Annotated in this window: 398 protein-coding genes, 6 tRNA genes, 3 rRNA genes, 1 other RNA gene, 6 pseudogenes and 3 other annotated features (2 of these 417 cut by a window edge); of the genes and pseudogenes, 158 read left to right on the top strand and 256 right to left on the bottom strand. The window is 54.6% G+C overall.

The genetic code is table 11. From position 1 onward, the window contains the following. A protein-coding gene (locus BB497_00740; GenBank protein ID AVI61331.1) for a conjugal transfer protein TraB crosses the window boundary here: on the top strand, nucleotides 1-474 show its final stretch. 780 nt of this gene lie to the left of the window's left edge; only the last 474 of its 1,254 coding nucleotides appear in the window; the start codon falls outside the window, past its left edge; the stop codon is at nucleotides 472-474. A 19-nt stretch (nucleotides 475-493) separates the two neighbouring features. Here the strand turns inward: BB497_00740 and BB497_00745 are convergent, their stop codons facing one another. Continuing rightward, nucleotides 494-1,264 (bottom strand): DTW domain-containing protein, encoded by a 771-nt coding sequence (locus BB497_00745; protein AVI61332.1) that lies wholly within the window; start codon nucleotides 1,262-1,264, stop codon nucleotides 494-496. A 181-nt stretch (nucleotides 1,265-1,445) separates the two neighbouring features. Between BB497_00745 and BB497_00750 the strand changes: the two genes are divergently transcribed. From BB497_00750 to BB497_00775, 6 genes are read left to right on the top strand one after another with little or no spacing between them, the layout of a single operon-like run. Next, nucleotides 1,446-2,528 (top strand): biotin synthase BioB, encoded by a 1,083-nt coding sequence (locus BB497_00750; protein AVI61333.1) that lies wholly within the window; start codon nucleotides 1,446-1,448, stop codon nucleotides 2,526-2,528. Continuing rightward, a complete protein-coding gene (locus tag BB497_00755; GenBank protein AVI61334.1) occupies nucleotides 2,515-3,669 on the top strand; it encodes an 8-amino-7-oxononanoate synthase in 1,155 nt (384 codons plus the stop codon). The genes BB497_00750 and BB497_00755 overlap by 14 nt, the downstream gene beginning before the upstream one ends. After that, nucleotides 3,657-4,397, top strand: a complete 741-nt coding sequence (locus BB497_00760; GenBank protein ID AVI61335.1) for an alpha/beta hydrolase — start codon at nucleotides 3,657-3,659, stop codon at nucleotides 4,395-4,397. Before BB497_00755 ends, BB497_00760 begins: the two co-directional genes overlap by 13 nt. After that, on the top strand, nucleotides 4,394-5,185 hold the full coding sequence (locus tag BB497_00765) for a malonyl-[acyl-carrier protein] O-methyltransferase BioC (GenBank protein AVI61336.1): 792 nt from the start codon (nucleotides 4,394-4,396) through the stop codon (nucleotides 5,183-5,185). Before BB497_00760 ends, BB497_00765 begins: the two co-directional genes overlap by 4 nt. Further along, nucleotides 5,182-5,907, top strand: coding sequence for a dethiobiotin synthase (locus BB497_00770; protein AVI61337.1), 726 nt, complete (start codon nucleotides 5,182-5,184; stop codon nucleotides 5,905-5,907). Before BB497_00765 ends, BB497_00770 begins: the two co-directional genes overlap by 4 nt. After that, complete coding sequence (locus BB497_00775) at nucleotides 5,904-7,184, top strand: adenosylmethionine--8-amino-7-oxononanoate transaminase (GenBank protein AVI61338.1); 1,281 nt, start codon at nucleotides 5,904-5,906, stop codon at nucleotides 7,182-7,184. The genes BB497_00770 and BB497_00775 overlap by 4 nt, the downstream gene beginning before the upstream one ends. Here BB497_00775 and BB497_00780 read toward each other — a convergent pair. The 8 genes from BB497_00780 to BB497_00815 form a co-directional block, all read right to left on the bottom strand. Continuing rightward, nucleotides 7,181-7,894 carry an NAD-dependent deacylase gene (locus tag BB497_00780; protein AVI61339.1) on the bottom strand — a complete coding sequence of 238 codons (714 nt, stop codon included), beginning with the start codon at nucleotides 7,892-7,894 and terminating at the stop codon, nucleotides 7,181-7,183. The two genes, BB497_00775 and BB497_00780, sit on opposite strands and share 4 nt — an antisense overlap. A 34-nt stretch (nucleotides 7,895-7,928) precedes the next feature. Beyond that, complete coding sequence (locus BB497_00785) at nucleotides 7,929-9,695, bottom strand: bifunctional isocitrate dehydrogenase kinase/phosphatase (GenBank protein AVI61340.1); 1,767 nt, start codon at nucleotides 9,693-9,695, stop codon at nucleotides 7,929-7,931. Nucleotides 9,696-9,783: 88 nt separating this feature from the next. Next, nucleotides 9,784-11,364, bottom strand: a complete 1,581-nt coding sequence (locus tag BB497_00790; GenBank protein AVI61341.1) for a histidine ammonia-lyase — start codon at nucleotides 11,362-11,364, stop codon at nucleotides 9,784-9,786. 22 nt (nucleotides 11,365-11,386) lie between these two features. Further along, complete coding sequence (locus tag BB497_00795) at nucleotides 11,387-12,517, bottom strand: acyl-CoA synthetase (GenBank protein AVI61342.1); 1,131 nt, start codon at nucleotides 12,515-12,517, stop codon at nucleotides 11,387-11,389. Nucleotides 12,518-12,615: 98 nt separating this feature from the next. After that, nucleotides 12,616-12,999, bottom strand: a complete 384-nt coding sequence (locus BB497_00800; protein ID AVI61343.1) for a photoactive yellow protein — start codon at nucleotides 12,997-12,999, stop codon at nucleotides 12,616-12,618. A 163-nt stretch (nucleotides 13,000-13,162) separates the two neighbouring features. Continuing rightward, nucleotides 13,163-13,657 (bottom strand): NADH:ubiquinone oxidoreductase, encoded by a 495-nt coding sequence (locus BB497_00805; protein ID AVI61344.1) that lies wholly within the window; start codon nucleotides 13,655-13,657, stop codon nucleotides 13,163-13,165. Nucleotides 13,658-13,720: 63 nt separating this feature from the next. Further along, nucleotides 13,721-14,560 (bottom strand): ethanolamine ammonia-lyase, encoded by an 840-nt coding sequence (locus tag BB497_00810; GenBank protein AVI61345.1) that lies wholly within the window; start codon nucleotides 14,558-14,560, stop codon nucleotides 13,721-13,723. Next, on the bottom strand, nucleotides 14,550-15,965 hold the full coding sequence (locus tag BB497_00815) for an ethanolamine ammonia-lyase (protein AVI61346.1): 1,416 nt from the start codon (nucleotides 15,963-15,965) through the stop codon (nucleotides 14,550-14,552). The genes BB497_00810 and BB497_00815 overlap by 11 nt, the downstream gene beginning before the upstream one ends. A 106-nt stretch (nucleotides 15,966-16,071) precedes the next feature. Between BB497_00815 and BB497_00820 the strand changes: the two genes are divergently transcribed. The 3 genes from BB497_00820 (at nucleotide 16,072) to BB497_00830 (ending at nucleotide 18,456) form a co-directional block, all read left to right on the top strand. Then, the gene (locus BB497_00820) at nucleotides 16,072-16,686 is read left to right on the top strand and encodes a phosphoethanolamine methyltransferase (protein ID AVI61347.1); all 615 of its coding nucleotides are present in this window, start codon (nucleotides 16,072-16,074) and stop codon (nucleotides 16,684-16,686) included. A 154-nt stretch (nucleotides 16,687-16,840) separates the two neighbouring features. After that, nucleotides 16,841-17,116: a TIGR03643 family protein gene (locus tag BB497_00825; protein AVI61348.1), complete on the top strand. Its 276-nt coding sequence runs from the start codon at nucleotides 16,841-16,843 to the stop codon at nucleotides 17,114-17,116. 113 nt (nucleotides 17,117-17,229) lie between these two features. Beyond that, on the top strand, nucleotides 17,230-18,456 hold the full coding sequence (locus BB497_00830) for a 4-hydroxytetrahydrobiopterin dehydratase (protein ID AVI61349.1): 1,227 nt from the start codon (nucleotides 17,230-17,232) through the stop codon (nucleotides 18,454-18,456). Nucleotides 18,457-18,483: 27 nt separating this feature from the next. Here BB497_00830 and BB497_00835 read toward each other — a convergent pair whose 3' ends face one another. From BB497_00835 to BB497_00850, 4 genes are read right to left on the bottom strand one after another with little or no spacing between them, the layout of a single operon-like run. Beyond that, a complete protein-coding gene (locus tag BB497_00835) occupies nucleotides 18,484-20,502 on the bottom strand; it encodes a recombinase RecQ (GenBank protein AVI61350.1) in 2,019 nt (672 codons plus the stop codon). A 28-nt stretch (nucleotides 20,503-20,530) separates the two neighbouring features. Continuing rightward, nucleotides 20,531-20,749, bottom strand: coding sequence for a hypothetical protein (locus BB497_00840; protein AVI61351.1), 219 nt, complete (start codon nucleotides 20,747-20,749; stop codon nucleotides 20,531-20,533). After that, nucleotides 20,746-21,606 carry a tRNA cyclic N6-threonylcarbamoyladenosine(37) synthase TcdA gene (locus BB497_00845; GenBank protein ID AVI61352.1) on the bottom strand — a complete coding sequence of 287 codons (861 nt, stop codon included), beginning with the start codon at nucleotides 21,604-21,606 and terminating at the stop codon, nucleotides 20,746-20,748. The genes BB497_00840 and BB497_00845 overlap by 4 nt, the downstream gene beginning before the upstream one ends. A 14-nt stretch (nucleotides 21,607-21,620) precedes the next feature. Further along, complete coding sequence (locus tag BB497_00850) at nucleotides 21,621-22,394, bottom strand: pseudouridylate synthase (GenBank protein AVI61353.1); 774 nt, start codon at nucleotides 22,392-22,394, stop codon at nucleotides 21,621-21,623. 205 nt (nucleotides 22,395-22,599) lie between these two features. Between BB497_00850 and BB497_00855 the strand changes: the two genes are divergently transcribed. Continuing rightward, nucleotides 22,600-23,151: a superoxide dismutase gene (locus BB497_00855; GenBank protein ID AVI61354.1), complete on the top strand. Its 552-nt coding sequence runs from the start codon at nucleotides 22,600-22,602 to the stop codon at nucleotides 23,149-23,151. 80 nt (nucleotides 23,152-23,231) lie between these two features. Here BB497_00855 and BB497_00860 read toward each other — a convergent pair whose 3' ends face one another. The 5 genes from BB497_00860 to BB497_00880 all read right to left on the bottom strand — a co-directional run bounded on the left by BB497_00860 (nucleotide 23,232) and on the right by BB497_00880 (nucleotide 26,883). Then, nucleotides 23,232-23,717 (bottom strand): bacterioferritin, encoded by a 486-nt coding sequence (locus BB497_00860; GenBank protein ID AVI61355.1) that lies wholly within the window; start codon nucleotides 23,715-23,717, stop codon nucleotides 23,232-23,234. A gap of 201 nt (nucleotides 23,718-23,918) precedes the next feature. Continuing rightward, the gene (locus tag BB497_00865) at nucleotides 23,919-24,125 is read right to left on the bottom strand and encodes a (2Fe-2S)-binding protein (GenBank protein ID AVI61356.1); all 207 of its coding nucleotides are present in this window, start codon (nucleotides 24,123-24,125) and stop codon (nucleotides 23,919-23,921) included. Nucleotides 24,126-24,283: 158 nt separating this feature from the next. After that, the gene (locus BB497_00870; protein ID AVI61357.1) at nucleotides 24,284-24,757 is read right to left on the bottom strand and encodes an RDD protein; all 474 of its coding nucleotides are present in this window, start codon (nucleotides 24,755-24,757) and stop codon (nucleotides 24,284-24,286) included. Nucleotides 24,758-24,780: 23 nt separating this feature from the next. Then, nucleotides 24,781-25,845 carry an LPS export ABC transporter permease LptG gene (locus tag BB497_00875; GenBank protein AVI61358.1) on the bottom strand — a complete coding sequence of 355 codons (1,065 nt, stop codon included), beginning with the start codon at nucleotides 25,843-25,845 and terminating at the stop codon, nucleotides 24,781-24,783. Beyond that, nucleotides 25,846-26,883, bottom strand: a complete 1,038-nt coding sequence (locus BB497_00880) for an LPS export ABC transporter permease LptF (GenBank protein ID AVI64218.1) — start codon at nucleotides 26,881-26,883, stop codon at nucleotides 25,846-25,848. It abuts the gene before it with no gap. Nucleotides 26,884-27,058: 175 nt separating this feature from the next. Here BB497_00880 and BB497_00885 point away from each other — a divergent pair, with 175 nt between their 5' ends. From BB497_00885 to BB497_00895, 3 genes are all read left to right on the top strand, one after another. After that, nucleotides 27,059-28,579: a leucyl aminopeptidase gene (locus tag BB497_00885; protein ID AVI61359.1), complete on the top strand. Its 1,521-nt coding sequence runs from the start codon at nucleotides 27,059-27,061 to the stop codon at nucleotides 28,577-28,579. A 152-nt stretch (nucleotides 28,580-28,731) separates the two neighbouring features. After that, nucleotides 28,732-29,853: a branched-chain amino acid aminotransferase gene (locus tag BB497_00890; protein ID AVI61360.1), complete on the top strand. Its 1,122-nt coding sequence runs from the start codon at nucleotides 28,732-28,734 to the stop codon at nucleotides 29,851-29,853. 99 nt (nucleotides 29,854-29,952) lie between these two features. Further along, nucleotides 29,953-30,384, top strand: coding sequence for a DNA polymerase III subunit chi (locus BB497_00895; GenBank protein AVI61361.1), 432 nt, complete (start codon nucleotides 29,953-29,955; stop codon nucleotides 30,382-30,384). Nucleotides 30,385-30,487: 103 nt separating this feature from the next. Here BB497_00895 and BB497_00900 read toward each other — a convergent pair whose 3' ends face one another. Next, on the bottom strand, nucleotides 30,488-30,952 hold the full coding sequence (locus BB497_00900) for a hypothetical protein (protein AVI61362.1): 465 nt from the start codon (nucleotides 30,950-30,952) through the stop codon (nucleotides 30,488-30,490). A 300-nt stretch (nucleotides 30,953-31,252) separates the two neighbouring features. Between BB497_00900 and BB497_00905 the strand changes: the two genes are divergently transcribed. The 8 genes from BB497_00905 to BB497_00940 all read left to right on the top strand — a co-directional run bounded on the left by BB497_00905 (nucleotide 31,253) and on the right by BB497_00940 (nucleotide 43,354). After that, nucleotides 31,253-32,419, top strand: coding sequence for an MFS transporter (locus tag BB497_00905; GenBank protein ID AVI61363.1), 1,167 nt, complete (start codon nucleotides 31,253-31,255; stop codon nucleotides 32,417-32,419). 59 nt (nucleotides 32,420-32,478) lie between these two features. Beyond that, on the top strand, nucleotides 32,479-33,261 hold the full coding sequence (locus tag BB497_00910) for a multidrug transporter (protein AVI61364.1): 783 nt from the start codon (nucleotides 32,479-32,481) through the stop codon (nucleotides 33,259-33,261). Nucleotides 33,262-33,297: 36 nt separating this feature from the next. Continuing rightward, complete coding sequence (locus BB497_00915; protein AVI61365.1) at nucleotides 33,298-34,752, top strand: type I secretion protein TolC; 1,455 nt, start codon at nucleotides 33,298-33,300, stop codon at nucleotides 34,750-34,752. Beyond that, nucleotides 34,739-36,877 (top strand): ATPase, encoded by a 2,139-nt coding sequence (locus BB497_00920; GenBank protein AVI61366.1) that lies wholly within the window; start codon nucleotides 34,739-34,741, stop codon nucleotides 36,875-36,877. Before BB497_00915 ends, BB497_00920 begins: the two co-directional genes overlap by 14 nt. Further along, nucleotides 36,874-38,190 (top strand): secretion protein HlyD, encoded by a 1,317-nt coding sequence (locus tag BB497_00925; GenBank protein AVI61367.1) that lies wholly within the window; start codon nucleotides 36,874-36,876, stop codon nucleotides 38,188-38,190. The genes BB497_00920 and BB497_00925 overlap by 4 nt, the downstream gene beginning before the upstream one ends. A gap of 130 nt (nucleotides 38,191-38,320) precedes the next feature. Then, nucleotides 38,321-41,167 carry a valine--tRNA ligase gene (locus tag BB497_00930; GenBank protein AVI61368.1) on the top strand — a complete coding sequence of 949 codons (2,847 nt, stop codon included), beginning with the start codon at nucleotides 38,321-38,323 and terminating at the stop codon, nucleotides 41,165-41,167. A 209-nt stretch (nucleotides 41,168-41,376) separates the two neighbouring features. Beyond that, nucleotides 41,377-42,453, top strand: coding sequence for a taurine dioxygenase (locus BB497_00935; GenBank protein ID AVI61369.1), 1,077 nt, complete (start codon nucleotides 41,377-41,379; stop codon nucleotides 42,451-42,453). Between the two features lie 43 nt (nucleotides 42,454-42,496). After that, nucleotides 42,497-43,354, top strand: coding sequence for a lysophospholipase (locus tag BB497_00940; GenBank protein AVI61370.1), 858 nt, complete (start codon nucleotides 42,497-42,499; stop codon nucleotides 43,352-43,354). Here BB497_00940 and BB497_00945 read toward each other — a convergent pair. Continuing rightward, nucleotides 43,345-44,049 (bottom strand): nucleoside-diphosphate sugar epimerase, encoded by a 705-nt coding sequence (locus BB497_00945; GenBank protein ID AVI61371.1) that lies wholly within the window; start codon nucleotides 44,047-44,049, stop codon nucleotides 43,345-43,347. The two genes, BB497_00940 and BB497_00945, sit on opposite strands and share 10 nt — an antisense overlap. 169 nt (nucleotides 44,050-44,218) lie before the next feature. Between BB497_00945 and BB497_00950 the strand changes: the two genes are divergently transcribed. From BB497_00950 to BB497_00985, 8 genes are all read left to right on the top strand, one after another. Continuing rightward, the gene (locus BB497_00950) at nucleotides 44,219-45,253 is read left to right on the top strand and encodes an aminoglycoside phosphotransferase (protein AVI61372.1); all 1,035 of its coding nucleotides are present in this window, start codon (nucleotides 44,219-44,221) and stop codon (nucleotides 45,251-45,253) included. Between the two features lie 25 nt (nucleotides 45,254-45,278). Beyond that, a complete protein-coding gene (locus tag BB497_00955; GenBank protein ID AVI61373.1) occupies nucleotides 45,279-46,493 on the top strand; it encodes a hypothetical protein in 1,215 nt (404 codons plus the stop codon). A gap of 7 nt (nucleotides 46,494-46,500) precedes the next feature. Then, a complete protein-coding gene (locus BB497_00960) occupies nucleotides 46,501-48,180 on the top strand; it encodes an ABC transporter permease (GenBank protein AVI64219.1) in 1,680 nt (559 codons plus the stop codon). After that, a complete protein-coding gene (locus BB497_00965; GenBank protein AVI61374.1) occupies nucleotides 48,177-48,812 on the top strand; it encodes an ABC transporter ATP-binding protein in 636 nt (211 codons plus the stop codon). The genes BB497_00960 and BB497_00965 overlap by 4 nt, the downstream gene beginning before the upstream one ends. A 40-nt stretch (nucleotides 48,813-48,852) precedes the next feature. Beyond that, nucleotides 48,853-49,506 carry a glycosyl transferase gene (locus tag BB497_00970; protein ID AVI61375.1) on the top strand — a complete coding sequence of 218 codons (654 nt, stop codon included), beginning with the start codon at nucleotides 48,853-48,855 and terminating at the stop codon, nucleotides 49,504-49,506. Continuing rightward, nucleotides 49,496-50,128: a hypothetical protein gene (locus BB497_00975; GenBank protein AVI61376.1), complete on the top strand. Its 633-nt coding sequence runs from the start codon at nucleotides 49,496-49,498 to the stop codon at nucleotides 50,126-50,128. The genes BB497_00970 and BB497_00975 overlap by 11 nt, the downstream gene beginning before the upstream one ends. A gap of 76 nt (nucleotides 50,129-50,204) precedes the next feature. Beyond that, the gene (locus BB497_00980; GenBank protein AVI61377.1) at nucleotides 50,205-52,349 is read left to right on the top strand and encodes a pyridine nucleotide-disulfide oxidoreductase; all 2,145 of its coding nucleotides are present in this window, start codon (nucleotides 50,205-50,207) and stop codon (nucleotides 52,347-52,349) included. Further along, complete coding sequence (locus BB497_00985) at nucleotides 52,349-53,551, top strand: pyridine nucleotide-disulfide oxidoreductase (protein ID AVI61378.1); 1,203 nt, start codon at nucleotides 52,349-52,351, stop codon at nucleotides 53,549-53,551. The genes BB497_00980 and BB497_00985 overlap by 1 nt, the downstream gene beginning before the upstream one ends. Before the next feature lie 32 nt (nucleotides 53,552-53,583). On the opposite strand, the gene BB497_00990 is transcribed toward BB497_00985, so the two are convergent. From BB497_00990 to BB497_01000, 3 genes are read right to left on the bottom strand one after another with little or no spacing between them, the layout of a single operon-like run. Next, nucleotides 53,584-54,054 (bottom strand): META domain-containing protein, encoded by a 471-nt coding sequence (locus tag BB497_00990; GenBank protein AVI61379.1) that lies wholly within the window; start codon nucleotides 54,052-54,054, stop codon nucleotides 53,584-53,586. A gap of 8 nt (nucleotides 54,055-54,062) precedes the next feature. Beyond that, entirely contained in the window at nucleotides 54,063-54,503 is a 441-nt protein-coding gene (locus BB497_00995) for a lactoylglutathione lyase (protein ID AVI61380.1), read from the bottom strand. 18 nt (nucleotides 54,504-54,521) lie between these two features. Next, nucleotides 54,522-54,971 carry a metal-binding protein gene (locus tag BB497_01000; protein ID AVI61381.1) on the bottom strand — a complete coding sequence of 150 codons (450 nt, stop codon included), beginning with the start codon at nucleotides 54,969-54,971 and terminating at the stop codon, nucleotides 54,522-54,524. Between the two features lie 75 nt (nucleotides 54,972-55,046). Here BB497_01000 and BB497_01005 point away from each other — a divergent pair, with 75 nt between their 5' ends. After that, nucleotides 55,047-56,126, top strand: coding sequence for a hydrolase (locus BB497_01005; protein AVI61382.1), 1,080 nt, complete (start codon nucleotides 55,047-55,049; stop codon nucleotides 56,124-56,126). Nucleotides 56,127-56,156: 30 nt separating this feature from the next. Here the strand turns inward: BB497_01005 and BB497_01010 are convergent, their stop codons facing one another. The 6 genes from BB497_01010 to BB497_01035 form a co-directional block, all read right to left on the bottom strand. Continuing rightward, complete coding sequence (locus BB497_01010; GenBank protein AVI61383.1) at nucleotides 56,157-56,885, bottom strand: C-type lysozyme, inhibitor; 729 nt, start codon at nucleotides 56,883-56,885, stop codon at nucleotides 56,157-56,159. Between the two features lie 47 nt (nucleotides 56,886-56,932). After that, complete coding sequence (locus tag BB497_01015) at nucleotides 56,933-57,445, bottom strand: hypothetical protein (protein AVI61384.1); 513 nt, start codon at nucleotides 57,443-57,445, stop codon at nucleotides 56,933-56,935. A gap of 91 nt (nucleotides 57,446-57,536) precedes the next feature. Next, nucleotides 57,537-58,607, bottom strand: coding sequence for a 3-deoxy-7-phosphoheptulonate synthase (locus BB497_01020; protein ID AVI61385.1), 1,071 nt, complete (start codon nucleotides 58,605-58,607; stop codon nucleotides 57,537-57,539). A 763-nt stretch (nucleotides 58,608-59,370) separates the two neighbouring features. Beyond that, nucleotides 59,371-60,150: an NAD(P)H-flavin reductase gene (locus BB497_01025; protein ID AVI61386.1), complete on the bottom strand. Its 780-nt coding sequence runs from the start codon at nucleotides 60,148-60,150 to the stop codon at nucleotides 59,371-59,373. A 42-nt stretch (nucleotides 60,151-60,192) separates the two neighbouring features. Then, a complete protein-coding gene (locus BB497_01030; protein AVI61387.1) occupies nucleotides 60,193-61,686 on the bottom strand; it encodes a 3-octaprenyl-4-hydroxybenzoate decarboxylase in 1,494 nt (497 codons plus the stop codon). 73 nt (nucleotides 61,687-61,759) lie between these two features. Continuing rightward, nucleotides 61,760-63,019, bottom strand: a complete 1,260-nt coding sequence (locus BB497_01035; GenBank protein ID AVI61388.1) for a transcription termination factor Rho — start codon at nucleotides 63,017-63,019, stop codon at nucleotides 61,760-61,762. A gap of 456 nt (nucleotides 63,020-63,475) precedes the next feature. Between BB497_01035 and BB497_01040 the strand changes: the two genes are divergently transcribed. Further along, nucleotides 63,476-65,014 carry an exopolyphosphatase gene (locus tag BB497_01040; protein ID AVI61389.1) on the top strand — a complete coding sequence of 513 codons (1,539 nt, stop codon included), beginning with the start codon at nucleotides 63,476-63,478 and terminating at the stop codon, nucleotides 65,012-65,014. Here the strand turns inward: BB497_01040 and BB497_01045 are convergent. The 18 genes from BB497_01045 to BB497_01130 form a co-directional block, all read right to left on the bottom strand. After that, the gene (locus BB497_01045) at nucleotides 64,992-66,281 is read right to left on the bottom strand and encodes a tRNA lysidine(34) synthetase TilS (GenBank protein AVI61390.1); all 1,290 of its coding nucleotides are present in this window, start codon (nucleotides 66,279-66,281) and stop codon (nucleotides 64,992-64,994) included. The two genes, BB497_01040 and BB497_01045, sit on opposite strands and share 23 nt — an antisense overlap. Further along, complete coding sequence (locus BB497_01050; GenBank protein ID AVI64220.1) at nucleotides 66,262-67,218, bottom strand: acetyl-CoA carboxylase carboxyltransferase subunit alpha; 957 nt, start codon at nucleotides 67,216-67,218, stop codon at nucleotides 66,262-66,264. Before BB497_01050 ends, BB497_01045 begins: the two co-directional genes overlap by 20 nt. A gap of 132 nt (nucleotides 67,219-67,350) precedes the next feature. Continuing rightward, nucleotides 67,351-70,854, bottom strand: coding sequence for a DNA polymerase III subunit alpha (locus tag BB497_01055; GenBank protein ID AVI61391.1), 3,504 nt, complete (start codon nucleotides 70,852-70,854; stop codon nucleotides 67,351-67,353). Between the two features lie 38 nt (nucleotides 70,855-70,892). Beyond that, nucleotides 70,893-71,510 (bottom strand): ribonuclease HII, encoded by a 618-nt coding sequence (locus BB497_01060; GenBank protein ID AVI61392.1) that lies wholly within the window; start codon nucleotides 71,508-71,510, stop codon nucleotides 70,893-70,895. Continuing rightward, nucleotides 71,500-72,699, bottom strand: a complete 1,200-nt coding sequence (locus BB497_01065) for a lipid-A-disaccharide synthase (GenBank protein AVI61393.1) — start codon at nucleotides 72,697-72,699, stop codon at nucleotides 71,500-71,502. Before BB497_01065 ends, BB497_01060 begins: the two co-directional genes overlap by 11 nt. Before the next feature lie 30 nt (nucleotides 72,700-72,729). Beyond that, the gene (locus BB497_01070; protein ID AVI61394.1) at nucleotides 72,730-73,497 is read right to left on the bottom strand and encodes an acyl-[acyl-carrier-protein]--UDP-N-acetylglucosamine O-acyltransferase; all 768 of its coding nucleotides are present in this window, start codon (nucleotides 73,495-73,497) and stop codon (nucleotides 72,730-72,732) included. Next, nucleotides 73,494-73,937, bottom strand: coding sequence for a 3-hydroxyacyl-[acyl-carrier-protein] dehydratase FabZ (locus tag BB497_01075; GenBank protein AVI61395.1), 444 nt, complete (start codon nucleotides 73,935-73,937; stop codon nucleotides 73,494-73,496). The genes BB497_01070 and BB497_01075 overlap by 4 nt, the downstream gene beginning before the upstream one ends. Nucleotides 73,938-74,072: 135 nt before the next feature. Continuing rightward, entirely contained in the window at nucleotides 74,073-75,110 is a 1,038-nt protein-coding gene (locus BB497_01080) for a UDP-3-O-(3-hydroxymyristoyl)glucosamine N-acyltransferase (GenBank protein AVI61396.1), read from the bottom strand. A 52-nt stretch (nucleotides 75,111-75,162) separates the two neighbouring features. Continuing rightward, nucleotides 75,163-75,663, bottom strand: a complete 501-nt coding sequence (locus BB497_01085; GenBank protein AVI61397.1) for a molecular chaperone Skp — start codon at nucleotides 75,661-75,663, stop codon at nucleotides 75,163-75,165. 16 nt (nucleotides 75,664-75,679) lie between these two features. Beyond that, nucleotides 75,680-78,010 carry an outer membrane protein assembly factor BamA gene (locus tag BB497_01090; protein ID AVI64221.1) on the bottom strand — a complete coding sequence of 777 codons (2,331 nt, stop codon included), beginning with the start codon at nucleotides 78,008-78,010 and terminating at the stop codon, nucleotides 75,680-75,682. 121 nt (nucleotides 78,011-78,131) lie between these two features. Further along, nucleotides 78,132-79,490 carry an RIP metalloprotease RseP gene (locus BB497_01095; protein AVI61398.1) on the bottom strand — a complete coding sequence of 453 codons (1,359 nt, stop codon included), beginning with the start codon at nucleotides 79,488-79,490 and terminating at the stop codon, nucleotides 78,132-78,134. Between the two features lie 58 nt (nucleotides 79,491-79,548). Beyond that, complete coding sequence (locus BB497_01100) at nucleotides 79,549-80,736, bottom strand: 1-deoxy-D-xylulose-5-phosphate reductoisomerase (protein AVI61399.1); 1,188 nt, start codon at nucleotides 80,734-80,736, stop codon at nucleotides 79,549-79,551. Then, entirely contained in the window at nucleotides 80,733-81,554 is an 822-nt protein-coding gene (locus BB497_01105) for a phosphatidate cytidylyltransferase (GenBank protein ID AVI61400.1), read from the bottom strand. Before BB497_01105 ends, BB497_01100 begins: the two co-directional genes overlap by 4 nt. Continuing rightward, complete coding sequence (locus BB497_01110; protein AVI61401.1) at nucleotides 81,547-82,332, bottom strand: di-trans,poly-cis-decaprenylcistransferase; 786 nt, start codon at nucleotides 82,330-82,332, stop codon at nucleotides 81,547-81,549. Before BB497_01110 ends, BB497_01105 begins: the two co-directional genes overlap by 8 nt. 91 nt (nucleotides 82,333-82,423) lie before the next feature. Next, nucleotides 82,424-82,981, bottom strand: a complete 558-nt coding sequence (locus BB497_01115) for a ribosome recycling factor (GenBank protein AVI61402.1) — start codon at nucleotides 82,979-82,981, stop codon at nucleotides 82,424-82,426. Between the two features lie 4 nt (nucleotides 82,982-82,985). Further along, nucleotides 82,986-83,756 (bottom strand): UMP kinase, encoded by a 771-nt coding sequence (locus BB497_01120; GenBank protein AVI61403.1) that lies wholly within the window; start codon nucleotides 83,754-83,756, stop codon nucleotides 82,986-82,988. A gap of 119 nt (nucleotides 83,757-83,875) precedes the next feature. Next, complete coding sequence (locus BB497_01125) at nucleotides 83,876-84,745, bottom strand: translation elongation factor Ts (protein ID AVI61404.1); 870 nt, start codon at nucleotides 84,743-84,745, stop codon at nucleotides 83,876-83,878. Between the two features lie 218 nt (nucleotides 84,746-84,963). Next, nucleotides 84,964-85,716, bottom strand: a complete 753-nt coding sequence (locus tag BB497_01130) for a 30S ribosomal protein S2 (protein ID AVI61405.1) — start codon at nucleotides 85,714-85,716, stop codon at nucleotides 84,964-84,966. 350 nt (nucleotides 85,717-86,066) lie between these two features. On the opposite strand from BB497_01130, the gene BB497_01135 reads away from it, so the two are divergent. From BB497_01135 to BB497_01165, 7 genes are all read left to right on the top strand, one after another. Further along, nucleotides 86,067-86,858 carry a type I methionyl aminopeptidase gene (locus tag BB497_01135; protein AVI61406.1) on the top strand — a complete coding sequence of 264 codons (792 nt, stop codon included), beginning with the start codon at nucleotides 86,067-86,069 and terminating at the stop codon, nucleotides 86,856-86,858. Next, a complete protein-coding gene (gene glnD, locus BB497_01140) occupies nucleotides 86,858-89,533 on the top strand; it encodes a [protein-PII] uridylyltransferase (protein AVI61407.1) in 2,676 nt (891 codons plus the stop codon). Before BB497_01135 ends, glnD begins: the two co-directional genes overlap by 1 nt. A gap of 90 nt (nucleotides 89,534-89,623) precedes the next feature. Further along, nucleotides 89,624-90,820, top strand: a complete 1,197-nt coding sequence (locus BB497_01145) for a succinyldiaminopimelate transaminase (GenBank protein AVI61408.1) — start codon at nucleotides 89,624-89,626, stop codon at nucleotides 90,818-90,820. An 8-nt stretch (nucleotides 90,821-90,828) separates the two neighbouring features. Continuing rightward, the gene (locus tag BB497_01150; protein ID AVI61409.1) at nucleotides 90,829-91,170 is read left to right on the top strand and encodes an ArsC family reductase; all 342 of its coding nucleotides are present in this window, start codon (nucleotides 90,829-90,831) and stop codon (nucleotides 91,168-91,170) included. A gap of 70 nt (nucleotides 91,171-91,240) precedes the next feature. Beyond that, complete coding sequence (locus BB497_01155) at nucleotides 91,241-92,266, top strand: 2,3,4,5-tetrahydropyridine-2,6-dicarboxylate N-succinyltransferase (GenBank protein ID AVI61410.1); 1,026 nt, start codon at nucleotides 91,241-91,243, stop codon at nucleotides 92,264-92,266. Continuing rightward, nucleotides 92,253-93,425, top strand: coding sequence for a succinyl-diaminopimelate desuccinylase (locus tag BB497_01160; GenBank protein AVI61411.1), 1,173 nt, complete (start codon nucleotides 92,253-92,255; stop codon nucleotides 93,423-93,425). Before BB497_01155 ends, BB497_01160 begins: the two co-directional genes overlap by 14 nt. Then, a complete protein-coding gene (locus BB497_01165) occupies nucleotides 93,422-93,811 on the top strand; it encodes a hypothetical protein (protein ID AVI61412.1) in 390 nt (129 codons plus the stop codon). Before BB497_01160 ends, BB497_01165 begins: the two co-directional genes overlap by 4 nt. Before the next feature lie 54 nt (nucleotides 93,812-93,865). Here BB497_01165 and BB497_01170 read toward each other — a convergent pair whose 3' ends face one another. Then, a complete protein-coding gene (locus BB497_01170; GenBank protein AVI61413.1) occupies nucleotides 93,866-94,399 on the bottom strand; it encodes a DNA-binding protein in 534 nt (177 codons plus the stop codon). Nucleotides 94,400-94,509: 110 nt separating this feature from the next. Between BB497_01170 and BB497_01175 the strand changes: the two genes are divergently transcribed. Continuing rightward, nucleotides 94,510-94,758, top strand: a complete 249-nt coding sequence (locus BB497_01175) for a slyX (GenBank protein ID AVI61414.1) — start codon at nucleotides 94,510-94,512, stop codon at nucleotides 94,756-94,758. Between the two features lie 64 nt (nucleotides 94,759-94,822). Here the strand turns inward: BB497_01175 and BB497_01180 are convergent, their stop codons facing one another. The 7 genes from BB497_01180 to BB497_01210 form a co-directional block, all read right to left on the bottom strand. After that, nucleotides 94,823-95,944, bottom strand: a complete 1,122-nt coding sequence (locus BB497_01180; protein AVI61415.1) for an alanine dehydrogenase — start codon at nucleotides 95,942-95,944, stop codon at nucleotides 94,823-94,825. A gap of 195 nt (nucleotides 95,945-96,139) precedes the next feature. Then, entirely contained in the window at nucleotides 96,140-96,586 is a 447-nt protein-coding gene (locus BB497_01185) for a thioesterase (protein AVI61416.1), read from the bottom strand. A 48-nt stretch (nucleotides 96,587-96,634) separates the two neighbouring features. Then, complete coding sequence (locus BB497_01190; protein ID AVI61417.1) at nucleotides 96,635-97,825, bottom strand: SAM-dependent methyltransferase; 1,191 nt, start codon at nucleotides 97,823-97,825, stop codon at nucleotides 96,635-96,637. Between the two features lie 75 nt (nucleotides 97,826-97,900). After that, complete coding sequence (locus tag BB497_01195; protein ID AVI61418.1) at nucleotides 97,901-98,728, bottom strand: DNA-formamidopyrimidine glycosylase; 828 nt, start codon at nucleotides 98,726-98,728, stop codon at nucleotides 97,901-97,903. Between the two features lie 184 nt (nucleotides 98,729-98,912). Continuing rightward, nucleotides 98,913-99,068 carry a 50S ribosomal protein L33 gene (locus BB497_01200; GenBank protein ID AVI61419.1) on the bottom strand — a complete coding sequence of 52 codons (156 nt, stop codon included), beginning with the start codon at nucleotides 99,066-99,068 and terminating at the stop codon, nucleotides 98,913-98,915. Between the two features lie 38 nt (nucleotides 99,069-99,106). Next, entirely contained in the window at nucleotides 99,107-99,343 is a 237-nt protein-coding gene (locus tag BB497_01205; GenBank protein ID AVI61420.1) for a 50S ribosomal protein L28, read from the bottom strand. Nucleotides 99,344-99,594: 251 nt separating this feature from the next. After that, nucleotides 99,595-100,269 (bottom strand): hypothetical protein, encoded by a 675-nt coding sequence (locus BB497_01210; GenBank protein AVI61421.1) that lies wholly within the window; start codon nucleotides 100,267-100,269, stop codon nucleotides 99,595-99,597. A 148-nt stretch (nucleotides 100,270-100,417) separates the two neighbouring features. Between BB497_01210 and BB497_01215 the strand changes: the two genes are divergently transcribed. The 5 genes from BB497_01215 to BB497_01235 all read left to right on the top strand — a co-directional run bounded on the left by BB497_01215 (nucleotide 100,418) and on the right by BB497_01235 (nucleotide 105,207). After that, on the top strand, nucleotides 100,418-101,704 hold the full coding sequence (locus BB497_01215; GenBank protein AVI61422.1) for a phosphopantothenoylcysteine decarboxylase: 1,287 nt from the start codon (nucleotides 100,418-100,420) through the stop codon (nucleotides 101,702-101,704). Next, nucleotides 101,698-102,162, top strand: a complete 465-nt coding sequence (locus tag BB497_01220; GenBank protein AVI61423.1) for a deoxyuridine 5'-triphosphate nucleotidohydrolase — start codon at nucleotides 101,698-101,700, stop codon at nucleotides 102,160-102,162. Before BB497_01215 ends, BB497_01220 begins: the two co-directional genes overlap by 7 nt. Nucleotides 102,163-102,212: 50 nt before the next feature. Next, on the top strand, nucleotides 102,213-103,601 hold the full coding sequence (locus BB497_01225; GenBank protein ID AVI61424.1) for a phosphoglucomutase: 1,389 nt from the start codon (nucleotides 102,213-102,215) through the stop codon (nucleotides 103,599-103,601). Between the two features lie 75 nt (nucleotides 103,602-103,676). Further along, on the top strand, nucleotides 103,677-104,576 hold the full coding sequence (locus BB497_01230; protein ID AVI61425.1) for an acetylglutamate kinase: 900 nt from the start codon (nucleotides 103,677-103,679) through the stop codon (nucleotides 104,574-104,576). Between the two features lie 22 nt (nucleotides 104,577-104,598). After that, complete coding sequence (locus BB497_01235; GenBank protein ID AVI61426.1) at nucleotides 104,599-105,207, top strand: nucleoid occlusion factor SlmA; 609 nt, start codon at nucleotides 104,599-104,601, stop codon at nucleotides 105,205-105,207. An 85-nt stretch (nucleotides 105,208-105,292) separates the two neighbouring features. Here the strand turns inward: BB497_01235 and BB497_01240 are convergent, their stop codons facing one another. From BB497_01240 to BB497_01255, 4 genes are all read right to left on the bottom strand, one after another. After that, a complete protein-coding gene (locus BB497_01240; GenBank protein ID AVI61427.1) occupies nucleotides 105,293-106,159 on the bottom strand; it encodes an RNA polymerase factor sigma-32 in 867 nt (288 codons plus the stop codon). Nucleotides 106,160-106,395: 236 nt separating this feature from the next. Then, a complete protein-coding gene (locus tag BB497_01245) occupies nucleotides 106,396-107,436 on the bottom strand; it encodes a cell division protein FtsX (protein AVI61428.1) in 1,041 nt (346 codons plus the stop codon). Then, nucleotides 107,433-108,101: a cell division ATP-binding protein FtsE gene (locus BB497_01250; GenBank protein AVI61429.1), complete on the bottom strand. Its 669-nt coding sequence runs from the start codon at nucleotides 108,099-108,101 to the stop codon at nucleotides 107,433-107,435. Before BB497_01250 ends, BB497_01245 begins: the two co-directional genes overlap by 4 nt. After that, nucleotides 108,098-109,363 (bottom strand): signal recognition particle-docking protein FtsY, encoded by a 1,266-nt coding sequence (locus BB497_01255; GenBank protein ID AVI61430.1) that lies wholly within the window; start codon nucleotides 109,361-109,363, stop codon nucleotides 108,098-108,100. Before BB497_01255 ends, BB497_01250 begins: the two co-directional genes overlap by 4 nt. A gap of 89 nt (nucleotides 109,364-109,452) precedes the next feature. Here BB497_01255 and BB497_01260 point away from each other — a divergent pair, with 89 nt between their 5' ends. Together BB497_01260 and BB497_01265 are read left to right on the top strand one after the other, a co-directional pair. Beyond that, a complete protein-coding gene (locus BB497_01260) occupies nucleotides 109,453-110,061 on the top strand; it encodes a 16S rRNA (guanine(966)-N(2))-methyltransferase RsmD (GenBank protein AVI64222.1) in 609 nt (202 codons plus the stop codon). A 104-nt stretch (nucleotides 110,062-110,165) separates the two neighbouring features. Then, nucleotides 110,166-110,354 (top strand): cell division protein ZapB, encoded by a 189-nt coding sequence (locus BB497_01265; protein AVI61431.1) that lies wholly within the window; start codon nucleotides 110,166-110,168, stop codon nucleotides 110,352-110,354. Nucleotides 110,355-110,366: 12 nt separating this feature from the next. Here the strand turns inward: BB497_01265 and BB497_01270 are convergent, their stop codons facing one another. From BB497_01270 to BB497_01305, 8 genes are all read right to left on the bottom strand, one after another. Then, on the bottom strand, nucleotides 110,367-110,810 hold the full coding sequence (locus BB497_01270; GenBank protein AVI61432.1) for a ribosomal-protein-alanine N-acetyltransferase: 444 nt from the start codon (nucleotides 110,808-110,810) through the stop codon (nucleotides 110,367-110,369). Continuing rightward, nucleotides 110,807-111,634 carry a hypothetical protein gene (locus BB497_01275; GenBank protein ID AVI61433.1) on the bottom strand — a complete coding sequence of 276 codons (828 nt, stop codon included), beginning with the start codon at nucleotides 111,632-111,634 and terminating at the stop codon, nucleotides 110,807-110,809. The genes BB497_01270 and BB497_01275 overlap by 4 nt, the downstream gene beginning before the upstream one ends. Continuing rightward, nucleotides 111,631-111,939, bottom strand: coding sequence for a BolA family transcriptional regulator (locus BB497_01280; GenBank protein AVI61434.1), 309 nt, complete (start codon nucleotides 111,937-111,939; stop codon nucleotides 111,631-111,633). The genes BB497_01275 and BB497_01280 overlap by 4 nt, the downstream gene beginning before the upstream one ends. A 41-nt stretch (nucleotides 111,940-111,980) precedes the next feature. After that, complete coding sequence (locus BB497_01285) at nucleotides 111,981-113,384, bottom strand: transporter (GenBank protein ID AVI61435.1); 1,404 nt, start codon at nucleotides 113,382-113,384, stop codon at nucleotides 111,981-111,983. An 88-nt stretch (nucleotides 113,385-113,472) separates the two neighbouring features. Continuing rightward, nucleotides 113,473-113,859 carry a hypothetical protein gene (locus tag BB497_01290; GenBank protein AVI61436.1) on the bottom strand — a complete coding sequence of 129 codons (387 nt, stop codon included), beginning with the start codon at nucleotides 113,857-113,859 and terminating at the stop codon, nucleotides 113,473-113,475. Nucleotides 113,860-113,951: 92 nt separating this feature from the next. Next, a complete protein-coding gene (locus BB497_01295) occupies nucleotides 113,952-115,463 on the bottom strand; it encodes a lysine--tRNA ligase (protein AVI61437.1) in 1,512 nt (503 codons plus the stop codon). Nucleotides 115,464-115,496: 33 nt separating this feature from the next. Continuing rightward, nucleotides 115,497-116,396, bottom strand: a complete 900-nt coding sequence (locus tag BB497_01300) for a peptide chain release factor 2 (protein AVI61438.1) — start codon at nucleotides 116,394-116,396, stop codon at nucleotides 115,497-115,499. 461 nt (nucleotides 116,397-116,857) lie between these two features. Next, the gene (locus BB497_01305) at nucleotides 116,858-118,210 is read right to left on the bottom strand and encodes a Long-chain fatty acid transport protein (protein AVI61439.1); all 1,353 of its coding nucleotides are present in this window, start codon (nucleotides 118,208-118,210) and stop codon (nucleotides 116,858-116,860) included. Between the two features lie 274 nt (nucleotides 118,211-118,484). Between BB497_01305 and BB497_01310 the strand changes: the two genes are divergently transcribed. Further along, the gene (locus BB497_01310) at nucleotides 118,485-118,928 is read left to right on the top strand and encodes a MerR family transcriptional regulator (protein ID AVI64223.1); all 444 of its coding nucleotides are present in this window, start codon (nucleotides 118,485-118,487) and stop codon (nucleotides 118,926-118,928) included. Next, nucleotides 118,895-121,417, top strand: coding sequence for a copper-translocating P-type ATPase (locus BB497_01315; protein ID AVI61440.1), 2,523 nt, complete (start codon nucleotides 118,895-118,897; stop codon nucleotides 121,415-121,417). Before BB497_01310 ends, BB497_01315 begins: the two co-directional genes overlap by 34 nt. A gap of 60 nt (nucleotides 121,418-121,477) precedes the next feature. Here BB497_01315 and BB497_01320 read toward each other — a convergent pair whose 3' ends face one another. The 11 genes from BB497_01320 to BB497_01370 all read right to left on the bottom strand — a co-directional run bounded on the left by BB497_01320 (nucleotide 121,478) and on the right by BB497_01370 (nucleotide 132,487). After that, nucleotides 121,478-122,095, bottom strand: coding sequence for a hypothetical protein (locus BB497_01320; GenBank protein ID AVI61441.1), 618 nt, complete (start codon nucleotides 122,093-122,095; stop codon nucleotides 121,478-121,480). Nucleotides 122,096-122,165: 70 nt separating this feature from the next. Beyond that, nucleotides 122,166-123,962 carry a single-stranded DNA exonuclease gene (locus BB497_01325; protein ID AVI61442.1) on the bottom strand — a complete coding sequence of 599 codons (1,797 nt, stop codon included), beginning with the start codon at nucleotides 123,960-123,962 and terminating at the stop codon, nucleotides 122,166-122,168. 6 nt (nucleotides 123,963-123,968) lie between these two features. Next, nucleotides 123,969-125,357, bottom strand: a complete 1,389-nt coding sequence (locus tag BB497_01330) for a threonine synthase (GenBank protein AVI61443.1) — start codon at nucleotides 125,355-125,357, stop codon at nucleotides 123,969-123,971. Nucleotides 125,358-125,361: 4 nt separating this feature from the next. Next, nucleotides 125,362-126,678, bottom strand: coding sequence for a homoserine dehydrogenase (locus BB497_01335; protein ID AVI61444.1), 1,317 nt, complete (start codon nucleotides 126,676-126,678; stop codon nucleotides 125,362-125,364). Nucleotides 126,679-126,764: 86 nt separating this feature from the next. Further along, entirely contained in the window at nucleotides 126,765-127,574 is an 810-nt protein-coding gene (locus BB497_01340; GenBank protein ID AVI61445.1) for a protein-disulfide isomerase, read from the bottom strand. After that, a complete protein-coding gene (locus BB497_01345; GenBank protein ID AVI61446.1) occupies nucleotides 127,549-128,430 on the bottom strand; it encodes a site-specific tyrosine recombinase XerD in 882 nt (293 codons plus the stop codon). Before BB497_01345 ends, BB497_01340 begins: the two co-directional genes overlap by 26 nt. 105 nt (nucleotides 128,431-128,535) lie before the next feature. Further along, nucleotides 128,536-128,892, bottom strand: a complete 357-nt coding sequence (locus BB497_01350; protein AVI61447.1) for a 50S ribosomal protein L19 — start codon at nucleotides 128,890-128,892, stop codon at nucleotides 128,536-128,538. A gap of 150 nt (nucleotides 128,893-129,042) precedes the next feature. Continuing rightward, nucleotides 129,043-129,819 (bottom strand): tRNA (guanosine(37)-N1)-methyltransferase TrmD, encoded by a 777-nt coding sequence (locus BB497_01355; GenBank protein AVI61448.1) that lies wholly within the window; start codon nucleotides 129,817-129,819, stop codon nucleotides 129,043-129,045. Nucleotides 129,820-129,929: 110 nt separating this feature from the next. Next, nucleotides 129,930-130,475, bottom strand: a complete 546-nt coding sequence (locus BB497_01360) for a ribosome maturation factor RimM (GenBank protein AVI61449.1) — start codon at nucleotides 130,473-130,475, stop codon at nucleotides 129,930-129,932. A 46-nt stretch (nucleotides 130,476-130,521) separates the two neighbouring features. Then, entirely contained in the window at nucleotides 130,522-130,770 is a 249-nt protein-coding gene (locus BB497_01365; GenBank protein AVI61450.1) for a 30S ribosomal protein S16, read from the bottom strand. A gap of 298 nt (nucleotides 130,771-131,068) precedes the next feature. After that, on the bottom strand, nucleotides 131,069-132,487 hold the full coding sequence (locus BB497_01370; protein AVI61451.1) for a signal recognition particle protein: 1,419 nt from the start codon (nucleotides 132,485-132,487) through the stop codon (nucleotides 131,069-131,071). 206 nt (nucleotides 132,488-132,693) lie between these two features. On the opposite strand from BB497_01370, the gene BB497_01375 reads away from it, so the two are divergent. Together BB497_01375 and BB497_01380 are read left to right on the top strand one after the other, a co-directional pair. After that, complete coding sequence (locus BB497_01375) at nucleotides 132,694-133,491, top strand: cytochrome C biogenesis protein (protein ID AVI61452.1); 798 nt, start codon at nucleotides 132,694-132,696, stop codon at nucleotides 133,489-133,491. Nucleotides 133,492-133,593: 102 nt separating this feature from the next. Next, nucleotides 133,594-134,868: a magnesium/cobalt efflux protein gene (locus BB497_01380; GenBank protein ID AVI61453.1), complete on the top strand. Its 1,275-nt coding sequence runs from the start codon at nucleotides 133,594-133,596 to the stop codon at nucleotides 134,866-134,868. Nucleotides 134,869-134,895: 27 nt separating this feature from the next. Here BB497_01380 and BB497_01385 read toward each other — a convergent pair whose 3' ends face one another. Both BB497_01385 and BB497_01390 read right to left on the bottom strand, forming a co-directional pair. Beyond that, the gene (locus BB497_01385; GenBank protein ID AVI61454.1) at nucleotides 134,896-135,558 is read right to left on the bottom strand and encodes a glycerol acyltransferase; all 663 of its coding nucleotides are present in this window, start codon (nucleotides 135,556-135,558) and stop codon (nucleotides 134,896-134,898) included. Then, nucleotides 135,555-136,169 carry a TetR family transcriptional regulator gene (locus tag BB497_01390; GenBank protein AVI61455.1) on the bottom strand — a complete coding sequence of 205 codons (615 nt, stop codon included), beginning with the start codon at nucleotides 136,167-136,169 and terminating at the stop codon, nucleotides 135,555-135,557. Before BB497_01390 ends, BB497_01385 begins: the two co-directional genes overlap by 4 nt. 183 nt (nucleotides 136,170-136,352) lie before the next feature. Here BB497_01390 and BB497_01395 point away from each other — a divergent pair, with 183 nt between their 5' ends. Next, nucleotides 136,353-137,039: a hypothetical protein gene (locus tag BB497_01395; GenBank protein AVI61456.1), complete on the top strand. Its 687-nt coding sequence runs from the start codon at nucleotides 136,353-136,355 to the stop codon at nucleotides 137,037-137,039. Beyond that, nucleotides 137,039-139,903, top strand: coding sequence for a peptidase M16 (locus BB497_01400; protein ID AVI61457.1), 2,865 nt, complete (start codon nucleotides 137,039-137,041; stop codon nucleotides 139,901-139,903). Before BB497_01395 ends, BB497_01400 begins: the two co-directional genes overlap by 1 nt. A 17-nt stretch (nucleotides 139,904-139,920) precedes the next feature. Here BB497_01400 and BB497_01405 read toward each other — a convergent pair whose 3' ends face one another. The 4 genes from BB497_01405 to BB497_01420 all read right to left on the bottom strand — a co-directional run bounded on the left by BB497_01405 (nucleotide 139,921) and on the right by BB497_01420 (nucleotide 143,547). Further along, the gene (locus BB497_01405) at nucleotides 139,921-141,414 is read right to left on the bottom strand and encodes an exodeoxyribonuclease I (GenBank protein ID AVI61458.1); all 1,494 of its coding nucleotides are present in this window, start codon (nucleotides 141,412-141,414) and stop codon (nucleotides 139,921-139,923) included. Nucleotides 141,415-141,567: 153 nt separating this feature from the next. Beyond that, a complete protein-coding gene (locus BB497_01410; GenBank protein ID AVI61459.1) occupies nucleotides 141,568-141,819 on the bottom strand; it encodes a cell division topological specificity factor MinE in 252 nt (83 codons plus the stop codon). Then, the gene (locus BB497_01415; GenBank protein ID AVI61460.1) at nucleotides 141,816-142,634 is read right to left on the bottom strand and encodes a septum site-determining protein MinD; all 819 of its coding nucleotides are present in this window, start codon (nucleotides 142,632-142,634) and stop codon (nucleotides 141,816-141,818) included. Before BB497_01415 ends, BB497_01410 begins: the two co-directional genes overlap by 4 nt. Before the next feature lie 157 nt (nucleotides 142,635-142,791). Further along, entirely contained in the window at nucleotides 142,792-143,547 is a 756-nt protein-coding gene (locus BB497_01420; protein ID AVI61461.1) for a septum site-determining protein MinC, read from the bottom strand. Between the two features lie 183 nt (nucleotides 143,548-143,730). Here BB497_01420 and BB497_01425 point away from each other — a divergent pair, with 183 nt between their 5' ends. Then, nucleotides 143,731-146,538, top strand: a complete 2,808-nt coding sequence (locus tag BB497_01425; GenBank protein AVI61462.1) for a hypothetical protein — start codon at nucleotides 143,731-143,733, stop codon at nucleotides 146,536-146,538. A gap of 129 nt (nucleotides 146,539-146,667) precedes the next feature. Here BB497_01425 and BB497_01430 read toward each other — a convergent pair whose 3' ends face one another. Next, nucleotides 146,668-147,414, bottom strand: coding sequence for a beta-ketoacyl-ACP reductase (locus tag BB497_01430; GenBank protein AVI61463.1), 747 nt, complete (start codon nucleotides 147,412-147,414; stop codon nucleotides 146,668-146,670). 277 nt (nucleotides 147,415-147,691) lie between these two features. Here BB497_01430 and BB497_01435 point away from each other — a divergent pair. Beyond that, a tRNA-Met gene (locus BB497_01435) sits at nucleotides 147,692-147,768 on the top strand. 175 nt (nucleotides 147,769-147,943) lie between these two features. Here the strand turns inward: BB497_01435 and BB497_01440 are convergent. Further along, nucleotides 147,944-148,156, bottom strand: a complete 213-nt coding sequence (locus BB497_01440) for a transcriptional regulator (protein AVI61464.1) — start codon at nucleotides 148,154-148,156, stop codon at nucleotides 147,944-147,946. A 152-nt stretch (nucleotides 148,157-148,308) separates the two neighbouring features. Here BB497_01440 and BB497_01445 point away from each other — a divergent pair, with 152 nt between their 5' ends. The 3 genes and pseudogenes from BB497_01445 to BB497_01455 all read left to right on the top strand — a co-directional run bounded on the left by BB497_01445 (nucleotide 148,309) and on the right by BB497_01455 (nucleotide 150,113). Continuing rightward, nucleotides 148,309-148,548 carry a hypothetical protein gene (locus tag BB497_01445; GenBank protein AVI61465.1) on the top strand — a complete coding sequence of 80 codons (240 nt, stop codon included), beginning with the start codon at nucleotides 148,309-148,311 and terminating at the stop codon, nucleotides 148,546-148,548. Next, nucleotides 148,541-149,779 (top strand): annotated as a pseudogene (locus BB497_01450) (integrase). Before BB497_01445 ends, BB497_01450 begins: the two are co-directional and overlap by 8 nt. Next, nucleotides 149,766-150,113 (top strand): annotated as a pseudogene (locus BB497_01455) (phosphohydrolase). The pseudogenes BB497_01450 and BB497_01455 overlap by 14 nt, the downstream one beginning before the upstream one ends. A gap of 221 nt (nucleotides 150,114-150,334) precedes the next feature. On the opposite strand, the gene BB497_01460 reads toward BB497_01455, so the two are convergent. The 6 genes and pseudogenes from BB497_01460 to BB497_01485 all read right to left on the bottom strand — a co-directional run bounded on the left by BB497_01460 (nucleotide 150,335) and on the right by BB497_01485 (nucleotide 157,748). Beyond that, nucleotides 150,335-150,697, bottom strand: a complete 363-nt coding sequence (locus tag BB497_01460) for a hypothetical protein (protein ID AVI61466.1) — start codon at nucleotides 150,695-150,697, stop codon at nucleotides 150,335-150,337. A gap of 500 nt (nucleotides 150,698-151,197) precedes the next feature. Beyond that, on the bottom strand, nucleotides 151,198-151,542 hold the full coding sequence (locus BB497_01465; protein AVI61467.1) for a hypothetical protein: 345 nt from the start codon (nucleotides 151,540-151,542) through the stop codon (nucleotides 151,198-151,200). 102 nt (nucleotides 151,543-151,644) lie between these two features. Next, nucleotides 151,645-153,522: pseudogene (locus BB497_01470) on the bottom strand (C4-dicarboxylate ABC transporter). A 57-nt stretch (nucleotides 153,523-153,579) separates the two neighbouring features. Next, nucleotides 153,580-154,710, bottom strand: a complete 1,131-nt coding sequence (locus tag BB497_01475; protein AVI61468.1) for a C4-dicarboxylate ABC transporter substrate-binding protein — start codon at nucleotides 154,708-154,710, stop codon at nucleotides 153,580-153,582. A 72-nt stretch (nucleotides 154,711-154,782) separates the two neighbouring features. After that, the gene (locus BB497_01480) at nucleotides 154,783-155,979 is read right to left on the bottom strand and encodes a carnitine dehydratase (GenBank protein ID AVI61469.1); all 1,197 of its coding nucleotides are present in this window, start codon (nucleotides 155,977-155,979) and stop codon (nucleotides 154,783-154,785) included. Then, nucleotides 155,976-157,748, bottom strand: a complete 1,773-nt coding sequence (locus BB497_01485; protein ID AVI61470.1) for a DNA alkylation response protein — start codon at nucleotides 157,746-157,748, stop codon at nucleotides 155,976-155,978. Before BB497_01485 ends, BB497_01480 begins: the two co-directional genes overlap by 4 nt. A 154-nt stretch (nucleotides 157,749-157,902) precedes the next feature. Here BB497_01485 and BB497_01490 point away from each other — a divergent pair, with 154 nt between their 5' ends. From BB497_01490 to BB497_01525, 8 genes and pseudogenes are all read left to right on the top strand, one after another. Next, on the top strand, nucleotides 157,903-158,790 hold the full coding sequence (locus tag BB497_01490) for a LysR family transcriptional regulator (GenBank protein ID AVI61471.1): 888 nt from the start codon (nucleotides 157,903-157,905) through the stop codon (nucleotides 158,788-158,790). A gap of 241 nt (nucleotides 158,791-159,031) precedes the next feature. Further along, complete coding sequence (locus BB497_01495; GenBank protein AVI61472.1) at nucleotides 159,032-159,310, top strand: transposase; 279 nt, start codon at nucleotides 159,032-159,034, stop codon at nucleotides 159,308-159,310. 56 nt (nucleotides 159,311-159,366) lie between these two features. After that, nucleotides 159,367-160,185: a transposase gene (locus tag BB497_01500; protein AVI61473.1), complete on the top strand. Its 819-nt coding sequence runs from the start codon at nucleotides 159,367-159,369 to the stop codon at nucleotides 160,183-160,185. A gap of 570 nt (nucleotides 160,186-160,755) precedes the next feature. Beyond that, nucleotides 160,756-161,031 carry a hypothetical protein gene (locus BB497_01505; protein AVI61474.1) on the top strand — a complete coding sequence of 92 codons (276 nt, stop codon included), beginning with the start codon at nucleotides 160,756-160,758 and terminating at the stop codon, nucleotides 161,029-161,031. Between the two features lie 605 nt (nucleotides 161,032-161,636). Beyond that, nucleotides 161,637-162,053, top strand: a pseudogene (locus BB497_01510) (transposase). A 512-nt stretch (nucleotides 162,054-162,565) separates the two neighbouring features. Beyond that, nucleotides 162,566-163,081, top strand: coding sequence for a hypothetical protein (locus BB497_01515; protein ID AVI61475.1), 516 nt, complete (start codon nucleotides 162,566-162,568; stop codon nucleotides 163,079-163,081). Between the two features lie 21 nt (nucleotides 163,082-163,102). Further along, nucleotides 163,103-163,561 carry an Opioid growth factor receptor (OGFr) conserved domain containing protein gene (locus BB497_01520; protein AVI61476.1) on the top strand — a complete coding sequence of 153 codons (459 nt, stop codon included), beginning with the start codon at nucleotides 163,103-163,105 and terminating at the stop codon, nucleotides 163,559-163,561. Nucleotides 163,562-163,946: 385 nt separating this feature from the next. Beyond that, complete coding sequence (locus tag BB497_01525; GenBank protein ID AVI61477.1) at nucleotides 163,947-164,252, top strand: monooxygenase; 306 nt, start codon at nucleotides 163,947-163,949, stop codon at nucleotides 164,250-164,252. Nucleotides 164,253-164,395: 143 nt separating this feature from the next. On the opposite strand, the gene BB497_01530 is transcribed toward BB497_01525, so the two are convergent. Then, entirely contained in the window at nucleotides 164,396-164,626 is a 231-nt protein-coding gene (locus BB497_01530; protein AVI61478.1) for a hypothetical protein, read from the bottom strand. 538 nt (nucleotides 164,627-165,164) lie between these two features. Here BB497_01530 and BB497_01535 point away from each other — a divergent pair. The 7 genes from BB497_01535 (at nucleotide 165,165) to BB497_01565 (ending at nucleotide 177,571) form a co-directional block, all read left to right on the top strand. After that, a complete protein-coding gene (locus BB497_01535) occupies nucleotides 165,165-166,562 on the top strand; it encodes a hypothetical protein (GenBank protein AVI61479.1) in 1,398 nt (465 codons plus the stop codon). 39 nt (nucleotides 166,563-166,601) lie between these two features. Further along, nucleotides 166,602-166,838, top strand: a complete 237-nt coding sequence (locus BB497_01540; protein AVI61480.1) for a hypothetical protein — start codon at nucleotides 166,602-166,604, stop codon at nucleotides 166,836-166,838. Continuing rightward, nucleotides 166,838-169,930, top strand: coding sequence for a diguanylate cyclase (locus BB497_01545; protein AVI61481.1), 3,093 nt, complete (start codon nucleotides 166,838-166,840; stop codon nucleotides 169,928-169,930). The genes BB497_01540 and BB497_01545 overlap by 1 nt, the downstream gene beginning before the upstream one ends. Before the next feature lie 321 nt (nucleotides 169,931-170,251). Then, nucleotides 170,252-171,316: a diguanylate cyclase gene (locus tag BB497_01550; protein AVI61482.1), complete on the top strand. Its 1,065-nt coding sequence runs from the start codon at nucleotides 170,252-170,254 to the stop codon at nucleotides 171,314-171,316. A 146-nt stretch (nucleotides 171,317-171,462) separates the two neighbouring features. Beyond that, on the top strand, nucleotides 171,463-173,160 hold the full coding sequence (locus tag BB497_01555) for a chemotaxis protein (GenBank protein AVI61483.1): 1,698 nt from the start codon (nucleotides 171,463-171,465) through the stop codon (nucleotides 173,158-173,160). 233 nt (nucleotides 173,161-173,393) lie between these two features. Beyond that, nucleotides 173,394-175,058, top strand: a complete 1,665-nt coding sequence (locus BB497_01560) for a hypothetical protein (GenBank protein AVI61484.1) — start codon at nucleotides 173,394-173,396, stop codon at nucleotides 175,056-175,058. A gap of 299 nt (nucleotides 175,059-175,357) precedes the next feature. Further along, complete coding sequence (locus BB497_01565; protein AVI61485.1) at nucleotides 175,358-177,571, top strand: hypothetical protein; 2,214 nt, start codon at nucleotides 175,358-175,360, stop codon at nucleotides 177,569-177,571. A gap of 299 nt (nucleotides 177,572-177,870) precedes the next feature. Here the strand turns inward: BB497_01565 and BB497_01570 are convergent, their stop codons facing one another. Continuing rightward, nucleotides 177,871-178,239 (bottom strand): transposase, encoded by a 369-nt coding sequence (locus tag BB497_01570; protein ID AVI61486.1) that lies wholly within the window; start codon nucleotides 178,237-178,239, stop codon nucleotides 177,871-177,873. An 86-nt stretch (nucleotides 178,240-178,325) separates the two neighbouring features. Here BB497_01570 and BB497_01575 point away from each other — a divergent pair, with 86 nt between their 5' ends. Together BB497_01575 and BB497_01580 are read left to right on the top strand one after the other, a co-directional pair. After that, nucleotides 178,326-178,544 carry a hypothetical protein gene (locus tag BB497_01575; protein ID AVI61487.1) on the top strand — a complete coding sequence of 73 codons (219 nt, stop codon included), beginning with the start codon at nucleotides 178,326-178,328 and terminating at the stop codon, nucleotides 178,542-178,544. Nucleotides 178,545-178,622: 78 nt separating this feature from the next. Beyond that, nucleotides 178,623-179,375, top strand: a complete 753-nt coding sequence (locus BB497_01580) for a hypothetical protein (GenBank protein ID AVI61488.1) — start codon at nucleotides 178,623-178,625, stop codon at nucleotides 179,373-179,375. A gap of 139 nt (nucleotides 179,376-179,514) precedes the next feature. Here BB497_01580 and BB497_01585 read toward each other — a convergent pair whose 3' ends face one another. From BB497_01585 to BB497_01600, 4 genes are all read right to left on the bottom strand, one after another. Beyond that, complete coding sequence (locus BB497_01585; protein AVI61489.1) at nucleotides 179,515-181,512, bottom strand: chemotaxis protein; 1,998 nt, start codon at nucleotides 181,510-181,512, stop codon at nucleotides 179,515-179,517. A gap of 136 nt (nucleotides 181,513-181,648) precedes the next feature. Beyond that, nucleotides 181,649-182,950: a hypothetical protein gene (locus tag BB497_01590; GenBank protein ID AVI61490.1), complete on the bottom strand. Its 1,302-nt coding sequence runs from the start codon at nucleotides 182,948-182,950 to the stop codon at nucleotides 181,649-181,651. A 47-nt stretch (nucleotides 182,951-182,997) separates the two neighbouring features. Next, nucleotides 182,998-183,585 (bottom strand): hypothetical protein, encoded by a 588-nt coding sequence (locus BB497_01595; protein AVI61491.1) that lies wholly within the window; start codon nucleotides 183,583-183,585, stop codon nucleotides 182,998-183,000. Nucleotides 183,586-183,843: 258 nt separating this feature from the next. Beyond that, on the bottom strand, nucleotides 183,844-184,554 hold the full coding sequence (locus tag BB497_01600; protein ID AVI61492.1) for a hypothetical protein: 711 nt from the start codon (nucleotides 184,552-184,554) through the stop codon (nucleotides 183,844-183,846). Between the two features lie 391 nt (nucleotides 184,555-184,945). Here BB497_01600 and BB497_01605 point away from each other — a divergent pair, with 391 nt between their 5' ends. Further along, nucleotides 184,946-186,673: a histidine kinase gene (locus BB497_01605; protein ID AVI61493.1), complete on the top strand. Its 1,728-nt coding sequence runs from the start codon at nucleotides 184,946-184,948 to the stop codon at nucleotides 186,671-186,673. Here the strand turns inward: BB497_01605 and BB497_01610 are convergent. The 8 genes from BB497_01610 to BB497_01645 all read right to left on the bottom strand — a co-directional run bounded on the left by BB497_01610 (nucleotide 186,670) and on the right by BB497_01645 (nucleotide 200,507). Next, nucleotides 186,670-188,580: a hypothetical protein gene (locus BB497_01610; GenBank protein AVI61494.1), complete on the bottom strand. Its 1,911-nt coding sequence runs from the start codon at nucleotides 188,578-188,580 to the stop codon at nucleotides 186,670-186,672. The two genes, BB497_01605 and BB497_01610, sit on opposite strands and share 4 nt — an antisense overlap. Continuing rightward, nucleotides 188,564-189,835, bottom strand: a complete 1,272-nt coding sequence (locus tag BB497_01615; protein ID AVI61495.1) for a hypothetical protein — start codon at nucleotides 189,833-189,835, stop codon at nucleotides 188,564-188,566. Before BB497_01615 ends, BB497_01610 begins: the two co-directional genes overlap by 17 nt. A gap of 26 nt (nucleotides 189,836-189,861) precedes the next feature. After that, on the bottom strand, nucleotides 189,862-191,928 hold the full coding sequence (locus BB497_01620; protein ID AVI61496.1) for a hypothetical protein: 2,067 nt from the start codon (nucleotides 191,926-191,928) through the stop codon (nucleotides 189,862-189,864). 1 nt (nucleotide 191,929) lies between these two features. Beyond that, nucleotides 191,930-193,777 (bottom strand): hypothetical protein, encoded by a 1,848-nt coding sequence (locus tag BB497_01625; protein AVI61497.1) that lies wholly within the window; start codon nucleotides 193,775-193,777, stop codon nucleotides 191,930-191,932. Next, nucleotides 193,767-194,297: an oxidoreductase gene (locus tag BB497_01630; protein AVI61498.1), complete on the bottom strand. Its 531-nt coding sequence runs from the start codon at nucleotides 194,295-194,297 to the stop codon at nucleotides 193,767-193,769. The genes BB497_01625 and BB497_01630 overlap by 11 nt, the downstream gene beginning before the upstream one ends. 347 nt (nucleotides 194,298-194,644) lie before the next feature. Continuing rightward, nucleotides 194,645-197,212, bottom strand: a complete 2,568-nt coding sequence (locus tag BB497_01635) for a hypothetical protein (GenBank protein AVI61499.1) — start codon at nucleotides 197,210-197,212, stop codon at nucleotides 194,645-194,647. 46 nt (nucleotides 197,213-197,258) lie between these two features. Next, nucleotides 197,259-198,380 (bottom strand): histidine kinase, encoded by a 1,122-nt coding sequence (locus BB497_01640; protein AVI61500.1) that lies wholly within the window; start codon nucleotides 198,378-198,380, stop codon nucleotides 197,259-197,261. Between the two features lie 63 nt (nucleotides 198,381-198,443). Continuing rightward, nucleotides 198,444-200,507: a diguanylate cyclase gene (locus BB497_01645; protein AVI61501.1), complete on the bottom strand. Its 2,064-nt coding sequence runs from the start codon at nucleotides 200,505-200,507 to the stop codon at nucleotides 198,444-198,446. Nucleotides 200,508-200,648: 141 nt separating this feature from the next. Here BB497_01645 and BB497_01650 point away from each other — a divergent pair, with 141 nt between their 5' ends. From BB497_01650 to BB497_01660, 3 genes are all read left to right on the top strand, one after another. Beyond that, nucleotides 200,649-201,002 (top strand): hypothetical protein, encoded by a 354-nt coding sequence (locus tag BB497_01650; GenBank protein ID AVI61502.1) that lies wholly within the window; start codon nucleotides 200,649-200,651, stop codon nucleotides 201,000-201,002. Between the two features lie 56 nt (nucleotides 201,003-201,058). Further along, complete coding sequence (locus BB497_01655; protein ID AVI61503.1) at nucleotides 201,059-201,766, top strand: DNA-binding response regulator; 708 nt, start codon at nucleotides 201,059-201,061, stop codon at nucleotides 201,764-201,766. Between the two features lie 154 nt (nucleotides 201,767-201,920). Then, nucleotides 201,921-202,289 carry a transposase gene (locus tag BB497_01660; GenBank protein AVI61504.1) on the top strand — a complete coding sequence of 123 codons (369 nt, stop codon included), beginning with the start codon at nucleotides 201,921-201,923 and terminating at the stop codon, nucleotides 202,287-202,289. Between the two features lie 631 nt (nucleotides 202,290-202,920). On the opposite strand, the gene BB497_01665 is transcribed toward BB497_01660, so the two are convergent. The 12 genes and pseudogenes from BB497_01665 to BB497_01720 form a co-directional block, all read right to left on the bottom strand. Next, on the bottom strand, nucleotides 202,921-203,244 hold the full coding sequence (locus BB497_01665; GenBank protein AVI61505.1) for a hypothetical protein: 324 nt from the start codon (nucleotides 203,242-203,244) through the stop codon (nucleotides 202,921-202,923). A gap of 342 nt (nucleotides 203,245-203,586) precedes the next feature. Continuing rightward, nucleotides 203,587-203,898 carry a hypothetical protein gene (locus BB497_01670; protein ID AVI61506.1) on the bottom strand — a complete coding sequence of 104 codons (312 nt, stop codon included), beginning with the start codon at nucleotides 203,896-203,898 and terminating at the stop codon, nucleotides 203,587-203,589. A 101-nt stretch (nucleotides 203,899-203,999) separates the two neighbouring features. Next, complete coding sequence (locus BB497_01675; GenBank protein ID AVI61507.1) at nucleotides 204,000-207,197, bottom strand: DNA breaking-rejoining enzyme, catalytic core; 3,198 nt, start codon at nucleotides 207,195-207,197, stop codon at nucleotides 204,000-204,002. Beyond that, a complete protein-coding gene (locus BB497_01680; GenBank protein ID AVI61508.1) occupies nucleotides 207,190-208,569 on the bottom strand; it encodes a hypothetical protein in 1,380 nt (459 codons plus the stop codon). The genes BB497_01675 and BB497_01680 overlap by 8 nt, the downstream gene beginning before the upstream one ends. Nucleotides 208,570-208,611: 42 nt before the next feature. Next, nucleotides 208,612-209,679: a hypothetical protein gene (locus tag BB497_01685; GenBank protein AVI61509.1), complete on the bottom strand. Its 1,068-nt coding sequence runs from the start codon at nucleotides 209,677-209,679 to the stop codon at nucleotides 208,612-208,614. Between the two features lie 595 nt (nucleotides 209,680-210,274). Further along, entirely contained in the window at nucleotides 210,275-210,643 is a 369-nt protein-coding gene (locus tag BB497_01690; GenBank protein ID AVI61510.1) for a transposase, read from the bottom strand. A gap of 34 nt (nucleotides 210,644-210,677) precedes the next feature. Further along, complete coding sequence (locus tag BB497_01695) at nucleotides 210,678-211,031, bottom strand: hypothetical protein (protein AVI61511.1); 354 nt, start codon at nucleotides 211,029-211,031, stop codon at nucleotides 210,678-210,680. A 312-nt stretch (nucleotides 211,032-211,343) separates the two neighbouring features. Next, nucleotides 211,344-211,913, bottom strand: a complete 570-nt coding sequence (locus BB497_01700; GenBank protein ID AVI61512.1) for a hypothetical protein — start codon at nucleotides 211,911-211,913, stop codon at nucleotides 211,344-211,346. Next, nucleotides 211,906-212,724 (bottom strand): transposase, encoded by an 819-nt coding sequence (locus BB497_01705; protein AVI61513.1) that lies wholly within the window; start codon nucleotides 212,722-212,724, stop codon nucleotides 211,906-211,908. The genes BB497_01700 and BB497_01705 overlap by 8 nt, the downstream gene beginning before the upstream one ends. 56 nt (nucleotides 212,725-212,780) lie before the next feature. Then, nucleotides 212,781-213,059: a transposase gene (locus BB497_01710; protein ID AVI61514.1), complete on the bottom strand. Its 279-nt coding sequence runs from the start codon at nucleotides 213,057-213,059 to the stop codon at nucleotides 212,781-212,783. A 64-nt stretch (nucleotides 213,060-213,123) separates the two neighbouring features. After that, nucleotides 213,124-213,561: pseudogene (locus BB497_01715) on the bottom strand (hypothetical protein). A 544-nt stretch (nucleotides 213,562-214,105) separates the two neighbouring features. Beyond that, nucleotides 214,106-214,621 (bottom strand): hypothetical protein, encoded by a 516-nt coding sequence (locus tag BB497_01720; GenBank protein ID AVI61515.1) that lies wholly within the window; start codon nucleotides 214,619-214,621, stop codon nucleotides 214,106-214,108. A gap of 573 nt (nucleotides 214,622-215,194) precedes the next feature. Here BB497_01720 and BB497_01725 point away from each other — a divergent pair. The 5 genes from BB497_01725 to BB497_01745 all read left to right on the top strand — a co-directional run bounded on the left by BB497_01725 (nucleotide 215,195) and on the right by BB497_01745 (nucleotide 224,010). Beyond that, nucleotides 215,195-215,419 carry a hypothetical protein gene (locus tag BB497_01725; protein ID AVI61516.1) on the top strand — a complete coding sequence of 75 codons (225 nt, stop codon included), beginning with the start codon at nucleotides 215,195-215,197 and terminating at the stop codon, nucleotides 215,417-215,419. 103 nt (nucleotides 215,420-215,522) lie between these two features. Next, nucleotides 215,523-216,791, top strand: coding sequence for a chemotaxis protein (locus tag BB497_01730; protein ID AVI61517.1), 1,269 nt, complete (start codon nucleotides 215,523-215,525; stop codon nucleotides 216,789-216,791). Between the two features lie 170 nt (nucleotides 216,792-216,961). After that, nucleotides 216,962-220,258: a hypothetical protein gene (locus BB497_01735; protein AVI61518.1), complete on the top strand. Its 3,297-nt coding sequence runs from the start codon at nucleotides 216,962-216,964 to the stop codon at nucleotides 220,256-220,258. A gap of 36 nt (nucleotides 220,259-220,294) precedes the next feature. Further along, nucleotides 220,295-221,305 (top strand): two-component system response regulator, encoded by a 1,011-nt coding sequence (locus BB497_01740; protein ID AVI61519.1) that lies wholly within the window; start codon nucleotides 220,295-220,297, stop codon nucleotides 221,303-221,305. 260 nt (nucleotides 221,306-221,565) lie between these two features. After that, a complete protein-coding gene (locus BB497_01745; protein AVI61520.1) occupies nucleotides 221,566-224,010 on the top strand; it encodes a histidine kinase in 2,445 nt (814 codons plus the stop codon). Between the two features lie 109 nt (nucleotides 224,011-224,119). Here the strand turns inward: BB497_01745 and BB497_01750 are convergent, their stop codons facing one another. The 6 genes from BB497_01750 to BB497_01775 form a co-directional block, all read right to left on the bottom strand. Continuing rightward, nucleotides 224,120-227,110 carry a histidine kinase gene (locus tag BB497_01750; GenBank protein AVI61521.1) on the bottom strand — a complete coding sequence of 997 codons (2,991 nt, stop codon included), beginning with the start codon at nucleotides 227,108-227,110 and terminating at the stop codon, nucleotides 224,120-224,122. Beyond that, nucleotides 227,104-229,968 carry a histidine kinase gene (locus tag BB497_01755; protein ID AVI61522.1) on the bottom strand — a complete coding sequence of 955 codons (2,865 nt, stop codon included), beginning with the start codon at nucleotides 229,966-229,968 and terminating at the stop codon, nucleotides 227,104-227,106. Before BB497_01755 ends, BB497_01750 begins: the two co-directional genes overlap by 7 nt. Before the next feature lie 2 nt (nucleotides 229,969-229,970). Continuing rightward, complete coding sequence (locus tag BB497_01760) at nucleotides 229,971-231,647, bottom strand: diguanylate cyclase (protein AVI61523.1); 1,677 nt, start codon at nucleotides 231,645-231,647, stop codon at nucleotides 229,971-229,973. Next, nucleotides 231,640-232,029: a hypothetical protein gene (locus BB497_01765; GenBank protein ID AVI61524.1), complete on the bottom strand. Its 390-nt coding sequence runs from the start codon at nucleotides 232,027-232,029 to the stop codon at nucleotides 231,640-231,642. The genes BB497_01760 and BB497_01765 overlap by 8 nt, the downstream gene beginning before the upstream one ends. A 192-nt stretch (nucleotides 232,030-232,221) precedes the next feature. Next, nucleotides 232,222-233,214 (bottom strand): hypothetical protein, encoded by a 993-nt coding sequence (locus BB497_01770; protein ID AVI61525.1) that lies wholly within the window; start codon nucleotides 233,212-233,214, stop codon nucleotides 232,222-232,224. After that, the gene (locus tag BB497_01775) at nucleotides 233,205-234,029 is read right to left on the bottom strand and encodes a hypothetical protein (GenBank protein AVI61526.1); all 825 of its coding nucleotides are present in this window, start codon (nucleotides 234,027-234,029) and stop codon (nucleotides 233,205-233,207) included. The genes BB497_01770 and BB497_01775 overlap by 10 nt, the downstream gene beginning before the upstream one ends. A gap of 445 nt (nucleotides 234,030-234,474) precedes the next feature. Here BB497_01775 and BB497_01780 point away from each other — a divergent pair, with 445 nt between their 5' ends. After that, a complete protein-coding gene (locus tag BB497_01780; protein ID AVI61527.1) occupies nucleotides 234,475-234,705 on the top strand; it encodes a hypothetical protein in 231 nt (76 codons plus the stop codon). 212 nt (nucleotides 234,706-234,917) lie between these two features. Here the strand turns inward: BB497_01780 and BB497_01785 are convergent, their stop codons facing one another. Both BB497_01785 and BB497_01790 read right to left on the bottom strand, forming a co-directional pair. After that, nucleotides 234,918-235,928: an aldo/keto reductase gene (locus BB497_01785; GenBank protein AVI61528.1), complete on the bottom strand. Its 1,011-nt coding sequence runs from the start codon at nucleotides 235,926-235,928 to the stop codon at nucleotides 234,918-234,920. A gap of 25 nt (nucleotides 235,929-235,953) precedes the next feature. Next, complete coding sequence (locus BB497_01790) at nucleotides 235,954-236,988, bottom strand: alpha/beta hydrolase (GenBank protein AVI61529.1); 1,035 nt, start codon at nucleotides 236,986-236,988, stop codon at nucleotides 235,954-235,956. Between the two features lie 329 nt (nucleotides 236,989-237,317). Here BB497_01790 and BB497_01795 point away from each other — a divergent pair, with 329 nt between their 5' ends. The 7 genes from BB497_01795 to BB497_01825 all read left to right on the top strand — a co-directional run bounded on the left by BB497_01795 (nucleotide 237,318) and on the right by BB497_01825 (nucleotide 247,511). Further along, nucleotides 237,318-238,259: a cobyrinic acid a,c-diamide synthase gene (locus BB497_01795; protein ID AVI61530.1), complete on the top strand. Its 942-nt coding sequence runs from the start codon at nucleotides 237,318-237,320 to the stop codon at nucleotides 238,257-238,259. A gap of 89 nt (nucleotides 238,260-238,348) precedes the next feature. Further along, on the top strand, nucleotides 238,349-239,560 hold the full coding sequence (locus tag BB497_01800; GenBank protein ID AVI61531.1) for a toxic anion resistance protein: 1,212 nt from the start codon (nucleotides 238,349-238,351) through the stop codon (nucleotides 239,558-239,560). A 279-nt stretch (nucleotides 239,561-239,839) separates the two neighbouring features. Next, the gene (locus BB497_01805; GenBank protein AVI61532.1) at nucleotides 239,840-241,321 is read left to right on the top strand and encodes a xanthine dehydrogenase small subunit; all 1,482 of its coding nucleotides are present in this window, start codon (nucleotides 239,840-239,842) and stop codon (nucleotides 241,319-241,321) included. Beyond that, a complete protein-coding gene (locus BB497_01810) occupies nucleotides 241,305-243,842 on the top strand; it encodes a xanthine dehydrogenase molybdopterin binding subunit (GenBank protein ID AVI61533.1) in 2,538 nt (845 codons plus the stop codon). The genes BB497_01805 and BB497_01810 overlap by 17 nt, the downstream gene beginning before the upstream one ends. Further along, nucleotides 243,842-244,693: a xanthine dehydrogenase accessory protein XdhC gene (locus tag BB497_01815; GenBank protein AVI61534.1), complete on the top strand. Its 852-nt coding sequence runs from the start codon at nucleotides 243,842-243,844 to the stop codon at nucleotides 244,691-244,693. The genes BB497_01810 and BB497_01815 overlap by 1 nt, the downstream gene beginning before the upstream one ends. Before the next feature lie 60 nt (nucleotides 244,694-244,753). Then, nucleotides 244,754-246,070, top strand: coding sequence for a guanine deaminase (locus BB497_01820; GenBank protein ID AVI61535.1), 1,317 nt, complete (start codon nucleotides 244,754-244,756; stop codon nucleotides 246,068-246,070). A gap of 82 nt (nucleotides 246,071-246,152) precedes the next feature. After that, nucleotides 246,153-247,511: a permease gene (locus BB497_01825; protein ID AVI61536.1), complete on the top strand. Its 1,359-nt coding sequence runs from the start codon at nucleotides 246,153-246,155 to the stop codon at nucleotides 247,509-247,511. A gap of 46 nt (nucleotides 247,512-247,557) precedes the next feature. Here the strand turns inward: BB497_01825 and BB497_01830 are convergent, their stop codons facing one another. From BB497_01830 to BB497_01840, 3 genes are all read right to left on the bottom strand, one after another. Continuing rightward, a complete protein-coding gene (locus tag BB497_01830; GenBank protein ID AVI61537.1) occupies nucleotides 247,558-249,291 on the bottom strand; it encodes a sodium-independent anion transporter in 1,734 nt (577 codons plus the stop codon). A 50-nt stretch (nucleotides 249,292-249,341) separates the two neighbouring features. Then, complete coding sequence (locus BB497_01835) at nucleotides 249,342-249,773, bottom strand: TIGR01244 family protein (protein ID AVI61538.1); 432 nt, start codon at nucleotides 249,771-249,773, stop codon at nucleotides 249,342-249,344. A 777-nt stretch (nucleotides 249,774-250,550) separates the two neighbouring features. Beyond that, nucleotides 250,551-251,936, bottom strand: a complete 1,386-nt coding sequence (locus tag BB497_01840) for an oxygen-independent coproporphyrinogen III oxidase (protein AVI61539.1) — start codon at nucleotides 251,934-251,936, stop codon at nucleotides 250,551-250,553. A 344-nt stretch (nucleotides 251,937-252,280) separates the two neighbouring features. On the opposite strand from BB497_01840, the gene BB497_01845 reads away from it, so the two are divergent. Then, entirely contained in the window at nucleotides 252,281-252,727 is a 447-nt protein-coding gene (locus tag BB497_01845) for an Rrf2 family transcriptional regulator (protein AVI61540.1), read from the top strand. On the opposite strand, the gene BB497_01850 is transcribed toward BB497_01845, so the two are convergent. After that, nucleotides 252,724-253,944, bottom strand: coding sequence for an NnrS (locus BB497_01850; protein ID AVI61541.1), 1,221 nt, complete (start codon nucleotides 253,942-253,944; stop codon nucleotides 252,724-252,726). The two genes, BB497_01845 and BB497_01850, sit on opposite strands and share 4 nt — an antisense overlap. A gap of 607 nt (nucleotides 253,945-254,551) precedes the next feature. Here BB497_01850 and BB497_01855 point away from each other — a divergent pair. From BB497_01855 to BB497_01865, 3 genes and pseudogenes are all read left to right on the top strand, one after another. Beyond that, nucleotides 254,552-257,138 (top strand): annotated as a pseudogene (locus tag BB497_01855) (diguanylate cyclase). 189 nt (nucleotides 257,139-257,327) lie between these two features. Beyond that, nucleotides 257,328-257,702, top strand: coding sequence for a hypothetical protein (locus BB497_01860; GenBank protein AVI61542.1), 375 nt, complete (start codon nucleotides 257,328-257,330; stop codon nucleotides 257,700-257,702). 54 nt (nucleotides 257,703-257,756) lie between these two features. Then, complete coding sequence (locus tag BB497_01865) at nucleotides 257,757-258,656, top strand: Na(+)-dependent transporter (GenBank protein ID AVI61543.1); 900 nt, start codon at nucleotides 257,757-257,759, stop codon at nucleotides 258,654-258,656. Nucleotides 258,657-258,748: 92 nt separating this feature from the next. On the opposite strand, the gene BB497_01870 is transcribed toward BB497_01865, so the two are convergent. The 14 genes from BB497_01870 to BB497_01935 form a co-directional block, all read right to left on the bottom strand. Further along, nucleotides 258,749-259,771, bottom strand: a complete 1,023-nt coding sequence (locus tag BB497_01870; GenBank protein ID AVI61544.1) for a tryptophan--tRNA ligase — start codon at nucleotides 259,769-259,771, stop codon at nucleotides 258,749-258,751. 49 nt (nucleotides 259,772-259,820) lie between these two features. Then, nucleotides 259,821-260,315, bottom strand: a complete 495-nt coding sequence (locus BB497_01875; GenBank protein AVI61545.1) for a hypothetical protein — start codon at nucleotides 260,313-260,315, stop codon at nucleotides 259,821-259,823. A gap of 23 nt (nucleotides 260,316-260,338) precedes the next feature. Next, on the bottom strand, nucleotides 260,339-260,797 hold the full coding sequence (locus BB497_01880) for a prepilin-type N-terminal cleavage/methylation domain-containing protein (GenBank protein AVI61546.1): 459 nt from the start codon (nucleotides 260,795-260,797) through the stop codon (nucleotides 260,339-260,341). Nucleotides 260,798-260,809: 12 nt separating this feature from the next. Beyond that, a complete protein-coding gene (locus tag BB497_01885; GenBank protein ID AVI61547.1) occupies nucleotides 260,810-261,220 on the bottom strand; it encodes a pilus assembly protein PilV in 411 nt (136 codons plus the stop codon). Continuing rightward, entirely contained in the window at nucleotides 261,221-261,553 is a 333-nt protein-coding gene (locus BB497_01890) for a type IV pilin (protein ID AVI64224.1), read from the bottom strand. 143 nt (nucleotides 261,554-261,696) lie between these two features. Continuing rightward, complete coding sequence (locus BB497_01895; protein AVI61548.1) at nucleotides 261,697-262,677, bottom strand: 4-hydroxy-3-methylbut-2-enyl diphosphate reductase; 981 nt, start codon at nucleotides 262,675-262,677, stop codon at nucleotides 261,697-261,699. A gap of 55 nt (nucleotides 262,678-262,732) precedes the next feature. After that, nucleotides 262,733-263,176, bottom strand: a complete 444-nt coding sequence (locus BB497_01900) for a peptidylprolyl isomerase (protein ID AVI61549.1) — start codon at nucleotides 263,174-263,176, stop codon at nucleotides 262,733-262,735. A 54-nt stretch (nucleotides 263,177-263,230) separates the two neighbouring features. Then, the gene (locus tag BB497_01905; GenBank protein ID AVI61550.1) at nucleotides 263,231-263,764 is read right to left on the bottom strand and encodes a signal peptidase II; all 534 of its coding nucleotides are present in this window, start codon (nucleotides 263,762-263,764) and stop codon (nucleotides 263,231-263,233) included. Beyond that, on the bottom strand, nucleotides 263,757-266,612 hold the full coding sequence (locus tag BB497_01910; GenBank protein AVI61551.1) for an isoleucine--tRNA ligase: 2,856 nt from the start codon (nucleotides 266,610-266,612) through the stop codon (nucleotides 263,757-263,759). Before BB497_01910 ends, BB497_01905 begins: the two co-directional genes overlap by 8 nt. Continuing rightward, complete coding sequence (locus BB497_01915; protein AVI61552.1) at nucleotides 266,596-267,648, bottom strand: riboflavin biosynthesis protein RibF; 1,053 nt, start codon at nucleotides 267,646-267,648, stop codon at nucleotides 266,596-266,598. Before BB497_01915 ends, BB497_01910 begins: the two co-directional genes overlap by 17 nt. Before the next feature lie 119 nt (nucleotides 267,649-267,767). Continuing rightward, complete coding sequence (locus tag BB497_01920; GenBank protein AVI61553.1) at nucleotides 267,768-269,345, bottom strand: murein biosynthesis integral membrane protein MurJ; 1,578 nt, start codon at nucleotides 269,343-269,345, stop codon at nucleotides 267,768-267,770. 93 nt (nucleotides 269,346-269,438) lie between these two features. After that, nucleotides 269,439-269,705: a 30S ribosomal protein S20 gene (locus BB497_01925; GenBank protein AVI61554.1), complete on the bottom strand. Its 267-nt coding sequence runs from the start codon at nucleotides 269,703-269,705 to the stop codon at nucleotides 269,439-269,441. A gap of 243 nt (nucleotides 269,706-269,948) precedes the next feature. Next, nucleotides 269,949-270,407, bottom strand: a complete 459-nt coding sequence (locus BB497_01930) for a hypothetical protein (GenBank protein ID AVI61555.1) — start codon at nucleotides 270,405-270,407, stop codon at nucleotides 269,949-269,951. Nucleotides 270,408-270,457: 50 nt separating this feature from the next. Next, on the bottom strand, nucleotides 270,458-271,105 hold the full coding sequence (locus BB497_01935) for a sulfurtransferase (protein ID AVI61556.1): 648 nt from the start codon (nucleotides 271,103-271,105) through the stop codon (nucleotides 270,458-270,460). Nucleotides 271,106-271,337: 232 nt separating this feature from the next. Between BB497_01935 and BB497_01940 the strand changes: the two genes are divergently transcribed. Beyond that, nucleotides 271,338-272,294 (top strand): co-chaperone YbbN, encoded by a 957-nt coding sequence (locus tag BB497_01940; protein AVI61557.1) that lies wholly within the window; start codon nucleotides 271,338-271,340, stop codon nucleotides 272,292-272,294. On the opposite strand, the gene BB497_01945 is transcribed toward BB497_01940, so the two are convergent. Next, nucleotides 272,295-273,458, bottom strand: coding sequence for an aspartate aminotransferase (locus BB497_01945; protein AVI61558.1), 1,164 nt, complete (start codon nucleotides 273,456-273,458; stop codon nucleotides 272,295-272,297). A gap of 37 nt (nucleotides 273,459-273,495) precedes the next feature. Here BB497_01945 and BB497_01950 point away from each other — a divergent pair, with 37 nt between their 5' ends. After that, complete coding sequence (locus BB497_01950) at nucleotides 273,496-273,927, top strand: hypothetical protein (protein ID AVI61559.1); 432 nt, start codon at nucleotides 273,496-273,498, stop codon at nucleotides 273,925-273,927. Nucleotides 273,928-273,929: 2 nt separating this feature from the next. On the opposite strand, the gene BB497_01955 is transcribed toward BB497_01950, so the two are convergent. After that, on the bottom strand, nucleotides 273,930-274,286 hold the full coding sequence (locus BB497_01955) for a hypothetical protein (GenBank protein ID AVI61560.1): 357 nt from the start codon (nucleotides 274,284-274,286) through the stop codon (nucleotides 273,930-273,932). A gap of 116 nt (nucleotides 274,287-274,402) precedes the next feature. On the opposite strand from BB497_01955, the gene BB497_01960 reads away from it, so the two are divergent. The 5 genes from BB497_01960 to BB497_01980 all read left to right on the top strand — a co-directional run bounded on the left by BB497_01960 (nucleotide 274,403) and on the right by BB497_01980 (nucleotide 277,167). Beyond that, entirely contained in the window at nucleotides 274,403-275,209 is an 807-nt protein-coding gene (locus BB497_01960; GenBank protein ID AVI61561.1) for a hypothetical protein, read from the top strand. 59 nt (nucleotides 275,210-275,268) lie between these two features. Then, the gene (locus tag BB497_01965) at nucleotides 275,269-275,676 is read left to right on the top strand and encodes a thioesterase (protein AVI61562.1); all 408 of its coding nucleotides are present in this window, start codon (nucleotides 275,269-275,271) and stop codon (nucleotides 275,674-275,676) included. Between the two features lie 44 nt (nucleotides 275,677-275,720). After that, nucleotides 275,721-276,023 (top strand): hypothetical protein, encoded by a 303-nt coding sequence (locus tag BB497_01970; protein ID AVI61563.1) that lies wholly within the window; start codon nucleotides 275,721-275,723, stop codon nucleotides 276,021-276,023. Between the two features lie 12 nt (nucleotides 276,024-276,035). Then, nucleotides 276,036-276,557, top strand: coding sequence for a hypothetical protein (locus BB497_01975; GenBank protein AVI61564.1), 522 nt, complete (start codon nucleotides 276,036-276,038; stop codon nucleotides 276,555-276,557). A 64-nt stretch (nucleotides 276,558-276,621) separates the two neighbouring features. After that, the gene (locus BB497_01980) at nucleotides 276,622-277,167 is read left to right on the top strand and encodes a Rossman fold protein, TIGR00730 family (protein AVI61565.1); all 546 of its coding nucleotides are present in this window, start codon (nucleotides 276,622-276,624) and stop codon (nucleotides 277,165-277,167) included. Nucleotides 277,168-277,235: 68 nt separating this feature from the next. Here BB497_01980 and BB497_01985 read toward each other — a convergent pair whose 3' ends face one another. Both BB497_01985 and BB497_01990 read right to left on the bottom strand, forming a co-directional pair. Then, the gene (locus BB497_01985) at nucleotides 277,236-277,748 is read right to left on the bottom strand and encodes a hypothetical protein (GenBank protein AVI61566.1); all 513 of its coding nucleotides are present in this window, start codon (nucleotides 277,746-277,748) and stop codon (nucleotides 277,236-277,238) included. 28 nt (nucleotides 277,749-277,776) lie between these two features. Next, complete coding sequence (locus BB497_01990; protein ID AVI61567.1) at nucleotides 277,777-278,271, bottom strand: hypothetical protein; 495 nt, start codon at nucleotides 278,269-278,271, stop codon at nucleotides 277,777-277,779. A gap of 249 nt (nucleotides 278,272-278,520) precedes the next feature. On the opposite strand from BB497_01990, the gene BB497_01995 reads away from it, so the two are divergent. Continuing rightward, on the top strand, nucleotides 278,521-279,552 hold the full coding sequence (locus BB497_01995; GenBank protein ID AVI61568.1) for an aldo/keto reductase: 1,032 nt from the start codon (nucleotides 278,521-278,523) through the stop codon (nucleotides 279,550-279,552). 133 nt (nucleotides 279,553-279,685) lie between these two features. Continuing rightward, nucleotides 279,686-280,465 carry a hypothetical protein gene (locus BB497_02000; protein AVI61569.1) on the top strand — a complete coding sequence of 260 codons (780 nt, stop codon included), beginning with the start codon at nucleotides 279,686-279,688 and terminating at the stop codon, nucleotides 280,463-280,465. 11 nt (nucleotides 280,466-280,476) lie between these two features. On the opposite strand, the gene BB497_02005 is transcribed toward BB497_02000, so the two are convergent. Further along, entirely contained in the window at nucleotides 280,477-281,052 is a 576-nt protein-coding gene (locus tag BB497_02005) for an isochorismatase (protein AVI61570.1), read from the bottom strand. Nucleotides 281,053-281,193: 141 nt separating this feature from the next. On the opposite strand from BB497_02005, the gene BB497_02010 reads away from it, so the two are divergent. Beyond that, nucleotides 281,194-282,048 carry a preprotein translocase subunit Tim44 gene (locus BB497_02010; protein AVI61571.1) on the top strand — a complete coding sequence of 285 codons (855 nt, stop codon included), beginning with the start codon at nucleotides 281,194-281,196 and terminating at the stop codon, nucleotides 282,046-282,048. Nucleotides 282,049-282,157: 109 nt separating this feature from the next. Here BB497_02010 and BB497_02015 read toward each other — a convergent pair whose 3' ends face one another. From BB497_02015 to BB497_02050, 8 genes are all read right to left on the bottom strand, one after another. Continuing rightward, entirely contained in the window at nucleotides 282,158-282,343 is a 186-nt protein-coding gene (locus BB497_02015) for a hypothetical protein (GenBank protein AVI61572.1), read from the bottom strand. A 277-nt stretch (nucleotides 282,344-282,620) separates the two neighbouring features. Beyond that, nucleotides 282,621-282,736 (bottom strand): 5S ribosomal RNA (rrf, locus tag BB497_02020). Nucleotides 282,737-282,854: 118 nt separating this feature from the next. Then, nucleotides 282,855-285,769, bottom strand: a 23S ribosomal RNA gene (locus BB497_02025). Nucleotides 285,770-286,028: 259 nt separating this feature from the next. Further along, nucleotides 286,029-286,104, bottom strand: a tRNA-Ala gene (locus BB497_02030). A gap of 112 nt (nucleotides 286,105-286,216) precedes the next feature. After that, nucleotides 286,217-286,293: transfer RNA gene (locus tag BB497_02035), tRNA-Ile, on the bottom strand. Between the two features lie 81 nt (nucleotides 286,294-286,374). Further along, nucleotides 286,375-287,912, bottom strand: a 16S ribosomal RNA gene (locus BB497_02040). Together the 16S, 23S and 5S rRNA genes with 2 tRNA genes alongside form the textbook arrangement of a ribosomal RNA operon. A gap of 462 nt (nucleotides 287,913-288,374) precedes the next feature. Next, nucleotides 288,375-289,310, bottom strand: a complete 936-nt coding sequence (locus BB497_02045; GenBank protein AVI64225.1) for a CDP-diacylglycerol--serine O-phosphatidyltransferase — start codon at nucleotides 289,308-289,310, stop codon at nucleotides 288,375-288,377. 162 nt (nucleotides 289,311-289,472) lie between these two features. Then, a complete protein-coding gene (locus tag BB497_02050; GenBank protein AVI61573.1) occupies nucleotides 289,473-290,489 on the bottom strand; it encodes a ketol-acid reductoisomerase in 1,017 nt (338 codons plus the stop codon). 216 nt (nucleotides 290,490-290,705) lie between these two features. On the opposite strand from BB497_02050, the gene BB497_02055 reads away from it, so the two are divergent. Then, nucleotides 290,706-291,593 carry a transcriptional regulator IlvY gene (locus BB497_02055; GenBank protein ID AVI61574.1) on the top strand — a complete coding sequence of 296 codons (888 nt, stop codon included), beginning with the start codon at nucleotides 290,706-290,708 and terminating at the stop codon, nucleotides 291,591-291,593. 95 nt (nucleotides 291,594-291,688) lie between these two features. Here the strand turns inward: BB497_02055 and BB497_02060 are convergent, their stop codons facing one another. From BB497_02060 to BB497_02080, 5 genes are all read right to left on the bottom strand, one after another. Further along, nucleotides 291,689-292,180, bottom strand: coding sequence for an acetolactate synthase small subunit (locus BB497_02060; GenBank protein AVI61575.1), 492 nt, complete (start codon nucleotides 292,178-292,180; stop codon nucleotides 291,689-291,691). Further along, a complete protein-coding gene (locus tag BB497_02065) occupies nucleotides 292,180-293,904 on the bottom strand; it encodes an acetolactate synthase, large subunit, biosynthetic type (protein ID AVI61576.1) in 1,725 nt (574 codons plus the stop codon). Before BB497_02065 ends, BB497_02060 begins: the two co-directional genes overlap by 1 nt. 494 nt (nucleotides 293,905-294,398) lie before the next feature. Further along, complete coding sequence (locus BB497_02070) at nucleotides 294,399-296,978, bottom strand: ATP-dependent chaperone ClpB (GenBank protein ID AVI61577.1); 2,580 nt, start codon at nucleotides 296,976-296,978, stop codon at nucleotides 294,399-294,401. A gap of 155 nt (nucleotides 296,979-297,133) precedes the next feature. Beyond that, on the bottom strand, nucleotides 297,134-297,889 hold the full coding sequence (locus BB497_02075; GenBank protein AVI61578.1) for a multi-copper polyphenol oxidoreductase: 756 nt from the start codon (nucleotides 297,887-297,889) through the stop codon (nucleotides 297,134-297,136). After that, complete coding sequence (locus BB497_02080; GenBank protein ID AVI61579.1) at nucleotides 297,886-298,845, bottom strand: RNA pseudouridine synthase; 960 nt, start codon at nucleotides 298,843-298,845, stop codon at nucleotides 297,886-297,888. The genes BB497_02075 and BB497_02080 overlap by 4 nt, the downstream gene beginning before the upstream one ends. Before the next feature lie 210 nt (nucleotides 298,846-299,055). Between BB497_02080 and BB497_02085 the strand changes: the two genes are divergently transcribed. The 3 genes from BB497_02085 to BB497_02095 all read left to right on the top strand — a co-directional run bounded on the left by BB497_02085 (nucleotide 299,056) and on the right by BB497_02095 (nucleotide 304,071). After that, nucleotides 299,056-299,868, top strand: coding sequence for a competence protein ComL (locus BB497_02085; protein AVI61580.1), 813 nt, complete (start codon nucleotides 299,056-299,058; stop codon nucleotides 299,866-299,868). Nucleotides 299,869-300,116: 248 nt separating this feature from the next. Then, nucleotides 300,117-301,811 (top strand): chemotaxis protein, encoded by a 1,695-nt coding sequence (locus BB497_02090; protein ID AVI61581.1) that lies wholly within the window; start codon nucleotides 300,117-300,119, stop codon nucleotides 301,809-301,811. A 103-nt stretch (nucleotides 301,812-301,914) separates the two neighbouring features. After that, a complete protein-coding gene (locus BB497_02095; GenBank protein ID AVI64226.1) occupies nucleotides 301,915-304,071 on the top strand; it encodes a diguanylate cyclase in 2,157 nt (718 codons plus the stop codon). A 23-nt stretch (nucleotides 304,072-304,094) separates the two neighbouring features. Here BB497_02095 and BB497_02100 read toward each other — a convergent pair whose 3' ends face one another. Next, on the bottom strand, nucleotides 304,095-305,729 hold the full coding sequence (locus BB497_02100) for an NAD+ synthase (protein AVI64227.1): 1,635 nt from the start codon (nucleotides 305,727-305,729) through the stop codon (nucleotides 304,095-304,097). Between the two features lie 146 nt (nucleotides 305,730-305,875). On the opposite strand from BB497_02100, the gene BB497_02105 reads away from it, so the two are divergent. Continuing rightward, nucleotides 305,876-306,142 carry a hypothetical protein gene (locus BB497_02105; GenBank protein ID AVI61582.1) on the top strand — a complete coding sequence of 89 codons (267 nt, stop codon included), beginning with the start codon at nucleotides 305,876-305,878 and terminating at the stop codon, nucleotides 306,140-306,142. Between the two features lie 26 nt (nucleotides 306,143-306,168). On the opposite strand, the gene BB497_02110 is transcribed toward BB497_02105, so the two are convergent. After that, nucleotides 306,169-307,269, bottom strand: coding sequence for a glycine oxidase ThiO (locus BB497_02110; GenBank protein AVI61583.1), 1,101 nt, complete (start codon nucleotides 307,267-307,269; stop codon nucleotides 306,169-306,171). Nucleotides 307,270-307,396: 127 nt separating this feature from the next. Between BB497_02110 and BB497_02115 the strand changes: the two genes are divergently transcribed. Beyond that, nucleotides 307,397-307,918: a pilus assembly protein gene (locus BB497_02115; protein AVI61584.1), complete on the top strand. Its 522-nt coding sequence runs from the start codon at nucleotides 307,397-307,399 to the stop codon at nucleotides 307,916-307,918. 66 nt (nucleotides 307,919-307,984) lie between these two features. Here BB497_02115 and BB497_02120 read toward each other — a convergent pair whose 3' ends face one another. Beyond that, the gene (locus BB497_02120; protein ID AVI61585.1) at nucleotides 307,985-308,935 is read right to left on the bottom strand and encodes a thioredoxin-disulfide reductase; all 951 of its coding nucleotides are present in this window, start codon (nucleotides 308,933-308,935) and stop codon (nucleotides 307,985-307,987) included. 275 nt (nucleotides 308,936-309,210) lie between these two features. Between BB497_02120 and BB497_02125 the strand changes: the two genes are divergently transcribed. After that, nucleotides 309,211-311,943, top strand: a complete 2,733-nt coding sequence (locus tag BB497_02125; GenBank protein ID AVI61586.1) for an aconitate hydratase 1 — start codon at nucleotides 309,211-309,213, stop codon at nucleotides 311,941-311,943. A gap of 76 nt (nucleotides 311,944-312,019) precedes the next feature. Here the strand turns inward: BB497_02125 and BB497_02130 are convergent, their stop codons facing one another. From BB497_02130 to BB497_02175, 10 genes are all read right to left on the bottom strand, one after another. After that, nucleotides 312,020-313,699, bottom strand: coding sequence for an NAD-dependent malic enzyme (locus tag BB497_02130; GenBank protein AVI61587.1), 1,680 nt, complete (start codon nucleotides 313,697-313,699; stop codon nucleotides 312,020-312,022). Between the two features lie 405 nt (nucleotides 313,700-314,104). Then, the gene (locus BB497_02135; protein AVI61588.1) at nucleotides 314,105-315,316 is read right to left on the bottom strand and encodes a hypothetical protein; all 1,212 of its coding nucleotides are present in this window, start codon (nucleotides 315,314-315,316) and stop codon (nucleotides 314,105-314,107) included. 148 nt (nucleotides 315,317-315,464) lie between these two features. Continuing rightward, nucleotides 315,465-317,180, bottom strand: a complete 1,716-nt coding sequence (locus BB497_02140; GenBank protein ID AVI64228.1) for a hypothetical protein — start codon at nucleotides 317,178-317,180, stop codon at nucleotides 315,465-315,467. Between the two features lie 98 nt (nucleotides 317,181-317,278). After that, nucleotides 317,279-319,783, bottom strand: coding sequence for a PAS domain S-box protein (locus BB497_02145; GenBank protein AVI61589.1), 2,505 nt, complete (start codon nucleotides 319,781-319,783; stop codon nucleotides 317,279-317,281). Nucleotides 319,784-320,129: 346 nt separating this feature from the next. Continuing rightward, nucleotides 320,130-320,483: a hypothetical protein gene (locus BB497_02150; protein ID AVI61590.1), complete on the bottom strand. Its 354-nt coding sequence runs from the start codon at nucleotides 320,481-320,483 to the stop codon at nucleotides 320,130-320,132. A gap of 120 nt (nucleotides 320,484-320,603) precedes the next feature. Next, the gene (locus tag BB497_02155) at nucleotides 320,604-320,807 is read right to left on the bottom strand and encodes a hypothetical protein (protein AVI64229.1); all 204 of its coding nucleotides are present in this window, start codon (nucleotides 320,805-320,807) and stop codon (nucleotides 320,604-320,606) included. Between the two features lie 465 nt (nucleotides 320,808-321,272). Next, a complete protein-coding gene (locus tag BB497_02160) occupies nucleotides 321,273-323,747 on the bottom strand; it encodes a hypothetical protein (protein AVI61591.1) in 2,475 nt (824 codons plus the stop codon). Between the two features lie 294 nt (nucleotides 323,748-324,041). Beyond that, the gene (locus BB497_02165) at nucleotides 324,042-325,271 is read right to left on the bottom strand and encodes a flagellin (GenBank protein ID AVI61592.1); all 1,230 of its coding nucleotides are present in this window, start codon (nucleotides 325,269-325,271) and stop codon (nucleotides 324,042-324,044) included. Nucleotides 325,272-325,473: 202 nt separating this feature from the next. Continuing rightward, a complete protein-coding gene (locus BB497_02170; GenBank protein AVI61593.1) occupies nucleotides 325,474-326,868 on the bottom strand; it encodes a flagellar hook protein in 1,395 nt (464 codons plus the stop codon). Between the two features lie 232 nt (nucleotides 326,869-327,100). Then, entirely contained in the window at nucleotides 327,101-328,447 is a 1,347-nt protein-coding gene (locus tag BB497_02175; GenBank protein AVI61594.1) for a flagellar hook protein, read from the bottom strand. Between the two features lie 255 nt (nucleotides 328,448-328,702). Between BB497_02175 and BB497_02180 the strand changes: the two genes are divergently transcribed. Together BB497_02180 and BB497_02185 are read left to right on the top strand one after the other, a co-directional pair. Next, on the top strand, nucleotides 328,703-329,032 hold the full coding sequence (locus tag BB497_02180) for a hypothetical protein (GenBank protein AVI61595.1): 330 nt from the start codon (nucleotides 328,703-328,705) through the stop codon (nucleotides 329,030-329,032). Nucleotides 329,033-329,474: 442 nt separating this feature from the next. Continuing rightward, nucleotides 329,475-330,482 (top strand): 6-aminohexanoate hydrolase, encoded by a 1,008-nt coding sequence (locus BB497_02185; protein AVI61596.1) that lies wholly within the window; start codon nucleotides 329,475-329,477, stop codon nucleotides 330,480-330,482. 108 nt (nucleotides 330,483-330,590) lie between these two features. On the opposite strand, the gene BB497_02190 is transcribed toward BB497_02185, so the two are convergent. The 26 genes from BB497_02190 to BB497_02315 all read right to left on the bottom strand — a co-directional run bounded on the left by BB497_02190 (nucleotide 330,591) and on the right by BB497_02315 (nucleotide 360,136). Next, nucleotides 330,591-331,055 (bottom strand): hypothetical protein, encoded by a 465-nt coding sequence (locus BB497_02190; protein AVI61597.1) that lies wholly within the window; start codon nucleotides 331,053-331,055, stop codon nucleotides 330,591-330,593. Between the two features lie 110 nt (nucleotides 331,056-331,165). Further along, the gene (locus BB497_02195) at nucleotides 331,166-332,179 is read right to left on the bottom strand and encodes a nucleoid-associated protein YejK (protein ID AVI61598.1); all 1,014 of its coding nucleotides are present in this window, start codon (nucleotides 332,177-332,179) and stop codon (nucleotides 331,166-331,168) included. Nucleotides 332,180-332,238: 59 nt separating this feature from the next. Beyond that, nucleotides 332,239-333,000 carry a sugar ABC transporter permease gene (locus BB497_02200; GenBank protein ID AVI61599.1) on the bottom strand — a complete coding sequence of 254 codons (762 nt, stop codon included), beginning with the start codon at nucleotides 332,998-333,000 and terminating at the stop codon, nucleotides 332,239-332,241. Further along, a complete protein-coding gene (locus tag BB497_02205) occupies nucleotides 332,997-333,950 on the bottom strand; it encodes a multidrug ABC transporter ATP-binding protein (protein ID AVI61600.1) in 954 nt (317 codons plus the stop codon). The genes BB497_02200 and BB497_02205 overlap by 4 nt, the downstream gene beginning before the upstream one ends. A 58-nt stretch (nucleotides 333,951-334,008) precedes the next feature. After that, a complete protein-coding gene (locus BB497_02210) occupies nucleotides 334,009-334,287 on the bottom strand; it encodes a peptidylprolyl isomerase (protein ID AVI61601.1) in 279 nt (92 codons plus the stop codon). A gap of 88 nt (nucleotides 334,288-334,375) precedes the next feature. After that, nucleotides 334,376-335,467, bottom strand: a complete 1,092-nt coding sequence (locus BB497_02215) for a serine hydrolase (protein AVI64230.1) — start codon at nucleotides 335,465-335,467, stop codon at nucleotides 334,376-334,378. Between the two features lie 88 nt (nucleotides 335,468-335,555). Further along, a complete protein-coding gene (locus BB497_02220) occupies nucleotides 335,556-336,689 on the bottom strand; it encodes a hypothetical protein (protein AVI64231.1) in 1,134 nt (377 codons plus the stop codon). 180 nt (nucleotides 336,690-336,869) lie between these two features. Next, on the bottom strand, nucleotides 336,870-339,032 hold the full coding sequence (locus BB497_02225) for a polyribonucleotide nucleotidyltransferase (protein ID AVI61602.1): 2,163 nt from the start codon (nucleotides 339,030-339,032) through the stop codon (nucleotides 336,870-336,872). A gap of 136 nt (nucleotides 339,033-339,168) precedes the next feature. After that, nucleotides 339,169-339,438, bottom strand: a complete 270-nt coding sequence (locus tag BB497_02230; GenBank protein AVI61603.1) for a 30S ribosomal protein S15 — start codon at nucleotides 339,436-339,438, stop codon at nucleotides 339,169-339,171. Between the two features lie 180 nt (nucleotides 339,439-339,618). Continuing rightward, nucleotides 339,619-340,542 (bottom strand): tRNA pseudouridine(55) synthase TruB, encoded by a 924-nt coding sequence (locus BB497_02235; protein AVI61604.1) that lies wholly within the window; start codon nucleotides 340,540-340,542, stop codon nucleotides 339,619-339,621. Beyond that, nucleotides 340,542-340,988 (bottom strand): ribosome-binding factor A, encoded by a 447-nt coding sequence (locus BB497_02240; GenBank protein ID AVI61605.1) that lies wholly within the window; start codon nucleotides 340,986-340,988, stop codon nucleotides 340,542-340,544. Before BB497_02240 ends, BB497_02235 begins: the two co-directional genes overlap by 1 nt. Before the next feature lie 17 nt (nucleotides 340,989-341,005). Next, nucleotides 341,006-343,594 carry a translation initiation factor IF-2 gene (locus BB497_02245; protein AVI61606.1) on the bottom strand — a complete coding sequence of 863 codons (2,589 nt, stop codon included), beginning with the start codon at nucleotides 343,592-343,594 and terminating at the stop codon, nucleotides 341,006-341,008. Nucleotides 343,595-343,621: 27 nt separating this feature from the next. After that, complete coding sequence (gene nusA / locus BB497_02250) at nucleotides 343,622-345,136, bottom strand: transcription termination/antitermination protein NusA (GenBank protein AVI61607.1); 1,515 nt, start codon at nucleotides 345,134-345,136, stop codon at nucleotides 343,622-343,624. Between the two features lie 70 nt (nucleotides 345,137-345,206). After that, nucleotides 345,207-345,668: a ribosome maturation factor RimP gene (locus BB497_02255; protein ID AVI61608.1), complete on the bottom strand. Its 462-nt coding sequence runs from the start codon at nucleotides 345,666-345,668 to the stop codon at nucleotides 345,207-345,209. Nucleotides 345,669-346,021: 353 nt separating this feature from the next. After that, a tRNA-Met gene (locus BB497_02260) sits at nucleotides 346,022-346,098 on the bottom strand. Nucleotides 346,099-346,263: 165 nt separating this feature from the next. Beyond that, a tRNA-Leu gene (locus BB497_02265) sits at nucleotides 346,264-346,350 on the bottom strand. 34 nt (nucleotides 346,351-346,384) lie between these two features. Continuing rightward, nucleotides 346,385-346,744, bottom strand: coding sequence for a preprotein translocase subunit SecG (locus BB497_02270; protein AVI61609.1), 360 nt, complete (start codon nucleotides 346,742-346,744; stop codon nucleotides 346,385-346,387). Between the two features lie 4 nt (nucleotides 346,745-346,748). Then, nucleotides 346,749-347,498, bottom strand: a complete 750-nt coding sequence (locus tag BB497_02275) for a triose-phosphate isomerase (protein AVI61610.1) — start codon at nucleotides 347,496-347,498, stop codon at nucleotides 346,749-346,751. Nucleotides 347,499-347,591: 93 nt separating this feature from the next. Beyond that, on the bottom strand, nucleotides 347,592-348,941 hold the full coding sequence (locus tag BB497_02280; protein AVI61611.1) for a phosphoglucosamine mutase: 1,350 nt from the start codon (nucleotides 348,939-348,941) through the stop codon (nucleotides 347,592-347,594). Beyond that, nucleotides 348,938-349,855 carry a dihydropteroate synthase gene (locus BB497_02285; protein AVI61612.1) on the bottom strand — a complete coding sequence of 306 codons (918 nt, stop codon included), beginning with the start codon at nucleotides 349,853-349,855 and terminating at the stop codon, nucleotides 348,938-348,940. The genes BB497_02280 and BB497_02285 overlap by 4 nt, the downstream gene beginning before the upstream one ends. 130 nt (nucleotides 349,856-349,985) lie before the next feature. Further along, nucleotides 349,986-352,319 (bottom strand): glutathione ABC transporter ATP-binding protein, encoded by a 2,334-nt coding sequence (locus BB497_02290; protein ID AVI61613.1) that lies wholly within the window; start codon nucleotides 352,317-352,319, stop codon nucleotides 349,986-349,988. After that, nucleotides 352,316-354,052, bottom strand: a complete 1,737-nt coding sequence (locus tag BB497_02295; GenBank protein ID AVI61614.1) for an ABC transporter permease — start codon at nucleotides 354,050-354,052, stop codon at nucleotides 352,316-352,318. Before BB497_02295 ends, BB497_02290 begins: the two co-directional genes overlap by 4 nt. Beyond that, nucleotides 354,049-355,029 carry a peptide ABC transporter permease gene (locus BB497_02300; protein ID AVI61615.1) on the bottom strand — a complete coding sequence of 327 codons (981 nt, stop codon included), beginning with the start codon at nucleotides 355,027-355,029 and terminating at the stop codon, nucleotides 354,049-354,051. Before BB497_02300 ends, BB497_02295 begins: the two co-directional genes overlap by 4 nt. A 94-nt stretch (nucleotides 355,030-355,123) precedes the next feature. Next, nucleotides 355,124-356,767, bottom strand: a complete 1,644-nt coding sequence (locus BB497_02305) for an ABC transporter substrate-binding protein (GenBank protein ID AVI61616.1) — start codon at nucleotides 356,765-356,767, stop codon at nucleotides 355,124-355,126. Between the two features lie 410 nt (nucleotides 356,768-357,177). Beyond that, nucleotides 357,178-359,175, bottom strand: coding sequence for an ATP-dependent metalloprotease (gene hflB / locus BB497_02310; GenBank protein AVI61617.1), 1,998 nt, complete (start codon nucleotides 359,173-359,175; stop codon nucleotides 357,178-357,180). Between the two features lie 313 nt (nucleotides 359,176-359,488). Next, nucleotides 359,489-360,136, bottom strand: a complete 648-nt coding sequence (locus tag BB497_02315) for a 23S rRNA methyltransferase (GenBank protein AVI61618.1) — start codon at nucleotides 360,134-360,136, stop codon at nucleotides 359,489-359,491. Between the two features lie 114 nt (nucleotides 360,137-360,250). On the opposite strand from BB497_02315, the gene BB497_02320 reads away from it, so the two are divergent. Further along, nucleotides 360,251-360,577: a ribosome assembly protein YhbY gene (locus BB497_02320; GenBank protein ID AVI61619.1), complete on the top strand. Its 327-nt coding sequence runs from the start codon at nucleotides 360,251-360,253 to the stop codon at nucleotides 360,575-360,577. A gap of 147 nt (nucleotides 360,578-360,724) precedes the next feature. On the opposite strand, the gene BB497_02325 is transcribed toward BB497_02320, so the two are convergent. From BB497_02325 to BB497_02360, 8 genes are all read right to left on the bottom strand, one after another. Continuing rightward, complete coding sequence (locus BB497_02325) at nucleotides 360,725-361,201, bottom strand: transcription elongation factor GreA (GenBank protein ID AVI61620.1); 477 nt, start codon at nucleotides 361,199-361,201, stop codon at nucleotides 360,725-360,727. Continuing rightward, on the bottom strand, nucleotides 361,198-364,428 hold the full coding sequence (locus tag BB497_02330) for a carbamoyl phosphate synthase large subunit (GenBank protein ID AVI61621.1): 3,231 nt from the start codon (nucleotides 364,426-364,428) through the stop codon (nucleotides 361,198-361,200). The genes BB497_02325 and BB497_02330 overlap by 4 nt, the downstream gene beginning before the upstream one ends. A gap of 65 nt (nucleotides 364,429-364,493) precedes the next feature. Then, entirely contained in the window at nucleotides 364,494-365,654 is a 1,161-nt protein-coding gene (locus BB497_02335) for a carbamoyl phosphate synthase small subunit (GenBank protein AVI64232.1), read from the bottom strand. A 392-nt stretch (nucleotides 365,655-366,046) separates the two neighbouring features. Beyond that, nucleotides 366,047-366,853, bottom strand: coding sequence for a 4-hydroxy-tetrahydrodipicolinate reductase (locus BB497_02340; protein AVI61622.1), 807 nt, complete (start codon nucleotides 366,851-366,853; stop codon nucleotides 366,047-366,049). An 88-nt stretch (nucleotides 366,854-366,941) separates the two neighbouring features. Beyond that, nucleotides 366,942-367,223 carry a hypothetical protein gene (locus BB497_02345; GenBank protein AVI61623.1) on the bottom strand — a complete coding sequence of 94 codons (282 nt, stop codon included), beginning with the start codon at nucleotides 367,221-367,223 and terminating at the stop codon, nucleotides 366,942-366,944. A 189-nt stretch (nucleotides 367,224-367,412) separates the two neighbouring features. Continuing rightward, on the bottom strand, nucleotides 367,413-368,564 hold the full coding sequence (locus tag BB497_02350; protein ID AVI61624.1) for a molecular chaperone DnaJ: 1,152 nt from the start codon (nucleotides 368,562-368,564) through the stop codon (nucleotides 367,413-367,415). Between the two features lie 111 nt (nucleotides 368,565-368,675). After that, nucleotides 368,676-370,610 (bottom strand): molecular chaperone DnaK, encoded by a 1,935-nt coding sequence (locus BB497_02355; protein ID AVI61625.1) that lies wholly within the window; start codon nucleotides 370,608-370,610, stop codon nucleotides 368,676-368,678. A gap of 145 nt (nucleotides 370,611-370,755) precedes the next feature. Then, on the bottom strand, nucleotides 370,756-371,385 hold the full coding sequence (locus BB497_02360; protein AVI61626.1) for a nucleotide exchange factor GrpE: 630 nt from the start codon (nucleotides 371,383-371,385) through the stop codon (nucleotides 370,756-370,758). Between the two features lie 206 nt (nucleotides 371,386-371,591). Between BB497_02360 and BB497_02365 the strand changes: the two genes are divergently transcribed. Beyond that, entirely contained in the window at nucleotides 371,592-373,265 is a 1,674-nt protein-coding gene (locus BB497_02365) for a DNA repair protein RecN (GenBank protein AVI61627.1), read from the top strand. 42 nt (nucleotides 373,266-373,307) lie between these two features. On the opposite strand, the gene BB497_02370 is transcribed toward BB497_02365, so the two are convergent. Continuing rightward, entirely contained in the window at nucleotides 373,308-374,171 is an 864-nt protein-coding gene (locus BB497_02370) for a transcriptional regulator ArgP (GenBank protein AVI61628.1), read from the bottom strand. 382 nt (nucleotides 374,172-374,553) lie between these two features. Between BB497_02370 and BB497_02375 the strand changes: the two genes are divergently transcribed. Then, nucleotides 374,554-375,165 (top strand): hypothetical protein, encoded by a 612-nt coding sequence (locus BB497_02375; protein AVI61629.1) that lies wholly within the window; start codon nucleotides 374,554-374,556, stop codon nucleotides 375,163-375,165. A 94-nt stretch (nucleotides 375,166-375,259) separates the two neighbouring features. Here BB497_02375 and BB497_02380 read toward each other — a convergent pair whose 3' ends face one another. After that, nucleotides 375,260-375,712, bottom strand: coding sequence for a transcriptional repressor (locus BB497_02380; GenBank protein ID AVI61630.1), 453 nt, complete (start codon nucleotides 375,710-375,712; stop codon nucleotides 375,260-375,262). Nucleotides 375,713-375,784: 72 nt separating this feature from the next. On the opposite strand from BB497_02380, the gene BB497_02385 reads away from it, so the two are divergent. Continuing rightward, nucleotides 375,785-376,255, top strand: a complete 471-nt coding sequence (locus BB497_02385; GenBank protein ID AVI64233.1) for a cell envelope protein SmpA — start codon at nucleotides 375,785-375,787, stop codon at nucleotides 376,253-376,255. Nucleotides 376,256-376,257: 2 nt separating this feature from the next. Here the strand turns inward: BB497_02385 and BB497_02390 are convergent, their stop codons facing one another. Then, nucleotides 376,258-376,569, bottom strand: a complete 312-nt coding sequence (locus BB497_02390; GenBank protein ID AVI61631.1) for an RnfH family protein — start codon at nucleotides 376,567-376,569, stop codon at nucleotides 376,258-376,260. Next, nucleotides 376,559-376,993, bottom strand: a complete 435-nt coding sequence (locus tag BB497_02395) for a ubiquinone-binding protein (GenBank protein ID AVI61632.1) — start codon at nucleotides 376,991-376,993, stop codon at nucleotides 376,559-376,561. The genes BB497_02390 and BB497_02395 overlap by 11 nt, the downstream gene beginning before the upstream one ends. Nucleotides 376,994-377,119: 126 nt before the next feature. Between BB497_02395 and BB497_02400 the strand changes: the two genes are divergently transcribed. From BB497_02400 to BB497_02415, 4 genes are all read left to right on the top strand, one after another. Beyond that, the gene (locus BB497_02400) at nucleotides 377,120-377,611 is read left to right on the top strand and encodes an SsrA-binding protein (GenBank protein ID AVI61633.1); all 492 of its coding nucleotides are present in this window, start codon (nucleotides 377,120-377,122) and stop codon (nucleotides 377,609-377,611) included. Between the two features lie 45 nt (nucleotides 377,612-377,656). Next, nucleotides 377,657-378,037: a transfer-messenger RNA gene (ssrA, locus tag BB497_02405) on the top strand. Between the two features lie 177 nt (nucleotides 378,038-378,214). Continuing rightward, nucleotides 378,215-378,315: a binding site (TPP riboswitch), on the top strand. Between the two features lie 47 nt (nucleotides 378,316-378,362). Continuing rightward, nucleotides 378,363-379,145 (top strand): 3-oxoacyl-ACP reductase, encoded by a 783-nt coding sequence (locus BB497_02410; GenBank protein AVI61634.1) that lies wholly within the window; start codon nucleotides 378,363-378,365, stop codon nucleotides 379,143-379,145. Between the two features lie 11 nt (nucleotides 379,146-379,156). Next, complete coding sequence (locus tag BB497_02415) at nucleotides 379,157-380,437, top strand: monooxygenase (GenBank protein ID AVI61635.1); 1,281 nt, start codon at nucleotides 379,157-379,159, stop codon at nucleotides 380,435-380,437. 45 nt (nucleotides 380,438-380,482) lie between these two features. Here BB497_02415 and BB497_02420 read toward each other — a convergent pair whose 3' ends face one another. Together BB497_02420 and BB497_02425 are read right to left on the bottom strand one after the other, a co-directional pair. Beyond that, nucleotides 380,483-381,925, bottom strand: a complete 1,443-nt coding sequence (locus BB497_02420) for a sodium:solute symporter (GenBank protein AVI64234.1) — start codon at nucleotides 381,923-381,925, stop codon at nucleotides 380,483-380,485. A gap of 84 nt (nucleotides 381,926-382,009) precedes the next feature. Then, nucleotides 382,010-382,121, bottom strand: a binding site (TPP riboswitch). A gap of 91 nt (nucleotides 382,122-382,212) precedes the next feature. After that, entirely contained in the window at nucleotides 382,213-383,154 is a 942-nt protein-coding gene (locus tag BB497_02425) for a sodium-dependent bicarbonate transport family permease (GenBank protein AVI61636.1), read from the bottom strand. Between the two features lie 142 nt (nucleotides 383,155-383,296). Between BB497_02425 and BB497_02430 the strand changes: the two genes are divergently transcribed. After that, nucleotides 383,297-384,265: a LysR family transcriptional regulator gene (locus BB497_02430; GenBank protein ID AVI61637.1), complete on the top strand. Its 969-nt coding sequence runs from the start codon at nucleotides 383,297-383,299 to the stop codon at nucleotides 384,263-384,265. 215 nt (nucleotides 384,266-384,480) lie between these two features. Next, nucleotides 384,481-385,959: a sodium:proton antiporter gene (locus BB497_02435; protein AVI61638.1), complete on the top strand. Its 1,479-nt coding sequence runs from the start codon at nucleotides 384,481-384,483 to the stop codon at nucleotides 385,957-385,959. Between the two features lie 61 nt (nucleotides 385,960-386,020). Here the strand turns inward: BB497_02435 and BB497_02440 are convergent, their stop codons facing one another. The 4 genes from BB497_02440 to BB497_02455 form a co-directional block, all read right to left on the bottom strand. Further along, the gene (locus tag BB497_02440) at nucleotides 386,021-388,534 is read right to left on the bottom strand and encodes a diguanylate cyclase (protein ID AVI64235.1); all 2,514 of its coding nucleotides are present in this window, start codon (nucleotides 388,532-388,534) and stop codon (nucleotides 386,021-386,023) included. A gap of 110 nt (nucleotides 388,535-388,644) precedes the next feature. Continuing rightward, nucleotides 388,645-389,316: a glutathione S-transferase gene (locus BB497_02445; protein AVI61639.1), complete on the bottom strand. Its 672-nt coding sequence runs from the start codon at nucleotides 389,314-389,316 to the stop codon at nucleotides 388,645-388,647. A 204-nt stretch (nucleotides 389,317-389,520) separates the two neighbouring features. Beyond that, on the bottom strand, nucleotides 389,521-390,099 hold the full coding sequence (locus tag BB497_02450; protein AVI61640.1) for an antibiotic biosynthesis monooxygenase: 579 nt from the start codon (nucleotides 390,097-390,099) through the stop codon (nucleotides 389,521-389,523). Nucleotides 390,100-390,227: 128 nt separating this feature from the next. Further along, the gene (locus tag BB497_02455) at nucleotides 390,228-390,455 is read right to left on the bottom strand and encodes a hypothetical protein (GenBank protein AVI61641.1); all 228 of its coding nucleotides are present in this window, start codon (nucleotides 390,453-390,455) and stop codon (nucleotides 390,228-390,230) included. A 196-nt stretch (nucleotides 390,456-390,651) separates the two neighbouring features. Here BB497_02455 and BB497_02460 point away from each other — a divergent pair, with 196 nt between their 5' ends. Then, on the top strand, nucleotides 390,652-391,233 hold the full coding sequence (locus BB497_02460; protein ID AVI61642.1) for a hypothetical protein: 582 nt from the start codon (nucleotides 390,652-390,654) through the stop codon (nucleotides 391,231-391,233). A 60-nt stretch (nucleotides 391,234-391,293) separates the two neighbouring features. Here BB497_02460 and BB497_02465 read toward each other — a convergent pair whose 3' ends face one another. The 9 genes from BB497_02465 to BB497_02505 form a co-directional block, all read right to left on the bottom strand. Then, nucleotides 391,294-393,024: a diguanylate cyclase gene (locus BB497_02465; GenBank protein ID AVI61643.1), complete on the bottom strand. Its 1,731-nt coding sequence runs from the start codon at nucleotides 393,022-393,024 to the stop codon at nucleotides 391,294-391,296. 305 nt (nucleotides 393,025-393,329) lie between these two features. Then, the gene (locus tag BB497_02470) at nucleotides 393,330-393,800 is read right to left on the bottom strand and encodes a glycoside hydrolase (GenBank protein ID AVI64236.1); all 471 of its coding nucleotides are present in this window, start codon (nucleotides 393,798-393,800) and stop codon (nucleotides 393,330-393,332) included. A gap of 145 nt (nucleotides 393,801-393,945) precedes the next feature. Continuing rightward, nucleotides 393,946-394,575 (bottom strand): alpha-ribazole phosphatase, encoded by a 630-nt coding sequence (locus tag BB497_02475; GenBank protein ID AVI61644.1) that lies wholly within the window; start codon nucleotides 394,573-394,575, stop codon nucleotides 393,946-393,948. A 26-nt stretch (nucleotides 394,576-394,601) separates the two neighbouring features. Beyond that, nucleotides 394,602-395,417 carry a phosphonate ABC transporter, permease protein PhnE gene (locus BB497_02480; GenBank protein AVI61645.1) on the bottom strand — a complete coding sequence of 272 codons (816 nt, stop codon included), beginning with the start codon at nucleotides 395,415-395,417 and terminating at the stop codon, nucleotides 394,602-394,604. A 32-nt stretch (nucleotides 395,418-395,449) separates the two neighbouring features. After that, a complete protein-coding gene (locus BB497_02485; GenBank protein ID AVI61646.1) occupies nucleotides 395,450-396,277 on the bottom strand; it encodes a phosphonate ABC transporter, permease protein PhnE in 828 nt (275 codons plus the stop codon). After that, nucleotides 396,274-397,140: a phosphonate ABC transporter ATP-binding protein gene (locus BB497_02490; protein AVI61647.1), complete on the bottom strand. Its 867-nt coding sequence runs from the start codon at nucleotides 397,138-397,140 to the stop codon at nucleotides 396,274-396,276. Before BB497_02490 ends, BB497_02485 begins: the two co-directional genes overlap by 4 nt. Nucleotides 397,141-397,218: 78 nt before the next feature. After that, a complete protein-coding gene (locus tag BB497_02495; protein ID AVI61648.1) occupies nucleotides 397,219-398,196 on the bottom strand; it encodes a phosphonate ABC transporter substrate-binding protein in 978 nt (325 codons plus the stop codon). A 133-nt stretch (nucleotides 398,197-398,329) separates the two neighbouring features. Next, nucleotides 398,330-398,551 carry a hypothetical protein gene (locus BB497_02500; protein ID AVI61649.1) on the bottom strand — a complete coding sequence of 74 codons (222 nt, stop codon included), beginning with the start codon at nucleotides 398,549-398,551 and terminating at the stop codon, nucleotides 398,330-398,332. Nucleotides 398,552-398,675: 124 nt separating this feature from the next. Then, a complete protein-coding gene (locus BB497_02505) occupies nucleotides 398,676-399,893 on the bottom strand; it encodes a glutamate dehydrogenase (GenBank protein ID AVI64237.1) in 1,218 nt (405 codons plus the stop codon). 296 nt (nucleotides 399,894-400,189) lie between these two features. Here BB497_02505 and BB497_02510 point away from each other — a divergent pair, with 296 nt between their 5' ends. After that, nucleotides 400,190-401,509, top strand: coding sequence for a hypothetical protein (locus BB497_02510; GenBank protein ID AVI64238.1), 1,320 nt, complete (start codon nucleotides 400,190-400,192; stop codon nucleotides 401,507-401,509). Between the two features lie 115 nt (nucleotides 401,510-401,624). Further along, nucleotides 401,625-402,641, top strand: coding sequence for a hypothetical protein (locus tag BB497_02515; protein ID AVI64239.1), 1,017 nt, complete (start codon nucleotides 401,625-401,627; stop codon nucleotides 402,639-402,641). 50 nt (nucleotides 402,642-402,691) lie between these two features. Here the strand turns inward: BB497_02515 and BB497_02520 are convergent, their stop codons facing one another. The 4 genes from BB497_02520 to BB497_02535 all read right to left on the bottom strand — a co-directional run bounded on the left by BB497_02520 (nucleotide 402,692) and on the right by BB497_02535 (nucleotide 405,843). After that, complete coding sequence (locus BB497_02520; GenBank protein ID AVI61650.1) at nucleotides 402,692-403,831, bottom strand: glutamate 5-kinase; 1,140 nt, start codon at nucleotides 403,829-403,831, stop codon at nucleotides 402,692-402,694. Nucleotides 403,832-403,912: 81 nt separating this feature from the next. Beyond that, nucleotides 403,913-405,103 (bottom strand): GTPase ObgE, encoded by a 1,191-nt coding sequence (gene obgE / locus BB497_02525; GenBank protein AVI61651.1) that lies wholly within the window; start codon nucleotides 405,101-405,103, stop codon nucleotides 403,913-403,915. Between the two features lie 141 nt (nucleotides 405,104-405,244). Further along, on the bottom strand, nucleotides 405,245-405,502 hold the full coding sequence (locus BB497_02530) for a 50S ribosomal protein L27 (protein ID AVI61652.1): 258 nt from the start codon (nucleotides 405,500-405,502) through the stop codon (nucleotides 405,245-405,247). A 29-nt stretch (nucleotides 405,503-405,531) separates the two neighbouring features. Then, the gene (locus BB497_02535) at nucleotides 405,532-405,843 is read right to left on the bottom strand and encodes a 50S ribosomal protein L21 (GenBank protein AVI61653.1); all 312 of its coding nucleotides are present in this window, start codon (nucleotides 405,841-405,843) and stop codon (nucleotides 405,532-405,534) included. A gap of 285 nt (nucleotides 405,844-406,128) precedes the next feature. On the opposite strand from BB497_02535, the gene BB497_02540 reads away from it, so the two are divergent. The 4 genes from BB497_02540 to BB497_02555 all read left to right on the top strand — a co-directional run bounded on the left by BB497_02540 (nucleotide 406,129) and on the right by BB497_02555 (nucleotide 410,180). Beyond that, complete coding sequence (locus tag BB497_02540; GenBank protein ID AVI61654.1) at nucleotides 406,129-407,133, top strand: octaprenyl diphosphate synthase; 1,005 nt, start codon at nucleotides 406,129-406,131, stop codon at nucleotides 407,131-407,133. Nucleotides 407,134-407,245: 112 nt separating this feature from the next. Next, nucleotides 407,246-407,322: transfer RNA gene (locus BB497_02545), tRNA-Pro, on the top strand. Between the two features lie 178 nt (nucleotides 407,323-407,500). Continuing rightward, on the top strand, nucleotides 407,501-409,219 hold the full coding sequence (locus BB497_02550) for an endonuclease (GenBank protein ID AVI61655.1): 1,719 nt from the start codon (nucleotides 407,501-407,503) through the stop codon (nucleotides 409,217-409,219). A 52-nt stretch (nucleotides 409,220-409,271) separates the two neighbouring features. Next, on the top strand, nucleotides 409,272-410,180 hold the full coding sequence (locus tag BB497_02555) for a homocysteine methyltransferase (GenBank protein AVI61656.1): 909 nt from the start codon (nucleotides 409,272-409,274) through the stop codon (nucleotides 410,178-410,180). Here BB497_02555 and BB497_02560 read toward each other — a convergent pair. The 9 genes from BB497_02560 to BB497_02600 all read right to left on the bottom strand — a co-directional run bounded on the left by BB497_02560 (nucleotide 410,177) and on the right by BB497_02600 (nucleotide 421,160). Next, entirely contained in the window at nucleotides 410,177-412,468 is a 2,292-nt protein-coding gene (locus tag BB497_02560; GenBank protein AVI61657.1) for an ATP-dependent DNA helicase, read from the bottom strand. The genes BB497_02555 and BB497_02560 overlap by 4 nt on opposite strands. Further along, nucleotides 412,465-414,207, bottom strand: coding sequence for a nuclease (locus tag BB497_02565; GenBank protein ID AVI61658.1), 1,743 nt, complete (start codon nucleotides 414,205-414,207; stop codon nucleotides 412,465-412,467). The genes BB497_02560 and BB497_02565 overlap by 4 nt, the downstream gene beginning before the upstream one ends. A gap of 32 nt (nucleotides 414,208-414,239) precedes the next feature. Next, a complete protein-coding gene (locus BB497_02570; GenBank protein ID AVI61659.1) occupies nucleotides 414,240-414,611 on the bottom strand; it encodes a hypothetical protein in 372 nt (123 codons plus the stop codon). A gap of 101 nt (nucleotides 414,612-414,712) precedes the next feature. After that, complete coding sequence (locus BB497_02575; protein AVI61660.1) at nucleotides 414,713-415,747, bottom strand: acetylpolyamine aminohydrolase; 1,035 nt, start codon at nucleotides 415,745-415,747, stop codon at nucleotides 414,713-414,715. Then, a complete protein-coding gene (locus BB497_02580; protein AVI61661.1) occupies nucleotides 415,741-416,046 on the bottom strand; it encodes a nuclease in 306 nt (101 codons plus the stop codon). The genes BB497_02575 and BB497_02580 overlap by 7 nt, the downstream gene beginning before the upstream one ends. Before the next feature lie 9 nt (nucleotides 416,047-416,055). After that, the gene (locus tag BB497_02585; GenBank protein AVI61662.1) at nucleotides 416,056-418,680 is read right to left on the bottom strand and encodes a response regulator receiver protein; all 2,625 of its coding nucleotides are present in this window, start codon (nucleotides 418,678-418,680) and stop codon (nucleotides 416,056-416,058) included. 12 nt (nucleotides 418,681-418,692) lie between these two features. Continuing rightward, nucleotides 418,693-419,544, bottom strand: a complete 852-nt coding sequence (locus tag BB497_02590) for a hypothetical protein (protein AVI61663.1) — start codon at nucleotides 419,542-419,544, stop codon at nucleotides 418,693-418,695. A 36-nt stretch (nucleotides 419,545-419,580) separates the two neighbouring features. After that, nucleotides 419,581-420,666, bottom strand: coding sequence for a Bordetella uptake protein (locus tag BB497_02595; GenBank protein AVI61664.1), 1,086 nt, complete (start codon nucleotides 420,664-420,666; stop codon nucleotides 419,581-419,583). Between the two features lie 32 nt (nucleotides 420,667-420,698). After that, complete coding sequence (locus tag BB497_02600) at nucleotides 420,699-421,160, bottom strand: zinc chelation protein SecC (protein ID AVI61665.1); 462 nt, start codon at nucleotides 421,158-421,160, stop codon at nucleotides 420,699-420,701. Nucleotides 421,161-421,340: 180 nt separating this feature from the next. Between BB497_02600 and BB497_02605 the strand changes: the two genes are divergently transcribed. Then, the gene (locus BB497_02605) at nucleotides 421,341-421,652 is read left to right on the top strand and encodes a hypothetical protein (GenBank protein AVI61666.1); all 312 of its coding nucleotides are present in this window, start codon (nucleotides 421,341-421,343) and stop codon (nucleotides 421,650-421,652) included. Nucleotides 421,653-421,750: 98 nt separating this feature from the next. Here BB497_02605 and BB497_02610 read toward each other — a convergent pair whose 3' ends face one another. Then, a complete protein-coding gene (locus BB497_02610; GenBank protein AVI61667.1) occupies nucleotides 421,751-422,920 on the bottom strand; it encodes an acetylornithine deacetylase (ArgE) in 1,170 nt (389 codons plus the stop codon). A gap of 240 nt (nucleotides 422,921-423,160) precedes the next feature. On the opposite strand from BB497_02610, the gene BB497_02615 reads away from it, so the two are divergent. The 4 genes from BB497_02615 (at nucleotide 423,161) to BB497_02630 (ending at nucleotide 427,420) form a co-directional block, all read left to right on the top strand. Then, nucleotides 423,161-424,486 carry a sn-glycerol-3-phosphate ABC transporter substrate-binding protein gene (locus BB497_02615; protein ID AVI61668.1) on the top strand — a complete coding sequence of 442 codons (1,326 nt, stop codon included), beginning with the start codon at nucleotides 423,161-423,163 and terminating at the stop codon, nucleotides 424,484-424,486. 67 nt (nucleotides 424,487-424,553) lie between these two features. Then, complete coding sequence (locus BB497_02620) at nucleotides 424,554-425,438, top strand: glycerol-3-phosphate transporter permease (GenBank protein ID AVI61669.1); 885 nt, start codon at nucleotides 424,554-424,556, stop codon at nucleotides 425,436-425,438. A 40-nt stretch (nucleotides 425,439-425,478) separates the two neighbouring features. Beyond that, on the top strand, nucleotides 425,479-426,327 hold the full coding sequence (locus tag BB497_02625; GenBank protein AVI61670.1) for a glycerol-3-phosphate transporter: 849 nt from the start codon (nucleotides 425,479-425,481) through the stop codon (nucleotides 426,325-426,327). 1 nt (nucleotide 426,328) lies between these two features. Then, nucleotides 426,329-427,420 carry a sn-glycerol-3-phosphate ABC transporter ATP-binding protein UgpC gene (locus BB497_02630; GenBank protein AVI61671.1) on the top strand — a complete coding sequence of 364 codons (1,092 nt, stop codon included), beginning with the start codon at nucleotides 426,329-426,331 and terminating at the stop codon, nucleotides 427,418-427,420. A 310-nt stretch (nucleotides 427,421-427,730) separates the two neighbouring features. On the opposite strand, the gene BB497_02635 is transcribed toward BB497_02630, so the two are convergent. Continuing rightward, nucleotides 427,731-428,396 (bottom strand): short-chain dehydrogenase, encoded by a 666-nt coding sequence (locus tag BB497_02635; protein ID AVI61672.1) that lies wholly within the window; start codon nucleotides 428,394-428,396, stop codon nucleotides 427,731-427,733. Between the two features lie 223 nt (nucleotides 428,397-428,619). Between BB497_02635 and BB497_02640 the strand changes: the two genes are divergently transcribed. From BB497_02640 to BB497_02680, 9 genes are all read left to right on the top strand, one after another. Further along, on the top strand, nucleotides 428,620-429,783 hold the full coding sequence (locus tag BB497_02640; protein AVI61673.1) for a glycosyl transferase family 1: 1,164 nt from the start codon (nucleotides 428,620-428,622) through the stop codon (nucleotides 429,781-429,783). Further along, complete coding sequence (locus BB497_02645) at nucleotides 429,746-430,285, top strand: PA-phosphatase (GenBank protein ID AVI61674.1); 540 nt, start codon at nucleotides 429,746-429,748, stop codon at nucleotides 430,283-430,285. The genes BB497_02640 and BB497_02645 overlap by 38 nt, the downstream gene beginning before the upstream one ends. 127 nt (nucleotides 430,286-430,412) lie before the next feature. Further along, entirely contained in the window at nucleotides 430,413-431,861 is a 1,449-nt protein-coding gene (locus tag BB497_02650) for a sodium:glutamate symporter (GenBank protein ID AVI61675.1), read from the top strand. Nucleotides 431,862-432,783: 922 nt separating this feature from the next. After that, nucleotides 432,784-432,918: an entericidin gene (locus BB497_02655; GenBank protein AVI61676.1), complete on the top strand. Its 135-nt coding sequence runs from the start codon at nucleotides 432,784-432,786 to the stop codon at nucleotides 432,916-432,918. A 5-nt stretch (nucleotides 432,919-432,923) separates the two neighbouring features. Continuing rightward, nucleotides 432,924-433,451 carry an alpha/beta hydrolase gene (locus BB497_02660; GenBank protein ID AVI61677.1) on the top strand — a complete coding sequence of 176 codons (528 nt, stop codon included), beginning with the start codon at nucleotides 432,924-432,926 and terminating at the stop codon, nucleotides 433,449-433,451. Between the two features lie 272 nt (nucleotides 433,452-433,723). Continuing rightward, nucleotides 433,724-434,608, top strand: a complete 885-nt coding sequence (locus BB497_02665; GenBank protein ID AVI61678.1) for a hypothetical protein — start codon at nucleotides 433,724-433,726, stop codon at nucleotides 434,606-434,608. Nucleotides 434,609-434,766: 158 nt separating this feature from the next. Next, the gene (locus BB497_02670; protein AVI61679.1) at nucleotides 434,767-435,234 is read left to right on the top strand and encodes a hypothetical protein; all 468 of its coding nucleotides are present in this window, start codon (nucleotides 434,767-434,769) and stop codon (nucleotides 435,232-435,234) included. Between the two features lies 1 nt (nucleotide 435,235). After that, complete coding sequence (locus BB497_02675; protein ID AVI61680.1) at nucleotides 435,236-436,750, top strand: Tricarboxylate transporter family protein; 1,515 nt, start codon at nucleotides 435,236-435,238, stop codon at nucleotides 436,748-436,750. 102 nt (nucleotides 436,751-436,852) lie between these two features. Beyond that, nucleotides 436,853-437,821 (top strand): recombinase RecA, encoded by a 969-nt coding sequence (locus BB497_02680; GenBank protein ID AVI61681.1) that lies wholly within the window; start codon nucleotides 436,853-436,855, stop codon nucleotides 437,819-437,821. A gap of 337 nt (nucleotides 437,822-438,158) precedes the next feature. Here the strand turns inward: BB497_02680 and BB497_02685 are convergent, their stop codons facing one another. The 4 genes from BB497_02685 to BB497_02700 all read right to left on the bottom strand — a co-directional run bounded on the left by BB497_02685 (nucleotide 438,159) and on the right by BB497_02700 (nucleotide 443,035). Then, nucleotides 438,159-439,589, bottom strand: coding sequence for a nitrogen regulation protein NR(I) (locus tag BB497_02685; protein AVI61682.1), 1,431 nt, complete (start codon nucleotides 439,587-439,589; stop codon nucleotides 438,159-438,161). Further along, nucleotides 439,586-440,644: a PAS domain-containing sensor histidine kinase gene (locus tag BB497_02690; GenBank protein AVI61683.1), complete on the bottom strand. Its 1,059-nt coding sequence runs from the start codon at nucleotides 440,642-440,644 to the stop codon at nucleotides 439,586-439,588. Before BB497_02690 ends, BB497_02685 begins: the two co-directional genes overlap by 4 nt. A 250-nt stretch (nucleotides 440,645-440,894) precedes the next feature. After that, on the bottom strand, nucleotides 440,895-441,431 hold the full coding sequence (locus tag BB497_02695) for a hypothetical protein (GenBank protein ID AVI61684.1): 537 nt from the start codon (nucleotides 441,429-441,431) through the stop codon (nucleotides 440,895-440,897). A gap of 197 nt (nucleotides 441,432-441,628) precedes the next feature. Then, entirely contained in the window at nucleotides 441,629-443,035 is a 1,407-nt protein-coding gene (locus tag BB497_02700) for a type I glutamate--ammonia ligase (protein AVI61685.1), read from the bottom strand. A gap of 554 nt (nucleotides 443,036-443,589) precedes the next feature. Between BB497_02700 and BB497_02705 the strand changes: the two genes are divergently transcribed. Continuing rightward, nucleotides 443,590-444,210 (top strand): hypothetical protein, encoded by a 621-nt coding sequence (locus tag BB497_02705; protein ID AVI61686.1) that lies wholly within the window; start codon nucleotides 443,590-443,592, stop codon nucleotides 444,208-444,210. Between the two features lie 9 nt (nucleotides 444,211-444,219). Here BB497_02705 and BB497_02710 read toward each other — a convergent pair whose 3' ends face one another. Next, complete coding sequence (locus BB497_02710) at nucleotides 444,220-445,257, bottom strand: biofilm formation protein (GenBank protein ID AVI61687.1); 1,038 nt, start codon at nucleotides 445,255-445,257, stop codon at nucleotides 444,220-444,222. 104 nt (nucleotides 445,258-445,361) lie between these two features. On the opposite strand from BB497_02710, the gene BB497_02715 reads away from it, so the two are divergent. From BB497_02715 to BB497_02745, 7 genes are all read left to right on the top strand, one after another. After that, a complete protein-coding gene (locus BB497_02715) occupies nucleotides 445,362-446,288 on the top strand; it encodes an esterase (protein AVI61688.1) in 927 nt (308 codons plus the stop codon). A 180-nt stretch (nucleotides 446,289-446,468) separates the two neighbouring features. After that, complete coding sequence (locus tag BB497_02720) at nucleotides 446,469-446,795, top strand: hypothetical protein (GenBank protein AVI61689.1); 327 nt, start codon at nucleotides 446,469-446,471, stop codon at nucleotides 446,793-446,795. 312 nt (nucleotides 446,796-447,107) lie between these two features. Then, the gene (locus BB497_02725; protein ID AVI61690.1) at nucleotides 447,108-447,767 is read left to right on the top strand and encodes a hypothetical protein; all 660 of its coding nucleotides are present in this window, start codon (nucleotides 447,108-447,110) and stop codon (nucleotides 447,765-447,767) included. 294 nt (nucleotides 447,768-448,061) lie between these two features. Beyond that, nucleotides 448,062-448,796 carry an ABC transporter gene (locus BB497_02730; GenBank protein AVI61691.1) on the top strand — a complete coding sequence of 245 codons (735 nt, stop codon included), beginning with the start codon at nucleotides 448,062-448,064 and terminating at the stop codon, nucleotides 448,794-448,796. Continuing rightward, entirely contained in the window at nucleotides 448,780-449,661 is an 882-nt protein-coding gene (locus tag BB497_02735) for a zinc ABC transporter permease (protein ID AVI61692.1), read from the top strand. Before BB497_02730 ends, BB497_02735 begins: the two co-directional genes overlap by 17 nt. Before the next feature lie 41 nt (nucleotides 449,662-449,702). Next, nucleotides 449,703-450,818 carry an ABC transporter substrate-binding protein gene (locus BB497_02740; protein AVI61693.1) on the top strand — a complete coding sequence of 372 codons (1,116 nt, stop codon included), beginning with the start codon at nucleotides 449,703-449,705 and terminating at the stop codon, nucleotides 450,816-450,818. 120 nt (nucleotides 450,819-450,938) lie between these two features. Further along, nucleotides 450,939-451,634 carry a cupin gene (locus tag BB497_02745; protein AVI61694.1) on the top strand — a complete coding sequence of 232 codons (696 nt, stop codon included), beginning with the start codon at nucleotides 450,939-450,941 and terminating at the stop codon, nucleotides 451,632-451,634. On the opposite strand, the gene BB497_02750 is transcribed toward BB497_02745, so the two are convergent. Continuing rightward, on the bottom strand, nucleotides 451,615-451,980 hold the full coding sequence (locus BB497_02750) for a hypothetical protein (GenBank protein AVI61695.1): 366 nt from the start codon (nucleotides 451,978-451,980) through the stop codon (nucleotides 451,615-451,617). The two genes, BB497_02745 and BB497_02750, sit on opposite strands and share 20 nt — an antisense overlap. Before the next feature lies 1 nt (nucleotide 451,981). After that, the gene (locus BB497_02755; GenBank protein AVI61696.1) at nucleotides 451,982-452,515 is read right to left on the bottom strand and encodes a lactoylglutathione lyase; all 534 of its coding nucleotides are present in this window, start codon (nucleotides 452,513-452,515) and stop codon (nucleotides 451,982-451,984) included. A gap of 190 nt (nucleotides 452,516-452,705) precedes the next feature. On the opposite strand from BB497_02755, the gene BB497_02760 reads away from it, so the two are divergent. The 4 genes from BB497_02760 (at nucleotide 452,706) to BB497_02775 (ending at nucleotide 455,265) form a co-directional block, all read left to right on the top strand. Continuing rightward, nucleotides 452,706-453,080, top strand: coding sequence for a hypothetical protein (locus tag BB497_02760; protein ID AVI61697.1), 375 nt, complete (start codon nucleotides 452,706-452,708; stop codon nucleotides 453,078-453,080). Nucleotides 453,081-453,251: 171 nt separating this feature from the next. Then, the gene (locus BB497_02765; GenBank protein ID AVI61698.1) at nucleotides 453,252-453,596 is read left to right on the top strand and encodes a hypothetical protein; all 345 of its coding nucleotides are present in this window, start codon (nucleotides 453,252-453,254) and stop codon (nucleotides 453,594-453,596) included. Between the two features lie 93 nt (nucleotides 453,597-453,689). Continuing rightward, nucleotides 453,690-453,782 (top strand) — a binding site (TPP riboswitch). A 39-nt stretch (nucleotides 453,783-453,821) separates the two neighbouring features. Further along, entirely contained in the window at nucleotides 453,822-454,631 is an 810-nt protein-coding gene (locus BB497_02770) for a hydroxyethylthiazole kinase (GenBank protein ID AVI64240.1), read from the top strand. Continuing rightward, nucleotides 454,621-455,265 (top strand): thiamine-phosphate diphosphorylase, encoded by a 645-nt coding sequence (locus tag BB497_02775; GenBank protein AVI61699.1) that lies wholly within the window; start codon nucleotides 454,621-454,623, stop codon nucleotides 455,263-455,265. The genes BB497_02770 and BB497_02775 overlap by 11 nt, the downstream gene beginning before the upstream one ends. Here BB497_02775 and BB497_02780 read toward each other — a convergent pair. The 6 genes from BB497_02780 to BB497_02805 form a co-directional block, all read right to left on the bottom strand. After that, nucleotides 455,241-456,611 (bottom strand): U32 family peptidase, encoded by a 1,371-nt coding sequence (locus BB497_02780; GenBank protein AVI61700.1) that lies wholly within the window; start codon nucleotides 456,609-456,611, stop codon nucleotides 455,241-455,243. The two genes, BB497_02775 and BB497_02780, sit on opposite strands and share 25 nt — an antisense overlap. Nucleotides 456,612-456,769: 158 nt before the next feature. Next, nucleotides 456,770-457,645 (bottom strand): S-adenosylmethionine uptake transporter, encoded by an 876-nt coding sequence (locus BB497_02785; GenBank protein AVI61701.1) that lies wholly within the window; start codon nucleotides 457,643-457,645, stop codon nucleotides 456,770-456,772. A 93-nt stretch (nucleotides 457,646-457,738) separates the two neighbouring features. Further along, the gene (locus BB497_02790; protein AVI61702.1) at nucleotides 457,739-459,109 is read right to left on the bottom strand and encodes a D-alanyl-D-alanine carboxypeptidase; all 1,371 of its coding nucleotides are present in this window, start codon (nucleotides 459,107-459,109) and stop codon (nucleotides 457,739-457,741) included. Between the two features lie 193 nt (nucleotides 459,110-459,302). After that, nucleotides 459,303-459,689, bottom strand: coding sequence for a 50S ribosomal protein L17 (locus tag BB497_02795; GenBank protein ID AVI61703.1), 387 nt, complete (start codon nucleotides 459,687-459,689; stop codon nucleotides 459,303-459,305). A gap of 39 nt (nucleotides 459,690-459,728) precedes the next feature. Next, the gene (locus BB497_02800) at nucleotides 459,729-460,724 is read right to left on the bottom strand and encodes a DNA-directed RNA polymerase subunit alpha (GenBank protein AVI61704.1); all 996 of its coding nucleotides are present in this window, start codon (nucleotides 460,722-460,724) and stop codon (nucleotides 459,729-459,731) included. Nucleotides 460,725-460,852: 128 nt separating this feature from the next. After that, nucleotides 460,853-461,373, bottom strand: partial view of a 30S ribosomal protein S4 gene (locus BB497_02805; protein ID AVI61705.1) — the 3' portion only. Its footprint extends 100 nt past the window's final position; the window shows 521 of its 621 coding nt (coding positions 101-621); its start codon lies beyond the right edge, outside the window; it ends in the stop codon at nucleotides 460,853-460,855.

Raw genomic sequence — 461,373 nt, forward strand, 5'->3', positions numbered from 1 at the left:
GCGCTTGAAGCGACACCGCCGCCCTCCAAACTCTGGAAAGCCGCCCCCTGGCTGATTACTGCGCTGGTGCTTACCGGGTTTGTGATTGGTTTTTCGCGCAATACCGAGCTTGGCTGGCAGCTGGTGATTGAGTGGTTTTTAATCAACGGCATTCTGTCGGGTGGCGCGACGATTATCGCCTTAGCACACCCGGTGACGGTGATTACGACGTTCTTTGCCGCGCCACTCACCTCGCTTAACCCCACTATTGGCGCGGGGTTTGTGGCCGCAGGGGTAGAGCTATTTATGCGCAAACCCAAGGTGCGCGACTTCTCTACCCTGCGCCACGATGTGACCGAGCTTAAGGGCTGGTGGAAAAACCGCGTCTCGCGCACCTTACTGGTCTTTCTACTGGCGACTATTGGCTCGGCGATAGGCACCTGGGTAGCCGGGTTTAGAATTGCCGGCGCCCTGTTTGGTAGCGGTGCAGCCTAAACATTGCACGCTTAATGCCCTAAACGCTGCCATCTACTTTGCGGGCTAACAGCCGCTGCATGGCAGCGGTTGGTTCTGCAATTTTGCGGTAGTAGCGGCTCTCGGCGTAGCTGTCGTTGAACACATCAAAGTAATCATCCAAGACACTAGCCGCGTCTTCATCGCCGCTCTGGCGCAATAGCTCAATGGCCACTTCCGCCGTGCAGAGGTGCGCTTTCGAGGCTGGCTTACGCAGCCGATAGCGTGTTTCACGCTCGGTGCGCAGCGGCAAAACGGGCAGCGTATCCAAGTAGGGGCTCTTGCGGAACATGCGCCGCGCTTGGCGCCAGGTGCCATCTAAAATCACAAACACCGGAATGCGTGCCTGCTGCTTCGCCGCGTGCACAGCGTTAATACCCACCACGCGCTCGGCGTAATCCGGCTGATCATCAGGAAAAATCACAAAGGGCGCGTAGCGCGGGTCTTCAAGCAGGGCCGCCAGCGTTTCATCTGGCGCAGTGCGATACCAGGTAAACACGCGGGTATTGGTCAGCACATCGCCAATTAACCGGCCGGTATTGGTCGGTTTAAAGTGCTCAATAGAGTGAGTTAGCAACCACACCTGGGCATCGCTCTCTGCCTTTACTTGATAAGGGCACAGGCAGTTAAGCTCAGGCAGATTACAGCCTTTACAGCGCGTCACAAAACTACCCCGCGCTTTAAATTCACGCCGAGGCGGCCGCGGGTGTCCCGTTACCGGATCACATTCAATGTGCTCAGGCGGAATAGTAATAGAGGTAGCGTCAGACATCTGCGCTCCAACGATTTAAAGAAGGCAATAAAAGGGCGCAGAGTATATAGCAGCCCGCCCACCATGACGAACACCGCGCTCTTTCGGCCACTTCAGTAAACCTACATAGTTTTTAAAGTTGACACTAAAAGCAACTCACCGATAAAGTCTTGTCAACTTTCAAAAGAAAAAAGGTTTACCCGTGACCGCTACCGCTTTCAATGCCGACACCGCCGCTCCCCGTCACGACTGGACACTGGAAGAGATTAATGCGCTGTTTGCGTTACCTTTCAATGACCTACTGTTTAAGGCCCAGCAGGTGCATCGGGCACATTTTGATGCCAACGCGGTTCAGGTCTCTACCCTTTTATCCATCAAAACTGGTGCCTGTCCAGAGGATTGCAAATACTGCCCTCAGTCCGGCCACTACAACACTCAGCTAGAAAAAGAGAAGTTGCTGGAGATCGAAAAGGTCGTGGCCCAAGCCCAAGCCGCTAAAGAGGCTGGGGCCAGCCGCTTCTGCATGGGGGCAGCGTGGCGCAGCCCGCGCGACAAGGACCTTGTATTAGTGGAAGAGATGGTTCGCCAGGTAAAAGCTCTGGGGCTTGAAACCTGCATGACGCTGGGCATGGTCGATGGTGATCAAGCCAACCGTCTTGCCGCCGCTGGGCTTGATTACTACAACCACAACCTGGATACCTCGCCGGATTTCTACGGCGAAATTATCACCACCCGTACTTACAGCGACCGCCTGGACACGCTCGCGACCGTGCGTGAAGCGGGTATGAAGGTGTGCTCCGGCGGCATTCTCGGTATGGGAGAAGATGCCCAAGACCGTAGTGCGCTGCTTCAGCAGCTCGCCAAGCTCACCCCGCACCCTGAATCCGTGCCCATTAACATGCTGGTAAAAGTCCCCGGCACGCCGCTTGAAAACGTCGAAGACCTCGACCCGATTGAGTTTATCCGCGCCATCGCCGTTGCCCGTATTATGATGCCGCAAAGCCACGTGCGGCTCTCTGCTGGCCGAGAGCAGATGAGTGAATCGACCCAGGCATTGGCCTTTTTGGCCGGGGCTAACTCCATTTTCTACGGCGACAAGCTACTTACCACCGGCAACCCTCAGGCGGATCGCGACCGTGCGCTGTTTACCAAGCTCGGCCTGCATCCTGAAAAGCGTGAGACCTGCGAAAGCGAAGACGCCCAAGCCGCTCGGCTCGCCCAACAGGCTCAGCAGCAGGAACACGCCGAACGCGTTGCCGAGTTAGCGGTAGATGCCAGTGTCTGAAGCATGGCAAGAACGGTTAGCGAGCGCTCGCGAACAGCGTTTCAATGAGCAGCGCTGGCGGCACCGGTTAGTGAACACCCACAGCGGGCTCGATTTTGCGGGAAACGACTACCTGGGGCTGGCCCAGGACCCTCGGGTACAGGCCGCCCAAGCGGAAGGTGCTCGCTGCTTTGGCGCAGGCGCAGGCGCATCCCACCTGGTTAGCGGCCACCTGGCGATACACGATGCCCTGGAAGACGCCCTGGCGCGCTGGACAGGCCGCGAGCGAGCGCTGCTGTTCTCGACCGGCTATATGGCGAATCTTGGCGTGCTGCAGGCGCTGGCTGAACCACACACCGCTATTTTCCAAGACCGCCTTAACCATGCCTCCTTGTTAGACGGTGCAGCGCTTAGCGGTGCTCGCTCGCGTCGCTTTCACCACCGCGATAGCGCTGATCTTGAGCGTCTTCTTTCGCGCAGCGCGGCCACTCATAAACTGGTGGTCAGCGACGGCGTATTTAGCATGGATGGCGACGTTGCCGATATTGCCGCCCTTGCCCATATCAGCCAGCAACACAACGCATGGCTAATGATTGATGACGCTCACGGCCTGGGCGTATTGGGCGATAACGGTAGCGGCTGCGTGGCAGGTTTCGACAGCCAGCGTGTGCCCATTTTGGTGGGCACGCTGGGCAAAGCACTCGGCACTGCCGGCGCTTTTGTGGCCGGCGACGCCGCACTCATCGAGCATATTACCCAGTTTGCGCGCAGCTATATTTATACCACCGCGCAGCCCCCCAGCATTGCAGCATCAACCCTGGAAGCGCTAACGATTGTGCAGCGCGAACCAGAACACCGCCAGCGCCTCCACCATAATATCCACTACTTCCGCCAACAGGCCCAAGCGCTTGGCTTACCGCTCACCGAATCACTTACCCCGATTCAACCGCTGTTGTTGAGCAACGAACCGCGCACCCTAGCGTGGGCCAGCCAACTCGCCGAGCACGGTATTCAAGTGGGCGCGATTCGGCCTCCCACGGTGCCCAAGGGCGCAGCGCGGCTACGCATTACGTTAAGCGCCCGCCACACATGCCACGATATTGATCGCCTACTGGAAGGGCTTTGCGCCTGCCTGCGGGAGGAAGCGGCATGCCCCGCTTAGCACCTCAACGTCTGGTGCTGCTTTCTGGCTGGGGAGTCGATAAGCGTATTTGGCAGCCCCTTACCGACTATTGGCCCGATGGGAGCGAGGTTAGCTGCGTCGACTGGCCGGGGTACGGTGACGTGGCCGCGCTGCCAGAACCTGCCACCCTTACCTCACTTGCCCATGCCATGGCCGACCAGCTGCCCAGTGATGCCGTGTGGGTGGGCTGGTCGCTAGGTGGGCTACTGGCGACCGCCTTGCTTGACCACCTGCCCGCCCCGCGGGGCCTTATCCTGATTGGCGCAGGGGAGCGGTTTTGTAGCGATGACGGCGTAAGTACCGCTGAGCTTGCCACTTTTCAGCGCGCGTTTGCCCGCGACCCTAACGCCACCTGGCAACACTTTTTACGCTGGCAAAGCCAGGGTGAGCCTAACGCTCGCCACGCCTATCAGCAGCTACGCACCCTGCTGGGGGACACCCCAAGTGCCACGCCAAGCACGCTGTCCCAAGGGCTTCACTGGCTGGCCACCCTGGACAACACCCAGCGTTTGCAAGATGCGCCCTGTCCGGTCGGTCGGTTAGTCGGTGAGCACGACCCGTTAGTGGCTTCTGGCCAGCGTGCGCAGGCTGCCCGCCTCGCCCACGCGGGGCACTGCCCAATGCTTTCACAGCCCGCCGAGTTGGCCGGCGTCATCACTGAACACGCCGCTACGCTTACCCAGCAGGCCGTTAAGGAGTCGCCATGAGCAGCACGCTAGCTACGCCGCCGCCCCACCTGCCGAACTGGCAGGCAAGTGTCGCTCGGGCTTTCTCTCGGGCAGCCCCGCAATACGACGCGCTCGCCAGCGCCCAGCGTGAAATAGGCAAAGCACTGTGGCTGGCGCTGCCCACCCACGCCAAACGCGTGCTCGACCTCGGCTGCGGCACCGGCTATTGGACCCAGCGTCTGGCCGCGCGCTACCCCCACGCCCACCTTACGGGGCTGGATATTGCCCCGGGTATGCTCGCCCATGCCCAGGCACTTTACGGTGATGTGATTACCTGGCAACAGGGCGACGCCGCCGCGCTGCCGTTTGAGAACAACCGTTTTGATCTAATCGTTTCCAACCTGGCAATTCAGTGGTGCAGCGATGTCAGCGCCGTGATGCAGGAGCTGGCTCGAGTACTCACCCCCGGTGGTGAGGCACACATCACCACGCTGCTACCCGGCACGTTGAAAGAAGTCGCCACCGCCTGGCAGCGGCCAGAAGCACTGCTGCAGATGCCCGATGCCCCTGCGATTGAAGACGCTGTTGCCCTTAGCGGCTTAACGTTGGCTCGCAGCACCACCGAGCAGCGGCAGTTTTATTACCCCGACCTAAGCGCCGTCATGGCGTCGATTAAAGGGGTAGGCGCCCAGGTAACACGGCCCAATGCGCAGCTTACCCGTCGTGAACTGGCCGCTGCCCAAGCACGTTTTGAAACCTTACGTGAACCTCAAGGGCTGCCGGTTAGCTACCACTGTTTCACCCTGCACCTGGAAAAAACACCATGACCACCTATTTCGTCACCGGTACGGATACCGATGCAGGTAAAACCCTGGCGACCAGCGCCCTGCTATGCGCCGCTAAAGAGCAGCGGCTTAGTACGCTAGGGCTTAAGCCGATAGCCTCGGGCAGCCGTACTACGCCAGAGGGGCTGCGCAATAGCGATGCCCTAGCGCTTCAGGCGCAAAGCACGCCACCCGTTCGCTACGAAACCGTTAACCCCTGGGCGTTCGCCCCCGCCATTGCTCCACACTTGGCCGCCCAGGAAGCAGGCGCTGTGCTGAGCGTTGCAACGGTAACGGAGGTACTGCATCAAACACTTCACCACACACAGCGCGATCTAACGTTGATAGAGGGTGCGGGCGGTTGGCGGGTACCGCTTAACGCGCATGAAGACTTCTCTGATATTCCCAACGCGCTGCAACTGCCGGTGATACTCGTGGTGGGTCTTAAACTAGGCTGCCTTAACCATGCACAGCTCACCGCGGAGGTAATCGCTGCCGATGGCCTAACGCTTGCGGGCTGGGTCGGCAGCGTGGTGGACCCTGAATTTACCGCTAACCAGTCGCGTTTTGACGCTAACCTAGCGCTCCTCAATGCCAAACTGCCAGCGCCGTGCCTGGGCATTATTCCCCATTTAGCTAGCCCTGAAGCGACGCAGGCCTATCCTTATTTGTCGTTAACACCGCTGTTGAACACCCCCACGCTGCACCAGGAAGCCACCCAATGAACTCCCCTGTTTGGCACCCTTACGCTCATCTAAAAACCCAAACGCCTGCCCCCAAGGTTATCGGTGGTAGCGGCAGCCATTTTACGCTGGAAAGCGGCGAGCACCTGCTGGATGCCACCTGCTCCTGGTGGTGCATGATTCATGGCTACGCCCACCCGCGTTTAGTGGCCGCGATTCGCGAGCAGGCGGGCGAGCTTTGCCATGTCATGCTGGGTGGTCTCACCCACGACCCCGCCGACCTGCTCGCGCAAGCACTGGTGCGTATTACCCCGCCGGGGCTGAATCACGTGTTCTACTCCGACAGCGGCTCGGTGGGCATGGAAGTGGCGATGAAGATGGCTTTGCAGTACCAAGTGCTTATCGGCCATCCCGAAAAACGCAAGATGCTTTCATTAATGAAGGCCTACCATGGCGACACCACCGGCTGCATGGCGGTGTGCGACCCAGAAGAAGGCATGCACAGCCTGTTCGCAAGCCTGCTGCCCCAACACCACTTTGCCCCGGCACCTACCGCCCCCTTCCATGCCAGCATGGAACAGGTCGAACACGACCTTAGCGCCTTGCGCTGCGTGCTTGAACGGCATCACCATGAGATTGCCGCGCTGTTAATGGAGCCTTTGCTGCAGGCGGCGGGCGGGCTAAACATGACCTCGCCCCACTACCTACGCGGCGCACGGGCGCTATGCGATGAGTTTGGCGTGCTGCTGATTTTTGATGAAGTTGCTACCGGTTTTGGCCGCACCGGCAAACTGTTTGCGGCCAATCACGCCGATGTAACGCCGGATATTATGGTGCTTTCCAAAGGGCTGACCGGCGGCTACTTGGGCCATGCGGCTACGCTTGCCACGGATCGCGTCCACGACGCGTTTATCGGCGACAGCCCCCATCACGCCTTTATGCACGGCCCTACCTTTATGGGCAACCCGCTGGCTTGCCGAGTCGCGCTGGAAAGCCTGCGGGTGTTTGAAGAAGAGAACTACCTAGCGAAAATTGCCGCCCTTAGCCAAACGCTACATCGTGAGCTGCGGCAAGACACAGCGCTTAATGCCCACCCAGCGGTAGCCGATGTGCGCGTATTAGGGGCCACGGCGGTGATTGAAGCGCACAGCGCGGACGCACTGAAAGGGGTAGCCAACTTCGCCCGAGCGCGCGGCGTATGGCTGCGCCCCATTGGCCGCTGGCTTTACACCATGCCCGCCTATATCGCTTCCAACGCCGAGATCACCCAGATTACCGGGGTGATGAAGGCATGGTTTTTAGAGCATCAGTCACCCTAAGGCAGTATCAAACTCCCCTGCTTACGCCATTGATTCACCAGGGCGGGCACGCCTTCGCCTGCGGTGGTATTGATCGCCAGTACACCCGGAGGCGTGAGTGAATCCGCGTTGGGGTCCACTAGGGCGCAGGGGGTATCGTAGTCGATATAGCTCAGCAGCGAAGCGGCAGGCATCACCGCCAAGGAGGTACCGACCACCAGAAAAAAGTCGGCTTCGCTGACCAGCTCGCAGGCGTCTTCAAACAGCGGCACCGGCTCGCCAAACCACACCACATCGGGGCGCAGCTGGCTGCCCATATCGCATACATCACCCAGCGCAATACCGCCCTTGGGTAGCCGATAGCGAAGCCGCATATCGACAGAAGAGCGCGCTTGCAGAATCTCACCGTGCAGATGCAGCACATCCCGCGACCCCGCTCGCTCGTGCAGGTCGTCAATATTTTGGGTAACAACGCTTACTTTAAAGCCCTCTTTTTCAAGCGCCGCCAGTGCTTTGTGGGCCGCATTCGGCTTTGCCTTTCGAATCTGCTCTCGGCGCTGGTTGTAAAACTCCAAGACGCGTTCAGGGTCGCGGCGCCACCCTTGCGGTGTGGCCACTTCCTCTAAGGGATACTCTTCCCATAGCCCATCGCTTGCGCGAAACGACCTAATGCCACTCTCGACACTAATACCTGAGCCGGTGAAAACTACTAAGTGGGGAGGTGCTGTCATAGTGTCTCTCGGTTACATTGCGCCTTACGGCTTCTTAATATACCAGCTGCCCTATCGTTCCCGCGAAACGCTGTTTATTGCGATAGGGGTAAACGTCGATCACTCGCCCATCGATAATCGCCTGCTGCAGTTCCAACCAATAATCCGGGTCGAACAGCTCAGGATGCTGCTGCATAAAGACAGCGCGTAGCTCGGCATTGGCAAACATGAAGGGGCCAAACTCCTCAGGGAAGATGTCGTTGGGCCCAATGGAGAAGCTCTCGGCCCCGCCCCCTTGAAAGTCATTGCCGTAGGATTTAGGAATGTGCCGAAAACGACACTCGGTGAGGTAACTGACCTCATCGTAATCGTAAAAAATCACCCGTCCGTGGCGCGTCACCCCAAAGTTTTTCAGCAACATATCGCCAGGAAAAATATTCGCCGCCGCCATCTGTTTGATGGCGTTGCCGTAATCCTTAAGCACCATCACCTGCTCATCGGCGCTGCACTGCTCCAGGTAGATATTGAGCGGCGTCATCATCCGCTCGGTGTAGCAGTGCTTGATGATCACCTTGTCATCTTTAAGCGATACCGTAGAGGGCGCGACCTCTAATAGATGCTCGAGGCAATCCGGCGCGAAGTGGTCTTTGCGGACAATAAAGTTTGAGAATTCCTGGGTATCCGCCATTCGCCCCACCCGGTCGTGGCGCTTTACCAGCCGGTACTTCTCCCGCACCACCGCGTGGGTGACCTCCTTCGCGGGATCGAATTTATCTTTAATGATCTTAAAAACGGTGCGAAAGCTGGGCAGTACAAACACCGCCATCACCATGCCACGCACACCGGGCGCGATAATAAACTGATCTTCGCGCTTAGCAACCTGCAGATTAAGCGCCCGGAAAAACGCCGTTTTGCCGTACTTAAAAAAGCCAATCGCCGCATACAGCTCACTTTCAGGCTTATGGGGCATCAGCTGCTTTAGATAGCTGACAAATTCGCTCGGCACCGGTACTTCCACCTGAAAATAGGCGCGGGTAAACGAGAAGATAATCGAGACTTCATCCGTTTCTGTGAGCACCGTGTCCAAATGCAGGCACGGATCGCCGCCCTGCTGCTCACCAAAGCCTTCGCCGTGAAGCACTGGCAGTACCAGCGGCACCTGCTCGCCGCCGCCTAAAATACGGCCCACCAAGTACGCCCCTTTGTTGCGATAAAAGACGTTTTTAAGCAGCTCAATCTGGGCATCTTCTGCCTGCAAAATAGCCGCTGGGAGCTGGCTTTTCAGCAGATCGGCCCCGAGGGCAATATCGCCCTCCAAGTCAGCAAATGGGTTGTCAAACGGCGCCTCATCCAGCGCCCAGGCCAGTGCCGCCTGCCAATCCCCATTTACCGTTTGCCTTCGGCACAGCTCAATGCCGGAGTGGTGGGCAGCGTCTTCACGAGAGCTGTAAACAAACATCCACTCGTTACGGATGTGGCGATAGTGAAACACTGAGCAAAACAGTGAGTTGAAAAACGTCTCCGCCAGCTCGTAATCCAGCCGCTGAGCGATCATTTCGGCATAGTGACCGCGGGCTTCCCCCCAAGTTTCACAGTGCGCCAGCACATCATGTTCAAAAGTGCGCTGCAAACGCTCTAGGGTATCGCCTACGCGCTCTTCATAGAGGTTGATACGGGCAGCGGACGCTTGCTGCGCTTCGCGCCACGCGGCATCGCGGAAACGACGACTGGCATCCGCCGTGATCTGTTTAAAGCGCCCACGATAGGCATCAAACCCATGCAGAATCGTGGCGGCTAAGCGGTAGGCCGGAGAGAGCTTCATGTCAGGGTTGCTCGTTTAAAAAGAGAGTGCACAAAGACTCTCTTAATGCCTGACTACATACGAGACGACCTTAGTGGAGGAGCGCGCGTTAAGCGCTCTCCTGCGGGGCGGTATCCAGCAGCGCCATCAGCGGTGCAACGTGGTCGGGGTCGGCAAGCAGCTGTGAGAGTTGGGTAATGTCTTCTGACAATGGGCGGTCTTGTTCAAGCGGGCGAACCGTTTCTCGCACCCAGTGGCAGAGCGTTTGGGAGGCATGGCTAAGCGCGTGGGGGTTCTTCAACTCAGCGCCCTGTACCAGCACCAACGCTTCAATCGCTAAGATTTGGTAAAGCTGCTCTAAACTCGTGCTTGCGCGGCGTGCGGCAATAGTTCCCAGCGGCACGATATCCTGATTGTCCGCATTCGTCGGAATAGACTGAATAGAGGCGGGCATGGCGTGGCTACGTAATTCAGCCACTAGCGCCGTTGCGCTCACCTGAGCCCCCATAAAACCACTGTGCAAGCCTGTCTCAAGCGGCTGCATAAACGCTGGCAAGCCTTTATTTTTGAGCGGGTCGGTAATACGGGCAATGCGGCGCTCGCTGTAGAGCGCCATCTGAATGAGCGCATTGTTGAGGTGATCGCTGGCAAAGGCTAAGTGCTGCCCAAAAAAATTCCCACCGTGCAAAACCAAGCCGTCATCGGCAAACAGTAGCGGGTTATCAGTGACCGCTTCCAGTTCAACACGCACCGTTTGCGCATGTTGCTCAACAACGTCCCACACGGCACCTAGCGCCTGGGGAGCACAGCGCAGCGTATACGCATCTTGGGGTAGCGGCCGGTGCTGGGTAATATCGCTGGGCATCTCTGGAAGCTGCTCCGATACGGGCCTCCAAGGTATTAGTGCATCGCTAGTTGCGGATAGCGACCAAAGCCACTGGTGAAGCTGCCGCTGGCCTAGGTGTGGACGAAGCTTGCCTATCAGCGGATGAAACGCCTCGCGGTGCCCACCCAGTAGTTCCGAGTAAAGCAGTACCAGTAAGGCACTGAGTTTTACCGCCCGTTGCGCAGCAGTGGCATTCAACGCCGCGATACCGGCCGTGGTCGAAGTGCCATTGACGAGCGCAATCGCATCTTTGCCTTGCAGGACAAGCGGCTCCCACCCCAGCTGCCGGTGAGCCTCGGCGCTGTCGATCCAACGGCCGCCACGCAGGCTCACTCTGCCTTCACCGCTCAATGCGCGGGCCAGGTGCGCCAGCGGCGTTAAATCACCACTCGCCCCTACCGTGCCTCGCGAGGGCACTTCAGGCACCACGTCCGCCTCAAGCCATGCAAGCAGCCGCTCGATTAATAAAGGGTTCGCGCCGGAGTGTCCTCTAACTAGACTCGCGACGCGGGCCACCATCATGGCGCGAACATGGATGTGTGCCAGCGGCTCCCCTACACCGCTGCATAGGTGATAGACCAAATTCTGCTGCAGGAGCGCTGACTGCTTAGGGTCTACGTCCGTGGTGGCCAGCGGCCCGTACCCTGTTGTCACTCCGTAGATACGGCGTCGCTGGTTAATAGCGTCGCACAGAAAAGCATGTGCTTGTACGGTCGCTCGTTTTTCTTCTTGCGACAGCACAAGCATCTGACGCCCAAGGGCGATGTTTTCAATCTCTTCCAACGTCCGAGAGCCATCGTTCATATCAGTACTTCCTGTACAAAAATTACCAATCAGTGAGTTTGCCCATCGCATTGGTTGGTAGCGATGCTCCGTAAGTGATACTTACCGGGCGCTCTGCGGCTGGCCAGTGGGCCGTGGCTTGGGCAATCGTACTGGCGGTTGAATGTTCGTCTTGCGCAGGAACCACGAACGCCTTTAAGCGTGGCGATGCGGCAGACCCGGTGACGCGCACACTACAGTCGGCAACCCCGGTTAACGCGCATAAATTCCGCGCAACATGCTGGGGGCTGACGTTAACACCACCAATGATGACCACATCGTCAAGGCGCCCTTTCACCGTAAAATGGGTGTCGTCGACCCACTGCGTAGCGTCCAGAAGCGGAACCGGGTGGTCACTATTAACGCGCTGAAGGTGCTGTGTATTGTGGCGTTGCCAGTGGGTTAGCAGCTGGTAGGGCTCAGAGGCACGCCAACGGGTTGCCACACCGCCGGTTTCTGTACTGCCATAAATATCGAGCAAACCGGCTAAGCCTTGCTCAACCAGCGTGTTAGACGTAGCCGCCGAAAGGGGAGCCGATGAAGAGACGCCCGTCACGTTTTCAGGCCACTCCTTGCGAGTGCTTGCCAGGTAGTCCCAGCAAGGCGGCACAGTCACCAGCATGTCGCCAGGCGCCAAAGCGGGCATAGCGGCTCCTGCTACACTAACGCGCGGTATATTCAACTGTGCTGGCAGGGCAACGCCCCACATAAAGCCGTAAAGGTGGTGTACCGGTAACCATCCTATGACACGGTTAATTGGCATCACAGGCGCTAAGCGGCGTACTAACGCCTTCACTTCCGCTGCTATATCTTCCCAACGGTGTAAATGTGCGCTGGGAGCGCCTGTACTCCCTGACGTGCGAAACGTAAGGCCTGACGTATCATCGAGCGCCTGCGCCACAATGGCTGCCCAGTCATCAATGTGCTGAGTCATGAGAAGACGGTCTTCTACCCCTGTTTCATATAAACGAAAGTATTCATTTACACAGGCGGCGAGATGCAGTCTTTCGAGGGAGTCGATGGAGGGCGAACTTTGCCAGTCTGGCGCGGGAGTTCCGCGGTAGGCAGCGAGTTCAGCGCTTAGCAGAGATTGCAGAACCGCCTTGCAATCGGCTTCGCTTAGCCACTGAGGCATCTGATGATCCTTAATAACGCCAGAAATAACGTACGGTTTAAACACAAAACCGCCCACTCACAGTATCTATTGAGCGGGCGGCCCTTGGGTAATCTGGGTTATAAGCGTTTAACGAAAATCCAGAAAGTATCTCCAGAAAGCGCCTTTTTCATATGCACTTTTACTTTTGTGGGCGTCATCTGATAATCGAACACGTACTCAAACATGGTGTTTAAATCACCATTTTTAACGCCTTCCTTGAAACGGCCCTGAAATTCTTTGCTTTGTGTGCAGGGAGCAACATCAGTAAAGAAATTTTTGCCAATGACGCTTTTAGGGTCACGACCGGTAATACCGCCTTCCGCTGCGTTGTATTGAATGATTTTGCCATTGGCATCTAGTTGGATGGCGCCAAAAGCTAGCGTATCAAGCTTTTTGTCGTCCATGTTGGCTAGGGCATTTTCAATATCATCGCCGCCAAAACGTACCGTTTCCATCGCCATTACCACATCTCCTGTTTGAATACCTTGCAAACATATTTAATAAATCAATATCTATACAAAAGATATACATTAATTGTAATTACCACTTGAATCTAGCAGTGCCAGCGACCTAGCGCAATCAACTCGTACTATTTTATTAAAAATACTGGCGTTCCTGCTTATTTCAGCTTAGTTCCGTTAGCCTAAATACGTAGAGCGCAAACGAACCAGCGGTGCGGTCAGCAATCAAAAAGCCCAGCTGATGGATCGTGTGAGGGTCGAGTGGCGGCGCACTGGTCAGTAGCGTGCCGCGGCGCACGGCTTCAAAGCTATGCCAAGGAAAATCCCACGTTTCCCACTCATCTTTGGTAGGCGTGAACGTTACCCGATAGGCACTGGCGTCTTCTAATGCAGTACTTTTTAAACGCAGCTGATAGGTGCGACCATCGCCGCGCACCCTAAGCCTTATGCCCTCGCCCTGGGTAAGCAATGGTTCAATGTGATCAGGCTCGCGGCGTACCGAAGCAAAGCCACCGCCGTTTTCCAATGAGACCTCGCCATAAAAGCAGCCTGAGCCTGCTTCAATACGAAACCCACTGTGGGACTCACCGCCCATTACGCCATCGTCCACGGCATACCAGCGCTGCTGCTCGCTTGGGTCGGTAAAAGTTAACGTCATGGTGGCTCCTCAAAAGTGGGATATCTAGCGTTTCACTACGGCTTAATGAATGCAACATTGACTTCAATCAGCGACGAGGAAGTTATCCTTAAAACCTGTGGTAACGGCGTCGCCTTCCAGCACGTTATCTTCGCTGCGATCTTTCAACTTTACGCCGGAAAGCCTTAGCTGCCGGGCCTCCTTTAATAGCAATAGCATCCGCCGTGCAGCCTCCTCAGGGTTCAACCCTGCCGGACGGACATTTGAAATACAGTTTCGCCGGTCATCTTTCAGACCCACTTCAGGCGCCCAGGTCATATACAACCCGAGGCTATCGGGGGAGCTTAATCCTGGGCGTTCGCCAATCATCACCAGCACCGCATCGGCGTTAAGCAGCGCACCCACTTCATCGCCAATGGCGACACGGCCCTGCTCGACAAAGGTTAAGGGTGCGAGCTGCCACGCTTGCTGATCACTTTCAAAGGCGCGATACAGCGCAGTAAGCAACGGCGCGCTGTTCTGCTGCACCGCCAGTGCGGAAAGCCCATCGACAATCACCACCGCCAAATCGAAGCGCTGACCTGACTCGGCGGCTTGCTGCAGCTGCTCCCGCGACGGCTCGCTTAAGCGTCGGCCATAGTCGGGCCGCTGTAGATAAGTAGCGCGATCCTTTGCAAGCGTGTGTAAGCGAATAGGCGACGCAGTGAGGTTAAGCGTGTCGGTTAGCGCTGCCTCTAAGGCTTCACCATCAAGTGCACAGTGAACGGCATCCTGGGCTTGAGCGTGGGCCAGCTGAAACGCTAATAGCTTGCTGGTGGGTAGACTAACCCCAGCGCGTCCAAGGCCAATCCGCGCATCGGTAAAGGCGCTCAATCGCTCCCAAGGATTTTCCACCACGATGGGGGATAAGGGTTTATGCACCATGGCTCGGCTCCTTAGGCAGGTGACGCAGGCTGTTCGCAAAGGCGGTGGGGAGTTGGTCATTCAGCCGATACGTACTGACATCCTGGAAAATCTGCATGTCCACCAACCAGCGCTCAAATTCGGGCGCTGCTTTCAGCCCCAGTACGCGCCGCGCATAAAGCGCGTCATGAAAAGAAGTGGTTTGGTAGTTGAGCATAATGTCGTCAGAGCCGGGGATGCCCATAATGAAGTTACAGCCCGCTACGCCGAGTAGCGTCAGAAGGTTATCCATATCGTTTTGATCGGCCTCAGCGTGGTTGGTGTAGCAAACGTCGCAACCCATAGGCACCCCTAACAGCTTGCCGCAGAAGTGATCCTCAAGCCCCGCCCGAGTGATCTCTTTACCGTCGAATAAATACTCAGGGCCAATAAAGCCCACCACGGTATTCACCAGCAGCGGATTGAACTTGCGCGCCACGGCGTAGGCACGGGCTTCACAGGTTTGCTGATCAAGGCCGTGGTGGGCATCGGCAGACAGCGAGCTGCCCTGGCCGGTTTCGAAATACATCACATTGCGCCCAACCGTGCCGCGATTGAGCGACTGCGCCGCTGCCTCAGCTTCAGCTAGGGTGTTTAAATCGAACCCGAAACTGCGGTTGGTGGCTTCGGTACCGCCAATGGATTGGAAGACCAGATCGACTGGTGCGCCCTGCTCAATCGCTTCTAACGTGTTCGTCACATGGGTAAGCACACAGGATTGGGTGGGGATTTGATACTTCTGAATGACGTCACCCATCAGACGCATTAGCTTGATGCTCTGGGCAACGTTATCAGTAGCAGGATTGATACCAATGACCGCGTCGCCACTGCCATACAGCAAGCCATCCAGAATACTGGCGGCAATCCCGGTGACATCATCGGTAGGATGATTGGGCTGAAGCCGTGTAGAGAGCCGCCCCGGCAGCCCAATCGTATTGCGGAACGCAGTCGTTACTTGGCACTTTTTGGCCACCAAAATCAGATCCTGATTGCGCATCAGCTTGCTCACCGCGGCAGCCATTTCGGGTGTAATGCCGGGACGAACAGCAGTGAGCACCTCGCACGTGGCGTGGTCAGACAGCAACCAGTTGCGGAAATCTCCCACGGTTAGATGCTTTAGCGGCGCAAAAGCGTCGATATCGTGGTCATCGATAATCAACCGGGTAATTTCATCCTGCTCATAAGGTATCAGAACATCATTTAAGAACGTCGTGAGCGGCAGCTCGGCAAGCACCATTTGCGCCACCACCCGCTCCTCCGAGGATTCAGCCATCACCCCCGCCAAACGGTCACCGGAACGGGGCGGCGTGGCCTTAGCCATTAATTCCGCTAAATTGGAAAAACGGTAGCTACGCTCTCCCAACGTGGTGTGATAACACTGTGACATCGCATCACCCTCATATTAGCTATGCTGATAGGCATGGGTGACTTTCAAGTTAGCCGCTGATGTGCTGCACGTCAGCCGTTAAAATAAGTGGGAGCTAAGAAGTAAGATGATAAATACAACAGCTTGGAATCGACTTCGCTATACCGTCTACGCCCCACTGTATGACCTTGTGGCCACCAAAGCGTTTTGTAAGCCGCGACGCATGGCCCTTGGCCAAGTCGACTGGGAGCCAGGCATGCGCGTTTTATTAGTAGGCGCAGGCACAGGCTTAGACTTGCCGTATTTGCCCCATGAGCTAGAAACACATTTGACCGACTTAACGCCCGCCATGGTAAAGCGTGCACGAGAACGGGCAGAAAAAGCGAGGCGGGATGTAGAGTGCCGAGTCATGGACGCCGCTGCGCTAGAGTACCCGGACGAACATTTCGACGTGGTAGTGATGCATCTTATCCTCGCGGTAATGCCCCACCCAGAACAGGGGCTGGCAGAAGCTAACCGAGTGCTGAAGCCGGACGGTCAACTATGCGTGATGGACAAATTTCAGCCAGATGCTCAACCTGCTGGGCCAAGCAGGCGGGCGCTAAACGCCTTCACCTCGTTTATCGCTACCGATATCACACGCCAGGCCGCGCCTCTTATACAACAGGCTGGCTTTACCATTCAGCGCGACGAACCGGTGCTTATGAAGGGTTTATTCCGCGCCCTGCTGGCGACAAAATAAGCCTTACTAAGCTATTTGTTAGCTAGCGTGTTCAGAAAACCTGCATTTTAATCCGCACTTTTAGTACAATCACCCTGAGCGCGTAAAACATTGGTACAACCAGCTGTTTCGCTATTTATACGCGTCGCCTATCAGCCAATACTCAAGGTGCTCTATGCCTAAAGCTGCTGTGAAACGCTTTCGTCGCTTACCTGAAGAAGAGCAATCCCGCGTCATTGAGATGGCCTGGGAAGACCGCACACCGTTTGAAGCCATCGAAGGGCTGTTTGGGCTGGGCGAACCGGATGTAATTGAAGTGATGCGCCACCAGCTGAAACCTGCTTCATTTCGGCTATGGCGTAAACGCGTCACCGGCCGTGCCACCAAACATACCGCGTTGCGCTCACCCGATGTATTGCGGGGCTACTGCCCCACACAATATAAGCGCTAATGACGCCAGCCAGCACAGCCTTATACAGCGGTCATCAAAACAGAACTTTCTTAAGACGCCTCTTTATTGTTATATTATCTCATAACATAAGACCGTTTTGAGGTGTACTCGCAATGACTGCTTTCTCTCCCCTGCCCGTCACCGTACTTTCGGGCTTTTTAGGTGCCGGTAAAACCACCGTGCTCAATCATATTCTGGCCAACCGCGAAGGTCGCCGGGTGGCGGTAATCGTTAACGATATGAGTGAGGTGAATATCGACGGCGCACTGGTGCGCGGCGGCCCTGGCGAGTCGACATTGGATGGGGACGTGGCACTAAACCGCTCGGAGGAGCGCTTGGTAGAGATGAGCAACGGCTGCATCTGCTGCACCCTGCGTGAGGACTTGCTGGAAGAAGTCAGCCAACTGGCACGAGAAGGTAAGTTCGATTACTTGGTGATTGAGTCCACCGGTATTTCCGAGCCGCTGCCCGTGGCGGAAACCTTCACTTTTGAGGACGAAAGCGGCCAGAGCCTTTCCCAGGTTGCGCGGCTAGATACACTGGTCACCGTGGTGGACGGTGCCAACTTCCTTGAGCAGTACCGTGAAGCGCAAACTCTGGAAGAAGCAGGCGAAAGCTTAGGCGAAGACGACGAGCGCAACGTTGCCGACCTGCTGGTCGACCAAATTGAGTTTTGTGATGTTCTGCTGATCAGTAAAACCGACCTAATCAGTGAAAAAGAGCTGGAGGCACTGAAAGCGATTTTGCGCTCGCTTAACCCCGATGCGGAGCTGGTGCCAATCACCCGAGGTGGCGTGCCGCTAAACAAAGTGCTGGATACTGGCAAGTTCAACTTTGAGCGCGCTCAGCAGGCACCCGGCTGGCTAAAAGAGATGCGCGGCGAGCATGTGCCCGAAACCGAAGAGTATGGCATTGGCAGCTTTGCCTATCACGCCCGCCGCCCCTTTCATCCGCAAAAATTCCACGACCTGTTAAATCAAGAGTGGTTTGGTAAAGGCTTGCTACGCTCGAAAGGCTTCTTCTGGCTTGCCACACGGCCACGCTATGCAGGCCAATGGAGCCAAGCGGGCGGCATTGCTCATCACGGCCCTGCCGGTGTGTTCTGGAAAGCTATCCCTGAAGACAGCTGGCCCGACGACCCCGAATACCGCCAGTTTATTATGGAAAAGTGGCAGGAACCGTTTGGCGATATGCGCCAGGAACTGGTGTTTATCGGCCAGAATCTGGATCAAGCCAAAATGCGCGAAGCGCTGGATAACTGCCTGCTAAGCGAAAGCGAGTTATTAGAGGGCAAGGAAGCATGGGAGACGCTACCCGACCCGTTCCCTGCTTGGGAATGACGTACCGCGCCTACCCAAGCCTGCATCCTAATCGTTGCCGTGACCTACATTCGCCATATAACCCTGCGCCCACTCGCGCACCTCGGGGTAGGCGCGCCGTTCAAAGACCGCGAAGCCGTTAAGAGTACGGGCTTTGAGCGGGGTGAAAATCGGCATGGTTAAGCCGCACAGAAAATGCGCCAGCCGCTGGGCATTGGGCGGCTGGCCGAACTGTTCGATATGACGCTCAATCAGCGGCATGGCGTAGCGCTGAAAATCCAAGTCGCTTAATACGGGCTGCGGCGGTGCATCGGGCAGCCGCACGGGGCGACCATAACACACTGAACAGTGCCCGCAGCGCCCCTGTTCGGTGTGGGCTGGCGCATTAAAGGTGGCATCACCAAAGTGCTCGGCCAGTCGACGCGTCAGACAGCTCTCAGACTCAAACAGCGCCAGCATCGACTGCAGCCGGTCAATTTCAATACGTTCACGACTGAGGCAGTCGTCATACAGCTGGTTCGCCAGCGTCTCAATGGCAAAACCGGGCTGACACACCTCATAAACATCAGTCATCCGCTTGCCTTCCAGTGTTAGCCAGCCTTTATCCTGAAAATACTCTAACGCGGTGATCACACGAGCCCGCGAAGCATCAATCTGCTGCGCCTGCCCCGCCTGGTGTAGGCGCTCAAAATCCACCGTGCCCCAAGTGCGGGCAATCGGAATGTTATCGACAACAAGGCGTACAAAAGCAGCACGCTCGCCTTCAAAACGGCCCACCAACTCATTAGGCTCAAGATGATAGCGCAGCCGATATTCGGCGAGAAACGCAAAGCGCGGGGCAATAATGCCGTGCATCTCCAGCCTCACCAGCAGTGTTTTTAGCGGCAGCAGGCGAATATTGGTATCCCGGGAAAGCGTAGTCAGCAGCACTTCCCACTGCTGATCTGAAGCGCTGCCTGCAGCAGCAATCTCTTCCAGCAGACGGTAGATACCCGCGTATTCAGGGGTGTCGCCATAAACGAAGTTCTCCAGCACCCGCAGGCCATCACGACCAGCCATGGTCAGACAGGTGGAAGGCTGGCCGTCGCGCCCCGCTCGGCCAATCTCCTGGCTGTAGTTCTCGATGGATTTGGGCAGGTCATAGTGCACCACGTTGCGAATATCGCCCTTATCGATGCCCATCCCGAAGGCGATAGTCGCCACGATGCAGGGCGACTCGCCGCCCATAAATTGGCGCTGGATCTCATCGCGGCGGCCTGAATCTAGCCCTGCGTGGTAGGCCTGGGCGGCAATTCCCTGAGCCGCCAATGCCTTCGCCACCTGCTCGGCGGTTTGCTGCAGGGTGACATAGATAATCGTCGGCGCCTCAAAGCCTGGCTGCATCTGCGGTTTCAGCCAGTTGATCAGCTTCTGCTGACGATCCTCCATGGCCGGTGCCACCAGCAGTTCAAGATTGGGACGGTAAAAACCGGTGGTGATGACGTTATCCGGCGCGATAGCAAACTTCTCGCCCATATCGGCAATCACCGTGGGCGTTGCGGTGGCGGTGAGCAGTAGCACCTGGGGAATGGCAAAATCACGCTGGTAGTCCGGCAGCTTCAAATAGTCGGGACGAAAGTTATGCCCCCACTCGGAGAGGCAGTGGGCTTCATCGACTACCAGTAGCGATATCTGTACTTGGCGCAAAAAATGGCGAAAGCGCTCGTTTTTAAGCCGCTCCACCGAGATCATCAGGATTTTCAGCTCGCCGCTTTTAGCGCGCTCCATCACATCGCGGGTGGTGTCTCGGTCTTGGGTGGAGTCGATGCTGGCCGCCGCCACACCGTGGCGGGTTAGAAACACGAGCTGATCCTGCATTAGCGCCAATAGCGGCGACACTACCAGGGTTAAATGCGGCAGGTGCAGCGCTGGAAGCTGGTAGCACAATGATTTACCCGCGCCGGTGGCGAAAATCGCCGCCGTAGAGTGCCCTTCCAGCACCCTGGACACCACCGCCTGCTGGCCGCCGCGAAAGCCGTCGAAACCGAATACGCCTTTCAGCGTTTGCTGGGGTGATGTAGAGCACATAACAGATCCTTATGAAGAAAGCAGAGGCTTAAAACGCCTTCTCCAACGCAAAGCGCGGCTGTGTGCGGCCCTCTTTGGTGACGCTTTCGGTAAACATTGTCAGCGGGCGCACCCAGAGGCCGTAGTTGCCGTAGAGCGCACGATAGACCACCAGCGGCTCTTCGCTTTCGCTGTGCTGGGCGGTGCCCATCACTTCGTACAAATTGCCTTTGTAGTGGCGGTATATACCGGGAACGGGCGTGGTCATTCGCTTTCCTTGTCAGTGGTATTTGCAGCGGCTGGCTGATTGGCTTTTTTGGCGAGGCGCTCTAGCACCTTTGACGCGGCGACAAAGCCAAAGGTGCCGGTTAAAAAGGTGGCGGCGCCAAAACCTGAGGCGCAGTCCAAGCGTGTGGCATCGCCGCTGCCAGGCTTCTGCAGACACACTTCACCGTCTGCGCCGGGATAGATCAACTGCTCGTCGGAGTAGACACACTCCACCGAGAAGCGCCGCTTGGGATTGCGGGAGAAGCCGTAGTCCCGGCGCAGCCGCGAGCGCACTTTGGATAGCAGCGGGTCGTGCTCGGTGCGGGTCAAGTCCGCCACCTGAATACGCGTGGGGTCGGTTTGCCCGCCCGCCGCGCCGGTCACGGTAATCGGAATTTTGCGCCGTTTGCACCAAGCGATCAGCGCAGCCTTGGCAATCACGCTGTCGATGGCATCCACCACATGATCGACATCGTCGGGAATCCGTTCAGCCAGGTTGGTGGGGGTCACGAAGGCAGTATCCGCCACGATCTCGATTTCCGGCGCAATCAAACGACAGCGCTCAGCTAGCACATCAACCTTAGGCTGACCAATGGTGCCATCCAGCGCATGGAGCTGCCGGTTAACGTTGGAAACACACACATCGTCCAGGTCGATCAGCGTCAGCTTGCCAATGCCCGAACGCGCCAGGGCCTCCACCGTCCAGCTACCCACCCCACCCACCCCAACCACCGCCACATGGGCATGACGAAATGCGCTGGCAGCACGCTGGCCGTAAAGGCGGCGAATCCCGCCAAAGCGAAAGTCGTAATCCCCCGAGACTGGCATTGGCTCGTTGGAAGGTTCAACTGCGGGCATAGGAATAGACTCACTCATAGTGCTTGGAGGGCTGAAGGCGTTTTCTGTGGCGGCGTGCGAATACTATCCAGCGGCAAATGCCCCGCCCAGCCAAGGTGATTAAACAGCGCGGTCATGGTGTCATCCAGGGCGCAGCTTAATTGTACGCGCTTATCGAGCAGCGGATGGTCAAAGGCCAAGTAGGTAGCCGCCAGCAGTAAACGTGGCGCCCCCAGCTGTTCGGCGAAAAAGCGGTTGTGAACACTTTTACCGTGCTTGGCATCGCCAATAATCGGGTAGCCTCGCCGCGAAAGGTGGCGACGAATTTGATGGCGGCGGCCAGTCAGTGGCCGTGCCTCTACCAGCGAGTAGCGCGCAACTTGGTAGCGGTCAACCTGCACAGGTAGTTCGACACTATCCAGGCGGCGTATATCGGTCATCGCCGGCATGGCAGGCATTTCGGCTTTAGGTCGCGTGCCGTCCTCTTCCCGCAGGGGGTAATCCAAACGCTCGCTCTCCGGCGCTTTGCCGCGCACTACTGCCAAATAGCGCTTTTCCACTTGGCGCTCACTAAACGCCTCACTGAGCAGGCTAGCCACCGTTGAAGAGAGCGCAAATACAATAACGCCCGATGTTGGCCGATCTAACCGATGAACGGGATAGACCCGTTTGCCAAGCTGATCTCGCAAACGCTGGAGTAGAAATTCTGTTTCGCCACGCGCCAGTGCCGAGCGATGCACTAACAGCCCTGACGGCTTATGCACTGCAACGAGATACTCATCCTGATAGAGGATGTTGAGTGGCGTCATAACGCTCCCCGGCAATTGCTAATAAATAATGGCTAATGAAAAAGCAGCTAATAAGCAGTCGCTAACCATCTAAACAGGACGCTATTGTCGCGGCTAGGCCGTGAGATGTCATCAATCGGTTGGCTGGCAGAGTTGTTCGCTGGCAGCTACCTTAAATAAGCAACGCTAACGTCGCGTTTCCATGGATTAGGAAGGAGAAGTTTTTATGCGCTATTCGACTATACGCTCTTCAACATCGCTTACCGCCTTTGCTGCCTCATTACTGCTCGCCGCGTCAGCGGCAAATGCTGGTGAGAAGCTTGAGGTGGAGATGAACAAAGTCAGCACCGACGGTATTGAAGACTCCATTGGCACCGTTACCATTGAGCATACCGAGCACGGTTTACTGCTGACCCCGTCACTAAACGACCTTGAACCTGGGGTGTATGGTTTCCACTTACACCAAAACGCCAGCTGCGAACCGGCTGAAAATGACGCGGGCGAAACCACGGCTGCCCTATCGGCGGGTGGACACTATGACCCCGAAGAGTCGGACACTCACCAGGGCCCCTATGGTGACGGGCATCTTGGCGATCTACCAGTACTCACCGTTAACGACGATGGCGAAGCTAACCTACCCGTCTTGGCACCACGCTTAAGCATGGACGACGTGTCGGGCCGTAGCCTGATCATTCATGAAGGCGGCGATACCTACGATGATGAGCCACATCTTGGCGGTGGCGGTGCACGCATGGCCTGCGGCGTTATTGAGTCTTAAAAGGCAGAACCCCATTAAACGCCGTAGAAATGCAAAACGGGCAGCCATTAGGCTGCCCGTTTTACTGAAAAGCGCGTAACTTACTCTTCGTCTGTAGCCAACTGCATGTGCTTTTGCAGGTAGTTTTGAAGACCCACTTTATCGATTAAACCAAGCTGCGTTTCAATATGGTCGATATGACCTTCTTCATCAGCAAGCAGGTCGCGCAACAGGTCACGTGTCACGTAATCTTTGACGCTTTCACAATAGGTAATCGCTTCAATATAGTCCTTGCGACCGTCGTGCTCAATTTTCAGATCGCTTTCGAGCATTTCTTTAACGTTTTCACCAATATGCAGCTTGCCTAGATCCTGAAGATTAGGAATACCTTCAAGGAACAAAATACGCTCGATAAGTTTATCTGCGTGCTGCATCTCTTCAATAGACTCGTCATACTCCCACTTGGCAAGCTCTTTAAAGCCCCAGTCTTTGTACATTTTGGCATGCAAAAAATACTGATTAATGGCTACCAGCTCGTTGCCGAGAGCGATATTGAGATGCTGAATGACCTTAGGATCACCTTTCATGACGTCACCTTTCTTAGCGTATAGTTCTTAAAATCCAATACTTAAAAAAACAGCGCTTTAAGTACTGTCTTAAACGTTAATCTAGGAGTATAGGTCATGCAATGATTTACTCCCAATATGAATGGGAGTATAGCGAAGATGGTTAAAAACTAAAATAAATCATACACTTGCTAACGATAACCCCAACAATAGTGATTCGCGTCACACAGCATAGGCAAGGCCCATATCAGCTTCATAACGAGCTGTTTGTACCGCTTCACGGGTCAGGGATTTTGCGTAGCAAGCGCATTTGCCGCACTGGGTAGCGCAACCTGTGGCTTCGCGCACTTCTCTCCAGCTGCGCGCTCCGTCGCTAACTTGCTGGCGAATTTGATGGTCGGTAACTCCCTTGCACACACATACGTACATGGCAACACCTCATAAAAGTCATGAGATGAATGTAAATGATTCGCATACATCTTTTCAAGTAGAAATGGATGCTTTTTGGTATCTATTCGTCTTAATAAAAATGAACGATAAGGTAACGCCTTGGCACAGCAACATTTTTAGCCAAACAGGAGCTGCCATTATTTTTTCGGCAACACAACCGTTTGCGTATTAGAGGCGATATCTGGCCAACTTCTACGCTGCCGATCAAACAAGACCCACCAATAACCTAGCCCAAAAGCAGCCAACGATAGCCAGCCGGTTAAGCAGCGAATCACGCTTTGCATCGGCGTAATCGTATAGCCATCTACCGTTTGTACGCGTAAGCGCCACGTTTGCATGCCTAGCGTCATACCGCCACGCGTCCATGAAAAGGTAAAAAATGCCATCGCAGACAGCACGAGTAGCGCTCTTAAGCTCCACACTTCTAAAGCACCCACGCCGATTTGGTCGGCATTTTGGCCAAGTACAAAGCGGAAAAATGCCACATGAGCCACTGTAATACTGATCCAGATAGCCGCGACTAAAAAACCATCGTAAATCATCGCTCCCAAGCGCCGCGGTAGAGCGGCAGGCCATGTACTATCAAGCTGCGTTAAACGTCGTTGAACCATGTCAATCTCTTCTTAACTAAGGATTAGCCGTTTCGGCGCAGAAAATAGACGCCCACGATTGCGCAGGCAAGCGTGGGCACCAATACCGCCCAAACCGGTGAGAAACCAAAAATCGTCGATGCGGGCGCTAACAGGTCTTGCACATATTTAAAGATCAACCCAGTCACTACCCCATAGAATACTCGGGTACCTGCAGCCACCGTTCGCAGCGGGCCAAAAACAAAGGAAGCAGCAATCAACACCAAAGAGCCCATGGTGAGCGGCATCAGTATTTTTTGCCAGAAGTAGAGTAGCGGCTGGTCAGCCTGTAGGCCCTGGCTTTCCAAGAAATTTGCATAAGCCCACAGTTCACTGGGTGCCTGGCTTTGAATGTTACGTAAAAGTCGCTCTAGCTGGGTCGGTGTGAATGCCGTCTCCCAAATAGCCTGCGCCTGGAACGCCGATTCTGTACGGTCGTCAAAAATACGTGTGGTGGTGATGTTTTCTAACTGCCACTCCCCACCTTCCCAATGGGCACGCTGGGCATGCGTGGCTTCGATAAGGCGGCGCTCGTCAAAGCGGTAGCGGGTTAAGTCCAGCACCACATTATCCGCGCGGATTGCACCAAAGCGATACACACTATCGCCTTCAAATTGCCACCCGCTACGGCTGGTGAGCATTGCCCCTTCACCCTGACGCTGCTCTAAACGCCACGCCTCGGCAAACTGCTCGGTGCGGGGCGTGACAAATTCGGCAACCAACAGAACCACCACGACCACCAGCAAAACCGGTTTCATTACTCCCCACACAATACGCGCGAGAGAGCGCCCTGCTGCCCGCATCACCGTCAGCTCATTGCTTGACGCCATGCTACCCAGGCCTATCAGTGCGCCAATCAGCACCGCCACAGGGGCGTATTGGTAAAACCGCCAGGGCAAACGCATACCTAAATAAAGCAGCACGTCGAAAGCGGTGTAGTCACCCTGGGTATCGCTTAAGTCCCCGATGTAAGCAATGGTGATATCTAGCCCCAGCAGCACAGTCTGCACCACAATAATGGCGGCCAGGACATTGCGAGCGATATAACGATCCAAGCGATCGAACACCATTTAACGCATCCCCTTACGTTGTGAACGCCATAGCAGTAGACAACCAAGGCCCAAGAATAGCGCGTGCACTGGCCACACGCCGATGGTCGCTGACAATGAGCCGCTGCCAATAGCATCCACGGCGGCCAGTAGTAGGCTCAAATAGGCGACATAAAGAAACACCGCAGGCAGTAGCTTTGCAAAGCGCCCTTGCCGAGGATTAACGCGAGAGAGCGGCTGCGCCAGCAGCGCCAAGATAAACACCATGAACGGCAGGCCTAATCGCCACTGAAACTGTGCCTGAGCGCGCGGGTCGGGGTCACTCCATAGCTCAAAGGTAGTCGCATACTCGAGTGAATCCAGCTCCTGGCGACTGCGGCTTAACCCCAAGCGCAGCGTATAGCGCTCAAAGGTTAAACGCTCGGCCTCTTGCCGCCCTGGCGTCACCCCATAGCGCTCCCCTTCTTCCAGTACTAAAAAGCGGCTGCCGGTGGCGAGGTTAGTTTCCTGATAGCCTGCCCCAGCCCGTGTCACGTAGCTATGGGTACTTTCTGCATTGGGCTGCGCTTGTTCATGAACCAGCACATCCTGCATTTGCCTACCATCACTACTGAAATCTCTAATATAGGCTGTACGCCCCCCACCAAAGTCCTGAAAGCGGCCCGGTGCTAATATCGAAACATCCAATCGGCTACGCTGCTCTTCCAGGGTAGCCTCGGTCAGTAATGCGCCGGCGGGCGTCAACCACAGGCTGCACACCCCGACCAACACAGCCACCACGGAGGCTGGCAGCAGCGTTACCCGTAAAAGCCGTGCGGGGCTCATGCCGCAGGCCACCATCACAGTAATTTCGCTGTTCATGTAGAGCTGTCCATAGGCCAACAGGATGCCCAGAAAAAATGACAGCGGCAGAATCAGTTCCATGAACCCCGGCAGGTGAAAAAACATCAAACTGCCCAGAATGGTGACGGGAATATCGCCCTCGGCAGCATCCGCAAAATAACGGATGAAGCGACTGCCCATAATGACTAATAGAAGAATACCGGCCACAGCAGACATGGTCAGTAATACTTCACGAGTTAAGTACCGAAATAAAATCAACGCACTCTCCGGCTAAAGGTGCAGGTTGCCATGCAATGCGCCCATGGCTTGGGTACACTAATCCAACTGTTATAAAACCCTAGTAACGGGGCATTATCCCGAATCACTCGATGCTTGTCTTGTTGGAGACGTCATGGAATTTTCCGTTCAGACCGCGAACCCAGCCAAAGCCGAAACGGCTTGCCTCGTTCTCCCAGTCTTTAAAGGTAGCGATTTATTGCCCGCTGTCGCCAAATTGGACGATGCCAGTGAGCGTCTGATTGGCCAGCTGTTAGAGCGCGGCGACTTCGATGCAGCCCTTGGCAATGTGCAACTCATTCCCTTCGCACCGGGCTTGGGCGCCGAACGTTTGCTGTTGGTAGGACTGGGTAAGCGCGAGAAATGCCAAGAAACGGCATTTATCAAAGCCCTCGACGCGGCACTGGCGGCGCTAGTCAAGCTACCTATAGATGAAGCCTGCATCGCATTTACCGATGTTCCGCTGGAAGATCGTGACACAACCTGGAAAGCACGCAAAACCTTTGAAGCGGCGGAGCGAGCAATTTATCGTTTTGATCAGTTCAAGTCGTCACCCCAGAAAGCCCCAAGCCTGGCAAAATTAAACCTCATTATCAGCGACGCCGATGCCGCGCCCATGGCTAAGCAAGGTGCTGCGCTGGGTATCGCGATCGGTCAGGGCATTAACTTCACTCGCACCCTGGGCAACCTACCGGGCAATGTCTGCACACCACGCTATTTGGCTGAGCAGGCCGAGCAGCTGGGCCGCGTCTCCCAAGGTGCGCTTGAGGTGGATATATTAGATGAGGAGGCGCTGGAAGCCCTTGGCGCGCACTCACTACTTTCCGTCGGTCGCGGCAGCCAGGAACCTTCGCGGCTGATCGTCATGAAGTACCAGGGCGCAGAAAACCCGGAAGAAGCCCCCCATGTACTGGTAGGTAAAGGTATCACCTTCGATACCGGCGGTATTTCGCTGAAGCCCGGCGAAGGCATGGACGAAATGAAATTCGACATGGGTGGCGCGGCCAGCGTGTTTGGTACGGTAAAAGCGGTGCTGGCCATTCAGCCCAAGCTGAACGTGGTCTTCATTGTTGCTGCGGCCGAAAACATGCCCGACGGTGCCGCCACTAAACCCGGTGACATTATCAAAACGCTGAAAGGGTTAACGGTGGAAGTGCTTAACACCGACGCCGAAGGTCGCTTGGTGCTTTGCGATGCCCTCACCTACGCGGAGCGTTTTACCCCCGCCAGTGTGATTGATATTGCCACCCTAACCGGCGCTGTGATTATTGGCCTGGGTCATCATGCCACCGGCCTGCTCTCCAACGACGATGACCTGGCGCTTGACCTATTAGACGCAGGCGAAGCTGCTTGGGATCGTGCCTGGCACCTGCCGCTATGGGACGAGTACCAGGAGCAGCTGGATTCCAACTTCGCCGATCTGGCCAACATCGGTGGACGCCCGGCAGGCACCATTACCGCCGCCTGCTTCCTATCGCGCTTTGCCGATCACTTCCCCTGGGCGCACCTGGATATCGCGGGTACTGCTTGGCACTCTGGCAAGCAAAAAGGCGCCACCGGTCGCCCGGTCGGGTTACTAACCCAGTACCTGCTTGATCGTGAAGCCGACGCCCAAGTAGAGAATAGCGACGACTAACATCACAATCAGGCGATCAACGGTTGCCATTCGTTGACGTAAACGTTACATCTATGGGCATTAGCATGCGTGCTGCTTTCAGGGCGCATGCTACACCTAACAAACACTAACACTTGCCCTTCGGGGCCAGGCTATAGCGGAGAGAATACGCCGTGCCCACAGCTTCAGATACCCAGCTTGAATCACATTTTGAAATGCTGCCGTCCAATCAGCCGATAGCTGATGAAATTCGTGACAACATTCTGCAAAACCCTGGTTTTGGCAAGCACTTCACTGATCACATGGCCCACGTCCGCTGGACAGTCGACGCTGACTGGCACGGCCATCAGGTGCGCCCCTATGGTCCGCTAATCCTTGACCCTGCAGCATCGGTGCTGCACTACGGTCAGGAAATTTTTGAAGGTATCAAAGCCTATCGCCATGCCGATGGTTCTATCTGGACCTTCCGCCCGGAGAAAAATGCCGAGCGTTTCCGTCGGAGCGCTCGCCGTTTAGCGCTACCGGTGCTTTCCGACGACGACTTTATCGGCTCGCTTAAAGCACTGCTGGCCAAAGACCACAACTGGGTGCCTACGCCCTCAAGCGATGCCGACGAGTGCAGCCTCTATTTGCGTCCGTTCATGATCGCTTCTGAAGCTTTCCTAGGTGTGCGCCCAGCCCATGAGGTGGACTACTACGTCATTGCCTCACCCGCGGCGGCGTACTTCAAAGGCGGCATTGAACCGGTTTCCATTTGGCTCTCGTCACACTACAAGCGCGCGGCCCCAGGCGGCACCGGCTTTGCCAAATGTGGTGGTAACTACGCAGCATCGCTAGCAGCGCAAAAAGAAGCTGCCGCCAACGACTGCAGCCAAGTAGCGTTCCTCGACGCTGCCGAAAACAAATGGGTCGAAGAGCTAGGCGGCATGAACCTCTTCTTTGTCTATAAAGATGGTCGTATTGTCACTCCCCGGCTTACCGATACTATCTTAGAAGGCGTTACCCGTAACTCAGTCCTCACCTTGGCTAAAGACGCCGGTTTAACCCCAGAAGAGCGCCCCATCAGCATTGACGAATGGCGTGAAGGCGCAGCATCAGGTGAGATTACCGAAGTGTTCGCCTGCGGCACCGCAGCGGTCATTACCCCGGTAGGCGAGCTAGTCACCGAAAACGAGCGTATTCGTTTGCAAGGCGACGGCAATAACGAGATCGCCAAGCGTATCCGTAAAACGCTGCTCGACCTGCAGTATGGCCGCAGCGAAGATAAGTACGGCTGGCTCACCCGGTTGGTATAAATCAGTTAGTATCAACCAACAGGTATCACCCAGCGCCCTACCGCCGCTTGCAACGGCGGTAGGCTTTTTTTGAAAGAGCTGGAACCGCTGGAGCCACCGATGGCACGTATCGACTTCTATATCCTTCCCGACACTACCCTGGAAGCGCGACTGCAGTTTGCTTGCAAGCTTGCCGAAACGATCCACCGCAAAGGGTATCGGTTGCACCTCCACTGCGAAGACAAAGCCCTGGCCGAACAGGCCGATGAAGCGCTGTGGAATTTCCGCGAAGACGCCTACCTACCCCATGCATTGGAAGATAGCGCGATGGCCGCTAGCGTGCCCATCACGCTCGGCTGGCAACAGCTACCAGTACCCACTGAAGAGACTGCGCTGCTGAACTTGCATCCTGAGATCCCCGACGGCGTAGAAAACTACGCGAGAATTGCAGAGATCATCAATCAACACCAGCAAGTGTTAGTTGCTAAACGCGCCTGCTGGCAACGCTATAAAGAAATGGGGCATGAGGTGGTGCCGCATAAACTGGGATAAATAGCCGGTAAGACCGTCCACCAGAGACATCTGACCCCGCACTTGGCGGGGCCATCAACAGACATTAGGCAATCACTATGGGTGCGGCTAGGCAGTCTTCGCCCTAGCCACCCTGTTGCTGTTGCTGCATCTGCTCCTGCATTTGTTGTTGCATTTGCTCCTGCTGTTGAGCCATCGCCTCATCCAGTTGATCGCGCTGCTCCTGAGTGAATACACCTTCGATCTGAGACTGAATGATAACGCTATCAGCGGTCATCTCGGCCGTTAGGTCACCAAGACGCTCCGCATCCGCGCGTATGGCAGCTTCATCGTAATCGGGCCCAACCTGCTCGCCAAGTTGCTGTTGCAACTGCTGGGCTTCCTGCTCCTTGCTAATGATTTCGTTTTGCACCTGGGTCAAGAGGTTATTCAACTCCTGTTTCTGTCCTTCATTCAGATCCACCATTTCATCAAGTTGATTAACTTGGTCATCGACACTGGGGGTGGCACCACCCATTTGCTGGGCCATGGCGGGAACACTGAATGCCAGCGCTGCGACTGCTGGAACGAAAAGCTTAGCTAGGTGCATAAAAACTCCAATTGCGTACAAAATGTATTCCTACCCGGCACAGTACTGACGGGTCTTGCGATAACCCTATATGACCCTATGACAAACCACCTACACAGCAGGAACAACAAAGCTCTGTGGTAGCGAATCGTCTTGGCTACGGGCTCCCGCGGTGGCTAGTCAACAAGGCCACAAACAGGCTAACTGTCGATACCTGCCCGGTCCGACAGTACTGTTTTCAAAAAATTCGTTATGACGGCAAATTGTTGATTACCATTAGCGGCGCCTTGCCGCGCCATTTGTACTCAAGGAGAAGTAAACGTGTTCACGCGCTACCCGCTTGTTACGATCGTCATCGCCCAGCTATTGGGTACCTCGCTATGGTTTAGCGTGAATGGCGTTGGCTTGGCACTTCAAGATGCCGTGGGCATGAGTGAGCGCGACTTAGGGATGCTAACCATTGCCGTGCAGGCGGGCTTTATTACCGGCACTCTGTTAATCGCCACTACCGGGCTTGCCGATCGTGTCCGTGCCAGCCACTTGTTTGCCGCCTCGGCGGTGCTAGGCGCATTGATTAACGCCGCCTTTATCGGCGTGGCGGAAAGCGTCAGCTTAGCAGCGGTGGCACGGTTTTTGGTGGGGCTATGCCTAGCGGGTATTTATCCTCTCGGCATGAAGTTGGTGGTGAGTTGGACGCCCACCCACGCAGGCGCCGCCCTTGGCTGGTTAGTGGGCATGCTTACCCTGGGCATCGCCTCGCCGCATCTATTGCGTGGGCTTACGCTGCATCTGCCGTGGCAGTGGCCGCTGCTGCTGGCCTCTGCCCTTGCACTATGCGCCGCCTTCATGATTTTCAAGCTAGGCGTAGGGCCGCATCTACCTGCCAAAGCCAGTGGCGGGCGCCCCTGGGCAGGGCTTACTGCCTTCAGACAAAAGAACTTCCGCGCTGCGTCGCTGGGCTACTTTGGTCACTGCTGGGAGCTGTATGCCCTCTGGGCGCTCGTGCCGTTTTTAGTCGCGCGCGAGCTTGAACGACTCACTGCAGCGCCCGGCTTGCAGCCATGGGTAAGCTTTGCGGTCATTGCCCTTGGCCTGCCCGGCTGCGTTTGGGCTGGTCGCTGGAGCCGCCGCGTGGGCAGCGCGCGAGTAGTCTTTGTGACGCTAGCCATTTCCGGCACGCTTTGCTTGGCCTATCCCCTCTTAGGTGGCACATCACCCTGGCTACTGCTGGCACTTTTGGGGGTTTGGGGCCTTAGCGTCATTGCCGACTCGGCGCAGTTTTCCGCGCTGGCGTCAGCCGCTGCCCCACCCGAACGGCTGGGCGCAGCCCTTGCCATGATGAACGCTATCGGCTTTGGCTTAACAATCCCCTCTATCGCCTTGGTCACCGCCCTGTGGGCAAGCCAAGGGCCATGGGTGGTCTGGTGGCTGCTGCCAGGACCAGTGCTTGGATTAATCGCTATGCGTGGGCTCTCTTCAGGTAAATGATTCCAGCGATTACTTGCTAAGGTAGCCATTTTTTAGCAACGTCACGAAAGGTCTTCACTATGGCCCACGCTGCCCAATGGGTGCCGCTCAGCCAAGAGCACCACGGCGGTTTGATGTGGCAGCGCTACACTGCCTACCATTTTGCTCGGCACACCGCTTATGTCTCTCTCGCTGAACCAGAACTGCGCTTCGCCGCCGCCTGCTTTCCTATTGGGCTTATCAAAGGGAGTGATGGCTGGCAGGCGGTAGCGCTGCTCGGATTAGACGGTGCCAATAACCTGATCATTGACAGCGAGGGTCGCTGGCGGGCGACCTATGTACCTGCTGCGCTGCGCAGCCATCCGTTCGGGCTGCATCGCGATTTCCCAGATACACTGTGCATCGACCAGCGCTCACCCTGTGTGGTGGAGCGCCTGGATGCTGAGCCCTTTTTTAACCAACAGGGAGGATTAGCAAGCTTCCCTAAACAGGTACTGAATTTTCTTCAACAGCGGGAAAAAGGCTGCCAGCGAGTAGCGCAGCAGCTACAAACATTAGCCAACGCCCACCTACTCACGCCTTGGCAGCCCAAGGTTTACCAAGGCAGTACGCCGCTGTATCAAATCGATGAGCGTGCCTGGCAGGCGCTAACAACTGAACAAATAGGGCTTTTCTGGCAATTAGGCGCCGTGCCTTTAGTGTACGCTCAGTTGCAGTCTCAGCTACAGCTGGGCATTCTCAGCGCTTACCAGCGGCGCAGGGCTACTGCCGCACCTCCGCCCGAACCTACACCAAGCCCGCTTGCTGAATGGCAGGAAGCGCTAAGCAGCGAAGAGCACTACCAATGGCCGGATCCCTCTTAATTGGGTGCTAAGCACCGACGTTATCCAGGAAAGTGAATGTTTTTCAATGTTGATACGCTGCCACATAAACGGCGACTACTTATCAGCGTGGGGGCTGCCTGTTTGCTCGCAAGCCCCCTACTCGTCGCTGAAACTGACTTGGATGAACCTCTCCCTATCTCCGCGCCGCTGCCTACCTCCTCTCTGGAAGGCCCGGTTTTTTCGCCGTCACTTAAGCAGTTACTGGATAGCTTTCGCTGGCAGGCTGGCCAACCAATGGGGCAAACTCAAGCACTAAACGCCCTGCGCGATAAAATCCAGCTGGCGTTAGAGCAGCAGCCGCGCATTCTGGCCCAGCGCTCCCGGGAGCGTGAGTCAGTGCTGCAAATTGACGAAGTGCGCGCCGTGCGCCGCCCCCAAGTGAATGCTGGACTTGAGTACCGCAACGATTTACAACGCACTGAATCATTGCCCGACCGCGGCTCCCGCGTAGACGCGGTAGTCACTCTCAGTCAGCTGCTAATGGACTTTGGCGCCAGTGGCGAACGGCTACGCGCAGCAGACCTAAGCGCTGAAGCTGCTTTTTGGCAGTCCCATGCGAGTGTCGAGGAAGAAATCCTCTACGCAGTAACCGCCTACCTGGATGTAGCCCGCCTGACCGCTCAGCAACAGCTAGCCGAGCACAATCTGCAGCAGCATCAACGTATTTTTGAAGACGTTCAACTCCGCCGCGAGGCGGGCGCTGGGTCACAAGCCGACATGCTGCGCGCACAAAGCCGACTAAGCGACGCTAAGTCTCGATTGGTTTCCCTGGACGGTGACTTGGCCCGCGCCGTCAACGTCTATCAAGAAGCGTTTTTCACTACGCCAGACGTAGTTGCCTTACCCCAAGGGGCCGCACTGTTAAGCGAGTCCAGTGCTGATCAACTGCTTAACGACGCCCTTACCCGCAACGCTTCACTGCGCAGCCAAACGCTAGCCAGTGAAGCCAGCAATGCTGAAGCCAAGTCTACCCGGAATGCCCGCCTACCAAGCCTAAGTGTGGCTGTGGAAGGCCGACAGTTTGACGTTAACGACTTCAGCGACTCGGACAACGACGTAGCGCTGCTCTTCAACCTGGACTACACCCCCTATAGCGGCGGTGCGACCTCGGCGCGCATTGCCCAAGCGGTTGAACGTCAGCAGCAGAGTCAATTCGAACAGCAGGCGCTGCGGCGCGAGCTGGAGCGGGAAGTACGCTCCGCCTATACCGACACCCGCACCCGCCGAGCAGAGCTGGAAGCGCAAACTGCCACCCTTGCTGCTGAAGAAGAGGCGCTACTGGCCTACCGCGATCAGTTTGCAGTCGGCAGGAGCAGTATTAATGACCTGCTGGATGCCCAGCGCGACCTATTCCAAACTGCCCTGGAGCTGGTCAACCGCCGCGTACGTTGGGAGCAGGCGAGCTTCCAACAGCTTGCGGTTACCGGGCAGCTACTCGACGTGATGGAGATTTATCTTGAACGCCGCTAACCCGAGCACGGATCCTCTTGAGCAGTGCTTAACTTTTGTAGCCGCCCAGTTGGAACTGCCTGTTTCTGAAGCCGCTGTACGCGCCCACCGCGTGGGGGCTGACGCACCGCTTACACCCGATGGATTTATTGATGCCGCGGAACGTCACGGCATGGTCGCCGCGCTAGGCGAACATGCCCTTGAAACACTGGGCAATTCACTCCTACCGGCGGTCGCACTGCTCAAAAACGGCCGCGCCGTGGTGATTATCGAACGTATCAATGAGCAGCGTTTTGCGCTGTTCGACCCAGCGCTTGGTAACCAGCCGGTAGAAACCGCCTTAAGCGCGCTGGAGGCAGAGTACATTGGTTATCTCATTGCCGTTCGCGCCCGCTACCGCCCGGTGACACTTAACAGCGAACCCGCCATTCAAGGCGGCCACTGGTTCTGGAGCGCGCTTTCATCTAACCGCTGGGTATATACCCAAGTCGTTATTGCCGCTGCACTCACCAACTTTTTAGGCCTAGCTACCTCGCTATTTATTATGGTGGTCTACGACCGTGTGCTGCCAAATGAAGCGATTGAGTCTCTGATCGCGCTTACGATCGGCGTCAGCATTGCCTTGGTGTTTGATTTTGCGGTGAAGACCCTACGCCAGCTATTTATTGAGCGGGCAGGCCAAGAAGCCGACCTCCGCATGGGCAGGCGCATTTTCGACCATGTCCTCAATCTACAAATGAGCGCAAAGCGGGGGTCTACCGGCGGCTTCGCTAATACGCTGCGGGAATTTGAGTCGCTGCGTGATTTCTTCGCCTCGGCGTCGCTGGTAGCGGTGGTTGATTTACCCTTTATTCTGCTGTTTATCGGCGTGATATACCTGATTGGTGGGCCGCTGTTTTTAGTGCCACTGATCGCAGTACCGCTAGTGTTGCTAGTGGGCATTGCCGTACAACCATTCCTTAAGCGTCTTTCCGGTCAGGCATTCGAGGAGAACCGCTCTAAGCAAGGCGTGCTAATTGAAGCCGTGGCCGGGCTTGAGACCATTAAAGCCAGCGGTGCCGCGCCAATGATTCGCAAGCGCTGGGAAGAAAGCGTGCATCAGCAGTCGAATGTCGGCCGCAAAGGCCGCGCAATACAGCAGTTTGCGTTAAATGCTACCGCGCTAGCCCAGCAGGCTGCCCAGGTGAGCATTGTGGTATACGGGGTGTTTTTAGTAGGCGATGGGGTGATATCCATGGGGGCAATGATCGCCTGTGTGATTCTCACCGGACGCGCGCTGGCCCCCCTGGCGCAGCTGGCTCAAACCATGACCCGCATCAACCAAGCGCGCACCTCTTACCGGGCGCTTGACCAGTTGATGAATATGCCTTCCGAGCGCCCCGCGGGCCGTCAATATCTAAGCCGCCCAGCCCTAGAGGGTAAAATTCGCCTGCACGACGTTAGCTTCCGTTACCCCGAGCAAACCACGGCGGCGCTGACCGCTATCAACCTGACCATTGAACCGGGGGAAAAGGTTGCACTCCTGGGCCGAGTGGGGTCCGGCAAGAGCACGCTAGCGCGGCTGTTGTTAGGCATTTACCCGCCAGAACAGGGCTCGGTGCTGGTAGACGATACCGACATTCGCCAAATCGACCCGGCAGATTTACGCCACAACATCGGTAGCGTGCTGCAAGAGGCTTGGCTGTTTTCCGGCACCGTGCGCCAGAACATCGCGATTGGCGCCCACCATCCCAGCGATGAGCAAATTCTAAATGCTGCCAAATTAGCCGGTGCCCACGACTTTATCGCCCGCCACCCCAAAGGCTACGACATGCCCATTGGCGAGCGTGGCGAAGGGCTTTCCGGCGGACAACGACAGCTCATTTGCCTTGCCCGCGCACTGCTTGGCGCGCCGCCTATTCTGCTCATGGATGAGCCCACCAGCGCCATGGATATTCAAACCGAAAAAGAGGTCATCGCCCGGCTGAAAACGGCTAGCCAATCGCAAACCCTAGTCGTAGTGACCCACCGCACCAGCCTTCTGGAGCTGGTCGACCGAGTGATTATTCTCGATCAGGGTCAGGTTATTGCCGATGGCCCTAAAGCCAAAGTGATGCGTCCTGTGGAAGCTCCCCCCCTCCGCCCGCGTGAAGGAACAACACCGTGAGCCGCCCTAATTCCCAGCTGGATTTTGAACACTTCGTTCGCCATGGTCGCGCCAAGCGCCCAATCGCCAGCAGCTTACTCCTGTTCACTATTATTGGTTTTTTGCTGATTGGCTTTTTATGGGCCTACCTCACGGAAGTCGATGAAGTCACCCGGGGTCAAGGCAAAGTCGTGCCGTCACGCAGCCTACAGATCGTGGAAAGCCTGGAGGGTGGCGTCGTCACCGAAATCAACGTGCGCCGAGGCGATGTAGTCGAACAAGGCGATACGCTGATGGTGCTTAGCGGAGGCACCCTGGAAGGTGATTACGAAGAGAGCCTTCAACGCCTGCGTTCGTTGCAGCTGCGCTTACAACGGCTGGAAGCCGAAATTAACCAAGTACCTTTGGAGCTGGACTACGCTCTCAGCCAAGGCGCGCCCAGCGTCGCTGCTAGTGAAACCCGCTTATTCCATGGGCGACAGCTGGAACTAAACGCCGAGCTACAGGTGCTTGAACAGCAAGGCTACCAACGCCGCCAGGAAAAAGCCGAGCTAGAAGCTGCGCTAAGCACTGCCCGTTCCGGTGTGCAGCTGGCTGAACAGGAACTGGCTATTATTCAACCGCTGGCCCAGCGCGGCATCGAGCCAGAAACTTCGCTGTTACGGGTGCGCCAATCGCTCAATGAATTACGCGGCGAGGTGGCCCGCCAACAAAGCGCCGTTGCCCGCGCTGAATCTTCTATTGCTGAAATAGAAGACCGCAAAATAGCTGCCCGCAACGCCTTTGAAGCCGACGCTCTCGCCCAGCTGGCCGAGGCGACCTCCCACGTTGCTGAGCTTGAAAAAACGCTGCCCGGCCGTGCAGACCAAGTCGCACGCACCACGATCCGATCGCCGGTGGCTGGGGTCGTCAACCAGGTGCACATCAGTACCGTCGGTGGCGTAGCACGCTCTAGTGAGCCACTGGTCGAAATAGTCCCTGCCGACGACGCACTGGTAGTTGAGGCGCACATTCGCCCTGCGGATATCGCCTTTCTTTACCCCGGCCAGCCGGTGAAGGTGAAACTAACCGCCTATGACTTTGCCCGCTACGGCGGCCTGGATGGCGAGCTGGTCACAATTGCCGCCGATGCTGTTCAAATGCCCGAAACAGGCGAGTTGATGTACCCGGTTGAAGTACGCACCGAAGGCTACCTATATGACGCCGACAACCAACCGCTAACCATTATTCCCGGCATGGTGGCGGAAATTGATATTCTCAGCGGCAAGCGCAGCGTACTGGACTACCTAATGGAGCCCGTTGTAAAAGTACGCGACCGCGCCATGCGCGATTAACGGTGGGGCCGATTCATAACCCGCCCCTGACGGCCCCGCCCGAGTCGCGCTATACTTGTCGCCATTTTGCATCCTCGACTAATGAATTCGATACCTCGCCACGCGGGGCGTCTCTGCTGTGAGTGATTCCATGGAAAAGACCTACCAACCCGAACAGATCGAAACCCACTGGTACGAGCGCTGGGAAGCCGATAACCGTTTTGCCCCTTCTGGCCAGGGCGCGCCTTTTTCGATCATGATTCCGCCGCCCAATGTGACCGGCAGCCTGCACATGGGCCATGCGTTCCAAGACACCATTATGGATACCTTGACGCGTTGGAAGCGGATGCAGGGTAACAACACCCTGTGGCAGGTAGGTACTGACCACGCGGGCATCGCCACTCAAATGCTGGTAGAGCGCAAGCTGGCCTCTGAAGAGGGCAAAACGCGCCACGATCTCGGCCGTGATGCGTTTATCGATAAAGTATGGGAGTGGAAACACGAGTCTGGCGGACATATCACCCGCCAGCTGCGCCGCATGGGCGCCAGCGTTGATTGGAGCCGCGAGCGCTTCACCATGGATGACGGCTTCTACAAAGCCGTGCAAGAAGTGTTTGTGCGTCTACACGAAGAGAAGCTGATCTATCGCGGCAAACGTTTGGTCAACTGGGACCCGACGCTACACACCGCTATTTCCGACCTGGAAGTGGAAAACAAAGAGCAGCAAGGCAGCTTCTGGCACTTCCGCTATCCACTAGCCGATGGCGTCAAAACTGCCGACGGTAAAGATTATGTTGTCGTGGCCACCACCCGCCCGGAAACCCTGTTGGGCGATACCGGCGTGGCGGTTAACCCCGACGATGCACGTTACGCGTCCTTGGTCGGCAAGTTTATTGAGCTACCGCTGGTTGGTCGTCGGATTCCTATTGTTGCCGACGAACACGCCGATATGGAGAAAGGCTCCGGCTGCGTGAAGATCACCCCTGCCCATGATTTCAACGATTACGAAGTCGGCAAACGCCAGAACCACCTGCTGATCAATGTCTTCTCCAAAGACGCGGCGATTCTTGAACAAGCTGAAATTTTCGACCTGAAAGGCCAACCCCAGCCAGACGAAGACGCGACCCTGCCTGCCAAATATGCTGGGCTTGACCGCTTTGAAGCACGCAAGCAGATCGTTGCCGATATGGACGCCCTGGGCCTACTGGAGCAGGTAGAAGCCGTTAACAACACCCTGCCCTACGGTGACCGTTCCGGCGATGTCATCGAACCGCTGCTCACCGACCAGTGGTTTGTGGCCGTAGAGTCTCTTGCCAAGCCCGCTATCGAAGCGGTGGAAAACGGCGACATCCAGTTCGTGCCCAAGAACTACGAAAACATGTACTTCGCTTGGATGCGCGATCTGCAGGATTGGTGTATCTCACGCCAGCTGTGGTGGGGCCACCGCATTCCGGCTTGGTACGATGCCGAAGGCAATGTCTACGTTGCCCGCACAGAAGAGGAAGCCCGCGAGAAGCACGGTTTGACTGCCGAGGTGGCGCTGACCCAAGACGAAGATGTCCTCGACACCTGGTTCAGCTCAGGCCTGTGGACGTTTGGCACCCTGGGCTGGCCGGAAAAAACCCCGGAGCTGGAAACCTTCCACCCCTCCAGCGTACTGGTCACCGGTTTCGACATCATCTTCTTCTGGGTCGCTCGGATGATCATGATGACGCTGAAATTCACCGGCGAAGTACCCTTCAAAACCGTTTATGTGCACGGTTTGGTACGCGACGGTCAGGGTCAGAAAATGTCCAAATCCAAGGGCAACGTGCTAGACCCTATCGATCTGATCGACGGCATCACGCTCGATGAACTGCTGGAAAAGCGCACCGGCAATATGATGCAGCCAAAACAGGCCAAGGCGATTGCTAAAGCCACCAAAGACGAGTTTAAAGACGGCATTGAAGCCCACGGCACCGATGCGCTGCGCTTTACGTTCCTCTCCCAAGCCACCACCGGGCGCGATATCAAGTTTGATATGAACCGCTTGGATGGCTACCGCAACTTCTGCAACAAGCTGTGGAACGCCTCGCGCTATGTGCTGATGAATGCCGAAGGTGAAGATTGCGGCACCAGCGGCGAAGAGGTTGAGCTTTCCCTGGCTGACCGTTGGATTATTTCACAGCTACAGAAAACCGAAGCTCAGGTCACCAAGGCCATGGATGACTACCGCTTCGACCACGCTTCCCAAGCGCTGTATGAGTTTGTCTGGAACGAATACTGCGACTGGTACCTGGAGCTTTCCAAGCCTGTTTTATGGGACGAAAATGCCAGCGCCGAAGCTAAGCGTGGAACGCGCCGCACCCTGGTCCGGGTACTGGAAACTATCCTGCGCCTGGCCCACCCGATGATGCCCTATATCTCTGAAGAGATTTGGCAGCGCGTGGCACCGCTAGCGGGCACTTACGTGGGCGAAGGCGCCTCGATCATGCTCCAAGCCTGGCCGGAAGCTGACGAGAGCAAAATCGACGATCAGGCCACTCAAGATATCGAGTGGCTGAAAGGCGTGATCATCGCGGTGCGTAACATCCGCGCCGAGATGAATATTGCCCCGGGTAAACCGTTGGATGTACTGCTCACCAAGGGCAAGGCCGAAGACGCCGAGCGTCTGGAAAGCAACCGTCACTTCCTGGCCAAGCTGGCCAAGCTGGAAAGCGCCACTTGGCTGGCCAACCCAGACGACGCCCCGCTCTCGGCAACTCAGCTGGTCGGCGATATGGAAGTCCTGGTGCCGATGGCGGATTTAATCGATAAAGACGCCGAGCTTGCTCGTCTCGCTAAAGAGATCGAGAAGCAAGACAAACTGATCGGCGGCATTGAGAAGAAACTCGGCAACGATGGTTTTATCGCCAAAGCGCCGGTTTCCGTGGTGGAAAAAGAGCGTGGCAAGCTTGCTGAATTCCAAGCCGCCAAAAAGCTGCTGGAAGAGCAAAAGGCGAAAATCGCGAAGCTTTAAAAAAGCCCTGATTATGGCGCAACCCAAGACGGCACCTAATAAGGTGCCGTCTTGGGTTAGGTGCCCCGCTTGGCGGAACGCGTCAGGAACAAAACCGCTGACGGCCTGCCCATAGGTATTGGGCCATTAGAGCCTGATGGCCTAAGGGCGAGTCACTACCCTCTATCGAGTGACACTGCCCCGCATTCACCCATGGAGCTCACTCCCATATGACAACATTATCCAATAACGTCAGCAGCACGCTACCTACCATAGCGCCGCTGAACCCTGACCACCTATCGCTGTTTGAGCGAGAAGGGTTGACGGTCAAGCCCCTTGAACCGCTTGGCATTGAAATATACGGCGCCGATGTTCGCACCCGGCTCTCCAAGCCCGTTATTGAAGCTCTGGAAGTTGAAATGGCGCACCGCGGATTTATCGTCTTCAAGCACCAAACAGACCTTTCGGCGGATGAGCTGGTCAATGCCAGCAAATCGTGGGGTGCCGGAGAAATTCACTCGACCCATGGCGTCCACCCCGCCACGCCGGGTATGAACCGGGATATTTTCCGCTGCTCCAACGACAACCGCTACGGAATCCTAGGCGTTGGGCCCCAGTGGCATAACGACGGCAGCTTCGAGGCAGCGACGTTCTCTCACTCAGCCTACTATATGGCACGCGCCCCTGAGCAAGGCGGCGGCACTCACTTTGCCCATCAAGGCGCCGCCTTTGATGCGCTGCCAGAGGAAAAGCAAGCTTTCTGGGAGAGATTGGTGTCTGTTAACTCGGCTTCAGGCGTCAGTCATCCCGTTGTTCACACGCATCCCATTTCAGGACGCAAGAGCGTATGGCTCCACCTAGGCATGACCGGTGCGGTCATCGAACGGTTTCCCGAAAAAGACCTACCCATTGATGAACTGCAACAAGCACCGGCCTCTACCGATCAGCTTCGACTGCTCAACGAAGATGAGATGAAACAGCTTTTCAACGACTACAACGACCTATTAAATGCATCATTTGAGAAGCATTACGGCATACGGTATCACTACGACACCGGTGACCTACTGTACGTTGATAACTGGGCGCTAGCGCACCGGGCGGCGCCAGAGGCGCATATGTCCGCAGAAGAACAAGGACTGCGGATCATGGACCGTGTAACGGTGAAATCTAGACAGAACCTGGCGCCTCATTTTGGGTTGCCGCAGTACATCAATCTGGATGGGCCACACCCTTTTAATCGCGACGGCATTTGGAAAGCCGGTGGCGTAGGGTTTCGCTGGAAAGATGATATTCCCATGCAAAACTAATGCATGTGTTTTACCGTCGATATTTATCCGACGAGCCGAATCTATGGCGAGAATGATGGCGAAAACAGTGCTATCCCTGGCGATAATCTATGCCCTGTTGGTGGCATTGATGTGGGCCTTCCAGGAGCGTTTATTGTACCTGCCTAACGCTGGCCGCGAGCATATTGCCACTCCGTCCGACCGTGGCTTGGTATGGGAAGCGGTGACCCTGACCACTGAGGACAACGTGGCCCTGGATGCCTGGTGGGTACCCGCCCCGAATCCTCGCGCTAGCCTGCTGTTCTTTCACGGTAATGCGGGCAATATTTCCCATCGGCTTGAGAGCATCGCCCAGTTCCAGAGGCTGGGCTTGTCGGTATTGATCATCGATTACCGTGGTTATGGCCGCAGCGAAGGCAGCCCATCAGAGGCAGGCACGGCACTGGATGCTCGCGCCGCTTGGCAATGGCTGCGCGATGAAGGAAACGAGACCGACGAAATAGTGGTATTCGGCCGTTCATTGGGAGCGGCAGTGGCCGCAGAGCTTGCGGCAAGCTTAGAAGAGCACCACGCGGCCCCTGCAGCAGTGATCCTTGAGTCACCGTTTCGCTCGGTGCCCGAACTCGCCCAACAGCTCTATCCATTCCTACCCGCGCGCTGGCTGGCACGTATTGACTACCCAGTGGAAAGCTATGTTACGCAGATATCCGCACTACTACTGGTCATTCACAGCCGCGACGACGAGATTATTCCCTTTGCCCAAGGAGAAGCGGTGTACCAAGCAGCCCAGGAGCCAAAGCAGTTACTGGAGATTCAAGGAGGTCATAACACCGGCTTTCTTGACAGCGAACCGACCTACTCAGAGAGCATCGACGCCTTTCTGCGCGAGGCAGTCGGACTCGCCAGCCTCAATCAAGAGTGAGGCCGCCGTGCCGGTGACGTTAGTGAATGCATGTCAGCATTTGATAGCACAAACATCGGCCGCTTCTGCTCAGTGCTAAACGCCACCTCAATCATGGCAGCTGCAACGCGCTGTGTCGCAATCGGACGTACTGCTTTTGGTAGCAACGGCGCCATCGGCGTCAACAGCTTTTCAGCGATATTTTCTGCAACCCGTCCATCATCCGGCCGCCCCAGCAGCAGCGAGGGCCGTGCAAAAAATACGCTCGGCAACCCCAGCGCTTGGATATCCTGCTCCACGTCGCCTTTAACGCGATTATAAAAACTGGCAGAACGCGCATTGGCACCAACCGCAGTGACTACGCCTAGCTGGCTCACTCCAGCGGACATACATGCACAAGCAAATGCCAGAACCAGACCATGATCAATAGCGCGAAAAGCCGCTTTACTACCCGCCTGTTTTTGCGTTGTACCTAATGCCACAAAAGCTACTGAACCGGCAGGTATTAAGGCCGCAGCCTGCTCTTCCAGTTTGTTAACATCAATCACCCGCAGGCTGATTTTAGCGGCAACGGCATCCGGAAAAGCCTGCGATACATCTAACTCACGACGCGACAGCACGATGACAGTGGCAACCTCATCACGCTGGGTTAACTGGGTGACTAACTGCGTGCCTACAGCCCCTGTTGCACCCAGCACGATAGCCGTCTCAAACATGTTTGCGCCTCCTGGTACGGCGTAATTGGGGATGGGTAAAGATAGCGACGTTTTGGCCACCGCGCCCTTCTGCCACGCCTTAATCACTTTTTTATCATAACCGTGTAAGGTTGGTACAAGAACAGCCACTTAATGGCATTGCTAAACTTATACTGACACGGATGACGCTATGCCCACACCTTTAGAGGTACGTTTGCAGACACTGGAAAATTCACTGCAACAGGCGGGGATCACTTACCAATCACTTTCACCAATGGCGGACACCGGGCTTGCTCACGATCATGTATGGATGCACCGCCATGGCGATGATTGGGTAGCCCGGCTGCCCAAACAGAGCCAGATGGATCTAGCGCCCGCAGATAACCTTGCCTATGAAGCAGCGTGCTACGAGCGCGCCAGCCAAGGTGGCCACGTACCCCGTTTACACGGCACCTTGCCAGTCAGCGACGCACTACCCCGTGGTGGTCTGCTGGTGGATGCCATTGATGGCCGGCTGGCGCAGTTGCCAGAAGATTTACCGTGCATTGCCGACACTCTGGCCAGCCTGCACCAGCTGCCGTTGCCAGCACATCCCGCGCCACTGCTGGCCCCGGCAGACCCCTGGCAGGCTATGTGTGAGGAAGTCAGCCGCCAAGCCGAGTGGCTGGAAAAAGCTGACCTGAGTGGCGCTGTTATTTCACGTGTTCGCGACGAACTGAACGCGCTGCCCGTCACGCTACCTGATGCCGAGCGCTGCCTAATCAGCTTTGACACCCACCCCGGCAACTTCCTGATGACAGCAGAAGGCCGTGCGATCCTTGTGGACTTAGAGAAGTGCCGCTATGGTCTGCCGGGGATTGATCTCGCCCACACCTCGCTTTACACCTCAACCACCTGGGACATTAACAGCCAAGCAGTGCTCACCCTGGACGAAGTCGTCGCCTTTTATCAGCGCTGGCAGGCACGTATGGCCAAATCACCCAGTGCGGAAACTCTAGTGGCATGCCGCCGCGCCACCTGGCTGTGGTCGTTGACCTGGTGCGCCAAGTGGCGCGCCCAGCATTTGCACACTCAGGATACGGCGCATCGCGGCCAGGACTGGTCAGCAGAGCTCACCGATGCCGCCGTCATTGAGCACGTGCGGGACCGGGTCGAGCACTATTTGTCACTGCCCATTATTGAGCGGGTGCATAGTGAACTTAAGCACCTACAAACAGCTCTATAACCCATTGATTTCAAGAGATGTCACTATGAAGCCACGCGCTATCCTAACCACCGCCGTTGCCACTGCCATGCTGTCACTCACCGTGCCCGCCGCCGCCGCACCAGACCCAAGCGACTGGGAGGCGGTCTTAGAAGAAGCCAGCGGCCAGACCGTTTATTGGAATGCCTGGGCAGGCGAAGAGCGTATTAACACGTATATCAGCTGGGTAGCGCGGCAGGTAGAAATGCAGTACGGCATAGAACTTGTCCACGTCAAATTGGGTGACACCTCGGAAGCTGTTTCGCGGGTGCTGGCTGAGAAGCAGGCCGGCAACGATGACCGGGGTAGCGTCGATATGATCTGGATTAATGGCGAGAACTTTGCCGCCATGAAAGCCAATGGCCTACTGTTTGGGCCCTGGGCAGACGCCATGCCCTACTACGCGCTGACCGACCCTGACAACACCCCCGCCGTACGCTACGACTGGACCATTCCGGTCGACGGTTTAGAGTCCCCCTGGAGCAGCTCTCAGGTAGTTTTTTACTACGACACCGCGCTAGTAGAAAACCACCCCAACAACATGTCAGAGCTGCTGGAGTGGACTAAACAGAACCCCGGTGAGTTTACCTATGCCCAAGTGCCTAACTTTCTGGGCAATGCCTTTATTACTCAGGCGCTGCTAGAGCTAAGTGATACCACGGATATCTTTTATGACCCCATGCAAGAAGAGGACTTCGACGCCGCAACAGCACCACTATGGGAATTTCTCGATGAGCTTCACCCTCACCTGTGGCGCTCCGGTCGTGCGTTCCCTTCCAACAGTGCTGATCTGCGCAGCCTGATGGGCGACAGCGAAATCAGCATTGCGCTGTCGTTTAGCACCACCGAAGCCTCGGGCGCTATCGCTAACTACGAACTACCCGACACGGTAAGAAGCTATGTGCATGATAGCGGCATGATTGGCAATATGAGCTTTATGGCCATTCCCTATAACGCCCAGCACAAAGCAGGCGCGATGGTGGTGGCCAACTACCTAATGTCGCCAGAAGCACAGGCGGAGAAACAGGATCCAGAAGTGTGGGGTAGCAACACTGTGCTGGCTATGCACACGCTCTCGCCTGAGGAGCGCGCGCTGTTTGATGATATTGACCTGGGGATCGCTACCCTGCCGCCTAGCGAGCTAGGTGACGTGCTAGGCCAACCGCATCCAAGCTGGGTAGACGCAATAGCTGACGCGTGGCAAGAACGCTACGTGAACTAAGCCGATGCTGCTGCGTCTAGCCCCTTGGGTAATGATAAGCGTGTTAACCCTGCCGCTAGCGACAGGGTTGCTTATGGTGATTCTTCCGGCCTTTGGCTATTTGCCGGTGCTTGGGGGGGATACGTTCCACCTGGAGGCATGGCAAGCCCTATGGGCGCGCGCGGGCCTGCACCGTTCTGTTCTGCTGAGCTACTTTAGTGGACTTATCACTACGCTGGTGTCGCTGCTGATCGTAGTGCTGTTTTTGGCGGCTAGCCAAGGCACTTGGCTTGATCGTGCTATTCGGCGGATGGTCTCACCGCTGCTGGCCATTCCCCATGCCGCCGTGGCGTTTGGGCTCGCCTTTTTGATTGCACCTTCAGGGTTGCTAGTGCGCTGGGTCTCTCCTGGGCTCACTGGGTGGGAACGCCCCCCTGACCTGCTGATCGTCAACGACCCATTAGGCTTGGCGCTGATGGCAGGCCTAATCCTCAAAGAAGTGCCCTTTTTGCTGTTGATGAGCCTGGCGGCGTTGCCACAGCTACGCCCCGAGCTGCGTGTCACTCTGGCGCGTTCGCTGGGCTACGCGCCTAGTATTGCCTGGCTAAAGTGCGTTCTCCCTGCACTTTACCCACTGATTCGCTTGCCGGTATATGCAGTCATTGCCTACGCCACCTCGGTGGTAGATATGGCGTTGATTCTTGGCCCCACCCTACCACCAACGCTGAGCGTTTCGATTCTCACCTGGTTTAACGACCCCGATTTAAGCCGCCGCTTTATGGCCTCTGCCGGTGCCTTGCTGCAGCTCGGCGTTACCCTGGCGGCACTGCTGACCTGGTGGTTAGGCGAACAAGGGGTTAAACGACTTAGCCGGCGCTGGCTGGTTAATGGAGCGCGTAGTTCATGCTCAAGGGTGATTGCATTTGGCGGCCGTGCACTGCTGTTAACCGTCACGCTGTTGGCGATAAGCGCGCTAGGCGGGCTTGCACTTTTTTCAGTGGCGGGTTTTTGGCGCTTTCCAGACGCGCTGCCGGGTTCCTTCACGCTGGATCACTGGCAGCGCATCTTGCCCAGTGTGACGACACCGCTGATGAATACGCTGAGTGTTGGGCTGGCCGCAACGCTCATCGCTGCGGGACTGGTGGTAGCCACATTGGAGCACGCGGCGCGCCACCACCTGCCTGCCAGGCGAGCACTCTGGCTGCTGTACCTACCGCTTATTGTGCCCCAGGTGGCGTTTCTATTTGGCTTAGTGGTGGCTGCTGAAAGTGCTGGTCTTCGTCCTCAGCACGCCTTGGTTGTCGCCGTTCATCTGTTATTTGTGGTGCCGTATCTCTATTTATCGCTGTCAGAAGCCTACCGGCGGCTGGATCCCCGGTGGGTGCAGGTGGCGCTGTCGCTAGGTGTTACCCCCTGGCGAGCTTTCTGGCAAGTGCGCCTGCCTCTGCTGCTGGCGCCGTTACTCACCGCCTGTGCGGTAAGCTTAGCCGTCAGCATCGGGCAGTATTTACCAACGCTGCTGTTGGGCGGTGGGCGTGTTCCTACCATCACCACCGAAGCTGTGGCCATGGCGTCTGGTGGCAACCGCCGGCTGGTGGCGGTATTGGCACTACTTCAAGCGCTGCTGCCCTTTATTGGCTTTAGTCTGGCACTCTTGATTCCCCGCCTTGTATGGGCAAAACGCCGCCAAATGCGAGGAGCTGCATGACCCATAATCTCCAAACGCTGCATATTAAGCAGATGAAAATTACGCTCGCAGACGAAACGCTGCTAGCGATGCACCGCGACATAGCACCAGGGGAAGTGTTAACTGTCATGGGATCTTCCGGCTCGGGTAAATCCACGCTATTGGCCTATCTAGCGGGCTTTTTGTCGCCTGCCTTTCAGGCCCAGGGTGAACTCTATCTTGGCGATAAACGCCTGGACACACTGCCCGCTGAACGGCGCGGCATTGGCCTGCTGTTTCAGGATCCCATGCTATTTCCGCATTTAAGCGTAGCGGGAAATTTGCGCTTTGGCCTGCCACACCGTACCAACGACAAGCGCCAGCAGGTCGCCCAAGCGCTAGAGCAGGTAGGGTTAGCAGGCTTTGAAGCCCGTGACCCTGCTACCCTTTCCGGCGGCCAGCAAGCCAGGGTAGCGCTGATGCGCCTGCTGCTTTCACAGCCCCGCGCCGTGCTGCTGGATGAGCCATTTTCCAAGCTCGACACGGCATTGCGCCAGGAAATGCGCACGCTGGTGTTCGGCCAGTTGCGGGCCGCAGGCCTACCCACGCTGCTGGTCACCCACGATGAAGCCGATGCCAATGCCGCCGGAGGGCCGATCATTGTCCTTGGTTAACCCAGGCGCAGAACCCCCTACGCTTAGCATTGTGATACCGATGCTGAATGAGGCCATGGGAATTGAAACGGCGCTGGCTCTGCTGCAACCGCTACGGGAGACCAGAGTGGAAATCATTGTGGTCGATGGCGGCAGTACCGATCACAGCGTGGCGCTAGCTACCCCGCTAGCGGATACAGTAGTGGTTAGTGACACTGGCCGGGCACGGCAGATGAACCTAGGCGCAGAACGCGCGCACTCACCGGCGCTGCTGTTTTTACATGCCGATACTCAACTTCCCGAAGGGGCTGTTGAACAGATTAGTCAGGCGCTAAGCACGCACTGCTGGGGGCGGTTTGATATTCAGCTTGAAGGCCATAGCCGCTGGCTGCCCGTCGTCAGTACTCTGATGAACCTACGCTCACGGCTGAGCGGTATCGCCACTGGCGACCAGGGCATGTTCCTACGCCGGGAGGCGTTTGACGCAGTGGGCGGCTTTCCCGATCAGCCGCTAATGGAAGATATCGCGTTAAGCAAGCGACTGAAGGCACTTTCTCCCCCCGCCTGCCTTGGCATCAAAGTGGTAAGCTCAGGCAGACGCTGGGATAAGTTCGGCGCCTGGAAAACCATTCGCCTGATGTGGCGGCTGCGTTACCGCTACTGGCGCGGCGTAAGCGCCACTCAATTGGCCAAGGAGTATCGCAATGCCCGTTAAGCCAACCATGCAGCCCCACTTACACCTGCTGGCCAAGGCGCCACTGCCAGGGCAGGCGAAAACGCGCTTAATTCCTTACCTGGGGCCAGAAGGCGCAGCGCAAGCCCATGCCACTATGGTTCGCCACTGCGTTGCTACCGCCTGCCAGGCGTTGGGAGCAGTAAACGTCACGCTATGGACCTCTCTGGAGCATCAACATCCGCTGTTTTTGGAGCTTCAGGCGCACCACGGCATAGCCCTTGCCGCTCAACAACAGGGTGACGTGGGAATGCGCGTTCGTCATGCACTAAATAGCGCACAAGGCCCGGCGATGGTGATGGGCACCGACTGCCCAAGCATTACCGTTGGCATGCTGAAGCAGTGCAGTGAAGCGCTTGAAAGCGCACCCGTGGTGATTTTACCTGCCGAAGATGGCGGCTACGGGTTGATTGGCACTCACAACGACCACCCTAGCCTGTTTGAGGGAATACCCTGGGGAACTGAGCACGTGCTCAAGGTCACCCGCCAACGGCTTGCCGCGCTGCGTTTAAACGCCACCTTTCCCGACACCATGTGGGACATTGACCGACCAGAAGACTGGCAGCGCTGGCAACAAACCCTGAAAAACGCTTCCAAGGTGTAATGAATCCGCGCTGTGCGCCACTAATACTTAACAAATGTTCTGCTTCTAACATCGCAACGCCAAACCGGAGCCTGCCATGAACCGTCAGCGCCTGCTGATTATCACCCTGCTGCTACTGGCCGTGCTCGGCTTTTACCTGAGCGGCGCCCACACGTTTTTCACCTTGGAAACCCTACAAGCCTATCGCAGCGATTTTCAGGCAGCGTTTCAACAGTCGCCTTGGCAGGTTGCGGGGATTTTCTTTGCCGTGTACGTCGTCATGACAGCACTGTCGCTACCGGGTGCGACACTGCTCACTCTGCTGGGTGGGGCGCTCTTTGGCCTCGGTTGGGGACTATTGATTATCTCCTTTGCCAGCACCATCGGCGCCACACTGGCCTTTTTAGTTTCGCGGTTTCTATTTCGCCAACCGATTGAGAAGCGCTTTCCCCGCCAGTTTGAAACGGTCAATCGTGGCGTAGATAAAGACGGTGCTTTCTATCTTTTCACCCTTCGCCTGGTACCGGTGTTTCCGTTTTTTATGATCAACCTGGTGATGGGGCTAACGCGGCTCAAAACCACCACATTCTATTGGGTGAGCCAGCTTGGCATGCTGCCCGGTACGGCGGTTTACGTGAATGCAGGCGGCCAACTGGGCGAGCTGGAAAACCTTAGCGGCATTATTTCCCCTGGATTGCTGGCATCGTTTGCGCTGCTGGCCGTGTTTCCCTGGATAGCGCGTCGTATTGCGCTACTGGTGCAAAAACGCAATGCCTACCGTGGTTATACTCGTCCATCCCGCTTTGATTACGACATCGTAGTGATTGGCGGTGGCTCGGCAGGTCTTGTTACTAGCTACATTGGCAGCGCCGTAAAGGCCAAAGTGGCGTTGGTAGAAAAGCACAAAATGGGCGGCGATTGTTTAAATACCGGCTGTGTGCCCTCTAAGGCGCTGATTCGCGCCGCTCGCGCCGCCCATGAAATCCGCACGGCGCAACGCTTTGGCATTAGCGCCAGCGAGCCAGAGATAAATTTCGCCGACGTGATGGGCCACGTTCATCAATCAATTACCGACATCGAACCCCACGATAGCGTCGAGCGCTACTCAGGACTTGGGGTGACGGTGTATCAAGATCACGCCACCCTAACGTCTCCCTGGGAAATTAAAGTGGGTGAGAAAACCCTGACCGCCCGCCATATCGTGCTGGCCACCGGTGCACGCCCCCGAGTGCCTTCGCTTCCTGGCATTGAGCACGCACCGATTCTCACCTCGGAAAACTTATGGTCGCTCACCGAGCTGCCTAAACGCTTGATCGTACTGGGTGGCGGTGCGATTGGCTGCGAGCTAAGCCAAAGCTTTGCCCGCTTAGGCAGCCACGTAACACTCGTGGAAGGCGCGCAGCAGCTGCTTAGCCGTGAAGACACGGAAGTGGGCGAGCACGTTGCGCGCACGCTTACCCAGGAAGGCGTGACCGTGATGACCAGCGCTAAAGCGCTGGAGGTCTGCCAAGTCGGCCAGGAACACCAGCTTGTAGTGGAGCATAATGGCGAACGGCTCACTGTCGAATTCGACTACCTGCTGGTGAGTGTTGGCCGCCAAGCAAATGTTGAAGGCTTAGGGTTGGAAGCGCTGGGCATTACCACCACAGAAGGCGGCACGCTAGCGCTGAACGAGCGCCTGCAAACCCGCTTGCCCAATATTTGGGCCTGCGGCGACCTAGCCGGCCCTTACCAGCTCACCCACGCCGCCGCGCATCAGGCGTGGCACGCGGCAGTCAACGCGCTGTTTGGCGAGTTGAAAAGCTTTGCAGTGGATTACCGCTTTATGCCTGCCGTCACCTATGTGCAGCCGGAAGTAGCGCGGGTCGGGCTAAACGAAAAAGAGGCCACCGCCAAAGGAGTAGCGTTTGAAGTTACCCGCTACGCCATGAGCGAAAGCGACCGCGCCATTGCCGAAGGGGCCACAGAAGGTTTTATCAAGGTGCTCACCGTGCCCGGTAGAGACAAAATACTCGGTGCTACCATCGTGGCGGAAAACGCCGGGGAGTGGCTGGGTGAATTTACCATTGCGATGAAGCATGGGCTGGGGCTGAACAAACTGCTGGGCACCATTCACCCCTACCCAACGCTGGGTGAAGCCGCCAAGGCCACCGCGGGCGTATGGAAAAACGCCCACAAACCCGAGCGTATTCTCACCCTGCTTGCGCGCTACTTCCGCTGGCGCCGTGGCGAGGAAAAGTGATGCCGCCCATGAAACACCTGGTGCTGATTGGCGCGGGCCATGCCCACGCCTTTGTGCTGGAAGCCTTTGCCCAGCGCCCAGACCCTGCGATAGCAATTACCGTGGTCAGCGATAGCAATCTGGCCGCCTATTCCGGCAGCGTGCCCACCTGGCTGGCTGGGGAATGCACGCTACGCGAAACACAAATTGATGTGGCGGCACTATCGCAACGGGCAGGTGCCCATTTAATCACCTCGCCTGCAGTGGCTATCGATCCCACTAAGCGCCGAGTAACGCTAGCGAATGGCGAGGTGATCCAGTTTGATGTGGCCTCCTTTAACGTGGGCTCCACGTTACGGTTGCCCGAACAGTCATTGCCAGAGCAGAAGTTTTCCAAAACCCATGACGAACTGCGCCCCTACTTATTGGCGATGCGTCCACTAAGCTCACTGCACCACCGCTGGCAAGCGCTAAGAGAGAAGATCGACCAACTCCCTACGGGCACTCACCAGCGGGTGGTGAGCGTAGGCGGCGGCGCGGCAGGCTGTGAAACCTTGATGAGCGTGCTAGCGCAGCTTCGTCAACAGCGCGCCGACATTACCTGGCAAGGCACGCTAGTCAGTGCATCACCAACGCTGCTACCCGGCGCCGGTCGGCTGCCCCGCTGGTTAACAAAGCGGGCGCTGCACCGGGCAGGTATTACACTGCGTCACGGCGTGCGTGGTCAGGCGCTAATAGCAGGTGGCGTGCGCACCTCTGAAGGGGAACTCATTGACGCGGATATCGTGCTATGGGCGACCGGTGCCGTTGGCCAAGCCTGGCTTAAAGACACCGCGCTGCCGCTAGATCAGCATGGGTTTATCCAGGTGAATAAGACCCTTGAAGTAGCGAGCCAGCCGGGGCTGTTCGCCGCTGGCGACTGTGCGGCTTTCAACCCACCACTGCACACTTCTCCACTGCACGTTTCTTCTCTACCTAAGGCCGGCGTGTACGCGGTGCGCATGGGGCCACTGCTCGCCGACAATCTGCGCGCCGCCTGCCACCATGAACCGCTGGCCGCGTGGCAGCCACCTAAACGCGTGCTGGCACTGATTGGCACTGGCGATGGCCACGCGATTGCCAGCCGTGGTGAGATCGGTTTTTCAGGCCGCTGGGTATGGGAATGGAAAAAGCGGATTGATGCGCGCTTTATAGCGCGCTTCAATCCGCCTTTTAAGTCATAAATAATGGCGGCGCTCAGGTTGTGACTAAAGGCTTAATTGGCTTCGCGCCAGCCGCCTAACACGCGACTATCTGGGCCAAAGAACACCAGCCGGTCGTGGTCAATCAGATAGCGATAAGCCGTATCGAGCATATCGGTTACCCGTTTGGCATCTTCCATATTAGGGCAGGCCATGCGGGTGGACGCCAGCTCGCTAAACTCAATCCGCTGACTTTCGCCTAAGCTCACGCTACCGGTAAAGCGGTTACAGCCATCCGAGCCACTTACTTTACCGTCGCGCTCAATGCGGAAAAACGGGGTTTCCTGCATGGAGAGCCGCTCATCGGTGCCTACCAGCAACAAGTTCCAGCGCTGCTCGACAATCGGGCCGGACAATTCAGTGCTTTTCGGGGCATCCACACGCTCTTGCTGAGGGGCGCTGCTGCACGCACTGACCAAAAGCGCCAAGCCCATTCCGAGCACGGCATTACGGGGTAGTCCTTTCACCTTACGGTTACTCCTCATTTTTAACGTTACCAGCTTCCGCTATTTTCCATTGACGCCCATGGCTCCTGGGGCGAGAGCGCATCGCCTTTTTGCAGTAGCTCGACAGAAATACCGTCGGGCGACTTTACAAACGCCATATGTCCATCCCGAGGTGGGCGGTTAATGGTGACACCATTATCTTGAAGCTTTTGGCATAGCGCGTAAATATCGTCAACGCGATAGGCTAAATGACCGAAGTTGCGCCCACCGGCTACCTCTTCTGGATCCCAGTTATAGGTCAGTTCTAGCTCCGGAGCCGTTAAACGTTCTGAGCGTGCCTCATCCTGCGGTGCGGCGAGAAAAACCAGCGTAAAACGGCCTTTTTCGTTCTCTTTACGACGTACTTCTTTCAGCCCCAACAGGTCGCAGTAAAACGTCAGCGACGCGTCCAGGTCAGTTACCCGTACCATAGTGTGCAAAAACTGCATGTCACTCTCCCTTTGTGATTACTGGGTATATTCGCTAAAGATAGCAGGGGGACTGTCGTTACGAGTCCAGCTGAGCACGGCATAATCATCTACACGACCTGTTTCCATCCCCGGCGAACCGTGGGGCATACCCGGTACCGTTAACCCAACAACGTCCGGACGCTCTTCCAGCAGGCGTTTAATATCCGACGCGGGGACATGGCCTTCAATCACGTAGCCATCCACCAGGGCGGTATGGCAGGAGGCCAGTTCAGGAGAAACGCCGTTGGCCATTTTAATGGCACGGACATCGCCATCACGGTGGTGATTAACGTCAAACCCTGCCTCTTCAAGATGAGCCACCCAGTCACTACAGCAGCCGCAGTTAGGGTCACTGTGGACGTCAATAGTAGGCGCTGCCAAAGCACTTAACGAATAGGCAGCCAGAAGACCACCTGACAAGCATTTAATTAGACGATTTCGTGACATTCAACCACCCTCCTCACAGATCTGTATAATAGTACATCGACTACTTTGCGTAGGGGCCACCCCAAGGAGCCATCAGTGGATTCGATTACCCAAGCAGCATTAGGGGCTGCCGTTGGCGGCGCCATTTTAGGCCGCCGGCTGGGCCGTAAAGCCGTGTTGATTGGTGCGCTGCTCGGCACGCTGCCCGACCTAGACGTCGTGCTCGACTACGGCGATGCCGTGGCCAATGTAACGGAGCACAGAGGCTTCACCCACTCACTGTTTGTGCTGACCGGCCTAGGTACTCTATTTGCCCTGCTGGCTACACGCTTTTTTCCAGCAACAGCAGCACGGCCTATTCACTTTCACCATTGGTGGTGGTTTTTCGTGCTTTGTCTGACCACTCACCCGCTGCTTGATTCCTTTACTACTTACGGAACTCAGCTATTTTGGCCGCTAGACGTGCCGCCCGTGGCATGGCCTATCGTGTTTATTATCGACCCTTTTTACACGCTACCGCTGCTTATTGCCTTGCTTATCGGGATTACCACTAAAAAAGTGCGTAATGCCTGCGCCATAGGCCTCGCGCTCTCCAGCGTTTACCTACTGTTAGCGGCGGGTGCGAAGTGGAGCGTTGAACAGCGCCTCGCGCCGGTCCTGGCTGAGCAAGGGCTTCAGCAAGCGCCCATCTTGATCCAGCCCACGCCGTTTAATATTGTGCTGTGGCGCGCCACCATTATCGATGACGACCGCTATTACGAGAGCCTAGTGGGTTTATTCGATCGCCAGCGCTCCTTAACGCTTGAGCCGCTTAGGCGCAATGTAGCCCTTGAGGAGTATGCACTGGCGGGGCCGCGTGGCCAGCGATTGGCGTGGTTTACCGGTCCTTTTTTGCGCTATGAAACACGCCTTATAGATGGCCAGGAAACGTTGATTGCCACGGATATCCGCCTCGGCTTTCCAGGTTTCCACCCGTTCAGCTTTACGCTGGCAACGCGGGATGGGGACACATGGAGACCGGTAGAAACGAGCGAGCAGCTCGAAACCTCACGGGACCTCCGCCTGGAAACGCTCTCTAGACTCGCCTCCAGAGCGGCAGGTGATGTTACCGCGCTTTGCGCTAGCGACTTTATTGAGCCCCAGTGGCGTGCAGAACCGTTCCTTTACCACTGTTAAAACGCTAGCGCTATTATGATAAGCCGCTGATTACGGGGCGATGCCTTGACCACAGCCGTTGTACTGCTCGCCGTCTATCGTCAAGGTGACGCGGGCAGGATAAGGCTGACCTTTCATGTCATCAAAACATGCGCCGGCTTCGATACGGACACGGAAAAAGTGCTCGGCGTTGGCGTTTTCAATAACGACACGGCCCGCTTCGTTATCCATCACGCTCACCATATAAGGCAGGGTTTGCGTTTCAGTGCCGTAGGCGGTCGTCCACGTCATCACAGGGGCGTCGTGCGCTAGCTCAATCGACCAGCCCGGCTCGTTGCCACGCCCTAGGAACATCACGCCGGGATGATTGGCGCGGGTTGATGCTTCTCGCACGAGTCCTTGCTGACACTGAAGCTGGCCACGCGGCGTTTCTACCTGGGCTTGGTCACCCCGGTTCCAGAAGCTGATTTCGCCGTCCTGATAGCGTGCACCGCTGGCAACCACGGCTTCAGGTAACCGCCAAGCACCGTGCAGCGACCAGAGGCGCAGATTATCGTCGTTTACCGCAGTGACTAGATTCTGGTTCGCTGGTTGACACTCCCAAGCATCAAATCTCTCGGCGCTACCAGGGAACAGAGCAGCAGGAAGCAAAGGCGCACTGCTGTTTACCGTCATATTGGCAGACTCACTCGGCGCCGTTGTAGACGTGGCACAGCCAGCGATAGCCAGTGTTGTGGTCACCATTGCCATGGCGACGAACGATTTTTTTGCGTGGATCATGACTCAATGCTCCCTGTTGGATAACTCTAACGGCATTAAATACAGCTCTAGCGGCGTTTAAAAGCACTCAAATCCTGTGGGTCAAAGCGATTAACCTGCTCTGGCAGCCCTAGTTCTTCGCGCTTTAATTTTATCTGCATTTTTTCAGCAAGGCGCTCAGCATCATCGTCAGTGGTACGGCCATTGAGCTCAGCCAACTGGGTCATTCCCTGGTGGTAGAACGTCACGATATCCAGCGCTACGCGATTGTTCTCTTCCACACCTCGGCGTAGAGGCTGTAAGTAGCCGCTAATATGCGAAAGGTGATGTTTGAGCTGCCAGACGTAACGCATTTCAGTCATCCAGGGCCGATCACGCAGCACAGCGAACATCGCGCTAGTGGCCAGCAACCCAAGCAGCACGCCCAGGGCGTTCATCCAGAAGCTGCCGCCAAAGGTGGCGGCTAATAGCATTGAAAACAGCAGCCCAAAAACCACTAGCTGCCCTGCCATCACGATACTGATCATGCGCGCTTTGCGACGGTAAGCATCTGGACTATGTTGTTCAAGCGTAAAAGCCATGGCCAACCTCATTATCAATAGAAGGCTCTTATGATACGGGGCTGACCCAGCCAGACAAGAGGTTATCTAGCAATGCATAGAGATTGCTGGTTTAGCCCATTCGCTCGGCGGCCGTTTTAAGCAGCCGCTCCGTTGCTTCCCAGCTAACGCAGGCGTCAGTCACCGACACCCCGTAGCGCATACTGCTGGGTTTAAGCGCTTGCTTACCTTCAAACAGGTAGCTTTCAAGCATCAACGCTACTAGGTTAGCATCGCCTGCTTTACGCTGAGCAAGCACGTCCAGCATAACCTCGCTTTGGCGGCGATGATCTTTACGCGCATTGGCGTGACTGCAGTCCACCATCAAACGTGGGTTTTGACCTGCTTTGTGTAAGGCATTTACCGATGAGCGCACATGGTGGGCCTGGTAATTGGGCTCGCCGTGACCGCCCCGCAGTACCAGGTGGGTATGAGGGTTACCAGCACTTTCCTGCATGACTGGCCGACCTTCACTGTCGATGGCAAAACGCTGATGAGAATGCGCTGCTGCTTGCATAGCATCAATGGCTACCTGCACATCGCCACTGGTGGCATTTTTGAACCCCACGGCAGCGCTTAAATCGCTGGCCAGCTCCCGGTGCAGCTGGGACTCTGTGGTGCGCGCGCCAATCGCTACCCAGCTCAGCAGGTCATCCAGGTAGGGCGCCAGCATTGGCTGCAAAAGCTCGGTGGCCACCGGCAGGCCTCGCGCTGCTACTGCGTGCATGAGCTCACGGGAGAGTGCAATCCCGCGGGGCATATCGCCGCTACCGTCTAGATCTGGGTCGTAGGCGAGGCCTTTCCACCCGACGGTGGTGCGGGGCTTTTCGACATATACACGCATGACCGGCAGAATTTGCTCGCTGATTTCATCGCTCAGCGCCGCTAGCCTATCGGCGTACTCAAGGGCCGCGTCCGGGTCATGAATCGAGCATGGACCTACAACGAACAGTAGCCGATTGTCTTGGCCATTGAGAACGCGCTGGACTGCGTGGCGCTGCTGGGTAATTTGCTCGCTCAACGGCGCACTAATGCCGATACGTCGGCGAAGCTCTACAGGCAGCGGCAACGGCTGAGTCGTACCCGTAGGGCCATTAGTTAATGACGATAGCGGTGACTTTGCAGGACTGGCATGGGCATTCATTATTTATCTCTCCGAAAGCGTGTGACATCGCGTATAACTTCGCGTATGACTTCGCGTATGACTTCGCGTGACTAACTGGCCACCCAAGCAGGCACGGTCGGAGGTGGCAGCTTGCACCGACCGCGCGCCGCTAAATCGCCAGCCATAGCCATAACCGATATAGCGGGGGGCAATGGAAGAGGCGATAGCGTGTACGCGGTAAGACATGGTGCAGCTCCTTGATGAATGTTCTATGGACGGTGTTGATAGGCTTAAAACAAAAGAAGCCTCGGTTGGGCTACCAACCGAGGCTTCTTTGCATGCGGCAGGCAACCGAGGTGGTGTGCCTGTTAGCGCGACCTTATCGGTCGGCCAGGGGCACACCGTGGCTAAACCAATACGCAGCATAAACAAACGCAAACGCACTTAAACACTCAGATATCCACGCGCTAACCGCCGTTTCCGGCTTGGCGTTGGGGCGCTGTGTAGTGAGTGCAATGTGCATAACATTATCCAATGTTTAATAAATTCGCCGAAGACGTTGGGTCTATTGGCTTAATCCTGCCTGCATACGGGCAAAATGGCAACTATCAGCCACTAAATGCTTGTATCCAACCAATCGTTGCAGGCAGCGCGCTCATGCTTACCAGCACCACAAGGCCCAGGACAATGGCAAGCAAACCAGATTCATCTTTAAAGTTGTCGTCATGATCGGCCATAAAGCCTCCTTGTTATCGGGATAGGGAGTTAGCGAGACAGAGATAGCATGCGTTGGTCGGCCATTTTATTGAGGACGCGGTGCGTAGGCAAATACATCCGAAAACATACGCTCAATACCAACACCTTGGCGTTCAAGGATAGCAACACAGGCATACACCATTCCCGGCGAGCCAGAGAGGTAAATGTCGCAATCGCTGGGCCGAACAGGAGCTTTTTCAGTGGCTTTCATCAACGCCTTTTCCAACACCAGATCAACCCGCCCCTGGTAATGGGAGATACGCTCACCCGGCGCTAATGGTTCAGTCAGCGGAAACTCAGTCACTGCTTGAAAAGAGACATTGGCGTGCTGCTGTGCCCACTGGGTAGCTAGGTTTTCAGCATAAAGATCGCGGTGTTCACGCGCAGCCCACCAGAGCGAGATAGGCCGTTCTGGTTGGCTTTGCAGGGAAGCTTCCATGATCGCTTTCATTTGAGCGAAACCGGTTCCTGCAGCAATCAGCAACAATGGGCGCTCACTTTCAGTATCCAGTACACACTCGCCGCTGGGCAGACGCACCGTTAACTGATTGGCCACTTGCAGCAGATCACGCAGGCGCGCTGAATTATCGCGCTCTGGCCAGTGCTGAATATGCAGCTCGATGGTGCCGTCTCGACGGTCGGCGCTGGCAATGGAAAATGGCACCCAGGTTTCGTCGTCTAGTTTGAGCTCTAGATATTGTCCTGGTGCATGCTGCATGGCTTCAGCGCGCCCTTCGACGGTCACCCCAAATACGTCAGGATTTAAATCCTCAACAGCGGTGACTTGGCAGGTTAGCGTTTTACACGTTAACGTCGTTGCGCTCATTAAAGCCTCTTTGTGAAAAGTCGTTTGAACCGCACCGTCAGGTTAACTGTGGCGAGGCGCGGGTAACGGAATATCGATGCCCAACTCATCCCAACGCTCATCGACTCGCGTCTTCACCGCGTCATCCATCACAATCGGCGTGCCCCACTCGCGGTCGGTTTCGCCGGGCCATTTATTGGTCGCATCCAGCCCCATTTTGGACCCTAGCCCAGAAACAGGCGACGCAAAATCGAGATAGTCGATGGGGGTATTTTCCACCATGACCGTATCCCGCGCCGGGTCCATCCGGGTGGTGATCGCCCACATGACATCTTCCCAATTGCGCGCATCCACGTCGTCGTCCAGCACAATGACAAACTTAGTGTACATAAACTGGCGTAAGAAGCTCCATACACCCATCATCACGCGCTTGGCGTGACCGGGATACTGCTTTTTCATCGTCACTACGGCCATGCGGTAGGAGCAGCCTTCTGGCGGCAGGTAGAAATCGACAATTTCAGGAAACTGCTTAGCCAAAATCGGCACAAACACTTCGTTAAGCGCGACGCCTAAAATGGCGGGCTCGTCGGGTGGGCGGCCTGTATAGGTGGAGTGATAAATGGCGTCGCGGCGCATGGTCATCCGCGTCACGGTGAACACCGGGAAGTGGTCAACCTCGTTGTAATAACCGGTATGGTCACCAAACGGCCCTTCTGGTGCCATATCATCCGGGTAAATAAAGCCTTCAAGAATAATCTCAGCGGAGGCGGGCACTTCAAGATCAGCGTGGCCACACTTAACAAGCTCAGTGCGAGAACCGCGCAGTAGCCCGGCAAAGGCATATTCAGAGAGCGAATCGGGCACGGGGGTCACTGCACCCAAAATCGTGGCCGGGTCAGCGCCTAGCGCGACAGCGACCGGAAACGGCTCACCCGGATGGGCTTTTTGAAACTCAAGGAAATCCAGCGCGCCGCCGCGATGGGAAAGCCAGCGCATAATCAGACGGTTTTTGGCGATTTTCTGCTGGCGGTAAATACCCAGATTTTGACGCTTTTTGTGGGGGCCTTTGGTAATCACCAGGGGCCACGTCACTAAGGGAGCTGCATCGCCAGGCCAGCAGTGTTGGATGGGCAATCGGCCTAGATCAACCTCATCGCCTTCATAAACGACATCCTGCACCGGCGCGCGCTTGACACTTTTTGGCCCCATGCTAAGCACTTGCTTGAAGATCGGCAGCTTGTCCCAGGCGTCTTTTAGACCTTTGGGCGGATCTGGCTCTTTTAAGAACGCCAGTAGCTTACCTACTTCACGCAGCGCCTCTACTGAATCCTGCCCCATGCCCAGAGCTACCCGCTTGGGTGTACCAAACAGATTGCCCAACAGCGGCATGTCGTGTCCCTTCACATTCTCAAACAATAATGCAGGGCCACCGGCACGCAGCGTGCGGTCGCAGATTTCAGTGATTTCCAGGTAAGGATCAACTTCAGCTTTAATTCGCTTGAGTTCACCCTGTGCTTCTAGGGCCGCAATAAAATCGCGCAAGTCGTGGTACTTCAAGGCTCTCTCCTCAAGGCACTTCACCCCGGCTGTCAGGCGTTGCTATCGCTAGTGCTTAGCCGTAATGCAGCGCCTAGCGGCGCTTCATTGCTTCAAAGAATTCCAAGTTCGTCTTGGTATCTTTCAGACGATCAATCAGGAATTCGGTGGCAGCCGTATCTTCCATCGGGTTGAGCAGCTTGCGCAGAATCCACATACGCTGCATTTCATCTTCAGAGGCCAGCAGGTCTTCACGGCGGGTACCGCTGCGACGAATATTGATCGCCGGGAAGACACGCTTCTCAGCTAGCTTGCGGTCAAGGTGCGCTTCCATGTTGCCGGTACCCTTGAACTCCTCGAAGATGACCTCGTCCATTTTCGAACCGGTATCTACTAGCGCAGTGGCAATAATCGTCAGGCTGCCGCCCTCTTCGATATTACGCGCAGCACCGAAGAAACGCTTTGGCTTCTCAAGCGCGTGGGCATCTACACCACCGGTCAGTACTTTGCCGGAGCTCGGTACCACGGTGTTGTATGCACGGGCCAAACGGGTGATGGAATCAAGCAGAATCACCACGTCCTTTTTGTGCTCAACCAGACGCTTAGCCTTTTCGATGACCATTTCGGCAACCTGCACGTGGCGGGCCGGTGGCTCATCAAACGTAGAGGCAACGACTTCACCGCGCACGGTGCGCGACATCTCGGTTACTTCCTCAGGGCGCTCATCGATCAGCAGAACGATCAGATGACACTCAGGGTTGTTACGCGTAATCGATGTCGCGATGTTCTGCAGCATCAGTGTCTTACCCGCTTTCGGCGGCGACACCAGCAGGCCACGTTGGCCTTTGCCGATCGGCGCGGTCAGATCAATGATCCGAGCGGTCAGGTCTTCAGTAGACCCGTTGCCGATCTCCATGCGCATCCGGTCATCCGGAAACAGCGGCGTTAAGTTCTCAAAGAGAATCTTATGCTTGGCGTTTTCGGGACGGTCAAAGTTGATCTGACTAACTTTGAGCAGCGCAAAGTAGCGCTCACCCTCTTTCGGCGGGCGGATTTTGCCGGAAATGGAGTCGCCTTTACGCAGATTGAAACGACGAATCTGTGACGGCGATACGTAGATATCGTCCGGTCCGGCGAGGTAGGAGCTGTCGGCGCTGCGCAGGAAGCCAAAGCCATCCTGGAGAATTTCCAGCACACCATCGCCATAAATATCCTCACCGCTTTTGGCGTGCTTCTTGAGGATAGCGAAAATGATGTCCTGCTTGCGCGAACGGGCTAAGTTGTCGATACCCATCTCGCGGGCGATATCGAGCAGCTCGGGAACGGATTTTTGCTTGAGTTCAGTGAGATTCATCGGTGTGTTAGAAAGTTGCTCATGAAAGCTGGACGCTAGGCGCCGGGAATAAGACAGGAGGCGTGGTCATTCCGCCGAGTGATGCGTTCAGAACCCATCTAGGCACACTCTCGAATACTGAAGGCTGGGCAGTCTTGAATCAGATACCAAATTAAGAAGTGACGGCATCAATGACTGCTTAGCGAGAGGGTGCTAATAAACTAGTTAATCTGATCGGCACAGAAAAATGCTGTTTCAGCGGGTTATCTGACGACTTGGACATCTGGCTGATGCCATCTGGATACGTACTGCTCGGGATAACCGAGTCACTACGCTTGTTAAATAGACGAACAAGCCAACTCGGATCAAGCCAGTAGCTCGATGGTAGTCAAGGGCTGCGATAAACGCAAGCCTTTGACAATTGACAATAGTCAGAGGGCGCCGCAACCTTGGCATAGCCAACAGGAAGGATAGCTCATGCCCAAGGACATTTCACTCCCTACCACCGCAGTAAAGGAAGACGTTGACTATGGTGATCCGCAGCGCTTAGCTGCCATCGACCTAGGTTCAAATAGCTTCCATTTACTGGTGGCTAACTACCAAAACGAGCGCCTACAGGTGGTCGCTCGTCTGGGAGAAAAAGTGCAGTTAGCCGCCGGGCTAGATGACCAGGGCTACCTAAGCGAAGCCGCTATGCAGCGAGCATTAGACTGCCTAGGCCGATTTGCGCCCTTTCTAAAAGATATTGAAGACGCCCACCTGCGCATTGTGGGCACTAATGCATTGCGCGATGCCAATAACAGCCAAGCCTTTATTGAGCGCGCCGAAGCCCAGCTCGGTCATGCCATTGAAATTATTGCCGGCCGAGAAGAAGCCCGTTTGATTTACTTGGGGGCTGCCCACGCTTTAGCAGAAAATGGCCGACGTTTGATTGTTGATATTGGCGGCGGGTCTACCGAATTTATCATTGGCGAGTCCTTTGAGCCCAAAGCGCTGGAAAGCCTGCGGATGGGCTGCGTTACCTTTAGCCGCCGTTTCTTCCCCGATGATGAGCTAAGTGAAAAGCGCATGCGCCGCGCTGAGCTGGCGGCGTTTTCTGAATTAGCCAACATTCAACGTCCTTACCAGCGCCTTGGCTGGGACGACCCCGTAGGTTCAAGCGGAACGATTAAAGCCGCTGCAAGCGTGCTATACGCCTACGGCGACACGCCTCAAGAGGGCGTTATCACCCGTAGTGGCTTGAAAAAGCTCCGTGAACGTCTGCTGAAGTGCAAACATTTGGATAAAGTTGAACTAGACGGCCTAAAACCCGACCGGGCAAAAGTTTTTCCGGCAGGTATCGCCATTTTGAGCGCTATCTTTGAAGCCTTTAACCTTTCCCAAATGCGCTTTGCCGATGGCGCCCTGCGGGAAGGCGTGCTGTACGACATGGCTGGACGCAACAGCGCAGAGGATACCCGCTCCAAGAGCGTGGATGCGCTAAAACGGATTTACGATGCTGATTCCCGACAAGCGGAAAACGTCGCCGATACCGCCGCTCGCTTGTTTCATAAAGTAAAAAAGGCATGGGGACTAACCAAAACACAGGGCCACTACCTCATATGGGCCAGCCATGTGCATGAAATTGGCTTAGCCATCTCGCATAGCCAGTTCCATCGTCACGGTGCTTACTTGCTAGAGCACTCCGACTTGGCAGGTTTTTCACGCCCGGAGCAGCGTTTATTGGCGTTTTTAGTACGCGCCCACCGACGCAAATTCCCGCTCAAAGAGTGGCAGGCACTGCCCATTTCACATCAGGAAGGGTGTGCAAAACTGGCCCGCTTGCTGCGCCTTGCCGTACTGATCAACCACTCGCGGCCCGAGAGCGCCCCCCCTTTACCGGAAATTAGCGTGGAAGACTCAATACTGACAGTGACACTGCCTAGTAGCGATGAGCCCACCCTACTCAGCACCGACATGGAGCAAGAGCAGGCGTTTATGGTCGCGGCTGGATTTACGTTTGCCGTTCGTCAGTAACAGTAAAAATAGTCTCTTTCGCCTGCCATAGCACCTGGGCAGGCGGTTGAATGACGCCAACGCACCTCTCCCCCTCTAGCACCACTATTAAGCGCTTGCGTTCCCAAGGCGGCAGCCCGCTCTCTTGCAGCAGCCGCTTTAAATCCCGGCGACCGCGGCCTGGAAGATCAATAACCTCGCCCCCCTGACGCCAGCGCAGCGTCATCGAACGCGAGGATGGCATTGAAACCATCAGTTTGCCCAGCGGAGTGGAAAGTCCTGCCTGACCATCCCAAGCCGTTTCCCAGTCAGGCAGCGGTGGCAAAGCGGCCATAAGATAGAGCCGCTGACGCCATACCCGCGCCTCAACGCCCAGCCATACCACCTTCACCTGTGCATCGGTGGAGACGGCCAGCTGCGCCAACAGGCTGTCTAAGCGTTTCTGGGGCGGAGTAGGTAAGCCTAACTGTTGGCAGAAGGTACGCACCAGCAAGCGCTGGCGGGGGAGACTACGCTGGCCTAGCGCGGTGGTGTCAAGGCAACCCTCTCCCACCGCAAGGCTTGCCAATTCGCTCGCCGCATACTCGACCAGTAGCTGGTCAGCTTCCCCAGCGTGCTGGGCACTTTTTGCAAGCGAGCTTGCGGCGCCTGGCCAGCGCGTTTGAAGCTGCGGCATCACTTGGTGACGCAGGCGATTACGGTCAAACGCCACATCCGCGTTGGTGGGGTCTTCATGCCACTCCAGCGCCAGCTTCTTGGCGGTTTCCGCTAGCGTGCGCCGGCTAATACTCAACCAGGGGCGCAGTAGGGTTAATCCTTCCCACACACGCCGGTAGGGCATGCCCGCCAAGCCCCGGATACCGCTGCCCCGCAGCGCTGCCAGTAGCAAGGTTTCCGCCTGGTCATCCTGATGCTGGGCCAACCAGAGCGTATCGCCGTGGGGGATCGACTGCTTGAAGGCGCTATAACGCGCATGCCGTGCAGCGCCCTCAATGCCCTCTCCGTGGCTGTCCACCACCACATGAACCACGGTCAGCGGCACACCTAGGCCATCACACAGTAACCGACAGTGCGCCTCGAAGGCGCTGGCCGCTGATTGCAGCCCATGGTTGATGTGGATAGCGCGCAGCGGGCGACTCGCATCTCGGCAAACGTGAGCAGCAAGCGTCAGCAGCAGCGACGAGTCCAGCCCGCCGGAAAGGGCTACCCAAATAGTACGCCCTGGCGGGGTCTCCGCCAGGGCGTCATTTAGCAAGCGGAGCAGCGGCTTAGGCAGCTGGGGCGCCATAGCTCATCAGGCGCTTGTAGCGGCGATCAAGCAGCGCATCGGTATCTAGGCGTTGTAGGCGATCAAGACTACCTGCCAAGGCTTCTTTAACACGCTCGGCGGTGGTCAGCGGGTGGCGATGAGCGCCGCCCAGCGGCTCTTTGATCAGCTCGTCGACAAACCCTAACTCTTTCAGACGTTCGGCGGTAATCCCCATGGCCTGAGCGGCATCGGAGGCTTTTTCCGCGCTCTTCCACAGGATAGAAGCACAGCCTTCTGGTGAAATTACCGAGTAGGTAGAGTACTGCAACATATGCAGCTCATCACACACACCTATCGCCAGTGCGCCACCAGACCCCCCCTCACCAACAACAGTGGAAATAATGGGGGTTTTCAGACGCGACATCACGGCCAGGTTATACGCAATGGCTTCTGACTGACCACGCTCCTCAGCATCGATACCCGGGTAAGCGCCAGGCGTATCGATAAACGTCAGAATCGGCATTTTAAAGCGCTCGGCCATTTCCATTAAACGGCAGGCTTTACGATAACCTTCTGGGCGCGGCATGCCGAAGTTGCGGCGCACCTTCTCTTTTACATCACGGCCTTTTTGATGGCCGATGACCATTACCGGCGCATCATTCAAGCGCGCAATACCACCGACCAGTGCCGCGTCGTCAGCAAAATTTCGGTCGCCGTGAAGCTCATCAAAATCGGTAAAAATATGCTCAAGATAATCCAGCGTGTAAGGGCGCTGAGGGTGGCGAGATATCTGGGAAACCTGCCAGGACGTTAAATCCTTGAAGATCGATTCGGTTAACTTGCGACTTTTCTCTTCCAGCCGAGCAATCTCATCGGAGAGATTCACCTGGCTATCAGAGCTGACCAAACGCAGCTCTTCAATTTTTGCCTGGAGTTCGGCAATGGGCTGTTCAAAATCGAGGTAATTAGGATTCATCGGCTCTGCCTGATCAAAGTAAGCATGCATATGTCATTAGAAAATAAAGGGCATTATCGCACCCTGACCCTGCCACGCAAGTTGGGTACACGCCCTACTGCTATTTAACCGTGCATTATCTATCGGTGAGCGTTATCGATAGCGCAGTTGCACACCTGCCTGTCCTTGAACATCGCGCAGCGCAAGCAGCAAGTCATCGCTGGGGGCTACCTTCCACTCATCGGCTAGCTCCAGCCATGCCACCGCATCCGGGTGGCGATACTGCAAACGCACGGGCAAGCCCGCTTCATCCCGGTAGGGGGTGAGGCTGTCGCGTAGGCTTTCCACCAACCGGCCGTTGATCTGCTCGGCATCCAGTGCCAGCTCCACTGCCTGCCCGTAGCGTATCCGAGCCGTCACCATGGGCGTTACGTCTTTGCCACGCAGGCGCATGCCGCCAGAAAAGTCATCATTTGAGACCTCACCTTCGACAATAATCACCTGATCAGACTCAATCTGGCCGCGTAGCTGCTCAAACAATTCACCAAACAGCGAGGCTTCAATGCGCCCGGTACGGTCATCCAAGGTGATAAATGCCATGGTATCGCCACGCTTAGACTTCATCGTACGCATCGCCACTACCAGCCCCGCCACCCGCTGCGGCTCGCGGGAAGGTTTTAGATCGCTGATGCGTGTCGAGACAAAGCGTTTTAGCTCCCGCTCGTACTCATCAATTGGGTGACCTGTCAGGTAGAGGCCCAGGGTATCTTTTTCCCCTGAGAGCCGCTCGCGGTCAGTCCATTCACGGGCGTTATGATATTCAGCGTAAGGGTCGCTTGCTTCCTCTTCTGCGCTGAACGACTCACCGAACATATCCAGCATACCCAGGTTCTGGTTCGCGTGGTTTTGAGCAGCGGCTTTTAGGGCGTCTTCCATGGCGGCGGCAAGCACTGCCCTGTTGGGCCCAAGCGTATCCAGCGCCCCTGATCGAATCAGCGCTTCCAAGGTCCGCTTATTCATCCGTTTGGGGTCGAGGCGGCGACAGAAATCAAACAGATCTTTGAACGGGCCATCGGTATTGCGGGCCTCAACAATGGCGCCAATCGGCCCTTCGCCGACACCGCGTATCGCCCCCAGCCCGTACACCACACGGCCTTCGGTATCGACAGTAAATCTGTAACCACCGACGTTAACATCCGGCGGGGTAACGGTAAGCTTGAGGTTGCGGCACTCCTCAATTAACGGCACCACTTTATCCAGGTTATCCATTTCCGTGGACATAACCGCGGCCATAAACGGCCCTGGGTAGTGAGCCTTCAGCCAGGCGGTTTGATACGACACCAAGGCGTAAGCTGCGGAGTGGGACTTGTTAAAACCGTAGCCCGCAAATTTCTCCACTAGATCGAAGATGTTGCCCGCCAGATCTTTGTCGATGCCGTTGTCGGCGCACCCTTCCATAAAGCCTGCGCGCTGTTTGGCCATCTCTTCGGGTTTTTTCTTACCCATGGCGCGGCGCAGCATATCCGCCTGCCCCAGCGAATATCCCGCCATCACCTGAGCGATCTGCATGACCTGCTCTTGGTACAAGATAATGCCGTAGGTGGGGCTTAGCACCGGTTTCAACAGTTCGTGCTGATAATCAGGGTGTGGATAAGAGACTTCAGCGCGGCCATGCTTACGGTTGATAAAATCATCTACCATGCCCGACTGCAGCGGCCCTGGGCGGAACAGGGCCACCAGAGCGATCATATCGTCTAACGAATCCGGCAGCAGGCGCTTGATCAGCTCTTTCATACCGCGAGATTCCAACTGGAAGACGGCGGTAGTTTCAGCCCGCTTGAGCATCTCAAAGGTTTTGCCATCGTCTAACGGAATGGCGTCGATATTCAGCGGTTCTTGGCCGTTAACACCCCGCACTTTATCGACCATTTTAAGGGCCCAGTCGATAATCGTCAGCGTACGCAGCCCGAGGAAGTCAAACTTGACCAGCCCAGCTTCTTCAATGTCATTTTTATCAAACTGAACCACTAAGCCTGAGCCATCTTCATCACAAAGCAGCGGCGAAAAGTCGGTCAGCTTGGTGGGCGCAATCACCACACCCCCGGCGTGCTTGCCGGTGCCTCGGGTGGTGCCCTCTAGCTTGAGCGCCATCTCCCAGATCTCTTCGGCCTCTTCGTCCTTCTCGATGAACTCTTTTAGCGCGGGCTCTTGTTCAATCGCTTTGGCAAGGGTCATGCCCACTTCAAAGGGAATCAGCTTCGAGAGCTTGTCGCCCAGCGAATAGGGCCTGCCCTGGGCGCGAGCCACATCGCGCACCACCGCCTTGGCGGCCATGGTACCGAAGGTAACAATCTGGGAAACCGCATTACGACCGTAGCGGTCGGCGACGTAGTCAATTACTTTGTCGCGCTTTTCCATGCAGAAATCGACGTCAAAGTCGGGCATGGAGACACGCTCGGGGTTTAGAAAGCGCTCAAACAGCAGGTCGTAACCAATGGGGTCAAGGTCGGTGATTTTTTGCGCATAGGCCACCAGCGACCCCGCGCCCGAACCACGCCCCGGCCCTACCGGTACGCCGTTATCCTTGGCCCACTGAATAAAGTCCATAACGATCAGGAAGTAACCTGGGAACTTCATCTGGATAATAACGTTCAGTTCAAACTCAAGCCGGTCCCGGTAGCGCTGGTCGATCTCACGAAATGTCTCGCTATCACGGGGATATTGCTCGGCAGGAAAAAGAAAATCCAGCCGCTCGGTTAAACCGTCGTGGGAGACCTTGCGGAAAAACTCATCCTGGGTCATGCCTTCGGGAATTTCGAACTCGGGTAGGAAAATCTCACCCAGGCGCACATCCACGCTGCAGCGCTCGGCGATCATTACGCTGTTTTCTAGCGCCTCAGGTATGTCAGCAAACAGTGCGGCCATTTCCTCGGGGCTTTTCAGGTACTGTTCTTCGGTATAACGGCGCTCGCGACGCGGGTCGTCTAGCGCTTTGCCTTCGCCAATCGCCACGCGGGTTTCGTGGGCCCAAAAGTCCTCACGCTCTAAAAACCGTACGTCGTTAGTGGCGACTACCGGCGTATTTGACTCAATGGCCAGTTGAACACTGGCGTGAACACACTCTTCCTCAAGCGGCCGCCCCGTACGAATCAGCTCTAGGTAGAAGCGATCAGGAAAGGCGCGCTGCCACTCCTCCAGCAACAGCCGTGCTTCACGTTCATGCTCAGATAATAAGTGGCGGCCAATCTCCCCTTCACGACCGCCGGAGAGGGCTATCAAGCCGTCGCTTTGATCTAGCACCCACTGTTTATCCAGAATAGCGCGCCCCTGCCGCTGGCCCTCACTCCACCCTTTGGAAATTAACTCGGTGAGGTTGCGGTACCCAACCCCGTCCATGGCCAGCAGCGTAATACGGTACGGATGCGCATCATCATTGGGGTTATGCAGCCATAAATCACTGCCAATGATGGGCTTAAGCGCGGCTCCTTGGGCGGCTTTGTAAAACTTCACCAAGCCAAACAGGTTGGCCTCGTCGGTCAATGCCAACGCCGGCATCCCGCGCTCAGCGGTGGTACTGATCAATGACTTGAGTTTGACCAAGCCATCAACCAGAGAGTATTCACTGTGCAAACGTAGATGAACGAACGGAACCGTCATGGGACTCTCAGCAACAGAACTAGATAAATAGAGAAGGCTTACAGCAGCGCTAACTGACGCTGTACCGGCGCGAAACTGCGGCGATGCTCGGCAAGTGGCCCATGAGCGGCCAGTGCTGCCAAGTGCTCTTTCGTGGGATAGCCTTTATGTCGGGCGAAACCATACTCAGGATAGCGCATATCCAGCGCCACCATCTGCGCATCTCGAACGACTTTGGCTAAAATAGACGCGGCGGCAATCGCCGGATGACGAGCATCGCCCTTTACCACCGCCTGGCCCGGCAGTGCGTGCCCCGGCAAGCGGTTGCCATCTACCAGCAGATACTCTGCTTCAGGGGTCAAGGCATCTACTGCCCGGCACATCGCCAGATGGGTCGCATGGTAAATATTGAGCTGATCCACCTCTGCTGCGCTCGCTTCGGCTACAGCAAACGCCAGCGCCCGTTCGCGGATCTGCACGTCCAGCGCTTCTCGCTTACGGGCGGTAAGCTTTTTTGAATCTGTCAGACCTTCAATAGGCTGGGAGGGGTCAAGAATCACCGCCGCGGCCACCACGCTACCGATCAGCGGGCCTCGGCCGACTTCATCCACACCCGCCAGACGATCACCCTGGTAATGAATGACCAGCGCTGGATAGTCAGCGAGTTTAACGGCCATGATGTCGCTCTTCTTGGCCCGCTATTTCATCGTTATCTAAAGGTTCGCCTGCCACCAGCGAGGTGATTGCCTGGGCGGCGCGCTGACTGGCGTTGCGCTGGAGCGTTTGATGCATGCGTGCAAAACGTGCTTCCAGAGCGTGCCGCGCCGCCTCATCCGCCAATAGCTGGTCAAGCCGATCGGCAATCGCTTCCGATGTGGCAGCCTCCTGAATCAATTCAGGCACCAGGCTCTCTTGAGCAATCAGATTGGGCAGTGAAATCCACTGGGTTTTCACCAATCGTTTTGCCAGCCAGTGAGTAGCCGGGGCCATTTTATAGGCCACTAACATCGCACGATGACATAGCATCGCTTCAAGGGCAGCGGTGCCCGAAGCCAGCAACACGGCGTCGCTTGCAACCATGGCCTCGCGGGCTTGGCCATCCAGTAGCGAGACGCGCTCGCGTAAGGAGGGATAGCCTACCAGTAGCTGGCTGATTTCCTGATAACGCTGCGGGGTCGCCGCGGGAATAACCACGTGAAGCGTCTCATGGCGCTGGCAGAGCAACTCGGCGGCGCGTAAAAAAGTCGCGCCTAAAAAACGAATTTCATTGCCCCGGGAGCCGGGTAGCAACGCGACAATTGAAGCCTCAGAGGGAAGTCCAAGCGCTTGACGAGTAGCGTGACGGTCATTCTCAAGGGGCAGCTCATCGGCCAACGGGTGACCCACAAAGGCGACGGGCACATGATGGCGATGGTAAAAATCGGCTTCAAAAGGCAGCAGAGTTAACATCCCATCAACGGCCTTAGCGATCTTTTTGACTCGCCCCTGCCGCCACGCCCATACCGAGGGGCTAACGTAGTGGGCAGTTTTAAGCCCGGCATCGCGTAGCTGTTTTTCTAGGCCAATATTAAAGTCGGGGGCGTCAATACCAATCATGATATCGGGCTGCCAGACAAGCGCTTCTTCGCGCAGCGTGCGGCGCACGCGTAACAGCTCAGGAAGATGCTTAACCACCTCAACCAAGCCCATGACGGATAGCGTTTCAAGGGGAAAGCGGCTGACAAGCCCTTGCGCTTCCATGCGTGGCCCACCCATACCGCGAAACTCGACGCCGGGATGACGAGCGCTTAACTCGCGCATCAATCCAGCACCTAAGATATCGCCGGAAAGCTCGCCAGCCACAAGGTATACGCGCTCAAGGGTCATAAGGACGGAAAAACCGATTAGAGGTGAGTGTTAGCGCACAATGCCACGGGTGGAGCGATCAATGGAGTCAGCAAAGAGAACAACTTCCGGTAACTCGAAGCGGCTACGCATCTCACTCACCGCCTGCTCTACAGTCAGCCCTTGGCGATACACCATTTTATAAGCGGTGCTGAGCGCGTTAATAGCGTCACGACTGAATCCACGACGCTTCAACCCCACCAGATTAAGGCCTCGGGCTTCGGCGGGGTTACCGTTAATCATCACATAGGCAGGGGTATCTTTAGTGATAATCGAGCCGCCACCCGCCATAGCGTGCTCGCCAAAGTGGCAAAACTGATGAACCGCTGACAAACCGCCAAGTATAGCGAAGTTGCCAAGGGTGACGTGACCGGCCAACGTTACCTGATTAGCCAAAATACAGTCGCTACCAATCACGCAGTCGTGCCCGACATGGACATAGGCCATAAATAAGTTGCGCGAACCAATAGTGGTCTCACCACGATCCTGCACCGTTCCGCGATGGAGGGTAACGCCTTCACGGATCACGTTATCATCGCCCATCACCAAACGCGTTGGTTCACCAGCGTACTTTTTATCCTGGCAATCCTCGCCCACCGAGGCGAACTGAAAAATGCGTGTACGCTCACCCAGCACCGTTGGCCCTTTGATCACCACATGGGGGCCAATGATTGAGCCGGCGCCAATCGTAACGTTTGCTCCAATAACGCTAAACGGGCCCACCTCAACGTCATCAGCAAGCTGCGCCGTCGGGTCAACCAGTGCAGTAGGATGTATCAAGCAACCTTCCTCTCGGCACAAATAATTTCAGCTTCGCACGCCAGTTCACCATCAACCGTCGCGCGGCAAGCAAATTTCCAAATTCCCCGCTTCCCACGAATCACATTTGCTTCCAATACCAGCTGGTCGCCAGGCATCACGGGGCGCTTAAAGCGTACTTTATCACTTCCTACCAAATAATAGACGTAGCCATCAGCGGGCAGTTTATTAACTGTTTTGAAACCTAAAATACCGCACACTTGGGCCAAGGCTTCAACCACCAGCACACCGGGCATAATTGGGTGATGGGGAAAGTGGCCATTGAAAAACGGCTCATTAATACTAACATTTTTGAACGCAACGATGGATTCGCCAATGGTTAATTGCGTCACACGGTCCACCAGTAAGAACGGGTAGCGGTGCGGCAAGTATTCGCGAATTTCGTTAATATCCATAACCATCGTAACGACCTCTAAAATGACAAAAGGCCTGAAAAAAATCAGGCGCTCACCAGCTCAGCGGCTGGTCAAAAGGCAGTGGATTATAACCTGCTGCAAGCAAGCCTCAAGCCACTGCCTAAGAAATTCAAGCGACCACTATTCTGAACGCTGACTTTTTTCCATCCGCAACAATCGCTTGGCAATATCATCGAGCTGTTTAAAACGCACGGCATTTTTTCGCCACTGCGCATTACTCATCGCCCCCGTGCCTGAGGAGTAAACACCCGGCTCGTGAATTGAATTAGTAACAAGGCTCATTCCAGTGACTTGCACGCCATCGCAAATAGTTAAATGCCCTGAAAGCCCTACTCCACCGCCTAACATGCAGTGTTTACCCACTTTGGTTGAACCTGCAATACCCACGCAGCCGGCCAGTGCGCTGTGATCGCCAATGGTGACGTTATGCGCGATCTGTACTTGGCTGTCGATTTTTACGTCGTTGCCAATCACCGTATCGCCAAGCGCACCACGATCAATGCTTGAGCAACTACCTACTTCAACATCGTCACCCAGCACAACACCACCCAACTGAGCAATCTTATGCCAGCCTGCACCGTCATGAGCAAAACCAAATCCATCACCGCCAATGACGCAGCCACTTTGCAGAATGCCACGCTTACCAATAACCACACCGTGGCACACGGTGACATTGGGATGCAATCGTGTGCCTTCACCAATGATACTATCTGCACCAACCACACTGCCCGCCCCAACCACCACACGGTCGCCTAGCACTACGCCAGCTTCAATCACCGCATGGGCCTGAATCGACACATCTTTCCCTAGCGTAATGCCTTCTGCGACAACTGCAGAAGGATGGATTCCGGGTACATCCCGTGCAGGAAGCGGGTCGAACAGCTGAGACAGCTTGGCATAACCCAAGTACGGGTTTTCCATCTCTAAGCGAGGAACCGGGCAGTGCCTGCCGTGCTCAGGATGCAGCAAAACCGCGGCGGCACGAGTCGTGGCAAGGTCTTTAAGATACGCACGATTGGCAAGAAACGCGACCTGATCGGATGTCGCTTCCTTGAGCGTTGCTAAACCACGAATAGGCTGGTCTGCGTCGCCCTGAAAATCAACCTCCAGGTGACGTGCGATATCGGCTAGGGTGAGGTGGTGAGAAGCGTGCGTCATGGGAACCCAGAAAAGCTATGGTGCGAACAAGCCCGCACCAGCATTCATAAAATTAGTTTAACGAATCGAAAATCTGTGTGACCTCATTGGTCACGTTGGGTAAGTCTGTCGCAGAGTGCAATACGCCTTGAGGCTCTACTAACACATCAATATTGTGGCGTTGCAGTACCTGCTCAACGGCGCGCTCAAGCTTAGACTCTGCACCTTCCAAAAACTGCTGTTCAGAGCGCTGCTGGGCTTGAAGCACTTCACGACGCAGTTGTTCAAAACGGCTGCCCTTCTCTTGCAGCTCGGCAATTAACGAATCACGCTGGGATTGCGACATGGTTTCGCCTTCGCGCTGCAGCCGCTCTTGCAGTTGCTGAAGTTCATTGCCTAGCGACTGCGCTTCGCGCTGCTGGCCGCCAATTTGTTGCTCTAGCTGGCTTAGCGAGGACTGGGCTGATTGGGTGTTCATCAACGCGGCGCGCCAATCGAGCACTGCAACCTCGGCGGCGTGAGCGGGTAGCACCATCGCTCCAAATAGACACACAGCTGCTGCCAATTTACGCATCATATAGCTCCTTCGATTAGAACGTTTGACCCAGCGAGAACTGGAAGAACTGAGTGTCATCACCGCTTTCGTCATTCAGCGGCTCGGCAATACTGAACGTTAGCGGGCCTACCGGTGTTAGCCAGGATAGACCAATACCCACACTGTAGCGCAGATCGTTAAGGTCAACGCCTGAACTGCACTGTTGACGTGCGGCATCCTCTTCTAGCACGTCATAGCAGGAAGTCAGGAATGTGTTACCTGCATCCACAAACAGCGATGTTTGCAGTGAACGCTGATTTTCAATAAATGGCAGAGGGAAGAGCACTTCAGCGCTACCCTGAACCAAAACATTACCGCCCATTGTACGATCACGACCGCCTTCACGCGCAGGCGTTGTACGCTGGCCTAACGTGTTTGAGGTAAAGCCACGCACGGAGCCTAGGCCGCCTGCGTAGAAGTTCTCATAAAAGGGGTACGGGTCGTTGCTGCCAAGGGTGTCGGCATAGCCTAGGTGACCGCTAAATTTAAGCGCCCAGGTTTGATCATCGTTAATCGGGAATAGCTGCTGACCACGCGCTTGCAGCTTGTAGTACTCTGCATCGCTGCCCGGCACGCCGGTTTCCGCGGAGACCCGCTGGTAATTACCGGCCGTAGGCATGATGCCTCGGTTCAGATTATTGCGCGTCCAGCTTGCCGTTAATTTAAGGCTTTGCGCATCTGCGCCTTGGTCTTCCACGTAGCGACGAATTTCTGATGCCGTGTCGTTAAACGTTCTCACCGTCAGATCTTCGATGCTGGCGCCGAAATTGAGCCGCGAAAGCTCGCTTATTGGGTAGCCAAAATTAATCCCCGCACCATAGGCGTCTGTTGAGAACGTTGATATGTCCGAATCAGCGTAGTCAGTCTCACGGTAGAAAAGGTTATAGCCGCGAGAGATACCGTCTAGTGTCCAGTAGGGATCCGTAAACGCGAAGTTGACGCTGGTAAACGTATCGCTACGCTGGGCGCCGATATTGACGCGGTTCCCCGTACCTAGGAAGTTATTTTGAGCAAGCCCAACGCCGTAAATCACCCCGGCGCTTTGCGAGAAGCCAACGCTGGCAGAAACCGAGCCAGAGGGCTGCTCTTCTACGTTGTAGGTAACGTCAAGCAGGTCAGGCTGGCCTGGCACAGGCTGAGTATCGACTTCAACCTGGCTAAAGAAGCCAAGGCGCTCAAGCCGCTGACGAGACCGGGTGATCGACTCAGTTGACGCAGGCGCCCCTTCCAGCTGAATCATTTCACGACGCAGCACCTCGTCTTGAGTCGTGGTATTACCGAAAAACTCAATACGACGCACGTACGCACGCTGCCCTGAGTTAACAGCAATCACTAGATCAACGGTTTCACCATCGTCCGCCATTTCTGGCACGCCCTGAACCTCTGCAAACGCAAACCCTTCGGCACCCAGGCGCTGACGCAATGCTTCGGTGGAGGCATTCACCTGCCCACGAGAGAAGGTATCCCCACTACTAATTTCCAGCAGTTGGCGGGCCTCATCTTCACTAATCTGTAGGTCGCCAGCAAAACGGATATCACCCACGCGATACTGACTACCCTCATCAATATTGAGCGTAATAAATATTTCAGACTTCTCTGGACCGATAGAAACCTGGGTAGAAGTGACATCAAAGTTCACGTAACCACGATCCAAGTAGAAAGAGCGCAGACGCTCAATATCGCCGGAGAGCGCCTCTCGGGAGTACTCATCCCGAGAGAACCAGCCAAACACTCGCCCTGGACGGTCATTGAGTTCAAACACAGAGCGTAGCGTGTCATCGTCAAAGTCTTCGTTACCAACAATATTGATTTGACGAATTTTCGCTACTTCACCTTCATTGATATTAATGTTGACCTGAACTCGGCCCTCATCAATTTCATCAACGTCGACATTGATGCCTGCACTGTAGCGCCCCTGAGATTGATAGACGCCTTCCAGCTCACGCTGAATCTCTTCCAACGTAGAAAGCTGCAGCACCTGGCCTTCTGATAAACCCGATTCGCGAAGCCCGTTGCGTAAATCCTCTTCAGAAATTTGCCGGTTGCCACTGATGTTCAACCGCGCAATCGTGGGGCGTTCGACCACCTGAACAATGAGGACATCGCCCTCTCGTGCGAGGGAAACATCCTCGAACAGGCCCGTTGCAAACAGATCGCGTGCGGCAGCAGATAGCTGCTGCTCACTTACGCGGTCATTTGCACTCACAGGAAACGCATTAAAGACCGAGGCGGCGGAGACCCGCTGTAGTCCTTCCACACGAATGTCCGAAACATCAAAGGATTCTGCTTGGGCGCTGCTGGCGCCTGCCAGCAAAAGTGCCGCCATTCCAAGGGTCTTGATTTTCATGCAGTCAGTTCGCTCGCGTTGGTCTGCCTGTCGTTCCAGACAGGCACCATATACATTTGTGCAGGCAGATGACAAGGCATCCAGCGCGCTACACGCGTCATTACCACAGGCGCATCAGATCAAAATAGAGAGCCATCAACATGAGGGTACCTACCATGGCAAGCCCGATGCGAAGCCCTACCGCTTGAGTTTGTTCAGAGACCGGCCGGCCACGCACGACCTCTATAAAATAATAAAGCAGGTGCCCACCATCGAGCACAGGGATAGGCAGTAAATTGAGCACCGCCAGACTAATGGAAAGATACGCTAGAAAGCCAACAAAGGCTTCCATCCCTGCACGGGCAGAGTCGCCAGAAATTTGCGCAATCGTGATAGGCCCAGATAAATTAGAGGGTGAAATCAGTCCCACCAACATTTTGCGAATCGCATCGACCGTGAGTAGCGTCATTTCACCGGTGCGAGATAACGCTTGTCCAACAGCCTCTACTGGCCCATATCGAATTTCTCGCTGCAGCTCGTCAGGCCAGGAGACCTGCTGTACACCGGCACCAATGTAGCCAATTTCTCGCCCCCCCTCGACGGTATTACTGCCAGGCGTGAGCGACAGCGTACCCTGCTCTTCGCCACGCTGATAGCTAACGTCTAAGGTTTGGCCTGCGCTATCACGGATCATGGCGACAAACTGCATCCAGTCGCTCACCGCCTCACCGTTTAATGAAAGAATGCGATCACCCGGCTGAAGCCCTGCCTGAGCGGCAGCTTGGCCATCTACCACTTGACCCAGTACAGCTGGCAAATCAGGGCGCCACGGGGTAATGCCTAAGCTTTGCAGCGGCTGTGGTGGGTCCTGGCGAACCAGATAATTATTGACCGGCAGCTGGTATACCCGAGGAGTGTTCGACCCCTCGGGCAATGCTTCAACGGTCACCTCCCCGCTAAAGCCAATAATGGAAACCAGCTTAAGGTTTATCTCTTCCCAGGAGCGCATCGCGTCGCCCTGGATAGCGGTAATTTCGCTGCCATGGGCAAGGCCTGCTTCGGCAGCAGGCGAATCTGGCTCAACTTCACCTACGATAGGCATTACCGTTGTAGTGCCTGCTACAAACAACGCCCAGTAGGCGACGATAGCCAGTAAAAAATTAGCCAGGGGGCCAGCGGCAACAATGGCGATTCGCTGCCAAACATTTTTGCGGTTAAACGCCTGATCAAGCTGCTCATCCGGCACGGGCGCTTCACGCTCGTCAAGCATTTTTACGTAGCCGCCTAGCGGTATTGCCGCCACAGCGAACTCGGTGCCATGCCGGTCTACGGTCGACCACAGCGGCTTGCCAAAGCCGACTGAAAAACGCAGCACCTTGACTCCACAGCGTCGCGCGACCCAGAAATGGCCGAATTCGTGGAAGGTCACCAGCAACCCAAGCACCACGATTACCGCTAAAATATTTTGTATCAGGCCCACACTTCGCTCCTTTACACGCTGCTCAGCGAATGGCTGAAACCTACGCGCCCTGCATGTTTTATCGCGGTATTTTCAATGCCGCCTGTTCACGAGCCCACTTATCCGCGGCTAAAACTTGTTCAAGCGAATCAGCGTTACCTTCAAAAGGCTGGCTCATGACCTTAGCAACCACCTCTGCAATAGCGCTAAAACCAAGCCGCCCTTCCAAAAAGGCGTCTACTGCGACCTCATTAGCAGCGTTGAGAATTGCCGGTGCTGCCCCGCCTTTTACCATCGCCTCCCGGGCTAGACGCAGGCACGGAAAGCGCGTTTCATCCGGCGCTTCAAAGTCGAGCCTGGCAACCTGAAAAAGATCTAATGTCTCAACGCCTGCATCAATTCTCTCAGGCCATGCCAACCCATAAGCAATCGGCGTACGCATATCAGGGTTGCCCAATTGCGCAATAACCGAGCCGTCATCGTAAGCCGCCATGGAGTGGATCACGCTCTGGGGATGCACGACCACTTGAATTTGTTCAGGGGTAGCATCGAACAGCCAACATGCCTCTATCAGCTCTAGTCCCTTATTCATCAGGGTGGCACTATCCACCGAAATTTTACGCCCCATCGACCAGTTAGGGTGAGCGCAGGCTTGCTCGGGCGTCACTTTGGCAATGTCTTCCGGGCGCCAAGTACGAAATGGGCCACCAGAGGCAGTCAAAAGCAGTTGCCGGACACCGTGACGCGCAAGGCCACCTCGGTGCTGAGCTGGTAGACACTGATAGATAGCATTATGTTCTGAATCAATCGGCAAGAGCGTTGCACCGGAACGCGCCACGGCATCCATAAACAGCGCTCCGCTCATTACCAGCGCTTCTTTATTGGCGAGCAGTACACGTTTACCCGATTCAGCCGCTGCCAGCGCGGGCAGTAACCCTGCAGCACCGACGATAGCCGCCATCACCGTATCGACTTGAGCCTCACGGGCTACGTCGCACAGCGCCTCTGGCCCCGCCTGCACCTGAGTAGAGATACCTGCCTCAACTAACGCATCACGCAGCCACTGCGCGTCAATCGGGTCGTTAAGTACCGCCACGCTAGGCTGGTGCGTTTTGCACTGATCTAGCAAGGCCTCTTTCGAAGTATGGGCCGTTAACGCATATACCCGGTAGCGGTCAGGGTGGCGGGCAATCACATTAAGCGTACTATTGCCAATTGAGCCGGTAGAGCCAAGCACCGTTACGTGCTGAAGGGGCGGCGGACTCATAATGCACTCACCTGTAGGTGAAGTACCTGCAGGTAGAACAGCGCAAAGATTGGGATAGCCGCCGTTAAGCTATCAATGCGATCCAGCACGCCACCATGGCCGGGCAATAACTGGCTAGAGTCTTTAATATTGCGATAGCGCTTCAGCATGCTTTCCAGCAAATCACCCAGCACCGAGACCAGTGTCACCAGTGCGGTAATGATTATCAGCGTTAACCCAACGGAAACGCCCAGTGCCTGCCAAATTGCAAACCCTATGGCTAACAGCGAAGTGGCAACCAGTCCGCCCACAACCCCCTCCCAGGATTTGCCTGGGCTCACCCTCGGTGCCAGCTTGCGCTTGCCCCAGCGGCGACCGGAAAAGTAGGCGCCAATATCCGCGCACCACACTAACAGCAGTACAAACAGTAGCCACACTGCCCCGCTATCACGGAGAACATTGAAGCCAACCCAGCACGGCAGCAGCACCCAGAGCCCCATCAACAAGCGACGTGAAGTGGCCTGCCACTGGTGCCCTACTTCTGGATAGCGGGTAACCCAATAAAGATTGAGCAGCCACCCAATTGCGGCAATCCATAATGGCCAAACGGCTAATACTGCGCCGCTCAGCCACATGATAACCATGAGCAGCGCCAGCCCCGCGACACACTGCAAACGCGAGCGTTGGCGGGTAATGCCAGCTAGGTTTGTCCACTCCCACGCACCCAGCAATACAATGCATGCTGTAAATAGCGCAAAGGCGCCGCCTTGAAGTCCGAATAGGCCGATCAGCGTTAGGGGAGCCAACCAGGCTGCAGTGATAATCCGCTGTTTAAGCACCTTGCGCCTCTATTTGTTCATCAGTCATACCAAAGCGGCGGCGGCGCTGGCAAAAATCATCCAGCGCCGTATCAAACGCCGCTGCGTCAAAGTCAGGCCACAACAGAGGGGAAAAATACAGCTCAGCATAAGCCAGCTGCCACAGCATAAAGTTGGAAAGCCGCTGCTCGCCACTGGTACGAATACACAAATCCACCGGGGGTACCTGGTGGGTGTTCATCGCAACATCGAGGCGCGCTTCATCGATATCAGCTGCCGCCAGTTCCCCAGCGGCAACCTCCTCAGCCAACTGCCTGGCAGCGCGTGCAATATCCCACTGGCCACCATAGTTGGCCGCAATCACCAGATGCATTCCCGTATTTGCAGCGGTAAGCGCTTCAGCGCGCTGGATATGCTTTTGAATAGCATGGGAGAAGCCACGTTGTTCGCCAATAATGGAAAGGCGAACATTACGCTCGTTGAGCTTTTTAACCTCGCGCTTAAGCGCCATTAAAAAAAGCTCCATAAGTGCATTGACCTCATTCGCAGGACGCTTCCAATTTTCGCTGGAAAATGCGAACAAGCTTAAGGTTTTCACACCACGCTCGGCTGCGCGCTGGATCACCGCTCTAACGGTTTCAACCCCCGCGCGATGGCCGCGCACACCAGAAAGCCCACGAGCTCGCGCCCAGCGGTTGTTGCCATCCATAATGATAGCAACGTGCAGCGGCAATGCCTCCTCGGAGTGAGAAGGCGTTGCGCCGCCCGGCTGCTTTTCAGGAAGCTGCGGTGACGTCATGGATTCTCTCACCAAAGATCAGTCATAAGTAAGCCAAGCGCTGGCCCAGCGGGCAGCACTTGGCTGCCCGCGGCTAAATGAACACAGGTAATTATACCTGCATGAGATCTTGTTCTTTTGCGGCAAGTGCCTTGTCGATCTCGGCGATGTACTTGTCGGTCAACTTCTGTATTTCATCTTCGCCCTGGCGCTGATCGTCTTCGGTGATTTCTTTATCCTTGAGCAAAGATTTGAAATCGCCGTTGGCATCGCGGCGCACGTTGCGCACCGCCACGCGGGCGTGTTCCGCTTCGCTGCGGGCTTGCTTGATATAGCCTTTGCGCGTCTCTTCAGTCAGCATCGGCATCGGCACGCGAATAACGGTACCGGCACTTGAAGGATTAAGCCCCAGGTCAGAGGTCATAATAGCCTTCTCAATTTTAGGCACCATGCCCTGCTCCCAGGGAACTACTGCCAGCGTCCGCGCGTCTTCCACGTTAACGGAAGCCACTTGGCTTAACGGCACTTGGCTACCGTAATATTCGACGCTAACGGCGTCTAGAATGCTGGGATGAGCACGCCCCGTACGAATTTTGTTGAAGTTGCCATTAAGCGCTTCAACACTTTTTTTCATGCGGGAATCTGCATCTTTCTTAATGTCGTTGATCACGTTGTTACCCTCTGTCTATCAGCGTGCCTTCCTTGCCCCCTACTACCAAATTCAGCAGAGCGCCAGGCTTGTTCATATCAAATACCCGCACCGGCATATTATGGTCACGTACCAGGCAGATCGCGGTCAAATCCATTACACCCAGCTTCTGCTCTAGCGCATCATCATAGGAAAGCTGGTCATATTTTATAGCGTCGGGATACTTCACCGGGTCCTTATTGTACACGCCGTCTACCTTCGTGGCCTTGATAACCACATCGACGTCTACTTCGATACCGCGTAAGCAAGCAGCCGAGTCGGTGGTGAAGAAAGGGTTGCCAGTGCCTGCCGAGAACAGCACCACGTCGCCAGACGTTAAATAACGGATGGCGGTACGGCGGTCGTAATGCTCCACCACACCGCTCATGGGAATCGCTGACATTACCCGCGAACGAATATTAGAACGCTCCAGGGCATCGCGCATGGCGAGGGCATTCATTACCGTTGCCAGCATTCCCATATGGTCACCCGTCACCCGATCCATGCCCGCTTCATTCAGCGCTGCGCCACGGAACAGGTTACCACCCCCAATTACGATCCCCACCTGAACACCAATACCTACCAACTGGCCAATCTCAAGCGCCATGCGATCCAACACTTTCGGATCGATACCAAACTCGTGCTCACCCATCAGTGCTTCGCCTGAAAGCTTCAGCAAAATACGCTTGTACTTTGACTTCGACTTATCAATTTTAGAGGCAGCAGCGGGGGTAGACTCTTGAATATCATGTGACATGGCATCTCTCCTGAGGCAGAACTAGGCACCGGTGGGCGGGGCAGCCCAATTTAGTAGGGGCCGGATACACGAAGGCGTGCGCTCCCGCGCACGCCATCTTTTTACTAGAACCTCTGACCTTAGCGACGGCCAGCCTGTTCCATGACTTCTTTAGCAAAGTCGACTTCTTCTTTCTCGATGCCTTCACCCACTTCAAAGCGGGTAAAGCCAACGACTTCACCACCGGCCGCTTTCACAAACTCAGCCACGGACTGGTTCGGATCTTTAACGAACGGCTGCTCGGTCAGGCTGTTTTCAGCCAGGTACTTCTTCAGACGACCACCCACCATCTTCTCAGCGATCTGCTCTGGCTTACCGGCCATATCTGGCTGGGCCATGATGATCGCTTTCTCTTTGTCCAACTCTTCCTGGGGCATATCTTCAGGATGAGCGACTGACGGGTTAATCGCGGCCACGTGCATAGCGACGTCTTTAGCGGCTTCGCTGGTGCCGCCTTTCAGCACGGTCAGAACACCAATGCGGCCGCCGTGAACGTATTCGCCCACCAGACCACCTTCAACGGCATCCACGACAACGGCACGACGTACGCCGATGTTCTCGCCAATCTTCTGAACGAGCTGCTCGCGAGCAGACTCAAGGTCGCCTGCCATGACCGCTGCAACATCTTCGTTTTTCGCCGCAAAGAATGCATCAGCGATCTTGTTGGTGAACGCGATGAAGTTGTCGTCACGAGCAACGAAGTCGGTCTCGGAGTTGATTTCAACCATCACGCCGTAGCTGCCGTCTTCGGCGACACGGGTAACCACCGCGCCTTCTGCTGCGGTGCGGCCCGCTTTCTTAGCGGCTTTAAGACCAGAGCTTTTACGTAGATTCTCGATTGCGACTTCGATATCACCGTTGGTTTCAGTGAGTGCTTTTTTACACTCCATCATGCCAAGACCGGTACGTTCGCGCAGTTCCTTAACCTGGGAGGCGCTGATAGCTGCCATGAGAATTCACCTCGGAAATGGTTCTAGCTGAGAGTTAAACGCGCCACAAAGTATAAGCTCGGTTGATGACCACCGCGACTTACTGTGCAGTGCGCTTGCCGGCGTTGCGTAACCGGCGTGTTCGGCCCGCTTGAGCGTACCCAAAGCGGGAAAAAGGGGGCATAAGGCCCCCTCTTAACGCGATGCGGCCTCACTGCCCGCCGCACCTACTACCTTTCTTACTCGGCAGCAGCGTTAGTATCGGCGGAAGCGGCTTCTTCTTCAGCTACTTCGACGAACTCGTCCGGACGACCTTCTTTCGCGCGGTTACAGGCGTCAGCAATTGCTTTCACGTAGATCTGAATAGCGCGGATGGAGTCATCGTTACCCGGGATCACGTAATCAACGCCATCTGGGTTGGAGTTGGTATCTACCACACCAATAACCGGGATGCCCAGCTTGTTGGCTTCGTTGATCGCGATGCGCTCGTGGTCGACGTCGATAACGAACAGTGCGTCCGGCAGGCCGCCCATGTTCTTGATACCACCGATAGAACGCTCAAGTTTATCTTGCTCGCGCGTTGCCATCAGAACTTCTTTCTTGGTCAGCTTATCGAACGTACCGTCTTCGCGCATAACTTCTAGCTCACGCAGACGCTTGATGGACTGACGAATAGTCTTAAAGTTGGTCAGCATGCCGCCCAACCAGCGATGGTTGACGAACGGCTGGCCAACGCGATTCGCTTCTTCTTTGATGATCTTGCTAGCGCTGCGCTTGGTGCCAACAAACAAAATTTTGTTGTTGGATGCCGCCATCTTCTCAATCACATCGACCGCTTCGTTCAGTGCAGGCAGAGTGTGCTCAAGGTTGATGATGTGAATCTTGTTGCGCGCGCCGAAGATGAATTTACCCATCTTCGGATTCCAGTACTTGGTCTGGTGACCGAAGTGAGCGCCTGCTTTCAGCAGGTCACGCATATTAACGTGAGACATGGTAAAACTCCTGAAACTCGGGTTAGGCCTCCACGCACCCCATGGATCCGACCAAAGGCGTCGTTAAACGTCGCCAGCGGCACCCGGGACCATGTGCCGGTGCATGTGTGTTTTCAAGGCTTGCTGTTAAGCAGCGCAGGGGTATCCTTGCTGCTATCAAATTGCCTTCCATCGATCACCCTGCCAGCCAAGAAGCATGGGATGGCGATTGCAGGAAAGCGCGCGGCTTTATACCATAGATCATTGCCAAGATGAAGTCACAGTCCATGTAACGGCTTTACTTCGCCGCTCGCTTTTGCCGTTTATCACTTGCTGTCTACCACTTACTTACGAGCCCACATCGAGAATTCATGAACGTTCCTATTAAGTCGCCTTCTGAAATCGAGAAAATGCGCGAGGCCGGGCGCCAAGCCGCCAGCGCCATTGAAATGATCACTCCGCATATAAAAGCGGGTATCAGCACGGGTGAAATTGACCGTCTGTGTCACGCATATATTGTCAACGAGCTGGGCTCTACCCCAGCGCCGCTTAATTACCACGGTTTTCCTAAAGCCACCTGCACCTCGATTAACCACGTGGTATGCCATGGCATTCCCGATGATGCCAAAAAGCTTAAGAACGGCGACATCATGAACCTGGACATTACGGTCAAAACCGCCGACGGCTATCATGGCGACTCCAGCGTGATGTTCGTGATCGGCGAAACAATCCAGGGCGAGCGCCTGTGCCGGATCACTCAGGAGTGTTTATATAAAAGCATCGAACTCATTAAACCCGGCGTTCGCTTATCAGAACTTGCTCGTGTAATTCAAAAGCATGCCGAAGACCACGGCTACTCCGTGGTGCGCGATTTCTGTGGCCACGGCATCGGCGCTGACTTCCATGAAGACCCGCAGTTCTTACACTACGATGGTTATGCACCGGACGCGGATATCGCGCTGGAAGCAGGCATGTGCTTTACCATTGAACCGATGATTAACGTCGGCGGCTACAAAACCAAGGTTCTGCGCGATGGCTGGACCGCTGTCACCAAAGACCGCAGCCTGTCAGCCCAGTGGGAACACACCCTGCTGGTCACCGAGTCCGGCGTTGACGTGCTAACCGCACGCAGCGACGAAGACTTTAGCTTTCTGAATCGCTGATGCTACTCCACCACTACCGGTTCGAGCCGGACACCGCACTGTATGACCTTGACGCTTTTCGCACCGAGCTTGCAGGAGCACGCTCCCCCGTCGCGCCATTCAAGGCGGCGCTGCGGGAGCTGCAGGCCAGGCTAGATGAACAGTTCCGTGCCGGCGCCGACATTCGCAATCTTGTACGCGGCCGGGCGTGGTATCTTGATCAGCTGCTGGCCATTGCCTGGGCACAGCACACCTGGCCTGATGATAGCGTCGCCCTGGTAGCAGTGGGCGGCTATGGCCGCGGCGAGCTGCACCCCCACTCTGATATTGATTTACTGTTTCTACTAGAGCGCGACGACGACATCCCCTACCGGGAGTCGCTGACCGCTTTTATCACTTTTTTATGGGACATCGGCCTGGAGATTGGCCACAGCGTGCGCTCTCTCAATGACTGCGTGCGTGAAGCCGAAGCGGATGTCACGGTGATCACCAATCTTCTAGAGTCACGGCTGATTGCTGGCCCCGAGTGGCTACGAGAGCAGATGCGCGAGCGGCTTAACGCTGACAACCTTTGGCCTGCCAATCGTTTTTTCGAGGCCAAGTGGCAAGAGCAAATTACCCGCCACTACCGCTATAACAACTCTGAGTATCACTTAGAACCCAACCTTAAAAGCTCACCCGGCGGGCTGCGTGATATTCAAATGATCGGCTGGGTGGCCAAGCGCCACTTTGGCACCGAACAGTACACGGACATCGTCGCCAATGGCTTTATGAACGATGCCGAACTTCGCATTCTAAGCCAGGGCCAAGCCTTTTTGTGGCAGGTGCGTTATGCCCTCCACATGCTGACAGGCCGCGCCGAAGACCGGCTACTGTTTGACCATCAGCGCACCATTGCTGAAATGTTCGGTTTCAAAGACACGCCTGAGCGCCTAGCGGTCGAACAATTTATGAAGCGCTACTACCGGCATGTGACGGCCCTAGCAGGGCTTAATGACATGCTGCTGCAGCACTTTGATGAAGTTATTCTACGCGGCAAAGAATCACTGGAAACGGTGAAGCTCAACGAGCGCTTTGAAATGAAAGGCGGCTACATTCAGGTGCGTTCGCGCAGCCTCTTCCGCGAGCGCCCGGCAGCGATGCTAGAGCTGTTTTTACTGATGGCGAAACACCCTGAGATAGAGGGCGTGCGTGCGGACACCATTCGCTTAATTCGCGACCACCGTCACCAAATTGACGATCACTACCGGGAAGACCCGCGCCACCAGCGGCTGTTTATGGCCATTATTCGCGCACCGGGTAACGTTCCCCGCCAACTGCGGCGTATGAACCGCTACGGCATTCTCGGTAAATACCTGCCAGAGTTTGGCCGCGCCGTAGGGCTAATGCAGCACGACCTATTTCATATCTACACGGTGGATGCCCACACCCTGCGCTTGTTGAAATTTCTACACGGCTTCCGTAAGCCCGATGCCAAAGGCGACTTTCCTGTGGCCGCCACGCTGATCCACCAACTGCCCAAGCTGGACTTACTCTGGATTGCCGGGCTGTTTCACGATATTGGCAAAGGCCGCGGCGGCGACCACTCTGAGATTGGTGCGCGTGATGTTGAGCACTTTTGCAAACGTCACCACGTTTCCCAGCGCGACACCAATTTGGTGAGCTGGCTGGTAGAGCACCACTTATTAATGTCCATGACCGCCCAAAAGCGCGATATCAGCGACCCTGATGTGATCCGCGACTTTGCCCTGGTGGTTCGCGATGAAACCCGCCTAGACTATCTCTATGTGCTCACCGTAGCCGACATCAACGCCACCAACCCCACGCTATGGAACGGCTGGCGTGCCTCACTGCTCCGCCAGCTCCACGCCGAAACCAAGCGGGCATTACGGCGCGGGTTAAATAACCCGCCTGACAGGGATGACTGGGTACGGGAAACCCGCACCGAAGCCCGCTCTTTATTGCAAACCATTGGGGTGGATAGCCACCAGATCGACCAGCTCTGGGAATCCCTGGGCGAAGACTATTTCCTACAGTACGCACCTAGCGAAATCGTTTGGCAAACCCAGGGCATTCTTGCTCATCAGCCCTCACCGCTGCCCCTGGTGCTGATCAGCGCACCCACCGCTGATATGGCGGAAGGCGGCACCAAAGTATTTATCCATACACGCTCGGTAGACGACCTTTTTGCCGCCACCGCGGCGGCCATGGAGCAGCTGGGGCTGTCGATTCACGATGCCCGCATTGCCACGTCCCACAATAACTGGACGCTAAATACGTTTATCGTGCTTGATAACGTTGGCCAGCCTATTCGTGATCTTGAGCGTATTGAAGAGATGCGCCAGCACTTGGTGGAAGAGCTGGACGATCCAGACGACTACCCAGACATTGTCTCCCGTCACACGCCTCGCCAGCTGAAACACTTCAAGGTGCCTACCGAAGTGTTAATTGAGCAGGACCCAGCCAACGAGCGCACGCTTTTAGAGCTAACCGCGCCCGACCGCCCCGGCCTGCTTGCCCGGGTTGGGCGAATTTTCATGGAGCAGGATATCGCCCTCTCCGCTGCCAAAATTGCCACCCTTGGCGAGCGGGTAGAGGACGTATTCTTTATTACCAATAAAGCGGGTGAGCCACTCACCGATCCAGAGCGCCAGCAGCAGCTGCGCGAGCGCTTGATTGAGGTATTAGGGGTTTAATATTTTTTGCAACCCCGGTTAGGTTTGAGCCTACACCGGGGCTTGCCTATAATCGACAGCCTACGCCCGCCAGCCATCAACGGACACGCTATGAACCCTGACTTAAACGCTCTACATCCCTATCCGTTTGAGAAGCTGGCCGCCCTTAAAGCGGCGCTGACGCCACCGGCGGGACTGGAGCACATCCCCCTCACCATCGGTGAGCCTCAGCACGCCCCTTACCCAGCAGCGCTTGAAGCCCTGGTGGCCCACCAGTTGGAAATGGCCCGTTACCCAGCCACCAACGGCCTGCCGGCGCTACGCGAGACCATTGCCGCTTGGGCCACCCAGCGCTTTGGCTTAACCGAGCTTGATGCCGAACGCCAGGTGCTGCCGGTGAACGGCACGAGAGAGGCGATTTTTGCTTTCGTGCAGGCAGCTCTCGATCGCAGCCGCCCTGCCAACGTAGCCGTGCCTAATCCGTTTTATCAAATTTACGAAGGCGCCACCCTGCTAGCGGGCGGGCAGCCACTCTACTTAGACTGCACCGCCGAAAACGACTTTCGCCCGGATTTTTCAGCGGTTGATGCCGCGACCTGGCGTGATGTGCAAATCGTGTTTATCTGTTCGCCGGGCAACCCCACCGGCGCGGTAACGCCGCTTGACGAGTTTAAGCAGCTAATTGCCCTGGCAGACGAACACGACTTTATCATCGCCTCTGACGAGTGCTACTCCGAGCTCTACCTGGACGAAAACACGCCGCCTCCGGGGCTTCTGCAGGCTTGCGCCGAGCTAGGCCGCGATGACTACCGCCGCTGTGTAGTCTTCCATTCGCTCTCTAAGCGCTCCAACCTGCCGGGACTGCGCTCTGGTTTTGTGGCGGGGGATGCGGACCTACTAGCCCCGTTTAAGCGTTACCGCACTTATCACGGCTGCGCCATGTCGCTGCCGCTGCAGCATGCCTCCATTGCCGCTTGGCAGGACGAAACCCACGTGCGTGCCAACCGCGATGCCTACCGTGAAAAATTCAGTGCGGTAACGGAGGTACTTGCTCCAGTGATGGATTTCCCCATTCCGGAAGCGAGCTTCTACCTCTGGCCTGCAGTGCCCGGCGGTGACGATATCGCCTTTACCCAGCGGCTGTTCAGCGAACAGCATGTGAGCGTACTGCCCGGCAGCTTGATGGGCCGCCCGGGGCAGAACAGTCATAACCCCGGTGCCGGTCGGCTACGCTTAGCGCTAGTGGCAGAACTTGAGCCAACGTTAGAAGCGGCCAAGCGCCTACGTCAATTGATCGAACTCAGCTAGGAGGCTGCATGCTGACGCTCTACATGATTAGCAACTGCGATACTTGCCGCAAGGCACGCAAAGCACTGGATGACAAAGCACTGCTTTATAAAACCCACGATCTGCGCAAAGACGGTCTTTCTGCTGCACTACTAGAACATATTTTACATCGCGTCCCCCTAGTCGAGGTGATCAACAAACGCAGCAAAACGTGGCGCGAACTTTCGGATGAAGAGAAAGATTACGACGCGAATTCGGCTCGTCAGCTGCTGCTCCAGCACCCCACCCTGCTCAAACGACCGCTGCTGGAGCTGGACGATGGCACTATTTTGATAGGCTACCGTGAAGGCGACTACGATAAATTAGGCTAGCGCCCTGACGCACACCCTCCCACTCTCTTCACACTTTTCACGCTCTTAAACACTTAAAGGATGACGCGTTATGCTGAGCTTTGCGCTTGGAATTGGCACTCAAAATACCCAGGGCGACTGGCTGGAAATTTACTACCCGGCTCCGCTGCTTAACCCCGCAGAAAGCTTAGTAGCCGCCGCTAAAGAAACGCTGGATGCGCCTACGGGAAATGCACCGGTCAGCTTCTTACCGGAAGATTGCACGCGCTTGGCCAAGGCGCTGGAAGCCGCTGGCCACCCGGAGCAAGCAGAGCTTGCCGAATCACTGGCAGCGAGCCACCGCCCGCTGGTGGCCATGTTCCTGGAGACCGACCAAGCGCCGCAAACCGCCCCTGAGGTATACCTCAAACTCCACCTGCTTTCCCACCGTTTAGTGAAGCCTCACGGGCTGGATCTGACCGGCATGTTCGGCCTGTTACGTAACATTGCCTGGACAAACGAAGGCGCAATCGACATCGAAGAGCTGCCCGCCCGCCGCCTAAAAGCACGTTTGGCTGGCCGTGTGCTGTCAGTAGACTGCGTTGATAAATTCCCCAAAATGACCGACTACGTCGTGCCCACCGGCATTCGCATTGGCGACACCTCACGCGTACGTTTGGGCGCCTACCTGGGTGAAGGCACCACCGTCATGCACGAAGGCTTCGTCAACTTCAACGCAGGCACCGAAGGCCCCGGCATGATTGAAGGGCGCATCTCGGCGGGTGTCATGGTCGGCAAAGGCTCTGATCTCGGCGGGGGCTGCTCGACCATGGGCACGCTTTCTGGCGGTGGCAATATCATCATTAAAGTCGGCGAAGGCTGCCTCATTGGCGCCAATGCCGGTATTGGCATTCCGCTGGGCGACCGCTGCACCATCGAAGCAGGCCTTTACATCACGGCTGGGTCAAAAGTCACCCTGTTGGACGACCAGGGCCAGGAAGTAAAGACCGTGGCCGCCCGCGAGCTGGCGAACCAGGATGATCTGCTGCTACGTCGTAACTCGCAAAACGGTCGCATCGAGTGCCTGACCAATAAAAGCGCCATCGCGCTGAACGAGGCACTGCATGCCCATAACTGAGCCTGACGCGCTGTCGCCTACGCTGAAGCTGGCGTTTGATTTACTCGGCCGTGCATCAGTCACGCCAGACGACGAAGGCTGCCAGGACATAATGATCGAGCGCTTAACGGCGCTCGGCTTTCATGTTGAGCAGCTTCCCTTTGGCGATGTGAAGAATTTCTGGGCGGTACGCGGCCACCACGGCCCAGTGCTTGCGTTTGCTGGCCACACCGATGTAGTGCCTAGCGGGCCGCATACCAGCTGGGAGTTTCCGCCCTTCTCACCCTGCATTGATGACCACGGCATGCTGTGTGGGCGCGGAGCGGCCGATATGAAAGGCAGTTTAGCGGCTATGCTGACCGCCGTTGAGCGTTTCGTCACCGCCCACCCCGACCACGATGGCCGCATTGCGTTTTTAATTACCTCCGACGAAGAAGGCCCCGCTGTCGATGGCACCCGTGCGGTGGTGGAACATCTGCGCGAACGCAATGAGCGCCTGGATTACTGCATCGTCGGCGAGCCCTCTTCCACGGCCCGCTTAGGGGATGTCATTAAGAACGGTCGCCGTGGGTCGCTGGGTGGCGTCCTACATGTTAAAGGTGTGCAGGGCCACGTGGCTTATCCACACTTGGCGCGCAACCCGATTCATCAAGCGATGCCAGCTCTGGATGCTCTAACAAATGAGCACTGGGATGCGGGCAACGACTTCTTCCCCGCTACCAGCTTTCAAATTTCTAACTTCCGGGCAGGTACCGGGGCGACTAATGTGATCCCGGGCGACGTCGAAGTAGTCTTCAACTTCCGCTACTCCACCGAAGTCACCCACGAAATGCTACGCGCTCGCACTGAAGCGATTTTGGATCAGCATGGCCTTGAGTATCACATCGACTGGACACTCAACGGCGAGCCGTTTTTAACCGCCGAAGGCAAGCTGGTGGATGCCGCGATTCGCGGAGTAGAAGCTGTCACCGGCGAACGCCCTAAGCTCTCTACCAGCGGTGGCACCTCCGATGGCCGCTTTATCGCCACCCTTGGCGCCCAGGTCGTCGAGCTCGGCCCGCTCAACGACACGATTCATAAAGCCAATGAGCGCGTGCTCGCCAGCGACCTAGATACGCTAAGCCGCATCTACGAGGCCACTCTTCAAGCGCTGCTAACGACCAACGAGGTAAGCGTATGATGGAGCGGTTTCCAGATATTGAGGTGTACCTTGCACAGGTCGCCCTGGATGATATTAATGCATGGCTGCAGGATGCGCTGAACGCCCCGCCACTTAGCCCCGCAGGTAAAGGCAAGTGGAACACCCGTGGTCAGCATGAAGGGGAGGCAGTGCCGGTGCTGTTAGTAGACCGCGCCGCCGACGGTTTTGCCAGCCTGTGGTTTGATAGCCACCACACGCCGTGGCATACCGATCAAGAGTGCGCCCAGCACGCCGCCGAAGCGCTACAAATTGAGGTACGCTGCTCGCTAGGTGGTTGGCACCCAGGCGATGACCCTGACCGCTTCTGGCAAGTGTTGCCAGGGGGGCAAGAAAAAGCCATTGAGTGGCCAGATTCGGGTCGTTAAACGCAAAACCCCCGCATGCGCGGGGGTTTGCTATTTCAGCAACTGCCTGAAAAATTACTCAATAATACTTACATCGTCGGCTTGTAAGCCGCGTTCATTCTTAATCACGTGATAGCGAACAATCTGACCCTCGGCCAGCATGCGTGGGCCACGGCCACGAATCGCGCGAAAGTGAACAAACACATCTTCACCGTTATCGCGAGTAATAAAGCCGTATCCTTTATTGGTATTAAACCACTTCACCTCTCCCTCTTCGCGGCCATCATTGGGGTCGATGATATCTTCCTCTTCCTCATCATCTTCCACCATAGGCGCCGCCTGGGGCTGGCGGGGTGCGGGCTGTGCACGGGCTATATCTGCTTTTACCACCATAGGCGGCGCCAGGGCAGCAGCGGCTAAAGTACCGATAAACAGCACGGCAAAACAACCCAACGCGACGGCAATATAAGCACCATTAATACCCGCCGCTAACAACTGCTCAGCCAGCAACGCATCCGTTAAATGAACAATCCCCGCCAGCAGCAGCGGCGTGGGGGCGGCAAGTAAGACACTGATGAAGAAACAGCGAAAAACAACTTTTGGATTCATAGATAATAAAAGCTCTCTTGTTGTATGGGTAACAGACGAAGGACAATACTCGGACTACAAGGCCCATTCCTAACAGTACCGAGCATACTACACAAGGTAACGATGTTATCATGACAAACGACTTATCGCCCGCTGAGCTAACTCAACGTTTTGAATCTTTAGAGAGTCGCTTAGCGTATCAAGAGCATTGGCTGGACACTCTTGACCAAGCGGTTGCCCAGCAAGAGCGCCGTTTAGAAAAACTGGAACAGCTAAGCGCCCTAATGCGCGAACGCCTTCGCGAGCAGCATCAGGCGCTACAAGCAAGCGACTCCCAAGGCTCCTCTCGCCCAGAAGACGAAATACCGCCCCACTACTAATACTCACTGGCTAATACTCACTGACGAGCATCCAAGCTCGCAGGTCGTTGCCGTTGGTTTAGTTTTAAACGTTGTTTAACACATCGGCAGGGCTGACGCTTTCCAGACCGAAGGCCTCTGCCACCGCTTCATAGGTGATATTGCCATTGTGCACGTTAAGCCCCGGCAAGAAATGGGCGTCATCCTTAAGCGCTTGCTGCCACCCTTTATTTGCTAGCGCCAGCACAAAGGGAAGTGTGGCATTCGTTAGCCCCAAGGTGGATGTACGCGCCACTGCGCCCGGCATATTGGCCACACAGTAGTGAACAATGCCATCCACCATGTAGGTTGGCTCAGCGTGAGTGGTGGGCCTGCTGGTTTCAAAACAGCCTCCCTGATCGATCGCAACATCGACTAGCACGCTGCCCGGCTTCATATCCGCCAGCATTGCGCGGGTAATCAGCTTGGGAGCCGCCGCACCCGGTATTAGAACGGCCCCTACAATCATATCGGCTGTTTTTACCGCATGATCCAGCGCATCCGCCGTAGAGTAGACGGTCTTAATTCTCCCCTGGTAGCGGTCGTCTAACACTTCCAGCCGAGCAATCGATTTATCGAGAATCGTGACATCGGCTCCTAAGCCAAGCGCCATGCGCGCTGTGTTCTCGCCCACCACGCCGCCGCCAATTACTGTGACGCTGCCTGGCGCCACACCTGGCACTCCTGGCAGCAGCACACCAGAGCCGCCCTGCGCCTTCTCCAGGCTATGCGCCCCCGCCTGCACCGCCATACGGCCCGCTACGGTGCTCATCGGCGCCAGCAGCGGCAGGCCACCTTTAGCATCGGTAATTGTTTCATAGGCAATACAGGTAGCGCCGCTCTCCACCAGGCCATGGGTCAGCGACTTTTCAGCGGCTAAGTGCAGGTAGGTAAACAGGGTGTGATTAGGTGTTAGCCGCGCCACCTCTTCGGCCTGCGGTTCTTTAACCTTTAAAATCAGCTCGGCACTTTGCCATAGCACTTCTACATCCGCTTCTATCTGGGCACCAGCGGCTTCATAGTCGCTGTCGCTAAATCCTGCGCCCTCTCCTGCAGCGGCTTGAACCAACACCGTATGCCCATGCTCGGCTAGCTCGCGCGCCCCAGTAGGCGTTAGTGCTACGCGATATTCATGGTTTTTAATCTCTTTTGGTACGGCGATTTTCATGGGCGTTTTCCTTTTCAGCAGAAGATCAAAATAAGGAGCGTCCGCAATAAACGATAAATAGACGCTGATAGGAAAGTTACCGCACTGATTGCGTTAACCACCACCCCAGCACAGAAAAACAAAAAAAACGCCGGTTAAGGCGCTTTATAGAAGGAAAATATAGTGACTAACGGCTCTAAGCAAAAAAATCATCGCCTAATCGCGACACGACTCTGCTACCACTGCGCCGCCATAGCAGTGCAGGTACTCTTCTGGCAGCCGCTTAGGGCGGCCGCTCGAAAGTGCAACACAGGCAAACCGGGTGCGCGCGTTTAGTAGCGTTTTTTCATCATCCACACGCTTTAACTGAAAGCGGCGCGTTAGGCTAAATCGCCCATCGCACGCCACAATCCATGTCGCAAGCTTGAGCGCATCGCCCATGAAGGCAGGCGCCAGGTAGTCCAGCTCATGGCGATGCACGACCATCGCTCGGTCAAGCGCACGATAACGCTCAAGAGAAAGCCCCAACGCCTCGGAGTGGGCCCAGCTGACTTGTTCAACCCAGCGTAAATACTCGCCGTTATTGACATGCTGGTAGGCGTCGATCGCCTCTTGGGTCACGTGGATATCGATCACAAAAGGATCCGGCAGCGCCCACTCCATTGTCTCCTCCTTGCCTTATCGCCCTACATTGGCCGCCTGCTGACAGGTTTAATCACGAAACACTCGCACGCCTAACGCTTTTAGATACGAGGTTTCAGGAATAGCCGGGTGCACCGGATGGTCAGGCCCCTGGTGGCCCTGGAAAATCACCTGGCCGTGACGATCTTGGTGACGCACCGCACCGCGCACTACGTCAACCAAGCGCTCAGGCGCGAGGTGCATGGAGCACGAGGCTGAAAGTAACAAGCCATCGCGACCCAATAAGCGCATCGCTTCACGGTTTAAGCGGGCATACGCGCGCTCACCATTGGGAATGTCTTTGCGTTTTTTGATAAACGCAGGCGGATCAAGAATCACCACGTCGAACTGTTCGCCGTCGGCTTTCAGCGCCGCTAGGGCCTCAAACGCATCGCCCGCACCCACCGCGACCTGCTCCTGAACACCGTTTAGCTCGGCGTTACGCGCCACTTGATCAAGCGCTGAGGCAGAGGAGTCGACGCACAGCACCTCCGATGCACCGCTAACTGCCGCCTGTACTCCCCAACCGCCCACGTAACTAAATACATCCAGCACGCGCTTGCCTGCCACATGGCCATTCAGCCACGCACGATTAACCCGGTGGTCGAAGAACCAGCCGGTTTTTTGGCCGTTAAGCACCGGCACGGCAAACTGCACACCGTTCTCTTCTAGCAGCACTTCATCGGGCAGTGTGCCTTTCACAACGTCAACGTGAGCTTCCAGGCCTTCCTGACGACGGCCGCCCGTATCATTACGGAAGACAATGGCACTGGGCTTAATAACTTTTTCCAGGGCGTCGACAATATCTTCCGCCAGTGCCTGCATACCCGCTGTATTAAGTTGCACCACGACCACATCGCCAAAACGGTCAATCACCAAGCCCGGTAGCAGATCACCTTCACCGTGAATCAAACGGTAAAACGGCTTATCAAACAGGCGTTGGCGTAGGGCCAACGCTTGGTTAAAGCGGTGTATAAACAACGAACGGTCTAAACGCATTTCCGGGTCGCGAGACATCACCCGCGCACAGATGAGCGAGTGCGGATTAACGTAGGCCACCCCAAGGGTTTTACCGTTCGATGCTTCAATGAGTGCAGGCTCACCTGCGGCAAAATTTTTCAGCGGCGTCTCTTTAATATCTACTTCGTTAGAGTAGATCCATAGATGGCCCGCTTTTAGGCGGCGGTCGGCATCTTTGTTCAGGCGCAGGCGTTGAGTCACAACAATCTCCAAAAGAGCAATCTCACAAAGCACATAGACTCTGAAAGCACAGACAAACAGTAAAAAAAGCGGTCGTTAACGCTGACAGCCGGGACAAAACACACTAGCGCGCTGACCAAGGGTAATGCGTCTAAGCTCCGTGCCACAGCGTAGGCAGGGCTGCCCATGACGCCCGTACACATTGAGTTGCTGGGCAAAGTAGCCCGGCTCACCCTGGCCGCTAACAAAATCACGCAGTGTGGTGCCGCCCTGGGTAATCGCCGCCGCTAATACGTCTTTAACCGCAGTAGCAAGCGCCTGATAACGCGCTAGGGAGATACGCCCTGCCGCGCGACGCGGGTCAATGCCCGCCATAAACAGTGCCTCGGCTGCATAGATATTACCCGCGCCAACCACCACGCGGTTATCCATCAAAAAGGGCTTCACCGCAACGCGCTTATTACGTGACGCGTTATACAACCAGCGGCCGTTAAACGCGTCGCCTAACGGCTCTGGCCCAAGGTGCGCCAAGCGTTTATCTAGGCTGCCATCACCCTGCTGCCAATCAACAAAACCAAAGCGGCGTGGGTCGTGATAACGCAGCACGTAACCCGAGGTAGTCACCACGTCCACATGATCATGTTTTTTCGGCAAATCCCCCACGCGAGCGATGCGCAAGCTGCCCGACATGCCTAGGTGCCACAATAGCGTGGCACCCCCTTCAGGCACTACCAAGGGGATTTGTAAGTACTTGGCCCGGCGTTTTAACACACCAACCCGCGCCCCTACCAGTCGCTCAACAAGATCATCAGGCACGGGTACACGAAGACGCGGCTGGCGAACCAGCACTTCACTGATCTCCTGCCCTTCCAAATAGGGGGCAATGCCGCGTCGTGTCGTTTCAACTTCAGGCAATTCGGGCATGATGAAAGCCTATGATGACAGCACAATGACAACGGCCCTGGCAGTGACATTGCCACTCCTTACTGACGCAAAAGTGGCACGCCCTAACAGAGACACTAACAAGCAGACATGCAAAAACCCGGCTTGGGGCCGGGTTTTTCAACAGGCGCTCGCCTGCAGTGAAAGCCGATCATCGTAACCGTGATTACTTGATCTTGGCTTCCTTGTAGATAACGTGCTTACGGACGACCGGGTCGTATTTCTTGAATTCGAACTTATCCGGTGTGTTCCGCTTGTTCTTATCAGTGGTGTAGAAGTGGCCTGTACCGGCACTAGACACCAACTTGATCTTATCGCGCATGGTTTAACTCTCCCAAAAGTGCTTAGCCAAAAGCTGGCTTAGATCGCGTCGCCGCGCTTGCGGATATCAACCAGAACCGACTCGATACCTTTCTTGTCAATAATACGCATACCTTTAGAGGAAACGCGCAGTTTGACGAAGCGGTTTTCAGCTTCAACCCAAAAACGATGGGTGTGCAGGTTCGGCAAGAAACGACGACGTGTCTTACGCTGGGAGTGAGAAACGTTATTTCCAGTTACCGGACGCTTGCCGGTAACCTGACATACTTTGGACATGAGAGCCTCCAACCACTTGGCGAGTTGTTCAAAACTGTCGGGCAAACCGGAGCAGGGAAGGAGTCGACGCCGTTAACCGCCAAGCTTTACCCAAATCCGTTATTCAACCCAAGTTTAAAGGTGGCACTTTATACCAGAGCGCCTAGCCACCGGCAAGGAAAACCGCCCAAAAAGGCCAAAAAAGGCGTTTTTTGGTCAGTTTACTTAGACAAACAACCAAAACCTTAAGGCCATTGTGTCGTTTATCTTTTTTATAGCCAGCCGCGCTCGGCAAATGAAACCACATCACCGTCACCCACCACAAAATGATCAAGCACCCGCACATCGAAGAGTGCAAGAGCATCTTTTAAGCGTTCGGTGATACGTCGATCAGCATCGCTTGGCTCAGCAACACCCGATGGGTGGTTGTGTGCCAGGATGACAGCACCTGCGTGCAATTCTAACGCACGCTTGGCAACTTCGCGGGGGTAAACGGACGCGCTGTCTAGGGTACCGCGAAACAGGGATTCATAGCGAATAATTCGGTGCTGGGTATCCAAAAAAAGGACCGCAAACTCTTCATGTCCTAAATGGCGCAGCTGGGAACTGAGATAGTGGCGTACCAGCGCAGGTGAAGTTAGCGCGTTACCACGCGCCAGCTGACTCGCCAAATGGCGCCTGGAAAGCTCAAGCGTTGCCTGCAATTGAGCAAACTTCGCGCTACCCAGCCCCCTAGCCGCACAGAACTGCGTTTGATCGGCCTCAAGCAGCTGCCTTAACCCACCAAAACTGCTCAGCAGATCCCGCGCCAAATCCACTGCCGAGCGTCCTTTAACGCCTACACGCAGAAAAATCGCCAACAGTTCGGCATCTGAAAGTGCCTGGGCGCCCATGTTTAACAGTTTCTCTCTTGGTCGCTCACCTTCTGGCCAATGATTAATCCCCATCCACGCCTCCCTGCTTGTTAGTTTAAAACCCCTCGACCACCAACATCTCACTATAACTAGCTTTTATACTCTCTGCCGGAGCATGCCAAAATAATCAGTCAAATGGTATGGTAAGCCTCTTTACGAACGTCACACTGGACTGCCCGCCATGGCTTCACTTCCGCTATCTTCTTTATCGTCGCTTACCGGCAAACGCCTGCTGCTAGGCGTTAGCGCGGGTATCGCGGCCTATAAAAGCGCGCTACTTGTTCGCTTACTCAAGCAAGCGGGCTGCGAGGTACGCGTGGTAATGACCGAGGGCGCCCAAGCCTTTATCACGCCGCTAACCCTGCAGGCGCTCTCCGGGGAGCCTGTGCGCACTTCACTGCTAGACCCCGAAGCCGAAGCCGGCATGGGCCATATTGAATTGGCCCGCTGGGCAGACGCCGTGGTTATTGCCCCAGCTACCGCCGACTTAATCGCCCGTTTAGTGCATGGCATGGCGGATGACCTGCTAACCACGCTGTGCCTGGCCTCTGAAGCACCCAAGCTGATCGCCCCTGCGATGAACCAGGCCATGTGGCGCCACCCTGCCACCCAGCGCAATATGGCGCAGTTAGCCAGCGATAGCTGGCAACTGATTGGCCCAGCGGCTGGGGATCAAGCCTGCGGAGATGTAGGCCCAGGCCGAATGAGCGAGCCAGAAGAGATTTTTAACGCGCTAGCTCAGCACTTTTCGCCTCCCGTCAAAGCGTCTGGCGAAATATCCAGCCGTGCACCACATATTGTGATTACCGCAGGCCCTACTCGAGAGGCGCTGGACCCAGTGCGCTACTTGTCGAACCACAGTTCAGGCAAGATGGGCTATGCACTAGCCGCTGAAGCAGCAGCGCAAGGCGCACGGGTCACGTTAATCAGCGGCCCGGTGAATCTACCCACCCCCCAAGGCGTCGCACGCATTGACGTGGAAACAGCGCTTCAGATGCACCAAGAAGCGCTGCGCTTAGCGCCACAGGCAGCGCTGTTTATTGGCTGTGCAGCGGTTGCCGACTACCGCGCCGAAAGCGCTGCCGTGCATAAAATCAAAAAAACCGACGATAACGACACGCTTACCCTTACGCTGATTAAAAACCCTGACATTATTGCCGAGGTCGCTGCACTGCCCAACAGCCAACGCCCCTTTGTGGTGGGCTTTGCCGCTGAAACTCAGGATGTAGCGCGCTACGCAAACGACAAGTTGCAGCGCAAGGGGCTAGATATGATCGTTGCCAATGATGTTTCCCAGCAGGGCCTCGGCTTTGGCAGCGACGACAACGCGGCCCTGCTCCTTTGGCGGGCAACCTCTGGCACTGAGCAGTTGGCAGCGCCGCCGCAAACTAAAAAAGCGCTGGCGACCCTCATCATTCGCCAAGCGCTGACGCTACTCCCCCCTCAACCCTCCGGAGCATTATCATGAGCAGCCCCCGCCCACGCCTGCAGTGCAACGTATTAGATGATCGCCTGCTCGACTACCTGCCCTCCTACGCCACGGCAGGCTCTGCGGGGATGGATCTACGGGCACTGTTAGATGAACCGCTAACCCTTGCCCCCGGCGACTGCGAACTCGTGCGCACTGGCCTTGCCATCTATATTGAAGACCCAAGCCTTGCAGGCATGATTCTGCCCCGCTCGGGCTTGGGCCATAAGCACGGCATTGTGCTGGGCAACCTAGTGGGGCTGATTGACTCCGACTACCAAGGAGAGCTGATGATCTCGGTGTGGAACCGTGGTCAAACAAGCTTTACGCTGGCGCCTTTCGAGCGTCTCGCGCAGTACGTGCTGGTGCCCGTGATCCAGGCAGAACTTGCCATTGTGGAAACCTTTGAAGACTCCACTCGCGGCACTGGCGGCTTTGGAAGTACAGGCCGTCAATAGACAGCCCGTCCACTCAGCACTTATTAAGGCCCGCTTCTCAAGGACTGACCATGACCGTACCTGCCTCCATCTTTCGCGCTTATGACATCCGCGGCATTGTCGATAGCACGCTCAATGAAGCCACCACTGAGCTGGTTGGTCGCGCCATCGGCTCGGAGGCCGCTGCCCGCGGCGAACATAGGGTGATTGTTGCCCGGGATGGGCGGCTTTCTGGGCCACGTCTGCAAGCGGCGCTGATGCGTGGCCTGCAAGCCGCTGGGCGGGATGTCATTGATATCGGCATGGTACCCACGCCGGTGCTCTACTTTGCGACCCACACGCTGCCTGAGAGCAGCTCTGGCGTGATGTTAACTGGCAGCCATAATCCGCCTGATTACAACGGTTTTAAAATTGTCCTGGCGGGGGAAACACTCTCAGGCGACGCCATCACCGCGCTCTACGAGCGGATACAAGCCGGCGACTTTACCCACGGCGAAGGCAGCGTGCGAACGCATGATCTACGCGCCGCCTATTTGGCGCGTATCCTCAGTGACGTGCACGTAGAGAGGCCGCTGAGCGCCGTGGTGGACTGCGGGAACGGCGTCGCGGGGGAGCTAGGCCCAGCGCTTATTGAGCGGCTGGGTGTTACCACTACACCGCTATTCGCTGAGATTGACGGCCACTTTCCCAATCACCACCCCGACCCTGGCAAGCCTGAAAACCTTCGGGATTTAATCCACCATGTGCAACAAACCGGTGCCGATATTGGCCTCGCGTTTGACGGCGACGGCGACCGTTTAGGGGTTGTCACACCCAGCGGCCGCATGATCTATCCCGATCATCTGCTAATGTTATTTGCAACTGACATGCTATCGCGCACCCCCGGTGCCAAGGTGATCTTCGATATCAAATGCACCGGCAACCTAGCCAAAGTCATCAGTAAAGCAGGCGGCGAACCCGAAATGTGGCGCACCGGCCACTCACTCATTAAAGCGCGCATGCGGGAAACAGGCGCTGAGCTGGGTGGTGAAATGAGTGGGCATATCTTTTTCAAAGAGCGCTGGTATGGCTTTGACGACGGCCTCTATGCCGCCGCCCGCCTGCTGGAAATTTTAGCGCGGTATCCTGGCAGTGCCGACGCGCTGTTTGATCAATTTCCACAAGATGTGGGCACACCCGAGATCAACATCACAGTACCGGACGAAGAAAAATTTGCCATTGTCGAGAAGCTTGCTCGTGAAGGCAGCTTCGGCGAAGGTGTCAGAACCACGCTGGATGGCATTCGCGTCGACTACCCCGACGGCTGGGGGTTATGCCGCGCGTCCAACACAACGCCAGCTCTAGTGCTGCGCTTTGAAGGCAAAGATGCCACGGCACTTACCCGTATACGCGAACGCTTTGCCCAAGCGCTGGCAGCGGTTTCACCAGCGCTTAACATTCCTGAAACCCCAGCACAATGAGCGCACCTTTAGAACGCAATAAAATAAAACAGCAAATTACCTAGCAGCGATTAAAAAAAGCAAAGGGATAACGTCATGAGTTCAGCAAGCCGCGACCCACAGGTCGTTGTGGAGGTGCTGTCAGAAGCCCTCCCCTATATCCAACAGTTTTCCGGTAAAACCGTAGTGGTTAAATACGGCGGCAACGCCATGACCGAAGATACGCTGATGGACTCTTTCGCCCGCAACATCGTCCTGATGAAAGAGGTCGGCATTAACCCTGTCGTTGTCCACGGTGGCGGCCCACAAATTGGCAGCCTGCTGGAAAAGCTCAATATCGAATCGCGCTTTGTTAATGGAATGCGTGTCACCGACTCCCAAACCATGGACGTTGTGGAAATGGTACTGGGCGGCCTGGTAAACAAAAGCATCGTTAACCTGATTAACCAAAGCGGCGGCAAAGCGATTGGATTAACCGGGAAAGACGGCGCGCAAATTCGCGCACGCAAGCTCAAGGTTGAACATCAAAGCCCCGAGATGACGGCACCGGAAATTATCGATATCGGTCATGTGGGCGAGGTAGAAGCAATCTCTACCGACCTGATCGAGATGCTCGCGGCTCGCGACTTTATTCCGGTTATTGCGCCCATTGGCGTTGATGCCGAAGGGCATAGCTATAACATTAACGCCGACCTGGTGGCTGGCAAGCTAGCTGAAGCGCTAAGCGCTGAAAAGCTGATGCTCTTAACAAACGTCGCAGGCCTGATGAATAGTGAAGGCGAGGTGCTTACCGGCCTGACCACTGCCCAAGTTGATGGCTTAATTGCTGACGGCACCATTTATGGCGGCATGCTACCCAAGATACGCTGCGCGTTAGACGCCGTGAAAGGGGGAGTAAACAGTGCCCATATCATTGATGGCCGCGTTCCCCACGCGGTTTTGCTGGAAATCTTTACCAACGCTGGGGTAGGCACCCTCATCACAGACGCAGAATAACCGCGACGGAGGGCTTAACGTCATGAGCGACGACCAGAAACCGCACCGCCGCGAGCAAATTCTGCACGCATTGGCCATTATGCTGGAGGAGGACAGCGGCAAGCGAATTACCACCGCCGCCCTGGCCCGCCAAGTAGGGGTCTCGGAAGCGGCGCTTTACCGCCACTTTCCCAGTAAGGCGCGCATGTTTGAGGGGTTGATCGACTTCATCGAAGAGAGCATTTTTGCACGTATTACCCGCATCCTGGAGGACATACCCGAGGCCGTGGGCCGCAGCGGCACTATGCTAGCACTGCTGCTTGGGTTTGCTGAGAAGAACCCGGGGCTTGCCAGGGTGCTTGGTGGCGACGTACTGACCGGCGAAACCGCACGCTTGCGCCAGCGGGTTCACCAGCTGTTTGAACGCCTGGAAACCCAGCTTAAGCAGGTGCTAAGGGAGGCTGAGATTCGGGAAGGCACGCGCACGACCATTCCCGCTTCAGCTGCCGCCAACCTGCTGATTGCTCACGTAGAAGGGCGTATCTCCCAATATGTGCGCAGTGACTTTAAACGCTTGCCCACTGAATATTGGGAAGACCAGTGGGCGCTGCTTTCTAGCCAACTGCTACGGGAAACGGTGCAGCCTGCCTAGCAGATAAGCGTTCACGCATCAAAAAACCCCGAAGGTCGTACCTTCGGGGTTTTTTATGACTACGTCGACTACGACCACATCGACTTTACGCGGCTAACGCCTCGCCCATTTTCTGACGCAGCTTTTTCATTGCGTTCTTTTCGAGCTGTCGAATGCGCTCAGCGCTCACGCCGTATATGTCGGCAAGATCGTGAAGCGTTGCTTTATCGTCGGTCAACCAACGACGCTGCAAAATATCCCGTGAGCGCTCATCCAGATCTTTCAGCGCCAACTGAAGACGACGCGTGGAGTCCTCTTCAAAGTCGCTATCTTCAATCTGTGATGCTGGATCTGCCGAGGCATCGTCTAGAAAGAAGGCAGGCGCTTGATACGTGCTCTCGTCATCTTCACCGGGAGAGGCATCATAGCCTGCATCAAACGCCGAAAGGCGGCCCTCCATGTCACGAACAATCTCCGGCTTAACATCGAGGTCTTTAGCAATTGCGCTGACTTCGTCGTTATTCAACCAGGATAAACGCTTTTTAGCGCTGCGCAGGTTGAAGAACAGCTTACGCTGCGCTTTGGTGGTGGCGATTTTTACAATTCGCCAGTTGCGCAGTACAAACTCGTGAATTTCTGCTTTGATCCAGTGCACGGCAAAAGACACCAAACGCACACCCTGATTAGGATCAAAGCGCTTGACGGCCTTCATCAAGCCGACGTTACCCTCTTGGATCAGATCCGCCTGGGGTAAGCCGTAGCCTGAGTAACTGCGGGCAATGTGCACAACAAAACGCAAGTGCGAAAGCACCAGACGGCGTGCAGCTTCGAGATCCCCTTCATCGTGGAGGCGGAATGCGAGCTCACGCTCCTCCTCAACACTGAGAACAGGAATACCGTTTACCGCTTGAATATAGCCGCCCAGGTCATGGCCTGGAGAAAGCTGTCCCACCGGTATAAGACTAGTGCTCATGTGCAGGTGGTCTCCCTTGTAACCAATCGTGGAAACGTACTGGCGTGGTGGGCCGATACGTTGTGTATTATCTACTAAGACTTTAGCCTAAGCATAAGGTTCAGGCGAGCGATGCCGTACGTGTTTACGCTGTGCACCGCACCCTTATAAAACAGGGGTGGTAATTCCCGTTTATGCCCACATAACAATAACTATCATAGCTATCAGTAAAAGCGCTGTTAGCCATTAAAAAGTAATTAGCGCGGACGAATACTGGAAAGGTGTCGCGTAACGGCCAGCCATGCGCCTAACCAGCCCAATAGTGTACTGCAAGATAGCAGAATTGTAGACCCCGCCACGTCTAATTGCGGCAAGACAAAACTAGCGCCATAGCTTGCCGCCAATGCTGCTACAGGCATCGCTAGCCAGTGGTTACCAAGCCCTAGCAATCCTAACGCTAACAAACCGCCGCCAAAGCCATACCAGGCGCCACTGTACAAAAAAGGCCGCCGGACAAACGCATGGGTGGCGCCAATCAGCATAACCACTTCGATTTCCCGCCGACGGCTCTCAACAGCGAGCCGTATTGTATTGCCGACCACCAACAACACCCCTAGCCCGAACAATGCCCCGAGCGCAAGCGCAACACGGCGGCCAAGGTTAGCCAAGTGGCGCAGGCGCTCCACCCAGGCTAAATCAAGGCGCACTTCGTCCACCCCAGTAAACGTTTCAAGCCGCTGGGCCAATTGATCCATGGCAATGGGGTCAACGCTTTGCGGGTAAATCACAATGCTGGCGGGCAGCGGGTTATCTTCAAGCCCGGCCAAGGCGTCATCTAACCCTAGCGACTGTTGAAACTCCGCCATACCCTCTTCTGCACTGATCAAGCGGGTTTGCATAACATCGTCTTCTGCGCCAACCGCCTCCTCAATACGCGCCGCCTGCGCAGCATCTACAGCAGTTTCCAGGTACACGGTTAACGTGGCGCTCTCTTCTAGCTCCGCATCCAACAGCTTAGCGCTATCAAGCGTGAGCCACAGGGCGGCGGGCAGCACCAGGGCAATGGCAATGGCCAGCATCGTTAGCAGATTACCCACCGGGTGGCGCACCAGCCGGTAGAGGCTATCGAAGGCCATGGCCCGGTGGTGGCGCCCCCATGCACGAAGCCGACTGGTAAAGCGCGTTTGCTGTGAACGCGCGCCGCGCCGCTCAGCAGGCGGCTCACTGGGCCGCTTCGCCGCTTGACGTTGACCTTTGGGCGCCGCGCCTTTCGTGCGGGGTGTCACGGCACGCTTCATACGGCCCCCTCGTCAGCAATTAATCGCCCATCGCGCAGGCGCAAAATGCGGTGACGCAGCCGGGCGATCAGCGCCAAGTCGTGGCTGGCGATCATCACCGTCGTGCCGATTCGATTGAAATCCTCAAACAGCGCCATAATGTCAGCAGAGAGCTGTGGATCCAGGTTACCGGTGGGTTCGTCAGCAAGCAGTAAAGCAGGCTTATTGACCACTGCACGGGCAATACCCACCCGCTGCTGCTCGCCACCGGAAAGCTCTACCGGCAGCGCTTTTTCACGGTGTAAAAGTCCTACTTTATCGAGCGCGGCGCGTACCCGCCGCGCCGCTTCACGGGGTTCTACCCCCTGAATTTCCAGGGGCAGCGAAACATTGTGGTAAACGCTACGATCGAATAGTAGCTGGTGATCCTGAAAGACCACGCCAATTTGTCGACGATAAAACGGCACCTGGCTAGGGTGTAACTGGGCGATATCGTGCCCAGCCACTACCACACGACCACGGCTGGGCTTTTCAAGGCGCATAATCAGCCGTAGCAGCGAGCTTTTACCTGCACCGGAGTGGCCGGTAAGAAACACCATTTCTCCTCTCGCAACGCGAAAGTTGAGGTGCGCCAGCGCGTCAAAGCGCCCTCCATAGCGCTTTCCCACATGTTCAAAAGCGATCATCCGCGACTATCGTCCCCTTGCTGGTCAAACAGCGCTGTGACGAAGTCATTGGCATCAAAGGGGCGCAGATCATCTATCCCTTCACCAACACCGATAAAGCGAATCGGCGTTTCCAGCTGTTTAGCCAAAGCAAAGATAATCCCCCCCTTGGCAGTACCATCCAGCTTGGTAAGCGTAATACCGCTGATGGGCACGGCTTCGTTGAAGGTGCTGGCCTGGGAAATGGCGTTTTGCCCGGTACCCGCATCCAGCACTAGCATCACCTCGTGAGGGGCTGTTGTATCTAGCTTCTGCATGACACGGTGGACTTTTTTCAGTTCTTCCATCAGGTGGCTTTTGTTGTGCAGCCGCCCAGCGGTGTCGGCAATCAGTACGTCCACACCGCGCGCTTTTGCCGCCGCCACTGCATCGTAAATCACCGAAGCGCTATCGGCCCCGGTGTGCTGGGCAATCACCGGCACGCTGTTACGTTCGCCCCATACCTTAAGCTGCTCTACTGCTGCTGCGCGGAAGGTATCGCCCGCGGCCAGCATGACGCTTTTACCTTCACGCTGGAAACGCTGGGTCAGCTTGCCGATGGTCGTGGTTTTACCCACCCCATTGACCCCTACCACTAAGATGACAAAGGGACCATCACTCTCTTTTTCAAAGCTAAGGGGTGTGGCCACCGGCGACAGCATAGCCGCCAGCTCCTCCTGCAAACCGCGATACAGCGCTTCAGGGTTGTTTAACTCTTTGCGTGATACCCGAGCCTCAAGCCGCTCGATAATATCGCTGGTGGCCTCAATCCCCACATCGGCCATGAGCAGTTGTGTCTCTAGGTCTTCAAGCAGCTCGTCGTCTATCTGCTTTTTACCTAAAAACAGATCAGCGATGCCGTCGGTAAGATTGGCACGTGTTTTACCCAGGCCTGACTTAATGCGGGCAAACCAACCCTTTTTGTCACCTTGTTCGGCCACCGGCTTTTCTTGCAAGGCCGGCTTAGGCGCGGGTGTAGATTCTGGCTCTGGCTCTGGCTCTGGCTCTGGCTCTGGCTCTGGCTCTGGCTCTGGCTCAGCGTCCGGGATAGGCGCTACCGGCTCAACCCTCGCTTCTGTAGGGGCTGGTTTTTCTGCAGTAGTTGGCTGCTCATCACTTAGAGCATCTGGCTCAGCGGGGGCATCCATCGGCGCTTGCTGATCATGCTGCTCTAAGGGCTGTTGATTTTCTTGCTGCTCCTGCTGGGAGTCGTGCTTTTTCTTACGCTTGAAAAAACCAAACATGGGTGTCATCCGACTTAAAAGTGAACATTGTGACCATCCTACCACCGCCAACCAAGACTTTGGATAAGCAGCCCGCTACAATCCGCATTATGAAACGACAACGCCCCCCACACTCATCTACTTCCCGACGCGCTGACGCAAAGCCCATGGGCAAGCTGCGTATTATCGGCGGTGATTTTCGCCGCCGCCAGCTTCCCGTGCTCGACCATCCTGGCTTAAGGCCCACGCCAGACCGCGTGCGCGAAACGCTGTTTAATTGGCTCGGCCAACAGCTCTATGGCACACAGGTGCTGGACTTATTTGCGGGCACGGGCGCGCTGGGAATTGAGGCGCTCTCCCGGGGAGCTTCCCAGGTTATCTTTGTCGAGCGCGATGCGCAGGTGGCCACGTTAATCCGCGACAACCTAGCATCCCTTGGGGCGCCTCAAGGCGAGGTCGTCACCGCCGATGCGCTGACGTTTCTTGGCTCACTGGGCCAGCCTGCGGACGTTGTCTTTTTAGACCCGCCGTTTCATCAGGGGCTTGCTGCCCCCTGCTGCGCAGCACTGGAAGCGGGGGGTTGGCTAGCACAGGAAGCCACCATCTATCTGGAAACCGAGCAGACACTGACGCCAGAGGTGCCTGCTAACTGGCAGCTACACCGTGAAACCCGCGCTGGCGAGAGTACTGCAAGGCTCTATTATCGCCAGCCAGCGTAAAGCGCTTGCCGCCGCCCTGCCACGGCGTTACGCTCGCCCGATTGATTGGCTATTTTATTCCCTTAACGGCGGACACCCCCCGCCGCTATTTACTGGAGGTAGGCATGAGCCTTGAATTGTTTAACCAGCTAGAGCAGAAAGTCACCGACACCGTCGAAGCGCTGGAAATGATGAAACTGGAAAACGAAGAGCTGCGTAGCGAAAACGCTCAGTTAAAACAGGAGCGTGAAGAGTGGGAGCGCCGCTTACAGGGCGTGCTTAGCAAATTTGATGGCATGGACGACAATGCCTGATAGCAACGCGCTTTAGCAGGGCCGCGACATTAAGAGTGCATCTTCTCGCCCGGTAGCCCCTTGCACTGCCGGGTAGTAATGTCGGCGGCGGCCATCTTCGCTAAAACCATGCTGCTGATACAGTCGGATGGCAGGCTGGTTACTTGCCCGCACCTCAAGCAATAGCCGTTCGCTTTGCCACTGCTCAGCACACGCGATCACCTCCCCAAGCAGTTGCCTTCCAATCCCCTGCCCTTGGCATGCAGGCAATACAGCAATGGCCTGCAGTTCAGCATCAAAGGGTAGGCGTGCCACCATGGCGTAGCCCATGAGTCCATTTTGCTGCCAAAACCCTACTACTTGTGATGTCGTATCGCTGAGCGCATCGCTAAGCTGCTGCGGGCTTGCACCGCTATAGGCCTCGGCTTCAAGGGCGTGGAGCAAAGCAGCATGTGAGGGGGTCAGCGGACTAATCACGGCGCTGAGCTTCGCCACTGATCAGCTAGCGCGACTAGCTTAGGCCATAGCGCACGCTTAGCATTGCCACTCTGGGTAAGCGTCGCTAAAGCGGGCCCCTGCCATACCGGCAGCCCCAAGGTATGACTCTTATCCTGATTAACCGCCATGACCTGCACCAAGGGTGCGTCATCGGCTACTGAATCAGCTCCCCACCACAGCACGTGCTCTAGCTGCCAGCCTTGCCGACTGGCGGCACCGGCTATAAAAGCAGCCACACCATCCCGGGCTTCTTCTAGCGGCTCTTCCGGCGTAAACACGGTGGCCATTGGCGGCCATTTAAAATAGATGACCGCTGGCAGCGCGCCGTTTAGCACGCCTGCTGCCCGCAGCATGTTGGCCAACAACTGCTGCTCGCTGGGCCCAAGCTCACCCTCACAAATCGCCAGCCAGCGTCCACCGAGACACACACAGGAGAGGCTGAATTCAAGCGGCTGTGCCTGCTGAATCGGCGTAATGCTTGCCGCAGGCTCGGCGGGTGCTTCCACTTCTGGGGCAACGGCAGGCGCCTCCTGGCCTAGCAGTGCGCGCACGGCCGACGGCGATGCAGCCCCTGAGGGCACCGAGGAAGGGGTTGCAGCAGACGGTGTTTGGCTGCGCGGGCGCGGGGTTGCGGGGGCGTCATCCAGCAAGGCATGCAAGCGCTCGCGAGGGGGCTGAGACGCAGGGGCGTCTTCCCACTCGCAGGCTTGGGTAGGCAGCGCGTTAGGCAGTTCATAACGTGACGCCCAGGCAGTGATGCCCATGGCGTCAAGATACTGCCTGCGAATAACCTCAGGGGTCACTGGCCGCCGCCGCGGCAGTTGGGAGAATCCGGGCGCTCGCCGCCCCGTGCCTGCCACTCTTTGGGCGTGTACAGATGCAGCGCCAACGCGTGCACCGGGCCAGTTAGCTCATCAGCCAACAGGGCGTAAATTTGCTGATGGCGCTTCACCGGCATCATGCCATCGAAGCTATCGCTCACCAGGGTCACTTTAAAGTGAGTTTCGGCGTTCGCTGGCACGTTATGCATATGGCTTTCATTCTCTACGTGCAGCACGTCTGGGGTTAACGCCGCTAACTTCTGCTCTATTTGTGTCTGCATCGCCATGGGGGCTCTCCTTCAATCAGCAACCGCCCTATTGTACGCCCTTACTTACCAACAGACGATGCCCGACGCTCAACAAGGGCACGCTGAGCGAGGCTTACCCGTGAAAGGCTTGCCACCAGTGCTAGCAGCGTGGTGCCCGCTCCCAACCAAAGCGTAACCTGCACAGGCAGGCCAAGGGCCAGTGCAGCCCCCACTAGCGCCACCCCAAACGACTGCCCAACGGTACGGGTAGTACTCATCACGCCGGAGACGTTGGCACTGCGCGCAGGCGGCAGGCTACCCATCATCTCTCGATTGTTCGGCGGCTGGAATAGCCCAAAGCCAATGCCACAGAGCGCCGTGCGCCACAGGCTATCAGCCACGCCGCTAGTCTCATCCACCAGCGCCAGCGCCACCAACCCAATAATCAGCAGTACGAGCCCAGTGCTAGAGAGCAGACTGGGATTAATCCGGTCGGCCAAGCGCCCTGCCAGCGGTCCTACCACCATAATGGCCAGCGGCCAGGGGGTGAATAGCCATGCAGTTTCCAGCGGCGAGAAGCCCATCTGCTCCTGATACAGGAACGACAGCGCCACAAAAGTTAATCCCTGGCCAATAAACGCCAAACCCGACGCCGAGACCGCGAGTGTAAAGCGCTTCTCCGCGAATACGCTCAGTGGCAACAAAGGGAAAGGGGCACGGCGCTGGCGACGGATAAACAGCGCACAGGCCGTGACGGCCAGCAGTGCCCAGCCGCCGCTTTGCCACAGCGGCGCGGCATGACCAACGGCGTCCATGGCAATAAAAAAGCTGGCCAGCATCAGTATGGAGAAACACGCGCCCTGGATGTCAAAACTGCCCTGGCGCGGCTTGTCCCGTGGCAACGCCCGGCTGGCAAGCCACAGCGAGCAGACCCCCAGCGGCACATTTAGGGCAAACAGCCACGGCCAGTCGGCAAAGGAGAGAATCACACCACTGAGGGTAGGGCCCGCCGCGTAGCCACCGGCAACGACTAAAGCACTCAGGCCAAGCGCACTGCCCAGCAGACGCGATGGAAAGATCGCTCGATACAGCGAAGGCCCAATCGAGAGCGTGGCCGCGGCCCCTAACCCTTGCAGGGCGCGAAACACCAGCAACGTTTCTAAGTTACGCGATAGCGCCGCCCCCAGAGCGGCCACCACAAAGGTCGCTAAGCCAAACAGGTAGAGCCGCCTGCGGGTAATCAGCTCACTGATACCGGCAAACACTAGCAGGAATGCCGCACACACGACCTGGAATAAATTGGTGATCCATACAGCTCTGGAAGCAGGCACGTTAAGGTCAGCGGCAATGGTCGGCAGCGCTAAGTTGATCATGGTGGTATCCACCACCGCCATCAGCGTGCCGGTGACCAGCGCTAATACCGCCAACGCGCGCTCTGGCCCTGGCAGGCCGTCGTCACCTGGGCGGGATTCAAACAGTCGCATGGTTGTCAGTTCCTAAACAGCCCCCTTAAAACAGTAAAACCGGCCGAAGCCGGTTTTACGATGCGCTTACGCTAAAAATAATAGCACGCTAATCTTGTTCGTTGTCGAGTAGCAGCGCATCTTCAACCTCGGAGATCTCCAGGGCGGTTTCGTCGTCCAGGTCAATCGCCAAATAACTGTGCTCAACGCGCAAGAAGTCCTGAAACAGCGACCAATCGAGTTTCTCTGGCCACTGACGCTCATCCTCTTCCCAAGCGCGCAGCTCGGTCTCCAGGATTTCTACGTGGCGTTCGCGAACAAAGGTCTCCAGCGCTTCAGGGGTATCCATTTCAGGAATAAGATACACCGTGCTTTCACGTTCGACGTCGTCCAGGGTCAGGTCGTCGTCTCCCATGGTGGGTTCGAGCGCATTGATCCAGTCCACGAAGGTCTGGGTCGGCCTGACGCTCAGGGCAGAGCGATTTAGCAGTTTCATGGGATTCTCCTCGCCGTCGAAACGTTGACCATTATGGGCGCTAAAACGCGTCCTTACCAACTTTTCGTCCGTCACCGGACAGTTAGCTGGATTTAATCTACTTCGGGGCGCATTGCCGGGAACAGCAGTACATCACGAATGGATGGGCTGTCGGTAAACAGCATCACCAAACGGTCAATACCAATGCCTTCACCTGCTGTCGGAGGCATGCCGTACTCAAGCGCGCGCACGTAGTCCGCATCGTAGTACATCGCCTCCAGGTCGCCAGCGTCTTTTTCCGCTGCTTGCTCGCGGAAACGCTCCGCCTGGTCTTCGGCGTCGTTAAGCTCCGAGAAGCCGTTAGCGATCTCTCGACCACCCACGAAAAACTCAAAACGGTCGGTAACGAACGGATTGGCATCGTTGCGCCGCGCCAGCGGGCTGACTTCTGCTGGATATTCAGTGATAAACGTCGGCTGGTCCAACTTGTGCTCGGCCACCTCTTCGAAGATTTCGGTCTGGATTTTGCCTAGGCCCCAGCTCTCTTTCACCTTGATACCCAGCTTTTCAGCCACTGTCCGCGCGGCTTCCAACGTATCGAGATCCGCATTGGTGATACCGTCGCCATGATCAAGAATCGCTTGGCGCAACGTCAGGCGATGGAAAGGCTGGCCAAAGTCGTAGCTGGCGCCTTGATAGCTCAGCGTCGTGGTACCCAGCACTTCTTCGGCGGCGGTGCGCAGCATGGCTTCGGTCATGTCGAGCAAGTCACGGTAGTCCGCGTAGGCCCAATAAAACTCGACCATGGTGAACTCAGGATTATGCCGTGTGGAGAGCCCTTCGTTACGGAAATTACGGTTGATCTCGAACACTTTCTCGAAGCCGCCCACGACTAGCCGCTTAAGATAAAGCTCCGGGGCAATACGCAGATACATATCAATATCTAGCGCGTTGTGGTGAGTGATAAACGGCCGCGCCGCCGCGCCGCCAGGAATCGGCTGGAGCATTGGCGTTTCCACTTCCATAAAGCCACGGGCTTCAAAGAAGCGTCGCATGGAGCTGATGACCGCCGCCCGCGTCTCAAACACTTTACGCGACTGCGGATTCATAATCAGATCCACATAGCGCTGGCGGTAGCGCGCCTCTTGGTCGGTCAGGCCGTGGAACTTATCGGGCAGCGGGCGCAGGCTCTTTGTAAGCAGCTGCGTCTCTTTCATCATCACGTAGAGATCGCCCTTACCCGATTTATGCACCGGGCCACGGGCAGCGACGATATCGCCGATATCCCAGCCTTTGATATCCTCAAGCACGTCTTCCGGCAGGCCCTTTTTATCCACGTAGAGCTGAATCTGACCAGCCACATCCTGAATCACGATAAAGGGGCCGCGTTTACGCATAACACGACCCGCCACCGAGGCGTGGTGGTCAAGCGTTTCCAGCTCTGCCTTATCCTTGTCGCCCAGCAGGTTTTGCAGCTCAACGGTTAAGCTGTCGCGGCGGAAATCATTCGGGAAAGCGCTCTTACCCTGCTCGGCCGTGCGCTCACGGTGGGCCGCGAGTTTGGCTCGGCGCTCGGCGATCAGGTGGTTTTCGTTATCGAGAGAAGACGCGTCTTGGTTAGCCATCGGGCACCCTATTCATGTTCAAACGCTAAAAAATTACAAACCCTGCTTCAGGCTAGCGACGATAAACTGGTCTAAATCACCATCGAGCACTTTGTCGCAGTTGCTGGACTGAACGCCGGTGCGCAGGTCTTTGATACGCTGATCGTCCAATACATAAGAGCGAATTTGGCTACCCCAGCCGATATCAGCTTTGGAGTCTTCTGCTTCCTGCTTGGCCACATTGCGCTTCTGCATTTCGTGCTCCCACAGCTTCGCTTTTAACTGCTTCATGGCGAAGTCGCGGTTGGCGTGCTGGCTGCGCTGATTCTGGCACGCCACCACAATACCCGTGGGCTCGTGGGTGATCCGCACTGCAGAGTCGGTGGTGTTAACGTGCTGGCCACCGGCACCACTAGAGCGATAGGTGTCCACGCGCAGGTCGGAAGGATTAATTTCAACTTCAAAGCTGTCGTCGATTTCTGGTGACAAAAACACCGACGCAAAGGAGGTATGGCGACGGCCACCGGAGTCAAACGGGCTTTTACGCACTAAACGGTGAACGCCGGTTTCAGTACGCAGCCAGCCAAAGGCGTAATCACCCTGAATGTGGATCGACGCAGATTTAATACCTGCCACTTCACCTGCGGAAATTTCAATAATCTCTGCTTTAAAGCCGTGGCTCTCTGCCCAACGCAGGTACATGCGCAGCAAGATGTTCGCCCAGTCTTGCGCTTCGGTACCGCCAGAGCCTGACTGAACATCCAGATAGGCGTTGTTCTCGTCCATTTCACCGGAAAACATGCGGCGAAACTCAAGCTTTTCTAGCGCGCCTTGCAGGCCATCAAGTTCGCTACGAACTTCCTCAACGGTGCCTTCGTCCTCTTCCATTTCGGCCAGTTCTAGCAGGTCGCGGCTATCAGCCAAGCCCTGATCGAGTTCGTCAATAGTCGCCACAATGGCTTCAAGGGAAGCACGCTCTTTGCCCAGCTTCTGGGCGTAGTCCGGGTCGTTCCAAACGTTGGGGTCTTCAAGCTCGCGGGAAACTTCTTCTAGCCGATCTTTACGCTCGGCATAGTCAAAGATACCCCCTAAGAACGTCTGTCCGCTCAGACAGGTCCTTGATCTGGTTATGAATCGGGTTAGTTTCCAACATGGACGCCCTTGCCTTGGTCAGTAGTGCACGGTTCAAAAGAGACAGGCGCCGCTGGGCCGACTGCGCGCTATTACGTTAAACGTTAGCACCCGCCAGCCCAGCGGCGAAATTCTAAGGCGCATTGTAACGAAACCTAGCGCTTACCGCACCCACCCCGCGTGGATGGTCACTCTGTACAAATTCCCGGCTGAAAGCAAAAACCCGGCCGAGGCCGGGTCAGTGACTAACGATAGTCGATCAATAAGTGTTAACGCGCTATCCGTTAGAAGCGGTAGGTAAGCTGAGCACCGAAACCATGGGCTTCGTTTTTGTAGTCACCGGAATAGTTAGAGGTAATAGGCGGTGTTTGTTGACCAGCTACCGTAAAACTATCGGTTTTAGTTTGCTCAACTTGGGTGCCGCGCTCTGTCAAGTAAGAGTAGGCAAAGTCTAACGTAAGATCAGGTGTTGGGCTCCAGCCTGCGCCAATGGAAAAGATACGACGGTCATCTGAAGGAATGCGCACACTACGGGTGGCATCCTGGGTTGGCGTGAAATCCAGCGTAACACCCGCACGAAGAGCTAGTGCAGGCGTTAGCTGATACTCACCACCGGTTGAAAAAGCCCAAGCATTTGAGTAGTTCTGCTGCTCGTTAGTAATTACATCACGCTCTACGCCACTCACGAGAATCTTGTCAAAGCGACTCCAGCGTGCCCAGGAAGCACCAAACATGAGTTTGAGGTCATCACTCATCTGCTGGGTAAGAGAGAAGTTAACCGTTTCAGGTGTAGTTAAGTCTAAAGAGGCATCATCCGTAATAGTGCCTAGGCCTAACTGATCCAGCACAGGAGAACTTGCCGTGAAGTCACCCTCAAGTGTGTAATCAACCTTTGAGCGATAAGTTAAACCAAAGGTCGTTTCTGGCACCGGCTGATAAATCACCCCGAGATTATAACCCCAGGCTTCATCGTCACCCTCAACCCGCGAATCTACTTCAGTGATAATTGGAGAGCCATCAGGCGCTTGTCCAACAGCCACGGGTACTTGGCGGTGCAACTCTCCATCCACACGGTTATAGGTTAAACCAACGCCTACGCCCCACTGCTCATTGAAGCGATAAGACACCGTTGGCTGGGCCGAGATAACTCTAACTTCAGTGTAGTTACCTTGGTTACGTCCCATAAAACCATCTTCATAGTCGGTTTTCGAGCCAAAAGGAGCATAAACCCCAAAACCAAACGCCAGCTGTTCGTTAACGGGTTGTGCATAAAATGCAAAGGGAATTAACGTTCCCGGCACCATATCGCCGTCATTACTCCCTCCCGCCGAACCTAATGGCAGCGAGCCCCCTGGCGTTTCCAGAAAGCGGCTAGAGGTAGGGTTGTCTATATCAGAGTTGACATTTAGATAGGTTCCACCCGCAGTGATTTGGGCACGATCGAGAAATGACATGCCCGCTGGATTGCCAAATACGATGGTGGCATCGTTAACGTTGGAGCTACGGCCTGCGTGCCCATACCCCTGACCACTGACGCTCTGTTCGTTGATTTGGTACCCGCCTGCGTTCGCTTGGCTGGCAAATGCTACCGCTGCGATTGCAGCCGTCAGAGTGAGCTTTTTAAAGTTATTATACATAGTGGGCCTCTCTTCCCAATGATCCAGTGGATAGTGCCATCCACCCTCGTTGTTCTTACGTGTTAGTTTTCGCCCAATGCAGGGTTTGGTTCAAGGGCAAACGAGCGTTTTATTTTGTTTTTTACTTATACATTAGTCGCACGACTGTTTTAAATCAGTGTTTTAGTCCTATTGGCTGAGTGTTCGAACGTCGCTTGACCTATGGGTTACCCATAGGTTTTAAACTGAATCAGCTTAATTTATGGAAGCGGGGGAAGTTATGCAAACAGCCACAATAAAAGTTGGCGAGCTAGCCAAGCGCGGTGGCGTTACCGCTGAAACAGTGCGTCACTACACTCGTGAAGGCCTCTTGGCGCCAACGCGCCACCCTGACAATGGCTACCAGCTCTATTCCGGCACCGATGCTGAGCGCCTGCAATTTATTCAGCGGGCGCGCAAGCTCGGTTTTAGCGTAGCGGAAATCCGCGACATTTTGGCCCACGCTGACCAAGGCGACTCCCCCTGCCCGCTGGTACGCGATCTGCTCGCGAACCGTTTGCCGCAAATTCGCGCGCGCATTACCGAACTAGAGGCACTTGCCCAGCGTATGGAACAGGCGCTGGAAAGCTGGCAGGAGATGCCCGATGGCACGCCAGACGGCCACAGCCTATGCCGATTAATTGAAAGCTTTCCTGAGGAGGCACCATGCAGCGCAAAACCGTGCAGCCACAAACGCTAACCCGCACCGTGCCGGGCATGAACTGCCAGGGCTGTGTTAAGCGTATGCGTGAGGCTATTCAAGCCCAGGACGCAAGTGCCGACGTGACAGGGTTTCCCGAAGAAAAACGTTTAGAGGTTACCAGCCTGCTGGATGGCGACACCCTGGATAGCGTGCTGAGTGAAGCAGGTTACCCGCACGGCGAACTCCCCGTTGAAACTGCGGCACCTAGTGGGCAGGCACCGAGCCCTGGCAAGGCGGTTGAAGGCCCTGCCGCCAATACCCCACAACAGCGCCTGCTGATTAGCGGCATGACCTGTGCTGGCTGCGTAAAAAGCGTTGAGAAGGCGCTTATTAACACCCCTGGCGTCACTGCAGCCTCGGTGAGTTTTGGCACCCACACCGCCCAGGTCTCGGGAAGTGCTGAACGCGATACACTGATTGAGGCCGTAGCGGCAGCAGGCTATAGCGCCGAACCCATTGTGGATATGCGCGAGGCCGAGCGCACCCGCGAAGCTCAAGAAGCCATTACCTACCGTCAACGCCTACGGGGCAGCGCGCTGTCGCTTGCCCTTGCCATACCGCTGATGCTAAGCATGTTTGTCTACCACCCCCACCCCATGGGTGTTGGGCGTATTTATTGGTTAGTGGTGGGTTTACTCACCCTAGCCATTCTGGCCTTTCCAGGGCGGCACTTTTTTACCAACGCCTGGAAACAGTTTAAGCACCACCAAGCCAATATGGACACGCTCGTAGCCATGGGCACTGGCACCGCTTGGCTCTATTCTATGGCGGTGGTGCTGTTTGCACCTTGGCTGCCGGAGGTAGCCCACGGCATCTATTTTGAAGCGTCAGCCATGATTATCGGGCTTATTCTGTTAGGTAATGCCCTCGAGCTTCGCGCCCGCGGACGCACCAGCAGTGCCTTAAAACGCTTGCTCGACCTGCAGGAAAAAACCGCCCGAGTGATTCGCAATGGCAAAGAGCAGGAAGTGCCTATTGAAGAGGTGGTTCTGGATGATCATGTTCGCGTACGCCCCGGTGAGCGGCTGCCAGTGGATGGCATCGTGCTTGAGGGCCAAAGCTATATCGACGAGTCCATGCTCACCGGTGAGCCGCTGCCCGTGCATAAATCTAATGGTGACGAGATTAGCGCAGGGACGGTTAACGGCAACGGCAGCTTGGTCTTTCGTGCCACCCGGGTGGGCAGCGATACCCGTTTGGGGCGAATCACCGAACAAGTGGCCAGCGCGCAAAACTCCCGCCCCCCTATTGGCGAGCTAGCCGATAAGATATCGGGCATTTTTGTTCCAAGCGTCATGATCATTGCGGTGCTAACGGCGCTAGCCTGGTACAACCTTGGCCCCGCACCGGTCGTCATTCATATGTTGGTCACTGCCACCACCGTACTCATTATTGCCTGCCCCTGCGCCCTGGGGCTGGCAACCCCCATCTCTACCATGATTGGCGTGGGCAAAGCGGCTGAAAACGGCGTATTGGTGCGCACCGGCGAAGCGCTGCAGACCGCCAGTCGCCTAACCACTCTCGTGGTCGATAAAACCGGTACGCTCACTGAGGGCAAACCCCGCGTTACTGATGCCACGATGCTTCACAACGACGCTGCTCAAGTGCTGGCCTGGGTAATGGCATTGGAAAGCCGCTCGGAACATCCCCTAGCCAATGCCCTAACGGCCTACGCCGAAGAGCAGCACGCCCATGCCGATGTACTCACAGCCTTTGAGAGCGTCACCGGGGGCGGTGTAAAGGGAGCCAGCCAAGCAGGCGATACCCTGCTTCTGGGGAATGCCCGCTTGTTAGAAGCGGCGGGTGTGAGTCTCTCACCCGCTGAACAGAGCGTTCGCCAGTTGGAAGCCAAAGCCCGCTCGCTGGTGTACCTTGCGGTGAACGGCGAGCTTGCCGCGCTGTTTGGGGTAAGCGACCCACTACGTGAAGACGCGGCAGCGGCGGTAAAACGCTTGCAGGATGATGGTTTAACCGTCGTGATGCTCACCGGCGATAATGAACACACCGCCGCCGCCGTGGCCCGGGAAGTGGGCATCAGCGAGTTCAAAGCAGGCATGACGCCGGATGACAAGCACGCAGAAATTGAGCGTCGCCAGCAGGCTGGGGAAGTTGTGGGCATGGTAGGCGACGGCATTAACGACGCCCCAGCGCTAGCCCGTGCGAACGTGGGCTTTGCCATCGGCCAGGGTACCGATATCGCCATGGAGAGTGCGGGAATTACCCTGATGCGCGGCTCGCTTCACGGTGTGGCCACCGCCATTGAGTTAAGCCGGTCGACGCTTACCAATATCAAGCAAAACTTAGTCGGCGCCTTTGGCTATAACGTGCTGTGCATCCCAATAGCCGCAGGCGTGCTTTACCCCTTCACCGGCATGCTGTTGTCGCCCATCATTGCTGGCATTGCGATGTCACTGTCGTCCATCACAGTGGTCAGTAACGCCAACCGCTTAAGGCTTTGGACACCCGCCCAACAGGAGGGCTTATGAGCCTATTGATCAACTTGATAGGGATCGGCCTGATTGGCCTCATTATTTGGTGGTTCTGGCTTAACTAACCCCAATATAGCGCCCGGGCTTATGATTCAGGGCAATAATTAAATTCAACGTAAGCGCACCCAGCACCGAGTAGCCCACTCGGTCTAGCGGTAGCTGGGTCAGCGCCACCAGCAGAATCATCCCATCAATACCCAGCTGCACGTAGCCTGCCCGCAGGCCGTGCTTTTCCTGCAGGTAGAGCGCCAGAATATTAATCCCGCCCAGGCTGGTGCGGTGGCGAAACAGCATTAGCATGCCAATCCCCATCAGCGCCCCACCCATCAAAGCTGCGTAGAGTGAAGGCACGCTGGCAAACTGTACCCAGCCCTGGGTTAGCTCGGAAAATAGCGACACCAAGCCAATCGCTAGAAAGGTGCGCAGCGTAAAGCTCCACCCCATACGTTTCACCGCCAGATAGTAAAACGGCAGATTAATCGCGAAAAACCAGACCCCAAACCCCCATCCGGTTACATAGTTCAACAGAAGCGCCAAGCCTGCTGTACTGCCGGTGATGAGTACCGCCTGAGTGTAAAACGCCACCCCAAGGGCAACAAAAAACGTGCCGAGCAGCATCGCCATAATATCCTCATAGGGCTTATGAGGATCTTTAGGAAAGTCTTCCATACGCATTCACGCGTCCTTTTTGGGAATATTCGAGCGGCCGTTTAAATGGCCAAGGGCGCGAGGATAGCGGAGAGCACTAAATCGGGCTAGCGTGCTCCACCATCAACTGCAATGTTTCACGTCCCCGCCAACGATTGCGGTTGAGCTTATAGGCACAGTGCAGCGTATCCCCCACGCTAAACGAAGGCAGTTCACCTGGCGTTAGCGCTCGAAACCAGATCGCTTTGCTGGTTACCGCACCCATGGAAAGCTCAAGCATTAGGTGCGACCCTTCGGCCCCCACCGGGCGTAGCGCTTCAACAATAAAGCGCCCTTCAAACAGGGGCGGATCGAACTCTCGCCCGTAAGGCCCAAGGGCTTCGACCTCGTTAAGCGTTACCAGTGACAGTTGGTCTGTAGAAAGCTCACCGTCGGTCCACAGCCGTGGATAGAGCGGCGTATCGCCTAACTGCTCGCTCACCGCCTGTAAAAACGCAGCCTTAAAAGCAGCTAGCTGCTCCCTCGGCACACCCACGCCTGCCGCGCCACTGTGGCCACCAAAACGCGGCAGCGCCTCAGGAGCCAACTCAAAGGTGCGTTGCAGAGCATCCCGCAAGTGCAGGCCATCAATCGAACGACCAGAGCCGGTCAACATATTGGGCGCCGCCGCGCGGGTAAGCACCAGCGCGGGGCGGCCATAGGCCTGCACTAGCCGTGAAGCGACGATGCCCTGCACACCAGGATGTCCATCCTCCAGCAGCACCACCACCGCAGGCTCGTTAGCATCCAGAGCTGGCACAGCCAAGGTGCGCGCCTCTTCCGCCATATCCGCCTCAATCGCCTTGCGGGACTGGTTATCCTCGTCGAGCACGTCTAGCTGACGATTCGCCACGCTGTCCGTCTCCGCCAACATAAAGTGCAGCGCCGCGTAGGGGTCATCCAGCCGCGAGCGAGCGTTAATCCTCGGTCCCATTTGGAAGGCTAGGGTTTCAGCGTTAAAGGGGACGCTGTCGGCACCTAACCGGGTAGCCATGGCCCGCCAACAGGCGGCATCCATGCGATTGATCAGCGTTAAACCGTGGCTCACCACGGCGCGGTTAGCAGGACTGCCGCCCAGCGAAACACAGTCCGCTACGGTGCCCAGCGCGACGTAAGAGAGCCACGGCGACAGCTTCGGCGTCGCATCCGGCAGTGCTCCCCACTCAATTAATACGCCGCGAGCAAGCGACATTAGAAGCCACGCCACCATGCACCCGGCGATGGTTTTATCCGGGTAGTCGCAGTCAAGGCGGGTGGGGTTAACGCAGGCGTAGGCGGAAGGCGGTGGCCCCTCCAACGGCAACGCGTGGTGGTCGCTGACCACCACATCAATACCCGCCGCTTTTAAGCGGGCAATACGGGGCTCGTCCGAGCTGCCGCAGTCGGCGGTAATCACTACCGTGGGCCTAGGCGTTAAGCTAAGTGTCCGCTCAACCAGTGGCAGGCTGATGCCATAGCCATCGTGAATACGGTGGCCTATTAGGCTATGTAATTTGTATTCGGGTACGCCAAACAGCTCCACCAAGGTGCGCCGAATCACCACATGGGAGGTAATGCCGTCCACATCGTAGTCAGTGAGAATGCCGATAGTCTCCCCTTCGGCCACCGCCTGAGCGATACGCTCAGCGGCACGGCGGCCGTCGGTCAGCTTTTCCGGATGAGCCAAATAGCGCAGGCTGGGTGATACCAGCGGGGCAAGTTCGCCCGCGTAGCCTGGCAGCCGAGAGGCAAGAAGACGCGCTTGTAGCTCGCTTAAGCCTTCCGCTTGGGCACGCGCATAGACAGCCTCGTCCACTGGACGAGGCTCTAAGCGTGGTTGGCTCGCATTCTGGGTTTGGGTTGACTCGTCGGCCATGAGGCCTCAGCGCCGGTTGTCAGCGACAAACTGCTGAACCGCACCCAGCTCAGCTTGCAGCACGGTGTAGCGCTCTTCACGCTCCAGCAAGTCATTCATATGCGTGGGCAGTGGCACGCCCTGGAAGCCCGCTTTAACCACGGCTTCAGCAAATTTTGCCGGATGCGCGGTGGCTAACGTAATCACAGGCGTCGTGGTATCAGCCCGTGCGCGCTCGGCGGCGCGGTAGCCAGTGGCCGTATGAGGGTCAAGAATCTCCCCGGTACGGTGGTGGGCTTCGCGAATCACTTCCAGAATCGTGTCGTCATCGACGCTGTAGCTAGCGAATTTCTCGCGCAGCTTCGCCAGCGGCGCATCGGCAAGGGCGGTAGGCTCTTGCTGGAAGCGCTCTAGCAGCGCTGCTACCGCTAAGCCATCGCGGTCGTAGGCGTCAAACAGCAGCCGCTCAAAGTTCGACGAAACCACGATATCCATCGAAGGCGCCAACGTTGCGGCCAGCTCCTTCTTGGAGAAATCGTTCGCCGCCAGGGTGCGGTGTAAGATGTCGTTGGCGTTGGTAGCAATAATAAACTGCTTCACCGGCAGACCCATCTTGAACGCCATGTAGCCAGCAAAGACGTTGCCGAAATTGGCCGATGGCACGCAGAAGCTCACTTCACGCTGGGGAGCACCCAACGCAACGCCAGCGGCCACGTAGTAGACGATCTGCGCCATAATGCGCGCCCAGTTGATCGAATTTACCGCGACAAGACGCGTGCCATTCAGGAAGTCTTGGTTAGCAAAACTTGCTTTCACCATTGCCTGAGCGTCATCGAAGTTACCTTCAATGGCGATGTTAAACACGTTGTTCGCCAGCACCGAGGTCATCTGGCGGCGCTGCACTTCCGAGACGCGGTTGTGCGGGTGAAGAATAAAAATATCCAGGTTATCGCAGTGGCGACACCCTTCAATGGCCGCTGATCCGGTGTCCCCGGACGTCGCACCCATAATCACCGCACGCTCGTTGCGCTTTTTCAGGAAGTGATCCAGCAGACGCCCAAGTAGCTGCAGCGCAACATCTTTGAACGCCAGCGTCGGGCCGTGGAACTGCTCTAGCAAAAAGTGGTTAGCATCCAACTGCTTTAACGGCACCACGGCGTCGTGGTTGAACGTCGCGTAAGCTTCGGTCACCAAGCGGCGGAAAGTATCGTCGTCAATTTCGCCATTTACAAACGGCTTCATGACCCGAAACGCAATCTCTGCATAAGAGAGACCGGCCATACTGGCCAGCTCTTCTTTAGAGAACTGGGGCAGCGTTTCCGGCACATAAAGGCCGCCGTCGCTGGCCATGCCGGTTAATACCACCTCTTCAAAGGAGAGCGCGGGCGCTTGGCCCCGCGTGCTGATATAACGCATGGGGTTACTCTCCTTCGTCCAGGCTTTCAACGCGAATGCGGGTGACCGGGCCAGCAATGTCCGCCATGGATTCAATCTCGCGGATTGCTTCGTTCATCTGCTTCTCTTTGGTGCGGTGGGTCAGCAGGATAATCGGCACCAGCTCACCTTCGGTGGCCTCTTTCTGGATCAGCGCTTCAATAGAGATGCCCTGCTCAGCAAGAATTGTTGCCACACGCGCCAGCACACCGGGGCGATCTACCGCCAGCAGACGTAGATAGTACGCCGTGATGATATCTTCCATCGGCATAATGGGCAGCTGACTAACATCTTCATCAATGCCGCTAAACGCCAGGTAAGGCACCCGATAGTGATGGTCCGTGGTGATATCACGAGCAACGTCGAGCAGGTCAGCGACCACGGCAGACGCGGTCGGCTCTGCGCCAGCGCCGGCGCCATAGTAAAGCGTTGGGCCAACCGCATCGCCCATGACCGCAATGGCATTTTTAACACCGTGCACATTGGCCAGCAGACGCTCTTTAGGAATCAGCGTCGGGTGAACCCGCAGCTCAAGCCCTTGATCGGTGCGCTTGGAAATACCCAAATGCTTAATCACGTAGCCCAGGTTATCGGCCTGCTCAACGTCCTCGGCGGTAATCCGCGAAATGCCTTCGGTGAAGGCTTTTTCAAACTGCAGCGGTACGCCGTAGGCAATCGAGGCCAGAATCGTTAGCTTGTGCGCCGCATCGATACCCTCCACATCAAAGGTGGGGTCGGATTCGGCGTAACCCAGCGCCTGCGCTTCGGCCAGCACGTCTTCAAAGGCACGGCCTTCATCGCGCATGTGGGTAAGAATGTAGTTACCGGTGCCGTTGATAATGCCCGCCACCCACTCAATGCGGTTAGCGCCGAGGCCTTCACGCAGGGATTTGATGACCGGAATACCGCCCGCCACAGCGGCTTCAAACGCGACAATCACGCCTTTTTCATGGGCGGCGCGGAAAATTTCGTTGCCATGAACGGCGATCAGCGCTTTGTTAGCAGTGACTACGTGCTTACCGTTGGCAATAGCCGTTAGCACCAGCTCACGCGCGATGTCGTAGCCGCCAATCAACTCTACCAATACGTCCACGTTAGGGTTGTTGGCCACCTCGAATACGTCCGAGGTGGCATTAATGCCGGTAATATCGCAGTCGGGATGAACGCTGCGGTGGGCAACCTGCTCAATGACAATCGGGCGGCCCGCACGGCGGCTAATATCGTCCGCATTACGCGTTAATACGTTAAACGTACCGCCGCCGACTGTACCTAACCCACAAATGCCTACTCTTACCGGTTTCAAAATACTTCCCCTTTCGTGATGGGCACCCGCAAGTGCCGCTATGTCGATCAGTGTCTCAGCGTTATCGTTCGTCACTCTATGTGACGTTATTCATCTTCCAAGCCTAACATGGCAACCAGCCGTTCGGGGGGCACAAACCCAGGAACCAGCTGCCCATCGGGCAAGACAATCGCTGGCGTGCCCTGCACCCCTAGCGCTACCCCTAGATCATACTGGCCGCTCACCGGATTATCGCAACGTGCCGAGCTTGAAGGCGTCTGGCCCTGCTTTACCTGATTCATCGCTTCACTTGGATTTTCCGAGCACCACACTTGCTCTAGCGATGTTGCTGCCGCGCTACCCATGCCTGCACGGGGGAACGCCATATAGTGGACGGCAATGCCTTCTTCATTAAGCTCTGGAATGGTCTCATGTAGCCGCACACAATAGGGGCAAGAGGGGTCGGTAAACACCACGACCGTTGCTTTTGGCGACCCCATGCCCTGAAAGATCACTCGCTCGCTGTCCGGCACGGCAGCAAGTGCGGCGGCGCGCTCCTGATTACGCGACTGCTCGGTTAAATTGACCAAACCATTATCCCCATTTTGGTAGAGGTCCCCTACCAAAAAGTGGCTACCATCCGCATTGGAGTAGAACGACTCACCACTCTCAAGACGCACATGGTAAATCCCGTCCATTGGCGTCGCATTGACCTGCTTCACCGGCATCGACTGACCGTTAACGCTTAGGTTTTCGGCTAACCGCTCGGCCGTTACATCAGCGCTGGCAAGCGCCGGCAACAAACTACCCGCTACCGCGACCCAAGGAGCAAGCAGTGTTAAAGCAGCGGCTTTACCTAACAAGAGCGTCTTACGTTGGCGCATTATCTCTTCAACCTCGTGGGTGGTGTTCGGCATGCAGGTGCTCCAGGCGCGCCTGGGCAACGTGCGTGTAAATTTGCGTTGTGGATAAGTCACTATGACCTAGCAGCAGCTGTACGACCCGCAAATTGGCCCCATGATTCAACAAATGTGTCGCAAACGCATGACGCAGCGTATGAGGTGACAGCGACCTTGAAATCCCCGCGGTGATGGCGTGGGCTTTAATACGGTGCCAAAACGTTTGCCGGGTCATGGCCTTGTCCGCCCGACCAGGAAATAGCGCTGGGCGCGTGGGGTCATGCATGAGCATAGGCCTTGTCGTTTCCATATAGCGGGCCAACCACTCAGCAGCCTCTTCGCCCATAGGCACTAGGCGATCCTTATCGCCTTTACCCCGCACGCGTACAACTCCTTGGCGTAAATTGACCGCATCGCCGGTCAATCCTACAAGCTCTGACACGCGCAGCCCACAGGCGTACAGCAGTTCAAGCATGGTGCGGTCGCGGACACCCAGCGGCGTGGTGATATCCGGCGCCAGCAGCAGTCGCTCAACCTCGTCCTCTTCCAAAGTGTTGGGCAGGCTTGGCCGTACCGGCGGCAACGTGACATCAGCCAGTGGGTCGCTAGCGATATGCCCATACAACCGCGCCCAGCGATAAAAACTACGCAGTGAGGAGAGCAGCCGTGCGTTGCTGCGCAGCTGGTAACCCTGCTCGCGACGACGCTCAAGCCATTCTGCAAAGCGTTGTGGCGAAGGGGTTAACAGCGTCTCCTGTTCATTTTCAAGTTGTTGCTGCCAAGCAGTCAAATCGTGCCGATAGGCCGCTAGCGTATGATCGCTTGCCCCTTGCTCAAGCCAAAGGGCATCTAGAAAAGCATCAATCACGCTCATAGGCTAACAGTCTCTAGGGAGTGGCTCAGCAAACAAAAACCCCGCCCCGCAGAGCGGAGACGGGGTCTTGTATCCGGGCGCCAAGCGCCCGTGAAAAAGTGGCGATTAAGCCAGCTTTTCCTTGATACGCGCCGACTTGCCGCTGCGCTCGCGCAGGTAGTACAGCTTAGCTTGACGAACGTCACCACGACGCTTGACTTCAATAGAGTCAACCAGCGGGCTGTAGGTCTGGAAAGTACGCTCAACGCCAACACCGTGAGAAATTTTACGTACGGTGAACGCGGAGTTCAGGCCACGGTTACGCTTACCAATGACCACACCTTCAAACGCCTGCAGACGCTCGCGGGTGCCTTCCTTAACTTTTACCTGAACGACGATGGTGTCGCCCGGAGCAAATACCGGAATCTCTTTGGTCATTTGCTCGGATTCGATCGCCTGGATCACCTTGTTCTTGCTGCTCATCTTGATACTCCTAAATAACGTAATGGCTTGCCACGCAGTTGTGGAAGGGGCAAACCGTGATCCCGGCGCTCGAAGCGAGCTTCGCGGGAGTCGTTATGGGTGACGCAGGTACGCACGCTGGCTGCTGTCGTCCTGCACCGCCGCTTTGGTCTACGTGCGGCTTTCCGACGTAGAGGGCAAAGCGTGTTCCTCGATAAACTCGTCTAGCAGCGCCTGCTGCTCGGCGTTAAGAGTGCGCCCTGCCAGTAAATCAGGACGACGCTGCCAGGTACGTCCCAACGACTGCTTTGCACGCCACCGCTTGATAGCTGCATGGTTACCACTCAGCAGCACCTCAGGCACTTGGCGCCCGTCGATGACATCAGGACGGGTATAGTGCGGGCAGTCTAACAAGCCGTCATTAAACGAGTCTTCGATAGCGGAATCCTGGTGGCCCAACACACCGGGCACCAGCCTTGCCGCTGCATCAATTAGCACCATGGCAGGCAGTTCACCACCGCTCAGCACATAATCGCCAATTGACCACTCTTCATCGATGTCACTCTCCACCACGCGCTCGTCAATGCCTTCGTAGCGGCCCGCAACGACCACTAAAGGGCCTGCTGAAGCGAGCAACTGCACGCCCTGCTGATCCAACTTGCGCCCTTGGGGCGAAAGGTAAATCACGGTTGGCGTTTGACCGGTCGCCTGTTCTGCTCGCTGGCGAGCATCGAAGATAGCAGCACGCAGAGTGTCTACCTTCATCAGCATTCCGGGGCCGCCGCCATAAGGGCGGTCGTCCACGCTGCGGTGGCGGTCAGTGGCATAATCGCGTGGATTCCAAAACTCCAGGGCAATACGCTGCTTCTCTACTGCTCGACCTACCACGCCTTGTTGGGTAATAGCATCGAACATTTCGGGAAACAACGACACCACGCCGATCCACATTGCAGGCACTCGCTCTGCCTCTTTTTCACTGTTTGATGCAAGGGCTGATGAATCAGTTGCCGTAAGCTCATTCGAAGTCGGTTTATTCAACGCAGTTTTCAAACCTATTTTCAGAACTCGGGATCCCAGTTAACAACCATACGGCCATTTTCCGGGCTGATTTCAACAATCACATCATCGGGCAAAAAAGGTAACAGACGCTCGCGCTTGTCGATCGCGTCGTTATCACCACGCACCACCATGACATCGTTGGCGCCGGTTTCAAACAGGTAGCTGACCTGCCCTAACCGTTCGCCTGACTGAGTAAAAACCGTTAGGCCTTCAAGCTCATGCCAGTAATATTCGTCGTCGGGAAGCGTAGGTAGCGCTTCTTTCGGCATTAGAACATCCGTTTGCGCCAGCGCTTCCGCCGCCGTTCGGTCATCAATGCCCTTAAGCTGAACCACTAAGCCTTTGCCCTGCCGACGCCCCTGAACAATGGTCATCTTCGTCAAGGTTTCACCCTGGCGCACCCACCATTCGGGGTATTGCAAAATGCTGTCCATGGGGCTGGTATAGGAGTACACCTTTAGCCAACCTTTAATCCCGTGAGGGCTGGTCAGCTTACCAAGCACCACATGTGCGTCGTCAGTATGGCTTGTTTCTAAACGCGTCATCGACGACAGCTCCAACGGCAACAGCACCGAACACGTAACAACAGGCTTAGGCCTGCTTACGCGCTTCTTTAACCAGCTCAGCAACACGACCAGATAGCTGGGCGCCTTGGCTCTGCCAGTGAGTAACGCGGTCTAAATCGACGCGCAGACGCTCTTCCTGACCACGGGCAACCGGGTTGAAGAAACCGATACGCTCGATGAAACGGCCGTCACGGGCGTTGCGAGAGTCGGTAACAGTCAGGTGATAAAAGGGACGCTTTTTGGCGCCACCACGTGCCAAACGAATGGTAACCATACGATAACTATCCTTCGGTTGAGGTTACGAGAGTGTGAAATAGCGCACATCGCTATCAGAACACTCATCATGCTGATTTCAGGGTACTGTCATCACTTACAGCAATAAGTTAGTGATTACTGAGTACTTTAAGCACTTCGATGCAAGGTGCCGCGGCTACAATTACGCATAGCTATGCCAACACCCACGCATGAAGAGGCCGCATTCTACGCAAATGCGCCCGGCTTGGAAAGCCTGACAGCCAGAAAACTCTCAGGCCGTCAACCTTACCAAGCCTTCATTGACAACGCTCAGCGGCTTAGCGCCAAGGTAACCCGCCTGGGCCACCCATGCCGCCCATACCACCAGGGCCACCGGGACCGCCGGGGCCACCACCGCCCATCATGCCGGACATACCCCGCATCATTTTCTGCATGCCGCCCTTCTTGCCCGCCTTCTTCATCATTTTCTGCATTTGCTTGTGCTGCTTCAGCAGACGGTTTAAATCAGGCACTTGAAGACCGGCACCCGCTGCAATACGCCGTTTGCGAGAGCCGTTGATGATATCGGGCGCACGACGCTCTTTCGGCGTCATGGAATTAATCAATGCCTCAAGCTTACCCAGCTCTTTTTCCGGGCCTGGCCCCTGGGCCATCTCGGCCATTTGCCCCATTCCGGGCAACTTGCCTAGCAGGCCACCCATACCGCCCATCTTCTTGAGCTGCTGGAGCTGGTCGCGGAAGTCCTCAAGGTCAAAGCCGTCGCCTTTTTTAACCTTCTTGGCAAGCTTTGCGGCTTTATCCTTATCTACTGTACGTTCAGCTTCTTCAATAAGCGACAGCATGTCGCCCATGCCCAGAATCCGCGAGGCCACGCGATCCGGGTGGAAAGGCTCAAGGGCGTCGACCTTCTCGCCAACACCCATAAATTTAATCGGCTTGCCAGTAACATGACGCACCGAGAGCGCGGCACCGCCACGGGCGTCACCGTCGGCCTTAGTGAGGATTACCCCGGTCAGCGGCAGCGCTTCGTTAAACGCTTTGGCGGTATTCACCGCATCCTGGCCGGTCATCGCATCGACGACGAACAGCGTTTCCTGAGGTGAGATCTCTTTATGCAGTGCCTGGATCTCGGCCATCATGGCTTCATCAATGGCTAGCCGCCCGGCCGTATCCACCAGCACCACATCGTGGAACTGAATTTTGGCGTGCTTAATGGCCGCCGTGGCAATATCAACGGGCTTTTGATCAGAGCGCGAGGGGAAGAAATCAACCTCGACCTCTTTGGCTAGCGTTTCTAGCTGATCGATCGCCGCCGGACGATACACGTCAGCAGAGACCACCAGCACTTTTTTCTTCTCGCGCTCGCGCAGGTAGCGGGCCAACTTGGCAACAGAGGTGGTTTTACCTGCGCCCTGCAAACCAGCCATCAGCACAACCGCTGGCGAGCCTTTTAGCGTGAGGCCTTCGTTGGCCTCGCCCATAATCGCTTCCAGCTCTTGCTGGACGATTTTGACAAACTGCTGCCCAGGCGAAAGGCTCTTAGAAACTTCTTGTCCCACCGCACGCTCGCGCACGCGCTCGATAAACGCCTTCACCACCGGCAGTGCAACGTCCGCCTCTAGAAGCGCTTTACGCACTTCGCGCAAGGTATCTTTAATATTATCGTCGGTCAGCCGTGCCTGGCCTTTAATCGACTTCAGCGTCTGGGAAAGACGCTCGCTCAGATTCTGAAACATGGGGCCTCTGCCTCCGTCGCTGTCGCCGGGCGGATTCACCGGACGAATGTGGGTAACGATTATACGCGCTCAGGCCGCGAGTCTCCATGGTGATAGCGTTGGCTATCCATGGCTGTGCGGCGCCGCTGTGATTAGTTATAGTAGGCAGTAGTTATTGAGTTGATCGATTTTCACAGCAACGCGCTGCAAGGCGCACGGATAGCATCATGCAGGCGCTCCCTTTCGCCACGATAGCTTTTGTTGTTTATGTTGCCGCTGCTATTTGGCAGGGCATGACTCTTTTTCGCCGGGTGCCCCCTCGGCAGGGCATGGTGCGCTTACTGGGCGCACTGGGGCTCTTACTGCACATCCCGGTCGTGGTGAAGCTGGTGGGTGCGGCGCCAGGGCTTCTGCCTGGCTTTACCACGAGCGCCACGCTGCTAATGGCCGTGGCGGTTAACGTGGTACTGGTCGCCAGCCTATTTAAGCCGGTGCTAAACGCCGGCATTGTACTCTTCCCCCTGGCGGGTATTGCGCTAATTGTGGCCACTTGGCTCCCCAGCCAAGGCAGCCAGAGCGGCCTAACGCCCGGCATCTTGCTACATGCGGTGAGCTCTGCACTGGCCTTTGCAATACTCGCAATTGCCGCGGTTCAGGCGGTGCTTGTCGGCTTGCAAAATCAAGCACTGCGCCATCACCATATTCGCGGCATCGTACAGTCATTACCACCGCTTACCACCATGGAGCGGGTGCTGTTTGAGCTGGTCTGGGCAGGCATTTTGCTACTCACGCTCTCGATCGCCAGCGGGCTAATTTTCCTCGATAACTTTTTTGCCCAGCACTTAGCGCATAAAACGGTTCTTTCGCTGGGTGCTTGGATTATTTTCACTACGCTGCTGGTGGGGCGCTATCGTTTTGGCTGGCGTGGCATGCGTGCCGTACGTTGGACATTAGGCGGTTGCGGCCTACTGATACTGGCTTATTTTGGCAGTAAATTTGTATTGGAAATTTTACTTAACCGTTAAGCCTGATAGCTTAACGATGCGTTCTTCTAGTGACATGCGCATGGCACGCTACCGCCTTACTTCTACACAACGAGCCTGATACGCCACAAAGGAACTTTCGACTTGAGCGACGACTTCCCTCTGGGGTTACTGTTCGGCCTGCTAGCTATCTTGATACTGCTGTCTGCCTTCTTCTCCAGTTCTGAAACAGGCATGATGTCGATAAACCGCTACCGCCTGAGCCATCAGGCCAACAGTGGCGACCGTCGCGCAAAGCGGGTTTTACGACTGCTCTCGCGTCCAGACCGATTAATTGGCGTTATCCTGATTGGCAATAACTTTGTTAATAATTTAGCCGCCTCTATCGCGACTATTATTGCCATCCACTTTTTTGGCGATGTATCAGGCCCCGCCATCTCTACCGCACTACTCACAATCACGATTCTTATCTTTGCTGAAGTGACGCCAAAAACCTACGCCGCCATAAAACCCGAGCGCATTGCCTATCCGGCATCGGTCGCACTAAAGCCGTTGCTCAAACTGCTTTATCCGCTTGTCTGGCTGGTGAACGTAATTTCCAATGGCCTACTACGCCTGGTGGGGGTTAAAAGCGTTGAGAACGGCGGCGACAGCCTAACCCGCGACGAGCTGCGCACGGTGGTTCACGAGGCTGGCACGCTAATCCCATACCGCCACCGGGCTATGCTGCTATCGATACTCGATCTTGAGAACGTCACCGTTAACGATATTTTGGTACCACGCCACGAAGTGCTGGGTATCGACCTAGACGACTCGCTTGAAGATATTCTGACCCAGATCCGTACCAGCCAGCATACCCGCTTGCCAGTCTACAAAGGTGATATCAACAACATCATTGGCATGCTGCATTTGCGTAATGCCGCACGTTTTTTATCGCGTAGCGAAGTTACTAAAGCAGCCATCGTGCAAGAGGCCCGCGAACCGTACTTCATTCCCGAGTCGACGCCACTACACACTCAGCTGCTTAACTTCCAAAAACAGAAGCGCCGTATTGGCATCGTGGTCGATGAGTACGGCGATGTGGAAGGATTGGTGACACTAGAGGATATTCTTGAAGAGATCGTTGGCGAGTTCACCACCGACGTATCAGAAGATGAAGAGATTCATCAGCAGGATGATGGCAGCCATGTTATCGAAGGCACCGCTAACATCCGCGACATCAACAAGATGCTTGGCTGGCAGCTACCTACCGACGGCCCTAAAACGCTAAATGGTTTAATTTTAGAGCATTTAGAGGCGTTTCCAGAGGGGCCTGCTAGCCTACAAATTGGCAATACGCGTATGGAAATTCTTGAAATTCGCGACAACCTGATTACGTCGGCACGCTGCTGGCAAAAACAGCGCCTACCACGCCGCTAGCACTCAGCTTTCACATGCCCACCTACACTAACGGTGGGCAATTTCATTATCGCCAGCCGCTTTAAGTGCCCGTACCCGAGCCTCCAAAAAGCGCCGTAGGGCAATTTCTTCTGCCTCTTGGGCCATGACCGGGGGGCCAAAGTGGAGGCTGACCGGCGCACGGAAGCGGGCAGGCCACTTTTTAAGCGCTTTGCCGCCATAATGCGATGTCCAAGATCCCCATAGCCCTGCAATACCAGCAGGAATAACAGGCACATTATCCCGGGCCAAAATGGTTTCAAGCCCACGACGAAACGTGTGAATATCACCATCAGGGGTAAGGCGCCCCTCTGGGAAGACCATCACAATTTCACCTTGGCGTAGCGCGCTACTGACATCATCCAGCGCACGACGCAGCGCCCCAGGACTATGCCGCTCAGACTCGATAGGAATCGCGCCTACCAGCTGGAACCACCACTTAAGCCAGCGGGAGTCGAAAATAGGCTGATCCATCACAAACCGCAGCGGCCTAGGGCTAGCACCGCCTAATACCAGCGCATCCATAAAGCTAACGTGATTACAAACCACCAGCGCGGCGCCCTTTTTGGGCAAGTGGTGACGACCGTGAATGCTAAGCCGATAGCAAAGGCGCATGGCTATATAGATAGCGCTACGCAGGATATAGCGGACACATTTAACCAGCCATGTCACGTCGCCGCCTCCCGATGGCGTAAGCCTGCTAGCACAGTACTCATTAACTGATCCAGCAACTCATCTACTTTGAGCTGCTGCCCCTGCCAGTAGCCTAACCGCTCGTTTAAGCCCAGCTGCACCAACCCATGAACACTGCCCCAAAGGGTACGCCCCAGGCGACGTGCTTCCAGATCATCCAGCGCGGGTTGATACTGCTTTAACGACGTTTCAACCTGGGTAAAAAGCGCTTCGATTAAGTCGCTTTGACGCTGATCCAACTCGCCTTCTTGAGCCAGGGGATAGTCAAACAGCAGTTGCCAGCGGTAGCAGTCTTGCTCCGCAAAGTGCCAATAGGCAAGCGCCAGTGAGCGCAGCCAAGGCTCAGGGTCATCTGCTGGCAGGCTAGTAATGGTATGCTGCAACCGTGCAAGCGTTTCGACATTGACGTGCTGCAGTAAGTTGTTAAAGCTGCCATACAGTTTTAGCAGCGTACTGGGCGCGCAGCCCACGTCTCGGGCCAAGGCACGCAGTGACAAACCATGGACTGGCTGGTTAGCCAACCACTCATCACAAGCGTACATGACCTGCGCATGGAGGGCATCGGGCGCATGCTGTCTAGGACGGGCCATGGCGATCTCTTAAGGTCAACGGCAAACAGGAAGAATGCCTCATCGCGCTTTAGCGTGAGCAAGGGGTGATATAGGATACCTTATATCGAACACTGTTTTCGACACTAAAACGCTACAATTACCGTATTCTTCTCGCACCCGCCTCCCCACACTTTTCTGGCCATTTCACATAAGGAGACAGGCATGACGGGACGCCTACACGTGCAACGCCTATCTCTTTCAAACCTAGTGCCATCCCTTGGCAACGCAGAAGCGCTGATTGAGTCGCCTAACTTGTCGCCACGCCAACCTGTGTCGGCACTTCGTCTTGAGCAGGGCAGGTATCAATTACAACCGCTGTTTTGGGGACTGACCCCCCCTTGGCTGAAGGTACTTGATCACGCCCCCCACTGCGCACGCGCCGAAACACTGACGTCACGCGCCATGTTTAACGACGCCTTTAGCGCTCGGCGCTGTGTGATACCCGTCAGCGGTTTTTACGTTTGGAAAACGCAGCCGCGAAGCAAGCAGCCCTACTTGGTCACTCACGTGGCTCGCACCCCCCTGTTACTTGGCGCGCTTTGGTGCCGCTATCACACCACGCTAACCACGTTTACCGACTCTACGGCGTTGATCAGCGTGCCAGCTAACGCCTGCTTGTCCTCACTTACTGATCGATTACCGGTGGTCATTGCTCCGGAAGCGTTAACAAGCTGGCTAGACCCAGCAACACCACTAGCCGACCTTAAAGCACAATTAGTGCCCGCGCCCTTGGAACTGTTAGGCGCTTTTCCGGTATCAAAACATGTCAATAACCCTGCCTATCAGTCATCGTCCTGCGCCCATCCTACTGGGCCGATGCTGCGCTGGGCTGTGTCACAGGAGCTTTAATGTTGCGACCTTATAAAATGTTCGCCCCACCTTTTGCCCAGCAGGCCGCCATTGGCATCGCCGCCAGTATCGCGTGGTGGACACCGAGCGCTTTTGCCGAAGAGACGCCAATCGCTGACGTCACTACACCGACCGTTAGCCCATTTGATAGCCGTGACTACCGGGTACTCACCCTGGAAAACGGTCTTCAAGCCTTGCTGGTTAGCGATCCTGACACCGATAAAGCGGCTGCCTCTATGAACGTACGCGTAGGCAGTGCTCAGGACCCCGACGATTTACAAGGCCTGGCTCATTTTCTAGAGCACATGCTATTTCTGGGCACCGAGACCTACCCCGAATCAGACGCCTACCAGCGCTATATTTCGGATAACGCCGGCGCCCACAATGCGTTTACTGCCCAACAGGACACTAACTACTTTTTCGACATAGAGCCCTCTGCACTGCCGGGCGCGCTAGATCGTTTTAGCGAGTTCTTTCTATCGCCGCTATTCAATGCCGACAAGTTAGAGAGCGAACGAAATATTGTTCACTCGGAGTACATGGCGCGCATCCGTGATGAGTCGCGCCGTGAAAACGATGTCCTGAACCAGCTACTAAACCCTGACAACCCCACCACTGGCTTTGCCGTTGGTAGCCGCGACACCCTAGCGAACCCGCCCGAAGGCGAGGCAACGTTGCGGGAGCGGGTCATCGACTTTTACCATCGCCATTATGACGCCAATGTAATGAACTTGGCCGTCGTGGCACCTCAGTCGCTGGACACCCTTGAAGAGTGGGTTGTTGAGCGGTTTGCAGACATCCCAGATAACGGGCTTAGCGTGCCGACCATTGATGTCCCGCTGGTGGATGCCGACACCCTACCCCGCTATATTGAGCGTCAGTCGCTGCAGGATCGCCGTCAATTGCGCTTTTACTTCCCGGTCCCCGACCCCACCGAGGAGTACCGCACTAAACCGACCCAACTAATCTCCCACCTACTGGGCGATGAAGGTGAAGGCAGCCTCCTTGCGGTGCTGCGAGAAGCTGGCTTGGCTGATGCACTTTCAGCAGGGGTTGGCCGAGGCGATGGCAACGAAGCATTATTTACCATTTCCATCAGCCTGACGCCCTCCGGCGCTGAGCGGCTGGATGATATTGAAGCCACCCTTTTTGCTGCTATTGAACAGATCCGCGAAGAGGGAATAGATAGCTGGCGTTACGACGAACAAAAAAGCCTTAGCGAACAAGCCTTTCGTTTCCAGCAACACGGTGCGCCACAGCAGGAAGCCATGCGTTTAGCAATGAGCCTCTCTCGCTACCCAGTGGAAGACGTACAGTACGCACCCTACCGTATGGACGGCATGGATAGTGAGCGTCAACAGGTCTATCTAGACGCGCTTACCCCTGACAACATGCTGCGCTTCTACTCAGCGCCAGACGTTGAGAGCGAGACGGTTTCTCCCTGGTTTAACACCCAGTGGCGGGAAGCGCTTCCCAACCGGCAAGGCCAAGCATTGAGCGGTTTAGCGCTACCAGAACCCAACCCCTTTATTGCCAACGACTTAACGCTGCTGTCGGGGCAAGATGAGCGGCCCAGCGTATTGGTAGATACCTCAACATTTACCGCGTGGCATATGCAGGACGCCCGCTTTAACACCCCAAGCGTTGAGTGGCGGGTCAGCCTGCAGCATCCTAGCGCCAGCTACTCTGCAGAAGAGGCCGTGCTTAACCGCCTACTGGCAAGCTGGCTGAATGACAGCTTAAACGAATCGCTTTACCCTGCTTGGCTTGCCGGGCAAGCGTTTAGCGCCTACCCCCATGCTCGGGGCATTACGCTGTCGTTTTCTGGCTGGCGTGATGGCCAAACGCCACTCATTGAGCAAGCGATTGAGCAGCTGAAAACCGCCCATATCTCGCCCAGCGAGTTTGAGCGCGTGCGCTACCAGCTTCAGCGCGAATGGCGCAATGCGCCTCAAGCATCGCTATACGGGCAAGCCAGCCGCACCCTAGGGGAAGCGCTCCTTACCCCGCAGTGGTCAAGCGTTGAGCTACTTAACGCTAGCCAACGCATGGAGCGCCAGCACTTAGAAGACTTTCGTCAACGTTTCTTGAAAGACCTGTACGTAGATGCAATGGCGATTGGCAATCTTGACGCAACCCTGGCAAGCGAACAGGCAAGCGTGATACGCGATGCACTTACGCCTCGCTTAACCCGCGACGACATTCGCGAACTAACGCCGTTAGCCGTGAGTGATGAGGCAAGCGTCCTGCATCCCCACAGCAACCGGGAAGAGTCGCTGGTAATGCGTTACTTCCAAGGACGCAACCAAACCGTTGAAGAACAAGCCATGATTAGCGTTTTGGCGCAGTGGCTGGACACACCGTTCTATCAGCAGCTGCGTACCGAGGAGCAGCTGGGCTATATCGTCAATGCGGGCTATTTGCCGCTACTTGAAGCACCCGGCCTAGCCCTTGTCGTGCAGTCGCCTGATGTCGACAGCGCGACCATAGCCGAACGCATGGATGCCTTTATGGACATGGCGGGTGAGCGGCTGGCACTGCTCACCGATGAAGCGCTGGCCCCCCACCGCCAGGCGGTTCATGACCGGCTGCGCCAGCGGGACACCAGCTTACAAGGGATGGCCAATCGTTTCTGGCAGGCAACCGCACTGGAAGAGGTGCGCTTCGACCGCCGCGAGCAGCTAGCAGCCCTCGCTTTAGAGGTGAGCGCCGAGGAGCTTCAAGCGCTATGGCCCTCTTTGCTATCGCAGCAGTTGGATGTTCGCTTTAACCCAGGCGATGAACCAAGTGACATTAACGCCTATCGCGAAGCGCTTAGCCCTTTAGCTAAAACAGCCGACGTCCCCACCACCACGACTGATTAAGCAATGACCCTGCCAGCTCAGGCATCAAATGCCTGGGCTGGCATCATTGCTTCAACGTACATCACCAGCTCTTCTAATACCTGGCGCTCGCGATCTGTCAGCGACTGCTGGTTGTAACGCTCAATTTCCCGGGCAAAGGCTTTCAGCGTAAAGCCCGCAATAACCGGGTCGTTGATGCGCGTCCAACGAAAAGCCTCCCACTGCTCCCGCTCTTCGCCCTCTAAGGTTTCCGGGTAGCTGCGCGCACGGTAGCGAAACAGCATCTCTTCCAAGCGCGGATCTTGGAAGGCAAAGCGCTGCCCCACTAAGTCCCAAGGCTCCATAGCCCTAACACGCTCCATCTGCTGGCGGTCGGCAGCAGAGAAGAAGCTGCCTGAATAGAGCATTAGGTCGGGGTCGTGCGGCGTGTCCTCATAAGCCGAATTAAACACCTCAGCCACTTTATGCGCCACGCCGCTGGCGTCGCGAAGGGTTTTCCAGTGACGGCGACAAGCATCTACATCCAGCCCTAACCGCTCGACAATGACGCCATACTCACCTTTATGCGGGCCTTCCACATCTTTTAATGCCGTTGCGGGAAATACCACCGGGCAGCGGTTGATATGAATGACCTTCAGCGGAATGCGCGTTTCACCCTCAGAGAGATCCTGCTTACTAACAAACACCCGCTCACGAATCTGCTCAGCACTCATTGAAAGCAACTCACTCGGGTCAACGCTCAAGTCGTAAACAATCACGCCATTAGGGTTGGTGGGGTGCTCGGCCAGCGGCATTACCAACGCACTGCAGCCACGGCTGGCGGGGTAGCGACGAGAAATATGTAACAGAGGTTTGGCGCTGGGCAAGTCAAGCTGGTTAGCCACAGCACGCTTGCCCCTAAGCCCAAGTAAATAATCAAACAGCTTGGGGTTACGCGCTTTTAACAATCGCGCCAAGGCAATGGTCGCACGCACATCGGCCACCGCATCATGGGCACCTTCATGGGCAATGCCATTAGCAGCGGTTAAGTGCTCTAGTTTAAAGCTGGGCGCGCCATCATCCCTTAGTGGCCACTCGATGCCTGCAGGACGCAACGCATAAAAGGCGCGTACCACATCGATCAAATCCCAACGGGAGTTGCCGTTTTGCCATTCGCGTGCGTAAGGGTCAAGCAGGTTACGATAAAACAGGTGGCGGGAGACTTCATCATCAAAGCGCAGGCTGTTATAGCCCACCACGCAGGTGCCCGGCTCACTCATGTGGCCTTGAACCTGTGTGGCAAACTCAGCCTCAGGAAGGCCTTTACGCTGAGCTTTTTGAGGCGTAATACCGGTAATCAGGCAGGCAGCCGGATGTGGCAGATAGTCATCGGCAGGCTTACAGTAGAGCTCAATCGGCTCGCTGATTTCATTCAGCTCAGCATCGGTGCGCAGCGCGGCAAACTGGGCAGGCCGATCACGACGAGGGTCGGCCCCAAATGTCTCATAATCATGCCAAAGAAAGCTGACAGGGGCAGCATTGGGTGGCGCCATGACGAAGCACTCCGCTGAGCAATGAAAAACCCAAGCCTAGCACAACCGCAGCCCATCGCGCCGCTCCGCCGCACTGCGCACTTATGCGCCAAAACCTTTCCTCTGCCAACCTCTTATACAATTAACGCGACACCTTCTTGCCACTATCCAAACCTAGCTTTTTGGCAGCGTCACGTTCAGCTCAAGCACTGAGCAGTTGTCTTCGCTATCCAGCGAAATTTGAATGGCATTATCGTCCACGTGGACATAACGACGGATCACTTCTAGCAGCTCGCGCTCAAGCATCGGCATGTAGTCAGGTTGACCACGCTGGCTACGCTGATGCGCCACGATGATTTGTAAACGTTCTTTGGCCACCGAGGCGGACTTCTTGCGCTCACGCTTCAAGAACTCCAACAGTTTCATCGACGACTACCCCCAAACATGCGGCTAAGTAGACCTTTGCGTTGCAACTCATGGAAACGCAGCGGTATCTCTTCACCAAGCAAACGCGAGACGGTGTCTGTATACGCTTGACCGGCGTCGCTTAATGCATCGTGGGTCACCGGCACACCTTGGTTGGAAGCGCGCAGCACTGCCTCCGACTCAGGAATCAAGCCAAGCAAATCAATAGCAAGAATTTCGCGAATATCTTCCAGGGTAAGCATGTCCCCAGAGGTCACCCGCGATGGGTTGTAGCGCGTAATAAGCAGATGCTCTTTAACCGGGTCCAGGCTCTGTTCAGCACGCTGAGTTTTAGAGCCTAACAGACCTAAAATACGGTCTGAGTCACGCACCGACGATACTTCAGGGTTGGTCACTACAATCGCTTCATCCGCGAAGTACATCGCTAGCTGGGCACCGCGCTCAATACCGGCGGGCGAATCGCACAGAATGAAATCAAAGTCCTGTTTCAACTGCTCTAGTATCCGCTCAACACCCTCTTGAGTGAGGGCATCTTTATCACGGGTTTGTGAAGCAGGCAGAATAAATAGGTTTTCTACCCGCTTATCGCGAATCAGCGCCTGATTAAGGCCTGCCTCGCCCTGAATAACGTTTACCAGGTCGTAAACCACCCGGCGCTCGCAACCCATTATTAAATCGAGATTACGCAGCCCAACGTCAAAATCAATCACCACCGTTTTTTTGCCACGCAACGCAAGCCCGGTCGAGATAGCGGCTGCACTGGTAGTTTTACCGACCCCCCCTTTACCTGAGGTCACTACAATAATTTTGGCCAAGAGTCACTTCCTTCTTGAAGTCGTATATCGCGGACGCATTTCAAATATTGTCCTGCACATAACGAGCACGTCAATGTCATCAACAGGACACACTGTAACGGATAGCGCGTGTGCCGTCGCTAGGCATGAAGCACCAACGTACGCTCATGCAGATGACTTAACCCAGCGGTTTAATCTCAAGCTGCTCTTTTATAAAATGTACTTCTACCCCATGGCCAAGCAATTGGGAGTCAATATCTTCTAGCCGCTTATAATTACCGGCAACGGACAGCAGCTCGGCTTCAAGTTCGCGGCAGTAAATGCCTGCATGGGTATTACCATGAATACCTGCTAATGCACGGCCACGCAGCGCTCCGTACACATGAATACTGCCCGCCGCGAGCACTTCAGCGCCCGCATTGACCGCCCCAATCACCACCAGGTCACCCTCAGCCGCGCTCACCTGCTGGCCCGAGCGCACCGTGCCACGGTAAAGGCGTGTCGCCACCGTAGCACCGTCCGGTATTTCCTGTTCTGCAGCAGCCGTTTCGGCCGCCACGTCAGGCTCTATCATCCGGCTAACGCTTTCTAATATTCTCGCACGGCCTTCTTCTACCGGCGCAAACCAACCAAGGCCAAGCGCCCAGGCGGACTGGCGCACAGGCTCGGCACCACCACGCACCGCAACAGGCAAGAGCTTGTGGTCACGACATACCGCGCATATACGCTCTAGCGCCAAATGCGGTTCATCGAGTTTTTCCACGCTCAGCACAACCGGTGTATGCTGAAAGAACGCGGGGGATTGCGACAATTTGCCAGCAAGCTGACGCCGTATACGTTCCGGGTCAGCACTGCTTAGCTCCATGACGGTCATCGGCAGCATACCGCCCTTGAAGGTGAAGGCTATGTCTGCGCTATCGGCGTTGAGGCTCATGGCCGAACTCCAAGTCATGTTCAGGTAAGATTAAGGTAGCCCAATCTCGCGCTTTGCGTTGTAAAGATCCATCATGAACCACAGCGCATATAGCAAAGCTAAGCGACAGCGCCGGTGACTGCAACCGCATAGGCACCGACGACTGATTTTTTTCACGCTACGCACCTCTCATCAGGATGATCCATGCACGGACTGTTAAGACGCCTGTTCGCTCCTCGGTGGAAGCACCCCAATTCCGAGGTGCGTCTTAAGGCACTCGACCAGCTAGACCCACAACAACCAACGCAGCGCGATGCATTACATGCCTTAGCGCAAGATAGTGATAGCGAGATACAGCTCGCCGCCCTGTTAGCCCTTGATGATATTCAAGGCTTGGTGAGCGGCTACGCCAAGCATCCCCAGGATGAGGCATGGTTTAACGCTGCCTGCCAACGCTTAACCGGCGCTGAAGGGCACGCTGACTTACATCAACGTCAAGCCCTGGTAACAGAGCTGTCAGAGCCTCGGCTGCTCAACGCAATTGCCCTGAAAGGTGACAATCTCGATCTACGCCTCACGGCCCTTGCACAGCTGAGTGACGAGCAAGATTTAACGCACCAAGCGTGCCATAACGGCGTAGCGGCTGTACGTCATCAGGCAGCCCAGCGCATTGAAAACGAAGACAACCTCAAGCGACTACTCAAAGAAGCGCGGCGGGACCGCCAGGTAATGCGCTTGGCGCGGGAAAAACTCACCCAGTCCCGTAATAATGCTGAGTGGCTTGCCGAGCAGCAAAACCAACGAGAGCAGCTGCTTCAGCAGCTAGAAAAGCATGCCCAAGCGCCTTGGGAGCCGCTGTATGGCGGGCGTTTCAGGCACTTGGAGCGAGAGTGGCAACACTTGGAGCACCCACCTAGCATCGAGCAGGAGCAGCGCTTTCATCAAGCCCTGCTCGGCTGTCGTAAAACGCTGCATGACCATGAGACGCAAGAGCAGGCACGCCAGCAAAGCCTTGCGCGCCGGGCCGAGGCCGAAAATACGCGCGACCAACTGCTAGAAGGTCTAGAAGAGACCCTCGAAGGCTTACACCAATCCAGCGAAGTCACCGCGCAGGATATAGACAGCCTGCGTGCCCAACGCCAACTGCTTAGCCAGCGCTGGCAGTCGCTCTCAGACCTACACCCGCCTAGCGACCCTATTCAAAAGCGCTATACCCAGGCGCTTGCCCGCTATGAACAGCTCATGGACGCATGGCAGCGCTGGCAAGAGAACGCCAGCGCGCTTGAAAGCGCTGTCTCACTCCACGACCACCCCAGCATTACGGCGATTGTTAACCAATGCGCCTGGCCAAAGGAGCTTGCACCACCAGCCCTGCTAAAGCGCGCGCAAGCATCGCTAGTGGCGGAAGCCTCCGCGGAACAGCACCGCGCGCCCTCGCTTAGCGCCCTTAACGCTGAGCTTGATAACCTTGAACACCTACTTGAGCGAGGCGCGTTTAAAAGCGCCAGCCGTTTGCATCAACGCCTAAAACCATCCTTAGAAGCGCTGACCACAGACGACGCCAAACCGCACAGAGCGCGCCTAAAGCAGCTTGGCGCTCGGTTAGCCGAGCTTCGCGACTGGCGAGGCTTTGTAGCAGGCCCCAAGCGTGAACAGCTCTGCGCCAGCATTGAAGCCCTTGCAGACGACCAGCACATGGCCGAAGAGGCCCTGGACCGTCACCACCGCCAGCTTGTGAAAGAGTGGAAGTCACTCGGCGACGCCGCTGCAAACCGTGAACAGTCTGCACGCTTTCGCGCTGCCTCTGACCGCATTCACGAACGCCTGACGCCATGGCGCGAGCAGCTTACCCACCTACGAGAAACCAACCTGCGTAGCCGTGAAGCACTCTGCGAACAGCTGGAAACCCTGCTAGACCAACCCGCCCAAGACGCTGACCCCGATGTACTACGGGAAATTAGGGACAAGGCCCGCCATCAATGGCGCGATTACAGCCCTGTCCCCCGGGAACAGTCCGAAGCCGTAGGCCAACGCTTTGCTAAAATCCGGCATCGCTTACAGCGTCTTATTGACCAGCGCGCCGAGCACATTGGCCTGCAGAAGCACGCCCTAATTGAGCAAGTGCAGGCACTGCAAAACGATAGCGAACAACCGCTGGCGAAACGCATTATTCAAACCAAGCAGCTTCAGCAGCAGTGGCGTCAACTGGGCCGCGCCCCTAAAGGCGAAGAACAGGCACTCTGGAAAACGTTCCGCCACGCCTGCGACCAGCTATTTGCCCAGCGCGATGCTCATAAGAACGAACAAGCGGCACGCCAGCAACAGCAGCTGGATGATATGCAAACGCTGATTGATCAAATGGACAGCTGGCAACCCGCCCATGCCGACGAAGCCGACACCCTGGAGGATTATCTCAAACGCGCCAGCCAGCTTGAGCCACTGCCCCGCAATCGCCGTACTGATGGTATGCAGCGGCGTTTAAGCGGTATTGTGCGCGCCAGGCGTGAGCGTTTAGGTCGCCTTGCCGTAGCGGCTACTGTGCAGCAGTGGCAAGCCCTGCTCCCGCTGGTGAAAGCACACCTAACCGCCGACCAGCAGGCGCTAGCAGGTGAAACCGCAGAGGATGTAGATGCCCCTTCGCTGCTCAGCACTGAGCTGCCCGCCATCTTTGCTGGCGCCCATCAACAGCGCAATCAATCACGGCGAGCCACCTCTGCACCGCCCTCTCAAGCGCAATTAGCCGCGCTGGAAGATGACCTTGCCCGCTTGCGCGTACATCTTTCGCTTTTAGCGCTAGGTAGCGTTAAACAGCGCGATGAACCGCTCCGGCTAGCCATCCAGGTAGAGCGCTTAAACGAAGGGCTACATACTGAGCGTAGCCGCGCAGAGGAAATTATCGAGGTGTTGGCAACACTGCTTGCGCTAGGCCCAATACCGCTAACGCTTTGGGAAAAAGAAGTGGAAGAGTTTGATAGCCTGTTAAGCCGTTTAGCGCACGTACCCCACCCTTAATGCGCTGGCAGCCTGCAACGCAGCGACGATAACGACAACGGGAGGCAAGCGCCTCCCGTTGTCAGTCCCCTTAGCTTTTCTGAACGTTACCCTTCAAGTAACCGCTACTTCTAACGATAGCGTTACTCCTTAGCCCATGAATTGACCACCGTTGATATCAATGTTGGCGCCGGTAATAAAACCAGACTCTTTATCCGCCAGGAAAGTCACCAAACGGCCAATTTCTTCTGGCGTGCCATAGCGCTTCACTGGGATTGTTTCGCGAATGGCTTCGCGGACTTTTTCTGGAATACTCATAATCATGTCGGTAGCAATGTAGCCAGGCGAAACGGTATTTACCGTAATGCCTTTTGTCGCCGTTTCTTGAGCAAGCGACATGGTAAGCCCATGCATACCCGCCTTGGCTGCCGCATAATTCACCTGACCAAATTGGCCCTTGCGACCATTAATCGACGAAATATTGATGATGCGTCCGTAACCATGCTCCAGCATCATTTCAATAACGCTGCGGCAGGTGTTAAACACACTGTTAAGATTCGTATCGATGACCTGATGCCACTGATCAAACGACATCTTTTTCATCGTGCCATCACGGGTAATGCCTGCACAGTTAACCAGCACGCTAATAGGCCCATGTTTATCATGGATCTCGCGAGCCGCTTCTAGGCAAGCATCGTGGTCGGAAAGATCAACACCGGATAACACGATGTTGTTATAACCATCGGCTTGCTGGGTTTCCAGCCAGGTTTTAGCCTTATCAGGGTTGCGATACCCCGACACGACCAAATAACCAGCATCCGCTAATGATCGGCAAATTGCCGTTCCGATTCCACCAGTTCCACCAGTTACCCAGGCGACGGGGGCTTGATTGGCCATTGACTACCTCCCTGATATGACAAATGGCTTGGACTGTAAGCTATGTTGCAGCGCCGCAAGCCATTCTAAATAAGCGCAGAAGCACTTCTATCACTCATAGTACGTCGCTGTTTTTCTTGTGCGACCTACCAACAGTAAGCTTTTTATTATGCTTAATGAAAGCATAGCTCTACTCGCTTAATGTTGCAGCACGATGAAAGTCTCAACCTGCCTTTCTAGCGTTTTATGCAGAGGGTTGACTTACGATGAAAAATGCGTAGAATACGCAACACGTTGATGCGGGGTGGAGCAGTCTGGTAGCTCGTCGGGCTCATAACCCGAAGGTCATCGGTTCAAATCCGGTCCCCGCTACCAATATTTTGAAAGGCAGATCAGTTACTTACTGATCTGCCTTTTTTGTGTTTGTTTGTTGGCTAACTTCCTGTGACACATCTGTGAAGTATATGTGACACATTGGCTTTTTTCTCTTCCTCAGAAATTTTTTCCTACGACCTTCAGGCAACAAGCTGCCTCATCTCTTTGCGCTCTTTTATCTCTCCCTGTCGTCATCAAATTCGAGCAAATCCCCTACCCCACAGTTGAACAACTTGCATAGCTTATCCAGCGCGTCTAACTCAATGCGCTGAGCTGTTTCTTTATAAAGCAGCGTGATGGTATTGCGGTTCAAACCCGTTTCACGCGCCACATCCACGATCTTCATTTTGCGCTCACCCATCAGGCGCGCAAGATGACAACGAACCATCAAAAACCTCCTTAAAACATTTTTTGTCATCCAGAATGGCAAAAAACACTTGCAAATGGCTTTTTGCCGTCTAAAATGTCACTCAGGATGACATTCTGATATTTGGAATGCCTTTTAGTCACTCAGAATACCACCCCTCATGGAGGTTTTCGATGGAAGCATCATATACCTACCTAACGACCGAAGAGCTTGCTCAGCGCATTAAGTACGACTGCCGCACCATCCGCCAGCAATTAAAAGATAGCGTTCTTATTGAGGGTACCCACTACATCAAGCCATTTGGCCGCCGCAAAATTTTGTTCCTTTGGGAAGCCGTTGAAAAAGAAATGCTGAAGGCGACCCATAAAAACCTATCCATTCCGATGGCCAACGGAGGCTTTAGTCATGGGTAAAGTCCGCCAACGTAAAGAGACAGGTAAGCTCTACCTAGACTTTTTTTATCAAGGCTTGCGGCTGCGTGAACAAACCGCGCTGAAAGACACACCTGCCAACCGAAAAAAAGTAGAGTAACTGCTTGCAAAGGTAGAAGCCAAAATCCTGCTAGATGACTTCGATTACGCCGAGTTTTTTCCTGGCAGCAAAAACTTAAAAAAACTGGCGCCTATGCAGGCTGATCTCAACTCCACAGTGGCTATGCAAACTACTGAGAGCATATCGCAGAAGGTAGAAACACCACTCTTCAACGACTTTGCTGAGCAGTGGTTTGAGGAAAGCAAAATCCAGTGGCGTGCTTCCCACGTGCGCAATGTGCGCTCGATCTTGGATAGCTCGCTGAAGCCCGAATTCGGTAAAAAGCCCATTGGTGATATCACCAAGGCCGACATCATGGGGTTTCGCGCCAAGCTGGCCAAGCGCAAAGGGCGTGGCACCACGGGGCTCGTATCGCCAAAGACCATCAACAGCCATATGACCATTCTTCGCATGGTGCTGGATGAAGCTGCCGAGCGATTCGATTTCGAGACGCCCTACAAAAACATTAAGCCGTTAAAACTGCAGAAGACGCACATCGAGCCGTTCTCGCTCCACGAAGTCCACCGCATCATTGATAACGTGCGCCCCGACTATCGTAACTATTACACGGTGCGCTTTTTTACTGGCATGCGTACTGGGGAGGTCGATGGGTTGAAGTGGAAGAACGTGGATTTCGCCAAACGAGAAATCTTGGTGCGTGAGACGTTGATAAATGGCGAAACGGAATACACCAAGACCGATGGCTCCCAGCGTGAAATCCCCATGTTTGGGCAGGTATATGACGCCTTAAAAACGCAGTACGCCGCTACCGGGCATAAAAGCGCGTATGTGTTCTGCAATCAACTGGGGCAGCCGCTTGATCACAATAACGTGACGAAGCGCGTGTGGTATCCACTGCTACGGTCACTTGGGCTGGCCAAACGTCGCCCGTACCAAACGCGCCATACCGCTGCGACGCTGTTTCTGGCCTCGGGTGAGAACCCAGAGTGGGTAGCGCGCATGTTAGGTCACAGCTCAACCGAGATGCTGTTTAAGGTCTATTCGCGCTATGTGCCTAATGCCACACGTATGGACGGCTCTGCTTTTGAGCGTTTATTAGGTAATGCCACGTCCACCAAGCCCGAGAAGGAGCACCGCCATGAAACGGCCTAATCAACAAGCTCCAGCACACCTGTCTCGCACTTTTACGGGCACTTATCGCCTTACGGGACGCGTGGTGGAGTTCGACAATGCAAAAACGCCTTTTCTAAAGCTTCGGCTAAGCGACTGCGAAGGTGATCGTATCGCAATGCTGAATTTGGCTAAGACACACGTACCTGAGCGCATTGGCCATTTGGATTTTGTTACTGCTTCAGGAGTAAAGTGCTTATCAGGCCAATTCCTAATTGATGAGTTCCGCAAGGCGACCCGTGAGGAAGTCCACTCACTGGACACGCTACAATCGCTACCACGTGTGTACGCCCCCGCACCAGCGGTGTTCGCTACGTGACGCCCGCTGACCGGCATCAAGGTGTCGATCGAGAACGCCTTGAACATCGCAAAGCGGTTTATGAAAGAGCTAAACGTCGGCATCCACAGCGTTGGTCGGGGAGCACCCGAAACTGGGAGGTACCCGGTTCGGTAGCGCTCAACCCTGGCAAGCTTCAGGAAGTCGAGCGTAATAAACAGGCTGCTTAGAGGCAGCCATTTGGACAACTAGGTTGAAAATCACCGATATGTTTGTTTCGTTTTTGTAGCGTCTCCTGCATGAGGAAATGCAGGATACTGACGGTTGATCAAGGGATCTTGACGAATGGCTTTCGCCAGATCATCTAGCGAGGCAAGGGTGGGATTTTGCCGCCATCGAGCCAGAATGTCTTTTGATTCAGGATGGTGAAATTCATTAACCAGGTTGCCAATCGCGACGATCTGGTGATCCAATCCAAGCGTCCAAAAAGCCAGTTCCAGAGCATCACTGAGATCATGATGGGCAGCCCATTGGCATATATCGCGATAGGGGTGACCAAAGCGCGCTATTTGATTATCTGTGCTTTTATCATCGTTTTTGACTGCTGACGTGTACGCTACCATCGCTACCTATTCTTTCTTATGTAGAAAGTTACTATATATCTAACAAATATATAGATAATAGTGATAGCTACCAATATCTATTGATACCAAGCACAAGAAGTCAGAAGTCAGAAGTCAGAAGTCAGGAATAGTCTGTTAAAGCTTTCTAATAAGATGCTGTATCCAAAGATCGAGTTTTGCCGCTTGGGTGCTGCACGAACTCAGTGAGAAAACCATGGCTGCCATTTTAAAGCCTACCAAGGATGCGTGCTTCTCAGCAAGAGACAGATGTACCAACGCATTGAGCTGTGGCGCTGGCAAGTTTCGCGTTACCCGGTTGCCTGCTCGTTTCTGATAACCCATAGTGCGGCCTGCAAGTCTGCTTCAAGCATGTCAGTGGTGTCACTTAATCTATCGAAGATGCCGCTGGCAAGGTTTTTTGCGTATCAAGAAAGCACCCTTGAGTCATCATATCCAGTGCAGCCTCAACCTCTGCCAGCCGTGGTAGCCGCTGTGTACCATCAGCACCGGGTAAGGCCCAGCTTGACTTCAGCCAGCCCTACGCGCAACACGCAGAGGCACCCTAAGGCAACTTCCAACCCACCGCCTAACGCTGTGCCATGCATCACCGCAATAACCGATTTTATACAGCTCTCGATGCGTAAAATCACATCGGGTAATAACGGAGCTCGGGTGGGTTTTCCAAACTCGTTAATATCTGCACCAGCAATAAAGGTACGTACCTTAGCCAACAGCACCAGTACCTTCGCCTGCAGATCAGCCTCTGCCTGCTCAAAAGCCGCCATTAAACCGCTGCGCACCGCATAGCTGAGAACATTAACAGACGGGATAGAGATGCAAAACAACCTCCACTCTGTCATAACGCTTATAGGTAACGCAGGCGGTCATAGTAGTCTCTCCGGTGATGAGGGTGCCGTATGATCAACATGCCTCGTGCGCTGCATAGCCCAACACGCGCTATAAATCCCTACCAGAGCGGTGAAGCCGACGATGTCTGTCGTCAGGCCAGGGTAGATCAGTAGCATTGCCGTTAACAGCAGGAATAGGCGCGCAACATAGCCAATGATCCCCACACGATAGAGATAACCTTCCATCGCGGCGGCCACCAGCCAGATGGCGACAAAGGCGGTGATGGACGACAAAACAATGCGCAGCGGGTCACCCTGCAAAATCAGCGCGGGGTTGAGAACAAACAGGAAAGGCAACACAAACAGAATACCCCCCAGGCGCACGGCATGCAGACTGGTTTTCGTATTGTTGGCACCGGCCACGCCCGCCGCGGTAATCGCTGCCAATGCCACCGGTGGCGTAATGTACGAAAGCATGCCCCAGTAGAGAATAAACAAATGGCTACCCAGCGGGTTAAGCCCTGCCGAAACCAGTGCTGGTGCCAGCAGAATGGAGAGGAAAATGTAGCACGCGCTAACCGTCATCCCCATACCAAGCACAAAACTAGTGATCGCACCGGCCGCCAACATTAGCGGAATACTACCGTCGGCATAAAGCAGCAGCTCACGCGAAAATGAGCCCGCCACGCCGGTATAGGAAAGACCGCCCACCACCAACCCGATGCCCGCCAACACTGCCACCAGATTGCCCACGCTTTTCGCGAGCTGAAAAAAGAAATCCAGCCCTTTTTGCACATTCATTCGTTGGTGGCGGCGCACCATTGAAATACCCAGTAAAACCAGCGTTGCGTAGTAGGGTGCGTAGCTTTCCAGGCGCATCACTAGCAGCATGTAAATTAGCAGCGCTAGGCTTAACAGGTAGGGCCAGCCAGCCTTCAGGGTTTGCCAAATTTTAGGAATCTCTTCGGCTGGCATGCCTTTTAGGCCGTTACGAGCGGCGTAGTTATCCACCTGCAGGATAAGCGCCATATAGAAAAGAATGGCTGGCAATAAGGCGGCGATCATCACCTCGGAATAACTGACGCCCAGAAAGGACGCCATAATGAACGCCACCGCCCCCATCACCGGTGGCATCAAGGTGCCCCCCGTGGAAGAGCAGGCTTCGACGGCAGCTGCATACTCTTTTGAATAGCCACTGCGTTTCATTGCCGGGATGGTAATCGCACCAGTGGTCAGAATATTGGATACCGCACTGCCCGACAAACTGCCCATAAACGCACTGGAAATCACGGCGACCTTGGCCGGCCCGCCGCGGCTTTTCCCCATCAGCGCGGTGGCGAAGTCCATAAAAAACTTACCACCACCGGTAATCGTCAGGGCGATGCCAAATACTACAAAGCCGATGATCAGGTTGGCAACCACCTGCATGGGCACACCGACAATGCTTTCCACGCCCATCACATGGGAGCGAATAGTTTCTCCCAGGGTAAAAGGGTTGCTCCATAGAAAACCCGGCATGCTCCCTGCATAAATAGGGTACAGGCCAAACACCAGAGCCACTGCAAAAATCGCCCAACCACCGCAGCGTCTCACCCCTTCCAGCACCAGCAATACCATGACACTGGCAATAGCCGTCGCCTCGGTGGGGGCAAAAAACTCCCAACCTTCCTGCATCATGCGCAGGCCGTTCAACCCCAAGTAAATGGAACATCCTAATGCAGTGACTGCCAGCCCCCAGTCGTACCAGGGTAGGCGTTGGCTATCAGCGGCCCGCGCCGGATAACACAGCAATGCTGACGCAAGGAAAATACCGATCAGGTAGTAAAGAAAGGCATTCCCCAGTGGAGTAAAGCCAAACAGGGCTAACGAGAACGTCTGGTTGATGGCCATAAGCAGCCCTGCCAACCCCAAAAGCATAACGATTCCGCGCGAAACCTTGTTGAGCCGTGATGTCGTGTTGTCGCTATTATTCGTCATGGCCGTTACCTATAGACACCATTGCAGCCGGGGCCAATGGCCCCGTGCCTCAAGCCATTAAAGTTCGTCAAGCGTGGCCTGACGGCGCTCTTCCCAGCGTGCTTTAAAGGCCTCGTCATCAAGGTCGCTAGCCTCTTCCAGGGTTTGCTCCCATGCGGCTTGCAAGGCTTCTAAACGAGCGATGCGCGCTTCGTTCCAGGCATTCATTTCATCGCTCCACAGGTTCTGCTCCTGCATATAGCGCACGGCACCCGCATGGAAGGGGATATCAATCGGCGGGACACCAGAGTCCTTGATCGACCAGCGATGAATGGCTGACGTCGCATCCTTATAGAGGTCGTAAGACTCATCCAACGACTTGATGTAGGCATAAACCTCGTCTTCATCTTTATCGGCCATAGCGACAATGATCGGGTAGCGGTAGGCCAGCATGTTAGCCGGGGCATCTTCAGATAAGCCTGCACCAATGGTCTCGGTGAACGGCTGGAAGACCGGCGCCACCTGATTCATGCGTGCCCAGGCTTCCTCGTCGTCGGCAGGAATATCCACCCAGCGCAGCCCGCGTGGTGACTCTTCCAGCTCATAGAGCTGGCTTGCCGTGGTCGTGGTGCACACGGCATCAGCTTGGCCCTGTACCAGCGAGCTCATGGCGGCACCGTGTGCCGGGAACATCACCTCTTCAACGTCATCACGTGTGAGCCCCGCAAAGGCCAGGATGGCATCGCACTTCACGCTCACTGAAGGGTTGCCCGCGGCATACGCAACACGCTTACCGCGCAAATCTTCCAGACTATGAATTTCTGCATCGGCAGCGGTGGGAATACCAAACGAGGAGGGTCGGCCAGCCACCGCACGCAGATCCTGAGGCCCCCAACGGCGCTCAGCAAAGTCGAAGGTTCCTTCAGATGCAAAAAATGACTCGGTCGCCAGGAAGGCATAATCCGCTCGCCCTGACACAAGCGGCTGCAACCGCCCTATGGCAGATCCAGCTGGCTGAATACGGATGCGCGTGTCGTAAGCACGACCAAAGGCATCGGCAATAGCAGATGCTTCAGAATGCCCCTGCGAGCCGACATCGTAGGCTGTCCAAGTCATGGTATTGGGCAGTTCCTGGGCAGTCGCCACACCTCCCAGAGAGAATGAAAAAGAAGCGGCAATAATGCTGGCGTTTAATAGATTACGTTTCATGATGGCGTCTCACTTGTTGTTGAAGTTGTTAGTGATGTTTTATTAGCCGACGAGGGTTGTCCTCGGCCTTGGTCAGGCGTTTTTATCAATCGGCGTAGTACCCTTTTCTTTCAGTTGAGTAATGCGTTCAGGCGTGACGCCCATCTCCTTGAGAATATCCTCCGTGTGTTGCGAAAAGGTGGGGGGTGGGCGCTCATAATGACAAGGCGTACGGCTTAACTTAATCGGCGAGCCGGTGCCTTTGTAAGCGCCAATTTCAACAATCATTTTTCGATGAGTTGTATGGGGGTGAGCGAGCACCTGGGAGGTTTCCAGCACTGGGCCACAGGGCACGCCGTTTTGAATAAGGCGTTCCGCTAGCATCAACCCATCCTGATGTTTCATGGCGCCTTCCAGCGCCTCACGTAACGCTTCACGATTGACCAGACGCGTACCATTATCGATAAAACGCGAATCCTGGATCAGCTCGGTGCAGCCCAGTTCGGCGCACAACTTGGCAAACTGACCGTTGTTACCCACGGTTAAGAAAAGTGGCTGCGTAGCGGTCTTATACACCTCGTAGGGAGCAATATTTGGATGCGCATTACCAGTGCGCTGTGGGGCTGGGCCGCCATAGAACACATTCGGAAAATGCGGGTGCATTAACGACAGTCCCGAGTCAAACAGTGCCGCTTCAACAAACTGACCTTGTCCACTACGCGTTCGCTCATGCAGTGCCAGGGTAATTCCAATCACCGCATTCAACCCCGTCACGATATCAACGATCGGTAAGCCCACTCGCAAGGGATCACCGCCTTGCTCACCATTAACGCTCATCAGCCCTGCCATGGCCTGAATCACTGCATCGTAACCGGGCAGGCCGCCCATCGGGCCATCCGCCCCAAAGCCACTGATCCGGCAATGAATCAACGCAGGAAAGCGTGCACTCAGGACGTCATACCCCAGCCCCCACTTTTCCAATGTGCCGGGCTTGAAGTTTTCAACCAGCACATCCGCGCCTTCAAGCAACTCCAGTAATAAGGCGCGACCTGCATCCTGGCGCAGATCAAGCGCCATACCACGCTTGCCACGATTCAGGCCATGAAAGTAGGAAGAGGCATCCCCTTGAAATGGCGGCCCCCAGCCGCGGGTTTCATCGCCTTGCGGAGGTTCTACCTTGATCACATCCGCCCCATGATCTGCCAGCACCTGGGTACAATACGGGCCGCCCAGTACTCGGCTTAGATCAAGAATACGGATACCACTCAAACAAGCAGCAGGAGTCCTCATGACGCCACCTCTGGCACTCGCTCAGCGTTAGGCTCGGGAAGGTTCAGCTTGGCTATCAGCTGCACTACACGGCCTGCCCCCATCGGCCGCTCTTCCAATAGCTCAGCACAGTGCTCTGCAGGCAGGTCATCAACGACAGTCGGATCCTGTGGTAGCAGCTTGTAGCGCAGCACCAGTGCTGCTAGAGCGGCGCGGCGATGGTTATCCGGTTGCTGCTGCGCTTCCCAGGCAAGAAAAACTGTCGAGGTGGCGTGATAAAGCGTACTAGCGATACGTCGCACTTCATGTTCGTTATCGGCGCTTCCCGCTACTTTCTCAGCTGCCAGAACAGCCTTATCCAACACTTGTTTGAGTAAACAGCACTCTCGTTCGGCCAGGGCGGAAACCTCGATCAGGCGATGCAGATAGCCACTCAAAATAGGTAAGGTGCCTTCACGACGAATCGCACGAAACACGTCTAACGCGACAATATTGCTGGTACCTTCCCAAATCGATCCTAAGTGGGCGTCGCGCACTACCCGGGCATCCGACCACTCTTCGATATAGCCACACCCGCCGCGCACTTCCATACCATCAGCGGTGACCTTTCGGGCATCCCGGGTCGTACGAAACTTGATCAATGGCGTCAAAATACGCAGCAGTTTTGCAGCTTCCTGATCGCCTTTATCTGCTCGCCTTAGGCACTCGGCCGTGTGGAATACCATGCTGCGCCCCTGCTCGGCGGTTAGCATCATCTTGAGCAATTGGCGCTGCATCAGCGGCAGCTCAATCAAATGACGACCAAATGCATGTCGATGACGAGCAATATACAGGCTTTCGTTCATTGCGCGGCGCATCAAGCCAGCAGAACGCACACCGTTGGAAAGGCGCGACATATTGATCATATCGGTCATGTGTTTAAAGCCTTTGCCCTCTTCGCCCACCACATAGGCTTCTGCGCCTTCCAGAACAATCTCGCCACTAGCCATAGAGCGGGTACCCATCTTGTCCTTAAGCCTCAGGATGCGGTAGCTGTTCAAACGGCCATCAGGCAACTGACGTGGCAGTAAAAATAGCGTCAACCCACGCGTACCATCCTGCCCACCTTCAGGTCGTGCCAGCACCATGGCTAAGTCGGCATCTGGGTTAGAGCAGAACCATTTGTCCCCATAGAGTCGCCAAACGCCGTTCTCGTAACGAGCCTCAGTGGTAATCGCACCAACGTCTGACCCAGCATCCTGCTCGGTCATAAACATGGCCCCTTGAAAATGCTGCGCTTTATCCTGGGCGGTCAGGTTATCGATAAACTGAGCAATTAACTCTTCAGAGCCAAACTTGCGTAACGTACGCGTCAGCGAGTCGCTCATACTCAGTGGGCAGCACAATCCAAACTCCGCCTGCACAAACAAGAACGTCAGGCCATATTTAACAGCCGGCGGCATCGGTTCCGGCCAGCCCAAAACGCCGCCGCGGTGCGACATCGCCGCCAGACCAAAATGCGAATAAGCGTAGTGTTCCAGCTGCTGGTAGGCAGGGTGTTTTTCGATATGCTGGGCATCAGCCCCGTTGCGGGTACGCAGATGAAGGGTCGGTGGGTTTTTATCTGCAGCCAGCGCCAGTGTTTCAAGCTCATCTCCCACCAGCTTGCCCATCTCATCGAAAAAAGGGGCGGTATGCTGGCGCAACTCAGGGGCTAGATAAACAGCTAACAGGCTGGATAACTCTGGGTCACTGGTAAAGGCATTGTGTCCGCGGTTATCGGGAATGTTGCGGTGAATAGCGTTCGACATACCGCTTCTCCTTGTTATAGTTTCGATAGCATCTTTCGCATACTAGTAACCATTAACACTGGTCATCCAATACCGTTTAAGGATCTATCGATACTATTTACTGTATCGTTGAAGTCATTTGACATAATTCTATGCATAACGATGGGAGCATCAGATGGCACTCACCTTTCGGCAATTGCGGTATTTTTTGTTGCTGGCCGAAGAGCTGCATTTCGGTAGGGCCACTGAAAAGCTGCATATCTCACAGCCACCGCTAAGCGCGAGCCTGCGCCAGCTCGAAGACGAGCTGGGCGTAACGTTGCTTCAGCGAAGTAGTAAGAGCGTTAAGTTAACGACTGCGGGCGAGGTATTTCAGCGGCAAGCAAGACGCCTGCTTGAGGAACTGGAAGAGTCGCGCATCATGATGCAGCGCATCGCAGAGGGGGCTTCGGGAATTTTGAGAATCGGCTTCACGCCTGCCATGCTATTCCGCGGTTTGCCGCTTGCGTTACAGAAGCTCAAATCGGCACACCCTGGCATTGAGGTAAAGTTGCTGGAACGTAGTTCATCCGATCAGGTTGAGGGAATAGAGTCTGGACAGCTCGATATCGGTTTTATTCATGCTATGCCACTTCCCGATACGCTAGAAAAGCTGACACTGGCCAGCGAGCCATTGCTTGGCTGCGTACCCAGCCATCATCCGCTAGCTCAACGACAGTCAATCTGCCTGAAAGACTTGTGCAGTGATTCATTTATCACGTTTCGCCGAGATCTTTCCCCTTACTACTACGACCGCATCATAGGCCTCTTCCACGTTGCCGATCTAACTCCAAATGTAACCCACGAAGTGTCACATTGGCTGACTGTGATCGCTTTGGTCGCCAATAGCATGGGAGTAGCACTGGTACCAAAGTCACTGATAGACACACAGTTTTCTAACGTCAGCTTTCTACCTTTAGCCGATGTTTCTATCACGCACGAGTCACACTGTATTTGGCTAAAAGACAATGAAGCAGAAAACCTTGAACTGCTGATTAGCATTGTTCAAGGTCTCCAACCATAAAGAAAGCAAGCGCCCAGCTGCCTTATTGAAATGTACTAACAAGGACAGCAACCACCTCATCACAGACTGATGTTGAGGTATGGTTACCTTGGTTGGCATTCGGTAATCGCCCGTGTGGCTCGCCTTATCAGCATCGCCCAGTCAGCTATATGTAACAAGTCATACCAAAAATCAGTGCTTGAATCGCCCCAGGTTTCGTAGACACCTCCAGGCCTTATACTAAAGGTATCTAGGAGGAACCATGAGCTATCCCCGCTACACTGAAGAATTCAAAATCGAAGCCGTCAAGCAGGTGGTAGAGCGCGGCCATCGCGTGGCCGAGGTCGCTGAGCGGCTAGGCGTGTCAGGTCACAGCCTGTACATCTGGATCAAGCGCTACGATAAGCCGGTAGAACAACGGCAAGAAGATGATGATCTCCAAGCTGAAAACCGTCGTTTGAAGGCCGAGCTCAAACGCGTATCAGAAGAGCGAGACATATTAAAAAAGGCCACCGCGTACTTCGCCAGGGAGTCCGACTGAGGTACGCGTTTATTCAAAATTATGCGAGCCAATATTCGGTACGTCGCTTGTGTCAGATGATGGCAGTGCACCCCAGCGGTTACTACGCATGGTGTAAAAAAGCGCTCTCTAATCGAGCGCGAGAAGATGAGCGCTTGCTGGGATTGATCAAGCACTCCTGGCTTGAAAGCGGCGGTGTATATGGCTATCGCAAGGTCTACCAGGACTTGCGTGAAGCTGGCGAAGCTTGCGGGAAGCACCGTGTGGCGCGTCTTATGAGTAGGGAAGGTTTACGTTCTCAGACAGGCTATCGACGACGCCCTGGCGGCTATGGCGGTGGAAAACCGGCTGTTGTATCCCCTAACCATTTAGACCGTCAGTTTGAAGTAACAGCGCCAAATGTTACTTGGGTGACGGACATCACGTACATCCGCACTTATGAAGGCTGGCTTTACTTAGCGGTAGTTATCGACCTGTTTTCTCGTCAAGTGGTTGGCTGGTCGATGAAGTCTCGCATGACTACGGAGTTGGTACTGGATGCTTTGTTATCAGCAGTCTGGCGACGCAAGCCACAAGGAACGGTGATGGTGCATTCGGATCAAGGAAGCCAGTTTAGCAGTGGAGACTGGCAAAGCTTTCTGAAAGCGAATCACTTGGTAGGCAGCATGAGCCGACGTGGTAACTGTCATGACAACGCCGTTGCTGAAAGCTTCTTTCAACTTCTAAAGCGAGAGCGAATCAAGCGACAGATTTATTCAACACGCGAAGCAGCTAGATGTGACGTGTTCAATTATATTGAAATGTTTTACAACCCAAAGCGCCGACACGGCACAAGTGATAACTTGTCACCGGTTGAGTATGAAAGGCGTTACTTTAAGAGCCTAACGGGTGTCTAGAATATCCGGGGCGATTCAGCTGACCAGCTCCGATACGACTGTTTTGCATGTCGGTTGCCATTTTTTTCGACTCAAAATTCCCACTAAAACCAAAAGACTCTGCTCGGCAGTCATCCACCATTAAGACAACTGTCGAGCCACCCAAATCTGCCAAAGATGTCAATGATCAAGCGCATGACCTTTCCCCGAAATGGACATCACGCCGCGAGATGAGTTTGTGACCGCAGATCAGCCAAACCACTCAATTTGTCATGTCTGTTGTGACACTCTCGTATCACCCCTTCATTCCCTAGAAGGCTAGGAGGCCCCCGCCAAGGAGGTCACCGCATGAGCGAGACCCACCTTCACTCAAGAGACACATTCTGGGCGGCCAGTCGTCGATCGTCGCCTGAGCCAGGAAGCCTTTCGTAAGTTGACCGCTGGCCAGGTCATCAACCAGACCCAGTATATGAATGGACAGTTAGTGCCCAACTCGCTGTTCGATGAACTCTACAAGGAGCGTGTCCGCTACTACGTCGAGGCTTAAGCTAACATGGGAGTGGTACTGGTAAGCGCCAGGGCTTTTTATATGTGCGTTCTCTCACAGAGTCCCAGGGCGATGACGACAGCGGGAACCAGGAAAGCAGCGCATCGATGCGCCAGATTCAGAGAGTGTTGCTGGTTTTAGGGCGAGGCGTGCTGGAGAAAGGTAATCCCCCATTTTTAGGGGGGGGATTACCCCACAAGCTCAAACAGAGAAAATGGCGCGAGGCAACTCCTGTCGTCACTGTCTTGTCGAAGCCCGACAATTTGCCTGAAGGTCACTTTCTGGACAGGCAATTTCCCCAAATTCTGTGCCAAGTATAAGCTCCCTCATGTGCTCTTAAGTAACACTACCTCCACGAACGCAACCCAGAAAAAACCCTACTAATGATGATTTTAGATAATTAAATGTAATTTTAGGACATATAATATGTCCCTATTTCATCAGTCTCATAACCGTCATCGGTTCAAATCCGGTCCCCGCTACCAATATTTTGAAAGGCAGATCAGTTACTTACTGATCTGCCTTTTTTATTGCCTGTCATTCCAAAAAGCTCTGTGCCCACACCGTGCCCATTTTTAAAAATGCCTATCGGCAGGTGAAAAAGGCGGCGACCTTCAGGCAACGAACAATTTGTTCAGCATCTCCTTCTTTTCTTTCCTACCGAGTTAAGGTGCAGGTTCTGAACTGGGCTCCTTGATGTGAGTCACTAGCTTTTCGATCTCACAATCAAAGTAGTAGCAAAGCCTATCTAGATTATCTGTCACCGTGCAGTGGCCTGGGTGATTGATAATCTTCGATAACGTCATCCGGTTGATACACCTTCCGTGCGAGCCACACGCGCTGCCGCTGGAGGCGGTAAAAAGGGGGTTCAACAGAACCGCTAGACCACGCGCTCGGCCGTAGCCGCAGCGGTTTAACAACCAAAATTAATTTAGTTTTTGATCGTTATGGCTGGCCACTGGCGTTCACACTGTCTCCTGGTCAAGAGGCCGATTCTCGGCACTTCGTTGCGACATTAGAGAGCATCCATCTACCAGGTGACGTCGGGCGCCCTCGCAAACGTAGCCGCTATGTGGTGGCTGACAAAAGATACGACAGCGATGAGCTGCGTCATTATTGCGACAAGCACGGCATGAAATCCGTGATTGCTCAGCGCAACATGCACCGAAGAACCCGGCCTGGGCTACCTAGAGGGTTCGATAAACCGAAATATCGGTTTAGCTGGCTTAAAGAATGTCGCCGGATCGCCACACGCTATGAAAAGCTGGCAAGTAGCTTTAAGGCGATGGTATGCGTGGCGTGCATCGACCGTTGCTTGCGAGCCAACTTTTCGTACAAAACCCACCTAGCTCATGTAGATGGGTTTGACGACCTTCGCCAGTTTGCCTTGCATCGCATCCAGCAAGCCTCTCTCAGTCAGCAGCCTTGGCAAGAACAGCACGACTTTGACATTGATAGTTACATCAAAGGCGGTGCGTTTGGGTATCGGCAAGGGCCCAGCGATGTGGTGCTGGAAGCGGACATCGCCAGGCCTGTGGCGTGGCTGCTGCAAGAAACGCCGCTCTCAGACACACAAACCATCGACGCATTACCGGATACTGACGGATGGTAACGGCTACCGGATGACCAGCAAACGCTGTGGTGGCTGATGGGCATGGGGCCAAATATTAAGGTTAACGCGCCCCACGCGTGGCGAGAAACGATCAAGGCAAACGCAGAGCAAATGCTTGCGCATTACGCCACTGACTCTCCTATAACGTCATAAACACCCATTAGCCTCAAGGTCTGAAACAAGCGTTTTTCGGCATGCCGAAAAAACCATTACTTATTATTGCTACACCACGGAGGGTTCCCATGCTCTATTTTGCTTACGGCTCCAATATGGCTACCCAGCGCTTAGCAGCCCGCGTTCCTGCGCGCTTTGTGACCACCGCATTGCTGCCTGCCTACCGCTTGGCATTGCATCAACGCGGCGGTGACGGTTCAGGCAAGTGCGATATTGTTCCTGCCTCAGCGCAATCCGCTGTCTATGGTGTGATTTGGGACGTGGCGTCTCATCACAAACCGACGCTTGATCGCTATGAGGGGTTGGGAGAGGCGTATAACGAGACGTGGCTCACCGTCACGGATCTCGCTAGTGACCGACAGTTTGAGGTGCAGGCGTATATCGGCAATATCACCGCGCTCGGTCTGCGCCCGTATACCTGGTACAAGCACCATATGCTTTCCGGGGCGCGCGAGCATGGCTTACCCGCCTATTACATTCGTGCACTGGAAAGCATTGACGCGCATCAGGATGAAAACGCCGAACGACATTCACGAGAAATGGCGTTATACACCCCGATAGAGCCCCTGATGAGTGCTACTTAATGGATAATGATCAGCGTTTGATTGCGTTTTACTGCGGCGAAGGCCGCGATCATAAAGGCCGGTGCCTTGAAGATATCTGGACGCCTATCGCCCTTTTGGTTGGAACACACCCACGACTATATTCAGTGGCTATTCCCTATCCCTGAGGCAGGCCGCTTTAACGCCTTTGCCCCGTTGCTAACCCCAGCAGTCCAAGCCGCTTTTGAGGATAATGACATTATGCGTCAGCATCAGAAGTGCTCGCTTGACGTGATGCTCGACTTTTTTGGCCTCGCTCGGGAAGGGAGCGATATCGTCGCTCAACCAACGCTGGCAATACAAACCCATATTTGGCTAAAAGCGGGAGGCCATAACCATTTACGCATCACGCGGATGATTCGGTCGTTAGCCTTGTGCCACCAGCCCAACCTGGCTCGCATCTTTCAGCAAGCAGTGATAGCGATTGGTACCCAGCAGGGTGCGCTCTCCGATATGTCTTAAACGTATTGGCAGGAAGCGTTTTCGACCAGCTTAAACGGTAATCCCCCCGAAAAATCAGAGCGCTCAAAAGTAGAATATTCCGTATATCTAAACGCTGGGAGGAGTCGGGTGCAGCTACCTGACTCAAACAAACAAGTCTCCGGAATAACCGGGGAAGTTCAAGGCGATTCAAAAAGCCATCATGCCAGCTTTTATTAGGAGTCAACTCAGAGGCATATGAAGCTCGAATGACTGCTTAAACGAGTGTCTACTATTGCTGAGCAAGACCACCGTAGCTCGTCAATTCTCTTCTGCCGCTCACCGCCCAATTGTTTACAATCTGTTCCTTATGTACTATCGACGTCTTCTCCACACTAAACCATCTTTATTGAAATATGGAGTTAACATGCAAACAGTATTGCAAGTCCATTTCCCTTTTAATGGGCCGTTCGGAGATGAAATGGAAAAAATGATGGCAACCCTTGCGCTCTCTATCAACGAAGAGCCGGGGCTAATTTGGAAAATTTGGACTGAAAATGAAGAAAACAACCAAGCAGGGGGCATTTATCTTTTCCAAACACGCGAAAATGCCATCGCATATTGTGAAAAGCATACTGCTCGCTTAAAAGACATGGGAGTCAGTGGGATCGAAGCACACATATTCACTGTTAACCAAGCGCTATCGGGCATCAACAGCGCCCCACTTCACTAAGCAGGTCTAAGCCATCACCATACGACTGACGAATCGTGTGCGTGATGGCTGGCATTGAGACTGCGCTTTAAAACATTAGGATAATCTTTAAGGGAAAAATTATACAGAAAGTAACTATCGTATTCAGCGAACAATCATGTGGGCTAATTCAGCGTCACGTTAATAACGATGACTAAGCAAAGAGCGACTAGTGTCGGCCAAGGGGAACGAAGTAAAAGACTAAAACCTGTTAATGGAATTAATACCGTTAAGGCAGCCATAACATGAGGAAATTCCGCCCGGCCACTACTGGCCATACTTGTGATAGTTAAAAAACCCAACACACTTAATAATAAAATAAGCCAGATACGCCGGTCTCGTATCGTTTTTTTCATAAACGCTCGCCTTTTTCACTCTTACTTACGCTAGTTATTTCGAATTTAACTGCACCAACTAAAGTCCTCGAAAGATTCAAAATAACTTTCTTCACCCCCAGTCGATATCACGTTGACGCATCATCCTTATGGATGGGATGAGCACTGGTGCCATTCAATGACATTGAGGACGGCGTGTCTAGCCTCTTCGCGTATCGAATACATTTGTCGTTTGGGCCATTGCATTAAGCTTTAGACATCTCGCTGTCATAAGTGAGCAACATAATCTCCTGGCTCAGAAACGCCACCCGGGACTTCCTGCACAGCCAGCAAAACCGGGATATAGTCGCAAGCCGTCATTCTTGACAACTCAAAAAAACCATAACCTATTGATATTAAATATCAAATAACTTTTACTAACTTAACATAAGCTAATATTTGTTATAAGCATATAATTTATCCTCATGAAAATTGCATCGTGGCCGATACAATCAGTAACAACTTGGCTTTTTTAGCCAATCGAGACACTCCTAGCTCACCAGATACCCAAGGGGCTGCCATGCGTACTAACTTGCCTGTTTCTAATGTTGAGTATGCTTACGCTGAGGACGATTTGCTGATTTCTCGCACCAATTTAAAGGGAGAGATCACCTACGCGAACCCAGCGTTTGTGCAGGTGAGTGGGTTTAGTCTCGATGAACTGCTGGGCGAAAACCACAACCTCGTTCGTCATCCGGATATGCCGCCAGCGGCGTTTAAAGATTTTTGGGAGACCATACGGCAAGGCAAACCTTGGTCTGGCTTAGTCAAAAACCGGCGTAAGGATGGCGACCATTATTGGGTACGCGCCAATGCAATGGCTATCCAAGAAAACGGTCGCATCGTCGGTTATGCCTCTCTACGTACCAAGCCATCCGCCGTAGAAGTACAGCACGCAGAAAAGGTTTACCATGCGTGGAAAAACGGCAAAGGGAAAAACTACACCCTGTATCGTGGTCAAATACGCCGTCGCCATCCGTTAGCGTTTTTGGGTCGCTTTAAGTGGGGATCGGCTACCCTGCAAACGCGTTTACTAACGCTTGTTGCTGGCCTTTCTATTGGGTGGTTAACGTTTAATCAGTGGCAGCTTTCTCAAGATCTCTCTCATTTACTGATCGGAGGAATACTGCTTACCGTGGTGGCTGGGCTAGGGTTAAGCGTGTGGAATAAAGTGCGTCGAATGGTCGAAACCTCTCGTGCATTTGTCCTTCAGGTGGCAGCTGGCAACCTGGCCGCCGACGTGCCACCCCACCAAAACGATGACTTTGATCGCCTGATCGATGCACTGGTCACGATGCGGAAAGGTCTGAGTGCGATCGTCAGCGGTGTCAATGACGGTATCAACAAGGTCAATCCCTCGGTGGCTGATATTCGTCATAGCAACGAATTCATTGCCCAGCGTAGCGATGATCTAGCCTCTTCAGTACAAGAAACTGCTGCCAGCACCGAACAGTTGACGGTCACCGTCAAACAAAATGCTGAAAATGCGCAACAAGCCAGCCACCTCGCAACGACCAATATGCAGGAAGTGCAAAACGCAGGTGAAAGCATGGCGCAGGTCGTTCAGCGAATGAACGCGATTACCGCAAGTGCCCAGCAGATGGATCACTCCGTCGCGTTAATTGACTCTATTGCCTTTCAAACAAATATTTTAGCCCTCAATGCCTCGATAGAAGCCGCCCGTGCGGGTGTTCATGGTAAAGGGTTCGCGGTTGTGGCGAGCGAAGTCCGCAGTCTTGCAAAACGCTCTTCAGAGGCGGCGAAAGAGATCCACCAACTCATTAATACGTCTAACGGTGAAATAGCCGCCGGTGTGAAATTTGTTGAAGCCACTGAGCAGATTATTGAACGTGTTATGCAGGCAAGCCAGCGGGTCAACAACTTTATGAGCGAAATAAGCGCTGCGTCTCAAGAATAAAGCAGTGGCATTTCACAAATTGGCAGTGCCATCAACGTCATGGAGCAAGGCGTTCAACATACAGCCGAGCAGCTGCAGTCTACCAATACGGCAACCCAAACACTGGAAAAAGAAGCCCACCAGCTGTTGAATGCGATCCGTGCGTTTCGCACTACGCCTAATGGCACGGAGTTAACACTAGAAATTTCAGCCCTCGTTGGGGCGAGCGGTGATTTGACGCATTCGTCATTTACGTTACCAGCCTCGATGAGGGTTACCTCACGGGAGGCCAAGTAATGCCAACCAGTTTTCCCCCAAGACCTCCTAATGAGCCAGAGCGTTTGAAAGCGTTATGGCACTACACGATGAACGATCGGCATCACGACGAGGTGTTAGAACGTATTACATCAATGGTGGCGAACCTTTACGATGCTCCGTACGTCCTAGTGAGTTTTGTCGATGAGAAGTGTCAGTGGTTCAAAAGCCACCACGGGTTAGCGGTTAAAGAGACACCCCGTGATATCTCTTTCTGTGCACATGCTTTGTGCGGAGAAGGCGTCTTTGAAATAACGGATGCTACTCAAGACTCGCGTTTTGCGGATAACCCTCTGGTGACGGGGCCACTTCATATTCGTTACTACCTCGGCGCACCGCTGGTGTCTCGGGAAGGTTATAGCCTGGGCACGCTATGTATTTTAGATACGAAAACAAGAGCTTTCAGTGAAGCACAGCGAACCCATTTAACCACTCTGGCAGACCTAGTGATTCAGCGTCTTGAGCTACACCGGTTGCACTGCCAGGAACGCATAGTCACCACCTCAGGTCTCGGGCTTTGGGAATTGGATATTGCCTCAAATAGTACATGGTGGAATGACGCCGTGTATGCGCTTTATGGCGTTGCCCCTGACTACTCTCATGACAAAGAAAATGCGATCAGCGTGTATCTTGCAGAGGATCAACGTCGACTGGAAGCTAGTTTGGCAAGGGCCGCTGATCAGCAGGCGCCTTTTGATCTTGAATTACGCCTCATGCCGCAAGTTAAAGCACTGCCGACGTGGGTGCGTGTCACAGGTGCTCCCATTGCTGTTGACGGGGAAACCACACTGGTAGCGGGCACTATTCAAGATATTACGCCGCTCAAACAAAATGAGCGACGCCTGGCGCGGCAGCAGCGTCTTGAGCGATTGATTAACCACTTACAGACGTCTTTTATTGCTGAACATGACTTATCCCAGGCGTTTTCAGATGCCTTGGCCGAGCTGGTATCGCTAACGGAAAGTGATTCCGGTTTTATCGGTGAAGTATTGTACGACGCAGCAAACACGCCTTTTCTGAAAACACATGCCATTACGGATATCAGCTGGGATCCAGCCTCACGTCGGCTGTTTGAAAAGGCATCCCTAGGGGGAATAGTATTTAGTAAACAAGCGTCGCTTTTTGGGCACGTATTACAAACGGGGGAGATGGTCATTGCGAACACACCTGACCAAGACCCTCGACGTGGCGGCCTGCCTAACGGCCATCCTCCTCTTAGTGCCTTCATCGGCATTCCCGTCACGGATAATGGCACTTTGATCGCCATGATTGGTCTGGCGAACCGCCCTGGCGGGTATCAGCCATCACTCATGGAAGAGCTTTCCTCGTTTTTACGCAATCTCGGCCAACTCATTAGCTCGCTACGTTTGCGTATTCAGCACGACGAGGCACATCAACGACTTGAGCTCTCAGCAAGAATTTTTTCTGACAGCCAAAACGCCATCATGATTACGGATCACGACAATCGCATCGTTGATGTGAATCGTGCCTTTGAGCTTATGACGGGGTATACCCGAAGCGATGTGTTAAACCAACAGCCTAATTTCCTCTCCTCAGGCTGTCATACCAAAGCCTTTTACCAGGACATGTGGCAGTCCTTGTTAACCCATGGAAGCTGGCGTGGCGAACTGATTAATCGCCGCAAAGATGGCGAGCTACTGTATGAGGCATTGTCACTCTCTTTGATGCGTAACGATCAAGGAGACATCACCCATCACGTGGCGATTTTCTCGGACATGACGCGACTCAAGAAGCATGCCGAAGAGCTACACTTTGCGAGCCATTTTGATAGGCTCACGTTGCTACCTAACCGGCCTCAAATGCTCAACCAGATACGTGAAGCGATCGCACACGTTAACGAGGGCAACACGCTTGCCATTGGCGTTCTAGACCTTGATGATTTCCAGAGAATCAATCAACAGCTTGGCCATAAAGCGGCTGATAACGTCTTAATTTCCGTTGCCAAGCAATTACGGGAACGTGCAGGAAACAAAGGAATTGTTGCACGGATAGGTGGCGATGAGTTTGGACTGATACTTCACGATATGAATGCTAAACCAGAACAACTGCGTGCGATCACTAAACGCTTCGTGGTGGAGCAACCGAACGGGCTCGACTCTACCTCAGTGGCGGTGAACGTAAGTTTGGGAATTACCTTGTTCCCACTGGATGACGCTGATCCCGATACGCTATTACGCCATGCCGACCAAGCCATGTATCAAGCAAAGCTCCAGGGGGGTGATACGTTTGCTTTCTTTGATCCTAGCCATGAGAAAAAGCTAAAAGCACAACAGACAGTGCGCAATAACATCTCTCAAGCCCTTACAACAGATCAATTTGAGCTGTACTTTCAACCACAAATTGACGCACGCTCACTGAAGCTGCTCGGCGTAGAAGCCCTGATTCGCTGGAATCACCCAAAGCGCGGTTTAGTGATGCCTGATCAATTCTTACCTCTCATCAGCGGTACCGATACGGAGTTGGCACTGGATGCCTGGGTCATGGAAACAGCGCTAACCCAGCTGTCGGCATGGCAAAATGACGGGTTAGCGATTGACGTCAGTATTAATCTGACGCCTCAATCACTCGTGCATGAACAGTTCGTTGACACGCTAAGGGGCGCATTAGCTAGGCACCCTGACATACCCCCATATTCCCTCTGTATTGAAGTGCTGGAGTCCGCAGCCCTAGACGATTTGCCCAGTGCGACCCAAATATTAAACCGTTGCCGCGAACTGGGCTGCCAAGTCGCTCTCGATGACTTTGGTACAGGTTACTCATCGTTGAGCTACCTGCGTAATTTGCCGGTCGACTTGGTCAAAATCGACAAATCCTTTGTGATGGGGATGCTTAAACGCTCAGAAGACCTAGCCATTGTCGAAAGCATTACGTATTTAGCCAAACGCTTTAACAAACAAGTCGTTGCAGAAGGTGCTGAGAGCGACGCGCATATTGAAACCCTGCAGCGAATGGGCTGTGACGTTGTACAGGGCTATGGCATCGCCAGACCTATGCCGGCAAGCCAACTGCTCTTTTGGTCGAAGCGTGGCGCTATTAATAAAAAAGAGCATTAGAAAATGCGAACAACAAAACTATACAATAAGGACACACGACAATTATCGCGTACAATAAAAGTTAGCCATATAATTAAATAATGATTGTTTTGCTGTCCATATGAGCGCAGCCGCAGCGCTGCCTCAATGTTTTTTAAATGTCTGTTTTATAAAACATTACCTAGCAGATTGTGCTACGCCTGAAAGGGCAGTCGCAGAAGGAACTGATATGTACAACCACTGCCAAGATCACTTGTGTCATAACGATGACATAAGTAGAGGCACTTTCAACGTCAGGGCGTTTGAAGGGCTTAATCACCCTATCGAAAACGGTGATCGCTTGTGAATAACACACCACGTCTTAGCCCAGAGGACTATGAGACGCGTCGACTTAAGGCACTTGCCGATTACCAGATTCTAGACACGCAAAAAGATGCCGCGTTTGATGAAATTGTTGAAGCGGTCTCACTGATTTGCGACACCCCTATTGCCGTGGTTAATTTTATTGACCGCGATCGGCAGTGGTTTAAATCCGAAAAAGGACTAGGGGTTCAAGAAACGCCGCGAGATATCTCGATTTGTGTGCATGCCCTTCTACAGCCCGGGATTTTTGTCGTGCCGGATACCACGCAAGATGCCCGGTTTGTTAATAATCCCTTAGTTACAGGCGAGCCGCACCTGCGTTTTTATGCGGGTGCCGTGCTAAAAAGCCAAGATGGCTATCCGCTGGGAACGCTATGCGCACTGGATTATGAACCGCGTGAGCTGACACAACGCCAACGTTTCGCCCTTCAGGCATTAGCCAACCAAGTCATGGCCCATATGGAGTTAATGCGCAGTCACCGTATACAGGAAGCGTTGATTCGTGAATTACAGACAACGCGTCAGGAGTTAGAGGCGTTATCTTCCACCGATTCATTAACAGGTTTATTAAACCGCCGTGCGTTTGATCAACGTTTTCAGCAAGAAGTGGCCATGATTCAGCGTGGCGCCCCTTCGGGTGCATTAATGTTGATTGACCTAGATAACTTTAAACACATTAACGATACGTATGGTCATCAGAGCGGCGATCACGTCATGGTACGTTTCATAGAACTATGCCGTCGGGTGTTTCGTCAGTACGACGTGATTAGCCGGTGGGGCGGTGACGAATTTATGGTCATGCTCCCCCGCACCAGCCCATCAGAAGCCACCCATGTGGCAAGCCGCCTGCACCAGCAACTTGCCGTAACGCCCATGCTTACGAGCAGTGAAGCGCCACTCTACTGTACGGTGAGTGTTGGTATTTGTGTGGTTATCGGCACCAGTACAATGGATACGTGTTTGTCGATGACCGATGCCTTGCTTTACCAGGTCAAAAAAGAGGGTCGTAACAGCACGGCTGTTCAAGCAGAAGAGACACGTTAACGGCCAGAGCCCTCCAAAAGTCTAGGCTCCGCTTTAAGTCAAAAGCCCTGTTTGTAATTTACTAATAACATTTAGAAATATAAAATAATACATTCTTAGGGTCTTGCTGATGGGCTTAACCGTAACGGCTGTTTTCGAGGTGTCACATGCTGAACCACGTATTTCGAATAACCATTAAACTACGCCTAATCATCATGATGGCGGTTATGCTACTGCTGATGCTGGCCATGGGGGCGCTTGGCTTTAGCGGCATGACGACCGCCAACCGTGCAGTTGACACTATTTTTCAAGAAAATCTTCAAGATACACAGCGGATTGCTAACCTAAATGAGCGCGCCCGCGACATGCTGTTAGAGCTATCGCTAGCGGGACAGCACGACCCCATGCTGGCTGTCAGCGCGCTACATGACCATCCTGTTGATCTGCATATTGATAATATTCAGCACAATATTCAGCGTATAGACGCGTCCTGGCACGCCTATAGCTCACAGCATTTATCGCCCGCTGCACAAGCCCTGGCCAGCCAGTTCCAAGAACAGTATGGCCGTTTGCAGCAAGTCGTCGAAGCGGCATTACCCTTTTACGCCGCAGGCAATTACGATCGCGCCAATGAAATCTCGTTTACCCAGGCACTGCCCGCTTATCGCACGCTCAGCACAACGCTTGAAGAGCTAATTTTGCTAGAAGAGCGCGAAGCCCAGGCAGCCTACGAACATGCGCTGGATCGCGCTGCCTTTATGCGTAACTTAATGATTGGTGCACTGACGGCTGCTATTTTACTCGCCACCTTTTTAGGCTGGCTCTTAATCCAGCGCATTACGCAACCGCTGGCCCAGGCGCGCAGGCATTTCCACGCCATGGCTAATGGCGATTTAACGCAACCCATTGAGCACACGCATCGTGATGAGGTGGGCGATATGCTGGATGAGCTAAGCGATATGCAGGGGAAACTAAAAGCGCTCATTGGCAATATCCAATCCTCCGCTGGCGCCATTTCTACCGCGTCCGCTCAAATATCAACCGGTAACGTGGATCTCTCACAACGCACTGAAGAGCAGGCGTCCAGCCTACAGGAAACGGCTGCCAGCATGGAGCAGGTCGCTGCAACGGTGAAAAACAACACTCAACATACTGGCGAGGCTAATCAGTTAGCGCATACGGCTAGCCGCTCAGCAGGCTACGGTGGTGAGAAAGTTAAAGAAGCAGTCAGTAAAATGGACGAGCTCAATGAAAGCTCAGAAAAAATTAGCGGTATTGTAACGTTAATTGATGGCATCGCGTTTCAAACTAATATTCTGGCACTTAATGCTTCGGTGGAGGCTGCCCGAGCGGGTGAGCAAGGGCGTGGATTTGCTGTGGTCGCGCAAGAAGTAAGAAACCTCGCACAGCGCAGTGCTGATGCGGCCAAACAAATCCAATATCTGATTCTTGAAAACAATCAAGTAGTCGAACAAGGCAGCGCGCTCGTCACCGCGGTTGGCGACTCCATGGCGCAGATCGTCAAAAATATCGACAGTGTTTCAGGATTAATGGAAGAAGTAAGTCGCGCATCTGACGAGCAAACCTCAGCGATTGACCAAATGAGCATAGCAATTAACCAAATGGATGAGGTCACCCAGCAGAACGCTTCACTGGTGGAGCAAACCGCTACGGCTTCTGCCTCTATGGAAGAACAAGCGCAGGACTTAGCGGAAGCCGTCGCCTTCTTTAAAGTCGACAAAGCGCAAGGAACGCCTCCCCGCGCTAACGTCCAACGTATGCAAAGTTACGCCCTTCCACAAACGCAACCATCTACAGACAGGCGACACACTGTTTCAGACGATAATCAGTGGGAAACCTTCTAACATTCGCGAGATGCCACGCCACCCACACGACGATGCGTCATAGTCGTTCTCTTTTAGCTAACTAGCTCAAAAAGCCGCTGTTCACATCAGCGGCTTTTTAAATAAGCAACGCAAACGCGTCCTGCCCCGCTCGTGACACACTGTTAGGCACATGGCATTGATCTTGCAGCGTTTAAAACGCACGGTGCGCGTCGCGCCCGCGCGGTTTGCTCTTCTCTTGCTCAGGAGTTGCCATGTTTTCGCTACTAACTGCTTACCGTTCCTTACGCTTCCAACACTGGCTCTGGTTAGGGTTTGCAACCATCATCAGTCTGATGCTGGCGATTAGTATCATCAGCATCCAGCGCGTCAATCAAATTGACACTTCGCTCACCCAGATCAACGATGTCAACAGTGCCAAACAGCGCCATGCCATCGACTTTCGCGGCAGCGTCCACGATCGTGCCATCGCGTTGCGCGACGCTATTTTGCTCACCACACATAGCGACGTATCTGCCCAGCTTACGCTCATGGAGGAGCTAGCCCAAGACTATGACGCTGCGGAAGAGGCCATGGAGCGCATGTTTGCCGAACATGCCGATACCATTACTCCTGAAGAGCGCGACGCCTACGCACAAATCCAGCAAACCGCGCAGACCACGCAGGCGGCCGTTGAGCAAGTCATCGCGTTTCGTAACAACAACCAGCTGGCCGCCGCACGCCTGGTGCTCTTTGAAGACGCTGCCCCTGGGTTTAGCCAGTGGCTTGCTGACATTAACGTCTTCATTGACCTTCAGGCATCAATGAACGAGGCGGAAACAGCTCATGCACGGGAAATGACCGGCAATTTTCAAGCCAGCATGCTCAGCCTTGTAGGGGCAGCTATTCTTATCAGCCTGATTATCGCCGCGCTTCCCGGTCGCTGGCTAAAACGCACCTTGGGCGCAGACCCAAGCGAGGTTAGAAAGCGAGTGAAGACAATTGGTGCTGGTAACTTTCGCTCTGACGCTAAGCCCTACCCTGAGCGCAGCATCATGCAGGCGCTCAGTGAGATGAACGCTAAGTTATCGAATACCGTCAATCAAGTGCGACAAGCTTCCTACGAAGTCGAAGGCGACAGCGAGCAAATTTCTATCAATTGCGATGAACTGTTAAGCAGAGTGGACCAACAGGCCGCTATGCTCACTGAAACCGCCTCTGCCATGGAACAGCTAGGCTCTACTGTATCTCATAACGCTGACCGTGCCAGCGAAGTGGACCACCAGGCCCGTGATGCGGCCACACTGGCTGACGACAGCGGTAACGTCGTGCGCGAAGTGGCAAGCGCCATGCAAACGCTCAATAGCCGGTCTGAAGAAGTCGTCAAAATCGTCTCATTGATTGACAGCATTGCTTTTCAAACCAACATTTTAGCGCTTAACGCCTCAGTAGAAGCTGCCCGCGCAGGCGAGCAAGGCAAAGGCTTTGCCGTAGTGGCACAGGAGGTTCGTAGCTTAGCAACACGCAGTGCCGATGCCTCCAAACAGATCAACCTTTTAATTACTGAAAACCTGCGTCAGGTGGAAGAGAGCGTCGCGTTAACAGGCCAGGCTAGCGATAAAACGCGTGCCGCCATTGAGGCAATTAATCGTGTCACGCAGCTAGTTAGCGAGATTAGCCAGGCGGGTATTGAGCAGTCTCGCGCTGTTCAAGAGGTGGGTAATGCAGTCTCCGAAATGGACAATGTCACCCAACAAAATACCCAACTCGTCAAGCAGACGGCCGAGACCGGAAGCGAACTACTCGGCCGCTCCAGCGAGCTCGGGGATGCTATTTCTATGTTTGACCTGGATGATGAAACGCTGCGCCCAAGGGCACGCACCTCAAAAGAGCGGTCAAGCGCAACAACGCCTCCCCTTTCACTTGATGCACCTGCGTAAAGCAACCCAGCTTCTTTTTGCACCAATGCCATGCAAAAAGAAGCGAGGCAGGTGCAAGCAGCGCACCGCTGATCTCAAAAATGCGCCCTTAAAAGGCGCATTTCGCGCTTTCATACCCGATTTAAAGCACATCCATTTGGCATGAGGCTTGCAAGGTGGTTGTTAGCAGTGCGTTGATTTGACAAACAATAGACATGAATGATTCTGCGTATAATAAAATTAGAACTTAAACATCAGGAGAAAAGGACCTCTCATAAACAGCTTATGCGCTCGCCCTTTCAAACTCCATAGGGCTAACAATGAGCGATGAGCATTGGGAGTTAACCGTGAAGCAACCCACATCTCACGACCACGAACAGCAGCGGCTCGAAGAACTCTGGCGTTACAGCCTGAGAGACGCCTCGAACGATGCACAGCTGGATACCCTTACCCAATTAGTTGCACACTACTTTGAGGTTCCCACCACGCTCGTTTCGTTTGTTGACCAGCGCTGCCAATGGTTCAAAAGCCGCCACGGCTTAGATGTGACCTCCACCCCGCTGGAGAGCTCATTTTGTACCCACGCCATTAACGGCCCCCACGCTATTTTTGAAGTCAAAGATACCCACCAGGATGCGCGCTTTTGCCATAACCCACTGGTCACGCAACCTCCGTATGTTCGCTACTATGCAGGCGCACCACTGACGACCCAGGACGGCTTTAAGCTAGGCACGCTCTGCATTATTGACACCCAGCCACGACGAATATCCAGCAACAAGCTTGCGCAGCTAGCGGTTTTTGCAAAGCATGTCATAGAACATCTGGAACTTCTGCGTTTGCGTCGTCTACTCGCCATTGTCAATAGTTCGGGCATTGGTTTGTGGGAGCTTGATGTTGACTCCAAAGCCTTTTGGCGGAACAACACACAGTCTCGCTTACTCGACCATCAGGGGACATGCAGTACGGCTGAGACTAACTATTTTTACGATGCGGAATCACAGCAGCGCTTTGACCACGCCATCATGGACGCAGTCCGTACCAGACAAACATTTTCTGAAGACCTAAGACTCAATCATTCGCCTCTGACGTCGCCCCAGTGGGTACACATTAACGGGGTCCCACTAATGACTCATGGCCGCGTGACACAGCTGGTGGGTACCACTCAGAACATCACTCAGCTTAAAGAAAAAGAAGCCTATCTGGCGCGCTATGTTCGTATTGAACAGCTTATTAACGACCTGCAAGCCACCTTTATTGGGAACCGACAAACGCAAGAAACGTTTTGTCATGCGTTGGAGAAGCTGCTGATCGCCACTGAGAGCGAAGCAGGCTTTGTGGGCGAAGTGAAATACCGTGACGATGGCAAAACGCCCTACCTCAAGATGCACGCGCTGACAGATATCGCTTGGGATACACAGCAATTCAGCCGCTTCAGCGCCAACGCGCCGAACGATATGGCCTTCACGAAGCTTGACTCACTGTTTGGTCATGTCATGTTGCACAATCAAATCGTCATATCCAATTCCCCTAAAAGTGACCCCCGCGCCGGCGGTGTACCCGCTGGTCACCCTCCGCTCAAGAGTTTCCTGGGGCTGCCTGCCGTTGATGAACACGGCCATGTCATTGCCGTGATTGGGCTCGCCAATCGCGAACAAGGGTATGACGCCGCCTTTGCACAGGAGCTTGAGCCTTTACAGCAGCGCTTGGGTCAGCTAATTACCACCTACCATCTACGTCAGGCACAGGGCGAAGCGCAAAAACGGCTTGAGATGGCCGCGAAAGTATTTGAAAACAGCCACAATGCGATTGTTATTGTGAACGCCGATTTTACAATTATTGATGCTAATCCTGCTTTTGAAGCAGAAACAGGCTACAGCCGAGATGACATTATTGGCCTTACCACCGCCTTCCTGGCCAGTCCTGGGCACGGACTCTCTCTAGATGACGCGCTGCAGCGTTGCCAGTACGGAGATCACTGGGAAGGCGAGGTGTTAAACCTATGCAAAAATGGCGACTCTCTGCCAGAAAACGTCTCCATTGCAGCTGTGCGCGATACCACCGACGCGATATCGCACTATGTGCTGGTACTGACCGATCTTCGCCGCGCCAAACAACAGGCCCAGGCGATCGACCGCGCCAGTCGTTTTGATGGGCTCACCGGGCTGCCTAACCGCGCCTATTTTTTGGAGCTACTTCATAAAATCATGCATAGCGAAAATAGCTCCGGCGCCGGGCTCGCTATTGTCATTATTGACCTTGACCGTTTTAGCTACGCTAACCAGCAGCTTGGCACCGCACAAGGGGATCAGCTGCTGATAGATATCAGCCATCGACTTTCGCACTATTTACTAGGTTTTGTACGAAAAGTTGGCTCGCAAGCAACGGTCGATGCACGCCACGCATACCATCGCCTTAAAGCTACTTGCCAGCTTTTCATAGCGTGTGGCGATCCGGCGACATTCTTTAAGCCAGCTAAAGCAGCGTTCTATCACATTCCGTTGCCGATATTTCGGTTTATCGAACCGTCTAGGTAGCCCAGGCCGGGTTCTTCGGTGCATATTGCGCTGAGCAATCACGGGTTTCATGCCGTGCCTGTCGCAATAATGACGCAGCTCATCGCTGTCGTATCCTTTGTCAGCCACCACATAGCGACTACGTTTGCGAGGACGCCCGACGCCACCTGGTAGATGAATGCTCTCTAATGTCGCAACGAAGTGACGAGAATCTGCCTCTTGACCAGGAGACAGTGTGAACGCCAGTGGCCAGCCATGACGATCACAAACCAAATGAATTTTGGTTGTTAAACCGCCGCGGCTACGGCCGAGCGCGTGGTCTAGCGGTTCTGTTGAACCCCCTTTTTACCGCCTCCAGCGGCAGCGCGTGTGGCTCGCACGGAAGTGGCATCGATCATCCACGTGTCTAGATCCATAAGCCCATCTTCACGTAACTTAAGCTGCAAGCGAGAAAGTACCGCTTCAAAGGTGCCGTCATCACGCCACTTGCGGAACCGGTCATAAACCGTCGACCAAGGACCATATCGCTCGGGTAAATCACGCCATTTAGCACCAGAGCACAGTACCCAGAAGACACCATTGAGCATTTTCCGGTCATCCCGCCTGGGTCTGCCCATGGTTTGAGGAGGAGCCACGATATCTTCGATCTGTGCCCAGCCGTCATCAGAAATCTCGTAACGTCCGACCATTGTTTTCCCCTATGCTGCTTTTGCATAGGTAAAGTTAGCAGATAAGGCTTTTCGTACAAAACCTAGAGGATGAGCTGCTAGCCCGAATGAGCGGCGATGAGTTTGGCTTGGCTTTACGCTGCGACACAGACTTACTCGACCGCTTAACAACGGTGTTATCAATCATCACCACACATCAAACGATTAGTAGAGGCAAGACGCTCGCCATCACGGGCAGTGTCGACGTGACATTCTATCCAGAAGACAATACTGATCCAGACACTCTGCTACGTCACGCGTTTCAAGCCATGTTCCGCGCCAAATAGGAAGGTGGCAACCGCTACGCTATTTTCAATACGCGACATGAACAGGCGTTCCAGTTCACTCAACAGCGACGTAAGGAAGTGGCACAGGGTCTCGCTAACCAAGAATTCATCCTTGAGTTGCAGCCACAGGTGGATGCTAACACGCTCAAGTTAGTAGGCGTCGAAGCACTGATACGCTGGGACCACCCAGACGGGCGACGAGCGCCTGACACTTTCCTGCCCTATATAATTAACTCAACACTTGAGCACGATGTAGATCAGCGGGTCATTGAAGAGGCGATTAAGCTTCTCGCACAGTGGCAAGATCCACACGTAGATATCGACATCAGTATTAATATTACGCCGCAAACATTCGCCAACCAAAGCCTGCTCACCATGCTCGACAATGCTCGACAGCACTACCCCAGCGCTAATCTTCAACACTTACACATAGAGGTACTGGAGTCGGCGGCTATCGAAGAGTTAACGATTGCCATCGAGGTGATGAAAGCCTGTCAGCAGCGTGGAGTCAGCGTCGCGCTTGATGACTTTGGCACCGGCTACTCTTCCTTAACGTACCTTAAGTCACTGCCCGCTGATATTGTCAAAATCGACCGCAGCTTTGTGATCGATATGCTCAATAACCCTGACGACTTAGCCATTGTGGAAAGTATTGTTTATCTTGCTGAGCGCTTCGGCAAAACCGTGATTGCCGAAGGTGTCGAAACCGCAGCACACATCGAGGCACTGCGTAACATAGGCTGCCACATACTACAGGGCTACGGCATTGCAAAACCGATGGCATCCGACGCTTTAGTTCGCTGGACATCCCTTCACTTAGCTACCCATTAATGGCTGCGCTCATCATGACGTGTACTGGCATTTCTTGACACTGCCAGATCACTTTCGTGTTTTAAGGTTTGGAAGACAGCGTGCTCCCACGCCATCTTCGACTACATTAGACAAAAAAATCAAAGAGTTGAATTAAAACTCAAAATGCTTCCCACTCATCCTGGTGACTGGATTTCCCAGGTAAGGCTCCAGAGTGTTGAGCGCCATTTGCAGAGTTTGCCAAGCTTCGTGCCTTTGGGGCCGACGCAATAGAGCTAGGTACTGCTTGACCCAAGTGCTTTTTTCGGCTCGCGTCCAATACAAAGGCATTCAGCATGCTGTCGAGCGCCTGAGCGGCCTCTTGCATGTTGCTGGCCAGTGAGGAGCTCTGGCTCACCATGGCTGCGTTTTGCTGTGTCATCGTATCCATTTCGGTGACCGCAAGATTGACCTGCGAAATGCCCGAAGACTGCTCTTTTGTGCCTGCGCTGATCTCTTCAATGACGTCCGAGACCTGTGCCACCGAGGTTTGAATCGTTTGCATATTAGCCACCACGCGCTCTAAGAGCGCGCCCCCTTCCTGGGTGTGCTGCACCGACTCATCAATCAGCGTTCGGATATTTTTAGCGGCGTCTCCGGCACGGCTTGCCAAGTTGCGTACTTCTTGGGCGACCACCGCAAACCCGCGACCGTGCTCGCCAGCACGCGCGGCCTCTACAGACGCATTCAGGGCAAGAATATTGGTTTGAAATGCGATGGAGTCGATAAGGCCGGTGATGTCACTAATGTTAGCGGCAGAGGAGGAGATGGACTGCATTTTCTCCTCCATCTCTTGCATGCTAGCACCGCCGTCCTGGGCAGTTTTAGCTGTATTCAGTGCTAGTCTGTTTGCCTGCTCGGCTGCTTCTGCCGTGTGCGATACCGTTGAGTTGATCTGCTCCATGGAAGCCGATGTTTCTTGCAGGTTGGCGGCGGCTTGCTCGGTGCGTGTGGATAGCTCACCACTCGCTGCGGCCATTTCATTGCTGGATAGTAGAACGGCTTCGGTACTGCTTCTTACTTCTAACAGGGTTTTCTGCATCCGCTCGACAAACGCATTAAACTGCTTGGCCAGTTCACCGACTTCATCGTTGGAGTGTGCGGGCAGTCGCTGTGTCAGGTCTGCCTCGCCGCTGGCGATATCGGCCATTGCGACGGCCGTGTTCTTAACCGGTGCCAGCGTACGGCGAATGGCAATGCCTAAAACCAGTAGCAGCACGCCGACAATAATAGCGCTTTGTAACAGGAAAGAGCGCACCATCTGCTGAGTCACGTTCGTGAACAGCTGGTCGGGTGCGAGAATTGCTAGGTGCCAGCCTGTCTCACCCACATCTGACCAGAACGCCTGCACCTGCTCACCGGTGGGTATGCGCATACTGCCGTGTAACGATGGCTGGCTTCCCAGCTGGCGCGCCATAGTGTCCGCACCGATGTACCCTGCGGCTTCTGCCTCATGGATATTCAAATTCATCCTCAGATCGGCATCAGGGTGAGCGACCACACGACCTTGAGAATCAGTTAAAAGTCCGTAACTGCCTGCCCCTACATCAATACTTTCCATTAGTGTTGATATAAACGCCATGGAAAGGGTAATGCCTACCAAGCCAACACGCTCGCCGTTCTCGCTAACAATGGCGTTTACCATCACCGCGGTTGGCTCGCCGCTGACAAGTGATAGCACGGGGTCCGCTAATGTGCGCTCAGCGCGACCATTAACGACAAGGTCTTGAAAGTATTCCCGGCCTGAGACATCGGCGGTCGCCCCGGTATGGGTAACCGCATTGCCGCGTGAGTCTGCGATGAAAAACGACTCAATGGAGGAATCACCTGGGAAGCGGCTGGCCAGCCAGTCATGGTGGCTTTCAACCGGCACGCGCTGCTGCAGCTCAGACGATTGTGCAATACCCGCAAGCCAGCGCTGATAGCTGCCAAGCCACTGCTCAATTTCCGACGCTCTGGCTTCAACCTGTCGAATGGCGCCGTTTTCGACCAGCGGCGGAACGTCTCGATTAAGCTGATATTGAATGAATAAAAACAGGGCGACGAATCCCATCACTAAGGGTACGGCTGCTGCAATCAAGAGCTTCTGAGTAAGCGAGAGCGAGGCAGTGATTTTCATTAAGCGAGTCTCAAAGGATAGGTAATCCCAACCGCTGCATGACTACCTCTAGATATCCTTATCCACAGAGTGAGTTACCTATCAAATTGTGAGTGAAAGTTAGTTTTTCGTTATATTAGGTATTTAGATGAAACGACTATACGGCGGTTTCTCTTTTTAAGGCAACGGCTGTTTCTTCCATTTCAGACGATGTGCCGGCTAACTGCTCTGCTAGCAGATTGATGTCTTGAGCGCCCTGGTATAATTCATACGTTGCTTTATTGATTTGCTCAATGCCCTGCGACTGCTCTTGGCTGCTGGCGGCAATGCTGCGCACCAGCTGAGCCGTGCGCTCAATCGCGGGCACCAACGCTTTAATGCGTTCGCCGGCCTGTTCAGCCGTTGTGAGAGAGTGGGACGACGTATCGCCAATCTCTTGAGCGGCCAGCCGGCTGCCTTCGGCTAATTTACGCACCTCTGCAGCGACCACCGCAAAGCCGCGGCCATGCTCACCGGCTCTGGCGGCTTCTACAGAAGCGTTAAGCGCCAGCAGGTTAGTTTGAAAGGCAATGTTATCAATGATTTTAACTTTATCTGCGATATCGCGCATTGCCTGCAACGCTTGCGTGACAGCCGCGCTGCCTTGGTTGGCTTCATCCGCTGCCTGATTGGCGACGTGCTCGGTTTCCCGCGCGTTATCCGCATTTTGAGCCACCGTCGTGCTTAGCTCCTCAAGCGAAGCGGTGGTTTGCTCAACGCTTGCGGCCTGTTGCGCCGTCGAGGAAGAGAGCTTTTCTGAGGCTGAGGAGACCCGGCCGGATAGGCCCGCGATGCTCTCAATGGCTTGTTCTACTTCGCCCAGCAGCGCCGCACGCTGATGCTTTAATTCCATCGCCATTTGGTCGCTCTGTGCTAAAGCCTCCTGCGAGCGGATATACTCGCCAGCCATCAGGTTGGCCAGCACCACCAGCACCGCCGCCTCGAAGGCTAAGTATCCGCCGTGCACGAGCACCATAGTGAGGCTGGCTTCAGGCATTAAGTAAACGCCGGTATTCATGGTCTGCAACACGTGAAACCCAAGGTGGTGCACTACTGCAACTGCGGCGGCCACTACGATAACGCGCCAATCTCTGTAGTACAGCAGGATGGCAAGCAGTACAAACAGGCCAAAGTGTGCTTCAACGAGGCCATGAGTCTGATGAATGTGCAGCCCCGTCATCACCATAAAAGCAGCACCCATATATAGTCGCGTGAGCAGCGCTGCTCCCTGAGTATAGGTCAAGTAGCCGCCCAGCAGCACCGTAGGTAGGCTGATGATGGCGGCTTCTAGCCATGTGCCATACCAGCCTGCCAGCGCGAGCGCGAGAAGGCCCTGGGTGATCAGTATCTTAAACATCAGCCGGCTGGCATCGTCCCACTGGTCGCGAAAAATGTCTTGTTCAAGCGTGTTAAGCTGCATTTTTTCCTCTTATCTATCGAAAGATAGCGTTGTTATCGGTGCGGTCATTAGGAGCGTGTTGCCGGCCAATCACAGTAGCAGCCAAAGGCAGACAGATTCAGCCACGGCACTACTTCGCCCGGAGTCACCACGTCATTGAGAATAAGCTCAACGGGTGTGCTGTCACCGCTGGCACAAAATGCGCCATCGCTATAGGGCCCGAAGTAAACCAGCGTGCTTCGAGCGTCAAAGACAGCCGCCGACGGCGTGCTTAACCCCTCAAGCTGATCAACCACCACGGCACTTGATGCCTCGGGAAATGTGGCCAACGCTTGATCAACTAAGCTTTGCCTGGGCACTGCCAAGACAAATTCAATACCTTGACCAGTGTAAGCCTGCATGATTTCTTCAATGTGCGCTTGGCTAAAGCGACTGCAGCGACAGTCAGGGTTCCAGAAGTTGACAAGCCGTCCTGTGGCATTTTCCGGTAGAGGAGATATGCTAATCGCAGTGCTGGCCACTTCTTCTGGAAAGCGAGTGAACACCTCATCATCGGCAAATAGACGGAGGTCTTTATAGGCAAATAGCCAAAAAGCGATCGCGACCAATATGGCCCAGCACATCACCAAACTGATGCCCACTGTCTTAGGCTGCATGAAGCCCTCGCCTTAAATTAAAAAAATCTAAGCATAAGGTTAAAAAGAATATCATAGAAGATGTTTAATGCGTTCTATGTATATAGCTAATTTTAACTAGGCCTTTGTTATGTCGGCCAATCTGCTTCTAAACTTGTTACCTAAACACTATGTGTAAACCTCGACGATAACTCCGCTCTTACGCAGGGGTGATTCAACGAAAGCATCGTAAAAATATGGTGGATTTTACTTTCTGTAATTGGAAGTGAAGCCTCAAAACTACTCTGCCCATCTCTCCAGTTGATTCACATCCTTAATAGTGACGTGACGCTGTTGGAGGTCGATGATATTGGCTTGGCGTAACGCTTTGAGCTGTCTGCTGACGGTTTCAGGAGCAAGGTTCAGATAGCTTGCAAGTTCTGCTTGCATTAACGGTAGCGTGAAGTGGGTGGGGTCGTAATGCTGCTGGTGCTTTTGTTTAGCAACCGTTAATAAAAAGGCACTGATTTTTGAGCACGCCGTGGCATTTTGCATCAATGAGGGGCGCAGTTTGCGCTGCCGCAGGTGGTGCGACGTTTTTTGAAGCAGTTTTTTCTGGACGCTTTGCTGCTTAAGGCTGAAAACGGTAAGAAGACCATAGGGGATTTTGCACACAAATGAACGACTCCCTGCAATAAGGGCATCGTCTTGATAGGTAGCACCAACCCATTCCAGGCCGACAACATCACCGGGCCAATAAATATCTACAACTGTCGGTTTATGACTTAGCCCGCTTGTTTGAATCTGTTTTACCGCGCCGCCTCTAACCATATACAAGGCCTCAAACGGCGCGCCTTGAGGAGTGATAACGTGGTTATCTGGGTAAGGCATAGGGCGCTCTACAAGCTGATCAAACGTTTCCAACGCTTGCCGAGATAGCGCTCCGGGTAAACAGGTGCGGCGCAAACTGCAAACATGGCAGCTAACGTAAGCACTCCCCTCACGATACATATCGCCACCACATCGCAGCGCATAAAGTAGCGTTCACCCTTGCTGTGTACGTATATCGCATGCCGCCTGCATTTAAAAAATTATTGTTAACATCCATGCGCCACAGTTTACGTGGTGACGCTTTTTAGCTAGCCAGCTCAGAGCGTATCCTCTAGAAGTTTTACGCTATCCGCAACTCATTTAGGCCTTCGGATTCTCGCCCTAAGAAGCACTTTGAAGCAGTTTAAGCTCCTATTTCTCATTACCTGCTCAGCAATACGCATTCAGGTCGACGTATCGCAACTTTGAACGTGGACGATTTGTATTGGGCGAGTTTCTTGACACTTGTTCACGTTTTGACTCAGCGCCATATGGCATACTTAAGTTAGCCCCCATCAGCGAGGACCCATTTATGCTGACAAAGACCATCGAGAAGCAGGCGCTTGAACAAACTATCTTGGCATCTATTACGATTGATGAGCGAAACCGGGTTGTTTTTTTCAATGCCGCGGCGGAAACGCTATGGGGCTATGCGGCCAGGGAGGTGCGAGGGCAAAACGTGGCGATGCTGATTCCGCAAGAGATGCGGAGCCAGCACGATGGCTGGGTCAACCAGCACCGTCAAACCGGGCGAGATCGCATTGTGGGCAGTTCCCGCGAGGTGCAGCTAGAGCGAAAAGATGGGTCGCGGCTTTGGGTGCGGCTTTCACTCTCTAAGTTAAAACATCGCGGTAAAAAGTTTTATAACGCCTTCGTTCAAGATGTCACCGCAGAAAAAGAGGCACGTGAGAGCATTAGCCAAACCCTTGAGCAAGCCGTTGATGCCGTGGTTTCGATTGATGAAAACAACAACATTCAGTTTTTTAACGCTGCTGCGGAGCGTATGTGGGGCTATCAACGCCAAGAGGTACTCGGGGAAAACGTTAAGATATTGGTTCCCGATATTCACCACGCGCACCACGATCACTACATCGACCGTAACCGCACCACAGGCGAAGACCGGATTGTAGGCACGTTTAGAGAAGTGGAGTTTAACCGACGTGATGGTACGCCTCGTTGGGCGCAGCTATCGGTCTCTAAAATTCATCTAGATGGCCGCATTTGCTACACCGCGTTTTTAAAAGATGTCACTGAAGAGGTTAAACAGCGTAAAACCTTTGAAATTTTATCGCTGGTGGCCAATAAAACAAACAACTCGGTCATTATTACTGACCCAGAAGGCCGTATTGAGTATGTGAATCAAGGGTTTTCACGCTTAACCGGCTGGGGGTTAGACGAAGTGCGCGGCAGAAAGCCGGGCGATTTTTTACAAGGCGAAGAAACAGACCCCGAAACACGCCAACGTATTAGCCAAAAAATCCATCAACACGAGCCCTTTTACGAAGAGATCCTTAACTACGCAAAAGATGGTAGCAAGTATTGGATCAGCCTCTCGATTAACCCCGTTCATAACCCAGCGGGTGTCTTAGAGCGCTATATCTCCATCCAGGCCAACGTCACCGAAACCAAACAGCTAGCCCTCGCGTTCACACGTAAAATCAATGCGATCGGCGAGGCCATGGTGATTATTGAGTGGGGTAGCGAGTGGCAGCTCACCGAATCTAACCGAGCCTATGAGCGTCTTTTTGCGCATGACAGCGCTTACACAGAGGCATTTAAAGCGTCCTTAACACCGGACGTATTAGAGGCGATGGAGAAACAGGATGTCGTTAAGCACTCCGCTTCTTTTGCGGGGCCTGATGGGCCGCTGGCGTTCACGTGTTACTGGTCAGCGTTAAAAACCATTAGCGGCGCCGTTCAGGGCTACGTGGTGTTTGCCGCAGATATCTCCGATCAAAAATCGGCATACACCCAAACGCTTCAGGCAATGGATGACGTGCTCTCGTCGAGCCAGCAGATCTCTAGTGTGATTAACGCTATCAATAAAATTGCGACACAAACTCAGCTACTCTCACTCAATGCCACTATTGAGGCCGCCCACGCAGGCGATGCAGGCCGTAGTTTCGCGGTGGTCGCCAAAGAGGTGCGTCAGCTAGCGCTGAATGCACATACGTCTGCCGCTGAAATTTCTTCACTTGTGCAAGCCTCTCAAGGTCAAGTGAAACAGCTGGCCAGTGCGATCAGCCGTATTCAAGACTAAGACCCTGCGTAGCGCGCAAGGCAGCGCGCTAGCGCCTGAAGGTCGATAGGCTTATCTATGTAGCCGTTTACACCAGCGTGTCGAGCGCGGATGCGCTCTTCGGTGACCACGTTGGCTGAGGCGGCCAGGATGGGTAGCGTGTCGTGAAACTTGCGGATTTGACGCGTGGCTTCGAAGCCATCCATCACCGGCATCTGCAAATCCATCAGCACCACGTCAAAGAGCTGCGCTTGGCAAGCCTGCACTGCTTGTTGCCCATTGTCTACCAGCGTCACGTGAACGCCTAAACGGGTAAGGAATTTATTCAGCAGCTTTTGATTAATGGCGTTGTCTTCGGCTACCAGCACGCGCATACCGGTGAGCGCTACCGGCTTATCGAGTGCATGACTGTCTTCCGGTGGCGTCGAAATAGCAGGTGGCAGTGTGACGCTAAACGTAAACACGGTGCCTTTACCAGGCTGTGAGGCAACCGAGATATCGCCTCCCATCAGTTTGGCCAAGCGCTGGCTAATCGTCAGACCTAAGCCGGTACCTCCATACATACGCGTGGTGGAGGGGTCGGCTTGTGCAAACGCGGTAAATAGCTTCGCCAATTGTGCACGCGTCATGCCAATACCGGTATCACTCACGCAGAGGCTAAGCCGGTACTGTTGGTGTTCATCTTGTTGGCCGCTTAGCGACACGCTGATGCTGCCTGACTCGGTAAATTTCAGCGCATTGCTCACTAGGTTTGTTAACACCTGCTGGATACGCAGCTCATCGCCGAGCAGCATGGTGGGAAGCTCGGCATCGAGATGGGTCTCAAAGCGTAGGCTTTTTTGCTGCGCGCTATGTAAGAAGAGGTCTTTCTGCTGCTTCAGAAGCGCTGCAAGTGCAAAGGGACGTGGCTCCAGCTCCAGCTTCCCCGATTCTATTTTCGAGAAGTCCAAAATATCGTTCACAATCCCCTGTAACAACACAGAGGCCGACGCAATGCTTTCTATGTACTCGCGCTGCTCATCATTCAGCGGTGTGCTGTTTAACAGCTGACTAAAACCAAGTATCGCGGTGAGTGGCGTGCGTATTTCGTGGCTCATATTGGCGACGAACTGGCTTTTCGCAAGGCTTGCCTGCTCGGCTTTCTCTTGGCGCTGCTTGCGGTCGGTGATATCCGTGGCAATCCCCACTAATCGGCGCTGTTGAGGGGGCAGATGTAGACGTAACGGCACTTTGGTTGTTTGGAACCAGCGCTGTATGCCCTCCTGGTCGGTGAGTGCCTCTGCAGGAATCAGTTTGATTTGTCCATTCTGCAGCACTTCGCGGTCAGCCTGTAAAAAAGCCCCAACTTCATCTTCGGTAGGAGAAAGCTCGGCATCCGTTTTACCAATGATACTGTCAGGTGCGCCGCCCATGGCCATATTGACGCTGTAATTTCCCAGCAGGTAGGTGCCTTCCCAATCTTTTACAAAAATAGGATTAGGAATGACGTCGATGACTTGTTGTAAAAAGTCTCGATCTTCCTGCGCCTGGGATTCCATGGCCAAACGCTGGGTCGCATCGCCCCCTGAGGCAAAGACACGTCCCTCAAATGCCCGCGCCTGCCACTCCAAGGCGTGGTATTCACCACGAGCATCGATGAAGCGGTGTACAAAGTTGATGACCGGCTCACCTTTTGCTAACCGCTCGAACGCGGCCAAGGTCTCGGCATGATCATCAGGATGCAGGTAGTCAAATGCGCTGTGCCCCACCACCGCATTTGGCGCATAGCCTAGCGTGTTTCGCCAGGCGTCGTTGACGCGCAAAATAACGCCCTGGTTATCGGTAATGGCCATTAACGAGAGCGATACTTGGAAAAACATCTCCAAGTCGCGGTGCAGGGCAGTTTGCTCGTGGTGGCTGTTTGAGTTGATACTATTGTTTTGAGTCATGCGCTGCTCCCCATGACCCTGATACCGGCTCTGACCCAGAAGAGTCGCTCAACAACGCTTCTGTCCATGCCACCGCAGCAAGGTAGTCTTCGTTAAAAAAATCAACTAGGGCGCTATTAAGACCACTCACGTCTCCCACCTCAAATCGCTCAACCAACGAGAGCAGGCGGCCCAGGTTACCTTCACGACTTATCAGTGCCTGTTTCACGTCCTCTTCCAGTGGGATAGAGTCCACTAGTTCTTCCACAGAGGCACCTTCAACACGACCAATCAGTGACAAAAGTCCTAGCGTAAACGCCACGTCACCCTCAACATCGCTCAGGCGGCGGGCGATATAGCGACAAATCGCGGCACGAATAATCACCTGGCGCAGCTGCAAGCGCTGAACCGGGTCATTGCGTGACAGCGTCATCGTCATCACCATGGACTTCAGGCGCCGTGTGCCTAAAAGCTGTATTGCTTCCCGCAGACTGCTCACGGGTCGCACTAGATTGGCATGGGCAGCGGTATTGAGCTGACGCAGCACTAAATTACACAGGTGCGGGTGCTGCGCCAGCAAGCTTTCCAGCCTAGCTTGGTCAGGGTCTGAGCACGCCAGCTCCGCCAGCAGCTGCATTTCGGCGGCCGGGTTGCTGGAGCGTCGCGCATTGAACGCCTGCACGTGGTTAGGCGGTGAGAACACATATCCTTGGAAAAGCTGAAACCCTGCTTGTTTGGCTTGCTCAAGCTGGTCACGCTGCTCGACAAACGTGGCAATCAGCGTAAGGCCTTCACCCTGATAGCGAGTAGCGCGCACGTAGGCATCCTCACGCCTGATATCGACCTTTACAAAATCCGCCACGACCATAAGTGCTTCACCCTGCTGGTCCAGCAGAGTATCGTCCAAACAGATACGAAACCCCTGCTCTCGCAGGTTGGCAAGCCTTGTGATCATTTCGTGCTGCTGGCTTGGCTGATGGAAAAGCTGGGCAGGAATATCCGCTACGAGCTGCTGGGGCGATAGCGGCATAATCTCGGGGTTAATCACCCACTCACTGGTGGCATTAAAAAACAGCTGGCGGCTACCCACCAACGCTTCTAAGCCCACCTCGTAAAATGCTGTTGAGCAAGCGCGCGCGGTTGCCAGCAACGGGTCATCGATATCCGCATGACTCGCCCCTGGCTGGGCGCGGTACAGTAGCTTGTCTGCCACATGGAGAAAGCGCCTATCACAGATGGGCTGAAGCGCTACGCTATAGGCGTCAGAACTCACCAATTACCTGTCTCCCCATACCTGTTTATCTATGACGTTTGCGTTAAGTGGTGCTCAAGCACGTGTTGCAGGCGCTCTATATCGACAGGCTTGGTCATATAGTCGTTAAAGCCTTGCTGTAAACCGCGCTGAATATCGCTGTCACTGGCATGTGCTGACACAGCGACAACGGGCAGATGCGCCGTGCGGTGATTAGCCCTGATATGTTTTAGGGCGGCATAGCCATCCATACCGGGCAAACTAATATCCATCAGTACAAGGTCATACGCATTAGCGTCAAGCTTTTCAAGCCCCTCCTCTGCCGAGCCTGCTAGGTCCATACGCCAATGCCCGCGCGACGCGATGATTTTTTCCATAAGCCGCTGATTGATGCGGTTATCTTCAACATATAGCAAGCAGCGAACGGCCCTATCACCCGCCCCAAACGCAGTGCCTTGTTTGTCACCGGTATCTGCCGCTGGCGCTAGCGCGCTAGCGGGTAAGGCGCGGCATAGCCAGAGCGTAAAACACGCGCCTTTCTCTAGCGCACTCACTAAGGTGATGCGCCCGTTTAGGCTCTTTGCTAAGTGGTTGGCCAAGCTTAGCCCCACGCCTGTGCCTTCTACCACGCCCATACCCGCATCAAGGCGATTAAAGGGGACAAAGACAGCCTCATGGTGAGCCGGGGCAATCCCTTTGCCTTGATCGGTAACGGCAATGCCAACCTCTTGCTCCCCCTCAACTATCGTAAGTGCGACCTGCCCACCGTCGGGCTGAAACTTAATGGCATTGCTCACCAGCTGATGAAGAATACGCTGAATACGCAGCCGCTCCCCGTTTGCCCATACAGGGGTGGCAAGGTCACAGATGATGAGAATTGCCTGCTGTGCTGCCAGCGGTTGAAAATGGTGTATGACATCGTCAATGACGTCGGTCAACTGCACCGGCATTTGGGGCACGGGTGAAGGCGCTTGACCTAAGTGCGCAAAGTCGAGCAAGTCGCTGATTTGTGCCAGTAACTGCTGGCCGCTTTGTACAATATGTTGGGAAAACGTGGCGACTTTGGGCGGCATGTCGCCCTTTAACCGCGAGAGTAACTGCGCATAGCCCAAAATACTGTTAAGCGGCGTGCGCAGTTCATGGCTCATCGAGGCCAAAAAATCATTTTTGGCGCGGTTGGCACGTTCAGCATCATCACGGGCGGCCTCCAGGTGGCGCACCATCTCTTCACGCTGGCGGCTATCGCGGTACAGGTTAATTAGCAGGCCACAGGTCACCAGAAAGGGCTTCAACTCATCAGCCAGCGTCGTGCTATACCCTTGGCTGGCATTGGCGACGCCAATCATGCCAATAAGCTGGTCGTTGTCGTAAATAGGCAACCCTAAAAAGTTGTAGATCGCAGGGTGGCCCGGCGGAAAGCCACCCCGGTGGGGGTGCTGGTTAAGTTCATTCGTTAAGACGGTTTCACCGTGGGCAAAAACGCGCCCTAAGAGACTCTTCGGGTTGGAGAGCATCATCTCCCCTGAGCGCAGCTTTTCCATAAGCTGACGCGACTCCTCACTCCAAGAGAGGTCTGAAATGGCATGAATACGTAGGCTGGGCACTGCATCGGCACCGCTTACCACCTCGCCAATCAGTGCATATTCACTGTTGGTAATGCGCTTTAACGCATCCAGAATAAACGTCCATCGCGCGTCTTCTTGTTGCATTTCACGGTAGTTCGCCACCCCTTGGCGAAAGACTTCCAGCTGCGTTTCTTGCCGCACTTGCTGCGTTCTCTCCTCCAAGGTGAACATAACCCCATGATGAGCGTAGCAAGGCTCGCCCAGCGCGGTACCGTGGAGGCTAAAGTGCCGCCCTCTAACCGTCGTCTGCACCGCTTCCAAACGGCCACCTTGTTGATAGCACTGCCACAACACTTTTAACGGATGCGCAAGCGGAACCGGCATTGCAAGTACAGCCTCATCAAATGAGCCTGGCGCTTGCTTGAGCGCCATCAGTTCACAGGCAAGCGTATTGGCTGCCCAGCACTGTCCGGCTGCTGAAAATGCCATGGCGGCGTTGGGCAACCCTTGAATACTGTCGCAAAGTAGCGTGGTGGCGGCGTACTGGCTCATATCAATCACTTTGTGCCCGTAAGTGCTGTTGAATAGCACGACATAACACTTCGGTTTTAACAGGCTTAGTAATCACATCCTGCATGCCAGCATCTAGACAGCGTTGACGGTCTTCAGGCATAGCGTTGGCCGTCATGGCTAAAATTGGCAAGGTCACCCCCCTAGCCCGTAACTGGCGTGTTGCTTCTACGCCATCCAGAACGGGCATTTGCATATCCATCAATACAAGGTCAAATGCTTCGCTCGCCATTCGCGCCAGCGCCTCTTGGCCGTTTTCAGCCACTGCCACCGTATGCCCCATTCGGGTTAGCTGCTTACGCGCCAACATTTGGTTAACGGGGTTGTCTTCTACCAGCAGCAGGTGGCCCTGCAACCTGCTCGCTTCCTCGGCACTAGGCACCACAGCGGGTACCGGATTTGCGGCGTTCAATGTCAGCTTAAAGGAGAATCGGCTGCCCACCCCTGGCGAACTCTTTAGCGCAATACGCCCGCCCATCGACGCCACCAGCCGCTGGCTAATCACCAGCCCAAGACCCGCCCCTTCACGACGGCGAGCCAGCGAGCTATCGACTTGAGAAAACGGTTTAAACAATTTCTTTTGCTGCTCCTGGCTCATACCGCAGCCGCTGTCAGTGATACTGAACAGCACCGTGATATGCCCGTTAGCCGCTTGCCCAGACACCTTGAGGGTAACGCTGCCTTCCTCAGTAAATTTAAATGCGTTATTCAGCAGGTTCATTAAGACCTGGCGCAGTCGGTCGGGATCTGCCTCCACCCAGCCAAGCGGTGCAGGTACCTCGCAGTGAAAAGCCACCTGGCTATGTTCAGCGCGCAGTCGGTAGCCGGTGCTCAGCGTCTGTAAAAATTCATCGAGTGAAAAGCGCCGTGGTGACAGCGTTAGCGTTCCGGCAGCAATTTTCGAGTAATCCAGAATATCGTTAATCACGGTGGAGAGCGCATCGGTGGTTGCACGCAGCGTATTGAGATACTCGCGGCCCTTGGCCGTTCGCACAACCTCTTGCTCCAGCAAATCCGTTAAGCCAACAATGCCATTTAGCGGGGTGCGGATTTCGTGACTCATCACGGCCATAAAGTCGGACTTTGCCTGACTGGCCTTTTCAGCCTGCTGCTTAGCGGTATATAGCTGGACGTTGGTTTCTGCCAGCGTGCGCTGGCGCGACTCCAAGGAGAGCCGCTGTCGGCGCAGCTGAAAGATCAAAATCAGCCCTGCTAGCATGGTGAGCGATACCAGCAGCAGTGAAGCGCGTATTAGCGTCTGTAGGGCTTCTCTATCGCGCTGTCGCTGGCCCGTAAAGTAATGGTTGGCCTGCAGGGCAAGCGCCCCAGTGGCTCTTTGAACATTGGCCAGGGTATGGTCAAGCGAATCACGCTGCTCGGCTATTGAGGCGGGCGTGAGCGCGGCAATTTGGCTATCCAGCGCTTTAATCGCCTGTAGGATGTCATCGACAGAATATTCACGCATCGACACCTTGCGTATCAGTTCCGCCACTTGACCGCGATCGATCACTTTCAAACGGCTATACAAAATATCGTAGGCCAACAGCAGCTCTGCCAGGTTGTCTGGCGTGGCGCGCAACAGCGCAACGCGCACCGCTTGGGTTTCACGATCGAGCTGATAAGACGCCCACAAGGCGTCCTCCAGAAGCCGCTTATCCGACGACTGGTGTTTGTGCAGGGCAATGCCACCCAAGGTCAAGGAGGCTAAAAACAGCAGGCCAATGCCCATCACAGACAACAGGCGCTGACGAATCGCCGACTGCAAAAACGTAAGAAATCGTCCCATCATGCTGTCGACTACCTGCGGTTGAAAGCGCCGCTCAGTCAACATCGACAAGCAAGCGCGTCACTTGCCAGGCCGAACGGGCGTAAATGGTTTCTTGGTGTAAGCTGCTATCGCTATCAAATGGGTAGATCACAAAGACAGGGCCGTGCTCACGAACACTCATCGGCGTATCGTTAGCGTGGGTGGCAAAGATAACGTCATAGATATAGAAGTCCTCCACCGGGATTTCGACTTCATAGCCATTGATGGCGACTGCAATCACCGTCTGGGCTTCTTCTGCACCCACAGCTTGCAAGACAGCGCGCGCCAGCGGCCCTGTAAAATGCAGAGCTTCATCGTGCCAAGGGGTGGAGGTGATGGTGGTGTGACGTCCTAACGCCTCCAACATGGCATGGTCAAAGACCGCCTCGTCCGCTTGATTGGTTACGCTAATCTGGCCGCTAACGGTGAGCACGGCTGGGCCATCAGGGGCTTCTAAGGCAACGCTGGGCATGCTGGCCGCCAGCAACAAAAAGGCCGTGCCTGCTAACCATGGTACATGACGCATCATACGCTGTGAGACCATTATTCTTACTCCCCCAAGGTTGAGCCGCTCTGCTGACGGGACGTTTAGTGATGGCGCGAGCAGTGCGTTTGACGTGCCATGCTCGCTTTTTCAGCGGTGGATATAGCACGTCATTAAATGAGTCAATTAACCAGTTGGTAACATACTGTATTCAGCCACCAGTGGCTGCAGGGGAATTGCAAAGCTTTGCAAACACTGCCTTTGTAAACATCTCCTTTGCAAGCATAGCCTTTGTAAAAACTGTCTTGGCGAACATTGGCTTTGCCAACACTGCCATATTGTGTGCCAGCGCTAACACACCTTGGTAGAAAGGAGGGAAGGTGAAAGCGCCGAACCGCCTAACGCGTTTAAAGCACTTCTTGCAGCGCAGACTCCAAGGCAATCAATGCCTGTGAGAGCGCAGCGACGTGCGGTTCCAGGGGGCTATCAGCGCGGTTATCGGACGTTAGCGCCGTTAATAGCGCTTCGGCACTGCGCTGGGCAGGCACGGCAACCAGGTTTTCTAACAACGCAGAGAGTGACGCCAGCGGCATCTCTAGGCGACCCATTTGGGACGGCTCAACAAGCGCCTGCTCACAGCCTAAGCGTACCTGACGAAGCTCCGTTAGCACCAAGCGCATCAATGGCTTAATGCGCTGCGCATTGCCACCCAGCAGGGAAACGGTGGCCGGCCAGTCTAACGCTTGAGCATCCGCTTGAGGCGGCTCGTTTGTGCCAGGCTCAGAGAGCGCACTGTCATCCGCCAGTGCTAAAAAGCTTTCCAGCGTCATGGCCTTAGCAGCGGGCTGCAAGGGCGTGGTGGGCGGCGTAGACGGCGGACGATATACCCGCCCTATTTCGCTTCTCAAGCGTTCTAAATTAATCGGCTTGGTGAGGTACCCCTGCATGCCTTGGGCGAGGTAGTGCTCCTGGTCACCCTTCATTGCGTTGGCCGTCAGGGCAACGATCGGCGTTGGCGGTTGACCATGCTGTTGTTCTAACAAGCGGATAGCGTGTGTAGCCTCTACGCCGTCCATCACCGGCATCATAATGTCCATCAAAATAACGTCAAAGCGCGTTTCCTGGCACTTGTCTAACGCCTCCTGTCCGTTATTGGCCAACTCGCAGCGAGCATGCAGCTTGTCTAATAGCTTCAATGCCAGCTTTTGGTTAATAGGGTTATCTTCCACCAGCAGCACCGAGAACGGCAGCTGGGGCAGCAGCGGTTCCTCTACCGTATTGGGTGACGACAGCGGGGCAGCGTGTGTAGCGGTTTCAGAAAGCACGTTTTGCAGGTCGTTCAACGTCAGTGGCTTAGTGAGATAGCCAGGAATCCCCAGCACCTGGCAGCGCCGCGCGTCCCCCGTCACGGCTGATGACGTCACCAAACGCAGCTGCTCAGGCACCACCTGTTTCTCTTCGATCAGCCGCGTGGCTAACTCATAGCCATTCATCCCCGGCATGTGGACATCAATCAGCACAAGCGTGAACGGTGGCTCGTGGGGGGCTAGCTGGCGCAGGCGAAACAGCGCTTCAGGACCGCTGCTAAATATCTCAACGTCTACCTTGAGGGCTTGCAGCATTGCGCTGACCACCCAGCGATCAACGGGTTCATCTTCGACGTACAGTACGCGGTGGTGACGCGGATCAAATCGCAGGACCGGGGTAGATTCCGGTGCCGATGCCAAAGCGAGCGGCACCGTAAACGCCATACAGGTACCCTGGCCGAGCAGGCTAGACGCTTCGATGTGCCCTCCCATCAGCTCCACCAGTTGGCGTGTGATGGTGAGCCCCAGGCCGGTGCCTTCAAATCGACGGTTAGCGTTGCTATCAACCTGCTCAAATGCCTCAAAGACGCTGGCTAGCTTATCCTCCGGTATACCAATGCCTGTATCCGTGACGCTAAAGGTGAGCCATACCGCCTCGTCTGGCTGAGGCTCCGTCGAGAATGGCGCCAGGCGAATGTCCAGCTGTACGCTGCCCTGATCGGTGAATTTAAGCGCGTTCCCCAGCAAGTTGGTGAGCACCTGCTGGAAACGCACCGGGTCCAGCATCACGTAACGCGGCACTCCCCGCCCCAAGTGGTATCGAAGCTTAACGCCTTTAATCAGCGCTCTGGGCGCTTGCGCTTTAATCACTTGCCCCAGGTAGGCGTAGAGGTCGACGCTTTCCAGGCGTAAATCGAGCTTATTGGCTTCGATCTTGGAAATATCCAGCAGCAGGTTAATCATTTCCAACAAATGTTCCGCACTCAGCCGCGCAAGGCTCAGGTACTCCTGCTGCTCTTTTTCAAGCGGTGTCTCCAGCACCAAATCGAGCATACCCATCACCCCGTTCATGGGCGTGCGAATCTCATGGCTCATGTTGGCCAGAAACTGGCTTTTCGCTACGTTGGCGCTTTTTGCCTGTTGAACTTGGTGCAGCAGTTCCTTTTCGTAAAGACACGCTCGGGCAGCGTTGGCCAGCTTCTCCATAAGCTTGGTCAACGACATAAGTAGACTGTGCGAAAACCCTTCACCTTTACGATAAAGAATCAGTAAACCGAAGTGGGGCAGCGACATTACATAACGCTCTCCTGCACCATCAAGGTCACAGACCCGCATGGGCAAGCTCGACGTAAAGGCGGCTTGCTGATCGTCGGTTTCAGGCAGGAGCAGACCATCGATAAACGCCAGATGTTCCGGCTGCCGTTTAAGCGTGCGCGGAATACACAGCGCGCTGTGCCACTCCAGCGTACCGGTGGTGTGTGGCAGTGCCGATGTGCTTTGCGGTACGGTGCTATTGTCTTGTGCATAGCTGAGTACGCAGGCACTAACGCAGTTAAGCACACGCGCCATGGTGCTCACGCTCTGTGTGAGCATCGGCAACAGCTCTAGGCTTTGCCCGATCGACAGCGAAATTTCGTAAAGAAGATCGCCTTCTGCCAGCTTATTCACGCGATATCCAAGAGAGTGTTGATGGTGTAACGGGGTATATCATGGATTAACCCAGCGCGCCTAGCACCACGGTCTTGTTATAAAAGGCGAGATAATCGCTACCGCTATTGGCGATTTCCCCCAGGGTAAAGGCGCCAAAGACATTCTGACCTCGGCTGACCTCCTTCAGCTCATGGGTAATCATGTCGTCTAGAAAAAGTACGCGAGAGATACAGTCAATCAGCAGCAAATCAACCTGCGCCCCCGGTGCCAAATGCGCCGTAGCCTGGCGATGGGCACAGGCGGCGGCTCCCATCAGCGTTCCCGGATTGCCATGCAGCAGCGTCACGCGACACCCTTCCGGCACCTCTCCTACGCAGGTAATTTCACCCTGGGCATTCATCATCAGTGGATCGCGCACAATCAGCTCAGCATCGTAGCGGGCAATACCTAACGGGTAAGACTTAGCAATCGAGAAGAAGTTATCCGCACTGATCAGCTGACCACTATGGGCGCTTATCAGACGCGCATAGATCTGTGCAGCAGGCTCCCAGTCAATACTCTTCACCACATTACGCTCGCTACTGGTGACGGTGAAGGCATCGCTGATGGGCTTCCAACCGTGGGCAACACCAATCACGCTCGGCATCGGTAGCCGTACAACAAGCGCAGCATCCTCTTTTAAGCCTATAGGCGTAATCAGGCAGGGCCGCTGTACAAAACTTAACGACCCAGCGCCGCCGCCAATAAAGTTGTGCTCCAGCCCGAACGTAAAAAACAGGCTTTCAACAAACGCGCTAATACGCGACGCCAAACCATCTACCACGACAAAATAGGTCTGCGGCCTCTCGTCTTCCGGCCATGTTGCTTCCAGGTCGGCCAGCGCCTCTTCGAACTGCGTTTGCTCAGCGCTTAATCCCTCTACCACGCCGATGCTTGGCGCACTGTTCAAGCCGACTAGAAGCGTTCCCTGACGATAATTCGCGCCTTTATAGGCAATCTGTGGGAAAACGCCACCTAACACCGGCAAGTGCGACGCCTTTAAGCAGGGGTCTACCGCGCTGGGCGTCCAGCCATTATCGTCACAGGCGAGGACCAAAATCGCTTGAACATCCTCTTGAGATGCCAGCGTCTGCAACGCATTAGCAAATCCTTTTACCGTACCGCTGGCATCAAAGTGTTGTTGCATATCGCTACCTTTGTTCGTCGATATTGCGCTTTCATCAGTGGATGGCGTATAGATGACCCACGTTCAGCTCGCCGTTACGCTAACCAACTGCTGCTGCAAGAATGCCTGGCATGCCGCTGGCTCCATCGGCCTTGCAAGTAAAAAGCCTTGTACTTCGTCCACATCCAGCGCATCCAGGTAGTCGAGCTGACGCTGGTCCTCAACCCCTTCGGCAATGGTTTTCAATCCCAACCCTTGGCTGAGCGCAGTAAGTGAGCGCACAATCGCGCGGTTCTGACGGGACTGGGCAATCTCAACAATGAAGCTGCGGTCAATTTTTAAGGTATCCAGCGGGAAGCGCAGCAAATACTCATAGGACGAGTGCCCCGTGCCAAAGTCGTCAATGGCCAGCCTAAACCCCATCCCCTTGAGCTTATGTAAAATCGCCAGTGTCGCCTGCGGATTGCGCATGGCGGTACTCTCAGTAATTTCCAGCTCGAACTCCTGCGGCTTGTGGCCATAGCTCGCCGCATGCCGCGCGATATGCTCTGCAAGCCCTGCTACCTCAAACTGACGGGCAGAAATATTGATGCCCATCACCACCTGGATTCCCTGCTGCTTCCACTGGGCCAGCTGGCGGCTCGCCTCTTTGGCGACCCAGTCCCCCACGTCAATGATCAGCCCACTCTCTTCTAACAGCGGGATAAAATCAGCCGGTGAGATGACCCCACGGGTCGGGTGGCGCCATCTCAGCAGCGCCTCAACCCCCACATAGCGGCGGCTTACAAGGCTCTGCTGGGGCTGGTAAACCAGGAAAAACTCATTGTTATCCAAGGCTTTTCGCAGGTCATTCTCCAGGCTCAATGCATCGACGTTCTCAAAAGCATGCGCGCTTTCGTATAGCAACAGCGTTTGATTGCCACCCTGCTGACGGCAAAACCGCTGCGCTAACAGGGCCGAACGCAACAGCTCATCACCGCTATGGCCGTTGCTTGGAAAGAGGCTAACGCCAGCGGTGAAGTCGACAAATATCTCTTCGCCTTTAAGGCAGTAGGTGCCTGCGAGTGGCAAAAATTTGTCGCGGCAAAACACCGGCGCATCGCGCTCGTCAAGATGAGGCATAGCGACGGCAAAGGTGTCAGCTTCTAAACGGCATACCAGTGCATCCGGCACGCTCTGCTTTAGACACTGAGCAAACATCACCAACAGCTGGTCGCCAGCCTGAATCCCCATCGCATCGTTAATGCGGTGCAGGCGGTTAACGTCGATCACGCTCACCGACCAAACCTGCTGTTTTGCACTGCTCAAGCGCTCATTGAGCAGGTTAAGAAACAGCCGACGTTTAGGCAGGTCTGTCAGCTCGTCGTGCTCTGCCAGATAGAGCGCTTTATCCTCAAAGGCACGTAGCGCGGTGACATCTTGAAAGGCACCGATCAGCTTGTGCTCCTCGGTTTTGGCCGCGCTCTGTAAACGTAGGATGCGCTCCTCGTTGCCCAACGTCAGCGTCACTTCAAGGTTAATACCCTCGCCACTGCGCTGGGCTGACACCAAGGCGGCCTCCAAACGTAAGCGGTCTGTCTGCCCAACCAGTGACAGCAGCGCTTGGCCGCTCTCCGGCAGAGTCTCGCAGCGCAGCACCTCTGTGGCTCCCTCTGACCAGCTCAACGTATCGCTTTGCTCGTCCCACTGCCAAAACCCCAGGTGCGCTAAGCGGCATGCGCTTGCCTGCTCAATTTGTGTTTCGCGTAGGGCTTGCTCGCGCGCCGCACCGCGCAGGGCGTATTTCACCCTTTCAGCTAACAGCGCAAGATTAATTGGCTTGGTGATAAAGTCCGTGGCCCCAGAGCTGAACGCTTGGTCAATAGACGCCACATCGTCCGAGCCGGTCAGCATGAGCAGCGGCTTATCGCGGTTACGGCTACCCGTTTCGCCATTGCGTACGGCTTGCACAAACTCAAACCCATTGCGCTCCGGCATATTGACATCAACCAACACCAACGCAGGGCTGTGCTGCACCATCAGCGCTAGCGCGTGTTCCACACCGGCTGCCTGCACCACGTGGTAACCGCGCTTTTTTAGCCCTGACGATACCAACAGGCGCAGCGTAGGATCGTCATCGATGACAAGCAGCGTTTCAGCAGGCGCCATACTTACCTCTATTATTTAGGATCTTTAAGAATTACTTTACGCTGTCGAACTAGTTAAATGTGTGAATCTTTGTCAATATCGCCATGGCGGTTAAAGTTGCGACCGCATATGCCCAATACCGTCGAGAAGAGAGCTTTGCTTGTGACACTACCTCTAGAATCCTTGCGAGAATTTGATATCGACGCTGGTCTTGTATATGCCGACGGCGATCAAGAGCTGTATCTTGAGGTGTTGGCGATGTTCCATGAGCAGCTTACCACCGAGTTTGCTGGTCTGCCCCAACGGCTAAGAACTGACATCACTACCGATTTAGCACGTCAAGCACATACACTTAAAGGATCAGCAAGCTCAGTAGGTGCTACCCATATTGCAGCGGCTGCACAGGTGATTGACCAGCAGATTAAAGAGGGTAAAACCTCTTTGGAGGTTGAGCTGCTGGACCGGCTACACGCATCCATTCAGTCAGCGCTTCACGAGCTCAACTCTGTCTTATAGCCACAGGCACCCGTCACTGTATCCGTGCACTAGGCGGTGGGCGGTAAGGTAAAAAGATGCATATTGGTATATTAGAAGACGATCCAATCCAACGACGCTTCCTCGTCTCGGCACTTAAGGACTGGGACGAACCACGGATTCAGTGCGATAGCTTTGAGCGTGCAAGCGAGCTTTTGAAAGCAATGAGCAAGCAAACCTTTGATCTGCTGATTCTCGACTGGTTCCTACCGGATGCCGACGGCATGCAGCTCATGAAGCGCTTGCGTCAAGATCTTGGCTGGCCCGGCCCGGTGCTTTTTATTACCGCCAGCCAGGGTGAAAATGATGTTGTGATGGCGCTCGAGAGTGGCGCTGATGACTTCCTTACCAAACCCATACGCCCCGCAGAATTACGTGCACGGATATTCGCACTCGCTCGTCGTGCCGGACTTAACAAAGACATTAGCGACGCCACCCAGGCATTTGGCGCTTACACGCTAGCGCCGAGCCACCACACCATTACCGTAAACAACACGCCCGTTGAGCTCACGGCCCGTGAGTATGAGCTTGCTGCGCTTTTTCTCTCCCACCTTGGCCAGCTCTTCTCCCGACAGAACATACTGGAAATGGTGTGGGGGGTGCGCGCAGACCTCTCCACACGCACAATCGACACGCATATCAGCCGCCTGCGGAAAAAGTTATCGTTTGACGGCACTTATGGGCTGCAGCTTAAAAGCGTCTACAAGTACGGCTACCGCTTAGAACACAAAGAGGTAGCGGTCTAAAGCCAGAGATCGACCGGCGTCACGCTAGCTGTTTGTCTTATATTCCAGCACCTGACACTCAGTGGTTTATCCACAGATCGGATTGGAGCTAGGTTTTGTACGAAAAGCCTTATCTGCTAACTTTACCTATGCAAAAGCAGCATAGGGGAAAACAATGGTCGGACGTTACGAGATTTCTGATGACGGCTGGGCACAGATCGAAGATATCGTGGCTCCCCCTCAAACCATGGGCAGACCCAGGCGGGATGACCGGAAAATGCTCAATGGTGTCTTCTGGGTACTGTGCTCTGGTGCTAAATGGCGTGATTTACCCGAGCGATATGGTCCTTGGTCGACGGTTTATGACCGGTTCCGCAAGTGGCGTGATGACGGCACCTTTGAAGCGGTACTTTCTCGCTTACAGCTTAAGTTACGTGAAGATGGGCTTATGGATCTAGACACGTGGATGATCGATGCCACTTCCGTGCGAGCCACACGCGCTGCCGCTGGAGGCGGTAAAAAGGGGGTTCAACAGAACCGCTAGACCACGCGCTCGGCCGTAGCCGCGGCGGTTTAACAACCAAAATTCATTTGGTTTGTGATCGTCATGGCTGGCCACTGGCGTTCACACTGTCTCCTGGTCAAGAGGCAGATTCTCGTCACTTCGTTGCGACATTAGAGAGCATTCATCTACCAGGTGGCGTCGGGCGTCCTCGCAAACGTAGTCGCTATGTGGTGGCTGACAAAGGATACGACAGCGATGAGCTGCGTCATTATTGCGACAGGCACGGCATGAAACCCGTGATTGCTCAGCGCAATATGCACCGAAGAACCCGGCCTGGGCTACCTAGACGGTTCGATAAACCGAAATATCGGCAACGGAATGTGATAGAACGCTGCTTTAGCTGGCTTAAAGAATGTCGCCGGATCGCCACACGCTATGAAAAGCTGGCAAGTAGCTTTAAGGCGATGGTATTCGTGGCGTGCATCGACCGTTGCTTGCGAGCCAACTTTTCGTACAAAACCTAATCTGACTACCTTCATGAAAGGTTTTGACACGCCGCATCAGTGGAACAGCACTTCATATGCAATCTGAAAGACTGCCCAGGGTCGAAATCTGCCTAAAGCAACCCTCTGTAGCCGATCCAAATAGAGGAGTAACCACTTATCAAGATTTATGCATTCCTGTCGCGGAAATAGTCATCTGTTGCCACTATTCCCAGACGATTATCTGTATTTAAGGCTCGCTCTCTATCGCTATCTTCGCTGAACAAATTTTGCACGCGGCGTTCTTGTTTGAAGTAGGCCAGCGCCCTAAAGAAACAGCTTTCGCACAGGTGAACTTCATAACGTTCGCCATCGTGTTGAGACCCATAGCCCCAATGTGCCTTAAGGGTGGCGTACTCAAGATTTTCATCTGTTACACGCGTTGTGGTTAGGCATACATCGCACACCACATCAGTGACGGCCTTGACTTCTACTTTTTCAGTCACTTTCATTGCTCTGCTCCTTGCCTACCTACAATGTGCTCACTGACATAGCATATGCAATGCAGGCCTATCCTGATTCATTTTCATCACTTAAGTGAGTGGCAGGGGCAAGGGCTTCCCAGTCATTAACACTTACAGGCTCAAATGGCAGTTTATATTTGCCGACCGACCCTTTAAGCCGCTGCAGAGAGTCACTGCTTTTGTTTACATCACTAAGCGCATTAGATTTTTCCATCTAAGTGCCTCCTGTAATGCGTGCGAGGACATGAATGCATCATCGCAATAAACTCATTAATATTAATCCACCACATGCGCTTTGACCACTGAACCGCACAGGGCTACCGGAGACTCCTATCTTGAGAGGGTGGAGTAGATCCTGGTAAGTACCATTGCATCGTCCCAAGCCTGCAGGGCAATCGCACGTAAAGAAGGTTTCTCATTCCAAACCAAGTATATGAGCGCGGTATTTATCTGAGCTGGCCACAAGGGTTCGCTTGGTCTTGAAACCGGATCCATGCGAATCAGGTTGAGCGTTAACCGCTTGAGAATGACCATTTTATGCCCAGCTTCCGCCGTTTGTGCCCGCATCTGGTCATTGGCAAAGGTCACATCCAGGCACCAGTGTTGCCGAACCGCTTTGGCCAGCTGGTCGGCATCTGGCACTAGGCTGCTGAGATAGTAACGGCTCTCATGTTCTGACGTCCGCGTATTGACTCGATAACGGAGCAGCAGCTTAGGACCAGCGGGGGAAGTGTCGCCTCTTCCTACCTCACTTTAGAGTTATCATGTTGGGCGACCGTCGCCATTACGATGCACGCCATCACCAGCACATAGCGTACTGGGTAGCCGCTTCGAGAGCGCTTATTCTCATTAGCCACATAGAACGTTACGTTTCCCGTGCCCAGCGGTTTTGAAAAACGGTTGCCTGGAGGCTTAGATTGCCATTCCACCTTATGTTGATGCGAGGGTAGTCGCTTCTTCCACTCGCTGAGCTGTTGCAGGCCAGATAACGGCGATTGAACACTGGGAGTTATTTCAATGAAGGCTTTCACACGAGCATTCAGACTTAGCACCCAACTCACGAAGGCCAGGCCGTCATCGGCATTACGAATCCATACGTGGCCGTCGGTGGCACGGTGATAGCGATAGAAAAAGCGTAGCTGCTTACGCAATTCATCTGGATGCTGCTTTAACCAACGCGACCAGATCGCTTCATACATCGCATTGATCACTGGACGTTCCGCAAGAGAGTGCGGCATCGGCAACCGTGGATGGGCGCGACTGCTCGGTGTCGGCTGCTTGCCTTTCGTCATCTGATAATGACGAAAGGCGCTTTTCCCCCGCCGCGTGGGGACTGTAAGCACACGCTGCGCGCAAGACGTTAGCCGCTCTGCCTCGCCTTCACACAAATTAAAAATATGTTCAACATCATCAAAACCCCATTGATACAAAGCATCCATCGCCGCAGCAACCTGTTCTAAAGATAGTTGACTTAGGCCTTGGCGCTCAAGCAACACCTTCTTTGGTAACTCAGGATAGGGAGTTAACGGCTGCTTGGTAACGTCTATGACAGAGCACTTGGGAAAAGCTTTCTGAAACCATAGTGGCGGCTTTTCACCGTATCGCTCTTTCCATTTACGCAGTGTCGCAGGCTTGATTTGGATTACGTTAACTAAAGACTCCAACTGAGCAATTGCGTGATTCGGAATACAGTTATCCACAGAAACAGACTGCTTGTGGCAATAGTGGTCAAGGAGTAGGCAGGTGAAATGCAAGTAGCTTCGTAGTGTCACATCGGGCGATGCATGCCCCATCAGCTGGGCGATAAAATACAGCCCTGATCGCGTGGGGCCACCAGAGAGCTGTTCCCAAAGTGCGTCATGATGAACAGGCGTTGTCCACGTTATCTCTACACCATGAAAAGAGAGCAGTAGATAATTGGCCAGCGAGTGTCGCAAATGGTGAAAGCGCAGACTGTAATCCCCGGTGATACGGCGCATGGCTTCGTGAATTTCAGCCTGCACCTGATCATCGTGTAGGGGCGCCACTGAACCACCGCCTTCACCGAACAGCATGACGCGGCCATGGCTGGCCACTGCATACCGATTGGCGACAAAGGCTTTAAAGCCTTCCAACTCAGTATCTGTCAGCAGATGGTGTAGAGGTAACTGTCTGCGTGAATCATGGCTCTTGATGCCGACATAAGTATTGTTGCGAATCAGAAGCGTCACGTCAGTAGACTCCATCTCAGGATGGAGTAAGACATCGTCCAGCTGAATAGACAGCGCTTCTCCGATCCTGAGGCCGGCACGAAAGCCGAGCACAAATATCCAATAACGAATCTGCCCCATGATGTTAGTCATCCGGGAGGCCAGATGGCTCGCTATTAAACGGTACTCAACTTCTGACACACAATTGGCATCAGCGTGATGCGCAGCAGCGGACTCGCCGTCAGCTAACGCCATAGAGACGCTTGCCACCCCCTGATCAATGACGAGAAATGAATGGAATGAGCGCAACACTGACCAACGGTAGTGGCGGTTTTTCTCTGTTTTGGCTTGCTCAACTAAAAGTTGATAAGACTCAACAAGTGCCTCAAGCCTATCCTGATCAATAGGCGTGTTTCCCATAGTCTGGAGTAGCGGCATGCTGACGCCTAGATACTTATAGAGTGTCGACTGCTTTCGCTTCTGCTTTTGGTGCAAGAACAGTAGCCAGCGGCACAGGCATTCAATAATGGGCGCCATACGCTGAGAAGCAACGACGGCACTTTCTAGTTCACGAGAAAGATCAGCAAATTTGAGGCGTTTCTGGTTTCGGCGCTTGTAGAGCATATCGTGTAACGATTTCAGCAGAGCCCGCCCTTCATACAGCGGTTGGTCACGCGCATGGCGCACGGTATCCCTTGCCGTTAGCCCGGGCCCGGCTGCTGTACATTTATCTCCTTGCTCGGCTTTTGGCTTGGTATGTTCTACGTACCCACCGGTAAGCAGTTGCTGCCAACGCTCTTCTGCAATCGACGTGCCTGGATGTTTACCATTTGCGCTATTCACTAAATAAGCCGGGACACTGAGGCGAAGAGCGGTCGTGGCAGCCTCACGAAACGCCGAAAGTGACATCTTTTCTGCCTTTAAAGCACCACAGAAATGCAGCCAAGCCGTCTGGGTATAAGCCCGTGCCTGCTGATAACCGTCACAACGTTTAGGGTGACCGAATTGATGGATATGGCGCATCAATACCGCCAAGGCGGGGACTCCTAACTGCCAGCGGCTACGTGGCAGTACTCTTTTTTTCCCTGGCATGCCGTCCGGCACCGTCTCATGCAATACCAGCCAAGCAGAAGATTCATGGATTGCTAATGTGCGGGTCGCCAATGGTAGTGCGCTCACATGCTGGCTGCCCAACAAGCTATCATTCGTCATCACATAATAAAGAAACAGCCCCCAACTGATCATGTCGGGCTCAAGTCGGCGGTGTCCAGTTTTTCCATTGCCATGTAAAAGAAGCGCTTGAAACGCCGGTTGTTGAATCACGAGGTCTGCATGTCGGCACCAGTCGCGATAAACACTTACCCTTTTGAAAGATGACGGTGTGAAAGGGCTTGCTGCTGGCCTGATCAAGTGCAACGGCGACGGAACCCGCACATCCCAACACAACTCCCGCTGCCCACGCGACAGCCCTAATGACAGGAAATTCATCTTATTGCGAATTTCAACGACCGAACGGTTGTCACCGGCTTGTAGGGCCTCTTCCCACTGCTGAGAGGTGTCTGGCGGCACATTAATATTTCGTTCACCGTGAACCAAACCGGGATGTGTTTCGTTTATCAGTTCCAGCACTGCCATTTGGTGTCGACGCCTATTGACCAGATGCTGCCGGTGACGCGCCTCAGCCCCTCCAGCCCCATCGGGAACTTGTATCAACTTCCATCCGCTCCACACTTCCAAGATATGGTCAGACATCGGCTAGCCCTTGCTGAACTGTCCACCCCGCTTCCCGGCGCATTTTATTGAGTACAGGCGCTAGCTCTCGAAACATCTCGACGGGAGTCAAAGTAGAGAAGGCACCAAATGGCTCCTGCCCTTGTTGAGTGTGCCCCATGAAAGCATTAACCAGTTCGCCACGAACCCCTTCAGCACGTAAAGCACTGCGAAGGTAATGCCGGCTGGCATTGACCGGTAGCGTAAAGACGGGCACGTGGCGCCGCAGATTCTCTGGAGAGAGCTGTACCATCTGCCAGCTGTCACTTATAAAGAACATTAGTGGTACATCTGGCTGAGGCTCACTCAACACCGCCTCGAGATGCTCATAGAGTGATGCTCGATGATAAAGCCGTGCCTGCAGCACTTCCAAGTGGCTCGCATAGTAACGTAGTTGCTCACGCAGCTCGGGCAGTAACCAAACTATACGTGCCTGACTCATCGCTTCGTCGTCCTTATCAGAGATAGTCAGAAAACCGGACGTGAAATCGATCTCTCTCCAGCGAAAAACCAGATCATTGACCGCACGGTAAACCGTCGCGAACAGTATCCAGAAAGCGATGTAACCCACGCAACAATTATGCGTTTGACGCCAACTCTCATCATTAGGCTGGAGACGCCTTGCTGCCCGCAGCTCGCTCTTCAAATGCTTAACAAGGCGTGTTAGCAATAATGGCTTGAGGTTCAGTTTACTGCCATGGTCACCGCAGTTTTGTACGGACTGCTTGAAGGCGTAGTAGTTTTTCTCTTCAACGCTGAGATGCTGATAAATACTGTTGCGCAGTGATACAGCAGCATTATGATAAAGTGTCTCAAGGTAACCAGCTGGCACGCTGTAATAGTGCGCAGCCACATCAGCGACAGTAAAACGGTGCCCAGTCAACAGGTAAGCGTCGACCCAATCGCTGGAGTGGCCGACTATCTCATCGAATAGCGCTTGACTGATACGGTGAGGAGTCAGCCGCATACGGTGGTTGCGGTTGAACTTTGAAACTGCCGCCCGCATTGCATTTTCAATGCCGCCATGATGCCATTCGGGAAACAATTCACGATATTTTGTCCGGCTCTTCCGCATCAGGCTGAGACGCGAGATAAACTTACCCATTCGTACGGGACTGGCAACCACTACCACCTCATCCACCAATGCAGGCGTGCTTTCACCGGCTGTATAGAGCAGTTTCTTGGCGTCGTCTTGGAGGCTGTTGCGCCACTCCGGCGACGGAATGGGCAGTACAAAGGCGTGCTCTTCAACTAGAAAAGCGAGTACGTCCTTGCGGTGTTTCGGTAAATCACGCCGATGGCTATACACCCGCATCTTTAGAAGTTGCTCAACGGGACGTCCGAGCCAGATCATCAATAGAAGCAGAAGGCCGGCAGAGACGTCTTCGTTATCGCGTTAGTCAAATCGCCCTCGGCCCGTAAATAGCTCAAACGCTGCTTTCGCGGCAAGTGCCAGTTCGACCCGGCTTAAACGAGCGTAGCGAAAAGGAAGCCGCTGGTTGGACTGACTGATATGCTGGATACGGCTGCTCTGGCGCCGGATCAAGTCTCTTAGATCAAACCCTGATGTGGGGGAGGCTTTACTTTCTGTGAAGGATACGGCACGCAGTGTCTGGGATTCTTTTGGATGCAGACCTGCGGCACGCTGACGACTTTGCGCCTGCTCATCACCGGCCGACTCCAACAGTTGTACCGACTGTTCTGGCCCCTCATGCTCCTCGTCATCCGAATCCGACATCTCAACGTGCCGTTCAATCGTTCGGGCCGAGTGACCACCGCCGCCCCCACCGTCTCTCGTCTTTCCCTTATGGCCAAGTACTTTTCGAACGAGCAGCTCGATACCTGAAAGCGGCTCAAGGATCTCGTCGCCCTTCAACAGATATTGTTTGTGATAGCTTTTTAGGGTGGTATCTATCTCTATCTCTACCAACAGCCCGAGGGGCTTCTTGCCATTGGCGATCGTACGGATATCACGACAAGCTGCGGTAATTTCGGAACCAATACGCGCTTGGTGTCGCTTTCGCTGAATGGCTGAGCACGCCACAACCACACCCATATGCTGCCAATAGGCATCATTGCCATAGCTTTCAGCATCGGAGGTAAGAATCAGCATCGCCCACTCAGGATGGTCATTGATAATGCCGCGCTGCTTACCCGACTGATCTAGCCACGACTCTGGGCAACTGTCGCGATCACACTCCTTCAGCACGGAGATAATCCGGACAATGTCAGTCAGGTAATGAAAGAGGCCTTGCTCCTCCTTTTTTTCGATCGCATCATCAAGATCCTCCCGAATTTTTTGGCTTCTTTGAACTGCCTGTAAAGCACGGTTCACGTTTTCCATAACTAGGAGAAGGTGGGTTAGATCATCCGGCGCTTTCAGCAGCGCAAGCAGCTTTTCTATTCTGGAAAGCTCCACGCTACTCAAAGTTGCCAATTTCTCCAAATCTGCTTGCATCACCATGTCACTGGGACTCCATGATCCGCTGGAGTTCTGACTTCCGCTTCCTTGAATGCGTGATGCGGTGCTCTTATAGTCCCATTAATGCCTTTAGATTGCGTGTGGACAGACTCTTAGGTTTTGTACGAAAAGTTGGCTCGCAAGCAACGGTCGATGCACGCCACGAATACCATCGCCTTAAAGCTACTTGCCAGCTTTTCATAGCGTGTGGCGATCCGGCGACATTCTTTAAGCCAGCTAAAGCAGCGTTCTATCACATTCCGTTGCCGATATTTCGGTTTATCGAACCGTCTAGGTAGCCCAGGCCGGGTTCTTCGGTGCATATTGCGCTGAGCAATCACGGGTTTCATGCCGTGCCTGTCGCAATAATGACGCAGCTCATCGCTGTCGTATCCTTTGTCAGCCACCACATAGCGACTACGTTTGCGAGGACGCCCGACGCCACCTGGTAGATGAATGCTCTCTAATGTCGCAACGAAGTGACGAGAATCTGCCTCTTGACCAGGAGACAGTGTGAACGCCAGTGGCCAGCCATGACGATCACAAACCAAATGAATTTTGGTTGTTAAACCGCCGCGGCTACGGCCGAGCGCGTGGTCTAGCGGTTCTGTTGAACCCCCTTTTTACCGCCTCCAGCGGCAGCGCGTGTGGCTCGCACGGAAGTGGCATCGATCATCCACGTGTCTAGATCCATAAGCCCATCTTCACGTAACTTAAGCTGTAAGCGAGAAAGTACCGCTTCAAAGGTGCCGTCATCACGCCACTTGCGGAACCGGTCATAAACCGTCGACCAAGGACCATATCGCTCGGGTAAATCACGCCATTTAGCACCAGAGCACAGTACCCAGAAGACACCATTGAGCATTTTCCGGTCATCCCGCCTGGGTCTGCCCATGGTTTGAGGGGGAGCCACGATATCTTCGATCTGTGCCCAGCCGTCATCAGAAATCTCGTAACGTCCGACCATTGTTTTCCCCTATGCTGCTTTTGCATAGGTAAAGTTAGCAGATAAGGCTTTTCGTACAAAACCTAGGCACCTTGATGCCGTGCGTCTTACGCAGCGTAATAGAGAGCTCTTTTAACTGTCGATAGACGCGCTCTTTCGCATCCACAGCCACAGGACAGTGCATCAGGCTATGGCTAATAAGCTCAAACAACGCTCCTCTGACCAAATCAGATTCGTGAGCATCTGTGATGCCTACCGAGATGAAGGCTTCTGGATCCAGCAATGCACTTACAGCATGAAACGCGCGAAAACCACTGACTACTTCGTAATGCCGCGAAACCTTTTGCACCGAAACCGGGTGGAAGATAAGTAAGGTATTGGCTAATTCAACATCCAACCATGACGACACGGGCAACTGATTGGCAACATCAATATTGACCCGTTCGATCTCACCGAGCGCCCCGGAAGGGGATTTGATCTTTCGATAGTGGCAACCTTGTCACAACATTCCTCGTTGAACTCGTCCTTGGCGATGCTCTTTCCAGCAAGAGTCCCTAAATTTTCAGCGCACCTATTTCGACTCTCTGCGAAGAAGTGTTAGTTGGTGAACAGCTCATCAAGTGAATTGGCGGTAACCACCTAGTGACCCAGGTATTCATTTGCGCCCAGTTTTAAGGTTCTCAGCCAACATATTTTTTACCCCCACAGGCTTAGAACAAAGTCAGTGCTTTACCTCGGCACGTAGCGTATCTACGTCCTCAACAGATAAGTCTGTAATCTCAGCAATCGCTTGATCATCCATTTCAGTCCGGGCGATCAGTTTGCGCGCTGCATGTCGCTTGCTGTCCAAAACACGCTGATCAGCTTCCTTCTTCAAACGCTGCTCCGTTTCTTGACGCCCTACTTGGCGCTCTTTCTGAGCCCAGTTTTCAAGATTCTCTGCCAGCATATCTTTATCCTCCACCAAACTGTTGAGCTGATCCAGATTGACCTCAGCCCCAAGCCGCTGCAAATGGCGCTTAAGCCATCGGGTGATAATTTTATCAATCCGATCTTTGTGGGGATCAGCCTGAATGATGGCCACAACCCGATCCACAGCCTGCTGAAGCCCCTGACGATCTTTGGAAGCTTTCTCGATACTAAACACCCCGCTCAGCGGTGTTTGCACCAAACCTAACTCTTCGTCAGTATAGCGCGCCTCGTCCACTAGGTAGTAGCGCAGGTGTGGCTGATAAGCGCGAAGGAAGCCCCGCGGCTCAGGGGTATGAATCGCCCCGGATATTCTAGACACCCGTTAGGCTCTTAAAGTAACGCCTTTCATACTCAACCGGTGACAAGTTATCACTTGTGCCGTGTCGGCGCTTTGGGTTGTAAAACATTTCAATATAATTGAACACGTCACATCTAGCTGCTTCGCGTGTTGAATAAATCTGTCGCTTGATTCGCTCTCGCTTTAGAAGTTGAAAGAAGCTTTCAGCAACGGCGTTGTCATGACAGTTACCACGTCGGCTCATGCTGCCTACCAAGTGATTCGCTTTCAGAAAGCTTTGCCAGTCTCCACTGCTAAACTGGCTTCCTTGATCCGAATGCACCATCACCGTTCCTTGTGGCTTGCGTCGCCAGACTGCTGATAACAAAGCATCCAGTACCAACTCCGTAGTCATGCGAGACTTCATCGACCAGCCAACCACTTGACGAGAAAACAGGTCGATAACTACCGCTAAGTAAAGCCAGCCTTCATAAGTGCGGATGTACGTGATGTCCGTCACCCAAGTAACATTTGGCGCTGTTACTTCAAACTGACGGTCTAAATGGTTAGGGGATACAACAGCCGGTTTTCCACCGCCATAGCCGCCAGGGCGTCGTCGATAGCCTGTCTGAGAACGTAAACCTTCCCTACTCATAAGACGCGCCACACGGTGCTTCCCGCAAGCTTCGCCAGCTTCACGCAAGTCCTGGTAGACCTTGCGATAGCCATATACACCGCCGCTTTCAAGCCAGGAGTGCTTGATCAATCCCAGCAAGCGCTCATCTTCTCGCGCTCGATTAGAGAGCGCTTTTTTACACCATGCGTAGTAACCGCTGGGGTGCACTGCCATCATCTGACACAAGCGACGTACCGAATATTGGCTCGCATAATTTTGAATAAACGCGTACCTCAGTCGGACTCCCTGGCGAAGTACGCGGTGGCCTTTTTTAATATGTCTCGCTCTTCTGATACGCGTTTGAGCTCGGCCTTCAAACGACGGTTTTCAGCTTGGAGATCATCATCTTCTTGCCGTTGTTCTACCGGCTTATCGTAGCGCTTGATCCAGATGTACAGGCTGTGACCTGACACGCCTAGCCGCTCAGCGACCTCGGCCACGCGATGGCCGCGCTCTACCACCTGCTTGACGGCTTCGATTTTGAATTCTTCAGTGTAGCGGGGATAGCTCATGGTTCCTCCTAGATACCTTTAGTATAAGGCCTGGAGGTGTCTACGAAACCTGGGGCGATTCAGTAATCATCTCAAAAACATCTAGTGGTGCCGTCCAGGGCTTCGAGCCGTTATAAAGCACCACTGGAAACACAGGTGGCAAGCCTTGGCTTGGGGTAATGACCTTCTGCTTGAGCAGCTCGCTGTAGAAACAGGCCACGTAATGCATTAATCGGATCGGCATCGTGCGATCTACCGAGGACTGAAACTCCAACAAGATATACAGATAGACCTCCTGGGTTACGCCTTCCCAAGTGACGTTAACCGACCACACCACGTCCTCGATCTTCTCTTCAAACATCGGGGTGATGTAGTAGCCGCTGTGTTGCTTCAACGTGGCGAACTCCATCAGCTGGGCAATCTCGGCGGGTGCAAAGCCTTCAATCAACTGCTGAACGAACTCCGGATAGCTGAACAACTCCTTGTAGCCGGTATCATGATGTTTGTGAGTAGTATCGGCCATGCACACTCCTGTCTTTATCGTCTAGTCCGGTTTTGAGCATTATTCCAACACACGTTATCTGCCTGCACCCACGACATTGATCAGGAGCTTGCCGCGACAAGACCGTTAAGGTTTTAGCTACGTCAGTCCAGCCTGAACCGTTTAACTTTCATTTCTCGCCCAAGCGCTGTCATCGCTCGAAGACAATGTCGACGTCGCAAATTACGGCATCACGAGTTACGTGAGAAGGCTTACCTCTAGTCTTCAATGATATTCACGCCGACTTGATGCTCAGCGGCAGCCTAACGGTCACTTATGCTGTAAATTTTGAATTTAATTTTGTGACAAAGATAAGCGTACGCAATTGAGCTTAAATTACCTAGCCAGCATTTTAAAAAAATCGCTGAAACCCTTTCCTTCGGCTATTTTCGGCAATTAAAAACAAATTATGAAACTCAAGGAAATCCAAATAAATCCGGCTCATAACCCGAAGGTCATCGGTTCAAATCCGGTCTTATCGCGGGCTTGCTTGCCATCTTTGCGCTTTAAGCCACAGGGTCAATGGCTATTGATTCGCTGAATATACCCTGCTGTCGGTGTGCGGCAGCGGGGCTCTTCCGAACACAATCCATGTGTCCAATGCGGGCCCTAGCTCCTTGACGACACGTAGCTGCTGGGGGTTCTGGGACTGTATTTCTAAAGCACAAATACCAGCGTCGTACTCTCCGTTCAACAGGCCTTGCGAGACGTTGACGATCGATGGCTTTTCAATAAGTACTTCGTAGTGCGATAGGTCTGTGTAAAAACGCGTAGCAGGCTGTAGGGCTAGCGTTTTGGGGGTATCGACACCTGCCCGCGCAACAATGGCCAGGGGTTTGCTGCCAGCAATGAATGCATCCACCGGGAAAGCGCGATGCATATAGCGACCCACGCAGTTTCCGTGCTCCGCGTGGGCAGAGCACTGCAACACATAGTCAACGCTGCTGGATAGCAGCGCCTCGAACGCGTCTTCAAACGCGGTATAGAGCATAATGCCGCCTTGTTGCGGAGCATGCCTATCAAGATAGCGGTTCGCTACCAGTTCATGGTTGCTACCTGTGGGGCCCTAGCGTTGCTATACGCACGTTATTTTCCTTATCTTTGTTAATTTAGGTAGTGAGTATTCCCACCCCTTCCAGGCCTTCTTCCAGTGTATCTCCGCCCCCCAATGGCCCTACTCATTAAGTGCTCCGGCCATAATAAGATCTCCTGACTGTAAGCGGAATAGGCATGACAGCTGGTCACTTACGCTTTCTTGGATCCTGGATTCATAGAGTAAGCACAGCACTTTGGATCACAAGGTAGCGGCAGGAGGACCAGCGCCGGCACCCTCTCTGCCTTACCTACCAAAGTGAAGCAAAATATGAGATACCGACAGCTAACCCAGGGCCAACGATACCCAGTTTTTGCCTATCTTGAGACAGGTATTAGCCAGCGCCAGATCGCTAAAAACGTTGGTGTTCACAGCAGCACCATTAGCCGCGAGATAAAGCGCAACGGGCGAGCCCGTGGCTATACTCACACAGGACGAACGGCAAGTAGTCAGCGACGACGTGCCGCCTAGAAAGTGACAAAGCGACTGCCCAGCCTGATTCGCTGGGTAACAGGCCAACTGATGGACGAATGGAGTCCTCAGCAAATCAGTGGCTTTATGGCCAATGCCAGCGGGGCTTACGTGAGCCATCAGTGGGTAATCTCCCGAAAAACCAAGGTCCTCAAAAGTAGGATTTTCTGTAAGCTAAACGCAGGAGGGAATCGGGTGAAACTGCCTGACTCAAATAAAAAAGTCTTCAGGATAACCGGGGCGGTTCAATACGAGAAAAACAGACAACGGAATTAAACGCCTGCCAGTGGCTCAAATCTCGTGTGCTTTTGCTTTTTCCTTGTTAAAAACAGCCATATAATAATATAAATTAAAATAATCGCTTAAGAGTCCCCCCAGCATGTTCCCACGCTCTACCAAACATTTGAACGATGCGCTCAAGCAGCACACAGCATGTATTTACTTTTCACCCGACGGTACTATTCAAGATGCTAGCCCACTCTTCCTCAAAACGGTGGGCTACTCGATAGAAGAAGTTCGCGGTAAGCACCATCGTATGTTTTGCTTTACAGAAGATATTCAGGACGTGGCCTATGCGTCTTTTTGGGAAGCACTAGCAAAAGGTGAAAGCCAGCAAGGCCGCTTTCGCCGTGTCAATGCACATGGTGAAGAAATATGGCTGGAAGCAACCTACTTACCTGTTAGAAACCGTCGTGGCAATGTGGTGCGTGTATTTAAAATCGCCAACGATGTCACGACAAAACATCAAAATGCGGCTCGTGAACGGGCCATCTTACAGGCACTTGATAACTCTATGGCAGTGATTGAATTCACTCCAGACGGTTATGTTATAGATGCCAATCGCAATTTTGAAAACACAATGGGCTACTCGCTTGTTGAGATTCGCGGCCAACATCATCGGCTGTTTTGCGATAATACCTTTTATCAGCAACACCCAAATTTTTGGGGAGAGCTTAGCAGTGGTGATTTTAAACAGGGCAAATTTCTCCGTTTAAATGCGCGTGGGCACGTTGTATGGCTTGAGGCCACGTACAACCCAATCATAGGACCCGATGGTAACGTGGAAAAAGTGATTAAGTTTGCAACGGACATCACTCAAGAAATGCTTGCCTCTGAAGCGGCCAAAACAACGGTAGGTAGTGCACGCACGTCGTCTAGCCAAACCGAACGTATTGCTCAAGAAGGCCTGGAGCATTTACAACAGGTTGTCTCCCACTTTCAACATGCTGATGACACCCTCAGTCAAGCACAAAGCCTGATTAATGCACTGAGCGCTCAGGCTGAACACATTAATAAAACAGCCAACACAATTGCTCAAATTGCCAGTCAAACTCATCTACTTTCCCTGAATGCTGCTGTGGAAGCGGCAAGAGCCGGAGAGCATGGGCGTGGATTTGCCGTCGTTGCTAATGAGGTTCGCCAGCTTGCCAAAGGCTCAGGCGAAGCGGTCAATGAAATTACCCGCGTGCTAAAAGAAAATAGCGCGTTGGTTAGCAATACTGCTAAAGCCATGCGACTCGTCGTTGAGCAAGGGCAAACCAGCCAAAAAAGCGTACAAGAAATTGAAGCGATTGTGACTGAGATTCTCCAGGGAGCACAGAGCGTCTCCAGCTCTATCGAACAACTAACACTGAGCCCGCCTCATTAATAAGCAGTCCAACACCTATAGGCTGGCCTTTACGTCACTTGCCTCATCAATGCATAGCTATCACCCTGCCTACCTTACTTATCGAAATTAAGTAGATGGCTTCACTAATTAGCGCAGCGCGTGTATACGAATAGCAGAAACACCATAACGATTCGTGTGGAGTAGGAAAAATGACCGAGCTGTCGCAACACTTTTTTTTGACAGACCCCAGCCAGGTAGCACTTTTGCACGGCCACCATAATCATGGCCTTATGGTGCTGTCGATCCTGATTGCGGCGGGTGCTGCTTATGTTGCGCTTGCGTTGGCTGACAGTGCTAAGAGCAGAAACATGCGCAATATGCGTCAGCTGCCCATTCTGTCTGGTGCTATAGCGCTCGGCGCAGGGGTATGGTCAATGCATTTTATAGGCATGATGGCCTTCCAGTTACCTATCCCTGTTAACTATGACTTCGCAGTCACTATTTTTTCCATGTTGCCAAGCTTCATTGCTGCTTGGTACACCCTCAACTTACTGTCGCGCGGAACCATTAACAGCACTCGCTTAATCCTGGGCGGAGTGGTGGTCGGATCTGGTATTGGCTTAATGCACTATAGCGGTATGGCCGCCATGATGATGGACGCCGAGCTTCGCTATAACCCATGGTGGTTTGCGCTTTCGATTATGGTGGCCATCGGGTTAGCGATGCTAGCACTATGGATTAGCTTTGGCTTGCGAGAGCGCTTGAAGTTGCGTTCTAACCAAGTTCGTCTGATCGCCGCAGCAGTAATGGGGCTGGCAATTAGTAGTATGCATTACACTGCCATGCATGCCGCCCTATTCGTGGGCTTCGTTCCAGACAATATATCCATAGATGGGCACGCGCAAAGCAACTTAGCGTTGCTGGTAGCGCTGGTTGCAATCGTCATCGGGTTATTGGTAGCAGGGTTAAATGCCCTAGTAGGCTACCGCCGACTCTACATGAAAAGCAGCGAAACAACGGCGCGACTTCAAGCGATTTTTGATACCGCCGTGGATGGTCTGATTACTATTTCTGAAGAGGGCATCATTCTCAGTTACAACAAAGCCGCTGAGCGCATCCTCGGCTATAAGGCGGAGCAGGTAGTCGGTTGTAATGTTAGCGTGCTTACCCCCGAACCACACCGAAGCCATCACGATAACTACTTGAAGCACTACCTGCACACGGGCGATGCCAAAATTATTGGTACTGGCCGGGAAGTAGAAGCTGTTCACCAAGATGGCCATATAGTGCCAATCCGGCTTGCTATCGGTGAGTCTAAGCTACATGGCCGTAGCACCTTTGTGGGGTTTATTACCGATATTTCTGAGCGCTATGCCATGGAAAAGGCCTTGCAGCAGCGCGAAGAGCAGTACCGCACGCTAATGGCCAATATACCAGGGAGCACCTTCCGTTGCCGTGACGATGCACACTGGTCTGTGGTGTTTGTTAGCGAGGCCATAGAGAAGTTAACTGGGTGGACAGCGCACGAATTTATGTCCGGCAAGGTCTCTTTTAGCGGTTTGATTCACCCTGATGACATACCGAACATTAAAGAAAACCTGCAACACGCCATGGACGAAAAGCGGTCGTACAGCATCGAATATCGCATGCGTAATAAAGAGGGCCAATATCGCTGGGTGTCAGAATCAGCCACTGGCGTCTGGGTAGAAGATGAGCTGCAGTTTATTGACGGTGTCTTACTGGACTTAACCGATCGTAAGCTGATGGAGCAGGATCTGGTAACGGCCAAGAATCGTGCCGAGCAAGCAGCTGAAGCCAAAAGTGCGTTCCTAGCCAATATGAGTCATGAAATTCGCACGCCGATGAACGCCATTATAGGCTTTACCGATCTGTTACTTGATAGCCAGTTGGAACGTGAACAAAAACAGCATCTAACAACCGTGCGAAGCTCTGCGCGCTCCTTATTGAGTTTGCTCAATGATATTTTAGATACCGCAAAACTGGAAAGCGGTGCCACCGAATTAGAAACAGCCGACTTCTCGCTGCGCTCCATCTGTGAACTTCTTACCTCTTCCTTTAAGATCACCGCAGATAAAAAAGGGCTGGAGCTGCACCTGGATTACCCTGATAGCGTGAGTGATTTCTTTCAAGGTGATGGGCTACGTGTTCAACAGATCATCACCAATTTATTATCCAACGCTGTTAAGTTCACCGAACAGGGAGAGGTACTGGTTAAGGTTCGCCACGATGAAAACATGGTACATATCAGCGTACATGACTCTGGTATTGGTATTTCAAAAGATCGGCTAGAGAAAATTTTTGACCCCTTCTCCCAAGCGGATGCCAGCATAACGCGCCGCTATGGCGGCACTGGGCTTGGCACTACGATCGCCCGGCAGTTGGCCGCACGCATGAAGGGGAGAATTGAGGTTGACAGTAAAGAGGGGCGCGGCTCGATTTTCACTGTTTCTTTACCACTTCCTATCGGCAAACCTGTCCAGCCACAACTTGATCAACAACCCGAACCAGATTTACCGCCATTGCATATCCTGGTCGCTGATGATGTGCCACAAAATGTACAGCTACTGCAGGGAATGCTGCAGCGCCGGGGCCACCAAGTCGATACGGCGACCGACGGTAAGCAAGCGCTGGAGCGGTCGACGGCAGAGCGCTACGATATTGTACTGATGGATGTCCATATGCCGAACATGGATGGTCACACAGCCACCAAAGCGATTCGTAGCTGGGAGCAAGAACAAGGACACCCGCGCCTACCCGTGATTGCTTTGACCGCCAGCATTATGGAACAAGATCGGGAACAAGCACATGCAGCTGGCATGGACGGTTTTGCGACCAAGCCCATCGATGCGTCGCTGCTGATGCAGGAAATCGCTCGAGTCATTGGCTTGCAGGCCGCACAGAAACCTGTGCCGCAAACACCAGTAGCAGACAGTAAGAAAACATTAATTGACTGGCAGCGCGGCACTCAGCTTTGGGGAGATGTGCAACAGCACTGGCAGGCCATCAAGACCTTTATTGCAGAACCTCGTAACCAGCCATCGGTGCTATTAGCGACTGGGCAACCAACCCTGGTCGATATCAAAAGTTATGGCCATCGACTGCGGGGAGGCGCTGCCAATTTGGCGCTGACCAAGCTGGTAGCTATCGCTACCGAGCTAGAGCAAGCAAACCTAGAAAAACATAAGCACTTCATCAAACAGATTGAGCAGTGTTTTGAGGAGATCGAACAGGCCTTACAACAGAACAGGCCAGACACTAGCGAATCGTCAGCGCCTGATGCTGCCACGCCTGCTTCTGCGACTGAGCTTGACGTGGAGCAACTGATTAAGCAATTGCAGCAGGGAGAAGCGCCCGCTCAGAAAATGCAAGCCCTAGAACAGCGGGTACCCGCAGAGCTTTACTCACGCTTGATTGAGGCCGTCAATAATTTTGAGCCAGAGCAAGCCGCTGCCTTGTTAGCCGAATACATGTCATCAAACGAGTAAGATGCTGAGCTTCAATTTTCTTTGGCACCGCTTAGTATGAACGGGATAGCAATGACTGAGTTAAAAACACTACTGTTAGTTGATGATGAGCCGATCAATCTACAGGTGCTTCAGAACATTCTGAACAGCAGCTATCGACTGCTATTCGCTAAAAATGGCGAGCGTGCGCTGCAATTGGCCCGTGAACAGCATCCAGACTTAATCCTATTGGATGTGATGATGCCAGGCCTAAGTGGACATCAGGTATGCCAGCAATTAAAAACCGAACCCCACACTGCAGATATACCGGTGATATTTGTCACTGCTTTGTCTGATCCGCAGGATGAAGCAAAAGGCCTTGAGCTCGGCGCAGTAGATTATGTGACTAAACCGGTTAGCGCTCCAGTAGTCAAAGCCAGAGTCAAGAATCATTTGTCGCTGGTACGGTTAGATGAGCTTAAACAAACCCGGCTCGCAGTGGTGCAAAGGCTAGGCCGTGCCGCAGAATATAAAGACAACGAAACTGGCCTGCATGTCATTCGCATGAGCCTTTACACTCAGTTACTAGCCCTACGCCTAGGGTTTAGTGAAGCTGCCGCAGAAGAACTTTTGAATGCCGCCCCTATGCATGACGTTGGAAAAATAGGTATTCCTGATGCCATTTTAAGAAAACCGGGACCGCTTGATGCTGATGAGTGGCGCGTTATGCAAAGTCACACCGCCATAGGCGCGGAAATTCTTGGTGATGACGATTCAACATTGATGACATTAGCCCGTAGCATTGCGCTTTATCATCATGAAAAGTGGGATGGCAGTGGCTACCCCAAGGGGATTAAGGGCGAAGACATTCCTATCGAAGCGCGCATTGTGGCATTGGCCGATGTATTCGATGCCCTGACGAGTGAGCGTCCTTATAAAAAAGCCTGGGCCGTAGAGGATGCAGTGGCATTAATCGAAAAAGAGCGCGGCCATCATTTTGACCCAGACATCGTCGATGCATTTCTACAAAGCTTGCCAGAGTTGCTAGCGATTAAAGATCAGTGGCAACAAGAAGCACCCAAAAGTTAAGGCAGTGCCATCAACAACGCATTACTGTGTCGCCACTCAATCAGAAAGTGGCGTCGTCCAACGCAGGATGGGCACATCAGTCTTTGATCTATGTGCCCCCGGACGTTAGTAGCATAGAGAGTGCAGAAACCTGGGGGCCATTACAACCCAGTATGGAACTCCAGCGCTTAACATCATAGACTCAGTATATTGAGGTGAAAAAGTATGGGATGCCCCTGACCAGCTCTTAAAGTGGTTAGGTTATAGCCAGAGGGAGTGCAATGAGCGATTCAAACAACCACAAAATGGAACAGCTACTCTCTGCATATAGAGAGCGCCTAATGCTCTATAAAACAGAACTTGAAGCCCTTTGGCAGACAGCCGATCATGACGTTAGAAGCGTTCAACATATAATGAGCATTGCCCATAAGCTGAACGGCTCTGGAAAAGCTTATGGCCTTGTGGAGCTGTCCCAGTTGGCACGCGAGCTAGAGCAAGCATGTGAGACTGCAAAGGCTCTCTCCCTCAGAGAGCTAAGGGCAAGCTTATCAATCCCGATACACGCTTTACTAGCGACTCTTGAGCGTGAAACGATTGCACGACACAGCAATCGCGCGCCAAATTGCCAGCCGAACAGTGCGCTTCAGGTAAACGATACTTCAAATACCATTGATATCTTATTGATAGATGACGACCCTGATTTTTCGAATCAGTTGAGCGAAGTACTTAGCCAATATGGCTATCAGGCTCATTGCCAAGATGATATTACGCAGTTAGATCAAGCTATCGCAGACTATGACCCCGTGGCTTTGATTGTTGATATGGACTTTTCCGGCCAGCGCTTTGCCGGTGCCAATCACGTCAGTAGCTGGCGTCAAAGCAGTGGCGCTCCATTACCTGTTTTTTTCGTGTCTGGGTATGACTCTTTTGAGCTACGCCTCGCATCAGTTAGGGCCGGAGGAACGCACTACCTTCGAAAGCCTCTGGACATACCTAAGCTGGTCTCGCTGCTCAATTCAGAATTAAACATTGCCCCAAGCGAGCCTTATCGCGTGATGTTAGTCGACGATGACAATGACTTACTCAAACTCTATGACGAGTTTTTAACTAACGCAGGTTATAACGTCACTATCGCCACCAGTGCTCAGGATGCATTAAGGCTATTAGAACAAAGCCACCCAGAACTGATATTAATAGACGTATATATGCCTGGCTGTAACGGCATTGAGCTCGGTAAAATCATCCGCCAGCATGAAGAGTTTGCAACTATACCGCTGTTATTCATGTCTGCGGCAGCGGATACCGATATGCAATTAGCCTGTGCTCGGTTAGCTAACGATGAGTTTATCAATAAGCCCATCGAGTTATGGCGTTTATTAATGGTCGTCAAGTCGAGAGTTAAGAAAGGGCGCCACCTGCGCTCCCACATAGGCACATTGACTGTCGCTGATGCACAAGCTGCTCATGACTCACTGACAGCGTTGCCCAAACTTGCTAGCTTGCTGCGTGATATTGAAAAAGCACTGCCAAGCCAAACGCCAGAAAACGTAATAGCGGTTGCGAAAATCGACATTCGTGACTTTCACACTATTAACAACCTCCACGGCTATTATTTTGGCGATGAAGTCTTACAGCGACTTACCTGGGAGTTAACCCAGCGTATAAACCCAGGCGATACGCTATATCGGGAAAGCGGAGATGAATTTCTGCTTCTAACCCAAGCGCATACAAACCAAGCATCTGTAGAGCGCTATATTAGCAGCCTTATAAAGGCTATCGAGGACGCTCAAATAGTGTCGAAGCACGGCATGATGGTTCTTACAGCAGACGTGGGCGTCGTGTTTTCTACAAAAAACAGCACCGCAGGAGAGCTACTCGACCATGCCGACATGGCGATTTTTAAAGCAAAGAAATCACCCACTGCAGAGGTCTGCTATTTTGATGAAGCTCTAAAGCAGGCTCAAAAGCAATGTTTCCTTTTAGAAAACGCAATTCAAAAAGGGCTTGCTAATGATCAGTTTATCGCCGTGTATCAACCAATTTACCAGGTAAACGACAATAAACTCGCTGGTTTTGAGGCCTTAGCCCGCTGGCAACACCCCGAGAGAGGGCTGCTTGGCCCAGGCGAATTTATTCCTTTGATGGAAGAGAAAGGCCTAATATCTCGTCTTACCTACCAGATGTTAACGCAGGCATTATCACAGTGCGCTACTTGGCATCGTAAGCACCCTCATTTGTTTATGTCGCTTAACCTGTCTGCTAGAGATATCCAGAAACCACTATTTTTAGATCATCTAACATCCTTATTGTCCCATTACCAGCTAAACCCATCTCGTATTGTGCTAGAGATAACAGAATCCCTACTGCTTTTCGACTGGCAACAGGCGAGTTACCTGCTTCGGCAACTCGGAGATTTAGGTGTTCAGCTAGCACTGGATGATTTTGGCACCGGATACAGTTCATTAAGCTACTTACAACGCATTGATGCCGCCAAGTTAAAAATAGACCGAAGCTTCATACATCAATGGTCTTTGACGGGCGATGCACGACTGTTACAAACCATGGTGCAGTTAGGCAAGACAATGAATATGTCTATCATCGCTGAGGGTGTAGAAAAAACAGAAGAGTTGTCATTTTTACGTCAGCTAGGCTGCGATCAGTACCAGGGCTTCTTGGCCGCTAAACCTATGATGGCAGAAGAAATAGAGCAAACGCACTGGGCCTAGCGAAATAACTGCCCTTTAAACCCTAACCATTGTGCAGCTAATGACATAATTCAAATGCGGCCTAGTGCACATCGCGCACACTAGGCCACTTTATAGCGGCTAGAAAAAATTAACTAAGTTTATCTCTCGACAGTCGCGTAGACCGAATGCGTGCTTTAATACCATCAATTAGCGTATCTGCCGATAGCCGAGATTTAAGTAAGACGGCCTCAACCTGCTCATGCTGCTGATGCGTCATATCGCTCCCTGATAAGATGACGATTTTGGCTTCAGGTTGGCTAGCACGAATTTCAGGGATTAGTGTCCAACCTGACCCATCAGGCAGCCCAATATCGAGCAATACCACGTCATACGCCTGCTCTTTCAAACGCGAGCGAGCACTCTCTAAGGTATAGGCTGCCTCAAACGTAAACGACTCACCGGCCATCGCCGCTACCACTTCATGTAAGTCGAGATCATCTTCAACATGCAGAACCCGTGGGTGATGCTCGCGATTAGCTGACAACTGTTGTTGAACCATGTCAATTAATCGAAGTTGATCGATGGGTTTAGCTAGCCAATCGATATTGGTTGCATCGCCATTGATCGCTAAGCGCCCTTGCTCTACTTTCGCTGAAACCACAACAATCGGTAAATCAGCGGTATCAGGGTGTCCACGCAAGGTACGGATAATCTCCAATCCGCTGGTGTCTGGGAGCATCAAGTCCAAACTCACAAGGTCATACTGCGTGTTTTGAAGCACGCTCAGTGCCTCTGCCCCATTAAAGGCAATATCGACCCGATACCCTGCATCGCTGAGCATCATGCTTAACAGAGTGGCCACATCCTTATCATCTTCAACCACCAAAATACGGGGCGCGTCACGGTTCTCAGCGTCCATCTCCAGCGGCTGAGAGGCTTTTACCGCCGTTTGCGCCAATGGTAATTCAAAGAAAAACCGCGAGCCTTCACCCTCTGTAGACTCAAAATCAATGCGCCCTCCCATATGCTCTATTAGTTCTCGCGTAATGGCGAGTCCAAGGCCGGTTCCCTCTTTAGCACGGGTATCCGAGGAGTCTGCTTGAGCAAAACGCTGAAACACTTTGCTACGAAACGAGTCAGCAATGCCTGGGCCACGATCAATCACGCTGACGACTGCGTTATGATTTGAGGTTTCAACAGTCAGCGTGACCTCCCCACCTTCGGGTGAGAATTTAATGGCATTGGATAACAAATTGGCCAGCACTTGCATCAACCGCGAAGGATCGACATTTACCATCAAATCAGGTGATTCATCAGCCAGCAGCAGTGTCACCCCATTCTCACTGCCATAATGGCGATTAGCCTCTAGGGCCTGCTCGATCAACGGGGCCAACGCATGCACTTGCATATCGAAATGCAACTTTCCTGCAGCGATTTTTTCGATATCTAGTAAATCATTGATTAAATGGGCTAAACGCTTACTATTACGATGAGCTGTCATTAACAGCTTTTGAGCTTTTTCTGGCATCTCACCAAATGCCCCTCCCACCATTAAACCGAGGGCGCCAGAAATAGACGTTAACGGCGTGCGAAGCTCATGGCTAACAGTGGAAATAAACTCACTCTTAAGCTTGTCTGCTTGCTTACGCGCTGTAATATCCTCCGCGATACCCAGGTAGCCGCTAATATTATCGGCGCTATCGCGCATGGGGGTCACGACTAGCGATACCGGTATACGACGGCCACTCTTATGAACGTATGTCCACTCTCGTGTCTCCGAGCCATCTCTCTCGGCGTGTTCTACAAATACCCTAAACCCTTCAACCGTTCGGTCTAGCTCAGCACTAAGCTGTTCTGAGCGCAGCTCTACTTCGTCTTTGAGGTGTAATATAGCCGGGGTTTGCTTACCTACCATGTCTGCCTTACTGTAACCCAGCATATTCTCGGCACCTTTGTTAAAGGCGGTAATCATGCCGTTCGTATCTGTCGCAATAATGGCTACTTCAGATGCCGCTTCTAGAATGTTAAATAAAAAACGTTCAGCGTTACGAACAGCAGTATCCGCCGCTTTCCGCTCATAAGCTAAACGGTTCATCGCCCGCGCGAGGGCTCGTGCCTCTGGCCCGCCCCTTTCACGGAAGTCATCATCAAAACGTGCGTGGTCGGCCATTTGCTCGATACGCCGTGTGATTCGTTCTATGGGGTGCGTTAAGCTTCGTGCAACCCAGGCCCCCACTAGAGCAACGAGCACCATGGCGAACAGTGCAATCCATAGAAACTGTCGAAAGGATGCTTTTACAGGTGCGATGGCTTTCTCATAAGGAATTGCTCTTAGTACGACCCAACCGAGAGAATCCAATTGTTGGCTGGCCGTAAGATATCGTTGCTGCTGATATTCAACGATGGTTCCCGGTGGGTTCAGTGCCAGAGCGGCATCGACAAATGCGTCAGCACCATCATCTGGTAACGACGCTACCGTATCGACACGCTCTAACATGGAGACGTACAAGCGGTGTCTCGGGTCAATGATTAGAGTCGTACTAGATTCAGCCTCCTCTAAGCTAAAATTATCGATAAGCGGCGTGCTGGAAAGATCTAAGACTCCGCCCACATACCCCATAAGACGATCGTCTGAAGACAGCATAGGCTGCAAATAGGAAATAAGCGGCAGCCCCGTTGCACGTCCAATAATGGGCTCAGAAATCACTGCATCTTTAGTTTGCCAGGCACGCTGGAAGTGAGGACGGTCGGCATAGTTGGTGCCTATACGCCCAGGAACGTGGCGGTTTTCTGCGATAGCCGTGCCATCCGCATCAAAAACCAGCAAACCATCAGGAAACAGGTCGCCAGCAACCGAAGGTTGCTCCAATAAGGTTTGTAGCTCTTGATCGCTACGTAATCTGCCATCGTCATTGAGTAAGCGCGTTGCAAAGGCTTCTAAACCAAGTTTTCGCTGCTGCTGGGATAGCTCCAGCTCAGAGGCTAATCGCCTGATCTCAGACGCCTCACGCTCCACCACAATAGACTCATAATCAGCAACCATGACTTGATACACGGTAACTAGAATCCCGCCAACGAGAATACCGCTGGTGGCAAATACGAGCAGAACAATACGCACACTCAGCGGGATTTTCAGCATTGGTGATACCTTGGTAAGGATATAAAGAAGTCAGCGCCCTCACCTACCGCATCACGGTAGCCAATGTCGCCCCTCATCTGTTGGCAAATTTCTTGGCTAATGGCTAAACCAAGGCCGGTTCCTGACAGCTTGCGCGTATTGCTGCCATCTGCTTGCGCGAAACGCTGGAACAAACTGGCACGAAACTCAGGGGCAACGCCAGCACCATAATCGCGCACGGAAATCTCGACAGTGTCTTGATGCAGCTTGACCGCTATCTCCACCGCTTTCCCCATGGGAGAAAACTTAATCGCATTGGATAATAAGTTATTAAGTGCTTGAATAAAGCGAGGGCCATCAACCTCAACCCAGACACTTGGCACAGCGTCCGAGAGCTGAATAAACACCTGATGTTGCTTACTGTAGCCATGCATGGCTTCGATGGCTTCGTGCAGTAAAGGGGCCAGGGGCTGCACGCTTACATTCATCGGCATTTTGCCAGCAACCAACTTTTCTATATCCAGCAAATCGTTAATCAGTGTTGTCAAACGTTTGGCATTGCGTTCCGCGGCATTGACGAGCGACTGCGCTTTTTCGGGTAACGCGCCTGCCGCCCCCCCTTTAAGTAATCCAAGTGAGCCTTGGATAGACGTGAGAGGCGTACGCAACTCATGACTGACAGTAGAAATAAACTGGTCTTTCATTTTATCCAGCTTACGGCGCTCTGTTATATCTTCAATCAGCGACCAAATTACCTGCTGGCCGTTCTGCTCTCGGCTTAGCATGCCTTGTAAGCGGACTGGATAACGACTGCCATCTTTACGAATATACTCTTTTTCGAAAGGACCATAGCGTCCCGTCGTTTTTAAACTTAAAAGCGCCTGCTCTTCTTCGGGCAGATACTCTTTTGGCGTAACGTCCCAATAGCTCAATGACACAAACTCATCGCGTGAATAGCCTGTTGGGTCGATCAGCGCATCATTCAAGTCAATAAACTGACCTGTTTCGAAATCATTGAGGGCAATACCAATAGGTGAAAAATCAAAGAGTCCTCTTAGTCGTGCTTCACTACTTTCCAGGGCCAAACGTGCCTGCTCTTGCTCATGAACATCTCGCAAATAACCGTGCCATAAGGTGCTGCCATCAGCGAGGCGCTCAGGTTTCGCCTGTCCCAATACCCAGCGATAACCGTGTTCATTAGACTGCACTCGGTATGTCGCCTGCCAGTCTCCCAGCGTATTCGCTGAATGCTCGATAGACACACTCACAGCATCCAAATCATCGGGATGAATTTTTGCCCACGCAGGCGTGGCATCGTGAGCGGCTTCTTCGGGGGTCAGCCCATATAGAGCTAGAATTTGAGGGGAGCTAAAAGGAAATGTGACGCGGCCATCGGCAAACCTGCGGAACTGATAGATAACGCCCGGTAGCTGGGCAGTCAACTTACTAAGACGCTCATGATGCAGGCTGCTCGCTAAAACACCGGATAGCCAACGCGCCAGTAAACGTATAAAAAGCTTCTCTCTATCATCGTAATCTTCTAATCGCGCATTTCCTGCGGAAAAATTGAGCGTTCCAAATGCACTACCCTCGACCTCAATGACAATACCAGTATAAGCGCCTAGCGGATGCTTCTCATAACAGGGATGGTGTTTTAATTCGCAGCTCTCGGCATTAGCAATAAACAGTTCGCGCGCTTGCTCCGAGTCTCCTGAAAAAACATGGTGGCACCAAGTATGCCCCAACGCGAAAGATTGACCTGCATATATCGCGGTACCTAAAACGGCATCCACCCAGCGTACCGTATAAACATCACCCTCGATTTGGCTAAGAATCGCCAAATCCATGTTCAGGTAGTGTCTTGCCTTTTTTAGCGCATAGTTGATTTTTTCATCGAGCGTCACGTGTGAAGAAAACGCGATTTCGTTGAGCAGCATCAATGCATCATGATGCTTGTTTAGCTGGCTTGCCGTATTCCGTTCACGGGTAACATCAACAATGAAGCCCTCAAGAATAACAGGATAGGTAGCATCATTTCGTATGCACTTCCCTCGCTCTTCTACCCAACGCCATGCGCCGTCCCGGTGCTTGATACGATACTCAAAATGCCACTCTGTATCGTCAGTCATTGCAGCGGCGACCGCCTTTTCCAATGCAGGCGCATCATCGGGATGAATTAAATCAGCGTAACAAATGCTTTGATTGCCAATTAACTCCTCGGCGGGATAACCACTTACCTGATCCACCTGCCCGCTGATATATAGCATTGTCCAGTGTTCATCAGGTAAGCAGCGGTAGGTCACGCCAGGCATATTATTGATAATAGAGGCCATTTGATCGTGGTGGTTGGCAACCAGTTCAGTTTCTAGTGCTGAACATGACTGATGACGGAGTTCATCAGCGTGTATTAACTCTTCAACCGTCGCGGCGAGGTCTTCAAGTATCGTGATTTGCTCCGGAGACAGTACTCTTGGTTGTGTATCGATCAGGCAAAAGGTTCCAATGCTGTGCCCACTACGGGTGTGCAACGGTATACCCGCATAAAAGCAGATATGAGGCGCGCCGATGACAAGAGGATTCTCAGAAAAACGAGCATCTTCTAATGCGTTTTCAACAATTAAGGGAACGTTGTCCAAAATCGTGTGGCCACAGAAAGAGATACTCCTTGGTGTTTCTTTGACGCCAAGTCCTTGGCATGATTTGAACCACTGCCGATCCTGATCAATTAATGAAACCAACGCAATGGGTACTGAAAACAGTTCTCGGGCGAGGCGTGTGATACGGTCAAAACGCTCTTCACACTCGCGATTCAGCAAACCTGTCTCAACCAGTGCACGCTGGCGCTCGGTTTCATTTTCAGGGATCGGTGGTGTCTTCATTATCAACCTCTGCTATCACATCCGGGGCGGTGCTCACCTGACGCTAAACAAACACGGTTACGGCCACTGTGTTTGGCCTGATATAGCGCTTGATCAGCTCGATTAAGCAGAGACTCAGCCGTATCGTCAGGAAAATGCTGGTTATCCACCACGCCTGCTGACAAGGTGCAGGAGAACGGTTCTCTGCCCCCAGTAAACTGGATCGCTGCAAAGTCTTCACGCAGACCGTTTACCATACTAATAGCATCATCGGCAGTACATTCGATCAATACCAACGTAAACTCTTCTCCACCGTACCGGCCTAGTTTATCGGTCCCCCGGAAACGTTGACGCAACAACGTACCCACAGCGGCAATCACCAGGTCACCGACCGCATGCCCATGGGTGTCGTTCACCGCCTTGAAATGATCAATATCAAGCATTACCACACTAAACGTTTGGGGCTTGCGTTGCGCGAGTAGCCACTGGTCTTGTAAAGCTTCTTTAATACTCGCGTGTTTAAGAAGCCCGGTGAGCGCGTCTCTATTTTTAGTATCCTCAAGCTTACGCAGTCGCATGACGCGGGATCGGCACAGCTTGATAAGCAGGTCGTTATCGATAGGCTTTTCGAGAAAAGCATCCCCTCCTCTCAATAACGCCTGGCCGCGCAACTCTGCATTAGATTCGCCAGAGAGGTAAATAATAGGAACTTGCGACCAGCGCTCCACTTGGCCCAGCAGAGCCGCTATTTCTGCCCCAGTGATTCCCGGGAGCCAAAGATCCATCAGGATTAGCTCTGGGTTAACATCACTAATCGACTCAAATAAGGCGTCAGGACGGTTAAACACACTGACCTGCATACCAGCCTCTTCAAGCACGCATTGAAGATGGAGGGCTAATTCGACGTCATCCTCCACAATCATGACACGCTCAGGCTGACTATCTTGCGTTTTGATTCGCTGCGCTATATGAGCGGCCAGTGATATCATGTCCAAAGGTTTGACAAAATAGTTTTGCCCGCCGCTGCGCAACGCATGGAGTCGCGCAGTAAAGCTTTCCTCAGTACCCGTAAAAAAAATTGGGCAGCTGTAATCTTTCAGATACTTTTGCCAAAAGGCTACCGGATTTTCCTTAATCGCTTCGCGCTGAGTGGCGCGATGGTCAATCAATAGCAAGTCTGGAGGCACCCCATTATCTTGGTGCAACGCTTCAGCATCTTTGAAATGCCGTACTTGGAAGCCAAAGCTGTAAAGCTGTTGAACCATATATTCCGCTAATATGGCATCTCGCTCTACCAGCCAGATAGAAGGGGCGCCATCAACATCTGCCAGGCGAGTGGTCTCCATGCCCACCACTGACTTTTGGCTTGTATCTACTTCAAGCGCGTTTTGTAGTTGCTTAATCCAACCCGACACAGGCAGTGATTGCTTGACATCTTGCTGTAGAACCTGCGTGACCTGCATTTCGTACTCTCGGGCTTGGCGCCCAAGACTTTCAAAGCCGAAAGTGCCTGCTGAACCTGCCAGGGAGTGAAGCGCTGAATTTAATTGCTGCAGGGTTTCATCGCATGAAGCATCTCTTTCAAGGCGCCCAGCAAGCTCGGTAAGCAGTTGAAACTCAGAGGAAAGACGCTTTAAGTAAGCTTTAGAAAGCGCCTGTAAGCGCTGAGAAACAGCCTTAGAGGAAGCAGTATCAGTCATGGAATTTTTTCCAAATAGCTCGAACGTCGTCAGCGAGCGTCATGGGGTCAAACGGCTTGGCGATTACATCTATCGCCCCGAGATCTTTATATCTTGCCACTTCCTCAGGGTGAACTTTAGCGGTCATAAAGGCGACCGCTGTTGTTGCGCTAACGTACCCATGCTGCCTCAGCGCCATCAGCGTGCTGGGCCCGTCCATACCCGGCATCATGACATCAAGCAAAATCATTTGTGGCGTAAATTCGCCTACTTCCTTTAATGCTTGCTCGCCAGACTCACAGATTTTAGCCGTTAACCCACCTACATCCTCTAAAGCCATACTTGCAATATCGCGGATATCAGGGTCATCTTCGACGTACATCACTTTTACAAGCGTATCCATATAGCACCCTCACAACTCTTTTAACCAGTAAATGATATTTCCACCGTATAACCTTTGTACTATGCCACTAGAGATGGCGACTATGAGCAGCTCGACACCCACTGCAATATTACCTCACCGTGAGAGCTACAATTCAGTATCATCACTGCTGCTTAGCTTAGCCACGTCTGCTTTTGCATGAAAAGATCCTATTTAGCCCTTAGCGACGTGATTACGTCCTAGGTGTTTTGCCTTATAAAGGGCCCGGTCGGCGCGAGCCATTAAGCTCTCGTTGGTATCATCGGCCAAGTAGCCTGTTACGCCAACACTGGCGGTAATAGGCACTGGTTGCCAAGTATGCGCTTCAATGGCTTGTCTTAAGCGCTCTAGAGCGTTGTAGGCTTCTTCAAGTGACGTTTCTGGCATTAGCAGTGCAAACTCCTCGCCGCCGATGCGGGCGGCCAGGTCACTGCCCCGCATCTGAGAGGCAAGCAATAGGGCAAGCTCTTGTAATACCTGGTCTCCTACGGCGTGCCCATGGGTGTCGTTAATGGGCTTAAAGTGGTCAATATCCAGAATGGCTACGCTAAACGCATCCGAGTGGCGGCTGACGAGTGCGCGGGCAAGACGCTCTTCTAAAGCGAGATCGAAATGGCGCCGGTTAGGCAAACCGGTGAGCGGGTCACTCCTAGCTTCGTGCCCAAGCTTTAAGGTAAGGCGTTGAAGTTCTTGGTTATGAGACTCCAGTTGGGTGCGCATCAACTCCAGTTCGTTAATCATCTTGCTCTTTTCTGCTAAAGCGCACTGAGCCGCTTGTCTCGCCTCTAGCAGGTCACGCTCTAGCTGGTCTTTGCGGGCAATTGGTAACATGGCAATGAGGGTTATGGGGGGGTCGGGCGAATCTATGCGGCGCGCGCTGCAGAGCACAGGGAACGGGTTGCCGTTTTCCACGTGCAGACTAAGGTGCACTTCATCTACAGCCCCCACATCGCTAAGCCTAAACACCAGCACCCCTTGGTAAAGTAGGCGTGCTTCTGCGGTAAACAGCTCGCTAGCGGGCCGGTTAAGCAGCTGTTTTTCCGTGCGGCCAATCCAGTCACTTAGCGTGTCGTTAACCTGAAGTATCCTTCCTTGCTCGTCTAATACGACTAGGCCCGAGGGGGCAAGCTGCCAACAATCGGAAAGATCCACGGGCTTTACTGGCATAAGTGTGAATTTCTCTGTTTTGCGAGGTTAGCCTGGAGTGCTTCAGCCAAAGTGTCTGGGTGTGTCATCTGGGGGTAATGGCCTCCCGCATCGAGGACCACTAACTCGCTCTCAAAGAGATGCTGTTGTAGGTACTCAGCAGCTTCAAGAGGCACAATAGCGTCGCGCGATGTTTGAAAAATGGAACTCGGTACCGTGACCTTAGGCAGGTAGTGGCGGGTATCGCCCAGAAAAATAGAGTGGGCGAAGGGCCGTAATACATCCGGTGCTATGTTCAAAAAACGCTGTTCCAGGTTGCGTTGGTGCGGCTCGGTAATGGCGTCTCCCAGTGCCACACGCGATATCGCACCTGCCCAATCCAGGTAGTTTTGCTCCATCAGTTGCATCAGGCCCTCAAGCTGCTCGTGAGTATAGCCGCCGTGATAGTCGGGCGGGTCGTCCAGGTAGCGCGCAGAGCTGCAGATCATCCCCAAGCGACTAAATGCGTTAGGGCGCAGAATAGACGCCAGCATTCCAATGGTGCCACCGATGGAGTGGCCTACCATAATGGCGTTTTCCAACTCCAATTCATCACATAGCGTGGCGATATCTTCGGCATGACCAGCGGGCGTTGTATGCCGCTGGTTATCGTAGAACTCAGGGGCAGCACCACCGAATCCCGCAAGATCGACGAAAATCAAGCGGTAGTCATTTTCCAGTGCAGGGATGAGACGCCGCCATACTGTCTGATCACACCCGAAGCCATGAATAAGCAGTAAGGGCGTGACGCCTTGGCCGTGCTCATTGACATTGAGAAAGTGGCGAAGTGAGGTCATAAAAGCTCTCTTTTATAATTATAACTAATACTATTACGTCAGTATGTGCTAAGGCGTTAAGCTGATCAACGCTATTGAATAAAGCAAAAAATGAATACTTCAGATTAGCTGTGGCATAAACCATTGAAGCATTACCGAATACTGACGTTTGGTATCGGCTAACCTTTGTGGTGGCTGATGGGGGTGGGACTGAATATCAAGGTCACCGCGCTTCTGAACCTGCTCAGTAACAGTGGCCACATCAGACCGCTCGACGGATGAAAACCGCGAGTTGTTTCATGCAACACAAGCACTTCGACAGCTGTGACTTTAAAGGTGGCACCTGCTCCGACCAAGTTATCGTTCTGCACTACCAGGGTAGCGAAAGGAGCCTACCCATATGTCGGGAACCCGCAGCATTTGAACTGATGCTCGATAGCACCGTCAGAAGGGTACGAGAAAAGGGTTGGCTTTCGCCGACAAGGTATTACTCTCCACTCTTGCAGTATGGGGACATAGCGGAGCATTTATGGACTACGAACATGCAATTGTGAAAGTCGAAGACGGCATTGTCACTCTGCTTTGCAACAACTGCGGCTCTGCCATTGCTAAGGGTGCTCAACACGAAGATAGGGAGCACTTTTGTACAATGTGTATGAGCGGTAATTGCAAAGCAAAATTCAAGACAGAAAAGTAACAAGTTGGGGCTGAGGCATAGCAGCGCCGGCGATGAGCGACAAATGTTGCGCAACGACATCGAGTCCACAGGACTTCGGATCGTCGCCCTAGGCCTCATCAACAATCATGCAACCCACCTCGAGAGACGGCTTCACGTCTCCAATGTTGAATGCGGTCAATTGCATGATGCTGGACATGAGGGCTACCGTAGGCGCTGCTTCAAACAGCATGTCATTCCTTGTTCGCAAACTCTTCTGTGTCGATATCGGCCTGCTGTGCCTCGTTATATCGAGCACCCGCGACCTCGCTAGGCAGCATCATCTGATTAAGCTGCACCAACGCCGCGTCATTTAACACTAGCTGCTCGGCCTTGAGGTTTTCCTGCATATGGTTAATAGAGCGCGACCCAGGAATGGGAATCACATGGCTACCCTGCGCCTTCACCCAAGCAAGCGCCAGCTGAGCGGGGGTGATGGCCAAATCTTTCGCCATGTTATTAAAGTGCGTTAGTAGCGTCAGGTTGTGGATGAGGTTATCGCCATTAAAACGCGGCATACCCCCGCGCATGTCGCCTTCTGCGAAGTCGGTATCGGCGTGGATAGCGCCAGAGAGAAACCCGCGACCCAACGGGCTGAAGGCCACCAGCGCTGTGCCCAGCTCTTTACACGCTTGGCTGAGGGCAATCTCGGGGTTACGCGTCCACAGTGAGTATTCCGACTGAACGGCCGATACCGGGTACTCAGCGTATGCTTTGCGCAGTGTGTCTGCGGAGATTTCCGATAACCCCACCGCGCGCAGCTTACCCTCTTCCACCAACCGGCCAAGGGCTCCAACGCTCTCTTCAATGGGCACCTGGCGATCCATGCGGTGGAGGTAGTAGAGATCCAAATGATCGGTTTTCAGGCGAGCCAAACTCTCCTCGCACTGACGTCGCAGCGTCTCAGGCCGTCCATCGATCACTCGCTTACCGCTCTCTGGGTCGATGGCCATCCCGCACTTGCTAGCCAGCAGCAGCTCTTGGCGCTTCGAGGCAAACGCTTTTCCCAGCAGCCGTTCGTTAGCGGTACCGCCGTAAAGCGTGGCCGTATCAAAATGGCGATAGCCCATTTCAAAGGCGTCGTTCAGCGCCTTAACGCCCTCCTCTTCTGGCACATACTGCCCATAGCCATGGGAAAGGTTCATACACCCCAAACCAATACGTGGCGACGCCACTTCTTTCAAACGATCATAAAACCCAGACATTGAAAACCTCGCTAAGGGTGGTGGGTTACGATGCGATCACCTGCGGGCGATGGGTCGCCGCTGCATCTGGCATCTGGGCGTTTAACCACGTAGGCAACCGATGTTCAAGATAGTAGCGTGGCCGCCAGGGGCTGCCTTCAATAAACCCCACGTGCCCGCCACTAGGGAAGAGTTCTAAAGCGACGCAACCCGGCAGCATGTCTGCCGTTGGTACGCTGTGGGGGTAGATAAAAGGGTCATCTTCAGCGTGCACAATAAGTGTTGGCACCTGAATAGCCTTAACAAAAAAAGCGCTACTGCAACGCTGGTAGTACGCATCGGCGCTATCAAAGCCATGTAACGGCGCCGTGACCCTGCCATCAAAGTCCCAAAACGTTTTCATGCCCTCCAGTGTTTCAAGCGCTCTTAACCTCGCCAGCTCCTCTTGACAGCCCTGCTGACGGAACGCACTCTGCTTGGATTCCACATAGCGGCGTAAATCGCGCAGAAAACGTGCCTGGTACACTCTAGAAAAGCCCTGGCTAATTCGATCAGCGCAGTGGTCTAAACGAAACGGCACCGAGACCGCCACGGCGCCCAGCAGCGGGTTATGACGCCCGGTTTCGCCGAGGTACTTGAGCAACACATTGCCGCCCAGCGAGTACCCCACCGCCGCTAGCGGCTTATCGGGGTATCGAGCCGCTAGCTGTTGGATAATATCGGCCAGGTCTTCGCTAGCACCAGAGTGATAGCCCCTGGCGCGATGGTTAGGCTCGCCGGAACAGCCTCGCCAATTGACCGCCACACTCTGCCACCCCTGCGCTGCCAGCGCCTGCTGCTGGCCCAAGATATACAGCGATTTTGAACTTCCCGTAAGCCCATGGAGCAGAATCGCGCAGCGCGTCTGTTCACCTTGCGGGCCGTACCAATCCAGATCAATAAAGTCGCCATCTTCCAGCGTGATGCGCTCACGTTGGCGCTGTAGTTTGGGCTTAGCGCGGAACAGCGGGCTAAATAGCGTTTGTAAATGCCCACCGGGTAGCCAACGCGTAGGGCGAAATGAAGAGTGAAGCGAACTCATGCTAGTGCGCACCCGCAAAGAAAACCGCTGGCTAGCTTAGCAAACTTTTCTCAACCGATAGCAGGCCTCCTAGCCCCTACGCAGAGCGCCTCGCCCCTACTGCTACCGTTCAGCCAAACCAAACGGGCATCTGAAACGTTATCCCTATAGTCGCGTTAGCGTCATTTGCGTTAGCGTCCGAACAGACGATTGAAACTATTAAGCCCTCATAGTGGTCGCTTGTAATGGCCTTTTGTAGTTGTCGATAGCTGGCCCGCTAGTTCACGGGGGCTTGCTGATTTATTCTTAATGCCGCATTCGCGTTCCATGACGGAAGGATAGCCATCTCTATGCTGGGATTCCTGCAAGGATTTTCCTATGGCCTATTTATGACCTGCCTGCCTTGGCTGCTGGTTGGTCTGTTTAATCCTGGTTTGGCGCTTCCGATAGCGGTTCCCAGCCGCTTACGGGTTATCGGCCGTTACTGCCTGGTGGTTCCCTCGATCAGCATGCTGCTGTGGCTGACCTCCCTGTGGGGTGGTTTTAGCCCTAGCTTGTTTGGCTGGCTCGCGGGCATTGTCGCCATTCCCGTGGCGCTGCCCGTTGAGCGGACGCTGCGCGGCTGGCTAGCCCGTCGCCGCATGCGGCGCCAGGAGGCCCAAAGAGAGGCCGAGGCACATCAGCGCCGTGCGCAGCAGGAGCGCAACGCCTATGAAGCGGGTGTGTTGGTGCTTGATCCGGCAAGGCCACCCGTGGGAGCCGACGACCTTGTGCTGGCCATGTGTCGGGCCAAGCAGAGCCTGCTCGATGTGCAACGCCCCGATCTGGCGATCCTCACAGACCGCCTCTATAGCCGCTACCGCCATGTGATGGACGTCCTGGGCGAGCGGTTCCACACGGGCGAGCTGACCTTTGAGCGCTCAAAAGGCTTGGTCACTCAAGTTTGTTATGGCGCGGTGGATACGCTAACGACCATGACGTCTCAAGCGCGAGGCGTGGTGAGCGTGGACGGCAATTACGTACGCGGCCGACTAGAGCGGGAGAGTAACCGATTGGGCGAAGAGGAACGCGCCGCCCTAGTGCGGCGCCTTGATCTTCTGGTGGAGACTGAACACCGGCTGAATAAGCTTTCTGCCCGTATCGAATCCGCCCTCACCGTGCTCGACGATACCGCTGTTTCCATGGCGCGTATTGAGACCGCTCGCCCCCAGGCGACGGTCACCACCGAAAAAGCGCTGGAGGATCTACGCCGCTTCGTCGAAGGTGCGGATCGTTATGCACGCAAGGATTAAGCTGGCAGTCAGTGCTACCTTGCAGTTTTAAAGCGATTTTATTTAATCGGTTCTATTTAACCGTTTTTTTAATAGCCCAGGAGTTATCTATGGCTCAGCAATCCGGTGACAAACGTCGTCTCTCCCTGCCGCCGGTAGACGAGATAGCCGACCAGCTAGGGGCTAGCCAATTAGGGGCGCGTCAGGCCGATTCGGACAATTTTGATGCCCGTGACATCGACCCTGAGCTTGAAGCGATGGCTGACAACTTTGTCGAAGATATCCTTGCCGAAGGTGACGAGACATCGGCAGCTCGCCAACGCCGAGCCGTGGACGAAATGGGCCTTGAACTACAGCAGCAAGCCGCCCATCGTAGTGCCATGCTACAGACCCCGCTGCGCCAGCTGGCCCACCAGGGCGACGAAGGCGGGCCGGTCGCCAAGGCACTCACTGATTTACGTGGGCGCATGGAAGGGCTGGACCCCGCCCGCCATCGCCTGGCGCCTACCACACTGGATCGCATTCTTTCGGTCATTCCCGGCCTCGACAGCCGCCTGCAGCGCTACTTCCGTAAGTTTGAGAATGCCCAGCAGGCGCTGGACGCCATCATTGAGGAGTTGGAAAGCGGACGCGACATGCTCCATCGCGACAACCTCACCCTCAGCGATGACCAGCAGGCCTTAACGAACATCCTTGCCGAGTTGAACCGTCAAGTTGCACTGGGCCGTATGATCGACCGCCGATTGTGCGACGAAATCGCCGCTCGCGACGGCGTTGATCCGCGGCGCCATTTCCTTGAGGAGGAGCTGCTCTTTCCCCTACGCCAGCGCATCCTCGACCTCCAGCAGCAGCTGGCGGTGAGCCAGCAAGGCATACTGGCGCTAGAGGTCATCATCCGCAACAACCGGGAATTGATGCGCGGCGTAGACAGGGCCATTAATGTCACCGTCTCTGCGCTCACCGTCGCGGTAACCGTGGCCATGGCAATGGCTAATCAGCGCCTAGTGCTAGACCGCATTGAAGCCCTCAACACCACCACGTCGCAAATGATCAGCGGAACCGCCAAGGCCCTGCGCCAGCAAGGCGTTGATATCCAGAAGCGGGCCTCCGGCGCGATGCTCGATATGCAAGTGCTTGAGGAGGCTTTCAGCGAGGTGATGGGCGCCATCGATGATCTTTCGAGCTATCGTCAGGAAGCCTTGCCCCGCCTGGATGAGCAGATCGAGCGCCTAGCGGCCTTGTCCAAGCAGGGCAATGCCTCCATCGAGCGCCTGCAAGAGGGTAACGCGTCGCAGCCACAGGACGACCGTGCCCCCCGCTAATCCCGCCCGCCTGCCGACGGGCTAATTATGCTCGGCGGCGCCTTCAGCACCCTCCACGGCCCTCTCTTGGGCCTCCTGTTGTTCCTCTGCTACAGCCTTTGACGCTGCATAATATCTGGCACGACAACTGCTGCTTTTAAAGCATCCCCACTGTCACACAAAGACCGTTCTTGGACTTGCAAAATGCGACATCCTGGCACATGCTGAAAAAATATTGACCAATCGGTCAAACCATTACAACCCATACTCCCCTTAACAAGATCAACAAGAGACACGGCGATGATCGACTTCCTGCTCAACGGGCAGCCCCGCCAGTGCGAGGCAGCCCCCGAAACCAGTGTGCTTGAACTGCTGCGCGAAACCCTTGGCACCACGGGCACTAAGGAGGGCTGCGCCTCTGGTGACTGCGGCGCCTGCACCGTCGCCATTGGCGAAACAGGGCCTGACGGCGAGCTGCGCTATCACAGCGCCAATGCCTGCATCACCCCGGCCTATCAATTGAATGGACGCCATCTGGTGACCGTGGATGGCCTCGCCGATGGCAACCAATTACACCCCGCCCAGGCCGCTATGGTTAAGTGCCATGGCAGTCAGTGTGGCTTCTGCACGCCGGGTATTGTGATGTCGCTGTTTACCCTTCACGAGCAGCAGCGTAGGGAACCCGACAAGGCCCTGGCCCCGCTGACGCCACAACGCCTTGAGGCCGCTCTAGGGGGCAACCTCTGCCGCTGCACCGGCTACCGCCCGATCCGCGACGCCGCGCTGAGCATGAACGAGCACCCCGAACATCGCCCGCTTTGGATGGACGCCGCCGCCCCTGAGCCGAAAGCCGCACCAGCCGCAGTTGAAAGCCTCTTTGCCCAGCCCACGACACTCGCCGAATTGGTCGAGTGCCTGGAACGCCACCCCGAAGCGCGGCTGGTTGCCGGGGCCACCGACCTGTGGCTAGAGAGCACCCAGCGACTAGCTCGCTTCGAGCGGCTTATCGATGTCACACGCGTCGCCGAGTTGAACGTGATCGAAGAGACCACCCTAGAAGATGGCCGACGCGGCTGGTGGATTGGCGCGGCCGTGACGTATAGCCAGATTGAACCGCTGCTTCAAGAACACTTTGACGCCTTTGCCCATCTGTTACACCGCTTAGGCTCCTCCCAGATTCGCAACCGGGGCACCCTGGGCGGCAACGTGGCCAATGCCTCGCCCATCGGCGACACCCCACCGGTACTGCTGGCCTTGGGCTCGCGTCTGCGCCTGGTTGGCCCCAAAGGTGAGCGCGAGCTGCCGCTTGATGACTTCTTCCTCGACTACAAGCGAACCGCCCTGCAGCAGGGTGAAGCGATCCGCGCTCTGTTCCTACCCCACCCCGTGGAGGGGGAAACGCTCAAAGTGTGGAAGCTTTCCAAACGGCGTGAGGACGATATTTCTGCGGTGCTCGGGGCCTTCGCTTGGCGTTTGGAGGATGGAGTGCTCCGCGACGTGCGCCTAGCCTTTGGCGGCATGGCCGGTATCCCCAAGCGTGCAGCCCAGGCCGAAGCAGCGCTTGAGGGCAAAGCGCCCTCATCAGCGGCCTTCCAAGCGGCACGGCAAGCGCTGTCTCAGGATTTCCAACCGATGTCCGATGTGCGCGGCAGCGCCCACTATCGCCAAGTTTCCGCCGCCAATCTGCTCGAACGCCTGCGCCTGGTGCTGAATACTGAAAACCAGTCCCAGGACGCCACCAACAGCCCTCGGGAGGTGATGCTCCATGCGTACGCTCACTAAGCTCTCTACAGCGCCGAATGCTAAGGCGCCCAGCGATGCTGCCGAAGACGTCAGCGCCGACTCCGCGGCTGCACGCCACGAACTCGATGGGCGCATCAAAGGTGCTGGCCCCCTGGCCCGCGACACGCTTCCCTATACCAATACTCACCCGCACTCCCAGGCCCATGAGAGCGCGGTGAAGCATGTCACCGGGCGGGCCGCCTATATTGACGACCTGAGCGTCCCGGCCGATACGCTGCACGTGGCCCTAGGCCTCTCTCCCGTCGCCCATGGCCGCTTGACCCGCCTCGACCTGGACAAGGTCCGCGCCATGCCCGGCGTGGTGGATGTGATTGCCGTGGATGATGTCCCCGGCCATACCGATATCGGCCCGGTCTTCCCCGGTGACCCGATCTTCGTGTCGGATACGATCAGCTACGTCGGTCAGGTTATTTTTGCCGTGGCCGCCGAGAGTCATCGCGCTGCCCGCGAGGCCGTTCAGGCCGCCGTCATAGAGATTGATGAGCAGCCAGCCTGCCTGGATCCCGTCGCCGCCGCTGAGCGGGAAGAGTTCGTGCGCCCCAGTCATGTTCAGCAGAGCGGTGACTGGGAGCAGGCGCTGAAGAACGCCGCCCTGGTGGTGGAAGATGAGCAGTTTGTCGGCGGCCAGGAGCACTTCTACCTGGAAGGCCAGGCCTGCCTGGTGCAGCCCACCGAAGATGAGGGCGTGGTGGTCTTTACCTCCAACCAGCACCCCAGCGAAACCCAAAAGCTGGTAGCCGAGGTGCTGGGCATTCCGTTTCATGCGGTGACCGTAGAGGTACGCCGCATGGGCGGCGGCTTCGGCGGCAAGGAGACCCAAGCGTCACCCTGGGCCTGCATCGCCGCGCTTTTCGCCCGGCGTACCGGACGCACCACCCGGGCGCGCCTACCGCGTGGCGACGATATGCGTGCCACCGGCAAGCGCCACCCCTTCCATAACCGCTACCGGCTGGGCGTCGACGAACAGGGCGTGATTCAGGGCGGCGAGATCACCTTGATTGGCGACTGCGGCTATTCGCCGGATCTCTCAGACGCCATTGTCGACCGCGCCATGTTCCACAGCGACAACGCCTACTCCTTGGGCGATGCCCGCGTGACCGGCCACCGTGCCCGTACCCATACTGCTTCCAACACCGCCTTTCGCGGCTTCGGCGGCCCCCAGGGCATGATGGTGATCGAGGCGGCCATGGACGACATCGCCCGACGCATCGGCGAGGACCCTCTGACAGTACGCAAGCGCAACTTCTACCGCGCCGACAGCCAAACGACCCGTCGTGATATTACTCACTACGGCCAGCAGGTCGATCAGATCGGCCTGTTGCATGATCTGGTCGAGCAGCTTGAGACCAGCAGCGACTACTGGGAGCGGCGCCGTGCGATCACCGAATTCAACGCCGAGAGCCCGATCATCAAGCGTGGCCTAGCGCTGACGCCGGTGAAGTTCGGCATCTCCTTCACCGCGAAGCACCTCAATCAGGCCGGCGCGCTGCTGCATGTTTATACCGACGGCAGCGTGATGATCAACCATGGCGGCACCGAGATGGGCCAGGGCCTGCACACCAAGATCTGTCAGGTGGCCGCCCGTGAACTGGGGCTGGATACCGAGCAAGTCCGCATTAGCGCCACGCGCACCGATAAGGTGCCCAACACCTCGCCCACCGCCGCCTCCAGTGGCACCGACCTTAACGGCCAAGCGGCACGAGATGCCTGCACGAAGCTCAAGCAGCGGCTGTTCGATTTTGCCCATGAGCACCTCTATCAGGATCAGGGGCTTGACCGCGAAGACATGCGCTTGGAAGACGGACACCTGATTGCCGGCCACGGCGAGAGCGAACGCCGCATTCCCTGGGGCGAATTGATTCAGGCAGCCTATCTGAATCGCATCTCGCTCTCGGAGAAAGGCTTCTACGCCACCCCGCTGATCCACTACGACCGCAACGTCGGCCAGGGGCGCCCTTTCTACTATTACGCCTTCGGCGCTGCGGTGGCAGAAGTCAGCGTGGATATCCTCAGCGGCGAGTACCAGGTTGACCGGGTCGATATTCTTCAAGACGTAGGAGACTCGCTGAACCCTGCCATCGACATCGGCCAGGTGGAGGGCGGTTTCTTCCAGGGCATGGGCTGGCTCACCAGCGAAGAACTGAAGTGGAACGATGCCGGACGGCTGATCTCCGACGGCCCAGCCACCTACAAAATCCCCACCTATGGTGATCTACCGCCGGTGTTCAACGTCAAGCTGCTGGAGGGACACCCCAACTCCATGGCCAGCATCTATCGCTCCAAGGCCGTGGGGGAGCCGCCCTTTATGCTCGGCATGGCGGTGTGGTCCGCGCTGCGGGATGCCCTGGCAAGCCTTACCAACTACGTCGAGGCGCCGCGGCTCGATACCCCGGCCACGCCCGAGCGCGTGCTGATGGCGGCTGAGGCTCTACGCGCCCAATACGGTTCCCAGCACGACGCCCTGTACAACAAACGGCCGCTGGAAAAAGGTGACGAGTGATGAACACCCAGCGCCCCGAAAGCTGGCATGAGGCCCTGCACCGCCTGCAGCGGGACGGCCTACCCCATGCGCTAGCCACCGTGGTGACCAGCGCCGGTTCCACCCCCCGGGAGCCAGGCGCTCGCATGGTGATCACGGCGGATGCCGTCCACGACACCCTGGGCGGCGGCACCTTCGAGTTTCAGGTGATCGACGCGGCCCGGGAGCGGCTGGCGAGCGCTGAAACCGGCATGAGCCTTGAAGCCTTCTCCCTGGGTGGGCGCAGCGGGCAGTGTTGCGGCGGCTTCGTCAACGTACTGTTGGAGGTCTTCCCCGGCAGTGCGGCGACCCTGGCCCTCTTCGGCGCCGGCCATGTCGGTACCGAGCTGGTACGCCTGGCCGCTCCGCTGCCCTGGCGAGTGCTTTGGCACGACAGCCGCGACGCTGTTTTTCCCGCCTGGGCTGAGGCGCAGCCGCGCCTAACCTGTCACCACGCAACTGACCTACGTGCCGCCGTCGCGGCGCTGCCTGCGAACAGCCACGCGCTAGTGCTGACCCACGACCACGCCGAAGACCGCGAGCTGGTGGATGCCCTGCTGCTGCGTGACGACATGGCCTCAATCGGCCTGATCGGATCACACAGTAAGTGGGCTAGCTTCCGCTCGCGGCTGACCGATGCCGGTCATGACGAAGTGGCGCTAACCAGGGTGCGCTGCCCCATCGGTATGGCAAGTGGTGGCACCGGCGGCGACAAGACGCCCTATGCCATTGCGCTAGCCACACTGGCCGAGCTGCTGCCCCTGGTGGGCGCCCATGAGCGGGCCGACCAACGCGGCCTCGCCCCAGGCGAACTACGTGCTCTCATCGACTAGCACACTTCTTAAACATGCGCCGTCGCACTTCATAAACATTCGAAAAAAAGAGCCCCTATCATGACGACAAACGACTCGCGCGTGATACGCGCTGAACTGCTGAGCTTCGATGCCGACCCCGGCGAGGGCGACACCCCTGCCGAAGGCAGCGTTTGCCATATCGAAGACGCTGCCCTGTGGATCGAGAATGGCCGCATCCGCGCCATCGATGACTATGCGCGACTCGAACCCACCCTGCCCCCCGGAATCGAGGTGATCGACCACCGTGGCAAGTTACTGATGCCCGGCTTCATCGACAGCCACGTGCACTACGTCCAGCTTGAAATCATGGCCTCCTACGGGCGGCAGCTACTGGATTGGCTCAACGACTACACCTTTCCTGAAGAGTGTCGTTTCGCTCAGTACGAGCATGCCTTGGCGCTCTCTGATGCGTTTCTTGATGAGATGCTGCGGGTGGGTACCACCACGGCCCAGGTGTTCTGCTCCAGCCACCCCAGTTCGGTGGATGCCTTCTTCACCGCCAGCCGCAAGCGCGACCTGCGCATGCTGGCGGGCAAGGTGCATATGAATCGTCACGCCCCTGAGGCGCTCTGCGACGACACCCATGGTGGCATTCGCGACGCCGAGCGGCTAATCAGCGAATGGCACGGCACAGCGCGGCTCGGCTACAGTTTGACGCCCCGCTTTGCCCCCACCTCAACCCGCGAACAGCTAGACGCGACGGGCGGGCTGTTGCGGAATGACCCGAGCCTGTGGCTACAGACTCACCTGTCCGAAAACACCGGCGAGCTGGACTGGGTGGCCGAGCTATTCCCCGAGAGCCGCGACTACCTTGAGGTCTACGAGCAGTCGGGCTTGGTAGGGCCACGCAGCACCTTTGCCCATGGCATCCATCTTGACCAGGGGATGCGCCGCCGACTGGCGGATCGTGGCGCCAACCTGGCCTTCTGCCCCAGTTCTAATCTGTTCCTTGGCAGCGGACTGTTCGACCGCCACGCCGCACGCGATGTCGGGCTCAACGTGACCTATGCCAGCGACGTTGGTGGGGGAACCGACCTTTCCGGGCTAGCGACCCTCAAAGCCGCTTATCAAGTCGGGCAATTGCGGGGGCAGCCCCTAACCGCCTGGCAAGGGTTCTACGGCCTGACACTAGGCAATGCGCGCTCCCTGTCACTGGATAGCAACATTGGCCGCTTAGCCCCCGGCATGGAAGCCGACTTCGTGGTACTCGACCCTGATGCCACACCGCTGCTGTCAAGACGTCAGGCACGCTGTCGCACCCTTAGCGAGCGCCTATTTGCGCTGATGATGCTGGGTGATGATCGCAGCGTACTGGAAACCTGGGCGGGCGGAAGGCGCCAGCACGCACGGGATTGACCACTGGGCCCACCAGGCGATCAACGACGACTTTTAACAACGATCTCCAACAACAATCTCCAACAACAATAGGATCACCTATATGGAACCGAACTCCTCCTCCCTTGCCGAGAAGAGCACCGCTCGGCCTGCTAACTGGCTGGACCACTATTTTGGCGTGACCCGGCGCGGCTCATCGATGCGCACTGAAGTTCTCGCCGGGATCGCGACTTTCCTGGCGTCCATGTACATCATTGTGGTCAACCCAGCCATTCTCAGCGATGCGGGTATCCCCTTCTCCGCCGCGCTCTCGGCCACGGTGCTGATCAGCTTCATGAGCAGCCTGGCCATGGGGCTTTATGCCCGCAACCCCATTCTGGTCGCCCCGGGCATGGGCATGAACGCCCTGTTTACCTATACCCTGGTACAAGGTGCAGGGCTCTCCTGGGAAGTGGCGCTGGGCTGCGTGTTCTGGTCCGGGGTGCTATTCGCCGTACTGGCCATGTTCAACGTCCGCAAAGCGATCATTGAAGCCATTCCCCCTTCGCTGCGCTACGCGATCACCTGCGGCATTGGTCTGTTTATCACCTTCATCGGCTTCAAGAATGCGGGCTTCATTGTCGGCAGCGACGCGACGCTGGTGACGCTAGGCGCTATGGATGCCAGCATGGTCACCTTCTTCATCGGCATGATGGCGACAGCGATTCTGGTTATCCTGCGCTTCAACGGTGCGCTGATTCTGGGTATCGCCCTGACCACCCTGCTAGCATCACCCATGGGCCGACTGTGGGGCGGTGACGTGGTCGTGGAGTGGAGCGGCCTGGCGGCCTGGCCTGACTTCAGCGCGGTGATGCAGGTGGATATTTGGGGAGCGCTGAAGGTTGCTTACCTGCCGTTCATCTTCGTCATGCTGTTCACCAACTTCTTTGATGCCTTATCCTGCTTCATGGCCCTTTCTGAGTCGGCCAACCTTAAAGACAAAGATGGCAACCCGCGCAACCTGAAACGCTCCATGACCGTCGACGCCTTCGCCTCGATGATCGCGGCGCCGTTGGGTACCAGTGCGGCTCAGACCTTCATCGAGTCTGGCGCTGGCGTGGCCCAGGGCGGCCGAACCGGCCTGGTGGCGGTGGTCATCGCTCTGCTGTTCTTGCCTTTCCTCTTCCTCTCTCCGCTGCTTTCACTGGTGCCCGGTATTGCCACGGCGCCTGCCCTGGTGCTGGTGGGGCTGTTCATGCTGGCGCCGATCAGCAAAATCGAGTGGACGGAGTTCGACCAGGCTTTTCCGTCTTTTCTGGCCATCATCTTGATGCCGCTGACCTACTCGATCACCCTGGGTATCGCCTTTGGCTTCCTCAGCTTCGTCCTGATCAAACTTTTCACCGGCAACATCCAAGCGATCAAACCGGCCATGTGGGTCTCAGCTGCTCTTAGCGTGGTGATGCTAGTGACCACGCACTAACCCCTCTTTTTCATATGTTGAAAGTGGCCGCCTTTCGCGCTTGCGGTCACGCTACTGGCGTGAGCGCTTCGTCGGGGTGAACCAATGCTTGCCAGGCTTCAAAGGTGGTAAAAAACACCTGCCCGGTAAGTTCGCGATAAAGGTCGGTCCCTTTTAGGCGGTCCATAACGGGGCCTTTCACTTCGGCTAAGTGCAGCGTAGCGCCAGCATCTTTTAGCCGTCCGTTAATGGCTTCTAGGCTTTCTAATGCGGAAGCATCAATGATGTTGACGGCCTGGCAGGTCAGCACAATGTGTTTCAGCGACGGGGAGCGGGCGGCCAGCGCCATCACGGTGTCTTCCAGGTAGCGAGCGTTGGCGAAGTAGAGGCTTTCATCAATTCGCAGCATCGCCACATGCTCATCCGTCTCAACCTTATGCCGCTGCACGTTACGAAAGTGCTCAGTGCCCGGGACCCGGCCCACAACAGCACTGTGCGGCTGGCTGGTTCGGTAAAGGTGCAGCACCAGCGAGAGCACCACGCCACCTACAATGCCCACTTCCACGCTATGAAGTAGCGTTAACAGCAAGGTCGCCACCATGGCCATGCCATCGCTGCGGGAGTACTGCCATGTTCGCTTAACCGCGGGTAAATCAATCAACGTGCTTACCGCCACGATAATCGTAGCCGCCAGCGTCGCGGTAGGTAAAAACGCCAACAAGTCTGTTAACAACAGCGTCGCCAGCACAATCCCTAAGGCCGTGAATGCACCTGCCAGCGGCGTTGCGGCTCCTGCTTCAAAATTAACTACCGAACGGGAAAACCCACCCGACACCGGCGAACCACCGCTAACGCCAGCGCCCAAGTTCGCCATTCCCAGGGCAATCAATTCTTGGTTAGGGTCGATCCGCTGACGGCGTTTCGCCGCAAGGGTTTGCGCCACAGAAACCGACTCCACAAACCCAACTAGACTGATTAGCAGCGCCGCCGGCAACAACCCCACCCACAGCGATTGATCAAGGCTTGGCAGCGCAATAGCTGGCAAACCGCTGGGCACAAAGCCCACCACATCAACGCCGTGTTGATCCAAGCTGAAGCCCCAGGCCAGCAGCGTCGTAACCATTACCGCTGAGATTGGCGCGGCTTTCACGACGATACCGGAAACGCTGACAGAAGCCCCCAGCGCTATCAGCCACTGCTGTAGGTGTTTACGACAGACCAGCAAATAGCCCCACACGCCTAAACCAATCATTAACGTGATGACGTTCACCTGCTGCCACTGGCCGAACAGCGCCGCTAATAACTCAATTACGTTATGACCGGACGCCTCAACCCCTAAAATATGCTTGAGCTGACTAATGGCAATTAAAATACCTGAGGCGGTGATAAACCCTGAAATAACGGGATGGCTTAAAAAATTCACTAAAAAACCCAGCCGCAGTACGCCCATGGCAATCAAAATAAGCCCTGAAAGCGCCGCCAGCACCAGCGCGGCCCCAATGTATTCCGGGCTACCAGGTGTCGCAAAACCGCTTAACGCAGACGCTGTCATTAGCGCAGCAACGGCCACTGGCCCCACCGCTAAACTCGCGCTGGTACCAAAAATGGCATACAGCACTAGCGGCAGCATGCTGGCGTATAACCCCATTTCCGGGGGCAGCCCTGCCAACAACGCATAGGCCAGCGCTTGAGGCACTAGCATAAGCGTTACTATCACCGCTGCCAGCGCATCCCGAGAGAACTGCGCTTGCTGGTAGCGACGTAGCCAGCCGACTAATGGCACCCAACGCTCAAGTCTCATCTTGCGCACTCACGTAGTCACTCGCCCACCGCACACTCCGCGGCGATGTTCTATTCATTAGGCTGATTTTCTAACCCCTCGCGGTGCTCTTCCAAATCAAACCCTGCGGCTTTTGCAGCAGAGAAAAGCACGGCTAGGTCGCACTGTTCGGTATGGCGTTTGGCATACGCCCAAAGATGCGTTGCACGCTTTCCAGAGCGGCAAAACGCTAAAATAGGTCGGGGTAACTGCTGCATGGCCTGTGCAAATGCCTCTACATCCGCGGGGCGATAGTCACCGGGTGCTACCGGAATATGTACCCAGTGCAGGCCTATCGCTTCTGCTTTTTGGCGGTAGGCCGCTTCATCTGGAAACTCGTCACTTTCCCCAGCCTTGCAGTTGCAGATAACTGTTTTGAAGCCTTTGGCTTTAACGTCCTCTAATGCTTCAACGGTGAGTGACGACGTAATCTCGACACCCTTTTCTAACGGCTGTGTTTGCATAGCACTTCCCCTTTTTCATAGCTCTTGTTAAACACTTAATCCCACGCGGCGCCTGCTAAAGCATCCAGTGGAAACTTTACATAACGCTTAACGTTAGCTTCTGGCGACGGTAACCGCCCACCACGCGCATTGACCTGTAGTGCAGGTTACTCGTGCGCTGTTCAGCCACCGTACTTCCCCACTGCGGCTCGCGGCCATCAGGCGTATAGTAGTGCCCCGTAAACAGCCGGGCGGTATCGGGAAGCATCGGGAAGTAGCGTTGAGCATTATGCGTTCCTACGGGCTTCGGCATTAACAGGAATAACGATAGCTCATTTTGTTATATAATGCGAACCGTCATGCTCTATTATTCCAGTAGCAACGCTCAGCCTGCCATGAGGTGTACGGCTAGCGCGAAGCCAGCCAAGGCTAAAGCCTAGCTAGACCGCGCCAGCTTGTGTTGGAAGTAGCTGCAATGCTCAAAATACACGCACAAAAAATTCGTTTTTGGCTGGGATAGCGGCGGGCAAATGCACGTTCTGCACTCAGGGGGCTGCAGTTATTTTACGAATCAGGGTGAGAGCTCACCAATACAGGCTTGGAGATTCATCCGTTTATCCACATCTAGCAGGTTATCAAGGCGGTTAACGCACTCCATCCCAATCGTTTGCATAAGGTGACTGACAGATAAGTCGCTACGAACAGGAACACCCCCTTTGATTCAAGCTTAGTCGCGAATAGCGAAGAGCAACTCCTCCATGTTCATATTAAGAAATAGATGCGGAGTAGCCTTGGAAATCATACGGTCCGCGAGTAGCGATTTTCCTTCGGCGTTAGGTAGGCATCAAACGCCATGGCCAGGTTACGGATCATTAACCGACCCGAAGGCAGCACTTCGATTGCATCGTCGCGAAGGGCGATCAAGCCGTCAACAGCCATCTCTTCCAGGCTCGCTAGAGCACGGGCAAAGTAGCTGCGAAACTCGATCCCGTGGCGGGCCTCAATAGCAGCAAACTCAAGACGCCCATGACACATCAGGGTATTAATGACATCGCGGCGCAGGCGGTCATCATCGCTGAGCTGATAGCCACGAAAGACAGGTAAACGCCCCTCCTCCATGCGGTGCTGGTACTGTGCTGTCTCCTTGACGTTCTGACTGTAGGTGTCGCCCACCTTGCCGATGGAGGTAGTGCCCAACCCGATCATGTCGCAGTCAGCATGGGTGGAGTAGCCCTGGAAGTTGCGCTGCAGCGTGCCGTTTTCACGGGCGAGGCTCAGCTCGTCATCTGGCAGGGCGAAGTGATCCATACCAATGTAAACGTAACCGGCGGCGGTCAGGCGATTGATCGTGAGCTCAAGCAGCTCTATCTTCCGCTCTGGCGGCGGCATATCCTCAGGGCGAATCAACCGCTGAGCCTTGAACAGGTCGGGTAGATGGGCGTAGCTGTATGCGGCAATGCGGTCCGGTTTCAGGTCAATAATTTTGGCCAGGGTGGTATCGAAACTCGCTACCGTCTGCAGCGGTAGGCCGTAGATTAAGTCCACACTGACCGATTCAAAGCCGGCATCGCGAGCCGCTTGAACCAGCAAGACCACCTGCTCTTCGCTTTGAACGCGATTCACCGCTTGCTGCACCTCGTGATCAAAATCCTGCACGCCAAAGCTCAACCGATTGAACCCCAGCGCGTACAGTTCATACACCTGCGCTGGGGTTACGGTGCGCGGGTCTACCTCTAGCGAGAATTCTCGCTCTGCAGGTGCCGCAAAATGGAAGGCTTCGTCCAGCGCAGCCATTAGCTCGCCTAGCTGGGCGTTACTCAGGTAGGTTGGTGTGCCGCCTCCCAGGTGTAGCTGGGTCATCCGCCGGGTGCTATCGAATAGTGCCCCCTGAACGCGAATCTCCTGTTTTAGCCACTGGAGATACTCAGCCGCACGCTCGGTGTTGTGGGTGATGATCTTGTTGCAGGCGCAGTAGTAGCACAGGCTTTTGCAGAACGGGATATGCACGTAAACCGATAGTGGCTTTGGTTCTTCAGCCTGATTACTGCGCTGGGCAGCGCTACGGTAGTCGTCCTCAGCAAACGCCGCATGAAACTGCGGAGCGGTAGGATAGGAGGTGTAGCGGGGACCCGGCCGGTCATACTTTTCTACCAGGGGGCGGTTGAACAACTGCTCATCTAGCATAATAGGAAAAGGTCTCTGAAAAGGGTCCTTGAAAAAAGATCTTTAAAAAAGGTCTCTAGAAGTGAACGCAGCAAACGCTGGTTAATATTCATACAGTATACGTTTTAAAAGCCCCCCTGCACTTACCCTCACCTGCTCTCGATGCTTGCCAGTTACTCAACCATGACCTGAGTCAAAGAGCGGCAACAAATAGGCGACTCAAACACTCAGGCATGCACTGTAATATCGACGAGATCAGTCATACTCACCCATGTTCTCATTGCAACCTACTGAACATTCATACAACATGCTTTTTATGACTGGCTGACTTATAGCTTGATTACCCACGGAGCAACGCCAACTCCATGCATCTCACCCGATTCACTGATTATTCGATACGCGTATTGATCTTTCTTGCTGCCAAGGGAGAGGAGCGCTCTACTATTCATGAGATTGCCGAGACCTTTAATATATCGCGCAATCATTTGATGAAAATCGTTCAGGCACTTAGCCAGAAACAATACGTTACCGCTATTCGCGGCAAGAATGGCGGCTTACTGCTGACCCGCGACCCCGCAACCATTGTGTTAGGCGAGCTGGTACGGGAGATGGAGCATGACATGGCGTTAGTGGAGTGTTTTCATAGTGATAACGCCTGCACCATCACGCCAGCCTGTCGACTTCAATCGATTCTTAAGGATGCGTTGTCCGCATTTCTAGACGAACTAGATAGCTACACACTGGCTGACTTGTTGGGCAATCAACAACCTCAGCTGGCGCAACTTATGCGCATTCCTACCGTCAGTGCTTAGCACTCTCTAACCTCCTGCCCGTCGACGCGCGCCTGCATTAATGGCAACGTGTAGTGCACGAGAAATATAACGTAGGCCAAGCACCAGAAGATGATGCTTAGCGTGTAGGCCCAGTGGGTGATCTGGGGAAATAGCGCCAACATGGCTGAACGCATGACGGCTGCTATTAACATCAGCCCCAGCGCTACGCCGATTCCCGGCAGGGCGCGTATTGGTCGACCGGTGTGGCCTAGTGACACCCGAGCCATCATCGCTAACATCATAACGCCCATTCTCCCAATACTTAGCGCGTGAATTGCAAGCTCAGTGCGCATTAGCCTCATAAGCGCTAATACCCACATGACGAGGCCTAAAGGAATGAAGGCGTAGCTGCCATGCAACCCCCATAGCAATGGTTCGCGCCAGCTGTGCAGCCCACCCCAGCGTGCCATGCGAAGTGTGTTGGCCAATGCCGCTAAAACCATCGCCCCACCCATTAACATCGTAGGAACGGCAACGCCCAGCATGATGGCCAACTGCAATAATACGACGCCCGCCGTACTCGCCAGCGTAACACCTTCCAGTACGGGAATCGGCGCTGGCTTGGGCCGCCCTAAACGGTTGGCGGTAAACATAGCAATCACCCGCCCGCCTACGACGGTCATTAAAAGCGTGATCAACAGCACAGCTAAGTAGGCCGCTTGGCGAATCAACTCGGCATTGCCATTCATCAACCCCAAGTGCATCGCCAGATTAGCCATCGCAAATAGCGCCAGCACAGGGATGAAGATCAAATTGCGCCAACGCTTCGCGGTGATCACTAATTTCGCCATCACGATGGCAACCACCGGCAGAAACGCAAGGTCGACCATCAGTACTAGCCAGCCCGGCAACGCCATGGGAAAGGCCATTAGCAGCCGCCCTAACAGCCATAACCCTACTAGCGCCAACAGCGGCCCGCCGCTTAAGCTTGGCAATCCAGTCCAGTTGCGCACCGCCGTTAGTAAAAACCCCGCAACCACCGCCGCCGCAAAGCCGAATAACATTTCATGCTGATGCCAAAAAATTAGGCCGCCATAGGGGCGCAAAAGGGTATTGCCGTGCCAGAACGCTAACCACACCAACATCGATGCCACGCTGAACAGCGCAGCCAGTAGGAAGAAAGGCCTAAAAGCTAGGCGCACAAATGGCAGATGCTTAAGCGTGGAGGCGGGCTGGGATGAGGCGGTCGTTGGCATGGCATAATCACGACTAATTTACTTGGAAATATCATTGTGCGCCTCGCAACCATCGAAAACTATGACAAGCATCAAAAATACATCTTATAGTTTTTAAATGCGCTAGCCGCCCCTAATGGCGGTCGCCGCTTCAATATTGCCAGTACCCAGCAGGCGAGTGTCTTAATTCGCTCTTTTATTCTGGAACCCAAGGATGGCGACACAGCGGCCGATCATGAGCTTGGTCAATATATCGGCGTGCGTCTCACGATTTTCGCGTACCGATAAGCCTTTTATAGCGTTGCCATAGCGCTCCATAACTACCTGCCACATATTAAAAATTAGCGTTCTGAGGCAGTATGACGAAACAAGTTTTTTAGGGCTAGGTAGCTTTGGGGCATGCTCTCACCTCGCCCAACTCCTTTTAATACTCCTTGATGATTAATTATCTCATTCTTAAAACAAGGAAAAACGCCATCAACAATTCGTCCAAAGCAACTAAATTAAACATTATTAACCTTTTTTGATTGCCATTCTTTAGGCTTAATTACATGATGCTAATCGTGGTTTCCGCAGCCAGCATCTATAACAATGAAAATCATTAGATTTTAAATACCCGGGGCATTTTATGTACCACGAATATCCCTTACTCGAAGCTCAACAGGAAATCCACGATCTCGCCGCTGCGGGCGCTCCTCTTACTAAAACATTGGCAGCTGTAGCCGAATGGGCAGAACGTATGCTGCCCCAAGCGCTGGTTTCTATCATGCGCTTTGACCCGGCTAACAATACCTTAAGTTTGGTTGCTAACCGCCACTTCTCACCCGCCTACACTGCCCACATGCAAGCGCTTATGATTGGTCCAGCGGTGGGGACATGCGGAAGAGCTGCTTTTGAAAAACAGCTAGTGGTGACTGAAGATATTGACCTAGAACCCCACTGGACAGCCTTTAAGGAAGTAGCCTTAGCAGAGGGGCTTCGAGCCTGCTGGTCAGTGCCTATTCTCTCGACTCAGGGGGAGTTACTCGGCACCTTCGCCACTTATTACAGGCACCCTGCCTCACCCACGCAAGAAGAGCAGAACCATCTTGCCCACAGCGCCAGTCTCGCGGCCCTTGTGTTACTGCGCCACCGCGATAAACAGCAGCACCGCATGCAATCAGAATGGCACCGCTCACTGTTTGTTAACCACCCTGACGGTGTGTATGAATTCAACCTTGAGGGTCATTTTCAACGTTGTAATACCGCGCTTGAGCGCATTACGGGCTACGCTACATCCGAGCTTATCGGCTTACACTTTAGCCAATTCATCGCGCCCAATTTTCGCGAATCAACCCAACAAGCGTTTAACACCGCTTGCCGTGGCGAGGCCATCACCTACGAAACCCTGGGAAGGCATGCCAATGGGCACTACTACTCGCTGGAAATCACTAATTTCCCAGTGATTATTGATGACATTATTGTAGGTGTTTATGGCGTATGCAGAGACGTTACTACCCGAAATAAGCAAACCGATGAACTAAGACTGCTAAAAAGAGGCATGGAAGCTAGCCCCAGCGGCATTATCATGGTGGATGCGCAGCAAAACGGCATGCCTATCGTCTTCGCTAATCCCGCTTTCTATCGTATTACCGGCTACACACCTGACGAGGTTATCGGCAACAATAGCCGTTTTCTACGCGGCCCTGATACCGGGCCCGAAGCGACTGAAGCCATACGAGACGCGATGCGCGAAAAGCGCGATATCAGTATTACCCTGCTCCATTACCGTAAAAATGGGCAGCCCTTCTGGAACCATCTTGTCGTTAGCCCCGTCTTCGACCCTGGGGGCAAATGCACGCACTACATCGGCATCCACCAGGACATTACGCACGAGAAAAAGCAGGAAGCAAAACTGGCCTACCAGGCCACGCATGATTTGCTCACCGACTTGCCCAATTATTCAGCGTTTACCGAGCAGCTATCTACCGTATTTGAGCAACACCAGCGGGGAAACCACGGCACCTTAGCAGTTCTACATCTTAATCTGGACGGATTTAAAGCCATTAACGATGGGCTGGGACACCTAGTTGCTAATCAAGTATTAGTAACGGTTGCCCGCCGCCTTGAAGGGATGATTAGCCACCCAGATATGCTGGCTCGCCTGGTAGGGGACGAATTTGCCATTCTTCTAGCAGTTAAAAAAGGCCACACCGCTGCAATTGTTAGCTTAGCTGAGCGTATTTTAACCACCCTGGCAGAACCCGTTGCCTTGGAAGGAGAGCTGATACATATCAGCGCCAGCATTGGCATTGCTTGCCATACGCCTTCTATTCAAGAGCCTTACAGCTTGCTACAACACGCCGACTTAGCACTAGAGCAAGCCAAACGGCAGGGGCGAAACACGTGGCAGTGGTACCGGGGTCGTAAAGCCGAAAACGTTAAGTACAATGTGGCCATGCGTCACGAGCTGCATACCGCACTCTCAGCTGGGGATTTTGTACTTTACTACCAACCTATAGTGGATGCCGTCAGCGGATGCATACGCAGCATCGAAGCCCTAGTTCGTTGGCAACACCCGAGCCTGGGCTTGGTATCCCCAGGTGAGTTTATACCCCTAAGAGCAAACCGGGCAGATCATTCCCCTGGGGCGCTGGGTGCTCCTGCAAGCCTGCCGGGATATAGCAGCGCTCAATGCCCAGAGTGAGCGCATACTCCCCGTTGCCGTTAATATTTCTTCATTACAGTTTTGCCGGGAAGGCTTTCTTAATGAAGTGAAACACGCCTTGCACATATCTGGATTACAGGCGGAGCAGCTTGAGCTTGAGGTAACAGAGAGCGTACTACTAGACGGAACAGGCCCCATTATTGCACTGATGGAAACCCTTACTTCCATGGGCGTACGTATAGCTTTAGATGACTTTGGCACCGGCTTTTCAAGCCTAAGTTACTTATGCGATTTGCCCACTCATAAAGTCAAACTAGATCGCAGATTTGTACAAGAGGCTCAAAAAAACCGCCGCATGGCGGCGATTGTACAAGGCGTTATCACCATGGCGCATCATATGGATATGATAGTGGTCGCCGAAGGCATTGAAACGGCAGAACAGCAGCAAGATTTATCACGCAGGCACTGCGACCTGCTTCAAGGGTACTTATTTGCACGCCCCATGCCGCTACATGAACTGCAGCAGCTTCCGGATCTATTAATGAGCGCGCCCCTACACCTCTCTTAAACGCTTATATCGCCCGCGAGCGTCACTCCAACCAACATGAGGTTTACGCTGCATATTGAACCAGGGGCGTACTGCAACGCGCCGCGCTCTTTTAGTTTAGTTTTTACCTGGTTGCGCTAGCGTAACGGCTGTGGACGGGTAAAATGCCAACGTTACCTGCTACTCAATGCTTATAAGCACCTGCATCTTATGAATAATTATGCGTCACCCGTTCACCTGTACGACGTCGTGTACATTATTATCCCCCGGTTGCACCGGGCGCAAAAACTAGTTAATAACACGCTAGATGCGTTGATTGATACGGCTAAGAACCCTAACGATTTACATACCCGTTTAGAACAGCGTCGAGCATTCACGCTGGAACTGCAGGCCACCCTCACCAATCTGGAACACCTTCTGGAGCGCTACCGCGCCGATGTTCAGACGCTACTTAAAAGTAACGGAAGCAGTGGCAACCGAGCTATCACCACCGATGAGATGGAACAAGACGCGATTGAACGAGCGAAAGATATTTATCAAAAGGTAGTGGCGTTTCAAACCGGGCGCCGCAGCGTGCCTTGGTAAGCGTGTGTTAAGAGGGTATAAGCTTTTCGCCTGTCCTATTTTTAAGGAATTGCTATGTTATCGGAGTGGTTGTCCCAAGTAGTGCTTCCCTGGGTATTGGCCGGTGTGATGATGACCATGGGCCTGAATCTGACTAAAAACGACTTTCTACACACCTGTCGCCACCCGGGCCGCTTAATGCTAGGCACCAGCCTACAGATACTGGCATTGCCGTTGCTCGCATGGGGCATAGTAGCCTTGCTACCGCTTTCGCCGTTAGCCGCGGCTGGATTGTTGCTGGTATCGCTGGTGCCTGGGGGCGCAACTTCAAACATGTTCAGCTATCTCGTACAGGGAGATTTAGCGTTATCCGTCAGTTTAACCGCCATTGCGGCGGTACTTGCCCCCTTTACGCTGCCGTTGATTATGGGCTGGAACCTAGAGTTTCTCGGCTTAAGCAGTGCCGGACTAAGCCTCCCCTACTGGCCAACCGTAGGCAAGCTGCTGCTAGTGACCCTGGTGCCTGTGCTCGCGGGCATGCTCCTGCGATGCTTACTAAAGGAAACACTGCTGAACTGGCTACTGCCCAAAATAAAGATGTTAACTGGCGTGGCGATGATTGGGGTGGTGGTCGCGCTGTTCGTTAGCCATGCTCAGCGCCTACCCCCGCTGCTCAGCGTTGAAACATTGGCGGTGCTGCTACTGTGCGTGTTGAGCATGGCGTTGGGCCACCAAGTGGCACGCCGCTTACGCCTACCACATGCCAGTGCCCGCGCCATTACTGTTGAGGTTGGCGTGCAAAATGCGGGGGTAGCTATGATGGTCGCTTTTGCGCTGCTTCAGCAGCCCGGCATCGGTTTGGTTCCCCTGCTTTATGGGCTATTAATGAACGTACCGGTGTTTTTATGGATGTTCGCCTGCCTATGGCGAGACCGCCAGCGCACCGCGTCTATACGCTCAGCGAACAACACGTAGATTAGCCGCTGCGCTATACGCAAAAGGCTCCCCCTAGGGGAAGAGCCTTGTGATTAATGGCCGCATGCTACTCGCTGACGGCTACTAAAACGTTAGATAAACCGACCCAGCCCTACCGCTGAACGCAAACGATCCATCGTCACTGCTGCTTCTTCTCGGGCACGCTCGGCCCCTTTCTGAAGCACAGCTTCAATATGAGCGGGGTCTTCCATCAGTGCGTTATACCGCTCACGAGGTGCACTTAAATGCGCGTTTAGGTACTCAAATACGTGGTTTTTGGCATCACCCCAACCGATCCCTTCTGCATACTGCCCGCGCATAGCGGCTACTTCTTCAGTGCTAGCAAAGGCAGAGAATATTTGAAATAGAGTGCAGGTATCCGGGTCTTTGGGTTCGCCGGGCTCCAGCGAGTTGGTTTTAATTTTACGCACTAGCTTTTGTAGCTTTTTCTCGGCAGAGAAAAGCGGAATGGTGTTGTTGTAGCTTTTGGACATTTTGCGCCCGTCCAGCCCTTTTAACACTTCCACTTTTTCATCGACTACAGCTTCAGGCTGCACAAAATATTGGCCTTTAAACAAATGATTAAAGCGATTGCCAATATCGCGCGCCATTTCAATATGCTGAATTTGGTCACGCCCTACCGGTACTTTATTGGCGTTAAACATGAGGATATCAGCCGCCATTAGCACGGGGTAACTAAACAGCCCCATCGTGATGCCTTTATCGGCGTCTTGATCACCGGCCGCTTCATTCTCAGCAACCGCCGCTTTATAGGCGTGGGCACGGTTCATCAACCCCTTGGCAGAGACACAAGAGAGCATCCACATCAGCTCAGGGATTTCTAAAATATCCGACTGCCGATAAAAAATAGCATTGTCGGTATCCAGCCCCAACGCCAGCCACGTCGCGGCGATCTCCAGGCGAGACTCCTGCACGCGCTTAGGGTCTTGGCACTTGATCAGCGCATGGTAATCAGCAAGGAAATAGAACGACTGAACATTCGGGTCTTGGCTGGCCTCAATGGCAGGCTTAATCGCCCCCACATAGTTACCAAGATGCGGCGTTCCTGTCGTGGTAATCCCGGTCAGCACGCGGGTTTTGGCTGTCTGACTCATAATGTGGATCCGGCTAAATAAAGGTCAAAAAAGGTACGTCATTGTACACTTAATGCCAAATCACCGTCGCGTTTGTTGGTGGAGTGATTACTTCCTCATTTGATTCAATCTCTTCAAGGCGAATAAAGATAGGTAGACTTTGTGCTAGCAGTGCTTCAGCACCACTTTCAGTTATTTGTATAACTGCACCGAGAGCCATTACCCATGGCTGGCCTTCGCGCTCAACGGGAATTAATAAGCAGGACTTCTGCGGACAGCCACTATCTAGAATAGTAGTTGCACTGTGAGAGGCATAATCTTCCCAATGTATGCTTCGTTCGTTACTAACTAGGGGTGGATCATCCCATGCAAGGCTATTGAAGCGTGTTATTGCTTGAGAAGCGGCTATTTCAGCCCGCATTTGCGCTAGCGTTGCAGCGCGATAATTACTGGCTAAACGTTCGTCAACCAAAGCCGTCTGCATACTGACCACGCCTATCATCAATGCACTCGCTAATAGTGCCATCACTACCACTAGCGCAGCGCCCTGCTGTTGGCTCTCCATGCCTGAGGCCTCCCTTGATCACCCTAATTTAGTATGCTGTTGCGGTGAGTAATATGGAAGTAGATATCACGCCCTTCCGGCCCCAGGGGTAGAGTCACGACGCTCATTACGCTATTACTCGGCTCAGCAATCCCTAGTGATTGTGTTCTTTCACACTGGCCTCCACCTAATTTAACAAACGTCACTAGCGGCTCTGCTGCCTGCATATCTTGAACGGTACAGCGGCAAAGGGGCTCGACAGTATCGCACTGCAGGCGAAACAGCGCTTCTTCATCATTTTCAATAGCATGATGACTTCTTAAGGTGTCCGCTATCGTAGCAGCGGTATAAATCAGGGCCTCTTGTTGGCGACCCAGCGTATCTATCTGCCTAAAAACGTGGAAAGTTGATAAGCATAGTTGGCCAGCGCCAAGAATAACCACGCTGCTAATCACCATGGCTACCAGTAACTCTGTTAGCGTAAAACCGCGCTGCACATCCATGAGCACGCCACCTTACGATTGGGAGGGTAAACTAAAGTTATAAACTAATTCACCAGCATCATCATTCGCCGCCGTTAACAAATAAACGGTGATAGTAAACTGACACCCAAGGCCAGATAGCTGACTGCGTGATGCATCTGCATGAGTAAGCACCGCCGTTTCTGGATGAGTGAACCAGTGATTTTTCCAGGCGGACTCTACGGTACTAAGAGGGATATCGCTGCATGCACCGCTACCCGCAAAAGCCGCCCAAATTCTTTCCTGGGCATCAATAGCAGCCACATTAGCCAACGCATGCTGATAACCCGAGTGGGCACTTTGTAGCGCTTTAAGCTGCATAGCCGCCACACTGATCAGTCCAACGGAAAGAATCACCAGCGCAACAAGCGACTCCACCAGTGAGAAGCCTTGTTGACGACTCATTTACCAACACGCCTCAGGCAAACGCTCACCCAGTGCGTTTAATGTAATATCGCTAGCACAACCATCAGAGCGTGAAGCGGTAGCGGTAATTAGAAAACCACCGTCATTAACGCTGCCAGAGTCTGCCGAAATCGTGTAATTACCGTCTGGTGAGGTGGGCGTAATAGTACAGTCTGTATAGGTATATTGGCGCGAGTAGCAACGCTCCAGCTCGGAAGCGGCTTGCAACAAGCCTGCTTTACCATCGGTGCGTAACGAGCTTTCCACGTAGCGCATATAGCTTGGATAGCCTATGCCAGCGATGATGCTAATAATCGCAACCGTAATAAGCATTTCAATCAGTGTAAAACCGCGCTGATGATTTTTATGATTTTTTCTTTGATGACCAGCGTAACGAATAAAAAGATAGAGCACTGAAGTTTTCCTGAATCGGCTAAATCATACTTCGAGTATGTCGTAAACCGATACCGTTTGCATCACCCGCTTACAATCACTTGCTCACGCAGCTCTTTAGGCATAGAAAAAGTAATATTTTCCTCACGCCCCTGGAGTTCAACAGGTACCTCTGCGCCAAGCGTTTGCAGCTTATCAATGACGCCTTTCACCAATACTTCTGGCGCGCTGGCACCCGCTGTTACGCCAATACGGCTAACGCCCTCAAGCCATGCTGGCTCAATTTGGTCAGCATTATCGATTAAATAGGCAGGCGTGCCCATACGCTCAGAAAGTTCGCGCAGGCGATTGGAGTTGGAGCTATTGGGGCTGCCAACGACCAAGACCAAGTCGCTATCCGCCGCTAATTCGCGCACTGCATCCTGGCGGTTTTGAGTGGCATAACAGATATCATCTTTGCGCGGCCCCTGAATCTCTGGGAATTTCTCCCGTAGCGCGTCGATCACTTTAGCAGTGTCGTCCATCGAGAGCGTGGTTTGGGTCACAAACGCCAGCGTAGAAGGGTCGTTGACCCCTAGCTTCGCCACATCCTGCTCATCTTCAACCAAGTAGATCTGGCCACCGTGGGAGGTATCGTAACGCCCCATGGTACCTTCGACTTCCGGATGGCCTTCGTGACCAATCAAAATGCACTCCTGTCCACGCTTGGCGTAGCGCAGCACTTCCAAATGCACTTTGGTAACCAACGGGCAGGTCGCATCGAAGACTTTAAGGCCGCGCTGCTCAGCCTCCTGTTGTACGGCACGAGAAACACCGTGGGCCGAGAAAATCACGATCACGTCATCGGGCACTTCATGGAGTTCTTCGACAAACACGGCCCCCCGCTCGCGTAAGGTTTCAACCACAAAGCGGTTATGAACCACCTCGTGGCGCACATAAATGGGCGGGCCAAAGACATCAAGCGCGCGGTTGACGATGTCGATCGCACGATCCACGCCAGCGCAAAACCCGCGTGGGTTCGCCAGCTTAATCTGTATTGGCTGAGAGGACTCTGATGACTGCATAAAAGCGCCTTGATGCAACCTGCATCGCCGGTTAAGTGAAAACTCGTTATTACAATCAGTGTTTGGTGATGGGCGTAACGTTTAGCACATCCACTTCAAACGTCAACGTACGCCCCGCCAATGGGTGATTAAAATCAACCTCTACTCGGTCACCGTCAATGGTTTTGACCACGCCAGGCAACTCCGTTCCCGCTTTATCGGCAAAGGACATCACCATGCCAATCTCTGGCTCTTCATCACCAAAATCAGCACGCTTCAGGGTTTGGATATTTTGCGGATTATGCTGCCCAAAAGAGTGCTCAGGGGTAATCTGAAACGACCCGCTCTGACCAGCGGCCATGCCTTTAATCGGGTGCTCAAAGCCGGGCGGCAAGTTGCCATCGCCATACTGGAAGGTGGCAGGGGTTTTCTCTTTGGTGGAATCGACTACCGTGCCGTCTTCCAGCTTCAGCGTGAAGTGCAGGGTAATTTCCATACCGTCGTCGATCAGGTAATCCATAACGTTCCTCACGGTCGTATGCAAAGATTGTATCAGCGATATAGATAGGCGCCGTTACGCCGCTTTTTTGCGGCGTCGATCACCCATTATCGACTCCCAAATTAACCCTATTGCCCCCAGCGTAATACCGATGTCCGCCACATTAAAGGCAGGGTAATACCAGCCAGCAGCGTGGAACGATAAAAAGTCCACCACGTAGCCGTGTACTAAGCGGTCATAGAGGTTACCCAGGGCACCGCCAATAATCAGCGGCAGGGCAATCGCTAACAGTTTTTCATCGGCCCTCAGGCGGGAAAGCCAGATGGTCAAACCAATGCTGGCACCTACGGCAACCGTGGCAAAAAACCAGCGCTGCCAGCCGGGGTGGTCTGCCAAAAAGCTAAACGCAGCACCTGGATTATGCAGTAGCGTCAGGTTAAAAAATGGCAGCACCTCAACGGGCTGGGCGTAGTTTAAAAAGTGACTAGCCATATATTTGGTCAGCAAGTCCAACACGATGACTGCCACGGCCAGCCAAAGCCAGCGCAGCGGGCGCCCCATGGGCGGCCGCTGCTGTTGATCGTTCATCGTTGATGCGGCATTAGGCATAGTAACGAATCTCGCCGCTACCTTCAGGCAGGTTGCTGATGCAGCGACCGCATAGATCCGGATGCTCAGTATGAGTGCCTACATCAGCACGGTGGTGCCAGCAGCGCTCGCACTTCTGGTGTTCGCTTCCGCTAACCGCCACTTTCAAACCTTCAAGCTCGGTGCTTTCAGCATTGGCGGCATCCGCTAGCGGTGCGAGATGTACTTCACTGGTGAGCATAACGAAGCGCAACTCGTCGCCCAGCTTGGCAAGCGTGGCGTTCAGTTCATCGCTGACGTAAAGCGTGACTTCCGCCGCTAGGCTACCTTTGATGACTTTGGCATTACGGGCATCTTCCAGGCACTTGTTCACCGAGTGCTTCACTTCCAGCACTTGCTCCCAGAAAGCACGGCCTAACTCAGCACTATCATCTAAGGTTCCAAGACCGGTGTAGTAGGTTTCCAGCAGGACGCTGTCGCCACGCTCGCCGGGAATATGCTCGTAAATCTCTTCGGCGGTAAACGACAGAATTGGGGCAACCCAGCGGCTTAGCGCTTCGACCACATGATAAAGCGCCGTTTGCGCGCTGCGGCGGGCCAGCGAATCCGTTTGGGTGGTGTACTGGCGGTCTTTGATGACATCCAGGTAGAAACCGCCTAACTCGCGTGCACAGAAGCCATGCACCTGCTGGTACACATCCAAGAAACGGTACTCTTCATAGGCTTTTTCGATGCGCCCCTGTAGTTGTGCCGCGCGGTCGACTACCCACTGATCCAACGCCAGCATATCGCCAAAGGCCACTTGATCTTTCGCCGGATCAAAACCGTTCAGGTTAGAAAGCAAGAAGCGTGCGGTGTTACGGATGCGGCGGTACACATCGGCGGTGCGCTTCAAGATTTCATCAGACACCGCCATTTCACCGGAGTAGTCGGTCGAGGCAGTCCACAGGCGCAGAATGTCTGCGCCCAGCTTATCCATTACGGTTTGCGGCGCAACCACATTGCCAATCGACTTCGACATCTTGCGACCCTGGGCATCGACCGTGAAACCGTGGGTCAGCAGCTGACGGTACGGCGCATGGCCGTCAATCGCTGCGCCGGTCAGTAGCGACGAATGGAACCAGCCACGGTGCTGATCCGACCCTTCCAGGTACAGGTCAGCACGCGGACCGCTTTCATGGCCATGGGGGTGCGAGCCGCGCAGTACATGACGGTGCGTGGTACCAGAGTCAAACCAGACATCCAAGGTATCGGTGACTTTGTCGTACTCATCCGCTTCAGCACCCAAGAGCTCAGCAGGGTCGAGCTTAAACCACGCCTCAATACCCTCTTGCTCTACGCGCTTGGCCGCCTCTTCCATCAGTTCAACTGTATTGGGGTGCAGCTCGCCGGTTTGCTTATGCAGGAAGAACGGAATCGGCACGCCCCAGTTGCGTTGGCGAGAGATGCACCAGTCCGGACGATTGGCAATCATGCTATGCAAACGCGCCTGCCCCCATGCAGGGGTAAACGCGGTGGCCTCAATGCCTTCCAATGCCCGTTCGCGTAGGGTTTTGCCATCTTTCCCTTTGATATCCATGCCCACAAACCACTGGGCGGTAGCACGGTAAATCACCGGTGATTTATGGCGCCAGCAGTGCATATAGCTGTGCTTGATGGGCGTATGCGCCATCAGCGCGTTCACTTCGCTCAGCTTCTCGACGATATGCGGGTTGGCTTTCCAGATCATCTGTCCGCCGAAGAACGGCAGGTCATCCGCATACACGCCATTACCCTGCACCGGGTTGAGCATGTCGTCAAAGCTCATGCCATGCTCGCGGCAGGTGATGAAGTCATCCATACCGTAGGACGGCGCGGAGTGAACGATGCCCGTGCTGCCTACCTCAGACTCAACGTAGTCCGCTAGATACACCGGCGAAAGACGATCGTAAAACGGGTGACGGAAGTTAATCAGGTCCAGCGCCTTACCTTGGGCAGTAGCGATAACGCTACCGGTCAGCCCAAAACGCTCTAAACAGCTTTCCACCAACTCTTCTGCGAGCAGTAGCAGACGTTCGCCAGTGTCGACTAGCGCGTAGGTAAACTCAGGGTGAACGTTCAGCGCCTGGTTAGCGGGAATTGTCCAAGGCGTGGTGGTCCAGATGACCACTGCCGCAGGCTTGGGCAATTCGTTTAGGCCAAAGGCCGCTGCCAGTTTGTCGGCATCTTCTACGGGGAAAGCCACGTCGATAGCGTCCGATTTTTTATCGGCGTATTCAACTTCCGCCTCTGCCAAGGCCGAGCCGCAATCAAAGCACCAGTTAACCGGCTTTAAGCCTTTGAACACGTAGCCCGCATCGACCATATCCGCCAGCGCACGAATTTCGCCTGCTTCGTTGGCGTAATCCATCGAGCGATACGGATGATGCCAGTCACCGATAATCCCCAGGCGCACAAAGTCAGCTAGCTGGGTTTCGATCTGGGCACCGGCGTAGTCACGGCACAACTCGCGGGCTTTATCCGCAGCTAAGTGCTTACCGTGGGTGGTTTCTACCTTGTGCTCAATGGGCAGACCGTGGCAATCCCAGCCCGGCACGTAAGGTGCGTCGAAACCTGCCAGGTTCTTGGATTTAACAATAATGTCTTTGAGGATTTTATTAACGGCGTGACCGATATGAATGCTGCCGTTGGCGTAAGGAGGGCCATCGTGCAGAACAAACAGCGGCGCGCCTGCCCGAGTGTCGCGCAGGCGCTGATATAGGTCCATATCCTGCCATTTTGAAACGCGCCCTGGCTCCTGCTTCGGCAGCATGCCGCGCATGGGAAAGTCGGTTTCTGGCAAGTTTAGCGTGTGCTTATAATCCATAGTCCGGTCAGCCGTCGTTAGCATCGGCGGGGTCATCCGCCGAAGAGAAATCAGAAGAAATCGTATTTGAAGACATCGACTCACGCCCAAGCGGGGCCGAGGCCAGCGGAAGAGAATTCATGCAACCAGCATCCGCTGCCGCGAAATAGCGGCGCGCTCTGGCCTGATCGTGTTCAATTTGCGTTTTTAGCGCGTCAAAACTGTCAAACTTCGCTTCCCCGCGTAACTTTGCACAGGGGTAAACCGTCAACCGCTGGCCGTAAAGATCGCCGGAGTAGTCCAACAGGTGCACTTCCAGCGTGGGCCGTTCAGCCCCCACCGTCGGCCTAAGCCCGACATTCGCCACCGCGGGGTAGCGCTGTCCATTAGCCAGCTCGGCCACCACAGCAAACACGCCACGCAGCGTTAACGGCAGAGGCATCAGCGGCAGGTTAGCGGTGGGCACACCAATAGTGCGCCCTAACTGCTGATCGCGTACCACACGACCATGCAGCGAATAAGGCCTGCCTAGTAGACGCGCGACCGCGTCAAAGTTTCCGCTTGCCAGCAAGGTACGTACTCGCGTGCTGGAGACCCGTTCGTCATCGACTTTAAAGGTACGTGTATGCTCAACGCCAAACCCTGCCACTTGCCCGACCGTTTCAAGCAGGTTGAAATCACCTTTGCGGTCACAGCCAAAGCGGAAGTCGTCGCCGACCACTAAGTGCTTAACCCCTAAGCCTTCAATCAGCACCTGATCGATAAACTCACGTCCGGTTAGGCTGCGCAGCGTATCGTTAAACGGCAAACACAACACCTGTTCGGCGCCGTGGTCACGCAGTAAGCGTACTTTCTCACGCAGGCGGGTGAGCCGTGGCGGGGCTTGGTCTCCGGCAAAGAACTCCCGCGGCTGAGGCTCAAACACCACGACGGTCAGCGGCACATTCAGGCGTGCAGCATGCTCACGACACTGTTCCAGGATCGCCTGATGGCCGCGATGCACCCCATCGAAATTACCGATAGTCGCAACGCAGCCACGTTGAGCCGCTGTCAGATTGTGCAGTCCTCTAATGACGCGCATGGCACCTCTTGCCGTTTTAAAAGCGTTTGCCGTTTAAAAGCGTTTGATTATAACGAAGGCGCTGATTAGGTGCAGGCGAAGATTACCTTCACTCTCATCTTAACCACTCTTTTTTCGCCTTAGCTATTCATCTTAAAGTGACGCAGCCGCAGGCCAAGCGCTGTCAGCCATACAAAATAGAGCCCGCCCCCGAGAACCACTAACCCCGCTACCCAGCGAATACGCTGCCACAGTTCAAAATCAAGCCAAGCCTGCCAATCGGGGGCTGCAAGATAAAGGGCAATACTCATCAGTGCGCTACCACCTACCAGCTGGACTGCGTAACGCCCCCACCCCGGCTGGAAGACAAGCACCTTTTGGCGGTAAAGCAGGTAACCTAACATGCCGGCGTTTAAAAACGCTGACAGCGCGGTGGCCAGGGCCAAGCCAGCGTGGGCTAATGGCCAAACCAGTATCAGGTTAAACACCATGTTGGCCACCATGGCGATAATGCCTACCTTCACCGGGGTTTTCGTATCCTGACGGGCAAAAAAGCCCGGCGCTAACACCTTAATCAGCATAAAGGCCACCAACCCAAAGGCGTAGGCCCGCAGGCTCATGGCGGCCATTTGAATATCGTGGTCGGTCATCGCCCCATAGTGGAACAGCGTTATCAAAAACGGCTCGGCTAATACGGCCAGCGCCAAGGCGGCAGGCATGCCCAGTAGCAGCACCACCCGAATGGCCCAGTCCAGCATCGCCGAGAAGTGTTCGGTGGATTTATCCGCGTGGCGCTTAGAGAGCGCGGGCAAAATAATCGTGCCAATCGCCACACCGAAAACCCCCAGCGGCAGCTCAACCAGCCTATCCGAGTAGTAGAGCCAGGACACGCTACCTGCCACCAGTAACGACGCCAAGATAGTATCTAGCAGTAGATTTATCTGCGATACCGAAACGCCAAACAGCGCGGGAGCCATGAGCTTTAAAATACGCTTCACACCGTCATGGGCAAAATTGGGCCATGGCGTAGGCAAAAGCCCCAACCGGAGCAAAAACGGCACTTGAAACGCCAACTGGGCAGCACCTGCGATGAGCACCCCCCAAGCAAGCGCCATGGCGGGCTCTTTCATCAGCGGCATTAAAAACAGTGCTGCGCCAATCAACGAAAGGTTGAGCAGCACCGGGGTAAAGGCAGGCACCGCAAAGCGGTTCCAGGTATTCAGCACACTTCCCGAGAACGCCGTTAACGAGATAAGCAGTAAATAGGGAAACGTCAGGCGCAGCATATCGGCGGTCATCGCCAACTTTTCTGGGTCGCGGCCAAAGCCAGGGGCAAACACCCACACCAGCCAAGGCGCCGCTAACATCGCAAAGGCGGTTATTAGCGCCAGCATAGCCGTTAAACTGCCCGCCACCGCATTTAGCAGCTCGCGGATCTCCTGCTTACTGCGCTGGGTGGAGTACTCGGAAAGCACCGGCACAAAGGCTTGGTTAAACGCTCCTTCGGCAAACAAGCGGCGCAAAAAATTGGGAATCTTAAACGCCACAAAAAACGCATCAGCACCGTTTCCCGCGCCTAGAAAGGTGGCCACCACCACATCGCGTACCAAGCCCATCACCCGCGAGAGCATTGTCATGGCGCTAACCACTAACCCCGAGCGCATTAGCCCTCGGCGCTGGGGAGGCATGTTAGCTTGGGGTGGCGTGTTCGCGGTCATCACTCAATCCATAGAGACACAGGGTTGCCTTGGGCGGTGCTTTAGACACAAAAAAACCGGCCGCAGCCGGTTTTTTATAGGGCGTCTGCCGACTTACGCCGCCAGAGCCTTAATGCGCTTGTTCAAGCGACTTTTCAGACGTGCTGCTTTCTTTTTAGAAAGAACGTCTTTGTCAGCGATACGGTCAACAACCGGCTGCATGACTTTGAACTCTTCCATTGCTTTGCCATGGTCGCCGGTGTTGATCGCTTTGATCACACGCTTAATGTAGGTGCGGACCATGCTGCGCTGGCTAGCTTTCAGGACGCGACGAGTCTCGGCCTGGCGGGCGCGCTTGCGTGCTTGCTTGCTGTTCGCCACAGGTATCTCCTTGGAGAATAAAGGTTGCCGCCAATAAACGGCAACGGATTAACTATGTGTTTGTCGGCTAGGCATTTGCCAAAGCGCGACGTTTCCGTAACAACCAATTGATTTGAAAGGATTTTAAGCGCTTCCAAATAGTGTAACGAGCAGTCTAAAGGCTGCCCGTTCACGGGTCTTGTCTGAGAGGATGGCATAGTCTATCACGCGCAAAGCGGCCTTACTAGCAACTGTCAATACCTTTTAGAAGCTATACACCGGAATAGCGGGGTCACGCATCATCTCTGCGATTTCGCCCGGCGCGGCAACGCCCACTCCGTCAAGCAGATCCTCTTGGGTGTAATCGGTGTTGGGCAAATAGATCGCGCATACGTCCACAGTCACCCCTTCACCCATCAACATTTGCAGCATACCTTCTGGTTTAACCTCTCCAGCAGGGTTGCTTGGCGGGGTCTTTACCGCCTCGTCACTGGAGAAACCTTCTACCGCCAAATCGCCAGCAGCATCGCATAGCAGGATGTGTAAGTCAGCGCCCTGTTGACGCATGGCATTGCCTAAAATCATCGCCATCGTTTGTGTTTGCACGGCGTCACTGGTCAGCACCATCAGTGCCTGATCACCCTGCTCACCATGTTGATCTGCTACTGCCAATGCCGGTAATGCCAGCGCCAGTGAACCTGCTATAAATGTCAGCTTACGCATCGTCTCTTCCTTTCATTAATCATAAAAAAGCGTGTTTTAACGCGTTGTCGTTACTGCGATTCATACCATGCAACGTCCGGGTCAATTTCATAGCTCCAGGGCAACCCTGAATTACGCCAGCCATCCCGCGCCCGCACACCCTTGGAGTCACCTTCAGAAAGCGTGCCACCTTCAAAACCGTCACTTACAGAATAGACTTCTGAGAACCCCATCTCGGCAATGGCGTCCGCCGCAGGAGCGCTTCGCGTCGCGCCTGAGCGACACATAACGATAATCGGGGTATCTGCACTGGCGCGATGCGCCTCAAGGGCAGCCGCCACCTGAGCCTCAAAGTCGGTGTTACGCACCATTGGCCACGTACCGCCCTCTTTATCAAACCGCGCGGTGTCTGCTAACACCCAGGGCACGTGGATATCAGTAGGCTCAGCAAACCCCGTAAATTTGATTTCAACCGGATCCCGCACATCAATGAGCAGTGCGCTTTCATTTTGCTCCAGCAGCTCAAACGCTTCTCGGGCCGTCACGTATAACCCTAAAGTTGTCTCTCTATAGGCAGGGGCATCGTCTGCGTTAACCACGCCAGCACCCCCGGCCAGTAAGGCAAGTGAAGCAGCTAGCCCTACTAAGCCTCGTGACAAAGAGGATGACCCTAGCGCCAACGCGTTTTTGTAGGCGCCTTTATCTACACAGCCAGTCATAACAAAAACCTCTAATTAAATAACTCATTTGAATATGCTAGTACAAATAGCGCTGGGTGCAACTGTGGCGTGTTGTCACTCGACAAAAGCATGAGCCATGTCAAAAAACACAGCGTATCGGTTCGCTACGCGTCGCTGCAGCGGGGTTTATTTCTACCTGCTTCCTTGAATCCACTCGTTGCTGCCTGCATATCCATCTGTAACCTTTATTCATGCGATGCAGAGTTTACCCATGTCCATTATTGATCCCCGTACCGGCAACCCGCTTACTGCGGAGCCCGCCAACACCGCTAGCGCAGGAGAGAGTGCGAACGCACCCACTGAGCGCCCTTCAGTCACCCCTGAAGAGGTCATCATTGAGTTAAACGCGTCGAATATTCAGCAGGTGCTGGAAGCTTCTATGCAGGTGCCGGTATTACTAGGCGCCTACTCCCCCACCGACAACACCTGCAGCACCCTACTTGCAGTGCTGGATAAACTGGCGGTTGAGTACGCAGGCGCGTTCTTGTTGGCCAAGTTAGACATCGCGGCAAATCCAGAGATTGGCGGGCAGCTTGGCGTACGCTCGGTTCCCGATGTAAAACTGGTTAGCCAAGGCGGCTTAGTGGATGGCTTCCAAGGTGCGCTGCCAGAAAAAGAGGTGCGTGAGTGGCTAAACCGTTACTTCCCCGCGCCGGGTGATGCGCCCCCCAGCCCCGAAGAGCAAGCAGAAGAAGCGCTGAATGCCGGCGATATCGCCGCCGCACGGGAGATTTATCAATCCCTGGTCAGTCAGTACCCGGAGCACTACGCCTATCAGGTCGGCCTCGCCCGCGCCTTGGTGGCTGAAAAGCGTGGTGATGATGCCCGTAGCGTGCTGGATAACCTGCCCCCTGAAGAGCGCGATGCGGCCCCCGCACGCGGGGTACGCGCCAGTATAGAGTTTAGCGAGCAGGCGCTTTCCAGCGAAGAAGTCGCGGCGCTAGGTGATCGCCACGACAGTGAGGCGCAGTACCAACGTGCGCTGCGGCAGGTGGCGGATGGCCAATACGATGCAGGGCTAGAAGCACTGCTGGCGTTAATGAAGCAGGACCGCGCCTATAACGACGACGCAGCACGAAAAACGTTGCTGCAGGTATTTGATGCGCTTGGCGCCGACCACCCGCTTACCGTCACCTATCGGCGCAAGTTGTTCACACTGCTTTATTAATCAAGCTTTTAACAGCCGATCCATGCGCACTAACGCCGCTTCCAGCTGGGAAGCGGTGGTGCCAAAGTTAAGCCGCACAAACCCTGGGCAGCCAAACGCAGCGCCATCGGAAAGTGCTACACCCACCTGCTCAAGCAGTGCTTTAGCAGGCGAATCACCTAACCCCGCTTGACGCATATCGAGCCACGCTAAATAGGTGGACTCAGGCGGGCTTAGCGCCACCCCAGGCCATGATGCGACGCGCGCCTCTAAGCTAACGCGATGCTCCCGCAAGACCTCCAAAAGCGCCTGACGCCAGGACTCACCGTTACGATACGCCGCCTCCGCAGCAACTAAACCCAGCACGTTGCCATCTGGCAAAAAGCCTTTCGTGGCCGCAGCGAAACACTTACGCAGCGCAGCGTCCGGAATAATCGCGCAGGCGCTGGTAAGACCTGCAAGATTGAACGTTTTTGATGGCGCCCACAGCGTGATGGTTCGTTTAGCTAACTCAGGAAACATCGCGGCCAAGGGCCGATGACACGCATCTTTATCCAACAAAAGATCGCAATGCAGTTCATCAGAGACTACCCACAGGTCGTGGCGCTCTATCAGCTCCGCCAACTGGCTAAGCTCGTCCTCACGCCACACCCGCCCGGTAGGGTTATGCGGATGACACCATAGCAGCAGCCGAGTTTGCGGGGTGATGGCGGCTTCGAGCGCGTCAATATCCAGCTGCCAAGGCTCGCCAGCAGCCGCTGGCTCGGCTAACATCGCCTGTTGTGCTAACCGCCCCGTACGTTCGGCAACCGCCAAAAACGGTGGGTAGATGGGCGCAATGGTAAGCACGCCCTCCCCGGGCTGAGTCAGCGCCATGGCAGCAAAATGTAGCGCTGGCACGACCCCGGGTAGCCACAACTGCCAGTCAGCGTCAATGGGCCAATCGTAATGGCGCGCGCTCCACTGGCAAAGAGCTGCTGTTAGCGTAGCGGGAACTTCGCCATAGCCGTAAACACCGTGCTCAACCCGCGCTTTTAGGGCATCAACCACCGCCGGTGGGGAGCGAAAATCCATATCCGCTACCCATAACGGCAGTACCTCAGCATCATAACGGTGCCACTTTTGCGATGCATACCCCCCTTCGGGGTGGCGCCGCTCAACGGGCGTGGCAAAATCAAACGCCATAACGAATCTCACTTATTGATGGGAGTAGATACCGAGCATGCCGCAAGATGACTTTTATACCAAGACGCGCGCTGGGCTTTCGGCGCTGTTGCGGCAGTGGCGCTCGCTTGGTCAGGCCGATGCCAACCAGCTAGCGCTCATCCTGGCTGAAACCGCACGGGTCGCAAAGCTGGGCACCCCGGACGCGACGCCCAGCGGCGCGACACTTGAACAGTGGAGTCAAGATGAGCACGGCGACATACCTCTTTGGGCGCCACGTACCGCCGTGTTCCTACTCAACCAGATGCCCGCCCGCCCCACCCCACAAAGCGAAGCGGAAGCCTGCGCGTGGGCGTACTGCTGGCTACGCAACCGCTCCTTTGATTCGCTTCAGGCGGCTCAAGATGCACTCCCCGCACACTTAAAAGCGCCTTTAGAAGATGCTTTAGAGGCCGCATGGCGCGACCAGCAAGGGTTACGCTTAGCCTGACATCAACGACGCTTACGCATCGACGACTTGGGCTTGAACCCCGCCGGTTTGGTGGCCAGCCACGCTACAAAGGCGCTGATCTCAGCATCCTCTTTCAAAGCGTCAAGCGTGGCAAAATGATCAGCTAGCTCCCGCTCGCTGTAGAGCCGATGAATATGCTTATGACAGGGATGGCAAAGCCACGCAATTGCGGTTAAGCGCTCCTCCCGGCTATGACGCTTTTGATAGCGTGGCTTGTTATGCAGGGTACGCGGTATCAGGTGATGCTTGGTTAGTGGCGCAGCGCGTAGGCAAAGCTCACAACCGGCGGGCTTTGGCGGTGGAGAGAGCAGATGAGCACTTGGCTTGTTAGAACGCATCACGATCGTGGCATCCTCGCACGCAGGCAGCGCAAAAAATGAATCAATGCATCAAATAGTGTTACGCAAACGGCACACCGATAATAACGGCACAATAATATGAAGGAAATCACCTCATGATAGAAGTTCCACTGACTTGGCAGCTGGCTAAGCTGAGCCTTTCAATTGGCATGGTGCTGGGGTTGGGCGCCATTGCAGTGCGAGCTAGCCCACGTATGGCCGGACTACTTGCAGGTTACCCACTAGGCACCGCGCTGGCGCTTTTTTTTATCGGCTTAGAGCTATCTCCCGAATTTGCGACCCAAAGCGCGGTTCATACCTTAGCGGGCTTTACCGCATCCATGGCCCTAGGGGCAGGCTATCTTGTGATGGGCCGCCAGCCAGGTCTAAAGGGGGTTTTAAGCGGCGTAGCGGGAGGGCTTGTTGCTTGGCTAGCAGTGAGCAGCGTGCTTGCCCAGTTCAACTTTAATCGGGTCAGCGGCACGCTGGTGACCCTCGTCGCTATTGCCGTTTTTAGCTGGCTGTTTCGCACTGTACCCGATGTTAAAAGCCCAGCTAGCCGAGCGTTTACCTGGCCTGCGCTAGCAGCTCGCGCAGGACTTGCGACAGCCATCATTTTTACAATTACACGCCTAGCACATTGGTTACCACCGGAGTGGGCAGGCACCCTGGCCGCTTTTCCTGTCACCATGCTGCCATTTCTGCTGATTTTGCATCTCAATAATGGGCACGCCCCCGTAGCCACCGTCATCAAACACTACCCCATGGGGCTGGGCTCGCTGCTTAGCTACACCCTATGTGTATCTTATACCTACAGCACCATGGGGCTTTTTTGGGGCACCTTGGCAGGGTTTGCTACCGCCACCCTATGGCTGCTTGGTTGGATGCAGCTCACCGCTTGGTATCAGCGTCGCACCACTTGACCAAGCGCTTGTTAGGGGTAATTCTGGCTAACTTAAACCACTAATAATAAGGATACCCAATGTTTACTCGCACAATTGAGCCTGCCTTTTATGATACCGACGCGCTAGGCCATATTAACAATACCCGCTTGCCCGCGTGGTTTGAGCTGGCACGCAATGACCTGTTTAAATTATTCACACCAGACCTTAATCCTAAGCAGTGGCGCTTAATCATGGCACGCATGGAAGTCGACTACCGAGCTGAACTGTTTTACGGTCACGATATCGAACTACGTACCTACCTGACACGCTTAGGCACTAGCTCTTTTACGGTGACTCAGGAAGCACGACAGCACGGCAGGCTTACTAACCTCGGCCACACCATACTGGTGCAGTACGACCATCAAGCAAAATGCGCTATGCCGATTGAGGGCGAGCTGCGTGAAGCACTGCTAGCGCACCTGCATGACGCACCAGAGCCTGCATAACGTTCATTCCCGCCGCGCGCGTTGCGGTATGCTGGGAGACCGCCATGGCGATCCGTTATAACCTTTGGATAGATCCCGACAATACGGCGCAACACCAGGCCGTAGAGGCAGATTTAGAGCGTTTCTTTATGGAACGCTTTGCTGATTACCCCCATATCCGCTTGTTCGGCGCCGACCCCTACGATTATGATGCCCCGTTCAACCGACTGTACGACGCGCTAATGGCGCGAGCCGCCGAATACTGTGAGCGGACATGGCGCTATGTAGCCTCTCCTGAGCAGCTTAACCGCTGTTTTTTCCGCGCCGTTGGCCGCTCAAATAAATTTATTCAAGACGACCGAAAGTGAGAGAACTGCGCAATGGTAATTCGTACCGACCAAGCCCCCGACGAGCGCCAATTGGCGATTATTACGCAACAGCTCGGACGGGCTCCTCGCGGTATTGAAGCCGTTGCTGCCACCGACTCTAAAGGCACGCCTTTAGTATTACGGATGGCGCCTATCGTGGATGGCAAGCCCTTCCCGACCCTTTACTGGCTCTGCTCAGAGCTACTTAAAGTCGAAATTTCACGCATTGAAGCGGTGGGCGTCATTAAGTCGCTGGAACAACGGCTTCAAGAAGAGCCTGATTTTCTGGAAGCGTACCAAGAGAGCCACCGCGACTACGTTAAGACGCGCTGGGCGTATATGAGTAATGCGCAGCGTGATGAAGTCGCAATGTTGGGTTACACCGACGTACTCACCGAACGCGGTATTGGGGGCATTAGCAACTGGCAACAGGTGCGCTGCCTGCATACCCAATACGCGCACCATTTGTGTGGCAATAACGCCGTTGGACAGTGGATGGACGAGCACTACCAGGTTGCAGACTGCCTAGAATAACCTGCTCCGTCAAAACGCCATCAAATTACATCACTCTATTGATTGTTATAAGGACCCTCTCACTATGTCACGCATTTGTGTCTACCTCGGCTCACGAGAAGGCAATAGCCCTGTATTTTGCCAAGTGGCCCGCACGCTTGGCGCAGCGCTAGCAGCTCGGGGGCACACGCTTGTGTATGGAGGCGCACGTATTGGCTTAATGGGCGAACTAGCTAATGCAGCCCTTGAGGCCGGCGGTAAGGTCATTGGCGTGATGCCAGATCATCTTGTGGAACGAGAACAAGCACATTTCGGCCTGACTGAGCTGATTCGCGTACCCAATATGCATGAACGCAAAGCCACCATGGCCGCCAACGCTGACGCTTTTATTGCCCTGCCCGGCGGTATTGGCACTTTCGAAGAGCTGTTTGAGATATGGACTTGGGGCTACTTAGGGCTTCACGACAAGCCCATGGGGCTACTCGATACCGAAGGCTTTTATGCACCGCTGCTGACCTTTCTAGACAACACCGTTAGCCATGGCTTTTTAGCCCAAACAACGCGCGATATGCTGGTGGACGCGCCAACGCCTATTCAGCTACTAGAGATGCTAGAAGGGCAGTTACAGTAAGTAGCTCAAGCTGCAGCAAGGGCCAACGCCATCGCCAACGCACAATGGGCCGAGGGTAAAAACGCGAACTAACAGCGTGGGTCCCCGGTAAGCTGAAGCGTTCGTTGGTAGGTTAGCTGCAGCAAACGGGCATCTTCTCCAGCCCTGTGGCGGTGGATGCCCCGCTCAGCAATCACCGCCTCTTTAGTATCGCTCCATAGGGCCTGCTGCGCTTCACTGAGCAGAATACGCAACGCCTCTAAACGAAAACGGGGCAGTAGCTCAGCATGATGAAAAAGTAGCGATAGCCAAGTATTATCGTATCCCCAGCTATCGCTGTACGCTTTTCCTACCTCGCGCAACTCATCATTAAGCCAGCGTGCCACTTGTTGTACTGGGTAGCCCTCCTGGCGCAAGCGCTCTTGGGAAATCCCATGCAACAATTCTGCTTTAGGATCCCAGTGGGTCCACTCCTCTAATGGCTGAATAAGAAACGCACAGCAGCTACCGTCAGCACGGGCAATACCAACTTCAATCGGGTAGCTGCCGCGCCCGAATCCGGACGCTTCAATATCCAGCACTGTAGGTAGCGTCTCGGACACGGACTTCCTCATTTACTCATCCTATTGGCTAGGCGGTCGCCAGCTCAGCCTGTGACTGACGGTCGGCCAATCCTTGCCAGTAAGCCGCCTGTTCACTATCTATCGTCAAGCCTAGCTCGCCAAGGCGATAAGCTCGGGCAAGCCTTTCAGCTGCCAGAAAGTGCCCAGACTGAGCGGCTCGAGCATACAGAGTAACCGCATAATCCTCACGACGCGGATACTGTACACAGCCGTGCTCATGAATGCGTGCGGCTTGGTACTGAGATTTTATATCGCCTGCCTGAGCAGCCTCTAACACGTAGCGTGCCCCACGTGCTTTGTCATGGGGTGACTGGCTGCGATGAAACAGCATATGGCCGTAAATAGACAGCGCATCAGGATGCCCCGCCTCTGCACAGCGCTTGAATAACTGCATCGTTAAACGTTGCGTGCGTGGCGAGCGCGGCAGTAGCCAACGCGTATGAAACAGCTGCTCGGCGAGACGAAATTCTAGACGAGTAAACAATGATGATGCCTGCGGCATGGCAAACCACCTTGCCTATCTGTTGAGATCTTCGGCTAACAGTCGGTTCCACTTTTGACAGCTAACCATACGATTAACCAGCGTTCAGCTGGTCGATGGGCTGGCAAGCATACGCCTGCCTTTGCGTCGACTCAACCCTATTGATTTGCTGCTTTTGGAGAGCCTCGCTAACATGCCACTCACACGCTGATATTCACGGCGGAGATAACGCTTATCCTGAGGCAATTTCGCCTTATAGAGGAGATAACAATGCAAACTCGCCCACTCGGCAGAACCGGGATGGAGGTCAGCCGACTCTGCTTAGGTACGATGACGTTTGGCGAACAAAACAGCGAAGCGGAAGCCCATGAGCAGCTCGATCGTGCAGTAGCTTTTGGTATCAATTTTATCGACACCGCTGAAATGTACCCGGTTCCGCCAAAGGCAGAGACCCAGGGCTTAACCGAAGCGTATATCGGCAGTTGGTTAAAAGCTCGCGGTTCGCGTGATGATGTCATTATCGCAACGAAAGCAGCCGGCCCTGGCCTAGACCACATTCGTGGCGGGCCAAGGATGAGTCGCGACCATCTGCATCAAGCTGTTGACGCCAGCCTTGCAAGGCTCAACACCGATTATATCGACTTGTACCAACTCCACTGGCCAGACCGTAACACCAACTTTTTTGGCAAGCTTGGCTACACCCATAAAGAGCAAGAAGACGCCACCCCACTGGAAGACACGCTCGCGGCGCTAAAAGAGCTAGTGGATGCCGGAAAAATCCGCGCTATCGGCCTTTCCAATGAGACGCCCTGGGGCGTGATGCGTATGCTGCAGCTCGCCGATCAGATGGCGATGCCACGGGTCGCCTCCATCCAGAACCCCTACAACCTGCTAAATCGTACGTTTGAAGTGGGTTTGGCTGAAATCGCTCACCGTGAGGATGTTGGCCTACTCGCCTACTCGCCGCTAGGGTTTGGAGTGCTCTCGGGTAAATACCTTAATGGGGCGCAGCCACCTAAGGGTCGCCTCACTCTCTATGAGCGCTTTAAACGTTACACCTCACCAGAAGCAGAGGCCGCAACGCAGGCTTACGTTACGCTTGCCAAGGAGCACGACATAGACCCAGCTCAAATGGCGCTGGCGTTTGTTAACTCTCGCCGTTTTTTGACCAGCAATATTATTGGCGCCACCACAATGGAGCAATTGGAAAGCAATCTTGCCAGTGAAAGTATCAAGCTTGATGAAGAAGTGCTCGAAGCTATCGAGGACATTCATCGCCGAATGCCGAACCCCTGCCCGTAGGCGCGGTTTATGGCGCCAAGCGCTAGGCGGTCAAACCACCTCACTATCATACCGATAGCCTCGGTCATCGCCGAGGCTTGGTATAATCATCGCACGTATTTTCTCTCTTCTGCCACGGGATAAGGAGCAGGCTATGCTGAGCGTTATTTCCCCTGCAAAAACGCTAGACTTTGAAACGCCCTCCACTACTGATCAGGTCACCCAACCGAGCTTCCTTGAGCACAGTAAGCCTCTGATTGAGATTTTGCGTGGCTACTCACCGCAACAGCTTAGCGATCTCATGGGTATCAGCGATAAGCTGGCAGGCCTGAACGCTGCGCGTTTTTCAGATTGGCAGCCACCCTTCTCTCTAGATAATGCCAAACCTGCCGTACAAGCCTTTCAAGGCGATGTTTACACTGGGCTAGACGCCAGCTCATTTAGCGACGCTGATAACCAGTTTGCACAGCAACACCTGCGCATTCTATCCGGCTTATATGGCTTACTACGGCCACTAGACTTAATACAACCCTACCGGCTGGAGATGGGCACCAAACTGCCTAATGGCGCTGGCAACGACCTTTACGCGTACTGGAAGCCAACGTTAACGCAAGCGCTTAATAGCGCAATTGCAGAAAGTGGCTCCAAGGTGCTCGTTAACCTGGCCTCAAACGAATATTTCAAGGCGATTGAGACTAAACAACTTAGCGCGCGCGTAGTGACGCCCGTCTTTAAAGATGAAAAGAACGGCACCTTTAAGATCATCAGCTTCTATGCCAAAAAAGCGCGCGGCTTGATGAGCGCTTGGATTATTCAGCAACAAATTAACCATCCCGATCAGCTAACAAGCTTTCAAGAGGCCGGATATCAATTTGATGCAGCTGCCTCCCAGGGCGATAGACTGGTCTTTACCCGCAAAGAGGCTGATCGTTAATCACTTAACCATTAGAAAAACGTCACTGCGCGGGGCGAACGCGGCTTGAGAAAGCGCTGATGCACCTCTTTAAAAGTGGCTGTGTCACAACGGTGCAGCCACTCATAAGCGACCATGTCCGCAGTGACCGCTACCGCACCATTAGCACAGGCGCGCTCGCGGGCTAGTCGCGCTTCATCTTTCCGGCGGCTCGCCGTCGCTTCACTAAGCCAAAACACCTCATAGCCTGCCTCAAGCAATCCAAGCGCACTCTGCAACACACAGATATGCGCTTCTGTTCCGCATATCACTATTTGCTGCGCCCCTTGAGCTTGTAAGGCGTCGACAAACTCAGGCTCTTCCATCACGCTGAAATGGAGTTTTTGCCACACCTTGTGCTCGCCTAACGTGCTCAACAGAGAAGGCGCCGTACCTCCTAACCTTTCTGGATACTGCTCGGTTAGCCATACGGGTACCTGCAGTGCCTCGGCAACACCCGCCAACCAGCCAGCCTCTTCTAGAGCGGCTTCGCCACCCTCAATAACGGGCAGCAATCCCGCTTGAAAATCGACGACTAACAACAGACTTTGTTGATGATGTAAGCGCACTTTTTCACCTTATTTTTGTCTTTATAAACATTCTCAGAATAACCTACCTAGCAAGTTACACGGTAAACTAGCCCCTTATTATTTTCTACATAGCGCCTCGGCGCATACCGTCAATTCCAACGTTCTCATCGGAGAAATAACATGTTACGACAGTTTTTTGTCATGCTGCTGGTCAGCGTCATGGGCTTCAGCGCAGCCATTGAGCACGCCGAAGCTCGCCGTATGGGTGGAGGTGGCAACGTGGGCAGCATGTCACGGTCAGCGGATCGCCCAGCGAGCGCCCCCCAACAGCAGCAACAGGCTCAGGGGCAACAGCAGGGCCAAGCAGGCGCTGCCGCGGCACGTAGAGGCGGTATGGGGGGCATGATGGGCGGCCTACTCGCAGGCGGCCTGCTAGCGGCACTCTTCTTTGGCGGCGCCTTCGATGAGCTGCGCATCATGGACCTCTTGGTGATGGTAGGCGTGGCCGCTTTAGCCATTTTCGCTTTCCGTGCATTTATGCGGCAGCGACGCCCCGCATCTGTTAGCTCTGCTGCTGGCTACCAACGCGAACAACAGGAACCAACACCGGCCGCTACCAACTTCTCAGCCGCACCAGGCAGTTTAGCCAGCGGCCTGCAGAGTACGCCCGCCTGGTTTGATAAAGAGCGTTTTTTAGGAGGTGCCAAAGAACACTTTATGACGCTTCAACGCGCCTGGGATAATAACGACCTTAGCCAGATCCAGGAGTATGTAACACCTGAGCTATATAATTTATTACGCCAAGAGCGCACCGAGCACCCCGATGACAACTCCACCGAGGTTGTTAAGCTTTTTGCCGAGCTTGGCGACGTAAATGAATACGACGGATATGCCGAGGCAACCGTTATATTCCATGGGGTTTTAGAGGAAAATGGCGAACAGACCGAGTTCAACGAAACCTGGCATCTAACGCGGGCAATGCGCGATGACGCACCTTGGTACTTGCAAGGCATTGAGCAAAACCCTGGTGCCTAAACCACGCCCTACTTTTTCACGTTAATAAACGCAAAACAGCCGCTTTAAGCGGCTGTTTTGGTAAGTATCGAGACTAATCCATCTCGTTATTTACTAAGCTACCAGACTATTATTCGGCAGCTTCTTCTATGTTCTCGCCCATCTCTTCGATACTTTCACCGGCGCTTTCCATGCTTTCATCAATACTTTCACCCGCTTCTTCTGCTGGGCCTTGATTATCGCAAGCAGCTAAACCACCAAGCATCATCGCCATCAATAGTGCCATCACTAAATTCTTGGTTACTTGCTTACTCATATTGCCTCTCCTCCTGAGATAGAACTTCATAATAACTACTCAGCTATACTAATTGCCAAGGAGCCTACAACACCAGCTTAACCTGGTAACTCCTTGTTATTAAGATTATTAAAACATTTGTTTTGATCAAAATTATAAGCTCATGCCCAGTGCCTGACGATGTCTGGGCCGGCCATCTGGGCGCCGGGCTCCCGGGACGCCTCCCTGGAGAGCCCCCTTTTTTCTTCCATGCACACAAAAAACCCAGCCTGTTGGCTGGGTTTTTTGCGGTATAAGTGCCTGACGATGACCTACTCTCGCATGGGGAGACCCCACACTACCATCGGCGCTAAGCGGTTTCACTGCTGAGTTCGGCAAGGGATCAGGTGGTTCACGCTCGCTATGGTCGTCAGGCGTAACTTTTAATGTACATCATGCTGATGTCGTCGATGACGTGTTTTGTGATCGTCTCTTGTCAGCAAGCGCCTTGGCTTGCTGCTGCGTATCCGGTTCTCGTTACTACTACGACCAGACCCCTTGGGTGTTATAGGGTCAAGCCTCACGGGCCATTAGTACACGTTAGCTCAACGCCTTGCAGCGCTTCCACACCGTGCCTATCAACCAGCTGGTCTCGCTGGGCCCTTTAGGAGGATCAAGTCCTCGGGGATGTCTCATCTTGAAGGGGGCTTCCCGCTTAGATGCTTTCAGCGGTTATCCTGTCCGACCATAGCTACCCGGCAATGCCACTGGCGTGACAACCGGAACACCAGAGGGTCGTCCACTCCGGTCCTCTCGTACTAGGAGCAGCTCTTCTCAAACATCCAACGCCCACGGCAGATAGGGACCGAACTGTCTCACGACGTTCTAAACCCAGCTCGCGTACCACTTTAAATGGCGAACAGCCATACCCTTGGGACCGACTTCAGCCCCAGGATGTGATGAGCCGACATCGAGGTGCCAAACACCGCCGTCGATGTGAACTCTTGGGCGGTATCAGCCTGTTATCCCCGGAGTACCTTTTATCCGTTGAGCGATGGCCCTTCCATACAGAACCACCGGATCACTAGAACCTGCTTTCGCACCTGCTCGACGTGTCTGTCTCGCAGTCAAGCACCCTTATGCTCTTGCACTCACTGCACGATGTCCGACCGTGCTGAGGGTACCTTCGTGCTCCTCCGTTACTCTTTGGGAGGAGACCGCCCCAGTCAAACTACCCACCACACACTGTCCTCGATCCGGATAACGGACCTGAGTGAGAACGCCAATGATGCCAGGCTGGTATTTCAAGGTTGGCTCCACCCGAACTGGCGTCCGGGTTTCAAAGCCTCCCAGCTATCCTACACAGGCAACATCAGCGTCCAGTGTGAAGCTATAGTAAAGGTTCACGGGGTCTTTCCGTCTAGCCGCGGGTACACCGCATCTTCACGGCGATTTCAATTTCACTGAGTCTCGGGTGGAGACAGCGTGGCCATCATTACGCCATTCGTGCAGGTCGGAACTTACCCGACAAGGAATTTCGCTACCTTAGGACCGTTATAGTTACGGCCGCCGTTTACCGGGGCTTCAATCAAGAGCTTCGGCCGAAGCCTAACACCATCATTTAACCTTCCGGCACCGGGCAGGCGTCACACCCTATACGTCCTCTTACGAGTTAGCAGAGTGCTGTGTTTTTACTAAACAGTTGCAGCCACCTGGTATCTTCGACCGGTTCGGGCTTAGAGAGCAAGTCTCATCACCCTACGCCGGCGTGCCTTCTCCCGAAGTTACGGCACCATTTTGCCTAGTTCCTTCACCCGAGTTCTCTCAAGCGCCTTGGGATTCTCACCCTGACCACCTGTGTCGGTTTGGGGTACGGTCGCACATGATCTGAAGCTTAGAGGCTTTTCCTGGAAGCGTGGCATCAGTGACTTCCTGACCGTGGTCAGTTCATCTCGTGTCTCGGCTTTAAGGTGCCGGATTTTCCTAGCACCTCGGCCTACTCACTTTCACCAGGACAACCAACGCCTGGCTCACCTAGCCTTCTCCGTCCCCCCATCGCAATCATGTCCGGTACGGGAATATTGACCCGTTTCCCATCGACTACGCCTTTCGGCCTCGCCTTAGGGGCCGACTCACTCTGCTCCGATTAGCGTCGAACAGAAACCCTTGGTCTTCCGGCGAGGGAGTTTTTCACTCCCTTTATCGTTACTCATGTCAGCATTCGCACTCGTGATACCTCCAGCGAACTTCTCAATTCACCTTCATCGGCTTACACGACGCTCCTCTACCGCGCATTCCTAAGAATGCACCCGTAGCTTCGGTACCTGGTTTAGCCCCGTTACATCTTCCGCGCAGGCCGACTCGACTAGTGAGCTATTACGCTTTCTTTAAAGGATGGCTGCTTCTAAGCCAACCTCCTAGCTGTCTGAGCCTTCCCACATCGTTTCCCACTTAACCAGGATTTGGGGACCTTAGCTGACGGTCTGGGTTGTTTCCCTTTTCACGACGGACGTTAGCACCCGCCGTGTGTCTCCCACGCTCATACTCACCGGTATTCGGAGTTTGCCTCGGGTTGGTAAGTCGGGATGACCCCCTAGCCGAAACAGTGCTCTACCCCCGGCGGTAATACGTGAGGCGCTACCTAAATAGCTTTCGAGGAGAACCAGCTATCTCCGAGCTTGATTAGCCTTTCACTCCGATCCACAAGTCATCCAAATCTTTTTCAACAGATCCTGGTTCGGGCCTCCAGTTGATGTTACTCAACCTTCACCCTGCTCATGGATAGATCGCTCGGTTTCGGGTCTATATCCAGCGACTGTGTCGCCCAGTTAAGACTCGGTTTCCCTACGGCTCCCCTAAACGGTTAACCTCGCCACTGAATATAAGTCGCTGACCCATTATACAAAAGGTACGCAGTCACAGAACAAGTCTGCTCCTACTGCTTGTACGCACACGGTTTCAGGATCTATTTCACTCCCCTCTCCGGGGTTCTTTTCGCCTTTCCCTCACGGTACTGGTTCACTATCGGTCAGCCAGGAGTATTTAGCCTTGGAGGATGGTCCCCCCGTCTTCAGTCAAGGTTTCTCGTGCCCCGACCTACTCGATTTCACATGATCAGATTTTCGACTACGGGGCTATCACCCGCTACGGCCGCGCTTCCCAGCGCGTTCGTCTAATCAGTCACATGCTTAAGGGCTGGTCCCCGTTCGCTCGCCGCTACTAGGGGAATCTCGGTTGATTTCTTTTCCTCAGGGTACTTAGATGTTTCAGTTCCCCTGGTTCGCCTCTTACGCCTATATATTCAGCGTAAGATACTCATCTTATGATGAGTGGGTTTCCCCATTCAGAAATGCCCGGGTCAAAGGTTGTTTGCCACCTCGCCGAGCCTTATCGCAGGCTACCACGTCTTTCATCGCCTCTGGCTGCCTAGGCATCCACCGTGTGCGCTTAATTGCTTGACCCTATAACCCGAAGGAGTCTGGATTTCGCAATAATAACGATTGCCGGATACGCTTGAGACGTATCACAAAACAATTACGTATAAACACTTCTACGAAGCGTTTATGTCAGCATGATATACATTGTTAAAGAGCGGCTGTTCAATGAACAGTGATAAAGCAGTATGTTAAAACAACGTGTTAAAACACAGTGACTTATCAATGGTCACGAAACATTCACAAACGGTCGTTAAGGTACGATAAAACAATATGTACAACACAGTACGTAATGGTGGAGCCAAGCGGGATCGAACCGCTGACCTCCTGCGTGCAAGGCAGGCGCTCTCCCAGCTGAGCTATGGCCCCATTGTTTTTTGCTGACCTTACCTCTTGCCATTAATTTCTGTGAAACAAGGCAAAATGCGACGACGTATAGCCTGCTATACGAGGAGCATTTTAACGCAGTATCGCAGGAATTTGGTGGGTCTGGGCAGACTTGAACTGCCGACCTCACCCTTATCAGGGGTGCGCTCTAACCAACTGAGCTACAGACCCAAGAGGGGATCGTGCTTAAACCGTTTGCTCTATATCTGATCAGGTAATTCATTGTGAGCGCTTACCGCGAGGAGTGATGCATCGTTTAAGGAGGTGATCCAGCCGCAGGTTCCCCTACGGCTACCTTGTTACGACTTCACCCCAGTCATGAACCACACCGTGGTGATCGCCCTCTTGCGTTAGGCTAACCACTTCTGGTGCAGTCCACTCCCATGGTGTGACGGGCGGTGTGTACAAGGCCCGGGAACGTATTCACCGTGACATTCTGATTCACGATTACTAGCGATTCCGACTTCACGGAGTCGAGTTGCAGACTCCGATCCGGACTGAGACCGGCTTTTCGGGATTAGCGCACTCTCGCGAGTTGGCAACCCTTTGTACCGGCCATTGTAGCACGTGTGTAGCCCTACTCGTAAGGGCCATGATGACTTGACGTCGTCCCCACCTTCCTCCGGTTTGTCACCGGCAGTCTCCTTAGAGTTCCCACCATTACGTGCTGGCAAATAAGGACAAGGGTTGCGCTCGTTACGGGACTTAACCCAACATTTCACAACACGAGCTGACGACAGCCATGCAGCACCTGTCTCTGCGTTCCCGAAGGCACCAAGTGATCTCTCACAAGTTCGCAGGATGTCAAGAGTAGGTAAGGTTCTTCGCGTTGCATCGAATTAAACCACATGCTCCACCGCTTGTGCGGGCCCCCGTCAATTCATTTGAGTTTTAACCTTGCGGCCGTACTCCCCAGGCGGTCGACTTATCGCGTTAACTTCGCCACAAAGTGCGCTAGGCACCCAACGGCTGGTCGACATCGTTTACGGCGTGGACTACCAGGGTATCTAATCCTGTTTGCTACCCACGCTTTCGCACCTCAGTGTCAGTGTCAGTCCAGAAGGCCGCCTTCGCCACTGGTATTCCTCCCGATCTCTACGCATTTCACCGCTACACCGGGAATTCTACCTTCCTCTCCTGCACTCTAGCTTGACAGTTCCGGATGCCGTTCCCAGGTTGAGCCCGGGGCTTTCACAACCGGCTTATCAAGCCACCTACGCGCGCTTTACGCCCAGTAATTCCGATTAACGCTTGCACCCTCCGTATTACCGCGGCTGCTGGCACGGAGTTAGCCGGTGCTTCTTCTGCGAGTGATGTCTTTCCTAGGGGGTATTAACCCCTAGGCGTTCTTCCTCGCTGAAAGTGCTTTACAACCCGAGGGCCTTCTTCACACACGCGGCATGGCTGGATCAGGCTTTCGCCCATTGTCCAATATTCCCCACTGCTGCCTCCCGTAGGAGTTCGGGCCGTGTCTCAGTCCCGATGTGGCTGATCATCCTCTCAGACCAGCTACGGATCGTTGCCTTGGTGAGCCATTACCTCACCAACTAGCTAATCCGACATAGGCTCATCCAATAGCGGGAGCCGGAGCCCCCTTTCTCCCGTAGGACGTATGCGGTATTAGCCTGGGTTTCCCCAGGTTATCCCCCACTATCGGGCAGATTCCTATGCATTACTCACCCGTCCGCCGCTCGTCAGCATCTAGCAAGCTAGATCTGTTACCGCTCGACTTGCATGTGTTAGGCCTGCCGCCAGCGTTCAATCTGAGCCATGATCAAACTCTTCAGTTTAAAATCATTGTGATGCTTACTCGTTGCTTAAGGACTAGCCGAAAGCAACAAAAGCGCATCAAACTTGGCTCAAGGTTCAAACGAATTCATTCAAACTTACGTTTTCATGACCGCTTGCCTTGATATTTGGTGATTTATCACCCTCATCGGCAAGCGCCCACATGAATTACCTGATCAAATTGTTAAAGAGCGTTTCGCTAATAACTGGCTTGCCGTTGAATTGGCTTGCCTCAGCGAGGAAGGCGTATTCTACGCATTTCCTGGTGGTTGTCAACCGCTGTTTTCAGTGACTGAATCCAGCGAACGAGGCGAGCCACACAACTGCTCTAACCTACTGACAAACCGAAGGTTTTCACCTTCATTCACCGCTGGTAACGCTTGGCGCCCCCGGCAGCGGATGCGTACTTTACGGATTCGCCGCCGTCTTGGCAAGGGCTTTGTTGAAAATAAGTCGAAAAATTCTCAACTTTTGGCTTTTGCCTTGCGCATCAAAGCTAATACCGGACCAGAAGCCACATAGGCACCAAAAAGTAGTAGTAGCATTACTGAGGGCTCGACCGAGATCATAACGAACCCTAGCACCACTGCTAAAAGCACCACGAAAGGCACTGGCTTTTTAAAATCTAGGTCTTTAAAGCTGTAATAGCGAATATTACTGACCATCAAGATACCCGCAGCACCAACAACAAACAGCATCAGCAACTTGAAGCCAAAAGCATCTGCATCAAAACTGTGGAAGGTCCAGACACAAGCAGCCACAAGCGCCGCCGCTGACGGACTGGGCAAGCCGATAAACCACTTCTTATCAACACTACCGATTTGCACATTGAAACGCGCCAGGCGTAAGGCTGCACAGGCTACGTAGAGAAACGCCACGACCCAGCCTGTTTTACCGATATCTTGCAGAATCCAAGTAAACGCCACCAAGGCAGGCGCCATTCCAAACGAGATCATATCGGCTAGACTATCGTACTCAGCGCCAAACTCACTTTGGGTATTGGTCATCCGGGCTACACGGCCATCCAAACCATCCAACACCATCGCAATAAATATCGCCACTGCGGCGGAGGTGAACTCGCCGTTAATACCTGCTACCACCGCGAAGAATCCTGAGAACAGCGCAGACGTGGTGAACAGATTGGGTAGTAAGTAAATACCTTTGCGACGGATTTTCTTGCCGTTTTCAACCGCCTCTTCAACGACCTCAGTTTCCCGTAAGAAAACGGCGGCGAGATCTTCATTACTTACAGCATCGTCGCTAACCGTGTCATTACTAAAAGCATCGTGCCCAACATCGCCTTGAACGACCGCCTCGTCACTACTTGCTGCCTTCTGGCCTTTCTGAGACGCTGACTGCGGGGTCTTTTCGTGCTCTTGATCGCGAGCATTCTGGGTCATAAATATCATCCGTTTGAAGTGAAGCCACAAGAACTGTGATCTCTTTTCATTCTACACGGTGGCGCTAACTCAGCCAGTCAATTGCAGCATGCAACGTCAAACGCCTCGGGGCGCGACAATGCGCGCCCCGAGGTTCTAGTTAATGCACTAGCCGTTAACCACTTAGTTTTTCGATTTATCAACCAGCTGATTAGCGGCAATCCACGGCATCATGCCACGCAGCTTAGCACCCACTTGCTCAATTTCGTGCTCAGCATTCAGACGGCGACGTGCGGTCATGGACGGGTAATTAGTGCTGCCTTCCTGAATAAACATTTTGGCATACTCACCCGTTTGAATACGCTTGAGTGCATTGCGCATTGCTGCACGCGACTCATCGTTAATCACCTCAGGACCAGTAACGTACTCACCGTACTCCGCATTGTTGGAGATGGAGTAGTTCATGTTAGCGATACCGCCTTCATACATCAGGTCAACAATCAGCTTAAGCTCATGCAGGCACTCGAAGTACGCCATTTCCGGTGCATAACCCGCTTCCGTCAGGGTTTCAAAACCGGCTTTTACTAGCTCAACCGCACCACCGCACAAAACCGCTTGCTCGCCGAACAGGTCGGTCTCAGTCTCATCCTTGAAAGTTGTTTCGATGATACCGCTACGGCCGCCACCAACGCCTGCCGCATAGGAAAGCGCCAGCTCTTTAGCATTGCCCGATGCATCTTGGTGAATAGCGATCAGGTCAGGAATACCGCCACCCTTAACAAACTCAGAGCGCACGGTATGACCCGGCGCCTTCGGCGCGATCATGATCACGTCGAGATCTTTACGCGGCTCGATCTGGTTGTAGTGAATGTTGAAGCCATGGGCGAACGCCAGTGTCGCGCCCTCTTTAAGGTTCGGCTCGACTTCTTGCTCGTAGATAGCCTTTTGGTTTTCGTCCGGTGCCAGAATCATGACCACGTCAGCGGTTTTGCACGCTTCCGGTACGCTAGCCACTTTTAAACCAGCCGCTTCTGCTTTAGCAGCGGAAGAGGAACCTTTGCGCAGCGCGACGGTGACGTCAACGCCAGACTCTTTCAGGTTGTTGGCGTGGGCATGCCCTTGAGAGCCGTAACCAACGATGGTGACTTTTTTGGCTTGAATAAGGGACAGGTCACAATCTTTATCATAGTAAACGTGCATGGCGCAGCTCCAAAAATAGTATTCGATCAAAAAGTGATCATTGTATGGTGATGATTTTCATGACGCGTGTCAGCGTTGATGGCCACCCGTGCCGTCTTGTGCAGCACTGGGATTCGGCGTTGAGGCCACTCTACGACAGTGCGCCTATTGCGTAAAACGCTATGTTTGCAACACACTATTTCATATTATGAAATTACGCATGGTTTGAGGGTTACTATGGATTTCCGCCTACTTAAACACGTGGTCACTCTGTCAGAGACGCTACATTTTGGCCGCGCTAGCGAGCTTTGCCATATTAGCCCTTCGACGCTTAGCCGCTCTATTCAGCAGGTGGAAACTGAGCTAGGCACTCGCCTGTTTGAGCGGGACAACCGGCATGTGACGCTCACTTCTCAAGGCAGTACGTTCCAACACTACGCCCGAGAGACGCTAGAGCAGTGGGAAGCGCAAAAGCGTACATTGGCAGCCACCACGGCGCAGCTGAGCGGTGAAATCAGCATTTATTGCTCGGTGACGGCCAGCTACAGCTTTCTGTATGAATTATTAAGTGATGTGCGCACTCGCCATCCCGGCATTGAACTCAAACTGCATACTGGCGACCCCGCTGACGCCATGTCACGGGTACTAGAGGGCGCAGACGATATGGCGATTACCCCTCGCCCGCGTATTCCCCCCAGCGCGCTCGCGTTTAAATCGCTAACCCGCTCACCGCTGCTGTTTATTGCACCGACAGAAGCCCACCACTGGCTACCGCGCAAACCCGAAAGCTCAACAGCCGAACAGTGGCAGCACGTGCCGATGATTTTGTCGGAAGCCGGGCTCTCCAGAGAGTTTGCGAATACGTGGTTTAAAGCGATGGGCATTTCGCCGCGCATTTATGCCCAGGTAGCGGGTCACGAAGCGATTGTGAGCATGGTTGGGCTGGGGTTTGGCGTAGGGGTGGTTCCGAAAATAGTGTTAGATAACAGCCCGCTGGCAGAGCGTGTGCAAGTGCTAAATGTAAAACCCGAGCTACCCCACTACGATGTAGGGCTTTGCGTACTCAATCGGCGGTTAAAAAACCCGATAATTGATGCTTTTTGGGCAGCGGTAAACGCGCGTTAACGCGTTTGGTGGCAGGGCATCACTCATAAACAAGCCGCCCGACAAAGGGCGGCTTCTCACTGGTACAACGAACAACGACAGCGGCAAAGCGCGACTTACAGCGACAACACTTTATCGCCGCGAGCAATACCGGATACCCCGGTACGCGCCACTTCCAGAATGCCTACCGGCGCCATGGCCTGAAGAAAAGCATCCAGCTTGCCCGCGTCGCCAGTAATCTGAACGGTATAAAGGCTTGGCGTTACGTCGACGATCTGTGCACGGAAAATATCCACCGTACGCTTAACTTCATCGCGAGCAGCGCCTAACGCTTTCACTTTCACCAGCATCAGCTCCCGCTCAATGTGATTACCTTCGGTCAGGTCGACCAGCTTCACCACATCGATCAGTTTATTAAGATGCTTAGTGATCTGCTCGATCACCCGGTCATCGCCAATGGTAGTGACCGTTAAGCGAGACAGCGACGGATCTTCCGTCGGTGCCACGTTCAGCGTTTCAATGTTGAAGTTACGCTGGGAGAACAGCCCGACCACACGTGACAGCGCACCCGGTTCGTTTTCCATCAGAATCGAGATGATATGACGCATCAGGTACGCTCCGTTTTAGACAGCAGCATGTCACGCATAGCACCTAACGGCACCTGCATCGGATAGACGTGCTCAAAAGGGTCAACCTTCACATCCAGGAACACCAGCTCATGCTTGTTGGCAAAGGCACGCTCTAGCGCCGGCTCCAACTCCTCAAGGGTATTCACGGTGATCGCGGTAAATCCGTACGCCTCAATCAGCATATGGAAGTCTGGCAGCGACTCCATATAAGAGTGCGCATGGCGGGATTTGTAGTTCAGATCCTGCCATTGGCGAACCATGCCAAGCGATGCGTTGTTGAGGTTTACAATTTTGACGCCTATGCCGTACTGCTTACAGGTCGAGAGTTCCTGCATCATCATCTGGAAGCTGCCTTCACCGGTGACGCAAACAACGTCGTCATCTGGGAAGCTCTGCTTGATGCCCATGGCCGCAGGGAACCCAAAGCCCATGGTGCCCAAACCGCCCGACGTGATCAGTCGGTTAGGCTTGTCGAACTTGTAGTACTGGGCCGCAAACATCTGATGCTGGCCAACGTCAGTGGTCACGTAGGCTTCACCGCGAGTAACACGGCACAGCGCTTCGATCACTTCCTGAGGCTTCAACACTTCGCCTGGTTTGGAGGGCTCGTAGAGCTTCCCTTCGCGCTCGGCGCGCCAGCCATCGATCTTTTGCCACCAGTCGCTCAGCGCTTCTGGCTGCGCAATTGATTGGCCTTGCACCAAGCTGATCATTTCATTAATAACGCTAGACGCTGGCCCAACGATAGGCACATCCGCACGCACGGTTTTAGATACCGAGCTTGGGTCCACATCCACGTGAATGATTTTTGCCGTGGGGCAGAATTTCGACGTGTTGTTGGTCACTCGGTCATCAAAACGCGCGCCAATGGCGATAATTAAATCCGCATGGTGCATGGCCATATTGGATTCATACGAGCCGTGCATACCCAGCCAACCCAGACACTGCCGATCGCTTTGCGGGTAGGCACCAATGCCCATCAGCGTGGTGGTAATGGGGAAGCCGAGCTGTTTAACCAGATCAGTCAGGCCTTCACTCGCCTTGCCCAACACCACGCCGCCGCCGGTATAAAATACTGGGCGCTTGGCTTTCAGCATCAGCTCAACGGCCTTTTTGATCTGGCCGGTGTGGCCACGAGTCACCGGGTTATAAGAGCGCATCTTGACCTTCTTCGGGTAGACGTACTCATAACGCTCGGTGGGCGCGGTCATGTCCTTGGGTATATCGACGACCACGGGGCCAGGGCGTCCAGTAGCGGCCAGGTAGTAGGCCTTTTTAAGCACTTCTGGAATTTCAGACGGATGCCGAATTGAGAAGCTGTGCTTCACGATGGGCCGCGTCACGCCGACAATATCGGTTTCCTGGAAGGCGTCATCGCCAATCAGGTGGCTCATTACCTGGCCACATAGCACCACCAATGGAATCGAATCCATATAGGCGGTCGCAATGCCGGTGACCGCATTGGTAGCGCCAGGGCCAGAGGTCACCAGCACGGTTCCAGGCTTGCCGGAAGCACGGGCATAACCGTCGGCCGCATGAGTCGCTGCCTGTTCGTGACGCACAAGAATGTGCTTCACCTTGTCCTGACGGAACAGCGCATCATAAATGTGCAGCGCTGCGCCGCCGGGATAACCATAAATGTACTCAACGCCCTCATCTTGTAAGAAGCGGGCGATCATATCTGCGCCGGAAAGCAGTTCCACTGTATTTCTCCCCTAGAGGTCTCGAGTGCGATCCGCAGGACATCCTGCGGTGTCGAGTGCGGCGGTATGCCGCTGCCGGCCCTTGCCGGCACCTGATGCCAAACCCTGGCATATGGCCCGGTTAGGGCCTGCACTCTCATCGGAAGCACTCATTTATTGCGATATAAATCAGTGGCTCCCTCACACGGCGGTTTGCCGTGTCGGGGCGTTGGCCAGGTTGGGCGGTTAGCCCAAACCCGGAAGTCCTTCGGCGGGTAAAGGCCATTGCCTACCCTTCGCGCGGGGATTAGGGGTTGCCCGTTGGTTCCGCGCCCGCAAATCAGGAACCCACAAGATTCCATTAGCGCCCTCAGCCTGTCAACCTCCGATCAAGACAAACGCAACAAACGTCGCCGTAAGCCATTAAAAAAGCCCCGCTAGCAGAGCTAACGGGGCTTTTGCCCTATTCAATTGCGCAGGGCGATCACTTGCCTAAGCGTGTAACCACGCATGCATTACTCAAATATTAATTTCCCTTCACCCGCGCTGATATGAATAGTATCGCCGGGGGCATACTTACCTGCCAGCAGATCTTGGGCCAACGGGTTCTCAATCCGGCTTTGAATCGCCCGCTTGAGCGGCCTTGCCCCATACACTGGATCGAAACCGACGACCGCCAGCTGGGCCATGGCGTCATCGCTGATCTCAAGGCTCAAATCATGTTCCGCTAAGCGTGCTTTCAAACGCTCCAACTGAATACCGGCAATGGCCTGAATTTGCGTTTGACCCAGCGCGTGAAACACCACCACTTCGTCAATACGGTTAATCAGCTCAGGGCGGAAGTGATTACCCACCACCTCCATGACCGTGCTCTTCATGACCTCATAGTCGTTATCATCACCGCCCATGCGCTGGATAATATCCGAGCCCATGTTGGAGGTCATGACGATCACGGTATTACGGAAATCCACCGTACGGCCTTGCCCATCGGTCAAGCGGCCATCTTCGAGCACTTGCAGCAGGATATTAAACACATCCGGATGCGCCTTTTCCACTTCATCTAGCAACAGCACCGAGTAGGGCTTACGGCGCACCGCTTCGGTTAAGTAGCCACCCTCTTCGTAACCCACGTAGCCTGGGGGTGCACCAATCAAACGCGCCACGGAGTGCTTCTCCATAAACTCCGACATGTCGATACGCACCATCGCTTCTTCCGTATCGAACAGGAAGTTAGCCAGCGATTTACATAGTTCTGTTTTACCCACCCCGGTGGGGCCGAGGAACAAGAACGAGCCGTTGGGTCGATTGGGGTCGGCAAGACCCGCCCGGGAACGGCGTACGGCATTAGCCACCGCCTCTACCGCTTCATGCTGGCCGATGACCCGCTCATGCAGCGCCTCTTCCATGCGCAACAGCTTATCCCGCTCGCCTTCCAACATTTTGGAGACGGGAATGCCTGTCCAGCGGGAGACCACTTCTGCAATCTCTTCTTCGGTGACGTTAGAGCGCAGCAGCTGGTGGCTGGCCGTATCCGCCTCGCCTTCCCCTGCTTCGCTAATCTTTTTCTCAAGCGCCGGAATTTTGCCATACTGAATTTCCGACATACGCCCTAAATCACCCTGGCGACGCGCCTGCTCAAGGTCAATGCGCGCCTGCTCCAGCTCTGCTTTAAACTGGGCTGCGCCTTGAATACTGGCTTTCTCTGCTTTCCAAATTTCGTCCAAGTCAGCATATTCACGCTCTAACTCGTGGATCTGGTTGTTCAACGCGTCAAGGCGTTTCTTAGTGGCTTCGTCGGTCTCTTTCTTAAGCGCTTCGCGCTCCATTTTCAGCTGGATTAGGCGACGATCCAGTCGATCCATCTCTTCAGGCTTGGAGTCCAGCTCCATGCGGATACGTGACGCCGCCTCATCGATCAAGTCGATCGCTTTGTCGGGCAACTGCCGATCCGTGATGTAGCGAGTAGACAGTTTCGCCGCCGCAATGATCGCAGAGTCGGTGATATCCACACCGTGGTGGACCTCGTAACGCTCTTTCAAGCCGCGCAGAATAGCCACCGTATCTTCTTCAGACGGCTCATCCACCAGCACCTTCTGGAAGCGGCGCTCCAGCGCGGCGTCTTTTTCGATGTATTTGCGGTACTCGTCCAGCGTTGTAGCGCCCACGCAGTGCAACTCACCACGGGCCAACGCAGGCTTAAGCATGTTGCCCGCATCCATCGCGCCTTCAGCCTTGCCCGCGCCCACCATAGTGTGCAGCTCATCGATAAACAGGATGACCCGGCCTTCTTCCTGGGAAAGCTCTTTAAGCACGGCTTTCAGACGCTCTTCAAACTCGCCACGGAACTTAGCGCCCGCCAATAACGAGCCCATATCCAGCGAAAGAACGCGCTTATCTTTCAGGCCTTCAGGCACTTCGCCGTTCACAATACGCTGCGCCAGCCCTTCGACAATGGCGGTTTTACCCACCCCTGGCTCACCGATTAGTACCGGATTATTTTTGGTGCGCCGCTGCAGCACCTGGATCGTGCGGCGGATTTCGTCGTCGCGTCCAATCACCGGGTCCAGCTTGCCGTCTAGCGCACGCTGGGTAAGGTCCATGGTGTATTTGTTAAGCGCTTCACGCTGGTCTTCAGCGTTAGCATCGTCAACGGAAGCACCCCCGCGAAGGCTGTTAATCGCAGCTTCAAGGGATTTGCGGTTAATCCCTGCCTCTTTCATCAACTTGGTAATCGCTGAATTCATTTCCAGCGCTGCCAGCAGTACCAGCTCAGAAGCGATGAACTGGTCACCACGCTTCTGCGCTTCCCGGTCGGTTAAGTTGAATAGCTTGATGAAGTCACGGGAGGGCTGAACATCCCCGTCGAACTGGCTTACCTTGGGTAAGTTATCTAACTGCTGCACCAAACCATCACGCAGGCGCGAGCTGCTGCCCTCGGCTTTTTCAACCAGAGCTTTAACGCCGGTGTCTTTAGTATCCAGCAGCGCCAGCAGCAAGTGCGCAGGGTCAAGCTGATTATGGCCGTGCCCAACCGCAAGGGACTGCGCCTCAGAAATGGCGGCCTGTAACTTGGCAGTAAATTTATCGAATCGCATGGAGTACCTCCTGGGGGTGCCGTGCGTTTGGACGCACGGTGTCTCCCAATAACGTGTCTTAAATGTGCTAAAAACGTTTAGCTTGACAAGTTAAATGGCGTCAGTTCCACACATTTCAAGAGGGCCGCATCACAAGCATAAAGGAATAGCGCTACTTAGTTGATCCAGATCACACTGGCCATGCGCCCGGTGTTGCCATTGTCACGGCGGTGGGAGTAAAAGCGCGACTCGCAGGCGGTACAGAAATGCCCGCCGCTGATGTGGTGAATCCCCAGCGCCTCTAAACGAAAGCGCGCGAGCCGATATAGGTCTGCCATGTAGTGGCCCAGGCGATAGGGGCTGTGATCAAACGCGTCCGCCGTTTCAGGGTGTACCGCGACAAACGCGCCGTATACCTCAGGGCCTACCTCAAACTGGGCGTTAGAAATAGCAGGGCCTAGCCACACTAAAATATCGTCAGGGTCACAGTTCATCGCAGCGACAGTGGCTTCCAGCACACCGCCTGCTAACCCTCGCCAGCCCGCGTGGGCCACCCCCACTTGCGTGCCTTGGCGGTTACAAAACAGTACCGGTAAGCAATCGGCCGTCAGTACCACGCAGGCATAGTCGTTGCTGCTGGCAACCGCCGCATCGGCTTCCGGCGTATCGCTTTGGTAGCTCTGCTGCACGCGCGCACCATGGGTTTGGTTGAGCCATAACAGCGGGCGCTCATCACCGATCTCTTTATGCATCAACCGACGGCACAGCGCGACGTGATCAGTGTTGTCGCCTACGTGGGTCGCTGGGTTGAACGCTGCAAAATCATCTTGGCTTGGCCCTGTTTCCCGAGTGGTGACGAACGCCCGTACATTTGCAGGCGCGGGCCAGTCGGGTAACAGCAGCGTGGGCTTTAAATCAAACGCATCGCTCATCGCATAGTCTCGTTGTCTTCGCGCAGGTAGTCCAACAACATTAGCAGATCATCGGGTAGATCGATCTGAAAAGTAAGTGTTTCACCACTCACCGGATGCACAAAACTCAGTTTGCGGGCATGCAGCGCCTGGCGCGGAAACTCACGCAAAATCTCTTTTAACGGCTCAGCGGCACCCGGAGGCAGTTTGGCACGGCCGCTGTAAAGCGGATCACCAATCAGCGGGTAGCGGGCATGGGCCATGTGGACGCGAATTTGGTGAGTACGCCCGGTTTCAAGCGTGCAGCGCACGTGCGTATGGGCGCGAAAACGCTCCACTACGCGGTAATGAGTCACCGCTGGCTTGCCCGCCGTGGTTACCGCTTGACGCTTACGGTCTTTCGGATGACGGCCAATGGGCGCATCAATCGTACTACCTGCTACCGGCTTGCCAATCACCACTGCATCATACTGACGCGATACGCTGCGCGCCTGGAGCTGTTCGACCAGCGCCGTTTGGGCAGGCAGGGTTTTGGCGACCATCATCAACCCAGTGGTGTCTTTATCCAGGCGATGGACGATCCCCGCCCGCGGCACCTCCGCTAACGCCGGATGATGATGCAGTAGCGCATTCAACAAGGTGCCATCGGGATTTCCCGCTGCAGGATGCACCACCATGCCAGCAGCTTTATTAATTACCATCACCGCATCGTCTTCGTAGACAATATCTAGCGGGATATCCTGGGGCTCAAAGCGCGTATCTTCTTCAATGGTCGCTTTAAGCACCAGCATTTCGTGACCGTGCAGCTTCGCTTTGGGTTTTAGTTTTGCGCCATCGACCGTTAATTCACCGGCGTTAATCCACGCTTTCAGGCGTTCGCGGGAGTAGTCACTGAACAACTCCGCCGCGACTTGGTCAAAGCGTGCGCCTGCTAGCGTGGCCGGTACCCGCTGCGTCGCTTCAACGATACGAGACATGCAGCACCTCTTCGATACACGAAAAACCTAGCCATGGCATGAAAACTTTTCCTTTAACGGCACCCGACGAAACGTTACTCAGAACATCGCTAAGCCTGCGTTTTGCGTCGAGGTGATTTATAGTGGGCTAACTGCGACCTATTCTACCATTTCTACTTATGGCCATCGTCGCTTTTCGGTGATTGAGGCTTGTTTGCAACGAGGATGATGATGCGCGTTTTTTCCGCTGCCAACCGCTTTGGCGCCCTAGCCTTGAGCCTTGCCCTTTTAGCAGGCTGTGCCAGTAATGGCTCAACCTCTGATGAGGATGATGAATTTGCGGGCGTACAAGAGCGCGAACTTTATGAGTTAGCGCGCACGGCGCTAGATAGCAATCGTTTCCCTATCGCCATTGAGCGCTTGGAAGCACTCGACACCCGCTACCCCTTCGGGCCACATGCCGAGCAGGCGCAACTTGAACTCATTTACGCCTACTACGAAAACAAGAACTGGGAAGAAGCCCGGGCTGCAGCTAGCCGCTTTATCCGCTTGCATCCTGACCATCCCCAGGTTGATTACGCCTACTATTTGCGCGGCCTTTCCGCTTGGCAAGCCGGGCGCTTTAGCCTGGAGCGGCTGCGCTTAATCGATATTTCAAAGCGCGATTTGGGCGCCTCCCGGGATGCGTATAACGATTTCCGTGAGCTGATTCAGCGTTTCCCGCAAAGCCAATACGCCCCCGATGCTCAGCAGCGTATCGTTTACCTGCGTGAACTGCTGGCTCAGCACGAGCTACACGTTGCTGACTACTATTTACGCCGCGGCGCTTACTTAGCCGCCGTTGAGCGGGGCCGCTGGGTTATAGAGAGCTACCCCGAAGCGACCGCCACCCGCGACGCCCTCGCCACGATGGTAGAGGGTTATAAAGGGCTGGGGATGGATGACCGCGCCAGCGAAGTGCTCGCCGTATTGCGGGAGAATGCCCCCGACCATGCGCAACTACGTGGCAGTCGCTTCGTACCCAAACACGGCAGAAGCAATTGAGAGGCTGTCTGCACCTGCTATTAGCTTAGTCCTTGTACAACTTTAAAAACCACGCCTCGGCGTGGTTTTTTGCTTTATCGCACAAAAGCTTAATCAATAAAAACTTAATTAACAAAAACTTATCTATACGAGAATAAAATGCTCCTATGGATTATTTACACAAAACATATACAAAGAGTTGTACAAAAACCTATAATAATTCCAACTACATGATAAAGTGCCTCAACGGCGCCTAGGGAGCAGGCTCAATGTTGTCCTCAGCATCTCGTTTCAACGCCATGAAAATCAGCACCCGGCTAACTATCGCCTTTTCGGCACTGCTGGCACTGCTGGTTATTCTCACAAGCGCAGGCATTTACCAAGTTAATCAAATCGACCGTGGCCTCACGTCGATTAACGATGTGAACGGCGCTAAACAACGCTTGGCGGTGGACTGGCGTGGCAGCGTGCATGACCGTGCCATTGTGCTGCGAGATATCGTGATAACTGCCGGTGATGGCAATCTTAATGCGCTGGGAAGTGAAATCGAGCGCTTGCGCGATGCCTACGACACGGCGTCAGCCGGCATGTCACAGGTGACCAGTGAATACACGGGAAGTGCACAAGAACAGAGCCTACTCAGCAGTATTAACGAGCAGAAAACAGCTACTCACGAGCTTGCCGACCAGGTCATCAGCGCCCGTCAAGCGGGCGAATATGACAACGCCCAACGGCTGATGCTTGAACAGGCCGGGCCCGCTTACACAGAGTGGTTAAACCGCATTAATCAGTTTATTGATTTACAAGAGCAGATTAACAACGCCACCACAGCGGAGGCGCGCGATACGGCGTCAGGCTTTCAGCTGCAGATGCTAGGGTTGACGCTATTTGCACTATTAGTGGGTGGCTTAATTGCCGTGTTTTTATCTCGTCAACTGTTACGTGAGCTGGGCGCAGAGCCTCATGAGGTAAAAGCTTTTGCTGAAGCCATTGGCCGCGGCGAGCTGGCGACTAAAGGCCGTTTAAAGAAAGGCGACAACCACAGCATCATGGCGTCCCAGGTGGTGATGGCAAAGCAATTGCAAGATATTGTGACCCAGGTACGCGCCTCTGCCGAAGCGGTTGCCTCCAATAGCGAGCAAATCGCTGAAGGCAACAATGATCTTGCATCACGTACCGAACAGCAGGCGAGCGCCCTAGCGGAAACGGCCTCAGCGATGGAAGAACTCAACAGCACGGTGAAGCAAAACGCCGATAACTCTGCCCAAGCCAGCCAAGAAGCGACCAGTGCTTCTAAAACCGCCACCCAGGGTGGCGAAGCCGTCCATCAAGTCGTCGCCACGATGAATGACCTGAACAAGAGCTCGCAGGAGATCGCTGGCATTATTTCCACCATTGACTCGATTGCTTTTCAAACCAACATATTGGCGCTAAACGCCTCAGTAGAAGCAGCACGTGCCGGAGAACATGGCCGCGGCTTTGCAGTGGTGGCAGAAGAGGTGCGCAAGTTAGCTCAGCGTAGCGCCGACGCCGCTCGCGAAATTAATAAGCTTATTTCCAGCAACCTGGAGCGCGTTAATCACGGTAATGAACGCGCCGAAGAAGCCAGTAAATCCACCGAAGAGATTGTCGCTGCCATCGCCCGCGTGACCAGCATTATGCAAGAGATCAGCCACGCCAGCGCTGAACAGAGTGCAGGTGTACAAGAAGTAGGGCAAGCCGTCACAGAGATGGACCAGGTTACCCAGCAAAACGCCGCCCTGGTAGAAGAGAGCGCAACGGCTGCCAACAACCTGCGTCAAAATGCCCACCAACTACTCCATGCGATGGGGGTTTTCAAACTACCTGCGAGCGCGGCCCAGCCAGCCGCACCTCTTCGCCCTAATCATGCCCTTCAGAATAAGGCTGCCCACGTACTCCCCTCAAACAAACAGGCGGCTGAGCCTGAATGGGAAAGTTTCTAATAATAATTAACCAATATAACACTAACCCAGCCGCTAGCTATTGAGTGCAAGCGTGGCATCCTTATGCAAGATGCCACGCTTAAGCCTGATTCACGAGGTTATGATGAAGCCCTCTAAAAGCCTTCTGATGGTATTTTTACTGCCTATTTTAATGATTGTATTGCCTGCCGTTTTGCTACTAATCATTGCACTACAAGTATCTCAAGAAGAGTCGCTGCAAAATCACCAGCTACAAGCTAACGATTTAGATACGTTGGTACAGATGGCTACCTTTGATCGTCAACTGGGCGATCTTCACCAGCGGATGACGGACGTACTCAGCCGCGTTGAGGATGTCAATTTAAGTGCCATGCAGCGTTACGCCGAATATGGCGTTATTAACCAAGAACTTACTCAAATAAGGAACAACATTGACCGGCTGGCGACATCCCCCCTTATTTTCGACCTCAGTCAAGAAAGCGCTGATGCTCTGCAACGCGTGTTTCATCAATACCGAAGTTTTATCAGTATGGCCAACGAAGCAGCGACCCTTAATCAGGGTGAGCCTAGCTTTTACCTCCAAGAGGCACAGCGCCACTTCACTACGTTTAATCTATTTTCACAGCAGATATTTGAGGAACTCACGTTACGCGCCAGTGCTCGGCATCGTGAGTCTTACAGTGCGCTGACTAACACGCGTGCCTCCATTCTCTGGATTGGTCTGGGCCTTTTTGCACTGCTGATTAGCGCAGCCTTATTCGCAGCATGGCGGATTAACCGACGCTTAATAACCGTCGGCGATGCCATCTTAGCGCTTTCTGATAACCACCAACCGCTGCCCGATTTGCAGCGCGTAGAACGATTAAGCCGGAAGCATATTGGGCCACTTCAGCGTATCGCGGTGGCGCTCCTCTCATTACGCGATACAGAGCAGAAGCGTCGTCACGCTGAGCGCCAGGTGCATCAGTTGGCCTATTACGACTCGCTCACCGGCCTGCCCAACTGGCGTTTAATGAAAGAGCACCTTCAACACTCACTGGAAACCAACAGCCAAACCAACACCTATGGTGCGCTCGCATACGTGGATGTAGATGAATTCAAGCGCATAAACGATAGCACTGGTCACCAAGCAGGCGATGAGCTTCTCAATCAAATGGCTGAACGGCTCCAAAACCTTGGGCAACAGTCTGCCACCATTGGGCGCTTAAATGGGGATGAATTTGCCATCATCATCGACGGATTAGATAGCGACAAGTTGAAAGCCGCCGAAAAAGCAGAGCTGTTCGCTAGCCAGGTAGCGCACACACTTACCCAGCCTTACTGCCTAGATGGTCATTACCAGTTCTTAAACGTTAGCCAAGGGCTTGTACTGTTTAAGGGTATTGACGATAGCGTAGATAGCCTATTTCAGTATGCGAATTCAGCGGTTCATTTTGCTAAGCGCGCGGGTCAGAACAGTATCCGGTTTTATGACCCTGCGGTTCAGGCTCAGCTTGAAAGTCGCACTGAGCTTGAGCGAGACCTGCGCTTGGCTATCGAGAACAAAGAGTTTGTGCTGGTTTATCAGATTCAGGTGGATAGCCAGGGTAGCGCCATTGGTGCTGAAGCCTTGATTCGCTGGCAGCACGCCACCCGCGGCTTTGTTTCTCCGGGCGCGTTTATTCCCCTGGCGGAAGAGACAGGACTCATTGTACCCATTGGCAATTGGGTACTTCACGCTGCCTGCGAGCAGTTGGTCGCCTGGCAAGCCGATGAGCACACCAAAGATTTAGTGTTAGCAGTTAATGTGAGCGCCAAGCAGTTCCAGCAGCCTACCTTTGTAGACGATGTAGCTCACGCCCTTGAGGTAAGCGGCGCGTCACCGCACAAGCTTAAACTGGAACTCACTGAAAGCACGGTGATCGGCAAAATCGACGATATCATTGCCCGCATGTACCAGCTGAAAGCGCTTGGCATCAGTTTCGCGATGGACGACTTTGGCACTGGTTACTCGTCGCTTCAGTATTTAAAACGGCTACCCTTGGACCAGATCAAAATTGACCAATCGTTTGTCCGCGACCTACATCATGACGCAGACGATATGGCGATTGTAGAAACCATTATCGCCATGGGCCGCTCGCTGGGGCTTAATGTGATTGCTGAAGGGGTAGAAACCATGGAGCACTGGAAGTGCTTAAACGACCACCAGTGCCACGCCTACCAAGGCTATTACTTTTGTAAGCCGGTGGCGGCAGCGGAGATGGCTAACTACTGCCTAGCACCTCCGCCCACGCTCACTTAACCCGTCAATGTCGATACAGACATCTACTCGCCCGGCTGCCAGCCGTTAACAATGGGGTAGCGCCGGTCACGCCCAAAGCCCCTTGGTGTCACCCGCACCCCTACTGGCGCTTGCCGGCGCTTGTACTCACAGCGGTCGACAAGTTTGACCACTTTATACACATCTTCATGGTCAAAACCTGCCGCAATAATCGCCTCAGCGCTCATATCGCCTTCGATGTAGCGTACTAAAATGGCGTCCAGCACATCGTAATCAGGCAGCGAATCACTATCTTGCTGATCCGGCGCTAGCTCGGCACTGGGTGGGCGTTCAATCACCCGCTCAGGGATGGCCGGCGACTGCGTATTACGCCAGCGCGACAAGCGATACACCCAGGTTTTATACACATCTTTAATGGCGTTATAGCCGCCGACCATGTCGCCGTAAAGCGTCGCATAGCCCACCGCCATTTCACTTTTATTGCCCGTCGTTAATACCATCAGGCCTTTCTTGTTGGAGATGGCCATCAACAGCACACCACGGCAGCGAGACTGCAGGTTCTCTTCGGTGGTATCCCGTTCGGTGCCCGCAAAGCTTTCCGCCAGCGTCCCCATAAACGCCTCAACCATGGGTTCAATGGGCATGACATCGTAATGCACGCCGAGCATCTGGGCTTGCTCTGCGGCATCTTGCTTAGAGATATCCGCCGTGTAATGGTAGGGCATCATGACCGCCTGCACCCGCTGCGGGCCTAGCGCATCGACAGCAATCGCCAGGGAAAGCGCCGAATCAATGCCACCGGAAAGCCCGAGCACCACGCCTTCAAAGCCGCTTTTATTAACGTAGTCTCGCAGGCCAGTGACAAGCGCGCAGTAGAGGCTCTCTTCCGGCGCCACATCGGGCTCAATCTCTCCCGCCTGGGGCTCCCAGGTCGTGGCGCTGGTTTGCAACAGCTGAACCGGCATCAACCCCACCTGCCAATAAGGGGCAAGTACCTTCAGCTGGCCTTGGGCATCCACACAGCTAGAGCCGCCGTCGAATACCAGCTCATCCTGACCACCGATGGTATTCACATAAATAATCGGCAGCTGTACATCTTGGGCGTGCTCGGCTAACAGGCGCAGCCGTTCGGCGGGCTTGTCTTGGTGGTAAGGCGAGGCGTTTAAGCTGATGAGCACCTCAGCGCCTGCGTCTCGGGCGGCTTGGACTGGCGTGCCTTTCCATAGGTCTTCACAAATCAACAACCCAAGCTTAGCGCCTTTATGCTCGTATACCAGGGGCTGGGTGCCCGATGTGAAGTAGCGCTGCTCGTCAAATACTTGATAGTTGGGCAGTGCCTGCTTGGCGTACTCGGCTTCCCACTGGCCGTTATACAGCACGCCTGCCAAGTTGTAGCATTTGCCTTCCCGCACGCCTGGGTAGCCGATAATCACTAGCACATCCCGAGCGATTTTTTCCGCCATTTTGGCCCGCGCTTCACGCAGGCGAGCTTCCATGGAGGGTCGCAGTAACAGATCTTCCGGTGGGTAGCCGGATAAAAACAGCTCTGGAAAAACGACTATATCCGCCCCATGCTCGATCCTCGCTTCACGCACGGCTTCAATTGCGCGGGCAGCATTGCCGGGAATATCTCCCACTAAAGGGTCGAGTTGGGCCATAACCAGCGTTAAGTCTTGCATGGGCGTTAAAATCTCTTGAGAATCTTTAGGACTGAGTGGCACCTTACTAGGTGCATTGTCCCGCAAGGCTCGCCAACTGGCAAAGGCCATGCGGTGCGCATATGTCGCTTGCCCTTGTCACATCCCACCATGGGAGCAGAAAAAGGATGAACCTTTTGATTATTCGGCTGATTATTTTTGCCGTTATTTTTTATGCCGGTTTGAAGCTGTATGGCCTCTACCGCGAACGTCGGCTCTCTCACGAACAAAGCACCCTAAAACGCCACGAAGGCGGCCAAATGGTGCGCTGCCGCTGGTGCGAGGTGCACGTACCCGAAGATGAAGCGCTACGCGACAACGAACAGTGGTTTTGCTCCAGCGCCCATCGCGACCGTTTCCTGCAAGAGCAGCAGGACAAAGAGAACCGCGACTAGCACGGCCAAAAAGTAGCGTTGACGGTTTATGCCGTTAACCGCTTAGCGGTCGGCTGAAAGGGCGTCGGGTCGATCAATGCTTCACGCCCCAGCAACTGGTCGACCAGCACATGGGTAGACGCTGGAGCAAGCACCAAACCATTACGGTAGTGCCCCGCATTCACGTAAACATTGGGCCAACCGGGCAGCGCGCCAATAAAGGGCAACCCCTCAGGCGAGCCTGGCCGCAGGCCTGCCCAGTGGTGGGCAACAGGCAGCTTGGCAAGCGCAGGCACAATGCCTTCGGCACTTTTCTTGAGCGAGGCCAGCGCTTCAGCGTCGGTGGTTTTATCAAACCCTGCCTCTTCCAGGGTCGACCCTACCAAGATCAAGCCATCGCTGCGCGGAATGACATACCGGCCATCCTTTAAAATAACCCGCTGCACTAACCCCGGCGGCGCCTGATACGCAATCATTTGTCCCTTCACCGGGCGCACCGGTAGCTGAACACCTAGCTCAGCTAATAATTGGGCCGTCCAAGCACCGCCGCACACCACCAACCGCTCGGCTCGCCTATCGCCCTGGCTAGTAGCCACGCCGGCGACCCTGCCTTCGTGCTTAATGAACCCGCTTACCGCACACTGCTCAACGAGCGTTACGCCGGGCATTGCGGCTAAACGCGCCCGCAGCGCCTGCCCCAAGCGCGGGTTACGCACGCTACCCAGGGTTGGCATCCAAAGTGCGTTACCCTCAGGTGCAGCTGCCTGGGGCTCTTTTTGGTGGACAAAAGCAGCGTCGACACGCTCAAGGGGCTTACCCAGCTGGCGCGCCCAGCCCAAAGCAGCGTCATCGTCGTCGACGTTCAGGTACAGCAGCCCTTTTTGGCGATACTCGGGGTCAATGCCCGTCTCTTCTAGTAAACGCAGCGCTAGTGTTGGATAGACCCCTTCCGACCACCGCGACAGCTGGGAAACCGGCGGCGCATAACGCCACGGGTACAGCGGTGAGACGATGCCCCCTCCTGCCCAAGACGCCTCTTTTCCACACGTGCCACGCTCTACCAGCGTGACGCTCTGACCCGCATCCGCTAGCTGCAGCGATGTCATCATACCGATGACCCCACCGCCGATAATTAAGAAATCGCTCACAAATCTTGTCCGTTTTGGCTTACATAAAAAACCATTAACGCCCTCTAGGATGAAAAGCAAAAGCCACTTGCGCTCCCCCACGCCACTACATCGACAGCCCACTAAAAGCCAATGGCCAGGAGGTAATATGCTTTTCCAACATGGCTTTGCTAATAACAGCAACAAGGGATTCACGTTGATCGAACTCACCATTGCGCTGCTGCTAATAGCGGCGTTAGCAGCGTGGGGAATACCTAACTTTCAAGCGTTTGGCCGCAACACGGCCCTCATCAGCGATATTAACAGAATGCAAACCGCTTTTTCGCTAGCACGAAACACAGCAATTACCCACCGCACCAGCGTCACGGTTTGCCCTGCCGACCCCAGCAGAAGTGCTTGTACCCACAATTGGAGTGAGGCCATTATGGTGCTGACAAACGATCTCTCTCGCCCTATCCGGCATGACGATATCGTACGGATTTTTCCTGCACAGGACAGCACAACGATTAAATACAGCCGAGGCTGGCGGCGCGTTAGCTATAATTCACTGGGGCAAACAAGCGGGTATAACGGGAGTTTTACGCTATGCACGCAGAGCAATGCAGGCCGAAAACTTGTGCTTAGCCAGTTTGGTCGGTTACGGGTAGATGATACGCCCATCCACTGCTAACTTTTTTCTGCCAACATGGATGAGCATTTCATAACTAAATACGGTGACTAAACTAACACTGCTAAATTACGCGATACCGTCTAAATAGCGTTCAGCATCCAGTGCTGCCATACAGCCGCTGCCTGCCGAGGTAATGGCTTGGCGATAGATATGATCCATCACATCACCACAGGCAAACACGCCCGGCACGCTGGTGGCAGTTGCGTTGCCTTCCAGGCCAGAGTTCACCTTGATATAGCCGCCGTTCATTTCAAGCTGGCCTTCAAAAATGCCTGTGTTAGGGCTATGGCCAATGGCGATAAACAGCCCAGGCGCGTGAATCTCTTTGGTAGCGCCATCTTTGGTCGATTTTACCCGCACACCGGTAACACCGCTGTTATCGCCCAGCACCTCTTCCACTTCATAGAACCATTCGAGGGCAATTTTGCCCGCCTCCGCTTTCTCGAACAGCTTGTCCTGAAGGATTTTTTCTGCCCGCAGCGTGTCGCGGCGGTGTACCAAGGTGACCTTTGAAGCGATGTTGGAAAGGTACAGCGCTTCCTCAACGGCGGTATTGCCCCCACCCACCACAATCACTTCCTGGTTACGGTAGAAGAAACCATCGCAGGTGGCGCAAGCCGACACTCCTTGGCCCATAAACTGCTGCTCAGTGGGCAAGCCGAGGTAACGCGCGCTGGCACCGGTGGCAATAATCAGCGCATCGCAGGTGTAAATACCGCTATCCCCTTTCAAGGTGTACGGTTTTTCACCTAAGCTGACCTCGTTGATGTGATCAAACAGCACTTCGGTGTTAAAGCGCTCGGCGTGCTGCTTCATACGCTCCATCAACTCTGGCCCTTGCACCCCCTGGGCATCGCCAGGCCAGTTATCCACATCGGTTGTGGTGGTCAATTGGCCACCCGCCTGCAAACCGGTAATCAGCAGCGGCTTTAAATTAGCGCGTGCGGCATACACCGCCGCGGTATAACCGGCAGGGCCGGAACCCAAAATAATCAAACGTTCATGACGCGTTTCCATGACACCACCTTTGGTCACAATTGGGCAGAGTTCGTTGCCAGAATTTGTTGAAAGAGAGTCTGCCTGAAATGGCGTCAAGTACAAGCAATTACAAGGGTTAACCTAGGCCATTAGGCAAAGATGGCTTGAAAGGCATGGATGAAACACCATGTACTGAGGGTAGAAGACGACACTAATGACAACACTATTATTAGGGTGGGCCATACTGGAGACAGCAGTGACCATCGCGCGTAGCGTGTTACGTCGCTAACGCCAAGCAATCAGAGGAGAAGGCCATGAGCAAGATACCCGATACGCAGCATACGTTAGAAGTGGGCAGCCAGACGTACCACTATTACAGCCTGCCCAAAGCCGCTGAAGCCCTCGGCAATATCGACCGGCTTCCCAAAACGCTCAAAATTCTACTCGAAAACCAACTGCGCTTTGCCGATGATGAAAGTGTCGACGTCGACGACATGCAGGCGCTGGTAGATTGGCAAAAAGAGGCGAAATCCAGCCGCGAAATCGGCTACCGCCCTGCGCGGGTGTTGATGCAGGATTTCACTGGCGTACCCGGCGTTGTAGATTTAGCATCGATGCGCGCCGCCGTTGAAAAGCTTGGCGAAGATCCCGCACGTATCAACCCCCTTTCCCCCGTTGACTTGGTCATCGACCACTCGGTCATGGTCGACAAGTTTGGCAACGCAGCAGCGTTCCAAGAGAACGTCGACATCGAAATGCAGCGCAATGGCGAGCGCTACGAGTTTCTGCGCTGGGGCCAGCAGGCGTTTGATAACTTCAGCGTTGTGCCCCCTGGCACCGGCATTTGTCACCAGGTTAACCTGGAGTACCTAGGCCGCACCGTATGGACGAAAGAGGAGGACGGCAAAACCCTTGCCTACCCAGACACCCTCGTTGGCACCGATTCTCACACCACCATGATTAACGGCCTAGGCGTACTGGGTTGGGGTGTGGGCGGCATCGAAGCCGAAGCCGCCATGCTGGGCCAGCCAGTCTCCATGCTGATACCCGAGGTCATTGGCTTCAAGCTGACCGGCAAGCTGCGCGAAGGCATTACCGCCACCGACCTAGTGCTTACTGTTACCGAAATGCTGCGCAAAAAAGGCGTGGTAGGTAAATTTGTTGAGTTCTACGGCGATGGCCTAAAAGACCTGCCATTAGCTGACCGAGCGACGATTGCCAACATGGCTCCTGAATATGGCGCCACCTGCGGCTTCTTCCCCGTGGATGACGAAACACTCAACTATCTGCGCTTAACCGGCCGTGAAGACCAGCAGGTTGCTTTGGTAGAGGCGTACAGCAAAGCCCAGGGCCTGTGGCGCGAGCCAGATGATGAGCCGATCTTCACCGACTCTCTCAGCCTGGACATGACCGAAGTAGAAGCAAGCCTCGCAGGCCCTAAACGCCCCCAAGACCGGGTGGCACTAAAGGATATGGCGGGAGCCTTCGACAAGTTCATGCAAGAGGACACCAACGCCGATTCAACCGCAAAAGGGAAGCTCTCCTCAGAAGGCGGGCAAACCGCGGTGGGCGCTGATCGTAGCTTTAAGCATGACACCAGCCAAGACGTAAAACTCAACGACCAAGATTTCAACCTTGACCCTGGGGCGGTGGTCATTGCCGCGATTACCTCCTGTACCAACACCTCCAACCCCAGCGTGATGATGGCGGCAGGGCTGCTGGCCCGCAACGCACGTAAAAAAGGCTTAACCACCAAACCCTGGGTGAAAACCTCGCTCGCGCCCGGCTCTAAAGTCGTCACCGACTATTTGGCCGCAGCCAATTTAAGCGACGACCTGAACGCCCTGGGCTTTAACCTCGTCGGCTATGGCTGCACTACCTGTATCGGTAACTCGGGGCCGCTGCCCGATGAGATTGAAACCGCGATTAACAACGGTGACTTAGCCGTTGCCTCGGTGCTCTCGGGTAACCGTAACTTTGAAGGTCGCGTTCACCCGCTAGTTAAAACCAACTGGCTGGCCTCACCGCCCCTAGTGGTTGCTTACGCGCTGGCAGGCAACGTGCAGTGCAACTTAACCACCGACCCACTGGGCCATGATGACGACGGCAGCCCGGTGTACCTGAAAGATATCTGGCCTTCTCAAGCGGATATCGCAGGCGCGGTTGAGAAAGTCAATACAGAGATGTTCCGTAAAGAGTACGGCGCGGTGTTTGAAGGCGACGATACTTGGAAAGCAATCAAGGTTCCCGAAAGTAAGGTTTACCAGTGGCCGGAGTCAACCTACATCCAGCACCCGCCTTTCTTTGAAGGCATGCAGCGCGAACCCGACGCTATTGAAGATGTGAAGGGCGCCCGAGTACTCGCCATGCTGGGCGACTCAGTGACCACCGACCACATCTCACCTGCTGGTTCTATTAAACCTGACAGCCCTGCTGGACGTTACTTGCAGGAGCACGGTGTAAAGCCCGTTGACTTTAACTCCTACGGCTCTCGTCGTGGCAACCATGAAGTGATGATGCGCGGCACCTTCGCCAACGTGCGCATTAAAAACGAGATGCTGGATGGCGTGGTGGGCGGCGAAACGCGCCACGTACCTAGCGGGGAACAGATGGCGATTTACGACGCCGCCATGAAGTACAAAGAGGAAGGCGTACCGCTGGTGGTTATTGCAGGTAAAGAGTACGGCACCGGCTCCTCGCGGGATTGGGCGGCCAAAGGCACGCGCTTATTAGGCGTGCGCGCGGTGATTGCCGAATCCTTCGAGCGCATTCACCGCTCTAACCTAATCGGCATGGGAGTAGTACCGCTGCAGTTCCCCGAAGGAGAAAGCCGCGAAACGCTAGGGCTGACCGGCGATGAGGAGGTTTCTATCGCTGGCTTAAGCGATTTAAGCCCCGGTGGCACAGTGCAAGTCGTGATCAAAAACGGTGACGGCGAACGTACCGTTGATGCCAAGTGCCGAATTGATACGGTCAACGAACTGGCTTACTACCGCCACGGTGGTATCCTTCACTACGTGCTGCGCAAAATGATCGGCGCAGCCTAAGGGTAAAACCTACCAATGCTTGCATGCCCCCACCTCGGTGGGGGCTTTTTTTTGCGTTCAGGCGTCGCTTCTACAATTAGAACGCGCGACGGCGGTAGGTACGGTACTCCGGCGACCAGCTCGCGCTTTCAATCCGCTCACGCAGCTCCGTACCGCTGGTTTTGAGCGCCACGCCGTTTTGCTGTGCTTGCGCCGCCACCTCAAAAGCAATCGATTTACTGATATCGCGGATACGCGACAGCGGCGGCAACAGCGCACCTTTACCCTCTTTAACAATCGGCGCCTCGCGTGCAAGCGCACGGGAAGCGCTCATTAACATCTCATCCGTAACACGGCTCGCGCGCGCTGCCACTACACCCAGGCCAATGCCGGGGAAAATATAGGCATTGTTGCACTGGGCGATGGGGTAAGTGCGCCCGTTATGCACCACCGGCGCAAAGGGGCTACCGGTGGCGACCAGTGCTTGGCCATCGGTCCAGCGAATAACGTCTTCGGGGACGGCCTCTGCCTGAGAGGTGGGGTTCGAAAGCGGCATAATGACCGGGTGCTCGCAGCCCGCATGCATGGTGCGCACCACCTGCTCGGTGAAGATGCCCCGCTGGCCACATACGCCAATCAACACCGTCGGTTTAATGTGAGCGATGGTCTCTTCCAAGCCTTGGCCGTTCCAGCCAGCCACTAACCCAGGGTCGTGGGCTAAGCGGCGTTGGAAATCCCGCTGCCAAGACTGATCCGATGTCATTAAGCCTTCACGATCAACGACAAAAATGCGTGCGCGCGCCTCGCTTTCCGTCAACCCCTCGGCTTGCATCGACACAATCACCTGCTCAGCAATGCCGCAGCCCGCTGAACCGCCGCCGACAAACACCACACGCTGCTGGGCGATCGTTTCTTCACGGGCCTGGCATGCCGCCATCAGGGTGCCCACCACCACAGAAGCGGTGCCCTGCACATCGTCGTTGAAGCAGCATAGCTCATCACGGTAGCGCTCCAGCAGTGGCACCGCGTTGGCCTGGGCGAAATCCTCAAACTGCAGTAGCACGTTAGGCCAACGACGTTTCACAGCGGTAATAAACTCCGCCATAAAGGCGTCGTACTCTTCTTGCCCTACCCGCTCATGGCGCCAGCCCATATACATCGGGTCATCCAGCAGTGCTTTATTATTGGTGCCCACATCAATCATGATCGGCAGTGTATACGCCGGGCTAATGCCGCCGCAGGCGGTATACAGCGCCAGCTTACCAATGGGGATTCCCATGCCGCCGATACCCTGGTCACCTAAGCCTAGAATCCGCTCGCCATCGGTCACCACGATCACTTTGACGTTATCTTTGGTGGCACTGCGCAGAATATCATCCAAATACTCGCGATCCGGATAGCTGATAAACAGCCCCCGGTGGTTGCGGTAAATGTTAGAGAACTCCTGGCACGCCTTCCCCACCGTAGGCGTATAGATAATCGGCAGCATCTCTTCTAAGTGCTGAGAAACCAAACGGAAGTAAAGCGTTTCGTTATCGTCTTGGATAGCGCGCAGATGAATATGCTTTTCAAGGTCGCTATTGCACTGCTGGTACTGGCGGTACGCCCGCTCTAGCTGGTCATCAATGGTTTCTACTTTTTGGGGCAGTAAACCCATCAAATTAAAGGCCAGCCGCTCTTCTTGAGTAAACGCGCTGCCTTTGTTCAATAGCGGCATTTCGAGTAAAGAAGGACCAGCGTAAGGAAGGTACAAGGGGCGTTTATTTGGGGTGGTCATGAGCGCTCTCTACTTTATATATCGATACACTGTGTTTCATGCTGGCACTGTCGGCGCTTTACTGCACAGCAACAAAGCGCCGACAGTGCCACCAAATGTAGTAATGTACCACGGAGAGGTGTTTAACGTAGCCAATGTTGTATTTTTACAACAGCATCTATGCCTGTGTGACTAGCAGTGCAAACGTCAAGCACCCACCACTGCTCCCGCTCTTTATTTTTTACTCACAAAACATACGATTAGCCTGCCCCGGCACACACTGCGCTGTACAGAATCACTCGGCTAAACTGGTCATCCCACTATGGCGCCCCCCGTTTAAACGAAAATGCCCCAGCGCTGTCGGTTAGGAACCGCGCCGGGGCATTAACATCGCCACGTTAATCAACAATCACGCGGTATTAGGCATTAACAGCTTTTGGCAACAGGCTTGCGCCCTTCCACGCCGTCAAAGAAAAACGGGCGCAGCTTAACCCCCACCATATTCCCGGCGAAAGCCGCAACCATCCATACCCAGCCATGCAAGCTGCCGGACGCAATACCACTGAAGTAAGCGCCAATGTTGCAGCCAAACGCTAAGCGTGCCCCGTAGCCCAGCAGAATGCCGCCAATCACGGCGGCCAGTACGGATTTAAACGGGATACGGAAGTTAGGTGCAAAACGGCCTGCCAAGCTTGCCGCCGCCAGCGCCCCCAGCATAATGCCTACGTTCATTACCGTGGTAATGTCGCTCCACACGCTGGCTTCTAACGCGGCGGCGTTGCCCGGCGCTTGCCAATAGCCCCACTGGCTAACATCGCCACCCACTAGCTCAAAGCCTTTAGCCCCCCACAGCGCAAAGGCTGCCGTAATGCCCCATGGGCGCCCCGCCAGTGCCAGCGTTGCGAAGTTCAGCAGTGCCAGTGCTACCGCACCGGCCACCAACGGCCACGGGCCGGTAAGCCACCGCTCTACGCCGGGCTTATCAATCATCGGCGCCTGCTCTAACTGCCCGTGGCGGCGTTTTTCCATAATCACCGTAAACACAGCAATGGCCGCAAACAGCACCAGGCTGATGCTGATTCCGCCGCCGACACCCGCCACATTCACCAGCGATACGGGTTGAAACGCAGGCAAGCTTTGCCACCATGCAAAATGCGCAGAACCAATCACCGAACCAACAATAAAGAACAGCAGCGTAATGAGCATGCGGGCATTACCGCCACCGGCGGTGAACAGCGTGCCCGACGCACAGCCGCCGCCTAACTGCATCCCCACCCCAAAGATAAACGCCCCAAACAGTACCGAAATACCAATAGGTGAGACAAAGCCGCGTACCTCGGTACCAAACAGCGTGCCCGCACCCAGCGCCGGGAAAAACAGCACCACCGCAATGGCCAGCATGATCATTTGGGCGCGAAGGCCACGCCCGCGGCGCTCAGTGATAAACACCCGCCATGCAGCGGTAAAGCCAAACGCCGCATGGTATAGCACCATGCCTAGTAGGCCACCCACAATCATAAGCAGGCCCGTATTGGCGCTAAACACCACGCCAATGACCAACGCTCCCAACACAATCGCCGCCGTGGCGAGTAGCGGCACACGATAGTTCGTGGAAACCGCTGCAGAGGTTATAGCCATAATTCACCTTCTCGAAACGCCAAAAGCGCCTGCTAGAAAAGCAGGCGCTTGGCTCAATGGTATAATCGTTAAAGCCTACCGCTGGCAGCAGACCGCTGGAAATTCTTTATCTAACAGTGCATATATCAAAAAAGAATATACTTCCCCCTCACACTACCGCTTCGACCACCTGGTTGCGCCCAGCACGCTTTGCTTGATATAAGGCGAGATCCAGCCGCTTAATGCACTGGGAAGGGGTATCGTCAGCATGTAACAGGGTAACGCCTAAACTAGCCGTAATCGCTCCTGCGCTAAAAGTGTGCTCAGCGATTAACTGCCGTAAGCGCTCTGCTAGCTGGAACCCATCAGCGAGGGTCGTATCAGACAACAGCATGACGAACTCCTCACCACCCCAGCGGGCAAGCAAGTCTTGCACCCGCAGGTGTTGCTGAAGTAGCCGAGTGATGTCAATCAGCACCTGGTCGCCCACATCGTGGCCGTAGGTATCGTTGACTAACTTAAAGTGGTCGATATCCAGCAAGATCAGCGCCGTGTTAACCCCACTACGCCGACGCCTAGCGAGGGCTTTATCGACTTCCTCATCGAAACGTTTACGGTTATAAATGCCCGTCAGGTGGTCGGTAACAGCACTGTGCGCAAGCTGCGCTTCTAGGCGTTTTTGCGCGGAAATATCGCGGATCATCGAGGATGTCTGCGCGACCCGGCCACTATCATCGTAATGAACAATAATGACCTGGGAAACAGGCACTTCCTCACCTGAAGAGGTTAACAGCGCCGTCTCGCCTTGCCAAAGGCCGTCGCGCAGAGCGGTTGGCAAGGCCTCCTGCTCAATGCGCTGCGCCGCCCACTCTGGATGAAAGCGGCGAATGGTCGCTGAAAGACTGCCTGTCTCTTCAGGCAAGCCATAACGCTGCCAACCGCACTGTAGGTCATCGTCTTTTTTCACACACGTGGTGGGCAGGCCATGAAAGCGCCGTCCGGCGTTGTTCATATACAGCATGGCGCCGTCCGGGCCATGCATCGTGATGAGGTCGGAGGTGCTGTCGAGAATCGCCACTAAACGGCGCAAGTTATTCTCAAGGTTGGTTTGTTCGGTTATATCCTGCACGGAGCCTAGCATCCTAAGTGCCCGACCGTGTGGGTCGAACTCTATCTGGCCCCGCTCATGAACCGTGCGCTCCTGCCCATCCGGGCGCACAATGCGGTGTATCACCTCATAAGGCGCCCCTCGCATGGCGCGATTAAACGCTGCCTGCACCCGCTCCCGGTCATCCGGGTGCACTGTTAGTAGAAATAGATCGTGGGTTATCGGCTCATCACGGGGGCGGCCAAAGATGTGATAGACCTGCTCGCACCAGCATATCTCGCCGCTCTCAAAATCAGACACCCAATTACCTATCTGGGCAATACGGTGCACATCAAGCAGGTCTTTCTCTCGCTGTAACAGCGCATTACGCTGGGCCTCACGCTCGCTGATGTCGCGAATCGTGGCCTGTAAGACAACGCCATCCGGCAGTTTCAGCCGGGAAAGCATAATCTCCGCCGGAAACTCCCTACCATTGAGGTCGCGAAGCCACCACTCCAGCGCCATTTCGCCTTTGCTAAACGCTTGCTGAATATAGGCATTGCCCAGCGCTTCACTGCACTGGCCACTGGGCTGTGTTGGCGGTGAGAAACAGAGGATATCCAACGCAAGCAACTGGGCACGATCTTCAATAGCCAATAGCGCCAACGCAGAGGGGTTAGCGTCAACAAGACGTCCGTGCTTAAAAAATAGAATTGCTTCGCGGGATTGCATAAACGCCGCCCAGTAACGTTTGAGCAGCGCTAATTCGGCGATGTTGCTGGAGCCGCCCTGAAGCATTGTGTCCATTCAGTCGTCCTTCCTAAGCACAATAAGCATCTAATTTTTGTTATGCACTTTATCATTTTGTGACTGCAATAGGTTAAGAAAACCTCATACTAACGTATTGAACTATCGGCGTAGTTAGCACTGAACAGGGCAGGGTTAAAGTGCTCAATAGGCACCGGGCGCCCAAACAGATAACCTTGATAGGCGCTACACCCCAGCCCGGCTAGCACCTCTCGCTGCTCTTCGGTTTCTACCCCTTCGGCAATTACCGACAGGTTTAAGCTTTTCGCTAAGGCGATAATGGTGGCTGCAATGGGCGTGGCCTGCATATCCCGCGTTAAATCGCGCACAAAGGCGATATCGATTTTAAGCGTATCCAATGGCAATGACTGTAAATACGCCAGTGACGAGTACCCTGTGCCAAAATCATCTAGTGCAAAACGCACCCCCAACTTGCGCAGCTGAGACATCTTAGCAATAGTGCCTGCCGGGTCGCTGAGCAGCAGCGATTCGGTGAGTTCCAGCGTGAGAAGCTTTGCAGGCGCCGTGAACTGATTCATTGCAGCGATAACCTGATCGACAAAGTCAGGCTGCTGAAACTGCCGAACGCTCACATTGATGGAAAGCTTAATGTCCCGATAACGCGGGTCATGCTGCCATTCACCTAATATCCGGCAGCCCTCCCTAAGCACCCAGTGCCCCAACGGCAGAATCAAACCGGTCTCTTCTGCGATAGGGATAAAACTCCCAGGCGATATCTGCCCCCGCGCCGGGTGTTGCCAGCGCACCAACGCTTCGGCACCCTGCGAACGCCCACTAGCATCTACCTGGGGCTGAAGGTGAAGAAGAAGCTCGCCGTGGCCGATGGCATAGCGAAGCTCACGCTCAAGCGTATGCCGCTCCTCTAATTCACGCTCAAAGGCGGTGCAGAACAGGCTCGGTTTTCCGTCGCGCTGGCGCTTCGCCTCCACCAGCGCCAACCCTGCGCGCTTAAACAGCAGTGCAGCGCCCTCCTGCTGTTTCGGCGAGAAAATCAACATTCCCACGTTAAAGCGGCAGGGGTAGGTGTGGCCGTGTAGCTGATAGTCAGCGGTAAGCGTCGCTAAGCGCTCATCGGTCAAACGTCGCGCAGCCTGTTCGGCGATTTCCATCGATGTAAGGGGAAGCGATGTAAGCAGCGCAAACTCATTGCCATCCAAACGCGCCACAAATTGGCCCGGGCAAGCCCCATGCTGCAGCCGCTGTGACAACTGGCGCAGCAGTTCATCGCCCACATCTTGACCAAGACTATCGTTAAGCACTTTAAAGCGGTCAATATCGAACAGTACTAACAGCGCTAACCGATGCGGCGCGGCGTTGGAGTGCCCACACTCTGCTAACCGCTCCTGTAGCGCACGGCGATTAGGCAGCTCTGTTAGCGAATCGTGGTACGCCAAATAACGGATGCGCTGCGCGGCCTGTTGCTCTTCGGTGCGGTCGCTTAGCAGGGCCACATAGTCCCACTCATCACTGTTTGCGTAAGTGACTCGGCTAACGCTAAGCCACGCTGGAAAGCGCCGGCCATCGCGGTGGCGCGCCTGAATTAACCCTCGCCACTCCCCCTGAGAGGCAAGGGAGTGTTGAATTTGCGTATTCAGCGAGTGGCTATCATCGCTGTAAGCAAGCTGGCGTAGAGAAAAGCCGAGGGAGTGCTCAGCATCAAGCCCTAACAAGCGTTCAAACGCGGCGTTGCAAAGGCGAATACGGGCGCTATGATCAAACAGTACAACCCCGTCCTGCAGTGCAGAAAGCACCTCCAATAAGCGCGTCCGGGTCATGTGTTCGTGACGCTCGCTGGCATCTAAACGCCGCCGCACCCAGCTTGCCGTCAACGTGAGTAAAGCAATAAACAGCGCCATACCGCCAATCAGGTAAATGAGGCCCGCATGCTCAACGGCCTCCTCTGTGTGCGCTCCCACTTGAGGCACAAACCACGCAGCCCCCATGGCCACGTAGTGCATCCCACAAATAGCCACCGAAGCACACAGCGCGGCGATAAATGCGCAGCGTCGCGAACGCTGCATGCCCCACTCCTGGCGGCATAGGCGATAGGCATAAACGGTGAGCACCCCCAGCCCTACGGCCACGGCTAATGAGAGCAGAAAGAGGTCAACCGCGTAGTAAAGGGTGGCAGGCAGTTGCATGGCGGCCATGCCGGTGTAGTGCATAATGCCAATACCCAGCCCAAGCCCCGCCCCAGCCCACACCACCGCGCGGTGGGGCAGTGCCTCCCGGGAGAGCACGGCCATGGCCCCTAAACTACCCAGTATCGCTGGAAAAATAGAGAGCGCCGTGAGTAGCGGCGCATGGGAGACGGGGAAATCCAACCGATAGGCGTGCATGCCAATAAAATGCATACTCCAAACGCCCAACCCCATTACGCTAGCGCCTGCTAGCAGCCATATTCGCCGCCAGCTTGCCCGCTGGGCCTTACCCACTAATTTAATGATATCTAAACCGGCGTAGCAGGCCGCAAGGGCGATCACCCATGACAGGAGCACTAAGTGGGGTATGTAATGACCTTGAACAGCATTTAACGCAGAGGGATCAACGAGCAGGTTAGACACAATGGGCATGAAGAACCTTTCTGATAAGGGCTTTAGATAGCTACTTTTGTAATGCCTTAATTCACCTCACTTTCACCCCGACTAAGGGCAGCCTCTTATACCTTGCGTGGCAAAATAGGGCATAGCCTCACCCTCTGTAACATCAGAAAAGTGCCGCTAACGCCCCTTTATACAGAACCCACTGAGCCGCTGAAAACCGATTCATCAACGCAAGGTTAAACCTTTGCCTTACCAGTAATACGAGTGTTAATTCTCAACAGGGTGATGGGCGGTGGCATGCTTGGCACCACCTAACGTGCCACCTAAGCGCGCCAATAATGTCACCAATAAAACCAAGAGAGATAGCGGCCTAGAGTTAACCTTGCGGTAAGCGCTGTACGCGATCATAAAGCTGCTTAGCGTTCTCTACCGCCATCGCTTCATAGGCATCAAGAGTGAACAGCACATCCTGGCGGCTGTCGTTCATTACTGTTTCAAGCTCATGGCGGTAGCGTTTTAGCAGGTGCGATAGGTTCATACGAATCATGGTGAGTTCAAGCTGAAACTCCACTTGAAGCTTGGTATAGCGTTCAATCTGGTTAGGCACCGAGCTAGTCTCCAGCACCGCGTTAATCATCTGCTCAATATGATGTTCGACCGCATTCAGCTTCGGGATCAGGTCGTTAACGACCTCTAAAGCAGAAATGGTAGTGGTGGTGGTGGGCTTCACGGTACTCCCTATGAAGCTAGCTTAAAGGCTAATTTCAGTGGATAAAAAAATTAGCGTAGCACCGTCGGTTGGCGTGTGAATGGGCGATTAGAAGAAGAATGGCAGCATATTTCACTGCACTTAAAGATTAGCGTGAGCCAGCATCGCCAGGGTATGTTCCCGCTGCTGTTTAATAGCGTTATCCAGCATCTCAAGAAGCTTGTTGTAATCCTCCGGCATCAGCTCATCCATGCCTGTGTCTTCAAAGCGAGTGAGCGTAGATTGGGTATCATCAATCAGTGCCTGCAGCTCATCAATCACGCGTTGTTGTTCATTGTTTGTAATCAATTTCTGAAGCCAAAAGGTGCCAATGTGAAAAAAGGTCGGCAAGCAAGTGTAACCAACCACTACTGATCTTTTGACTACCGTTCTTGGCACGGCCAACCATGGCGGCCTTTGCTAAACAGGTAATCAATCTCTACTTCCTACAGCAAGTAGCCATCCGCAAGTAGCCATCCCGATATTCAAAGCCACACATCTGCGCTGTCACTCCTCCATCCTTGTTAAGTGCTATACATATCACACGAGCCGTCTATCAATATGAAATAAACCAGCCAAGTGTTATTGCATTCATCCATTACGTTTTCAATGTCGATAGCATCAATAACCGTAGCGCCAATCTCCATGCCCATTACAACCTTAGAACGCGCAACACCCAGTGCTCGATGGTTGTGGCATCCAGGATGCACTCGCGGATAGCAGTGTCGGAAAGCCCCAGCAGGGTGTCAAAACCAGGCGCATAGTTTTTACTTAATCAAGCAGTGCCAAAACGGATTCCGGGATGACATTTGCCTGCGCCAACATACTATTACCGGCCTGCTGCAAGATTTGTGAGCGCGTCATATTGGCCATTTCCACTGCATAATCGGCATCCATAATGCGGGATTGGGCGGCACCTAAATTGATGGCAGTTAGCTGGTTACCTTCAATTAACGAGGCAAGGCGGTTTTCTGTTGCGCCCAAGTAGCTGCGTTTTGAATCCACCATACCGATAGCTTTATCTAAGGCCGCGAGTGGGTTACGTGGTACGCGTAGTCTAAAATCTTCGCCATTTTCACGAATTTGTAGACGAGTATGAGGCACGCCATCATCGTCAAAGCCATCAGCATCGGTTAGCGCAACAATACTAAAGTTGTTACCGCTATTAACATTGCTTGGATAGTAAACCAATACTTCAGCATTGCCGTTTGAAGTTCTAAGAACCACCTCATTGGTTCCCTCCAAGTCAACCAGCGTGGCGGTTTTATACCCCCCGATTACAGCACTTTCTCCGGGTAAGCTAAAATAGTAGTTGCCGTCTTCGCCTTGGCGCAGCACATCTTCAAACTGTTGGCCTTTCGCATCAGTGTACTGGACACTTACGTTCCTTGGATCAATCGTTATTTCAGAGTAACCGCTAACTCGGTCTCGCTCATGACTTGCGAGACCAAGGATATCTGGTTCCGGTTGTGTTGCTGTCGCAGTCGCTGCAACCGCATCGCCATTAGCATCAATCGTTACTTCAAGATCAGCTTCAAAATATGCCTGACTGCCATCAGCCTGTTGGCCACGTATCATCCACTGCCCATCAGTCTCACGCTGCACGATGGCTAAAGAATCTAATCCATTAAAATCGCCATTGAACGTTATGTTGCTTGTATCCAACGCCGATAAGTCTGTCGCCGGCGTTTCTGGATCTATAATCGTAGGCAACCCTGACAGATTAATACCGGCAAAGCCTTGAGAGTCAGCTTGCAGTTCTAAGTCTTGCTCCGGCGTAACACCGGTAAGCTCAAAGTATTCATAATTCGCACTGGAGCTGCCCGTTCTTACAAACAGTTCATCATTTTGATCGCGCACTAAAACGCCACTGGATTCTGAAAACGCAAGTTCCACTCCGCTAGTGGAGTACGTTTCACCACCAAACGTAAAGTCACCAACTATCGGAGAAAAGGAATCATCTACCTCTGGAACAATTGCGCTCGCGTTAGACGCGAATACCAACCGGTCACTTGCAGAGATACTGTCTACCTGAAAAAAACGCTCCTCACCGCTAATCTCTGCGCGAATATAGAGTTCGCCGCTACTATCCTCAGTCAGCTCGGCGGGAAGTAGTGCGCTCCCCCCAGACGATACATAGCTAACACTTGTAGCCCCTGACAAACTGTAGGTTTCACCCCCAAACGAAAATTCATCAGCAATATTCGTATAGGCGCCTGCTTCAACGGTGGTTGAAGGCTCTAACGTTGCCTCAACAGGATAAGCACGCACTGGCCCAATGGAACCGTCAGGACGCGTGCCCGTCACCGTCGTTTCTTCATAGCTGAGCGCAAAACCCGCCCGCCGATAGCTTAAACTGCCATCCGCTAGGCGCTCTTCAAGATAGTAGGTATCGTCTTGTTGAATAAGCCGTTGATTCGCAGGAAGCTCTGGCAATGAGACTGCTTCAGTTTCAAGCGTACTAGCGAAAATTGGTCGCGGTGAACCGATAGATACCTGGCTGGTGTCCGTGGCAGTATTATGCGAAGCCGTTACTGTTACCCGTGAAAAGCCACCACTACCATCGCTAGTGTAATAGCCAAAGTTATTTGAAAAGTAGAGTGGTTGTTCGGTACCAGCAGCAAAGCTAAGTGACGTATCAAGATCATACAGCGGAATATCGCGGGCGACACCACGCAAAGTGTTGCGCTCCGTAACTTCGCCGTCAATACCAGCAACATTAAGCCCTTCTAACCCTAACGCCTCCACGCTAAACCCAGGTGGGCTTAGGTCAACGCCTAAATTTTGGCCATCGTTTGCCCCCACCTGCAGCGGAATACTACCTGCCTGCCCTGTCATCAATGGAATGCCGTTATAGTTCGCTGTTTCCGCTAGCCGATCTATTTCTTGCAGGTTGAAGTTGATCTCTGCCTGAATGGCATCGCTATCACGCGTTTGGTTTGTACCATTAAGGCCTTGCACCGTTAGCTCACGAATGCGTTGCAGCTTGTCGTTAATACGGTCTAGAACACCGTGGGCCGTTTGCGAAAGCGAGACACCATCATTAGCATTGCGGGCAGCTTGGCCGAGCCCCGTACGCTGAGCCTGAAGCCGGTTGCCTATCGCCTGCCCCGCCGCATCATCCTTCGCGCTATTAATGCGCAAGCCAGAGGAGAGCCGCTCCATGCTGGTGGCAAGTGCATTTTTAGATTTGCCCAAATGTTGCTGGCTAACCAGTGAGGTGAGATTGGTGTTGATGACGGCCATAGCGCTTTTCTTCTTCCATGATACATAACGATAACTAGTTAACGGCCTAATGAGCTATAACTTTAGCGAACGTTAAAAAAAAGCGCGTTTAGGCACAATATAACTAAATGACGAAGTGAAATTTATGAGCGATTACCATAGGTTGAGTATCACCAATGACGCGCTGGTGGTCATCATCGGTCATAGCTACCTCACATCAATATCGAACCAATAAAAAAACCGACCCCCATAGGGAGCCGGTTCATTGTACTGCTTAGCGATAGAGAAATTTCCCTACCAAGGCCAAGCCTCAAATTAACCCAGCAGAGAAAGAACGTTCTGCGGAATCTGGTTGGCCTGAGCCAGAACGGAAGTGCCAGCCTGCTGCAGAATCTGCGCGCGGGTCATGTTGGCGACTTCTACTGCGTAGTCAGCATCTTCAATACGCGAACGGGCAGCAGAGAGGTTAGTCTCGTTGGTGTTCAGGTTAGTGATGGCATCTTCGAAACGGTTTTGAACAGCACCCAGCTCAGAACGAAGGCTGTCAATCTGATTTAGCGCCGTATCTAAAGTAGCAAGCGGGTCAGTCGTTCCACCCTGTGTTAGATCAGAAAAAGCAACCTCATCACCATCTAGTTCAAACGTGATGGTGTCACCAGCTACAGTACCTTCTGAAGGATCAAGCGCAATATAGAAACTAGTTGCTTCGCCCTGAGTGACATTAATCCCGCGCGCTGCTAGGTTATCAACTTCAGTCGCATCAGCAGCAGTAATTACAACTTCTGCAAATAAGTTGCCTTTATCGTCCATTTGCGCTTCAGCAGTAGGCGCTACACTAGTAGCAGCAACGCCTAATCGTGCGGACAGGTCATCAGCGAAATCATCAGTGTCTAGAGCGATTGTTTCAACTTCAGTAGTTGCACCAAAGAAACGGGTAATGGCAGTATTTTCTGCGGAAATACCCGCAGCGTCGGCCTCAAAATCAATAGTAGTTGCAGCATCACTGACTGCTGCAGGGCCAGTCACGTTGAAAGAGCCCAGGCCAAGTGTTTGAGCATTGATTTCCTGAAGGCCAACACTAATGCGCTGACCATCTTCGGAGCCAACCTGAATAGCCAGCTGCTGGTCTTGCGCCAGTACGTTAGTGCCATTGAAGTCAGTTTCGCGAGAAATACGATCAATCTCGTTCAAACGCTGACCAATTTCGTCTTGAATGGACTGTAAGTCATCCTGAGAGTTGGTGCCGTTAGCTGCTTGGACAGACAGCTCACGAATACGCTGAACGTTGTCGTTGATCTGGTTCAGACCACCTTCAGCGGTTTGCGCGATGGAAATACCATCGTTAGCGTTACGCTGTGCCTGAGCAAGACCATTGATCTGTGCAGTCATGCGGTTGGCGATGGCTTGGCCTGCCGCATCATCCTTGGCGCTGTTGATGCGCAGACCTGACGACAGACGCTCCATGGAAGTCTGCAGAGCGTTTTGGCTCTTGTTCAGGTTGGACTGGCCGATCATCGATGTGATGTTGGTATTGATCACTGACATGGGTGATTCTCCTTTCTTGGACACTGGCCTAGAAGGCCCGCTTTTCGGCCACTGTTCGTGCCGTTATATCTATTAACGGCCCAGCGATGGGAATCTTTAGGGGAAGTAGTAAAAAATAATGTAAAAGTTGGTAACTGTAGGATGAGAAAAGGCGGCTTACGCCGCCTTTTGGGTGTTTTGCTGTACGTTATGCCGCTGCAGATTACCTTCTGCGGCCCAGCTGGTTATCTAGCGCATCGAACTGCTGAGTCAGGTAGTCGCTCATGCTGTTCATCTGGGCGATCATGCCGTCTAGCTGGCTGAACTGCCTGCGGTAGCGGGCAATGGTGCTTTCAATACTTTTTTCCATGCGCTCAAAGCGGTCATCTAGGCTTTTTACACGGTTTTCTGCGCCGCTTATTGCCAGTTTAACTACGCCATTATTGCCCAGCATTTGTTCAATACTGGTGCCGAGTTTACCTGCCAGCCCACTGCCTTTTTTCTCACCGGCAAAAAAGTCGCTTAGCGCTTGGGGGTTATTGGCGACTAAATCGTTTAGCTTGGCATCATCTGCCTTTAGCGTGCCATCCCGCTGCAGGGTAATCCCAAGCTGGCTAAGGGTAGAAAGCTCCCCCCCCTCCACGCCGCTCGTCAGCACACTACGCAGGCGGCTTTCGATGGTGCGCACGGTGCTATCGCCGACTAACTCGCCAGCGGTTTCGCTGTCACCGCTAAAGCTAGTGAGTTTGCCTATGGTGCTTTTTAAGTCGTTATAGGCTTTTACAAAGCCATTAATGGCCTCGCGCTGTTTTAGCGTATCGCGCTCTACGTTAATGGTACTGGTGGCGGTTTCATCTTCGCCCAGGCTCAACTCTGAAAGGTTTAGGGTCACCCCCTGAATCGCGCCTTCAATCTGGTTTTTAGCGCTGGTAATGGTAATGCCGTTTACTTTTAGGACGGCATCTTTACCACCATTCTGGGTGTTCGCTCCTTCCGTGAAGGGGCCGGTCACTGGCTGCTTGTCAGCATCAATAAAGCTAAAGCTATCAATGGAAGCATCGGCCCCCGTCTCTTTAGAACTTAGCGCCAGCCGGTAGCCTTGGCCGTCGTTGATGATGGTTGCGTTAACACCGGCTTCTTTGTTGGCGTTAATGGCATCACGAATCGCGGAAAGGCTGCTGCCGGGGGCAATATCGATATCCACGGAATCGCCGCTACCAAAATTGAGCCGCATCGCGGTGGCGCCTTGCAGGTCTAGCGCTTCATCTTTTCCTTCGGTAATTCTGCTAGAGGCCAGCGTACCGGAGGTGGCAAGCTGGCTCACTTCCACCCGGTAGCTGCCCGGCAGTGCGCTGGCAGTGGTGGTGGCTTTAACGGCATCGCCCCGCACGCTGGCGGAAAGGCTTTGGTACAGTTTGGGGTCGTTAATTTTCGCAACTGAGTCTTGAAACGCATTCAGCGACGTTTGCAGCTGGCCAAACGCGGAAATTTTCGCCTGCTGCTGTTTTTTCTGAAGCGTAATCGGCGCAAGCTTGCCCCGCTCGGCTTCCTGAAGCTGATCAAGCAGCCCTGTTAGGTCAAGGCCAGAACCAACGCCAAGAGAGGTTATTGTCGCCATGCGGGATTTCCTCAGTGCAAAAGCTAAACCATGGCTAGTTTAAACAAGCCATTTTTAAACAACCGAACGGGCGCGCGCAGTGATACTCAGCGCCCCCATAAAATAGATATACTATTTATCGGCAGAACAGCGCACAACTTTAGCGCTTTTTCGAGCTTTCAAAGAAGGCAGGAGGTTTATCTAACAAAAACGCCTGCTTGGTGCAGGCGTTTTAGGGCATCACGACCGATTGTTACCTGCGGCCTAGCTGGGCATCCAGTGCATCAAACTGCTGGGTGAGGTAATCGCTGGTTTGGTTCATCTGGGCGATCATGCTATCCAACTGACCAAACTGGGTACGATAGCGGGAGATGGTTTGCTCGATGGATTGCTCCATACGTGTGTAGCGTTCAACCAAGGATTCAGAGCGGTTTTCAGCACCAGAGATGGCCCCAGTGACGGTACCGTTCGTGCTTAGCAGCTGCTCTATGGTTTGATTCAACTGGCCGGCCATGCCGGTTTCAGCTGAATCACCGGCAAAAAACGTCGAAAGCGCATCTTGGTTATTGGCAATGGCGTTATCCAGCGCATCATCATCGATAGCTAGCGTGCCATCCCGCTGTAGCGAAATACCAATATCGCTCAGCATGGAGAACTGGCCTTCCACACCGCCGCTGAGCACGCTGCGCAGGCGGGACTCCACGGTGCGAATGGCGCTGTCGCCCAGCAACTCGCCCGCGGCACCTGTTTCCGCATTAAAGCTGGTTAGCTCACCCATGGTGCTTTTTAGGTCGTTATAGGCATCCACAAAGCTGGTGACGGCTTCACGCACGGCGCGGGTGTCTTGCTCTACGGCAATGGTGCTGCTGCCCTCTTCTTGCAGGTTAAGCGTCACGCCTTGGATAGCGCCTTCCACTTGATTGGTAGGGCTGGTGATCGCGATGCCGTTAACGTTTAACGAGGCATCTCGACCCGCTTGAATGACATCAGCCGCTAGAGGGTTGTCAGCACCATCCCATTCAAGGCCAGATACGGAAGCTGCTTCACCGGTTTGGGTAGAGTTCAGCGCTAAACGATACTCTTCACCATCAAAGATAATAGAGGCAGACACACCGCTATCTTCGGTCGCATTTATCGCATCGCGAATATCTTCAAGGGAGCTTCCAGCAGCAATCTGTACCGGCACACCTGGCTGGTCATCACCGGCGAACTGTAGGGTTAAGGTACGATCTGTATCAGTGCGAGAAGCTTCAGGATCAGCGACCGAATTTGTCGCGAGCGTGCCAGCACTCGCCAATCGTTCAACCATTACGTTGTAGTTGCCGGGCTGCGCTTCGCCATCTGCAGCGGCGGTAACGGCACTGCCACCTACGTTGGTGGAAAGGCTTTCATACAGTGCACTATCGTTTAACGCTGCAGAGGCCGTTTGAAACTGAGCAAGGGAGCTTTGTAGCTGGCCGTAAGCGGAAATTTTGGTTTGCTGGGTTTCCAGTTGACGCTCTATGGGTTCGAGCTTGCCTCGCTCAGCTTCCTGCAGCTGATCCAGTAAGCCGTTCAAGTCTAGCCCAGAGCCAATGCCGAGTGATGAAATGGTAGCCATACAATACCGTCCTTTTTTAAAACGCCCTCTACTATCTTGACGCTGCTTATCTGTTAGATGTCGATCTATAATTTATGGTTATCGGCTATTAAACCCTAAACTTAAACATTAAAGAAAACTTTTAAGCATTCAAACGTTACCGCATGTAAATGGCAGCTTAACGCTCATCCCGACATAGACCTTGGTCTAACACACCCATTGCTTTATAATGCACTGCAACAAGCCCGTTTTGGTCCTGTTTGCAGGAGAACATTTATGCCTTCCCCGGTGTTTCAGCCCGCACCCCAAGTCGCTACGGCCGCTTACCATGTGCAGCGCAGCCTGCGTCACTGTCTTTCTACCGTTGCCGAGCTGCTTTACGACAGCGGCCACGTACTTGAAACCCTCACTCTGCCCCAGCGCGGCCTTACCCAGCGCGAGCTTAATCAGCTAGGCGCGCAGCATAACCACTGGCAGGCTTGCCAGCAGGTGCTTGAAGAGAGCGGTGCCGCGGAATTTAACGATTACCACCGTTTGGTATTAACGGCCATGGGGCGGGAGATGATGTTCGATATGTTTGGCCAAGGGGCCGCAGACTGCGCGTAGCGCTTGCTGCTTGCCGGTACGTGACACTGGCGGTTTTGAAGCTACTGTTATTAAACCATTGTTTTGAAACCAGTGATTTAAAAAAAGATATTTAAAAACCAAAGCGCCCGCAGGGGCTAGTTGAAGCCAATTACCTGCAGGCGCTTTGCTATGTCGGGGCGTGCTGGATTAACGCAGGCCAAGCATCGATAGAACAAACAGAACTACCACCACTAAACCTACGATGTAAATGATGCTACGCATAACGGCGCTCCTTGCTTTTTGCGTTTTAGAGAAATCAAAGGGTTGCTTACCTTAAAGCGAACAATTCAAGCCTAGCAGGCTTTTGATCTTTTTGCATAATGCCCCCCATCACTTCGTGATTGAACCTCTCCTGTATCTTAGCCTCGAACCTTTGCTTGTTCTTTTCCCATCTGCCACCGCTCTTTGCCAAGGTGATGCTATGCGTTTACCTGTGCTACTGATTTTCTGTGCCGCTATTTCACTGCTGTTTAGCGCTGGCGCGGCAGCCGATGCACCAAGCTCCCGCGCGCTGCAAGCTCTCGACCAGAAAACGGCGGCACTAGACCGTGTGCATGCGGTGGTCGTTGCTCACCAGGGCAGTATTGTTCACGAACTGCATCAGGGTGGCCCGGGCGTCGCTGCACCTACCAATATCAAATCGCTTTCCAAAACCGTGCTGGCGGCCATTACCGGCGCAGCCATTGAGGCGGGAGCGATCGAGTCTACCGAGCAAACCTTGGTGGCGCTGTTAGGCTCGCTACCCAACGGCGCTGACCCGAAGGTGGATGAGATTACCGTGACGCACTTGCTGGCTCAGCAGGCGGGGTTGGAGCGTACTTCCGGCAGCAACTACAGCGCTTGGGTCGCCAGCAACAATTGGGTGAATAATGCACTCTCCCGCCCGTTTGTGGATGAACCCGGCGGGCGCATGCTCTACTCCACGGGCACCAGCCATTTGCTTTCTGCGGCACTCACCCAGGCAAGTGGCGAAACCACCCACGCCCTTGCGCAGCGTTTGCTGGGCGAGCCGCTGAACATTGCGATACCCCCCTGGCTGCGCGACCCCCAGGGCATCTACTTTGGCGGCAACGATATGCAGCTTTCACCCAGGGCGCTTATAGCGATCGGCGAGCTGTATCGTAATGATGGCATGGTCGTCGATGACAGCGGAGTGGGCCAGCGGGTGCTGCCGGAAGGCTGGGTTGAAGACTCTTGGACACCCAGAGGCCAATCCCCATGGACAGGGGATGGTTACGGCTTCGGGTGGTTTATTACAACGCTTGCGGATGTGCCGGTGTATTACGGCAGGGGCTACGGCGGGCAGGCGCTCTATGTCATTCCAGAGCGGGAAATGACCGTAGTGATTACGTCCGACCCAACGCCCCCTTCTCCGGGCGGCCAGTTTCACCAGCAGTTAAATGATCTGGTCGTTGAGCTGCTACGTTGAGCTGCTATGTTGACCCACTAAGTTGATCTTCGCTGACCGCTGGTGCTTTGCGCTCTATTTGCTATAGGGCGTACCAGATCAGCTAAGCGGGTGGCCTCATTTTGGGCATCACTTATCGGCGGCACGCGGCTTTTTTGCCTGCAGTTTGGTACGAATAAAATCACCGTGGCTTACATGTAAAAGGTCTGCCAGCCGACGTATGCGGTGCTCTTCAAGCGGGTCGATGCTGCCGTCTGCCCAAGCCAGCTGCCACATTAATGCCACCAGTTCGCAACGCTGGTCGTAGCCGTAGTGCTGCTTAATTAGGCTGACAAACTGATAGTGATCCACCGCATCATCCACCTCCGCTTCTGCCAGCGCCATTAACTCGGTCACTTCGCTGTCGCTTAGCTGGTAACGGGTGGTTAACATCTGTTTGAGCGCGGTGCGTTCGGCGTCACTTTGGTCATAGTCGGCGCGCATCACTTCGCACAGCAGCGCCGCGGTGGCTAGCTCTAACGTAATGGTTCGATTTTCACGCTGCTCCGGCTCCGCCAGCGCCCGTTGGAAGAAGTTAGTGATAGCAACCAGCACGCTGTTTCTCCTGTTATAAAACCTTATCTTACGACGTCTACCACCGCCGTTAGTGCCGCGCTACGCACCGTAGCCCATCCCTCAACACTCCAACCTTCACCACTTTCCCCTCACTCTTTACGCTTAGCCAGCTGCTCTTTTAGCTGCTTGGGCACTTGCTTGATGATCAGGCGATCTTGGTGTTCATCGTACTCGATGCTGGAACCCAGCAGGTGGGAGTCAAAGCTGATGGAAACGCCACCGGCGCGGCCGGTAAAACGGCGGAACTGGCTGATGGTGCGTTTATCCGGCGGTATCTCCGGGGAAAGGCCGTAGTCGGCGTTGCGGATATGGTCGTAAAACGCTTTGGGCTGTTTTTCGTCTACCAGCCCTGAAAGCTCTTCTAAGGTCATTGGCTCGCCGCGGCTCAGCTGCTCGTTGGCGTAGTCGACTAGCGTGTCGGTTTTTTCCCGGCTGGCCTCGTCATCAAAATCCTCTTTTTCCACGTAGTCGCTGAAGGCTTTCAGCAGCGTACGGGTTTCTGCGGGGGCATCAATGCCCTCCTCCATCCCGAGCAGGGCGATTAGGCCATCGGCGAGCTTTTTGCCGCCGCGATCTTTTAAAAACGACACATACTGGGCGCTTTCGGAATCACTCTGCCACTGGGTAAGGTTTACCCGTACCGCCAGGGTTAGCTGTCGGGTATTGAGCTGGGCGGCGGGCACCGCCTGGTGCGCCTCATTAATGCCAATGCCTTCCCGCTGGTGCACCAAGCCTAAAAACAGGGTTTCGGTGTCGCCCTGGCGCAGGTGAGCAACAACCAGGTAGCCACTGACAGAGAGCTGCTCTTGCAGCGTTTGCGCTAGGCGCTCGGCCATGGCGATAGAAAACTGGGTAAAGTCTTGCTCACCGGCCATGTAATCCCGCAGCCAGGCCATCAATGGCCCGGCCTGCTCGCCCTGTTCGGCAAACCGCCCCCACCCTTTAGCTTTGGTGTTATAGGTGTCGTTTAACGCGTTCACCAGGCTTGTCATCGTTGGATCGTCGCTGGCGCTGGGGGTTTCAGCTGGCGGTGCCGTAACGGTTAAGCGCTCGCCATCTAGCGACGGTTCCAGGCGAAGCACGGTGCTTTGCAGTAGCGGCATAAGCGGGAGTTACCTTTTAAGCAGAAAGCGAAGAAACAGAAAACGAATAGCTTAAAACACTAGGGTTTTAAGCGGTAACCGGTGCGGAAAATCCAGGCAATAATGGCAAGGCTGGCGGCTAAGAACAGCAGAATCATCGCCACGCTGGCGCCAAGGCTAACGTCGCTAATACCGTAGAAGCTCCAGCGGAAACCACTCACCAAATAGACCACGGGGTTCGCCAGGGTGACGGTTTGCCAAAACGGCGGCAGCATATCAATGGAGTAAAAGCTGCCGCCTAGAAACGTCAGCGGGGTAATCACCAGCAGCGGCACCAGCTGTAGCTTGTCGAAGCCATCGGCCCAGATACCGATGATAAAACCCAGCAGGCTGAACGTGACGGCGGTAAGCACCAGAAAGGTGAGCATCCAGATAGGGTGGGCGATCTCCAGCGGCACAAATAGGCCCGAGGTAGCGAGAATAATCAGCCCCAGCAGAATCGACTTAGACGCCGCAGCCCCCACGTAACCCACCACTATCTCTAAGTAAGAGATAGGTGCCGATAAAATTTCATAAATACTGCCCGAAAACTTGGGAAAGAAAATCCCGAAGGAGGCATTCGATACGCTCTGGGTGAGCAGCATGAGCATAATAAGCCCTGGCACGATAAAGGCGCCGTAGCTGACCCCATTAATCTCGCTAATACGCGAGCCAATCGCCGCACCGAACACCACAAAGTAGAGCGAGGTAGAGATCACCGGCGAGACAATACTTTGCAGCAGCGTACGCCGGGTGCGCGCCATTTCAGCCATATAAATGGCGCGAACGGGGTAGAGGTTCATGAGCGCTCCTTGACGAGGTCGACGAAAATATCTTCCAGTGAACTCTGCCGGGTGTGTAGGTCTTTAAAGCCGATGCCCTCTTTTTCCAGCTGCGCCAGTAGCGTTGAAATACCGCGCCCCTCTGGCGGCTCTCCCGGCTGCTCCTCCTTGCGGCTCTCGTAGGTGTACACCAGCTCATAGCCATCCGCTGCTAAGCTGAGTTCTTCTTGGGCAAGGGAGGCAGGCAGCGTGGTAAGCGGCGTGTGCAGGTGTAGCGTTAACTGCTTACTGCCAAGCTTTTTCATTAGCGCCGCTTTCTCTTCCACCAGTACTATTTCACCGCGATTGATGACGCCGATGCGGTCGGCCATCTCTTCGGCTTCTTCGATGTAGTGGGTGGTGAGAATAATCGTAACGCCGTTATCCCTAAGCCCGCGCACAACGTTCCACATATCGCGGCGAAGCTCAACATCTACCCCGGCGGTAGGCTCATCCAGAAATAGAATGCGTGGCTCGTGGGAGAGTGCTTTCGCGATCAGCACTCGGCGCTTCATACCTCCGGAGAGCGTCATCAGGCGGTTATTGCGCTTATCCCATAGCGCTAACGACTTAAGCACCTTTTCAATATGATCAGGGTTCGGCGGTTTGCCAAACAGGCCGCGGCTAAAGCTGACGGTGTTCCACACCGTTTCAAACGCTTCGTTGGTGAGTTCTTGGGGCACTAGGCCGATACGCTCACGGGCTTGGCGGTAATGGCTCACGCTGTCGAAACCATCCACTACCACACTGCCTTCGGTGGGGTTAACGAGCCCGCACACCAGACTGATTAAGGTGGTTTTACCAGCGCCATTAGGGCCTAGCAGGGCAAAAATTTCGCCGCGCTGGATGGTTAAATCCACGCGGGTAAGCGCTTGAAAGCCACCTTCGTAGGTTTTGTTCAAGCCTTCGATGGTAATAATGGGGTCGTTCAAGGCGTGCTCCTCACACCGTGGCGTTGCCACCACGGTGCTTAACGGGCGCTTGGCGCCATTAGCTGCGGCTGGTGATTTCCAAAAGGTGGTAACCGAACTGGGTTTGTACCGGTCCGTGTACCTTGTTCACTTCACCGCTGAATACAACCTTGTCGAATTCAGGCACCATTTGGCCGGGGCCAAAGCTACCCAAATCGCCGCCCTGGCGGCCGGAAGGGCAGCTTGAGTGCTCTTTGGCCACGTCCGCAAAATCACGACCGTTTTCAATCTCTTGTTTCAGTGCGTTGCACTGCTCTTCACTGCTTACCAAAATATGACGGGCGCTAGCAAGTGCCATAACAAACTCCTAAATAGACATGAAAACCCAAAGCGGGTCGCCAGTTTATCACGCTGGCACACGGTTGTAGGCGTTCACATTGGCTTGGTTAAGGGCCAGCCAGGGCGCCGCTTTCGCGCAGCGCTTCCCCTATGCTTGCCATCGCCCGTTCGTGAGCACTTAGCGCAAGAGGGCCGCGACTACAGACAACAATCACCCATGGCGCTGATTCAGCGCCAACGCGCGAAGCAAGGCCAGCATCGCAACTGCGGCGGTGCTGGGTACCGGTTTTATGGGCAAAGTGGAAGGCGTTGCCCATGCCTTGTTTTAAGCGCTTTTCACCGGAGCGGGTGCGCGCCATGACCGCCAGCAGCAGTTGCCGATGTTCAGCATTGAGGTCGGCCATCCCCCCGTGGTGCAGGCTGGCTAATACATCGCCAAAGGCACGCAGCGTGCCGCCGTTCTCACCTGTTGCTGCGTAGGCATCAAAGGCGTGGTCGTAGTCGGGCTGCTCAAACGCGTTGCGGCTTACGCCGAGCGTGCGGGCAAGCGCTGCCGGGCGCTGGTTAACGCTGTGCTGGCGCAGGGCCATAAAGTCTAACCCACCCAGGGTACGGGCATCCGGGTGTAGCTGGCCATACACCCCCTGGCGCACACCCACTAGCTTGCTAATGGGGCCTAACGCCTCAGGATGGCCACCGCTGGCCGCTACCATTGCCCTGGCCCGGGCATTTACTTCATCAAGCCCCACCCGGTTAATCAGCATATCCGACGCGGTGTTATCGCTAACGGTAATCATCTGCTCTAGCAAAAAACGAAGTGTGATCGACGCGCCCGGGTCGTGCCAGTTAACGGGCCCGGCGCCATCTACATAGTCGCTGCGGGCAAGGATTAACCGCTCATCTAGGGAAAGTGTGCCCGCTTGGCGTTCGGCCAGTACTTGGGCCGCCACCGGCACTTTCACCAGTGATGCCAAATACCACGGCTCATCGGCTCGCCATGAGTAGGCTTCCCCGCTTGCCAGGTTCTGTACATAGACACCCAGCTGCCCACCAAATACTTCTTCGATGGCAGCCACGCGGGCGTTTAAATTACCCTGCCACGCGCTCTGTTTGTCGACTTCATAGTACCAAGCAAATTCGTACTCATGAGACTCGTACCCATTAATAGCGTTCTCGGCGGCATGGGCAGGCAGCACCATGAATAGCGCAATACCCAGCAACCCGACCTGTAACAACTTCAACACAGTAATGATCTCAACATAGTAATAACCTTAATAAAGTTACCTCTTATTTGTGGCGCGCCACCCAGCGGGTCAGCCAAATCCATAGCGCGGCTCCAAGTATCAACAGTCCGCCTACCCCAAGGGCCTGTGGATAGGTGTAGGTGCCTTGGCCTTCCAACAAAAAACGCAGCACCAGAAAAATCATCACGATGTGAAAAATAAACGCTTTTAGCGCATCGCTGCCAACCACGGTTAACGGCCGTAGTGCTTTAGCAGCCATGCCACCACCTGCCAGGGCTAGCCCCAAGAGCACCAACGCGCCCCCTATACTAAACAGCATAAAGGGCAGCTCAGGCGGGTGCTTACCCGCGTTGCGCGCAACCGCCATCATGGCCCCATACACATCGCCACTGGCCAGTGACACACCATAAAAAGCAGCCACCATTAGCGCGCCGATACCCATGAGTATAAACACCAAGCGGCGGCGCAAGGCGGGATCGAAGTAGCAGCGCAGTACGGCCTCGCCCATCAGCAAGCCTGACAATATTAACGGCGCCCGGCTGAGCTGCCCCCAGGCGTAGTGGTCTTCGTGGTCGACCAGCAGGGCTTTTAGAATATCGTTGCCGCCAAAGCTAACCCCTTGCAGCCACGCGGACAGTGCCGTTAAGCCAACAATAGTGGCTAAACGCGCCCATAGCGGCGCTCGTGCCCAAAATGGCAGTACCAGCGGCACCCATAGCAGAGCGATGGCGTAAAAGCCGAGGATTTCCACCCAAATAGCAAAGCGTTGGTAGAGCAGCGTATCAACGATATCGCTAGGCGCGCTGAAGGGCAGCATTTCGACTATCGTCAGCGCTTTGTACCAAAACCACACCTCGATAGCCCGCACCCAGAGCTTTAGCCGACGCTTAGGCCAGTCATCCCGCTGAGTATGCGATAGAAACGCTACCGCTAACGCGATGCCAAACACCAGAATAAATAGCGACGAGGAGAATTTGGTTAAAAAATGAATAGGCACCATGCCCCACTCGGGCACATTGCGAATGCCCACCAGCCCGCTAACGGTGTGGCTCATTATCATCAGGCCAATGGCAATGCCTCGGGCAAGATCAATCGCGTCAATCCGCCCTTCCGCCCTGGGAAGCTGTGGCACCTCCTTCCAGTTGAGCACGTGGGTAGTGTCCTTATGGTTAATCATCGTCATGGCTCATCATTGCCAGCTAACCATAGACTATTTCCGCGATGCGCCTTTCAACCTAGGCGTTGTAAGAAACGTGCGTACGCGCCAAAACAAACCGCCCCCACAGCCAAAGGCTGCGGGGGCGGTGAATGAATCGCACGCTAGCGACGCATTTAACGGCTAAGCATTACCGGCTAATTACTCGGTAACCTCTGCCTCTGCGGCGGCGAAAGCCGCTTTCTCTTCTTCGGTGATCTCTTTAATAGAGAGTTTCACCCGGTTGCGGTTGTCGATATCCAGCACTTTAACAATCACATCGTCGCCTTCGTTTAAGAAGTCGCGGACGTTGTTAACGCGCTCGGCAACAATTTGCGAAATATGCACCAAGCCATCGGTACCCGGCATGATGTTAACAAACGCGCCGAAGTCAGCGATACGTACCACTTTACCGTTGTACAGCTTGCCGATTTCCGCTTCTGCGGTAATGGCCAGTACGGTATCAATGGCACGCTTCGCCGCGGCTTTATCTTCCGCGTAGATGCGCACGGTGCCGTCATCGTCCAGGTCGATAGACGCGCCGGTGTCTTCACAGATTTTACGAATCGTCGCGCCGCCCTTACCAATGACGTCACGGATCTTATCCGGGGCGATTTTGATGGTGGCCATGGAAGGAGCATTTTCCGACACATCGGTACGGCTCTGGCTGATCACGTCGTTCATCTGCGCCAGAATGCTGATACGCGCATCGTGCGCCTGCTGCAGCGCCTTCTCCATGATCTCTTCGTTGATGCCTTCGATCTTAATGTCCATCTGTAGAGCGGTGACGCCCTCTTCAGAACCGGCAACTTTGAAGTCCATGTCGCCCAGGTGGTCTTCGTCACCCAGGATATCGGTAAGTACGGCGTAGCCGTCTTCGTCTTTCACCAGCCCCATGGCAATACCCGCCACCGGGGCTTTCAGCGGTACACCGGCATCCATCAGCGCAAGCGAAGAGCCACACACCGAGGCCATGGAGCTTGAACCGTTGGATTCAGTAATTTCCGACACCACGCGAATAGTGTAAGGGAAGACGTCTTCAGACGGCAGCATGGCTTGAATACCACGACGCGCCAAACGGCCGTGGCCGATTTCGCGGCGCTTTGGGCCACCCATAAAGCCCGCTTCACCTACGCAGTAGGGAGGGAAGTTGTAGTGCAGCATAAAGCGGTCTTTACGCTCACCTTCCAGGGATTCAATGAGCTGCGAATCACGCAGGGTGCCCAAGGTTGCAATCGCAATCGCCTGGGTCTCGCCACGGGTAAACACCGCAGAGCCGTGGGTTTTCGGCAGTACGCCAACTTCAATGGCCAGCGGGCGCACGGTGGAGTTGTCACGGCCATCGATACGCGGCTCGCCTTTTACAACGCGCGAGCGTACAACGCGCTTTTCAAGGCCGGCAAACGCACCTTTCACGTCATCTTTGCTGAATTTGCCTTCCGCTTCTTCGCCTTCAACCGCCGCTAGCTGCTCAACAGCGGCATCTTTAAGTGCTGAAAGCGCGTCTTGGCGGGCCATTTTGTCGGTAATGCGGTACGCATCGCCCACTTTGGCTTCGAACGCTTCGGCCATGGCGGTTTTCAGCGCTACATTTTCCGGCGCAGGCTGCCAATCCCAGCGCGGTTTGCCAGCTTCAGCGACCAACTCTTTAATCGCGGTGACGGCAACCTGCATTTCCTGGTGGCCGAACAGCACGGCACCCAGCATTTCGTCTTCGAGCAGTTCCTGGGCTTCTGACTCCACCATGAGGACGGCTTTATCAGTACCCGCTACCACCATGTCCAGCTCGGAAGCAGCCAGCTCTTCCACGGTCGGGTTCAGGAAGTAGCCCTGCTCTTCGTTAAAACCAACCCGTGCACAGCCAATCGGGCCGTTAAACGGCACGCCAGAGATACTCAGCGCCGCTGAGGTGCCCAGCATCGCCGCCACATCCGGGTCATGGTTACGGTCGGTAGAGAGAACGGTACAGATCACCTGCACTTCGTTCATAAACCCTTTGGGGAATAGCGGACGGATCGGGCGGTCGATCAGGCGCGAGGTGAGGGTCTCTTTTTCGGTAGGACGGCCTTCACGCTTGAAGAAGCCACCGGGGATCTTACCAACCGCGTAGGTTTTCTCTTGGTAGTGTACCGAGAGCGGGAAGAAGGGCTGGTTGGGGTTGGCTTCTTTCTTCGCAACCACTGTACACAGTACAACGGTTTCATCCATGGTCACCATTACGGCACCAGTGGCCTGGCGAGCAATACGGCCAGTTTCTAAAGTGACGGTGCTACGACCGTATTGGAACGTTTTTTTTACCGGATTCACGGCGACTTCCTTTAACATTAATATCTACTTGTCTTTTCGCTTGGGTCGTTTTGACTCGTCACCATTCTAGGCGCTGTGGCGCCATACGGCTACCAGAAACAAAAAAACGGGCAGCCCCAAGGGGCTGCCCGTTTCGGATCATTGCCGCTAACGCTTAGCGACGCAGACCTAGACGCTGAATCAGAGACTGATAGCGTTCGAAATCTTTACGCTTCAGGTAGTCCAGCAGCTTACGACGCTGGTTTACCATGCGGATCAGACCACGACGTGAGTGGTGATCCTGCTTGTTGGTTTTGAAGTGGTCCTGCAGGCCATTGATGTTGGCGCTTAGCAGTGCAACCTGAACTTCAGGGGAACCGGTATCGCTATCGCCGCGGCCGTATTCGTTGACGATCTCGGCCTTTTTCTCAGCGGTTAATGCCATCTGTCTCTCCAGTAAGCAATATGCCTAAAATTGAATGGGTGAGACCACGCATATTTGCAGTCTCAGGCTACTCTCTTCTTTCTACTAGCGATCTTTTAACCGCTAGTTTCTAACCGCAGTTTTTAACCACGGTTTCTAACTACTATTTTCGCGCAAACGGCTGCTTCCTTGCAACGCTGTTTACGAGATAGCGACGGTACTTAACAGCCGCTTAGGCGCCACTTCCTGGGCACTTTTTACAACACCAAGGCCGATAAACGTCTCGGCGTAATAAAGTCTTGCCAGCGCATCGGGCGCAAGTGCCTCGATCGCTAAATGAGCGGACTGGCCATGGGCAAGACACCCGTAGGCCGTTTCATCCACGTTTAGCGAAGGCAAATGATCCACCAGCACATCAACAGGCATCAGCTCAGCCTCACGGCTGGCTTGGCTTGCCAGCGCTTCAAGGCTTTCCAACGTCCACATCGCGTCGCTGGTAAACGGCCCTGTTTTGAGCCTTCTCAGCTGACTAATATGGGCGCCGCAGCCCAACGCTTGGCCAATATCTTCGGCCAAGGTGCGAATATAGGTGCCTTTGCTACAGCTGACCTCAAGCTCGAAGGCCGTGCCCTCAAACTCAAGCAGCCGCGCATCATACACGCTTACCCGCCGCGCTGCACGCTCTACGTGCTTGCCCTCTCGGGCCAACTCGTAAAGCTTTTTACCCTGATGCTTTAGGGCCGAGTACATCGGCGGGACTTGCTCAATCTCGCCGCGAAAACGCGTCAAGACCGCTTCAACATCCTGCTCGGTGAGGCGGCTTGGCACCTCGCGCCGTTCGATGACTGTGCCTTCGGCATCGCCGGTGTCGGTGATCACCCCGAGTTCAACTCGGGTGCGATACATCTTGTCGGCCTCCAGCAGGTGCGCGGAAAACTTAGTGGCCTCCCCCAGACAAATGGGCAACAAGCCCGTTGCCATAGGGTCCAGCGTGCCGGTATGCCCGGCTTTCTGCGCCTCAAACAGACGACGCACCCGCTGTAGCGCGTGATTGCTGGAAATGCCCTTGGGCTTATCCAGCAGCAAAACGCCATTGACCGGTAATCCGCGACGGCGACGTGCCATTAGCGCGTCTCCTCACCATTGTTGCTATCACCATTATTGCTATCACCACTGCCGTTGTCGCTTTCGCCCTCTTCATCCTGCTGGCGGGCACGGTCGGTAGAGACCGCTTCGGCAATCAGCGATGAGAGGTGCTGGCCACGGAAGACACTTTCATCATAGTGAAAGCGTAGTTCGGGTACGTGGCGTAGCTTGATACGCTTGGCAATTTGGCTTCTTAGAAAACCAGCGGCACGTTTCAGTACCTGCAGGTTCTCTTTGATACGCTCGGGATCTTGTTCGCCCAATAGGGTGACATAGATATCGGCGTAACCCAGGTCACGGCTGACGGTCGCGCCGCTCACCGTAATCATGCCTAAGCGCGGGTCTTTTACTTCGCGTTGAATAAGTACCGCCAGCTCCTTTTGGAGCTGGTCGGCTACTCGGTCGGTACGCTTAAATTCGCGCATGATTGCTCCTCGCGGCCTTAGAGGCTGCGCTCGACCTTCACTTGGTCAAAGACTTCGATCTTGTCGCCGACCTGGACATCGTTGTAGTTCTTCACGCCGATGCCACACTCCATGCCGTTGCGCACTTCTTGCACATCATCTTTGAAGCGGCGCAGCGATTCGAGTTCGCCTTCGTAAATCACGACGTCATCGCGCAGTACGCGAATCTTCTTATTACGATGCACGCTGCCTTCGATGACCATACAACCGGCGATGGCACCAATCTTCGGCGCGCGGAAGACGTCGCGTACTTCAGCAACACCCACGATCTCTTCTTTCCATTCAGGTGCGAGCATACCGCTCATCGCCTGTTTGACTTCGTCGATCAGCTGGTAGATGACGCTGTAGTAGCGCAGATCCAGACCTTCACGTTCGATGATCTCGCGGGCAGCCGCGTCGGCACGGACGTTAAAGCCAACCACGATAGCCTCAGAGGCAAGCGCCAAGTTGGCATCAGTGCCGGTAATACCACCAACACCCGAGGAGACCACGGCCACTTCAACTTCACCGGTGGAGAGCTCTTCCAGGGCGCCTTTGATAGCTTCCAGCGAGCCTTGAACGTCAGCCTTGAGGACGATGTTGACCTTGGCCACTTCATCTTGGCCCATCTGGCTAAACATGTTCTCCAGCTTGGCCTTCTGCTGACGTGCCAGGCGCACTTCGCGGTATTTGCCTTGACGGAAGTTAGCGACTTCACGAGCTTTCTTCTCGTCGGCGACAACCATGAAGTCATCACCGGCATCCGGCGTACCGCCCAAGCCTTGAATCTCTACCGGCATGGCGGGGCCAACCGCATCAACTTGCTGGGCAAGTTCGTTGGTTAACGCACGCACACGGCCGTAGTGCAGGCCAGCCAGGACGATATCGCCCTTTTTCAGCGTACCGTTTTGAACCAGTACGGTAGCCACTGGACCACGCCCTTTATCAAGACGAGATTCAACTACAACGCCCTTACCCGGCGCGGAAGGCACGGCCTTAAGCTCAAGCACTTCGGAGGCCAGCTGGATCGCTTCCAGCAGCTCTTCCATGCCTTCACCTGTCTTAGCAGACACGTGAACAAACTGGGTATCACCGCCCCACTCTTCTGAAATCACGCCGTGTTGCGAGAGCTCATTACGAATGCGGTCGAAGTCGGCACCGACCTTATCTACTTTGTTCACCGCAACGACCATGGGAACTTCAGCAGCTTTGGAGTGCTCGATGGCTTCAATGGTTTGGGGCATCACGCCGTCATCGGCGGCCACCACCAGGATTACCACGTCAGTTGCCTTGGCACCGCGGGCACGCATGGCGGTAAACGCTGCGTGGCCTGGGGTATCCAGGAAGGTCACGCCACCGTGCTCATCCTCGACATGGTAAGCACCGATGTGCTGGGTAATACCGCCCGCTTCGCCAGTAGCTACTTTGGCTTTACGGATGTAATCCAGTAGCGAGGTTTTACCGTGGTCAACGTGACCCATAACGGTCACCACCGGTGAGCGGGTGATCTCTTCGCCTTCGTAGGAGATGCCTTCGAGCATTTCCGTTTCCAGCGCGTCATCTTTCACCATCTTGACTTTGTGGCCCATCTCTTCCACAACGATGGCCGCTGTATCCTGGTCAATCGTCTGGTTGATGGTCACCGCAGCGCCCATGTTGAACATGGCTTTGATGACTTCGTTGGCCTTGATCGACATTTTGTCGGCAAGCTCAGCAACGCTGATCGACTCAGGGATTGAGACTTCACGCACAATCGGCTGGGTCGGCTTCTGGAACGCATGCTTACCGTTGCCCGTCTGGTTGCCACCACGACGGCCACCGCGACGCTGTTCGGCACGTTTTACTTTCTTACCGGCACCGCCACGTTTGCGCTCTTCGCGATCGCCACGGTCATCTGCGTCGTCACGACCTTTCTTCTTCGCAGCTGCTTTTTTGGGCGGTGCGGTACGACGGTCGGTGCGACCCTCTTTCGGCGGCGCAGGCGGCATATCATCGGGTGACGGCGTATCGTCGATTTCAAGATTCGGCACCGCAACATCAGGTGTCGCCGGCGCTTTGGCTGTTCTAGGTCTTGAATCAATCTCTTTTTGACTACGCGCGGCTTCCGCTTCTTTATTACTGCGCGCAGTCGCTTCAGCTACCTGTGCAGCACGGGCTTTCTGTGCGGCGGCTTTTTCCTCTGCTTCACGCGCATCAGAAACCTTGCGCTCTGCTTCGGCTTCCGCCATGTCGCCTACTAGCTGGCGTGGGCCAGTGTAGCTAGGCTCAGCAGCTTTCGGCTTCTCACTTTCAGCGCTTTTAACGTAAGTTTTTTTCTTACGTACCTGCACTTCAATGGTCTTGCCGCGCTCGCCGGTTTTAATGCGGCTGCGGGTTTTACGGGTCAGCGTAATGCGGTTTTTGCTTGCATCAACTTCACTGCCACCGTGGCTTTTCTTCAAAAAGCTAAGCAATTTTTGCTTATCTTCTTCAGATACAGCATCGCCTTCTGAAGCGTGCTGTAAGCCGGCTTCTTTCATCTGTTCCAATAGGCGGGGCACATCACGGCCCACCTTTACTGCAAAATCTTTAACTGTCATATCTGACATAGTGACCCTCCTCAGCCCGTGACCTGTTTACTGTGTGTTCGAATCCGATGCGTTATCGTCTTCAAACCAGGGCGCACGGGCAGTCATGATCAGTGCCGCTGCGCGCGCTTCGTCCAACTCCTCGATATCGACCAGATCGTCGACAGACTGCTCGGCGAGATCTTCCATGGTGACAATGCCTCGGCTAGCCAGAATGAAGGCCAGGTGGCGCTCCATGCCGTCCATTTCCAGCAGGTCATTTGCTGGCTGGGCACCGTCTAGGGCTTCTTCCGAGGCAATGGCCATCGTCAGCAGCTCGTCTTTCGCGCGTGCACGCAGCTCTTCTACCAATGCTTCATCGAACTCTTCGATTTCCAGCATTTCTTCAAGCGGCACGTAAGCAACTTCTTCTAGGGTGGTAAACCCTTCTTCTACCAACAGGCGGGCAACATCTTCGTCCACTTCTAAGTGCTGAACGAAGGAGTCCACCAAACTATCGATTTCCTGCTCACGCTTAGACTCGGCTTCGTCTTCGGTCATCACATTGATGCGCCAGCCGGTCAGCTCAGAGGCCAAACGTACGTTCTGCCCGCTACGGCCAATGGCCTGAGCGAGATTGTCCTGAGCGACGGCAACGTCCATTGCATGGGCATCTTCGTCAACTAGGATAGACGCCACATCCGCAGGCGCCATGGCGTTAATCACCAACTGCGCCGGGTTATCGTCCCACAGCACGATATCCACACGCTCGTTTTGCAGCTCCGAAGAGACCGCTTGAACGCGTGAACCGCGCATACCCACGCAGGCACCGACCGGGTCGATGCGACGGTCGTTGGTTTTCACGGCAATTTTGGCACGCGAACCCGGGTCCCGGGCCGCGCCTTTAATTTCGATCAGCTGCTCAGCTATTTCCGGCACTTCAATTTTGAATAGCTCAATAATGAAGTCTGGGCTGGTGCGCGACAGCTGAAGCTGAGCGCCGCGAGCCTCTGGATCAACCTTCACCAACAGCGCACGCACTCGCTCGTTCATGCGGTAGCGTTCACCGTGAATCATTTCGTTGCGGGGCAAGAAGGCTTCGGCGTTTTCGCCCAGGTCGATAATCAGGCCATCGCGGGTGGTCTTTTTGACGATACCGGCAACCAGCTCACCTTCACGATCCGCGTATTGACGTACGACTTCAGCACGTTCGGCCTCGCGCACTTTTTGCACAATGACCTGCTTGGCAGTTTGCGCAGCAATACGACCAAACGCGGCGTTTTCAATTTTATGCTCGACAATATCGCCTAGCTTTAGCGGCGGATCGCGCTGCTCAGCGATAGTCTCTTTGATTTCGTAATCTGGCGTTTCAAATTCGTCATCTTCGACAACGGTCCAGGTGCGGAAGGTATCGTAATCCCCCGTACGCCGGTCAATGTGTACCCGCACGTTGGCTTCTTCCTGATCAAAGCGCTTACGTGATGCGCTTGCCAACGCGGCTTCTACCGCTTCAAAGATAACATCGCGGGGAACGCCTTTTTCATTCGAGATCGCGTCCACGACCATTAAAATTTCTTTACTCATGCGTATGCCTCGCCAGAAAACCTGTCCTTTTGTGCATCACCCCGGCTACCTGCCGGATGCCGCCACTCGTTTAATCGTCGAACTGCGGGACAACCTGCGCAGAATCGATGCTTTCGATGGGGAAGCAGTACTCTTCTCCATCCAGCTGTAGCAGCACTTCATCACCATCAACACCGGCGAGAAGCCCTTGATACTTACGCCGTCCATCAAAAGCAACGCGTAGCTTAAGCGCGACCTGGTGGCCTTGATAACGGATGAAGTGATCCAGGGTATACAAGGGGCGTGCCATGCCGGGGGAAGAAACTTCCAACCGGTATTCACCAGGAATGGGGTCTTCTACATCCATGACGGCACTAACTTGGCGACTAATATCAGCGCAGTCTTGCACGCTGACACCGCTTTCGCGCTCAATATAAATGACTAGCCGCGAGTGCTTACCCTGGGAAATATGGTCGATACCCCATAGCTCAAAGCCCATGGCGGCAACGACAGGTTCGATCAGCGCGTGAAGCGCAGCGTGTTTTGTGGCCACAGACAAAGCTCCTATAGCCGTTGCATCAGGCACCTGGCCAGGAGAGATAAGAGAAGCTAGGCGACTGATTGGCGTTACCCGGAAATGTGTCTCTGGCTACTCGGAGGACATCCGCTCTTGAGACACGCTTGGCTCGCAAAAAGCTTTAACAAAAAGCTATTAACAAAAAGCTATTAACAAAAAGCTATTAACAAAAAGCTATTAACAAAAAGCCCCTTCACAGGAAGGGGCTTTTTGAAAGAAACCTGTAATACCACTTTAGCAACATGCGGCGGATGTCGTTAAGCTGACTCTCTCACCATCTCAGTTACTCATTAATGACCGCAACTGGGATAAAACATATTACTAGAAGATGGTAGCGGGGACCGGATTTGAACCGATGACCTTCGGGTTATGAGCCCGACGAGCTACCAGACTGCTCCACCCCGCATCAATCTAGGTCGACAATAATAGACACTTGAACCACTTACGTCAAGAACTCATTTTCAAGAACTTGCTTCAAGTACAATTTTTGTCTCAGGTGCCAACCCCTGCTTTCTTTTACAAAAGCGTCTTAGGCAAAAACTCTGGGAAGCTGACAAGCCAGCAAAACAGATGGTGCCGAAGGCGGGACTTGAACCCGCACGACCATACGGTCACTACCCCCTCAAGATAGCGTGTCTACCAATTCCACCACTTCGGCATCAGGGGAGGCTAAAGAAAGCGACATCAAGACGTTACTCGCTGCTTTCCTCTAGCACTGGCGCGGTATTATCCATACTTGCAGGGCCGTCGTCAAGCGTTGGAAGACTACGCTGCTGCTCAATGAGGCGAGAGTCGGGGATACCTGCTTCCGGGGATTGGCTCGCCTGGGTCGCAAAGTAAGCGAGCGTCATCGAGGTTACGAAAAAACCTGCCGCTAGCACAGCGGTCGTACGGGATAAGAAATTACCGCTTCCCCGCGAACCAAAAACGGTTTGCGATGCACCGCCACCAAAGGCGGCCCCCGCTTCGGCACCTTTACCCTGCTGAAGCAGGATGAGTACAACCAGGGCGATCGCAATCACCACGTGAACCATAAGAATTGCAACTTGCATGGCGTTATCCTGCTGACTGACAAATGGCGTAGAAATCGTTGGTTTTGAGCGAGGCACCGCCCACTAAACCACCGTCGATATCCGGCTGCGCGAGTAGCTCAGCCGCATTACTTGCGTTCATGCTGCCGCCGTATAGCAGCTTAAGCTGCTCGGCAAGCGAGGCATCAAAACCAGCCTGGTAGGCGCGAATACCCGCCATCACCTCTTGGGCCTGCTCAGGAGTAGCGGTGCGCCCGGTACCAATTGCCCATACGGGCTCATAGGCAATCACGACATGAAGGCGCTGAGCGGGTTCCAAACGGGCCATCACGTGACCGACTTGGCGAAGCACAACATCCATCGTACTGCCCGCATCACGCTCTTCCAGGGTTTCGCCAACGCAGAGAATAGGCGTCAGGCCGACATCCAAGGCGGCTACCAAGCGGTCAAACACCTGCTCATCGGTTTCACGATAGAGCTTGCGACGCTCAGAGTGGCCGACCAGCACATAGCCAACCTCAAACTCTTTCAGCATTCGGCCGCTAATTTCACCCGTATGCGCCCCTGAGTGCTGGGGGTTGAGCGTTTGCGCCCCTAATTGCAGCGGCGTGTTTTTGAACGCATGACGGGCCGCATCCAAATACGGAAATGGCGGTATGATAACAACGTCGATATCTGCAGACAGTGTTGCTGCCGCGAAAGCGTCTCCAAACGCTTGAATCAACGCCGTCGAACCGTTCATTTTCCAGTTACCGGCAATTAATGGCGTGCGCATTGACTATCCTCACTCAAGGTGGAGCGAAATGGTATAGGAGCAGCCTTGTCAAGACAACCGCTGTTACAGGCATAGCGCGGTTTGTTGTACAGCTTAACTCAGCAGCGCCTGCACCTGATTGGCTAGGTGGCTGGCCAGCTTATCCACATCCAGATGGGCACGACCTTCCACCATCACGCGAATAAGCGGCTCGGTGCCCGAAGGCCTGAGCAGCACACGCCCCTGGTCACCCAACTCTTTTTCAAGCGTCGCTACGGCGTGCTGCAAAGGCTCTGACGCCATTACTTCTTTGGCACTAGCACCCTTTGGCAGCCTAACATTCACCAGCGACTGCGGCACTTTTTCCAAACCTTTTAGCAGCACGGGTAAGGTTTTTTGTTCACGCATCATCAGCGCTAACACCTGAAGAGCAGAAACAATCCCATCCCCCGTGGACTGCACATGCCCGCAAACAATATGCCCCGAGGACTCGCCGCCAAGCTCCCACCCATTCTCAGCCATCATCTCCATCACGAAGCGATCACCGACCTTGGCCCGGGCAAAGGGGATACCCAGCTTTTCCAGTGCCATGGCAAGGCCAAAATTGCTCATGAGCGTTCCCACCACGCCGCCTTCCAGCAGCCCTCGCTCGTGACGGTCCCGGGCAATCAGATAAAGAATATCGTCGCCATCGACTTCGCGGCCATCAGCATCGACCAACAGCAAGCGGTCGCCATCCCCATCAAAGGCAATGCCTAAATCCGCCCCCTGCTGAATAACCGCTGCCCGCAGCGCTGCGGGGTGGGTGGAGCCTACTTGCTGATTAATATTTAGCCCGTTAGGGGAGGCCCCGATGACACTCACCTCCGCACCCAGCTCACGGAACACATTGGGCGCAATGTGATACGTCGCGCCATGGGCGCAGTCGAGCACCACTTTCAGTCCGTGCAGGCTTAAGCGATCCGGCAAGGTAGACTTACAAAACTCAATGTAGCGCCCCGCGGCATCATCAATCCGCGTTGCTTTTCCCAGCGAAGCCGCCGCTGCCGTGGTTAACGGTGCATCCAGCATTGTTTCAATGCGATCTTCTATCTCATCGGGTAGCTTTTTACCCTCCGCCGAAAAGAACTTAATGCCGTTATCATCAAAGGGATTATGGGACGCGGAAATAACAATACCGGCATCCGCACGGAAGGTGCGAGTTAAGTAGGCGATCCCCGGCGTGGGCATAGGCCCCAAAAGCGAAACATCGACGCCTGCAGCAGAAAGCCCTGCCTCAAGCGCAGACTCAAACATATAGCCTGAGATGCGCGTATCTTTCCCAATCAGCACCCGGGTAGACCCCTTTTCACGGCGCAGCACTTGACCCGCCGCCCAGCCCAGTTTGAGCATAAAATCAGCGGTAATCGGCGCCTGCCCAACGGTGCCACGAATACCGTCTGTGCCAAAATAACGTCGTGTCATGCATCAAACTCCTTGTTTAGCGGCGGCTCGCAACCCTCTTGCAACACTGCCCACGCCATATTAACGGCATCCACCGTTGGGCCTACATCGTGAACGCGTACGATATTAGCCCCCCGCTCGACCGCCATAGCGGTTAGCGCAAGACCACCTGCCAAACGCTCTTCTACCGGGCGACCCAGCACTTTACCAATCATGCTTTTGCGCGACATACCGACCAACAGTGGCAGCTCTAACGCCTGTAACGCATCCATATATTTGAGCAAGCGTAGATTATGTTCAACGGTTTTACCGAAGCCAAAGCCGGGATCGAGCAGCAACCGGTTACGGCGCAACCCTGCAGCTTCGCAGGCCGCAACGCGCTCTGCCAAATAGGCCACTACCGCACTTTCAACCGGCTGCTCATAGCGGGGTGACTGCTGCATATTCTGCGGCTCGCCCTGACGGTGCATTAAGCAGACCGGCAGGCCACTACCGATAGCAGCAGCCAGCGCACCTTCTCGCTCTAACGCGCGCACATCATTAATCATACCCGCACCGAGCGCGCTGGCTTGGCGCATGACCGCTGGACTGCTGGTATCGATCGACACCAACGCGTCCAACTCTCGCACCAGCGCTTCCACAACAGGGGACACACGATCTAGCTCTTCTTGCTCAGAGACAGCTGGCGCACCTGGGCGCGTTGACTCGCCCCCCACATCAATCATCACCGCCCCTTCGGCGAGCATGCGCTCCGCATGGCGTAGCGCATCGTCCAGGGCGACGTGCTGCCCCCCATCGGAAAACGAATCAGGAGTCACATTGAGAATACCCATTACTCGGGGAAACGAGAGATCTAGCAAGTGGCGCCCACAGCGCAAGTGAAAGGCGCTGTCCGCTGCCTGTAAAGATGATGAAGAGTCAACTGTCGATTTCATGCGGCGGCCTGATTAAAAAGAGAACATTGCTGCGTGATGACCACAGCATAACAAAAAGGCGCCCCATAATGGGACGCCTTACCCGATGACATTAGATAAGCTACTGGTGCAGTTATATTACTTGTAGCCACTATTTCTCTTCTGGAAGTGATGCTACCTCTTGAGTCGAATCATAAAGATAACAGGCCACCTCATGCTCCCTGGCGATTAACCGCCGCCTTGGCGATGGCTGAGCGTCAAACTGCACAAGCAGGCACTTGCCTTGCACATTGATTCGCGCAGCCTCCCAAAGAGAGGCATGCTTCGCAGAAAGCACCTCTTGAAGCTCTTTGCGTGCGGCCGTTTCACTGACATTTTCGGCTAGTGCTAGCTGAGCCGATAATCCAGTCACGCTAACCCCGGCTAGCTTGTGAAGCTCACCTCCTCGAATTCGCCATTCACTCATAGCAGTTGCCACATCACGCCCCTCCCAGCCACAGCATGCCATCGCCTTCGGACAGCGCGTATGAAAGTGGCAACCATTTGGAGGCTCCACGGCACTTGGAATCTCACCAGCACTTTCTAATGGCGCTTTGAATACGGCGGGGTCGGGTTCGGGGCTAGCATCCAACAAAAGCTGCGTATAAGGATGTTTGCGCTCTCGAATCAAAGTATCAGTAGGGCCGACTTCAACGATTTCACCGAGATACATGATCGCCGTTCGATCCGCCACATAGCGAATTGTCGGCAAATCATGGCTAACGTAGACAAATGATATCCCTAACTCATTGCGGAAACGCCGCATCAGGTTAAGCACCCCGGCGCGAATTGATACATCCAGCATAGACACCGGTTCATCAGCCACCATAAAGCGCGGCTCAAGCACGATGCCCCGCGCAATGGCGACACGCTGCCGCTGCCCGCCAGAAAGTTCGTGGGGAAAACGCTCCTGATAAGCACTGGCTGGCTTTAGGCCCGCGCGCTCCAAAGACTCAACCACCCGCTGCTCTAGCTCTTCACCCTCGGCCAGCTTATGAATGATCAGCGGCTCTGCAACAATATCGTAGATCGTAAAACGCGGGTTGAGCGTTTGATACGGATCCTGAAAGATCATCTGGGCACTGCGTCGGAAAGCCTTAAGATCCGCGCCTTTGAGTGCCGCGATGTTCTGGCCGTCAAAACGAATTTCGCCCGCGGTAACATCCTGGAGGCGAACCAACATTTCACCCGTGGTCGTCTTGCCTGACCCAGACTCTCCCGCTAAACCGAGGATTTCGCCTTCACGCAGCTCAAAGTCGATATCATCAACAGCGTGCACCTTGCGCTCCTGGCGCTTGCGGCCAAAGCCTTCAAAAAAGCCCTGCTCCACGGGGAAGTATTTCTTAAGCCCCTCCACTTCAAGTAGCGGTGTATCGCTAATCCGTCGCTCAAGACTCCCCGCGCCCTGCACCTGTTCACCGAGACGCTCACCAGCAATCTGCCAAGTGTCATTCCTGGCCGCCTGCTGGCGAAATTCCGCCGCCTGCTCAGGATAATGGCAAGCAGCCTGCCGCCCCTCTCCCACGTATGTTAATGCGGGGGTTTCCTCGCTGCAGCGTTGAGTAGCAAACGGACAGCGCTCGGCAAAACGACAGCCCGAGGGTGGATTGAGCAAGTCAGGCGGACTGCCCGGAATCGAGATCAGCTCCTTCTGAGCGCCCTCCAGGGTTGGGAAGGCATTGGTCAGGCCCATGGTGTAAGGGTGAAAGGGCGACGCAAAGACTTCACGCACCGGCCCAGTCTCCATGATGTGACCACCATACATGACCGCCACCCGGTCACAGGTCTGAACGACCACAGAGATGTCGTGGGTAATAAAGATCAGCGCCAAACCGCGCTCACGACGCAGCTTCGTCAAGCGAGATAAAATCTGCGCTTGAGTCACCACGTCCAGCGCCGTCGTTGGCTCATCCGCCACTATCAGCTGAGGATCCAGCGCTAGCGCCATGGCGATCACGGCACGCTGCTTCATACCACCACTCATTTCGTGTGGATAGGCAGACAGCCGCCCAGGGTCAATCCCGACATCACGAAATAACTGCTCGGCATGAGCCCAGGCTTCTTTGCGGTTAATCTTGCGGTGCGCACTCATCGCCTCAAGAATTTGGTCACCCACGGTATAGACCGGATCCAGGGCATTCATAGCGGCCTGAGAGATCCAGGCAATCTCATCCCAGCGCACCTTGCGCATGGCTTCAGGGTCGAGGTTCAACAGGTCTCGGCCAGCAAAATCAATGCGCCCCTTTGGCACTAGGCCATTAGGTGGTAACAGGCGCAGCATCGCCTTGGCGGCAGTAGTTTTACCGCACCCCGACTCACCCACCAGCCCCAAGGCTTCGCCAGGTGCCAAATCAAAGCTCACACCATCGACGGCCTGCACTGGCCCAGCCCCTGTCTGGTAGTGAATGGCTAAGTCATCGATGGTTAATAGCGGTTTAGTGGTCATCGACGTGCCCTCAAACGTGGATTGGCGACTAACTCAAGTGAGCGAGAGATGAAAAACACTGAGAGCACTGTGATCATAATTAGCAGGCCCGGTGGTAGATTCCACCACCACGCCTCGCGCCAGGCGCCGGATAGGCGAGCATTGTGCAAAATCCCACCCCAAGAGATCGATTGGGGGGGGCCTAATCCCAAGAAGGATAGCGTGGCTTCCGCAATGATCGACACCCCGACAATAATTGCCAATTCAAGGAATACCAGCGGCATAACGTTAGGGAAGATATGCAGATACATAATGCGCAAATCGGACGCCCCTGCCACACGTGCGGCTTTAACGAACGGTCGTTCACGCAGGCTCAGGACCTGAGAGCGAATCAGCCGCGCAACGGTTCGCCAGGTCAGTAGCGATACCGCCAAAATCACAATAAAGAGACTGGGCTCAAACAGCAGCACCAGAATCAGCGCAAAAGGCTCAAAGGGAATGCCATACATCACATCTACCGTGCGCATCAGCACGGTCTCGGTGCGGCCACGGAAGTATCCTGCCACCAGTCCCACATTGGCACCTATCAATACCACCAGGGAGGCGCCAAGAAAGCCTACCAGCAGGGCAATTTGAGAACCGTGAACATTCTGACTGAACAGGTCGCGACCCAGGTGATCGGTACCAAACCAGTGCTCACCGCTCGGCGGTGCCAAGCGATTCACAAACCGATCGGAGCCGATAGCAAAGAAGCTATCTTCGGTGACCATTAACGCCCTTAAGTGGCGCTCTTCGTCACTGGGCACCAGCTGCCATTCGCCTCCTGGCTCACGCTCGAAGACAATACCACTCCGCCCCACCGCGAACGCATGGCCCTCATCGGTTATCCAACCAGCGCGCATGGCGCGGGAGTCCGGAGCACTCTGGCTCTGCCAACGAGCCTGGGCATCCTCACGTACCAGCACGGTTCCCCGCTCGCCAACAATCAGCCCCGCCCCGCTATCCGCAATATGGATATGATTGAGTTCACGATTGCCGGGCAACCGCTCCAAGCTCAGGCTATCGTCCTGGGGGTCAAGGCGGAGCGCTATACCACGGTCACCGACCAGCCAGGCGCTTCCGTCTGTGTCCAGCGCCACCGCATTGAGCTCGAAGCCACGACCCACGGGGCTCACCAGCGATGTCACCTCTCCGCTGTCCAAGCTCAATAGCCAGACCGTTTCTCCACCGCCCACCAACAGTGCTGTGTCGTCGTCGCGCCAAGCGATGCCATTGACACTTAGCGGATCGGGCATCTCAAAAGTTTGCCAGCTGTCATCTGGACTCCACAGCGCCACCGTACCTTGAGCCCCAGCCACCAGGGTTGCACCGTCTTCACGAATATTGACGGCGTTCAGCGTCGTGGTGATAGGTGTATCGAGAGGCGACCAATCACCACCCGCATAGCGCCACACCACACCGTCGCGGCCTACTGCCATTCCTAGCCCATCGCGGTAGTCGGCAGCATTAAGGGTGACTTCGCCGAGCGGTGAAGATGCCACCCAATGTACTTGGTCACCGTCGTCGCTACGCAAGAACAGCGAGCCCTCCTCGCGCTCGTTAACAGCCAGCGGCTCATGGGTGGATAGAAACGGCGCAAACAACGCCATAGCGATAATCGACAGCAGCACGAAGAGACCCACGAGCGCCAGCCGATCGCCCAGAACAGCCTTTACAGGCTCCTGAGCACTTTTCAGAAATCGAGATCGGTTCATTTGAAGCTCACCCTTGGATCCAACATGGTGTAAAGAATGTCGACCAACAGATTAAGAGTGACCACGAAAGCGGCCATCACTAGGAAACTGGCTTGGGCAAGCGGGAAATCAGAGGTGCGCACTGAATTGAGAATTTCCCGCCCCAATCCGGGCCAAGAGAAGACTACCTCGACAACCACTTGACCGCCCGCCGCCAAGCCAATTGTCACAGCTAACTGGGTGACCACTGGCAACAACGCATTACGAGCAGCGTGAGCATAGAGAATGCGGCGTTCTGGCAAACCTTTAGCGCGCGCCATTTCGATAAAATCTTCGCCATAAACTTCCAACATGGTGTTACGCATGATCAGTAACGGCGACCCCAGATAGTAGAGAGCTACCACTAGCGCAGGCAGGATCAGGTGATGCAAAAAGTCGAGGGTGAATATTTTGTCAAAAAAGCCCGAGGCTTCGTAGGGGAGTGTTCGCATGCCGCTGGTGGGTAACCAACCAAGCCCAATGCCAAATACCAGGATAGCGATCATCCCTGTCCAAAACATTGGTGCCGAACGGAACATCAAGCCGACAAAGATACCGCTGGTGTCTACACGACTGCCCCGCCGCCATGAAAGCCAGGCCCCTAACGGCGCGCCAACAGCATAAGCAAGCACAATGGCGGGCAGCATCAGCACCATGGTGTTCCCTAACCGCTCCCAGATGATATCCGCAACAGGGGCACGGTAGTGGAAGGAGTAGCCAAAATCGCCCTGCACAATATTGGCTAAGTAGATAAAGTATTGCTCCCAGATTGGTCGATCAAGGCCAAAACTGGCACGGATGCGTTCGCGCTCCTCGGGGTTTAGCCCCTCAGTAATCAGCGCTGCTGTGGGATCCGGCAACCCTAAGCGAAAGAGAAAGAATAGCAACGTGGCGATGATAAACAGCGCCATAAAACCATGCAGAACACGGCGTATCAGATAACTGCTACGTGATGACATGACGGACTCGCTGTGAACGGCCGTTCACCCTGCACAGCCTTGTGGGTGTGCAGGGTGGTGGCACCTATATTAAGGAAGGATGTACCCGACGCGCTTAGCGCAGCAGGCGACCATCCTCGTCCCAGGAGTAACCAGCCTCTTCCAGCTCGGCACGCGCCGCTTCCATATCAAACTCAAAGCGTTCGATAAAGGCGTCATGCCAGAAGGTGTTAACCGGCGCAATCACGCTAGACCCAACCTCACCACGGCCATCGAGCAGCACATTGACCATGCGCTCACGATCACTCGCCATGGTCAAAGCACGGCGCATGGCACGGTCGTCAAACGGTTCGCGACGCAAGTTGAAGGTTAAGTGGAAGTAGCCAAAGTCAGGCACATTGACCACGGTAAGATGATCCTGGCTTTCAGCCAAGCTGATCTGGCCAGGTTCCATGCGCCAAGCAGTCACATCGATCTCGCCAGTCTGCAAGCCGGTGTAGACACCCTCCATATCGGCGTAGATGATAAACTCCACCCCATCAACGTCGATGTTATCAGCATAGAAGTGATCATCGAACTTACTGATGGCCATGAACTCCCCCCGATCAAAGCGCTCGAACTGGAAGGGGCCAGAGCCAACTGTTGGTGTCTCGCTGGGGCTCAGTGTGGACGCATCCTCTATTTCAGACCAGATATGCTCGGGCAGAATAGGAATCTGTGATAAAGAAATGCTCGCAAAGGAAGCGGATGGCTCTTTTAGGTGGAAGTGCACCGTCAGCTCATCGACCATCTCTGCCCGCTCCAGCGCTGCTAGGTAGGAGTTGAAGTAGCTGTAATCCTGGTCAAGGTAGTAGTTCCAGGTAAAGGCAACGTCACTGGCCGTTACTGACTCGCCATCGTGAAACGTCATGCCTTCCCGAAGTGTCACCTCAATCGTGGTGTCGTCAACTTGCTCTACCTTCTCAGCCGCCCAAGGGAGTGGCTCTACATCAGCGGACAGACGCACTAAACGATCATAGTAGAGGCGCATCCATTTCCAGCCCCATACCGAGGTGGATGCCAGTGGGTTAAGGTTGTCTGGCTCCTGTGGCCCACCGATACGCAGGGTGCTGCGCTCGCCTACTGGGACAGCTTCCATCGGCCCCCATTCGCTGTACAGTCCCTCGCCGGCCATCGGCTCAAAACCTTCGAAGGCATCATGGTTGTAGGCCACCACCTCATCGCGGAAGAAAAGCACGATCAACGGCGCATCGGGTTTATAGAGTTCCTGCATCTCCATGACCAGTTGCTGACGCTCTTCTGGGTCGAAGGCTTGCGATTGCTGGTCAAACAGCGCGTCAAACTCAGGGTTATTATAACCACCAGGGTTATTGCCACCTGGCGAAGACTGACGAGAGTCCAATGTGCTCAGGAAAAATTGCGGATCCAAGCGATCTGTGCGACCACTCCAACCAAGAATCGTTGCGTCAAAATCTTGCTGATCGTAGAAGCGTTCTAGAGCGGTACTAAATTCTGTGGGCGCTACTGTGACATCCAACCCCAGCTCCCTCCAACGCTCAGCAACAATAAATGCTGCTTCATAGCGAATAGGGTCATAAGATTCCGTCGTTGTAGTAAGTGTAATCGACGGTATAGGCTCTTGAGCTTGAGCTTGTATAGCAAAAGCGCCAAAACCCAATGTAAGCGCCGCCAGTAATGGTACTGAAGCACTCGGCACCCCCAAAGCGCCGATTAGTCGCTTTTTATTTATATTATGCATTTTATCTCCCTAAGGACATTGCCCAGGCAATTTAAAATTAGTTTTTTTAGTTACTAAACCAACCTAATAAACATACGTTAAACTGTCAAATTCTCCCTTTAAACACTTTTTATGCTGTTCCTACCCATACTTCCATTTCGTAGAGAAACCCAAAGACAAGTAAGGCGCCTATAGAGGCGCCTCAGATTGCTTACAAAATGCTGGCACTTTTGCCAGTGCTTTGATCCTGCACAGCAGAGTCAAAGCACTCTTACCCGCCTAGATCGACCCTTAGTGCGCTATGACAAATAAACTGCACTCCACAGTGATTGCACCAAAATAAGCACCTTAAACGACAAAGCCCCACCAAAAGTGGGGCTCGTCAGCAGTCTTAATCGCCCTGTTCAGGCCGAACAATTTAGAGAATGTTTTTACGACCCAGCAGGACCACCTAACGGATCTGAAGGGCGGCGACGAGGTTCGTCGTCATCTTCTTCACCATCATCCTGGGATGGCGTGCCGTCTACCGGCTCTTCAGCACTGGCTTCTGGCTTGTCATCATTGACGGGCATACCGCCACCAGATGAATCACCATCGTCCCAGCCTTCCGGTGGACGCGGGTCGCGACCTTCCATGATGTCTTTCAGCTGCGTGGCATCAATGGTTTCAAACTTCATCAGCGCTTCAGCCATGGCGTCCAGCTTGTCGCGGTTGTCGTTCAGAATCTGCCGCGCTTGCTCGTAGCACTCGTCAATAATCTTGCGGACTTCTTTATCAAGACGCGTGGTCGTTTCGCCAGACTTTAGCTTGCCGCCTTGACCAGGGCCGCCGAGGAACTGGTGAGACTCATCCTCGTCGTACATGATCGGGCCCATTGCATCCGAAAGCCCCCACTTCGCCACCATATTGTGAGCAAGCTCGGTTGCACGCTTGATGTCGTTCGAGGCGCCCGTAGTCACACCATTGGGGCCTAACGTCATCTCTTCGGCGATACGGCCACCAAACAGCGAGCAGATTTGACTGAGGATCTGCTGACGCGAGAGGCTGTAGCGGTCTTCTTCCGGCAAGAACATTGTCACGCCCAGCGCACGGCCACGCGGAATGATAGTTACCTTATAGACCGGATCGTGCTCAGGCATGACCAAACCGATAATGGCGTGACCCGACTCATGGTAGGCCGTATTGAGCTTCTCTTTATCGGTCATCACCATGGATTTGCGCTCGGCGCCCATCATGATCTTATCTTTAGCAAGCTCCAGCTCTTCCATAGCCACTAAGCGCTTGTTACGACGAGCAGCAAATAGTGCCGCCTCGTTAACCAAGTTGGCTAAGTCAGCACCGGAGAAACCCGGGGTACCACGGGCGATCAATTGCGGCTTAACGTCGTCGGCCAACGGCACTTTGCGCAGGTGAACGCCCAAAATGTGCTCACGGCCACGAATATCGGGCAAACCAACCGTTACCTGGCGGTCAAAGCGACCTGGGCGCATTAACGCGGGGTCAAGTACGTCAGGACGGTTAGTGGCCGCAATAACAATGATGCCTTCGTTCGCCTCGAAACCGTCCATCTCAACCAATAGCTGGTTAAGGGTCTGCTCGCGCTCATCATTACCGCCGCCCATCCCAGTACCGCGTGAACGGCCAACGGCATCGATCTCATCGATAAAGATAATGCAGGGCGCCTGCTTTTTGGCCTGTTCGAACATGTCGCGTACACGGGACGCACCCACACCCACGAACATCTCAACAAAGTCAGAACCCGAAATAGAGAAGAATGGCACTTTCGCTTCGCCGGCAATAGACTTAGCCAGCAGCGTTTTACCGGTACCCGGCGGGCCAACCATCAACACGCCGCGGGGGATAGTGCCACCCAAGCGCTGGAACTTCGTGGGATCGCGTAGGAAGTCGACCAGCTCTTCGACCTCTTCTTTCGCTTCATCACAGCCTGCAACATCAGCAAAGGTAGTTTTAATCTGGTCTTGCGAGAGCAGTTTTGCCTTCGATTTGCCAAAGCTCATCGGGCCGCCTTTACCGCCCCCAGCGCCACCCTGCATTTGGCGCATAAAGAACATAAAGATGGCTAGAATCAACAGAATCGGGAAGCTGGCGATCAGCAGGCGCACCCAAATGCTTTGCTGCTCGGGCTCTTTACCGACAACCGTTACGTTGTTGCTCAACAGATCGTCCATCAGCTTAGGATCTTCTGCCGCAGGGCGAATGGTTTGGAACTGTGTACCATCCGTGCGCTCACCCGTGATGGTATAGCCATCAATAGTGACACTACGCACCTGCTGATTTTGCACCTGCTGCACAAACTGAGAGTAGTTAGTGGCTTGCGGTGCACTTTCCGTACTGAAATTGTTGAACACTGTCAGTAGAACGGCCGCGATGACCAACCACAGAATCAGGTTCTTCGCCATATCATTCAAGGGGCTACCCTCATTACAAGAATCCGTCAGTTAACCGCTAATACTCAGACCTTACACTAGAGCTTAACGTTCAACCATTGCCAAAGCGCATATGGCTTTGGGCCATCTGTGTCACGCTCGTCCAAGATGCCTAATGTGACACATGTTCCGCTTGCCTGTCTGGCAATTGCGGCGATAAAACTTAGCTATTACGGTGAATCAGGTCTATTGAGCTGCCTAGCTGCCGGTTAACTGTGCCTAACACAGCATGCAGCTGGTCAAAAAACAGTACGACACCCATAGCGCGCTATCAGCAGCCCGCAGCTAGCTACAACTAGCCACGAAACCCTTCCGCCAGAAAATAGACTTCACGGGAGCGCGCCCGGGAGGCATCAGGCTTACGTGTTACCACCCGATTAAAACTACCGCGCAACGCCTTCAAGTAAGCGTCAAATCCTTCGCCTTGAAACACCTTAGCCAAAAAACGCCCCCCAGGGGGTAACGTTTCCCGGGCAAGCTCTAAAGCCAATTCTACCAGATACATAGCTTGAGGCTGGTCAATTGCTGCCATACCGCTCATATTGGGGGCCATGTCTGACATAACAAGGTCTACTGGGCGATTTCCTAAACGCTCAAGGATCGCGTTTAGCACGCGCTCTTCGGTAAAATCACCCTGAATGAAGTCAACCCCCGCGAGGGCATCCATCTCCAGTATATCAGAGGCGATGACCACACCTTCAGGCCCCACCTTCTCTGCGGCTATTTGACTCCACCCGCCAGGTGCTGCCCCTAAATCAATCACCGTCATGCCGGCACGAAAAAGCTTATCCTTTTCATCCATCTCCAGCAGCTTATAACTCGCCCGCGAGCGATAGCCGTCTTGCCAGCTCTGTTTAACGTACTGGTCGTCAAAATGTTCCTTCTTCCAGTTATTGCTGGTCTTGCTCACTGAATGTTTACGACTTGGGGGCTTTTGCTGCATGTGGGAATCTAACACTGATATAAGAGATGGGCGCATTTACGCGATTGCTTTCACTTAGCGGCATTTCACCGTAAGATGGAACGTTAAGCGCTAACCGGGATACCGCAAGATACCATGAGCTTGTCACAGGCACAAAAGAAAGCATTTCGTAGCATTGGCCACCACCTGAACCCGGTGGTCACCGTTTCTGAGAACGGCGTCTCCGAAAACCTGCTCGCAGAACTCAGCCGCGCGCTCAATGATCACGAGCTGATTAAAGTGAAGCTTGCCCTGCCCGAGCGCGACGACCGCGCCGCAATGGTCAACGAGCTACTGGCCAACAGTAAGGCCGAACTGGTGCAAACCATCGGTAAAATGGCGCTACTTTATCGCCGCAACCCAAAGGCCAACCCGAAGCTCTCTAACGTTGTGCGCTTTGAGAGCCACCACGGTCGGCACTAGCGCCTGCTCCACGTCTAAAAGCGACGAGCAGCGCTAACATCGTCAGCGATGCAAAAAGCCCGAGGCATTAACTGCTTCGGGCTTTTTTTAGCACGTCATTAGGCTACCAAAGCGCGGGCGCGATTAGCGCCCGCGAGTGGCGACGAACTAGAGATGCTCTACGCTCTCAATTTCGTACTCAACATCACCGCCGGGTGTCTTCACTACCACCACGTCGCCCTCTTCTTTACCAATCAGAGCACGGGCGATAGGTGACGTGACTGAAATGCGGCCCTCTTTAATGTTGGCCTCATCTTCACCCACGATACGATAGGTTACGCTGGCATCGCTATCCAGATTCAGCAGCGAGACGGTTACACCAAAAATCACCTTACCCGTTCTCGGCAGCTTCGTAACATCAATCACTTGAGCAACAGAGAGCTTGCTCTCAATTTCCTGAATACGCCCTTCGATAAACCCCTGCTGCTCGCGAGCGGCGTGATACTCGGCGTTCTCTTTAAGGTCGCCGTGTTCACGCGCCTCTGCGATAGCGGCAATCACTTGAGGGCGTGCCTCGCCCTTCAAATGAGCAAGCTCATCACGGAGGCTCTTTTCTCCCGCTACCGTCATCGGGACCTTGTTCATTGCGTTGCTCCTGCATGCAGATCCTGAAGGCGCCGCACCGTAATCTCCCTACCGTACTCAAGCGCCATGCAAACAGCATTAGCGCCCGCCAAGGTGGTCGCATAGGGCACCTTGCGCGAGAGAGCAGTACGGCGAATTACCGAAGAGTCGTTAATAGCCTGACGACCTTCCGTAGTGTTCACAATGTAGGCGATTTCGTCGTTCTTAAGCAGATCGACGATATGGGGACGGCCTTCGTAGACTTTATTGACGTGCTCTACGTCGAGCCCGGCAGCTTCAAGTGCCGCTGCCGTGCCACGCGTTGCACATAGTGTGAAGCCCAATGTTAGCAGAGAACGCGCCACTTCGATAATCCCCTGCTTGTCCGGCTCGCGCACTGACAGGAATGCTTTACGCTCGCCATCCAGCGCAGGAATCGCTTCACCCGCGCCCAACTGTGCCTTGAAGAAGGCTTCGGCAAAGGTGTCGCCAGACCCCATCACTTCACCAGTAGACTTCATTTCTGGTGAGAGGATCGGGTCTACGCCCTGGAACTTGTTGAACGGGAAGACCGCTTCTTTGACGCTATAAAAATGCGGGATAATTTCGCGCTCAAACCCCTGCTCGGCGAGCTTTTTACCGGCCATGCAACGTGCGGCAATTTGCGCAAGCGACGTGCCGATGCACTTAGACACAAACGGCACGGTACGCGAGGCGCGGGGGTTCACCTCAATCACGTAGATCTCGCCATCCTGCCACGCGAGCTGGACGTTCATTAAGCCTTTAACACCCAGCTCAACGGCCATCTGCTTCACTTGGTCACGCATTTCATCCTGCACATCGGCAGGCAGCGAGTAAGGCGGCAACGCACAGGCGGAGTCACCGGAGTGAACGCCTGCTTGCTCAACGTGCTGCATAATGCCGCCGATCACCACTTGCTGGCCGTCGGACACCGCGTCGATGTCGACTTCTACTGCGGCACTCAAGAAGTGGTCAAGCAGCACCGGAGAGTCATTGGAGACTTTCACCGCATGGGTCATGTAGCTTTCAAGCTCAGAGGCGTCGTAGACGATCTCCATCGCCCGGCCACCCAGTACGTAGCTGGGGCGAACCACGAGCGGATAGCCAATCACTTCTGCCTTAGAAAATGCTTCTTCAAAGCTACGCGCCGTCGCATTAGGCGGCTGTTTCAGCCCAAGCTTGTCGATCATCACCTGGAAGCGCTCACGGTCCTCAGCGCGGTCGATGGCGTCTGGCGTGGTGCCGATGATCGGCACGCCTGCGGCTTCCAGCTCACGGGCCAGTTTCAGCGGTGTTTGACCACCGAACTGAACGATCACGCCTACCGGTTTCTCTTTATCGGCAATTTCCAGCACGTCTTCCAGCGTTACCGGCTCAAAGTAGAGACGATCCGAGGTGTCGTAATCGGTAGATACGGTTTCCGGGTTGCAGTTGACCATGATGGTTTCATAGCCATCGTCGCGCATAGCGAAAGCGGCGTGAACACAGCAGTAGTCGAACTCGATACCCTGGCCGATACGGTTGGGGCCACCGCCAAGTACCATAATTTTCTGGCGATCCGACACATCCGCCTCGCACTCCTCTTCATAGGTGGAGTACATGTAGGCGGTGTCAGACGCAAATTCCGCAGCACAGGTATCAACGCGCTTATAAACCGGGCGAATACCAGCGGCCTGACGGGTTTTGCGGAACTCTTTTTCCGACACGCCAAGCAGTTTTGCCAGGCGCGCATCGCCGAAGCCTTTGCGCTTGAGCTGGTAAAGCTCGCGGGCAGAGAAGTCAGCGAGCGTGCGCTTGGCGACGGCGTTTTCAGTCAGCACTAAGTCTTCCAGCTGCACCAGGAACCACGGGTCGATATTCGTCAGCGCAAATACGTCCTCAACGCTCATACCTGAGCGCATGGCGTCCGCAATGTAGAAAATGCGCTCGGCACCGGCGGCTTGAAGCTCACCCTGAATGACCGACATGTTATCCGGCGTAAAATCGGTGATGATCGGATCAAGGCCATCGTTACCGGTTTCCAGGCCGCGCAGGGCTTTCTGCAGTGACTCTTGGAAGGTCCGGCCAATCGCCATCACCTCACCCACCGACTTCATCTGGGTGGTCAGACGGTCATTGGCCTGGGGGAATTTTTCAAACGTGAAACGTGGAATTTTGGTTACCACGTAATCAATCGAGGGCTCAAACGACGCGGGCGTGCGGCCACCGGTGATGTCGTTTTGCAGCTCATCTAACGTATAGCCCACGGCCAGCTTGGCGGCGATTTTGGCAATCGGGAAGCCCGTCGCCTTAGACGCCAGCGCCGAGGAGCGGGATACCCGCGGGTTCATCTCGATAACCACCAAGCGGCCGGTTTTCGGATCCATACCGAACTGGACGTTGGAGCCGCCGGTTTCCACACCAATCTCACGCAGTACCGCGAGGCTGGCGTCACGCATGATCTGGTACTCTTTATCCGTCAGCGTTTGCGCAGGCGCAACGGTAATGGAGTCACCGGTGTGAACGCCCATAGGGTCGAAGTTTTCAATCGCACAGACGATGATGCAGTTGTCGTTGCGATCGCGTACCACTTCCATTTCGTACTCTTTCCACCCCAGCAGCGACTCATCAATCAGCAGCTCGTGGTTATTGGAAAGTTCGAACCCACGCATACAGATCTCTTCGAACTCTTCCTTGTTATACGCCACGCCGCCGCCGGAGCCGCCCATGGTGTAGGAAGGGCGAATAATGGTCGGGAAGCCCAGCTCAGCCTGAATCTCCCAGGCTTCATCCATACTGTGCGCGACTTTCGCTTTCGGGCACTCTAAACCAATGCGCTTCATGGCCTGATCGAACAGATCGCGGTCTTCGGCCATGTTAATCGCATCGGCGTTGGCGCCGATCATCTCGACATTGTACTTTTCCAGCACGCCGTGCTTTTCAAGCTCAAGGGCACAGTTCAGCGCCGTTTGGCCACCCATGGTGGGCAAAATAGCGTCGGGACGCTCGGCTTCAATAATCTTTTCCACCGCCTGCCAAGTGATTGGCTCGATGTACGTGGCATCGGCCATGGCGGGGTCGGTCATAATGGTAGCGGGGTTGGAGTTAACCAACACAACCCGGTACCCCTCCTCGCGTAGCGCTTTACACGCCTGAGCACCGGAGTAGTCGAACTCGCAGGCCTGGCCGATAACGATCGGACCAGCGCCAATAATAAGAATGCTGTTGATATCAGTACGCTTTGGCATAACGGTTCCCGCAAAAAAGTGGTGACGATGAGCAACAAAAACGGCGTAACGTTGGCAGCGCTGCGTTAGCGACGCGCTTTCATCATGGCGATAAAGCGATCAAACAGCGGCGCTACATCGCGCGGCCCGGGGCTCGCTTCCGGGTGCCCTTGAAAGCTAAACGCCGGGCGGTCAGTGCGCTCAATGCCCTGCAGGGTGCCGTCAAACAGCGAGCGATGCGTTGCCCGCACGTTACTGGGCAGCGTTGCCTCATCAGCGGCAAAGCCGTGGTTTTGGCTGGTGATCATTACCGTGCCGGACGCTAAGTCTTGCACCGGGTGGTTAGCACCATGGTGACCGTGGCTCATCTTGAGCGTCTTCGCGCCGGAGGCCAGTGCCAGCAGTTGGTGACCAAGGCAGATACCAAATACCGGCGTGTCGGTTTCCAGCACCTCTTGAATGGCTTTGATCGCGTAATCGCAGGGTTCAGGATCCCCGGGGCCGTTGGCTAAGAAAACACCGTCCGGGTTCATCGCCAATACCTCGGCGGCTGGCGTTTGCGCCGGCACAACCGTCAGACGGCAGCCGCGAGCGGCCAGCATGCGCAGGATGTTAAATTTCACGCCGTAATCAAACGCCACCACGTGATAAGGGCGCTCACGCTTAGTCATGTCGGCGTAGCCCTCACCCAGGGTCCACTCGCCCTCTGACCACTCGTAAGCTTCTTTACACGAGACTTCTTTAGCCAGGTCCATGCCTTTCAACCCAGGAAACGCCTTCGCCGCCGCCAGCGCCCGCTCAACCGCATCGCTGCCCTCTGCATCCGCCCCTGCCAAAATCGCGCCGTTTTGCGCACCCTTATCGCGCAGAATGCGCGTTAACCGGCGAGTGTCGATGTCGGCAATGCCCAGTATGTTTTGGCTTTTCAGATAATCCGAGAGACTTTGCTCAGAACGGAAGCTACTCGCCATAAGCGGAAGATCGCGAATCACCAGGCCCGCTGCTGCAATAGACGCCGATTCCACATCTTCGGAATTAATGCCGGTATTGCCAATATGCGGGTAAGTGAGCGTAACGATTTGACGGGTATAAGAGGGGTCGGTGAGGATTTCTTGATAGCCGGTCATGGCTGTATTGAACACCACCTCACCGCTTGTGACGCCATCTGCGCCAATCGCTGTACCGTGAAATACGCTGCCATCTTCTAAGGCCAATATCGCGGGTTTGCTCAATGCGGGGTTATTCAAAACAAGTTCTCCCATGCTGGTGGGAGCCTGTGGGCGCAGGCTCGGCGATCCGGTTACGGCGTTTTTATAAGCAAACGTCGGGTCGTAAAAAAGCGGGACGAAGCCGATAATAAAAAAATCGGTTTCATCCCGCTTGTTGTTCTCTTCCACGGCGAGTTGCCATGGCGCAGCGTTTGGCTGACTATTTTTTCTAACCTAAGGCCAGTGCAACAAGCGCGGTGCTTTTTTACAGAGCATTCTCTACAGATGTTCGTTCACTGCAGATATGCTGCTGTTTTTTGCAGCCACTGGGCCAAAATTTTTGGAATGTTACAGGAATTTCAGGCCAAAGACTACCCCTGAATAGCAGAGGTGTTTAGCAATAGTTCGCTGTTTAAAACATTCGCTACCACCTACTCCAGCCCCAACACATCCTGCATATCGTAACGGCCCACCTCTTTGCCAGCGACCCAGCGCGCCGCGCGCACCGCACCTTTGGCAAAGGTCATGCGGCTGGAGGCTTTGTGGGTAATTTCGATGCGTTCACCTTCAGTGGCAAACATCACCGTGTGCTCGCCGACAATATCCCCCGCACGCACGGTAGCAAAGCCAATCTCTTTATCAGTGCGCGGGCCACACTGCCCTACCCGCTCATATACACCGTGCTCTTTGAGGGTCCGACCGATACTTTCCGCGACCACTTCACCCATTTTGATCGCCGTACCTGAGGGCGCATCAACTTTATGGCGGTGGTGAGCTTCGATAACTTCAATATCGTAGCCTTCATCACCCAGCGCCTTAGCTGCCGTTTCCAAAAGCTTCAGGGTCAGGTTAACGCCGACGCTCATGTTCGGCGCGAACACCATGGCCACTTTATCGCGGTAGCTATCAAGCTGGGCCAGCTCGTCATCGCTCATGCCGGTGGTGCCAATCACAATGCGTTTGTCGTGCTCGGCGCAGAAAGCCAAATTGGCCAGCGTTACCTGGGGCGCGGTGAAGTCGATCAGTACATCGAAGTCGTCCACAATCGCACTTAATGAATCCACCGCTGCCACACCGCGCTTACCAACGCCCGCCAGTTCGCCAATATCCGCACCAGCCAGGGAGCTGCCCGGCTCAACAATTCCGCCTGCTAGCGAGGCATTAGCCTCTTGCTCAACCGCGTTCACTAACGTGCGGCCCATACGGCCAGCCACGCCTACAATGGCAATTCGGGTCATGACAACTCCTGCGCATGCGCCGTTCGGCATCACGCGTTAGATAAAAATAAGGACAAAAAAGTGGCCGCGATTATAACAGACCGCCCCCTTAGTTTTCCCAGACGATTTCCAGCGGCTCGTCTTTCGCCATGCGCACTAAGTGGCTCTCCACCACGCCCTCTAACTGATCGAGGTGCTCCTCCTCCAGCGTCTCAATAGACACCAGCAGCCGTTCAGGCTCGGCATACATTAAGCAGGTGCCCGCCTCAAAGGTGATCGTGGCTTGCTGCTCGCTTTGCTCAACGTCGAACTTATGCGCCCAGTGTTGGCAGAGACGGCTCATCAACCGCTCGCCGGAGGGGGTCGCAATTTCAGCACGGGATAAAGGCATCGAAGTCTCTCCATGTAGATAGCGAGTGAGTACCCACTAGCCTAATCCGCGTGGCGATAAGAGCCAAGCAGACAATGAGCACTTATTACAACGATGCGTTCACTTAGCAACTTCCCATAAAAAACCAGCACCCAATGGGTGCTGGTTTTTAGCGTCGTTACGCAAACTGCATAAGATGAAATAAAGTTTTTACGGCTTCATCTCTTCAAAGAACTTCTTCACGCTGTCGAAGAAACCGGTCTTCTTCGGCGAGTGGCTATGGCTGTTGCTGCCATCGAAGCTCTCTTGCAGCTGGCGAAGTAGGTCTTTTTGCTCGTCGTTGAGATTGACGGGCGTTTCCAACACCACTTTGCACAGCAGGTCGCCGGGGGCGCCGCCGCGTACCGGTTTCACACCTTTGCCACGCAGGCGGAAGAGTTTGCCGGTTTGGGTTTCCGGCGGGATCTTCAGCTTCACGCGGCCATCTAGCGTGGGCACTTCAAGCTCGCCACCCAGCGAGGCATCCACAAAGTTGATCGGCACGTCGCACTGCAGGTGCTTACCGTCGCGCTTGAAGATGTGGTGCGGCTTAATGGCAACCTGAACGTACAGATCACCCGGTGGGCCACCGTTAACGCCGCTTTCGCCTTCGCCATTAAGACGAATACGATCTCCGGTGTCCACGCCCGGCGGTATCTTCACCGAGAGGGTGCGGGTTTCGCGAACGCGACCTTCGCCGTTACATTTATGGCACGGCACCTTAATGTGCTGGCCACTGCCGTGACAGGTTGGGCAGGTTTGCTGAACCGCAAAGAAGCCCTGCTGCATACGTACCTGACCATGACCATGGCAGGTGGGGCAGGTTTCTTTACTGGAGCCTGGCTCAGCGCCACCACCATCGCAGCGGTCACACTCGATATGGCGCGGCACTCGGATGTCTACCGTGGTACCGGCCACCGCACTCTCTAGATCAAGCTCTAGGTTGTAGCGTAGGTCGGACCCTCGGGCTGGTGCGTTGGGGCCACGACGACGGCCACCGCCGCCACCAAAGATATCGCCAAACACATCACCGAAGATGTCGCCGAAGTCACCAGCGCCACCGCCGAAACCACCGCCACCAAAGCCGCCGCCTTGGCCATCCACACCGGCATGACCAAACTGGTCGTAGGCCGCGCGCTTTTCGCCATCGCTTAGGATTTCGTACGCTTCAGACACTTCACGGAATTTTTCCGCTGCAGTGTTATCGTCCGGGTTTCGATCGGGGTGGAATTTTTGCGCCAGACGGCGATAGGCCTTTTTGATCTCTTTCTGATCGGCCCCTTTTTCGACACCCAGGACTTCGTAATAATCGCGTTTGGACATGGGTCCTACGCCTCCTGGTTAGCTACGCACTTAATAGGCGTCTCGGCCGCGGAAACAGCAACGCGGGAGTTGCCTCCCGCGTTACCACTTTCCTTGGCAGAAAGAGGTTAATTACTGCTTTTTCTGATCGTCGTTGACTTCTTCATACTCGGCGTCAACCACATCGTCGTCCTGCTTGGCGTTAGCATTTTCAGCGCCTTCACCCTCAGCCTGCTGGGCTGCTTCCGCCTGCTCAGCGTACATTTTCTGCGCCAACTGGCCAGAAGCTTCGGTCAAAGCATCCAGTTTCTTCTGGATGTTGTCCTGATCGTCGGTTTTGATCGCTTCTTCCAGCTCAGTGATAGCGGTTTCGATGGCCTGTTTTTCGTCATCGGTCGCTTTATCGCCCGCTTCCTGTACGGTTTTGCGGGTGGCGTGAATCATGCCGTCCGCTTGGTTACGTAGCTGTACCAACGCTTCGAATTTTTTATCTTCGTCAGCGTGGGCTTCAGCATCGCGCACCATCTGCTCGATCTCTTCATCGGTCAGACCGCTAGAGGCCTTAATGACGATCGACTGCTCTTTATTGGTCGCCTTGTCTTTGGCTGACACGTTCAGAATACCGTTGGCATCCAGGTCAAAGGCCACTTCAATTTGCGGTACGCCGCGCGGTGCTGGCGGAATGTCGGCGAGATCAAAACGACCCAGCGACTTATTCTGCGACACTTGCTTACGCTCACCCTGAACGACGTGAATCGTCACAGCCGTTTGGTTGTCATCCGCCGTCGAGAAGGTTTGTGTCTTCTTGGTCGGAATCGTAGTGTTCTTGTCGATGAGCGCAGTCATCACGCCGCCCATGGTTTCAATACCCAGGGTCAGCGGGGTAACGTCCAACAGCAATACGTCTTTAACGTCACCGCCCAGTACGCCACCCTGAATCGCAGCACCTACGGCCACCGCTTCGTCAGCGTTGACGTCTTTGCGCGCTTCTTTACCGAAGAAATCAGCGGCTTTCTTCTGCACCATCGGCATGCGGGTCTGACCACCGACCAGAATCACTTCGTCGATTTCAGACGCAGAGAGACCAGCATCTTTCAGCGCCATTTTGCACGGCTCAAGCGAGCGTTGTACCAGCTCTTCAACCAGTGACTCCAGTTTGGCACGCGTCACCTTCACATTAAGGTGTTTCGGGCCTGTGTTATCCGCCGTGATGTAGGGCAGGTTAACATCCGTTTGCTGGGCGCTGGAAAGCTCAATTTTGGCTTTCTCGGCGGCTTCTTTCAAACGCTGCATGGCGAGGTTGTCGCCGGACAGATCAATGCCGCTATCTGTCTTGAACTGGTCAACTAAGTAGTTAATCAGCGCCAGATCGAAATCTTCACCGCCCAAGAAGGTGTCACCGTTAGTGGCTAACACTTCAAACTGGGTTTCGCCATCAACGTCAGCGACTTCGATGATCGAAATATCAAACGTACCGCCACCCAGGTCGTAGACCGCGATGGTTTTATCACCGCGCGTCTTGTCCATGCCGTAGGCCAGTGCAGCAGCGGTTGGCTCGTTGATGATGCGCTTAACGTCCAAACCAGCAATACGGCCAGCGTCTTTCGTCGCTTGGCGCTGGCTGTCGTTGAAGTAGGCCGGCACGGTGATAACCGCTTCCGTCACTTCTTCGCCCAGGTAATCTTCGGCGGTTTTCTTCATTTTCTTCAGCACTTCCGCGCTTACCTGCGGCGGTGCCATTTTCTTGCCTTTTACTTCTACCCACGCGTCGCCGTTATCTGCTTCAGCGATTTTGTACGGCACCATTTTGATGTCTTTTTGTACAACGTCGTCTTTGAAGCGACGGCCAATCAGGCGCTTGATGGCGTAAAGCGTGTTTTCAGGGTTAGTCACGGCTTGGCGTTTCGCCGCCTGACCTACCAGCGTTTCACCGTCGTCGGTGTAGGCAATGATGGAAGGCGTGGTACGACCGCCTTCGGCGTTTTCGATTACTTTAGCGCTGTCACCATCAAGCACGGCCACACAAGAGTTGGTGGTGCCCAGGTCGATACCAATAATGCGTCCCATAGCAAAAACCTCGAATTCGTTTGTTACAAAACTGAAAAGTTCGTTTTTTAAAACAGTGTGCGGGCGTATCCCGCGGGGTTGACCCTTATCTGGGGGCCGCTAGCAGCATTTCAAGGGCTTTTTTGTGCTTAGCGGCAACCTTTTCTTACTTAGCTTTTTGGCTAACCACCACCATGGCCGGACGCACTAAGCGTCCGTTGAGCAGATAACCCTTCTGCATCACGTCCATAACGGTATTTGGCTCAAGCTCGGGATTGGGCACCATGGTCATCGCTTCATGCACCTGCGGGTCGAAGGGTTCGCCCTGGGGGTCAATACTCTCAACGCCAAACTTGTTGAGCACGCCCAGCTGCATTGTCAGGGTCATCGAGACACCCTCACGGTGAACATCCGACGCACCGTCTTGCATGCTTTCGAGCGCTTTTTCGAGGCTGTCCACAACGGGCAGCAATTCTTTGACAAACTTCTCAAGGGCAAACTTGCGGGCTTTTTCGGCTTCTTGCTCAGCCCGGCGGCGTACGTTCTGGGCTTCGGCCGCAGCGCGTAGGGCCTGGTCTTTAGCCTCTGCCAAGCTTAATTCCAGCTCTTCTACTTGAGCAGCCAGCACGTCAGCTTCTGGGCTGCCTTCTTCACCCTCCAGCGGAACCTCATCGTTAATCAGCCCTTCGAGCTCGTCTTCAATTAGGCGCTCTTCAGCGGATTGCTCGGTGACTTCCGCTTCTTGCTCACGGCGGGCCAACTCATCATCCATGGGGGTTTGCGGTTCTTTAGCCATGCCTTGCTCCTAAAAATAAATATGCAGTGGTGCCCAAAAGCGGCACACCAGAGTTAAGTAGGGAGTATTAACCACGTATGCAGCCTATATGGGGGCCATAAAAGCCATCTCAAGAGCAGCATTGAAGTGAGTTATCGACTACTGTATAAAACAACAATCATTGGATAAGTATCCAGCTTCTGTGCCGCACCGCCTCAGGAGGCCTTATGCTCACTCAGCTTGCCATCCAGGACTACGCTATTGTTGACCGTCTGGAACTCGATTTAACCCGTGGCATGACCGCCATTACCGGGGAAACCGGGGCGGGTAAATCGATTCTACTGGGCGCCCTTGGCCTCTGTTTGGGTGAGCGTGCCGATGCTGGCAGCGTGCGCCACGGCTGCGAACGCACCGACCTTTCTGCCCGTTTTGATATTCAGCACCTGCCTGCCGCCGTGGAGTGGTTAACCGCCCGAGAACTACCCACAGAAGAGTGCTTACTGCGCCGGGTAGTCACCGCCAGCGGGCGCTCTAAAGCATGGATTAACGGCCATCCCGCCACGATTGCCGATCTAAAATCGCTGGGTGAGCAGCTGATCCAAATTCATGGGCAGCACGCGCATCAAGCACTCATGCGTGAAGAGACTCACCTTGCGCTGCTGGATGATTATGCGGGGCTGCGCGAAAGCAGCCAGCAGCTCGCAGACACATTTCGCGAATGGCGAAGTGCTAGGCGACGGCTGAAAAAGCTCAGCGAAGAAGGCAGCGAAGTGGAAGCCAAGCGCCAGCTGCTGCGCTATCAAGTAGAAGAACTCGACCAGCTTGGTTTGGCAGAGGGTGAGCTTAAAACGTTAGAAGAAGAGCAGCACACCCTGGCCCACGCGGAAGAGACCCTGCGAGAAACTCAGTTTGCCGCCGACTGTTGCGCCAGCGACGAAGGGGGTGCGCTCTCTTTGCTGAATCAAGCTTACGCTCATTTAAGCGCCCTTCCGGGGAGCGATAAGGGCACACTCGCCAATACCTTGGCCATGCTGAGCGATGCCCGCATTCAGGTTGAAGAAGCCTCTAGCGAGCTTAGCCGATTGGCAAGCACCACTGAGCTAGACCCAGAGCGCTTGGCCTGGGTGGAAGAGCGCATGGGGGATGTTCACCGCATCGCCCGCAAGCATCATGTTGCTCCAGAAGAGATTTGTGCGCTGCACGCCCAGCTGAGCCACGAGGTCGCCCAGTTAGAAAGTAGCGATAACGACCTGGAGTCGTTAAGCACTTTGGTGGCTGAGTGCCGGGAGCGCTACCGTAGCGATGCCAAAAAACTCAGTGAGGCACGGCAGAAAGCCGCCGTGCGCCTGGGGAAAGAGGTGCAGCAGCAGCTGGCCTTCCTAGCCATGGGCAAGGCTCGCTTTGAGGTCGATGTTACGCCCCGTGATACTCCCACCCCGGAAGGGCTGGATCACATTCAGTTCCTGATTAGCGCAAACCCAGGCCAGCCCGCAAGACCCCTTACCAAAGTGGCGTCGGGGGGAGAGCTTTCGCGTATCAGCCTCGCAATTCAGGTCGTGGCAGCGGCTCACTCTACTATTCCTAGCCTGGTGTTTGATGAGGTGGATGTGGGTATTTCAGGGGCAACAGCAGAAATTGTCGGCCAACTGCTACGTAAGCTGGGGGAAAATGGCCAAGTGATGACCGTGACCCACCTCCCCCAGGTGGCCGCTCAGGCGCATCAGCATCTACATATCGAAAAACGCGCCAAGCGGGATACTACGCTGACCCACATGGCGCTGCTAGATGAACGCGGGCGAATTAGTGAGCTGGCTCGCATGCTTGGGGGCGTGACGCTCTCCGACCAAACACTGGCCCACGCCCGTGAAATGCTCCACGCCAGCCAGCGCCTGCCGCATTAAGGGTTAACCACTGCAGCGCCACCCGCTTGGCGCTGCAAGCCCTTACAACATCCGACTCGCCTGCTCCATCACTGTGCGCCTCAGTGCTGCAAGCGGTGCGCTTTCTGTTTGCCAAAAGTGCCAATAGAGCGGTACATCCAGGGTAAAAGCGGGCCCTACGTCCAGCAGCTGACCGCTTTCGAGGTAATCCGCCACCTGTAGTTCCGGTAACATACCGTACCCTAGGCCATGGAGTGCCATTTTGACGAAGCCCTCAGAAGAGGGTACGCGATGCTGACGACCAGGCGGCGGCAGCCCCTGCGCCTCAAGAAACTGGTGCTGCAAGCGGTCGTCTCGGTTAAAAATCAAGCAGGGGGCGTCAACCAACCGCCAGGGGTCACACTGCGTGCGATAGCGCTCAATAAAGGCAGGGCTTGCCAGCGCCCGGTAACGCAAAACACCTAGCGGGCTTACCGCGCCCCCATTAACCGGCTGCGCTTCAGCACAGATACACGCCATCACTTCGCCATTGCGCATCCGGCCAAGCCCCACCTCTTGGTCTTCAACCACTAAATCAAAATCCATCTGATGACTTAGTGGGCAAGCCGCTATCGCCTGCGCTAACCATGTGGCCATTGAATCCGCATTGACCGTCAATCGCACCTTAAGCGGCTCCCCCTGCGCTTCGTCTAACAGCCCCAATTCCAGCTGCTTAACCTGCTGCAGGTGGTTATTCAAACGACGCCCCAGCGCTGTCGCCACCGACGGCGAGCGCCTTAGCACTACTGGTTGGCCCAGGCGGTGCTCTAGCTGGCGAATTCGCTGACTAACCGCTGATTGGGTGAGGTGAAGCTTCTGCGCTGCTTTTTCGAACCCACCCGTTTCAATAACCGCACTCAGTGCTTCCAATAGCCGGTAGTCCAACATTTCGCCCCCTTAATAGCATGAAAACTGATGTGAACAGCACATTGCTCAAATTTGCAGCGTAATAAAAAGTGCTTTGCACCATGGCGAGTACGAGACGTCGGCCAAACACGTATTTTTCGCACAACGGTCAAGCACTAATCACAGCTTTTCACACGCTTACCCACCTACTACCCACCTACTACCCACACACCCATCCACACATTTATCCACAACTACATGCACACGCCTGCTCACTAGGGGCTGGAAAGCGCTGTGCTGCCGACGCTGTAGATAGCCCTTGGCATAAGAAATGCTTATGTAGCATAAATATTATTCGTTAGATTAATAAACAAGCCCACACTTACTGTAAAAGGCTCATTAATCAGCATTAGAGGCACTTCGCATGACACCGTCGCTACTCACGGGCTTTGGCATTTCCCTGGGTTTAATTGTCGCCATTGGCGCCCAAAACGCCTGGGTGCTTAATAAAAGCATGCGCCGAGAGTACCCCTGGGTCGTAGCTGCCATTTGCGCCAGTATCGATGCCACCCTGATTACGCTGGGTGTTTATAGCATTGAGTCGCTTCAGCAACGGCTACCCACACTGGTACCGGTCATGACTTGGCTAGGGATAGCGCTGCTGTGCTGGTTGGGTGGGCAAGCTTTCAGGCGCGCCTGGCAGGGCAGCAGCGGTTTGTTAACCAGCCAACAGCGTGGCGCCCATAGCGGCTGGCAGATTGCGGGCCAAGCAGCCGCTATTTCGCTTCTAAATCCGCACGTATACCTTGATACCGTTGTACTTATTGGCAGTGTCGGCGTGCAGCAAGCCAATACAACGGCGTTCGTTATTGGGGCGTCGTCTGCTTCGCTACTGTGGTTTTTCTCCCTGGCGGGGTTTGGGCGCTTTCTTGGCCCCAAACTGCAATCTCCTCGCGCATGGCGAATCTTTGATACGTTAATTGGCATCATTATGTTGCTAGTGGCGTTTTCACTTGCCCCCACTGCAACCGGCTAAAATAGAGATAAAAATGCCCGATATAAAAACGCCCCCAAGGCGCAAGTGAAACGTCACTGGCTCCCTGGGGGCGATTTTTTAGCGCAACTAACGGCTATTTTTTATTCCTAGGGCCACTGTCTTGGCGCGTAATGTCCGACCCGCGAGGGCGCACATACAACACAAGGGCGTGGTCTACTAGCTCGTAGCCGTGCTCTTCCGCTATTTCTTGCTGGCGACGCTCGATGATGTCATCAAGAAACTCGATGATTTCACCGCTTTCCAGACACACCATGTGATCATGGTGGTCTTCTTGAGTCATCTCGAATACCGCATGGCCACCGTCAAAATTGTGACGAATCACTAAGCCTGCCGACTCAAACTGAGTCAGCACGCGATAGACGGTTGCCAGACCAACATCCTCGCCCGCATCAATCAGTGTTTTGTACACTTCTTCTGCGCTAAGGTGGTGTTGGCCCGAAGCATTTTCGAGAATCTGCAGGATCTTGACGCGCGGCAGGGTCACTTTCAGCCCGGCTTTGCGCAGTTCATGGTTCTGATCGGCCATGGTTGCTCTTCGCAGTAACAGGTTAGGTCGGGTATGATCGACCGAAACCACGATAGTGAAGAACAGGCTCAAATGCAAAAATTGACTCGTATCATTACCCTTTCCGTTGCCCTAGCCGTTGTTAGTGGCTGCAGCTACGTTGGCGTTTACAAGCGCGACATTCCCCAGGGCAACCTGGTCACCCAAGAGATGGTTAGCCAGCTCCAACCAGGCATGACCCAGGAGCAGGTAACCTACGTCATGGGTCGTCCGCTATTGGAAGCGCCCTTCGACTCACAACAGTGGGACTACGTTTACCGCCTCGACAAAGCCTACAGCGGCGTCGAGCAGCGCCGCGTTACCCTTACCTTTGATAACGCAGGGCGCTTGGTCAGTATTGATCAGCAAGGCAACTTCTCGGGTAACCTTCCCATCAGCACCGATAGCGGCGTAGGCCCAGCGGTAGAAGGATCCGACCCGCTAGACGCGCTACCTACGCCTACTCAGCAAGCACCCACCCCTGAGAACGCCCCCAACCCGCAGCCGGTGATTATGACCGAGTAATATTACTGGCCCTTGGCTTGGCGCTTTGCGCGCTCAAGCCTTGCGGCTTTGGGATCAACCTGCAGCGGGCGGTAAACCTCCACACGGTCGCCCGCGCGCAGGACTTCCTTTTCAGGCTGACGCAGCGCTTTGCCAAAAATACCCAGCGGCGCCTGTTCAAAGGTAGTGCTAGGCAGCTCAGGAAACAGGCTCGGTAAATCGGCGAGTGCCACTGCCTGGCGCGCCGTTGTACCCTGAGGCACCCTAACGGCCACTAGACGCTGCTTATGAGGCAACCCAAAGGCGACCTCCACGGTAAACGCATCAGCGTCCATACAGCTCGTCAGCACGTTTAGTGAAAGCGTCTACCAGCTGTCCAGCAATTTGCTGAAAAAGTTTGCCAAACGCCATGCCCAACAGCCGATTGCTAAACTCAAAATCCATTTCTAGGCTAACCTTGCAGGCATCTTCCCCCATGGGGATAAACAGCCAGCGACCTGTGAGCCGCTTGAAGGGGCCTTTCACTAACGACATTTCTATCCGCTCGGGCGCAAAGAGATTGTTACGGGTGGTAATAGTTTGTTCAACCCCGGCGCGCCCTAAGGTCATTTCGCCGATTAAGTGAACATCATCGCGCTCAAGCAAGCGCGCGCGGCGACACCCCGGCAAAAATTCGGGATAGCGTTCGAAATCATTGACTAAATCGAACATTTGCTGGGGGGTGTGCCGCACCAAGGCGGTACGATTAACGGTTGGCATTGACCTCTCCGCTGACTTCACAGTGCCCAAAGCGTATCATGGGAAACATTTTTCAGACCTTGAATGGTATCACGCATCCCCCTATAACGAATGGGGGCGCTACCGACAGATCAACGATGAGGTTCCATGGCCACTAAGAAAGGTAAGAGCAAGGGCCCCAGCAGCAGCGTAATTGCCCAAAACAAGAAGGCGCGGTTTGAGTACCACATCAACGAGGTGCTTGAAGCCGGTTTGGTGCTTGCTGGCTGGGAAGTAAAGAGCTTGCGCGCCGGTAAGGCGCAGCTGACGGATACCTATATCCTGGTACGCAACGGAGAAGCATTTCTGCTGGGTAGCCATATCATGCCACTGAATACGGCAAGCACCCACGAGATTGCCGACCCTACGCGCACGCGAAAACTGCTGCTACATCGTAAAGAGATCGCCAAAATCTTTTCGATCACCCAGGATAAAGGCCATACCTGTGTGCCGCTCAAGCTTTATTGGAAGCGCAATAAAGTAAAGTGTGAGCTGGCGTTGGTGACAGGTAAACAGCTGCATGACAAGCGCGCAACTGAAAAAGATCGCGACTGGAGCCGTCAAAAAGGGCGAATCATGCGGGAACATAACAAGGCTTAACTGGTCAATTAGCAGCGAGCACGTTAGAATGCTCACTTGTAATAAGGGGGCGACATGGTTTCGACGCCGGTGACAACCCTTGCGGTGCATGCCGAGAGCGTGATGTATCTCGTAAATCCCACATCACAATCAAATAGTCGCAAATGACGAAAACTACGCTCAAGGCGCGCTAGCAGCTTAAACACTGTTAGCTTCTTGTCTGGCCCCAAGGTGATGTGCCTATTCATCACTGAGGGGATACGAGCTAAAGCTGATAGGACCGCGGTTGGTGGTGTCTTCTCTCCAACCGTTAAACTTTAGAGGGCTCGCGTGACTGAATCCTGACCGTCGGAGTCAGTTGCGTTAAAACAAATGACGGAATCTAAGCATGTAGAGCCAATAGGCGAGTGCTGGCGGACGCGGGTTCAATTCCCGCCGCCTCCACCACCTTACTATACAAATCAAGCACCTACGGGTGCTTTTTTTGTGCCCGAACAATCACTAAAGCGATTTCCATTTAACGTGGGTAGCTAATTCGTCTATGCCTCTTCCCGCATAGCCTAAAAAGAGCGCGATGCGCCCTGTTATATGAATCGAGCAGGATTATCAGTTAGGATACCTTCAACAAACGACACGGGGTGTCCTGGCGTTACGCCAGGGCTGAGATAAGACCCGCTGAACCTGATCCAGTTCATACCGGCGAAGGGATGTCACACTAATGCCCTGCCATGGGCCGGTATGCATCCCTCGCCTTTACGAGGGAAATACCATAATGCCAACAACACCCACCGCACTCCCGCTTTCCCAGCAACTTGTGTTGATCACCGGCGCTAGCCGTGGCCTAGGCGCGTGCCTAGCGCACGCGTTTTTAGCCCAGGGCGCACGGGTTATCGTCAACTACTTAAACAGCACTGACGCGGCAAATGCCGTGGCGGCACACGCCCCTGAGCGCGCGCTGGCAATACAAGCCGACGTGCGTGACCCTGCCGCCGTGAAGGCGATGTTCACCACCGCGCAAGCACATTTTGGGATGCCGATAACCACGCTGATTAACAACGCCCTGCCGGATTTTTCATTTAACGGCGACGCCCGCCCATCTCCAGATACACTCACCTGGGAAAACCTCGACCAGCAGCTGCAGGGCGTGGCACGCGGCGCGCTCAACACCATTCAGGCGGCGCTGCCGGGCATGCGCGAACAGGGTGGTGGGCGGATTATCAATATTGGCACTAACCTCTTCCAGAATCCGGTCGTGCCTTACCACGATTACACCGCTGCCAAGGCGGCGCTGCTGTCGCTCACCCGCACGCTTTCCAACGACCTGGGGCCTGACGGTATTACGGTGAATATGCTCTCGGGCGGGCTGCTGCGCACCACCGATGCCTCAGCAGCTACGCCTGAAGCGGTGTTCGACCTCATCGCTGCCAACACCCCGCTGCGCCGCGTCACTACTCCGGAAGAGTTTGCAGATGCAGCGCTGTTTTTCGCATCGCCTTGGAGTCGGGCTGTCACCGGCCAAAACTTGGTGGTCGATGGCGGGTTGGTTAAAAACTAATGACAACACCGATGCATCTCAATCTTTTCATCATGGGCTGCGGGCATCACAAAGCCGCGTGGCGCGAACCGGGTTCTGCTGCCGAGCGCATGGGTGACATTGGCTATTATGAGTCGCTGGCACGCACCGCTGAGCGTGGAAAATTAGACGCCGTCTTTTTTGCCGATGGCCATGCCGCAGGCAACGTGAGCGGAGGGCCGCAGTGGTTTTTAGAACCGTTGACGGCGCTATCCGCTATGGCCCGCGCCACCGAGCACATCGGCTTGATTTCGACGATATCCAGCACGTTTTTTAGCCCGTTTCATGCGGCGCGAATGCTCGCTTCGTTAGATCATATTTCTAACGGCCGCATGGGGTGGAACTTAGTCACCTCGATGTTTGATAGCGAAGCGCGCAACCATGGCTTTGAGGCCATGCCTCCTCAGCAGGTGCGCTACGACCGCGCTGAAGAGTTTGCGCAAACGGTGTTAGCGCTCTGGGATTCATGGTCCGACGATGCGTTACGCTGCGACCGAGCGGGCCAGTATGCTGACCCACGCAAAGTGCGGCCTATTGAGCACCATGGCGAACACTTTTTGGTCGATGGCCCGCTAACCGTACCGCGCCCACCCCAAGGGCATCCTGTGCTGTTTCAAGCGGGGGCGTCTGAACCGGGGCGCAACTTGGCAGCGCGCTATGCAGAAGCGATTTATGCGGTGGCCTACGACCTCCCCTCGGCGCAAGCCTACTCCCAAGACATTCAGGCCCGCGTGCGGGCGGCTGGCCGCGCGCCAGTGGCGATTATGCCTGGGCTGGTCACGTATGTAGCGCCCACCGAGGCCGCCGCAAAGGCAAAGCAGCGTGAACTGGATGAGCGGTTACCCACCGAAGATTCGCTGCATCAGCTAAGCCAATTTATCGGTCAGGATTGCCGCCACTGGGAACTGGATGCACCGCTGCCTAAGCTACCACCCTTAGAGGATTTTGCTGGCCCTAAAGGGCGCTATGCCACCATTTTGCGCATTATCGAAAGCGAATCCCCGACACTACGCCAGCTATTAGGCAGGTTAGCGGCCGGCGGTGGCCACTGCACCATGGTGGGCACACCCGAACAGATTGCGGATGAGATGCAGCGCTGGGTAGAAGGCGGTGGCGCAGACGGCTTCAACCTGATGCCGCCGACACTACCGGGTAGTATTGAGGACTTTATTGAGCAGGTCGTTCCACTGCTGCAGGCGCGTGGGCTATTCCGCCGTGAGTACACGGGTAACACCCTGCGTGACCATTTGGGGCTGGCCCGCCCGACAGCGTAAGCGATGCAGGGCGGACATATTAGCGCTATATCGACTGCCCGGCATTCACCCCCTAAAGCGGCGCACTGCCGTGTGCAACAAGCCAAAATCATACGCTGGGCGTGACGGCAGGACACGTAAGAGCAGTAACGACACCGCCACGGGCACCAGCGCCGCTAGTAGGAAAGACTCCAATAAGGTTGCCGTACTCGCTCCGGGTGCAGGGAACATTGCCAATCCCGCCACAAGCCCCAGCGCGGTACTGATAACCGCGTTAAGGCCCGTGTAACGACGATAGAAAAGCCCAAAAAACACCGGGAATGCAGCGGCTGAGCAGAGCAAATCAGCGAGCAAAAATAGATAAAGCACGCTGTACCCCTGGGAGGCGACCCAGGTAACCGGGATGGCAGCCAATACAATCAACCAGCGTGACATACTCATCAATGAAGCACTGCTGGCGTTGGGGAGTAACCGCCCCATATCCACAGCAATAATACTCGACGTTGCGCTAATGGTGGAGTCCGCGCTACTCATCACCAACGCGAGGCCCAACGGCACCAGCGCTAAAGCGAACCATAACGGCACATCCGCCAATAGCACGCTAAACAGCGCCACAGAGCCGTCACCTTCAAGCCCCAGCCCTACAAAGGCCAACCCAAATAGCCCCATCAGGGCCACCACGATGAAGCTGCATACACCACTAATCCAGAAGCCTCGGCGCAGCACCTTGGTATCTTTCGCCGCGTAAATACGCTGCCACGTACCTTGATAAAAGAGTCCGGTAAGCGCTACGGCAAGAAAGAACGTTAACCCTGCGCGTATACCGCCTATATCGCTCACCTGCAGGAGCTGTGGCGCACTCTCGGCAAGCCCTGCAAGCGTTGGCGCAACGCCACCGGCAGCCTGCCAGCCAAACACCAGCAGCAGCCCTAGCAGTGGCATAATCACCACCATCTGTAACTTATCCGTGTAAATGGATGCGCGCAGGCCGCCGTAAAAGGTATAAATCAACGTGGCGACCATCACCACACTGGCCGTTACCCACAGCGGAATAGGGGCCAGCAGACCCACCATACGGGCAACAGCGGTTAGCCCAGCGGCCAACAAAATAAAGAGGTAAAACAGCATAATCACGAGCGTGAATGCGTACATGGTGCGGCCATAACGGTGGATAACGAACTCCGTCAAGCCATGGCCTTCAGGGATCAGCTCGCGCATGCGTCGGCCAAGAGGGATCATCACTAGCCTGGGCACCATCGAACCAAACGCATAGCCTAGCACGGCACCAATGCCACCCCAGGTAGCGGCCTGGGCGGGGCCAAACAGAATCCAGGTACCTAGCGTGGTCGCGACCAGCGTAAGCACCGTGGCACGGGTATTCTGGCTATTGCGGGCGATAATGTAGTCTTCAAGATTATCGCGATGACGGCGGGCATAAAGCAGGCCTGGCACAGCTAGCGCAACGGCACATAGCGACAGCCACAGGCCAGTCCAGATAGGGTCAAGCATCATGAAAGCGGGTCCTCTTTGCCTGTTGTTAGACCGGGCTGTGCAGTGGGCGCACGGCAGGCAGGCGAAAGCAAAGAGGGAGTATTGTTAGGCTACATCCTTCCCTTCGCCGGCATGACCCGGATCAGGTTCTAAGGGTTACCAACGCCAAATGGCGGTGGAGTCTCAGCCAGTGCAGGCTCCCCTAGGACAGCAGCTACCCTAGGTGCTGAGACGGGCGCTGTCAATTGAGGATGCCCACGGGCACCTCTCAGTAACCGACTCAGCAACGTCTAGCTTATCGGACGCTAACTCAACCATAACTCGATAAGCATGTGGTAAAGCGGTATGCCCAGCATGACATTGAGCGGAAAGGTAATCCCCAGTGAGGCGAGCATCGCTAGGCCGATATTGGCCTGGGGTATGGCCGCGCGCATCGCAGCGGGAGCAGCAATATAAGAAGCGCTGGCAGCAAGTGCCGCCAGAATGACCACCGAGCCGACCGGGAGTCCCAATGCCGTGCCCATGAGAATGCCCAGCATGGATAGCAGCAGCGGCGTGATGAGGGCGAAGGTCACCAAGCGCCAGTGATGCCAGGGCATTGGCCGCAAAGTTTGCGCAGCGGTTAACCCCATTTCCAACAAGAACAGCGCCAACACCCCCTTGAACGCCCCCGTGAACAGCGCAGTGACTTCTTCCCCTTGGAAGGGCCCGTAGAGCGTTCCAATGACCACACCGCCTGTCAGCAAAATCACGCCACGGTTGGTGAGCGTCTCATGCCACAGCTTACGAGTACTTTCTTTTACCGCCGCGCCTTGATGGCGCCTAAATAGCGCAATCGCCACCATAATGGCAGGCAGCTCCATGGCCACTAAATAGAGTGTGACTTCACTGCCCACGGCCAGCTGCCGCGCCTCCACATAGGCCAGCGCCACCGCAAACGTTCCCGCACTGACCGAGCCGTAGTGGGCGGCGATACTAGCGCTGTCCGCCGGGGAAAGGCGTACCCAGCGCCGCAGCACCGGCATTAGCAGCAGCGGCGTTAAAGCAGAGAGTAGCGCAACGCCTAATAGCTCGGGTACCAATCCCCAATGAATATTCCCGTGCAGCGCCATACCGCCCTTTAAGCCGATGGTCAGCATTAACAGCAGGCTTAACGTGTCGTAGGTGGCTTTGGGTACCTGCAGGTCTGACTTCACCGCCCCTGCTATAAGCCCCAGTAAGAAAAACATCACCACAATATCTGGCATCGCTGACGCTCCACAGGGTTAAAAGAGGCTGCATTTTGCGTGGATTTACGGATGACAACTAATAATAACTTGAAAGACAGTCATAGATAATCATCTATACTAGCTGGCGTAACCAAAGGGCACCTCAGGAGCGCCTAGAGCCATGAACATTCGCCAACTGACATTTAGACTACTGCAAGTCTATGTCACTGTCGTGCGCTGCGGATCGATCAGCGAAGCCGCAAGACAGCTGCACCTCACCCAGCCGACGGTCTCCCAACAGCTAAAGCGGCTAAGCGAGGCAGTCGGTAGCCCACTACTGGAGCATCATCTACAAGGGCTTACCATGACGGCCACCGGGCAGGCGCTTTATCAGGCAAGCCGGGATGTCTTAGGCCGTTTTGATGACTTTGCAGATCAACTCAGTGATTTTCAGCAAGGCAGCAAGGGGCGCTTTAGTATTGCCCTGGTGAATACCGCCCAATATGTATTGCCACGCTTACTCGGCCCGTTTAGCCAGGCGTTTCCTGAGGTGGACGTAACGGTACATATTGGCAACCGCCGCCAAGTGTTGGCACGCTTTGAGCGTCAAGAAGACGACCTTTATGTATTTAGCCATCCGCCTGCTCTTGCCCATGCCGTGGCAGCACGCTTTATGCGCAACCCGCTGGTGGCCATCGCTGCCGCTGGCCACCCCCTTACACAGCACTCATCAATCACCATGGAGCAGCTGCTTAATGAGCGCTTGTTGCTGCGCGAACCGGGGTCAGCCACGCGTATGCTACTGGAAAGTTGGCTACAAGAGCATGGGCTAACCATGAAGAAAACCCTGCAAATGGCCAGCAATGAAGCGATTCGCGTTGGCGTGGCGGCGCGCATGGGGGTCGCGGTGCTATCAGAGCATGTACTGCCAAGCGAGCATCCCGAGATATCGATTCTTCCGGTAGAAGGCTTACCCATTGAAAGCCACTGGCAGATGATTGTCCGCAATGACCAGCGGCTTCCCCAATCCGCCCAGCGCTTTCTTCACTATGTCAACGCACATCTTGCCCAGTGGATCGAGCCACGCTTCATATGCAATGAGCTGGATGCGCTGCTTCACAGAGAGCATGAGCATAGTCGCTGTCACTAGTCACTAGCGAGCTCCGGCAAATATCAGCGATAGCTACTTCAACAAAATCTTATGTTTTTTATTAGCAAAATAATTAGTTTCTAAAAAAAGACGTAATACCTGCCTTATTAGCGGTTTTCATTCGTTTTTATTCCGTATTGCAATGCAACACGGATTGATAAACTAGCCGCGATTAACCCTCTCCCCTTCTAATCTTTATTAGGATAAAGCCCATCATGTTGATGTTGCAGCAAGACCCCAGCCAGCCGCGAGTTTCTCGCCGCTGGCTTTTTCTGTTTGCAGCTTTACTACTCGGTATAAGCCCTGCGGCTTTTGCTGTCACCGGAGATATTGATTTAACCACGTCTGTTATCGGCTTCTTTGCAGTCGCAGTTTTCGTTTTGGCCTACGCGTTAGTTATGGCTGAAGAGAAAATCCACATGCGCAAGTCCAAGCCTGTACTGGTAGCAGCCGGTATCATTTGGGGACTCATTGGCTGGGTGTACGTCCAAAATGGCATGTCGGAAACGTCAGAACATGCGTTCCGTGTGACCCTTTTGGAGTTCACCGAGCTAATGCTGTTCCTGCTAGTAGCGATGACCTATATCAACGCCATGGAAGAGCGCCGGGTATTCGATGCGCTGCGTTCGTGGATGCTGCGTAAAGGCTTTAGCTACCGCCAGCTGTTCTGGCTAACGGGTGGCCTCGCCTTTGTGCTATCTCCCATTGCCGATAACCTAACCACGGCGCTACTCATGTGTGCTGTCATCACCAAAGTGGCTGAAGGTGATAAGCGCTTTATTAATCTTGCCTGTATTAACGTTGTGGTGGCCGCCAATGCCGGCGGGGCCTTTAGCCCATTCGGGGACATCACCACGCTGATGGTGTGGCAGGCAGGTATGGTCGCTTTCCAAGAGTTCTTTGTGCTCTTCTTGCCCTCTCTGGTCAATTTCCTGATTCCTGCCGTCATCATGAGCGCCTTTATCAAAGACGAGAAGCCCAGCAGCGTCTATGAGGATGTATGGCTAAAGCGCGGTGCACGGCGAATTATCGCGCTGTTCCTGCTGACCATTACCACCGCTGTGTTGTGCCATACGCTGCTGCATCTCCCGCCGGTACTCGGCATGATGACCGGGCTTGGCTACCTACAGTTTTTCGGCTATTACCTGCGCCGCACGCTACCTCAATCACTGGAGCGCAAACGTGAACGCTATAGCCGGCGCGGCGACAATAAAAAACTTGAGCAGCTAGGCGGCGTGGTGCCGTTCGATGTGTTTAACCGCGTGGCACGCGCTGAGTGGGATACACTGCTGTTCTTCTATGGGGTGGTGATGTGCGTAGGCGGTCTTGGCTTCATGGGCTACCTTGGGTTGCTTTCCGAAGCGCTTTACACAGGCTGGGATGCTACCTGGGCAAATATAGTGCTGGGGGTCGTATCGGCGGTGGTGGATAACATTCCGGTGATGTTTGCCGTACTCACCATGCAGCCAGAGATGTCCCACGGCCACTGGCTATTGATCACGTTAACCGCAGGCGTAGGCGGCAGCTTACTCTCTATTGGCTCAGCAGCAGGAGTGGCCGTTATGGGCCAAGCCCGCGGCGCTTACACCTTTATGGGCCACCTGCGCTGGGCACCGGTTATTTTTCTCGGTTACATCGCCAGTATCCTCGTGCATCTGTGGCTTAACGCCGACAGCTTTACTGTCTTTAATTAATAAATAACCGCCATAACACCTAATGCCCGCGCCAAGCGCCTACAAGCGCTGCGCGGGCGTTTTAGTAAGCTTCAAATAAATACTCGATTGGCGTTGGTCTGCCCAGCAGGTACCCCTGGTAGCGGTAACACCCATGCCCCCGCAGCCATTCCAACTGCTCTTTCTTCTCGACCCCTTCGGCCACCACGGTTAGGCCCAGGCTTGCTGCCAGAAGAATCGTCGTATCCACAATCGCAGCATCGGTTTTGTCGGTCAGCAGCTCACGAATAAACGACTGATCGACTTTGAGCTCATCAAGTGGCAAGCGCTTTAAGTAACTCAACGACGAGTAGCCCGTACCAAAATCATCCAACGCAAAGCGAATGCCCTGGGCACGCAGCTTAAGCATGGTATTGCGAACTCTGGTCGGCTCCCGCATGAGCAGGCTCTCGGTTACTTCCAATATCAAACGGTTTGGCGGCGCCTGAGTTTCAGCTAATAACGCCTCTAAATCCCGCACAAACTCAGGGTGTTGGAACTGCACTGAACTGACGTTGACCGAAATCGTCAACGATGAATAGGCGGGCTGGAAAGCCCACTTCGCCAGCTGCTCGCAGGCGGATTTAAGTACCCAGTAGCCAATGGGTAAAATTAGGCCATTCTCTTCGGCCAAAGGAATGAAGGTCCCGGGAGACACCCAGCCGCGCTGCGGGTGGTACCAGCGAAGCAGCGCCTCTACTCCGACCGTCACGCTGCGATGGTCAACCTGCACTTGATAGTGAAGCGCCAATTCGTTACGCGCCATTGCTTGGTTCAGGTCACCTTCTAAACTGGCGCGCTCCAGTACGCTGGTTTGCATATCCCGATTAAAGAAACAGAGGTTATTGCCGCCCGCTGCTTTGGCCTGCTGAAGCGCTATATCCGCCTGCTGCAATACGCTATTCATGCTGTGCTCTGTCCCTTTAAATAGCGTAATACCAATGCTTGCGCTAATCGGTAGCGATCGGTCGTTGTGCAGTTGGGAAACAGCTTCAAGCAGTTGGCACGCGACACGCTCAGCGCTCAGCCCAGCCACCTCGGGCTCTTCCCCTAGCGCATTTAACAACACGACAAACTCATCGCTACTTACCCGCGCAACAGTCGCTTCCTGGATGACTTTATAAAGCGACTCCTGCAGCTGCACTGCAACGTTAATCAACAGCTGATCACCGCTCTCATGACCCTGGATATCATTGATAAGCCGGAAGTTATCAAGGTCAATAATCAGCACGGCACTGAATGTCGACACGTCATCATCTTGTTCCGTCACTAATGCTAACGAATCCATCAAGAGGCGCCGATTTGGCAATCCCGTTAAAGCGTCGTAAAAGGCTAAATGATGAGTGCGCGACTGCATCTCCAAGTATTCTGTCAGCTCGGTTGAAATACCGCATAAGCAAGGCGCCTCCCCTTTACGCATCACAAGGGGCATTTTTATGGATAAAAACGTACGTACCCGCTCTTCACCCTTGAGCAAGCTGTGCTCTTCCAGCGTCGTTTTTTTGCCCGACGCTAATACCTGACGGTCAACTTGATGCATTTCTGCGGCGCTTGCTGCATCAAAAAAAGCCTCATCGCACTGGCCGATGATTTTCTCGGCAGGCAAGCCAAACAGCTCGCTAACTTGTCGGTTAACAAAGCGGTACTTCAAGGAGGGTGACTTGATGTAAATATGCGCATCGACACTATCCAAAATAGTCGCCAATAGCGCTTCATGAGTAACGAGCTGCTCACGGTTAGCCACTACCCGTCTTTTTAGCAGCACATTGCAGCCCAAGGCCAGCATCAAGAAAAGCGTCAGCAGGCCAACCCCCCACCACAGCCAAAGGGGAACTAAAGGGGGAGGCGGGGTGGAAACGCGCCAAGCGCGTAACGTATCAAAATAGACAGAATTACTATCCTGTTTCCAGGCTCTGAGCGTTGTATCAATACGCTCTAGTACGCTATCAGAGACTTGATAAGAGGCTGCATAAAATAACTGTGCGGGCTGGAAAATAATCGGCGTCTCTCGCAGGCCATATTCACGAGCACGCCAATCACCATATAAGTGATTAGACGCCACCAGATCAGCCTCATCACTTGCAACGGCTTCAAAGCCCTCTGAAAAACTGTTAACCAACACCCACGTTACCGGCACACTAAAACGCTCGGTAACGGCCGCTAAATACTGTTGCTGTATGGCATTCTCAACCACCGCCACGCGCATTTGGGCCAGATCCAAAATTGCCTCAACACTCATTTCTTCACGCTGATAGAGCAGTGACCAGCTGTGCATCACCGGTTCTTTATGGAAAGCAAAGCGCTGGGCGCGTTCCTCACTCCACGCAACATCAGGCAGCAGGTCAATCTCGCCCTGCTCTAGCAGCGTTAGGCAGTGTGAAAATTCACAGCTTAGGCTCTCTAAATGCCATTGCTGCTCCTCAGCAATCGCTTCTAGCAACTCACCCAATACCCCCCGCAGCTGGCCTTGGTTGTCAGCAAATAACTTCGGTGGATTGTGGTAGACCCCAACAAGTAGCGCTTCACTCGCCAACGATGAAGGGGCCCATAGCCACATGCTGACCAGCATAGCGCCGGTAAGCCAGCGGAGGGGGGAACACCGAGCCTCGCTCTCAGTAGGCGAAAAGCGGACGCCGAGTGGTTTTCGCGTGCGCGAGATCATCGGCCCTACTCACCGGGCATGGTGAGCGGGCCTGCCCGCACAACTACTCGCTGCCACGCAGCATCATTTTCGATACGCGCTACAAACGCGGCAATGTGCGGGTACTTTTCCAGTGACTGGGTAGCCGCCACGGCTTGAAGCGGAAAACTCATTTGTACATCAGCCCCACTTGGCCAACGTCCGGCGAAGTTTTCCTTTGAGCCCAGGTGCTTATTAATAACGTCTAAATGCTGGTTCATTTGTGGCTGAATAAAACGCTGGCGCACGGTCGAACTAATGCCTTTAGCCAGGGGCTTAATGAACCATGGTGACTGTTTGGGGATTTGATTAAACACCAGGCCCATCACCAACAGGGGCATCAATGAGCCTTCGGCATAGTGTAGCCAGTAGCGATAATCTACCCAGTCATTCGTATCAGCCTCCGCTGGCTGCAGGCGCCCTTCACCATAACGGCTGATAAGGTAATCAATAATAGCGCCAGACTCAGCGACGGTTAATTCGCCATCGGTAATAACAGGAGACTTACCTAGCGGGTGGATTTTTTTAAGCGCATCTGGCGCTTGTTGAGTTTTACGATCACGCTGATAAACCTGGATCTCGTACTCAACGCCTAGTAATTCAAGAAGCCATAAGATTCGGTGGGAACGGGACTTTTCCAGATGATGAACGTGAATCATAAACACTCCATGGGGCGACTTGTCACGCTGCCAACGGGTCAGCGCCAGTTATCCTTTTACTGCAAGCTTATATAGCGTAGCACCCTTGCAGCGTTGAACCCTATGGAAGTGTTAAGCAAAGCTTAGTTTTTGACTCAAGACAACTATTTGCACAATAGGAGTGCAAATAGCGCACCATTTTGGTCACATTGACGCTCTACTTACTTATGCTTTGTGCTCGTGGCGCCACTTTGCCAAGAGATCAGCGAATGACCATTTACCCTGCAACCAGGGAGCCAATAAACGCATTGAAAGCGGGATAAATACAAACACCATAACCGGGGTAAGCATCAGCGTGCTAACGACTACCCGGGGAACTAACGCCCAATCCGCGATGGCGCCGCCAAATAACCATTGAAACATTAGTGAGACAGGGAAAAACGCCAACCAAACGGCCACCGCTTGCTTCCAGCGGGGCGGGGTAACCCCTGGGTTAACCTGAAACCAAGCATCAAGACCCGTCGCGCGATGCTCATGGGGGGCCTCATACAGGTCTTTCCCACGGGCAAGCCAGGCGTGGCGTGAAGCGGAATGTTCCCAGGCGTTTAGCGTGTCGCTGCTGCTAAATCGAAAAATAATTTGATACTCGTCGTCATCTTTTGGCGGCGCCAATACGCCTGACCCCAGGTAGCCTGGAAAGTCAGCCGCTAGTTCACGCCCTTCATTTAACCAACGGTTAAAGTCTTGATAGCGGCCATTCGCCACGCGGCGGGCCACCATTAAGGTGACAGGTGAAGCAGACATGGTATATCTCCTAAAGATACTACAGCCATTGCCGGGTAAGCAGGCTGTTTACTAGTGGGCGGGTAAGCCCGTTACTTGCACTGCAGTATACATGCAATGTTGGTGCCATGTGGGCACTGATCAAGCGCTCAACGCTTTGAGAGCGGCTGGATGCTAACAAAGCGCCCCTGATCAGAAAACTCAAGCCGAAAAATGCCCTGAACACCCTCTCTTGTTACAACACGGCGCAGCGCTTCGGCAGGAAAAACCACCCAGCGGCCATCCACACTACGGGTACGCACATTGGCGTAGCGACCTTCATAGTGCGCTAGGCATTCACTCTCGGAGAGATGGATAACCACATCAATGGCAGGCATAAACACTCTTAAAAAAGTAACACTTAATATTGAGCAGATAATAATAGAGCGGTACTAAAGAGGACAGCACTTACGCCCGCTAGCGACTCCCAAAGCAGGCAAATGCCGAGAAAAACAGAACGCCATATTTGCGCACCAGGGCTGGCTCGCTGATACTCAAGACTACCTATAACCATTTATACGCCGGTAACTGCTTATGGAACTCTCCTTTATGAGTGCGTTTATTGCTTCGCCCATAGCGGCCAGTAGCCCATCGTCGCCCGCTATCGCCGAAGAAGCACAGCGCCGCGCTCAAACCGACGATGCTACGCAGGTGAGCGAAGATGATCAGCGCGCCAGTGAAGCAACAGGCCCCACCCGGGCGGACGGCACCCCGTTAGCACCTGAGGAAATCCAGTATTTAGAGCAGCTAAAGCAGACTGACCGGGCGGTGCGCCAGCATGAAATGGCCCACCAGATAGCGGGCGGCCCTTATACTGGCGGCGCCTCTTACGAGTATGAGATAGGTCCTGATGGCAAGCGCTACGCGGTTGCCGGCGAAGTGCCCATTGACTACGGCCCGGTTCCTGGCGACCCACAAGCGACAGTGGAAAAAATGCAAACGGTGATCGCCGCGGCCTTAGCGCCTGCCGACCCCTCACCTAAAGATTATCAGGTCGCTGCCCAAGCGCGACAATACCTGCTGGAAGCTAAGCTGGAAGCGGCCTTAGAGCAGAGTCAAATGAATCAAGCACGTAACGATGGAGCCGCCACCAGCCCACCGGAGCAAGCCGCCTGAATCGAGCCGCCCAGGTTAAATCCCTTATAACCCTAGCGGCGTTGAAGCGTTGCCATATCCTTATTGCAGCGTTGCTAAAGAGTGCCAATCATTGCGCTGCGGCCACCCCTCCAGCCAAGCTGGCATTTCACACGGGGGCATAGGGCGAGCAATGCCATAGCCCTGGGCAAGCTCACAGCCCAATGCCATTAACGCTTTCGCATGGGCCAGGGTTTCAACACCTTCGGCTAACATCGGCCGCTTAAAGCGGTTAGCCATGTAGATTACGCTTTCCACGATTGCCATATCGTCCTGGTCGCTCAGCATATCGCGTACAAAGCTCTGATCGATTTTGATTAGATTAACGGGCAGCTGACGCAAATGCGTTAACGACGAAAAGCCCGTTCCAAAATCATCAATGGCAAACCCAACCCCTAAGGCTTGGCAACGTGCCATGTTTTTTAGCGCTGCCTGAATATCGTGCATGGCAGCGCTCTCAAGCACTTCGAGCTTAAGCATGGCAGGCGCAACCGTAGGGTAACTAGCTAGCAGCTCGGCAAGCCGCTCACTGAACTCTTTACCCAGCAGGTGGGCAGGGCTGATGTTCACGTTGATAGGCAGCACAATACCGGCTTTTTGCCATTCGGTAAGCTGCTGTAGTGCCTGCTCAATCACCCACTCCCCAAGGTCGACCTCCAGCGGCGTGGCATCAATAATGGGTAAAAACTGGGCCGGCGAGAGCAGCCCCTCATCTGGGTGCTGCCATCGAATCAACGCTTCCACGCCCACCACTCGCCCACTGGCCATATCTACCTGAGGCTGATAAAAAAGCCGCAACTCGTTGTGGTTAAGGGCATCCATGAAACGCTGACGCTGCTCATGACGCACTTGCAACAGACGATCTTGGGTGGGGTCAAAAAAGTGGTAGGTATCCCGTCCCCGCTGCTTTGCTCGGTACATAGCTTGGTGAGCATGGCGCAGCAGCACATCGCCCTGGGAGTGGTCATTTGGGTAACGTGTAATGCCCAAACTCGCGGTGAGATAGATGCTTTGTCCATCAATCACCAGCGGTTTTCGGATCGTGGTCAGCAGCTTTTCAAAGAAGTGCTCATCGTCGCTGTGGTGCAGTAGCAGCACAAACTCATCGCCTCCCACCCGCGCCAACACATCATCGCCAAACAGCAGGTGGCTAATACGCTGCGCAAAGGTGGAAAGTAAACTATCCCCGACATGGGCACCTAGCTGCTCGTTAACCGTCTGAAAATGGTCGATATCCAGGGAACATATTGCCAGCGGTAGTTGTTTGGCTTCCGCATGCTGGATCGACTCCTGAATCAACTGGGTGAGTAGCTGAAGGTTAGGCAACCCGGTCAACGCATCAAAAAAGACCTCACGTTTCAGGTGACGCGCGTGGGCAGGGATGGCGGAAAGATCAGCCAGGACAACGACATGGTGGTCGACCTGCCCCTGTGCATTACGCACGCGATTTATCGACATCATGCCAGGGTAAAACTGGCCGTCGTGGCTGCGGTAACTCACTTGGCATTTACTGCGATCCCGAAGCTGCTGTTGCTCACGCATGAAGCGCGTGGTGCGGCTGTCGTCGAGGGATAAAATGCTAAACGCCTCTAAGGATTGGCCGTAGACCTCTTCAAGGCATAAGCCGGTGAGTTCACAAAACGCGGGATTAACGTCGGCCACACAGCCGTTGGCATCGGTAATAATGATGGCTTCGTTGGCGAAATTAAACGCCGACTCAGCGCGAAGAAGCGGTGCACCGGGGGTGGTTTTCGACGCTAGGATCGTCGACATAGAAGTTATGGACCCAGTCGTTCTCGACCCAGTCGTTCTCGACCCAGTCGTTCTTGAACGTGCAGTAGCACTATCCAGTTCAGGAGCATCATGATTAGTTTGCAGAGACAACGCCAGCTCCTTAAGCAGACTCAGAGACTGACACGCGCAGCTGCGTTCTCCTCATCTAACTCAGTATAGGTTGGATTACGTTTAGCCATACTACCACCACACACAAACACTATGTTTTACATGAAACAGCGATTAGTCAACGCGACAAGGGTCAAGAAACATGCAAAAACCACCCCTACGCCGATGATGCTGGTTTAAGGCGCAACCCCTGCCGCGCCTAAAAAGCGCTGCTCCCAATAATCGATATCCAAGGGCACGCTGACCACTGCCCGGCCGCTGCCAGGGGCGTGAATCATCTGCCGGTTACCGCGATAAATCCCAACATGCGAGGCTTTCGCGCCACTGCCAAAAAACAGCAAATCCCCAGGACGGGGAGTATCAACCGCAGGCAGTGCCCGGAATTGATCATGGGCGGTACGGGGAACACGAATACCTGCTGCGCGGTAAGTCATTTCAACTAACCCCGAGCAGTCCAGCCCTTCTGGAGAGTTACCGCCAAAACGGTACGGCGTACCAATGGCTTTTTGGGCATGGGAAAGAATCAGCGCTCGCTCCATGGAGATCCCCGCCTGAGCACCAGGCGCAGATGGCGGGGCAACCTCTTTGCCGGCACACCCAGCTATCAGCAACAGGGCGAACAGCGTGATTAAGCGCTGCAGAGGCATCAACCGCCGCAAGCGGACCAGCGGCACAAAGTACATAGAGAGCACACAGGGAAACGGCATAAAACGCTCCAGCGCGGCATGTTAGCAATCGCTTTATCATGGCCTAAGAGCTGGTGACTCGCTACTGATTCATGGCGCGGTTTATTTAACGCCCAATCCACTCAACGAAGGTGGTTTCTCCCAGCGCATGGCGCTCATGGCGTAGTCGGCTCATCGCGGCATAGGGCAAATCCATCACTAAGCTATTGCAAAGCGGCTGTTCCAATACTTGACGCAGCAACGCGTTACATACAAACAGGTGGGCGACCACCAGTACATGCTTGCCCGGTGGGCTTACCAACAGTCGCCGCCAGACATCACTGACCCGAGCATCCAATGCATCTACTGTTTCCCCTTCGGGTGGAGCCGCTTGGGAAGGGTTATGCCAAAACGCGCTCATCTGCTCGCTACCCTCTTCGGCAAACACCTGAGCATGGGTTTTGCCCTCCCAGCGCCCCAAGTGAAGCTCAGCTAGGTCATCCTCCACCTGTACCGGCAGGTCGAACTCTTCACCTAACCACAGCGCAAATTCACGACAGCGCAGCAGCGGTGAGCTGATAACGGCATCATAAGGCAGCCGCCCATCCACACTTTGTCGCATCACGGCATCACTCACTTGCTGCCAACCGGCTTTACTCAGCGGATGGTCGGTACTACCACGCAGCATGCGCCCGCCGACTGGCTCGCCGTGGCGCATAATATCGATGGTCGTGATAGTGGCATTTGGAAAGCGCATGATCGCTCCTTACCCTGGCTGTCTGGCTAGATAATAGCGTGGCGTACACGGGCAGAGATCCACTCTGAGACCAATACCGTGGCAAAAATCATCACAAAGATAACGCTAACCTGGTTCCAGGCGAGGCTGTTAATCGACGCGTTAAGCTGCAAGCCGATACCGCCAGCGCCAACCAGACCTAGCACGGTAGACTCACGAATATTAATGTCCCAGCGATACACGCTGATACCCGCGAAAGCAGGCATAACCTGGGGCAGCACACCGTAGTTCATCACCTGTAGACGGCTGGCGCCGGTGGCGCTAATTGCCTCAACGGGGGTGGGGTGAATCTCTTCAATGGCCTCATAGAGCAGCTTGCCGACAAAACCAATTGAGCGCAGCGCGATGGCGATGATTCCCGCCAGCACACCGGGGCCAAGAATGGTGACCAGCAGCATGGCCCAAATCAGCGAGTTAATAGAGCGCGATGAGACGATAACGGTGAGCGCTAGGCTGCGTACCAGCGGGTGCGGCGTAGTGTTGCGTGCGGCTAAAAATGCCACAGGAAACGCCATGGCAATGCCCAGCACGGTGCCTAACGTAGCGATGTTCAGCGTATCCCACATGGGCTTCCATAGCACGCTGGCATACTCCCAACGCGGCGGCATCATTCGGCTGATCAAGTCGCTGCCTTGGCGGCCCGCATCTTCGACAAACACCCACATGGTGTTATCAGAAATCACTTTCCAGCACAGTAGAAACAGGCTGATGCCGACAAGCCAGGCGGCGTACTGAAGCCACTGGGCGCGAGTAGTGCGCCGCTGCCACAGCGGCGCGCCCTGGGGTGTTGTTGAAACTGGCATAACGTTTCCTCTTAAAGACAAGCGGCGTGGGGTTATTGCGTCCAGCGACGAACGTAGCTGGAGGCGTACTCGCTCATCAGTACAATCGCGATGATAATTAACAAGATGGCGGCAGAAGTACCGTACTCATAACGGCTGAGTGAGGTGTTGAGAGTCGCGCCAATGCCGCCCGCCCCGACAATGCCAATCACCGATGACTCACGGAAGTTGATATCCAGCCGGTACATCGACAAGCCAATTAAGCGCGGCATCACCTGGGGTTGGATGGCATGGTTCATGGTTTGCCACCAGCTCGCCCCGGTGGCGCGCACGGCTTCTACCTGCCGCCAGTCGAGGTCTTCAATATCTTCTGCCAGCAGTTTGGCCATAAAGCCAATGGTGGCAAACGCCAAGGTCAGCATCCCGGCAAACGGCCCAAAGCCGAACATCACCACAAATAGAATCGCGATGATAATTTCCTGGAAGGTGCGCGAGACCGCAATAATGGCGCGGCATACTGCGTAGATGGGTAAGGGCGAGATATTGCGCGCCGCCCCCAACCCCACGGGAATCGCCAGCAACACGCCAATCACCGTAGAGGTTAACGTCATGGTGAGGCTTTCCAGCAGACCCGCCATAATGTCGTTTTGGCGACTAACAAAGTCGGGCTGCAAAAATGCCCCGAGAAAATTCAGTGCGCGCCCAGAACCTTCCGCCACACGCGCCCAGTTTACTTCGACAGACGCTAATGCGAGCACCAAATACACGACGCCGCCCAGCACCAACCCCCAGCGCATACGCGGATTATCAATCAGCGGTAGCCTCCGCCAATGGCCTTGGCGTGCCGCCTGTTGACGCGCCAGCGTATCAACACCGCTCATAGCGCGCCTCCGCTGGCAACACTGGCCAACGGCCGCTGCGTGTGGGCAGCATAGGGTTGGCGAGTGAACGCATTTTCCTTCTCTTCAACATCGCCACTCTCAACAGGCTCAGGCGACGTATCCCAATACTCTTCACCGTATATCGTGGTAAGAATCTCGCTGGTTAGCTCACTTGGCTTGCCATCAAAGACGATTTCACCTGCCCGCAACCCCACAATACGGTCGGCAAACTGCTTCGCCAGCGCCACATCGTGAATATTAATGATCGCTGCAAGTTCCCGTTCAGCGCATAGCTCACGAATCAGTCGCATGATTTGCCGGGAAGTTTTTGGGTCAAGGCTCGCGGTGGGTTCATCGACCAGGAGCAGCTTAGGGCTTTGTAACAGCGCACGGGCTATGCCAACCCGCTGGCGCTGGCCGCCAGAGAGCGCATCGGCGCGCTTGTCGATGGCATGGGGAAGGCCAACCCGTTCAAGTAGCCGAAACGCCTCGGTCACGGCTTCCTGAGGGTAACGGCGCAAAAAGCTACGCCAGAATCCAACATAGCCTAGCTGACCGGAGAGCACGTTATCCATCACGGTTAAGCGATCCACCAAGGCGTATTCCTGGAAGATCATCCCCATGGAGCGACGCGCGTGGCGCAGACGATTGCCTGATAGCTTCGTCAGCTCGATATCTTCCAACCGAATGCTGCCTTGGGTGGGCTCCACCAAGCGATTAACACAGCGAATCAGGGTGCTTTTACCCGCCCCAGACGGCCCAATCAGCGCCATGACCTGGCCTTTGGGAAGCGCCAGCTCGATATCAGTAAGCGCACGATCCCCAGTGGGGTAACGTTTGCCAACGCCGGTAAGTGTCAACATGGGTTTTACCTCATCTTCATAACGGTTCGGCCAGAAGGTTGCCCTTCTGGCCGATGGGGTTGCACAGCTGCCAAAGGGTTAATCGCAGTCGTAAGTCACACCGTTGGCTTCAGCAATGGTGCGAATCACAGACCAATGCTCTTCATAGGTGATCGGGATAAACTGCGCTTCACCGGAATTGGCAAACTCAGCCTCAAGGGCGGTGCCTTCCCAGTCGTAGCTGAAGAATGCGTCTTGAATTTGCTGGGCAAGCTCAGGCTTTAGATTGTGGGCAACGCCATAAGCCGTGGTGGGGAAGGTTTCGGAGGTATAGATAATCTCGTAATCGCCTTCGCTTACCACACCGCGCGAGATCATCCGAGTAGCCACCGAGTTAGCAATGGCGGCAGCATCGTAATCTTTATTCACTACACCTAGCACAGAGTTATCGTGAGAGCCGGAGAACGCGGTCTTGTAATCGTTATCGGCTTCTAACCCATACTCAGAGCGCAGCAGCGCAGAGGGCGCACGGAAACCAGAGTTAGAGGTTTCTGAGGTAAACGCCAATTGGCGACCTTCAAGGTCTTCAACGGACTCAATACCGCTACCGGGATAGGTAATAATTTCCATCTCATAGCCGTAGCTACCATCTTCACTCGCCATAATGGCGAAGGGGCGAAAGCCACCACAGTTAACAGCAACCGGCACACCGCCTGTGTTGAAACCCGCGACATGCAAGCGGCCTGCACGCAGCGCCTCTTGCTGGGCAGCATTCGACTGCACGGGGAAGAACTGCACACGCTTACCGGTTGCTTCGCTTAGATGATCCAGAAAGCCAGACCATACATCCGCATAAACAGCAGGGTCTTCAACCGGCGTATAGGCAAAGACCAAGGTGTCCGGGTCGACCCACTGAGACTCGTCAGTCGGTGCATCGGCAACCATATCGCCATCGTTGTCTACGTAGCGCGAGGAGAGGTCGGCGGAGGCGTTAACTGCTGCCAGCGCAAATGCACTTGCAACAGCAGCGCTAATCAATGTGCGGGAAAGCGAGTTAGAAAGCGTGGGAGCGTGCATGCATCACCTAAGTGGCTGTTCAAAGATGACGCTATCCTGCCAAGCCTGCATGACAGCAGCGGGTCACTCTCGTGACAACCTAGTGACGTCTCAATGACAGCAAAGTGACACCCCTTAGCTAAGGCAGCACGCGTCAGTTCCGTCGATCTATAAAGAGACTATTACCGACTATTTTTTTCGCCTGATGTTTTAGCTCGGAAAGTTGGGCGGCAATGTCCAGTGCCTTGCAGGTGCTGGGGTCGATAATGGGTTTAACCGCAATCGACACGCTAACAAAGGGAAAGAACGCCGTAGCACCTTGGCGGCTTTCAATAGTGATACCGCCCTGCAGCAAGCGCGACAGCAAAATAATCACGAGATCACCGCGGGCCTAGCCATAAGCATCGTTAAACGCTTTGAAATTATCTAAGTCGACGTAGGCGGCTGCGAACACTTAGCGGGCCCCTTTGGGCCCGCTACTCTTTTTGTACTGACTTTAGTTAACGGTAATTCTGGCAATTTCCTCGCGCCATGATGGCTTCAGCGATGCGTTCTATTCCCTGGCGGTAGGCGGCTTGGCGATAGGTGACTTTCTCTTTCTCCGCCCGCGCCAACACGCTTTCTGCCTGCACACCCAGCAGGCTATCTAGGCGCTGATTGACCTCTTCTTCTAGCCATTTTTCGCCTGCGCGGTTCTGCAGCCACTCAAAATAGCTAACAATGACGCCGCCAGTATTAGCCAAGACATCAGGTAGCACAGGTATTTCGCGTTTGGCTAATACATCATCGGCATCGCTGGTTAACGGCCCGTTAGCAATTTCAAGAATCGCCCCCGCCTGCACATCGTCAACGTTATCGCAGTGAATTTGGTTCTCTAGTGCCGCTAACGCCAACACATCCACCTCAAGCGACAGCAGTTTATCGCCTGCCAGTGATTTACCTTGTTTACTCTTGGATAACGAACCGTGCTTGTCTTTGTCCTGCTTCGCAGCGTCAACATCAAGCCCGTCCGCGCTGTAAATAGCGCCGCTTGAGTCCGATACCGCCACAATTTTATAACCCCGCTCACTGGCTAGTCGGGCAAAATGATAAGCAGCATTACCAAATCCCTGCACGGCAACGGTGGTCTCTTCTGGCTTGCGCTCTTCGCGCTCGGCCCACAAATTCAGCACTTTTAACGCGCCGCGCCCGGTGGCCGCTACCCGACCCGGGGAGCCCCCTAGAGACAGCGGCTTACCTGTGATAGCGGCAGGCGCTTGGGCACGCACGATATGTTCGTACTCATCAATCATCCAGCCCATTACCGTAGCATCGGTATTTACATCCGGGGCGGGAATATCTCGGTCTGGCCCCATAATATCGGCAATGGCACGAATATAGCCCCGAGCCAACCGCTCTCGCTCAAGGGAGGAGAGGGCCTTGGCATCTACCTGTACACCACCTTTCCCCCCGCCATAAGGTAAGCTAACCACCGCGCACTTCACCGCCATCCAGAAACTTAGCGTGGTGACTTCGTGCTGATTAACGTCCGTATGGAAACGCACGCCACCTTTGGCAGGCCCTAAGCTGGTATCGTACTGAACCCGCCAAGCGGGGAAGGCCTTCAGGCTTCCGTCATCCATGCGGATTGGCACACTTACCTGCAACGATAGGCTCGGCTGCATCAACCGTGCCTGGGCATCCGGGTGAATATCCAACGCTTCAAATACCGCCTCCAGCCGCGAGCGGGCATCTTCAAAAAGCGCCGCGCCTGTTTCAGGGGTCAGGGCTTGCAGCGTCTTCTTTTCAGCTTGCGGTTTACGTGTTTTGGATGCTTGCTGCTTTGCTTTATGCTTTTTCGCTTTCGCATTGGCCATGTAGCACTCTCCTTCTGCTTGATAGGCGCCAGCGCCTGCTCATAAGGGACCTAGCACTTTGTAAGCGTAGCAGCTTGGTAAATGCACACGCTTTTTAACTTGCGAAATCCCAGCTTTTTCTCACACTTAGGCTATTCGCACGGATGCCCAGGGAGAACATAGTGAGTCCAATAACACGTAGCGCCCTAGCTTGGGGAAGCCTTTACAGTTTACTTGCCCTGCTGCCGATAGGCTGGCTGCTGCTCTCACCACCAACACCCCGCAGTTGGCTTGGTGAAGCGGCGGTGTTGCTTGGCGCACTCGCCCTAAGCATCATGGCACTGCAGGCGTTAATATCGGGCCGACACGCTTGGTTTGCCCATGAGATCGGTTTTGATAACGTACTCCAGTTTCATCGCCAGATCGGTATTGGGGCGCTTTTCCTGGTTATTGCCCACCCCGTTGCCCTGTTTATCGCCCACCCTTCGCTGATTCACTTTCTTGACCCACGAGAAGAAACCCTGCGCGCCCTAACCCTGATAGCGCTGCTAGGTGCCAGCATTGTGCTGATTATTAGCTCGCTCTGGCGAAAACGTTTTGGGCTACCATATGAGTGGTGGCACCTACTCCATGGCGGCTTAGCGCTGTTTATCGTTTTTGGGGGGCTTGGCCACGCCATAATGGCCCAGCGTTACACTGAGGGCTTGGTTACCTCGATGGGTCTGGCGCTGCTTATTCTGATTCCGGCCTGCTTGGTACTCGAAACCCGCTTATTAAGGCCATGGCGTATGCGCCGTCGCCCCTGGCGCGTGGTGGACACAAAGCTTGAGCGCGGCGATACCACCACACTGACGCTTGAACCCGCAGGCCCTCACCGCTTCACTTTCCAACCGGGGCAATTCTTCTGGATTACCCTGGGCGACACCCCATGGTCGCTACAGCAACACCCTTTTTCGCTCTCATCAAGCGCTGCCAGCAGTGGTCGTATAACCTTCAGCGCTAAACGCCTGGGCGACTTTACCCGACAACTACCCAAGGTAACCGCCAATACACCTGCGTTTATTGAGGGCCCATTTGGCGCTTTCATCCCTCGCCCCAACAATCCCTCGGGGCTAGTAATGATCGCAGGGGGAATTGGCATTACGCCGTTTATGAGCATGCTCTACACCTTTCGCGACCAGCAAGACCGCCAACCGATTTGGCTGATTTATGCCAACCCCACCTGGCAAGAAGCCACCTTCCGTGACAACCTGGATGAATTGGCTCAGCAACTTAACTTAACGCTGATTCACGTTATTTCAGACCCCCATGAGGGCTGGGAAGGGGAAGTGGGCTACGTTGACCAAGATCTCCTGGCCCGCTGCTTGCCCCAGGATGATGGGAAGCGTGACTACTTTATTTGCGGCCCGGACCCCATGATGGATAGTGCTGAAAAGGGCTTAATTGCCCAGGGCATCGCCCCCACCCATATTTTCTCCGACCGCTTTGACATCGTTTAGGGAGTTTTTATGCTGCATAACTACGCAAGATACGCAGGGGGGCTAGTGCTGGCGCTATTAGTCGCCGTTGTGCTCCTGGCAGCGTACGCCCTGCAATGATTCACGAGTGCCTTCTGTGATAGTGAGCAACGCGCCCAGCGAGCACTACTCCGCTCACCTTAGCTCTCAAGCAGCCCGCGACTTAGCGTGGCTAATCGCCACACCGGATGTCGTTGAGCTACCGCCGCCCATCCCCTGTGGCGGCAAGCCAACGCAACAAGAGCTTGGTTTGACGGACAGCATAGACGCCTGGTTGGCGCAGCTTACGCCAAAGCTGAACGCGCTGGATGGCAGGTTAGCTACCCGTATGGGCCACTACCACGAACAGCTTTGGCACCTGCTGTTAGATAATGCCCCTACTACCCGGCTTTTGGCCAAGAACCTACGCATTACGCAGCGGCGCAACACGCTCGGCGAGCTGGATATGCTCTACCGTACCCGCGACAACACCGCTCCCGTGCATTTGGAAGTAGCCATTAAGTTCTACCTAGGGCTACCCGAAGGGCCGGGAGATGCCACCAGCCAAAGCCGCTGGATTGGCCCTGGCGGGCTAGACAGCCTAGCGCTGAAATGCAGCCATCTGCGCCACCATCAGCTGCCCATTTCGAGTACCGCCGTCGCGCAGGCACTGATCACCCAATGGCTAGCGCCAAGGGACCTTGGCCCCACCGCGCCGCTTAACGGCCAGCTCACCCAGCGCCTAGCCATGCCCGGCGTACTGTTTTATCCCTGGCACACGGCAATGCCGCCGCCCATCGGGGCAACAGCCAATCATCGGCGCGGTAGGTGGTGTTATATAAAAGATTGGCCAGCGCTTGCAGCCCAAACGAGTGAGTCACTGCACATGGCGTGGTTGGAGAAACCCCATTGGCTGGCCCCGCCACCTAAAGCGGCGTTTCAGCCAGCCAACGAGGAAATGGCAATCGTGAAGCCACTGATTGAGCGCTACGGGCCACAGCAGGTGATGCTTTACGACCCAGAAGCGGAGACAGGAACAGCAACAGCAACAAAGATGCAGCCACTGGAGCGTCTCATCCTTGTCCCCAATGACTGGCCACGCCAAGTGCCGCTGCCGCCCCGCCCTCGCGATTAAACAATCACTTCGCTAAACAGCCACCTTGCCGTTAAACAGCTACTTTGCGGTTAAACAACGACTAAGTTATCGCGGTGGATCAACTCGTGAGCTTCTACGTACCCCAGGATTGCTTCAATCTGGTGGCTTGGCTGGCCTGCTAACTGACGAGCTTCCTCAGCTCCATAGTTGACCAACCCTTTGGCCACGCGCGTGCCCTGCTCATCCACGCACAGCACCATATCACCGCGCTTAAAGCTGCCCTGCACTTCGCGCACGCCCACTGCCAGAAGGCTAGAGCCTTTGCCACGCAGTACGTTCACCGCGCCGGCATCTAGCACCAAGGTGCCCCGCACCTGCAATTGCCCCGCCAGCCAGCGCTTGCGGGCGGCGATAGGTGCCTGGTCAGGCCGCAACAAGGTTCCCAGCGCTTCGCCTGCCATGACGCGAGAAATAACGTCTGGCTGACGACCACTGGCAATCACCGTGACTGCGCCAGAACGGGCCGCGAGCTGCGCCGCGCGTATTTTGGTGCTCATACCACCGCGCCCCAAGGCCCCACCACTGCCTGCTACAGCGGCTAGCCGTGGATCGTCAGCGCGCCCTTCGGCAATCATCTGAGCATTGGGGTCGTGGCGAGGGTCGGCGTCAAACAGCCCCTCTTGGTCGGTAAGCAGCAGCAGTGCATCGGCTTCTAACAGGTTGGCAACCAGCGCGCCGAGGGTGTCGTTATCGCCAAAGCGAATCTCGTCGGTGACCACGGTATCGTTTTCATTGATCACCGGCACCACGCGCATCTCGACCAAGGTACGCAGCGCCGACAGCGCGTTGAGATAGCGCTTGCGGTTAGACAGGTCATCGTGGGTAAGCAGAATCTGAGCCGTTAACATGCCGTGGCGAGCAAAATGCTGCTCGTAGCACTGGGTAAGGCCGTTCTGGCCCACCGCTGCGGCGGCTTGAAGCTCATGGACAGCGCTGGGGCGTGCTTGCCACCCCAGACGCACCATACCGGCGGCAACCGCGCCGGATGAGACCAGCACGACCTCGATACCCTGCTGATGCAGCGTGGCGATCTGGTCGACCCAGCCACCAATCGCCACCTCGTCCAAGCCACGGCCATCGTTGGTGAGCAGCGCGCTACCAATTTTAACCACTACCCGGCGGGCGCTGCTTAACGCCTCCCGGCCGGGCAACTGCTCATTGCTTTCCACGTCGCGACTCTCCCAAGCCTTTTCGCTCACAGCCTTGCTTCCGTTAACCCTGTTGACGCTTCCCACTCAACCGAGGGTCGGTTATGGGGCGTACTCTACCTCGACATCGTAATCATCATCGTCGAAATCGTCGTCGTCTTCGTCATCGTCCCGCTTACGGCGGCGGCCAAGACGCGCTTCCGTACGGGCTACTGACTCCTCTTCCATGCGGCGGCGCATTTCCTGCTCGCGGGCATGAGCTTCTTCATCTTCATTTTCCAGACGCTGCTGCTCGGTCAACCAGCGATACGCTGCCTGTACCAGCTTGTCAGTGCCGTCGTTGCTGATTGCCGAGATGCGGAATACCGGGCCATCCCAGTTCAGCGCTTGGATAATCGCCTCGGCGCGGGCTTCGCGCTCATCTTCTGGCAGCAGGTCAAACTTGTTCAGCACCAACCAACGGGGCCGCTCAGAAAGGGCTGGCGAGAACTGACCAAGCTCGTGAATAATCGCCTGCGCCGCTTCCACCGGGTCGGACTCATCGAAAGGTGCCACATCCACCACGTGGAACAGCAGACGCGTGCGGGTCAGGTGCTTCAAGAAACGCAGCCCCAAGCCCGCGCCGTCAGAGGCACCTTCAATCAGCCCCGGCACATCTGCCATCACAAAGTGCTCGTGCATACCCAGCTTCACCACGCCCAGGTTAGGCACCAGGGTAGTGAACGGGTAGTTGGCTACTTTGGGCTTGGCCGCAGATACCGAACGGATCAGCGTAGACTTACCCGCATTCGGCATGCCAAGCAGACCCACGTCCGCCATTACCTTCATTTCCAGGCGCAGGTTACGGCGGTCGCCTTCGGTGCCCGGCGTGGTGCGGCGAGGCGCACGGTTGGTCGAAGATTTAAAGTGAATATTGCCCAACCCACGGCGACCACCTTCGGCCACCAGTACCACCTGACCGATATCGGTGACATCGGCGATGACCTCAAGGGTATCCTCATCGATCACCGTGGTGCCCACCGGCACTTTCACGTGCAGGTCTTCACCGGCTTTACCACTCATCTGACGGCCCATGCCACCCTGGCCGTTTTCAGCTTTATAAAAACGCTGAAACTTGAAGTCAATCAAGGTATTCAGTGAATCGTCACCAATCAGGTAGACGCTACCACCATGGCCACCATCGCCACCATCAGGGCCACCTTTGGGCACATATTTTTCGCGGCGAAAGCTCAGACAGCCATTGCCGCCTTTACCTGCCTCAACAATAATCGAGGCTTCATCGACGAACTGCATTGGATTCTCCCGGCCGCTTCCGCCGCCCTAACTGCAATATCCCGCCCATTAATAACAGGCAAAAGGGATCGAAAAGACAAAAAAGCCCCGCCATGGCGGGGCTTTTATTTCGTCATCTTCGCTCTGCGCAACAGCTGTTGCTTAGGCAGAAACGATGCTAACGAATTTACGGTTGTTCGGACCTTTGGTCTCGAACTTCACGAAGCCGTCGTTCAGAGCGAACAGCGTGTGATCACGGCCTAAGCCAACGCCAGTGCCTGCATGGAAACGTGTGCCACGCTGACGAACGATGATGCTACCTGCGCTGGCTGCTTGGCCACCGAACAGTTTCACACCTAAGCGTTTGGACTCGGAATCGCGACCGTTGCGCGTGGAGCCGGCTGCCTTTTTATGTGCCATTGCAAAATCCTCCTAAAGGAAATAGCTGCTTACGCAGAAATTCCGGTAATTTTGACTTCAGTGAACCACTGACGGTGGCCCTGACGCTTCATGCTGTGCTTCCGGCGACGGAATTTGATGATCGTTACTTTATCGCCACGGCCGTGGGAAACGATCTCAGCAGACACTTTGGCACCGCCGATGAAGGGCGCGCCAATGTTTACGTCGTCGCCGTCTGCAACCAGCAGCACTTCATCAAACTCAATCGTTTCGCCGGTAGCGACTTCGATTTTTTCGAGCTTGAGGGTTTGACCTTCTTTAACACGGTACTGTTTGCCACCGCTTTTAATAACTGCGTACATGTCGCTCTCCGGACTTGTCGTTAATGCCGGTTACGCCCCGCGTAACCAACGCTCATCGCCTTCCGCTCTTATCGACCTGCTGCGAGTGGCGCCCCTTTTGGCAGCCATCTGACAGGGAGCATGATGAGTGGGTCGCGAATTATAGCGACTATCGCTGTCTACCACAAGACTACAAGGCCTTGTCAATCACACCTTACGCCATGAGCGCTTAGCTCTACCTTGACGCCTCACAACCAGCCCCATAGCATGGCCTCAACTACCCCACCCCCGCGATGAACGGAACCCATGACAGCCAACGTCTCTCAAACCCCGCCTGCCAGCCCAACGCCTTCACCGCTGCACGCCGTGGTGGCCGATGACTTTGACGCCGTAAACCGCACCATTGTCGCGCAGCTGAACTCCAAGGTGCCGCTGGTCGAAACCATCGGCCAATACATTATTGAAAGCGGTGGTAAACGCCTGCGTCCGCTGCTGGTGCTGCTGGCGGCCCGCTCGCTAGGCTATGAGGGCGACAAACATATTACGCTCGCCACGCTGATCGAATTTATGCACACCTCCACCCTATTGCACGACGACGTGGTGGATGAGTCGCACATGCGGCGTGGCAAAAAAACCGCCAACGACGCCTGGGGCAACGCACCTTCCGTGCTGGTAGGTGACTTCCTCTATTCGCGCTCATTTCAAATGATGGTCGATGTAGGTTCCATGCGCATCATGGCAATTCTTTCCAGCGCTACCTGCATTATCGCCGAAGGGGAAGTGCTGCAACTGACTAACATTGGCAACCCCAGCATTTCTGAAGCGGACTACTTTGAAACTATTCAAGGTAAAACCGCCATGCTGTTTGAGGCCGCCTCCCACAGCGGTGCCGTACTTGCAGACGCTACACCTGGCCAAGAGCGCGCCCTGCAGTATTACGGCCGTTATCTAGGCCTCGCCTTCCAGCTCATCGACGACCTGCTGGACTACCAAGGCGATGCCGAAGCCATGGGTAAAAACGTTGGCGACGACTTAGCAGAAGGCAAACCTACCCTGCCACTGATTCATGCCATGGAACGCGGCACGCCGGACCAGGCTAAGCTGATCCGTCAAGTGATTCGCCAGGGTGGGCTTGAGCAGCTCAACGAAGTGCTTGAGATCATCAACGCCACCGGTGCGCTGGAATATACCCGTGCACGCGCCGTTGAGATGGCCAATAAAGCCCTAGCTGAACTGGACGCCCTGCCCCCTAGCCCCTACCGTGATAGCATGGCGAACATCGCACGCTTAGCGGTTGATCGCAAAGCATAAAGTCCGCGCAACAAAGCAACGGAGCACGTAAAAAGAGGCTTGAAAAAAGCCCTTCGCCTGCGTATGATTCGCTCCGTTGTTAAGCGCTGCCTAGCACTGTTTAAGCAACGTTCGGAATATAGCTCAGCTTGGTAGAGCGCTGCCTTCGGGAGGCAGAGGTCGTAGGTTCGAATCCTGCTATTCCGACCAAGAATTCTATTAAAAACGGCCACTTAGCTAACGCAGCAAGTGGCCGTTTTTTGTTGGGGTGGCGCTAGGTTCCATATAGGTGACAGCGCCAACAAGCCACTACAGGTAAGGTAAGCTATCGGCCTACTCTGTCAAGCCTGAAAACGATTGGCCATTCCCCTACATTTTGGAGCGTGTCATGGGCGTTCTTCATTTACTGACTCGCAGAAGTGGCCGCCTTCGCGCCTCGCTTGCCACTTGGATAGCGCTATTAGCTTTGCTGCTGGCCGCGCCAGCGGTCGCCAATTGTGCACTTCCCTCCACCACCGACATAGTCAGCATCAAGGGCGACAGCCAACAGCCTGCGCTCCCCGAGGGCAGCGACGTCGTTGTCGACGGCATTGTGACTGGCGTGTTCCTCGGCAGAGACAACCTTAACGGCTTCTATCTTCAGCAATTCACTGACCCCGGCCCGGCGGGCGTGTTCGTCTATATGCCCAGGGTCACACCGAGTCAGGCTGAACGAATCGCCCCTGGGCAGCACCTGCAGCTCCACGCGGAGGCTGGCAGGTTCCACGATCGGATTCAGCTCCAGCGGGTCGCGCAGATCGAGACCTGCGCCAACCATCAATTGCCTGAGCCTATAGAAGCAACCTGGCCTCTTAACGAAGATCAGCTGCACCAGCTAGAAGACCTGTTGGTGGTGTTCCCGCAACCCCTCACCGTTACCGGCAACTATGAGCTTGCACGCTACGGCACGCTGAAGCTGGCCGCAGAGCGCCTGTTTCGGCCAACAAATACAGCGGAGAAAGCGACTGAGGAGGGGGCTATTTTGCTGCTGGACGATGGCAGCTACCGTGCTTTCCCAAGCCCCATCCCCTACCTGGATACCAACGGCAGCCGCCGAGTAGGTAGCACCATTGAGGGGCTGACCGGGGTTATCATGCAAGCCTTTGACGCCTATCGTTTGCAACCAACTGAAGAGCCGCGTTTCGAGGATACCAACCCGCGCCCACAACCGCTGACCGCCCCGGGTGATCAGCTGAGAGTAGCGACCTTCAACGTAGAAAATTATTTCACCACCCTAGGGGAACGGGGAGCTGCCAACAGCGATGAGCTGGAACGCCAGAGAGCCAAGCTGGCCGCTGCGGTCTCAGGCCTTCAGGCCGATATTCTTGCGCTGGTCGAAGTCGAAAATGATCCGGGCGCTCTGGCCGACCTGATCAAGCAACTAAGCACGCGCACAGGCATCCGCTATCAGGCCGTCGGAGGTAGCGCAAATCGTGGGTCTGATGCCATCAAGGTGGCACTGATCTATCGGCCAGACCGAGTGGAAGCGCTGAGCGACCTATATGCAGACAGCCACCCTGCTCACCACCGCCCTCCTTTAGCCGCTTTTTTTCGTGATATGAACGGCGGCCCAGCCTTCGGAGTAGTGACGGCGCATTTCAAGGCTAAGTCGGGCTGCCCATCCCATGGGGATATTGACCGTGGCCAAGGCTGCTGGAACGAGCGCCGAGTAGAGCAGGCTGAGGCAATGCGTGACTTTTTGGCCCAGCTTGCCGATACCGCCGGTCATCAACGTCTACTGCTAACCGGCGACCTTAATGCCTATGGCGCCGAAGACCCGATCCGTACCCTGGTTCATGCGGGCATGGTCGATCTGCTTGCTCGCGACCTGCCGCCTGAGCACCGCTATAGTTATGTCTTCCGCGGCGAATCAGGCTACCTGGATCATGCATTGGCAAGCCCCGAACTGGCTGGCTCCGTGACCCAAACGAAAACGTGGCGAATCAACGCAGATGAACCGCGTTTTCTTGGTTATGACGGGCCGGACACTGCGCACGCTTATATCCAGCCCGATCCCTTTCGCTCTTCAGATCATGACCCGGTTGCCGTGGACTTAAGCTGGCCTTAAGCCCCAGTTCACCAATAGCCAACGTTGTGATAATACACAAGGAAGCGCCACCATGACCGACTCAACACCTTCTGTCATCCTGCTCGATGGCGGCATGGGCCAGGAACTACGCAAACGTAGCCGCTACCCGGCCTCGCCTCTGTGGTCAGCACAGGTCATGCTCGATGAGCCGCACCTGGTCACGGCGGCTCACCGCGACTTTATTGAGGCCGGGGCAGAGGTCATCACGCTCAATAACTACAGCGCCACCCCTCAACGGCTAGCGCGGGATGGCGACCCAGCGCTGTTTGCAACGCTACATGGGGCGGCACTTGCCGCAGCCCGACAGGCGCAGCAAGAAAGTGGCCGTGCTGTCCTTATTGCTGGCTGCCTGCCGCCTCTGGTGGCAAGTTACCATCATGAGGTAGTGCCTGATGACGAGACTTGCCTGGATAGCTACCGCCAGTTGGTGGATGCCCAAGCAGGCGTAGATCTCTTCATTTGTGAAACCATGTCACTGGCGCGGGAAGCACTGGCAGCCACCACTGCGGCGGCGGAGCGCGATACCCGGGTATGGACAGCATTTACCGTCGACGATACGGATGGCACACGCCTGCGCTCTGGCGAGCTTCTTGCTGACGCGGCAGAAGCGACTATGTCCGCAGGCGCTGAGAAAATACTCGTGAACTGCTCCGTACCCGAAGCCATTACCACGGCAATGGGCGTGCTGGCAGCCGCCAACATTCCCTTCGGTGGCTTTGCTAATGGGTTCACCTCTATCGCAGCACTTCAGCCAGGGGGCACCGTGGACACATTAACAGCGCGAGAGGATCTGGGCCCACAGGCGTATGCTGATTACGCGCTTCAGTGGGTGGAACAAGGCGCGACGGTGGTCGGTGGCTGCTGCGAAGTCGGCCCTGCCCATATTGCGGCTATCGCCACACGCTTAAAAAATGCCGGGTACACGCTGACAACCCCCTAGGGCGCTAGCACCCACCAGCGTGGCAGCAATGCGCGCACCTTGGTCTGGGCAAAACGATCATCCAGTAACACCACTACCCCTTCGTCCTGGGGGCTACGAATCACCCTACCGGCGGCTTGCACGACTTTAATCATGCCAGGTATGCGGTAGGTGTAATCGTCGCCCTGGCCGAAACGGGTGTTCATGCGCGCTTTCAGCGCTTCGTTAAAATCGTTGAACGGCGGCAGGCCTAAGGTAGCAATAAACGCACCGATTAAGCGCTCGCCAGGAAGGTCTATCCCTTCGGCAAAAGCCCCGCCTAGCACTGCAAATCCAATCCCTTTACCCCCTGGGGTAAAGCGCGCCAGAAAGGCGTCGCGCTCGGCTTCCTGCATACCCCGGGTTTGGGCAAACGTCGGTACGGTGGGGTGTGCGTGATGAAGCTGCGCTTTCACCTGTTCCAGGTAAGCAAAGCTGCTAAAAAACGCCAGATAGTGGCCAGGTTGACGCTGATACTGATTGACCAAGGCTTCTACAATAGGCGCCAAAGAGGCCTCGCGGTGATGATAGCGCGTGGAAATATCGACGCGAATACGCACTTCCAGCTGGCGGGCGGCAAACGGTGAGGCCACTTCCCGCCACACGCTGTTTTCGGGCAACCCTAGTAAATCGCGGTAGTAGTGAAATGGGGACAGCGTGGCTGAAAACAGCACAGCGCTGTGGGCCGCCTTGAAGCGCGGCGCTAGAAAGTCCGCTGGAATGACATTGCGCAGCCCAAGTACCGCATCGCCCCGGCCATATATAGCAAGATCGCACAGAGAGTGGTCACCAAACCGCTCCGCCAAACGGCAGAAGGCCAACGCTTCAAACAACAACTCTTGAAGCTCCACGCTTGCGGCGTCGGGGTGTTCAACCAAATAATCGGTGATCGCGCCAGCCAGCGTGTACAGCGCAGCCATCAGCTTGGTGGGCAGCGCATCAAGTAAATGGTAACGCTGTAACGCCGCTGCATCGGTGGACACTTCCTTCGTTAGCGCCTGCCACTGCCTACCGACCCGGGCTAACGATTTTGCAAGCGCGGGAGGTGAGCGGCGACGCAGACGGCTCAAGCGCTGCTGGGAAAGCTCTGCGCTGTACATGCCCCGCGCTCGTTCAACTAAGTTGTGCGCTTCATCTACCAACAGACCTACCCGCCAGTCGTTGGCGTGGGCCAATCCATGCAGCAGCGCATGAGTATCAAACCAGTGATTCACATCGCCCACCACCACGTCGGCCCAGCGGGCTAACTCTTGGCCCAAATAGTACGGGCACACACTGTGGGCAAGCGCCACCTCACGCACTCCATCGCGATCAAGCCAGCGACGTGCCACCGCAGCTTGGCGGGCGGCAGGCAAGCGGTCATAAAAACCGGCCGCCAACGGACAAACATCGCCCTGGCAGGCGGTGCCGGGGTATTCACAGGCTTTGTGCTTGGCCACCAACTCCAGCACACGCAGCGGCACCGGGGGTGTAGATGGTTTGGATGTAGATGAAGTGGATGTAGAAAGACACGCCAACGCGTCCAGAGCCAAGCGACGGCCTGGGGTTTTCATGGTCAGAAAAGCCACTCTATCCAACTGCTGGCGGGGCATTGCCGAGAGCATCGGAAACAGCGTACCAAGGGTTTTGCCAATGCCCGTAGGGGCCTGGGCCAGTAGGCACCGCCCGGTGCTGGCCGCCTTGTATACATCTTCCGCCAGCGCCCGCTGACCAGCGCGAAAATCCGGATAGGGAAACGTGAGCCTAGCCAGCCATGCATCCCGCTCCTGGCGATGGGCAGACTCCTGCTCCGCCCAGGCCAAAAAGCGCTGGCACTGATCGGTAAAAAACACCTGCAATTCGGTTGCGCTAGCCTCGTGGGTGAGCAGCGTTTCCTGGCCGCTGGTAATCTCCAGATACACTAACACCAGCGTGACCCGCTCTAGGCGGCGCTCGGCACATAGCAGTGCGCCGTATATCTTTACCTGTGCCCAGTGCAACGCGCGCTGATTAGCCGCCATGCGATCTAGATTGCCACGGTAGGTTTTGACCTCTTCCAAACGGTTAGCGTTGGGATCAAAACCGTCGACGCGGCCCGCCACGCGAAGCCCCTGATACTCACCGGAAAGCGGCAGTTCGGCCAGGTAACCCTCGCCCCGACGGCTAGCCACTAACCCATGCCCTGCGATGCCTTCCAGAGCGCTGGGGGCTGGCGTAAAGCGGTGGTCAAGGTCGCCTTCCCGAGCGGTGAAATCGCACAGCGTGCGCACCGCTACCCGATAGCGGCTCATTCGGCTTCTTCTAGTTCAGGCCCTTCTGGTTCAGCCCCTTCTACGTCAGATTCAGGCTGCCAGCGTACATGGCACACCTCAACGGGCATGCCGAAGCGGCAAAAGAAGTCGATCCAACGGCGCTGGTTATCTTGCAGGCGATCTCCCGGCCCTTTTACTTCTATCATTTTGTAGCGTGGCTCGCCGGGCGGTGCATCCGGCATTAGCTGAATCAAGTCAGGCAAGCCCGTGCGGTTATGCTTAAGGTCATCTAATAGCCGCATAAAACAGGCACGCAAATGGGCAGGCGGTAAACACTTAAGCGCAAGCGTCAGCAGTGCTTCACTGACAACTCCCCAGTGAACAAACGGCGATGCGATGCCCTTTTTGGCGTGCCACGTTCGAAGGATCGTGTCCTGGTAGCGGCCGTCATCCAACTGGGCTAGGCAGGCGTCGATATCGACTTGGCGCTGGCTAACAAAATCGTCGCGGTATAAATCCGCAGGCCCGCTGTGAAACGGGTGAAAAAACGCCCCTGGCAGCGGTTTAAAAATGGCCGGCCAGAGCAGCAAACCAAACAGCCCGGTCAGCAGGCTATTTTCAACGTAGTACACCGGCGCGTTAGGGGTCGCCATATAGTCAGCAACGGCACGCTCAACTGGCTGAGGGCCTGGCAAATGAAGCACATAGGTGGGCACCTGAGCCGCCTGTTTATTAGACACCGTCGAGCGCTCAACCTGTTGCGGTAGTTTGCGTGCCAAACGCGGTAACAGCCGCATCAAGGCTTGGATCTCGCCTTCCTTTGGCTGCGCGTCCAGCGCGCTGACCGTAAGTTCATAGGCCTCTGAATAACGGCCCAGACGCTCTAACACGCGCAACCTGCGAATACGCGCATCGCTGTTATTGGCATCGGCGTACAGCGTTAAAGCTAACGCTGCATCGCCACCACGCTCGGCCTCACGGCCCATGGTAAGCAGTAGCCGCGCCCGCCGAGAAGCTAACCAACGGTTGCTGGAAGCAGGCGGCACCTGTGTGGAAAGCGCCTGCGGCGGCTCGCCGTCGTCCAGGCGTTCGCGCAAGCGGTGAAGCGTTAAGTACGTTGTCACGTCATCGCGGCTTTGGAACGCGCGCGACGCTGCGGTTAGCGGTACCTGCTCAAAACGCTGCAGGCCCAGCTCAGTTAGCACGAACTCTGCCCAATCCTGACGTAGGTTGCCAAAAAACATCAGCCGTAGGCGGTCGCAAAGCGCCATCACCGTCAGCCGCACAATCTGCGTTGTTGACGTTGGCCACCACTGTTGAAGGGGTGCAAACACCTGGAACGGCTCGTCCAGCGCCGTTTGAAGCGCAGCTTTCGTGCTGTTGCGCGCTAGGCCTGCCTTGGTGATTTCACCTGCCAGCGCCTGGCGCAGCTCACTCAGCCGTAAGAGGCGAAACAGCTCACGGCGGCTTAACTGCGGTGCGTCGTCTACCCAACCAAGCGCTATCAGCGGTGCCAGGGCCTGCTCCGCATCTCCGATTTCCTCATACATCAGTTTGTCCAGGCGAAACAGCTCACCTTTACGCATCACCATGCGCACCAGTAGCGCTTGGGAAGCTTGGGGTAGCGTCTCAAAACGGCCAATAGCGTCGCGCTCGGAAGCACTTAATAGATCATGGTGGCGGGTGCTTACCCATGCCAATACATAACGAAAGTTCGTCAGGTAATAGAAAGGGTCATCTAGGGAGGCGGTCGCTGACGCGACAAGTGCACTGTTCATCTATCCATTGTAACAGTGCTTAATGGAGCAGGTTAACCCACCCGGTGTTGATAGAGCACGTCCAGCGCGTCTGCGTCATCCGGCTGCTGATCGGGGGTCGGGGCTTCTGCGCGAGAAGAGGGTTTGAAGACCGCGGGGTTGTGGCTGCCCACCAGTACATACCATTCCGCTTCACTTAAATAGTGCTGACACCAGCGGCCTAAACCGTCGGCCAGCTGCTCACGGCTATACTCGCCGCTGCGAAAAGCGTGGGCCAAGTGCAAGAGGTCTTGGCGGGCGGTACGGGCACGGGCGTTACCGCCATGTACTTTGGAAAGCGGGCAGCGTCGATCATAGGCCGCGTTGGTTAACGCATTTAACCAACGCTCTACTTCATGTGCCTGAATACCGCCGTAAACTGCCACACTCCACTCCATGCTAAACGGTTATTTGATATTACTAACGTTGACTGAAAGGTCATTAGACTGCCCGATTTTGGGATAACTGTCATCTTCTCATCCCGCGGCTAGCCTCGCCCCTGCTCAAAACCTTGCAAGACGTTCACCACATTGACACCGATCTCTTCAACGGCATAGCCCCCTTCCATTAAAAACACACACGGGAGCCCAGCGTCAGCTAGGCGCTTACCCAGGGCAGTAAAGTCAGCGTGTTGAAAGGTAAAGGCACTTATAGGGTCGCCTTCAAATATATCCACTCCAAGCGATATCACAATAAGCTCGCATTCAGCTTGATGAATACGCTCCAGCGCCTGTTCCAAGGTAGCCATCCACGTCGCTACCGAGGTACCTGGTGGTAGCGGGTAGTTAACAGTATAGCCTTCCCCCGAGCCTTCGCCGATTTCATCAGCGTAGCCAGAGTAGTAGGGGAAGGTTACCTCTGGGTCGCCGTGCAGCGATAAAAACAGGACATCGTTACGATGATAGAAAATGTGTTGGGTACCGTTACCGTGGTGGAAGTCGACATCCAGCACCGCGACCCGGCGCTTACCGGCACTCACCGCCCGCTGGGCGGCTATTGCGGCGTTATTGAAAAAGCAGTAGCCGCCAAATTGATCATAGGCCGCGTGGTGGCCGGGCGGGCGGCACAGGCCAAAGCTTGGCTCGCCCGTTGCTAGGGTATAGTCGACGGCGCCCAAGGCGGTGTCTTTGCTCGCCATGGCGGCGGCAAAAGTGCCTTCAGTAATGGAGGTTTCCGCCGCTAGGGCATAATAGCCTAGCTGGCCACTGACAGAGCGGGGGATTTTGTCGCTCCGCAGGGTGCGCGCTGGCCAAATATTAGGAATGGCTTCCCCTTCATGCCCGGCGGCTTGCCAGGCCTGCCAGCAATTTTCTAAAAACGCGATGTAGTCTGCATCGTGCACCGCAAGCACCGGTGCAAGTCCGTAATCACTGGGTGCGCGCACCTCAAAGGCCGCCTTGCGCAGTGCGCTAAGCACTAAATCTATACGTTCCGAGCACTCGAACGGCGCCACTATTGCGCCATCATGTAGTTCGCTTCGCGCTTGCCGCCGGCGGCTGTCTTCGGAGAAAAATGTCAGCATTGCGAGTCCTCATTCAATAGGGAGTAAGGCCAGCGAGCAGCCCATTGGCGTTTTTGCGAAGGCGATTGCTGTTTCAATTGGTACTCCGCCCGGCTGGCGGCGGCACGGTCAGCAAAGGGCTGCGCCCCTAGCAGCGCTATCGGCGGGTTAGCCCGGGTATAACGTGCACCTTTTCCACTGCAGTGGGCGTGGTAACGCTTGGCAAGGTTATTGGTAATCCCTGCATAGGTGCCGCGTTGGCACTCCAATAAATAGAGATACCACTGAGTCGCTGCCGCTGAGTGTGCCGCCGTTACCATATCGCCTCGCTAAGGCATGGGAGATGAAGAGAGTGCCTGAGCCGTCATTAACTGCTCCAATGCCGATAGCGGCATTGGCCTTGCTAAGCCAAAACCCTGGAAAAAATCGCACTGGTAAGTGAGTAGCCGCTGATGCTGCTCATCAGTTTCGACGCCTTCGGCCACCACTTTTAACCCCAGGTGGTGAGCCATGGAAATAATACCTTGCACGATAGCGGCATCGTCATCGCTATGGGTTAACTCTTTAATAAAGCTGCGATCAATTTTAACGGTACTAATCGGCAAATGCTTTAAGTAGCTCAAGCTTGAAAAGCCGGTACCAAAATCATCAATTGAGACTTTAATCCCCATACTGCGCACCGAGTGCAGAATATCAATAGCATTGGCCGTGTTATCCATCAAAATGCCTTCTGTCAGTTCTAGCGTTAGCTGCGCTGACGGCATCCCTGTATCCATTAGCGTTGCGCTCAGTGTTTCCAGAAAACTAGCGCGATGAAACTGCAGGGGAGACAAGTTGACAGCTACGCATTTTGCTCCCAGCCCTTTATCGTTTAACTGCTGCATATCCGTGCAGGCACGGTTAAGCACCCACTCGCTAATAGGCATAATTTGCCCTGTCGCTTCTGCCAGCGGGATGAATCGATCGGGGGAGATATACCCCTGGGTAGGATGAGGCCAGCGCAGCAAGGCTTCTAAACTGGCAACTTGGCCATCGCGGTTAAAGATCGGCTGGTAGTAGAGTTCAAACGCTTGGCGTTCAATAGCTTCTTGTAGGTCATTGCGCAGCGTGACCCGCTCGCTGGCGATATCGTGGCTGTTGTGGTGAAACCAGGCGTAGGCATTGCGTCCCTGCTGCTTGGCCCGGTACATAGCGATATCGGCTTGCTGAATCAGCGTTTGCGGTTGAGGTGTGTCTGGCTGACTCATGGCGATACCGACGCTGGCACTTAAATGAAGCTCGCGCCCGTCGATACAGTAAGGCTTTGACAAGGCAGGCAACAATCGCTCAACGACCTCTTCTGCCTGGGCCTCATGGGGCGTGTTGGTCAGCAGCAGGACAAATTCATCGCCACCCAAGCGCGCTACCGTATCCTCTTGACGTAGCGTATCGCGTAAGCGCTGGGCCACTTCTACCAGCACTTGATCTCCTACCGCGTGGCCTAGGCTATCGTTAATCGGCTTGAAATCATCTAAATCAACAAACAGCACACTGATACGCTGATGATGCATGTTGGCTAGCGCAAATTGCTTACACAGCGTTTCCTCAAACAGCATACGATTGGGCAGCCGCGTTAGATCGTCGTGACTCGCATAGTAAGATAAGCGCGCTTCAGACGCTTTTTGCTGGGAAATATCGTGCTGAATGCCAACGAAGTGCGTTACCTGCCCTTCTTGATCCCGCACAGGCGCTATATATAAATCATTCCAAAACGGGGTGCCGTCCTGCCGATAGTTGCATATCGTAACGTGGACTTCGCGCCGCTCTTTGATGCCGCGTCTTAGCTGTGCAACCACCTCAGGGTCGCTATCTGGCCCCTGCAAAAAGCGGCAGTTGTGCCCAATAACGTCTTCCTGGGAGTAGCCGGTTATTGCCGTAAATGCCTTATTGGCATACACAACCGGTGTGTCAGGCAGGCTGGCATCGGCAATCAGCACCCCGTTCACGCTAGCCTCAACGCCACGTTCCAGGGTGCGCAAGCGGGTTTGTTGTTCACGGCTAGCAGTCACATCCTGGGCAATACAGTGCACGCCCACAAAACTGCCATTAATACTAATCGGTAACGCGACTAAATCGAGAAGATGGGCTTCTCCATCACGATCCCGAAGAGTGAGCTCAAACCGGACACTGTTGCCCATCACTACATGTTTAAAATACTCACCCACACGCTCAACATCCGCCCCCTCGATGAAGTGCGTAAAATGCTGGCCAATAATGTCAGCGTTGGCATATCCGGTGATGGCGCCACAGCTATTATTCGCCGTCACGAAACGCCCCTCGGCATTGAGAGAAAACACGGCATCGGGGTGATGTGTAAACAAAGAGCGGTAGTGCTGTTCGCTTTGCTCTAATGATTCCCGTGCCAGAAAAAGCTCTTTAGTACGGCTCATGCTAACGATGACGACGCCCACGCTAAACGCCAGCAACCAGCTCAGCAATAGCCCCCCTAGGGCCACTGCCACCGGTATGACGCCTACCATATACCAATTATAATGCTCGCCGGGATACGCATGTAGCGTTACGTTTATGCCACCGGGCAGCCCCACATGACGCGATACTATTGCCTGTACAGGCGCCAGCGCCTCATTCGCACTAAAACCAGCGGGATGAAGCACCATCAGTGTTTCGGCCCTGCGGTTTATCCCCACTTGAAAAGGCCCCAGGCCTAGCCTCAGCTCTTGGCCTAGTAGCGTGCGCAGGTCAAATGCCGACAGCAGTTGCTGTTCACGGCTCTCGATGGGCACCGCCATCATCACCACGCTGTTCTGCGTCTCATCGGGCTGAAATAAACGGGGGCGGCTAAAGGGCACGGCTAGCCACGACTGAACCAAAGGCTGGTTCAGCTGCTCTAGTAGCCATACATCACCGTCGTTGCTACGCCCTTGCGACCAAACTGCCTCGCTCTGGGCATTCACTAACGCGATGGCTTACAAACTGGGCGTATCAAGGAAATAGCGCTGTGCGTCGCTCTCATGTAGCACCAGCCCCTGCTCAGCAGGTACTACATCCAAACGGTTTGCCATTCGCTGCATTAGCTGTAACCGCGCAGTCATCACCTGCTCAGCATTGAGTTGAACACTATCAAGCAAGTAGCCAGCCTGCTGTTCAATCTCGTTGCGCTGGTTGATACTCAAAAACAGCCAGGCTAGGCAACTGATCACGACGCCCCCCAGCGCGACGATCACCGTGTGTTTGCCTGGGCTTAAGCGTTTAGAGCGCTCGCGCCAACTGGCCACCAGCAGAGCCGTCCCGGTTAGAAACACAAACACCAGTGCAGCAAGGGGTGACGAGCTAAAAGGCGGACGATAAGCAACGCTTGCTTGCCACATCAACACGATGACAACGCCACCAAACAGCCATAGGCCCAGCCCCACCGTGCGCCAAACCATACGGCTGCGGGAAGGCGCAATACCTAACCAACAGCAGAGATTAATCAGCAAAAGCATGACGGCAGATAGCGACGTAATGCGCGGCTCGCCGGTTATCAAAGAGGCGCTAACGCCGTTATCCACCTGGTTGTGTAATAAGGTGTATATCAGCAGTATGGATAACAGCGTAGCGCTGGCGAGCCTGACAACGGCAGCGTGAAAAAGCGTGGCCAACAGGGCACTGCCAATCAGTACCGTGACGATAGACGCGTCGGGCACTAACATGGGCCCTACCAGAATGCCCGGGAACATCATCCAGCCGATTAACCCCGCACACCCCATCACTAGAAGCGTTGCCGCTGCCATTAGCAGCAGCGTTTGTGCTGCTAAGTCTCGCGTATTTAATGGCATGAAACGCACTTACTCCTTTTCAACGCTTGCACGCGACTAGCGCTGAAACTGTATCGCACCGGCAAGGGCCTGCAGTTGCTGATACTGCTCTTCCAAGTAGTGGCCGTAGGCATCTAAGGCTTTAAAATCAACGAAAGAGCCATACGTTTGCTCTAGTGCATGCACCAACTCGGGCGCTGCCAGCGCTTGCTCGAATGCTTTGGCGACGACTCCCAACCGCTCTTTCGGTGTATTCAGCGGTGCAAATAAGCCACGGTCAGTGGTGTTGACCAGCGCAATGCCCTGCTCATGCAGTGTAGGCACATGGGGTAAATCAGCCAGCCGGTCTTCGCTGGCCACGCCAAGGGGTAATAAAGCGCCAGCATTAAAAAGCGCGCGCGCCGAGGGCAAGTTCAGCATGGCAAAGTCCAGCTCGCCTCCCAGTAACGCTTCCACTTGGGCGCTGGTGCCCGGGTAGTGAACAAATTGTACATCCGCCGCTGAAATGCCTTCTTCGGCAAAAAAATGCAGCCAAAAAAAGTGATCAGTCGAGTGCGGGATAACGCCAAACAACAGCGGCTCGCTCTGCTGGTGAATCAACCTCTTGATGTCCCCAGCCCCTGTAGCAGCGTGGCCTGCTCTAGTAGCAGGAATGTTGACCGTTCGCGTAAGCAGTGCCACCGGCGCAAACGCTTGGTGAGAGTACGCGGCGACTCCCGAGAGATAGGAAAGGTCGATGGTTTGGTGGCTGCCTAGCAGCGTGTAGCCATCGGGGGCGCTCTCCTTGACGAACTGAGAGCCCAAAATAGCGCCACCCCCTGGCATGTTAACGGTGGTGATGGGGGCCTCAAGGTACTCTTGGGCCTGAGCAGCCACAGCGCGCAAAAGCACATCGGTAGCCCCACCCTCGCCATAGGGCACAACTAAGGTAACCCCTGCAGAGGGATAAGGCTCATCGGCTAGTAATGATGCGCTCACACTCAGCCCCATCACCCCTGCACCCATCACGGCGAACCCGGTCACGCCAAACCCGATCACGCCAAACCCTTGTAACAGCGTTAACCAACGCCAGTAGAAATACCCTACCCAGTGTTGGCACACAGATAATGGTTGATGGACGGATAGTGCTCGCTGCTGGCTCATTGCTTGGAATGCCTCATCCTTCTTAGCGTTAGCTACTCACCGCAACATACCTTTAATTTACGCTCGCTACCACATAAGCACCGCTCATTTCGACGAGGCTTTAGCCGCTCAACCCTAGGATCGCCATCCACATACCACCAGCGCCCCTCTTTAAAGCGAAAACGCGAGATCTCCTCTAACACATGCCAGCCGCCTGGCTCACGAAAATAGGCTCGAAAATGCACGCTGCCGGTGCTGCTACTCGGCGGGGGCGCAGCCACAATAACCAGCGACTTCCATTGAGTATCCGGGTCTGGCGGCAAGTGTGCTGGCCGCGTGGTGGCGTACCAGGAGTTTAATAGATAATCCGGTTGATTCAACGCAAAGGCTGTGTAGCGCGCGCGCATAAGCGCTTCTGGCGTGGGCGCGTTAGCACCTTGGAGATAGGGCTGGCAACACCCTTGTAGCGAAGTATTGCTGCCACATGGGCAACTATCGGTGGCTAACTGAGTCATAATGGTGGCTCTAGTATGAACAAAGAGTAGGGGCGCAGTAGATAATTTGTTTTGATATCACCTCAGTGTAAATGTATCGGTGCTGCCCTAGAGTAGGTATAGTATCAAAGCAACATCACTAGACAGACGGAGTACGCAACACGACCGATCATTCTTTCCAAACGCAGTGGAGGTTCTCCTATGAAGGTTTATAAACCGGAATGGCAGTGCACGTTTAGCGTAAACGAAGGCGCGGTAGAATCAGCAAACTGGAAAGAGCGAATCGCGTGGCGGCTAAGAGCGTTTGCCGACCGTCTTGAAGGCGGCGGACGCACAGTGAAGATCGACTGCAACGTCTCTCCACACGTTAGCCAAGACGAAGTCGATACCTGTTTAGGGAAAGGGTTTGAAGTGACCCAGCGGCTGCTAACCCAGCTGGCCCGCCAGCAGGCCTGTGAAGATGTGATGCGCCACGCAAAAGCAGAGCTTTACGAAGAGCAATCTCAAGCTTGAAGCAGTAGAGTAATATCTTAGAAAAGCACCCGCCCGTTGTTAACAGCTTTTGTTAATAGTTGGCGGGTGTTTTTTATTGGACGTTTTTCACCTAGACCTCATCCCGAAAACGGCGTTTCTAACGCTTCGCCTAAGCGCTGCATAAACGCAGAGCACGCGTTTAGCTGAGTTACCTCAATATACTCATCCGGCTGGTGCGCCTGGGCAATACTGCCCGGCCCCAAAATAATCGTTTGCAACCCCTTCCCCTGGAACTGCCCTGCTTCTGTCGCGTAAGCAACCGCGTGGCTGCAGCAGTTATCAGGCAAATGGTCTTTAGCCAAGCGGAGCACCTGATCGTTATCGCGGTCGGCTAAGCCTGGCACCGTAACGTTTAACGGCTCTGTGACTATCTCAACCGTTTTGCCTTTCGCCGATAGCGCCTCGCTAAGCTGAGCGCAGTACGCCTCAAAACGTGCATATATTTCGCTGAACGACTCCGTTGGCAGGTGGCGAATTTCCCATTCGAACTGGCACTCACGCGCCATGATATTGATCGCCGTACCGCCTTTAATTTTACCTACATGCAAACTGGTATGGGGCACATTAAACGCTTCGTCGACTCGCCCTTCTTCTACTAGCGCCGCCATAGTGTCTTCAATAAAGGTGACCAGTCGCGCGGCGATATGAATCGCCGAGGTACCCTGATTCACTTGGCTACTATGGGCTTCGCGGCCAATCACCGTGGTACGCAGGTTGGTAGCGCCCTTTTGCGCTACCACCGGCTGCATGCTGGTGGGTTCCCCCACAATGACATGGGCCGTGGTGGTGTAGTGTTCATAAAAGCGTTTAATCAAGCTAGGGGCACCGACGCAGCCAATCTCTTCGTCGTAAGAAAACCCAAAATAGATAGGCTGCTTAAGGGGCGCGTTCACCCAGGTGGGCACCATGGCCAGCGCGCAGGCAATAAAGCCTTTCATGTCACAGGTGCCACGTCCGTACAAGCGGCCATCACCGCCATCACATAGGGTAAACGGATCGCTCGACCATGGCTGGCCTGCCACTGGCACCACATCGGTATGGCCAGAAAGCATCACACCGCCAGGGGCATCAGGGCCTACGCGGGCGATCAAGTTGGCTTTGGTGCCGCAGGGGCTCATGACGCGCTCTGAGCTAACGCCGTAGTCTGCCAAATAGCGCTCAACAAACTCAATCAAGGCCAAATTGGATTCGCTGGAGGTCGTGTCAAATGACACAAGCTTCGCCAGTAACGTGGTTGCGTCTGTCATAGGACTCTCTTAATTCTCTGATTTTCGCCACACTAGCACTGCACCAGGGCTTTTCCTACTCAGCGAGTTAACCGATAACTGCTAAACGTGACTGTCACGTCAGCTTCATCGTGCATTCATAAAAACGTCATCTACACTACTTATTGTTCAATGCACCCAATGAATCCAAAAAACGCATTGTCGAGAGCTTACGGGCCAGACCGACCTGGCGACTCAAGCTCAGACCTACAAGGAGCTGTTATGTCTCGCTTCACACTGCGCGCACTTGCTATTGGCGTGGCCACTGCCAGCCTTAGCCTATCTGCCCACGCCACCACAGAGGTCAACTGGTGGCATGCGATGGGTGGTCAGTTAGGAGAAATTCTTGAAGGCATCACCGATGACTTCAACGCTTCACAAGACGATTACCGCGTGCGCCCCAGCTATCGGGGTAACTATACCGAAACGATGACCGGTGCCATCGCGGCTTTTCGTGCTGGTGAACAGCCCCATATTTTACAAGTCTTTGAAGTTGGCACGGGCACCATGATGAATGCCGCCGGTGCGGTATATCCGGTATACCAGCTGATGGAAGACCACGGCCGTGCGTTTGACAATGACGCCTTCCTGCCTGCGGTGGTCGGTTACTACACCGACACAGAGGGCAACATGCTCTCCTTCCCGTTCAACTCGTCAACTCCCATCATGTACTACAACCGTGACGTGTTTGAGGAAGCCGGTTTAGACCCCGAGCAGCCGCCGCAAACGTGGCAAGAGATGGAAGCCTTCTCAGCGCAAATCCAGGAATCCGGTGCTGCTCGCTGTGGTTTTACCTCCTCTTGGCCTAGTTGGGTGATGCTGGAAAACTTCTCAGCCATGCATAACTTACCGCTGGGCACGCTGGAAAATGGCTTTGGTGGCATAGAAACAGAGCTGAATTTCAATAACGAGCACGTCGCCCGCCACTGGGACAACTTGAAAGCCTGGCAAGAAGAGGGGCTTTACCGCTGGGGCGGCCCAGGCGCTGGTGACGACGCGGTGCCTATGTTCTACGCCGGTGACTGCGCGATGTTCTTTGGCTCCTCCGCTTCTCGTGCTGACATTGCCGCTAATGCCGACTTTGAGGTTGGGTTTGGCATGTTACCTTACTACGATGATATTGACGGCGCACCGCAAAACTCAATCATCGGCGGCGCTACGCTGTGGGCCATGCAGGGCCACGATGACGAAGAGTATGAGGCCGTTGCCGCTTTCTTTGACTACCTCTCCCAACCTGACGTGCAGGCCGATTGGCATCAGCGCACTGGCTATCTGCCGATTACTCAAGCGGCCTGGGATTTAAGCGAGGAGCAGGGGTATTACGACGAGAACCCAGGTGCCGACACGTCCATCAAGCAAATGACCCTCAACGAGCCCACAGAAAACTCCATGGGCCTGCGCTTTGGTAACTTTGTGCAGATTCGCGACATCATCTCCGAGGAGATGGAAGCCGTCATGAGCGGTCGCAAAGATGGGCAGCAGGCTGCTGACGATGCGGTTCGCCGGGGTAACGCGCTGCTCCGCGATTTCGAAGCCGCCAACCAATAAGCTAGTAACTTCTTCGCCGCCTACCTACCCGTAGGCGGCGCTTTCGTTTGTTGTAAGGTGAGCTTCCATGCAGACTAAACGCATGACGTTTCCTGGCCGCTGGTTGCCTTATGCACTGCTGGCTCCCCAGGTCATTATTACGCTGATTTTTTTCATCTGGCCTGCGGGCAAAGCGATGTATCAATCGCTGCTACGCGAAGATGCTTTCGGCCTGCGTAGCACCTTTGTGGGTCTGGAAAACTTTGCCCGACTGTTTCGTGACGGCGCGTACCTCAACTCACTGTCAGTCACCGTGGTATTTGCCGTCGGCACCACGCTGATTTCCATGTCAGTGGCGCTGCTGCTCGCCAGTACCGTGAACCGCATGATCCGCTCTCGAAGCACCTACACCACACTGCTCGTATGGCCTTATGCCATTGCGCCAGCCATTGCCGGGGTGCTGTGGTGGTTTATTTTCAACCCCTCTATCGGCATCGTGCCTTACCTGCTGGAGATGGTGGGTTACAACTGGAATCACCGTACCTCGGGTAATGATGCCATGCTGCTGGTGATTTTGGCTGCGGCCTGGAAGCAAATTTCCTATAACTTTTTGTTCTTCTTGGCAGGCATGCAGTCTATCCCCCAGTCGTTGATTGAGGCCGCCGCTATTGATGGCGCAAGCCCCATGAAACGCTTTTGGACCATCGTGTTCCCCCTGCTCTCACCCACCACGTTCTTCTTGATGGTCGTTAACGTGGTGTACGCCATGTTCGATACCTTCGGCATTATCCACGCCACGACCCAGGGCGGTCCCTCTCAGGCCACCAACATTCTGGTTTATAAAGTTTACGCCGATGGCTTTATTGGCCTGAACCTCGGCTCTTCGGCAGCACAGTCCGTGATTCTTATGATCATCGTGATACTGCTCACCGTTGTGCAGTTCCGTTTTATTGAGCGGCGGGTGAACTACTAATGGCGCACGTTCTAACCTTTACCGATAAGAGAGCCTTGTGATGGTTGAAAATCGCCCCTGGGCCAACCTGTTTGCCCATACCATTCTCATTATTGGCGTCGCGCTGGTGGTGTTTCCAGTGTATATCGCCATTGTTGCCTCGACCCATGGCCCGGGTGAATTCTTACGCGGCACGCTGCCCCTACTGCCTGGCCCCCACGCCATCGACAACTACACCGCTATGTGGAGCACCGGCCTTTCCCGCGCCGGCGCGCCGCCCGCCGGACAAATGCTCTGGAATAGTTTTGTAATGGCGATGGCCATCACAATCGGTAAGCTCTCCATTTCGCTGCTGTCCGCGTTTGCCATTGTGTACTTCCGCTTCCGCTTCCGGATGTTCTTCTTCTGGATCATTTTCATCACCCTGATGCTGCCGGTGGAAGTACGCATTATCCCAACGTTCCAGGTGGTCGCGGACCTGAAAATGCTCAACAGCTTTGCCGGGCTCTCTATCCCGTTAATTGCCTCGGCGACCGCCACGTTTCTGTTCCGGCAGTTTTTTATGACCGTACCTGAAGAGATGCTGGAAGCAGCACGGGTCGATGGCGCGGGGCCGCTTAAATTTTTTAAAGACATTTTGATGCCGCTGTCGATTACCAATATCGCAGCGCTGTTTGTGATCATGTTCATCTATGGCTGGAACCAGTACCTCTGGCCGCTGCTGATCACCACCGACCCCGACTACTACACCATTGTGATGGGCATTCAACGGATGACCACCGCCGCCGATGGCGACCCGCAGTGGCACTTGGTGATGGCGGCGGTGGTCATGGCAGCACTCCCCCCTGTGCTGGTGGTGCTCTTTATGCAGCGCTTATTTGTGAAAGGCCTGACCGAGACGGAGAAATAAGATGGCCAGTATTACCTTGGAAAGGCTAAAGAAAACCTACACAGGCAATGTCGATGCGGTAAAAGGCATCGACTTGCACATTGAAGACGGCGAGTTTGTGGTGCTGGTAGGGCCTTCAGGCTGCGGAAAATCCACGCTACTACGTATGGTGGCGGGCCTTGAAACCATCACCGATGGCACGCTCAAAATCGGTGATCGTGTGGTCAATAAGCTCGAACCCGCCGAACGCGATATTGCCATGGTGTTCCAAAACTACGCGCTCTACCCGCACATGACGGTGTACAACAACCTCGCCTATGGCCTGAAGAACCGAGGCTTTAAAAAAGATGAGATTGAAAAGCGCGTACGCACTGCTGCCAAAATGCTTGAAATTGAAGACTTTTTAGAACGCAAACCGCGCAAGCTTTCTGGCGGGCAGCGCCAGCGGGTGGCCATGGGGCGCGCGCTAGTGCGCGAGCCAGCAGCCTTTTTGTTTGATGAGCCGCTTTCCAACCTAGACGCCAAGCTACGGGTACAGATGCGCGTAGAGATCAAGCAGCTTCAGCGGCGCCTGAAAACCACCAGCCTGTACGTGACCCACGACCAGCTGGAAGCCATGACCCTAGGCGACCGCTTGGTCGTGCTGAACGCTGGGCAAATTGAGCAAGTGGGCACACCCATGGAAATCTACGCCCGTCCGGCGACGATGTTTGTGGCTGGATTTATTGGCTCCCCCGCCATGAACATGTTGCCCATTGAGTACTTAAACGCACGGGGCTCCCAGGGGCTATTAGACAACTTGGCAGAAGGTACAGATATCGTCGGTATTCGCCCAGATGACATGCATTTAGTACCACCAGCAAGCCCCCACTTAACTGTCGATTCGACGCTGGCGCTATTTGAGGCCGCCGGTGCTGAAAGCCACCTGTATGTAACCCTCGCCGATAGTGACCAGCCTACGGTCATTCGCGTGTCAGGCCAGCCGCCGGTCGCCGAAGGCGAAACACTGCGCTTTTACGTTCCCCTAGGCGCACTGCACCCCTTTAACAGCGCCACGGGGCAGCGCACTGACGCGTTAGAAGAGACTGTCCTAAACACAACTCTGAAAACATAGACGCAGAGGCACAACCCTAGAGACAAGCCCTGGAAACACCGCAAATCCCCCCGGCGGGTAGCGCTTGCCGCCCGCCGCACCGTGAGCACTTATTAACACTCCCCTCTGCGGCACTACATTCATACGGGTGTCATCGTTCACCGTTAGCATGCCATTAAGGCTAAACGAAACGGTGACCACTATGGCGAACCAACCGCGCGCACCGCTAAGTGACGAAGAAATCGCTTACTTAATTCAACTGGCTAATGGCAACGCTATTGCGAGGCAGCGCAGGCGTGAAAAAAAGCGGTCACGTTCATTGCGCCCGCCATCACCAGGGGAGTGACTCCCCATTGCTATGCCAAAACCCGCCACTGTTCTCTAGTGTTAGCGCTTCAATACGCGCGGCGATGCCTAATGCTGCCTCTTGGGGGCTGATCAACCCACCAAAATTCACCATGCGTGTTTGCACATAACCGGGATGTAGTTGCGCCACCGCAATACCTTGAGGCTTCAAGTCCATCGCCAGCGATTTCCCAAACGCATTGAGCGCCGCTTTAGAGGCACGGTAGCCATAGCGTCCACCGGAGTCGTTATCCGCTATTGAACCCATCCGGCTAGTGATATTGGCAATTTTGCTGCCCTTTTTAAGGGTAGGCAGAAGCGCTTCGACGACACGCAGCGGTGCATAGGCGTTGATCTCCATCTGCTCACGGATACTGTCGAAATCAACGCTGCCCAGGGCCTCATCGCGAAGCAGCCCCGCGTTGTTAATTAGCAGATCGACCGTTTGGCCATTAAGCGCCTCGGCTAACCGGGCAACATCGTGGGGATGAGTGACATCAATTCCATCGAACACGTGATCCGCAACGCGATCCAGCTCTTCTGACGACTGACGGCAAACGCCTAGCACGCGCCACCCAGCGTCAACGTAGTACTCAGCAAGCGCTAAGCCTACACCCCGGTTAGCTCCGGTAATAACAACGGTTGATTTCATTCTGGCTCCCTGCTGCTTTTATTGATGAGGACGAAGAGGATAGAACATCTATACACGTCCAGTGTAACTGGCTCTCGACAGGTGTGTTGTAAAGCCTGCCCTATCTATGGAGTAGCCTACGCAAACTAGCGCAAGCCTGTCATCAGTTCTTCATCCTGCTGTCTTACCAGTGTCACCCGCACGGCCCACCATGGCGTTAAATGTGATGAGGGATGAATCGCACATGCGGCTTTGTATCGTCAGCGAAACATGGTCACCCGATGTCAACGGTGTGGCGCACACCTTGGGCAGGCTATGTCGCGAACTAAAGCGCCAGGGCGTGACAGTGGATGTGATACGCCCGAAACCCAGCATTGCCGGTAAAGCATCAAAGGTGACAAGCGAGCTTCAGGTGCAGCGGCTAGCGCTACCTGGCTATGCCGAGGTGCAAGTGGGGCTTTGCACACCCGCTAAAATACGGCGTTTTTGGCACAAGCACCGGCCTGATGCGGTGTATTTAGCTACCCAAGGCCCACTCGGTTGGGCGGCTCGCCAAGCGGCACGGCGGTTGAAAATTCCGCTGGTAGCGGGTTGGCATACCAACTTTGACCACTACTGCCACGACTATGGCGTGCCCTGGCTATCAGCGATTACCCGCCGCTACTTAGGATACTTCCATAACGGGTGTGCGCTCACGCTGGTGCCTACTCACCAACAAGCAAAGGCGCTACAGCAGCAGGGCATTCATGATGTGAATGTGCTGTCTCGCGGCATCGACGGCGAACACTTTTCACCCGCACACCGTGACTCCCGGCTGCGTCGCCAATGGGGCGTTACCGACCATCAACCTGTTGCTCTTTATGTAGGGCGCCTAGCGCCGGAAAAAAATCTAGCGCTACTTCAAGAAACCCTGCAGGCCATGCGTAATGTTTGCCCTGATATGGCACAGGTGATTGTTGGCGACGGCCCGGGTCGTGCCCAGTTGCAAAAGGCACTGCCCGAGGCTCACTTTACTGGGTTTGTCGATAAATCGACCTTGGCACGCCACTATGCCAGCGCCGACATGTTTGTGTTTCCTTCGCTTTCGGAAACCTGGGGCAACGTAGTGAGCGAAGCCATGGCAAGTGGGTTGGCGGTGGTGGCCTACCAGCATGCCGCCAGCGCTGAGCTGATTCAAAGCGGCCATAACGGCATTACCGTTACCCCAGACGACACCGCTGCCTTTTCACAGGCAGCCATTGAGCTATGCCAACACCCTGCCGACTACGCGCGCCTTGGCCGTGTTGCCCGGCTACGAGTGTTAGAACAGAGCTGGTCAGGCATTGCTGAGCAGTTCACGCGTTACCTTCACCAAGCCCAGGAGAACCACCATGCGTCCACGTCCGCTTGCCGTATTCGACCGTCTTGACCTGTGGGAGTGGCGGTTTTGTCAGCGCATCACGCTGCTAAGCCTCTACCGCCCTTGGCGCCTTACGCTGCAAGCGGCTAGCCGATTAGGCGACTGGCCGGTATGGGTAGCGCTGATTGCCGCTCAGCCCTGGCTGCAGCCTCAGCATGGTTGGCGTTTGGCGCAGTACGCCGCCACTGCCTGCTTGGCGATTGTTGCTTACCGGTTGCTTAAAACTCGCCTTTGTCGCGAACGTCCGTTTATTACCTACCGCAACGGCGTGCACTGCGGCGAACCTGCCCGTGACCGCTACAGCTTCCCTAGTGGTCATACCATGCATGCGGTTATGTTTTGCGTATTAGTCGCCGCGCATACCCCGTGGTTACTGCCGATTGTGCTGCCGCTTTCACTGCTGATCGCCGTTTCACGGGTGGGCCTGGGGTTGCACTACACCAGCGACGTGATAGCAGGGGCTGCCATCGGGTATGGGTTCGCGCTTCTTAGTCTTTATGTCATGGGCTAACGCGCTTGATATAGCGTCGGTTTAATAGCGCTTTAAACCATTTCGCACTACGTTTACATCATTCCTGTCTATTTTTAGGCTTAGCCGAATCGCCTTCGGCGCCAGCTATTCATCAAGGAGTGATGAAATGACTTTATCAGTGGGTGAGCTGTTTATTGCGCTGGTGATTATTGCCCTGGTTTTGCTGGTAAGTAACGCACTACGCCTTTGGCTACCTTGGCTGCGGCGACTTTTCTTACCAAGCTCAGTGATTGGTGGGTTACTTCTACTGCTTCTTGGCCCTGACGTTATTGGTCGGTTTATGCCGACTCTATTTACAGACAGCCCTGGGCTATTCCCCGCCTATGTCCAAGAAAGCTGGTCGGCCCTGCCGGGCCTGCTGATTAACGTCGTATTTGCCGCACTTTTTATAGGCACCGCCATTCCTGGTTTACGCGCCATTTGGCTACGTGCTGGGCCGCAGGTAGTCGTGGGACAAACCATGGCCTGGGGCCAGTACGTGGTAGGGCTTAGCCTCGCGCTTTTAGTGTTAGTACCCATTTTTAATATGAATCCAATGGTAGGCGCACTTATCGAAATTGGCTTTGAAGGTGGCCACGGTACCGCCGCGGGCATGGCCGACACCTTTTCAGAACTAGGCTTTGAAGAGGGGGCTGACTTGGCATTAGGGCTTGCCACTATAGGCATTGTTTCAGGAATCCTGATCGGCACCGTGCTGATCAATATTGCTGCCCGCAGAGGAGTGGTAAAGCTTGAAGGCGAGCAAGAAGACCCTGACGAGCTGATGCGTCATGATGATCGCCCCTCAACCGAAGAGTTTAGCGAGTTTAAGAAAGACCTGATGCAAGAAGCAGGCACTACCGACCCACTCAGTCTTCATATCGGCTTAGTGGGCATTGCGATTGTCATTGGCTGGCTGCTGCTCACCGCCCTTCAGTGGATCGAGCAAATGACGTGGGCGCGCAATGACGGGCTGGAAATATTAGCCCACGTGCCGCTATTCCCGATTGCCATGATTGGTGGAGTGATTGTTCAACTGTTTATTATGCGCTTTAACTTGGAGCGGCATGTATCCACGCGAACCATGTCACGCATTGCAGGTACCGCGCTCGACTTTACCATTGTTGCCGCTCTGGCCACTCTGTCGCTCACAACGCTAGGTGACTACTTTATGCCTTTCTTACTGCTTGCTCTGGCAGGTATCGGCTGGTCCCTATTCGTACTGATCGTCATTGCCCCACGGGTGATACCTGAAAATTGGTTTGAGCGCGGCATAGGTGATTTTGGCCAATCCATGGGGGTCACCGTTACCGGTTTGCTGCTGATGAAAATGGCCGATCCCAAAAATAAATCTGGCGCACTTGAAAGCTTTGGCTACAAGCAGCTGATGTTCGAACCCGTCGTGGGGGGCGGACTATTTACAGCCGCCGCGCTACCCCTCATCGCCCAGTTTGGGGCGCTTTCAGTACTTATATTTACCGGCATTTTAACCCTCAGCTGGTTAGCCTTTGGGTTGCTCTATTTTGGACGCATGGTGCCTGAGGGCGGGAAGGGTCGGTGGCATAAAAGTAAATAAAAATGGCTACTTAAAACACCAACGCCCGCAGCTGCGGGCGTTGGTGTAATGATGTGGCGGGCTCATCTCTCAGGAGGCATATCGTCAATATCGTCGACAGTCGCCAAAAATGATGTTTTAAACATCATGTAAAGCCCAAGCCCTGAAAACACTAGAAACAGCACGAACATGCATAACATCAGTACCATGGCCATAACGCTCGTCCCTGAAGGTGTGCGGCTGCTGCGTTGACGTTTTATAACCGCTAAAAGTTGCGTGTCCCGCAAGAATAGACCAAAAAGCCTTGCTCATCTGTACAAAAAGCCGAGTGTTACGCAAAGGTTTTAAGAAATCCTAAAAATATCAGCGCGTTATTAAATCACAAACATGCAAAAAAACCACCTCGGTTAAACGAGATGGTGATTTTGCATCGTTGCCGCTCCATGACCTTGATGACCAACGCTTCCCTGCGCAGGTAGTAACAAGCAAACTGAGCGTCCTTTTAAATCCTTTTCAACTGCTGGCCTCCGTGCCTTCCTGACTTACCTGTCAGCTTACTCGTACTATTTTTCTGTCATTGCCAATTACCATCCTTGCTAACGCTTCCTTTGCTGGCTTCAATAATCCTTTAACTATAATCCTTTAAATGACAGTGTTTCTTCAGGGTACACCAAGTAACTGCAGACAATAGGCCAACAAGCCAAGATAAAGGATTAATATTATTAAAAACATAGATTTACTAAAAAATGATTTGCTGAAAAATCGACTGGATTGACTTAAAAAATCGTTTTCTAGTGTATAAAACTGACACATGAGACAAAAAGTTGCGGCAAACATCAGCATTCCCCCCCTTAAACCTGTGGCATCAGTCGCCAACTGGGCTTATTTTAATCAGTGAACCTCTTTGCCCGTGCTGGGCTCGTGTCCTTGTAAGGAATTTTCGATGAAGCGCACACTTTTACTTGGCGTGTTAGTACTGGCGACCCTACTTGTTATCAGCGGCTGCAATACCATTCGCGGCGTGGGTCAAGATATCGAACAGGGCGGCGAAGCCCTCCAACGCTCAGCAGGTAGCTAACCATTATGATGACCGTCTACCTCTCCCACGGTTTGGAAAGCGGCCCAGGTGCGTTAAAGATCCAGGCGCTCAACGGCATTGCTGAACAGCTAGAGGATTGTGAACCAGTGGTGATGGACTACCGAGGAATGCCGGAACCACAACAGCGTTTACAGCACTTGTTGGCCACCATGTCATCCCGGCGCGACACCCCTGCACGCTGTGTTTTAGCAGGTTCAAGTATTGGTGGCTGGTTAAGCGCGTCTGTGAGTGCTCAGCAGCCGGTGCTTGGCTGTTTTTTGCTGGCCCCCGCGCTGGGCTTACCCGACTACCCAGAAACTTCGCCCACTATTCAAGCAGCCGTTACGCATATTATTCATGGGTGGCGAGATGATGTGGTTCCGCCCGCCCCGGTGATTGAACGCGCCCGCCTGCAGCGGCTATCGTTACGCTTGGTCGATGACGACCACCGTTTACACGACAGTCTGGATACTATTCTTGCTGATTTTAAGCGCTTTTTAAGCCAATGCGCCGCCTTTAACCGATCACGCTAGACAATCTTCTTGGCGGTATCTCAACAAATATTCGACATACACCCCACAAACCTATACAAATAGTATACGTCAATCAGGAGAGTGCTCATGTTCGGACTATTTAAGCGCGACCCCAAAAAGAAGCTACAGCAAGAGTATGAACGCAAGCTGCAGGCGGCCATGGAAGCCTCTCGTAACGGTGACATGCGAGCTAACGCCACCTTAACCGAAGAAGCCGAAGCCCTGCTGGCCGAGATCAACCGCCTCAAAGCGGCTGAGAAGTAGGCGCCTCGATGAATTCACGTTGGATAGTCGCCTCGCTAGTAGCGCTTAGCTTAACGCCGCTTAGTGTGAACGCCAGTTGCCCCAGCCCAGGTGAGTGGTGGCAAGCTAATCAATCGGTGCCCAATAACGAACTTCTCGCTCAGGCTGCCCAGCAACAGGTAGTGCTACTAGGCGAGCGGCATGACGACATTGACCATCACCGCTGGCAGCTAAGCACGCTGGCGGGGCTGCACGCATTGCGTAATGATATGGTGATCGGTTTGGAGATGCTGCCACGTCACGCGCAGCCGGTACTAGACGACTGGGTGGCAGGTGAGCTGAATGAAAATGAACTGCTAGAACAGACCCAGTGGCAAGAGACATGGGGCTTTGATCCTGCACTTTACCTACCCATTTTTCACTTTGCGCGATTACAGCAGATTCCGCTCATTGCCCTAAACATTACCCCGGCGTTGCGCCAGCGCTTGTCTGCAGAGGGATTTGAAAACGTTCCCGCTGACCAGCGCCACCACATTCCCGCCCCGCAAGACGCGCCTGCCGCCTACCAACAAAGGCTGCAAGCGGCATTTGAGCAGCATGCCATGGACATGGACGACCCTGACCGGCTAACGCGCTTCATTAACGCCCAGCTCAGTTGGGACGTCGCCATGGCCCACGGGTTAGCCGACGAAGCTCGTCAGGGATATTTGGCCGTAGGTTTAATGGGCCTGGGCCATGTTATCTATAACGAAGGTGTTGCCCACCAGCTTAACGGGATGGGCGTAGAGCACGCCTTGAGCCTGTTACCCTGGGAGCGTAACGAGTGCCAAATACCCGACCCTTCATTAGCAGATGCTGTGTTTGTGCTTGAGGCGGATGCTCACACTCACTCTGCACCTACTAATCACAACTAGTCTCCCAGCTGTTTTTTCTCACAGACCGCATTAACGGCGTCGCATTTACTTAAAAAAGCGTTGATTGTCGCGTTTAAATGTTTCATTGCGGCAAGTTGATTATTGCCTGCTCGACTCATAGGGTGGTGATACTCAACTCATTTCAATAAAAAATAACTATGACGACCGATATCGCAGAACGCCGTAAAAATCTGTGGTCAGGACTGGGGGTTACCCTCCTCTCCTGCTGGCTGCTGATTTGGATTATCCCTCGGTATGGTGGTTCAGGCATGGCCTTTGGCATGCACCCCCAACGCCTTGCCACGCTAGGTGCTTGGGTAATGCTGTTATGTGCCGCTGCGCTTGCGTTTGTTAGCCTGATCCAGCTCAAAAAAAGCCGTGCGCCACTGTTTAAGCTCCCTCCCCTATCAAACGTTTGGCACCAATCTTGGCCTTTCTGTTATGTGCTTTTGTTTATCGGGCTAGCCACGTTTATCCCACTTACCTGGTTAGCTCCTTTTATTGTAGGCACACTGGTCGCGCTGCTTGGTGAACGACGCTGGTACGTTATTCTTCTGGCAGCGGCCATTCCGACCGCAGCGCTCTATTTATTAACGGTTCATCTAATGCGCATAGGGGTGGTCTGATATGCCGGAACTTAGCGCAATTACGGGTGCATTTGGCGATGCATTAACCCTGCACTCCATTAGCGTCATCCTTGGCGGTGTACTATTAGGTTATTTAGTCGGGGTCATTCCTGGCTTAAACCGCTCCGTTGCCATCGCGATCGCTATTCCCCTCACGTTCTATATGTCCGCTTATGCGGCTATCGCCTTTCTTATCGGCCTTTCCAAAGGCACGGCAGCAGGCAGCGCCGTTTCAGCTATTTTGCTTAACACCCCGGGCGAGCCATCCTCAGCGGCTACCTGCCTGGACGGCTACCCAATGGCCAAAAATGGCCAGCCCCGCAAAGCACTCAAGGTTGGGCTGCTAGCCTCGGTCATTGGCGACTTACTCTCGACCTTACTGCTGATCGCCGTGGTGATCCCTTTTGCCTCTGTGGCGCTCAAATTTGGCCCCTATGAGTTAGCGGCTATCCTAATTTTTGCGTTGGTGTTCATTGCTGGCATGGCAGGCGGCTCGTTCCTAAAAGGCATGGCGGCTGGTGGAATGGGCGTTATTTTGGGAACGGTGGGCCTCGACCCTGAAACGGGGGCGATGCGCTTAACCTTTGGCTTCGCTGAGTTGATGGAAGGCGTCCCTATACTTCCTCTGGTGATTGGCACCTTAGCGCTCTCGGAAATGTTTGTGCAGTTAGACGAGTACCGGCGTACTAAAGGGGGCAGCTCGGTGCGTCTTGGCCATAACCCTGATGACGACCTCTCTTACGGTGAATTTAAAAAGACGCTACCTACTATTTTTAAAAGCACCGGCGTAGGGGCCTTTGTAGGTGCGTTGCCCGGCCTTGGGCCATCAGTGGGTTCCTTTATGGCCTATGGGCTTGCTAAACGGGGCTCAAAAGACCCCCACAGCTTTGGCAAAGGCAACCCAAATGGCATTGCCGCCGCGGAAGCAGCCGATAACGCGGTTATCCCCGCCAGCTATATTCCACTCTTCGGTTTAGGCATTCCTGGCAGCGTTTCTGCTGCCCTGCTGGTAGGCGCCTTTATGATTCACGGCATTCAGGTGGGGCCGCTTATGCTGCGCGACCATCCACAAATGCTGTTTACTATTTTTGCGGGCATGGTAGTGGCAAGCCTACTTATGCTCGCCGTGGGCTGGTATGGCCTACGCATCTTTGCCAAAGTCACTAATGTGCCACAAAACATCGTCATTCCGGTGGTTATATTCCTGTGCCTAGCGGGCATACAGGTGCAGGGGTACGGCACCTTTGGCTTATTAACCGTGTTCGGTTTTGCCATTTTTGGTTATTTCTTGAAGAAGCACGATTACTCCTTCGTGACGTTCTTGGTCGCTTTCATTGTGACCCCTATGCTGGAGATGAATCTGCGCCAATCGGTGATTCTATCCGGCGGTGAAATCAGCATTTTGCTGCAGCGGCCTATCGCGCTGTTCTTCGTGGTCGCCACGGTGCTGATGATGCTACATCTTGCTTGGAGCAGCTACCGTACTTACCGACAGCGCCGCTCGGTCTCTCTATAGCCCTGCGGTGCTCAAACTAACCAACATCTGGAAACTATTTTTATAAAGCGACATATAAAAAATCAAAAAACTATTCTTATAAACGATTGAGGAAATGGCACCATGAAAAAAACACTTCTTAGTACAGCGATTCTTTCTGCGGCACTGGCTGTCGGCATGAGCACCGTTCAAGCAAGCGACTTCCCTAACAAGCCTCTTACGTTAGTGGTTGGTTTTGGCGCGGGTGGCAGCACCGATATTCAGGCGCGTGTACTTGCCAACGTACTGGAAGATGAGCTGGGGCAGCCCGTTAACGTGGTCAACCAACCCGGCGCGGGCGGCGGTATTGCATTAACACGCTTGGCCAATAATAGCGATGAGGGCTATACCTTCGCTTTCGGCACTTCAATGACCATTACTTACGGCCCGCTGGCAACTGAAACCGCCTATCAGCTGGACGATTTCCGCTACGTTGCAGGCGTTACGTTAGGGCAGTCGGCCATTGTAACCGGTGAAGACCGCCCCTTCGGCGACAGCTGGGAATCCCTGGTTGAGTTCGCGCGGGAAAATCCCGGCACTAGCTACGCCACGCAAACCGCCCTTGATCGCATGATCATTGAGTACATCTCTCAGAAAGAAGGCCTCGACCTTCGCATCGTGCCGACAGCTGGGGGAGCCGGCATGGCGCCACTGATTCTTTCCGGCGATGTGGATTTTGCCTACAGTGGCGGCACCCACTCAGGCTATGCCGAGTCTGGCGAAATGCCCGTACTGCTTAGCCTAGCGGAAGAGCGTTTAGTGGCGTTCCCCGATGCCCCAAGCATGCAGGAAGCCGGCTATGACATTAACCCGGCGGAAATCCGTGTGGTAATGGTGCCCAAAAACACGCCTGACGCCCACGTTGAACGCTTGGCCGAAGCACTGGAAGCCGCTACCCAGGATGAGCGCTTCATTGAAATCACCGAAGAGCGCATCTTAATGCCGGTGGTTTATCTCTCAGAAGATGAAGTTACCCAAACACTCACTGAGCAGACCGAAAGCTACAAAGCGTTGATTGAAGAACTAGGCGGCGTACCCGGCGCAAACGAATAAGCAACACCTAAGCCACACTAAAGCGCCCGCTGCTAAGCATAAGCAGCGGGCGCTTTTTTATAGATCACTCGCGACCACGCAGTTACGCCCCTTCGCTTTAGCGCAATAAAGGTGCGCATCTGCTCGTTTGAGAACTTCCTCGCTGGTTTCCAAGGCCTGGGGGCAGGCCACGCCTATGCTGTCCGTTACAGGCACCGGGTGGCCGTCATGATCAAACAGCGTTGCAGTTTCAACCGCCTCACGAAATAGATAAAATCACGGCTTTGATGGCGAGCCGCCAGCGTATCGCGCGTGACATACGTCACTCTCTGGTGCTTAAACGCTTAATGCGGTGTTATCACCCCTCATCGGCTAGCGCGGGCAGTAGCGTTTTTAGTTTACGGGTCAGCGTATTGCGCCCCCAGCCCAGCAGTTCCGCAGCCTCTCCTTTGCGGCCTCCGGTATGCTTCAGCGCTGTCTCTATTAAGATGCGCTCAAAATCCGGCACGGCTTCTTCCAGCAAATGGGTATGCCCTTCTGCCAAGGCGCGGTCGGCCCACTCTCTGAAAGCCGAGCGCCAATCGCCGTGGGCGCTGTTTTCTGTCGTGCTTAACGTACGTAGCTCCGGCGGCAGGTCTTCAATGAGAATCTCACGGCCCGAAGCCATGACCGTTAGCCAGCGGCAAATATTTTCCAGCTGACGCACGTTGCCCGGCCAAGGCAAACGGGTAAGGTGAGCCTCTGCTTCTGCGGTAAGCACTTTGATATCTGTTGCCAGCTCTTTCGCCGCCTCGGCCAAGAAATGGCGCGTGAGGCGGGGAATATCTTCCCGACGCTCTGCTAGGCACGGCAGATGCACACGGATCACATTTAAACGGTGGAACAAGTCCTCCCGAAAGCGCCCATCCTCTACCAGCGACTCCAGGTTTTGGTGAGTGGCCGCAATAATGCGCACATCAACTTTTACCGGCGTATGCCCACCCACGCGGTAAAACTCACCGTCAGCAAGCACTCGCAGCAGCCGTGTTTGCGTTTCAGCGGGCATATCGCCGATTTCATCTAAAAACAGCGTACCGCCGTTGGCCTGCTCAAAGCGCCCCTGACGCTGCTGGGCCGCGCCTGTGAAAGCGCCTTTTTCATGACCAAACAACTCAGACTCAATTAAGTCACGGGGAATCGCCGCCATGTTAAGCGCGATAAACGGCTTACCCGCCCGGGGACTGTGTTGGTGAAGTGCCTGGGCAACGCGCTCCTTACCCGTGCCCGACTCCCCATTAATTAATACCGTAATATGCGAGTGAGAAAGGCGGCCGATGGCGCGAAACACTTCCTGCATAGCAGGCGCCTCGCCAATAATTTCAGCGCTTAAGCCTTCTGGAACCGTTACCGGGCGCTGGCGTTCCCGGGCATGGGCAACGGCTCTACGCACTAGGGCAAGCGCCTCATCCACATCAAACGGCTTAGGCAGATATTCAAATGCCCCCCCTTGGTAGGAGGCCACCGCGCTATCTAGATCGGAATGAGCGGTCATCACGATAACGGGCAAATCGGGGTGGGCATCGCGCACCCGCGACATCAGGTCAAGCCCATCAATACCCGGCATACGAATATCGGTCACCAGCACATCGGGCGGGTTCTCTAATAGCCGGGCTAAGGCGGTGTCGGCCCGCTCAATACACTCGACTTGCAGGTCTGGCTGCGCCAGCGCGCGCTCAAGCACCCAGCGGATAGCGCGGTCATCGTCGACAATGACCACCCGTGCAACATCGGTACGTGTCGCCTCAGTCATGACGCTTCTCCGGTGAAATTAATAACCAATGGAATCAGTAAACGAAATTCGGTGTGGCTGGGTCGTGAATCGCATTCGATCAACCCTTGATGTTGGTGCAAAATTGACTGAGCAATGGATAGCCCCAGGCCGCTGCCTTCAGCGCGCCCAGAAACCATGGGGTAGAAGAGCGTTTCGCGTAATGCATCAGGAATACCAGGGCCGTTATCAATCACGCCTACTTCGCTCACTAACCGGTGGCGCTCGGCCCCCAGGGTAAACTGGCGCTTGGCACGGGTACGCAGGATGAGTTCTGGCGCGGGGGTGCCTGCATCGCTCATGGCCTGAACCGCGTTGCGGGCGACGTTAAGCACCGCCTGAATCATCTGCGACTCATCGCCAGAAAGGTCAGGCAGGCTAGGGTCATAGTCGCGGGTGACCGCTACGTGAGGGTGCTCGGCGATGAGCAGCGCCCGCACCCGCTCCAGCACTTTATGAATATTGACCGGCTCATGTTTCACGATGCGGTTGGGGCCAAGCATGGAGTCCACTAGGTCACGTAGGCGGTCCACCTCTTCGACGATGATATGGGTAAATTCACGCAGCGCTGGGTCGTCTAAATCTCGCTCCAGCAGCTGTGCTGCTCCACGAATCCCCCCTAGTGGGTTTTTAACTTCATGGGCCAAGCCGCGGGCTAAAATTTTGATGGTTTCCTGGCGGGTGGTTAACGCTTCTTCCCGGGAAATTTGCATCAGGCGGTCGCGGGGTTCTACTTCTAACAGCAGCTCATCTTCTGAAAGGGGGGTAACGGTGTAATCCACCGTGAGGGGCTCGCTATTTAGCGGCGTAATGCGCGCCTCACGCTGGGTAAAGGGGTGAAACGCATCCCGGGCTTTGGCCAGCACGTCATCAATGCTATCGCCACTGCCCAGCAGGGTATCCAGACTGATATTCTGTACACGGCTTAGGCTAACGGCCAGTAATGCTTCAGCAGCAGGATTCATCCAGCGAACGCGTAGCTCGCCATCCAGCAACAGTACCGCCGTTGTGAGATGTTCTAACAAACGTTGATACATGGCATACCCTGACTAAGTGAGCTGACGTAATACGCTAAAACAGTGTGCTGAGAATCTTCTTTCGGGCATACGCATGATTCAGCATATAAAGGCGCGCTGCCGATTGTGCAGGAAGAACTGCAAAAAGCACGCCAACTATCGGCAAGCGCCGAGTTGCACGGCTTGAGGGCATCGTTTCCCAACATGGCGAGACGTTCTAGCGCAATGTAGCGGTTTCTTCGCGATGTCAATGCACCACTATAGTGCATAGCTACTCGTCAGTAACGGTAATGCTCACCGGATCAGTGCGGTGCTGCACCCGGCCGCTGCTATCGAGCAACTCAGCCTGAAGCCGGTGCTGGCCCTGGGACAGGCCCGTCAACCAAAATGCATCGCTATTCAGCGCTGTCTGGCTAAGCTCACCGTTCACCAATAGCTGAACTTTGTGATCTTCCCGCAGCGGGGGTGACACGTGCAGCTCGACGGCGGTCATGCCATCGCGAATAGCTGCCCCACCCTGGGGCGCGCTAATCACAAAGCGGTCGTAAGGCATAAAGGGCTGCCCAGGGCTACCCTGGCGACGCGGCGCCGATGGGGCAGCGCGGGGAGACGTGGAAACGCTCGGCAGCGGTGCTAACGTCAGCGCTTCGCCGCCGCGCTCCGGGTTATCGGTAAAGGTGACCCTGCCCTGCTCATCCAGCACTCGGTAAACCGTTTGTGCTTGCGCAGCGCTTACCCACATGCACAGCACGAGCAAAGCGCCTGTGAATAAACTCTTTTTTGCCTCAAAACGCCGCCCAAACGCCATCGCGCCCCATCCTTTACAGTGTTTGTACCAATAAAAAACCCCGCCGAGGCGGGGTTTCAGTGCTTATTACAGTGCTGATAGAAGTACTGATAGAAGTACTGATAACAGTACTTACTACTGTACTTGTTAGCGCACTTACTTCGCTACTGACAACCACCGCCGGGGTGATAGTAGCAGCTAGGTATTAATAACGCTGATTAGCAGCTGTAGTACATGTCGAACTCAATGGGGTGAGTCGTCATGCGGATACGCTCAACGTCTTCCATCTTCAGTTCGATGTAGGCGTCGATCATTTCGTCGGTGAACACGCCACCTTCGGTTAGGAACGCGCGGTCAACATCGAGTGCTTCCAGCGCTTGATCCAGGCTGTTTGCAACGGTCGGCACTGACTTGCCTTCTTCTGGCGGCAGGTCGTACAGATTCTTATCCATCGCATCGCCAGGATGGATCTTGTTCTTGATACCGTCGATACCGGCCATCAGCATGGCGGCAAACGCCAAGTAGGGGTTGGCCGTCGGATCAGGGAAGCGCGTTTCGACACGCTTGCCTTTCGGGCTAGCCGTGTACGGAATACGGATAGAAGCAGAACGGTTGCGGGCACTGTAGGCCAGCATTACCGGCGCTTCAAAACCAGGTACCAAACGCTTGTAAGAGTTAGTCGACGCGTTAGTGAAGGCGTTCAGAGCGCGGGCGTGCTTGATGATGCCGCCAATGTAGTAAAGCGCCATTTCAGACAGGCCAGCGTACTCGTCACCGGCGAACTGGTTCTGACCATCTTTCCAGAAGGACTGGTGGATGTGCATACCTGAACCGTTATCGCCCACCAGCGGCTTCGGCATAAAGGTAGCCGTTTTGCCGTAAGCGTGAGCCACATTGTGGATCACGTACTTCATTTCCTGAACTTCGTCAGCCTTCTTCACCAGCGTGTTGAACTTAACGCCGATTTCGTTCTGACCCGCGTTGGCAACCTCGTGGTGATGAACTTCCACGGTCTGGCCAATCGCTTCCAGGGTGTTACACATAGCACCACGAATATCATGGAAGCTGTCTACCGGAGGAACCGGGAAGTAACCGCCTTTCAAGCGTGGACGGTGCCCCAAGTTGCCGCCTTCAACAACGTTGTCGGTAGCCCAGGCGCCTTCGTCAGAGGTGATTTTGTACATAGAGCCCTGGATATCGGACTTCCAGTGCACTTCATCAAAAATAAAGAATTCAGGCTCAGGACCAAAGAAAGCCGTATCACCCAGGCCGGTAGACTGCAGGTAGGCTTCTGCACGCTTAGCGATAGAACGTGGGTCGCGGTCGTAGCCCTGCATAGTAGCCGGCTCGATAATGTCGCAACGCAGAATCAAGGTAGCGTCTTCGGTGAAGGGGTCCAGGAAACCAGTACCGTCTTCTGGGCGCAGAATCATGTCGGATTCATTGATGCCCTTCCAGCCGTTGATGGAAGAACCATCAAACATCTGGCCGTTTTCAAAAAACTCCTCGTTCACATCCCGAGCAGGAACAGTAACGTGCTGCTCTTTACCGCGGGTGTCGGTGAAACGCAGGTCTACCCACTTAACATCATGTTCTTCAATTAGCGCGAGAGTCTTGGCTGACATAGTGTCCTCCGGTATGAGCGTGGCTTAAAGCGTAAAACAGAAAGCTATCGATAAAAATGTTATTCGACAAAACATTCAACACGCTAAGGGCATGTGTCACGTTTGTCATTCTGCTTCGCTCAACGTTTGTCTGGCGATAAAGAGCAAAACGTCCAGCGTTATTCCAAACCGGCTATCGTTGTAGCACGCCACAGGGCTTCTGCCTACGACACGCTAGCCGCTAAACAACTGTTTCCAAAATATAAAGCATAGAGCATGCCAACTTTGCACCAATATGGCATTAAAAAATAGCAAGCCATTGTATTTATTAATTTAAAACTTCTTTAACCATGCCTCTTCATGTGGCATGACGCCTATAAGAGCAGCCCTGCCTTGCCATCAATCCAGAAAAGTGCACCAAAAGCACACAATCAAGCACCAATTTGCATCAAAGTGGTGCATGAAAAAACCATAACCCTCATTTTTATTAAGCAACTTTAGCTTGCTACTTAAAGAAACCAAGAACTACAATAAATTACAATTCAATAGGTTTTATAACATGGGAAGCCGCCTTCATGGGTACGGTCTGCTTTATTATTGACGCGCTGGTAACGGGTGCCCGCTTACCACGCCACCTCCACTCCATTCGGCAGTCCGGCCATTCAGACCATCTAGTACCCATTATTGTCACTCATACTCGTGCTGATAATCGCTTGGCAGACTTGGAGCAACGCTACCAAGTGCACTGCGTAATTACCCCCTCCCAGCCACTAGGTGCACGCCTGAACCAAGCTGCTTATATCAGCCAAGCGGAGTGGCTGTTTATCGCGCTAAAGAAAAAAACCATCGCCCCAGAGCAGTGGGACGAGATTATTGCCCAGCTAGATACCTCTTCTCTCGACGCATTGATCATTGTAAGTGCGCCGCCGCGCTGTTCTTCGCGCCTGCTGCAACGCTTTATAGGCTCTGCTATTACGGTGCCACCTTACATCGCGATTCGACGCGCCTGGTTAGAACGCTTAGGCAGGTTTGACCCCGAACTGGATGAGCCAGCGTTGGTAGACTTACTGCAGCGCCTTTATGCCTGCCCCACACGCCTAAAAACCATCAGTAGCAATACCCTACGCTCACAGCACGGCTTATTTGCTAAAGACGATACACGTTACCCACTCCACGCTTCACACCTAATCCCTTAATTCCCGCGTTTATACTTTTAAACGTTTGCCAAAAAGCATGGCGCCCCAGGTAGTCGTATTCGCCAATTTGTTGAGCGCTATAGAGCCGACACCCCCCACTACAATCAGCAGCACAGCGTATATAGGCAGGGGAAGCGCTGTGGGCCCGACAAAAAAGTCTGTGATTGCAAAAAACATCGGGTGGGCAAGGTAGATACCAAACGAATACGCATTGATATAGCGTACCCAAGGCGGCGCTCGGCGCCCCTTTAAGTAGCGCATTGCCCACAGCGTGAACAACACAAAAAAAGGAATCACCCAGACCTCTTTGGATGAAAAGGCCAGCCATCCCGCAAAGGTGGCCATCACAATGCCAACCACTAGCCCCATCAGCCATCCTGGCCGAGCCAACACACGTATCCAAGCGGGCAACTGAACCGTTTCCGTTTGAGACACTGCAGACGGCATCAAAAGGTAATAGCGCACCAACGCGAGCGCCAAAAAGAAGAGATACACCCAGCCCAACGGGGCAATCCAAAGCAAATAGCCAGGCGGCGCTACCTCTAGCCAATAAGCTACCCCCCAGTAAGCCATGCTTACGATGCAACTACCCCATAGCCAGAGCATAGGGTCAAAGCGCCATAGCTGCCAGCGGGTAAACAGCCAGTAGGCCGTGTAAAACTGCATAGCAATAATCAAGAAGTACCCATGCCAACCTGCAAAAACAAAATACTCCGTTGCATTGCTAATAAAGCCAACCGGCTCATCGCTGTTTTGTAATCGCACCCATTCAGCCGTCGAATAAATGAATCCATATACCAAATAGGGCAGCATGACGTACTTAACCCGCTGCCCTAGGAACCCCGACGGCACTTGTTTGTTGTACCGAACGGCAAACACAAATATCGAAATAAACAAAAAAATAGGCGTGCCGAGCACCAGCGGAATACGCATCAGATCGGTAAATACATTATCAACACGCTGATTTATATGGTCGAACCAGTGAAATAAGAAAACAGCGATACACCCATAAGCACGCAACCAGTAAATTTCCTCAACCTTCTGCATCCACCCTCCCAATGAGAAAACACCCTGCTAGGCTAAGATATGCTGCATAACCCTAATGCTATGGCGTACGACGTTTGTAACGTAATTTAATTCCTGGAGGACACGTGCTCATCTCTCCTTTAGCGTATTTTTTTAAGCGCGTTTGGCGCAGTTTAATTGCTTTTACCATCGGTTTGGCGATAAGCAGTTACACGATGGCTAGCGATATATCCCGCGAGCAATTCACCTCACCCACGCTAGGTCACGACTACCCTTATACAATTTATTTACCCCGGGGTTATGACAAAGATGCTCAAGCTCCCTACCCCGTTATCTATCTACTCCACGGCTCGTTTGGTAATGAGCTTGACTGGGCCACCCAGGGTAACCTTCCCCAAATAGCCGACCGACTAATAAGTGCTGGCCACATACCCCCTACAGTATTTGTCATGCCGGGCAGCCGAAGCTGGTGGGTAGATGGATATAACGAGCCCGCTCGCAGCGCCTTTTTCGATGACCTGTTACCGTATATCGAAAGCACTTATAACGTTGGTAACACTCGCCAACTGCGTGGGGTTGCCGGGCTATCCGCCGGTGGTTACGGCGCACTGAACTTCGCCCTAGAGCGGCCCGATATGTTCGCGGCTGTAGCGGCATTAAGCCCAGCAAGCTACGTGCCCACGCCGCCCGCAAACTCCTCAGCCAAACGACATCCCGCGTTTCAGAATGAGCAGGGGCAGTTCGACCAAGACCTGTGGACGCGGCTCAACTATACCGCTCACTTAGAAGAGTACCGCTTTCTTGTTACACCACGGCCAAGTGCGACTACCAGCGATATTCCCCCCGTACCGCTTTACATAAGTGCGGGGCGCCGTGATGTATTCGACGCGGAGTATCACGCTCGGGTACTACGCCAAGCGATGGAGCGTATTCAGCCAGGCTACGTGCGGCTCGATTTATACCCAGGCGGCCATACTTGGCGCGTATGGCGAGCAAGCCTGCCAGCAGCGCTAAACTTCATGTTTCAATATGTAGGGCGGACCGAGGAATAAGCCACAGCTGGGCTCCCTCTGCTAGCGTTGGCGGTGTGTTAAGTAATAAGGCAAGCTTCACCTGAAAATGCCCTCTCAGCATTGAAATACTGCATTGGCGGAATGACACCTTCACTATCTACACTGAAGATAGGCAACTATTTTTTATCCATTTTCTCACTCACTACTAAGGATACTGCGATGCATAAGCATATCGAATGGGATGACCCAGGCAGCGCCAGCGTAGCGGAATACTTTAAAAACGACCCGGATCACATGCCGCCCTACCCAGGCGCCATTCTTTCAGCCCGCTACATGGGCAAAATTATACGCGTGAAAGTTGAAACCTACCGAGAAGAGGATGCCGTCAGCATTGGCAGCGTCGCAGCTATCCTCGACAAATATGGCCACCGCTTTCAATCCCATCAGAAACTCGACATGGGCGATATAGTGCGCCTGCCCGATGACAAACGCGCGATGGAGCACTGGCAAGAAGACGAGGACGATAAGGAGGAAGAGAAAGAATAACCCCACCAACGCCGTCCAGAAAACTCAACTAAAAACGCCTGGGCGGCGTAAGCATTAGCGCACTTACAGCGGTGGCCCGGTGTGTAGCGATGTCCTACAGTCAGTTTCAAAGCTACCTGGGCGGCAGCGAAAGGCGAACTGTTTCACCAGACTCTCAACTCAAAGCTTCTAGTTTTCATCAATACGCTAGCGTGAACGCGTCTTACAATACTACTGATCTTCGTCATACTTAGCCTCCTCTATTTGCACGCTAATTTTTCGCCTACACCGTGCTACGCTTAGCGCTACTGCTCCTCTTGATAGGCTTTCGCCATGCATGCTTTTCGTCTTATTGCCACCTTGGTTACCACCTTGGTGATCGCCCTGCCTGCGCATTCACAAACCCAGGCAGATTGGGCGGCTTACGACGAGGTATTTGAAAACGGGGCGCGCCACGCAACGTGGTGGGATGCGGGCTGGACGGGTATTTACGCAACTAGCTTAGTGGTCAATGCTTATCAGTCCAGCGAGGCGAATAGCCGTAACGACCGCTTTGATGCGCGGGTGGGCACTATAAAGTCCGCCTTGGCACTGGGTGGGATGTTGGCTGACCGCCAGCCACACCAAGCGGCACTGGTTGAGTATGAGCGTTTAAAAGCACGTGGCGAGCTAAGCGGTGTACAGGCGTTAGGGTTGGAGCTTGCTCAAGCTGAACAGGCACGCTACGGCGTTGAGGCGCGCATTAGCTCGCTAGTAGTCAACACCCTTGCCGGGGCTGTGATTGCCGCTGATGGCCGCGAGCGGGACGGTGCGGTGAACTTTGCTACCGGCATGTTAATCAACGAGCTGCAAATCTGGACCCAGCCCAACCAAGCATCAAGCGCGATTAACCGCTTTCAGCCTGCCCGCATGTCGTTAGGGCCTGTTACGCTAAATGGCGAGTACGCACTGCTTATCTCCCCGCAACACATTGGCGCCACATGGCGCTACTAGCACTTTTCCGGCACTTCTCTACCGTTAGTGCTTTTTTCACACCATATTTGCCATTGTCAGTACGGTGGGGGCGCGTAAAATACGCGCCAAACTTTTTTGTTTTATTAAACGTTATGTTATAACTTATTAATCGTAGACGGAGTCATCCATGAGCGAGCGAACGCATCGCCATAATCGCGAAGGGCCCTGCCACTTTTCACTGATGTCACTTTCCGCCACCAAACGGCTTGGCTTAGTGGTTCTGCCGCTGCTGGTGCTGTGGGGGTTGGTGGTCTGGGCGGGTGGGTGGCCATTATGAGCAAGCCCACCCTTTCACGCTTGGAACTGCATGACCTCCACCTTGCCCAGGGCGGGCGCACCGTACTCGAGCATGTAGACGGTGATTTTAAACCCGGCGCGATTAGCGCTCTGATTGGCGCCAATGGCGCCGGTAAAAGCACCCTGATTCAAGCCATTATGGGCGAGTTACGGCCTACCAGCGGCAAAGTAGTGTGCACGGTTGATAAAGCCCGCCGTGCGTGGCTACCTCAACAGTTGGCGCTAGACCTGACCTTCCCCATGAGTGTGGAAGAGCTGGTAATGACCGGCAGCTGGCCAAGCCACGGGGCGCTAAAAGGCTACTGCGCGGCGCATTATCGTAAGGGCCGCGAAATTATGGCGCGGCTGGGTATTTCCCACTTGGCCCACCGGCCGCTAGGTGAGCTTTCCGGTGGCCAACGCCAGCGGGCCCTGATTGGCCGCACCCTCATGCAGGAAGCTGAGCTACTACTGCTTGATGAACCGTTTGCCAACGTGGATAGCGATACAGTGGATATTTTGATTCGCATTTTGCGCCAAATGGCCGACGACGGCACCACGATTATCGTGGTGTTGCACGATATGGATCATTTGCGCCGCTTGGCAGATGAGGTGCTGATGCTAAACGGTGGGCATGCGCGTTGGATGGCGCCAAGTGCGCTTAACCACCAGCATGCGCCAGCACAGGTGGTGCCATTTACCTTAGGGGGGCATCATGCTGGCACTGCTTGATGCGTGGTTTATTGCGCCCTTCGATTACGGGTTTATGCGCCGTGCCGTGGTAGGTGGTTTAGCGCTTTCATTAGCGGCCCCGCCCCTTGGGGTGTTCTTGGTGCTGCGCGGTATGAGCTTGATTGGCGATGCCATGGCCCATGCCATTCTGCCCGGTGTGGCGCTAGGTTTTCTGCTGGCGGGCTTTTCGCTCCCCATTATGAGCGTTGGGGGCGTGCTGTTTGGGCTGCTGGTGGCACTGCTGGCGGGGGCGGTTTCCAAAATGGGCGGGCAGCGGGAAGACGCTGCCATGGCGAGCTTCTTTATTATCTCGCTGGCCGCTGGGGTAATGCTGATCTCGATTGGCGGCAGCAGCGTGGATTTAACCCACGTGCTGTTTGGCTCAATTTTGGCGATTAATTCCACGGCGCTGGTGCTGATTGCTTCGATCAGCACGCTGATAGTGCTGACCTTGGCAGTGATTTTCCGCGCACTGGTGGTGGAGTGCTTGGACCCTCTGTTCCTACGTGGGCAAAGCGGCCGCAGCGGCTGGGTACACAGCGTGTTCTTGGGGCTGCTGGTGCTGAATTTAACCGCCGGCTTTCAAACCCTGGGCACATTGATGGCCGTGGGGCTGATGATGCTGCCCGCGACATCGGCACGTTTTTGGAGCAAGCGCCTAGAGGGCTTGATCGGCATTGCCATTGTGTTGGCAATGATCGCGAGCACAGGCGGGTTGCTGCTCTCGTTTCACCTGGATATTCCCTCTGGGCCGAGCATTATTTTGCTGGCAGGGGTGGGGTATCTACTGTCGGCACTGTTCGGCCGCTACCACAGCTTAGCCGCTAAGCTGCGGCGTAAAACAACGCCGCTTGCGCTTGAATAGGTGCCATCACGTTTATTACTTAAAATGGTAAGGAGTGTTGTATGTCGCTTTCCTCTTCCTCGCGCTGGCTCGTAGGTGTCTCCGCAATGCTGGCACTACCTGCGGCCATTGCTAACGAGCGGGTTAACGTTGTCACCAGTTTCTCTATTTTGGCTGACATGGTCGAAAATGTCGGTGGCGAGCACGTTAACGTTACCTCGTTAGTCGGCCCCGATGGCGATGCCCATGTTTACTCCCCTCGGCCTGGCGATGCCCGCGCATTAGCCGAAGCGGATGTGGTCGTTTTTAATGGCCTGCTGTTTGAAGGCTGGATGGAGCGATTGATCGACGCAAGCGACTACTCGGGGGTTTTAGTAACCGCCACCGAGGGTATTAACGCCCTTGCATATAACGAACACGATGAGCATGGTCATGACGATCATGGGCACGACCACCACGGTCATGATGATCATGACCACGGGCATGACGACCATGACCACGGACACGACGACCATGGCCACGGGCATGACGACCATGACCACGGGCACCACGATCACGAACATGGCGATGATGACCCTCACGCTTGGCAGGATCTGCAGCAAGCTAAGGTGTATGTAGCGAACATTCGTGATGCGTTAATGGAAGCCGATAGCGCTAACGCCGATACTTATCAGGCCAATGCCGAACAGTACCTCGCTGAAATGGCGGAAGCAGATGCTGAGATTCGCGCCCTGATTAGTGAAATCCCCGCCTCTGCAAGCGTGATTACCGGTCACGACTCGTTTGGTTACTTCTCTCGCGCTTATGGGGTGAACTTCCTTTCCCCAGTAGGGCTTTCCACCGAAGCTGACCCAAGCGGTGCGAGCATGGCGGCGCTGGTGGACGTGATTGAGCAGGAGAATGTTAAAGCGTTGTTCCACGAGAACATGACCAATCAGTCGATCATTGTTCAGCTAGCCGAAGAGACTGGCCTACCTATTGCCGGCACGCTCTACGCCGATGCGTTGGCAGCGGAAGGTGAGGCCAGTACTTACCTAGGCATGATGCGCCACAATGCGCGTGTACTACACGATGCGCTGGCCGAGCCGGGTCATGACGATCATGGTCATGATGACCACGACCACGACCACGACCACGACCACGACCACGACCACGACCATCATGGTCATAGTCACTAAACGTCACTGCACACGTTTAAAACCGCCGAACAGGCGGTTTTTTTTGCATTGCATTTTAGCCCTGGGATAAGGAGACTTGTCAGTAATCCCTCGTCTTCACCCCAGCAAAGAGCCCTTACCATGCGCCTGAACGCCGATTTTAGCCACTTTGCCTGTGTTACGCCGGAAGAATATCGTTGGGTAGCGTCTCCCAGCGCGGGCGTGGAACGGATGATGTTAGACCGCGTTGGCGATGAAGTAGCCAGGGCCACCAGCCTGGTGCGCTACGCGCCCAACAGCCAGTTTAGCCATCACACCCATGGCGGCGGTGAGGAAATCTTGGTGCTTGAGGGGGTATTTGCCGATGAGCATGGCCGCTACCCCGCTGGCAGCTATTTACGCAACCCGATTGGTACTGGGCATACACCCCAGATTGGCAACGAAGGCGCGTTAATTCTGGTTAAGCTGCATCAATTTGATAAAGATGACCTTCTGCAACTTGCCGTCCCCGCCCACCGCCTGCCCTGGCAGCCTGACCGCCGCGCTGGCCTTACTTATAAAATGCTGCATACCTACCACTCAGAACAGTATGGCCCAGAGCGGGTAAGCCTGGAGCGCTGGGAAGCCGACGTAACAGTCTCCTACCCTACTCTTAGCGGCGGGTTAGAGCTCTTTGTACTGGAAGGGTCGCTGTGGGAAGGCAGCACCGAGTACCCTGCCGGCAGCTGGTGCCGCTACCCCGCTGGCGCCGCACTTCAACTTCAAGCAGGCGGCAGTGGTGCACAGCTTTATTTAAAACGCGGCCATTTGGCCGCCGTTAATCTATCAAACCTATAAATGGCAGTAGCGTGATCAGGATAATCATCACAACGGCTACCATAACCAGCAACACTTGAAACGGATGCGCGGCCAAGCGCCGCCATAGCGTTGGCGCTTCTCCCCTGGCAGCGGCATCATCATACGCTTGCCGAGCCTTCACTTGGCGTTCAGCCTGGTACTCTGCCAACGCTGCCTCTGCTGCTTCACGTTGGTGGGGGTTGCGAAGCCAGATAGCATCTACCCCCAGGCGAAAAAAACCCGCCTGGGTTTCGTAGATGTCAAAGCCGCGTTCACCCAGTAGTTGGCGAACTTCCAGCGCCTCTTCATCCGTCACGTGTCGTAGCCGAAATAACAAATGGGCCATATTAGTCGCCCATCGCCGCCATGCGGTCTGCCTGAATCACTTCAATCCAGTAGCCATCTGCGTCTTTGACGAAAATAACGTCCTTCATTTTGCCCTGGTCGGCACGCTTAACAAAGGTAACGTTATGCTCGTCAAACCATGCTTGGGCGGCTTCCAAATTCGGTACGTTAAAACAGATATGCCCAAAACCTTGCGGCTCTGCATTGCCATCGTGATAAGCAAAATCTTGCTGGTTTTCGGTGCCCCAGTTATGCGTTAGCTCTAGCAGGCCTTTTTGGCTGAATGTCCAGGCGGTACGCGCCTGGGTCTCTTCGGGTACGTTATCCCCCGCGGCCACATTACCTAGAAAATAGAGCGAAAACTGCATCTCCTCAAAGTCCAGGCGCCTTAATACCTGCATACCAAATACCTTCGAGTAGAACGCCAGAGCACGCTCGGGGTCCTTCACCCGCAGCATGGTGTGATTTAAGCAAAACCCTTGGGTTTGCGGTGCGACGGGGGCAACCCCTGGGTGCTGTTCACCTTTAAACGACATGGGTCTCTCCTGCTGCTGAATTAACCAATACAAAATACCCTAGAGGGGCGTAAATACTTTGACGAAGCGGTTACTTTGCACAAGGCTTTAGAGTGCTGAACATCATCACCTCATAAAGCGCTTTTCTACCTCAACGATACTTTATGAAGGCAGCATTTAGCGAATTCTAGCCTTTACCAAAGGAGACCGCATGTCCCGTGACCGTAATGTACTGGGTGAGCCGCTAACTCCCTGCTGCCACTCTCCTAAAACTGGGTTCTACCGCGATGGTTTTTGCCGCGTGGGGGCCGATGATGCAGGCGTTCACTCAGTGTGCGCCATGGTGACAGAAGAGTTTTTAGCTTTCTCACATGCCCAAGGTAACGACTTAATCACCCCTCGCCCTGAGCATAAATTTCCCGGTTTAACACCTGGCGACCGCTGGTGCCTCTGCGCCCACCGCTGGGCCGAAGCCGCTCAGGTGGGTCTTGCGCCACCGGTGATTCTTTCCAGCACCCATGAGCGGACGCTAGAAATTATTCCGCTGATTAAGCTTCAGCAGCATGCTCTGGACGCAGTGCGTTAACCACAAAGCCGTACAATCGATATATAGTGACTGGAAATTTTATGCAAATCTTCTACACTTGCGTATCAAATGCTTTACAAAACGATTCTAAACCGGTCTCCTTAGAGACAACTAACTTTCTCTTTAACAACCGTTAGATGACCCGCGAGCGGGGTCAATCTGGAGCTTGTCATGACTGCAATCGATATGACCCTGGGCGACCGACTAACGCTGAAGCAGCTGTCTCATGTGCTGCAAAACGGCTTTTCACCGATAGTGGAAGTCGAGTCGATGGATGGTATCTACAAAGTACGCTTTCACCACGCTAATGGCGTCTCTGATTTATGCAACAGTGAAGGTCACGTCAGCACTTTTATGGGCACCGGTGAAATCCGCGATGCCCTTGGTCAACTAGGGCTAACACACGGTGTGCTTACCTTTGCCGACCAGTGCGGCGATGAGATGATCGGTGTGGAAGGCAAAGCGATAACGCCGGACGAGATGCTTACCTATGGAACGCGTATCTCCTTTCGGTAGTCACGTACTTAGCTAGTCTCGTAGCTGCCCGTTTTTGGAAAGCACTTCCGGCAACCCAAAGCTTTACAGATCCGTTTAAGCCAAGGATAGTAGGCCCGACGACAGGGGCGCCGTTATGACGGCTGAGAAGCACCCTTTGAACCTGAACCGGATAACACCGGCGTAGGGAGTCGTGGTGCCCCTACACCACCTCCCTGCCGGGAGGATGCTATGACCTCACGCTCCTTGAGCGATTACCCCCTAGGCGGTTATCTTGAAGCACTGCGTTCCTCTACGCCGCTAGTGCACTGCATAACCAACTATGTGGCGATGAACAGCACCGCCAACATACTGCTCGCCGCCGGCGCATCCCCTGCCATGCTTCACGCCATTGAAGAAGTCGCCGACTTTACGGCGATTGCTGGCGCGTTATCAATCAATATAGGCACTATCTCCTCTACCTGGGCGGACACCATGCTAGTGGCTGCGAAAACGGCCCATCTCCAAGACATCCCATGGGTATTAGATCCAGTTGCCGTGGGTGCCACACGCTTTCGCCAAACGCTATGTGCTGAGTTACTCACCTACCAGCCGACGGTGATTCGTGGCAATGCGTCAGAGATCCTAGCGCTTGGAGGGTTAGCTGGCCAAGGGCGCGGGGTAGATGCCACCGCCTCTACCCAAGATGCTTTTACCGGGGCTATTGCGCTTGCCCAACGCCATGGCTGTGTAGTGGCGATGACCGGCCTAGAGGACTTTGTGACCAACGGCCACCACCACTATCGCCTCACAGGTGGCCATGCGCTGATGCCTAAAGTAACCACCCTAGGGTGTGGCCTAAGCGCCTTGGTAGCAGGCTTTGTAGCGTCAAATCGTGAGCGCCCTTTTGAAGCAAGCATCGCCGCGCTAGCCTGCTTTGCCCTGGCAGGTAACCGAGCGGGAGAACATGCCACCGGCCCTGGCAGTTTTCAAGTCGCGCTATTAGATGCGCTGTATCAACTCACCCCCAATGACCTTTCTACCTTTGCCCAACTGGAGGCAGTGCATGCCGTTTGATCTCTCGCTTTACTTAGTAACCGACGCGAACCTTTGCGCCTCTTTTGGCCTAGAGCAGACGGTAGCGGCCGCGGTGCAGGGCGGTGTCACTATCGTGCAGCTACGCGACAAGCACGCCAGCGACGCGCAGATGATTGCCCAGGCTAAACGCTTGAAAGCGCTGCTTGCGGGAAGCGGCGTGCCGCTGATTATTAACGACCGCCTAAACGTAGCCCTAGAAAGTGAAGCCGATGGCCTGCACCTGGGCCAAAGCGATACAGCAGTGCAGGAAGCACGCCAAGCGCTAGGCCCTAACGCCATTATCGGCCTCTCCATTAATACGCTCCCCCAACTACAGGCCGCGCCGGTTGAGCTACTGGACTACGTGGGCTTAGGACCCGTATTCGCCACGGGCAGTAAGCAAGACCACGCCCAACCGATTGGCTTTGATGGACTGGCACAGTTGGCTGAAGTTTGCCCGCTGCCCAGCGTGGCGATTGGTGGTCTAAAGGCTGAGCACGCAGCGCACGTTAAAACCGCAGGCGCCAATGGCCTTGCGGTGATTTCAGCCATCTGTGGTCAGCCAGACCCGCGCCAGGCGGCGCAGGCGTTTTCAGCGGTGGAGCAGACTCAGGAAGCAGGAATTCCTAGCTGAACAGCGGGAATAGACGCCGCTGGCTTGAGATCGCGCATTAGCAAGGCAAACTCAAGCTGCTCAGGCTGAATGTCAGCCCCAGGTACCGGGATACGAACCCGGTGCCCAGAGCCGGGGGCGGCACGCAAGCCTTCGCCGCGCTGGTTCTCTATGTACTCAAGCGCAAAACGGCGATTGCCGCCGGGCAGCATTAGCTCCATGCTGTCGCCTGCTTCAAAGCGGTTCTTAACCTCTATATCAAGCATTTCCCGTGATGCATCGTAGCCGAGGACGTCGCCTACAAACTGCTGGTGCACACCGATGGAACTGCCTTGCTCATAGCTCTGGAACTCATCGTGTACATGGCGGCGATAGAACCCCTCGGTGTAGCCCCGATTGGCTAGGTTCTCAAGTTCATCCATTAGCCCCATATTAAAGGGCCGCCCGGCGACGGCGTCATCAATGGCCTGGCGGTAGACCTGGGCCGTCCGCGCGACGTAATAGTAGGATTTAGTGCGCCCTTCAATCTTGAGCGATGAGACACCCATCTCTGCTAGCCGCGCTACGTGCTGAACGGCGCGCAGGTCTTTCGAGTTCATAATGTACGTGCCGTGCTCATCTTCATAAACGGGCATCAGCTTGCCTGGGCGTGTCACATCTTCAATCAACGCCGACAACTCATCTTGATCATTAGCCGTTGCCGTTACCCCCTGATTGGCAGGCACCAAATCGCCCGTCTCGTCGTGAGTGGCGGCGACGGTGTTGTATTTCCAACGACACGCATTGGTGCAGGTGCCTTGGTTAGGGTCACGGTGATTAAAATAACCTGAGAGCAGGCAACGGCCTGAATAAGCAATACAGAGCGCTCCATGGACAAAGGTTTCGATCTCTAGGTCCGGGCACTCAGCACGTATTTCACCAATCTCTTCAAGGGAGAGCTCGCGGGATAAAATAATCCGGCTAATGCCCTGACGCTGCCAAAACTTAGCGGCCGCCCAATTTACAACGTTGGATTGTACTGAGAGATGGATCTCTTGTTCCGGCCAGCGATCACGCACCATCATGATCAAACCTGGGTCCGACATAATCAGCGCATCCGGCCGCGCTTCAATCACCGGCTCCATATCCCGCAGGTAGGTTTTTAACTTGCTGTTATGGGGCGCAATGTTAGAAGCCACATAAAACTGCTTTCCGCGCGCGTGGGCATATTCGATGCCACGGTGCAGATTATCGACCTTAAAATCATTGTTTCGCACACGCAGCGAATAACGCGGTTGGCCAGCGTATACCGCATCCGCCCCGTAGGCGAAAGCGTAACGCATATTATTAAAGGTACCAGCAGGGGAAAGCAGTTCTGGGGCTTGCATAAACAGTCACCGTTATCAGGACGATGGCCCGTGGCGCGTCAGCAATCACCAAAGCGCACAGGTTGAAAGGGCCGGATTATAAACAGCCCAAACGTACTGTCTTGTTCAGCTCTCTGCTTTGATGACCTGGATCAAAAAGTAGCGGCAACCAGCGCTATTTAAGCGCTTGGACGGCGCTTTAGCGTTGTGCGCCGGTCATGGTAAGCAATCGCCAAACCACTGCCCATAATCAGCGCACTGCCTACCCACACCCACAGGTCCGGTAGCTCGCCCCAGAACCACCAACCCAGCAGAACCGCCCAAAGCATCGCGGTGTAATCAAACGGTGCAGCGATGGCCGCGGGTGCGAAGCGGAACGCCAACGTAATAAACGCAGTGGCGCCAATACCCAGTACCCCGGCCGCTAAAAACCCAAGCCAGTGCCACGGCTGCGGCGTTTGCCACACCCAGGGTAAACTGACCGCCGTAATAACAAAGGGCACTAATGTCATATAGAACACCATTGCCCAAAGGTGCTCTCTGGCACCATAACGGCGCGCCGTAATCATCATAAGGGCATAAAAGAAAGCGGCCCCCAATAGCGTTAGCGTGCCTAGTTGGAACGCATCGCCCCCCGGGCGCACCACAATCAGCACGCCCACAAAACCTACCAGCGAGGCGATCAGCACAGGTGTGTCAATACGTTCACCCAGCAGTGGCACCGACAGCAGCGTGACAAAAAGCGGTGCAACAAAGGCGATGGCCGTCGCTTCCGCCAGAGGTAGCAAGATAAGCCCCCAGACGAAAAAGATCATCGTCGCGGTGTAGATAAGCCCTCGCACCAAGTGCACGCCTGGTCGCTTCGTGCTTAACTTTCGTAGCCCACCAGCGAAGTAGGCCATCAACGCAATCAGCGGTAACGATACCAGCGTACGAAAGAAAATGATCTGCAGCGGCGAGTGCACTTCGCCAAGCCATTTTGAGACAGCATCGCCCAGTGCTAAAAACAGTACTCCCAGGCACATGCAGAGTATGCCTTTTAACGATGTTGTCATTTGCGCCTCCTCATTTCATCGGGCTCTGGGTAGCCACTAACCAAAAAAAACCCGCCAACACAGGGTTGGCGGGGCAGTATGTCATCAGTGCGATTACAAACTAGCGTTCACCACCATGCAGTCCATGCCCTGAGCTTGAAGCGATTGACAAGCTTGCCTTGCCCCTCCTTCATCTAACGCCACTACACGGGCACGAAATACCGGTGTCTGACCCTCTAAGGTGTCAATTAGCACACGGCCACCGACGCTGTTAGGTAAGCGTTGCGCCGCTTGGTGAGCAAGCTGTTCAGCGTGAGATGCTTGGCTAAAGGCACCTACTTGAATACCCCAAACACCACCTGAAGCTTGCTCTGCCGCCGGTGCAACCGTAGCCATCACACGCTCTCGCTCAATAAACGCTTGCAATGGATCTGGCTGTGCCGAGGCGGGGGTATCAGTGCTCTGCTCTGACGAACGGGAAAGCTGCTCTTCTACTGCCACTGCTGCCGTTCGCGCAGGAGACAGCGTCGTCGCGACGTTAGCAAGCATAGGCTGGCTAGGAGCTGCAGGCTGATTGATGGGCTGAGCTAACCCTGGAAACGTCATAAACTCACGGGAGATATCGGTATTGGCTAACCATGTACCATGGTCACGCAGTGCTGCACGGCTAAAGCTGCGATCTAACAGGTTCGCCATATGAGTATCACGGGACGCCCCTGTAAAACCGCCCATCACAATGCCTACCAAGCGCCGGTTGTTATTTACGGCAGTCGTGGCCACGTTGAAACCTGAGGCGCGAATAAAACCCGTTTTAAGACCATCGGCTCCAGGATAGTTACGCACTAACCGATTATGGCTGGTATGCCGCGTTCCACGGTAAGTAAACTCTTGAAGGCCAAAATAGTGGTAATACTGAGGGAAATCCTGCATCACTCGCACAGATAGCGTCACCATATCCCGCGCGGTGGTAATTTGTTGGTCATCCGGCAAACCGGAAGCATTGCGAAAGGTGGTCGAATTCATACCCAGCTCACGGGCTTTTGCAGTCATTAAATGACCGAAGCGCTGCTCGCTACCACCAAGCGCCTCAGCAACTACCACCGCAACATCGTTAGCTGAACGCACAGCTAATGCACGGATCGCGCTATCCACAGAAATCGAGCTACCTGCCGCCAGCCAGAGCTTAGTGGCCGGCATCGCAGCAGCCTGCGCCGAAACAGGCAACGCTTGGTCTAGAGTAAGCTCACCCTTTTCCAGTGCTTCAAACAACAGGTAAAGCGTCATCATCTTGGTCAGTGATGCCGGGTAGCGTCTTTCGTCAGCATTTTCTGCATACAGCACTTCACCATTTTCCAGATCCACCACAATACCGGCGTAGCGCGGATTGGCGTGAGCCTGGGTAAACGCCCCCAGCATCAGCAAAGAGAGCGTGAGCGGCACCCACCAAAGCGCCACACCCCTTGCGTATATTCCTATTGTGGCCATACATGCCCCTTGCTTATTAGACGTATGTGAACACTCAATAGCAGCCCGCTTGCCCCTCAAAAGGCTAGCACGCTTACTTGGTAAAATGATGCTTCTAAAAAGAGTATATAGGTTAACTATAAAAACAGCAGACATAAAAAAACCGACCCGCTAGGGTCGGTTTTCATTTTTGCTCGAAAAAGGGTACAGAAACTTACTCTGCAACCGCTTCTTCTTCAGCAACCGGACGATCAACTAGCTCAACATATGCCATGGGCGCGTTGTCGCCGGTGCGGAAACCGCACTTGAGAATGCGGATGTAACCACCCGGACGCTCGGCGTAACGCGGACCTAGCTCGTTGAACAGTTTGCCGACGGCTTCTTTAGAGCGCGTGCGGGAAAACGCCAAACGACGGTTTGCAACGCTATCCTGCTTGGCTAGGGTGATCAGCGGCTCGATAACGCGACGCAGTTCCTTAGCCTTAGGCAGGGTTGTCTTAATGACTTCATGCTCGACCAGCGAGACAGACATGTTCTTGAACATGGCCTGACGATGCGAGCTGGTACGATTCAGATGACGACCACTCTTACGATGACGCATGGTTGTAATTCCTTACCAAACTGGGACTCAAGTCGACGCTTACGCGGAGGCTTTGTCGTCCTTCAGGCTAGCGGGTGGCCAATTTTCCAGCCGCATACCCAGGGACAGGCCGCGCGCCGCCAATACATCTTTGATTTCATTCAAAGACTTTTTACCGAGGTTCGGGGTCTTCAGCAGCTCAACTTCAGTGCGCTGGATCAGATCTCCGATGTAATAAATATTCTCGGCTTTTAGGCAGTTAGCGCTGCGAACGGTCAACTCAAGATCGTCTACGGGGCGCAATAGGATAGGATCAACATGATCCTCTTCCTCTTCGACTTCCTGTTCTTTATCAGCTTCCAGGTCGACGAAGGCGGCCAGCTGCTCTTGCAGAATGGTCGCACTGCGACGGATAGCCTCTTCCGGATCCAAGGTACCGTCGGTCTCCAGATCGATAATAAGCTTATCGAGATCGGTGCGCTGCTCTACACGAGCGGCCTCAACCGAGTAGGAAACACGGCGGACAGGGCTGAAGGTGGCATCCAGCTGCAGGCGGCCAATAGCACGTGTCTCTTCATCAGAGCCACGAGCGTCAGCCGGCTCATAACCACGACCCAGCGCGACCTTAAGCTGAATTTTCAGCTCGGCACCTTCATTAACATGCGCAATGATGTGGTCCGGGTTGACGATTTCGACGCTATGATCAAGCGCAATGTCGCCAGCGGTAACGACGGCTGGGCCCTGCTTGTTCAGCGAGAGCACCGCCTCATCGCGGCTGTGCATCTTAATCGCAACATCTTTCAAGTTCAGGAGGATTTCGATGACATCTTCCTGCACCCCTTCGAGCGCACTATATTCGTGCTCGACACCGGCGATTTCAGCCTCTACCACGGCAGCGCCAGGCATGGACGAAAGCAGAATGCGACGAAGTGCATTCCCCAGGGTGTGGCCAAAGCCGCGCTCGAATGGTTCGAGAACGATCTTGGCATGATGTGCGCTGATTTCTTCGACCTTGATGTCGCGGGGACGAAGAAACTCTGTCACTGAACGCTGCATATGAACACCTTTCTTCAGGCTGCCAAACGGATACTGAGTACTCTAAAGCACGATACTCAAGAGCATCTGGGCGGTTAGCTTTGCTATCCCGCCCAGGCCTCAAGAAGCAGAAATAAAAATCAGACTGCTTACTTGGAGTACAGCTCGACGATCAGGTTTTCGTTGATGTCGGCAGTCAGGTCACCGCGTTCAGGCAGAGCCTTGAAAGTGCCTTCCATCTTCTTGGTGTCGATTTCGATCCAAGCGATGTCGCCACGGTTGGCCGCAATGGTCAACGAGAGTTGAATACGCGCTTGATTCTTCGCCTTTTCGCGAACAGAAACAACGTCACCTGGCTTCACTTGGTAAGAAGCTACGTTAACGGTGCGGCCGTTCACGGAAATCGCCTTGTGGCTGACCAGCTGACGCGCTTCAGAGCGAGTCGAACCGAAGCCCATGCGGTAGACGACGTTATCCAGTCGGGATTCAAGCAACTGCAACAATACTTCACCCGTCGCACCTTTCAGGCGAGCGGCTTCTTTGTAGTAGTTGCGGAACTGCTTTTCGAGTACGCCATACATACGGCGTACTTTTTGCTTCTCGCGAAGCTGCAAGCCGTAGTCGGAAAGACGCTGACGACGCTGGCCGTGTACACCCGGGATTTGCTCGG

Origin of the sequence: Halomonas sp. GFAJ-1 (assembly GCA_002966495.1) — a bacterium.
In the GTDB taxonomy this organism is placed as follows: domain Bacteria; phylum Pseudomonadota; class Gammaproteobacteria; order Pseudomonadales; family Halomonadaceae; genus Vreelandella.

What these genes read in the sequence shown, in the direction of transcription:
- BB497_00745 (AVI61332.1), bottom strand. Translation starts at nt 1,264, where the DNA reads ATGTCTGACGCTACCTCTATTACTATTCCGCCTGAGCACATTGAATGT.
- BB497_00755 (AVI61334.1), top strand. Translation starts at nt 2,515, where the DNA reads ATGCCAGTGTCTGAAGCATGGCAAGAACGGTTAGCGAGCGCTCGCGAA.
- BB497_00760 (AVI61335.1), top strand. Translation starts at nt 3,657, where the DNA reads ATGCCCCGCTTAGCACCTCAACGTCTGGTGCTGCTTTCTGGCTGGGGA.
- BB497_00765 (AVI61336.1), top strand. Translation starts at nt 4,394, where the DNA reads ATGAGCAGCACGCTAGCTACGCCGCCGCCCCACCTGCCGAACTGGCAG.
- BB497_00770 (AVI61337.1), top strand. Translation starts at nt 5,182, where the DNA reads ATGACCACCTATTTCGTCACCGGTACGGATACCGATGCAGGTAAAACC.
- BB497_00775 (AVI61338.1), top strand. Translation starts at nt 5,904, where the DNA reads ATGAACTCCCCTGTTTGGCACCCTTACGCTCATCTAAAAACCCAAACG.
- BB497_00780 (AVI61339.1), bottom strand. Translation starts at nt 7,894, where the DNA reads ATGACAGCACCTCCCCACTTAGTAGTTTTCACCGGCTCAGGTATTAGT.
- BB497_00785 (AVI61340.1), bottom strand. Translation starts at nt 9,695, where the DNA reads ATGAAGCTCTCTCCGGCCTACCGCTTAGCCGCCACGATTCTGCATGGG.
- BB497_00790 (AVI61341.1), bottom strand. Translation starts at nt 11,364, where the DNA reads ATGAACGATGGCTCTCGGACGTTGGAAGAGATTGAAAACATCGCCCTT.
- BB497_00795 (AVI61342.1), bottom strand. Translation starts at nt 12,517, where the DNA reads ATGCCTCAGTGGCTAAGCGAAGCCGATTGCAAGGCGGTTCTGCAATCT.
- BB497_00800 (AVI61343.1), bottom strand. Translation starts at nt 12,999, where the DNA reads ATGGCGATGGAAACGGTACGTTTTGGCGGCGATGATATTGAAAATGCC.
- BB497_00805 (AVI61344.1), bottom strand. Translation starts at nt 13,657, where the DNA reads ATGACGTTAACTTTTACCGACCCAAGCGAGCAGCAGCGCTGGTATGCC.
- BB497_00810 (AVI61345.1), bottom strand. Translation starts at nt 14,560, where the DNA reads ATGGTGCATAAACCCTTATCCCCCATCGTGGTGGAAAATCCTTGGGAG.
- BB497_00815 (AVI61346.1), bottom strand. Translation starts at nt 15,965, where the DNA reads ATGTCACAGTGTTATCACACCACGTTGGGAGAGCGTAGCTACCGTTTT.
- BB497_00820 (AVI61347.1), top strand. Translation starts at nt 16,072, where the DNA reads ATGATAAATACAACAGCTTGGAATCGACTTCGCTATACCGTCTACGCC.
- BB497_00825 (AVI61348.1), top strand. Translation starts at nt 16,841, where the DNA reads ATGCCTAAAGCTGCTGTGAAACGCTTTCGTCGCTTACCTGAAGAAGAG.
- BB497_00830 (AVI61349.1), top strand. Translation starts at nt 17,230, where the DNA reads ATGACTGCTTTCTCTCCCCTGCCCGTCACCGTACTTTCGGGCTTTTTA.
- BB497_00835 (AVI61350.1), bottom strand. Translation starts at nt 20,502, where the DNA reads ATGTGCTCTACATCACCCCAGCAAACGCTGAAAGGCGTATTCGGTTTC.
- BB497_00840 (AVI61351.1), bottom strand. Translation starts at nt 20,749, where the DNA reads ATGACCACGCCCGTTCCCGGTATATACCGCCACTACAAAGGCAATTTG.
- BB497_00845 (AVI61352.1), bottom strand. Translation starts at nt 21,606, where the DNA reads ATGCCCGCAGTTGAACCTTCCAACGAGCCAATGCCAGTCTCGGGGGAT.
- BB497_00850 (AVI61353.1), bottom strand. Translation starts at nt 22,394, where the DNA reads ATGACGCCACTCAACATCCTCTATCAGGATGAGTATCTCGTTGCAGTG.
- BB497_00855 (AVI61354.1), top strand. Translation starts at nt 22,600, where the DNA reads ATGCGCTATTCGACTATACGCTCTTCAACATCGCTTACCGCCTTTGCT.
- BB497_00860 (AVI61355.1), bottom strand. Translation starts at nt 23,717, where the DNA reads ATGAAAGGTGATCCTAAGGTCATTCAGCATCTCAATATCGCTCTCGGC.
- BB497_00865 (AVI61356.1), bottom strand. Translation starts at nt 24,125, where the DNA reads ATGTACGTATGTGTGTGCAAGGGAGTTACCGACCATCAAATTCGCCAG.
- BB497_00870 (AVI61357.1), bottom strand. Translation starts at nt 24,757, where the DNA reads ATGGTTCAACGACGTTTAACGCAGCTTGATAGTACATGGCCTGCCGCT.
- BB497_00875 (AVI61358.1), bottom strand. Translation starts at nt 25,845, where the DNA reads ATGGTGTTCGATCGCTTGGATCGTTATATCGCTCGCAATGTCCTGGCC.
- BB497_00880 (AVI64218.1), bottom strand. Translation starts at nt 26,883, where the DNA reads ATGTCTGCTGTGGCCGGTATTCTTCTATTAGTCATTATGGGCAGTCGC.
- BB497_00885 (AVI61359.1), top strand. Translation starts at nt 27,059, where the DNA reads ATGGAATTTTCCGTTCAGACCGCGAACCCAGCCAAAGCCGAAACGGCT.
- BB497_00895 (AVI61361.1), top strand. Translation starts at nt 29,953, where the DNA reads ATGGCACGTATCGACTTCTATATCCTTCCCGACACTACCCTGGAAGCG.
- BB497_00900 (AVI61362.1), bottom strand. Translation starts at nt 30,952, where the DNA reads ATGCACCTAGCTAAGCTTTTCGTTCCAGCAGTCGCAGCGCTGGCATTC.
- BB497_00910 (AVI61364.1), top strand. Translation starts at nt 32,479, where the DNA reads ATGGCCCACGCTGCCCAATGGGTGCCGCTCAGCCAAGAGCACCACGGC.
- BB497_00915 (AVI61365.1), top strand. Translation starts at nt 33,298, where the DNA reads ATGTTTTTCAATGTTGATACGCTGCCACATAAACGGCGACTACTTATC.
- BB497_00930 (AVI61368.1), top strand. Translation starts at nt 38,321, where the DNA reads ATGGAAAAGACCTACCAACCCGAACAGATCGAAACCCACTGGTACGAG.
- BB497_00935 (AVI61369.1), top strand. Translation starts at nt 41,377, where the DNA reads ATGACAACATTATCCAATAACGTCAGCAGCACGCTACCTACCATAGCG.
- BB497_00940 (AVI61370.1), top strand. Translation starts at nt 42,497, where the DNA reads ATGGCGAGAATGATGGCGAAAACAGTGCTATCCCTGGCGATAATCTAT.
- BB497_00945 (AVI61371.1), bottom strand. Translation starts at nt 44,049, where the DNA reads ATGTTTGAGACGGCTATCGTGCTGGGTGCAACAGGGGCTGTAGGCACG.
- BB497_00950 (AVI61372.1), top strand. Translation starts at nt 44,219, where the DNA reads ATGCCCACACCTTTAGAGGTACGTTTGCAGACACTGGAAAATTCACTG.
- BB497_00955 (AVI61373.1), top strand. Translation starts at nt 45,279, where the DNA reads ATGAAGCCACGCGCTATCCTAACCACCGCCGTTGCCACTGCCATGCTG.
- BB497_00965 (AVI61374.1), top strand. Translation starts at nt 48,177, where the DNA reads ATGACCCATAATCTCCAAACGCTGCATATTAAGCAGATGAAAATTACG.
- BB497_00970 (AVI61375.1), top strand. Translation starts at nt 48,853, where the DNA reads ATGCTGAATGAGGCCATGGGAATTGAAACGGCGCTGGCTCTGCTGCAA.
- BB497_00975 (AVI61376.1), top strand. Translation starts at nt 49,496, where the DNA reads ATGCCCGTTAAGCCAACCATGCAGCCCCACTTACACCTGCTGGCCAAG.
- BB497_00980 (AVI61377.1), top strand. Translation starts at nt 50,205, where the DNA reads ATGAACCGTCAGCGCCTGCTGATTATCACCCTGCTGCTACTGGCCGTG.
- BB497_00985 (AVI61378.1), top strand. Translation starts at nt 52,349, where the DNA reads ATGCCGCCCATGAAACACCTGGTGCTGATTGGCGCGGGCCATGCCCAC.
- BB497_00990 (AVI61379.1), bottom strand. Translation starts at nt 54,054, where the DNA reads ATGAGGAGTAACCGTAAGGTGAAAGGACTACCCCGTAATGCCGTGCTC.
- BB497_00995 (AVI61380.1), bottom strand. Translation starts at nt 54,503, where the DNA reads ATGCAGTTTTTGCACACTATGGTACGGGTAACTGACCTGGACGCGTCG.
- BB497_01000 (AVI61381.1), bottom strand. Translation starts at nt 54,971, where the DNA reads ATGTCACGAAATCGTCTAATTAAATGCTTGTCAGGTGGTCTTCTGGCT.
- BB497_01010 (AVI61383.1), bottom strand. Translation starts at nt 56,885, where the DNA reads ATGATCCACGCAAAAAAATCGTTCGTCGCCATGGCAATGGTGACCACA.
- BB497_01015 (AVI61384.1), bottom strand. Translation starts at nt 57,445, where the DNA reads ATGGCTTTTACGCTTGAACAACATAGTCCAGATGCTTACCGTCGCAAA.
- BB497_01020 (AVI61385.1), bottom strand. Translation starts at nt 58,607, where the DNA reads ATGAATGCCCATGCCAGTCCTGCAAAGTCACCGCTATCGTCATTAACT.
- BB497_01025 (AVI61386.1), bottom strand. Translation starts at nt 60,150, where the DNA reads ATGAGCGCAACGACGTTAACGTGTAAAACGCTAACCTGCCAAGTCACC.
- BB497_01035 (AVI61388.1), bottom strand. Translation starts at nt 63,019, where the DNA reads ATGAATCTCACTGAACTCAAGCAAAAATCCGTTCCCGAGCTGCTCGAT.
- BB497_01040 (AVI61389.1), top strand. Translation starts at nt 63,476, where the DNA reads ATGCCCAAGGACATTTCACTCCCTACCACCGCAGTAAAGGAAGACGTT.
- BB497_01045 (AVI61390.1), bottom strand. Translation starts at nt 66,281, where the DNA reads ATGGCGCCCCAGCTGCCTAAGCCGCTGCTCCGCTTGCTAAATGACGCC.
- BB497_01050 (AVI64220.1), bottom strand. Translation starts at nt 67,218, where the DNA reads ATGAATCCTAATTACCTCGATTTTGAACAGCCCATTGCCGAACTCCAG.
- BB497_01055 (AVI61391.1), bottom strand. Translation starts at nt 70,854, where the DNA reads ATGACGGTTCCGTTCGTTCATCTACGTTTGCACAGTGAATACTCTCTG.
- BB497_01060 (AVI61392.1), bottom strand. Translation starts at nt 71,510, where the DNA reads ATGGCCGTTAAACTCGCTGACTATCCAGCGCTGGTCATTCATTACCAG.
- BB497_01065 (AVI61393.1), bottom strand. Translation starts at nt 72,699, where the DNA reads ATGACCCTTGAGCGCGTATACCTTGTGGCTGGCGAGCTTTCCGGCGAT.
- BB497_01075 (AVI61395.1), bottom strand. Translation starts at nt 73,937, where the DNA reads ATGGTTATGGATATTAACGAAATTCGCGAATACTTGCCGCACCGCTAC.
- BB497_01080 (AVI61396.1), bottom strand. Translation starts at nt 75,110, where the DNA reads ATGACGCACGCTTCTCACCACCTCACCCTAGCCGATATCGCACGTCAC.
- BB497_01085 (AVI61397.1), bottom strand. Translation starts at nt 75,663, where the DNA reads ATGCGTAAATTGGCAGCAGCTGTGTGTCTATTTGGAGCGATGGTGCTA.
- BB497_01090 (AVI64221.1), bottom strand. Translation starts at nt 78,010, where the DNA reads ATGGCGGCACTTTTGCTGGCAGGCGCCAGCAGCGCCCAAGCAGAATCC.
- BB497_01100 (AVI61399.1), bottom strand. Translation starts at nt 80,736, where the DNA reads ATGAGTCCGCCGCCCCTTCAGCACGTAACGGTGCTTGGCTCTACCGGC.
- BB497_01110 (AVI61401.1), bottom strand. Translation starts at nt 82,332, where the DNA reads ATGACGTCACCGCAGCTTCCTGAAAAGCAGCCGGGCGGCGCAACGCCT.
- BB497_01120 (AVI61403.1), bottom strand. Translation starts at nt 83,756, where the DNA reads ATGTCACATGATATTCAAGAGTCTACCCCCGCTGCTGCCTCTAAAATT.
- BB497_01125 (AVI61404.1), bottom strand. Translation starts at nt 84,745, where the DNA reads ATGGCAGCTATCAGCGCCTCCCAGGTTAAGGAACTGCGCGAACGTACC.
- BB497_01130 (AVI61405.1), bottom strand. Translation starts at nt 85,716, where the DNA reads ATGTCTCACGTTAATATGCGTGACCTGCTGAAAGCAGGCGCTCACTTC.
- BB497_01135 (AVI61406.1), top strand. Translation starts at nt 86,067, where the DNA reads ATGAACGTTCCTATTAAGTCGCCTTCTGAAATCGAGAAAATGCGCGAG.
- glnD (AVI61407.1), top strand. Translation starts at nt 86,858, where the DNA reads ATGCTACTCCACCACTACCGGTTCGAGCCGGACACCGCACTGTATGAC.
- BB497_01145 (AVI61408.1), top strand. Translation starts at nt 89,624, where the DNA reads ATGAACCCTGACTTAAACGCTCTACATCCCTATCCGTTTGAGAAGCTG.
- BB497_01150 (AVI61409.1), top strand. Translation starts at nt 90,829, where the DNA reads ATGCTGACGCTCTACATGATTAGCAACTGCGATACTTGCCGCAAGGCA.
- BB497_01155 (AVI61410.1), top strand. Translation starts at nt 91,241, where the DNA reads ATGCTGAGCTTTGCGCTTGGAATTGGCACTCAAAATACCCAGGGCGAC.
- BB497_01160 (AVI61411.1), top strand. Translation starts at nt 92,253, where the DNA reads ATGCCCATAACTGAGCCTGACGCGCTGTCGCCTACGCTGAAGCTGGCG.
- BB497_01165 (AVI61412.1), top strand. Translation starts at nt 93,422, where the DNA reads ATGATGGAGCGGTTTCCAGATATTGAGGTGTACCTTGCACAGGTCGCC.
- BB497_01170 (AVI61413.1), bottom strand. Translation starts at nt 94,399, where the DNA reads ATGAATCCAAAAGTTGTTTTTCGCTGTTTCTTCATCAGTGTCTTACTT.
- BB497_01175 (AVI61414.1), top strand. Translation starts at nt 94,510, where the DNA reads ATGACAAACGACTTATCGCCCGCTGAGCTAACTCAACGTTTTGAATCT.
- BB497_01180 (AVI61415.1), bottom strand. Translation starts at nt 95,944, where the DNA reads ATGAAAATCGCCGTACCAAAAGAGATTAAAAACCATGAATATCGCGTA.
- BB497_01185 (AVI61416.1), bottom strand. Translation starts at nt 96,586, where the DNA reads ATGGAGTGGGCGCTGCCGGATCCTTTTGTGATCGATATCCACGTGACC.
- BB497_01195 (AVI61418.1), bottom strand. Translation starts at nt 98,728, where the DNA reads ATGCCCGAATTGCCTGAAGTTGAAACGACACGACGCGGCATTGCCCCC.
- BB497_01200 (AVI61419.1), bottom strand. Translation starts at nt 99,068, where the DNA reads ATGCGCGATAAGATCAAGTTGGTGTCTAGTGCCGGTACAGGCCACTTC.
- BB497_01205 (AVI61420.1), bottom strand. Translation starts at nt 99,343, where the DNA reads ATGTCCAAAGTATGTCAGGTTACCGGCAAGCGTCCGGTAACTGGAAAT.
- BB497_01210 (AVI61421.1), bottom strand. Translation starts at nt 100,269, where the DNA reads ATGGGGATTAATCATTGGCCAGAAGGTGAGCGACCAAGAGAGAAACTG.
- BB497_01215 (AVI61422.1), top strand. Translation starts at nt 100,418, where the DNA reads ATGGCTTCACTTCCGCTATCTTCTTTATCGTCGCTTACCGGCAAACGC.
- BB497_01225 (AVI61424.1), top strand. Translation starts at nt 102,213, where the DNA reads ATGACCGTACCTGCCTCCATCTTTCGCGCTTATGACATCCGCGGCATT.
- BB497_01230 (AVI61425.1), top strand. Translation starts at nt 103,677, where the DNA reads ATGAGTTCAGCAAGCCGCGACCCACAGGTCGTTGTGGAGGTGCTGTCA.
- BB497_01235 (AVI61426.1), top strand. Translation starts at nt 104,599, where the DNA reads ATGAGCGACGACCAGAAACCGCACCGCCGCGAGCAAATTCTGCACGCA.
- BB497_01240 (AVI61427.1), bottom strand. Translation starts at nt 106,159, where the DNA reads ATGAGCACTAGTCTTATACCGGTGGGACAGCTTTCTCCAGGCCATGAC.
- BB497_01245 (AVI61428.1), bottom strand. Translation starts at nt 107,436, where the DNA reads ATGAAGCGTGCCGTGACACCCCGCACGAAAGGCGCGGCGCCCAAAGGT.
- BB497_01250 (AVI61429.1), bottom strand. Translation starts at nt 108,101, where the DNA reads ATGATCGCTTTTGAACATGTGGGAAAGCGCTATGGAGGGCGCTTTGAC.
- BB497_01255 (AVI61430.1), bottom strand. Translation starts at nt 109,363, where the DNA reads ATGTTTGGTTTTTTCAAGCGTAAGAAAAAGCACGACTCCCAGCAGGAG.
- BB497_01260 (AVI64222.1), top strand. Translation starts at nt 109,453, where the DNA reads ATGAAACGACAACGCCCCCCACACTCATCTACTTCCCGACGCGCTGAC.
- BB497_01265 (AVI61431.1), top strand. Translation starts at nt 110,166, where the DNA reads ATGAGCCTTGAATTGTTTAACCAGCTAGAGCAGAAAGTCACCGACACC.
- BB497_01280 (AVI61434.1), bottom strand. Translation starts at nt 111,939, where the DNA reads ATGGCGATGCAGACACAAATAGAGCAGAAGTTAGCGGCGTTAACCCCA.
- BB497_01285 (AVI61435.1), bottom strand. Translation starts at nt 113,384, where the DNA reads ATGCGACTGTTTGAATCCCGCCCAGGTGACGACGGCCTGCCAGGGCCA.
- BB497_01290 (AVI61436.1), bottom strand. Translation starts at nt 113,859, where the DNA reads ATGAAACTGCTAAATCGCTCTGCCCTGAGCGTCAGGCCGACCCAGACC.
- BB497_01295 (AVI61437.1), bottom strand. Translation starts at nt 115,463, where the DNA reads ATGGCTAACCAAGACGCGTCTTCTCTCGATAACGAAAACCACCTGATC.
- BB497_01305 (AVI61439.1), bottom strand. Translation starts at nt 118,210, where the DNA reads ATGTATAATAACTTTAAAAAGCTCACTCTGACGGCTGCAATCGCAGCG.
- BB497_01315 (AVI61440.1), top strand. Translation starts at nt 118,895, where the DNA reads ATGCAGCGCAAAACCGTGCAGCCACAAACGCTAACCCGCACCGTGCCG.
- BB497_01320 (AVI61441.1), bottom strand. Translation starts at nt 122,095, where the DNA reads ATGCGTATGGAAGACTTTCCTAAAGATCCTCATAAGCCCTATGAGGAT.
- BB497_01325 (AVI61442.1), bottom strand. Translation starts at nt 123,962, where the DNA reads ATGGCCGACGAGTCAACCCAAACCCAGAATGCGAGCCAACCACGCTTA.
- BB497_01330 (AVI61443.1), bottom strand. Translation starts at nt 125,357, where the DNA reads ATGCGTTATATCAGCACGCGGGGCCAAGCGCCCGCGCTCTCCTTTGAA.
- BB497_01340 (AVI61445.1), bottom strand. Translation starts at nt 127,574, where the DNA reads ATGCCGAACACCACCCACGAGGTTGAAGAGATAATGCGCCAACGTAAG.
- BB497_01345 (AVI61446.1), bottom strand. Translation starts at nt 128,430, where the DNA reads ATGAGCGTGATTGATGCTTTTCTAGATGCCCTTTGGCTTGAGCAAGGG.
- BB497_01350 (AVI61447.1), bottom strand. Translation starts at nt 128,892, where the DNA reads ATGAGCAGCAAGAACAAGGTGATCCAGGCGATCGAATCCGAGCAAATG.
- BB497_01355 (AVI61448.1), bottom strand. Translation starts at nt 129,819, where the DNA reads ATGTGGATCGGCGTGGTGTCGTTGTTTCCCGAAATGTTCGATGCTATT.
- BB497_01360 (AVI61449.1), bottom strand. Translation starts at nt 130,475, where the DNA reads ATGACGCGTTTAGAAACAAGCCATACTGACGACGCACATGTGGTGCTT.
- BB497_01365 (AVI61450.1), bottom strand. Translation starts at nt 130,770, where the DNA reads ATGGTTACCATTCGTTTGGCACGTGGTGGCGCCAAAAAGCGTCCCTTT.
- BB497_01370 (AVI61451.1), bottom strand. Translation starts at nt 132,487, where the DNA reads ATGTTTCAGAATCTGAGCGAGCGTCTTTCCCAGACGCTGAAGTCGATT.
- BB497_01375 (AVI61452.1), top strand. Translation starts at nt 132,694, where the DNA reads ATGCAGGCGCTCCCTTTCGCCACGATAGCTTTTGTTGTTTATGTTGCC.
- BB497_01390 (AVI61455.1), bottom strand. Translation starts at nt 136,169, where the DNA reads ATGGCCCGTCCTAGACAGCATGCGCCCGATGCCCTCCATGCGCAGGTC.
- BB497_01395 (AVI61456.1), top strand. Translation starts at nt 136,353, where the DNA reads ATGACGGGACGCCTACACGTGCAACGCCTATCTCTTTCAAACCTAGTG.
- BB497_01400 (AVI61457.1), top strand. Translation starts at nt 137,039, where the DNA reads ATGTTGCGACCTTATAAAATGTTCGCCCCACCTTTTGCCCAGCAGGCC.
- BB497_01405 (AVI61458.1), bottom strand. Translation starts at nt 141,414, where the DNA reads ATGGCGCCACCCAATGCTGCCCCTGTCAGCTTTCTTTGGCATGATTAT.
- BB497_01410 (AVI61459.1), bottom strand. Translation starts at nt 141,819, where the DNA reads ATGAAACTGTTGGAGTTCTTGAAGCGTGAGCGCAAGAAGTCCGCCTCG.
- BB497_01420 (AVI61461.1), bottom strand. Translation starts at nt 143,547, where the DNA reads ATGAGCCTCAACGCCGATAGCGCAGACATAGCCTTCACCTTCAAGGGC.
- BB497_01425 (AVI61462.1), top strand. Translation starts at nt 143,731, where the DNA reads ATGCACGGACTGTTAAGACGCCTGTTCGCTCCTCGGTGGAAGCACCCC.
- BB497_01430 (AVI61463.1), bottom strand. Translation starts at nt 147,414, where the DNA reads ATGGCCAATCAAGCCCCCGTCGCCTGGGTAACTGGTGGAACTGGTGGA.
- BB497_01440 (AVI61464.1), bottom strand. Translation starts at nt 148,156, where the DNA reads ATGGTTCGTTGTCATCTTGCGCGCCTGATGGGTGAGCGCAAAATGAAG.
- BB497_01445 (AVI61465.1), top strand. Translation starts at nt 148,309, where the DNA reads ATGGAAGCATCATATACCTACCTAACGACCGAAGAGCTTGCTCAGCGC.
- BB497_01460 (AVI61466.1), bottom strand. Translation starts at nt 150,697, where the DNA reads ATGGTAGCGTACACGTCAGCAGTCAAAAACGATGATAAAAGCACAGAT.
- BB497_01475 (AVI61468.1), bottom strand. Translation starts at nt 154,710, where the DNA reads ATGAAACGTAATCTATTAAACGCCAGCATTATTGCCGCTTCTTTTTCA.
- BB497_01480 (AVI61469.1), bottom strand. Translation starts at nt 155,979, where the DNA reads ATGAGGACTCCTGCTGCTTGTTTGAGTGGTATCCGTATTCTTGATCTA.
- BB497_01485 (AVI61470.1), bottom strand. Translation starts at nt 157,748, where the DNA reads ATGTCGAACGCTATTCACCGCAACATTCCCGATAACCGCGGACACAAT.
- BB497_01490 (AVI61471.1), top strand. Translation starts at nt 157,903, where the DNA reads ATGGCACTCACCTTTCGGCAATTGCGGTATTTTTTGTTGCTGGCCGAA.
- BB497_01495 (AVI61472.1), top strand. Translation starts at nt 159,032, where the DNA reads ATGAGCTATCCCCGCTACACTGAAGAATTCAAAATCGAAGCCGTCAAG.
- BB497_01500 (AVI61473.1), top strand. Translation starts at nt 159,367, where the DNA reads ATGATGGCAGTGCACCCCAGCGGTTACTACGCATGGTGTAAAAAAGCG.
- BB497_01515 (AVI61475.1), top strand. Translation starts at nt 162,566, where the DNA reads ATGCTCTATTTTGCTTACGGCTCCAATATGGCTACCCAGCGCTTAGCA.
- BB497_01525 (AVI61477.1), top strand. Translation starts at nt 163,947, where the DNA reads ATGCAAACAGTATTGCAAGTCCATTTCCCTTTTAATGGGCCGTTCGGA.
- BB497_01530 (AVI61478.1), bottom strand. Translation starts at nt 164,626, where the DNA reads ATGAAAAAAACGATACGAGACCGGCGTATCTGGCTTATTTTATTATTA.
- BB497_01535 (AVI61479.1), top strand. Translation starts at nt 165,165, where the DNA reads ATGCGTACTAACTTGCCTGTTTCTAATGTTGAGTATGCTTACGCTGAG.
- BB497_01540 (AVI61480.1), top strand. Translation starts at nt 166,602, where the DNA reads ATGGAGCAAGGCGTTCAACATACAGCCGAGCAGCTGCAGTCTACCAAT.
- BB497_01545 (AVI61481.1), top strand. Translation starts at nt 166,838, where the DNA reads ATGCCAACCAGTTTTCCCCCAAGACCTCCTAATGAGCCAGAGCGTTTG.
- BB497_01555 (AVI61483.1), top strand. Translation starts at nt 171,463, where the DNA reads ATGCTGAACCACGTATTTCGAATAACCATTAAACTACGCCTAATCATC.
- BB497_01560 (AVI61484.1), top strand. Translation starts at nt 173,394, where the DNA reads ATGTTTTCGCTACTAACTGCTTACCGTTCCTTACGCTTCCAACACTGG.
- BB497_01565 (AVI61485.1), top strand. Translation starts at nt 175,358, where the DNA reads ATGAGCGATGAGCATTGGGAGTTAACCGTGAAGCAACCCACATCTCAC.
- BB497_01570 (AVI61486.1), bottom strand. Translation starts at nt 178,239, where the DNA reads ATGGTCGGACGTTACGAGATTTCTGATGACGGCTGGGCACAGATCGAA.
- BB497_01575 (AVI61487.1), top strand. Translation starts at nt 178,326, where the DNA reads ATGAGCGGCGATGAGTTTGGCTTGGCTTTACGCTGCGACACAGACTTA.
- BB497_01585 (AVI61489.1), bottom strand. Translation starts at nt 181,512, where the DNA reads ATGAAAATCACTGCCTCGCTCTCGCTTACTCAGAAGCTCTTGATTGCA.
- BB497_01590 (AVI61490.1), bottom strand. Translation starts at nt 182,950, where the DNA reads ATGCAGCTTAACACGCTTGAACAAGACATTTTTCGCGACCAGTGGGAC.
- BB497_01595 (AVI61491.1), bottom strand. Translation starts at nt 183,585, where the DNA reads ATGCAGCCTAAGACAGTGGGCATCAGTTTGGTGATGTGCTGGGCCATA.
- BB497_01600 (AVI61492.1), bottom strand. Translation starts at nt 184,554, where the DNA reads ATGTATCGTGAGGGGAGTGCTTACGTTAGCTGCCATGTTTGCAGTTTG.
- BB497_01605 (AVI61493.1), top strand. Translation starts at nt 184,946, where the DNA reads ATGCTGACAAAGACCATCGAGAAGCAGGCGCTTGAACAAACTATCTTG.
- BB497_01610 (AVI61494.1), bottom strand. Translation starts at nt 188,580, where the DNA reads ATGACTCAAAACAATAGTATCAACTCAAACAGCCACCACGAGCAAACT.
- BB497_01620 (AVI61496.1), bottom strand. Translation starts at nt 191,928, where the DNA reads ATGAGCCAGTACGCCGCCACCACGCTACTTTGCGACAGTATTCAAGGG.
- BB497_01625 (AVI61497.1), bottom strand. Translation starts at nt 193,777, where the DNA reads ATGTTGACTGAGCGGCGCTTTCAACCGCAGGTAGTCGACAGCATGATG.
- BB497_01630 (AVI61498.1), bottom strand. Translation starts at nt 194,297, where the DNA reads ATGGTCTCACAGCGTATGATGCGTCATGTACCATGGTTAGCAGGCACG.
- BB497_01640 (AVI61500.1), bottom strand. Translation starts at nt 198,380, where the DNA reads ATGCAACAACACTTTGATGCCAGCGGTACGGTAAAAGGATTTGCTAAT.
- BB497_01645 (AVI61501.1), bottom strand. Translation starts at nt 200,507, where the DNA reads ATGGCGCCTGCTGAAACGCTGCTTGTCATCGATGACGATCCTACGCTG.
- BB497_01655 (AVI61503.1), top strand. Translation starts at nt 201,059, where the DNA reads ATGCATATTGGTATATTAGAAGACGATCCAATCCAACGACGCTTCCTC.
- BB497_01660 (AVI61504.1), top strand. Translation starts at nt 201,921, where the DNA reads ATGGTCGGACGTTACGAGATTTCTGATGACGGCTGGGCACAGATCGAA.
- BB497_01665 (AVI61505.1), bottom strand. Translation starts at nt 203,244, where the DNA reads ATGAAAGTGACTGAAAAAGTAGAAGTCAAGGCCGTCACTGATGTGGTG.
- BB497_01675 (AVI61507.1), bottom strand. Translation starts at nt 207,197, where the DNA reads ATGTCTGACCATATCTTGGAAGTGTGGAGCGGATGGAAGTTGATACAA.
- BB497_01680 (AVI61508.1), bottom strand. Translation starts at nt 208,569, where the DNA reads ATGATCTGGCTCGGACGTCCCGTTGAGCAACTTCTAAAGATGCGGGTG.
- BB497_01685 (AVI61509.1), bottom strand. Translation starts at nt 209,679, where the DNA reads ATGGTGATGCAAGCAGATTTGGAGAAATTGGCAACTTTGAGTAGCGTG.
- BB497_01690 (AVI61510.1), bottom strand. Translation starts at nt 210,643, where the DNA reads ATGGTCGGACGTTACGAGATTTCTGATGACGGCTGGGCACAGATCGAA.
- BB497_01705 (AVI61513.1), bottom strand. Translation starts at nt 212,724, where the DNA reads ATGATGGCAGTGCACCCCAGCGGTTACTACGCATGGTGTAAAAAAGCG.
- BB497_01710 (AVI61514.1), bottom strand. Translation starts at nt 213,059, where the DNA reads ATGAGCTATCCCCGCTACACTGAAGAATTCAAAATCGAAGCCGTCAAG.
- BB497_01725 (AVI61516.1), top strand. Translation starts at nt 215,195, where the DNA reads ATGGACGAATGGAGTCCTCAGCAAATCAGTGGCTTTATGGCCAATGCC.
- BB497_01730 (AVI61517.1), top strand. Translation starts at nt 215,523, where the DNA reads ATGTTCCCACGCTCTACCAAACATTTGAACGATGCGCTCAAGCAGCAC.
- BB497_01735 (AVI61518.1), top strand. Translation starts at nt 216,962, where the DNA reads ATGACCGAGCTGTCGCAACACTTTTTTTTGACAGACCCCAGCCAGGTA.
- BB497_01740 (AVI61519.1), top strand. Translation starts at nt 220,295, where the DNA reads ATGAACGGGATAGCAATGACTGAGTTAAAAACACTACTGTTAGTTGAT.
- BB497_01745 (AVI61520.1), top strand. Translation starts at nt 221,566, where the DNA reads ATGAGCGATTCAAACAACCACAAAATGGAACAGCTACTCTCTGCATAT.
- BB497_01750 (AVI61521.1), bottom strand. Translation starts at nt 227,110, where the DNA reads ATGCTGAAAATCCCGCTGAGTGTGCGTATTGTTCTGCTCGTATTTGCC.
- BB497_01755 (AVI61522.1), bottom strand. Translation starts at nt 229,968, where the DNA reads ATGAAGACACCACCGATCCCTGAAAATGAAACCGAGCGCCAGCGTGCA.
- BB497_01760 (AVI61523.1), bottom strand. Translation starts at nt 231,647, where the DNA reads ATGACTGATACTGCTTCCTCTAAGGCTGTTTCTCAGCGCTTACAGGCG.
- BB497_01765 (AVI61524.1), bottom strand. Translation starts at nt 232,029, where the DNA reads ATGGATACGCTTGTAAAAGTGATGTACGTCGAAGATGACCCTGATATC.
- BB497_01770 (AVI61525.1), bottom strand. Translation starts at nt 233,214, where the DNA reads ATGCCAGTAAAGCCCGTGGATCTTTCCGATTGTTGGCAGCTTGCCCCC.
- BB497_01775 (AVI61526.1), bottom strand. Translation starts at nt 234,029, where the DNA reads ATGACCTCACTTCGCCACTTTCTCAATGTCAATGAGCACGGCCAAGGC.
- BB497_01785 (AVI61528.1), bottom strand. Translation starts at nt 235,928, where the DNA reads ATGTCTGGGTTTTATGATCGTTTGAAAGAAGTGGCGTCGCCACGTATT.
- BB497_01790 (AVI61529.1), bottom strand. Translation starts at nt 236,988, where the DNA reads ATGAGTTCGCTTCACTCTTCATTTCGCCCTACGCGTTGGCTACCCGGT.
- BB497_01795 (AVI61530.1), top strand. Translation starts at nt 237,318, where the DNA reads ATGCTGGGATTCCTGCAAGGATTTTCCTATGGCCTATTTATGACCTGC.
- BB497_01800 (AVI61531.1), top strand. Translation starts at nt 238,349, where the DNA reads ATGGCTCAGCAATCCGGTGACAAACGTCGTCTCTCCCTGCCGCCGGTA.
- BB497_01805 (AVI61532.1), top strand. Translation starts at nt 239,840, where the DNA reads ATGATCGACTTCCTGCTCAACGGGCAGCCCCGCCAGTGCGAGGCAGCC.
- BB497_01810 (AVI61533.1), top strand. Translation starts at nt 241,305, where the DNA reads ATGCGTACGCTCACTAAGCTCTCTACAGCGCCGAATGCTAAGGCGCCC.
- BB497_01815 (AVI61534.1), top strand. Translation starts at nt 243,842, where the DNA reads ATGAACACCCAGCGCCCCGAAAGCTGGCATGAGGCCCTGCACCGCCTG.
- BB497_01820 (AVI61535.1), top strand. Translation starts at nt 244,754, where the DNA reads ATGACGACAAACGACTCGCGCGTGATACGCGCTGAACTGCTGAGCTTC.
- BB497_01825 (AVI61536.1), top strand. Translation starts at nt 246,153, where the DNA reads ATGGAACCGAACTCCTCCTCCCTTGCCGAGAAGAGCACCGCTCGGCCT.
- BB497_01830 (AVI61537.1), bottom strand. Translation starts at nt 249,291, where the DNA reads ATGAGACTTGAGCGTTGGGTGCCATTAGTCGGCTGGCTACGTCGCTAC.
- BB497_01835 (AVI61538.1), bottom strand. Translation starts at nt 249,773, where the DNA reads ATGCAAACACAGCCGTTAGAAAAGGGTGTCGAGATTACGTCGTCACTC.
- BB497_01840 (AVI61539.1), bottom strand. Translation starts at nt 251,936, where the DNA reads ATGCTAGATGAGCAGTTGTTCAACCGCCCCCTGGTAGAAAAGTATGAC.
- BB497_01845 (AVI61540.1), top strand. Translation starts at nt 252,281, where the DNA reads ATGCATCTCACCCGATTCACTGATTATTCGATACGCGTATTGATCTTT.
- BB497_01850 (AVI61541.1), bottom strand. Translation starts at nt 253,944, where the DNA reads ATGCCAACGACCGCCTCATCCCAGCCCGCCTCCACGCTTAAGCATCTG.
- BB497_01860 (AVI61542.1), top strand. Translation starts at nt 257,328, where the DNA reads ATGAATAATTATGCGTCACCCGTTCACCTGTACGACGTCGTGTACATT.
- BB497_01865 (AVI61543.1), top strand. Translation starts at nt 257,757, where the DNA reads ATGTTATCGGAGTGGTTGTCCCAAGTAGTGCTTCCCTGGGTATTGGCC.
- BB497_01870 (AVI61544.1), bottom strand. Translation starts at nt 259,771, where the DNA reads ATGAGTCAGACAGCCAAAACCCGCGTGCTGACCGGGATTACCACGACA.
- BB497_01875 (AVI61545.1), bottom strand. Translation starts at nt 260,315, where the DNA reads ATGGAGAGCCAACAGCAGGGCGCTGCGCTAGTGGTAGTGATGGCACTA.
- BB497_01880 (AVI61546.1), bottom strand. Translation starts at nt 260,797, where the DNA reads ATGGATGTGCAGCGCGGTTTTACGCTAACAGAGTTACTGGTAGCCATG.
- BB497_01885 (AVI61547.1), bottom strand. Translation starts at nt 261,220, where the DNA reads ATGAGTCGTCAACAAGGCTTCTCACTGGTGGAGTCGCTTGTTGCGCTG.
- BB497_01890 (AVI64224.1), bottom strand. Translation starts at nt 261,553, where the DNA reads ATGCTTATTACGGTTGCGATTATTAGCATCATCGCTGGCATAGGCTAT.
- BB497_01895 (AVI61548.1), bottom strand. Translation starts at nt 262,677, where the DNA reads ATGCAGTCATCAGAGTCCTCTCAGCCAATACAGATTAAGCTGGCGAAC.
- BB497_01900 (AVI61549.1), bottom strand. Translation starts at nt 263,176, where the DNA reads ATGGATTACCTGATCGACGACGGTATGGAAATTACCCTGCACTTCACG.
- BB497_01905 (AVI61550.1), bottom strand. Translation starts at nt 263,764, where the DNA reads ATGCCTAATGCCGCATCAACGATGAACGATCAACAGCAGCGGCCGCCC.
- BB497_01910 (AVI61551.1), bottom strand. Translation starts at nt 266,612, where the DNA reads ATGCTAACGACGGCTGACCGGACTATGGATTATAAGCACACGCTAAAC.
- BB497_01915 (AVI61552.1), bottom strand. Translation starts at nt 267,648, where the DNA reads ATGCGCGTCATTAGAGGACTGCACAATCTGACAGCGGCTCAACGTGGC.
- BB497_01920 (AVI61553.1), bottom strand. Translation starts at nt 269,345, where the DNA reads ATGACCGCGAACACGCCACCCCAAGCTAACATGCCTCCCCAGCGCCGA.
- BB497_01930 (AVI61555.1), bottom strand. Translation starts at nt 270,407, where the DNA reads ATGCGTAAGCTGACATTTATAGCAGGTTCACTGGCGCTGGCATTACCG.
- BB497_01935 (AVI61556.1), bottom strand. Translation starts at nt 271,105, where the DNA reads ATGACTGGCTGTGTAGATAAAGGCGCCTACAAAAACGCGTTGGCGCTA.
- BB497_01940 (AVI61557.1), top strand. Translation starts at nt 271,338, where the DNA reads ATGTCCATTATTGATCCCCGTACCGGCAACCCGCTTACTGCGGAGCCC.
- BB497_01945 (AVI61558.1), bottom strand. Translation starts at nt 273,458, where the DNA reads ATGGCGTTTGATTTTGCCACGCCCGTTGAGCGGCGCCACCCCGAAGGG.
- BB497_01950 (AVI61559.1), top strand. Translation starts at nt 273,496, where the DNA reads ATGCCGCAAGATGACTTTTATACCAAGACGCGCGCTGGGCTTTCGGCG.
- BB497_01955 (AVI61560.1), bottom strand. Translation starts at nt 274,286, where the DNA reads ATGCGTTCTAACAAGCCAAGTGCTCATCTGCTCTCTCCACCGCCAAAG.
- BB497_01960 (AVI61561.1), top strand. Translation starts at nt 274,403, where the DNA reads ATGATAGAAGTTCCACTGACTTGGCAGCTGGCTAAGCTGAGCCTTTCA.
- BB497_01965 (AVI61562.1), top strand. Translation starts at nt 275,269, where the DNA reads ATGTTTACTCGCACAATTGAGCCTGCCTTTTATGATACCGACGCGCTA.
- BB497_01970 (AVI61563.1), top strand. Translation starts at nt 275,721, where the DNA reads ATGGCGATCCGTTATAACCTTTGGATAGATCCCGACAATACGGCGCAA.
- BB497_01975 (AVI61564.1), top strand. Translation starts at nt 276,036, where the DNA reads ATGGTAATTCGTACCGACCAAGCCCCCGACGAGCGCCAATTGGCGATT.
- BB497_01980 (AVI61565.1), top strand. Translation starts at nt 276,622, where the DNA reads ATGTCACGCATTTGTGTCTACCTCGGCTCACGAGAAGGCAATAGCCCT.
- BB497_01990 (AVI61567.1), bottom strand. Translation starts at nt 278,271, where the DNA reads ATGCCGCAGGCATCATCATTGTTTACTCGTCTAGAATTTCGTCTCGCC.
- BB497_01995 (AVI61568.1), top strand. Translation starts at nt 278,521, where the DNA reads ATGCAAACTCGCCCACTCGGCAGAACCGGGATGGAGGTCAGCCGACTC.
- BB497_02000 (AVI61569.1), top strand. Translation starts at nt 279,686, where the DNA reads ATGCTGAGCGTTATTTCCCCTGCAAAAACGCTAGACTTTGAAACGCCC.
- BB497_02010 (AVI61571.1), top strand. Translation starts at nt 281,194, where the DNA reads ATGTTACGACAGTTTTTTGTCATGCTGCTGGTCAGCGTCATGGGCTTC.
- BB497_02015 (AVI61572.1), bottom strand. Translation starts at nt 282,343, where the DNA reads ATGAGTAAGCAAGTAACCAAGAATTTAGTGATGGCACTATTGATGGCG.
- BB497_02045 (AVI64225.1), bottom strand. Translation starts at nt 289,310, where the DNA reads ATGACCCAGAATGCTCGCGATCAAGAGCACGAAAAGACCCCGCAGTCA.
- BB497_02050 (AVI61573.1), bottom strand. Translation starts at nt 290,489, where the DNA reads ATGCACGTTTACTATGATAAAGATTGTGACCTGTCCCTTATTCAAGCC.
- BB497_02055 (AVI61574.1), top strand. Translation starts at nt 290,706, where the DNA reads ATGGATTTCCGCCTACTTAAACACGTGGTCACTCTGTCAGAGACGCTA.
- BB497_02060 (AVI61575.1), bottom strand. Translation starts at nt 292,180, where the DNA reads ATGCGTCATATCATCTCGATTCTGATGGAAAACGAACCGGGTGCGCTG.
- BB497_02070 (AVI61577.1), bottom strand. Translation starts at nt 296,978, where the DNA reads ATGCGATTCGATAAATTTACTGCCAAGTTACAGGCCGCCATTTCTGAG.
- BB497_02075 (AVI61578.1), bottom strand. Translation starts at nt 297,889, where the DNA reads ATGAGCGATGCGTTTGATTTAAAGCCCACGCTGCTGTTACCCGACTGG.
- BB497_02080 (AVI61579.1), bottom strand. Translation starts at nt 298,845, where the DNA reads ATGTCTCGTATCGTTGAAGCGACGCAGCGGGTACCGGCCACGCTAGCA.
- BB497_02085 (AVI61580.1), top strand. Translation starts at nt 299,056, where the DNA reads ATGCGCGTTTTTTCCGCTGCCAACCGCTTTGGCGCCCTAGCCTTGAGC.
- BB497_02090 (AVI61581.1), top strand. Translation starts at nt 300,117, where the DNA reads ATGTTGTCCTCAGCATCTCGTTTCAACGCCATGAAAATCAGCACCCGG.
- BB497_02095 (AVI64226.1), top strand. Translation starts at nt 301,915, where the DNA reads ATGAAGCCCTCTAAAAGCCTTCTGATGGTATTTTTACTGCCTATTTTA.
- BB497_02100 (AVI64227.1), bottom strand. Translation starts at nt 305,729, where the DNA reads ATGCAAGACTTAACGCTGGTTATGGCCCAACTCGACCCTTTAGTGGGA.
- BB497_02105 (AVI61582.1), top strand. Translation starts at nt 305,876, where the DNA reads ATGAACCTTTTGATTATTCGGCTGATTATTTTTGCCGTTATTTTTTAT.
- BB497_02115 (AVI61584.1), top strand. Translation starts at nt 307,397, where the DNA reads ATGCTTTTCCAACATGGCTTTGCTAATAACAGCAACAAGGGATTCACG.
- BB497_02120 (AVI61585.1), bottom strand. Translation starts at nt 308,935, where the DNA reads ATGGAAACGCGTCATGAACGTTTGATTATTTTGGGTTCCGGCCCTGCC.
- BB497_02125 (AVI61586.1), top strand. Translation starts at nt 309,211, where the DNA reads ATGAGCAAGATACCCGATACGCAGCATACGTTAGAAGTGGGCAGCCAG.
- BB497_02130 (AVI61587.1), bottom strand. Translation starts at nt 313,699, where the DNA reads ATGACCACCCCAAATAAACGCCCCTTGTACCTTCCTTACGCTGGTCCT.
- BB497_02135 (AVI61588.1), bottom strand. Translation starts at nt 315,316, where the DNA reads ATGGCTATAACCTCTGCAGCGGTTTCCACGAACTATCGTGTGCCGCTA.
- BB497_02140 (AVI64228.1), bottom strand. Translation starts at nt 317,180, where the DNA reads ATGCTTCAGGGCGGCTCCAGCAACATCGCCGAATTAGCGCTGCTCAAA.
- BB497_02145 (AVI61589.1), bottom strand. Translation starts at nt 319,783, where the DNA reads ATGCCCATTGTGTCTAACCTGCTCGTTGATCCCTCTGCGTTAAATGCT.
- BB497_02160 (AVI61591.1), bottom strand. Translation starts at nt 323,747, where the DNA reads ATGGCCGTCATCAACACCAATCTCACCTCACTGGTTAGCCAGCAACAT.
- BB497_02165 (AVI61592.1), bottom strand. Translation starts at nt 325,271, where the DNA reads ATGTCAGTGATCAATACCAACATCACATCGATGATCGGCCAGTCCAAC.
- BB497_02170 (AVI61593.1), bottom strand. Translation starts at nt 326,868, where the DNA reads ATGGCGACAATAACCTCTCTTGGCGTTGGTTCTGGCCTTGACCTAACA.
- BB497_02175 (AVI61594.1), bottom strand. Translation starts at nt 328,447, where the DNA reads ATGGCTACCATTTCATCACTCGGCATTGGCTCTGGGCTAGACTTGAAC.
- BB497_02180 (AVI61595.1), top strand. Translation starts at nt 328,703, where the DNA reads ATGCCTTCCCCGGTGTTTCAGCCCGCACCCCAAGTCGCTACGGCCGCT.
- BB497_02185 (AVI61596.1), top strand. Translation starts at nt 329,475, where the DNA reads ATGCGTTTACCTGTGCTACTGATTTTCTGTGCCGCTATTTCACTGCTG.
- BB497_02195 (AVI61598.1), bottom strand. Translation starts at nt 332,179, where the DNA reads ATGCCGCTACTGCAAAGCACCGTGCTTCGCCTGGAACCGTCGCTAGAT.
- BB497_02200 (AVI61599.1), bottom strand. Translation starts at nt 333,000, where the DNA reads ATGAACCTCTACCCCGTTCGCGCCATTTATATGGCTGAAATGGCGCGC.
- BB497_02210 (AVI61601.1), bottom strand. Translation starts at nt 334,287, where the DNA reads ATGGCACTTGCTAGCGCCCGTCATATTTTGGTAAGCAGTGAAGAGCAG.
- BB497_02215 (AVI64230.1), bottom strand. Translation starts at nt 335,467, where the DNA reads ATGGTGCTGCCTGCCCATGCCGCCGAGAACGCTATTAATGGGTACGAG.
- BB497_02220 (AVI64231.1), bottom strand. Translation starts at nt 336,689, where the DNA reads ATGATTAACCATAAGGACACTACCCACGTGCTCAACTGGAAGGAGGTG.
- BB497_02225 (AVI61602.1), bottom strand. Translation starts at nt 339,032, where the DNA reads ATGTTAAAGGAAGTCGCCGTGAATCCGGTAAAAAAAACGTTCCAATAC.
- BB497_02230 (AVI61603.1), bottom strand. Translation starts at nt 339,438, where the DNA reads ATGGCATTAACCGCTGAGAAAAAGGCCGAGATCGTCAACGAATACGGC.
- BB497_02235 (AVI61604.1), bottom strand. Translation starts at nt 340,542, where the DNA reads ATGGCACGTCGCCGTCGCGGATTACCGGTCAATGGCGTTTTGCTGCTG.
- BB497_02240 (AVI61605.1), bottom strand. Translation starts at nt 340,988, where the DNA reads ATGCGCGAATTTAAGCGTACCGACCGAGTAGCCGACCAGCTCCAAAAG.
- BB497_02245 (AVI61606.1), bottom strand. Translation starts at nt 343,594, where the DNA reads ATGTCAGATATGACAGTTAAAGATTTTGCAGTAAAGGTGGGCCGTGAT.
- nusA (AVI61607.1), bottom strand. Translation starts at nt 345,136, where the DNA reads ATGAGTAAAGAAATTTTAATGGTCGTGGACGCGATCTCGAATGAAAAA.
- BB497_02270 (AVI61609.1), bottom strand. Translation starts at nt 346,744, where the DNA reads ATGCAAGTTGCAATTCTTATGGTTCACGTGGTGATTGCGATCGCCCTG.
- BB497_02275 (AVI61610.1), bottom strand. Translation starts at nt 347,498, where the DNA reads ATGCGCACGCCATTAATTGCCGGTAACTGGAAAATGAACGGTTCGACG.
- BB497_02280 (AVI61611.1), bottom strand. Translation starts at nt 348,941, where the DNA reads ATGACACGACGTTATTTTGGCACAGACGGTATTCGTGGCACCGTTGGG.
- BB497_02285 (AVI61612.1), bottom strand. Translation starts at nt 349,855, where the DNA reads ATGAAATCGACAGTTGACTCTTCATCATCTTTACAGGCAGCGGACAGC.
- BB497_02290 (AVI61613.1), bottom strand. Translation starts at nt 352,319, where the DNA reads ATGACCACTAAACCGCTATTAACCATCGATGACTTAGCCATTCACTAC.
- BB497_02295 (AVI61614.1), bottom strand. Translation starts at nt 354,052, where the DNA reads ATGAACCGATCTCGATTTCTGAAAAGTGCTCAGGAGCCTGTAAAGGCT.
- BB497_02300 (AVI61615.1), bottom strand. Translation starts at nt 355,029, where the DNA reads ATGTCATCACGTAGCAGTTATCTGATACGCCGTGTTCTGCATGGTTTT.
- BB497_02305 (AVI61616.1), bottom strand. Translation starts at nt 356,767, where the DNA reads ATGCATAATATAAATAAAAAGCGACTAATCGGCGCTTTGGGGGTGCCG.
- BB497_02315 (AVI61618.1), bottom strand. Translation starts at nt 360,136, where the DNA reads ATGCAGCAAAAGCCCCCAAGTCGTAAACATTCAGTGAGCAAGACCAGC.
- BB497_02320 (AVI61619.1), top strand. Translation starts at nt 360,251, where the DNA reads ATGAGCTTGTCACAGGCACAAAAGAAAGCATTTCGTAGCATTGGCCAC.
- BB497_02325 (AVI61620.1), bottom strand. Translation starts at nt 361,201, where the DNA reads ATGAACAAGGTCCCGATGACGGTAGCGGGAGAAAAGAGCCTCCGTGAT.
- BB497_02330 (AVI61621.1), bottom strand. Translation starts at nt 364,428, where the DNA reads ATGCCAAAGCGTACTGATATCAACAGCATTCTTATTATTGGCGCTGGT.
- BB497_02340 (AVI61622.1), bottom strand. Translation starts at nt 366,853, where the DNA reads ATGACCCGAATTGCCATTGTAGGCGTGGCTGGCCGTATGGGCCGCACG.
- BB497_02345 (AVI61623.1), bottom strand. Translation starts at nt 367,223, where the DNA reads ATGCCTTTATCCCGTGCTGAAATTGCGACCCCCTCCGGCGAGCGGTTG.
- BB497_02350 (AVI61624.1), bottom strand. Translation starts at nt 368,564, where the DNA reads ATGTCCAAACGCGATTATTACGAAGTCCTGGGTGTCGAAAAAGGGGCC.
- BB497_02355 (AVI61625.1), bottom strand. Translation starts at nt 370,610, where the DNA reads ATGGGACGCATTATTGGTATCGACCTGGGCACCACCAACTCTTGTGTG.
- BB497_02360 (AVI61626.1), bottom strand. Translation starts at nt 371,385, where the DNA reads ATGGCTAAAGAACCGCAAACCCCCATGGATGATGAGTTGGCCCGCCGT.
- BB497_02365 (AVI61627.1), top strand. Translation starts at nt 371,592, where the DNA reads ATGCTCACTCAGCTTGCCATCCAGGACTACGCTATTGTTGACCGTCTG.
- BB497_02370 (AVI61628.1), bottom strand. Translation starts at nt 374,171, where the DNA reads ATGTTGGACTACCGGCTATTGGAAGCACTGAGTGCGGTTATTGAAACG.
- BB497_02375 (AVI61629.1), top strand. Translation starts at nt 374,554, where the DNA reads ATGACACCGTCGCTACTCACGGGCTTTGGCATTTCCCTGGGTTTAATT.
- BB497_02380 (AVI61630.1), bottom strand. Translation starts at nt 375,712, where the DNA reads ATGGCCGATCAGAACCATGAACTGCGCAAAGCCGGGCTGAAAGTGACC.
- BB497_02385 (AVI64233.1), top strand. Translation starts at nt 375,785, where the DNA reads ATGCAAAAATTGACTCGTATCATTACCCTTTCCGTTGCCCTAGCCGTT.
- BB497_02390 (AVI61631.1), bottom strand. Translation starts at nt 376,569, where the DNA reads ATGGACGCTGATGCGTTTACCGTGGAGGTCGCCTTTGGGTTGCCTCAT.
- BB497_02395 (AVI61632.1), bottom strand. Translation starts at nt 376,993, where the DNA reads ATGCCAACCGTTAATCGTACCGCCTTGGTGCGGCACACCCCCCAGCAA.
- BB497_02400 (AVI61633.1), top strand. Translation starts at nt 377,120, where the DNA reads ATGGCCACTAAGAAAGGTAAGAGCAAGGGCCCCAGCAGCAGCGTAATT.
- BB497_02410 (AVI61634.1), top strand. Translation starts at nt 378,363, where the DNA reads ATGCCAACAACACCCACCGCACTCCCGCTTTCCCAGCAACTTGTGTTG.
- BB497_02415 (AVI61635.1), top strand. Translation starts at nt 379,157, where the DNA reads ATGCATCTCAATCTTTTCATCATGGGCTGCGGGCATCACAAAGCCGCG.
- BB497_02420 (AVI64234.1), bottom strand. Translation starts at nt 381,925, where the DNA reads ATGCTTGACCCTATCTGGACTGGCCTGTGGCTGTCGCTATGTGCCGTT.
- BB497_02425 (AVI61636.1), bottom strand. Translation starts at nt 383,154, where the DNA reads ATGCCAGATATTGTGGTGATGTTTTTCTTACTGGGGCTTATAGCAGGG.
- BB497_02430 (AVI61637.1), top strand. Translation starts at nt 383,297, where the DNA reads ATGAACATTCGCCAACTGACATTTAGACTACTGCAAGTCTATGTCACT.
- BB497_02435 (AVI61638.1), top strand. Translation starts at nt 384,481, where the DNA reads ATGTTGATGTTGCAGCAAGACCCCAGCCAGCCGCGAGTTTCTCGCCGC.
- BB497_02440 (AVI64235.1), bottom strand. Translation starts at nt 388,534, where the DNA reads ATGTGGCTATGGGCCCCTTCATCGTTGGCGAGTGAAGCGCTACTTGTT.
- BB497_02445 (AVI61639.1), bottom strand. Translation starts at nt 389,316, where the DNA reads ATGATTCACGTTCATCATCTGGAAAAGTCCCGTTCCCACCGAATCTTA.
- BB497_02450 (AVI61640.1), bottom strand. Translation starts at nt 390,099, where the DNA reads ATGTCTGCTTCACCTGTCACCTTAATGGTGGCCCGCCGCGTGGCGAAT.
- BB497_02455 (AVI61641.1), bottom strand. Translation starts at nt 390,455, where the DNA reads ATGCCTGCCATTGATGTGGTTATCCATCTCTCCGAGAGTGAATGCCTA.
- BB497_02460 (AVI61642.1), top strand. Translation starts at nt 390,652, where the DNA reads ATGGAACTCTCCTTTATGAGTGCGTTTATTGCTTCGCCCATAGCGGCC.
- BB497_02465 (AVI61643.1), bottom strand. Translation starts at nt 393,024, where the DNA reads ATGTCGACGATCCTAGCGTCGAAAACCACCCCCGGTGCACCGCTTCTT.
- BB497_02470 (AVI64236.1), bottom strand. Translation starts at nt 393,800, where the DNA reads ATGCCTCTGCAGCGCTTAATCACGCTGTTCGCCCTGTTGCTGATAGCT.
- BB497_02475 (AVI61644.1), bottom strand. Translation starts at nt 394,575, where the DNA reads ATGCGCTTTCCAAATGCCACTATCACGACCATCGATATTATGCGCCAC.
- BB497_02480 (AVI61645.1), bottom strand. Translation starts at nt 395,417, where the DNA reads ATGCCAGTTTCAACAACACCCCAGGGCGCGCCGCTGTGGCAGCGGCGC.
- BB497_02485 (AVI61646.1), bottom strand. Translation starts at nt 396,277, where the DNA reads ATGAGCGGTGTTGATACGCTGGCGCGTCAACAGGCGGCACGCCAAGGC.
- BB497_02490 (AVI61647.1), bottom strand. Translation starts at nt 397,140, where the DNA reads ATGTTGACACTTACCGGCGTTGGCAAACGTTACCCCACTGGGGATCGT.
- BB497_02495 (AVI61648.1), bottom strand. Translation starts at nt 398,196, where the DNA reads ATGCACGCTCCCACGCTTTCTAACTCGCTTTCCCGCACATTGATTAGC.
- obgE (AVI61651.1), bottom strand. Translation starts at nt 405,103, where the DNA reads ATGCAGTTCGTCGATGAAGCCTCGATTATTGTTGAGGCAGGTAAAGGC.
- BB497_02530 (AVI61652.1), bottom strand. Translation starts at nt 405,502, where the DNA reads ATGGCACATAAAAAGGCAGCCGGCTCCACGCGCAACGGTCGCGATTCC.
- BB497_02535 (AVI61653.1), bottom strand. Translation starts at nt 405,843, where the DNA reads ATGTACGCAGTTATTAAAAGCGGTGGCAAACAGTACCGTGTTAAAGAA.
- BB497_02540 (AVI61654.1), top strand. Translation starts at nt 406,129, where the DNA reads ATGACAGCCAACGTCTCTCAAACCCCGCCTGCCAGCCCAACGCCTTCA.
- BB497_02550 (AVI61655.1), top strand. Translation starts at nt 407,501, where the DNA reads ATGGGCGTTCTTCATTTACTGACTCGCAGAAGTGGCCGCCTTCGCGCC.
- BB497_02555 (AVI61656.1), top strand. Translation starts at nt 409,272, where the DNA reads ATGACCGACTCAACACCTTCTGTCATCCTGCTCGATGGCGGCATGGGC.
- BB497_02560 (AVI61657.1), bottom strand. Translation starts at nt 412,468, where the DNA reads ATGAGCCGCTATCGGGTAGCGGTGCGCACGCTGTGCGATTTCACCGCT.
- BB497_02565 (AVI61658.1), bottom strand. Translation starts at nt 414,207, where the DNA reads ATGAACAGTGCACTTGTCGCGTCAGCGACCGCCTCCCTAGATGACCCT.
- BB497_02575 (AVI61660.1), bottom strand. Translation starts at nt 415,747, where the DNA reads ATGCTGACATTTTTCTCCGAAGACAGCCGCCGGCGGCAAGCGCGAAGC.
- BB497_02580 (AVI61661.1), bottom strand. Translation starts at nt 416,046, where the DNA reads ATGGTAACGGCGGCACACTCAGCGGCAGCGACTCAGTGGTATCTCTAT.
- BB497_02590 (AVI61663.1), bottom strand. Translation starts at nt 419,544, where the DNA reads ATGCCATTAAATACGCGAGACTTAGCAGCACAAACGCTGCTGCTAATG.
- BB497_02595 (AVI61664.1), bottom strand. Translation starts at nt 420,666, where the DNA reads ATGAGCCAGCAGCGAGCACTATCCGTCCATCAACCATTATCTGTGTGC.
- BB497_02600 (AVI61665.1), bottom strand. Translation starts at nt 421,160, where the DNA reads ATGACTCAGTTAGCCACCGATAGTTGCCCATGTGGCAGCAATACTTCG.
- BB497_02605 (AVI61666.1), top strand. Translation starts at nt 421,341, where the DNA reads ATGAAGGTTTATAAACCGGAATGGCAGTGCACGTTTAGCGTAAACGAA.
- BB497_02610 (AVI61667.1), bottom strand. Translation starts at nt 422,920, where the DNA reads ATGACAGACGCAACCACGTTACTGGCGAAGCTTGTGTCATTTGACACG.
- BB497_02615 (AVI61668.1), top strand. Translation starts at nt 423,161, where the DNA reads ATGTCTCGCTTCACACTGCGCGCACTTGCTATTGGCGTGGCCACTGCC.
- BB497_02620 (AVI61669.1), top strand. Translation starts at nt 424,554, where the DNA reads ATGCAGACTAAACGCATGACGTTTCCTGGCCGCTGGTTGCCTTATGCA.
- BB497_02625 (AVI61670.1), top strand. Translation starts at nt 425,479, where the DNA reads ATGGTTGAAAATCGCCCCTGGGCCAACCTGTTTGCCCATACCATTCTC.
- BB497_02630 (AVI61671.1), top strand. Translation starts at nt 426,329, where the DNA reads ATGGCCAGTATTACCTTGGAAAGGCTAAAGAAAACCTACACAGGCAAT.
- BB497_02635 (AVI61672.1), bottom strand. Translation starts at nt 428,396, where the DNA reads ATGAAATCAACCGTTGTTATTACCGGAGCTAACCGGGGTGTAGGCTTA.
- BB497_02640 (AVI61673.1), top strand. Translation starts at nt 428,620, where the DNA reads ATGCGGCTTTGTATCGTCAGCGAAACATGGTCACCCGATGTCAACGGT.
- BB497_02645 (AVI61674.1), top strand. Translation starts at nt 429,746, where the DNA reads ATGCGTCCACGTCCGCTTGCCGTATTCGACCGTCTTGACCTGTGGGAG.
- BB497_02650 (AVI61675.1), top strand. Translation starts at nt 430,413, where the DNA reads ATGACTTTATCAGTGGGTGAGCTGTTTATTGCGCTGGTGATTATTGCC.
- BB497_02655 (AVI61676.1), top strand. Translation starts at nt 432,784, where the DNA reads ATGAAGCGCACACTTTTACTTGGCGTGTTAGTACTGGCGACCCTACTT.
- BB497_02660 (AVI61677.1), top strand. Translation starts at nt 432,924, where the DNA reads ATGATGACCGTCTACCTCTCCCACGGTTTGGAAAGCGGCCCAGGTGCG.
- BB497_02665 (AVI61678.1), top strand. Translation starts at nt 433,724, where the DNA reads ATGAATTCACGTTGGATAGTCGCCTCGCTAGTAGCGCTTAGCTTAACG.
- BB497_02670 (AVI61679.1), top strand. Translation starts at nt 434,767, where the DNA reads ATGACGACCGATATCGCAGAACGCCGTAAAAATCTGTGGTCAGGACTG.
- BB497_02675 (AVI61680.1), top strand. Translation starts at nt 435,236, where the DNA reads ATGCCGGAACTTAGCGCAATTACGGGTGCATTTGGCGATGCATTAACC.
- BB497_02680 (AVI61681.1), top strand. Translation starts at nt 436,853, where the DNA reads ATGAAAAAAACACTTCTTAGTACAGCGATTCTTTCTGCGGCACTGGCT.
- BB497_02685 (AVI61682.1), bottom strand. Translation starts at nt 439,589, where the DNA reads ATGACTGAGGCGACACGTACCGATGTTGCACGGGTGGTCATTGTCGAC.
- BB497_02690 (AVI61683.1), bottom strand. Translation starts at nt 440,644, where the DNA reads ATGTATCAACGTTTGTTAGAACATCTCACAACGGCGGTACTGTTGCTG.
- BB497_02695 (AVI61684.1), bottom strand. Translation starts at nt 441,431, where the DNA reads ATGGCGTTTGGGCGGCGTTTTGAGGCAAAAAAGAGTTTATTCACAGGC.
- BB497_02700 (AVI61685.1), bottom strand. Translation starts at nt 443,035, where the DNA reads ATGTCAGCCAAGACTCTCGCGCTAATTGAAGAACATGATGTTAAGTGG.
- BB497_02705 (AVI61686.1), top strand. Translation starts at nt 443,590, where the DNA reads ATGGGTACGGTCTGCTTTATTATTGACGCGCTGGTAACGGGTGCCCGC.
- BB497_02710 (AVI61687.1), bottom strand. Translation starts at nt 445,257, where the DNA reads ATGCAGAAGGTTGAGGAAATTTACTGGTTGCGTGCTTATGGGTGTATC.
- BB497_02720 (AVI61689.1), top strand. Translation starts at nt 446,469, where the DNA reads ATGCATAAGCATATCGAATGGGATGACCCAGGCAGCGCCAGCGTAGCG.
- BB497_02725 (AVI61690.1), top strand. Translation starts at nt 447,108, where the DNA reads ATGCATGCTTTTCGTCTTATTGCCACCTTGGTTACCACCTTGGTGATC.
- BB497_02730 (AVI61691.1), top strand. Translation starts at nt 448,062, where the DNA reads ATGAGCAAGCCCACCCTTTCACGCTTGGAACTGCATGACCTCCACCTT.
- BB497_02735 (AVI61692.1), top strand. Translation starts at nt 448,780, where the DNA reads ATGCTGGCACTGCTTGATGCGTGGTTTATTGCGCCCTTCGATTACGGG.
- BB497_02740 (AVI61693.1), top strand. Translation starts at nt 449,703, where the DNA reads ATGTCGCTTTCCTCTTCCTCGCGCTGGCTCGTAGGTGTCTCCGCAATG.
- BB497_02745 (AVI61694.1), top strand. Translation starts at nt 450,939, where the DNA reads ATGCGCCTGAACGCCGATTTTAGCCACTTTGCCTGTGTTACGCCGGAA.
- BB497_02750 (AVI61695.1), bottom strand. Translation starts at nt 451,980, where the DNA reads ATGGCCCATTTGTTATTTCGGCTACGACACGTGACGGATGAAGAGGCG.
- BB497_02755 (AVI61696.1), bottom strand. Translation starts at nt 452,515, where the DNA reads ATGTCGTTTAAAGGTGAACAGCACCCAGGGGTTGCCCCCGTCGCACCG.
- BB497_02760 (AVI61697.1), top strand. Translation starts at nt 452,706, where the DNA reads ATGTCCCGTGACCGTAATGTACTGGGTGAGCCGCTAACTCCCTGCTGC.
- BB497_02765 (AVI61698.1), top strand. Translation starts at nt 453,252, where the DNA reads ATGACTGCAATCGATATGACCCTGGGCGACCGACTAACGCTGAAGCAG.
- BB497_02775 (AVI61699.1), top strand. Translation starts at nt 454,621, where the DNA reads ATGCCGTTTGATCTCTCGCTTTACTTAGTAACCGACGCGAACCTTTGC.
- BB497_02780 (AVI61700.1), bottom strand. Translation starts at nt 456,611, where the DNA reads ATGCAAGCCCCAGAACTGCTTTCCCCTGCTGGTACCTTTAATAATATG.
- BB497_02785 (AVI61701.1), bottom strand. Translation starts at nt 457,645, where the DNA reads ATGACAACATCGTTAAAAGGCATACTCTGCATGTGCCTGGGAGTACTG.
- BB497_02790 (AVI61702.1), bottom strand. Translation starts at nt 459,109, where the DNA reads ATGGCCACAATAGGAATATACGCAAGGGGTGTGGCGCTTTGGTGGGTG.
- BB497_02795 (AVI61703.1), bottom strand. Translation starts at nt 459,689, where the DNA reads ATGCGTCATCGTAAGAGTGGTCGTCATCTGAATCGTACCAGCTCGCAT.
- BB497_02800 (AVI61704.1), bottom strand. Translation starts at nt 460,724, where the DNA reads ATGCAGCGTTCAGTGACAGAGTTTCTTCGTCCCCGCGACATCAAGGTC.